The organism is Bacillus nitroreducens (genome assembly GCF_964021195.1).
The window spans coordinates 2,557,377-3,018,749 of record NZ_CAXHYI020000003.1 but is presented as its reverse complement, the minus strand read 5'-3'; the positions used below and the strand labels follow the sequence as shown (position 1 = coordinate 3,018,749).

Genomic DNA, 461,373 nt, shown 5'->3' with positions numbered 1-461,373 from the left:
AATCCAATTGACGAGATCATCCAGTCTGGCTGAAGCCCATCCGAATTGCCTAAATCGCTCATTTTTATATCCCACCATCGAATCTAATGTGTTAATAGCACGATAAACAAGCGCAAGGGGTGCCCCGCCAATGATTGCCCAAAATAAGGGTGCTGTGATCCCATCAACTGTATTTTCAGCCACCGTTTCAACTGTTCCTCTGACAATTTCAGTCTCGGATAAATGCTCCGTATCTCGGCCCACAATCATACTTAGCTTCTCTCTTGCTTCTGTAAGATTCCCCTTCTCTAATGGAACGAGGACTTCTTTAGCCGCAGACGAAAGACCTTTGATCGCAATCGTCATTGATATTACATACACCTGTATGAACATACCAACGATTGGATGTAATTGATAAGCCAACAAAACCAGGGATAAGCTCAGGAAATATACGAGTAGGACCACTGTTGCACATAAGCAAATCCCTTTCCATAATTTCCCTTTCCCTCGATTCCATCTCTTTTCTAAAAATGAAATCAATTTTCCTATTAATACAACAGGATGAGGTAACCACCTCGGGTCGCCTATTACGAAATCTAATCCAATTGCTGCCATTAAAATCAAACAAAATACGATTGTCGGTTCATGTACAACTCCCATCATTTCGATTCCTTTTGATAATCTACTAGTAATTGATTCAGGCGATCTAATTGGACATGTTCTCGCACCACGTTGGCTAAGATATCAAACCCTTCTTCTCTTTTTTCGGAAAAAGAGGCTCGATTCGTAATGGGCTCAAGCCCTTTCTTCCCTCTGATCTCATTTAGAAAAGCTTCACGAAATAAGTCATTATGAAAAATACCATGAAAGTACGTTCCGATGATATGTTTGTCCTTCGTGATCGTCCCTTCCCTTCGGTCGGCTAATTGGATAAAATGAGCACATTCTTTTTCAAAGGATGATTGTCCCATACGAATCTCATAACCTAAAACCGGAATGCGTCGCTCTCCAAAATGAGCCATTCCTTCTGATTGAATAGTTGTCTTATGTGTGGTCATCGAGGTTTTCATTGGAATAAGACCGAGTCCTTCTACACGACGATGCGTTGATTCCACTTCATGTGGATCTTCAATATACGTTCCTAACATTTGGTATCCACCACAGATTCCGACTACCGTCGTACCTTTTTCTACTAGATTTAATATCTGTGTGGCTAAACCTGTACTGTGTAAGGTCATCATATCCGCAATTGTATTTTTACTCCCTGGTAAAATCAGTACATCTGGATGTCCCAAATCTTCAGTCTTATTAACAAAGCGCACATGACAATCCTCTTCTTCAAAAAACGGATCAAGATCCGTAAAATTCGAGATCATCGGATGTCGTATGACCGCAATATCCATTTCCTTTGACTCATCCTGTTTCGAAGTATACGTATGTAACACAAGTGAATCCTCAGCTTCAATGAGGAGGTTCTCGATATATGGGACGACCCCTAATACAGGTACTCCCGTATATTCCTCGAACCAAGTTAACCCAGGCTGTAAGAGAGCAACATCCCCTCTAAATTTATTAATGATGACACCGATAACCCGCTTTCGATCCTCTGGCTCAAGCAGCTGTAATGTTCCTACTAAACTAGCAAAAACTCCACCTTTGTCGATATCCCCAACTAGGATGACAGGTGCATTCGCGATTCTTGCCACTCGCATATTTACAAGCTCCCGATCATTTAAATTAATCTCTGCAGGACTGCCCGCTCCTTCAATCACAATTCGCTCATAGCTTTTGGACAATCTATCATACGCTTCTCGGATCACCTGTAACCCTTGTTGAAAAAATTCCTCGCGATATTCTCCAGCTTTCATATTCATATACGGCCTACCATGAACAACAATTTGTGATTCAACGTTTCCATTCGGTTTGATTAAGATTGGAGTCATATCTGTGGTTGCTACGATTCGGGCTGCTTCAGCTTGAACACCCTGTGCACGACCAATCTCTTTCCCATCAACCGTAATATACGAATTCAATGCCATATTTTGCGATTTAAAAGGTGCCGTTTTAAATCCATCCTGAACAAATATTCGGCAAAGAGCGGTCACAATGGCACTTTTTCCAGCATCTGAGTGAGTACCTTGAATCATTACTGGTACAGCTCTACTCATTTGTGTGAGCTCCTGTTTTTTCACCATTAAAATTCAATACCTTTTACAGCTGGTATGCCTTCATCATAATAATGCTTTTCCACTTCAACTACGGAAACAAGGTCCGCTATTTCTCGAATTTCCTGCTTGGCATCTCTTCCAGTTAAAACGAGATGAACATGTGACGGTTTATTTTTTACGACTTCAATCACTTCGTTTAGTGGTAACACATCATCTATTGGAAATGTATCAATGGCTAATGCATTGTTAATTTCATCGAGAATGACCACATCATATTCCCCACTCATGACAGCTTCCTTTGCCTTGACCCACCCAGTTTTTAATGCTTCACGATGCTCTTCTGGGGTCTTTGTCCAGGTAAATCCTCTTCCAAGCTGTTCCATCTCAACCCCAAGCTTACGTAGAGCAATTTGTTCCCCATACGTGCGTTCAGGTGATTTAATAAATTGATAGATTTTCACACGCAAGCCTCTTCCAACAGCTCGAAGTGTTAAACCTAAAGCTGCTGTTGTCTTTCCTTTTCCATCTCCCGTATACACAAGTGTTAATCCCTTTTTCTTACTATTTACTTGTTCCATATGAACCTCCTAGATTAATAAAGTTTTATTTTTCCGTCGAAATTCCTGCCGAGTCAAAGGTTGCCATTTCCTTCAGCATGAGTGTAGCCGATTGAATCATCGGAAATGAAACAGCTGCACCTGTTCCTTCTCCAAGTCTAAGACCTAGATTAATAATCGGCTTCTTCCCTACATGTGAAAGTGCGATATTGTGACCAGGTTCCATCGATTGATGTGTGACCATGATATAGTCATTCACACTTGGGGAAATTTTTTTTGCTACTAATGCAGCAATGGTACAGATAAACCCATCTACGAGAATCGGTACCCTTTTGCTCGCTGCTCCTAGCATGGCGCCTGCCATTGCCGCAATTTCTAATCCGCCTACTTTCGATAAAATATCAAGTGCATCATGTGGATTTGGATTCCTCCGTATAAGTGCCTGTTGAATAATTTCTATTTTATGTAAAAGGGAAGCATCTGAAATCCCCGTTCCCCTTCCTACTAGAAGGGGTATATCTTCACCACTTAAAACGGCTAGAATAGCACTGCTTGATGTTGTATTCCCAATCCCCATTTCCCCGAGGATTAGACATTGTGCCCCTTCTTCAATGATTTGTAAGGCTTGCTGATAGCCAACATCAATCGCTTGTGCAGCTTCTTGGCGACTCATCGCATCTTCCAGATAAAAATTTCCAGTACCATAGCGAATCTTTTGATTAATTAAACCCTCATGTTCAATGTCGGTTGCGACTCCAACATCGATAACCTTCAGAATCGCACCTATTTGTCTACTAAAGACATTGATGGCTGCACCACCATTTAAGAAGTTTCGAACCATCTGTTCAGTTACGGCTTGCGGATAAGCCGAAACACCTTCTGCAGTGATGCCATGGTCGGCCGCAAACACAAGTACACCTGGTGGCGTCACACTCGGGAATGGTTCATTCTTCATTTCAGCTAGATGAATCGCCATTTCCTCTAGTCGCCCAAGGCTACCGATTGGCTTTGTTAACGTATTGATATACTCACTAACTTGTCTTCCTATTTCCTTGTTTATCTTTGGAATAGATTCATATGTTTGTTTCATCTTGAGTTCTCCTTACTTGTTTGATATTCTACACATTTCTTAATCCAATTCTGTACCATATTTAGGTTAGAGCCAAAATGTAGGTGGGTGTAGGCCGCTACTAGATTGTAGGTTTGATAGCCTTCCTTTTTCACACCACGTAGCCCTTTTGTTTCATAGGCATGGACTTGTTCAGTCTCATTTACCAAAAAAGACGAATAATGAAATTCATGCCCTCTCCCCATTTCATTAGAAAGAATGAAATTGTTATTGAGACCACTCACTTCTCGATATCCCAAGGCTTGTATATGGGTGTGCATTTGAACCTTACCAGGGATAATTCCGATCATTTGATATTTCTTCTGGTCTGTCGTTTCAATCGATTCGGCCAAATACATGAACCCGCCACATTCAGCAAGAGTGGGAAGCCCCTCTTTTATCGCTTTTTGTATCGATTCCTTTGTCTTTATATTCGATTCCAATAACGCAGCGAATTCCTCTGGGAAACCTCCACCTATATAGAGACCATCTACACCACTTGGCAATTCTTCCTTAGCCAATGGAGAAAAATAAACCAATTCTGCTCCATGAACTTCCAGCAATTCTAGATTCTCAGGATAATAGAAATTAAAGGCGGCATCCTTTGCAACAGCTATTTTCGTGATTAGTTCTTGCTTCTTTTCAAATAAAGAGGATTTATTTTTTTCATGTAACGGTTCTGCTACTGCTACTTCCAGCAATCGATCAAGATCAATCGTCTCTGAAACTAAGTCACCCACCTTATCAAATAACGGCGTCAGTTCACCCCGTTCAATAGAAGGAATAAGTCCAAGATGTCGTTCTGGTATTTCAATCTCGTCATCTCGTTTCAAATACCCAATCACAGGAATATGACATTCCTGTTCAATAGCTGTTTTGACAAGCTGAAAATGTCCCTCGCTCCCCACTCTGTTTGCAATCACTCCGACAATATTGAGTCCTTCTGCAAACAGTTGAAACCCCTTCACAATGGCTGCCGCACTTCGAGCCATGCTTTCACAATTGACGACAAGCAAGACAGGACTTTTCGTAATGAGGCTAATCTCTGCGGTACTACCTTCATTCGTTTCTGGACTTTTCCCATCAAAAAATCCCATCACACCTTCTATAATTGAAATATCTGCACCACGACTTCCATGTGTGAAAATATCCAAGACTCTTTCATGAGTTAGCATCCAACTATCTAGATTACGTGAAACTCGTTTTGTTACGGCAGTATGATAGGTCGGGTCGATATAGTCAGGACCACATTTAAAGCCTTGTACGCGAAGGCCACGTTTCATAAGTGCTGACATAATTCCAATTGTTAAAGTTGTTTTTCCAACACCACTCCCAGTACCTGCAATTACAATCCGTCGTTCTGTCATTGAAACCCCACCTTCATTATTTTGCAACTCTATGTACATATTTTTGGATGGCTTCTTTTGTTGCTTCATACACGATTCGACCAATCCCTTTTCCAACCGTGGTTCCTGAACCCGCGTATGGTGTCTTCTCTCCTTGTTGCGTAAGACCGAGAAGGAGTGAATCCGTTGATGTGCCTGTTGCAATAGTGTTGGACAAAGGATCCTTAATCTTCATATCGAGTAATGCTTTTGTTTTTGCTTCTGTCGCTGACATAAAACCATTGACTAGCGCGCCATCTGAAAAATGTGAATCAATGAACAGCATCGTGTTAATAGTTCCTACTGTTTGACTCACTTTTGCTTGTGAAGGACTTGTTATATCGACAGCATTTCCAGTACCTGCCGTTACAACAGCTAGCATTTGAATTCCTTCAAATTCTTCATGACGAATAACCACATCTTCTATTTGAACGGCCGTCATCATACCAACCGCTTGATCATGAGGGATGGAGTACTCTCTCATCCAATTTCGCACATCTTGATCAGGCCTTGAACCGTTATAACTCTTATCCACATGAAAATTACAAAAATGCTTTAACCACTGAATCCCATCCCCAATGACCCCATTTGATAATGTTCGCAATGGTTGATCGAATTGAACATGAATATATTCCTTCGTTTGATGAATCTGATAGGAATCTTCAAAACGTGTACGAGGTTGTACTTGTTGGTAACCTGGTGTCATTAACAGTTGTGGTTTTGAAATCGTCGGATGTGATCCAAGCTTAATTTCCACTTCATACACCTTCTTTAGTTGGTCTGTCTTTCTGAAATGGTCAACATCTCCCACTTCTAAAAAACGGCCCTGGTAAAGCATGGCGATTCGATCCGCATACTGTGAAGCTACATTTAAATCATGCAGAATGGAAAAAATAGTTAACCCGTTACTTTGCTGGCGTTCTTTTAATAAATCCAGCATGTGGAATGTGTGTTTCACATCTAAATGATTGGTTGGCTCATCTAAAAGCAAAATCTCAGGCTCTTGTGCCAAGGCTTTCGCTAATAACACCCGTTGCTTTTCCCCACCACTGATCATTCGGAAAGGTGTGTTTCGAAATTGACTGATGTCTGTAATGTCCATGACCTCTTCAATGACATTCCGATCCACTCTGGTTAGCTGTTTAAATAAACCTTTTTGATGTGGATATCGCCCTAAACTCACAATTTCTTCTACTGTATAGTCAAATGAAACATTTGCCTCCTGCGTAAGAACGGCCATTTTCCTCGCCTTCTCAAGCTTTGAAAGCGTTGAAATTTTTCCCCCAGAGAGAAGCACTTCACCTTCTAGAATTGGCAATTGGCCCGTGATCAGTTTAAAAAGGGTTGTTTTTCCACTTCCATTTGGTCCTAAAAGGGCAAAAAATTCACCCTGATGAATCTCAAGATTGATTCCGTTTATAATCGGGGAATTCGAATAACCACCAACTAAATTATGAATTGTAATCATCTACGTTCCCCTCCCACTCTTTCTCTGATTAACAATACGGCAAAAACTGGTGCACCAATTAAAGCTGTCACAACACCAATGGGGAGTTCTTCTGGAGCAATTATCGTTCTAGATACTAAATCTGCTAGTATTAGAAACGCTCCTCCTACCAACAATGAAAGTGGTAGAACATGGCGATGATTGGGCCCTGTAACTATCCGCACTAAATGGGGGATGACAAGTCCTACAAAACCAATCGACCCAGACACCGCCACAGCTGCACCTGTTAGTAAGGAGGCTCCAATAAGGATAGCTAACTTTCCTTTCTTCACATCAACCCCAATATGATCTGCGGCATCCTCACCGAGTGCTAACGCATTCAACTCCCGGTAATGGTAGAACAAAATAAGGAAACCCAACAGCATAAATGGAAGAATCAACTGAACATGACTCCAGCCTCTTAAACCAACGCTGCCATATAACCAATAGATAATTTGAGTCATAGATTCTTGGTCGCTTAGTGAAATAATGAGGGAAACAACTGCACCAATAAACGAACTTACAATAATCCCCGCCAAGATAATCGTTTCAATTGCTAAACTTCGACTACTCAATCGAACCAGTCCGAACACAATGAGAAGTGAAGCAAAACCACTTACAATTGCCACAACAGGTAGCGTAAAGTTCCCTAACCCAAAGATCGAAAATTGAAAAAAGATCACAAAAACCGCACCAAGTGACGCACCAGATGAAACCCCGATTGTATAAGGATCCGCTAATGGATTTCGTAATAAGCCTTGGAAGGCAGCACCCGCTAATGCAAGGGATGCACCTACCATAAATGCCAGCATGACCCGTGGTAACCGGATATTCCAAATAATCATCTCTTCATTTCGAGCCACTTCGGTTAACCAGCCCCAGCCAAAGGTTTTGTCTAGGACAATATGTAAAATCGTTGGAACAGGAACTTTGACACTACTAATCAATAAGCCTAGGAGGGCTGTACTAAGGACAAACCCTCCGCTTAGAATGTACAGCCATGCACTTTTATTGGTTAAAAACGTCTGGGTAAATATGTTTCGCAAGAGTCTCGACTCCTTCAATTAACCGAGGACCTGGTCTCGTAACTGTATCGCTGTCCACATCAAAGACCTGTTTATTTTTCACTGCTGGCACTTCAGACCAGCCTTCACGTCCATATACTTCTTCTGTTGGATTTTCTATGTAGTAGCCATAAGTAGTAATAATTACATCAGGATTTAATTGTACAATTTCCTCCTCTGTTAACTGTACCCACCCTTCATGCTCCTCTGCTACGTTGATTGCTTGAATGGCCTCGATCATTTCATGCATGAACGTACTGGTTCCAGTTGTAAATATATCGGGAGCTGGCGAAACCTCAACCCACACTTTCTTTTTATCCGTAATAACTGAAGCTTTTTCCTTGAGTTCGTCAAAACGATTTTTCATATCAGTCACAATTTCGTTTGCCTCAGCTATAGTTCCTGTCGCTTTTCCAATCATTTCAATATGTTTATATGCATCCTCAAACGATGAAGCACTTCCAATGACAACCACATCAATTCCTGCTTCTTCAAACTGCTTCAAAATATCAGGATGTGTATTGTAATGATAATCCGTCACAAGTGCTAGGTCTGGAAGAAGGGAGAGTACCACTTCCGCATTGATATCCTGTGCCCCTACTTTTTGAATCTCAAGTGCTTCCGCTGGATAATTATCATAATCAGATACACCAACAATTTTTTCACCTAACCCAAGTGCAAATGCAATTTCTGTAATACTTGCCTGAATGGAAACAATGGTTTCAGGCTCATCTTCTATCGTCACTTCTCGGTCCGCGCTATCTTTAATCATAATTGGAAATTCTTGATTGCCATTCTCCGCTTCAACATTTTCAACCTTTGGAGCTTCCTCCTCTTGAGACACTTTTTCCTGCGAACTACAACCCGCTACAATGCCAATCGTGAAAAGAAAAAGTAGGCTGAGTAGACCCCATTTTTTCAACATTTCCTTCATTTAATTTTCCCCCTTTTAATTCTGAACACAAAAAAACGCCATTCCAGAGGAAGAGCGTTTCGTAAAGGCAAAATGAACCACTATTTGTTATCGAACTCTCGTAAAGTCATTCTACGATAACAAATAAATATCATATGATCGATTTTTTTGCACTTTAAACGTTCCTTTCCTCGAGGAAGCTTAAAAAAACAAATAGGCAGGTCTCCTGACTTACGAATCAACGGTTGGTTATTCCTTCCCATGCAAAAAACACAGTGGATCTTATAACCTTCCTCCTCGCTTACAGTGGCGGGACCGTGTTGGACTTACACCAACTTCCCTCTTAGTCTTACATTCTCTTAGAAAAAGAATTGTAAGAAACCTATTTGCGAAATATTCATTTTTTTGTATTCTGAAGAAAGTATAGTACAACCCTATGGTTTTGTAAATAGATCAAGATAGGCGCAGATCCTTTTTGGTAGTTTTTATCCTAATGTAATCACTATTTAAGTAGAGCTTCATCCTCTTGAAAAATTTGCTTACCATCCTTCATATATTCAAACTGCTCCAAGAAAAAACATGATTCAAAATGTGAAGAAAAATTGAAAGAGATGATCGATTCATAAAACTTTTTAAATATGAAGTAAAAGAATATCATAATTAAGCCTAATGCCGCGAAAGCCATTCAACCCTTAGTTATTGAAAACGAATTAAGTTCCAAGAAAAACCAGTCCTACTAGGCACTCATCTATACCTCCTCCCATATGGACACATACACTAGGTTGAAAGCTCATATTAGGTAAACATCACATGTTTTAAAAGGGAATTTATGAGTTTCAAGATTGCACATGAGGAGGAATGTACGATGTACACTCAGTATCAGCCTATTCAACATTATGGAAATGATGAGAGGATTATTCGAAGACCAGGATTTGGGTTCGGCCGTCCAGGATTTGGCTTTGGTCGTCCAGGATTCGGGTTTGGCCGCCCAGGATTCGGGTTTGGCTTTGGTCGTCCTTGGGGCTGGGGCTTTGCACCATTCTTAGGCGGCCTTGCAGGCGGACTACTAGCTAGTGCTTTAGTTCCCCCATTCTATGGATACGGATTCGGATACCCAGGCTTCGGATACGGTTACCCATACTACTGGTAAATGAAACACGGGGACGGTTCGAGACCAGTGAAAAAGTAGAGGTTTTTTTCACTCCCACTCCCATTTCTTCGAAATTTTAAAATTGACTACCAAAAATGGGATTATTTTTATTGAAACTTATTATTATGAGGGGGTGGGTGTTCCATTCCCCCTTTATTTAACTGATGAAGCGGATGCAATAGCTGCTATCCGCTTCAAGTTAACTGCTATGGCTGCCAATTTAGATTGTTTAGACACACTTAATAGACCATACCCCCTGGCTCGGGAGAGGCCGTGAAAACGTTTGAGCTCTGCATTCTTACCTTCGATAGAAGCCCTCTTCTTATATTTTTCTTTAAACTCCTCTGACTTCTGAAATTGTGATATTTCATAAAACTCTGTGGTGTTTTTTCCGACGACAAGGATTCTTCTTGCTGATTTTTTTGCGCATTGGTCATGTAAAGGACAGGTCTTACATTGCTTAATATCGAAATAATATTTATACCCTGTTCTATCACCGTCTTTATTTTTAGTGTTAAAATGTTTCTTCTGAATGGTTGTATTTCCTTGGCTACACTGCCACTCATCAGAGTCTTTGTTATATGTAAATTCACTTTCATCTATTCTATATACAACGGAACTCACAGGAATATAAGCCTTTGCTTCAAAGACTTTAATTTCATCCAAAATTGATTTTCTAAAATATGCTTTATCTGCGTAAACTTCTTTTACCTTAATACCAGAAGATAAAGTGTCATTCAACATTTCATTTGTAAAATTGCCATCCATATAAGATCCGCTGGCTGTACGAACAGAAGTGATAATTCGTTCGTCTGTTGTCATAACAAATTCGGTTTTATAGCCAAAAAAATCTTGGGACTTACTTTTGCGTCCAACCCGAGCATCTTCATCTATAACGGAGCGAACACCTTTTTGCTGCATAAATTTTGGATCGTTAATAATCTCTTTTGTCTTTTTGATCATTTCATTGGTATTTGATTCTGTAGGAGTTACCTGCTTTTCTACACATTCAATCACCCTATCAACGTACTCTTTCATAACAGCCTTCGCTTCTTTATGATCCTCAATTTCCATATATTCTGGTTCTGCAGGCAAGTCAACAGGTACCTGGCCAGTTTCTTCTTCTAGTGCTTTAAGGACTTTTCGTGCTAAATGTTTCATCAGTCTTTCAGGTGTTTTCTTAATAGTATTTGCTTCAATGTGTGTTGCGTCAATACTGACACTGTTTCCTTTAATAAGCCCTTTGTCCACACATTGTTCAACAATGTGTGTCAAAATCTTATCCAAAGGTTTATCATCTGGAAACCGTTTTGTTCTAAACTTTGATAGTAGACTTTTATCGGGAAGTGTATCTTCGGGGTCAAGACCAAGAAAATACAAATAAGCTAGATTATAGCTAGCTTCATCAATCAACCTCTCGTCAGAGAGGTTATACATTTCCTGAAGGAAAAGGAGTTTACACATTAACTCAGGTTCTTTTGCCGGTCTTCCAAAAGTTTCGCAATAATATTCCTTAAGTATTTCATTAATAAAACTAAAATCTATTATACTAACTATCCTTTTAAGGATATGATTTTCCGGAATTTTATCGTATAATACAGAATGAAAGCTATATTGCTTTGGCACTAGTCGAAGCATATGAAAAACCCCCTATGGTTTGGTGTCTAGTCAACATCCATTATACCATTTAGGGGGTTTTTCATGTTTGGAAAACCGAATGACTTTCAACTTTTTATAAAAAGCTGATTTAACTAAAAATTTTATGACTTTTTCAGTGGTCTCGGACGGTTCTGCTGTTTCACTTACCAGTATAGGTCGAAACCGTTCCTTCTTTCTTAAACACAGGAACGGTTCAGTTGTTGTTTGATCTAAAATTGTTTCATTCATGGCTAACTTTAACTCTTACCTGAAAATGATTAAGTCTACTTCATTAATAAAAAACCATGGTTAGGTAAAAAGGTGTTGATATCAGCTCCACCTCTGAATCAACACCTTTCCCATTTTTACACACTTTTTACAATATATACTCTATTCCATTTCAAATACTCCAATTCTACGGATCTCTTCCGCCTCGACTGTTATTTTCCCGTCTTTGTACTCTCCTCCAATAACTTCCCATTTCTCCGTTGTTTCCTTGTATTCTAAGGCTTTTACATTTTCGGGATTGTTCACAAGGATAGAATCGATCGTAAATGTTAACCCTACTTTTCCAGTAAATTTATGATTCCCTTTTGGTTTTATCGTAAAGTCATAACCAACTAAAACGGACTTTTCTTTTACGTTTTTTTCCTTTACTTTAAATTCTGTTTCACGGTCAGGCAAATCAGCTGCCAGGACTTTAAGATCAACTACCCCATTGGAGATCAGGACAGTTGCATTTGCTTCTTTTAGCATTTTAATGGCTTCTGTTGTTAAGACGACTTTAGCATTTTTCTGTTCAGCAATCTCCACCACAACATCTACATATTTCTCTAGCTCACCTAAATCTTTGGCATCGACGGTATATTTATTACCTTTCCGGTCTGGATGAATCTCTGTTTGTGGTCTAGGTTCTACAGTTAACTTGACTGTTTTTCGTGTCACTTTAGCTGAAAGATCCTGATCAAGATTTACACCTTTCGGATACGCACTATAATGAATATTATATTGGCCAACAGGGAGTTCTGAAATTTTCTCCATTTCATGTTTACCCTTAATTAACAACTGAACATTTGTGTTGCCTCCTGTTGGAGAAAACATATATTCATCTTCAATCGAGAAGTCGATTTCATTATTCTCTTCTGTTTGTAATCCTGCTACTAAATCAACACTTTCACCTTGTGTAATGGTAACGTCCTCCGCACCATCAAGTGTTGGAGCAGTTGCGTAATATTTCATCGCATCTTCTTCTTGTTGAGCGGTCTTCATATACCTTACATAATCAATTTCATACTTCGTACCTGCTAAATCTTCACCAACTGGACCTGGCCATGCTCCGCCCATCGCTAGGTTAAGTTGAATATAATGAGGCTTATTAAAAACCAACATTGCTAGGGGATCATCTGAATAATCAACCACTCTCACGATTTTATCGTCTACGTACCATTTGATGATTCCCTCTGACCATTCGATTCCAAACACATGATAATCATCGTTGAAATTCCCTGCAGGGATGGAATATCCTGTACCATTTCCTGCATATTTACCGTTATTTTCAGTGCCTGCCCCATAATGCATGGTCTGCCAAACAGTACGGTTGTACCAATTTCCGTCTTCTGCTACTCCAACTAACTCGGTAATATCGATTTCACCCGTTCTTGGCCAACCACGCCCTTGTAATCCATTGATTTTCCCATCAAGAACAAAATCGGCTCCTAAGGTCCAGAATGCTGGAAATACACCTTGGCCCTTCGGCAATTTAGCACGCATTTCAATTTTTCCATATAAAAATTCACGCTTACCGTGCGTACGAATACTTCCCGAGTTATAGATTACTCTTCTATCAGGATTACGGGGATTATTATAATGATCTTCTACCGCACGATCCGTTGCTTGTAAAACAAGATTGCCGTCTTTCAGATATACATTTTCTGGATTATTCACATAATGCTGTTGTTCCCAGCCACGAATGGAGCCAAGCTCATAACCCCAATCGTCCATATTTAATTCATCTTGATCGAAGTTGTCTTCCCAAACCACGTTGTATTCAGGGTTTTCTTCTTCGTCAGTACTTTCATCAATCTTGACCATTGCCACATTGTCTATGTAGAGATTTGCTTTTTTTGTCACTTCCTGATCAGACCATTTCACTAATTGGATTAAAACTTGAGTATGATTTCCTGAGTTGAATTCGTAAGAAACTTCTTCCCAATCTAAACTGGTAATGGCTTGATCAACTATCGTTCCACTAGCATCCATTCCTTCTTTCGTAATAACGGAACCCTGGGCACCATTATTCCACCATCTGCCTGTGAAAATTCCTGTTGCTCCTTCAACGTCTACTTTACCCATGGCAGTTACACGATAGGTGGTGTTAGGTTCTACGTTCACGATTTGCCCAATATACCCACTACCAAAATTCCCTGACAGCGCTGTATTTGGCACACTACCTGCTCTATTTCCATCACCATAGCTTTCACCAGTAACAATAATACCTTGATTTGTACTATTCCAACTATTATCTTCTAATTCAAAATCACCATTTTTAATCAAGTTTACATTTTCTTCTGAAAATACAGCCATTGAAAATATGAAACTAAATAACACGAGAGTAAAAAGAACTGTCAGAAATCTACAATTTTTCAAGAAAAGCACCTCCATCGTTTTATCCATTCGTACGGACTTGGTTATTCCTTCTAAAAGTAACGAATGAAACCGTAATAGCTTTCAGTTAATCACTATGAGACTTTTAAAAAATAAATATAGTTTTATTACGAGTTCCAATTCTCTTTTAATCCAAAAACAAGGTGTTTAATTTCTCAACATTGTGACTGATTCTCAAATTTTTGTTTAAAACAAACCAAAAACGGTGACTGATTCATATTTAGTAATTTATCTCATCAGTAAATCTTTGAGTCTATTTAAGACGCTTATACATCTCAATCATTTCTGTAACCAAAAGCGTAATTGTATCTACATTCATTAACTGATCTTCTGCATGCATAAGGATTAATGAAAACTCTAGCTTTTCCCCACTTGCCTCTCTTTGAATGAGTGACGCATGGGATTTATGACCTTCGACATAAAATTGTTTGGATTCAACCAATTTCTCCTCAGCTATTTCAAAATCCCCCTCTTTTGCTGCGTAAAGTGCCTCCATTGCTAGGCTTTTGGCCATACCTACATTACTAATAATTTGAAACGACACTTCATAATACTCATTTTTATCTTCTGTCACCATTCCCTTTCACCTCCACATTGTTTACCGAAAAACTTATTTACTATCAATGATTTTTAATGCATGCTCGAGCACTTTTTGACCGTTCATCATCCCGTAATCTTGCATATTGATGTCTGCAATCGGAATATCCTTCCCTTTTATTTCCTCTTCAATTTGTTTTTTCATATATCGCACTTGTGGTCCAAGTAATAAAACATCCACAGCATTTTGCTCGAGCGCAAATTCGATTTCTTGTGCTGATCTAGCGAAGATATTGGCTTCAATCCCTTGTTCTTCTGCTGCCTTTTGCATCTTTGACACTAATAAACTCGTACTCATTCCTGCCACGCAAACTAACATAATCGTTTTCATCAAATACTCCTCCTTTAAATCTCCAAAATCATTATAATCGTTTACTAGAATGATAGATTAAGAGTGAGACCGTAGCAAAATTCTTCTTTACATGTCTCACTCGTTCTACTAGTTGCTGATCACCCGACATTTAAAAATGACGAGGTTTTTTAATCTGTAACAGAATATATTATCGATTAATGGAGCGAGATACCATTGAGACGGTATGTCGAATGCCACGAATTGCTTTGCTCATCGCAAATATATTTTCTACAGGTGCAAGACCAGCGTATCCTGCATCACCGATGTGTTGAATGTCTACCCCACAGATTTTATTTCGAATCGCAATTTGCTTTATCGTATCTTCATCAGAACTTTCTTGACTCGTACCAATGGCAGATAATACTAACGCACCATGTTGATGAGCTTTTCTCACAATTTTCTTCAATTCCTCTTCATCAAAACCTGGGACAGTTCCCACCGCAGGAACCAAGATGATATCGGCACCAGCTTCAATAAAGCCTGCTACAACATCTTCATCCGCAACCGGTTCATCCACACCTGCTCCATGCATTTTTCCAGCAATGATCAGCCCAGTAAAATGTTTCTTTGTGAGTTCGATCGTCTTTTGAATCTGCTCATTTGTAACACCCGTACCAGGGTTCCCTGTCAAACAAACAAAATTCATACCTAATCTTTCAACCTCTTGGATCGTTTCTAAACTGGCTTGACGTCCTTTTGAAATAACTAATCTTTCTTCCTCCATATTGGCTTCGTTATCCACTGGTTCTAAATTGATCCCAATTGGTCGACCAACCAAACGACGAAGTTCTTCTACAAAAGTTCCTTCCTTCACCTCAAGTCCTGAAATTTCTGGAGTAAAAACATCAACCCCATTTAATAGAATCAAATCTGCCCCAAACGCACGAGCAATCTCCGCGTTTGTAATATCTCCAATATAGGATTCACGGACCGCCACATTTTCGGACATAATCACGCGTCCAGCACTTGCTTTGATACTTTGTTTTAGTTCTGTTGCCGACATGGCTAAAATTTCTGAAGCATTAGCACTAATCAATCGTTTTACCATCTGACATTCATATCCCTTCACTTGCTTATTGTAGTTGTTCTCAGATTTATTTACGTTTTTACTAGTTTGAAAGACATTCAAAGGTAATTTCCTTTTAACTTCGTTTATCATTTGCCTAAAATTCTTGCATCAGCTTAAGATACATTTTTTTCTGATGATCCATCGTTTTGTTCGAGTGCTTTATAGCGTTTTTCAATCGCTAGAACAAATGGTAAATAGAGCAAGATATCCAATATAATTAAAACAATTTGTAGGATTGATCCACTTATACTACCTGTAATTAAAAAGCCACTAATAATTGGCGGCATTGTCCATGAAGCTGCTGCTTTTGTTAATGGTACAAGTCCCATCGCTAGCGCTGAATAGGCAACGATAACGTTTACAATTGGTGCAAGAATGAATGGAACAATGAGCATCACGTTTAAAACAACTGGAACACCAAACATGGTCGGTTCATTAATGTTAAATAAACCAGGTGTAACGGTAATTGGTGCTAATGCTTTTGTCTGTTTGCTGGTATGCTTTTTACGTGCTAAATAGCCTAAAACAAGAACTAACCCAATTGTCGCACCTCCCCCGCCTATGTAGACGAAGTTATCCATGAAGGACACAGTGATAATATGCTGTAATTCTTCATTCGCTTGATATGCCAAACGGTTCGCATCTAAGTTTGCGATCCAAACAGGCTGCATCACAGAGTTAACAACGTTTCCTCCATGAATTCCAACAAACCAGAATAAACTATTCAAACCAACAACGATAATGGTTCCGAAAACATTATTACCAAGTAGTCCTAATGGTTTACCCAGGATTACTTGCGCAATGTCATGGACGTTAGGTAGATCTAATGAAGATAGTATTCCGTAAATCGCTAACCACATTGTAATAATGACTGCACCTGGAATAATGGCACTAAAACTTCTTGAAACAGCTTGCGGAACACTTTCAGGTAATCTAATTTGAATATTTTTATTAATAAACCACTGATAAATATAGCCATTGATCAAACCCATTATGATCGCAATAAACAATCCTTTTGCTCCCATATACGCAACAGGCATTCCTGCACCTGCATCAGAGGAAATAAATGGAGTTGCCATGATAAAGGCTGACAATGAAATAATTCCTGCCCCAATTCCATCTACTTTGTACTGCCTTGCTAAGCTATACGCAATACCGAAGCTGGCGACTAATCCAATCAATCCGAAACTACTATCCGTTCCTTTCCATAAATAATCCGCAATCCCCATTTCACCTAACCATGCTTCCCAACTTGCGATTGGGAAACTAGCAATAATCATAAATAGAGAGCCTATAATGATTAGCGGCATAGCCAATGTAATTCCATCACGAATGGCAATTAGAAATTTATTGTTCCCTACCCTAGAAGCAACTGGCATTAATTTTTCTTCCAATAATTCATTTACTCTACTCACTTTTCTTCCTCCCCCTTTGAAAATAAAATATAATAGGATCAATAGACTTTTTCTAATTATTTCCTATACGTTGAATTTATGTATCTATTCTTTTTCGTTTCGATCATTGGAGAAAGATAACTAGTAATAAAGGGTGTCAGTCTGGGTGTTGGAAAAAATGACCGATAAATGAGAATAGATTTTTCCAGTTATACCTCCTTTTATTTATTTTTTATTATTAAAGATGATTAAAAAAGACGAAAATTACTATAATTAATAATAATTTATAATTAAATACTATTTCATGTAAGCGTTTTTGTCAATACAGGCATTTCTAAATTTCCATTTATTTTTGCACATTAGACTAAATGACATCAATAAAACTTATTGGTGAGACCATTTTTTTATTTGGATTGATTTGTAAACAGCAATTCATTATAATTTATAATTAACACAACATCATTTCTTTACTAGGTTGGGAAGGAGTAAGACGACTATGCAACTTACGAACAAACAAATGAAACTACTTGCAAACATATTAGATACAATTTACGTGAATGGTCCGATATCACGTATAGAAATTTCCAAGCAAACTGGCATAACCCCTGCCACTGTTAGTGAACTAACTGGACATTTAGTAGAAGACAAGCTAATTTACGAACGTGGAGAAGACGCTTCAGATAACAAAGGTTCAGGACGTAAGCGGATTCTCTTAGATATATCAGAAGATCACAGTTTTTATATCGGCTGTGAGTTATCTGAAAAGTTTTTTTCATTCTGTTTAAGTAACAATACTGGGAAAATATATGATGAAAAAATCATTAAATTGGATGACGGCAACCGTAGTGAGAGATTAACAGAGGATTATTTTATAAATGAATTAAAACAGTTTATTCTTAGCAACCACTCCTACCAGCCAAGAGCTATTGGTATTGCGTTGCCAGGACATTATAATAAAAAAGAAAAAACCATCTACAGTAACAATCCACTTTGGAAGAACTTTAATCTTGGCACTGTGTTGGATAGCTTTGATGTACCGATCTATTTTCAAAATAATGTACATTGTATGGCCATTTCTGAGCGTATCTTTGATGGGAGTTACAAAGATCAAAACTTTATTTTCTTTCATGTTGGTCGAGGGATGTTTTGCTCCTATATGTACGAAGGGCATACTTATGGAAAAGGCAATATATTAGTAGGAGAAATCGGACATACGATTGTTCAACCAGATGGAGAGCTATGTGAGTGTGGTAAAACGGGGTGTCTGCAAACCTATGCAAGTGAAGCATGGATTATTAAGAAATCTCGTATTCTTTTCGAAAACTCAAATACGACATTCCTACGCCAGTTATCACCAGATAAACATCACGTCACGATCGAAACGATCTTAAGAGCTTATAAAATGGGAGACGAAGGCGTAATCAACATTCTAAATAACGCCATTAAATATCTCTCCATTACAATCAATAATCTACCGATGATCATTGATACGAATAAGATTGTCATTCACGGAGAATTATTTAGTGAACCCGAATTAACGAATATCCTTAGCCGACACTTAACTCAAAACAAAATCCTCCTACCTATCGAGGATAAATGGGACATCATATTTAAACAATATAACGACCGAAACGGAGCCCTCTCAGCATGCAGCCTCGCTGTATCTAACTTTTTATTACAGCATTCATAATAGAACAGTGGGACGGTTCTGCTGTTTCATTATCTATAAATATTTATAAAGCAGATACAGCAGGCTTGGGAGTTGGTTTCTTAAAATTGCAACTACTACCTTATGGCTAATAATTATTAAAAAAGTATAATTGATAGAGGTATACCATTAGAACAAAGTAAGCTATATCCATTTTCTGAATTTAAGAGGGTCTATTCCCTTTCTTGATCATTAATTAAATTGAGCTCTTTTTCAAATTCAACAATTCTTTGATAATTAATAGGAGCATTCACAACCTCATATGCTCGATCGGATACAACAATCTCTCGTTCTATGGTATATCTTCTTATTTCTTGATCATTATATTCAAAGTAAAGTTCAAATCGTTCCGTTTCATCGTTTGAGATCCATCCATGTTTAGTTGTTACTTTCACTTGATATTGATTTAAAAACCGTTCAAGTTTATTGATTGTTTCTTCGTCAATTTTTATAAGTTCAAATTCATTTTGGTCCCTATTCTCAGCAATAAGATACATTTTATCAACATGACTTATATTTAATACATCACCCAAACGTTGCTCACGAAACGTATAAAAGTTAAATGATATCAAGGTAATAACTAGTAAACTAATAGAAACGACTATATATTTTTTCAGATGGATTCCCTCTCATTCTATTTCTAGTAAATAACGATACTGAACACTTAAAGAAACATTACGATAAATAATACGACGTAAAGTTGAAAATTCCCTTTAATGTTTATGGTTACAGTAATTTAGACCGAGATTATAGCAATATACATAACTCAAAAGGTTCAATCATTCTATTATAATGTAAATAAGTCTGGGGACAGTGCATAATTGTTAAATTGTAAAAAAATAGGGAAACACAAGAACCGTCCCCAGGTTTCCCGTTTTTAGTCCTGATTAAACCATAATGGATCTTTGTCATCGACATCTCCATTATAATTGATGAGAATCTCATCGCCTTTTTTGATATTTTGGAAAGCATAGAAGTCAAATGTATGATTCCTAAAATTAATCTCGTAATTTGCATTAGGTTCATATGAATGGTTAAATAACATTCCATAACCAAGAAGAATAGCAGAATGGTTTGTCCCATACTCAAAAGCATAATCAGCAAGTAAGGTTTTCTCGATGTGTTGATGTTGTTCATTTGGGTAAGCAATTACAGGTGCTTCATGTAAAAGCTCTCCTTTTTTAATGTCACGTGTAGCAAATACCCCTCTATTGAATTCTCCATCACTAAGTGAAGATGTTTTTACCTCAATCATGTTGTTCACCTACTCACTTTTTATCATGTACCTTTCTAACTGTACCATTAATTTTAACTTTAAACACTAAAATAATTCTTTTAGAATTTTGCACCCTGGGCAAGTTTAATGAAAAAAAATATCTAGAGATTTATTATGACTTCACTTAAAAAGATAACCATTAAAGTTTCGATACTTTCCCATTAAAAAGAAAATACCCGTAGATGAACATAATTAGGTTCATCTACGGGTATTTGGGTTCTATTCCTATTATTCGTCAGCTTCCTCGCCAGGAAGGTTAGATTGATTTGGCAGCGTATCCCAGAAACTTATATCTGCCTCTTCAATAGAACCATCCGCAATCGCTCTAACTGTAGAGTCCAGTGTAAGAATGGTTTGTCTGATCAGATATCCATTACTCTTCTGTCCAAGTGCATAAGATTCAATGTAATGGTCGGACATGCCACGCATCTCAAACAAAAGCGTTGAAATGTCATAGCGGACAGCAGCCCCATTTCGTCCGATGTTTGCCCCGTTTCCACCAACATACTTCCCAATATGTCCCCATCCAGTGGATTGAAGAGTGTTATAAACAATAGACCCTAATTTCTTGGAGCCTTCAAGGACTTCAGGATCTACATTAGGATTGGTAGGATAAAGAATCGATCCAGAAACTAGCTTGCCATCCACCGCACTGCGTGTGCCTTGATGGTGAAGGTCAATCATATAGTCAATGTCATATTTTTGAAATACATTTTCATGCAGAGCCCTTGCTTCAGGTTCCATCTCGCTAACTGGTTTGTCATGTTCACGGTTTAGATCGATATAGTTCGCATTATAGCGTGTCAAATGACGGTCGCCACTCGCTAGGTAATCATCAAGTGAGAAGTCCACATCTCCCATAGCTCCATCCGCATTCAGCATCGGAATAACTAGAATATTAACATTATCCAGGACTCCCTTCGTCTTTCCTGTTCCTAGATGCTTGATAAATTCTAGTGCTCCTTCAGTTGTTAGCTGTTCATTCCCATGCTGCTGGGTAAGAAAAAGAATGGTTGGATTCTCAGGATTGGAGATAAATTTCGCCATGTAAATGTCGCGACCTTTTACCGTTTGGCCAATGACCTCAAGATCCATGACTTTCTGCTTAGCTTCCTGCTTTTTAAGATAATCAACCATGCTGTCATATGTATGCAGGATCGACGTTTGAATCTTGCCATTACCCGTACCTGGCCCATTCCCAACTGCACTGGCTGGTTGAGCGACCGCAGTCAATCCTCCTAACGCCAATAAACCAGACAACGAAACTGTAAGCACTTTCCTTTTTACACTCAAAAACATAACCCCCTCATTTTTTTTGCTTCACCTATTATTTTAATTTAGTTGCTCTACTAGATTAATAGAGTAGGTTACCTATTATTTTGACAAATTTCGAGTCACGAAATAGATGCTTTCGATTCATAAAAAAGGAAAAAAATAGGGAAACACTAGAACCGTCCCACTGTTTCACCAAACCCACGAATGATTTATCCATTCAACTTTTTTACTAACTCATTTGCCTGACTTAGCACCTCTCCTGCTTTCCCTTTTATAATGAGATCAAAATTTCTGTTATGTTGATCCACTTCGAAATTAATATATACCGTTTTTCCATTTGTCATATTGGGAAGTTCACTAGCAGGATAAACTTCAAGACTTGTTCCAATTACGATAACTAAGTCTGAACGACGAATATGCGATATCGATGCATTCCAACTATCTTCTGGCAACCCCTCCCCAAATAACACGATATTTGGTCGAAGATTACCACCACAATGCTTGCAGCTTTCTTTATTTAGGAATTGTTCCTCAGTTACCTCCCATGAACAACTTGCACAACGAAATGAACGAATCGATCCATGGAGTTCATATACTTCTTGGTTCCCTGCAGCTATGTGAAAACCATCGACATTTTGAGTCGTGATTGCTTGAACGAGTCCCCTTTTCTCCCAGTCCACCAGAATCCAATAGCCTGGATGGGGCGAACATTGCTTCAATCCTTGAACTCGCATCGTGTAAAACTCATGGAATAAGTCAAAGTTATTCTGTAATGCAGTGGTTGTTGCTACAGTCCTAGGATCGATGTTTCTCCACCAGCCATCCTTTGAACGAAAGTCTGGGATGTTCGACTCAGTTGACATCCCCGCTCCAGTAAAAATCGTTGTGTGTTTTGAGTTAAGTAGCCAAGTAGCAAGCGTTCGTACACTCATGGTAACAACTCCTTTTATATTTGTTTATAATTACAATCATTTTATTATTTCGTTCTCTTTTATGCATTCTTCATTCATCTATACAAACCCTTCATATTACCCCATTTTCCAGAAATGACTGATGCAAGCTTCTTTCATGCCCACTTCGTCTACAAACAACTATCTGGTTATTCAACTTCTTAAAAAAACGATACGATTACGGAAAATATAGGGAATTATGATAAAATGAGGTCATATGAGTAAAACTAAGGAGTTATTTTTCATGAAACTTATCATCGCAATTCTTCAAAATCAAGATAGTCAGGCTATGACAAAAGTGTTTAACAAACATAATATCCGTGCAACAAGGTTATCTAGTACCGGTGGTTTCTTACGGACAGGTAATACGACATTTTTGATTGGAATCGAGGAGAATCGAGTTGACGAGGTATTGCGTCTCATCGAACAAACAGGAAAAACTCGTGAAAAGGACATTCCCCCTATTTCTGCCTTAGGAGGTAGTGTGGAAACCTTTTTACCTGGTCATCGAGCAAAAGTGGGTGGAGCAACAGTTTTTGTTTTACCAATTGATCAGTTCAATAGTCTTTAATTTCATCAAGGGATTCAAACTAAAAAAGTCGATTTCCGTTATGCTGGGAATCGACTTTTTTCTCACCTAACTCAATAACTAAGCCTTCTTTATCTTAGTCTAGTAATACTCACCGCTTGTAGATAGCATCGCCTCCCTACAACTATGCACTAGCATGCGTTCTTTTCCATTATTGCTCGATTCTTCATAAGCCAAGTGATCGCTATCATGTAACCGATAATTGGGGAAATCCCATATCCCATAATGGGTAGAGGAAAATTCCCAAAAAACGTGACAAGCATCGCCATGAGAAAATAAACACCTACAGTTAATGAAATAATATTCTTTTTACTATCAAGAATAAATGGAAGTAATAATAGTAATAATGACAAAATTCCTAAAACGAACCAGATCATTCCAAGGTCTACAACTAAAAAGATAATATCCTCTACATAAGAAATAGGTGCTAACTCATCAAGAAAAACCCAAGAATAGATAACGAATATGGTAATAAGGACAATGCTAAAAATTCGTATCATCCCAGTACCAATCTTTTTCCATACAATAATAGCGGATGCACATGCGAATGCGGTTAATTGACCAGCATCTGGTTGGAAAACTAGCAGTAATAATGTGATAAATACTAGTCCTAGTGTATAACCTTCACGATTGTGTAACGCCAATTTCCATAACTGAATAATGAAGAACGGCAAAACAACACTCGCTATATAGATGTTGATTGGACCCACTGTTACCCATCGATGAACCCCCTCTATTCCATCAAATAAAAATGGAAGAACGAGTAAAGCAATTAAAACGGTGTTCAGAAACATATTTCCTTTGCTGAATTGTTTCTTCTTCGTAAAAAGTAAATAAATTGATCCCATAACGGTACCCACTAACCAAATAAGTATGTTTTGAAGCCAAATACTTGTAGCTACACCGTTTGAGATCATTGCATATATTCCTAAAATGATAGCAGGAAGCATAAGAAAATAAGAAGTGATTTGTTTTAAATGATTCATGGGAGTATCTCCGCTAGTATTAATAATCGTTAAACTTTTAAACACAAGGCCTGTTAACCTTTAATGTTGATAAAAAAGTATTCATGTTCAAACGGACTGTTTGTAATAGATTAAAGTGGTGGATTTTCCACACCTAAGTGAATCCAGTCCTCTCTTGGTGGTCCGTACACCCCAAAAGGTTTGATTCCAGCTTGACGCATTAAAATTGTAACTTGCCCACGATGATGAACAATATGTTTAATAAGTCCCATAAAAATTTGAGCATTTGTTTCTTCTCTGCCAAATGCAATTTGTACTTCCTTAAGGGATTCATCTGTCCATTGTTCTTCAATATTTTTGATTACAGATGAACTGATCTGTTTAAATGTTTCAGCAATTTCTTTTGCAGAGGTAGGAACATCATTTGCATTTTCTACTTCGTTAATTTTGAACCCGAAATGAGCTAAATACTCTGGTATATTAGTTGTAAAATGCCACGCAATTCTTCCCAACGTACGACCTTCTGGGTATACTTTTTGATTTAATGAATCATCCGTTAAACCTTCCAAAACCTTTTGCGTTAAGCCTGCCTCCCACTTCCATTCTCTTATAAAATCCGCAATCGTTACATACATATACAAGACCTCCACATTTCAATTATTTTTTATGAAAACCTATTATAAAACATTTGTTCGCACACCACAAATATCCTCTTCTACAAATATAAGCAACTCGAACATTCTACAAAATCAAAAAACACTCACAAACGTTGATTTAACAACACCTGCGAGTGCTTGGTTGCTCTTATGATAAATCATTTATCTTTACAAACACCAGGGGCAACACACCATTTTTTAATTATGTTTTTAAAAGCATACTTTGTGTTTACTCCTTATCGAGAACGTCTAGAATTGTTTTTACTTCGACGATCCCCCGATTTTCGATTGGAAGAAACCGTTGCACCAGTTCTTCTGTCTTTGTCTTTTCGACCACCCTCGTGGCGCTTTGCTTTATTCATTTGTTCGCTACGTTCTTTCTGGTAGTCCTCCCGATCAGGGATACTTATTCCTTTAATTACTTGTAGCTCAAATTTTTGATGAATCCCTTTCTCAATCATTCGAAGAAAATCCAGATCCTTCGGAGCGACTAAAGTAATGGCTACTCCATCTCCACCTGCACGCCCCGTTCGTCCAATCCGATGAACATAGCTTTCGACATCATGTGGGATGTCATAGTTGTAGACATGTGTTACCCCTTCAACATCTAGTCCTCGTGCGGCAACGTCTGTCGCAACTAAAAACTGAGTTTTCGCTTCACGAAATCGTTTCATCGCTTTTTCACGCTTAGACTGTGGTAAATCCCCATGCAACTCATCTGAGTTATATCCGTTCGCAATCAATGCCTCGTGAAGTTTTTTGACACGTATTTTTGTACGGCAGAATATGATCGCTAGAAATGGACGGTGTTCATCAATCAAATGAAATAACGTTGCTTGTTTTCTTCGGTCCGTTGTTTCAATCACAATTTGTTTAATCTCTTCAACTGTTACTTTTTTGGCTTTCACTTCAATGAACTCGGGCTCAACCATATATTTTTTGGCAAGCGACCGAATTTCCTTTGGCATGGTGGCAGAGAACAACATCGTTTGCCTTGAAGGAAATGTCTCATAAATAATGTTCTCAACCTCAGGAAGAAACCCCATATGTAACATTTGGTCAGCTTCATCTAACACAAACATCCTAACCGATGCGAGATCAATGGTTCCACGACGAATATGATCCAGCAAACGACCAGGTGTAGCAACCACAATATGTTGGGCACCTTTTAACTTTTTCAATTGATGCTCCACATCCTGACCACCATATACAGCTAATACATTGACACCATCTAGATTCTCGATCATTTTCTTTATTTCTTTTGAAATTTGCTGAGCCAACTCCCGTGTTGGCGTTAAGATAAGCGCCTGAACTTCTGACTCTTGCACATCAATTTTTTCAAGAATAGGAAGAACAAATGCCAACGTCTTCCCTGTTCCCGTCTGTGCTTTCGCAATCACATCTTTTCCTTCAAGCACAGATGGAATCGTCCGTTCTTGAATCGAAGTAGGTTCCACAATCCCCAACGACTTCAATGTATAATTAATCTCTTTTCGAATACCAAGTCCTAAAAAATCTACCAAATTCCTCACATCTCTCTTCTTATAATGAAACACGGGGACGGTTCTACTGTTTCATTTTTGAAAAGCTTGCACTCTAATTGCAAACATCCCCAGTGCTTAATATTTTAGCAAATCGAGGAACAGTCCCTCTTATTAAATATGTACATCCACTAAGACAGCAATGAATCCATCTTACAATTGCCAAAGGCTAATCTTATCATATCAAGCAATGCAAACGCTAGCGCCTTTGAATTGATTGACTTTATCACAAGCCTACTTACAACTAGTATTTACTTTCATTATTCCTCTTAGATCATATAAAAATTATGAGATACTTTTAAATGTGAATTGTTTTAAAAATTAATAGGGGCAGCAACACAGAAATCCTTTTGTGGTACTCACGTATGAAAAAACGTAACAATCCTCAACGATTAGGACAATGAATTTCCACCCAAGCATTTAATACTTGAGTAAAATTATGGTAAAATCAGTAGAGATACAACAAGAACGGACAAAGAAGTAGCTTGAAAGAAGGCAGATTCACTCTAGGGGGAGTAATGAGGAAAATCATTATATCAATTGTCGCTATCCTATTCATTGTCTTTATTTGGATGAATTCAGATACAGTATACTTAAAGTTACAAGAAAATAAGGTCAACAATACCGATTACTATCTAAGTGAAATAAACGCTGAAAGAGATAGAAACGGTCAAAGTCTGCTAGAAATAACCGACCTTACTACCTATACAAAGTACACAGGTAACAATATATTTCTCACACAAGTGTATGTTGATGATAAACTCGAGATGATATTTCTGACCAGGTCGATTAAAAATGGGTTTCTAATTTGGGAATATCACACACTCCCGTTTACCACTATTGAAAACATTAGTGAAGATGCGTTGAACGAATGGGTTTTAAACTAAGAATACACGTATGTTAAATTAAAAGAGCACGACTCCATTCACTAAGGTGCCGTGCTCTTATATAGCAAAATCCATATATAACTAATTCAGAAAGTGTTACCCTCCAAAATTTTGGTTCTAAATCAAATGTTGGGGTTTTAGGCTACCGCGCTACGCTTGGTGGCCTCTATAAAAAATGATGGATGGTACCATTCATCATTTTTTATAGAGGAGAATCACACCAACTCGGTTAACCAATATGTACCCCAATTCTTTTATACTTGTGTGTTAATAAAATCTTCGCCCTAAAGCGTTCAAAAACTCTAAATCCATAAGCATTTCTCTTTAGAACTTTGGTTGAATTATTAATTCCCTCTAAAAACCCATTTGAATATTCATAGGCAAAGCTATTTAATACTTCAACTTGCCAATTTTGTATGGTCTTTATTGCTTTAATCATTTCAGGTATCTTTGAATCCTCAATTAACTTATATAGTTCTTCCAATTCCTTTTTAACCAAACTGATACTGTTTTTTCCGTTTTCTTTGGCACGTAAAAACCAAGAACGATATGCCTCTTTAATTTCATATGCTTGTTTGAGTTCATTCGACATCTCCAAGTAACGATTTAAATGCCATTTCTCATCCTTAGTTAAGCGTTGGCAGTCTTTATGAAAGACATGTTTCATACGTTTACACTTTTTACGGTCGTAGCCATGAAATTGGTTTTGTACTCGACGTCTTACTCCATCAAGCCCCCAATAGATGTAACGACAAAAATGAAATCTATCAGCTACAATAACAGGTTTACCTAATGCCTCTTGAACGGCTGCTTTAAAGGAATGATTCATATCCATTATGACTATTTGCACTCTAGATCCGTGCTTTCTTAAGTAGTCTTTTATCGTACGTTTATAACGATTTGGTAGAATATCAATCGGTTCTTTTGTTATCCCATTCGCAATGATTAACTGGTATTTCCCTTCGCGGGTATCACCCTTGTATTCATCAATAGCTATAACTGTAGGTAATTCTTCCACCGGACGAATTTCACTTCGTGAAATTTGATCGAATCGACGTATAATGGTTGAAGATGAACACCCGTAGATTTCAGCTGTTTCCTTAAATGTTTTTCCTTTAATCGCTTTAATTGATATAGCTTGATTCCATTCTATTGAGGTACGTTGATAACGCATGACAAAAGGATTTTTCTCTGAAAAACGTTTCCCACATTCACAGACATATCGTCTACGCTTATAAAAGATTTGGGTTTTTCTTTCAAACCACTTTAAGTGTTGAATTTTTTGTATACGATAGTCATGAATTTTACTCGTCCTTTGATTACATTTAGGGCACCGATGTACTTTTCGCTCCATTTCAACGTACAGGCGGATAACTTCGCCCACTTCTTCAACATTGGTTAGGATAGACCCTTTTAATCCAGGAATAATCATGGTAAAATCCATATACACGCAACTCCATTCTTTAGACTTGTTTCTAGACAATTCAAGTATAAATGAATGAGGAGTTTGCGTGTTTTTTTATGCACACAAAATTTTGTTTAAACCCCAACAAATATTATAGAGCCAAAATTTTTGAAGTTCAAAAAAGGTAACCTCTCTGACTCTTCCTCCTTGTATTCAGCAGGAAAACATTTTTCAGAGTAATACTTCCATTTTCGTTTAGTCGCTCACATAAAAAACTAACCATTAAGACCCATTTATTATAGATAAAACGCAATTTAGCAGGGTTAGACTTCTTAGAAATTTTACGATAAATTTAACAAATCCATACTTTTTCTAATGGATAATACTATCTTTTATATTATCCCTTTAACCCTGACATTGTAATCCCTTGTACAAAATATTTTTGTCCAATAAAGAAGAGTATGAGTAAGGGGATAACTGTTATCAACGAAACTGCCATAAGCATTTGAACTTGAGAAGAACCATATGAATTTTGGAAAAACTGTAATCCAAGAGCGAGAGTGAAGTTTTGATCGCTATTCAGATAAATTAATGGATTCATAAAGTCATTCCAGTGAAATGCAACTGACAATACGGCAACAGTAATTAAGGCTGGTCTTATTGCTGGTAATAAAATTTTGTAAAAGATTTGGAACGAATTTGCACCGTCAATGGTAGCTGCTTGGTCTAACTCTTTAGGTATTGTTCTAAAAAATTGCCTGAGAAGAAATATATTAAACGCACCACCACCAAAAAATGAAGGTACTATAAGGGGTTTCAGTGTATCTAACCAACCAATTTTAGAAAACAAGATATAGGTAGGTATTAGAAGAACTTGGTTGGGAAGCATCATTGTTCCTAGTACTATTGTAAAAAGCAATCCACTAAACCTAGATTTAAATCTTGCAAACCCATAAGCAACAATCGCTGCAGAAATTACTGTTCCTAGTACAGCAAGTGTCGTTACTATAACAGTATTCCACGTATACCTAGTAAAATCAGCATATTGCCACCCCTCAATGAAATTATCCCAGGTGATTGTTTCTGGTATTAATTTTGGAGGTATTGTGTATACATCAGTAGGCAATTTAAGAGCAGTTGCGATCATCCACAAGAATGGAAAAGCAAACACTAAAGCTAAAACTGCCAATAATAGATAATTAATGATTTGATTTACTGCCTGTATCCTTCTTTTTTTGCTCGTATTCTTAAATGTTTGTCTTTGTAAATCCACTTGCCCCTGCATTATTCCACCTCCAAAAATTAGTTATCATAATATACCCAGTGCTTCGACGTACGGTTGACAATTAATGTTAATATCATAATTATCGTAAATAAAATCCAAGCCATTGTGGAAGCATATCCCATCTCACCATATTTAAATGCATTGTTATATATATGCATCATAATTGTGTACGTGGCATGGTTAGGTCCACCTTCAGTTAAAACATAAGGTTGCGTGAAAATTTGGAAACCATTTATGACTCCTATTACTAAATTAAAAAATAATGTTGGTGTTAACATTGGTATAGTTATACGTATAAACTTTACAAAGCTATTTGCACCATCCATCTCTGCACTTTCATATAATTGTTCAGGTATGTCCTGCAAACCTGCAAGAGTTATGATGATTGTGTTACCGATTGACCATGACATCATAATTATAATTGCTGGCATCGCCCATTTCTCATCACTTAACCAATTGATTCCTTCCACTCCAAAAAATGAAAGAGCGTAATTTATAAGTCCATATTGAGAGTTAAAAATCCAACCCCATAATAAAGTAACAGCAATCCCAGCTGTTATAAATGGTACATAAAAAGCAGTTCTAAAAATCCACATACCCTTAATATTTTTTTTATTTAATAAAAGTGCAATTAATATTGAAAGCAATAAACTTAGTGGTACCGAAACTGCAACAAAATAGAGTGTATTTATCATAGATTTATAGAAAATAGGATCTTGAGTGAAAGCTGTTTTAAAATTCTCTAATCCGATAAATTCGCCGCTTCCTGTCATATCAGCATTAGTAAAAACTAATATAAGTGAATAGACTACAGGATACAACGTAAAAATTAAAAAGCCTATTATCCATGGCGATGTATAAATATAAAACTGCCTAGCTTCCCTCTTCTCCATACTACTATGTTTCTTTTTCATTTTTTCACCCCTCATAGACGGATTAATAAAGCTAGAGGAGGAAAATATCACTATTTATCCTCCTACTTGATCATCATTTGTTAATTATATTTTTGTTTAGCTTCATCAAGTGCTTCTTGTATTTTTGGTGCATACTTTTCTACAGCATCTTTAGCAGAACTTTTTCTCGTAGTAATTTCCTCCATCAACTGTTCAAAAACGTCTGTAGCTTTATTAATCGATCCACCCCACGGTGCCTGTACAGCATCTTCAAGTCCTGCTAAATAAACTGTCTGTTTTATATCCGTATTTGGAATGGTCATATCAGCGAAAGTAGTATCAGCAGATTCCTTTAAAGCAGGAATTCCTACTTTAGCATAAATATCATTCACTTCTTTATTCATAGAAACCGTCTTAATATATTCCCAAGCGGCTTCCTTGTTCTTTGAATCTTTATTCATAGCAAACCCAGTTTGGAACTTAATGTTTACATTTTTCCCATTAGGATCTTTAGGAGGTAATACAACTCCCCATTCAAAGTTTTTGCCAATCTTTTCAGCTATATCTGCTGCCTCAAATAATCCCAATGGATACATGGCTGCTTTTTGGGAAACAAACATCGCGTCCATTGGTATACTTTTCGAAGCAGAAGCATCAGGTAGAGCATCGATTTCTATTAAATGTTCGATTAGTTCCAATGATTTAACAGTTTTTGGGTCATCCACAGTTTGTTTAGACCAGTCATCATTATATGGGCCTCCCCCATAGAAATAGGTTGCAAATCTATTTTGAACCCAGTGTGAAACCATTGCATATGTTCTGTCTGCTCCTGAACCAGAAGAGATTTTCTGAGAGATTTCTGCAAAGTCATCCCAGGTCCAATCTTCTGTAGGATATGGAACACCAGCTTGGTAAAATAAATTTTTATTGTACGCGATTAAAAAAGTAGATTGGGTTGTAGGCATTCCTTCACGCATTCCATCTGGATTAACATAACCATCGTCAGCCCCTGGAGTAAAATCAGCTAGGTTGATGTTATCTCTTTCAATATATGGGGTTAAATCTTCAAGCCATTTTGAACGAAGACCTTTCCAGTCTGGAGACATCATGATAACATCAGCAGCATCACCCGCAGCTAGTGCAGCATCAAGTTTTTGGTCAACACTATCTGCTGGAAGCCAAATTTCTTTAACTTTTACATCTGGATACAATTTTTGGAATACTTTTGTTGCTTCTTTTCGTGCTTTTAATTCTTCTCCGCCTCCCCAGCCCATAATTGTAATTTCTCCAGAAATTTTATCTCCATCTTCATTATTCTCATTATCTTTACTGTCAGTATTACTACTATCACTTGAACAAGCTGTGATAAGAAATAATAATAAACTAGCAAACAATAGCGCTAAAAGTTTTTTCATACTCTTTTCTCTCCTTTATCATTTATTTCCAAGAGTACCTAACATGTCATACTCAAGTATTCTCCTATTCTTGCAAACTCTAGTTCCAAACCGCCTCCTTATCTATAACCGTACTATGTATTTTAAAAGCTTTTTAAAACGTGAATGATATTGCTCTGTTAAACAAATTTTGTATAAGAGAAACCAGCTTCTGGTCTCGTTTTACTCCAGTGCAAATGATGCTAAACTGGCTCTACCATTTCCTGTATAAGTAAAATATAATGCTTGTACACCATCAGGAATTTCTATTTCAGATGAATATTCTGTCCATACATTCGTAAAATTCACTGGAATCCTGCCAAGTGCTGGGCCATTCCATGATGTTTTCACTTCAAATGCACCATTACAATATCCTCTCACCTTGATTTTGACCTTTTTGATTCCCTGACAATCAAAATACTTAAATCCAGCTGTTGCAGAGTCCGTCAAATTGGCAATGTATCCTATTTCTGTATCCCCATCTTTTCCATCTTGTGTTATTTTAGGAAATTGGGTATCCATCCATAAATCACCTGTGTACACGGCTTCATCTTGACAGAAAAGGTTACAGGCAAGATACGCAGGATATTCTCCTCTACCAATTAGTGGTCCATCGTTAGCACCACAAGATGTCATTTCTACCTGTGGAATTGAACCATCAGCTAGAAACTCAATTTTTTCCATACATCCTTGACGGCTGAAATTTGAACCATTAGTATGTCGATGATAAAAAATGTACCATTGGTTGTTAATTTCAACTATACTTCCATGGTTATTACCACCATAGTACATAGGTTTTTTTGCCGGTTTATAAGAATCAATATGCAGATCGTTATTACTTACAATAACTCCCCCATATACAAAGTCTTTCGTCGGATGTTTGCTGACTGCATAACAGAGTTCATGCATGACTATAGATGAGTAGACAAAATAATATGTATCCCCTTTTTTTCTTATTGAAGGTGCCTCAAAGAATTCATGGCCCTCAAAACCACTCCCAGCACTATAAGGTTCACTTGGAGCTACAATGACTGGTTCTTCCAATATAGTAAGCATATCTGGACCAAGAACGGTAGCCATAGCCCCACTTCTTGATTTGTCACCTCTTGCACAAAAACCTGTATATAGATAGGTTTTATCACCTTCTGTCAGTACTCCAGGATCAAATTGTGGTTCGTCACCCTCCTTTTCACCAAGTCGAACTCCATCTGGATATTGTACATAACCATAAAATTCATACTTTCCTGCTGGGGTATCACACACAGCTACTGAAACTATAGAAACCTTATCTAATACATAGTACAAATAATAACGCCCATCTGGTCCGACTGTGACGTCAGGTGCATAAAGACACATATTTCCAGCCTTGTTCAATGGATCATCTGTTTTTTTGTAAATTACACCTTCATATCTCCAATCAGCCAAGTCATCTACTGGTGCGGACCAGCATACATAATCATTTAAACAATATGCATGACCATTGAAACGATCGTGTGAGCCATATACGTATACTCTGTCGTTAAATACATAAGGCTCTCCATCTGGTATATATTCCCATGGTGGGAGATATGGATTAAACCCTTGTTTTTTCATTTCTAATCTCTCCTTCAATTCCAATTCGATAACACTCATTGAATACTTTTACAACATAAGCAACTACTATTTTTACTTATCCAAAAAGAAGCTTTGTATAGCTGGGTCTTTCATATACCGTGTTGTACTACTATGGTCTTAGAATCAGTTAATCTTATAAACTAATATCAAGCCTCTTTATGTGATAAATATGTTTTTCCATCCATCATAATATAAATAATTGAATACTATTTAAGTTTGATTCATCCCCCTCTATCTTTTATGTTTGATATGACCACGGTGTGTAAGTCGTTATGTAATACCTTTATCACTTAATTCCGTGTACGTACACGGTTAATCTACAGGATTGTTCGTATTTTCTACTTAGTAATAATGCATTAACCTCATTTTCGTGTACGTACACGAAAAATAGTAATTAAACCAACAAACCTATCAGCTATAGATAGTTAGTACTCTAATACTGTGAATGATCTATCAACTTTAACAACGTGTTCGTACACGTAAAATTAGTAATAATAACGAACCAATCATATTTTGGTTTGTTATTAAAGCCAACTATATGTATTTAAGTGACTGCGTGTTCGTACACGAAATAAACATAAAATAGCTACCTCAGCCATATTCTGTTCACTTACTATTAACACATTACCTTATGGCTAAGGTCTCCTTTAACAAAGCGCTTTCATTTTTTCAGTTAAAAGAATAGTTAGAATATTCACTACTAAACTATGATTAATAGTAACACTCTTTTTAAACGTGAGTCAACTTTTTTTGGTAAATTATATCATTTGTACTAATTTTAATTTTTCAAACAATAGCTATCATTTTATATTTAGAAAATATCTTAAAGACAAATATTTTAAACATGAACCAGATCAAAATCCCAAGAAAATCTAAAAATACTTCCTCTTCTATAGTTATTTTCAAGTTACTATTTAATTGGAAAAGATTAGATGGAATCTCCTTTAATAATCTCATAATCTAGCAAAGGAGTTGGTATAAATTCTCCATGTTCAATCTTATTAATTATACTTTCTATAGCCTTTCTACCGACTTCCTCAATCGGATATTTTACTGTTGTTAAGCGAGGCGAAACGTACTTTAACATATCTATGTCGTCAAAGCCCATTACCCCAACCTGCTCTGGGATATTTATTTGCTTTTCTTTTAGAAAATTCATTACTTCTAGTGCGTAGTGATCAGTTGAACATATAATAGCAACTCTTTCATTCTCAATAAAACTTTCTTTTTCCAACTCCTTAATATATTCTCTGTTTTTGATTATGATTGGTTTAGTTTTTATGTTATTTCTTTTTAACCCTTCTAATAATCCATTTAGTCGCTCTTCTTGTGTGTAAATATTTGTTTGCCCCAAATAAGCAAGAGGCGGACTAATATATATAAATTTTTGATACCGCTTTTTTGAAACTATATAGTCTATTGCATCCGCAGTAGCTTGACGCTCTCGTACTCCAATAAACTCCCAATTTTCAGAAACTAAGTTGAAAATCGTAATAATGGGAACATTAAGTTTTTTTAAATAGGACTCGAATTGCTCACCTTTATTCACAGTTAACAAGATAATTCCATCAACTTTTCGATTCACTAAAAAATCAATGCATTCCATTTCATCCTTTTTATTTTTTTCTGAGAAAGTGACATATACGAAATAGCCTAATTTTCTAGCCCTAACCTCAATTGCACTTATTAGTTGCGCAAAGGATCGATTATATAAATCAAACAATACGACTCCAATTGTCTTTGTTTTTCCCATTACTAGACTTCTAGCAGTATAATCTGGTCTGTAATTCAATTCTTCGGCTACTTTTAGGATCTTATTTTTTGTCTTCTCACTAATACCAGTACGATTATTCAGTGCTCTATCTACTGTTCCTGCTGAAACTCCACAAACATTAGCAATATCTTTGATTGTCACCTTCATTGTCTCTCACCTTCTTTCTAATAAAACTTTACATAAAACACAATCATTTTTTTTCGAATAATAGATTCTATCCACCATGTGATTCAGTTTTTAAATCTGAAACATGGTTAAATTATGTAAATTCTTAACTATAGTATAGGCTATAATATGCCTTCATACTAGCATGTTGCTTACATTTGGCCAAGGAGGAGCTCTCGATATTTTTGTGCTAGTTTTATTAGCGTATATTAGAACTAGAATTTAATTCTTGATTATATTTCTCTTGTTTTTTAGCAATCCGCTGAATCGCAATAGTAGCTCCAAACATGATAACAATCGATATTACGCTAACGGAAATAAACGGTATAAAGCCTGGAAGAAATGATAAAAATACACAATAAAATAGAAGCACTACAAGCATAAATATTGTAGTATGTAAATTTAGTATACTAATATAAAACGCGTATTTAAAATAGTGAAGGAACCTCAACTCAAAATTAACATAAACAGGAAATAAATAAAGAAGGGTAAGTAAATAACAGCTAATGATAATTAATAATGGGACTCCAAGAAGAACTTGAAGATTTCCTCCTAATGATAAAACAAGCCTAAGATCGTAAACCAAGAAAGCACCTATTGCCACTAAAACTATGCCCAAAAAATTAGCGCTAAGGAATTCCTTTTTATAAGTTTGAAAAAAGGTTTGAAAAATAGGTTCTTCAGTCTCCGACATTGTCCACTTTCTAACTACTGTAAACAATGCTACAGTTGCTGGCATGATACCAAGAAGAACAATCCCTGCTAATGTAAAAAGTAGCCAAAGAATATTAACATAAACAACTTTTGAAAACCATTCACATACATTGAAGGCTCTTGTAATTATTTTATCCATTTGCATACCCTATCACCTTTCCAACTTTTTTCTCTTATTTTAGTGATATTATACCATCGCATACTAAGTTTGTGTTTCCAACTAACTAAGTTGATATAGACATCATTAAAAAAGAATTCATGTATTAGCCAAGACTACCATAAATTTGATAAGCATAAGACTCAACAAATTTTTGATATGGCAAGGGTAATAATGTTCTGTTTACAAAAATAAAGAGCACAGCCCCTCCACTAAGGTACCATGCTCTACAAAACGTTAGTTAACCAACAATATTACTTTACAACTAACGCTGGAATTGCTTCACTCCAAAGTTTATGAAGTTCCTCAACCGTGTCCTCAATGACAGTTTCGCCATTCACAGATACAGTTAATTTTCCGTCGTTTGTAACTGAACCAATTTGTTTCGCTTCAGTCCATAGGTTTTCGAATTGTTCTTTGTGTTCTGCTTTAACAGTTACTAAGAATCTTGATTGTGATTCGCTGAATAATGCTACAGTTGCGTCACCTTCTACGTTCACTTCCACACCTAATCCTTGTCCATTAAACACACTTTCAGCTAAAGCAACAGCAAGTCCACCTTCAGCTACATCATGCGCAGATACGACAAGTCCTTCTCTAATAGCAGTAGCAAGTGAGTTTTGGCGGTTTGCTTCCACATTTAAATCAATGGCAGGTGCTTTTCCTGAATAATTGCCAGCAGTTACATTTTGAAGTTCACTACCACCAAATTCAGGTAATGTTTCACCAACTAAATACACAAGGTCACCATTGTTTTGGAAGTGGCTTGGTGTTACATATTTTGTATGCTCAATTAATCCGACCATCCCAATGATTGGAGTTGGAAGAATTGCTTCATCTTTTGATTGATTATACATCGATACATTCCCACTGATAACAGGAGTCTCAAGTGCAAGACATGCTTCACTGATTCCATCAATACTTTGCTCCATTTGCCAGAATACTTCTGGATCATTTGGGTTACCGTAGTTCAAACCATCTGTAATCGCAAGTGGTTTTGCACCAGAACAAACAAGATTACGTGCTGCTTCAGCAACCGCAATTTGTCCACCCACTTTAGGGTCTAAATAGATATAGCGAGAATTACAGTCCGTTGTAATCGCAATTGCTTTTTCCGTTCCTTCGATTTTCACGACTGCTGCATCAGATCCAGGGCCAGCAATGGTGTTACCTTGTGCTTTTGAATCATATTGATTGTATGCCCATTCCTTGCTTGCAATTGTTGGTTGTTGTAAAAGTGTACGAAGCATCTCTTGATGGTTGTCCACTGCTGGTACTTCATTTTCCATCGCTTGGAATTCTTGATAATAAGCTGCTTCCTTAGTTGGTAAATGATAAACAGGGGCTTCGTCCGCTAGAATATTAACTGGAATATCCGCAACAACTTCGTCATGTTGCTTAATACGGAATACTTTTTCTTCAATCACTTCACCGATTACCGCTGCATCTACATCATGTTTTGCAAAAATATCAAGAATTTCTTGCTCTTGACCTTTTTTCGCAACTAATAACATACGCTCTTGTGATTCAGATAACATGATTTCATACGCATTCATACCCTTTTCACGCTGTGGCACAAGGTCAAGATTCATTTCAATTCCCGTACCTGCTTTAGCTGCCATTTCACTTGCAGAAGAAGTTAATCCTGCCGCACCCATATCTTGAATTCCAACTAAAGCATCTGAATGAATGACTTCTAAACATGCATTCATTAATTTTTTACCAGTATGTGGATTACCGATTGCGACAGCAGATGAATTCTCTTCGCTTCCACTTTCAACTACGTCAGAAGAAAACGATGCACCACCAACTCCGTCTAATCCAGTGTCTCCACCAGCATAGATCACGACATTCCCTACACCAGCTGCAACACCTTTTTGCACATCGTCATGGTTAACAAGTCCAACAATCATCGCATTAACTAACGGATTTTCTTCATATTGTTTATCAAATTGAATCTCGCCACCAACCGTTGGAACTTCAATCACATTTCCATAGCTCGCAATTCCACGTACAACTTCAGAAAATAACATTTTTGTATGATCATTATCAAGATTGCCAAAACGCAATGAATTCAAGGCTGCAATTGGTTTTGCTCCCATTGAAAATACATCACGATTGATTCCTCCTACACCTGTTGCAGAACCTTCAAATGGCTCAACAAAAGAAGGACTATTATGGCTTTCGATTTTGAATACAACGGCTTGATTATCTCCAATATCAACAACCCCTGCACCTTCACCAGGGCCTTGTAAAACATGACTACCTTTCGTTGGGAACTTTCTTAGTAATGGTTTTGATGATTTGTAGCTACAATGTTCCGACCACATTGCAGAGAAGATGCCTGTTTCCGTATAATTCGGACGGCGTTTTAGTAGATCTTTCACAAGTTGATACTCTTTGTCTGATAATCCCATTTCCTTGTATAATTGTTGTTCTTCAATTTGTTCTGGGCTAATCTTATGTTGCGACATTAATAGTTCCCTCCAAAATAATGTAATGTTTTTGGTTTCACTTCATGAAGATACTTGCTTATCTAACACTTTTTCGCTCCAATACCTTCATATGTACCTTATCATAATATCGTCCTCGACACGTTTTGACAACAACCAAAATTCAAAAAATTATAATACTGTCTAATATTTTTTTCAATTTAGTATGATTCATACCCTAGGATTGGATTGGTTCTTAAAAACACAAGTTTGTTTCTTTAATAGTCGTTTTGTGTAAATTAAAAGCTGTTTTCGCATAGCGATTAACTATAAAAAGGTTCCCAAAAAGAAGAATTAACACGAACCTGATATTGAACGAGAAAAACAACCTGCGAAAAAAGGGATATTTCACACCCTACTTCTTAATAAGTTTCACCATCATCTAAAAGTTTGGATGGAGCGATTCCATGGAGTTGCTACTAAATACTTGGAAACTACCTTTATTGGTTCCGTTGTCTTTAATTAAGAAAAATTTCATTTTTTTTTTAAAAAATGGCGCAAATGGTTCTTTCAGTTTGTCGAAATCCTGTTATTGAAGTGGTTAAGACGTGCATAAAAAAGACCTCAAAGATTAGATTTGGTTAGTCTAACTTTTTGGGTGCACATCAAGTGATGCCTTTTTTAATTTTCTGGTTTCTAAAGTCAAATTTGTCTTTCGGTACCTTTAGAGTATGGCCGTTAACGACTACTGTGTCGTGATCTATCCATTTAATATCTGCCGTTTCTTCTTGATAAGTGATGCCTTTTTTAATTTTCTGGTTTCTAAAGTCAAATTTGTCTTTCGGTACCTTTAGAGTATGGCCGTTAACGACTACTGTGTCGTGATCTATCCATTTAATATCTGCCGTTTCTTCTTGATAATTCCAGTAGATATTTTTTGTCTTACCATTACGATTGTTAAATACTAACTCACCTCGTATAGCATAAGAAGTCGTGGCTTCCCCATTGGTAAGATAGCTTTTACTGTGTAGGTTCCATCTGGTGAGGTATCTTCTGTAAGGTATTCTCCCGTTGGTAATCTATTCATATCAAAAAATGCCCAATATACTACAAGTAAACCTAAGATAAAAACGATTCCGATCAAAGTAAATATTAGAGCTTTGTTTCGTTTTTTCATTCTTTCTATTAGGTCAGTATTCAAATTTATCCCCCAACATTTTTTATTCTGTTGCTACAATTACATTGTATCAAAATATTCAATAATTGTAATTTTTATCCAAATAGCAAAAATCTTTTTGAAAACAGCCTTACCATTTCATAAAAAGGTTGATTTTATACAATTTCATAGGGTGTTGATTTCAAAGTGTAGAACATTTAATAGGTTTTTAAATTATTAAAACGGAGCATTTAAAATCATCCCTGTTGGGATGTGGAAAAACGAATACAAAAAACGGCTCATATTCGAGCCGTTAATAGTGTCCATTTTTCACTTGTGCGTCTAACTCATTCAATTTCTTCTCAATTCGATCGAGTTGGTGTTTTCGATTCTTATTGAAGCGAAAAAATGACACGATCAGAACAATAATGATTACAAGAATCGCAAGACCAAATAATTAAAACAAAATATCACCGACAACTATGTTACTCAACTTGTTTCCCCCTACAACGATACTATGATGAGTTTACTTTATAGAATCATTTGGATAAATCCTACCTTAGAAGCAACAATCATTTAGAAAACAGCCAAATATAAAGTACCCACATCTCATCTCACATGAAAAGATTTGCACCTTTTAGTTGTTCATTCCGTGATTCATTTTTCTCAGCTTAACAAGCCGTATCTTCCCCTGCACGCCACATATCAATGGTTTTATGGATAAATTGTTCCAATCCTGTCTCTTCAATCTTCATCGTTTTTTTAACGCGGATGCAGCCTTTTCCATAATTGTAGCCCGCTAATAGACTTTCCGCATTTTCAATCTTATCGATTGTTCCCACATAGAGGCTGACATAATGTTTTTGCGCGTTTAACGCAAAGATATAAACATCATCTTTCCCATAATTCAACATTTTATAGCGAATTACCTCTTCTAATTCAGGTGCATACGCCAAAATCATGTCTCGGATCTCGAGTAGTTTTTCTTTTCGCCAATCTTCTTCAAGCATTTCTAAGTACTCTTCAGCATTCTTTGCATCATATTGCATGTTGGAATTTCACTCCTCCAATGAACTAAACATGTTTTCTAACGTAAAAAAACTATTTATACATAAATAAGCACCGCATTACATGTGGTGCTTATGCAAATTAAAATAAATAATTTCTTATCTCTCTTATAAAATATCCAAAGGCATTTTTCTAGTAGGTTTCTGAAAGACTTTGTCTAGTCTCATTAAATCATCATCGGTAAGTTCGATTGTTGCTGCTTCGGCATTCGCGATAACATGTTCTTCTTGGGATGCTTTTGGAATAGCTAGAACATCGTTCGAACGAATTGTCCACGATAACGCAATTTGTAAGGGCTTTGCATTGTATTTTTCGGCAATCTCTTGAATCGTAGAATCCGTGATGAGTTGTTTTCGTAAAGTCCCTCCGTGTGCGAGCGGACTATATGCCATAATCGGTATGTTACGCTCTCGCTGCCATGGTACGAGATCATACTCAATTCCTCTTGAGCCAATATGATAGAGAACTTGATTCGTCACACAGTTTTCCCCATTTTCTAAACTCCATAGTTCCTTCATATCTGATGTATCAAAATTGGATACACCCCATCTTTTTATTTTTCCATCCTGGCGCAGCTTTTCCATGCCTTCAATCGTTTCTTGCAATGGAAAGCGACCTCTCCAGTGCAGGAGATACAAATCGAGATAATCCGTTCCAAGTCGTGTTAGACTGTCATCACACGCTTTTGTGATCCGATCTAATCCAGCATTATGGGGATACACTTTTGAAACAAGAAAAACTTCCTCTCTCCGTCCTTTGATCGCTTCACCGACGATTCTCTCTGCACCGCCATTTGCATACATTTCCGCTGTATCAATGACCTTCATGCCCAACTCCAGGCCGAGCTGTAATGCTTTTATTTCCTTTTCTTTCAATCTAGGATCTTCTCCCATATACCAAGTACCCTGTCCTATACTTGGTAACCTTGTCCCATCTGCTAGCGTAATGACGCGCTTTTCTAGGTGATGTTTAATGTTCATGCGTTTCTTTTCATCCAAAACACTCACTAAAAAACACCCTTTCATATGTAAAATTTAAGATCACTTACAGTTGGATATACATATCTATCATACGATAAATTAAAATAAAAAAAAAATTCTGAATTGATATATTTATTTCATCGGTACGAAACTTGTCAATACATCAAACAACTTACAGAGGTGACATTTAAAAATTATATGTAATAGCAGTTTATTTTGGCTGAAATTAAATATATATTGAATCTATAACTAGCAAAAAAGAACATGTCTCCAAGCCTGTTCACTCTTCCAGCTGAGGGACAGTCCCTATTTTCGACAAATTTTTACTCTATACATCCTCTGGAGCAAACACTGCTAGCTCATCATTTGGACAGGCAATTACTTCCCAATGTTTATTCGTATCAGATGAACCTTCCACACCCACTTGCCAAGTTTCATATAATTCATGTCGTCCCCAAATAAAGAGCACTTCCCCCGTACGGAATGTCAACAATAAATGAGGACTTTCTTTATCTAATGATACGTCCACTATTTCTTTCAATCTTAATTCACATATTCTTTTTGAAGATTCGATCCAATCGAGTTTAGGAAGTTCATCAAATAACGGTGGATGTTCAGGCTTTGAATGAAAAATAGAGAATCGAGTCTCACTTTCAATGTTTATATAAATCTGTCCATCTATATGTTCTTCATTTTTTTCATTATTCGATAGCAATAGTTTCAGCCCGTAAAAATGGAGACCTTCTACTTTTGCACCTTTGCATAGAAAGGACAAAACGTTCTGGGCAGCTATTCTGTCTTCTGTATTCAAAAAGGAATCCTCCCTCATGTAAAGTGGCCTGACCTCAGTTTGGCGCAGACCCACCCACTATCCAAAAAATAAAGTAGTGCTTACATCTTTTAGGATTCTTTTACTAGTTTCACAATACTTTCTCCAAGTGTTGCTTCACCCCAACGTAATGCAAGAGTGTCACCATCTTGAACAGGACCAACACCTTCAGGGGTACCCGTGAAGATGATATCCCCTTTCCCTAAGCCAAAATGCTTACCAGTAAAATCAATGATCGTTTGCAAATTGAAAAGCAAATTGGTGATATTACCAATTTGAACCTGTGTTCCATTTTTCAACAAGGAAAAATTTGTCTGCTTACAAGCTTCCTCACCTGGAAAATCAATAAATTTTGTAAGCAAAGCTGAATTAGGAAATCCTTTAGCTAAAAGCCATGGATAACGTTTTTCTTTTAAATCACTTTGTACATCACGTAATGTAAAATCTATTCCAAGAGACATTCCGTCTACGATTTCATCTACCGTTATCCCTTTTTTATAATCTTGCCCCATTCGAATGACTACTTCTATCTCATAATGCACAGGCCCTCTGTCACCAGGTAAAATCAATTCTGCTCCATTTGCTTCTGCAATCGCATGGGTTGGTTTTGAAAATAAGAATGGGGAAGTTGGTACGGCATTATTTAATTCCTTTGCATGTGCGACATAATTTCTTCCCACACAAAAAATATTTTTTATGAATTCCATTTCATTACCTCACTCTACTTTTTCTACTATCATTATCCTTTATGTCTATTAATTTTAACTGTTTTTACAAAGATAAACAAAAAGGAAACAACATCATTATATTTCCGCCTCGTTTTCGGGAAGATGTCTCCACTATTTCTTTTTTAATGCTTTGCTACTATATACCATAAAATATTTTGGTGTTTTCTAGTATTCTTTCGGAAACTTCTGCTTTTGACTTATTCTTTATTTCAGCAACCATCCTAATGATGCTTTCCAACATGTTCGGGTGTGTTCTTTTACCAGCAAAAGGCCCTTCGAAAGGCCATGGTCCGTCTGTTTCTACCATTAAGTGCTCTAATGGATAGCTTTGTACCAGCTTCTGGATTTTTTCTTTATATATAATTTCAGGTGTCACGGAAATGTGATAACGATTTTGGATCAATCTCTCAACCGTTTTGTGGTCCCCTTTGAACCAATGGAAATGTGCCTTTGTTACAAAATACTTTTCTAATAATTCACAAACAATTGGAGCATCCTCATAGACGGCATGCAAAACAATCGGTTTCTCCCATTCCTTTGCCAATTTGATAAATTTTTCAAGAAGTTTTATATACTGGTTGTACTGAAAACTAGTGAGCTTCTGTTCGGTCTTTACGTAATACGGCAACCCAACCTCCCCAACAGCAATCATTTCAGAACAGTATTGGTGCATCCATTGTATGAGTTCATCGAGCTCTTCATCTGTAGGAAGATTTTGCTCTGGATGAAAGCCAAAGGCAGCCTTTATTTTCTGTGATATCTTAGTTAGTTCAAGATTTCGCTTACAAGATTCCAGATTGGTTGAAACAGATAGCAATGCTTCAATATCATGAGACTCTTTTACAATTAGTTCTATTTCTCTATCACTATATTGATCTAAATGGATATGGCTATCAATCATTTTCATTGTACATCCTCATCCTTACATATATACTTTCCTGCGAACCATGGCTCATTAATACTAACTTTATTCCCCACTCTTTTTATGAATCCCTCTATTTAAGTTATTCAGAGTATGTTCAATGCCATCAGCAATAACCATTTCTTTCTATATGGGATATCTTCAGATCTACCACTTATGAACAACGCTAACTCACAATCTTCTAAATAGAGCGATTTTCAAAATCATGGTATTATGTAATGTATGAAGGGAGTGTTATTTTATGGAAATAAAAATTCCAGAGGTTACGTTAAACGATGGATTGACGATTCCTGTGATTGGATTTGGTACATATCCGCTCAAAGGAATTGATGGTGTTTATGCAATCACAAGTGCGATTCGTAATGGCTATCGCTTAATTGATTCCGCCTATAATTACGAAAACGAAGGAACGGTTGGCGAAGCAGTTCGACGGAGTTCTGTACCCCGACATGAACTACTCATCACCTCCAAACTACCAGGACGCTATCATGCATACGACAAAGCAGTAACAGCGATTCAAGAATCACTATATCGAGCAAATCTTGATTATTATGATCTCTACCTCATTCACTGGCCTAACCCGCAGCAAGATAAATATGTAGAAGCTTGGCAAGCGTTAATTGATGCGAAAAAATGGGGACTCATTCGTTCAATTGGAGTGTGCAATTTCTTACCTGAACACCTTGAACGTTTGGAAAAAGAAACAGGTGTGAAACCAAGCATTAACCAAATCGAATTGCATCCTTTCTTTAACCAAGCTGATCAAAGAAAATATCATGAAGAGAAAAATATCGCGACCGAATCTTGGAGTCCGTTCACTCGTGGAATCAAAGACTTAGAGAATGATACCCTTCAAACGATTGCTGCTTGTCATGGTAAAACGATTCCACAAATCGTATTGCGTTGGCACTATCAGCTTGGAGCGATTTCAATTCCTAAATCAGCATCACCTGTTCGTCAGGTAGAGAACCTTTCTATTTTTGATTTCTCACTAGATGATGAAGAAATGGTTATGATTTCTAATTTAAGCCAACCTGATGGCAGGATTGCCAATCAAGATCCTGCAGTTTATGAGGAGTTTTAATTTATCGATTTCCTAGATTACTATACTGCAACGAAAAAACTGGGCAACTAGAGTGACCCAGTAAAATGAGACAAGGAAAAAACACCCCCTGTATCGAATTTAGTTAATAACTAATCGATATTTATGGAGGGTGTTTTTATATGGGGAAAAAGGTACATTATCCATCAGAGATTAAAGTAAAAGCAATAGAAATGAAAAAGAATGGATTTACAAACTCAGAAATTATGAATGAATTGGGGATAAAGAATGTCTCACAAATAAAGACATGGATGCGCTGGGATCGTAATGGGGAAAGCTATCGTTTTGAACAGCCTATTGGAAAACAGTACAGTTATGGAAAAGGTCCAGAAGGCCAGGATGAACTTGAAATAGAACGCAACAAAAATAAGCATCTTCAGATGCAAATTAAAATTCTAAAAAAGTACAAAGAACTCGAAAGGAGCTGGTTCCGCAAGTAGTTATTGAATTGGTAGAGGAGTTATCAAAAAAATATAAAATAATTGATATACTCAGTGTTCTAGAAATACCAAAATCTACATTTTATCGTTGGAAAAAGAAATACATTAATCGAGGGCCAAAAAAATTAGAAAAGCTTATAATCGACCTTTGCGAAGAGACTAAATATCATTATGGACATAGAAAAATTAAAGCTCTTCTAAAACAGCGTTATAGCATTAAGGTTAATCGCAAGACTGTACAAGGTATAATGCAAAAATTCAATCTTCAATGTCAGATTAAAGTAAAAAGACAGAAACATATCAATGGGGAAAGTAATATTATTGTGGACAACATTCTTAACCGGAACTTTAAGGCAGAAAGACCCAATGAAAAGTGGGTAACTGACATTACATACCTACCATATGGCTCTTCTATGCTTTATGTATCAACAATAATGGATTTGTATAATAACGAGGTAGTCGCTTATACGGTAAGTTCAGTACAAGATACGAACTTTGTATTAAGTACATTGAGAGAGGCCATAAAAAAGCGAAGACCTAAAAAAGTTCTATTGCATAGTGATCAAGGATCAGTATATACATCCTATGCATATCAAAATTTCGCAAGAGAAAAAGGCATTATCACAAGCATGTCCCGTAAAGGAAACTGCCATGATAACGCCGTAATCGAATCCTTTCACTCCTCGCTAAAGTCGGAAGGATTCAAAGACCATAGAAGATCTTCTATCACTAATATTAAAGTAATTGAGATTGTGAATCAATATATGTGTTACTATAACGAAAAACGAATACAGGCAAAATTAAACTACCTGGCTCCAATTGAATATGGACGTCAGGTAGCATAGGTGTTTTTTCTAAGTCCCATTTTGGCGGGTCAGTTCAAACCCCCAGTTTTTTACTATTTAATGGAGTGTTTTCGTCATAATATAGTCTGTTTGTTCGTCATCCCCCATAAAAAAAGAGTGGGAGCCAGTTTGAACAAATCCCATTTTCTTGTAAAAGGCAATCGCATTTTCATTTTTTTCCCATACACCAAGCCAGACTTTTTTCTTTTCTAACTCGTTCGCGAGTTCGAGTGCTTTATTGTACAGGACCTTACCAAGCCCATATTTTTGGAAGGTTTTCTTGATATATATCCGCTCGATTTCAAGTGATTCATTTCCCATTTCTTCACTCTGTGCATCATTTATATTGACTTTTAAATAACCCGCAAGTTCGTTTTGATAATAAATAAAAAAGAAATGCGAAGTTGGGTTGGAAAGTTCTTTCTCCAATTTCTCCAATGTAAATGCTTTTTCCAAATAGGCATTCATGTTTTCAGGTGAATTTTGCTCTTTAAATGTCTCGTCAAATGTTTCAAAACTGATTTCTCGAAGTGTATGTAAATCTTCAGGGGTACATTTTTTGATTTCAATAAACATTTTTACCCTGTCGCTCCTTTTGCAATAAAATCTAAGTCTGCATCTCTTCTCTGATTTTAACATATCAACCTAAAGGTTATAGAACAAAAGCCTGCAAATACAAACAAAAAAACACATGAGAACGAATAAATATAGTCTCATGCGTTTTAAAGAATCAGAATAACTGACACTCATTTTATTTCTTCAAAAGTTTTTGTTTTTTCAGCATTTCAGTAACTCCCTGATAATACTGTTTACTAAAGAAGGAAGCGACACGGGATGTCCATGTACCAGTACTATTGTTTTTCGACCTTTCCTTTAGATAGCGAGAATATGTCTCGTCATACTCCTCAAGTAGTGGGCCAAGTTCAGCATTGTAACGTTCTTCATGGTAGATAGCTTCTTTTGGTAGACGAGGTTTTTGGCCAGTGTCTTCACCAGGATGACCGATACATAGACCTGATACAGGGATGACGTATTCAGGAAGGTCAAGCATCTCGATGACTTCCTGAGAATTTCGTCGGATCCCACCAATCGGTACAGTTCCTAGACCAAATGATTCTGCTGCTGCAACCGCTGTACCAAGAGCAATCCCAACATCCGTCACACCTACGATAAGAGTGTCAATATCTTCAGTTGTATTTATTTGAGTCCCTTCCATTTCACAAGCTAGGTATGTGCGATAGAAATCTGCACAGAAAACTAAGAAAACTGGAGCTTCCTCAATATGCTTTTGGTTTCCGCAAAGCTCTGCCAATCTCTTTTTTCGTTCTATGTCCTTAACCGCGATAATGGAATATTGCTGACCGTTAATCCAGTTCGGTGATGCCTGGACCGCCTGGATGATTTGATCTAGCTGTTCCTCGTCCACTTCTTTCTCCTGATAGGAACGGAATGAGCGATGAGCCAACAATGAATGTATCACTTCGTTCATTAAGATTACCCCCTCTTGTTATTCATAAAATTACATTTATGAAAAACCTTACAACTAATAACACGTGAAGTCAAACAAGACACATTTAACTGAGAAGAGGTATTTAAAGTCTCTCCCTCAATCTTTATTTTTCTGGCATTATTCTATCGTAAAACAGGTATTCTCCTAAGTGAAAATCAAAAAACTAGCCCTCTTTTCGTTTATTTGTTACAAATATGTCATAGATAAACGTAAAATATATCCTGATTTCTAGGAAATTATTCTAAAGAGGAGCACGTAATGTATCAATTCAAGCGTACGATTTTTGCGGCCTTCTACTTGGTCGCTACATTATTACTGATAGGGGGATGTTCTCAGGAAGAACCTCACCCAAACAAGAAAGAGAACATTCCTGAAACAATCGAAAAAAATGAAACAAAACAGGATACGGAACTCCCTCCTACTAAAGATGAAGTAAAAGCAAACAATTCTTTATCCGAACTTCACGTTCACTATATTGATGTAGGACAGGCTGATTCAACCCTACTCGAATTCACGTATGAGGGAGAACCCTTTACCATCTTACTTGATGCGGGAAACTGGAATAGAAATGATGTGATCTATTATTTGAACGCACAAAATATCACTAAAATTGATATCGCAATTGGCACACACCCTGATGCCGATCATATTGGTCAACTTGACCAGGTCATTAAGATGTTTGAAGTTGGTGAAGTTTGGTTGTCTGGAAATACAAGCACTTCCCAAACGTTTCAGAGGTTACTTCAGGCGATTGATCAACACGATGTCGATTATTATGAACCACGACAAGGGGATCAATTTGAAATTGGCCCACTTCAAATTGATGTTTTATACCCCATCTCTGTTTCAGAACAAGACAATGAAGAATCGATTTCACTTAAGCTCACCTATGGAGAAGTAACGTTTATTTTTACAGGAGATGCCAGTGCAAAAGACGAATTAAGGATGCTGCACGGAAGTGTGGACATAGATGCAGATATCCTTCATCTCGGACATCATGGCTCAAATACTTCAACACACCCAACTTTCCTAGAAGCAGTGAGTCCATCGATTGCCATCTATAGTGCTGGAAAAGATAACAGTTATGGCCACCCGCACAAAGAAGTCGTGGATTTAATTCAAGGTTCAGGCATTCAGCTTTATGGGACAGACGTACATGGAACGATTCTTGTGACAACAGATGGAAAAACCTTCGATATCCAAACCAAACAAGAAGGAACGATTACTCCCCCTTCTACTGGTGGTGGGACGACGACAAAACCTGAAGTCGAGAAAAAAGAAGAGCAAGTTCCAGCTGCTGGATGTATCAATATCAATACCGCTAGTACGGAACAACTGCAAGAAATTATTCATATTGGACCTGAACGTGCGAAAGAATTAATTGAACGTAGACCTTTTTCAACTGTTGATGATTTATCAAGAATAAAAGGAATTGGTCCGTCTAGAATGGATGATATTAAAGAACAAAATCTAGCCTGTGTAGGAGGATAACATGAAAGGATATTTGGATCGAATTGAAGACAATCAGCATGCCGTCATTCTAGTAGAAGAAAACAAACGAGAGTACATCATTCCAATCCAGCAATTACCTGAAGGTTCTTCACCAGGTACCTACTTTGACCTAACAATCGATAACGAAACCATCACTTCGCTTAAATGGAATGAAGACGAAACAATCTCACAGCAACAAAAAGTAAATGACATGATGGCAAAGCTCCGTAAAAAGAGTTCAGGAAGCAAATTTAAGAAAAAATAGTAAAAAAAGTGCTTACCTAGGGGAATTAAACTCACATCCCCTTGGTAGAGCACTTTTTTTGTAAGTCGTCGTTCCTCCCCCTTCCCCCATTTCTTTCTCCCTTTCTATTGAAAATTATCCAGTCATTTTCTCACTTTCCAAAAAAAATCTCCCCTCGATAAGAAAAACTAATATATTACATATAAAAAATGCATTTTACGAATTTGTAAAATTGCGGTATAGTTATTAATGTCAAATAAATGTCACATACTAAAAACGTTTTAAGGGGAATTCATGTTAAAACGGTTTTCATCATGTTTAGATTTCAAGCTCTATACTTTTGATAGATAAGAAGCTTTATATGTTTATAAATGTAGGGTGGAAATCAGAGATTGTCTTGCCCTTTTAAATGTGAATATGTGAACATGACTCGAAATCTACCAGCATTTTCATCGTAGATATGCTTAGTGGAAATTCAACTATGAAGGAGAATGGGATATGCCAGAAGTATTGACGAAAGCTCAAGAAGCTGTAGGCCAAGAGAAATCAGATGTACTTGACCAACTATTAAAACCTGAAGTTCAAGAATCACTCACTACTTTAGTGGAGCAACTACCAAAGTTAACAGAGGCTGTTAATCTCTTAACTAAAGCGTATGACTTAGCACAATTAGTGTCAACAGATGAAGTTCTTAAAAATGATACAGTTAGCGCTATTAAGGAATTCTCTGAACCTGTAATCGGCTCAGTTAAATCAATCGCTGCAACTGCTATCGAAGCAAAAGACCGTGCGGATGCTTCTGAAGATGTGATCGGTCTATTTGGTGTATTAAAGTTATTGAAAGACCCAGAAGCACAAAAAATGTTACGCTTTGTAAGCGCCTTTTTAGAAGTCCAAGCTGAACGTAAAGCTTAATATTTCATAACCATTAGATACTAGTATGGACGGAGGATAAATCATGTCAAAAGAAATCGTCATCTTAGGTGCAGGTTACGGAGGTTTATTAACTGCTCTAACATTACGTAAATATGCAAGCAAAGAAGAAGCGCAAATTACAGTGGTAAACAAATACCCGACACACCAACTTATTACGGAATTACACCGTCTTGCGGGAGGTACAACAACTGAGCGCGCGATCTCTTTCCCTTTAACAAAACTATTCAAAAACAAAGATATTAATGTAATTGTCAGTGAAGTAACAACTTTCTCAGTTGATAAAAAAGAAGTTCACCTTGCAGATGGTGCTGTGTTAAGTTACGACAACTTAGTTGTAGCTCTTGGTAGCCAAACTGGTTTCTTCGGAATCCCTGGTCTAGAAGAGAACAGCTTTGTCTTAAAATCTGTTGATGATGCAAACCGCATCTACAAGCACATTGAAAGCAAAATTGCGGCTTATGCGGAGTCTAAAAACCCTGCAGATGCAACAATCGTTATCGGCGGCGGTGGTTTAACTGGTGTTGAACTAGTTGGTGAAATCGTCGACCACTTCCCAACAATTGCTAGAAAACATGGTGTGGACTTCAATGAATTAGACATCAAATTAGTGGAAGCAGGTCCAAAAATCTTACCAGTTCTTCCTGATGACCTAATCGAGCGCGCTACTGAAAGTTTAGCAAAACGTGGCGTTGAATTCTTAACGGGTCTACCTGTTACAGGAGTTGAAGGAAATAAAATTTCCCTAAAAGATGGTTCTACAATTGAAGCGAACACATTTGTTTGGACAGGTGGCGTTGCAGCACTTCCAATCGTACAAGAGTCAGGTCTTGAGTGTGACCGCGGTAAAGCAATCATTGACGAATACTTACGTTCTAAATCACACCCTGACGTATTTGTAGTTGGTGACGCATCTGTTGCGCTTCCTGCTGATGGAGGTCGTCCATTATATGCACCTACTGCCCAAAACGCTTGGCAAATGGGTGAAACCTGTGGATACAACCTTTTTGCATTAATCAAAGGACAAAAACTTGAAGAGTTCAACCCAATCAACTCTGGTACACTTGCAAGTCTTGGACGTAAAGACGGTGTAGCAACAGTTGGTGGTAACAATATTCCACTTAAAGGACTTCCAGCTTCATTAATGAAAGAAGCAAGTCACGTACGTTACTTAACTCATATCAAAGCCCTATTTGGCTTAGCATACTAAGATTTAGAAAGCCAATTTTCTATGATGGAAAATTGGCTTTTTTATTAAATAAAGAAACGATTCTTACTACAATACACTCATTCAAAATTAACCTTATTATCTACTAATACAAGGCCAACATTAGTGCCACATCCCTACCAGCAGCTTAATTTTTACTCTCGATCTCCATCTCTAATAATGCATAACTAAGGCTTTTTCCGTGTGTATCAATCGCAATTGAAGTAGTAACCCCTCCCATTAAGCTATTTTCACAGACAAAATTAAATGCTTTAATGTTTGGTAGCTCATACCTTGTTACCGTACCTTTCACGAAGTGATTAAGATGTTTTTTTACTCGTTCAGCTGTAACAATAGATGAGAGCCATTCGTAATCGTCCTCGTTGTATGGTATTAAAGAAATATTAAGAGTATTCCCTTTGTCTCCTGAACGGCAGTGTGCTACATCCATTAATTTAACTTTTTTCATACCCTACACTCCCAAGCCTTTGTTTTTACAGTAATGGCTTCTCTATTGATGAATGTTGAAACAATCCCAATAACTTCTTCAACCCTTTTTCTAGCACCACCCCCAGCTGCTGGTCCGTTCGTATATAAGGCTTCCACTTCATGCCCAATTTTTTTTGCCTCCTCTTCTGTCTTGCAAAGAGCAGCTGCTCGAACTCGGACTTCATAGGCTTGAATGTTTTTATACTGTACATGATGGAGAGAAGACACCCCAATCAAGTCCGTTTTTAGTTTGGGATAGTTTTTTAATAGTCTTTTCTTTAAAATATGTTGAGCCAGCTCCCCTCTTTGCAATGCCGTAGAACCTGCATAAGAAATTTCTCCCTCTCCTAAAAACCCAGCGTGATATCCTACGGAAACCTTTAAGAGATCTGGCTTTCTTTTTCCAGATGCTCCAGAAACGAGAACCTGATCCTTTCCAATCTCTTTAAGTTTTACGGTTGTAAAGTCAGCGATACAATCTGGTGTGTAATAACTTGCAGGGTCATGTACTTCATATAATAATTGTTCTTTAACCGTCTGTAAGTTAACAATACCTCCCGTATTAGCTAACTTTGTTATGATTGCATCACCATTTGGTTCAATCATTGCATAAGGAAAGCCAAGGTCTTCAAGTCCTTCCACTTCTTTTCGTCCTGGGTCAGCAAAATAACCTCCTGTAATTTGACCAGCACACTCTAATAAATGACCTATTAATGTACCTTGGCCGATTAAATTGTAATTTTCAAGATCCCAACCATAATGATGAACGATAGGGGCTAGGAATAATGAAGGGTCTGCTACTCTTCCTGTTACAATAATATTTGCTTCCGTTTCTAATGCAGGAAGTAAAGACTCAACACCTAAATAAGCATTCGCTGAAATAAGAGGTGTGTAATCTTGAAGACTTTTACCAGATTCAAACACTACGAAATCACCATTCAGTTTATCTAAAACGTCATCCCCTGTTACCGCTACAACCTTGCATGCCACCCCCATTTCTTTCGCTATTTCTATGATCTTTTGTGCAGCACTATTTGGATTCGCTGCCCCCATATTTGTAATCAAGCGAACGTTGTTTTTCAATAAAAGTGGCAATAGAACTCGAATTCGTTCATCTAGATATTCATTGTATCCAAGTGATGGATCGATTTGTTTTTGTTTTTGGGAAAGAGCAATTGTACGCTCGGCCAATCCTTCTAAAACTAGATAATCTAAATTCCCTTCTTCCACTAGTGCTTTGGCGGGCTCGATACGGTCTCCTGCAAAGCCTGCTCCAGATCCAATTCGCAACAAGGTAAACACTCCTCAGTTAAAAAATAGAGATTGCGCCAGTTAAAAATGCTATGATTGTCATCACAATTGTTGTACCAAACGCCCATTTAAAAATGAAGCGTTGATGATCTCCAAGTTCTACACCAGCCAACCCAATTAATAGGAAGGTTGAGGCCGTAAGAGGGCTTAATGGAAATCCAGTAGTCATTTGTCCTAGTATTGCGGCACGACCAATCTCCTCTGGGGCAATTCCAAAGGCACTAGCGGTTTCGCTTAAAATCGGTAAGACACCAAAATAATAGGCATCAGGTGTAAATACTAAACTAAGCGGCATACTGGATAAAGCCACAATTAGTGCCATAAAGGAGCCTGTGCTTTCTGGAATCACATTTACCATGGCAGTTGCCATCGCTTCAATCATGCCCGTTCCAGAAAGTACGCCTGTAAAGATACCCGCTGCAAAAATGATCGTGACAACAGTAACCATTCCAGTGGCTTGTTCCGTAATTCGATCTTGCTGGTCCTTCGGCTTTGGATAGTTCACAATAAGTGCGATCGCAAACCCAACCATAAAGACGATCGGAAGTGGTAGCCAAACTTCTACAAGTGCAACAATTGTAATAATCGTTAACAGTAGGTTAAACCAATATAATTTTGGTCTTTTAATACTTAATTCTTTTTCACTTCGTTCCTGGTTAAAATCATACTCGAAATCTACTACTCCCAAGCGTTTTCTTTCTCTTTTACCTAATATAAAACTGACAAATAACACCCAAATCAAGCCAGCAATCATTGCAGGGATGACTGGTGTAAATAACGTGTCTACATCCATTCCTAATGCACTAGCTGCTCGGACAGTTGGGCCACCCCATGGAAGCAAATTCATTGTTCCAGCGCTAAGTGCCACAACTCCTGCAAGTACCAGCCGGCTCATTCCTAATCGCTCATAAAGTGGAAGCAACGCTGGAATCGTTATTAAGAAAGTAGAAGCTCCAGATCCATCAAGGTGTGTCACCATACCAATAATGGCTGTCCCCATTACTATTTTTAAAGGGTCACCTTTTACCATTTTTAACACTCCAGAGATAATCGGATCAAACAGGCCAACACTATTCATTAATCCAAAAAACAATATCGCAAATGCTAGCATAATTCCCGTAGGTGCCACTCCAGAAACCCCATCTAAGATCATACTTCCTAGATTTGCTCGTTCACTTGTAAATAAACCAAACAGTACAGGAACCAAAATCAAGGCGACTATCACTGAAACTCTCTTGGAAAGGATTAAATACAAAAATACGGCGATTGTTAAAAATCCCAGTATAGCTAACATGTAAAGCCCCCCTTTATCACATAATAAAACGCTTACAAATCTACATGTATTTCTTGACCAACACTTAAATTTTTTATCGGTGTAAAGAAGAAAGGCTTTCTAGCTTTTTAGAAGAAACGACTTTCGTTATAATTGACTATGGATTTTAAAACGATAGACATATTCTCTAAAGTTAGAAAGCCTAAAAAATATTTTCAGGATGTTGTTCTACCTAGTAGGACTTAAACAAACATTTACTCATCTAAAAAAACTTAATAAATATTACTTACTCAGGTTTCACTTGACTAAAAACCCATTCAATCATTTCGTTCGTTGCATACGCCGGTACCCAAGATGCATGATTATAGCCTAATTCTTTCGGATATTCTGTATAAATTGGATTCCCTCCAGCATTTTTGATAGTTGTGATTATATCTCTTGAGTGAGAAACTGGAATGACTGCATCATCTTCTGCATGAAAAGCCCAAATAGGTTTGCCGACTAACTTATTCGCTTTAGTTGGATCTCCACCGCCTGCTATTGGAACCATGGCGGCAAATACATCAGGGTACTCAATATTTAAATTAAACGTTCCATATCCCCCTTGTGATAAACCAGTTGAATATAAACGCTTGCTATCAATATTGTAATCTTCCATCACATGTAAAAGGATTTCATATGCTTTTCCAAGGTCTTGTGAAAACTCGAATACTTTGCTCAAATTTACATTATTATTCGAATCTCGAGTTACCGTAAAACCCCCGTCATGAACATTACGTGCTTGCGGTGCTAATACAAATGAAGGATGTTTGGCTTGGTTTTCAGGGGCAGCCCAAATTATCGCTCCGTCATTTGCTAGTAGCTGTTTCTCATTATCCGTTCCGCGCTCTCCCCCACCATGTAAAAACAATACAAGTGGATAAGATTTAGAAGGGTCATAATCTTTAGGTACAAAAAGACGGTACGGCATTCCGTCATAGTTAAAGCTCAAAAATTGATTTGCAATGGATTCTCTCGTTTCAAATGTAAATGTAAAAATAGCGACCTCACTATTGGTATTTCCTTTGTTAAATTCAAGAGCATTTTTATTTACATTACCACGAACAGCTATTGCTTTAATTTCTGTATCTTGTTCAACAAGAATTGGCCCATTGTAGACTTGACCATTCTTTATTGGATCGCTCCCATCCGTCGTATAGAGGATTTTTACATTCGGAGTTGGCGAACTTAACTCGATCAATTGAGCACTATAATAGTTTCCTGAGGGTACAGAGGAAACTGGTGCTATAACCTTACCATGGTTTCCTTTGGCAAACGTCGTTCCGCTACATAATGTTAGTAATAACAACGAGAATAAGATTGAAAGAATAAGTTTTCGAATAAAGCTTTTCTTCAACTTTTATGCCTCCCAATTTGTAATTTTTAATTACTTGAACGAGTCCTCCTTTCTTCTTGATGTGCTTAATAAATTTAGATGCAACTTTTATGCCAATAACAAAAAGCCTTATTTTACAAGGCTTTTTAAATACGAACTGATTTTTCTTTCTAGATAGCTAGAAACTTTATATATAAAAAAGTACCTTTATACTTAGAGGACTATCACTTTCTAAAAAGCTAGAAGTGGATTCACAAGAATTCTAATAACCTAGAAACTATAATTTAATTTGGAGCTTTGACATTTTATTGTATAAGGAGGCTAAGGAAATACCTAATTTTTTCGCTGCTGCTTTTTTTTCCTCAACCGAAACTCCTGTTTCTTGAAGTACTTCTAAAATTGCCTTCCTTTCGGTTTCTCTTAACAATTCCTCTAATGTATGGTGAGAATGAGATTTGCTACTTATATGTTGAAACGAACGTTTTATGGTTTCGGGAAGATTTTCGAATGTGATTACATTACAATCAGACATGTTGATCGCATAGTGGATTGTGTTTTTTAACTCTCTTATATTTCCTGGCCAATCATATTGCATAAGTGTATTCATAACCTCGTCTTCAATTCGGATTTCTGTATGATAACTTTGATTCTTAATAATAGAAGTAACAAACTTTGGAATATCGTCCTTCCTTTTACGAAGTGGAGGGACTTCTAGGTGCACAGTGTTAATCCTATAATAAAGATCGTCTCGAAAACGTTCCTTTTTCACCATATGTAATAAATCTTTATTCGTTGCGGCAATAATACGTACGTCGATCTGCTGTTCTGTTAACCCGCCTATTTTACGAAAGGTCCCCTCTTGTAGCACTCGAAGTAGTTTCGCCTGAAGATCCATTGGCATGTCCCCAATTTCGTCCAAAAAAAGGGTCCCTTTATTCGCAAGTTCAAACAAGCCAACCTTTCCGTCCTTCTTTGAATTAGTAAAAGCACCCTCTTCATACCCAAACAATTCGCTTTCAAGAAGAGCAGTTGGAATAGCTGCACAATTTACAGGGACAAAAGGATAAGATTTTCGTGAACTGGCATGGTGAATCGCTTGAGAAAAAAGTTCTTTTCCCGTGCCCGATTCGCCCGTTATTAAGACATTTAAGTTAGTTGGTGCAATTTTTTTGGCTTGATGGATGATTTTCTTAAACCGTGCATTGTTTCCAATCATGTTTGAAAATGTATATTTTACTTGATGGATACGTCCAATCGCATTCTCTAATTGATTCACACGACGCTTGTTTTTCTTTAATTCTAATGATAATTGATACACCTCAGAGACACTTTTACAGACAGATACTCCCCCAATGATTTCATTTTGATCATAGATGGGAGCCATATCTACCACATATTCAAAGTCCTTTTCTTTACGGAATACACCTTCTAGTGACTTCCCTGTTTTTACTACCGTTGGCAACAGTGCACCAGGTCGAATATCAAGTAGAGGTTTTCCAATGATTTGTTCTTTTTTAACACCCGTAATATTTGTATATTCTTCATTTATTAGTTGAACAATTCCGTTCTTGTCAATGACTAAAATCCCATCATGAACTGCCTCAATAATCCCTTCTAGCCATCCTATCCGATTACTTACCCTTAACATTTGAACAGCTCCTTTAATTGGGTGAATTATCAAAATTATATGCTAATTATTTTCATTTTAATAGGGAAAACAGTATTTTCGTTTTAGATGACTAAATAAAAGTATCGTTACAACCTACATTAATACGTTTTTTGACTATAAAAAAAGCAGCCTAGAAAACTAGACTACTAATTTTTTATCCATACTATCCGTTCTTCACTCGCTTAACAAATGTAGTAAGTGTCTCCTTCAGTTGGTCTGCACCAGTGCTTGGTCTAAATTCATGATTGTCAATGACTAATGGGGCTCCGATTACGACGAGTGGTGCACCGTACAGGTGTTCACCTCTTTCTACAACTTGTCTATTCATGGTATTCTACACTTCCTATTTATATTAACGAAACAAATAAAAATGACACCATTACATTTTGAATAGTGTCATTGAATCATAGAGTTTCAGGAAATAGTACAATTGACCAAGACCATAATTTAAGGATTACTCATCCAATCAGGTCTATGGAAACCTTCAAATTTTTCATCGATTACCTTCTTAAATGCTTCTGATTCTACTGCTTCTTTAATATCTTTTACAAACTGCTTGTCAAGGTTTTCCGTTTTTACCACTACTCGGTTTATAATATTTTCAGGTAGTTTATCTCTAACAAGGGCCGTCGTTAAGTCTAATCCCGCTGAAATGGCAAAGTTTCCGTTAATCGCGGCAAGATCGACTGATTCGAGTGTTCGTGGTAATTGTGCTGCTTCGACTGGTTGAAACTTTAGTTCCTTTGGATTGCTGATAATGTCTTTCTCTGTCACTCTAAGTGGGTCCACATTAGGATCAAAGTCAATTACTCCATTTTCTTTTAGCACTGTAAGCCCTCTGGCTAAATTTGAAGGATCATTTGCGATTGCAACTGTACTCCCCTTTTCTATTTCATCCAATGAATCATATTGATTCGAATAAATGCCTATTGGCGCTGTTGGAACGGTAATAACACTGGATAATTCCATGTCATTCTCTTTTGCAAATGCATCCATATATACTTTGTGTTGAAACAAGTTTGCATCTAATGATCCATTGTTGAGTGCGATGTTTGGTTGAACATAATCATTGAACTCTTTGACTGTAACTGTATACCCCTTTTCCTCTAAATAAGGTTTGACACCCTCTTCCAACATATCGCTATAAGGAACCGTTGCACCCAGTACTAATTCTTTCTTTTCATTACCAGACGAGGAACTATTCGTGGAACCACATGCACTAAGTGTACATACAGCTAATACAGATAATAGTAACATTATTGTTTTTTTCATCTCATCTCTCCTATTTTATTATCGCTTGTTCACTGCCTTTGCTATAAAATCTCCAAAATATTGAACGCATTGTACTAAGACAATTAATAAAATAACCGTGGTGAACATAATTGTATTGTCATATCGATAGTAGCCAAATCGTATGGCTAAATCTCCGATTCCCCCGCCTCCGATTGTACCTGCCATTGCGGAATAGCCAATCAGACTAATCGCCGTGATTGTTAATCCTGTAATAAGTCCAGGTTTTGCTTCTGGAAGAATGATTTCTCGAATAATCATCCACGGAGAAGCGCCTACAGCTACTGCGGCTTCAATGACGCCTCTATCGATTTCTCTTGCGGATGATTCTACGATTCTTGCATAAAATGGGATGGCGGCAACAGACAACGAAACAGAAGCAGCAACTGGTCCAATCGTGGTCCCTACTAGCCAATTTGTAAATGGTAACAAGAAAACGAGTAAAATTATAAAAGGGATGGACCGTATTAAGTTGATGACAATCCCCACTATCCCTTTCATCCATTTATTTTCTAAAAATAATCCCTGGTCTGTAACAAACAACGTTATTCCTAAGGGTAACCCTAGCAAAACTGCGACCAATAACGCGATTCCGACCATAAAGATCGTTTGGAAGAAAGCGAGATTTAACTCAGGCAAAATTTCTAGAATACTATCCATTCTCTACCACCTCCACTATACTGACACGCTCACGAAGATAATCAATTGCTCTTTCTACTTCTTCTTCCTCTCCAAGAAGCTCCATGATGAAAATGCCAAGTGGGGTATCTTGGATATATTCAACTTTTCCGTGGAGGATATTTCCTTTCACTGTGAAGGTCTGAAGCATGTCGGACACAATTGCTTCTGCCGCTAAATCACCCCTAAATTGTAGTTTTACAAGTTTCCCTTGTAGTTTTTCTATTAATTTACTAGGTAGTTCAAAGCTAAGTACCGTTTCAATAAATTTCTTGGTCAAGGGATCAACTGGATTCGAGAATATATCATAAGTAGGTCCTTCTTCAACGACTCTCCCTTCTTGCATGACCGCACAACGATGGCAGATTTCTTTTACCACTTCCATTTCATGTGTAATGATTACAATTGTGATACCAAGTTCTTTATTTATCTTTTTTAACAAAGCCAAAATAGACTTCGTTGTATTTGGGTCTAAAGCAGATGTTGCTTCATCACATAAAAGAACCTTCGGATTATTGGCAAGCGCGCGGGCTATACTAACCCGTTGTTTCTGGCCACCGCTTAGTTGAGCTGGGTATTGATGCATCCTGTCTTCAAGTCCAACCAGTGTTAATAATTCTTCTACTCGTTTCTTTCGAATTGTTTGCTCCACCCCTGCAGCCTTTAAAGCAAACGCTACATTTTCATATACGGTTTTGGATGCAACCAAATAAAACCCTTGAAAGATCATGCCAATGGATTGTCTTACCTTTCTTAGCTGCTTACTCGATAACTGTAAGAGCTCTACACCATCTACTTTGACAACACCTGATGTAGGTCTTTCCAAAATATTAATACAACGAAGTAACGTGCTCTTGCCTGCACCACTATAGCCAACAATTCCAAATATTTCTCCCTCTTTGATTGTGAGGGAGACATTATCAACTCCAACAATCCGATTCTCTTTGCTTATATATTCTTTCGTTATATTCTTCAACTCTATCATGATGGTGTATTCCCCTCATTTCCTAATTCCACAAACATCTTTTATTGTTTTAGAGGCACACGTCGAAATTTACTACCGGGGTGATCATCTGGTAGCGTACTTTTACCTTCAGGGAATAACTTTTCTCGCAATGTACCTTTCGTGTATTCTGTTTTATATAATCCACGTTCCTGCAAAACAGGAATTACTAAATTTACAAAATCTTCTAGGTCACCTGGTGTAACTAAATGATTTAAATTGAAGCCATCTACTCCAGATTGTTCAAATTGGAATTGGATTGCATCTGCAACCTCTCTCGGGTTCCCAACAATGATGCTGTTACGATCCAATGACTCAAAACGGTGTAACACTTCACCAACCGTTAATTTTTTCGGCGCATCTTTCGTAAGTGTGGCAGCCTTGTAATGCCCTCCTTCAGTCTTTTTCTTGTATTCAAATGGTACATTTGGATCTACATTTTCAAATTCAGCTATGTCATATCCACTTGCCCCATATTGTGCTTTTGCGGCGTCTGGGCTCCACAGCTTGTTGTATTCCTCAAATTTCTGTTCCGCCTCCTCTGTTGTTTCGGCAACAATCACACTTAGGAATGAGAAGATCTTAATATTATTTGGATTACGTCCATATTTTTCAGCGCGTTTTCGAATATCATCTGCATAATAGCGAATTCTCTCTGGAGTCGGACCTCCAACAAAAATACATTCCGCATGCTTTGCTGCAAATTCTCGTCCTTTCTCTGATGTACCTGCTTGATAAATAACAGGTGTTCTCTGAAGGGAAGGCTCACTTAAATGAGGACCTTCGACTTTGAAATAGCGACCCTCATGATTAATTTCATGTACTTTTTCTGGGTCAATCAGGGTCTTCTTCTCAATATCTTCAATCACCGCATGATCTTCCCAGCTTTGTTCCCACAATTTATACGACACTTCAAGAAACTCATCTGCGATCTCATAGCGCTCATCGTGTTTAATCAGATCCTGAAGCCCAAAATTTCTTGCTGCGTTAGGTAGGTATGAAGTTACCACATTCCATGCAATTCTTCCCTTTGTCAAATGATCCAATGTTGAAAAACGTCTCGCATTCGCAAACGGCGGTTCATATGTCGTACTTACAGTCACGGCAAACGAAAGATTTTCTGTGACATGCGCCATTGCTGAGATCAATAAGGCAGGGTCATTTAATGGTACCTGTAGCCCATCTCGAATCGATGGTGCTTTACTTTTCTGATACACATCATAAACACCAAGGACATCGGCAAAAAAGACGGCATCGAACTTCCCTCTTTCTAACAACTTCGCTAATTCAACCCAGTAGTCTAAATCCTTATATCTACGATGACGTTCATTCTTCGGATGCTTCCAAAAACCGTGAGAATTGTGCATGGAGCTATTCATTTCGAATGCATTTAAAATAATTTGCTTCTGTTCACTCAACTTTTGTTCCTCCTTAATGTTTAAAATAGAATGTTGAAAAAAAAAACCTCTTCTAAGAAAAGAAGAGGCTTTTTTACCATACGTAAGCACAACTCTTTCCTTATCTTTCAAGCATTTCGCTTGCTGGAATTGGCACAGTTCTCTTAAAAGTCTGTTGCCGAGGCTTCAAAGGGCCAGTCCCTCCACCTCTCTGGATAAAGAAATCAGATTATTAAATTTAATCCAAAATATACATGAGAAAGAAAAAACTGTCAACAACTTTTAGAAATATTATCATTATTTATTTTTAATGTTATATTTTAAATCTTGACAATAATGAAAACATCATTTACAGTGTAAACTAAATTAAATAGTATCAAAAACTTATCAAGAGTCAGGGGAGGAATCTGGTCCTACGATCCTGCAGCAACCTCTTTTTTATAAAGAAAGGTGCTAATTCCAGCAGACTAACCATGTCTGGCAGATGAGAAAGGATAAATCAAACCCAAGCCCCCTTTCGTCGTCTCGAGAGGGGTTTTTTCTTTTCATAAAAAACAGAGGGAGGTACGTGTATGTCAATTGCGTTTGATCATACAACTGGCAACAAAGTGCACCAAAATAAAATCAAAAAAGCAGGGGAATTAGCTGCGATTTTTAAGGAAAGATCTGCAGATATTGATGCAGGTGGAGAATTTCCTTATGAAAATTTCGAAGACTTGAAACAAAACGGATTCTTAGCCCTTACTGTTCCGCAGGAATATGGTGGCAGTGGTTTAAATCTCTTTGAGTTTCTTACAATTCAAGAACAAATTGCAAAAGGAGATGGTCCAACTGCCCTTTCTCTCGGCTGGCACCTCGGACTACTCCTCGAGGTGGCTGAAAGTAGAAATTGGAACGAAGAAAAGTTTGCCAAAGTATGTGAATTGGTCGTAAATCATCAGGCACTCATTAACCTTGCACAAACAGAGCGTGCAACAGGGAGCCCTTCCAGAGGAGGTATTCCGACTACTACTGCAATTAAAGAAGAGAATGGATGGCGAATAAATGGAGTCAAAGCCTTCACTTCTATGGCCATTGCACTCGATTATTCAATTGTAACCGTCAATCTTCATCAAACTAGAAAAAAAGGATATATTTTAGTAGACCATAAACTAGATGGGGTCCATATAAAAGAAACATGGGATAGTGTTTCCATGAGAGGAACCAAGAGTGATGACCTCATTTTAGATCAAGTGCTAGTCGAAGAGGATGCACTATTGGTAGTAGAGGATTTATCGAAACCATCTCCAAAAGGTTGGTATTTACAAGTGCCAGCGGTTTACTTAGGAATTGCTGCTTCTGCTAGGGATTACGCAATTAAATTCGCTTCTGAATATTGCCCTACCACCTTACCTGGACCGATAAAAGATGTACCAGAAGTGAGAAGAAAAATTGGCGAAATCGAACTAGAATTGTTTCATGCTCGAGAAATTCTGTATTCCGTTGCTAGAAAATGGGTAGAGTATCCAGAACAGCGAAGTAGTATGGGACCTGAACTAGCAGCCGTAAAACATATTGCAACGAACAGCGCAAATAAAATAGTCGATTTGGCAATGAGAATCGTGGGAGCAAGGAGTCTTTCCGCGCAGAACCCGCTTCAACGGTATTTCCGTGATGTTCGAGCTGGGCTTCATAACCCTCCAACAGATGACGCAATTGTTTATACGCTAGCTAATGCCGTTTTAGACTGAGATTCTTTCATGACACTAAACAAGGTGTCATTGTTTTTTCATATTACACATACTCACTAAGTTGGTATTCTCTAGTTGGCCTTATGGATAAAATGGGTTTTTCATTCATTTTTCGAAAGATTATTTCTTTCATAAAAGCTGAATTCTATGAGTTTTTGTGTTTTATTTTGTAAATACTGTTGGTAGTATGATGGATTATTTTGAGTCATCTAACGTAAGCTTATTAGGAGAACGAAGAACAAAATATCATAGTTAAAGGAGAGCATAGAATGGAATCCAATCGAGTTACCATCACGACAACAGTTCATGCACCAGTAGAGAAGGTTTGGGAATATTGGACAAGTCCAAATCACATTACAAAATGGAACTCTCCATCAGAGGATTGGCATTCGCCACATTCTGAGAATGATCTACGGGTCGGTGGAAAATTCGTTACACGAATGGAAGCTAAGGATGGTAGTGTTGGTTTTGATTTTGGCGGAACGTACGATGAAGTAACCTTACATAAGTATATTGCCTATACGATGGCTGACGGAAGAAAAGTCGAAGCTACTTTTAAAAGCAATGGAAACGAAACCGAAATTATTCAGGTCTTTGATCCTGAAACGGAAAACCCTGTTGAGTTTCAAAGACAAGGATGGCAAGCCATTTTAGATAATTTCAAAAAATATGCAGAACAAGAAGCTAGCCACTGAAGATCTATAAGTGACTAAAAAAGTCATATCATCAATGTCTCTATATTCGTTAAAAAAGCAGTCCGAATCTTGTCGGACTGCTTTCTAGTTTCTTTTTCGTATTTTTGTTTCACTCTAGTTTCCCACTCCAGTTATTCATTCCACCGACCAAGTCCTCAACTTCGTATCCTAAAGCTGCTAGAATGCCACAAGCCGCCTTGCTACGATTGCCAGATTGACAGGCTACGATATAGGTTTGATCCTTATCTAGTTCTCCCTTGAGTAACGCAAGCTGACCTAACGGGATATGCGTGGCACTGGAATTTTCCCAGTGGCTATTTCACCTTGTTTCACGAATATCAAAGATGTTTACTTCTTCACGATTGTGTATACGTTTTGTGACTTCTTTTAGGTGTTACTTGTTTTGCCATGAATTGTCTTCCGTATATACAATTTAGTGTTCTACCTTCTATGTCACTCCATTATTCGAGAGACTTATTCCTTTAGTTATTCACTGTTTTTTTTACTGTCGTAAGTGTTAATAGATAATAACTTAGATATATAATAAAATACAATAGAGTTGTGATAACAATTGGAACTGTTAAATTCGTTCCTATTAATACAGAAAAAATATTCGAAGCGATTTGTAATATGACTAAACCATGTACAACGCCAATGATAAGTGGCAATCCGAAAACAAACATCATTTGCTTTCTTATGACCGCATTTACTTCTTTTTTACTTACACCAATTTTACGTAAAATTTTATATCGGCTTCGATCCTCGTGTGATTCTGTTATTTGTTTAAAATAGATAATACATCCCGTTGCTGCAAGAAAAACAAGACCTAAAAATCCTAAAATAAATAGATTTAATCCACCTGATTCTAGCCCTTTTCGATAGATGTTATAATACGTGATTAATTGCATCTCTTCACTAGCCAACTTTTGTAATTGAACTGTCGTATCCTTTGTCGTTTTTTCACCTGCAACTTCATATGCTTTAATCGTTACAGGGGTCACTTGAGCCGCGATTTCAGAGAACATTTGATTGCTAACGACAATCGCAAAATCTGGATAACTCCAAGGAAGTATTCTGTCTTCTACCATTGCGCTGAACGCTAAGTCAAGTTCTGTATTTGGCAATTGTAATGTTACGAGATGTTCTTCAAAATCATTTGACGTATACTCCGTTAAAAGTGGTCGAATGCCAATCGTTTGATTGCCCGTAAGCTGAATATTACTTTCCTTCCCTACTATTTTTAATGCCTCATTATACGTATTTTCAGATATGATTTTAATTGGTCCGTTCTTTAAATAATCCTGTAGAAGTGGACTAGATACTTCCCCATTTACGTGAATGACAGGGATATCCATTTGCCCAATAAACGAATGTTCGCGATCAGATTGAATCACGTCTTCGATTTGCTTGTCTACAGATTCACTTGTAGAAATATGCATATAGCTGAAAGGTGCTTCTTTTTCTGCTTGTTTTTCATTTGTATAATAAAAGCTGTAGCCGACTGATATTGCACTTATCGTCACGGCACTCAGCAATGCGATCATCGTAAGTGTGCGAGCATTTCCATTAATCCGATAAATCAATTGCGAGATTCCAACTAAATTTGTCCCCTTATAATAACTTGTCTTTTTATTTTGTAGGAGTCTTAATAGATAAATAGTAAGGAATCTAAATAATAAATACGTACCTAAAACAATACAGAATAAAAATAACAAAAGATTTGTTAGCACTTGGATGTTATTAGTTGGCGGTTGATAGCCCAGCCAATAACTCAAGGCGATTAAAATAATGGAGGTTAACGCTGCAATAAACGATATTTTCGGGACTTTTTCCCCTTCCTTTTCTGCTCGAAATAGCTCAATCAATTTGAATCGATAGATCAAACGGTACGCACGAAAGGATGTAAATAGAGAGATCATCAGAAAGACGATAAATGTATTCACAATCGCATCTAATGATATTCCGAAACTAACTTCAACTGGTGCATTCAACAATCTGAGAACAATCAACGTAAACAGTTTCGATAAGATGGTTCCAACGATGATCCCGATCATTACCGCGATTCCACCCATGATGATATTCTCATAAAAAAGCATTTTCCCGATTGTTTTTTTCCTTAAGCCTAAGAGCGAATATAATCCCACTTCTTTCTTTCGTTTTTTTGTAAAAAAAGAATTTGAGTAGAAAATAAAAATGGCTACAAATAGTACCAGTACTACAGAACCTGCAATAAAGATATTAAGAATACTATCAGATGATTCAATCGCTTTTTTTACTTCTGGACTGTACTGTAAGGATACAAATGTATAATAAATCACTACACTGAAAATCATGGATATAAAATATAGCAAGTAGTTTTTAACGTTACCGATCATATTTTTCTTCGCTAAATCAAATAGTGTCACTTAGGCCACCCCCAAGTGCGGATAGTACATCTAAAACTTTTTGGAAAAATTCTTTACGGGTACTTTTTCCTTTTACAAGTTCTGTAAACATTTTTCCGTCTTTTATAAAAATCACTCGATTACAGTAACTGGCAGCAAATGCATCGTGGGTGACTAGTAGGATCGTTGCTAGATTTATTTCACTTAATTCTTTTAAGCTTTCCAATAAATCGGTTGCTGATTTTGAATCCAATGCACCAGTAGGTTCATCTGCCAATAGTAGACTCGGTTTCGTGACGATTGCACGTGCTGCGGCGGTACGTTGCTTTTGACCACCAGAAATTTGATATGGATATTTCTCTAGTATTTGACTGATCCCAAACGTTCTTGTTACTTCGTGGACTCGTTCCTCTAATTCGTTCACATCTACTTTAGCTAATGCTAAAGGCAGGATGATATTTTCCTTAACGGTTAATGTATCTAACAAATTATAATCCTGAAAAATAAAACCAAGCTTTTCACGACGAAATGTAGCTAATTGCTCCTCATTCAAATTAACAATATTCGTCCCATCAATATGAATATCACCAGAAGTTGGTTGATCAATTGTTGCTAATACATTAAGGAGTGTTGATTTTCCAGCGCCAGAAGGTCCCATAACACCTACAAATTCACCTTCATATACGTTTAAATCGATATTATCCAATGCAGTAAATACATTTCCTTTTGTTCCGTATACTTTTTTTATGTTTTTCGCATCTACAACGATATTCATTTCATTCAATCCTCCAAAGAATCATATTACTGTTCTTTATTCTATCGGATGATACTATTATTTAACCTTACAGGTTTATCGTTAACCTTACAATTTCGAAAGGTTGGTTCAAAAATACGATGAAAAATACTAATATTAAAACAGTGAATCATTTTAATACGATGGTCAAACTGGTACTAACAAATGAAGGGAGTGTTAAAGATGAAAGTGATGATTGTTGAAGACGATCAAGTAATAAGAGAGCTGTTAGCAGAATCCCTTGATAAATGGAATTACGAAGTAGCTATGTTAAACTCATTTGAGAATGTATTTGACGAGTTCATTCAGGAACAACCAGCTATTATATTATTGGATATTAACTTACCTCTATTTGATGGATATTACTGGTGTAACAAAATTAGAGAAGTGTCTCAAGTTCCGATTATATTTATTTCTTCCCGCGATTCACATATGGATATGATTATGGCCATGAACATGGGTGGCGATGATTTCATTCAAAAACCGTTTGATACAGAGGTGCTTATGGCTAAAATAAGAGCCCTTCTACGCCGATCTTATTCCTATACAGAAACACAAGCGAACGTAGTCGAACATAATGGGGTTCTATTAAATTTGAATGACTTGAATATATCTTTTGGGGACAAGAAGGTAGAGCTCACCAAAACAGAATTTGTCATTTTACATCTATTAATGAAACATGCAGGAAGTATTGTGAACCGGAACAATATCATGCGTGCGCTTTGGAAACATGAACAATTCATTGATAACAATACTCTATCCGTCAACATTACCCGGTTACGAAAGAAAATATCACAATTGGGTATCAAGGACTTTATTACGACAAAAAAAGGAGAAGGCTACTTAATAAAATGAATTTCCTAACATACATAAAGGATAAACGTTTCTTCCTCTGTTTTTACGCCATGATTATGAGTTTTATTTCGTTATTCTTACTGCTAAGTGCCGAAACACAAGATGTTTGGGGCAATGTTATATACATAAATAGTAGTTGTTTGTTATTCACATCTCTGTATATTGTCATCGGTTATGTTTACCACAGAAATTTTTATATGAAAATTAAGGGACTAATGAATAGTTCTCATGATGACGCTCTTACATTATTACCTAAAGCACAAAGCCATGAGCAACAGTTGTATCTTAATCTTTTTGAAAAAATCATGCGTACGCAAGACAAACAATTGCAATCGTTATATAACCTTAAACGAGAACAGGAAGAATATATCCTTGCATGGGTACATGAAATTAAACTACCCATTACGTCTAGTCGTCTACTTATCGAACACTATGAGGGAAAGTCAGTAGATTATCTTATTAATAAACTGGAAGACGAACTTGATAAAATTGAGGACTATGTGGAGCAAGCCCTTTATTACTCCCGTGTCGAATCTTTTGCTAATGATTACTTTATTACAGAGGTTGATGTAAACCAGATCATAAAAAATAGTATCAAAAAATACTCGAAAATATTTATAAATAAGCAAATTACCCTAGAATTGAATCATAATGATAAAAAATTCGTACATAGTGATAAAAAATGGCTCGGATTTATTATTGACCAACTCATCACAAACTCGTTAAAGTACACAGATAATGGAGGTAGAATTTCTATCCATTTTGAACAAGAGCATAAAGAAAAACGGTTGATAGTTCAAGATAATGGTATAGGAATAACAGCGGAAGATTTAAACCGAGTATTTGTAAGAGGCTTTACTGGTACAACTGGAAGGAGTCATTCAAAATCAACTGGAATGGGACTGTATCTTGCAAAAAAATTAGCAAATAAATTAGGCCATGACCTATCTATCCAATCTATAGAGGGTGAATTTACAAAGGTTACGATTCATTTCCCTAAAATAAGAAATTACTATAAAATCTAAATTTCCGATACATTCCCCGAAATTTCACCTCTCTTGTATTAGAGTTAAAAAACAACAACTCCTGCCAATCTCTATCTCTATCTCTTTGGCAGGAGTCATCTGTTATGTTAATTTAACTTCTTTTTATCAAGTAATTTAGATATATTAATTCGAAGAGACGTTTCTAGTGATTCTATCTTTAATATTTTCCAGTTTTTATGGAAACAGGAGAACCGTCCCCCTGTTCTATTTACAGAGGAGAACTGTTCCCTTGTTCTTTCAGCTTTTCGATTGCGATGGTTGCTCCGAGTAGGACGAGTGTGAATATGAATAAAAATAATGGGAAGAGGTTCATGCTGAGTCCTTGGAAGATAAATCCTACTAATGGAGGTAAGATGGTTATTCCAACATATCCAGAAGCGACTTGAACTCCCATGATTGTACTAGAATTCTTTACACCAAATCGTCTTGGGGTTTCGTGCATCATGGTTGGAAATATCGCAGCACATCCAAAACCAACAAGGATAAATCCTATGTACATGAAGGTACCTGCCCCTACAGCAACAACAAGAATTCCGATTAAAAGTGAAATTTCGCTTATGTATAACAACTTTTGATTGGATAACCAAAACGTAATAAATCCAGAAAGAATTCTTCCGACTGTTAAACTGGCAAAAAACAATGAAATAATAAAACTAGCCGTTGCAATTGAAAACGACTTAATTTCAATTAAGTAACTACTTCCCCACAAAAATATGATTCCTTCAACACCCACATAAAAGACAAACGATAATAAAGAAAAGAGAACGCCTTTTTGTTTCAATACTGTTTTGATCGAAGTTGTGCTTTCTTCCGATTCTTTTTCTGTTTTTTTCTCATTTTGTTTCCAGAGAGGGAGTGAAAGGAAAAGGATGATCACGACCAATACTTGAATGAGACCAATGATCAAATACCCATTTCTCCATGAAAAATGTTGATTTAATACGAACCCCATAATAATCGGTCCAGTTGTTGCCCCTACTCCCCAAAAAGCGTGCAACCAATTCATATGGTGTGCCTTAAAATTGACAGCCACGTAGTCATTCAAAGAAGAGTCAATCGCACCCGCTCCAAGACCTAAAGGAATTGCAGCAACGATTAATAATAAGAAATTTTGTGTAAACGCAAATCCGATTAAACCAATAGAAGTTAACAACACACTTGCTAAAACGAGTCTCCCAGTTCCAATTTTTTTCGTAATTTGCATCGTCTGTAAACTTGATATGACCGTAGAAATGGCAATAGTCATTGAAAGAATACCAGCCATACTGTAGGCCACACCAAATTCCCCCACCATTTTAGGCCAAGCGACTCCTAAAAGAGAATCAGGTAATCCTAAACTAATGAATGTCAAATAGATGATCAATAAAAAAATGAGTTGACGCATGTCCTATCCTCCAAAGTTCGTGGTGCAATAAGTGCAGTTAAGTGAATTACTATTAATCTCTAAAAGCACTATTATTAAAACAATAAAGGTGCAACGACTCATATTGAGGCATTGCACTCCACATATTACACCGAGACTGACTATTAATCTATTAAATTGATTCTTTTCATTAAGGGATTCCATTAATGAAATTTCCAAAACTTAGTTTAGTTTCTTATTTTTTCTTATATTACAGTAATGATACTTCTAACTATAGTGATAACACAACTCATATGTAAAGAAGAAAAATGTCTAATTCCATTTTCTTCTTGTGTTTGAATCAGGAAATTGAAATAACTTTGGTCGATTGTCAGCGTTATTTTTCTTTTTGTTTCGATCTCTTTCAATCATCATGTCTAGCTTTCTTACAGCTTGCTCCAACTCTTGCTCCGTTAACTCTCCTTTTGCATATAAACTGCATAGCATTCCATAGGCTATGGCCTTTGTATCAATATCGATATTCACGACTAAATCGACATCCGCGTTACCACTGCGATTGATCAGTGTTTCCAATTTATTTTGAATTGAACGATCCATCCATATTCTCCCTTCTATTTATCGTCAACCGAATCTTTAAGGGTACTAATCTAGTACCCTTAAAGGTGGAAGTCCGATTCGGCGTTACTTAAACCCGAAACGTTGGTGTTGATCTTGATCTTGGTCTTGATATTGATCTTGGTCTTGATCTTGATCTGCATCAGCATTACTTCTAGAGCGTACTCTAGCTTTTGAATCACTAGCTACTTTAATATCTACTCTGGAATTACCGCTGTGGTTGACACGAGCTTTTGCAATATTTGTGTTTTTGTCCTTTAAGTTTACATCTGTGTCATTTTCTGCGTCACTATCTGCTCTAGCTCTTAATTCATTATCATTATCAACATCAACATTACTGTGAAAATCATTTCTGTTCCTACTGTTTCCAAAAATAGACTCATTTCTCCATACTTTACTCATAAATGGTACCCTCCTTTCAATATTTACTATATTATATTTTTAAATGTTCTCTTTGATTGGACAAAGTTACCTCGTTCATAATGACAAGTATCTATTAATGAAAAAATGAGTTTTCAGTCTATAATGGTACTAATTGGAATCGATAAACAAACAGGTTCACACCATGAGGAAAACAAATTAAAGAGGAGTAGAATTTTGTCTACTCCTTGTAAAGGGCAAGCTGTAGCTGAAATGAAGACTTTTTCAGCTGCCATACTAAGATTATTCACTTAAATATGGATTCAATTTCTTTATCATCTTATCTATTTCCTTGGATTGTTTAAAATACATTTTTCTTGCAACATTGTCCTTCGTTAGAAAAGCCGTCTGTTCAAGATCTGATTGTATTCTTCTTAACTTTATTGCTAAGTTGGTTTTTTGATTTTCTTGTTCAATTGTTTTATCATCTTGCGTATTTTTCTTATCATTATATAGATCAACAAAGAGACTTCCATCGGAGTTTATTTGAGCTAAAAAGACATCCTCTAGCTCGTTGGCCCCTTGTTTTTTGATTTCTTCTAGTAGCCACTCTTTCGTATACCCTAAGTATTGCAAGTGATGTTCTAACACCTCTCCATCGATAATCGCTAGAGAAGGACCATGATCCTCCTCTACCTCTAACCCTATATCATTCGGAGTAAGCGCCTGATATTGTGGTTTTTTCAATACGCTGATGTCTCCATTGGTTTCCATCATTGCTAGTTCTACCTCTGAAAGATTAAAAGCACCTTTTACCCGTAAGCCATTTAAGAGGTCATCAAATGTCATCCTTTGCTTTAAAAGAGTCTTCTCCATTACTTTTCCATCCTTCACCAATATCACAGGACTACTTTCCACTATTTCTCTGAATTTGAACGATTTAACGGCACCAAACCCAATCAACAACGATAAAACCGTATAGATAACGAGCGCGGTTACGCCGTGTCCGAACGAAAGAGACTTATCGATCGCGATAGAACTAGCCATTGTCCCAATCGCAATACCTACTACATAGTCAAAAAAAGTAAGATGAGAGATTTGCTTTTTCCCAAGAAGTCGTGCAAGAGTGAACAAGATAACAAATGACCCTGCCTGCCATAAAAGCATACTCAGACATTGCAACCTCCAGTGATCATTTTTACTATCTTACTTATTGTCCCCATAAAAAATGGGAATATTATTTAGTTACGTTTCATCATATAAATGACTCTACACTCAAGTAAAATCTTCGTTTTTAGAAGGTTATAACACTCTCACCGAATCATCATGAAAAGATTAACCATTCATGAGTTTCAAGTAATCACTAATCCCTTTGATAAATTCAAACAGTTTGGAAAAAATATATAAATGGACATATGTATAAATTTTTAAGAAGAGGGGTTTTGGAGACATGCAGAAAGAATTCGTCATCCTACTTATACTATGGATGATAGGCATTATTGGTTTTTTCGCATTGATTGTGAGAAAAGACGTGCGCAGAGGCATTCTGGCCTTCTTACTGTTTCAGGCAGTGATCTGGTTTTTCGATATGTTTGTTTTTAAATATGGTTTGTTATATGCACCAGTCAGAGAGTTCCCTGAAGCACATGAGTTTCCCCTTACAATTGTTTATTTTTTCCACCCTCTTCTATTTTCCATATTCTACGTCTATAAAAGGTTAAATTTCAATTTCATCTATTTTTCAATCTGGATTTCTTCCATTACGTTATTTGATGTTGTCATCGAACATTATACCGATCTATTAGAATTTAGAAGCATGACGTGGTATGGGTTGTGGGTATATTTTGGATTTCTATACTACGCGAGCAATATCTGCTGTGATTGGTTCTACAAGGACAAATCCGTGTTCCAAGTAGAGAAATGGGGGACATAATGACAATCGAAGCTTGGATTTTACTAGGAGTATACGTATTCACAGCAGCCCTTCTTTTCGCGATTCCGAGAGAAAAGATTCGGCTTGCAGTGGTGGCATTTTTATTCAAGCAGTTTATTACATTTCTGATTGGCTTAGTTGTTGTTGAATGGGGATTACTCGAATATCCAGTTCGCTTGTTTCCTTCAGTCAGTCGATCAAGCTTCACATATGAGTTTTTTGCTTATCCTCTCACTTGTGCCATCTTTAATGTATGGTATCCAAATAATCGGAACTTACTTATTCAATTCATGTATTATGTCGCATTTACTACAGTCCTGACGATAGGAGAAGTCATCATTGAGATATACACCGATCTCATCACATACATCCATTGGGAATGGTATATTTCTTGGATTTCAATATGCCTCACATTCTACATGACTCGACGATTTTGTATTTGGTTTTTTGCTAAAGAACATGGGGAAATCTACTAATTTAAAGACGCTTCCCTGATGCTCGCCTCTTTATATAAGACTGTTTTCGCACTGATTGTTGCTCTTACTAAACAAATAACATACCAAGGAACATATTAAAAATTGTACTAAAAACACGATTAGATCTACATACTTCGCTTTTTATCGTGCGGCTGGTGAGCCTTAATTAACAACTTACAACATTGACGACTGAGTCAGCCATGTTAGAATGACCGTTTTACGTGCTGCATAACAAAAGAGCACCAACCTTTGAGTTAAAGGTTGGTGCTCTACACTTCGTTTACGATCTAGGCTTTTGTATTCCCTGAAGATGTTTACATTATTTCTATTTCTAAAACTTGAACTTTTGATAGAATTTTTTATGCATTTCACACTATAGTCCTATTATGAATAAGCCCTTTGTCTCAGCCTTTTTTTGGTAAAATAAGTAATGAAAGGGGCTATAAATGAATGGAATTGCAAACGAAGGATAATCGAAGTTATACAAATCAGCTCCCTAAGTGGGCCATTGGTTGCCATATTGGATTGATTTCGGTCTTCTTATTTATAGGGATATGTGGATTGGGTTTAAGCTTTAGTGAATTTTCTGAGATGGGATTGGGCTTTTCCATTCTACTATTTGCGATTGGCGTTACCTTTGTCGGTTTTGCATGGTTCAGCTATAAAAATCTACGTAACTATCTAGATATTGTGATTCATATTCAACTAGGTGATAAGGGCTATGATTCCTATGTGAAGGACAAATTAAAAGGTGAAGAACAGCACATCTTTCTTCCTTATGAAAAGATGAAATATGTATTAATTGGAATGGATTACCGATTGAAGGCAAAGTCGACGATTGCTCATAGTGACAACTATCAACTGAGGACGAAATTTAGTAAAGTACGATCAGCAAAACTATTCATCTATGGGGTGGATTCTACGAATCAAATAAGGGTTACAAGCTTTCCACATGCCGAGAAGCAATCACTCTATGATTGGATTGACGTCTTTTTGAAGCACAAGGTTGATATTTTCCATACAGATCAAGCCTTAACAGCTACCCCAAGCGTTCCTGAAATCATCGAATCGATTCCAAAAGAGCAGTTTGATGGAAAACTTTCCTTTGTGATCGGATCAGAGGCAGAAAACACTGATACCTTTTTTCTGACCGATGAACAGAAAGAATCCCTTCATACACAAAGTAAAAAGAAGCTTAGACTTTGAGAGAGGCATCTAGTATGCCTCTCTCAGACTGTTAAAAACGCTCGCATACTTCATTACTAGCCTCACTCGTCTGGTCATGAAGACAACTTCTATTCCCGTCTTCGATCGGCTGCGCATCTTGTCTGACATCCGTTTTCAAGACAGTCTTGGAAAGTGGATCTTACTAGGGTTTCCTATAAAAATGAGTGTAGATTATGTTATCTGGACTATCCCCTATTAATCTATCGCTTTTATTGAGGGGCTGGCCCCTTCAGCTTTCCACCATGGCGATGAATTCACGTACAGCATGTGACATATATCTGTCTTTTTTCCAGATCATTCCTAGTTCTAAATTTATCGTAGGGTTTATAAAAGGAATGGCGATGATATTTTTACTGGTAATCTGTCTGCAAATTTGACTAGGTAATAGAGCCACACCTAATTTTGCCTCGACCATTTCGATCATAAAGTCCTTCTGTGAACTTTCACAAACGATATTTGGATAAAAATCAAGTTTGCCACATGCCTCCATAATCTTGTCATACAACGAAAAGTCATTTCTGTACATGATAAAAGGTTCCTTTGAAACATGCGTGAGTTCAATTGATTCTCGTTGTGATAACGGATGATCTTTATGGACAAGTAGTACTAGTGGATCTTCTACTAGTTTAATCATGTCAAAGTCTTCTTTTTGAATGGGGAGATTGCAAACTAAGCCAATATCAAGCTCCCCTTCTGCCACTCCACGTTTAATCTTTTTACTGCCCACTTCTGTTAAATTGATTTGTATGGAAGGAAACGCTTCTTTATAACTACTAATCAATTTTGAAAAAAAAGTGGCACCAATAATTGGAGGAATGCCGATTTTAATTTCGCCTTTTTTTAAATCTATGACATCACTTATTTCCATCGTTAAATTTTCATAGGCTTGAAGAACATTTTTCGCACTAACTAGAAATGCTTTTCCGACATCCGTTAAATCCAATTGCTTCGCTCCTCTATAAAATAAAGGAGTTCCTAGGTCAGACTCTAGCTTTCTAATGACTTTGCTTAATGATGGTTGAGAAATATGAAGAATGGAAGCTGCTTTTGTTATGTTTAAATGTTTCGCAACTTCTACAAAATATTCTATCTGTCTGATGTCCATTCTAATACCCCTTTCCCTACTAAATGGGTAATTTTAGCTTATTATACTTGAAGGTATAACCAAATGGAATAGCATACATGCGAAAAATGTATTTCTGTTTAAGCCCTATCACTATTAAAGTAATAGATAGATACTAAAGGAGGAATGCATGATGTCGAATTACATAAAAACAGGAAACCTTCAAGTTGCAAAAGTTCTTTTTGATTTCGTTAATTTGGAAGCACTTCCAGGGACAGGTCTTGACCGCGAAAAGTTTTGGAATGATCTAGGCCAACTTGTTTCTGATTTGGCTCCAAAAAACAAGTTATTATTAGAAAAACGCGACGAAATTCAATGCAAAATTGATGCTTGGCATAGAGAAAACGAAGTGATTGACTTCGATTCTTATAAATCCTTTTTAGAAGAAATTAATTACCTAGAAACACCAGTGGAAGATTTTAAGATTACGACTGAAAACGTTGATGATGTCATTACCGTTCAAGCTGGTCCACAATTAGTGGTGCCGATTGACAATGCTCGATATGCTATCAATGCTGCTAACGCACGTTGGGGCTCTCTATATGATGCATTATATGGAACGGATGTGATTGGTGAGGAAGATGGATTAGAAAAAGCAGGTCCATATAATACAAAACGCGGTGATCAAGTTATTGCAATTGCAAAAGATTTTCTTGATAAGACGGTCCCACTAAAAGACGCATCACATAAAGATGTCGTAAAATACGTGATCAATCAAGAAGATTTAGAAGTTGTTCTAGCAAATAACAACACAACGAAACTAGTAGACCCTTCAAAATTTGTTGGATACAATGGCAATGCCGAAAATCCTACAGCTGTTTTACTAAAAAATAACGGTCTCCATATTGAAATTCAAATTGATGCAGATCACCCTATTGGAAAACAAGATAAAGCGAATGTAAAAGATGTTTATCTTGAATCTGCCACAACAACGATTATGGACTTTGAAGATTCTGTTGCAGCTGTTGATGCAGAAGATAAAACTCTTGCCTATCATAATTGGCTTGGATTAATCAAAGGAGACTTAACTTCTCAATTCACGAAAAACGGAAAAGAAGTTACACGTACATTAAATCCTGATCGTACGTATACGGCTCCAAATGGTGAAAAGATTCAATTATCAGGTCGAGTGCTTATGTTCGTCCGTAACGTTGGTCACCTGATGACAACGAATGCCATCTTAGATCGTAATGGCAATGAAATCCCTGAAGGAATTATGGACACTGTATTTACAAGCTTAATTGCAAAACATGACTTATTAGGAAACGGAGTCTATAAAAACTCTGAAAAGGGATCCGTTTATATTGTTAAGCCAAAGATGCATGGTTCTGAAGAAGTAGCTTTTGCAAATGAATTATTTAACCGTGTTGAAGATATGCTTGACATGGAACGCCATACGCTAAAAATTGGTGTTATGGATGAAGAACGTCGTACAAGCCTGAATTTGAAGAATTGTATTTATGAAGTAAAAGATCGAATTGTCTTCATTAATACTGGATTCTTAGATCGTACTGGAGATGAGATTCACACTTCTATGGAAGCAGGTCCAATGGTACGTAAAGGTGATATGAAAACATCTACTTGGTTAAATGGATATGAAAATAATAACGTACGTATTGGTTTAGATACTGGCTTTAAAGGTAAAGCACAGATTGGTAAAGGAATGTGGGCGATGCCTGATTTAATGGCCGCGATGCTCGAGCAAAAAGGCGGACATTTAAAAGCAGGTGGAAATACAGCATGGGTCCCATCCCCAACAGCTGCTACATTACATGCAATTCATTACCATGAAATTGACGTAAGAAAAGTACAGAATGAACTTTCAAAAGTAGTAAAGAATTACCAAAATGAAATCTTACAAATTCCAGTTGTCGATAAGATTGATTGGTCCCCTGAACAAATTCAGGAAGAACTTAATAACAGCGCACAAACATTGCTTGGCTATGTTGTTCGTTGGGTAGACCAAGGGGTTGGATGCTCAAAAGTTCTTGATATTAACAATGTAGGCCTAATGGAAGACCGTGCAACATTACGTATCTCTAGTCAAATGCTTGCGAATTGGCTACACCATGGTGTTTGTACAGAAGAACAAATGTTAGAAACGCTTAAAAACATGGCTAAAATTGTTGACCAACAAAATGCGGGTGATGAGAAATACCGCCCTATGGCTCCGAACTATGATGAATCAATTGCGTTCCAAGCTGCATGCGATCTTGTATTCAAAGGAAAAGAGCAGCCAAATGGGTATACTGAACCGATTCTTCACCGTCGTCGTCTCGAAGTAAAGGAACAGGCTCGCTTAAAAAGCTAATAGAATGTACTGATGTTTTAGGCAGAATACGAGGAGTGAAACGATGAAATTTGGTAGATTTAAACATCAAGCGAATGGAACCATCTTACAAGGAATCGTAACAGAGAATGGAATCCAACAAATTGAAGGAGATATTTTTTCAGATTGGACAAATACAGACGTCACCTACCAAGTTGACGAACTAGAACTATTAGAACCACTTAGACCAAGACAGGTAATTGGGATTGGTGCGAACTATGTTCAGAAGGTAGAAGATCTACCTTCTGAGCTACCTGAAATTCCAGTATTTTTTTACAAGCCCGTTTCTTCTGTAATTGGGCCAGAACAACCAATTGAGATTCCAAGTAAAATAACAGAAGTGAAATTTGAATCAGAGCTTGCCGTCATCATTGGTAGATCAGCACGAAATATTTCTGAAGATGAAGTAGAAGACTACATCTTTGGCTATACAATTGCCAATGACGTGACAGCTCCTCAATTTTTCCATGAAGCTGGGCATTGGACAATAGGAAAGTCATTTGATACGTTCACACCTCTTGGTCCCTATATCGAAACGGCAATCGATCCTGACAAAGTGACCGTTGAGGCTTACTTAAACGGGGATAAGAAACAAGATAGTGAAACGAATCTAATGATTGTTCCGCTTAGAAAAATGGTTTCGTACCTATCCAGCGTGATGACACTAGAACCAGGCGACGTTATTTTAACAGGTAGCCCACTAGGTGCCGTCATGATGAAAAATGGTGATGAAATCATTTGTCGTATCGAGGGTATTGGTGAGCTACGAAATCCAGTAAAACAAGGCTAAAATTGTATTGCATGGGGATGGGAATTTGTTTTCCATCCCCTATCTTTTGTTTTGGAGCAAAAATATCAAATTGTACCATTACTCCCTTCAACTTCACGATTTTTTCCTCTTCTCACTTTACTGGAAAAGCTTATGAATGACGTCTTTTATGTTCCTCCCTATTTCACTATAATAAAATTTATGATCCACATAGAACAATTCCTTCTCTTCTCCATCCTTATGCTATAATTTAAAGGGTAAAATGTAGATAGGAGTGACCATTTTTGGCAATTCATGTTGTACTATTTCAACCAGATATTCCAATTAATACTGGAAATATAGCTCTAACTTGCGCTGCAACAGATTCCAAATTGCATTTAATTAAACCGCTCGGCTTTTCAACGGATCCCGACATGATAAAACGAGCAGGCTTTGATTTTTGGGATTCTGTCAATATAACGTATTATGATTCATTAGAAGATTTTTTTTCAAAGAATCAAGGTGAGTTTTACTTTATTGAAACATTTGGTGAAACATCACATACAGCTTTTGATTTCAGTGATGTCACGAAAGAACATTATTTTATGTTTGGAAAAGAAACAACGGGTTTACCAAAAGATTTACTCGAAAAAAATCGAAACCACTTTTTAAGAATTCCTATGAATGATCACGTTCGTTCGCTTAATCTTTCAAGTACAGCTGCTATCTTGGTTTATGAAGCTTTGCGTCAGCAAGGTTATCCAAACTTAACCTAACAGATCTTGGGCCTGTCTCCTTTTCGTTAAACACTTAACACATGGGGACTGCCCTTTCTTTCCTATAAAATGTATCTACTCAAACTTCATCCCCCTTTCCCCTACTCTTCCGACCTATCATACCGATATTTTTTTGTTTATAATGTCGAGTAAACAAATACTCGCTTTGTTATGATGATTTCGAGGAGGGATAACTTGTTAAAAGAATTAAACCAAGTGATTGACTATATTGAAGATCACCTCACGGAAGACCTTTCACTTGAACAGATCTCTGAATATGCTGGCGTTTCCGACTACCACTTTCGAACGGTCTTTTTTCATCTATCAGGCTTAACGCTTAGTGAATATATAAAGAATCGAAAACTTGCGGAGGCGAACAAGGAGTTACTAGATGGCGAAAAGGTAACAGAGGTTGCATTCAAATATGGGTATCAGTCAGTAGATGGGTTTACGAGGGCATTTAAAAAATGGAGTGGATTTCTGCCCTCCGATGCCATCAAGAAAAAGCTTAGCAAATCGTTCCCTAAACTATCATTTGTCATAACTGTTAAAGGAGGAGTTTCTATGGAATATAGAATCGTAGACAAACCAGCGTTTTATTTAGTAGGTGTTAGCAAACGTGTTCCCATGCAATTTGAGGGTGTAAATAACGAGATCGTGAAGCTTGCTATGAGCATTACAGATGAACAAAAGGAAGAAATGCATTCACTAAAAAATATCGAACCATATGAGATTGTCAATGCTTCCTATGATGCGGATGAAAATTTCTTAAAAGAAGAAGGCGAATTAACTCACTTAATTGGTGTACTGACAACCAATGATGAGGTCAGTGAAGAGTTGGAAAAAGTACCTGTGCAAGCATGCACATGGGCAATCTTCCCAAATGAAGGACCCTTTCCCACAACGTTACAAGAAACAATGGCAAAAACCTATTCTGAATGGCTACCTTCATCGGATTATGAAGTCATCAATGCCCCTACATTTTCCTTTACGAAAATGGATAAACAAAAAGAAAACTACGCATATAGCGAAATTTGGATTCCTGTTCGCAAGAAATAATCGGAAGGAGCATCAGACAATGTTAAGGACGAGAGGTAACATCCCCTCGTCCCTTTTTTATATACTTAATCATGTAATCCCTTACCTTCGAGTATGGGTTGGATGTATTTTTCAATCCTTGCCACTCGTGTTTTGGATTGCTTGGCTTTGGAGAAAAATAGAAGATATGCTCGTTGACGTCCGGGTGTCAATGATTCAAAAGCCTGTTTCAAATCAGGAATTTCATTAAATTTAGCGAGCAATTCTTCTGGAATCTCGTAATCCGAAGTCTCCTTTGTAGTCACTTTTAAGCCAGCTTGTTCTACTTTAATCGCTTCATCGATATACTCTTTTATAGTGGTTTCTACCTTTTCAATCTCCTGAACAGTAGTAAACCTCATTTGTCGCTGTGTTTGTGAGTTTTCCCCTGGTTTTGTCAGGATCCCTTGAGGATCCCTTAGCAGCGCACCCTTAAAAAACATAAGCGCACAATATTCTTTAAACCCCTGAATGATCACGATGTTCTTTCTTTCAAGCGTGTAGCAAGGCAATCTCCATTTCAGTTCTTCAGTCAGTCCACAATCAAGGGTAATCGATCTCAATTTCTCAAATTCTGCCTGCCACTTTTTCTCTTTACTAATATATTCATCTATGACTGGATTTCTCATGCCATTAGTCAACTTTTTCACTCCATTCATTATGCAAAATTAAGTGATTTCACTGAACCATGGATTCTATTAATTTGTTTCTATTGCCTTTTGGTTTCCATATAATCTGATTTTATCATCTTATCATGTATGATTGAAAATAATCATTTACACATCACGCTTATTAAAACGATAAATTGTAAATAGTACGATTAATACACCATATAGCAGTGCGTACCAAACCATGAGATTACTAGGTGTAGAAATGCTAGTGAACATTCCACCTTGTGCAAAAGACAACGGATTATCAGTTGTATCAAACAGTAAAACGGTCATTTTCCGATAAATGGAATCAACGGGAAAGATTAGACTCATGATAATCCCAATATTTACGAGCGTTGTCTTTTCGGCAAGTGAACCAAATTGTTCAATAAATCCACCAATAAATGCTGCACCATACAGAACAATGGATACAATTCCTGCATTTAAAGTGGTCATTCTCGTACTTACTAGTAATCCGAAAGATATTAAAACAAATGGCTGAATGACAAACACACTTACTGCTTTCAACATCTGGATTAGACTGATATCTAACTCCATCCATTCCGAACCAATTCCTTGATGAAGGGCGGTAATACTAAAAAAAAGACCGACTGCATAGGAAATCATGAGAAGGGATAATCCTACAAACTTCCCCATCACAAATTGTGCTCTAGAAATGGGGCGCATCAACCATGTATCAATCTGATGACTTGAAATTTCACCTGAAATAGATGTCACACTCGACAAAATTGCTAATAAAGCGATAATAAATGAAGAAAAATAGAGTCCGACCCCCAATAATTGTGAAGCAACAAATTGCTGCATTAAAATCAGTTCTGGTCCTTGAATCATGTTGGCCCCTCCACCTGGTGTATCTTTACCAGCAAAATAAATAGCCGTTCCATAAAGCGCCAGAAATATAAGGGTCATCACAATTGTGATGATAAAGATCCGCTTTGATATCATTTCTTTAAAAGTTAATTTACTGATTGTCCACATAAGCGTTCTCCTTTTTCTGGTTCACCCAATACAAAAAAACATCCTCTAAATGAGGGATAATGGGCTTCACTTCATAGATTGCAGTCCCATTTGTAGATAAATACTGAATGATTTTGGGTATATCCGATTCATTCTCGAGTTGGATCTCCCATCTTGTACGTGTGAGCTCCTCATTTACTTTTTGATATTGTGTTACAAAGGCTGGCAAGTTCGTGCCAATTGGCAGATCTGTTACTACTTCCACCTTTGTTTCTGTCATCAATAACTCACGCCAAGGTCCTTGTACAATCATATCTCCTTGATGAACAATTGATACATGATCACACACAGACTCCACTTCATATAACAAATGGCTATTCAAAAAGACTGTTTTCCCTTGGTCTCGAAGATAAACCATGAGATCTCGAACATCTTTCCGTCCAATCGGATCAAGTGCAGATGTCGGCTCATCCAGAAAAACAACCTTTGGATCATTTAAAATCGCACAAGCCAGACCAATTCGTTGCGACATCCCCTTCGAAAAACCACTAATTTTCCCATTTTCTCTACCCGTCATTCCAACTAGCTCAATGACTTCTTCAATTCGTTTATTACGACTGCGAACAGGTATTTTGCATAATTCGGCATGGCTTTGTAACAATTGTTTACCCGTTAACCATTCTGGGTAACGAAATAATTCAGGTAGATACCCTACTTGTTCGCGCGATTTTATTGTTCCAATTGGTTCCCCGAGAATATAACCCTCTCCACTTGTCGGTTGCAATAATCCAAGTAAGGTGCGTACGAATGTACTTTTTCCAGAACCATTTGGTCCTAGAAATCCATACACAATTCCCTCACCAATCGACAATGTTACATCCGATATTCCGCCTTTACCATTATAGGTTTTCGTTAAAGATTTCGTTTGAATAACGTTCATGTTCCTCCCCCAATGTCAGAATGAAAAATCAGAGCGTGCTAGAAACGCGCTGAATGTGTAGTCATTACTTCATTTGTAGACTTAATTGAATTAATTCATCTGCAGTCATTTTGCCGTGTGAAACGAGAACATGAAAATTACCGTTTTCTTGCCATACGATTGAAGATTCTTGTTCCCTTTCGACTACAATTCCTTGTGCTTTTCCTAAACGGATCTCACGTATCTTAGTACCTTCTGTTTCTACAACAGGAATTGGCAAGGTATTTTCAATATGATCAATACCTGCAAACTGTGTTTTTACATTTTCAGGTAAAAACGGTAGGGATAACAATGTCGCTTTTAATTCCGCAACAGATACTCCGTTAGGCACATTGATTTCGGGAGATTTTGTTTGCATATACGACAGATAATTTCCTTCCTTCACGAAATCAGTTTTGATAGTATCGTAAGTTGTGACTGAAAATGGCTTTTCATTTAAAGAAGCCTCAAATTGGTGTTTGGAGCCTAATTGAGTTAATAATTGATTTGCTTTTTCTACATGTAAGGTAAACGTTATAGTTGATGCTGGTATCACATTGACTCCCTCTGCCTCATATTCCTCTAACGTTGGGACATGATAGCCAGCTTCTTTTGCTGATTCAGAAGTTTCAAAGTAAGTTGGCCCATCTGTTATCCCTGACATATTCAGCTTTCCAACTCCTTTAAGGTCTAACGATCCTTCCTTATTTTCATGAAGCCAATTCTCGATTTCCTGTATATCACTTTGTGTCAACTTCACCATTTCTATTTGGTTCACACGGAATAAAGATAAAAAATGACTTGCTCCTGCTTGAACTTGAGGGATGGATAATGAACTAAAAATAGCTGTTACTGCAACTCCTGAGATTATCCAACGTTTCGTTTTTGATTTCAACTTCCGACATTCCTTTCAAATAGGTTTTTTCCAATGTTAAATTTAGAACTAAATCATTTCCATATTGATTATAAGATAACTTTTATCGTTTTTCAATAATTATTTCATCTTATATAACACATTATTATTGTTTCCAATGATTTATATATGATAAAAAAGCGCAAAAAAATAGGAGATACTCCAAGTACCTCCTATTAACAGAACCTCAAATTGTCCGTGCAGCCTCCCCTTCGGAGGAAAAAAAACCACTACAATTTAGTGAGAGTTTATTCATATGCTAGATTTAAATCACAACTCTTGTGACTTCTAGTGGAGTTAAAGCATTTGTTTGATTTACAAAAATAAACGCATCATATCGTTCCGATAGGACAGACGGAACATAGTTACCACGACGCTCATATTCTGGTTGATACACAACGCCGATTGCGCGGTGACCCATTTTGTTCATAAATAAATGTCTATTTTTATTCGAAAAAACGATCAGTTTATCATGTGCACCTGCTTGATAAAGTAGGTCTTCCCAACTGCCAGAAGCTGCTGGTGGGATATTCATCCTTTCAAAATCCACACCCCATTCTGTCGATGCAATCACCGTACCATGATGTGTACCAAAACCAACAATAAATACATGTTCAGGACCAGACGCTTCCCTTAAAAGTTGTCCAACATTAACAATACCTTCGTCTGCCATATCAGTTGCCCTTGCGTCACCCACATGTGTATTGTGTCCCCAGATAATACCTTTAGCTGTATGATTGTAAAACGAATCAATTCGATGCAGGACTTCTACCATGTGACGATCTCTGATATTCCATGATTCATTGTCATTTGTGATCATCGTGGTATAGTAGTTCTCAGCATTAGCCGTAATTAGTGCGTTCACTTCAACATTTAAACTGCCTTCCTCGTAGTCTTCATACATCAGTTTGTTTTTACTTATTTCAGTTAGAAGCTTTGTCACTTCTTCATGACATCCCTCGGAATAAAAGGCTGAAGACAAAGCATACTTTTCGGCTTCACGTTGAAATGGTTCAAAACAGGCAAAAGCCTTTCTTGCGACTTCAAGATTTGGAGAATTCCTCTTTTCTAGATACTTTAGGATTTCATCCATTGATTCCCACAAACTATAAATATCAATTCCATAAAAACCAACTTTCTTTTCATGTGGTTTGCCGTTATTATATTCCTTTAACCACTCAATTAACTCAATAATCTCTTCGTTAGCCCACATCCAAGTCGGCCAACGTTTAAAAGCCCTAAGGACATCACGAGCATTTTTGTATGTATTTCTATATCCTTTTATATACCGATTGACCTCTTGGCATGATGGCCAATCTCCTTCTACTGCAATAAATGTGAAATCCTTTTCAATAATTAATTTCTTCGTAATGTCTGCCCTTATTTGATAGAACTCAGACGTGCCATGTGAGGCTTCCCCTAATAAAACGTATTTCTGATTTGTAATGGCAGAAAAAAGTGGCCCAAAGTCTTTCGAATGGGTAATTGGAATCGCATGTTGTTGTATCGCTTGTATCATATCTACCATAATATCCCCTCAATTTTTATATTCTGCATTGTACGAATTCTCACCAGAATGAACAGAAAGTAGCGTATCCGCATATCCGACCAACCTATTTACAATCTCATCTGAAATGGCATATACAAGTTGATGTAGTGACGCTTTATGTAAAGCAGGATCATCAAAAATAATCGTAGTATTAATGAAAATCTCTTTTGTATCGAATAGATGATAGTGAATGATCACTTTGCCAGCTGCTCCACCAGTAAGCGGATCCTTATAGCTAGGTAAAAATACATACCATTCCTCTGCTGAAGGAGATCGAAAATTTTTTGTGAACGTTAGACCATTCAATTCTTTTTCTATTAACTCTCGCATTTGCGTATCCATTACATCCACAATTTTTTTACTCATGAAACTTACTCCGCTGGGTTAGCATCAACAGCTATTTCATATGCATCTAATACCATCTCACGTTCAGACGGATTTTCAATTCCTGTTAAATACTGTCCGTCTTCCGTATCCTCCACCTGCATGACAAACGTCTCGTTTTGATCTATCTCAGATCGCAACAAGGCATACGTTTTATCCTTCATATCAAATAACGCCTCAACCGAAAGCTCCTTTTCCTTTCCTTTCTCATCTAAAACAACAATTTTATCCCGATATACCTCACTCATCTAAGACACCTCCCGTAAATTGCATTCATATCTTCTCCAAAACCATAAAAATTACTAAAAGATTGTCTTACATTAAAAGGGATAGCGGTAAGTCTTTGAACGATATTACTAAATACACCGTTTTCAAGCTCTCATTATCCTGATAAATAGATTAGATACATTGAGATAATGGTTGAAGGATATACCCTTCCAAAAATCACTGAACGCTTTAGGGAAATAGGCTTTTTATCCATTACAAGGCATTGTTTAAAGTGACGAAACATTCTTTTGGGAGTCACTGAAAGGGCGAGAAATTACGCATAGAAAATCTAAAAAGTGTGGAGTACAAAAAGACGAAAAGAGGAATTTTTAATCAAGACCGAAACGGTAGTGTGATTGCTCGTAAAGCAGGAACAGGGCGTACTATTGAAATGTTAAGAAGAGCGGAAAAAAGCTCTAGAATGATTTCAAAAAAAGTCCCAAAAAGCAGGAATTTGTTTAAGTAGGCTTGTTATTATTTTTTCTAGTTCTATACAAGATTCCAATTGTTCTACCAGTAAATATAAAATTTCTATTTGTATCAGTAAATATATAGAGTATTAACATTAATAAAGCTATGAAATATCAACCTTTACAAAAAGAGTCAAACACAAAAAAAGACCAACCCTATCGGTTGATCTTTTAGTTGCTTAGCGACGTCCTACTCTCACAGGGGCAATGCCCCAACTACCATCGGCGCTGAAGAGCTTAACTTCCGTGTTCGGTATGGGAACGGGTGTGACCTCTTCGCTATCGTCACTAAACTATAAGAAGGATTCATTCCTTCAAAACTAGATAACGTATGCACATTCATTTATGTCTTGCTACGGCTCCTATACAGTCGCCTTCGCAATTCTATTTGGTTAAGTCCTCGATCGATTAGTATCAGTCAGCTGCACATGTCACCATGCTTCCACCTCTGACCTATCAACCTCGTCATCTTCGAGGGATCTTACTAGTTTAACACTATGGGAAATCTCATCTTGAGGGGGGCTTCATGCTTAGATGCTTTCAGCACTTATCCCTTCCACACATAGCTACCCAGCTATGCCCTTGGCAGGACAACTGGTACACCAGCGGTGTGTCCATCCCGGTCCTCTCGTACTAAGGACAGCTCCTCTCAAATTTCCTACGCCCACGACGGATAGGGACCGAACTGTCTCACGACGTTCTGAACCCAGCTCGCGTACCGCTTTAATGGGCGAACAGCCCAACCCTTGGGACCGACTACAGCCCCAGGATGCGATGAGCCGACATCGAGGTGCCAAACCTCCCCGTCGATGTGGACTCTTGGGGGAGATAAGCCTGTTATCCCCGGGGTAGCTTTTATCCGTTGAGCGATGGCCCTTCCATGCGGAACCACCGGATCACTAAGCCCGACTTTCGTCCCTGCTCGACTTGTAAGTCTCGCAGTCAAGCTCCCTTGTGCCTTTACACTCTACGAATGATTTCCAACCATTCTGAGGGAACCTTTGGGCGCCTCCGTTACTCTTTAGGAGGCGACCGCCCCAGTCAAACTGCCCACCTGACACTGTCTCCAAGGCCGATAAGGCCTTCGGGTTAGAATTTCAATACAGCCAGGGTAGTATCCCACCGACGCCTCCACCGAAGCTAGCGCTCCGGCTTCCAAGGCTCCTACCTATCCTGTACAAGCTGTACCAAAATTCAATATCAGGTTGCAGTAAAGCTCCACGGGGTCTTTCCGTCCTGTCGCGGGTAACCTGCATCTTCACAGGTACTATAATTTCACCGAGTCTCTCGTTGAGACAGTGCCCAGATCGTTACACCTTTCGTGCGGGTCAGAACTTACCTGACAAGGAATTTCGCTACCTTAGGACCGTTATAGTTACGGCCGCCGTTTACTGGGGCTTCGATTCAGAGCTTCGCTTGCGCTAACCCCTCCTCTTAACCTTCCAGCACCGGGCAGGTGTCAGCCCCTATACTTCGCCTTGCGGCTTCGCAGAGACCTGTGTTTTTGCTAAACAGTCGCCTGGGCCTATTCACTGCGGCTTTTCAGGGCTATGCACCCTAAAAAGCACCCCTTCTCCCGAAGTTACGGGGTCATTTTGCCGAGTTCCTTAACGAGAGTTCTCTCGATCACCTTAGGATTCTCTCCTCGCCTACCTGTGTCGGTTTGCGGTACGGGCACCATTTACCATCGCTAGAAGCTTTTCTTGGCAGTGTGGAATCAGGAACTTCGGTACTATATTTCCCTCGCCATCACAGCTCAACCTTACGGTAAGCGGATTTGCCTACTTACCAGTCTAACTGCTTGGACGCACATATCCAACAGTGCGCTTACCCTATCCTCCTGCGTCCCTCCATTGCTCAAACGGTAAAGAGGTGGTACAGGAATATCAACCTGTTGTCCATCGCCTACGCTTTTCAGCCTCGGCTTAGGTCCCGACTAACCCTGAGCGGACGAGCCTTCCTCAGGAAACCTTAGGCATTCGGTGGAGGGGATTCTCACCCCTCTTTCGCTACTCATACCGGCATTCTCACTTCTAAGCGCTCCACCAGTCCTCACGGTCTGACTTCGCTGCACTTAGAACGCTCTCCTACCATTGTTCGTAAGAACAATCCACAGCTTCGGTGATACGTTTAGCCCCGGTACATTTTCGGCGCAGAGTCACTCGACCAGTGAGCTATTACGCACTCTTTAAATGGTGGCTGCTTCTAAGCCAACATCCTGGTTGTCTAAGCAACTCCACATCCTTTTCCACTTAACGTATACTTTGGGACCTTAGCTGGTGGTCTGGGCTGTTTCCCTCTTGACTACGGATCTTATCACTCGCAGTCTGACTCCCGAGAATCAAGTCTTTGGCATTCGGAGTTTGACTGAATTCGGTAACCCGATGAGGGCCCCTAGTCCAATCAGTGCTCTACCTCCAAGACTCTATACTCGAGGCTAGCCCTAAAGCTATTTCGGAGAGAACCAGCTATCTCCAAGTTCGATTGGAATTTCTCCGCTACCCACACCTCATCCCCGCACTTTTCAACGTACGTGGGTTCGGGCCTCCATTCAGTGTTACCTGAACTTCACCCTGGACATGGGTAGATCACCTGGTTTCGGGTCTACGACCACGTACTCATTCGCCCTATTCAGACTCGCTTTCGCTACGGCTCCGTCTCTTCGACTTAACCTTGCACGTAATCGTAACTCGCCGGTTCATTCTACAAAAGGCACGCCATCACACATAAATATGCTTTGACTACTTGTAGGCACACGGTTTCAGGTTCTATTTCACTCCCCTCCCGGGGTGCTTTTCACCTTTCCCTCACGGTACTGGTTCACTATCGGTCACTAGGGAGTATTTAGCCTTGGGAGATGGTCCTCCCAGCTTCCGACGGGATTTCACGTGTCCCGCCGTACTCAGGATCCACTCAAGAGAGAACGAAGTTTCGACTACAGGGTTGTTACCTTCTCTGACGGACCTTTCCAGGTCGCTTCGTCTACTTCGCTCTTTTGTAACTCCGTATAGAGTGTCCTACAACCCCAAGAGGCAAGCCTCTTGGTTTGGGCTATCTTCCGTTTCGCTCGCCGCTACTCAGGAAATCGCGTTTGCTTTCTCTTCCTCTGGGTACTTAGATGTTTCAGTTCCCCAGGTCTACCTTCGCTTACCCTATGGATTCAGGTAAGGATACTGCCCCATTACGAGCAGTGGGTTTCCCCATTCGGAAATCTTCGGATCAATGCTTACTTACAGCTCCCCGAAGCATATCGGTGTTAGTACCGTCCTTCATCGGCTCCTAGTGCCTAGGCATCCACCGTGCGCCCTTTATAACTTAACCTGTTCGGCTTCGATAAGCTTCAAATTTCTTCGTCACTGCTCTCGTCAGCATCCTCTCGTACCGTTAAATACGCTCCGGTGCTTCCTCCATCAGTTCCTCGAACTTTTCGCTTCTCATGCGCCTATAAGTTTTAAAGAACTTACTTCAATGAATGTTTTGTTACGTTATCTAGTTTTCAAAGAACGAAGTTACTGACATCAATCACATCGTGATTTACATCAGTGAATAGTCTTCATGTAGCTTTGCGCTGAGGAATTAATCATCATTGACTAATATTGCAGACGCAAGCACAATTGATTTTTGCGAAAGGCAAAAATCGACCTTTGAAAGTACAAAAAGCACTCTCAAAACTGACCACAATACAAAACGTCTTTTTTATGAAGTTCGTAGAACTTCTATTGTCTAGCTACGGTTCCTAGCCTCTCGAGATTGCTTCACTTCTTCTGTCAAAGTCTACTGACTTTTCCTTCAGAAATTCCAGCACTTTTCGAAGCTGAACAGTCACCTTCGCTTTTCGACTTTTTCCTTAGAAAGGAGGTGATCCAGCCGCACCTTCCGATACGGCTACCTTGTTACGACTTCACCCCAATCATCTGTCCCACCTTAGGCGGCTGGCTCCTTACGGTTACCCCACCGACTTCGGGTGTTACAAACTCTCGTGGTGTGACGGGCGGTGTGTACAAGGCCCGGGAACGTATTCACCGCGGCATGCTGATCCGCGATTACTAGCGATTCCGGCTTCATGCAGGCGAGTTGCAGCCTGCAATCCGAACTGAGAATGGTTTTATGGGATTGGCTTAACCTCGCGGTTTCGCTGCCCTTTGTACCATCCATTGTAGCACGTGTGTAGCCCAGGTCATAAGGGGCATGATGATTTGACGTCATCCCCACCTTCCTCCGGTTTGTCACCGGCAGTCACCTTAGAGTGCCCAACTGAATGCTGGCAACTAAGATCAAGGGTTGCGCTCGTTGCGGGACTTAACCCAACATCTCACGACACGAGCTGACGACAACCATGCACCACCTGTCACTCTGTCCCCGAAGGGAACGTCCTATCTCTAGGAGTGTCAGAGGATGTCAAGACCTGGTAAGGTTCTTCGCGTTGCTTCGAATTAAACCACATGCTCCACCGCTTGTGCGGGCCCCCGTCAATTCCTTTGAGTTTCAGTCTTGCGACCGTACTCCCCAGGCGGAGTGCTTAATGCGTTGACTTCAGCACTAAAGGGCGGAAACCCTCTAACACTTAGCACTCATCGTTTACGGCGTGGACTACCAGGGTATCTAATCCTGTTCGCTCCCCACGCTTTCGCGCCTCAGCGTCAGTTACAGACCAGAGAGCCGCCTTCGCCACTGGTGTTCCTCCACATCTCTACGCATTTCACCGCTACACGTGGAATTCCGCTCTCCTCTTCTGCACTCAAGTCCCCCAGTTTCCAATGACCCTCCACGGTTGAGCCGTGGGCTTTCACATCAGACTTAAAGGACCGCCTGCGCGCGCTTTACGCCCAATAATTCCGGATAACGCTTGCCACCTACGTATTACCGCGGCTGCTGGCACGTAGTTAGCCGTGGCTTTCTGGTTAGGTACCGTCAAGGTACCGCCCTATTCGAACGATACTTGTTCTTCCCTAACAACAGAGCTTTACGATCCGAAGACCTTCTTCGCTCACGCGGCGTTGCTCCGTCAGACTTTCGTCCATTGCGGAAGATTCCCTACTGCTGCCTCCCGTAGGAGTCTGGGCCGTGTCTCAGTCCCAGTGTGGCCGATCACCCTCTCAGGTCGGCTACGCATCGTTGCCTTGGTGAGCCGTTACCTCACCAACTAGCTAATGCGCCGCGGGCCCATCCATAAGTGATAGCGAGAAGCCATCTTTTAATATGAGACCATGTGGACTCATATGTTATCCGGTATTAGCTCCGGTTTCCCGAAGTTATCCCAGTCTTACAGGTAGGTTGCCCACGTGTTACTCACCCGTCCGCCGCTAATCTTCGGGAGCAAGCTCCCTTAGATTCGCTCGACTTGCATGTATTAGGCACGCCGCCAGCGTTCATCCTGAGCCAGGATCAAACTCTCCAATAGAGTATTGATTGCTCAATAAGTTTTGTTACTTAGAATTAACGTTGACGCTTGTATTGTGTTCAGTTTTCAAAGAACTTTTTAGTCGTAAATTCATATAAAGTGTTTTTAATATTTCATCCCGACCGCTAAATTATATTAACATAATAATAAAATCATATCAACATTTCTTTTTCAACACTTCGTTGTTTCGAAGCGACATGAATTATAATATCATTCCAGTACTTATTAATCAATAACAAGTTTTGGTAAAATTTTTGACTTAAAAAGTAATCATCATGATTTACGTCTCTTGCTGAACCTACAAAATGCATGTTTCTACTATATTATTTACTACTATGTTCCTGATGTCTTTTTTAGTTAAATCTTTAAATGCCAAAGTAAGATTTCACTCATTATTACAAAAGAACACGATAAAAAAATACTTAATAAGAGCTCGCAGTTTATGGAAGTGCAAGCTCTTTAATTATTCAATTTACTTCCCGAAATGCTCTTCCAATAGTTCTTGAAACCTGGTCTTATCTATTTCCTCTTTTGTGACGATGCCATCAATCCATTGTGTAAAGGACGTGTCTGTTAAGGTAACATTTCCTTTGGGTGTAAGTCGTGTGACTAAGGGATGTTTGTTGAATGGAGAGCCTTCGTGCTCAACGATGATTTTCTGAACGTCATTGACCTCAGACATATCTGACACTATCTGCTTGCTATCAAAAGCAAATCCTGTTTTAAAATCCGCATCTTTATGTCTTAGTTTTATTTCCAGAATATAATCTCCATGTTCAGTATTTACTTTTTTTATTCGAAACTCTCCATTATTTGAAGTTACAGTTTCTCCTGTTAAAGGTACAGGTTTTAATGGCAAATTTCCTCCGAATCCTGTATCCACTAAATATGTTCGCTCCTCATGAGTTGCAAGAATCGTCACATGCGTTCGCCCAGCTCTAGAAAATTCTTGATTCATGTGATTATAAGTAATACCACGGGTCATAACCACGTTAAACCCATTATCAACTAGAAAATAATATAAAAGGGTATTTAATTCATAGCAAAGACCACCTTCATGTTTGACTAAGATTTTCTTTGTTAGGTTTTCTTTATTGATATCGTTCGTTCTCTTTTCGATAATACATAGATTTTCAAAAGGAATGGTATTCGCCGTTTTTTCGAGAATGTCATCAAGCGATTCAAACGTCAACTTCTCATGTTCTGGAATACCGATTCTTTTACGAAATAGTGTATTCAATTCACTCATATAGATTGCCTCCACTATGACTTTATTCTTTCCTATTTAAAGGTTAGTTTTCTAGATTCCGGTGTTTGTCAAGATAATTGTCGTATTTTCCTTGTTTACTAGTGTATATAATTAATTCATTATCTACCGCGCTTCGCTTGGTGGCCTTCTCAAAAAAATACAGAATACATTCTGTTCTTTTTTGAGAAGGGCAAAGGGGCAATTTTGAGTTGAGGATAAATTTTATACTTCAACTTTCGCGTTCTTCCTTCATTGGATTTAATGCTACTGATTTATGCGGATCCCAATTTCTCGTCGAACGTGACCAACGTTCTGGATGCTGTTGTTTCGCTTGTTCATACACTTCCTTTCGTTTATTGAGCACATCTATATAGACCCCTGTATGGCACTGTTCTGGAGTCACAAAGTTTATTCCGCTGTGTAGGTGGATACAGTTGTACCAATGGACAAATTTAAGCGCCCATTCTCGTGCTATTTCTTTTGTTTCAAAACCGTTGTATGGGTATTCAGGGCGATATTTTAATGTCCTAAACGTTGCTTCGGAATAAGGATTATCATTACTTACACGTGGCCTTGAATACGAACTTTGGATTCCTAATTTTTCAAGTAAAACCTGAAAAGTTGCTGCCTTCATTGGGCTTCCATTATCAGAATGAAGGACAAGAGGCTTCCCTTGAATTTTTTCACTAAGCACGGCTCTCTTTATCAATTCCTCCGCATACTTAGCTTCCTCTGATTCCCAAATCTCCCAACCAACTATCTTTCTACTAAATAAATCTATTATCATATAGAGCCTGTAATACAAACCCTTTACTGGCCCCTTTAACCAGGTAATATCCCAGGTCCAAACTTGATTAGGTTCTTTAGCTAGATGGCTTTCTGGAATTCTCCGTTCCGGCTTTTTACCTCTTCCTCTATGGTTTTGCATCTTTTGTTCACGTAGCACACGATAAAAACTAGATTCAGAGGCAATATAAACGCTTTGGTAAGCCAACTTCGGCACAATTTGAGTAGGAGGTAAATCAGCGAATTCTTCCTGCTTAACAACTTCTACAATCTTTTCTTTCTCTTCTTTCGTTAGCTTGTTTTTTGGTTCCGGTCGTATCGCATGGGGGCGTTGATCCTCTTTAATTCCTCCCCCTGAAACCCAGCGTTCATAGGTGCGTACACTTATGTTCAATTCTTTGCACGCAAGGGCTAATCGCGCACCATTCTGATTAGCTTCTTGGATGAGTTCAACTGCTAGTGCGCGATCTGACGGGCTGATCATTCGTCCTCTTGGTCCCCCCAGATCGCTTGGGCCTTTTTTCTTAATAATAATAAAGCTGCAGCCTCTGCCAACGCTTTCTCTTTTTTATGCAAATCATTTTCTAATGTTTTTGCTCGTTTTTTCTCCTCTTTTAATTCTTGATTCAATTGCTTTGTTTGATTAGATTGCTTGCCATTTGCGTTAAGGCAAGTATCACGCCATGCTTCAATTTGTTCTTTATAAAGACCCTTTTTTCTACAATACTCCGCTAACTCTGCACCATTCAGTGAATATGTTTCCATCACAACCAGAAACTTATCTTCACTGCTCCATTGTTCAGAATTTTGACCGTCTCCAGGTGTGGGATTTCCAGCTAATCTTGCTTCCTTTCTCCACTTGTAAAGTGTAGGTTCAGTAATACCCAACTCATCACTTAATCGGCCTACAGATTCATTATTAGGGGGCATCATTCTCTTAACGATTGCAGCTTTTTCTTCATTAGAATATCGTTTGCCATTATTATTTTTCATGTCGATCAACCTCCGTGTATTTATTTAAACTATACACTAAAGTTCCCTACGACATCTATTCTAACAGAGGGGGATTCTGAGTAAAGTTGGGTACAACAATTTTTCAAATTAGTTTCCCGTATTTACATCACAAAGTGCAGAAAAAAAGCTACACTCCATTTTACTCCGACTTTCTCTAGTTTTATATTACCTGACTTCAGTAGTTCTGCCAAAAAAATAGTTCCATTGACTTCTATTCTATGTTGCTGTCACCATTTTTTATCTTATAGGAGATTATATTAAAACATCCTTTCAAACCTAAAAAAGAAACCAAAAAAAGGACATCCTTCGATATCCCCCTTTGCATTCTATGATATGTCAATTCATTTTTTCTTTTACAGTTTCAACTAATAAATCCTAAATCACTTCTTTCATTACTTCTCTTTTCCTTAATTGGGTACGTTCATAGGGAACTTTCTGTAATTTCATATGATGTAAAGGAAGAATTGAGAGCAAGTCTTGATTTAATAAAGGATAGTCATATAATTTCCCTTCATACACTGATTCAAATCGTGGATGCTCTAGGAAATCATTTGGTGTGACTAGTGCAGAAGGAAGTTCCCATAGTTGGACGCCACTTTTCTCGAAAACTTCTGCAACAAATTGTGAACAAAAATATTTGTTTCGTGGACGAATTGGGCGCTGTACGACTACACCAATGAGTCCTAGTAAGTTATAAGAATATAGTTCTTTTTTATGAGTGAATCTTTGGATCACTTTTCTCATCCGAATAAATTCCTTGTTTGTAACATCAAGTTTTACTAATAAGCATCTCGTATTATGAAAATATCGGTATGTTCCGAAATAGATATCTTCTCGTATAAAGCCTGCAAAAAGTGGATTCTTCGGGTGTTTTCGCCCGAAGCTATAGATTTCATTAAGCTCTTCATCAAAAACGATGGATACATGATTGTAAGGTGCATTTGTAAAGCACCTTATCATTTTTGTAAATAATGTTCCTGTATCCGTCAATAAAACATATACCGTTTTTTTGTTCGTACACTTCGTTTTCACTACATTCCTCTCCCCTTTCTTGCGACTAAATGTAGCCTATTCATATAGTAAGGTACGCTATTTTACAAAGCTGATTATAAGTAAATTTTTATTGTGAATCAATAAATTTTTAATAAATACTAATAAATTATTATTAAATATCTACAAAACCTCAAATAAAAAAGCATTCCTACTTATGAGAAATGCTCTATTTTCTTCGTTCCACTCGTACAGTTTTTTGTACAGACATGTTTGTTCTAATTGAAGGAATAGGTATTTTCGTCCTATCCTATTCCTTTTTTCAAATACCACTTTCTTCATTCTCTGTTCGATGCTTTGGTAGAGTTATCATCGCCTTGAATAAGTCTCCGTCCACATGAATCGTAAATGAGCCTTTTTGAAGCTCAATCAGGTTCTTCGCAATCGAAAGTCCTAAACCACTGCCTGGACTGGTTCTGGATTCATCGCCTCTTTTAAAGCGTTCCATTAATTCATCAGCCGAGATATTCAACTCATAGGCGGAGATGTTTTTAAAGCTGATACGAATTTCATTGCCAAGATCTTCGATATCGATATAAACTCTTGAGCGTTCCAATGCATATTTAAAGATATTGGATAAGACATTCTCGATGGATCTCCACAATAATTTTCCATCAGCTGTCACATACACCTTCTCATCTGGATAATTCAGCTTCATGTCTAATCCCATCGTTTCAATTTTGTCATTTACTTCCCCAAGTCCTTGAGTTAGTAACGACACGATATCAATTTTGTCAAATTCTACTGGAATATTGCCGCTCGATGCTTTCGATGCTTCAAATAAATCATCCGTTAACATCTTCAATCTATATGCTTTTTGGTCAAGGACTTCGATATATTCAGCCGTTTTGGCTTGGTCCTTTTCATGTTTCAATAGGTCGACATAGGTGATTATCGAAGTTAATGGATTCCGAATATCATGGGATACATTTGTAATAAGCTCCGTTTTTAATCGTTCACTCTTTAATTCACTATCAACAGCTTTCTTCAAACCATCTGTAATGCTATTTACATTTTCGGAAAGTCTAGCGAATTCTCCATTACCTTGTACCTCAATACGATGGTGAAGATTTCCCTCTTTAATAATTTCGATTCCTTGCTGGATAGTCTGAAAGTTTTTCACCTTCTTATATGCAAACCAAGCTGCGAGTCCAATTGTAATCGGGAACATGAAAAACGTTAATGCGATTAAAATTGGATAGCCAATGACAATTAGTACCGTTTTGACACCAATGCTCCCGCTCTTATACACATTCCCAAAGAATCTTACAACTTTAGAAATAAGTGTGTAGATCACTGTATGTTTGAATAACGTTCTATTTTTCAGATGCTTTACAAGTAAAAGGATCAAAAATAGTCCTATTGAGGTAAGCGGAATCGTGATAACGATGAACATGTTCACCAGGTTTTCAAACACATCATCTACTAAGACCATCCACAGAGGGAATAAACAAGTAAACATGATGATGTTGATGTCATTATACAATCTTTCAACTGGACGGAAATGTAACTCCTTATCATGGAAAGACGTTCGCCCCACAACAAGTACTAGATATATAAAGGAAAGAATAAATCCAGCTAAAAATCCTAATAATCGGTATAAGTTCTCAGACGCAATTTCTTTACCCTCTTGCCATACTGCTGCTTTTTGTTGTAAAAATGATTCCGAAAATCCCACAAAGATAACTGTGTTTTCTGGGTCTATTTCGTCCAAATTTTCAGTGATTCGATAGATATGTTTATTTTTTTCAAATTCACTTGGGTAAATATTTCGTTTGTACTCTTCAATGACGATATGAGCTGGAAAGGCTGCAAATTGTTCTTTCGTCGTCATGGACGTGTTGGAAAACACATTCGTACCGTCGCTTGCATAAAACGAGGGTTGATAATTTTCGAGTTTCTGTACGAGTGCATGAAACTCTCTCAACTCTTTTTTAATCAACTTTTCTTTCACTTCAGTAAGTTTATCTGCATATTCTTCTCTAAAATTCTCTAAGTTTTTCTCTTTTCCTAGCTCAGGATTATAGCCTTGAGACTCAACAAATTTTGAATAAAAGATCTCTTCCTCTGCTTCTATCCATTCTTCATCACGAATGGTTTGCCCACTTAAAATATGTTCTTCGTTCTTATATTTGCTTAATAGGATACTGAGATCCTCGATAAGATTCTCACTTTCCCAAACAAAGGACCTACTCTCAAGGTAACTTTCTTCGGAAATACGACTAAACTCTCCATCATTTACAACCTCTACCTCCACAACCGCTCGGGTCATTTCGGTAAAACATAAGACCGCAATGATAAATATAATAATTTTCGTTAGGGTGGAATGACTATAATTTTTCCACTTTATATCCAACTCCCCACACCACCTTCAAATATTTCGGTTCTTTCGGATTTATTTCGATCTTCTCTCTGATTTTTCGAATATGAACAGATACAGTATTTTCGGGATTAAAAGATGGCTCATTCCACACCTTTTCATAAATCTCTTCGATTGTGAATACTTTCCCAGCATTCGCCGTAAGGAGCCTAACGATCTTATATTGAACTGGGGTTAGATGAACATCTTCACCATCAACCGAGACCGTTTTACTTTCATCATCAATGATGAGTCCACCTGACTGATAAACGCTGCTCTTCGTTTCAAGTGACCCTAAAGTTGTATATCTTCTCAGTTGGGATTTTACCCTTGCAATCAGTTCCAAAGGGTTAAAAGGCTTCGTCATATAATCATCTGCACCCAAATTTAAGCCTAGTATTTTATCATAATCCTCCGATTTAGCAGAAAGCATGATTAATGGAATATTATTTTCCTTCCTAATTTCCATTGTTGCTTTTATCCCATCCATCTTTGGCATCATGATGTCCATGATAATAAGATGGATTTCATGTTTTTTTATCGTCTCAATAGCTTCAATCCCATTAAAGGCTTTAAAAATCGTATAGCCTTCATTCTCTAAATAAATAGCTATTGCATCGACAATGGCTTGGTCATCATCACAAACCAGTATGTTCATAAAAATCCACTCCTGCCTTTGGTGTTTCTCAAGTCGATCACTCCCTTTAGTATGACGATAAGGAAATGATATCAATCAAATCTTAATAAACACTACATGTAATTCTTAAGATTTTCTTATCATTATGGGTAACTGTCCAGATAACAAAAAAAATAACGACTTCTAAGTAAATAAAGAAGTCGTCGTGCAATATTATTCTATTATACATCTTTCTATTCAGGCCAACCTTTTTTTCTTCTTTTTATCCGTAATGAGAATGGTTAGAATAAGAACCACAAACATGAATACAAAAGATGTCATACTGATTATAAGAATGCTTTCAATACTCCAATTCGTGAAACGGGTACACACATCAGGTATGATTAGAAAAACAGGTATCCAAATGGAAACCCAGGATTTACTCCAGATCGCCGTCGCGATAAAAATACTGGAGCAAATGAAAACCACAACAAGATCTGCTGTCGTACCCCCAACAAAAAACGGGTCTACAAATATCGTACTGACTAGCATGATGAGAATGGCTAAAGTTGTGACAATCATGCTAGCTAGTACACCACCAAGAAAAAACTTTTTCTTTGAATATTGTTTTCGACCAGCATTTTGTAAAAAGTACACATAAACCCCAAGACCCAATACAGCTAAAATCGGTAACCCAATGACTTGTATGATGTTTAACTGAAACTCACCTCTAACTGCAGGCCCAATCAGAAAATAGGCAATAATCCCTAAAAAATAGACAGGAAGTAATTTCACGATCCTTTTATAGTCGGTTGTCATTTCCTGTTTTAATGAAGCCATATATTGTTCGGGTGTTTGGTCAATAATATCGTGGATGCTTCTTCCACTTTTTTCAACTTCCATGAGATGATCTGTTAACTCTTCAATCAATTCGGTAATTTCTCTTTCATTTTTTCCCGACATCATCAGATACATTTTAAGATTGTCAATAAATTGCTCACTTTTTGCTGATAGCATCTTCTTACCTCCCCTTCAGTAATTCACTCACTGGTTTAGAAATTTGCTCCCATTCTTCAGAAATAATCGTTAATGCCTTATGACCCTCTTCTGTCAAAAAATAATATTTCCGATTCGGTCCAGACTCAGAAGGACGCATCTCTCCTCGAATAAGTCCATTTTTCTGAAGCCGTAATAATATGGGGTAGATGGTACCTTCACTTACATCTGCTAGACCAATATTAAGTAGTTTTTGTGAAAGCTCATAGCCGTAGACAGGTTCCTTTTCAATTACAGCTAACACACACCCATCTAAGATCCCTTTTAACAATTGGCTTCTTATCGACATATCATTACACTCCCTCCACTAGTTTGTTATACAAGATAGTAGATTAAAAAAATAATTGTGATTCGTAGGTAGTTGGTAAAACAAGATAGTGTAGTAAAAAAACAACTACCTTGTTTAACAAAATAGTTGCTTTAAGTATAAAATTATTTCATATTTTTGTCAATAGGATTTTCGTATTTCCATGTCAACCGTTCTGATCTTATTCGCCTGTTTCAGCAAAACGTTTGATTCGCTCGCCAATTTCATCACGAACACGTTGGAAAACTGCCCACTTTTCTTCATCAGTCCCTTCTGCTTTAGCAGGATCTTCGAATCCCCAGTGTTCACGTTTCACTGCAGGTGGCGTAACAGGACATTTATCTTTCGCATCTCCACATAGAGTAACGGCTAATGTTGCGTTATTTAATATTTCTGGATGAATGATATCCGAAGTTTGAGTTGTTATGTCAATTCCTACTTCTTTCATTGCCTTTACAGCATTAGGATTCAATCCATGTGCTTCAATTCCAGCACTTTTAACAATCCATTCCTCTTGATTTAAGTATTTTTTAGCCCATCCTTCTGCCATTTGGCTCCGACAAGAATTTCCTGTACATAGAAAGTAGATTATTTTTTTCGTCATCGTTATTCTCCTTTATAAAACTAATAATGATAGGTATAGTCCTATTAACGTAATCAATAATATTGGTATCGTGAGGATAACCCCTGTCTTAAAATACCTTCCCCATGAGATGGTAACCCCTTTTTGGGAAAGAACATGCAGCCAAACTAATGTGGCAAGTGAACCAATTGGCGTGATTTTAGGTCCTAAATCAGAACCAATGATATTCGCATAGACGAGTGCTTCTCGTATAACACCCGATGTATTTGTTTCTCCAATGGCTAGCGCATCTACCATGACAGTTGGCATATTATTCATAATCGCTGATAGAATTGCCGCGATAAACCCCATAGAAACTGTTGCAATGAACAACCCTTCATCAGCCACATACTGAATGAGAGTGGCTAATACAGAAGTGAGTCCCGCATTTCCTAATCCATACACAACCACATACATCCCAATTGAAAAAAACACAATATTCCATGGTGCTCCCTTAATCGCTGCTTTTGTATTGATAGCTTTACTTCTTCTAGCTAGTAAAATAAAGAGAAGGGCAACCACTCCCGCTATGATGGAAACAGGAAGTTGAATCATTTCACTCGTAAAGTATCCAATGAGTAAGACCGATAAAACAAACCAAGAAAACTTGAACAAAGTTTGGTCCTGAATGGCTTCTTCAGGTTTCCTTACTTTTGATAGGTCATATGTTTTAGGAATACTTTTTCTGAAATATAGAAGTAACACGGCAATCGTTGCGATAAGTGAAAAAATGTTCGGAATAACCATTCTCACAGCATATTCGACAAAACCAATTCCAAAGAAATCAGCTGAGACAATATTCACGAGGTTACTGACGACAAATGGCAAGGAAGTCGTGTCAGCAATAAAGCCACTAGCCATGATAAATGGAAAGACCATTTGATCTTTGAAGTTCAAATTTCGAACCATCGCCAAAACAATCGGCGTTAAAATCAACGCTGCACCATCATTAGCAAATAAAGCTGCCACAATGGCCCCTAATAAACTTACATAGATAAACATATTGATACCATTTCCCTTAGCAAACCTTGCCATATGTAACGCGGCCCACTCAAACAGACCAATTTGATCTAAAATTAAGGAAATAAGAATAATCGCCACAAACGATAATGTGGCATTCCATGTAATGTCGATAACTTCAAATACATCTTGAATATCAACGACTCCTACTAAAAGAGCGATAATCGCTCCAGCACAGGCAGTCCATCCGATATTTAATCCCTTTGGCTGCCAAATTACGAAAAGTAATGTAAAAATAAAAATTATAAGTGCTAAAACCAATGTTGTTGACAATTGATAAACCCCCAATAAATAGCAAAGCACCCTCTCCTACTGAAGAAAAGGGCTATTATAACTTAGCTTACACAACAAGTATCTCCTTTAAGCTGTTTCATATCAGTTTCTTCTTTTGTATAAAAGAATTCCCATTCATTCCCATCAGGATCTGTTACCCAAAATTTATCCTGAACAGCATAACAACAAGTTGTATTCATTTCTTCGCGAGCAAAGAAACCCTCTTTTTCTAATCTCTCTTTATGTAACGTCACTTCTTCAGCGTTTTCCACCTGGAAACCAAAATGGTTTACTTGATTACCCTTTACTTCATCCTTCACGTTTAACGTATAATTTAACCTAGTCTCGTCTACTAAAAATTTGGCATAATCATTTTTTGTTTTTACAGGCTTTACTCCAAAAACTTTTTGATAAAATTCGATTGACCTTTCCAAATCGGTTACATTAATTCCTACGTGAACGTACTTCATAACACAAGCCTCCCTCTCATTATGTCCTTATATCAAAAAAAGTTGATTTATAGATTAAAAATTAACAACAACGATTACTTGTTGCTTGATTGCCTGTTTTTCTAAACATACAGCATAGTTCTTCAGATAATAAGCCATTTACTTCATTCTCATTAATATCGTAATAGCTCCAAGTTCCCTTTGTCTCTTTCTCAATTAAATTTGCTTCTACTAATATTTTCAAATGATACGATAATTTTGATTGTGAGATCCCGAAGACTTCCGTTAAATCACATACACATGTTTGGCCCCTTTGACTAAGCTCGTACATAATTTCTAATCTCTTTTGATCTGCAAGGGCTTTAAATTTTTTTTCATATCGTTGTAATGTCGGTTTAACAGTTTCCAATATATTTCACCCTTTATCAAATTTTTTTGATATTTAAATCATAATGAATTTCTTATCAAAAAGCAATCCTTAAATCAAAAAAAATTGATTTATTAGTGACAAATGAGGAATCTTCATTGAAACAAACTAAATAAAAAATCGACAAGTGCATTCACCTGTCGATTTTAAGACCAATCTATCATTCAATGATTATTACTTTTCATCATACGCATTCAGTGCATTTACACTATGCGCCAACGCCGCTCCAGCTTTCAGAGCAACGGCAACGAAAATCGCTTCTGAAATTTCTTCTAAGTCTGCACCCGCTTTTTTCGCATTTTTCGTATGGATATCAATGCAATATGGGCAACCAGTTGTGTGTGCACATGCAACAGCAATTAACTCTTTATCCTTTTCCGTTAAGTTTTGTGCTTTAAGAGACTTCGTGTCAAAATCAACAAATGCCTTAAATGCCTCACCATTTAAATCTGCAAATTCTTTCAGTCTAGCAAAATAAGCAGCTTTGTATAGTTCTTCATCGCCAGATCCATCATACGCATTCAATGCGTTAACACCGTGTGCTAAAGCAGAACCTGCTTTTAGTGCTGTTGCAACAAAAATAGCCTCTGTTACTTCTTCTTTCGTAGAGTCATTCTTTTTCGCATTCCCCACATGTAAGTCGATGCAATATGGACAACCTGTAATATGAGCAACCGCCACAGCAATTAGTTCTTTCTGTTTAACGGAAAGTTTACCCGCAGCTAATGCTTGCTGATCAAACTTTATGAAAGATTGAAATGCATTAGGTGCATATTTATTTAGTTCTGGTAGTCTTCCGAAATATTCTTTTTTGTACAAACTCGTCATCAATCATCTCTCCATTCCCCTATTTGTTCACCAAATAAAGACGACTTCTCTATGTTTTTATCTGTGGTAAATCAAAAACCCCTTCCGATGAGGAAGGGGCAATCTAGACATCCACACTCATCTATCAAGCATTAGCTTGCTGGAATTAGCACCTTGCTACGGACATCGTAACGGTTGCTGCGGGATCAACGGACCAGGTTCCTTCCCCGACTCTTGATAAGAGAAAATCGTATTAAATTTGGTAGTATGTAACAATAATTTCATCTTACATGAATTAGGAAGTGTTTGTCAATTCAGATATTTGATTATTCCGAATAACACACTAACACAATTTGCTAATTTTGTATAAAATTTTCCTCCAAGGTAGAACCTACCTAGTAGAAATACAGGTACAAGGTGGCTCCCAATGAATGGAAAGCTGATTCGTGCAGTTCATATATATATCCTGATGTTAATGTCTACCGGTTTTATGGTACATGTTCTGATTATACCCGTACTCTTATCAACCTCTCACAGGGATTCTTGGGTAAGTGTCATTTTCAGTGCGGTTCCTTTCCTTTTCTGGATCCTACTTGTCTTTTATCTTTATAAAAAAATAACGAAACGAGAGGAGATTCATTTATTACTTAGAAGTAAATTCACGAATAAATGGATTTATAATTTATTCGCACTCTTACTCATTTCGTATTTTTTACTTGTAGCCATCATTACATTGAAGTTTACCTATATATGGGCAAAGGGAAACTATGCCCTTGATACACCCGATTTTATCATTATCATCGCGTTTGGTTTGCTATTATGCAACGACAAAGGGTTTACTCGTGATAAGTACGATTTCCATTCTAACATTTCCTACTGTATCGATTTTTGGATTACTAGTTGGATTAGGAAATTCTCCAAATAAGAATTATGAATTGCTATTCCCACTCTTTGAGAATGGGTACAGCTCGTTTCTTACTGGCATCATGTATGCATGTTCTGGCTTATTTGATATCATTTTTCTATTGTTTTTAACGCCATTTATCAAAAATAAACTCAAGGCGAAGTGGCTGATCGCAACTGGCTTCATGCTGGTGTTATTAATACTTGGACCATTGACTGGAGCCATCACAGAATTTGGAGTACATGAGGCAGCAAAATTGAGAAACCCTGCTTATGAGGAGTGGCGATTATTAAAAATAGGTGATAGCGTCACACGTTTAGATTTTCTCTCGATTTTCCAGTGGCTTTCCGGAGCATTTATTCGAATAAGCGTATCGATGTTTATTATCGCAAAGATGATAAATGAGAAAAAGAAAAAAATGTGGATCCTTCCAATCCTTTATTTTCTCTTATTCCTAAGTGTATATATTCCTTGGGATGCAAACTCCTTTTATATATTTTTAAAAGATTATTATTTCCCATATTCCCTTTTTATTCAAATCAGTATTCTACTTTTATCATTTCTATTGATACGTTCGGTGGGTGAAAAGCATGGAGGAAGTACAAACTAACAAAATTGAAGATATCATCAACCACTTAAAAGTTTGGTTTGAAGGTACATCGGATATTGTTGTCAGTGAGAAAATGTATCAAGAATTCACGTTAACATTTATGTATTGCCCACATTTAGTTGATATGACTAAACTCAACGAACTCATTTTCCCTGCTATTTATTATGTGTGGGAAAAAAATAAATTCTTATCCTTTGATTTACTTAGTGATGTGCTTGAAGTAACCCAGCTAAAAGATACAATGAATGGAAAGAAAAAAGTCGAAGAAAAGCTGTACTCGGGCGAATTGATCCTTTACAGTCATGATTTAAACGATCTCTTATTCATTCCTATTTCTAAATTTCCAAAAAGGAGTCCTGAAGAATCCAATTTGGAATCCTCCATTAGGGGACCCAGGGACGGTTTTGTTGAAAATATTTCTGATAATATGGCATTAATCCGTCAAAGATTAAAAACATCCACCCTAAAAAGTGTTGAATATTCCATCGGAGAAAAAACAAAAACAAAAATCGTCTTGCAGTATATGAATGATCTGATAAATCCTACTGTATTAGAGGAAGTTAAAAAACGACTTGAATCCATACAGGTAGACATCCTGATTAGTAGTTATGAGGTTGAAAAACGACTTTTTGATCATACTCTTTCTCTTTTTCCGTTAGTAGATCATTCAGGAAGACCTGATTTTGCCGTTCGAGCACTTTCACAAGGGAGATTTGTTATTTTAATAGATGGGAATCCAACCTGTTTAATTGGTCCGACAAATTTTAATCAAACGTTATTTTCACCTGAAGACATGCATGAAAGTTTTTTTTATATCAGGATTGTTCGCCTATTCCGATTCATTGCGCTCCTTACAACTATTTTTTTACCTAGATTTTATATTTCGTTAATCTCTTATCAGATTGATCAGTTACCCTTTTCATTAGTCGCAACCATCTCTGCATCTCGCATAGGACTCCCATTATCCGCCCCGACTGAGACATTTTTGATGCTTGTTTTATTTGAATTATTTAAAGAGGCTGGCGTCCGTCTTCCTAAACCTGTTGGACAAACAGTGGCTGTTCTTGGTGGTTTATTTATTGGTGATGCTGCTATTCGTGCAGGCTTAACCTCTCCTTCATGTTTAGTGGTGATTTCAATTACAGTTATCTCAGGGTACATATTAATTAATCAAACGATTTCAAATAATATTGTATTATTACGATTATTTGTTTTATTCGTTTCCTCATTTCTTGGCTTGTATGGTTTTTTCATCGCCTTTTTTATTATTGTCACTGGACTTGTTTCGTTAGAAAGTTTTGGAAATCCTTATTTATCAAGCCTGTCTCGACCTGATTTCAACGATATAAGAAAGAAATTGATGAGGACAGCCTTGCAGTTTATGAAAAAACGAGATTAAATTGGTCTGCTTTATAAACGTGTTACACAAAGGAGTAGTCTATGAAGAAAGCCCTTGCCGTGATCATAATAGGTAGTGTTTTGGTTACTCTGTTCGGGTGTGGAATAAAAGAAATTGAAAGTCACACATATGTTACAGGAATTGGGATTGATTACGCAGATGGTGAATTTATTGTATATACCCAATCACAAAACTTTGCAAATATCGCAAAACAAGAAGGAACAAGTTCACTCCAAGAATCTGCTCCGATGTTGGTTGGAGAAGCAAAGGCGAAGAGCATTCACGCAGCTCTGACTGCTATAGAACAAAATGCACCTTTACCCTTTTACTATGGGCATGTTAATGCAATCCTTATAAGTGAGAGTGTTATCAGGGATCAATTGGAGTCTGTTATCGATTTTATCGGACAAAGTCCTTTTTTACGATACAATATCTGGTTTTTTGGTACGAAGGAAAATGTGAAAGACATTTTATTAGGCGAAAGTTTCTTTAACTTTTCCTCTATTTATACCGTCTTCCATAATCCCGATTCACTAACAAAGAACACATATATCATTCCAATTGAAGAGTATAATAAATTTATTTCCTCTTACAACCAACCTGCTGGCTCTTTTATCATCCCTTCCCTTTCAATAAACGTTACAAATTTTTCAGAAGATAAACCGTTAAAGGTATCAGTTATAGATGGAGGATTTTCTATCTCACAGCAGCAATACAAAGGTTGGGTACCGAAAGAAGAACTGGTCGGAGTAAAATGGCTTGCGAAGAAAGCACACTACATTCCCTATAGTTTGATAGAAGATAAAGTAAGTTTAATCATTGAAAATCCAACACTGACAATTAAGGTAAACGATGGCTCAGCACCAAGTTATGACATACGTTTGAAAGCAAAAGCTCAAATTACACAGAACCTCGATAATATAAGTTATGATGAAATAAAAAAAGAAATGGAAAAGAAAATTAAAGAAGAAATGATAACCACGATCAAGAAAAGCGAGACTATGAAAACGGACCTTTTAAATTTAAGCGAAAAGACCTATCGTTATCACTTAAAAAAATGGGATTTAGCTACAATTAATTCAATTAGTAAGGATTCCATAAAAAAGATAGAAGTAGACGTAAAAATTATTAAGACCGTACATTATAAACGATAAGTGTACTTAATGAAAAATGCTTGGAAACACCAAGCATTTTTCTTACTTACTTCCAGGGTCTATTCTTTTCTATAATAAACGTACTTATCATACTAAATTCTAAGATAGTTTTGCTTTGTTTACTCATGTACATCGCCACTAGACATGAAAAGAAATTCTTACATGAACTCTCTTACCATCATGTAGAAAGGTGGATTATCTTACCCTTTTTCTTCTCATCCATTGTGTCGCAGCCCACTTATCTCCTACATTGACGGGTGCTCCACCATGCAAAGTTAATTCATTTAAGGTTTGGTCATTATAAAAGTATTCAAAATACACGGCCATTCCCTTTTTTGGAGATACTGAAAATTGAAGTTTTGGAAAATACGTTTCTCCACCCTGCTCTACATCACTTAAATACATGACAAGAGTGCTTATTCTTGGATTATGTATTGGCTTCGACTTTGATGTAAAAAAGTCATAATGGGCTTTATATTCTTGCCCTATTTTATAATTAAGGATTTGTAACCCTTCTCCATGTTCAGTGGGGATATTCATGATTTGCGAGATTCTTCTTTCAATCTTCGAAACGATATAATTTTCATTTTCATCTAAAAATGTACTGCTACTCGTCCTCATCTCATCTTCGATGGCATTCCTTATTTTAGATCGTTGCAGTTTTTCCTTAGATAGCCTCATTAACTCATCACATTCTTCATCACTTAAAACATTTCCTAATATGACGATTAATGGTTCTTCTAATCTAGCAATAATTTGTATTTCACGATCCTCAGTAATAATTCGATTCCCAACATGATTAAAAATCGTTGGTTCTTTTACCCTATTTGTTACATCCATTGTCAACTTTCATCAACCTTTGCTCTCTTAAATTTGTAAAAATGATAGATTGATATATAAACAGAAAGAATCTTGTATTCGCTTTCTTTTGTAACCTCCTGTTATTCAAGATGGATGATTGCTAAACTACTTTTTTAGCTTTTTTATTTTACACCCTGGAAAGTAAAATTTCTATTATTTTTTTCAATAAAAAGGAATTAAAATACTTTTTCTACCAATAATACAAAAGATTTTCCCCAAAAAATAATATAGATTACTGCAGCCCATGAACAAAAAATACCTCGAATGATTAATTGTATTTTTGCATAATGTGTAAAAAGCCGAATGGAGGTCATCGTTTGAGCAAATTCAGTCCAGAAAAGCTTTCTGTCGAATATTTGTATGGTGTGACTGCAACAGATTTCATCATGCCACGGTGTTATACACTTACTCACTCTGATTTCACTGGAGAAATATTTTTAACAATAGGACATCAATATGCGTGGAATAAAATTGGCCCAAATAGTGATGAGGTATTGGGGGAATGGTCCTCAAATAATAATGTCAACTTTCTCACTGTGTATGTTCATATTGATGAAGGGGAATATACTCAAAAGGAAGCCGCAAAACGCAACGAAATCTTTAGGCGTGAATTACCTCTAGCCTTAACTGCCATTCGATACGGAGATCGCTTCTTATTCAATACTTATCCCATTTTAAATTTCGCTCCAATCATCATTACCTTCATGTCCACTTACCCTCAATTTGCTAGAGTGGAGAATTGGGGGACTTTTCAGGATTACTCTATATAATTGTTTTGGAAGACTTGCGTAAGTTTTATGGATGTAAAAAAGAAACAGAGAATGTTGTATTCTTATGTTTCTTTTGTTTTTATTAGGACAGAGTTCCTAATCAGATCGGGATTCTGATAGAGTTTATAATTTTATGGGGTCTTTTGTCCAAATTGTTGTTGCATTCTGACAGGATTCATGATTTCTGGCTATTAGCTGTCCGAATTAGCGAACTTTTCTGACACAATCAATGATTTTGTGGATTCGTCTGTCCAAATCAACACGGGTTTCTGAAAATACTCTAGTTTTCCCGGACACTGTTTTGTCCGAATCACCATTTAATTTGACTCATTCTGATTTCTTGAAAAAGAATCAATACAAAAAAGGTTGCATCAATTTCTGATGCAACCTTTTTTGGTGTGATTAAAATATGTGTACAGTAGAGGTATTATGTACCTTTCTATAATTACAATTTAATCGGCCATTCCTCAATGTTCTCCGCCATATCCCAGAACATGTATTCATACATGCTAGTTTTTACGACGATTTCTTCAAGGACAGCTAAGTCTCGTTCTGGTTTTCCTTCAGCAATTTCATTGATTAGATTTTTGCAATCCTCTGCTAGTGCCGTAAATTCATCAGATGAATACATTTTCACCCAGTCACCATAGAATTCATGCTCGGTTGCTCCAGGCCATTTTACTAATTCTTTCCCGATAAAGTTATAGCTCCATGCGCACGCAAGTACAGCTGCAACCACATTTTCAACACCACCAAGTTGCGCTACGTTCAGCATATAGCTTGTGTATGAAGTCGTGGTTGAGGCTGGCTCAGTTTCCTCAAGTTCTTTATTCGTTATACCAAATCTAGCTGCATAGGAACGGTGAAGATCCATTTCGATTTCAAGCGTTCCATGTAAAAGATTAGCAAATATGGACATCGTTCTTAAATCAGGTGCTTTTGCACTCCCAAGCGCAAAAAGTCGACTATACTCGATTAGATAGACATAATCTTGCTTCATATAATGCTTGAATTTCTCCTTATCCAACGTACCATCGCCAATCCCTTTAACAAATGGATGCTCCAAATATGCATTCCAAATTGGTGCCACTCGATTCCATAAACGATCTGTAAATAAGCTACTCACTTTCATTTCCCCTTCCTTTATTGACATCAGGGAGAGAGGAAAAATAAAAACCCATCACTAGTCTCTAGAAATGGGTTTGGTTATATAAGTACAAATATATAAAAATACAAACTCCACTTCCCTACGCTAGTGTTACCTAGATCAGGTTCAAAGGGTCGATATTTCTACCTCTCAGCACTTTCATGCTCCCCTAGTCGAATTGATAGATTATTTAGTTACTAGATACTAGTTAATCATAGTAAGTAGAATAAAGCAAGCCAAGCAGTACACTCTCATTTACAGTGTTTGGAAATTATCTATCCTCTTTGCTCGCAATTGCATGACTTGGTTGACAGGGAGTAAGGTCAATTTCTATCTCTCTATCCTGAACCATCGAAGCTAGCAAACTTCCAACATATGGACCCATTGTCAGCCCAGAAGCACCTAAGCCAGTCGCAAGGAAAACGCCTTCAAGAGTATCTAGCTTTCCTATTATCGGTAAAATATCTGGTCCCATTGGTCGAAAACCAATTCGGATTTCTTCCAGTGTTCCATCATCTAAACCTGGTGCAACCTCCAGAGCTTCTGCTAGTACCTCTTTCACCCCACCAGCAGTCAATCGGTAATCAAATCCAGAACCAGTTTCTCTTGTCGCACCTGCGACGATTTTCCCATCATCAAATGGGACAATATAATGAGTTGACTGTGGAATAATAATCGGCCAATTCGCAGTATCCTTTCCTGGTAACCTGATATGAGCAATCTGACCACGCTGTGGCTTAATGTTTAATTCAATCCCAAGCGGTGCCAATAGTTTAGGAGCCCATGCTCCAGCAGTGATAAGGACTTTATCAGATAGTATTGTTTTATTTCCAACCTTAACACCCGTTACTTTACTGTTCTCAAGAACTAATTCGGCTTCACCTTCTATTAATTCAGCCCCCTTTCGTCGTGCAGCGCGATTGAGTGCATTTCGAAGTAAAGCACCATCTACTCTTGCGCCGCCCGATACAAACAAAGCCTCTAGGTTTTCATTAAGCGGCGGAAAGAGTTCCCTTGCCTGAGCCCCATTCAGACGAATAATATCGCCAATTTCAGGAGCATCTATCCGTTTAGCCTTCACTCTTCTTTCCATTTCATCTAACTGACTAGGGTCAGATGAAACACATAAAGCACCCACTTTTCGATAGCCGACTTCATCTTCGCCTTCTTCTTGCAAGTCAGCTATTAAGTTTTGATAGAAATTAAAACTATTTTTAGCCAGGTTATACCATGTCTCATTCTCTATATCTTTCATCCAAGGACATACAATTCCCGCACCGGCAGAGGTTGCCTTACCTTCTTGATTTTGATCAATCATCATGACTTCATGTTGATCTTTTGCTAGATGATAGGCTGCACTCGCCCCTACGATTCCTGTTCCAATCACAATAACTTTCATTCCACCACTCCTCCCTATTTCTACCACTATTTTACATACTACGATTCTATCTCATCAAGTCATCTCCTATATTAAAACTATTTACTCCAACATATTCGGACAATTCGATGTACATGATAGAATATTTGTAAAAAATAGGACCTTGATCAAACCGCAACGTGGTCAGGAGTTCGCAAAACTCTGTACAATTAGTGAAATGCTTATTGTGCGTTTGTTATCTACCGATTATCTTAAATCTGTATACTATTATATTGACTTTTTTACCTCTTATTAAAAGAGAAAGAAATCATATGACAACGAACCTTCCCTCCGTTCAAAAAAATGGCAACCCCAGTGATAGAACATCTTCACTTGGGTTGCCACTTCATTTTTATAAATACTTCGCAGTAACAGAACGTTCGCAATCTTTAAGTCCAGCTGGAGGTCCTTCGTATAAAATTTCGCCCCCGCCAGTTCCACCATCTGGACCGAGGTCAATAATCCAATCACTATTGCGAATGACATCTAGATTATGTTCGATGACAACAACTGTATTTCCTTTTTCCACTAATTTCTCGATGATCAGGAGTATATTGGAGACATCAGATAAATGCAGTCCGGTTGTTGGTTCATCTAAAATATAGATATTGCCTTTCTTGTTTAATTCTTTCGCTAATTTCAATCGTTGGCTTTCTCCACCTGACAATGTATTCAGTGGCTGACCTAATGATAAGTATCCAAGGCCAACGGTTGCCATGCTTTTGAGTTGTCGTTGTATATCTTTTGCTTCAAAAAAGTCCACTGCTTCTGCCACAGACATGTCCATGATTTCAACAATATTTTTTCCTTTATATAAATATTGAAGCACTTCTTGTTTGTAACGGTCGCCGTGACATTCGCTACATTCAATTTCCATTTTATCCATAAAGGATAAGTTAAGTTCGACGATTCCTTTTCCACCACATGTTTCGCAGGCTCCTTTTGAGTTATAGCTAAATAACCCGCTATCCACATTGTTAGCCGCGGAAAAGACTTTTCGAATAGAATTCATAATGCCAGAAAAAGTTGCAGGATTGGAACGGATATTGCCATGCACTGCACTTTGATCAATCCGAATAGCCTCTGGAAAATCTTTTGCGAATACTTCGTTTACAAGTGTACTTTTACCAGAACCTGCCACCCCTGTTACAGCAGTAAAAACTCCTAGTGGCACTCGCATGCTAACATTTTTCAAGTTATGGAGGCTACTCTTTTTGCTTTCCAAAAATTCACCCACTTGCCTTGGGTTCGATTTTATCTCCATTTTCTTGTTTAAATATTGAGCAGTCAGGGTATCAGTAGTCAATAACCCCTCATAGCTTCCACTGTACATGATGTTTCCTCCACCAGCGCCAGCTTTTGGACCAACATCAATAATATGGTCTGCTATGTGAATTACATCAGGATCATGTTCTACAACTAACACCGTGTTTCCTTTATCTCGTAATTTTACAAGTAAATCATTTAAACGATAAACATCTCGTGGATGAAGTCCTGTACTTGGCTCATCAAATATGTACATTAATCCCGTTAAATTGCTGGACAAATATTTTACCATTTTGACCCGCTGTGACTCACCGCCTGATAAGGTCGGCGTTTCCCTCGTTAATGTTAAATAACTTAATCCGATCTCACACAGGTTTTGGACACGTTCGGTAATTCCTTTGATAATCGGCTCCACATTGGGTTCATCGATTTGTAGCTGTGGAAGCACCTCAAGCAATTGATCCAGTTGCATCGCAGTCAGGTCATAAATCGAATACCCATTAAGTTTAGAAGACAGTACCTTCTCGTTGTAACGTGCACCTTGGCAACTTAGACATGTGCCAGTTGTCGTAAATTCTTTAAGCATCTTCTCAGTAGCCTTTGAAGTATCCTTATCACGATTGATGTGTTGTCGCATAAACTTTACAGCTAAGCCTTCATATGTCGTATTGATTTCACCATTCATGTAATTGACGACGATTTTTTCTTCTTCGGCATATGCGAGTTTTTCAAATTCTTCTTTTGTATAGTCTTTGATCTTTTTATCATTATCAAAGAAACCTGATTCCGCATATGCTTTCCATTGCCATGTTCCTGGACCAAAGCCCGGAAGTAAGATAGCTCCTTCATTTAGAGACTTTTCCTTATCGATAGCTGCATCAAGGTTTAATGTTATCGTCCGCCCGATTCCTTCACAATGTGGACACATCCCAATTGGATCGTTGAAAGAATACGCATTACTATATCCAATACTTGGTTTAGCAAATCGAGAAAAAAGAACTCTAAATAGAGGAAGAATATCAGTAATCGTCCCGAGTGTGGATCTAGCATTCCCACCTAATCTTTTTTGATCAACAACAATTGCGGTTGATAAGTTATTTATTTCATCCGCTTCAGGGCGACTATATTTTGGCAGAAACTGACGAGCAAAACTACTAAACGTCTCGTTCAGTTGACGCCCAGCTTCCTGTGCAATCGTATCAAACACAATGGATGACTTCCCTGAACCAGAGACTCCAGTGAAAATCGTGATTTTCCCCTTTGGAATCTGTACATGGACATTTTTTAAATTGTTCTCTCTTCCATTCACAACTTCGATAAATTCCTGCTGCACTGGTAATCATCTCCTTTTATGTACAATAATAGCTTGTCCATCTTATCATAATCCACTAAGACAGGGAACATCGTTTACAAAATAGGATTCATATCTTACATTCCCTCTCTTTCAATCCACTGAACAAGCAAAATATTTTTCATCCCATCCCCTATTATGTATCATTATTTTTACCTGCAATAAAGAATAGCTTGGTAGCGAAGGATAAAATGGTAAATTAGCTATTTAAAGTAGGATTAAAAATGATGGAGGTTCTTGAACAATGAATCCTGACAATCAATTGATGTTGTCTCCCTATATTCTCCCAAATGGGGTTGAATTAAAAAATAGAATCGTCATGGCGCCCATGACTAACTTTTCATCTAACCCAGATGGTACTGTCTCTGATGATGAGGTTTCGTACTATGCGAGACGTTCTGGTGGGGTAAGTATGGTGATTACGGCATGTACATATGTGACACCGAATGGAAAAGGATTCCACGGTCAATTTCGTGGTGATCTTGATGAAATGATTCCAAGCCTGTCACGCCTGGCTAAAGCGATTAAAGATCAAGGGGCAAAAGCGGTTCTCCAAATCTTTCATGGTGGTAGAATGTGTCCACCTGAATTGGTTCCAAATGGAGAAATCGTGAGCGCAAGTGATGTACCTGCTGAAAGAGGTGGTGTACCATCTGAAGAGATAACACCAAGAGCATTAACGGAACAAGAAATCGAAGAAATCATTCATGCGTTTGGAGAAACCACTCGCCGTGCCATTAAAGCAGGCTATGATGGGGTTGAAATCCATGGAGCAAATGGCTATCTAATTCAGCAATTTTTCTCTCCACATTCAAATCGCCGTGAAGATCGGTTTGGAGGCAGTCTAGAAAAACGAATGACCTTCCCGCTCGCAATTGTGGATGAAGTGCAAAGAGTTGTAAAAGAACATGCAACTCCTGAGTTTATCGTTGGCTATCGTTTTTCTCCAGAAGAACCTGAAACTCCAGGAATTACAATGGGTGATACACTGAAACTCGTTGATAAATTAGCCGATAAAGGATTGCATTATTTACATGTATCATTAGCAGATTTCTATTCGACTGCTAGACGAGGTGTTGAGGATACGAGTAAATCCCGCATTGAATACTTACTTGAAACGATTGATAATCGAGTTCCACTAATCGGCGTTGGCTCCATTTATAAAGCGGAAGATGCTAGCAAAGCTTTTAAAGCAGGTGTGCCATTATTAGCCTTAGGAAGAGAGCTCATCATTGACCCTGATTGGGTACAAAAAGTAGCAGAAGGCAGAGAAAACGAAATCGTAACAAAAATAGATCAAACGAAACAAAATGAATTAGTCATTTCAGATCCATTATGGAATGTCATAATCCACACACCTGGCTGGTTTCCTGGCGTGTAAGCTTATCATCAACTTATGATTGAGAAGGGACACTAACACTAGTGCCCCTTTTCTTTTACCCAAATATTCTATTGCGTCGAATCCATACCATTCAACTTTGTAATAAACAATATCGATTCGAATCAATCAAGCATATTTGCAAAGGGCTTCTTTCGATGAATTTTTTTAAAGCTCTTAATTAAAGCATTCTTTACATCGTTAGGATCTTCTGTAAGTAGTTCTTTCCAACAAATGATGAGATGATCGATATCCTCTATCTGCCAAATGACCCTACCACCATAATGGCTCACGTTTTTTCCACTGCCAAACTTTAAAAACTGTTTAATTCTTGAATTCAACGTGGCAGAGCTTTTTCCACCTCCAGCTTTTCCTATATAAATGACTTTCGTATCTCGAATCCATCTGTTTTTTAACTCGTCTATTGGAACATTCGGGTCCCGTCCCTTAAAAAATCCACCTGATCCCTTTGATAAAAATTCGGGTACTTCATCAGGTATATAAAGAACCATATAAACCCCTTTCGTGTGGGGAACGATCGAATGATCTTGCAGCAATTGTCGAATTGGTATATACCCTTCAAAGCCAAACTCTTTCATTGATTTAAAATTTTTATAATCCATTTAATCACCTCATTTCATGAGTATGAATGCAATGGAGTAATATTCAATCTAATTTACTAAAAAGATGCATCCTTTGTGTAATACATCTTTGGGATGTCCGTAATCTGGTTTGCGAAAACAGCCTTTCTAAAAGATGGTATTCAAATATTGGTGATTATACGAGTTGTGGTAAAGCGATCTTGTTGTGTGGACTGATGGAAGTGGAATAGGAAGATTACGGATATCATCTTTAGTTTTTTAGATTCTGAACATGACTTGGACCGCTTATTGTTTTTCAACTGCATGGTATATCGATAAAAACTGATGCAGTATACCAATAAAATGAGTATTCAATCCACAATTAAAGCAAAAAACACTCACTAATCCTGTTAGTGTTGTATCGACTTATATCGTATTACCCTTTTTCTTAGCATCTGCATCCAAACCAGCACCGATTGCAAGGCCAATACCCAATCCAAACGGAAGTGCTAAGGCAAAATTATCGAATACAAGTAATCCAAATACCAATGACAGACTAATCCCCATCGTCATGTATAGAGATAGGTACGTACCCTCTTGTACCAGTTTATGTTCCTTTTGGAGATGAGAAACTAAATCATTGATCACGATTTTATGTTGTTTTAGATGCAAAACTTCTGTAGCAATCTGGTCTATATTAGCTTCTAATTGAAGAAAGTGAGTTTTTAATTCGAGCAAGTGTTTCTCGCATTCTCGACAGCTTTCTGAAAAAGATGCTAATTTTTCAACTATCCGTTCACATTTATCTAAATCAAGCTTCTTCACTGTTTCTTGACTAGTCGATTCTCGTAGCTTCATAATCATCGTTAGCAATTCCTCTACGTGTTTTTCCATTAAATAACTCCCTCTTCGCAAAATTAAATGAAAACGTCTCCGAACTCGCCTTGCGTTTCATAAGTAATAATCTTGCATCACCTAATACTCTATTTACGATTAAAACAAGAAAAAGTTTCATAATTTCCTTAATTTGGATAGTGGCAAATATTCCTCATTCATCTAACACTGTTGATATACAAGTGTGCTGTTATTCGAATAAAAGGTGAGTTTGTTTGGAAAAATACTAATATCCAAAAGTTCACTTCAGATATGGAGGTGTAACCCATGTTGAGGGACTCAAAAGTGGATGCAAAAGGAAATATTAAAACAAAACAAAATTCTAAAAAGCAATCAAAACAAAAACCTGAATCAAAATAAGACAGATTCCTCGTCCTTACTGGGACGAGGGACCTGTCCCTAGCATCTAATTAATACCCATAAAATGCGTCTTTTTTAATCTTCTTTTTTGAAATTTTTTTTGATTGTAGATGAGTAGATACTGAATCTACCATTGATTTTGGACCTGCAATGAAGTATTGACTATTATGTTTATTTGAAGTGACAAACTGATCAATCTCCTTCTGAAGATCGTCTCTTGAATCAAGATACGTCACTTTCACAGAAGATTTGTTCGCAATTTGATCAATTTCATCTTTAAAAATATATGACTTGTTACTATCCAAATAGAGGAGATGAATTTGTTTTGCAATCTCATTTCCTTCTGCCTCTATTTGTTTTAAGATTGCCCTAAACGGAGTAATGCCCATTCCACCAGCAATGAGTAAAGTCGGACCATTTTCTACTACATGAAAATTCCCCAACGGCCCACTCATTCTTATTGTATCGCCCTTCTTTAATGCGAGCATCGCTTTCTTAAACTCACTCGGATTTGCTCCAACTTTCGTTGTAATGCGAACCAGATTTTCTGATGGGGCTGATGTAATTGTGAAAGGTTTTGTGCCATTTTTAATTTTTTGATGCGTAATGGTAAATAGACCATGTTGGCCAGCTTTCCAACTCAAATCATTGTCTGTTTCAAATAAAAAACTATAGACCTCATCAGATTCTTTATAGCTTTCTATAAAAGCTAAATCTCTCTTTTTAAATACTGCAATTGCATCTTGAAAAAAACCCATTTCTGTACTCCTTTTCTCTCGCTATTAAAGCCCTCAGATACGATCTAAGGGCTATTCTATTTCCGCCATAAAGTTGTATAGTCAGCCTTGTCCTCGATATTAAATTCAATCATTTTCTCAAGTAGTGAGAAATCAACAGGGCTCTTCCAAGGTATTCGGATGATTTCTTTTGTATAGTCATAGCCAGCCTTAACAATCTCATCTTCTACATGGGTAATCGCTACACTTTCAGGGGCAACGGCCAAATGCTTTTTAGATACACTAAATCCGATTATATACGTGCCATGATCGATAAACATCGGTTGATTCCATTTTATTACCTTCTCTAAATAGGGATATTTATTATCAATCCAAGTAAACACTTCTTCTACTTTCTCTCGATGAATCAGATCATCAATTCCAGCTAGAAATTCAGCAAAAACTCCCATCTTCATTCCTCCTAACTGACCTTACATTTCGCCCAATACTTTTTTAAGTTCACCGACTTTGTCTTGCCAACCATATTTCGCACCGTTGTACGCTTGATCTTCTTGATTGAAACCAGTGTGTTCTAGATGTAAGTGGGTCATTCCATCCTCTTCCTTCAACGTCCACGTGACGATTGTATCAATTGGACCACCTATCCATGTGTAGGATAATTTAGTAGGCTCGTCCACAACTAATACCTCACAATCAACAACTAAATTCCACTCTGGATTTCGGAATTGACATTTATGCCCCACAATTGGTTTAAAATCGTTCTCCATAATCCATTTTGCAAGGGTGTCTGAATCGATTAATGCATTCCACACCTTTTGAATTGAACTTTTAAATTGAAAATCTAATGATATTTCTGCCATTATTCTTCCTCCTCTAATATATTTCTTAGTATTGCCACTCGATCAGTCCAAAACTTTTCATAAAAAGATACCCAGTCTTTAACTTCTCTTAAGGGAGCAGCATTTATACGATACCTTGTTTCTCTACCAACTTTTCGATCAACGACTAAATCCGCTTCTTTTAGTATCGTCAAATGTTTAGAAACAGCGGTACGCCCCATTTTAAAGTGAGGTGTTATTTTATATAGAGGTAACTCTTCCGACTCTGCCAACAAACGAAGTATTTCACGTCTTGTTGGGTCGGCAATAGCTCCATATACATCTCGCTCTTGATTCTTTTCGCTCAATTTCCTCCTCCACCTTATATATTGGACACCAAACAGTGTCCTAATAATAAGACACCTTTTAGTGTCCTGTCAAGTAAAAAAAGGACAGATTCATCGTCCCAATTGGATGAATCTGTCCCTCTCCTAGCTTTTATTGAACTTTTCGATATAGTTTATATTTGTAGCCATCCAATACAAACTGTTTTTTACCAGACGAGATCTGTACAAGACTCGTAATATCTTGATTTGAAACGGCTAAATCCTTATGAATTCGAACAAGTTCCGCTTTATGATCATTCATAACAAGGTAATAAGCGCCCCTTGTTTCGATTTGTTTTAACGCTTCTCCAACAGACAAGATACTATCAAATAATAGCTCGATTATTTGTCCCTTCGCTCCCCTATCCTTTTTTTGCAAAAGCTCATAGATTTTCGCGCTTTTTGGAGCAACCTGGAGCACTTTTTTATCATATTTATTCATTGGTAACCTCCAACTCTGCTAATCTTCGGTTGTATTTTTTTATAGATAGTTCCTCCCAGAGATAAGAAATTCCATAGAATACAAGGATTGAAATGATGAATTCTACTAGTAATAAGACAATCAAATTCATTGTTTCATTTAAACCCGGAATCAATTGTAGATTTTGCCAATCCTTATCAACGAACAATGTTGTCAATAGGTTTAACATCAAAACGACAAGTGCAAAACTGAATGAATCCAAAAAATAATGTCGCTTCCTTATTCTTTTAGAAGGGCCATCAGAATCTGTTGGAATGTTCTCACCAGACATCGTCTTTGGTATGGTTAGGCTTTCATCTTTTCGCGCAAACCAAGCGATTGACGCTGGAATCATTACAATTAAGATAATCTCCCATGTACTGTTTGTCATATCACCAGTACTTACATATTTCCAAATAGCTATAACAAAAAGCGAAATATACAGAATAGCTAATGTAATCGCAATTCCCCTTGAAACAAGTTGTTGACTTCGTTCATCCATCCCTCTTACTCCTCCTCATATCGGAAAATTTCCTCAATCGAAACATTGAACACTTTCGCAATATCCCATGCTAGTTTTAGTGAAGGACTATAGGTCCCACGTTCAAGGTGTCCGATTGTTTCTCGTCGTACCCCTACCAACTTCGCTAATGTCTGTTGGTTCATATCATGTTTTGCCCGAAACTCTTTCAACCTTGTTTTTAACAATATACATGACCACCTTTAAATGTTATATATTCATAACATATTGTTAAGAATATATAACACGAGAATTTAAAAGTCAACATACGATGGAAGGAATGTTAAACCTTTACATAAAATTAGACTAGTATATTTATTATGGTATCCTAGTGCTATAGAGAGAATAAAGATAGAAAGGTAGATTCTAATGTATACAAAACAAAATTTACTAGATCACCTTAACCAATTAGGGATTGATCGAAATGGTACCTTACTCGTTCATTCATCCATGAAAAGTATTGGACACGTAGAGGGCGGTGCGGAAACCGTGCTAGATACGTTGAGCGAATATATGGAAAATGGTCTTTTGGTTTTACCTACTCATACATGGTCTTATATCAAGGCAGATAATCCACGGTTTTATATTGATGAGTCTCCATCTTGTGTAGGACTATTAACCGAACTTTTTCGGAAACGTCCAGGCGTAGTTCGTTCTTGGCATCCAACACATTCCGTTGGAGCATTAGGAAAAGGAGCTCATGAATTTGTTGCAGGAAATGAAAAATTTGACACGCCTTGTGCACGAGAATCTGTTTGGGGAAAATTACTCGATCATAAGGCAACGATTTTGTTGTTAGGGGTCGATTTACGCAGATGTACATATATTCACGGAGTTGAGGAGTGGCTCGATATCCCAGGTCGAATGACTGATGAGCACGAAACATTGTATACGGTCTTACCAGATGGAACTGAAATTGTCGTACCTCAAAGGAGACATATCGGCCACACTTCTGAAAAATACAGCAGAGTGGAGGATGTTTTTCTAGATAATGATGTCATGTTCAAAGGAAAATTTGGCGATGCAACCGTACGAGTGTGCGATACAGTAAAAATGACGGATCTCTTAATTCCTATCCTTAAAGAGGACCCAGCGCTATTCTCTTAACATTGGGTAAGAGGGACAAGTTTTCTTATCCCTCTTTTTCCACTTATCATATTGTATTTAAAAACGCTTGAATGTATTGGATAGCAGCGCCAATTGGAACTGCATGTTTAGGCGAATGACTGAGATGAATAAAGGAGCGATTGCTCGGAAATGCGGTTCTTTCGTTCACCTTTTCGTGTAGAATATCAAGATCCTCTTTCTCTAAGTAAGGAGCCAAATGACCCCCTAAAATAAAATCTTGATTCAGCACAAGACGAATATTATTAATTGAGTATGCTAGATTGTCTAAGAAGGTATTCCACCTCTCTCGATAAAAAGGGATATTCGAACGTACCTGATTGAAAAAATCGTCTAATGATTCATTTTCTTCTAGTAGTGCATGAATCGAACTATACGTTTCCATACATCCGTTTTTTCCACAATAACAAGCAGGCCCATTCGGATTGACAGTCATATGTTCTACTGTCCCACTATACCCTTCATTTCCCATATATAATTTGTTATTTAGAATTATGGCACCTCCAAGGTGTGGACCAATTGATAAATAGATGGTATCTCCAATATGATTATTCATCCATAATTCTTTTAATGCGGCACCTTGTGCATCATGAACAAACATACAAGGATAGTCCAAATACTTTGTAAAAACATCGATTTCTAAACCAGAAGAGTTCAATATTTTTCCATACGTGATCTTTTGTCCATCAATCGATGTCAGACCTTGTACAGCAAAACCTATTCCTAACACCTGCTCTTCTGACAAATCAAGTGAAACGATAAACCTCTGTATAGCCTGACTTACCTCTTTAAAATACCTTTCATCATTCAAGTATTGCAGGTCAAGTTCCGTTTGGTGAAACGATTCCCCTCTTAAATCAATTGCTAGAATTAGTACTGAATTTTTCAGGATTTCGACCCCAATGCTAATCTTGGCACGTGAAGAAATTTCATATGCCGTTGCTCGTCTTCCCACAGTAGATTCGAAGTATCCACTTTTTTCAATTAGTTTCTTTTTCTCCAAGCGAACGAGATTCTGAGAAACAGTTGGCAAACTCAAATTTAGTTCATTCGCGATTTCCTGTTTTGAAAGTTTACCTTTTTGGTATAGAAGATGATAAATCAACGAGTAATTATTCTTTTTTATGTCTTTTAAAGTGATACTCTGATCCATGAAATTACCCCATTACCTAAAGTCTTTTTACAAAAATAGTTTATTAATTAAATATATCATAGACGCCTTTCTTATCTCAACTTCCATAAATGCTATGAATAATAATTCATTTTCATGTTGACTGAAAATGAAAACGGTATTATTATAAAAATACATTTTATAAAATCATTTTATAAAATACATTTACTTAACGAGGAGAGTTCAATTATGGGAATTATTGAGAAAATGCGTCTAGATAAGAAGAAGATTTTAGTCACTGGTGGAGCAAGAGGTATTGGAAAAAGTGTTGCCACCGCTTTTGCAGAAGCAGGAGCTGATCTTGCAATTGTAGATCTAGATATAGAAGAAGCAAAGAAGACAGCAAGAGAACTTGAAATAACCCACAAAATGAATGCGATTGCAATACAAACAGATGTTACAAAACCCGAAGAAGTAAATGACATGATCGAAAAAGTATTACAGCACTATGGATGTTTAGATGTTGCCTTCTGTAACGCAGGTATCTGTATCAATGCACCAGCAGAAGAAATGACATTTGAACAATGGAAGAAAGTGATTGATATTAATCTAACTGGGGTTTTTCTAACAGCACAAGCTGCTGGAAAAGTTATGTTAAAGCAAGGTGGCGGTTCTATTATCAACACAGCTTCCATGTCAGGTCATATCGTCAATGTACCGCAACCGCAATCGGCCTACAACGCTTCTAAAGCTGGAGTTATTCAATTAACAAAATCACTAGCTGTTGAATGGGCATCTAGAAATGTGCGTGTCAATAGTATTAGTCCAGGATATATCGGAACTGAACTTACGTTAAATTCACCTAGTTTACAACCTTTAATTCAGCAATGGAACTCAGTCGCCCCCCTTCAAAGAATGGGTAAACCTGAGGAACTTCAGTCCATTTGCGTCTATCTTGCTGGCGATACAAGTAGCTTTACTACTGGTGCTGATTTTGTAATCGACGGAGCATTTACCTGTATTTAATAGATTGTTAGTTTTAAGGAGGAGTTAGCAGATGAATTATTTATTAGGAACAGATATCGGAACATCGGGTACAAAAACCATCTTAATGGATACAGAAGGCAATCTTATCGCACAAGATTTACAAGAATACGATGTTTTGACACCAAAGCCATTATGGGCTGAGCAGTGGCCAGATGTATGGCTAGCCGCTGCAAAAAATTCTATCAAAAATACTGTTCAGAAATCAGGGATCTCTAAAGAAAAGATTCGTGGTCTTGCCATTAGTGGATTATATGGAGGTTCTGGAATTCCGTTGGATGAAAACATGGAACCCGTTCGACCATGTATGATTTGGATGGACCGTAGAGCAGAAAAAGAAACAAAGTGGGTCTTAGAAAACATAGGAGAAGAAAAACTTTTAGAAATTACTCATAACGGTGCAGACCCTTATTATGGCTTTACAAAAATATTATGGATGAAAAATCATGAACCAGAGAATTGGAAGAAGACAAAACTTTTTCTACCACCAAATGATTATGTGATCTATAAACTAACTGGGGAAATTGCGATTGATTATTCATCTGCTGGTAATATTGGTGGCATTTTTGATATGAATACTAGAACATGGTCGAAAGAAATGATGGATTTAATGGGTATTCCTTATTCCATGATGCCAGAGAAAATTGTGGAATCAACAGATATTGTCGGTGGACTAACGCATACCAGCGCCACTGAACTCGGTCTGTCAGAAGGAATGCCCGTAATCGCTAGTGGAATTGACTGTGGCGCTGCCAATATTGGACTTGGAGTCTTTGAATCTGGTATTTATGCGGCGGCAATTGGAACTTCAATGTGTGCGGCACTCATTTCTGATCAACCAGTGAAAGGGAAAGGTCTTATTGCCTGGCCTTATTTGTATGACGCTAAACGACTATCCTATTATTTTGCTGGGGGAAATACTGCGGGAGCCATTGTGAAATGGTTCCGTCAAACGCTATGCCAATTTGAAGTTGAAGCTGAAAAAACAGGAGGACAAAACGCCTATGATGTATTAAATGAACAAGCTACCAATATTGCAGCTGGTAGTGACGGACTAATTGTACTCCCCTATTTTATGGGAGAACGAAGCCCAATTTGGGATTCAGATGCAAAAGGAACCATCCTTGGACTTTCACTAGCTCATACAAAAGCTCATATATATCGTGCATTTCTCGAAGCAGTTGCCTACTCGTTAAGAGATGCAATGGAAGCAACTGGAGAGCATCTTGGAGAATATATATTGATTGCTGGTGGTGTGACAAGATCAAAGCTTTGGAGACAAATTTTTGCTGATGTGACTGGCTATCCAGTTGTCTGCCCAGTTCATGATGTTGAAGCGAACATGGGGGATGTCATGCTCGCAGGAATTGGTACTGGCCTCCTTACATTTGATGATATAAAAAAATGGCAAGTATTAGATGAAAAAATTATGCCAAATCAAACAAATCACCAAAGATACAATGAATATTATAAGATTTACAAATCTGTCTATAAAAATTTAAAAGACGATATGAAAGCGTTGACAAGGTTAAATAATGGATAAGGGGATGTGACGCCTATGAATAAATGGAAGAAACGAATTGGATACGGAGTTGGTGATTTAGGGTGTAATTTAGTATTCAGTACGATGGCTTCTTATTTAATGTTTTTCTATACAGATGTTTTTGGCATTACAGCAACAGTTGCTGGTACATTAATGCTCGTTACAAAAGTAATCGATGCTTTTACAGATGCTGGGATGGGAATGTTAGTTGACCGTACACAAACCAGATGGGGTCAAGGCAGACCTTATTTTCTAATCGGCGCTATTCCCTTTGCGGTTTTTACAGTATTAACGTTTATTGTTCCTGACTTCACAATGTCGGGAAAAATTATTTGGGCGTATGTCACATATACATTATTATGTACGGCATACACAGTTGTAAATATTCCTTTAAATACGATTGTACCGAGGCTAACAACTGATAACCACGAACGAAATTGGTTGGTGTCAACTAGAATGATTTGCGCTTTGGTAGGTACTGCATTAGTTATGTCCATTACAACACCACTTGTCGATTTCTTTGGTCAAGGTGATACACAAAAGGGATTTTTAATAACTATGACTATTTACGGCATAGCAGCGATGATTATCTTTGTTTTTACATTTATGAGTACAAAAGAGGTTGTTCCACCATCTGTTAAACATCAAAAATCTTCGTTTAAACAAGATTTAAAAGGCTTAACAGATCAAAGTATCATATTTTTTATTTTGAATTTTCTCTACTTTGGCCTATTTGTGATTCGAAATACAACAGTCATCTACTATTTCACTTATAACCTAGGACGCACCGACTGGTTAACCTTTGTTGGACTGTTTGGTATTCTCTCTGGACTTCCGATGTTACTCGTTTTACCTTGGCTTCAGAGTAAAATGCCTAAAAAACAAGTGTTATTATTAAGTGTTGTCATCTATATTGTTGGCGATCTATTAATCTATTTTGGTGGTTCATCCGCAATTGCTCTTATTTTAGGACTAGCCATCACTGGCCTTGGGATTTATGGAATCTTTGGTGTTACCTTTGCTATTCAACCAGATGTGATTGATTATTCAGAGTACAAAAAGAAACGGAGCATTGCAGGGATGATTGCTGCATTCCAAGGATTTGCCGTAAAGGGAAGCATGGGGCTTGCGAGTGCATTCATCGGTGTTCTTTTGAACATGGGTGGTTATGTTCCTAATGCGACACAATCAGCATCTGCCTTAAATTATATTGAAATTAGTTTCATCTGGATTCCATTAGGTATTTGTATTCTAATTGGAATAACCTCGTGGTTTTACACACTTGATCATAAACGTATAGAAATGGATATTGAACTTGAGCGACGTCGAACAGCATAATATGATAAAAGGGACAAATATCATGCCCAAATGACGGCATAATACTTGTCCCTCTTCTCCCCTTATGTCAGCTGCTGCTCCGCAAAGCTTCGATACAACTCATGTCCCTCTATCAATTCCTGATGGGTTCCCTTCCCTGTCACTTTTCCTTTTTCAATAAAAATAATTTGGTCCGCATCCACGATTGTTGATAATCGATGAGCGATGACGAAGGTGGTACGCCCTTCCATCAAGCGTGATAAGGCTTCTTGGACAATGCTTTCGGATTGGCTATCCAGACTTGCGGTGGCTTCGTCCATCATGAGTAACTTTGGATCTCGTAGAAAAGCCCTGGCAATGGCAATTCGCTGTCTTTGTCCTCCAGATAATTTCACTCCTCGCTCCCCTACTTCTGTGTCCAATCCATGGGAGAATCCTTGAATGAATTCATCGGCGTAGGCCATTTTTGCCACTTCCCACAAACGATCATCCGTTATGTTTTCGGCATTTTTTAATCCATAACATAAGTTTTCACGGATTGTTCCAGCCATCATCGCACTTTCTTGTGAGACATAGCCAATTTGGCTTCTCCATGATTCCAATGACAGCTCTCGTATCGGAATGTCACCGATTTTGATTTCACCTGATGTCGGCTCATAATAACGCTCCAGCAGGCCAAACATCGTTGTTTTTCCTCCACCACTTGGCCCTGCAAAGGCGATCATTTGGCCTGGTTTGGCTTCAAACGATACATCCTGAATGACAGGCTCTTCTTCGCTATATGCAAAAGAAACCTGCTCCACTCGAATCGGTAAATTCGAAATATCGAGATCACGCCCCTCTTGACCTTCTTCTAAGGGAAGCTCAATAATATCAATAATTCGTTCTGTGGCTCCTTTTGCCTTTTGAAGCTGCGTAAAAAACATCGCAAACGATGTAATTGGAAATATAATTTGAAACAGATATAGCAGAAACGCAACGAGTGATCCTGTTGTCATCGACCCATTCGCTACACGAATTCCACCATAGCCAATGATAACTACGATAACAATCATGACAATTGTGTACATGATTGGACCAATTAGGGCAAAAATCTTGGCTTCTTTTAATCCAAATGTAAGTAATTTTCGAACACCTTTAATTCCTTTATCCTCTTCATATCCTTCTGCTGTCGAGGATTTCATTAACCGAATTTCACTAATCGTTTGTTGTATACTTCCTGAAAAGGTGGCCGTTTCATCCTGTAGCCCACGTGATATTTTCGCCATCTTCTTTCCAAGTGGCATCATGATGGCCATTGTGAGTGGAACGGATATCAACATGAGTAATGTCATTTTCCAGTCCATGACAAGCAAGATGATGATTGCCCCAATAATCGAAATGACTCCTGTAATAAACTGTGGGAAATGCTGTGAAATTAAATCCTTCACAATACCAGTATCATTGACAATACGACTCACAGACTCTCCACTTTGCTGCTTATCAAAGTAACTCACGGGTAAACGGATAAGTTTCTCCCACATCTTTTCCCGCAATCGTGCGACAATTCGTTGGCCAACTGAGGCAAGCATATACGTTGATACCCCATCAATCACAGCTTGTAAAATAAATACAGCTGCAATGATTGCAATCAGTGTTGCATTAATGGACAAACCAGAAAAACCATCCACAAGCTCCCGCGTTAATAACGGGATCGAGAGCCCCACGAAGGTCGTAATGATACTCCCAATTAATCCAACCGCAAGAGCTGCTTTTGGAATATTCGTCGATAAAATTAATTGAAAAAACGGTTTCAACCCATTATCTTCATTTTTCATATGTACCTAACTCCTTTATCAAAATCCTACCCCTTTCTTTACGTATCAAAACCTAAAATGTTACACATTTTGTACAGTTCTTTATACAAATGGAACAGAGGGTACAACCCCATCATCCCAAATACGACAAGGAACGTGTCCTTACAACCTGCACAGAACATCAGGCATGTTCCATAGCAAAATAATCCATGAAAATTGATATGGAAATCCATGTTCCATTTTATCATTATAAGGTACTCTTACTTTACGACATTTAGTAGAAGGTGATGGGTGTGAAAAGATCAATTATTCGAAACCATTTATTACAAAATAAATGGAGATACATGATCGGTTCAATGTTATTAACGATTTCACTCGTACTTCAGCTTGTCATTCCAATGTTGCTTGAAATTTTCACTGACGGATTACAAAGCTATACGACGAACAGTAAGGATTTGTTACGGATTGCTTTTTGGATCGTGGTCGTAGGACTAGGAGTATTTGCCTTCAGGTCCACTGGAAGAATCTATCTATTTCAGCTATCTAGATTATTAGAACGAAATATTCGCGAACGTCTTTTTTCGCATTGGGAAACCCTCCAAGCTGAGTATTACCAAAACCAACGAATCGGAAACTTAATGGCACATGCAGTCAATGATGTGAGTGTGCTTCGACAAGTTTGTATGCAAGGTATTTTCCAAGCATTAGAGGCTGTCGTACTTATAAGTGTCACTGTTTTGATGATGGCAACGACAATCGATTTTTACTTAACATTGCTAGTACTTCTTCCCCTCCCAGGCCTTTCCTATTTGGCCTATCGGTTTCGGATCAAAATTAGAATGCAGTCCAATCACGTACAAGAAATGATTGGGGCACTCACGAGTCGTGTACAGGAGTTTTGCGCTGGAATCAGAATAATCAAAACCTATGTTCAAGAACAACCTGAACTAAAAAGATTTGAAAAAGACAATCAACAAAATATCCAAGCAAACCAGCAACTCATCCGATCAAACTCCCTTTTCACCTCGCTAAGTTCAGGAATTATCGGCTTAAGTTATCTCATTTCGATTGTTTTTGGTTCGATTTTAGTCATGCAAAATACCATTTCACTTGGAGAATTTGTTGCTTTTAACACATATTTGTCACTTCTAATTGGTCCGATTGAGAACTTAGGAAAAGTAATTAATTTACTACAACAAGGAACAGCGGCTGATATACGAGTCCGAGAGGTACTTTCAACTAAGCCAACCATACAAGATGAGAAGGGTGTCGTGAACATCCCATTTTTACAGGGTGATATTACGATCAAAGGACTGTCTTATTCTTACCAAAACAAAGCCGACAAGGCACTTTCCAATATTGATTTACATATACCAAAAGGCTCGACATTAGCTATTGTTGGAAAAATTGGGAGTGGAAAATCGACACTTGTTAATCTACTTCTACGAATCTATAATCCACCACGAAATACCATCTTTATTGATCAATTAGACATTCGGGATATCCCGCTTAAAACATTACGACAATCGATTGGGTACGTACCACAAGATCATTTTTTATTTTCCACCACCATCAAAGAAAATATTGGATTTGATCCAAAGGGATATGATGACAAGCAAGTCGAACAGGCTGCCGTACAAGCCCATGTCTATCAGGATATTATCGAATTACCCAAGAAGTTTGACACCTCACTAGGTGAACGGGGTTTGTCTCTATCAGGAGGGCAACGTCAACGAGTTAGTATCGCACGTGCTTTAATCAAAGAAGCACCTATCATGATTTTTGATGACAGCCTCTCTGCTGTCGATTCAAAAACGGAAAAGAACATCCTGCACACACTTAAAACGAAGCTGAAAAGAAGTACCACCATCCTTATTAGTCACAGGATATCAACGATTCAGCATGCCGATCAAATCATCGTCCTTGACAATGGAAGAATCATTGAACATGGTACACACCAGACCCTTATTGAAAAGGATGGACTTTACAAAAAAATGTATGTACAGCAAACAACTGGGCTTAGTATATTTCCCCCTCCATACAAAGGAAAAAAACTTGCGATAAAAAGGAGGGATTGACCATTCATACTAATGATGAAAACCACCAAAAACGAAAAAAATACAGTGACAAACAACTATTAAAGAACTTACTCGCCTTTGCAAAACCATATTGGAAACTAATTTTATTTTCGCTCCTTTTAACAACGTTCATTGTAATCGCTAGTCTAGCTCAGCCCTATATCATAAAAGTTGCGATCGACAGTCATATCAATGGGATTCATGCTCCGATGATTTATGTTGATTCATCCGAAAAGGAATTGGTATTACAAGAACTGGAAACGCATGATGTAAAAGTAAAAGAAATTACCACGTTTAATCATCATACTTATTTTCGAATAATCAACGGAGATCATGAATTACCTACTACTGTCCAAAAAGCAAGGATTGTCTCGATTGAAGGATCAAATTACCTTGTCCAAGGATGGAATAGCGGATTACAAAATTTAAATGATGTTCACATTTCTAATCAACAAATATCCATCGATGGAAATGTGTATCCTGCGATCTTATTACAAGAAAATGAGCAAGCTTTGTTTCGAAGTCAAGATTATACGGGAATGATTTGGCTTGGGGTCCTCTATTTTATACTGATTATATCGTCTTCTGTGATTACGTACTTTCAAAATAATACATTACAATATACTGGCCAATCCGTCATTTACGATATTCGTGAGGCCATGATGAATCATTTTTCGAACATGCAAATTTCATTTTACGATAAAAATCCGATTGGACGTCTGGTCACAAGGATAACGCATGATGTGGAAGCATTGAATCAATTGTATTCACAAGTCATCGTCAATTTAATTCGTGAAGTGCTGATGCTGATAGGAATTATCGTGATTATGTTACAAATGAGCGTCAAACTGACCTTGATTAGTTTTACGGTCATCCCTTTCATTGCACTACTGACGATCTATTTACAAAAGGTCTTACGAAATGCACAGCGTTATCTTCGCTTTGTTTTAAGTAAATTAAACGCGTACCTAGCCGAAAACTTATCAGGTATGAATGTCATTCAAATCTTTGTTAGGGAAAAGAAGCAATTAGAACAATTTAATGAATTGAATCAAGAACATTATCGGGCGGGAATGCGCCAAACTGTTCTAAGCTCCATTTTCAATCCTTCCATTGGCTTTTTCGGAAATATCTCGATGGCTCTACTCATTTGGTATGGGGGGCGACATGTTTTAGATGGAGCATTAACGTTTGGGATTGTCTATGCATTTACACATTATGTGAGGCAATTTTTCGAGCCATTACGGGGGCTTGCCGATCGATTCAATCAAATACAAGCTGCCCTTGCCTCTGCGGAACGTATCTTTGAAACACTTGAGACAAAACCAACGATTGTGAATATGTCAGAACCTATGAAACTCCCAAACAAGGTGAATGGTCAAATTATATTCAAAAATGTGTGGTTTGCTTATCAGGAAAAGGAATGGGTGTTAAAGAATGTCAGCTTCTCAATTTCTCCAGGAGAAACGGTCGGGATTGTTGGGGCAACGGGAGCAGGAAAGAGTTCAATCATTCAATTAATCAATCGTTTTTACGATATTCAGCATGGCAGTATAACATTAGATGGTGTATCGATTAAAGATGTGGGAATAAAGGAACTACGAAAGCATGTAGGAATTATTCAACAGGATAGTTTTGTATTCTCAGGTACGGTTTTTGATAATATTCGCCTTAACAATACAACGATAAGCAAGGATGACATGATTCAAGCAGCGAAGTCTGTTGGGATTGATCCCTTTTTTAAAAACTTACCAAATCAATATGAAACATTATTAGGTGAGCAAGGAACGGTTCTTTCAACTGGCCAAAGACAACTTCTATCTTTCTTACGAGCGATGATTACAAATCCTGACATCCTCATTTTGGATGAAGCAACAGCAAATATTGATACAGAGACTGAAATCGTGGTACAGGATACGCTGAAGAAAATCTCGAAAAACAGAACGACAATTATCATTGCGCATCGCCTCTCGACCATTCAACATGCAGATAAAATTATTGTGTTAGACAAGGGGAAAATTGTTGAAATGGGTGACCACACTAGCCTTGTCCAACAAAGAGGAGTCTATTATCGATTATGCACAACTCAGAACAAACAACAAGTTCCTAAAAAGCAAAAAAAGAGACTGTATCAGTAAGGATATTTTCATGACTACCCCTATTCAGGTAGTCATTTTTTTATTTTGCTCGTCTTATGGTTATCACTAAATTGAGTCGGTGATACACCTACAATTCTCTTGAAAATCCGACTAAAGTATAGCTCGTCCTGATACCCAACACTTTGGCTAATTTCCTTAATTCGAAAATCCGAAATTGCTAATAATTCTTTTGCGCGATCAATACGAACATGAGTTAAATAATCAATCGGGCTGTAGCCCACATATTCTTTGAAAAGACGAGCATAGTGACTCGTGCTTAATCCAGCCATTTGAGCTAAATCTGTTAAGGTCATATGTATATGGTAGTTCGTAACCATATAATCAATGGTTGTATCAATTGCCATGGTAGAGTTTCCAGCAATCTTTTGCGAACGAAATTCTTGAACAATCATCAGTAATAATTCTTGAAAATGCAATTTCCGACGCATCGCGACTGTTGGGCCTCTCCGTTTAGAAAGTTGATGGATGTGGTCTAATTCATGAATCATGTTGCCACTATTTGAAATCGAAAACACACCTTGTAACGGAAAGGAGGTTGTTTCTGGCGGTTCAAAATGCCAGGTTGTTTTTTCCTCATATGCGACTGCATAGGTAAATCGAACAAAATAAAACTCAAGTGGATTGGATGATGAGGTCTTTTTTTCACAAATCATGCCTGGCTTATAAATGACGAGTTTTCCAGGATTCAACTTGTACTTCGTTCCATCTATCGTTACTTCTCCACTTCCCTTCGTAATTAACCAAAGAGAATGGTGCCGTTGCTCACGAAAAGGTTTATACCAATCAGGTTTACATCGTTTATATCCTGACAATAGAATCGAAAAAATAAGTTGATTTAGCTGCTTTGCTATTTTTCCTGTATTCAAACCAAACACCCCCACATCTAAACAGAATCACCATATACTATACACTAACTATTATAAATATTCCAAAATTTAAAAACAGAGAAACCAGTTATATCTATGTCCCGTCCTAGTAATCTAACTAATACTTACTATCTGAGACACACACATCCCCTCCCCAAATACGCACCATTTTTCAATCTCCCCATACACTATACAAATGGGGTGATCACTTGAAACGATGGGTAAAAGTCTTAATATTAATCTATCTATCCTTCTTATTTTTCGGAAGTTTCTTTGCAATAGGCGTATTGTGGGTTGGCACACTTGATGAAGCCCTCCACCTACAATCAAATATTAAATCTTTCTTATATTATTTCTTTGCTGGTGCGATTGGTGGATCGCTAAGGCATCTGTATATGTTTTGTTCCCATTATATGAACGATCAATTTATCGAACCCCGGCATTGGATTATGTATATCTTCTTCCCACTGTTTGCAACAGGAACAGCTGTCATTGCTGTCACGTTAATTCAAAGCGGCATCTTAATGATTGATTTCGCCGATAATATTGATGGTCCATTTGCTCAAGTTAGTGTTGCTTTTTTTGTCGGTTTTGGCTTTAACCGTTTCCTTAATAAACTAAATGAAATTTCAACCGGTATGTTTGACATGAAAAGACGAGAACAAAAATAGGGCTAGAAACCTAGCCCTTTCATATAAAAAAGTGGTCCAAAATTGGATCACTTTTTTATATGAAATTCCCAATGACAGCCAATACAACCAGACCCACTAGGATGGTGATGTTGGTGACCGTTGCAATTAACCGAATGCTCTCGTTACTGTATTTAAATTCAATCGCAAAAGGAATCGGTGAGGATGCAACTGGAAGAATTAAACCAATTAAGATCGTGTATCGAAACATGTCATCATACGGAAGTATCATGAATAATGTAATCCCAACCGTCAGTCCAATCCCATAGCGAAACGATAAGAATTTCAACATCGGCTTCACAAATTGCTTTTCCACTTTAAAATTTAAATACAGTCCTAAAAGGAGCAAACTCAAGGGGATATTAGCTGCTGAAATCGTACTCGCTACATCAATGACCATGGATGGCAATTTGATATGAGTTAAATTTAAGATAGTAGCAACCAAATACGTCATCAATGGAATGGATTGCACAAGTCTTTTTACAATTTCAATGGGTTTTAAGCTAAGCCCTTCTTTTGAGAAATAACTTCCTAGTATATAGGCAATCCCGAAAACTAGTAGCGATGTTCCAACATCAAACATACTAAAATACGTTAACCCATCAATTCCCCATAAAGCAAAAACGAGAGGAAATGCGAACAATCCAACACTAAATCCAGAAGACATCATTAAGAACGTGCCTTTGAGTTCTCTCTCTTCGTTTTTAAAAATAAGTAAACCTAGTATTGAAGTAAAAATTCCATAAATGACTACAATAACTGGAATGAGAATAAGGTTTGTTTGGATTTCAACAGAATCGAATGTGACAAGTACCAAAGCAGGAAGTGTTAGTTTAAAAATGAGTTTAGCAATGACTTCTCCATCCTTCTCCTGCAATATATGTATTCGTTTCAAGATATAACCAAGCGCAATAATTATCACAATATAAAGAAATTCTTCATTCATCACAAGTAATCTCCTCTAGGTTGTTGGTAGGATTCTGTGTTTTTCTTATCCCACCGCTTATGCCCCTACTATTCAAATTTCGATTCTATTTCGTAGAATGATAGTATGATTCTATCATACTTGTGATAAACTTAACAAAATAAATTTTCAGACAACTCAAATAAGACACCGAGAACCGATTCTCCACTAAGATAAAGAGCCTAGATCCCTGATTGGAAGTTGAATGGTAAGGATAAACCAGCTTCCATTTAACTCAGCCTTCATTTCTCCATCCATTTTTTCAACAAGCTTCTTAGACAAGTAGAGCCCTAATCCACTTGCTTCTGTATTTGATCGACTAGCGTCTTCTGTATAAAAACGCATAAATACCTTTTCAACCGAAACCTGACTATCTCGTTTAATGTCATTCTTAATGTTAAAAAGGAGATGATTGTCCTCATTTTTATAATTGATGATCGCCTGACTTTCCGCATATCGTAACGTATTTTGCGCAATATTTTGAATCACACGTGTAAGCATTAATTTATCAGCAATAACTTGTCGATCATTCTTTTGTTCAGGAAAATGTAGTTCAATCTTTTTTTTCTCAAATTGTTCATAAAAAGACAAAAAGATTTCTTCTACTAGGTTAGAAAGAGAAATCGATGTTAATGCCATTTTACGCTGATTCGTTTCAATCCTTGCGAGATCATAAAAGTGATCCGTCATTTCGATTAGTCGTTTGACGGAGTGCTCGATAATCTTTAGATAGTGTAATCGTTTAGCTTCATCCGTCGTCGTTTGTAAAAGTTGAACATAGCCATTGATCGACGTAAGTGGTGTTCGTAAATCATGAGAAAGCCCAGCGATTGATAGTTTCACATTTTCTTCCATTTGCTTTGCTCGATGATTTTTTTCCTCAAAGACATCAATCATTTGATTCAACTCATCGACAAACTCCAATAATGTCTGCTCACGGAAATCAAGAGAAAGCCTACTTCCAAAGCTCGCATTTGTTGGAAGGTGTTTGACCTCATTTTTAAGTTTTTGCAGTTCCCTTTTTAAAAAAGAAAGATAAAAAAGAAGCGCAAATGATAGTAAGACAAAAATCCATCCCCACATCCCATTCACGCTCCTTTCCATTATCTAATCGAATTTGAACCCAATACCCCATACTGTTTTAATGTAGTTTGTGTCTTCATGGTTGAGTTTATTTCGTAAATTACTGATATGCATGTTTATCGTTTTATCACTATCAAAAAACGGTTCCTGCCAAACACTTTCATAAATATTAGCGCGACTAAACACTTTTTGTGGATTCTCTAGAAAAAGTAGAAGAATCGCATATTCACGTCCAGTAAGATGAAGGTGCTTGTCGTTGACTTTTACTTCACGTGTGTCCAGATTGAGGTTGATATTTTTATAGTGAATTTCTTTCATCTGACTAATTGAGGCTTTCTCAGCATGCCGTAATTGAATATGAATACGTGCTAGTAATTCCTTTACATCAAAAGGTTTGATGATATAATCATCTGCCCCATTCGTCAACAGGTCTAATTTTGACTCTTGGTCATTTTTTGCAGAAATGACAATTACAGGTACGAAAGAGTGTTTTCTAATTACCTGAAGAAATTCTTCTCCATTCATCCCGGGAAGCATCAAATCTAAAAGAACCACATCTACTTGATTTTGTTCAAACAGCAATTTCCCTTCCGTCCCTGAGTATGCACTGAGAGTTTGATATTGATTGAGCTCCAATGTATCTTTAATAAGTGAATGTATCGCCATATCGTCTTCAATGATTAAAATGGTTGTCATAGCTATCCTACCTACTTAATATCTGTTCGATTAAATAAAAAGATTCCTATAATTGATGATAACACGATTGTAATAAGACTTACTAATGCCATCTCCGGATATCTTGCTATATCTACTGGGCTTGCGAAATCTGAATAATTCAAGAAAGTTTCCGTAAACCAGAATGTGAGATGCTTAAAATGTTCTGTTTGTAAAAACATAGTAGGTAAAAATGCTGTCGCAACTGTATATAGAAAACTCCAAACCATTGATATACCACTGTTTTTTGTTAAGAAACTATTCATCATATAAATAGATACGTTTGCTAAGATAAGTAAATAAAGTGTACAAAACGTCTTTATCGCATAGCTATAATAATGATCAATTTCCGCAACTCCACCAAACCCAAATGCTACTGTGAAACTTATCATACCTAGCGCTGTTAGGATCATTACACCAATGAGAGTAAGTAGTGCCGCAATCATAAATTTTGACAGATAGTAATGAGTACGGCTGCGTCCTAGTGACAATGCATTTCGAATGGTTCCATTTTGAAATTCTTCTCCAATAAAAAAACTGATAAAGGCACTTATAATAAATAAAATGGTAAATCCATTCTTCTCCATCATTAATATACCCGTTGCTCCATTGATAACTGTGTCTTTGGCTTGAACTAATTCTGCCCCGTAATTCACGGAAATTACGCTATTCACAACTTGGTAAATAGGAAGTATAAATAAGATGCTAAGAACGATCCACAGTCTTCGACTTCGGATTAATTTGATTCTCTCGGCTGTTAAAAGATTAAGCATTCGTGGTTCCCCCTGTTAATTGTAAAAAATAGTCTTCCAGTTTTTGTCTAGTTGTGCCAATTCGAGAAACATTCACCTTGGCTAAGACTAGTGAACGATTGATTGCAGCAACATCATCCAGTCGTTCATAGATATTAATTTCCGTTCCATTCACGACTTGATAATCTTTGATTCCTAATTCATCGAGTACTACGATTGCATGTTCAACCTCTGTTGTTTCTAGTTCAATGTACCTGCGTGTTTCTCGTGCTAGCTCTTCTTTTGAAAATTCACGAATAAGTTTTCCTTCATGTAAAATGCCGTAATGTGTCGCGAGTTGGGAGAGCTCATCAAGTAAGTGGCTTGATAACAGTACGGTGATTCCACGTTCTGTTACCAATCGTTGAATAATCTCTCGCATCTCGACAATTCCAGATGGATCTAGTCCGTTTGTCGGTTCGTCTAAAATTAAAAATTCAGGGTTAGTAATCAAGGTTGAGGCAATCGCTAAACGTTGACGCATTCCTAGTGAAAAGTTTTTTGCTTTCTTCTTACCCGTGTTACTAATGTTCATTAATTGAAGCAAATCGTCAATTTCTCGGTCACTTACTCCACCATTTGCTGCTTGAACTCGTAGATTATCTCGAGCTGTTAATTCAGGGTAAAGCGCTGGTGTTTCAATGGATTGCCCCATTTTACGACGTGCACGTTGTAACCCTTTCGTCCCTGTTTCTCCGAACAGTTCAATCGATCCCTCATCAATCGTAATTAATCCCATTACCGTCCGCATGAATGTTGATTTACCTGCGCCATTTTCACCAATCAATCCGTAAATCATCCCTCGTTTTATTTCAATTGATACTTTATCAAGTGCCCTGTGTTTTCCATATATTTTCGAAACGTTCGTTGCTTTAAGAATTGTATCAGACATAACTGTCATCCTTTCAGGTGTTGATAAGCTTAGTATAGGTAGTATGTATAAATAAATAGACTAGAAAAGTATAAAGAAAGTGTAAAGAAAACACTCCATGATAGAACGATTAGTATTTAGGTATGTTTATTCAACTACAGATTAGTTCAATATGTGAAACTATTTTACTATTTATCCGTAAATAGATAGACTAATTAGAATAGTGCACAAACTGGAGGGGGCATTTTGACATTTAAAAATGGAATTCTACGTATATTTATTGTTTTATTGTTTATCGTAACTGCTTGTTCAACTAATGATGTTCAAGAACACTTATCAAACGTTAATGATGCACGTAATAAAACAACACAATTAGAAAATGGAAGATTCTCTTATACATATGTTGTAGAAAATGAAAACGAAGAAAATACAACTCAAATAACGAATGGAATCTTCGTTGTTAATGGTGATTATATTGATTGGCAAACAGATCTAGTGCTTGGCGAAGGAGAAGATGTAACTCTTACAGCTATTATTCAAAAGGATAGAAAGCAATATCAGCGTTTTGGACTAATAAATGAGGATTATCAGTTTATTGATAATGAGAATAAACCATTAACTGAAGAACTGGAGTGGCAAATCGTAAATGACGATGCAGCTGGATACCCTGATTATCTGGAATCCTTAATGAATCTGGAATTGAATGAGAAACAGATTGAAAAAGTTGAGAAAATAGAGGAAAGCGATGGAATGAGTTATACAATTATTTATAATGATTCATTCTTATCAACCCTTAAGCAGAACAATATTTCCATAATAAACGAACAGTTGGACAAGGCGAAAGAAGCAGATGCTGGTCCTCACGTAATTAGTACTTTTGAAACTGCTTTATCCAACTTTGAAAATATCACCTACAAAAATTTCAAACTAGACTTAAAAATAGATAAATCGGGTGTGTTGTTTGAAAAAGAGTTGCAAAGCAGTTATGAACAACTCATAAATGATGTACCGCAGAATATAAAAATAATGGAGAAAGTAGAGATAATGGAGTATAACCAAGCAGATATGAAGATTGAACTTTAGTATTTTTTTATGCCCTTTACATTCAAATAAAAACCAAGAAGTGTGCTTACACATCATGGCGGAGTACATTTTCTGGACTTCCAAAATAATGGAAGTCCAGTTTTTTATATAGTATCAACATGAACCACTTTCTCTTGATACCCTACCTTTACGTCCCATTAAGATTCATTCCATCTATGATATCCTCTAGAGTTACGTTTGCTAGAACTTTTTCCATTGCAAATTGTGCTTGTGCAAATAGAGGTTCTATGGCATTTTGAATATTTTTTCCAACAAGACAAGATGGATTTGGATTGTCATGCACACTAAAAAGCTCACCAGCACGTACGACATCGACTGCTTTATAAACATCTAACATCGTAATTTCTGATGGGCTCTTTACTAGCTTTGCACCCGCAACACCTGGATTTACCTCAATAAGGTTCGCTTTTTTTAACATTCCCATTATTTTTCTAATCACCACTGGATTCGTGTTCACGCTTGAGGCTAGAAAGCTTGAAGAACTCTCGCCTTCATCATTCATGTGAATAAGGGATAGAATATGAATTCCAACAGAAAATCGACTACTGATGGACATTGTTTGTCCCCCTTCTTTCATTCGATACATATTTGTACATTCCCTATTATACCTTAAAAGGTAAAAGTGTTGACATTTAACATAACCTGTAACTATAATCATTACATGTAACAAGATAAATTACAAGTTAAATCATATCGGAGGTTATCTATCATGAAAGTTGGAATCATTGGTGCAAGTGGGAAAGCAGGAAGTCTGATATTGAAAGAAGCTCTTGAAAGAGGACATGACGTTACAGCAATTGTTCGTGATGCTTCTAAAATACAAAACAAACAAGTGGCAGTAATTGAAAAAAATATTTTAGATTTAAAAACAACCGATATTGAGTATCTCGATGTTGTGGTAAATGCTTTTGGTGCCCCCCTTGGAGAAGAACAAGCACATGTTGATGCGGGCCACGCCTTAATTGAAGCGGTGAAAGGAACAAATACAAGAATCATCGTGGTTGGTGGCGCAGGTAGTCTTTATGTGGATGAGGCAAAAACCGTTCAACTTATCGATACGCCAGAATTTCCAGATTTCGTTAAGCCGACAGCAAAAGGTCAAGCACGAAACTTTAAAGAATTACAAGAAACATCTGATATCACATGGACATTCATCAGTCCTTCCGCTGTTTTCGATCCAGAAGGAAATAGAACTGGGAGTTATGTGGCTGGAGGGGATAACCTACTTGTGAACTCAAAGGGTGAAAGCTATATCAGTTACGCCGACTTCGCTATTGCAGTCGTTGACGAAATCGAAAACCCAAAACATATCAACTCAAGATTCACAGTTGTCGGAGAAAACTAAGATCTGGAAATCAACTAAAGATTAAGTAAGTGAAAAAGAGACAAGTCCGTCAAACCAATTCGGTTTCGAGAGACTTGTCTCTTCTTTATTCTTTGAGACTCCCCTACGGTATAATCATTGGTATTTTTTCATTGCAATCCAATAGGACAATCAAAATTGTTACAATGATTTTACATTTAATTGAAAAAAACACAAATTAAAGTAGACATATCGGAATAATATGATTATACTATAAGTAAATTATAAACTTATCAAGAGAGGTGGAGGGACTGGCCCTGTGAAACCTCAGCAACAGATTCTTAGAATACTGTGCTAAATCCTGCAAGCTAACATGCTTGAAAGATAAGTGAGGTTAAGATCAAATAAAAAAAACCTCTTCTTATCTTATCTATGGTTTATCATTTGCCAATTACGAAAGGAGAGGTATTATTATGGCCTTATTAAAAGAAACGGTTGAAAAACGCAAAAATGAAATGATTCGGAAGTTGATTGAGTCCAATCATTATAAAAAAAATGGAAAACATCTCTTTGAACTATCACTGTGCGAATTAGAACATGAATACTTTAAAATCCAAACGAAAGGTCACCCTCACACTGGAGAAGGGTCGATCCGATGGAAAAACTTTTAAGGCTTACTTACATGTTCATGGAGTCTAGTATTTTCATCGTGGCAGGATGAACAAATAAATAAGAAAAAAGCTTGGGGGAACGTCACACCCAAGCTTTTTTTCTTATCTAATAGGCCGTCCACCCAGCATCTCCTGTTATAACTGTACCGTTAATGAAACTTGCTTCGTCAGAGGCTAGGAATAATGCGATGTTTTCTAACCATTTTCATTAATTAAAGAATGTCGCATCTCCTACGTCTACATACATTGCTTTTCCAGTAACCGCGTCAATTGCACGTACATGGCCAACGGTAGTAGGAAAATCTGGGACATATGCGAGTGTATATATAGACTTTCCATCATCATTATACTCTCGGATGAACATACGTTCCATTTTCAGATGTTTTTTATAAATTTCCTTCGCTTCCGTTCTCGAGATCACGGGTGATGTTGGTAGCTTTTTATAGAGGGCCTCATCTGGAATATCCAATTGAACATGCTTGATTTTCTCAGTATACTTCCCTACAGAAATAAATGATACATGCCCATCTACTCGGACCCCATTATGGTGGAGATGAAAATAAAAGGTATAGGTATCTTCATGTTCTATTAACTCCTCGCTCCAATCATCCTCGAGTTCATCCTCGTCACATATATCATTAGTGAATTCCTCGTCTCCGAAATCCTCTTCCTCTGTGTCTTCCATCTCCTCATCAAATTCTCCATTCTCGTCTTCAAATACCTCTAATCGATACCTTTCATGTGTATCAGGAAATAACGTAAACATCATTTCCAATGCCCGTTCCTTCGCACTTGCTAACTCGACTTTTACTCCTTCATTTGCAGATTCCTCACCACTTACGACCTGAAGAAGCCTATTCGATTTTTCATCAAAACAAAGCTTGATAACATGATCATCAATTTCATCCATGTCGAATGTATACTCTTCTACCTCATCATGCATAGACCATATTTCCACTCGGTAACCCTCTTTAACTTGTTTGCCTAAGAGCTGATATGCATTGGTTATACCGATTAACTCATATATGCTATCATTAGGAACCTCGATTTTTTCAATCGGTGAATCCAATTCAAACCCTTCTCGTATACTCGAGATTTCAGAGCCATCAACAGGAATCTCCATCGTATGCTCGATCACACTGTAGGCAAGATGGTATTGATTATCACCATTCTCGTAAACATCACGATCAAACTTTTGAATGTTCAACTCAAAATCAAGTGCCTCAATATATTTCTCTAAAGCCTCTTTTTCTGAAACAACAATATCAGAATAACGAATCTCGTAATCTTCCTCATCACAATAAAAACTCGTAATTTCTCCGGATGTCGATACAGATACTGTAAGTCCAGTACTATGGATAAAGATTCCGTATTTCTGATCTCGTTTTTCATAAGTAATCATGTAGGGATTATCCAAATCAAGGATTCCAGAAAGCTCATATTCCGTTTGACCCGGATAGAAGGTGTCCACAAATTTTTGCGCAATCGCTGCGATTTCTTCCTTCGCAAGTTTGCCTGCAGATGGTTCTTCAAATAATGAAAATCCAATAAGTTCTCCATTTTCGTTAATGGAATAACCTCCAATTTCCACATTCGTTCTTGCATCAACTATCTCATAGCCTCCATCATCAAACTCAGACTTTTTCGCAATTGCTTTAACTGGTAAAAAGACTTGTAACTTATCCATTATTTCAATCATCATTTTCCTCCAATGTTGTCAAAGAACTCAATCCTTGCCTATTGTACATGTAGAATATTTTACCATTTTGATCGTGAATTGAAATATGTATTTTTCATATATCTTCCAATTATTCTCGGGAGATTCTTTTTCAACTCAATACTTGAATTTATCGGGATTTTTCATATGATTAATTAGTAACATAGTAAAGGTTGTAAAGGGAGATAACATGAAAAGTATAGTAAAAACATCAATCCTATTGTTATGTATAACATGTCTATCAGCTTGTGCAAATTCTAATAATCTAAAAGATTTTCAAAAACTAACAGAAAAGGCTGGACAAATAGGCGAAAGTGTTGATTCTCAGGAGCTAAAAGACATAAGTGATTCAGTTAATAATGTCATAGAAATCGCTGAAGAAATTGAAAATGTATCGGACGTCCTAACAAAATTACCTGACAAAGTTAATGAAGATAAAGTTGTATCAGCTCAAATTGAAACATGTTATGACGGAGATACATGTAGAGCTATTGTTAACGGAAAAAAAGAGTCGCTGCGATTTTTACTCGTGGACTCTAGTGAAATAAAAGGTGGACCGATGCCATATGCCGAAGAAGCCCGTGATTATTTAAATAATCTAATTGAAGGCAAGGAAATTGTTCTCGAATTAGGCAAAGGCAATAGCCGCGATAGATATGATCGTTTACTTGTCTACGCATTTCTACCAAATGGAGAGAGCATCCAAGAAATGATGCTAAAAGAAGGCCTACTCACCGTTCGTTATATTTACGAAGATCAAAAATACCTTGATGAATATATCTCTGCAATGGAAGAAGCAAAACGAGCAGAAATCGGAATATGGTCCATACCTGGATATGCAGGCTTTGACCAACCATATAATGAAGAAGCAGTCATTCACTAAAGATTAAGCCTGTCCTATTACAAACTTTTTTTCGTATATTCTTGTCTAAATATGATAAATCTACCTCTAGAGGTGATTTTATGAACATCATTTGGGGGATATTCGGAATATTGGTTGTTCTTGGGATAGGCTTTCTATTTTCAAACAATCGTCGTAAAATAAACCCACGTACAATCCTACTGGGATTACTAATTCAATTGAGCTTTGCCTTTATTGTTTTAAAATGGGAGGCAGGAAGAGCTGGACTTAATTGGCTTACAATGAGAGTGCAGGATATTGTTAATTTCGCTAATGAAGGTATCTCATTTCTATTTGGCTCCCTGTCTAATTCAGATGAATTTGGTGTTATTTTTGCATTTCACGTTTTAACCATTATCATTTTCTTTTCATCATTGATCTCCGTTTTATATTATCTTGGGGTTATGCAATGGTTTATTAAAATTATTGGAGGAGGCCTATCAAAGCTATTAGGAACTTCCATTACTGAATCAATGTCTGCTGCAGCTAATATCTTTGTTGGCCAAACAGAAGCACCTCTCGTCATCCGTCCGTATTTAGAAAAAATGACGAACTCGGAACTGTTTGCCGTCATGACAGGCGGTCTTGCTTCTGTTGCGGGATCAGTGCTTGTAGGTTATGCCTTATTAGGTGTACCCTTAGAATACCTTTTAGCTGCAAGCTTTATGGCTGCGCCAGCTGGACTTATTTTAGCAAAGATTATCCTACCCGAAACTGAGGATACTCATATTAAAGAATATAAAATGGAAAAAGACTCTGATTCCGTCAATGTGATAGATGCAGCAGCACGAGGAGCGAGTGATGGCTTACAACTTGCGTTAAATGTTGGCGCAATGCTACTAGCTTTCATTGCCCTAATTGCTTTAATAAATGGAATCTTAAGTGGTCTTGGAGGCATTTTTGGATATAACGCATTAAGTCTTGAAAGTATTTTGGGAATCATTTTTTCACCAATAGCATTTGCTGTAGGTGTACCGTGGTCAGAGGCGATCACAGCTGGAAGTTTCATTGGTCAAAAACTTGTCTTAAATGAATTTGTTGCTTATTCATCTTTTGCACCACAAATTGACCAACTCTCCGCTAAAACAGTCATAGTGGTTAGTTTTGCATTATGTGGATTCGCAAATTTTAGTTCTATGGCTATTTTGCTTGGTGGATTAGGTAGTCTCGCGCCAACTCGACGTTCCGATATTGCAAGAATGGGATTACGAGCAGTAGCTGCTGGGATGCTTGCATCCTTATTAAGCGCATCAATTGCTGGAATGTTTATTTAGTTTACGTAGCCTCATTGACATGAATTAGCCTGTGAAATTTTACCATGAGTAAAATTTCACAGGTTTTGATTATCTCAAATAAAAATAATCTCTCCAATGATTTGTTGCATCGATTACCTAAAGAGTCATAAAAACCCCAAAACACATAGATTTCATTGTTTTGAGGATAAAAAGTCCATTCAGTATCCAGTTAGATTTAATAGGATTCAAGCTTTAGATCATCGGAAACAATCAATTCGGCTTCAGTAGATTCAACCACATCTTGAACACTATATCCCTTTGCAACCTCGACTAATTTCAAACCAGTCTCTGTTACATCAACTACAGCTCGATCTGTGATAATACGGTCCACCACGTTTTGTCCTGTGAGTGGTAAACTACACGTTTTTAATATTTTGGGCTGGCCTTGCTTATTTACATGCTCCATGATAACAATGGTCTTTTTTGCACCATGCACCAAATCCATTGCGCCGCCCATGCCTTTAATCATCTTTCCAGGGATCATCCAATTGGCTAAATCCCCATTTTCAGCCACTTCCATACCACCTAAAATGGCAATGTCAATATGACCGCCCCGAATCATCGCAAAGGATTCAGCGCTACTAAAAAAGCTAGCACCAGCTCTTGCTGTAACCGTTTCTTTTCCAGCATTAATCAGATCTGGGTCAACCTCTTCCTTTGAAGGATATGGTCCTATTCCCAATAATCCATTTTCCGATTGTAAAACAACACGTTTATTTTCGGAAATATAGTTCGCTACCATCGTAGGCATACCAATTCCTAAATTCACGTAATGTCCGTCCAGAATTTCCTTCTCAGCCCTTTGTGCAATTTTTACTCTCAGATTCGTAGACATCATACTCCCCCCTTTAATTTTTGACAGTTAAACGTTCGATTCGTTTTTCATGCTTTCCGACAATAAGACCTTGAACATAAATACTCGGCGTGTGAATGGCGTTAGGGTCGAGTTCCCCCACCTCAACGATTTCCTCTACCTCTGCAATTGTATATTTTCCAGCAGCAGCCATAATCGGATTGAAGTTTTGTGCCGTTTTTCGATAGACTAAATTCCCCATTTTATCCGCTTTCCATGCTTTAACCAAACTAAAATCAGCTGTCAATCCTTCTTCAAGTAAATATTCTTTACCATTAAACTCCCTCGTTTCACGTCCTTTAGCAATTGGTGTTCCTACCCCAGCTGGCGTGTAAAAGGCAGGAATCCCCGCTCCACCAGCTCTTATTTTCTCTGCTAATGAACCTTGTGGAACAAGCTGCACCTCTAATTCCCCACTTAAGACCTGTCTTTCAAATTCCTTATTTTCTCCCACATAAGAGGAAATCATTTTTTTGATTTGTTTATTTTGCAACAAAAGTCCAAGTCCCCAATCATCTACACCACAATTATTCGATATCACCGTTAAGTCTTTTACATTCGACTGACGCAGACCGATGATCAAGTTTTCCGGAATTCCTACGAGCCCGAATCCCCCCACCATCAAGGTCATTCCATCTTTGATACCGCTTACAGCTTCTTCAAAGCTTGTAAAGATTGTTTTCATTTGATTTCCCTCCAAAAAACGTTTATCGAAACACCTTGTCCCCATCTTCATCTGAATTTTCACTATCTTCTTACTAAAATTTTACAACAAGCTCATTTATCCGTAAAATGAATAATAAGAATAAACATTATTATAGAATGGAATAAAAGGAGAGTTCAATGGAGTTAAAAGATTTACGCTATTTTCTAGAAGTTGTACACTACAGGAGTTTTACAAAGGCAGCCATTAACACCTATATTTCTCAACCTACCTTAAGTAAATCCATAAAAAAGCTAGAAACAGATCTCAACGTCGAATTGTTTGAACGATCGACACGAAAGTTAAAATTAACCGATGCGGGCGAACTTGTCTATAAACAAGCACTTAAAATACTAGGTGCAACAAATGAACTTCATACTTTATTAGATGATTTAATGAACCTTCCAACTGGAAAAATAAAAATTGGAATACCCCCCTTAATTGGAACCCTTTTCTTTCCAACCATCGCGCAAAAATTTGGTAGGGAACATGCGCAAGTCTCATTAGAATTAATTGAACTTGGAGCCAAACGGATTGAAAATTTAGTGGATGAAGGGCAAGTTGACGTAGGGATTGTCGTCCATCCAACAGACTACAGTAAATTTGAGGTCCAGCCTTTTATCAAAGAAGAATTTATGCTTTTTACTCATCCGACTCATCCATTTTCAAATGAGAAATCTGTTAAACTTGAACAATTAGAACATGAATCATTTATTCTCTTTAATCAAGAATTCGCGTTACATCATTTAATCATTCAACATTGTCAGAATGCTGGGTTTATGCCAGAGATTGCTCATCTAAGTTCACAATGGGATTTGATCGCAGAACTAGTGATTGCCCAACTTGGAGTGACTCTCTTACCGAAATCCATTTATTCTAAAATGGATCAATCATTCATTAACATGATTCCACTCGAAAAGCCACCGATGTGGGAGCTTTTAGTTATTACAAAAAAAGACAGATATCAATCTTTTGCAATGAGGGCATTGTTGAAATTTTTGACTAAGGAATTTCCGAATAACTAAGAAAAGAGCTATACCAAAATACATACAAAAACCTACGAAACACGCGATAAATCGTGCTCGTAGGTTCTTATTCTATTAATGAGTTACTTCTTTCCCAAATCCTTCTGCCTTCAATAAAATTTCATCCTTCTTCACCTCATACAACCCATAAGGCACCAACCGTAACCCTGGTAAGAAGTCACAGGTTAAAAATAATAATGTGTAGAGAATATCATGAAATGGAAAACCTCGTTCTTGTAAGGTTTTAAGCAATTGATCATGATATTCGACCGCTTTATCAAACGAGGAACTCGTCGTCATCATTCCAGTAAATGGTAGTGGAATTTCGAGAATCATATCATCTCCATCAACAATGACGATCCCTCCGCCCATTTCATGTACGCGTGTAGCTGCTTTAGCCATTGATTGAGGATTTCTTCCGACTGTTAGTAATTCTGTCGTTGTATTGTACGTAGACGCCATTCCATCAAGTGTAACAGCAAATCTTTCTAAAATGGCTTTGCTAACCCAATTGCCCCGGCGATCAATCAATGCTGAATACATCAGCCCTTCTTGACCTGATAGGTCTGCAAACCCATTAACTGCAGGAATCATGGTATCCTTTCTTGCAGTTATTACATTACTTTTAAAATAGGAAACGGGTAATGGTGTCTTTTCATCTGTGTGTGGATATTGATAGAGTTCTAGGTTTTCTAAATCCGATTTTGGAAATTCAAATGCTTCACGAACAACATACTTCCTCCAATTGATTTCAGGCATATTTGCCAGCAATTGGCCGTTTTCAGCGACGATTTCCCCGCTCGCAACGACTAAATTAGGGCGGAAATCTACCAAGTCAGGTAACAAAAGGATGTCTGCCTTTCTTCCTGGAGCAATTCCTCCAATATAATCTTCAAGACGAAGATACGTAGCAGCATTGATTGTAACCATTTGAATGGCATCCATTACTGGTACACCAAGTTCAACCGCTTGACGGACAAGTCCATCGACAAATCCTTCCCTTTCAATAAATCCTGGATGTGGACCATCTGTTGTTAGTATAATTCTACTCGTATTCGCCTTTTTTTCTGTAATTAGTTTTATCACTTCTTTGAGGTCTGGTCGGAGCGAACTGTTTCGTAGCGTCGTCCACATCCCCAAACGAAGGCGGTCAAGTGCTTCATTTGCCGTGATTGCTTCATGACAGGCTGTTACACCAGATGCCACGATTGCATTTAATTTTTCATAGGAACAACCAGATGTATGTCCGTCTGATATCTTACCGATTTCTTTTACAAAGTCCATTGTTTCAAGTAAAAATGGATCTCCATTGTAAAGAAGAGGCCATCGTGTTACTTCTGCTGAACCTACTACTTCCTCCAATGCCAGTAATTCCTGAATATCTTCGTGATTGTACCAACGCCGTTCCCCAGGATAGTCGGCTTGGGAAACAAGTCTAACAAGCCAAAGAAAGTTACCTGGCATTGATTTTAAGTCATGAACCATGTCTTTGAAGCCTCTCGCTCCCATATGTAAATAGAAAAATAAATTATCATTAACAGAAGTAGTTGTGCCAAGTGGTAACACCTTGCTTGTAATACTTACTGGATTATAGATAACCCAGGGGTGAGAATGTGCCTCAATAAATCCTGGGGATACATACTTTCCTTCAGCATGAATGACCTTCGTATGTTCACCTACCATTGCTTCACTTTCACCTACATAAGCAATGCTGTCCTTATAGACCGCAACATTCATCTTCAAAAACTCACCGGAGTACACATTGATTACGGTCCCACCTTTAATATATAAATCCGCAGGTATATTCCCCTTTGCTACCTCCACAAGTTCACTTCTTTTTGCCCTAAGCTTCAATCGATTCACTCCCCTTATTATTACGTTTTAATAACTACCGTTTATATAACATAATACTAATAAAAGAAGTAAAGCACTGTCAATCTTATTGCTTAAATTTTCAAAAAATAAAAACAGAGAAATGTTCCAATTTAAAGGTGAAAGGCAGCCCCCTTAGGACTGCCCGCTTTTTTACATAAACCGCTTAATCGAAAATGGACTTATATCAAATTTCGTTTGACGATCTCCCGTTACCAACTCACTTAAAATTTCCCCTACAACACTACTAAATTTAAATCCATGCCCTGAGAAGCCACATGCAAGAACGACATGATCATGATCAGGGTGTTTATCAATTATGAAATCTTCATCAGGAGTGTTTGTATATGTACATACTTTTCCCAACTTGTGCTTTCCAACTTTATGTATAAAGCGCTCGGCAAATTGACTTACTTCCTTTGAATCCTCATCAAAGGTTCCAAATTCAGCAATCGGTTGATTCATATCTCTTGGTTGGCCACCATCATGTCGTCCAATTTTGACACCTGCTTCTTTAATACTCGGAAATCCGTAGTATGTTTCAGTTGGTAACTCAAATGCAAAGGCCGGAAAAGTGGCAGAATGATAGAGATCCTCATCTGTATTAAACCAGGAGAACGTTTTTCGTACCTCCTGTAACGGCAATTCCAACCCGATTAACGGAAGAAGCTTTCTAGTGCCCGCTCCTGGTGTGAATATGAGTGATTCGGCAGTATAGCTATTTTTACCTGTCATCACCTCTACATGATTGTCAAAAATGGAGATCGACGTGACAGGTGAATAAGGCTTTAAAATGGCCCCGTGTTTCTTCGCCTCTGATTTATATGCACGAATACAATTTTCACTCATTAACACTCCTGAATCTCGTTCAAAACATCCAATATAACCTTCTGGTACACGAAATCCTTCCCATCTTTTATTGATTTCGGAAGCTGTTAGCATTTCTATTTTTAACGAATAGGTTTCAGCACTCTTCATCACGTTTTGAATAAACATTGAATCAGGTAGACCAACATTGATAACCCCTGTCTTGATAAAGATTTCTTCGTTTGTCAGTTCTTGAAGCTCATTCCACAATGCTTGTGCTCGTAACGCCATTTCTACGTAACTCTCACCTTCTCCATATGCATGTCGAATAATTCTCGACTCTCCATGATGCGAACCTTCTGTATGTGGAGGATCATGTGAATCGATTAATAATACTCGTTTTCCTTGTTTTGCCAAGAAATAGCCAGCAGCCATTCCCATCGAGCCAGCCCCAACGATAATCACTTCAAAGTCCATATGGTATCCCCCATTCCTATGAATAACTCAACTTTTTATACACTTATAGCTCGTTTAATGCCATTGCTTCCTTAATCATTGATGAGAAAACATCTGGATTTATTTCCTCCATTTTCTTGATTCGAATATGTCTCATACCTTTACCAGAACCTTGTAGTAGTTGATCTGTGTCCTTCTCTTGGAGTTCAACACCTTTATGGAAGCCAAGATTTACATGTTTTTTTGAAGCCTGTAAATAGCATACTAATCCATTAAATGAATAATTTGGCATGGACCATTTATATTCCTCAACTAAGTTCGAAAGACGTCTCTAGAATGTTTTTTCTTAAATCAACTGTAATGGCTTGAATATCCTAGGTAAATTTTCAATATATTGATTAACTGATTCTATCGTTCTTGATTTTTCCAATCATTTCACCTTTCAACTTGTTTGGACTAGACTAATTAACAAATACACGTTTTCCGCTTCATCCCTACTCTATTTTTCGCTTCAACTTTCTTAATATAGTCAGACGCAAGAGGAACCTTACATGCTGTATTTCCTACATCAACATGCACCTTTCCAATATGTTCTGCGACTTGCTTTGCTTCGTCATTTAGTTCTGTCACATAAGTCCCTACCGACAATACAAAGCTATTCATGACATAGCGAACCCGATTTCTCTCATCATGGATTGTATGTTTCACCTGATTCAAAAGCTCTCTTATTTCTACTAAGTCCAATTTTTCATCAGGGGTAATGGATAGATAGTTTGAATAAGTACTCCATCCACATACCGCAATCATTTCTTCCTCTGATTTCATCCACTCTCTCGCCAACACTAGTGCATAATTGCTCTCGGCTGCAACTTGCGCAACTGTATATTCTGCTGCCATATACCAGTATGCTTTTTTCGCCCAATCTTGTAACGTGTCTTTAGAAATGAGCTTTGGATTAATTGAAAGTCCCGCTAAATACATAGCATCATGATTACCAGAATTGTATAATTTCTGGGCTAATTCTTGATCCTTTTTTACAAACTTAACGAGTTTCTTTAAATCCCCTATTTTTACCCCAAAATAAGGTTCTCTTACCCCGTGATTTTGATATATTTTCTTCGTCTGCTCAGAACCCAGTTCTTCCAGCCTTTGCATGATTTCCTCAAATGTCATTTTCATCACCTTTTCAATTAACATGTATTCGTATTTACACTTATTATCTCAAAAATGAAACGGTTATTTCTACTAGCTACAACTTCCTATCCTGTTGTATTGTGATTTTTTATGTACTCCATTATAGTAAAATTAGACCAAAAGGAGCATTCCTGTTAGAAGGATTTTCGGGGACTTGAACAAAAAAGAGCCCTCTTGGTATGATACGGGGTGTCAAGATCTGCAGAAATTGACCCCTAATTTGTTAACCAAGGAGGACTCCATAATGGATTTTAAACAAAATCAAAAAATTAATCAAGTCACTGAAAAAACACTAGTGGTCGGAATCGATATTGCTAAGCGAACACATTTTGCTTGCTTTGTTGATGATCGCGGCCGTGTGCTCCAAAAATCGTTTTCCGTATCCCAGGCTGGAAATGGTTTCGATTATTTCTATAAACGCGTTCTGGATGCAATGGAAGAAAACGAAAAAACAGAGGTTATCATTGGGATTGAACCAACTGGCCACTATTGGCTGAATTTAGCTTACTTCCTTGAGGAACGAGGCATACCTTTGGTAATGGTTAATCCAATGCATGTCAGACGGTCAAAAGAGTTGGATGATAATCTTCCGACTAAACATGATCGTAAGGATGCATTAGTGATTGCTCGTCTCGTAAAAGATGGTCGCTTCAGCTATCCCCGTATCTTAAAAGGTATGGAAGCTGAACTTCGCGTTGGATCAACTTTCAAAAGTAAGCTGACTGAGGAATTAGGCGCTGTCAAAAACATGATGATTCGCTGGTTAGATCGCTATTTCCCTGAATTCACTCAGGTGTTTCCGTCATTCGGAAAAATGGCTTTGGCTGCACTTGAATGTACTCCATTTCCAAGTGATCTTCAACAGAAACAACCCGATGAAGTTTTATCCCTTTATCGAAAGGTTGAGGGGCTTAAATCTCCCCAAAGGCCTAAAGCAGTGCGCCTTATTGAAGTCGCTGCTAATTCTATCGGAGTAACAGAAGGACATGAGATGGCTCGAATTGAAATCACCACACTTGTCCGCCGTTACTATCAACTAGAAAAAGATATTGAAAGCATTACTCAACGCTTAGTTGAACTTGTAAAAACATCAGTAGAATACGAATGGCTATCAACGGTTGAAGGAATTGGAGATAACACTATTGTCGATCTATTAGCCGAAATAGGAAGCTTTTCAGACTACGAGAATCCACGCCAATTAATCAAACTTGCGGGATTAACGTTACGCGAAAATTCCTCTGGACTGCATAAAGGACAAAAACGCATCTCTAAACGAGGCAGAAGGAAACTACGTGCCCTCCTGTTCCGAGTAATGATGCCCATGATTCGTCACAATGAAGCTTTCAAAAAGCTACACGAGTATTACACAAACCGTCAGGTTAATCCTTTACGTAAGAAGCAATCCATCGTGGTTCTATGCGGAAAACTATTAAAAGTATTACACGGGATTTGCACGAAGCACAAAGCGTTTGACGCACAGCGAATGATGAGGGATATTCCTGGTCTCGAAGAGGCTGTATAAGTCCTTACACCCCTAAATTAGACTTAGACATCAGGATGACACGGAGAAGCTGGCACTTTTTTTTCCATTCGACCTAGAGTCCCTAAAGGAGCTTCGCTAGCCTCTGCCTTATGACTAGACCGAACGAAGGAATGTAGGCACTTAGATGCCAAGAGACATGGGAGGGTACGTCATCATAAGCTACGCAGAGATCCATTGTGCATCGTATAATTCCCTAGCACTACTTACCAGCATTATCCAGTAGTGACCGCGTAGCGTACCCATGTATTGGAATAGTTTCACATATTTTAAAAATACTGTTAGGAATTGTGTCGAAAAATATTTTTTTGACAACCCACTAACGGATCAAACCGTTGGTAAATCAACATTTATAGAGGGAGGAGAAGATATGAAACTTGGTGCTTTTTCTGTAAGTTTACATGTAAAAGATATTCATAAATCAAAGGAATTTTACGAAAAACTTGGTTTTCAGACTTTGGGTGGAGATATCACTCAAAATTGGCTCATTATGAAAAATGAAACCACTGTAATAGGGTTATTTCAAGGAATGTTTGAGAAAAACATTCTCACTTTCAACCCAGGTTGGGATGCGAATGCAAAGAATCTCGATTCGTTTACAGATGTTCGTGAGATCCAAAAACATTTAAAAGAACAAGGCATTACCATGCTGACAGAAACAGATGAAACAGGTGAAGGACCTGCACATTTTGTCATCGAAGATCCAGACGGAAATCAAATCCTATTCGATCAGCATCGATAAACTTTTACATATCATAACAAGGAGCCTTCTGCCACTATAGGGCAAAAGGCTCTCACAGGATCTATTTCGCATTCTCGTCAGGTTGATGGATTCCAAATATATTTCCTTCTGGATCCTTATAGTATCCCTGCCATGCCATTCCAGGAAGTGCGTATTTAGGCAACGCAACTTTCCCCCCATTCTCAAGAATTTTCTTTTCGGTCAAATCATAATCTCCTACACCCATCGTACATGCATATCCATTCAATGGTTGGGTCTCTCCTGGAGGTGGACTTTGCCTTTGCATCAACGCTCCGTTAATACCTGGATATTTTTCATCGCCTGTAACAGCGCCAAAATAAGGCATTCCTGCATATTCAGTCCAATCTTCAAATTTCCACCCAAACACTTCTCCATAAAATTTCTTTGCTCGCTCCATGTCATCAACATGGATTTCAAAATGCACTACTCTTCCCATCATTTCCACCTACATTTTCATTTATATTTTCACCCATCTATCATTTCTACGAAAGGGTTCGTTTCACCTTCTCCATTATAGGAAAATAGGTAGGAACTTATTCATTTTCCTCCCTGAACTGTATGAATCGTCGTTTCTATATTTGACACAGTCGTGTATATATCATACATTTTAATGAAATCAATTTAGATAAGGGATGATAAACTTGAGTAAAGAACAGCCTTTCACAGCAACTTCCTCCAACAAAGAGAAAGCATTGTCATTTTTACAGCTGATTGTATCAGGGAATATTCGTGAAGCATATGAGAGATACATCGCACCTAACTTCCGTCACCACAATCCCTACTTTCAAGGAGATGCCAATAGCCTCATGTATGCGATGGAAGAGAATGCATCCAAAAATCCACACAAGATATTTGAAGTTAAACTAGTTATTCAAGAAGAAGATAAAGTATCAGTCTACTCCCATATCAAGCAGAATACAAAAGACCTCGGAGCAGCTGTTGTCCATATGTTTCGTTTTGATAATGGAAAAATTGTGGAATTATGGGACATTGGACAACCGATCCCAGAGGATTCCCCAAATGAGAATGGAATGTTTTGATTAAGATTAGATATAAAAAATAGCAGTCCTTTATGACTACTCAGACTGTTGACAAACGCTCGCATACTTCGTTGCTAGCCTCACTCGTCCGCTCATGAAGGCAACTTCTATTTGCGTCTTCGTTCGGCTACGCGCCTTGTCTGACAAGAGTTTTCAAGTCAGTCTGGAAAATTGAACCTTACTAGTGTTTCCCATAAAAATGAGTGTAGACAAAGTCAAGTTTGACTTTGTCTACACTCTGAGCACCCCTTTAGGAATGCTACTATTAGTACACATACTGAATCACGAAGTTACTAATAAATAAAATCGCAATCAAATATAGGGCTGGATGAATTTCTTTTCCTTTACCCATTAATAGTTTCATCAATGGGTACATGATAAAACCAATCGCCATGCCGTCTGCGATACTATATGTTAATGGAATCAACACAATGATTAAAAGGGCTGGAAAACTCTCAGTAAAATCATCCATTGAGATATTGACAATGTTTTGCAGCATCAACACACCAATTAATATAAGGATCGGTGAAACTGCACTTGCTGGGACCATTTTTATTACTGGGATAAATAGGATTGATACTAAAAACAGAACCCCCGTAAAGATACTGGTTAGCCCTGTTCTTCCCCCAGCAGTAATTCCTGCTGCTGTTTCCACTGAAGCAACAGTTGGGCTTGTTCCAATAATACCAGAAGATAAAACAGATACTGAAGTAGCCTGTAGTGACTTTTTACTACTCTCTGGACGCTTCAGCATATTGGTATGTCCATGAATAAGACCAATATTTTCAAATACGAGTACCATTGCTAACGAAATGGAAGTTAACCAGAATACGATATTTCCAGCTTGCGCCCACGATAGTTGACCAAATACTCCAAAGTATTCTTGAAAGTCTGGCGCTGAAAAGGAGATACCCTCAAATGAAGCTCCGCCGAACATGATCGCTAATACTGATGTAATTAGAATACTGATTAATAGATTACCAGGTACATTTTTAATAAATAAGAGTACCGTGATGACTAGTCCAATAAATGTAACGATTACGGTTGGACTACTTAGATCCCCAATCGCAAGCAATGTATGTTCAGAGCTTCTTATAATCCCTGCATTATCAAAACCAATTAAGATTAACAGGATTCCAATTCCAATTGTAATGGCTTCTTTTAATGAATTTGGAATGGAGGAAGTAATCACTTTTGCTAATGGTGTAAAAGCAATCACTACAAAAATAAGTCCCGAAACAAAAACCATCGTTAGTGCTTCCTGCCATGTAAAGCCTCCAGATTGAACGATCGTGTAGGTAAACATTGCATTTAGACCCATTCCAGGTATGAGTAGTATTGGTGTGTTACTCCAAAATCCGATCAGTACACATCCGAGAAAACTCGTTAAAATCGTTGCTATAATCCCTGCTTCCATCGGAATACCCGCTACAGCTAATATCGTGGCATTCACAATAATAATGTAGACAACTGTAATATAAGAGATGAATCCAGCCGTAAATTCTTTTCCGATCGTTGTTCCGTATTGTTGTAACTTAAAAAATCGTTCCATCTTTTATCACCTTTCTCACGTCCGTATAAACACGATTTTTATCATAACATGGACTTCGCTATATGAAAAATATATAATTCGTATAGAAACTATACTTTTTTTATATAGCAGGTGAAAATGATGGATATCAAACAAATGCGCTATTTTATTGCGATTGCAGAAGAAAAGAATATAACAGCTGCAGCCACTCGACTTCATATGTCTCAACCACCACTCAGTATGCAACTAAAACAGCTAGAAGAAGAACTCAATGTTAAATTATTTGAGCGCAATGGCAAGACGATGGACCTAACTGATAAAGGGCAAATTTTCTATAAAAGAGCCTTACAACTGGTCAACACGGTTGAGGAAATTAAAAATGAAATACAAGAAGTTGAGGAAGGTACGAAAGGTACTCTGGCTGTTGGTTTAAACACTTTGTCTGTTTCGGGATTTTCAGATATGTTAAAAGCATTTCATGAAACCTATCCACTCGTAACATTAAAGATCGTTCAAAATGACTCCTATTATTTAGCAGAAATGGTGAAGTCGAGGGCTATTGAAATGGCGTTCGTACGTCTCCCCCTTGAACATCGAGGATTTATCTTTGAACATCTGGTAAACGAGCCTTTTGTATTTGTATGTAATGAAAGAAAAAACAAGGTAACATTAAAAGAAATCTCACAACTTCCCCTCATTATTCCGAGTACAGAGGGATTAGGTAGCTACAATATCATTCATGAAGCATTTTCTAGAGAAAAACTTCATTTTACAAGTATAGCGGAATGCTCAGATATGCATGTATTGATGGAGATGGTTAAAAGTGGTATGGGTACTACCATTGTCCCGAGATCTGTCTTAGATGTATATGGTGATGGGAGTCTTTATTCTGTACCTATTGAAGGGTCAAACCTATTTTCTTCTTTAGGAGTCATCTGGCTAGATCATCATTATGTCTCAACTCCCGCTAAAAACTTTATAAAGTTGGTGAAAGAGAGGTTATCTTAAAACTATCCTCACTAATTCCACAAAAAGACAATAAAAATAGCCCTACAGATGTAGGGCTATTTGCGATTTCATTTATGGGTTAAATTATAATTTAACTACGTTAGATGCTTGAGGTCCACGGTTACCTTCAACGATTTCGAAAGAAACTTCTTGACCTTCTTCTAAAGTTTTGAAACCTTCGCCTTGGATTGCTGAGAAGTGTACGAAAACATCGTCTCCACCTTGTACTTCGATGAATCCGAATCCTTTTTCGCTGTTAAACCATTTTACTTTACCATTTTGCATGAAATATGCCTCCTAAAATGAACACAAAAGCCTTTTGTGCCTTAAAAAATTTAACCATTGTACACTTACATAAATCTAAAACAAATTCACATATAACTTCAGAAGAATAGCCGAAATTAACGTTCTTTCTTACTTTAAACTTATATATCGTAACAAAATGGTCTATTTAATCATATCATCGCAGATTACCAGAGTCAACCAACAAATTTTAAAATAGTCTTTTTCTCCCATTTTTTAATAGACATCCCGTAATAGTCATTAGTCAAAAAGTTTTACGTATTCTCCGTACCCTTCTTGTTCAAGCTCCTCTTTCGGAATAAATCGAAGTGCTGCAGAGTTTATACAATAACGCATACGGGTTGGACCTGGTCCATCGTAAAATAAATGTCCAAGATGTGAATCAGCTGTATTGCTTCTCACTTCTGTACGAATCATTCCATGTGATGTATCAAGTTCTTCCACGATTTCATCTGCATCAATCGCCTTTGTAAAGCTTGGCCAGCCACAGCCTGCATCATATTGATCACGTGAACTAAATAACGGTTTACCCGAAACAATATCAACATAAATACCGTCTCTGAAATTGTTCCAGTATTCATTTTGAAATGGTGGCTCTGTTCCTTGTTCCTGTGTCACATAATATTGCATATCTGTTAGCTTTTTTTTCACTTCTTCAAATTCTTTTGCAGCCCAATGCTTTCTTATAAATTTGTCCCTTCCAGATCCTTTGCGATAACGGTTATAATGTTCTGGTTTCTTTTTATAATAATCTTGATGATATTCTTCTGCACGATAAAATTCCTTAGCAGGAAGAATTGATGTTACAATCGGCTTTGAGAAAATCCCACTTTCTGCAAGTTTTTGCTTAGATTCTTCGGCAATCTTTTTCTGTTCTTCGGTATGATAAAAAATGGCAGTTCGATAGGATTCGCCACGGTCAAAGAATTGTCCACCTTCGTCTGTTGGATCAATTTGCTGCCAAAATAGTTCAACTAACTTTTCATAAGGAAAAATGTCTGGGTTAAAGGTAATTTGTACGGCTTCGTAATGGCCTGTGGTTTCTGAACAAACCTCTTCATAGGTTGGATTCTTTGTCGTTCCACCCGTATAGCCACTAACCACCTCTATAATTCCTGGCTGTGTGTCAAACGGCTTTACCATACACCAGAAGCATCCACCCGCGAAGGTTGCCTTTTCAACTTTTTCATGTGAATTTTCCATTGGCCCTCTTCCTTTCTCCTGTTTCATACTTTCATTATATCATGTCTCACTCTCGTTCAAAAAAATACGCTCATAAGATTTCCAATACGGGAAAAAGTAAAAAGTAGGAGGTGTAACAATGAGTAGCCCTTATTTATGTCCAAATTGTAAAACGAATCGATCCAGATTTAATATTATTGAACAGGTACCAAGATCAGTTAAAATCGATCCTCAAAGTGGTGAAGTGATGGAAGAATACACAGATAACCTTGACCCATTTCATGTCCCATACAAAGGACCAGATATCAAGGTTCAATGTGGTGTTTGTGGTCTTATTGAGGAGGAACAATCCTTTATTAAAAGAGCACAAAACTACAAAGGATAATGTGCCGATATTATTTCAACTATAAAAAACAAAGGGACGATTCTCGAATCACTAGCATCTGCTATGGATCAAGAGAACCGTCCAGTTGTTTTTATACTCTAATATACCTTTTTAAAATCGAAATTCGTAGTTCAATAAGCGGCTGAGTGATGGCTCGAATGGTTTTAGTCGATAATAGCAAGGTCAACATTAATGACGCTACAACCAATAGCGTAATATTCCAAGTACTGTTAAACACGTCGAGCCATTCGCTGTTTCTGAAATACTTAATGACAAAACCGTGCAATAAATAGACATATAATGTATGGGTACCCCAACTTGTGAAGAAGTATTGTCTTTTCGGTAAAAGAGAGAAAAATGCAATCGTCATCACAATCGAAATAAAATAAACGGTTAATCGTATAAGCCCACCAAGATTCTCATGAGACAGGGTTTCATACGATTTTGACCCAAGAAGCCAACCTGTATTGAAATCTGGAATAATCCAGTAGGTGATAAAAATCGCTGCCAGAACAAGCCCTGATCCTACTTGCACCGCAGGTCGCTTCAATGCAATAAAATGTTCTTTTTTACAATAGAAACCTAATAAAAACAATGGAAAAAACACAAACGTACGCGATAAACTTAAAAAGTTTTCTACAAATGGGATATAACCTACCCCTACCCCAATTAGTACGGCAAGTGCCAATGCCCACTGCATCGGAAGCTTCGTATAGGCATATAGCATCACATTCCAACAAAACAGACTAATTAAAAACCAAAGTGACCACTGTGGATTAAATGGCTCAAAGAATAGGGACTGCCCGTTATAAAGAAAATAGTAATAAATCGTGTAAAGTAATTGAAAAATTAAATATGGGATTAACAGCTTTTTCGCGTTTTTCCGAATGTAACCTTCCTTCTTAAAGTTCTTCGCAAAATATCCCGAAACTAAAATAAATGCTGGCATATGAAAGGAATACACGAAGTGGTAAATGGTGTTAATGATTTGATGGTCATTTATAAAAGGCTGGATAAAGTGACCAAAGACAACTAGGAAAATTAAGATGAACTTTGCGTTATCAAAATAATACTCTCGCTTCGTAGCCATCATAAAACCTCCAAACTATTGTTATCGTATTATAGCACTGGTAGGAGGTTGTTTTTGCAGATGTCTTTGATTTGTAAATACCTTTTTAATAATCAGAGCTCGTTTGTAACTATATTGAAAAATCTTAATCAAACTGCAACAAAAACATATATGTGATATTCCTGTAAAAAATTGAATACTTTACAATTATTTCAACGCTAATTATTTCCGGTCCCGAAAGTTTCGTCCGTGAAAATAATTGTCAATTGTGGTAATATGAATCTATAAACATATCAGTATTTTTTTAGGAGATGGATATAAATATGCCAACTTGGCAACGAAATTTATGGGTTCTTTGGATTGGCGTCTTTTTTACGGCTTCAGGTTTTTCAATGGTTATCCCCTTCTTACCTATCTTTCTATTAGAAATTGGGGTGCACGATCACACCGAGTTGTGGTCTGGACTAATCTACGGTGCTGCCTTCTTTGCTGGTGCATTTGCGACTCCATTTTGGGGTAGAATCGCCGACAAATATGGGCGGAAACCAATGATCGTACGAGCTGGTTTAGCCCTCGTTCTCGTTTATACCTTAATGGCCTTCGTTACAAACCCTTATCAAATTTTAGGTCTACGTATCATGCAAGGACTACTAAGTGGATTTATTCCTGGCTCCATTGCCCTCGTTGGTACGAATACTCCAACAAAAAAAGTTGGTTATGCTCTTTCAATGGTTTCATCAGCGGCAGCAACTGGGATGATTATAGGACCTCTTTTAGGCGGAGGATTAGCTGAACTTTGGGGAAATCGCTGGGCCTTTGCAAGTGCGGGAATCATTGTTTTTATTGCGACTCTCTTAATTATCTTTTTCGTAAAAGAAGAAAACTTCAAACCGAACAAGGAAAAAGGATCAGTGATCAAGGATTTTGGTATTGCCATCAGCAACCGCCCGTTCTTACTTGTTTTAATCCTAACTTTAATGGTCAGCTGCTCCATCATGATAATTGATCCCATCCTTCCACTGTACATTGCTGACATTGCAAGCCACACAAGCTATACGACATTAATGACTGGTTTTGTCATCTCCTTACCAGGTCTTGCAAGTGCACTTTTCGCACCTGTTTGGGGTAAGTGGGCAGATAAGGTTGGATTCCATCGTATCTTATTTATCGGACTACTTGGAGCGGGAATAGGAACATTAGCTCAAATTATTTTTACCCAATTCTGGGGATTTTCAATCATTCGTTTTATATATGGGATTTTCTTTTGTGCGGTATTCCCTGCATTAAACGGGCTCATTGTTAAAACTACGCCAGAGGATTTCCGCGGAAGAGCCTTCAGTTTAAACCAAACAGCCAATCAAATCGGTGGAATGCTAGGACCGCTTATTGGAGGGATACTCGGTGGTCTATTTTCAACCCAAATTCTCTTCACTGTTACTGGAGTCATGCTCTTAGTAGCAATGGCAACAGCATATTTAAATAGTTCCCAACGAAAACGAGCGTTGCATCAAGGAGTCCTTGCTAAAAATAAATAGCTTATTCACAATCGCTAGGCTACCAACCTAGCGATTTTATTTATATTTTTATGTATTTTTACGCTTGAAACGTATTTTCACAATGACCAATTCATTCGATTTCGAATATCTTATCTAAAGAATTTGAAATCTTGAAGGTGAAAATATGGGTCTCAACTTAGAATTTTATATTCGTCAAGATGCGTTTATCTTAATTCCAGTTCTTTATTTCATTGGACTTATCTTAAAAGATACACCGTACATTGCACAGTGGACGCATAGATGGATTCAATTAGGCTTCGCTACGATAGCATGTCTCCTATATTATGGTTTTATGATTCAATCCGTCGCGCAAGCCATCCTTGTCACAGGTGCCACGATGATTTCTGAAGACCTTATCAAAAATACCATCCAGGGGGTCAACAACGCCATCAAAAAGAAAGATAACGAATGAAGGGTCCTCGAAATTATTAACCGCGGTCCTATTTTTCTATTACTCACTTATACGAGGAGAGACACAGCACACTCCCATCTCACATAAGATAAATGGAAAATTGTGAGGTGAAGATATGACAGAAAAAATATTTAATACAATTCTAACAGTAGTAATTGGATTCCTAGCATGTTGCGCGGTTTATTTCTTTTTTACAGAGGACAAAACAAAGCCAGCAACATCTGCCCCATCCACAAGTGAGTCAACCACACCCCCTCCTACGAACACCGATCATCAACCGCCACAAGATAAAGAACAAGAAAATGATAAACAAGATGAAAATCAAGAAAAAGAACAAAACAATGAAAAAGATCAACAGAACGATGAAACTGCTAAACCAAGTGATAACCTCCCTGAAATCGTATGGGGGATTGATTCAGCTAGTGAAACAACAACGGACTTTTATGCGTGTGTGAAAGAAAACTTTGGTGATCCTGTAGTCTTTGGCCGATATCTTGGAGAGCGTGAAGGAATTTCAGTTGGCCTTTCCGCTGAACAGGTAGAAATCATTCATGCTGAAGGTGATTATATTCTACCTATCTATAATCATTTTAATGATGCAACAGGGTATGACAATGGGGTCAAACATGCGACGGAAGCCATTAAAATGGCGAGTGATTTAGGTATTCCAGAGGATGTTGCTATCTTTGCAGATATTGAACCAAATTATCCAGTAGATGCGAAGTTTATTAGTGGATGGTTTGGAACGATAGTAGACTCGCCTTATCAATCTGGAATTTATGGTGTTTTTGACCCTGAACAAGCTTTATTTGCTGCCTTTCAAGAAGCTGGACAAAATAACAGTGCCATCCTCGAACAGAACTATATTTGGACAGCTGCACCAAATGAGGGCATCACTGCCGAATCAAAAGCACCTAAGTTTAACCCTTCTGCCCCAGAAGGTTCACTTGCATGGGGCTGGCAGTATGGTTTAGACGCAGAAACCTGCAACATCGATACAAACCTTTTCAAACGTGAACTCATCGATGTACTGTGGGGCACATAGTAAAAGAAAGAAACATGGGCTCGATTAGCCATGTTTCTTTTTACTATTCTCAACTAAATGACAGTTTCTATTGGCTAAAACTAAACCTATTAATTGCAGTAAAACGTCCACCTAAAGCTGAAATCAAAAATACTAAGAACAACAATGTTTTAGAAAACCGCCTTTTTTCATCAGCTATTTGATTGCTGCATATAAACTTCTTCGTACGGTTGAACGATAACAAATCCATCGCCTTCAAACCTCATTTGAATAGACTCGCCACTTCCGCGTCCAACGAAGGTTTTAAATGAAATATCCGTCTGAAATTCAGGTGTTAGATTACCAGACCACGCAACTGTTGCATTTGGATCCGTAATAACTGGTTTTCCAGGTGTAACCCGTAATGTAAGTGGTTCGTAATGAGTCGTAATCGCTAGCATTCCAGTCCCTTGACAACGTACATTAAACAATCCACCCGCCATCATCCCTGCTACACGTCTCATAAGCTTAATTTCATGTTTCAAAGAAGGTTCAAAAGCAAGAAGATCATTTCCATTCACATAAATCGAATCATTTTGTAGCTCAAGGATGATAATTTTTTTCCCGCTATCGGCCAAGTATAATTTCCCATGCCCATTTGCTTTCATCAATGAAGCCCCTTCTCCAGTAAATGCCTTCTTAAACATACTACTTAGCCCGTGCTCGAGGATTCCTTCTCGTTCATACTTAATTGTTCCATTATATGCCACCATCGAACCTGCTTTGGCCCAAATCATCCCATTCAGATTAACTTCCAGCATTCTTGGAGTCTCTAATTCAAACAGACCTTCTCCTTTGTCCACTTGCTCTGTATTTTTAATAAACTCTGAGATTGAATACTTACTCATTTCATCCACACCCTTCCTTTACTTAGGTTTACGTTAGAGCTAATAGAAAAGTTTCATTTTCATTTTGTAAAGAGTTTGTAAACTTTTTATCTATGCCTTTCTAAAAGAATTTTCACATGCTATAATTTCGATATCGATTTCCGATATTGGTTTCCAACATTAACATAGAAGGGCGGTAAATATTTTGGAAGAAAAAATACTACGGAAACTTTTTCTCGGATTCATCCAGATTCACATTCTACACCATGCAAAAGAAGATCCGATATATGGCTCATGGATGCTTGAAGAACTGAGAGAGCATGGATATACGATAAGTTCAGGAACTCTTTACCCTATCCTGCACAACATGGAATCAGACGGACTTTTAAAAAAAGAAGAAAAAAATGTGGATGGAAAAATTAGAAAATATTATACAACAACAGAAAAAGGTAATATCGTCCTGATTGAAGCTAGAAATAAAGCGTATGAGCTCTTTAAAGAAATTAAGGATTGAATGAAAAGGAGAACTGAATGAAAAATTTACTGGAAATTCTTCTCGTCTCAACAAGACTTGGGCTGACCTCATTTGGAGGACCAGTTGCCCATTTAGGATATTTTCACGAAGAATACATCCGACGTCGTAAATGGATGGATGAAAAGACATATGCGGACTTAGTGGCCTTATGTCAGTTTTTACCTGGACCTGCAAGTAGTCAGGTTGGAATTGGAATAGGCGTCATACGTGCAGGCGTTCTAGGTGGGATTGTATCTTTTATTGGTTTCACATTACCTTCCGTCATTGCACTCATTTTATTTGCCCTCCTTCTTCAAGGGTTAGATATTAGTACAACTGGCTGGATTCATGGATTAAAATTAGTTGCAGTAGCTGTTGTAGCACATGCCATTCTCGGAATGGCACAAAAATTAACTCCTGATTTACCGAGAAAAGCACTTGCACTAGTTGCACTAGTTGGAACACTATTATGGCAGTCAGCCTTTACACAAATTGGAGTGATTCTACTCGCTGCAGTTGTAGGGTTTGTTCTGTTTAAAAATCAAACTGACAATGAAACGACGAAGTTACAGTTTCCAGTATCTCGAGGACTCGCTATTTTCTGCTTAGCATTATTTTTTGGATTACTGATTATTTTGCCAGTCGTTAGGGATATCACGTCGATCGAGTGGATTGCAATGTTTGATAGTTTTTATCGTTCTGGCTCTCTTGTTTTCGGTGGTGGCCATGTTGTCCTGCCTTTATTAGAGCGAGAATTTGTCCCAACTGGTTGGCTTAGTGAAGAGGCATTTTTAGCTGGATATGGTGCGACACAAGCTGTACCAGGACCGCTATTTACATTCGCAGCGTATCTTGGGGCCGTGATAAATGGATGGCAAGGTGGATTACTCGCAACCGTCGCGATTTTCCTTCCAGCGTTCCTATTGGTTTTAGGTACGTTGCCATTCTGGGACTCTTTGCGCCGAAATCCGAAGATAAAAGGTGCATTAATGGGGGTTAATGCTGCAGTTGTTGGAATCTTAATCTCTGCATTTTACTACCCGATATGGACTAGTTCCGTGTTCGAACCAATTGATTTTGCTTTTGCTGCCATTTTGTTTAGCATGCTTGTCTATTGGAAACTCCCACCTTGGATTGTAGTTGTAACAGGCGCCCTCGGTGGAGCAATTTTACATTTGATCTAAAGGGGCTGTCCGATAAGTCCTAAAAAAAAGGCAAGGGAGAAAAAACGACCGTTTTTCTCCCTTGCCTTTTTGTTTTTTTTGATTTTTCTCTGAAAGTAGCTGGCGTATGCCTGCTACTTTCAATATATTGTGGGCTAATGCCACAATTCCAAACTCGACATATATTTTGTCGAGCCCCCGCAGAGAAAATCTGCGAAACGACCTATTGCCCTTGATGTGACCGAACGCACTTTCTACTTCAACTTTACGTTCTGCGTAGATAGCGGACTTTTCATCACATTCAAGGGCTGTTTTAGCCTTGGCTTTCATTTCTTCAAAAATCGTATTCCAATGAAACTGACGATTCCCTTTTGCTTTTGTGCATTGTGCTTTTAGTGGACAATCGGTACAATCTTCACATTCATATATTTTGGAACTTTGCTCGTAGCCAGATTTATTCTTTTTATTCAGGTATTTTTTAAACGTTACTTTCATTCCTTTCGGGCAAATAAAATAGTCGTCATCTTCCACGTAAGTCCAATTTTTTTGTGTTTTTGATGTCATTTTTATATTTACGGGTTTGTTCCTGTACATAGCTTCCATACGGAATAAGAAACTCGAATCGTTGCTCTTTCTCATCTCCGACAGCGTAAACATAATTCTCCTCACTACCATATCCTGCATCGGCAATAACCGTTTTGGGTATTGGTAAAGAAGAAGCTGCCAGTTTCTCCATTTGAGGGATGAAGCACCGAGTGTCTGTTAAGCGTTGATGTATTGTATAGTATAGAATAAACTGGTTTTCTGTTCCTACTTGTACGTTGTATCCTGGCTTAAGTTGGCCATTTTTCATATGATCTTCTTTCATACGCATGAAGGTGGCATCTTTGTCCGTTTTAGAATAACTATTACGATCACCTAAAACTTCATTTTACTAAAAAGGATGATTTTTTCGTGAGTTTTTTTAAAAGTTACGAGTCAATACTATTAAATTTTGTAACCTTGTTGATTGTAGCGGAAGGTACGAGACTCCTGCGGGAGAAGCGTGGCCAGGGGAGACCCCGCAGGAGCTTGCGACGAGGAGGCTCCCGGACCGCCCGCGGAAAGCGAGTACCTGCAGCGGAAATCAACACCAGATTTTTTAGTAAACCCAAAAAACAAAAAATGAGGGCTGTCCTCAAAAGTCATTTTTCAGTGACTTTTTGGACAGCCCCTTTTTGTATTAATCTACTTCATCTTCCCGAAACAATTCAAGTAAATACTGTTCCCTTCGGTTCAAGAAGCCCGTTGTGATCTGATAATGCTCAGTATCCTCATAGTCAATCTCCTCAATTGGGCTTGCATCAAAATTATAAATCTGAGCCTTTGGATACCCTAATAAGATTGGTGAATGGGTAGCGATAATAAACTGCGCATTGCCCCCTTTGGTCAAATCATGAATTACACGTAAAAAAGCAAGCTGTCGCGCTGGGGATAATGCTGCCTCAGGCTCATCCAATAAATAAATGCTTTGTCCACCAAAACGGTTTAAGAATAATGATAAAAATGACTCACCATGCGACTGCTCATGAAGTGATTTTCCCCCATATCCCTCATAGTTAAAAGTTGGATCCTCCTTTGCCAATCGATCAAGATAACTAGCAAAATGAAAGAAGCTCTCGGCTCGTAAAAAGAAGCCCTGATTAATCTTAGGCATCCAAGACAGCCGAATATGCTCACTTAAAGCAGGAGGTATCTCTTCAAACGTATACGTATTATTCCGTCCGCCTCCCCCACTATGAAACCCACACTGATGGGCAATCGCTTCAAGTAATGTGGACTTTCCTGAGCCATTCTCTCCTACAAAAAATGTGACACATTCATGAAAATCAAGCTGTTCGAGACCTCGAATACTTGGAATAGAAAAAGGATAATCCCGTACATTATGTATATTATCTGTCATTAATTTAACACTTCGTAAAAACACTGTACATCACCACACTCACGTATTAACTACCATTTTAACACGTTCATCTTTTCCTTCCACCCATTTCCTATCGATTATGATGTTTACGCCTTGATATTCATGTCAAGACATGGTAAAATTCTAAAAATTTATTAAAATAAGGAGGCAGATAAAATGAGATATGTTACACTAACCGACATCTATCATCACCGAATCGCACAGAAATACCTATCTCGTTCGGGTAAGGCTCACGCGATTGCTTGCGCATACCATGCATTTAAAATGGCCAAGCAACAAAATGTTTCAGTCGACCTTGCTACGAAGGCAGCATTGCTTCATGACATGGGGCATTATACGTGGTATAAAAATGGGCAATGGGATTATTCGTTATACAAAGAAAATGACATTCATGCGATTAAAGGAGCAGAACGAGCTCATAAATTGTTAATTCGTTTGGGTGAAAACCCGAAATATGCAAAAGAAGTTGCTTACGCGATTTTGTTTCATACAGATTCTTATATTGAAGAAGGCTTTATAAAACGAACCCCGCTTCAAGCCATTACAAAACTTGCTGATGAAATGGATGAAGAAGAAGGCGGACTTCATCATTATCGTCAAATTGATGAAGACAAAGCAAAGAACATGATTGCCAAATTAGATAAAATGGTCGATGAAGAAATGGCCAAACAGCAATAAGTTCACCTCATCATAGGCAATTGTAAATAAACCAAAAAAGCCCAAGGAAAGCTCCTTTAGAAGCATTCTCCTGGACCACAACATCTTATATTGCCCAATCACCTTTTCGGAAAATCGGAACGACTGTACCGTCTTGTTTAATACCGTCAATATCCATTTCACTTGAACCAATCATGAAATCAACATGAATGGTTGATACATTTAAGCCGTGACTTTTGAGTTCTTCTTCACTCATTTTTGTACCACCTTGAAGATTTGTTGGATAAGCTGCACCGATTGCAAGGTGATTTGAAGCATTCTCATCAAATAATGTATTAAAGAACGTAATTCCTGACTGAGAAATTGGTGATGGATCTGGTACTAGTGCAACTTCACCAAGCCCTGTTCCACCCTCATTATCAAATACAAGTTTTTTCATGATTTCATCTCCCGTTTCTGCGGAGATGTCAACAATTTTTCCGTCTTTAAAGGTAACTTCAATGCCTTCAATTAAAGTACCTGCATAGCTTAATGGTTTTGTACTCCTTACGACTCCGTCCATACGGTTCGTGTCAGGAGCTGTGTACACTTCTTCAGTTGGCATGTTTGCGATAAATTCTTCACCTTTTGGATTCACACTTTTTGCACTATCCCAAATATGATTCTTTGGTAACCCTAGTTTTAGATCCGTTCCTGGAGCACGGAAATGAAGCATGTCAAACTGAATTTCATTTAATTTTGATGCTTTTTCATTCAATGTTTTGGTATGTTCTTCCCAAGCTGCTACAGGATCGTCTTCATAAACCCGACAAGTTTTAAAAATTTGATCCCATAGAGCATCCACTTGTTCTTCAGAAGTTGCTAGATTAGGGAAAACCTTTGCGGCCCAGCCTGCTCCAGCTGCAGCAGCGACCGTCCATTTTAAATCATTATTTTGCGTCGCAATTCGCTGCACTTTAAATGCCTTAGCTGCTCTGTTCTGATAGGCAGAAATTTTAGCAGGATCGACCCCACTTAACATGTTCGGATCACTCGAAACAATCGATAAACGGCAAACCTTGTGGTTTAAGACATGGTCATCAGATTCTTGAATTTCGTAGACAGGAATATCAGTTAATACCTCTTGTGGCTGGTGTAAATAATGTTGCTTCGTGATTTCATCGTCAGACCATTTTACAATGACTTTTTCAGCTCCCATGGCATATGCCTCTTTTGTGACCAGTCGAGCAAGTGGAGCTTGGTCAACATTTATTGTCATTTTAACCCAATCACCTTTTTGCACATTAAGTCCGTTTGCAACTAGAAGCTTCGCATACTTTTGTAAATTTTCCTCAAAATGTGGAAGAGCCATGATATTACCTCCAATAAAAATATGTATATTAAAATACTAGCAAATATGGATAAAAAATACTAATGAATTAGTGCACCCCTTAACGTGGAAATATCATTTTCCAAATAGCCTTTCAAACACGTGAGCATATACATCCAACCTTCTTTTTGCCCTAATAAAACACTGACTAATTCTGGGTTATTGATATTAAAACCAAATTCTGTTACGCCTAACACTGTACTTCCATCCTCTTGTTCAAAGATAAAACGAACAGTCGTCTCGACTTCTCCTTCCCCCCATGTGAATTCAATATTCTCGTTTTCCTTAACCTTATGTACAAAAATCGGAACTTCTGCATTATATTCTTTGTACACCCAGTTAATTCGTTTCCCCTCTTCTAACTTTCCAGAACTGGATGAGAACCAATAATTTCTGATTTTCTCGGGGTCAGCTACCGCTTCAAAAACCTCATGTACTGGCCGATCAATTCGAATTTTCGAGGTGATTTCAGAAATCAATTTAACACAGCTCACTTTCTACATAATCTAGTATTTCAAGCATTCCTTCTTTTAAATAGTACCCTAAAATGGCAAATTGTAAAAAATTTCCCCCGTCAAAAAAGAACCCAAACAAAGAAAATACGAAGGACATATTAAAATTGTACGTAAGACACCGTTCTGGCTACACACTTCGCTATTTAGCGCGCGGTTGATAAGCCTCCTCGCGCTTCGCACTGCGGAGTCTCACCGATATCTTTGCTCTCCTAAACGAGGAGAGTAAGGCCATGCCTGCAAAAAGCGTCTACCCGCAACGAAAATCAACAGAGCGTTAACTTCGATTTACACTAACTAATAGATTAAAGAGCAACAATCTTTTAGAAAGAACCTAAAAAAAGAGCAAACCATTGTTGATTTGCTCATTACTCTGTTGGCACCTTTAAATTAAACCTTAACTCGTCCTTGCTTAAATCAAAGGTATCTACCGCAACTTTCATATCGCTCTTCATTTCCATTTCTGATAAATAGACATAAATATCTTGTTTTTTCGCATCAATCTGAACCCATTCTGGAAGATTATAATAGTCGTTAATATATCTAAGTACAAACGTAACAGGTAGGCTCACTTGCCCAACTGTAAATGCCTCTTGCTGTAATCGTAAATCTCCATTTTCCTGTACCTCAGGTTTAAAAGTCATGACCATGTCTATCTCTTTACCGAATACCGTAATCGCCCCAACAAGCATGACTCGCTCTGTCAAAAGAACCTTATACTGTAGCGGAGTACTCTTTGCTTCTTTTTTCAAAAAGTTATTAATAACCCTCGTAAGATCCGCTTTATTCGTTTCAACTGACAAATTTACATAATCCTTGGAAACTTCATTTTTCTTCTGTGTTATTTCATCGGCTGGTGCAAAGAGTAACCCAACAAATACAAGAACACAAGTAAGATTTATGACAAGTAGTGAAAGAAACAGAAATTTCCACTTGTTTTTTATTTTCATCAAAAACCCCCTCAAACGAAGGAAATTACTCGTTCGTAATCGTGGCAAAAATCCTCTCACTCATGATTTCATATCCTTTCGCATTTGGATGAAATTCATCTTCAGCTAAAAGATTATCACTTGTTTGGCTAAACACATCATCTACTTCCACGAATTTTGTTCGGTCAAATGTTGATAGGATCCGTTGACTTCCCTCGTTCCAATTATCAACGATCGTATTAATTTCTGTAGATAGATCAATAAACCAGCCAAATGGATTGTATAAGCCTACTAGAACAATTTCCGCATCTTGATTATAGGTTCGAATCGTTTCAAGCACTTTTTCGAGTCGAACTTCGTATTTCTCCTGTTCTTTTTTAAACACTTGTAAGGATAAATTGAAAAGATTTTCCTTTACTATTTTCATTATATCATTTCCACCGATGGTAATGATAATGATGTCAGAATCCGCTATTCCTTCCTGTACTTCATCGTTCTGTAATCGATTAAGTAAATCTGTTGTTTTATGGCCTTTTACACCGAAATTTTGTAACGATACCGATTTGACATCTTTTTCTTGCAGCAACTTTTCCTCTAGTAAAGAAGTATAACCGCCTTGTTTTGTTTCATCGCCAACACCTCTGGTAAGCGAATCACCAATTGCCGTAATACGAAGTTCTTTCGGGATAAAATCACCTGGGATTTCTCCCTTCGGACTAAGTCCTGTATCATGATGACTGGTAGCAACACCTGTTGTTGTCGCTATTGTTCCCCCAGAACAACCACCCATTAATAAACTAAGGATTATAATCATTAAAAACTTATTTATCTTCCTCACCACATTTCTAAGTAAGACAGCTGTCTACAAGTTTAGTATTATAGCATACGTAAAAATAACTATTAGGATTCATGTTTCAACAAAATATCTTCATTTAAATGGTATATTTTAAATCGAAAAAAGAATTAAGTCAATTCCGAGCAAAATGCTGAAAAAAGACGTCCAATTTGACGTCTTTTCATTATATTGCTTGTTGTTGTGCGGCTTGTTGTTCACTAAGGGTAAGGGTGTGAATCGTAATTTCAGGATTACTTCCAACACGAATATTAATACCCGTCTGCCCTAATCCCTCATTGATATAAAAAGGTTTCCCGTCATGCGTATGAAATCCTTTTATCATATTCATTCTAACAAGTTTCCCCATTTTCACCAAATGATATGGTTTAGGATAACAAATCTGTCCACCATGAAAATGGCCTGATAATAGATAATCAAAATGATAATCCTTCATATGCAAAACAAGGTTGGGATCATGTGTTAACACTAAATTAAAACCTGGTTGTAAAGACGCATAGGATTTTACTACATCACTTCGTTTCGTACTAAAATCATCAATTCCAATTATATTCAAACAGTGTCCCTGAATCTTTAGTGACTTATTTTCATTTTGAAATGTCTTTACTCCATTTTTTTGTAGAAGTTGCTTTAGTTCTTCAAAATTTTTCTTTTTCAGTACATAATCATGATTTCCAAATACCGCATATGATCCATGTTCGGGTGCAATTTTTTTGAAAACATCAAGATATGGAATGAGTTTTGGAATACTTCGTTTACGATCTAAAAAATCACCTGTTAACGCGATGAGATCAATTTTTTCATTTCTCACTTGTCGATATAATTCATTTGGGGTAATCGATAGATTTTCAAGATGCAAATCTGAAAGATGTAAAACATTTAATTGGGTGGATTCCATGGATGTTTGATCAGGTTTCACAGTGATCTTATTTACTTTCACATCGAATGTGTTCTTATTTGCTTTTCTTATAAAATAAGATACTACTATAAATAAAATAAATAGCAAAAATACCTTAAACAAAAAAACACCACCTCTTTTCCTTCCATTATAAAGAATAGAATTCGAAAAGTTAGTGGAAATGAATGGATGTCTATCGATACAACTCAAACAAGGTATTCTTTGACATAAACAGATATACTGGACGCCTAAGACTACTGTGCACCGAAAATTTTGATACTGCCATCATATACATTGGTAGAAATGCAAACCGTTTAAACCAGAGGTAGAGTTTATTTGAAATTGCAATTGGTTCAAACCCTAACCGACCGCTCCCTTTGTTTAAAGAAGTAATCCCTATAATCCCTTTGATCTCATTCTTCTTTGGATGATTATGTAAAAAGTGAGCAACACCAGGTAAAGCCTGTTTCACTTGTTTATAAATCATTCTTGCTCGAGAAGTTTCCCCCTTAACACCCAGTAGATCCCTCATTAAAAGTACATTATGTAAATGAATTTTGATTAATAAGTCATTCTTATGAATTACCGTTCCATCTGAAAGAACACATGCCCTCCCCTTATATTTAGTGACTCTTACTCGCAAAATCCCTTTGTCTTCTACGTATCTAAGCCTTGTAAGTGCATAATAAATTGGGTCCAAGAATGACCAGACGGTGATGAAACAACCCTTCACTTTTGCGAGCATGATGTAGACTCCTTTTAAAATTATTTTCAATAACATTTTTTCTTTTTTGTATGGAAAATATTTTGGAAAAGTAAGGCAGGATAAAAAAACCACTCATTTTGGAAACTATTCATGACCAACTTGAAAGGGGTTATACATGAAAAGAATCCTTTTTATGCCGTTCCTACAACTCCCATCAGGTCATCACCAGGTGGCTGATGCAATTATAGATTCGCTTGAATCCGATTATGAATGTCAAAAAATCGATATATTACATTACTCGTATGGAAAAATCGAGGCCCTTGTCTCCTCCATCTATCTGAAATGGATCCACCTCTTTCCGAAAACATACAGTTGGATTTATAGAAAATCTGTGTTTCAACAAATGAAACAGGATAAAAACTATCGCCTTTATGAATTTCTATTTAAACGATTTGTTCACAAGCTAATTATCGAAACGAAACCACATTTAATTATCTGTTCTCATGCATTACCTTCCTACATGTTAAACAAACTAAAAGAAAAAAGGCTTTTAGATATTCCAGTTATTAATGTTTATACCGACTATTTCATTCATACTTTTTGGGGGATTCATGAAATTGACTACCATTTCGTCGCTCACCAGAAAATGAAATTATATTTATTGGAAAAAGGAGTAAGCGAGGAAAAAATTTTTGTCACAGGCATTCCCGTCCACCCTAAGCTAAGAGAAAAATCAATCCGAAAAACTGATATGGATACTGGATTTACTTGTACGATTATGGGTGGAAGTCTAGGGGTTGGAGCAATCGAAGAGCTTGTAAGCACCTTGCTCGAAACAAAGCAAATGACCTTTCAAATCCTTTGCGGGAAAAACAATCGTTTGTATGAAAAAATTAACGTACTTCGTCATCCCCGAATCATTCCACTGCGATACATCTCATCGCGTAGTGAAATGAACGCACTATATGAGCAAACCGATCTCGTTATCACAAAGCCTGGTGGCGTCACAATTAGTGAATGTTTAAGGAAGCGAATTCCTACTTTTATCTATTATGCTCTCCCTGGTCAGGAGGAAATAAATCTTCAAGAGCTTTTGGATTTAGGCTTAGTAGTCAAATTGCCACAATGGAATGAAATATCAGACTTTGAAGGGTTACTAAAGACCGAAATAGCAAAATTAACGATGCTCTTTCAAAAGATAGATGGCTTTCACCGTCATCTCTATCAAAAATGACCAGGTGAAATTATTCACGAAATTATCGGAGAATGGAGGTAATCGAATGAAGAAAGAACAACAAGGCCAAACAGTTAAGCAAGAGGAGTTTTCTGATCAACCCCTAAGTGGATGTCTTACTTTCACAAGCGATGAATTGTTTTGGAAGGAACTACATACAGTTGTGAATGATGGTGCCGAAATGGCTAAAGAATAAATAAACGTGAAAAAGGACCCCATCATGGTGTCCTTTTTATATTATTATTGAATTTTCTTAATATCCTCAATAATTTCCTCATATGGTGTGTTAGAAACCCCATCATAATCCTTTAACACTGTACCATTTTGATCAACCAAATAGAAATTCACTACATGCATTACTTGGTCCTGTCCTTCAGGTTTCATCACGATTGCCTTAAAACTATCTTTTGCAAATTGTGTAATCTCATCTAAGCTATACCCTGTCAACAAATGCCAATTAGACAAATCATCACTGTAGCCTTCTGCATATTCTTTCAAAATTTCAGGTGTATCAACATCAGGGTCTACCGAGAAGGATACAAATTCAACATCTAGCCCCTCTTCTTTCACCATACCTTGAAGTTTCGCCATATGCGCTGACATTGGTGGACAAACTGTATCACACTGTGTAAAGATCATATCCGCGATCCATACTTTTCCTTCTAAATCTTTTAGGCTGAAGCTTTCACCATTTTGATCCGTATAGGAAAAATCCGAAACCTCATAATTCAATGGATTGGCAATTCCACTATTTCCACACGCAGCTAAAACTAGAATAAGTGCGATTACAACAAAAAACTTTATTTTTTTCACGTTTTCACCTGCATTCATCATGATCTATTCAATATCTCATTTTATAGATATTGTGATAAAGATACAACTATATTGACTGTGAACAATTTTCGAACATATTGAATAGTACGGCAACATAAAATGGACAAGGAGAGAGCATTTAGGAGGTTAGAGTTTATGAGGTTCTATCATACTTATCGAAAAGGTCATGTTCGCAAATGCCTAGAATTGTACTAACCTATATTTGTATAGTTGCTGGAGCATTTTTACAGGGGCTTGGCATGTCCTTATTTCTATTTCCTCATAACATCCCCTCGGGTGGTGCTGCTGGACTAGCCATTTTGATGAATCACTGGTTACAATTTCCATTAGGTATCTCTTTGTGGATTGTTAATTTTTCATTTTTAATTTTGGCTTTAAAATATTTCGGATTTACGTGGACTGTGAAAACGATGATTGCAGTTACGATTACTTCAGTAACCGTTAGTTTTGCATCAAACTTTGGATCGTTCTTAACACCCTTTTTCTGGCTTGATTTACTTTTAGGCGCCATGATTTTTGGAATTGGAGTCGGACTTTTAATACGAAGTGGATCCTCTAGCGGAGGGATGGTGATCCCAACGTTAATGATCGCACAGTATAATGATTGGTCACCAGGAAAAGTCATGCTTTGGTTAAATTTTTTCATATTCTTACTAACAGCGTCTGTTATCGATTTTTGGATTGTTTTCTATGCGATTATTTGTCAGACGATCTCAACCAATATCATTGATATCATTTATCACTTGAATACTCCTTCATTTATGACGAGTCCCACACTAGGCTGGAGAAAAAAATGAAGTAAGAAAGTATAAACAACTTTCTTACTTCATTAAAATTTCCTTTTCTCTTAAATAGGTTATGATGGTATCTACTGATTGAGAGATTGTTAGTTTATCGGTCTCAATAACTAGTTCTGGATGAATTGGCTCTTCATACGGGGAGCTTATACCTGTAAATTCCATAATTTCCCCGCTTCTTGCTTTTTTATATAACCCCTTTGGATCACGATTCTCACAAATAGATATTGGACATTTTACATATACCTCAATAAATTCCCCGTCAGGAAACAATGTCCTGACTTGTTCACGATCCTCAATAAATGGGGAAATAAATGCAGTACAGACAATTTGCCCACTATCCACGAATAGCTTTGAGACTTCTCCAATTCTTCGAATATTTTCTTTTCGGTCCTCTTTACTAAAGCCGAGCCCTGCATTTAAGCCGTGGCGGATATTATCACCATCAAGAACATAGCTCTGTACACCAAGTGAAAAGAGCTCTTTATCGAGGGCATTCGCTAATGATGATTTACCTGAACCTGAAAGTCCAGTAAACCATACAACACAGCTTTTATGTTGATTTCGTTGTTGTCGCGCCTGTTTCGTTATCGTTGATTGATGCCATAATATATATTGTTCTTCTCCCATATTCCCCACCTAAATTTTAGAGTATTGTTCCGCCATTCCCCGAATGAGTACCTCGACGACTTCTGGTCTGCTGAATTCCTTTGGTGGTTTTTTCCCCGCTTTTAGCATTTCGCGTACTTTGGTACCCGATAAAATAACATGATCTTCATTACTATGTGGACACGTTTTTGCAGAGGCCATATTCCCACATTTTTTACAGAAAAAGCTATGCTCAAAAAACAGCGGTGAGATTCCTAATTCCTCTTCTGTAAAATGACTAAAGATATTTTGGGAATCATACGTTCCATAGTAATTTCCCACACCTGCATGATCGCGCCCCACGATAAAATGTGTACAACCATAATTTTTTCGTACCAATGCATGAAAAATCGCTTCTCTCGGACCTGCGTACCGCATTGCTGCAGGAAAAACAGATAGAAACACTCTGTTTTTTGGATAGTATTTTTCTAAAAGCACCTTATAGCTTTCCATCCGAATATCGCTCGGTATATCATCTGCTTTCGTTTCTCCAACTAATGGATTTAAAAATAATCCATCTACGACTTCCAATGCAGACTTTTGAATGTATTCATGCGCACGATGAACGGGGTTTCTTGTTTGAAAACCCACCACCTTATTCCATCCCAAATGTTTAAAAACCGCTCGTGTTTCAACAGGATCTAGATAAAAGGTTTCGAATTTATACTTTTTTGGTCGGTTCACAAGTTGGATTGGACCCGCTATATAGACACTTGGTCTATCATATAACCGCTTCACACCAGGATGTGCAGACTCGGTCGTACGATATACCTTAAAAGCTTCTACTTCCTTATTTGGTACATACTTTTCAGTCACTTCAATGACTCCATACACCTCTTTATCTTGAACAAGACGTACTTTCTCTCCAATCGAAATCTTCTTAGCAACTGCTTTATCTACTGCCAAGGTAATTGGAATAGACCATGGCATTCCATTTGCCAGTCGCATGGAGTGAAGAATCGATTCATAGTCCTTTTTTCCAACAAATCCTTCAAGTGGACTATATGCTCCTACTGCGAGTAATTCCAAATCACTTAACTCCATATTGCTAAGTTCAATTTGTTTATCAATGTCATCAAAATTAAACATTGGGTTATAACGATTAACCAATGTACCGCCATGCGGCTTACCTAATGTCACTTTTCAAAACCCCCAATTTATTTCACATGCAATCCGCACTCCGTTTTATTTGAGTTGGCCCATCTTCCTGAACGTAAATCACCATTTAGCACTTGGTTTGTGCATGGAGCACACCCAATGCTTGGATAGTTTTTATCGTGCAGTTCATTATAAGGAAGATTATTAAGCTTGATATAAGTCCAAACATCGTCCCATGTCCAATGGATTAATGGACATATCTTAATGTTTTTGAACTTTTCATCCTTATTTAGGTATTCGGTGTTTTTGCGCGTTGGTCCTTGTTCACGTCGCAAACCTGAAATCCACGCCTTGGTCCCTGTCAGTACCTCATGTAACGGTTCGATCTTGCGAATGTGACAGCACAGATTAGGATTTTTCTTCCATAATTCATCACCATGTTGTTTCGCTTGTTCTTCTAGGTTTAAGGCTGGTTTTTTTAATTCAATTTTGAGAGTTGGATATTTTTCTTTTATTTTATCGATAAGTTCATATGTTTCTTTAAAATGAAGTTCAGTATCTAGAAAGACAATGCGTGCATCTCTTTTTATTTTGGAAATGAGGTCAATAAGGACAATTCCTTCCGCTCCAAAACTACAAGCATAAACAATATCTTCAGATGAATATGTTTGATACGCCCATTTTAAGATGTCGTAATAATCCTTATTTGATTCTTTAATCTTTGAAACACTTTCCTCGTTCCAGCTTTCATATGTGATGGCGCCCAATCTCGTATTCCTCCTCTCGAACCTTGATTGTTAGCAACTGGTTATTTTTTATTTCAATTTGATTCATTTTATCGATCGTTCCATATTTGAGATATGATACACATGCACGAATCCAGGATCCATGCCCAAATACTAAAATCGACTCATGATCCTTATATTTTTGTAAAAAAGTAAGGATTCGATCGCCCAAGTCCGCAATCCTTTCACCTAGCTCTATGTTACTTGGATTTGTAAACCATTCCTTCTTGTGAGTTTCGATGAGAAGATTTTTTGCCTTTCCCTCGAACATCCCAAAATCTAGTTCATTCAACAACGGATCAATTGCAAAATCATGATAGCCATAGGCAACGGCTGTTTGTTGGGTTCGAGTCAAAGTACTTGTTAAAATGATTGAGTATTTTTGTTTTAACTTTTGTTTATTTTTTTCAATAGAAGCTAAGACAGTTTCATCTAGATCTAAGATGGGGATATCCTTACTTCCTTGTAGAACACCTCGTTTGTTCCACTCAGTTTGAAGATGCCTTATTAGGGTAAGTTCCATGTCTTTTCCCCCATGAAAAATGTCTCACTACGAAGTCCAAGTCTTTGCGCCTCTAATACGAGTACATCTGTTATTTTGACATTTCCTAAGTTTACATTCGTTCCAAATTGATTAATGAAAAACATTTGCTGCTTCGGGGTCGGTGCTTCAAAAATCACCTTATTGACTTCAACATTCGTTGAAATTTGATTAATTAAATCCATATTGACTTGACCATTTGCATGATAAATCCCTGCTGTTCCTGAATCTCTACCCTCCGTGATGACATATTTACATCCTGATGCTAATAGTAAATTGATTTCCTGCTCCCATTCAGATAAAGGCATTTCTTTCTCTTGGTCTTTCGATCCTACCTCCGCAATGACATGAAACTGCTTCTTAAATTTTTTGATTAATGAAAGCCTTATATGAAGTGGAATATCTACTGTCCCATTTGAGATTTCAATCCATTCAATTTCAAACTTTTGAAGGCTCTGCGCGTATTCATCCAGCTTGCCCTGTACATAGCATTTTTCGAAAAGTGTACCCCCACAATATGGGATTACATTGTATTTTTTATAGAGGTTGATTTTTTCTTGAAGGTTTGGGGTAACGTAAGCTGAACCGATCCCAATTTTCGCAATATCAATATAGGAATGATAATCCTTTAAATAATCCTCCAATTGACCTAAGGGTGTTCCAAAATCGGCAATTGAGGTAAGTCCATAGCTTCGTTCACCCTGTGAACGTACTGGGACATCTAAAAAATTCATGGACAATTACTCCTCCTTCGTCTTGAATATGGTTCAAAACATCTTATCTGTTCAATCTTATTTGTCATAGGTAGTTGTTCTATGTTTGTTACATTCACCCATCTTCTTACAGTTGATATGTTATTCAAAAATAGGTAAATGGTGTACAGAATGGGCTGTTATTAGGCAATATCCCCATTGGAAACTACTAACAGAATATGTATCATAAAAAATTGAAAAAATAGTAAGGCTATTATTTTTAATTAGATGAACGGATGAAGTTCATCCAGCCTTTTACACACACCGTAAAAGAAGGAGATGCAAAAACTTGTCCAGTCAAAAAAACACAGCCATGACGGTTGTTGCGATCAGTTCTATTCCACTCATCCTTGTACTTGGCAATTCAATGCTCATCCCTGTTCTACCAGAGATGCAAAAAGAACTGGATATAAGTCAATTTCAGGTAAGTCTTGTGATCACTGCTTTCTCCGTTGCGGCAGCCATTTCGATCCCATTGCTCGGTTATTTTTCAGACCGGTTCTCAAGAAAGGCGGTCATTATACCAGCTCTAATTCTTTACGGTTCAGGTGGTTTACTTGCTGGGTTTGCATCCACATGGTTTTCTAGCCCATATTTATGGATCATGGCTGGTCGTGTCATGCAGGGGATTGGGGCTGCGGGAACAGCCCCTATTGCAATGGCTTTAACTGGTGATTTATATAAAGGTGCAAAACAAAGCAAAGTATTAGGACTTGTAGAAGCATCCAATGGTTTTGGAAAAGTTATCTCACCCATTATTGGATCACTACTTGCTTTATTATTTTGGTATGCAGCCTTCTACGCTTTCCCAGTCTTTTGCTTAATTTCTGTGCTTCTTACGATCTTCTTTGTTAAAGAGAAAAAACAAAAGAAAGAGCCACCGCCGTTGAAAAAATATGTGAGAGGACTGTTCTCAGTATTTAAGAACGAAGGTAGATGGTTATTCACAGCCTATTTGGCTGGAGCAACATGCTTATTCACATTATTTGGTATTTTGTTTTATTTATCTGATGTTCTAGAGACGACCTATGACACAGATGGTGTACTTAAAGGGGCCATATTGGCAATTCCCCTTTTATGTATGACAACAACTTCCTATGTGACAGGAAGTAAAATCGGAAAGAAGATGCCACTCATGAAGAAGCTCATTATTATTGGGCTTGTTCTCATGACGATTTCATTCGCCTTGTTAGTCTTTTTTGAAAGTTTAATTCCATTCATCGCGGTATTGGCAGTTAGCAGTATCGGAACAGGCTTAGTCCTACCTTGTATTAATAGCTTTATCACCGGTTCAGTATCCACCGAAAAACGAGGGTTTGTAACATCCCTTTATGGTTCGGTCCGATTCCTAGGTGTAGCGGTTGGACCACCCATATATGGCTGGCTCATGAATTGGTCCAGGACTGGGATGTTTCTAACAACTACTTCATTAACACTTATCGTTGGGTTATTATGCATGATGCTTATTCATGTGAAAAAGAAAAATCCAAGCAAAGAATCCAATGATTCACTGTTCAAGAAAGTACAATTTACTTAATTTTGTAAAGGAGAGGTTGTCTTGCAAATTTTTGTTTCTCCAGAGGTAATTAAAGAAGAATGTCAAATCTTAAACATTGTTAACCAAGACAAACAAGCACTTGGATATATCTCGTTCTTCTTTGATGATAAAAAGATGTATGTATATGGACACTGTGAGGAGCTAGGTGTTAGTAAAGATTTCAAGGATACGATCACACCATACATTCAAGGGATGGCAAAGGCCAAACCAGACTTAGATATATTGTCCTACATTTCAATTGGTGGAGAAAAATTAGATTTATCAGATGAAGAATCTGAAGGAAAGTAAGGATATCAATCTCGATATCCTTATTTTTGCATTTTATCTTTATTGACAAAACGGTGAACAAATACGTTGATTCCTTATGATATGTTAAAATGAGCTTACAAACATATGGAAAGGTTGTTCACGATGAAAAAATTATACATCTTTCTCATTCTAGTATTTGTATTTGGTCTGGTTGGTTGTGGACAAAATGAAGAAAGTCATGATTCGTCTAGTGAAGACCATGTTGTGGTCGGGGATATACGTGAGGAAACAGCCTCTATTGATCAACTGCCTTCCTTCTTAGATGACAAACCAGAGGAGATGGTTACGATTTATCAAGCGGCTGCCATGCACAAGGATTTACTTGAAACAATCCCTTGTTATTGTGGCTGTGCTGATTCAGTTGGTCACCGTGATGCATACGACTGCTTTGTCCATGATAATCAAGACGGAAAAATTGTCTGGGATGATCATGGCACAAAATGTGGTGTTTGCTTAGACATTGCAGCTACGTCTGTGCTTGAATATTCAAACGGGAAGTCACCTAGTGAAATTCGGGAATTAATTGATGAGACATATAAAGAAGGTTTCCCTGCTCCAACACCTACACCAAAACCAGAAATATAATAAGTAAAGCAGCTTATTTAAGGTACAGGGGACCTTTTATTGGTAAAAAAATGGCGTGTGAATCGCTCACACGTCATTTTTTGTGCTTATTCCGCATAATACATAAATCCGATTGCTCCTGGACCAGTATGGGTACTGATAACGGGCGTGGTTTCTACAACATCCACTTCCACATATCCAGTTAATTTCTTAATCGCTTCTTTAAGATTAGCCGCTAGCTCCAAAGCATCCACTTGGGCAATCGCTACACCCTTAATAGATTTATTACTTACATCCTCAGCAAATTTCTTACTTAAATATTTTACAATTTGCGAATGACTGCGAACTTTTGAAACAGGGGTATAGACACCATCTTGCAAGGAAGCGATTGGCTTAATATTCAATAAAGATCCAATCAATGCCTTCCCTCTTCCGATACGGCCTCCCTTTACAAGGTTATCCAATGTATCAACCGTTACAAATAGAGTTGAGTTTTTTCTAATTTCTTCGATTCGTTCTAGGATTTCTTCTTTCGTATGCCCGTTCTTAGCCATTTTTGCTGCTTCCAATACCTGAAATGCTAGGGCCCTAGAGATATACATCGAATCAATCACAGTAACGTTTGCTTCACTCAACTTAGCAGCATTTTCTGCTGATGCGACAGTGCCACTCATTCCAGCAGTCATGTGGATGGAGATTATTTCACTTCCGTCAGAACCTAATTGATCATATAATTCAACAAAATGACCAACGGCTGGTTGTGAGCTCTTTGGGAGTTCAACAGACTGTTTCATTCTTTTTAAAAATTCCTGTGGGGTAATATCAATCCTATCGAGGAACGTTTCTCCATCAATGGTGATCGATAGTGGAACGACTGAGATACCCAATTCCTTTATTTGCTTTTCTGATAAATCTGCTGTCGAATCCGTAACAATTTTTATTTTTGTCATACGTTCACTTCCTACTATAAACATCTATTATTAATAAATAGCTTGTCCTTTTTTAAAACGGGTTATAATTGCTCGATGTTGTTACTTCAGAGCAAAAAAAAGAACCGATTTATTGGTTTAAAATCGGTTCATTCTAATCCAATGCGCCTTGGCGTTTTGCGCCAGATTTTTAGGGCGTCATGAGGTGGATTCATAAAGACACCAAAGGTTGTTGTGCTCGAAGTCTTTAATCTTTGCGCACGAAAAACTACCCTAAAAAATCGGAATCCGCTTGAGGCTTTAACTTTATTCAGCCAGGAATTAATCCACTACTATATTGTTTTCTACAACAAATTCTTATTTCATTAAGGGTTTTGAATTAAATTAAAACTAGGCGTTATGTTTTAATTTATCTAGTTGGAAAATTCGTTCATAATCCGTCCATTTAATAACAGATTTTAAGTATTCCCGAAACGAATAGATTTGATTTGGAGCTGATTTTGTCATAATTTTAGACAAAAATACTTGCAAACGAAAATCGAGCATAAAATGATATGTGTTGCCTCTCTCCAATACTGGAATTTCGATTACCTTTACCTTCTGTCCATAACAATTCTTGAACTCTAGGCTTTTGAATAGCAAACTATCAGTCCTTTTTCACCCGTTTCCTTTATTATACATGATAATAAGCCATTCGTCTTTGTCTAAATATGTTATATTCTTGAATTATTAAATCAACAAGTTAAACAATGTGTTTTCTTTATTCAACTCACGGAATGGGAAGCCCTTCTTCATCATTCGATTAAGTAGTGCGTCGTAGTCTTCTTTATGTTTAAGTTCAATCCCAACCAAAGCGGGACCATTATCCTTGTTATTTTTCTTCGTGTATTCAAATCTGGTAATGTCATCGGTTGGACCAAGTACATCAAGTAAAAACTCTCGCAATGCACCTGCTCTTTGTGGAAAATTCACAATAAAGTAGCATTGTAAGCCTTCATAAAGCATTGAACGTTCTTTAATTTCCTGCATCCTGCTGATATCATTATTTCCGCCGCTAAGTACACAAACCACTGTCTTTCCCTTAAGCTTATCCTTGTATAAATCAAGCGCAGCTATTGATAATGCCCCTGCAGGTTCAGCTACGATGGCATTTTCATTATACAGGTCTAAGATGGTTGTACACACTTTCCCCTCTGGTACAGCAATAATGTCATCTACAAGATCATTACTAATCTCAAACGTTTTCTCACCAACTGTCTTAACAGCTGCCCCATCAACAAACTTATCAATTTTATTCAAAGTGGTAACTTCACCATTGGCAATTGATGTCTTCATACTTGGAGCACCTTCTGGTTCAACTCCAATAATCTTAGTGTTTGGAGAAATACTCTTCATATAGGTTGAGATTCCTGAAATAAGCCCTCCTCCACCGATCGCAGCAAATACATAATCTACTGGTTCCGTACAATCATTTAGGATTTCAACCGCTACGGTCCCTTGACCTGAAATGACATCTGCATCATCGAATGGGTGGATAAATGTGCGATTTTCTCTTTTGCAGCATGCTACAGCTTCATCATAAGAATCATCAAACGTATCACCTGTTAAAATGATTTCAACATAATCCCTACCGAAAGCCTCCACTTGTGATACCTTCTGTCTTGGTGTAGTGGATGGCATAAAGATTTTCCCTTTAATTTTCAATGCAAAACAGGAAAATGCTACACCCTGTGCATGGTTTCCAGCACTTGCACATACCACTCCATTTTCTAGTTCTTGCTCAGTTAGATTCTTAATACGATTATAAGCGCCTCTAATTTTAAACGAACGAACAATCTGTAAGTCTTCTCGTTTTATTAATAAGTTACATTCGTAACGTTCAGATAGTAATTCATTTCTTTGTAAAGGTGTATGGATTATAACATCCTTCAATGTTTGATTTGCTTTAATGATATCCTCTACATGGATCCCATCTAATTTTTGTTTTACCTCATGTGCCATGAAGTCCATATCCCCTTTCCTGTGTTCCACAATACTACAGTACAGTAATAAAGATTTAATTTGTTCATTATAACACGAATTAGCTTTTCTGGAGTAAAATTTTCTAAATATTTTATTACATCTAAAAATTAAAACGCTTACAACCTAAACCTCTTAAATTACGAAGCAAATCAACAATAATTCTTTTACTTTTTATGACATATGTCATTTGTATTCTATATTTAATAGCAGTATGATGAGAAGAAGATATTGTAGTTTGAGGTGAAAATAAAAATGACTTTTAGACAAGAATCAATAAAAGAAGAAATTGCAAATGCAATTACACACGGTCTTGGTGTCTTATTAAGCATCCCTGCACTAGTTGTGTTAATCATTTTTGCAGTAAAATATGGGGACATCTGGCATGTAGTAAGTTTTTCAATCTTTGGATCAACAATGTTTCTTCTATACTTATTCTCAACGCTTTTACACAGCATCACACATCCAACAGCAAAGAAAGTGTTTGCCATATTGGATCACTCTGCAATCTATTTATTAATTGCGGGAACCTATACCCCTTTTGTATTAGTAACACTGAGAGGTTGGATTGGTTGGACAATTTTTGGGATTGTGTGGGGTCTCGCTATTATTGGTATCGTATTTAAAATCTTCTTTGTAGAAAGATTTATGATCTTATCAACCGTATGTTATTGTTTAATGGGCTGGATGATTATAGTTGCCATAAAGCCAATCTATGAAAGCATTGGGTTTAATGGCTTCATGTTGCTGTTGACTGGTGGTATTTTTTATACAGTTGGAGCCGTGTTTTATGTCTGGCGAAAGCTTCCATATAACCATGCGATTTGGCATTTGTTCGTACTAGCAGGAAGTGCATCCATGTTTTTTTCCATTTTATTTTATGTGGTGGATGTACCATTTATATCTTAGATTGAATTTGAGTATAGAAAAAGGGGCGGTCCGAAAAGTCATGAAAAAGTGACTATTTAGGACCGTCCCCATTTTTTAGGTTCTGCTACTATTTGGGTGTTGATTTTCGCTGTAGGTATTCGCTTACTGCTGTCGGTCTAGGAGCCTCATCGTCGCAAACTCTTACTGGGTCTCGATAAAGTGTATGTCAAGTTGGGAGTTGTGACATTAGCCCATAATATACTGAAAGTAGCCACACCCACCAGTTACTTTCAGAGGTAAATCGAACAACTCAAAAAGGCAAGGTAGAAAAAAGACTCATTTTTCTACCTTGCCTTACTTTGTATTATGGGACAGGCCCTTTTTCATAAAAGTTTTACTATTTTCCTACATTATACTCTTTCTCCGTACCGTCAAGGAACTTAACTTCTAGCTCAAACTTTTGAAAATCTTTATCTAAATTAAAGGCATTCGTCACGGCAGAAACGACGTCTTCATCTGAAGTATTTTTATCAAAATCGAATTCTTCAAAAATCGGTCTTAAGATTTCAAATGCCTGGTCCCCTTTAACATGATTGTTGTCAAGATCGTTCCTTATTTCAGCTTCCATTCCATCCGTTTCATTTTCATAATCGACGTCATATTCTTTGTTCTCAGGATATTCAACATCTAAATCAAAATGCGTAAATTGAAAAGCGGATTCTGTTGTTTGATTCGAATCGTCCTGAGTGTTTGTTTTATTTTCCTCAACTGGTACATCTTCTGGTACATCCTCTACATTTTCATCGTCATTGTTGCATCCTGCCATAAAAACAAGAATAACTAAAATAGAGGTGAATTGTACTAATTTTTTCATGTTAGACGCTCCTATCTGTTTTTTACTCAGGATTTTTTTCAAAAGATTGTTTGTACTCAAATTGAATTGCGTAACAATCTGTTAGAAAACACCCTTTCCTTTTTACCATTTTAACTATCTTAGGTTGATCTTATACAAATTGTTGTACGAGCAAAAAACGCTATAATCTCGTTACGATAATCATAGCGCTTCTAGATATAAACCCATTATTTAATTTTTCTACATTTTTTCGTATACCATAAACGTATAGTCATATGGATTTTTCTCGTCTTTCACGCCTTTTTCTTCTGAAATGACCTTCCACTCAGATTTATCAAAGGCTGGGAAGTATGTATCTCCTTCAAATTCCTCATCAATTTCCGTGATGTACAGACGATCAGAATATGGAAGAATCTCTTTGAAAATTTCCGCCCCACCGATTACAAATAGCTCCTGATCATGTTCTTCATTCAATTTGAGAATCTCATCAATTGAATGAATGACCTTACAGCCTTCCATTTTGTACGATGTGTCTCGAGTAACAATGATATTTTCTCGTCCAGGAAGTGGGCGTCCAATTGAATCATACGTTTTTCTTCCCATAATAATCGGGTGCCCCATGGTCACTCGTTTAAAATAAGCTAAATCTGCTGGTAAGCGCCAAGGAAGATCGTTATCCTTGCCAATTAATCTGTTTTTATCCATTGCTACTAATAGTGAAATCATATTAATCATCCTCACACAAAAAGTCCTAGAGTAAATTATACTCTAGGAACTTGCAATTTGGAATCCTTAAACCGCAACGGGTGCCTTAATGGTTGGATGTGGGTCATACCCTACGATTTCAATGTCGTCCATTTCAAAGTCAAAAACAGATTGTACTGCGGTATTCAGCTTTAAAGTCGGGGACGGACGAGGGTCACGACTTAATTGTAATGTTACTTGTTCGATATGATTTGTATAGATATGTGCATCCCCAATGGTATGGATGAATTCCCCTACCTCTAATCCACATTCAAATGCAATTAGATGTGTTAACAGCGCATAGCTTGCAATATTGAAGGGAATTCCGAGAAAAAGGTCGCCTGAGCGCTGATAAAGTTGACAACTCAACTTCCCATCTGCTACATAAAATTGGAAAAGACTGTGACATGGCGGTAAGGACATAAATTCCACATCTCCAGGATTATAACCAACGACAAGATGACGTCTACTATCAGGATTATTTTTAATCTGATTGATGACATTTTTTAATTGGTCAATAGACTCACCACGTGATGTTTCCCATGACCTCCATTGCTTTCCGTAAACTGGACCGAGCTCTCCGTATTTAGAAGCAAAACCCTCGTCCTCTAAAATACGTGACTTAAACTTGTCCATCTCTGCTTGATATAGCTCATTAAACTCTGGATCTTTCAAACTCCTGTTACCAAAATCCGTCATATCTGGACCCTTGTACTCATCACTTTCAACCCAATTTTTAAAGGCCCACTCATTCCAAATATTGTTGTTGTTTTTAAGTAAATATCTAATATTCGTGTCCCCTTTAATAAACCAGAGCAATTCACTTGCTATTAGTCGAAATGGAACCCTTTTTGTTGTAAGTAAAGGAAAACCTTCGTTTAAATCAAAACGCATTTGATAGCCAAAAACAGATACCGTTCCTGTCCCTGTACGATCCATTTTTTTCGTACCTTTTTCAAGAACATGCTTTAATAGATCTAGATACGCACTTTCACCTTGTTTCAATCGATTCACTCCTTGCAAAATTTCCTGCTCTTATCTTACTACAAATCATTACCAATTTCGACAAAAAGCTCATAAGTCAGCGGCGCAGCTAATTGGAGTTCATTCTTCGTCTGTTCAGAAAGGTAGAACATGGTAAAGGCCTCTGCAAAATATTCTTCTGGGTAATCTCTAAAATAAGAATGATTTGGAAATAATAACTCAACTTCTCTTTCCCAAATAGAAAGAAAATAAGGATCTTCACTGATAGAATCAAACACAAATGTATCGATTGAATGGGCTAATTCATGTAATTCAAGATTAATAGATCCGTGACCTTTCCCTTTTTCACTATGTCCAATCTTTGCTAGCACAACCTCTGCACCACCAATTCCTGGTACTTTGTCCCAAGTAGGACCATTATCACTATATCCACGAGGTTTTTTCCCTTTCAAATATGCTGCAGTTGGCTCATCGGTTAAATCACCTGTAAAAAGCTTGAGCACTACACCTTTTTCGACCAATCTTTGCAAGATAAAATCGTCAATCCGATTTATTCTTCCAATCATTTGTGCTGCAAACTTTTCATTAAACGTTGATTCTGGTAAAAGAACAATATCTTTTAAAGTTTCATAGTTTGCCAAATAAGACGTTTCTATATAAAGTGTTAGAGATTGATAATCTTTTAGAGGAATGCCGTGGGGGGCTGCTTTACCTGGATGATAGGTGAAGCTAACTATAACAAGAAGAAGGGTAAGAATGACTGTTTTTTTCATAGTATGCTCACCTAATTGTTGTAGATTCAAAGATGCTTAAAGTACATACAGGTCGTAACGTATAAGAATAGTATAACATATTCTAGAAAACGAGTCTGTAGGGCCAGGGCTAGAAACTTTCTCCAAAACAAAAAAGAAAAGGCAGTTCTAGAAGAGCTTTCGCTATTCTGGAATGCCTTTTCTCATATTAACTTAGCCATTTTGGCGGCGTATTTTTATCCCAATAAATATCTCCTAATACATGGTGTGTTTGAAACCCATCATGATGCGTGTGATAATGAAAATTAAAATAATAGCCATCCAGAGGTGGGTGATCTTTTCTAACATGGAAGCGTACAAGATCCTTACCATTGGTTTTATCGAAAATATGGAAAATCTTTTCCCCATTTCCACCAGATGGTTGTTCAGATATTTCAAGTTGTTGAAGCTCTTCAGTTGGATAAGTTTCTGCTAATATTTCAATCACATTCTCGATTTTAGGCAGAATGACACTGCGGAATTCATCCTCAATTACAGGCCCTATTTTACTCCCGAATTTCTCAAATGATTTTGTTTCAGCCTGTGTCATCGCATATGTAACAAAATCACTGCTGTCATAACTATAATTAGATTCATAATTTGAATGTAAATTCGCTTCAGTATTTTGTTCGTTTAACACATTTAACTTACTTGGCTTATCGGTATCCGATTGCTGCATAGTAAGTGCAGGTGGAGGCGTTACCAAACCAAGAGTTAAAATGGAGAAAGAAACGACTAATGCTTTACGCAACCACTTTTTCATAACCTAAACGCCCTTTCAAACACATTTACCTTTACGCCCATTTTACCATAAACTTGCTTGAAATTTACTACCAAAATATTAAAATATAAAAAATAAGGATAATTTCCTATCTAGAGTTGCTCTCCATATATAATTGCGGTAAAAGACATTATTTTGTAAAAATAAGTTCATAATATCGTCATACTTTGATAAACTAGAGGTACTATACATATTGAAAGGTGGATTCATGGAAATGGATTGGATTTTTCAACTTGCATGTGGTGTCACATTAGTATATTTCATTTATTGTTGTGTGACTGAATAATAAAACCCGCTTATTGAACTGACCCGCCAAAATGGGACTTAGAAAAAACACCTATGCTACCTGACGTCCATATTCAATTGGAGCCAGGTAGTTTAATTTTGCCTGTATTCGTTTTTCGTTATAGTAACACATATATTGATTCACAATCTCAATTACTTTAATATTAGTGATAGAAGATCTTCTATGGTCTTTGAATCCTTCCGACTTTAGCGAGGAGTGAAAGGATTCGATTACGGCGTTATCATGGCAGTTTCCTTTACGGGACATGCTTGTGATAATGCCTTTTTCTCTTGCGAAATTTTGATATGCATAGGATGTATATACTGATCCTTGATCACTATGCAATAGAACTTTTTTAGGTCTTCGCTTTTTTATGGCCTCTCTCAATGTACTTAATACAAAGTTCGTATCTTGTACTGAACTTACCGTATAAGCGACTACCTCGTTATTATACAAATCCATTATTGTTGATACATAAAGCATAGAAGAGCCATATGGTAGGTATGTAATGTCAGTTACCCACTTTTCATTGGGTCTTTCTGCCTTAAAGTTCCGGTTAAGAATGTTGTCCACAATAATATTACTTTCCCCATTGATATGTTTCTGTCTTTTTACTTTAATCTGACATTGAAGATTGAATTTTTGCATTATACCTTGTACAGTCTTGCGATTAACCTTAATGCTATAACGCTGTTTTAGAAGAGCTTTAATTTTTCTATGTCCATAATGATATTTAGTCTCTTCGCAAAGGTCGATTATAAGCTTTTCTAATTTTTTTGGCCCTCGATTAATGTATTTCTTTTTCCAACGATAAAATGTAGATTTTGGTATTTCTAGAACACTGAGTATATCAATTATTTTATATTTTTTTGATAACTCCTCTACCAATTCAATAACTACTTGCGGAACCAGCTCCTTTCGAGTTCTTTGTACTTTTTTAGAATTTTAATTTGCATCTGAAGATGCTTATTTTTGTTGCGTTCTATTTCAAGTTCATCCTGGCCTTCTGGACCTTTTCCATAACTGTACTGTTTTCCAATAGGCTGTTCAAAACGATAGCTTTCCCCATTACGATCCCAGCGCATCCATGTCTTTATTTGTGAGACATTCTTTATCCCCAATTCATTCATAATTTCTGAGTTTGTAAATCCATTCTTTTTCATTTCTATTGCTTTTACTTTAATCTCTGATGGATAATGTACCTTTTTCCCCATATAAAAACACCCTCCATAAATATCGATTAGTTATTAACTAAATTCGATACAGGGGGTGTTTTTTCCTTGTCTCATTTTACTGGGTCACTCTATATAGCGGGTTTTATTATTTTTCAAGGTATGTAATGCTAGAGAGAAAACCTACATTTTCTTTTTCTTGTGTCTGGAGGAATCCATTTTCATTTGTCCTGTTTCTTGATTTGTTGTCCCTTGTCCTTCTATTTGAGAAGAGTTTAAACCAATTGTTGAAGGGTCTTTTTTACGTTTTGCCATCATCATCACCTCCATTATTTACAATGTCCAAAGGTGACTCAAAATATCCCATCACAAAGGTCCGTACCCAATACCCTATGGTTCTAGGTACTCTCCTACGTCGATTACTCCAAAATGGAATTTTGCTGTCTTCCGTTTCATCACGTTAAACCCGTACCTTTCAAACTGCTCACTTTTCCAGTGGTCTTTTAGTACCACTTTCTCTCTAGCAACACGTTTGGCGTTTTCAATTACTTCAGAAGATAATCTCGTATAAATCGCAAAATGACGAAGCCCCTTGATCCCTTCCGATTCTTCAATGGTTTCTTCAAACATTGGATCGAAATACACGACATCAACACTTTTTGAAGGACATTTGGCTAAATACCTTTCATATGTATCATGTATAACATCAATTCGGGATAGCGCCTTGTTCAGATCGGGATATCCAGTATCCCAACTTTTTAATCCGCCCTTTAAAAGGTAATATAAATATTTGTTTCCTTCTAATGATGTGACATTTCCCAACTCTCCAACCACAAAGCTTGCGACGATGCTATCTGACCCTAAACCCAATGTACAATCTAAGATCGTGCTTCCCTGCTTAATACCAGAGGGATTGATAAACGGGTCATGTTCCCCATTCATGATGCGCTTCATCCGAAACATTGCGGAGTTTGGATGAAAGAAAAGGGGCTCGTCTCCATGAAGTGGATGTATTTCAATTCTATTTTTCCCTACAACAAGAATATCCTCGTTCATTTGTTCTTGTATCATGGCAATGGAACGTTTCTTTCTTTCATAAAACGGAATATTAAGTTCTACTGCTGTTTTTTTGGCCAATTCCACCATCGTTTCATTTGTTCGACCTGCTGTTGTTACGATCATACTATCACCTTTTATGCAGAAAAAAAGATGTCAATTGACATCTTTTTAACAATGTTTATTTAAAGCGGAGTTAATATTTTCCATAATACCTTCCATTGAATTTGTTTCAATTTCATGTCTAGGAATGAAGTGAACGACTTCTTTTCCTTTTAATAATGCCATTGATGGAGATGAAGGTTCATAGCCTTCAAAGTATTCTCTCATCTTTGCAGTTGCTTCCTTATCTTGACCAGCAAATACTGTTACAAGATGATCAGGCTTTTTTTCATTATTTAGGACCGCTTGTGTAACTGCTGGTCGAGCAAGTCCTGCAGCACAACCACATACAGAGTTGACAACTACTAGTGTTGTTCCTTCGACTTTCTCCATGAAGTTTTCTACTTCTTCCTCAGTTTGAAGCTCTTCAAAGCCTGCAACCACTAGTTCTTGTCGCATTGGCTTCACAATTTGTTTCATATATTCATCATATGCCATTGACATATAAATCCCTCCCATTTCAAATTTGATAAAATAAGCATACTATATGTGAACAAACAAAATCAATTTTCAACAACCATACTATTCCAATAAACAGATTATAAGCTTTGAAGAATCGTTCTCTCGAAATTTACTTATTACGGCTTTCAGTCATTTGCTTCCAAACGGAGCCTTTAGCTTCTTCTCCACCTTCAATTCGTTCGATGGCAAGTTTAATTTGCATTTTCACTTCAAATTCTGGATCATTTTCTGCAGCTTTTAATGCGTCAAGTGCGGTTTCGTCACCTACTTCATATAAAAACATCGCAGCACGCCATCTTACGAGTTTACTTTTGTCTGTTAATGCCTCACACATGGCTCCAATTGCTGCTGGGTCACCGATGTCAGATAAACAGTCACCAGCAGTTCTCCTAACAGTTACAGATTTATCTTTTAATGCTTCATACAAATAAGGTAATACAGAAGGCTTTTCAATCATGCCTAAATAAACAGTTGCTAATCGACGAATTGAAGCTTTCTCATCCTTTAATGCTTTTGCTAATACAGGAATATCCTCTTCTTCTGGGTCCATTTGTTCTAAGCTTGCATAACGTTTGGTCCAATCTGGATCATCGAGCATTTCCAACGTTACCTTATAGGATTTTCTTTTTGGTATAGTTGTTGATGTTGTCTGCTCAGAAATTTGATTTACAATGCGGTCAAGACGTTCCTTCGTATAGGCCGCAGCAAGTTCATCAACCACTTCTTTTCCAATTTCATCATGATTGCCGTATCGAACACCATGTTCTTTCCATTCTCTCTCCAATACAACGTTACCACTAAGATCTTGCGCGCGTAGTAACGCGTCTCTGAACGTATCTGGTAAGCCATAACGGAATTCTTGTTCACCATCATGAAGCTTTACTTGCATTGGAAGGCCTTTATACATTTGAACAAATACTTTTACCTCGCCAAAATGTTCATTAAGCATTTGTCCTTCTTTTTCCGCTTGTTCCACATCTTCCCCAAATACTTTACGAACATTAGGCAACAGCTCCTGCCAGTCATATTTTGCATTCCGCTCAATTGCTAAGAAATCAGCAACATGATAGACTCCTTTAATCCCTTCAATCGCCATGATTTCTTTAATGAGTGGCGGCGCTTGATCCATATTGTCTTTTTTATAATTATTGCTTTTTCCCTTCGGTAATTCTTCATCTAGATTGATCTTCATTGTATTTGGACTAGGTGTTGGTTCAATTGATTTAATTTTCATGCTACCGCTCCTTTTCCTGCGAAATATTCTACCGACATTGTAGCACAGGAATTCACTATTAATCCATTAAGAGACCTTTACGTAAGATAATTAAGATCCCTACTCTAGTCCTATTATTTTATTTGCAATTTTCTAGAAATGTCATAGTTATATATACCATTCTCCATTGGTCTCTTATTAGCGCTTATGGACTAATTATCGGTCATCATGTCATAATGCCTTTTTTCCCTCAATAGGATAAACATGTATTATCTTTCAATGTTTGTTTTCGGAATTGTTGTCTTAAAGAGTAAAATAGAACACCTTATTTTTATCTGCGTTATTAGTATCACATCACTACCATGGCCTTTTATTACAACAAATCTATTCGAAAACGTGACCAAAACTTGATTCTTGCAATCACCAAGGAGGGACTTCAATGATAAAACGCTATGGGACACGTGAAGCGATTGTCGTGACATCACTTGCCGCTGGGATTTTCTTAAGTACCCCACTCTCATCATTTGCAACTGAAAAGCAAAATCTTGATCCATTACAATATAAACACTATCAATTCGATACCGAACAAAAATTACGTTATGGAGATACTGGTTTTACTGTCCGTTTTCTACAATTTCAGTTACATAGATTAAATTTTTACTATGAAACAATCGATGGGCACTACGGAAAATCCACGCAGGAAGCCATGATGAGATTTCAAGAATTGTATGATTTAAAGGTTGATGGAATCGCAGGTGAAACAACATTACAAAAATTAAATCAAGTAATGACAGAACTTAAGCCAGCTTTCTATACAATCGGCGATGAAGGACCTAAGGTCAAACAACTTCAAGCCAAATTAGAGAAATTAAATTATTATAATGGCTCAGTGGATGGAAAATTTGAAACTGTCACGGAAAAGAGTGTAAAAGCTTATCAAAAGAAATTCAATTTAGAAGCAAATGGGATTGCAACGGAAAAAACAATCGATCATATTATGAAAAACAAAAACGTTAGAGGTCTCACCATAAAAAAAGAAACTGTCAAAAAGGCGCAGAACCAAACCATTTCACCACCCCAAACAGATAATTTAAAACCGCAAACGGACGAAGCTCCACCTGTTGATGCGGGTGTGATATCGATTGCAATGAATTATATTGGAGTTCCCTATGTCTGGGGTGGGACAACACCAAATGGATTTGACTGTAGTGGGTTTTTACAATTTGTTTTTGAGCAACATGGAGTCGATATTCCACGTACAGTTACAGCTATATGGAGCCAAGGTGCGAGTGTATCTGAACCAAGTGTTGGTGATATTGTCTTTTTTCAAACATACAAGCAAGGACCATCACATGCTGGCATTTATCTTGGTAATAATAAATTTATTCATGCCGATTCAACAGATGGTGTTGTTGTAGATGATATGACAATTAATTACTGGGAGTCCCGTTATTTAGGTGCAAAGCGATTGTAAAAAATTTTAGGCCCGGCAAAAAGCCGAGCCTCTTTAAATTTATCTAGCACACTATGCACCATCGGCTGAGATCGTAAGGTAAGAAAGCACCTTCAGTCCATCCCCATGTCGTTTATGCCAAGATTGCAAGGATTTCTGAGTTTTTCAAAGAAAGTGCAAGTTTATAACTGGAATTATGCGCTTTTCGTGTTTCTTATTCATTTACAAGTTCTGAAAGCTCCGCCCATCTTTCCAATAGTTGGTCAAGTACCTCTGATTCTTTTGCATGTTCTTCCATAGCCTGTTGAGCTTTCTGGTAATCACTGCCTGCTTCTTCAATTTCTTTTACTAATAATGCAACTTTTTCTTCTTGAGCCTCAATTTTATCTTCAATTTCATTCCACTCAAGCTGATCCTTATACGAAAGTTTCTTTTTCTTCGGTCTTGGTTCCACTTTGATCGATGTCTTTTCTACTTTTTCTTTTTGCACTACTTGTGCCGATTCTGCCAAATTTTTCTCTAAGTAATCTGAGTAATCCCCAAAATACGTTGTAATCTTATTTCCCTCTTCAAAGATCAATAACTGATCTGTGACTTTATCTAAGAAATAGCGATCATGGGAAACTGTAATCACAACACCTGGGAATTCCTCTAAATAATCCTCTAATACCGTTAAGGTTTGCGTATCCAGATCATTCGTTGGCTCATCTAGTAATAAAACATTAGGCTCACCCATAATGATTTTCAACAAGTACAATCGTCTTCTTTCACCACCTGAAAGTTTTCGGATAGGAGTACCATGAGTATGCATTGGGAATAAGAAGCGCTCAAGCATTTGTGCTGCCGAAACGATTTTACCATCAAGGGTATGAATCATTTCAGCAGTCTCTTTAATGTACTCAATCATTCGTTTATTGACGTCCATATCCATACTTTCTTGGGTATAATAGGCGAGTTTTACAGTTTGACCAATCTCAATTTCACCCGTATCAACAGGCAGCTTACCTGCAATAATGTTTAATAATGTAGATTTCCCGCTGCCATTTCGACCAACTATTCCGATTCGGTCACCTGGTTTAATTAGCAAATTTACATCTTCTAAAATTTTCGTTTCTCCAAAACGTTTAGAGACATTTCTTAATTCAATCACTTTTTTACCGAGTCTACTACCACCAACAGAAATGTCTACTTTTTCCGTGTTGACCGTCTTCTTTGCATTCTCGATTTCCTCGAACCTTTGAATCCTTGCTTTTTGTTTTGTTGTTCTGGCCTTTGCTCCACGACGAATCCAAGCTAGTTCACGTCTATAAAGGTTTTGACGTTTCAGCTCCGAAGCCTGTTCCTGTTCTATTCGAAGTGCTTTCGCCTCTAAAAAACTACTATAGTTTCCGGTATAGGTATAAAGCCTTCCTTCATCAAGCTCAATGATTCGATTTGTTACTCTGTCTAAAAAGTAACGGTCGTGGGTAACCACAAGTAAAGCTCCACTATACTTAGCTAAATAATCTTCCAACCATTTAATGGTTTCAAAGTCTAAATGGTTCGTCGGCTCGTCTAATATTAATAGGTCTGGGACCTCAATCAAACTTTGAGCCAGTGCCACTCGCTTCTTCTGTCCGCCAGACAGCTCCGTTACATCTTGTGAGAAATCATTAATTCCAAGCTTTGATAAGACGGCCTTCGCATTCGAATTTGCTTCCCAAGCATTTGCTGCATCCATTTTTTGTTGTAGTTCATATAGCTTTTCTTGGTTCGCTGTGTTCATTGAATCACGTTCTATTTGAATCATCGCTTCCTCATATTCTTTTAATAATCGTAAGAGGGGCGAATTGCCTTGGAAGACTTGATCAAGAACGGTATTGCCTTTTGTAAAATCAGGCTGTTGTGGCAAATAGCTGATTGTATACCCCTTTGAATGGGTAATTTCACCACGGTCAGCTTCCTCAACACCTGCTATAATCTTTAAAAGTGTTGATTTTCCTGTTCCATTTACACCAATTATTCCGATTCGCTCATTATCTGTAATGCTAAAAGAGATGTCCTCAAACAGCATTTTTTCAGCATAGCTTTTTGCTACATTTTCTACGGTTAAAAGCCTCATAACTGTCCATTCCATTCTTTATAAAATTGTTCAAGAAACCTTACCATAAAATCATGGCGTTCTTGTGCTACTTTTTTTGCTGCCTCTGTATTTAAGGTGTCTTTTAATTTAAGTAATTTTTCATAAAAGTGATTAACGGCCGTTGATTTTCCATTTCGATACTCTTCACTAGTCATATCTTTACGATATGGCAACTCTGGATCATACATTAACTCCCCATGCGCGCCTGCAAAAGCAAAAGTTCTAGCAATACCGATTGCACCTATCGCATCTAATCGGTCAGCATCCTGCACAACTTTGCCTTCTATTGTTCTCATTGGAGGTCGGTTTCCCCCCTTAAACGACATCGTTGAGATGATGTCAATCATTTCCTCTTGCTTTGAATCAGGTATATGTAATGAAGATAGCCAGTTCCGTACTTTGACAAGGCCTGCTTCCTCTGATTTATTTAATTTTTCGTCAGCAACATCATGTAATAATGCTGCCATTTCAACTACGAATAAATCCGCATTTTCTCTTTTACCAATTTGTAAAGCAGCTTTTCTGACACGTTCGATATGCCACCAGTCATGACCACTGCTATCAGAAGAGTGAAAGTTTCTAACAAAGGTTGCAGTTGCATCTATTATGTTTTGTTGCTCCATTTTATCCTCCAGTTACATCGATTTCTTAGACCATTGTATCATATTACACCTACACCTGAACTGTCGCACACTATAAGCTAGGTGCATAAAATACAAAAAGCCAGAAAGATTCTGGCCAGTTGAAAGGTGGAAAAACGATTATGTATCATCCAACTAATTGTTATCGAGAAATTGGAACGGCATGGTATGGGCGGCATGTGGTTCTGATTACCTGTAATCCGGTTACAAATCAATTTATACAGCTCCATAAAAGCCTGCATGCTCCTACAGAGCCACCACATCCAAACTGTGCGGAGACCATTTCTCAATTTTTAAGTATCGGGTATAAAATTAAGGCGATCGCACATTTATCACAGAACGAAATACAATATGTTCTAGTACAATAGTTTACCGATTCAACCAGCTAATCCCGATTGTATGTTCACCAGCATGGACTCCAATCGCTACACCTAGGGGACATGTTTTGATAGAAATTGTTTCTGGAACAAATTTTCTAATTTCTTGTTTCCATGCATCTGTCTTCGAATCGTCCAAACCATATAAAATATGGATCTCATCAATGTCATTTTTTTCAATTGCACTTTTTAAATAACCTAAAATTTTATTAGTAGCTTTGTTCTCAGATCGAACCTTTTCCTTAACAGAAAGAGCACCATCGATAATTTGAATGACTGGCTTAATTTGTAACATACTACCTAGAAAATATTGGGCGGTATTCATTCGTCCGCTTCGATGTAATTGCTCTAAACTACCGATAATCACATACGTTTCTAGATTTTGAGACAGCTCGGTAATATGCTTTGCAACATCTGATGATGTTCCGCCTTTCTCAATTAGCTTCATCCCTTCCTTCATTAGATTAGTCATTGGATAAGTTAAAATTCTTGAATCAATGACTGTTACAGGGATATTCACCAATTCAGCAGCTTGTCTAGCTGACGAAACGGTTCCACTCAATTTTTCTGATATATGAATCGAGATAATCTCATCATATTCACCCTCAAGACTATTATATAATTCGACAAAACTTCCGATGGAAGGTTGTGAGGTTTTCGGAATGGTCTTCGTTGTCTTTAAACGTTCAAAGAATTGAGCTGGTGTAATGGTCACACCGTCAAGGTATTCTTCCTCATCAATAAAGACTGTCATTGGGATGACATAAATGTCTTTACGATTTGAAAGCTCCTCATCTAAAAATCCCGTACTATCAGTCACCCATGCAATTTTACCCACTCATACGCCCCCTATTTTTATTTAAAACTATTTTATGATGAGTATCGATATTATATCATTAATAACATATAATTATCTGAAAATTCAAGTTTCAGCAAATTAAAAAAAGGCATATCTGCCTCTTACTTAAGTACGTTATGTAATTGATGGATAGACTCAATAATATAATCAACCATTACTAGTAAATCATCCATATTATCTTCATGAATTAAACGATGAAAAATAATTTTACTATTGTTCGTGTATCGATTTGTATTATAAATAAACGAAATTTCCTGCTGGATGTCCCTTGTTTCACCCCATATTCTCGTTAATTCTTGTTCAACTTTTGGACAGGTATCCAGTGAATCTAGATTGAAAATAAATCCGATTTCAAGCTGACAACCTGGATTTAGGTCATCTGGACGTTTTAGGTCCCTTACTTGATTATCGAGGTCAATTCGTAAATCAATGTAAGCATTGATTTCGTCAATAGCCTTATCTTTAAAGGTAATTCGGTAATTTCTACCCAATTTTGCCATTTCGACTTGATCCACTCGATCCATAATCAAAAGAGGTCCTTCTAAATCCAAATCATATAATGCTCCCTCAAGAACAACCTTTATATTGTCAAATACAGTTGGATGAAACATTCTTTACCTTCCTTTTTTAAATTGCGTCATACACGCAGCCTTAGGACTTTGGTGACAATTCTAAAATGATCACATTCTTCGGTAGTAATTGGCTTAAGATTCCAAACCGATAAGATTTTAAACGAAAAACTGCGTATTTCTTAGCTTACAAAAAAGGGAGACTAGCCCCCTTTTATTATCTAACTTAGAATAAACCGACCGCTTTTCCTTCTTCGGTGACGTCCATCTTCAATGCAGATGGTTTTTTCGGTAGTCCTGGCATGGTCATGACATCTCCTGTTAGGGCAACAATAAAACCTGCTCCTATAGACGGTCGGAATTCACGGATGGTAATCGTAAAATCACTTGGCCTACCAAGCAGTGTTGGATCATCTGAAAGTGAATACTGTGTTTTTGCCATACAAATTGGGAGATTGCTCCAACCAAATTTTTCGAAGTCACGAATTTGCCTTTTCGCTTTCGGTGAAAACTCAACATCCTTTGCGCCATATACTGTTTTCGCAATTGTTCTTACTTTCTCTTCAATTGAAGCAGATAACTCATAAATTGGTGCAAATTTATTCACGCCTGTTTCGATGGTCTCAAGTACTTTTTTGGCTAACTCAACTCCACCTTCGCCACCTTTTTCCCAAACTTCTGTGAGAGCGACTGGATACGCATGTTCTGCACACCAAGATTCGATTTTCTCCACTTCTTTTTCGGTATCTGTTACAAATCTATTTATCGCTACAACAAATGGAAGTCCAAATGCTTGAATGGTTTCGATATGTTTTTGTAGGTTTTCCAAGCCCTTTGCCAAAGCCTCGACATTTTCTTCTGTTAGATTTTCCTTTGCCACTCCACCGTGCATTTTTAGAGCTCGTATGGTCGCAACAATCACAACAGCTTCAGGCTTAATCTCTGCATATCTCGCTTTAATATCAAGGAATTTCTCGGCTCCAAGATCCGCACCAAAGCCACCTTCTGTTAACACATAATCTGCTAATTTCGCAGCCATCTTTGTTGCAATTACACTATTACAACCGTGAGCAATATTTGCGAAAGGCCCTCCATGAATTAAAGCAGGTGTGTGCTCAAGTGTTTGTACTAAATTTGGTTTTAAGGCATCCTTCAATAACAGCGTCAGTGCACCTTCTGCGCCAAGGTCACTAGCTGTAACTGGTTCTTTATGTATATTATAACCTACCACAATTTTTGATAGTCTCTTTTTCAAATCCTGTATGTCTGTTGCTAAACAGAAAATCGCCATAATTTCGGAAGCAACGGTAATATCAAATCCATCTTCACGAGGAACACCTTGAGTTGGACCTCCAAGCCCTACAATAACATTTCTAAGAGCGCGATCATTTAAATCAACGACCCTTTTCCAAGTAACACGTCTTACATCAATTTGAAGTTCGTTTCCTTGATGGATATGATTATCAATAAGTGCTGACAGCGTATTGTTTGCAGCCGTAATTGCATGAAAATCGCCTGTAAAATGCAGATTGATTTCTTCCATTGGGATAACCTGTGAATATCCTCCACCAGTTGCGCCACCTTTGATTCCCATTGTTGGACCTAAAGATGGTTCTCTCATCGCAATCATTGCATTTTTTCCAAGCTTTGCAAGTCCTTGTCCAAGTCCTACTGTTACAGTAGATTTACCTTCACCTGCTGGCGTTGGATTAATGGATGTTACGAGAATGATTTTGCCATCTGTTTTCTTTTCTAGACGCTTCATCACGTCCAGGGAAATTTTTGCTTTGTAATGACCGTAGGGTTCTACTTCTTCATCAAGTAAATCAAGTTGTTCAACAATTTCCTTGATTGGCTTTAATTCAGCCTCTTGAGCAATTTCAATATCAGACTTGTAATTCGTTGATAATTTCATGCACATTTCCCCCAAGATTCAATTATTAAAAAACTTCCATACTATCTCTATCTTACCCTATATTGTGTTGAGTTTTAAAGTATAATCTGAATTTTTATAAACCTAGCTTTTCTCACTAAATAAATCTAGAAAATGTCCAATTCTATAAGGATTGTTTTCGAGTATAGACTTAAAGAAAAGAAGTTTTCACAAACTATGTTGTTAATGACTCATTTGATTTTCGCTCTTCAAGTGGAACTCTCCACTGTAATCAATAGATTTGTTTTATCCATAAGCAATACTATCTTAGAAAAGTCCTAATAAAATATCCATCCACAGTAGCAACAACAATGGGACCTAAGAGGTATGGAACTAATAAATCAGAATCAATTTGACAAAAGATATTTGATTTGCTAATCTACTACGAATTGTTGTAAAATTTCTATAATACTTAAAACAGGGGGATGTTAGGATTGCCAATTAATATACCACATGATTTGCCGGCAAAAGAGGTGTTAGAATCTGAAAACATATTTGTGATGGATGAACAACGCGCATACAGCCAGGATATTCGTCCACTTAATATAGTAATCTTAAATATTATGCCTGAAAAAGAGCGAACAGAAACTCAGCTACTCAGACTACTTGGAAATTCCCCGTTGCAACTGAATATTACATTTTTGTTCCCAGAAACTCATGTCTCCAAAAACACTGGAAAAAATCATCTAGAAAAGTTTTATACTACATTTTCGAAGATAAAGCATAAAAAGTTTGATGGCATGATCATTACGGGTGCACCAATTGAACATTTGCAATTTGAGGATGTAAATTATTGGGAAGAACTTACAGAGATTATGGAATGGACAAAAACAAATGTCACATCGACCTTACACATTTGTTGGGGCGCACAAGCCGGACTCTACTATCATTATGGAGTAAATAAGTATCCACTTCCTAAAAAATGTACAGGAGTATTTCACCACCGATTGGTCAATAAGGATGTAAAACTTGTTCGTGGATTTGATGATTTGTATTTTGTTCCACATTCTCGCTATACAGATGTAGCACTTGAGGAAATTCAAAAGACGGAAGGTTTAACACTCTTATCAGTATCAGATGAAGCAGGAGTGTGTCTAGTAGCCTCTAATGATGGAAAGCATATTTTTCTAACAGGACATCCTGAGTATGACGTCACTACGTTAAAACAAGAATATGAACGCGACCTTGCAAAAGGGAAACATATTCTACCAGTAAATTATTTTCCAAATGACGACCCGACTAAACAACCTGTTCACAGTTGGAGATCACACTCGTATCTGTTGTTTGCAAACTGGCTCAATTATTATGTGTATCAAGAAACACCATATGACTGGGAGTAAACAAAAGGTATCTCGTAAACGAGATACCTCAGGCTGTCGAGAAAGTCTCGACAGCCTTTATTCTTTTGATACACTTTACTAATTCACCGCATTAATATGTTATAATATAGTTAATAAATTAGGGTTGGTGATATTGTGTTAAATACTAGGGAAAATACACAAAATGAAATTGAATTTGTATCAATTGACGAGCTTGTTCCAGATAACCATCTGTTACGAAAAATAGATAAATACATAGATTTTTCTTTTATAATTGAGAGAGTAAAACCTTACTACTCTGAAGATAATGGTCGACCTTCGATCGACCCTCTTGTTCTTTTTAAAATGATGTTTATTGGATATTTTTATGGTATCCGTTCCGAAAGACAACTTGAACAAGAGATAAAACTTAATGTCGCATATCGTTGGTTTTTAGGTCTCAGATTTAAAGATCCTGTACCACATCATTCCACAATAAGCTGGAATCGCCATAAGCGTTTTAAAGATACAGACATCTTCCAAGAAATCTTTGATGAAATTGTTCTTCTTGCAATGAATCACAAAATGGTTGGCGGAAGAGTCTTATTTACGGACTCCACTCATCTCAAAGCTAATGCGAATAAACATAAATTTACAAGGGAAGAAGTTGAAGTAGAAACTCGTGAATATTTAAATGAGTTAAATAAGGCAATTGAAGAAGATCGTGCTGAACATGGAAAAAAGCCTTTAAAGGAAAAGGAGGAGGTGAAAGAAACAAAAGAGATTAGAGTAAGTACCACAGATCCAGAAAGTGGGTTTATGTCGCGAGACAATAAGCAAGAGATGTTCTGTTATTTAGACCATCGGACAACAGATTTGAAGTTTAACATTATAACTGATGCATTCGTAACTCCAGGTAATGTCCATGATTCAATACCATATCTTAGCCGTTTAGATCGTCAAATCTTACGATTTAACTTTAATGTGGAAGCTGTTGCTCTTGACTCTGGATACTTAACTAATCCGATTTGCAAAGGATTATCAGATCGTAAGATCTTTGGAGTTATTGCCCATAGAAGGTATCAACCAACAAAAGGACTCTTTCCAAAATGGAAGTTTAAATATAATAAAGAAAATGACATTTATGTTTGTCCAAATAGCGAGGAACTAACATATCGTTCAACTACAAGAGAAGGTTACCGAGAGTACAAGTCAGATCCCAAGAAATGTTCAACCTGCCCTCTTCTTGAACAATGCACTAGATCCCAGAATAAGCAAAAAGTTGTTACTCGTCATGTTTGGGAAGATCATAAAGATAAGGTGAGGCTAAATCGCCTCTCTCCAGAAGGGAAAATTCTTTATAAGTTTAGAAAAGAAACCGTAGAGCGAAGCTTCGCAGACTCAAAAGAGCTGCATGGGCTTCGCTACTGTAGGTTACGGGGAATTAAAAATGCTAGTGAGCAGGTATTACTTACAGCAGCCTGCCAGAACATGAAAAAGATTGCCAACCACCTAGCCAAGCAAGGCTAGATGGTTGGGAGTGATATTTTCAAGATTTTTGATAAAGAATAATGTCAACTTACAACTACAAAAACCACCGAAAACAAAAAGTGTAGAGAAAAAATACCCCTTTCTCTACACTCTGAGGTATCTCGTAAACGAGATACCTTTTTTACTCTTTCTTTAAGATAAACACCCACATAAAAGATAATGCTTGCTTTAACTCCCTTGGGAGTCCCTTCGTATTCACTGTATTAACTGCATCTTTATAAACTGGTTGGCCATCAACCAAACTCCAGCCATTCTCCAATGCCATTTGTTCAAATTCCCATGGCATCATGGTATTTTGAATGACTTTTTCTCCGTACAAGCGAAGATACGCATTTTGTCGGGGACCAGCTGTTGGTCCCAATATCCCCGCACAGAATATACCTTCTTGTTTTGTTACTCTCCGAATTTCTTTGATAGCTTCAAGAGGATTTTCTGTCCACTCGATCGAGTTAATTGCCATAACCCCTGAAAAATGATCATTTTTGAATGGGAGTGCTGTCAAATCAGCTTGGGTGAATGTTAGTTTATTGGATCGGCTGCGGTTATTTGCTTTTTCAACCATTTCAGAGGATATATCCACCCCTTTAACAGTAAATCCACGTTCAGACAGTAAAAATGAACCATACCCATCACCACACCCTGCATCTAAAATAAGAGCGTTATCCTCTAGGTACTTTGAAAACAACGGGATAATGGAAGAACGACTCCCAGAATTCCACATTGCTTGGCTTTGTTTACTCCAAAAACCAGCTCGGTTATCCCATTGTTTTTGAGCTTCTTCGTGCCAATTAAATTCAGTCACTTTATTCCACCCCCTAACTATCTCTACTATCTTAACAATGAATAACGATGTGATAAAAGCTAATTATTTATAGAATGAGTAACAAGATGAAATTCCTTAGAGTTTTACAAATGTTCTTTTAGATTATATTCACGTAGTAGTCCTTCCAATTTTATAGCCTTACTTATATCCCCTTTAATTTTTAATTTTCCAGTCATAAAAGCAGCAGTCCCACCTAATTTCCCTACCAAGAACTGTTTAAAGTTTCTTAGGGATAAATTCAATGTACAATTTGCCTCTTCAGTATCCTTCAAAACTCTTGCTTGACCATTTGATAACTGCAGCTGAAAGATTTCTTCTTCATCGCCAGTAATATTAAATTGGTAGATTACATTCAGACCTTCAATTGGGCTAGGGTTTTCATTAATGACCTCTTCAATTTTTCTCAACATTTCTGATAAAGTATAATTCTCAATTTTATTTGTCATAACCTCATCCTCCATCAATTGTATAAAAGTATATCCATATTTAGCAGAGTACGATTTCGTACTCTTAGCACAAAAAACTTATTCCTGCATTCCTAGATGAACGAATGCAGAAATGACAATACGGTTTAATAAACGAGATATTTCTTCAAAACTGAGTGTTGATTCCTTTTGATCAAAAAAGTTTAGCATGATTACTTCATTAATTGCACCCACCATGGCTTGAGCAACAATTTTCATTTCTGTTTGTGAGACAGTTGTCGGGAGTTCTGTTTCGACTGTTTGTAGAATAAGTGTAGCAAATACTTGGTGTGACTTTTTCCTTACCAGCTCCACATTTCGCGATACTCCTACTGATTCAACTAAAAGAATCTTTGCAACTTCTCTATTTTCAAAACAGATTCGGATATATCGACTAATACCCGCAAAAGCTTTATATGTTACTCTTTCTTCTTGTGAAATCGCTCGTTTTACTTCCTCGGCCATTTCGTTACCAAGCTGTTCAAATAGGGCAACCATTATATCTTCTTTACTCTTAAAATGTTGATAGAAAGTTGTCTTAGAAACTCTCGCATTTTCAACAATTTCTAGCACAGATGTCTTTTGATAACCTGCTTCGGTAAATAATTTCAGACCAGCATATAGTAGTTTTTCTCTCGCCTCTATCGGCATTTCTGTCACAAATAACAATTGAATCCTTCCAATCTTGTAGTACGCGCACGTATCAGTATTTCATTATTAATTATATCGATTGTACATTTTAGTTTCAATATTGTTTTTTGAAAATTAAAAAAGAAGAAAAGAAAAGTTCTTTTCTTCTTACCCATTTGTCACTTTGGCTGGAAACTCAAATTCAATTTTCCCTGTTTGATCGTTCCATGTAAGATAAGCATCAAAAGTTTTGTTTCCTTTTTTAAAGCCTTTAATTAAATTTGTTTTATTCGCTGAAAGTAGTTTTTGCACATTTGTTTTCGTAATCGCTTTTCCTAAAATCTTCCCTGATATGGTGAATTGGCAGCCGTTATTTTTATAATTTGCACAACCGTAAAACTTCCCCTTATGAATGACTTTACCACCACATTTTTTACAGGTCCCTACCACGGTTCCAACTTCTTTTTTATGGTATGAGCCTTTTTGGGATTGAATATGTTCTAGGTTTACATGTGAGAGATCCCACGCTTCACTTTGTTCTTTCGCATCATCTACGATTTTTTGGGAAAGCTTTCTCGTCTGCATCATAAATGAAGCGGGTGATGCCTGCCCTTGTCCAATTTCATGTAGTCGTTGTTCCCATTTTGCTGTCATTTCTGGAGATGCTAGGATTCGATCACCGATCACATCGATTAACAGTATTCCTTTTTCTGTTGCAAACACCTGGTTTTTCTTAACCTCAATATAATTCCGATCCTTTAGCATTGTAATAATCCCTGCTCTTGTGGCCTCAGTTCCAAGACCTTCTGTTTTTGCAAGGATTTTCTCAAGTTGATCATTATCGATATGCTTTCCAGCTGTTTTCATTAAGGTAATCAACTGACCCTCTGTGTAGCGTTTGGGTGGCTGTGTTTTCCCCTCTTTTGTATAGCTTTTTTCAACAATTCCCGATTCGCCTTTTTCAAGCGGAGGTAGAATGACATCAACGTCCTTTGTATCCTCCTGAAAGAGAACCTTTCTCCACCCTTCCTGAAGTTTTACTTTTCCCTTTGTGGCAAATTCAGCACGCCCATCAACAAGTGTTTTAACCGTTGTATAATTAAAAATGGCTGGCTTGTAATGAGCTGCAATCAGGCGTTTTACGATCAGGTCATAGATTTTCTTCTCATCACCCGATAGTTTCTCAGGGTGAGGAACTTGCTCTGTTAGAATAATGGCATAGTGATCCGTTACCTTTTTCTCATTCACATAACGCGAATTATTTAAGATAGATGGTACTTGTGTTGGAAAATAAGGTTTATATTCATCCCATTTTTCTAACTTTGCCAAAATGTCTGGGATTGTTTGGGCTTCTCCTTTTGTAATGTAGCTTGAATCAGATCGTGGATAGGAAATAAATCCTTTTGTATAAAGACTTTGGGCGATATCCAATGTCTTTTTCGGCGAGAATTTAAAGGCTTTGTTTGCAGTTGCCTGAAGACTAGACAGATTAAATAATAATGGAGGCTGATATTCCTTTTTTTCCGTTTCTACTTCTGCAATTTCTGCTGGCTTGTCCAAACAGAAAGCAGCGATTTTTTCTGCCATTTCCTTTGATGAAAGTCGTGACTCATTGTCCTTCATCCATTTCCCTTCAAATTTCTTGCCGTTTATTTCAAAACTTGAAAATACTTCCCAGAAAGGTTCTGAAATAAAGTTTGCGATTTCTTTTTCACGTTTTACAATGAGCGCCAAGGTCGGGGTTTGCACTCTACCCGCTGAAAATACATCTGAAACGCCTTTTTGTTTTAGTAATAATGTATAAATCCTTGAAGCATTCATACCGACAATCCAATCGGCACATGCCCGTGCTTTAGCTTCATAATAGAGATTTCGAGTGTCCTTCTCCATTAGGAGGTTCTCAAAGCCTTCCTTTACAGCTCTTTCTGTTAAAGAGGAAATCCATAATCGTTTTAATGGTTTTGATACTTTGGACATCTCAATAATGTTTCGAACGATCAACTCCCCTTCTCTCCCAGCATCACCTGCATGAATGATTTCCGTAACGTCCGGTTTTCGTAGGAGATTTCTAATAATCGTAAACTGCTTTGATTTGGATCTCATAACCCGATACGCAAACTGGTCTGGAATAATGGGGAGATTTTCAATTTTCCATTTTTTCCATTCAGGATTATATTCTTCTGGAGGCAGCAACTCACAAATATGTCCAACTGCCCATGTAAAATAGGCTCCATTGGGGAAATGTGAGTTTGGTGCGACTTCAATAAATCCCTGAGATTTCTTACTCTTAAAAGGAGCTGCGAGCTTCATCGCTTGGTCTGGTTTTTCTGCGATTATAACCTTCATGTTATTCCTCTTTTCAAATACACTACTATTTATATTTTAACAAATTTGACTGATTTAAAGAAAGGTAGATGGGTGAGTGTTTTTGGGGTATATACGAGATTTAAAAGAGCTACTGAACCATTAAGATGGCTTTTTAGCTTCCCTTCTCTCAGTATAAATCTGCGCTTGATCAATAATATGATGAATGGAAATGACAGATATTTCTCCGTGTTGCACCGTACAAACGACTAGTCGCCCTATATCATCCTCAACAATAAAAGAAGTTCCATGGTTCGCATCCATAATATTATCAGAAATGGAGACTATTTTTCTATATAAATAATCCTTATTTACGTGTTTGTTTTTAGAAAATGAGGTGAATCTGATGATCATTTCTTTTTCATCATACTTGAATCTGTACATATTTGTAGCCTCCCTCGAATGATTGAACTGTTACAATGCGTTCATTTTTACTCATTGACTATAAATGGTTAAATAATCATACTGGATACTTTTGCTAATGCCTTAATTATAATCCATTTTTTTAAACTAAATGAATTTTTTGCTTCGTCAACTGGCTCCTACAAATTAACACGATGACTCGACAGCGTTTTATTAAAATAGTTATCGAATTTATTGTGTATTGTTATGAATTCTAACGTCTAAAAATGGAAGGGTTTTCGTTTAACATCATGACTTGTAAGCATCACATACATTTCGTTTCTATGATTATATCAAAATATGGAAGTTTCACAATAAATATTGAATATACGAAAATTTTAAATCATTTTTGTAATCCGCTTTCATGTTTTCCGCAATTTTTTTCCAATAATGCGTAAAAAACCCTTTATTCCCTTGACTTAACACAATTTAGATTGTATATTATAAGCATCATTTAGCTAGAAGTTTAGTATTCTTTTTATACTTTTTTATTATAAAGATACATAAATTGAGTGGCTATTTGATAAAATTTTCACGCTGCACGACTGTGCCGAAGGTTTAGGAGGAAAAGCATAATGCAAAACGGTAAAGTAAAATGGTTTAACAACGAAAAAGGATTTGGCTTCATTGAAGTTGAAGGTGGAGATGATGTATTCGTACACTTCACTGCTATCCAAGGTGAAGGATATAAGTCTTTAGAAGAAGGTCAAGAAGTTTCTTTCGAAGTTGTTGAAGGAAATCGTGGACCTCAAGCTGCTAACGTTGTAAAGCTATAATTCTAACATTTTAATAATGTGAAACTAAGGCTGATTTTTTTATCAGCCTTTTCTTTGGGCTCTTTCTATTACGAAGAGCCCTTTTTATATATTACGATAATTTTTTTCCATACTCTTTTAACTTTTGACCGACCGTACAATCTTTAATACAAAAACTTTGTGCATAGCGCTTACCATATTCTTTTCTAAAATGTTCTTTTACAAAACAATCTTGGCAATAGGTGTCAAGCACTTCACCAACTTCCAAAATAATTTCCTTGCGTTTCATGTAATTCAACTCCTGTTTTCATCGGTTACACGACATCCTACACTTACGATCATGTACCATCAGATTCACTTACTTTATGAGTATGACAGATAGGCTTAATTTTATTCAGCAGAGCTTCTCACTTTTTCAATATGGATAAGCGCATTAGAACTAACATGTTATATGAGAGTTAAAAGAATGCACCCTAACTGTGCAACGATTTATTTCAAGAAACTGATCGAGCATTAGTTAAAGACAAAATACACTACTATGACATAAGGGCCAAATAATCAGAGCAAATACCAATAATTTTAGTTACCCCTTAATTTCAATTTTACTCGAAACAATCGTGCCTTCTAGTGCTTGTGTAGCTAGTTTATCAGCCTCCGCATTTTGCTTCCGTCCAATAGGTTCATAATTAGGAAGAATTCCTAATTTTTCAATTCTCTCTTCAATTCGGTCTAGCCATTTGTTTAAATTTTCTTCAAAACAAGGCCACTCACCCGATAATTGATTTAGTACAACATGAGAGTCTCCTTTGAAGGTAACCGTGGAGTGATGCACGCCCAACTCCTCTAAAGTCTGTAACAGTAACCAAAAAGCTGCATATTCTGCTTCGTTATTTGAATCCATTTCTTCAAATACTTCGTTAACTCTGACTCGATATGGTTTTTTATTTTGAGTAAAATATATCGCAACACCTAGGCCTGCTCTACCAGATTGTTTATCATACCCACCATCAAAATACGCAATAATATCCTGAGGTTCGGTTTCAATCTCTTTAATCAACTTCGTCAGTTCTTTTTTCGTCCATTTTGTATGGCGTTGGTCATAAAAAACGAGGTCCTTTGTACGTCCCGTTTTCTCGAAATCATCCGCAATTCGTAATGCCTCTTCAACAGAAACTTCATCCGACATTAAAGTAATAACCTGATTTTTGGGCGTTTTATATGTCCATTCCAATCTAAGTTTCATCATGCTCACCCTCTCATTTGGAATGTATCTTCATTTTCCCTAATTTTTTACTCATTATACCATTCGTAAATCAATTCGACTTCTTTTCAAATACATACACTATGATATTCTATGCTGCTAGAAACAAATACATAAGCATTATAAAGTGAAACGTTAACGATGCACTACAATATTCTGTACAAGTCCGACAAATAGTACTGTAGCAAAAACATCCAAAATTATCATTCATTGCAAAATAGACATTGCTTGAGAATTGAAATTAGGATTATCTTATTTTACTCATTCTCTTCACACATAAGCCACTAAAGTGATAAAATGCGCTTATAGTAAATTTTTTTGGAGGCATTTGATGATTGAAGTGTATATAGACGGCGCGAGTGCTGGTGATCCTGGTCCTTCAGGTGCTGGCATTTTTATCAAAGGAAATGGCATTGTTGAGAAACATTCCATTCCACTCGGAATCATGACGAACCACGAAGCTGAATATTATGCTCTACTTAAAGGTCTTGAAATATGTGTTGAAAAAAACTATAAAATTGTTTCGTTTCGAACTGATTCACAGCTTGTTGACCGAGCAATTGCAAAAGAGTATGTTAAAAACAAAAAATTCGCACCATTACTTGAAAATGCATTAAAACTTTCTAATGAGTTGGATCTTTTTTTTCTTAAGTGGATACCAAGTAGCCAAAATAAAGTGGCAGACGAACTAGCAAGGTTAGGCATCAGAAAAAACAATTCTTGAAAAACCCTTGGACAAAAAAGTCCAAGGGTTTTATGCCATAATATTTCGCTCTTCTATAAATCGATATGCTTGCTTCCGTCCTTGAATCTGATTTTCCTTGAACATCTCTAATAGGGAGATGAAAAAACTGCCGTCAAATTCCTTTTGTGCTTTCAATGTGATTTCAATTGCTACAATGACAATTTCATCTGAGGCTCTCGTATATTGTTGCCCAAAAGAAATAAAACCTGCTGCATCCTCTCCAAGAATAAAGCCTTTTTGTGCCAAAAACTGCAAATATTCTTCTACTTTATTTTCTAATGTATACAATTGTCCCCATCCCTAACAAAAAATACAAATTCTACTATCCTAATAGTACCGCATTTTTTGTCGAAATTCTACGATTTTTTTGTTAAAAAATGGGCTATTGTACCTGTAAGCATTCCAAATAAAGCACCACCAATTACTTCTTGTGGCTGATGACCCAGTCTTTCTTTTAATTTTTTTTCTTTCAGATCATGGTAGTGATGGTCCTCTTGTCCTGCTAATCGCTCTATTTGTTCGTCAAGTTCGTTAACTTTAATTGTAAGTTCCCCTGATTGACGGCGTATTCCTTGAGCATCGTACATAACAATTAATCCAAATACGGTGGATAATGCGAAATCAATTGTTGGCATACCTCTTTTTAACGCTATAAATGTAGCGAGTGAGGAAACACCTGCTGAGTGAGAGCTTGGCATTCCACCTGTTTCAAAAAATGTACCCCAATCCCATTTACCTGTTCTTGTTTTCTTAATCGGAATTTTTAAGAATTGAGCAAGTCCGATTGTTAGTAATGCTGTAAGTATCCCTTTGTTCACGATTCTCACCTCATGGTTAGTTTCCTAGTTCATCTCATTTTCTATACAAGACATAATCCAAAATAGGTTGGAAATAATACGAAATGGAGGTGACTTTTTATGGCACAAAAAGCGAACAATCGTGGGAAAGCTCCAAAGGGCGTGAATCCACAAGGCTATAATGAAGATACAGAATTCTCTATGGAACCCAAAACTAAGCTAGAAAACAAAGCGAAGAAATCAAATACGAAGATATAAAATATATGTGGGATGCACTAGTGTTGGCGCATCCCACATACATCTTGTTAATGACAGTATTTATTTTTTAGTGACAGTATTTTAATAATAGTGACAGTATTTCATTGTCTATTGACAGTATTCTATAAATAGTGACAGTATTTCGTTATTGAAGGTACCTTAATTCAAATTTAATTATTTTATCCAATAAATTGATCCAAGCCTTTAAATTCAAGCTCAGAGAACTTTTCATGTACTTTATCGCGGTTAATTTGAATAATGGCATCGTCTAGTGAGCAATCAATTGGGACTTCGCAATGGATTCTCGCTAGTTTTCGAGATAAATGCAGCATGTCCAAGTCTTCTTTAATTTTTGTTTTTTGAGCTTTCGTTAGGTTTTCAACATTTTCAAGGATTCCTTCAATCGATTCGAACTGTTGAAGTAGTTTTAATGCAGTTTTTTCGCCGATTCCTCTGACGCCAGGGTAATTATCACTTGTATCTCCCATTAATGCTTTTAGGTCAACCATTTGCTCTGGGCGAATCCCTTTTTCCGCTATAAAGCTTTCACTCGTATATTCAGCGTAATTTCCGATTCCTTTTTTCATAATTAGAACAGTAATATGATCGTCTAATAGCTGTAAAATGTCTTGGTCTCCAGTAAGAATTAGTACTTCTGATTCTTGACTATATTTTTTAGCAAGTGTACCGATGCAATCATCTGCCTCATAACCAGAAAGACCAACGTTTGGTATATCAAATGATTCAACGACGTCCTTCACAAGATCAAATTGCGGGATTAATTCTTCTGGTGGTGCCCCACGATTCGCTTTATACTCACTATACATTTCCGTACGGAATGTGGAACTCCCCATATCCCAACAACATATTACATGTGTAGGCTTGTACTTATTTACTGCTGTCATCATATGCTTTACAAATCCATGAATTCCATTTGTAGGAACTCCCTTACTATTCACCATAAAATATCCGCTCATTGCTGTTGCATAAAAAGAACGAAACAATAAAGCCATCCCATCTATTAACATAACCTGATTTCTCATTCACATATCCTCCCTGTCTAAACATCCTCATAAAAAGGATTATATCATATATGAAACGTGCATACGTTTGTATGTTCTTTCCAAGAAATGAAAAAAGCCCTCTAAAAAAGAGGACTTATGATTCATACATTTGCTTAAACATAAATTTAGTGGGCATAATACCCTCTACTCCTATTACTTACTTCTCATTTTCTCTACTTCAACTTCTGCATAGGAAGCGAAATGATAAGGGGTAGTCCCTTTGCCTTCCTGCTTTTTATCCTTTTTCGAAATCGGTTGTTTTCCTTTTTTCACATGCATGTCTCCTTTATGTGAGATTAATGTTATTGTTACCTGTCATGCATGCTTTATCCTCAGCTAGAGAGTATAGCTGTTATTTTAACCGTTTATTTTCGATGTGCGTATTCTTTGACCATTTGTTCGGTTACGAGCTTTCGTAACGGCACAATTCCTTTTTGGGCAAGTTTATTCATCTGAATTGTTACTTGATTGATTTTATCAACCGTGAATTCTTTATTTTGTTTCGCTAATGCCACAGCTTCATCAATATAAAATTCTCGCTGTTGCTCTAGGCCCACGAAAGTTTTTACAAGTTCGTGCTGGGAATTTGAATGTTTTGTAATTGCTTCATGTACGTTTGACATAGTTACTCCTCCGATGATTCCTTTTTCATTAACTTTACTATATGGGGCTTTGGTTCCCAGCAATTAAATTGATAAGCTGGCTTAGTATGATAACCCAAGCGTCCACATCTGTATATCATATTGCCGTCTATTCGCTCGGCAACAAAATGTACACAGGTTGCACACGCATGGTATTTGGATTTTGAATGTCCCAAAATCAATCACCCCATACGTTCATTATAATACTCGCTTATTGTACCATAAACATGTTCTAGACTTGCGATATCAATGTCCTCAGATAGAATCTTTGTGGCTCCATCAAAATACTCTTCAATTTCCTGCAGTGCATTGTCTTGAAGTGTTTCCATCCCTTTCGTAAATTCTTGTTTATAAAAATCAACAAGGTTCGCTTTGTTTTCTTCAAGATAGAAGTCAATGGGTGCATCTAACAGACTTTCAAGTTCATCCTGCATTTGCTTTTTCTCGTTTTTCTCAAAAAATGTCTTTGGATTTTTAAACATTGCTAATGCCTTTTTATAACGGGAATGATCATCATTAACAAGTCCCGTCTTAAATTCAATCGTTTCGAAACTGAGCTCAGTAGACTCTGAAACACTCAAATTCGCATTAATTGATCTAATTTGCTCATTAATGGAGGCAAGCTGCCCCTGTAATCGCTTCGTTATATATGCTTCAACTCGTAAAGAAGTGGCACGCATTTCTTGAGCTAAGTCAAATCCAACGGATTCTAAAAATTCGCTTAGACAAGATTGAAGAGCCTTCTTCAAATCACGGCCATCATCTCTTAAGGATGACGGGTTAAATGCTTCCTTAAACATATCGGATACTCGAAGGAACACTCTTTGCTTAATATAGTAACTTAGTTCTTTAATTTCCTGTTTGACAGCATCAAACGCTTTCTTTTCATCCATTTCTGCTACAATCAACTTCGTCTTTTCATGCTGCTCTTTCGCTTCCTCAAGTCTAGCTTGCTTTTTGTCCTTATCTTCCTTAGCCGACTGTATATAGGAATCGATGATTGTCATGGCACGTTGAATATCTCTATAACCTTCATTCACCGTTACCTCGGTTAATTCGTCAATAACAAACGAATGAAAATCAGCTTCGAAGCGCTCAATACCTGATGTTTCAAGTATGCCACGATCCTTTTGACTAACTTCGCCGAGTTTTTCAAGTAAAGCTGCCCGACTTGATAAGGTATACAGGCGTGGAAAACGAATACCATAACTCACCAGTTGTGAAACGACATAGTCTTTTACATCCTCTAACTCTGCCGTTGAGTTAGCTAAGTCAGCTGCATTAATAATGAAGAACATCTTATCCATACTGAATGTATCCTTCACCCGTCCAAGCTGAATCAAAAACTCACGATCTGCTTTAGAGAATGCATGGTTGTAATACGTTACAAAAAGAATTGCATCTGCATTTTTTATATACTCAAAAGCAACACCTGTGTGGCGAGCATTAATGGAATCGGCACCTGGTGTATCAACTAATGTGATACCTTGTTGTGTTAATGGACAATCGTAATAAAGCTCAATCCATTCAACAAAACATGCCTTTTCTTCATTTGCGACATATTCATTAAAACCATTCATATCTGTCGTAATGACCTGGTCTAGTCTTGAAGCCAAGTTTTCGAAACCAGCAACTACTGCGTTTAAGAAAGAAAAATGTGGTTTTTCTTTTGCTTCAATTTTTTCGGTATTGCTTATTTTTGATTGGATGATACCTAAACTACCTTCAAGTTCATTCGCCTTTTCTTCAAATATGTGTAAAGAATGATTAATGTCCTCTAATAACTGGTTTTCCGATTTGATTTTCACTCGTACCGTCCCATGCTTATGCTCTGCTGTTGGAAAGGTTATTTTATTTATGGTTGCTGTCGTTGGGTTTGGCGAAACTGGAAGTGCCTTTTTTCCCATTAACGCATTCGCAAATGAAGACTTTCCTGCACTAAACGCTCCAAATAAAGCTACGGTGAAATGTTTATGCTTTAAGCGATACGCCTTATCCTGAATATCCTTCGCGAGCATAGATAGTCCTGTTATTGGCTTAATTAACTCATAAGCTTTCTCCAAGTGCGGAATCGCCTGTTCAGATAAACCTTTATTCCCTTTTGCTTGAGGCTCCACTTTTTTTATTGATTCGGGTTTTGTCTCTTTTTGGTTCTCCATCTCTTGTAAAATCGCTTCTGTTGACGAAATCACCACATTTTCGGTAAATTGCGCTAATAGTTTTTCAGCTGATTCAGACTGAACTGATTCAGACTTTCCTTCCATGATATCGTCAAGTTTTTTTCGCAATTCTGTACGTTTAGCTTCAAAGTTTTTTAAGATTGTATATGCTTCCTGATAAATTTTATATTTTTCTATTTCAGATTTTACTTCCTTTACTTCCTTAGAACTGCCAGCCTTAACTTGCTCAAGAATATCATGTAAGATTGTAACAGCTTTTTGCTTATATTTTCGTTTCACATAATGACTTACATCATCTGTATAGGTTAATATATATTCTCCTGTAACACCTGCTCCTGGCTTGACTAATTGTTGAAGTTCCTCAGGTGTCAGCGTGGTAGCAAGTTCATTTCCAGTCGGTGGTGTTGGAATTCGTAGACCCGCTACAAACTTTCCTACAAAATCTTTTAGATGCCATTCTAATTGAGTTGACATTTTTTCTTGGACATCCGTAAAAAAGGCATTTAGTCGATCTTCACGTTCTTTTTCTGTTTTATTTTTGGAGAATAATAATCCGATCTTAAAATTTGGTTGTGCAGATTCAACGTAGTTCTTCGCTAGCTCCCTTGTTTGGAACGGCATTAAAATTGCATTTGATAAGATGGAGTCAACTTCTTCCATAAACTCTGTTTCAAGTCGTTCCCATTCTTTTTCAAAGCCAGTCAATTGTTCGGATAATTCTTCGATTCGAGATGGAATGCTTTGCTTTTGAGACTCAGTTAAAGGCTCTAATATTTCCTTTGTCGCATCAAGTTCAAGGGCATTCTTATCATCAAGAAATGCAATGTGCTCCAATATAATTTGTTTCGCTGAATGAAAGATACCTTCTAATAAAAGACGATCTTTATTAGCAATTTTTTCTTGAAGCAGTTTCTGTACTTCATGAAACTGGTTATGCTCATTCGTTGAATCTTTTAAAGTTGTATAAAAAATGTTTGAGTACGCTACATTCCAATTTCGAAACGCCTCTTCTACTCCCTTTTTGAATGAAGAGAAGCTTAGCTCTGACTCTTTATGTTTATCAACTTGGTTAACGATTAAATAAACCGTCTTATTTCGGTCAGTTAGCTCCTTTGTAAATTGAAAGTTTAACTCGGATAGGACATGGTTATAGTCCATTACATAGAAAAGCAAATCAGCTAAATGCAGTGCCGATTCCGTAGAAACACGGTGAGCATCATCAGTTGAGTCAATACCTGGCGTATCCATGACGGTAACTTGTGGTGGAAGTTTCATATTGTCATGGCTTATTTCAATGGATTCGACTGCTTCTCCATCTTTTGCATAAGATTTAATCACATCATAATCATAGGGTGCAGGGTACTCAATGATTTTTCCATCATGGTAATAAACTCGTGCATACTCACGCCCCTGCTTTACTTTTACTAAGTTTGCGCTAGTTGGAATCGGGCTTGATGGCAGAAGGCTCTCCCCTATGAGTTCATTAATCATGCTCGATTTCCCCGCTGAGAAATGTCCAGAAAAACCAATCATATATTCTGAGTTCACTAGTTTCTTTAGCAACTGAAGAATTTTAGAACAACTTTCATTGTCTTTGTTTTTTTCGAAAATATCATATAAGGAAGTTAGTCTTTTTTCCAAATCTTCCTTCGTAATGCTTGGTTGTTGTGTTTGAATCATGTCTTATCCCCTTATTGTCCCATTCATAGTAATGTATATAAGTGTATTTTACTCTACTTACCATACTTTTGACAAAGCAGAAAATTAAGAAACTATTTATAGATAAAGTAAAACATCACTCAGTATGGTTTTCCTCATCCCCACTAGTTATGAGTTTAGGTAACAAAGTCACATTACAAAGCCGTTTCCACCTAGAACACGGCATTATTAGTCATTGTTCCAACATTCATTATATGGACTATATTTTTCAGCTTCCTATTTATATTGGTTAAAACATCGCAAAAAAACCAGGATACCCTGGTTTTGCATCAATTCTTTTTCAAAGACCTTATGTAATATGGAAATATGCGGTGCCGTTCCATACCTAGCTGGCGATATTCTTCATGCACCCCTAACGCTCGTTCTTCAATTGGAATTCGGACTGACATGATGACAAGGTTCAATAATGAAAAAACTACCGCTGTAATATATGCTTGAAACAACAAAAGAATTACCACGAACTCGCATGCTACAATTAGATAATTCGGATGCTTGAAATATCTATATGGACCTTTTACTTGTACTTGTCCTTGTGGCAAAATCATGATCTTCGTATTCCAATACTTTCCTAATGAAAAAAGGACCCATCCCCTTCCTAACTGTGTTAATACAAACAATAGAAAAAGGATCGGATAGTAGGACGATAGCTCTTTATTAAAATAGACAACCTCAATGAGAAGAGATACAAAAAATAATATATGTAAAAATACGATATATTTATAATGACGTTGTCCTACCTCATATCCACCTTGGGATAAAATCCATTTTTCATTTCTATTTGCAAGTACCAATTCAATCAATCTTTGAGTAATCACAAATGCTACAAAAATCCAAAATATCATCTTATTTCCTCCATTGTAGAAGCACTAATTCTGAGCTAAATCCAGGGCCTAAGGCTGTTACGAGCCCATAATCCTTTTCTTTTCCAAGCTGTTTCTCCATAAATTCCTTGAGTACATAAAGCACTGTTACAGAGGACATATTGCCCTGCCTGCGTAGAATTTTTCTTGCTATAGCTGTCATAGCCCCAGGAATTTCAAGGGCAGATTCATATGCGTCTAATACTTTTTTACCTCCTGGATGGGCAATAAAATGCTTTATATCCATCATTTCAAGCTGATGTGCATGCAAGTATGCATCCACATTCCCTTTTAACCATGATTTCACAATACTTGGGATATCCTTTGAAAAGATAACATGAAGACCTGTATTTTTAATATCCCATCCCATTACATCTTCTGACTCTTCCATTAATGTAGACTGAGAGGAAACAAATGTCGGTAATACTTTTGTCACCGTGTGATGAATAGCCTCATCTCCAACAATACATACTGCTGCTGAGCCATCCGCAAATAAGGACGTACCAATTAGATTACTTTTAGTGAAATCATTTTTCTGAAAGGTTAAACTGCATAGTTCCACTGCTAAGACAAGTACTTTTGATTTCGGATATGCTTTACAGTAATCAAACGCCCTAGCTAGTCCCGCCGCACCACCAGCACATCCTAACCCCCAAATCGGAATTCGTTTCGTATGAGGGTTAAAATCCATTTTATTCATAATTCTTGCTTCAATGCTCGGTGTAGCTATTCCAGAGCTAGAGACAAAAAAAATAGCATCGATTTCTCTTATATCTATGGATTCTTCAAGAAGTTGTTGGTTGGACAGACAGATTCGTATCGCTTCTGAGCCAAACGTAACTGCTTTTTCAATATATGTGCTATTTTTTTCTTCAAAGCTATGGTCCTCGCCATACCACTCTAATGCCTCACTGAAATATCTTTCTTCAATTTCACTGTTTGCAAATACCTTAATTAACCGATCAATATCTGGAAATTGTTCATAAAACAAATCCCTTATGAATTCTGTGGTTTTTGACTGATGAATTTTATGTGGTGGATTGCAAATTCCAACTGAAATGATTTTAGGCATGGAAGGACATCCTTTCTAAACGAACGGTGTAAAGCGCTTATAGAACTCATAAGGTTACTTTTTCCAGTTTTACAAGAAGTATGCAAATATCGAAAAAAGCATAAAAAAAGCTTCCCCATAGAGTGGGAAAGCTCACGTTTCAAAGGAGTTGTTTTGTTGTTGTGCAATTATAGTATAACTCAAACGTTACAAACAATCACTAGTAAAATTTTGGCTAGCTTTGAATTTTTTTATTTTTCTAGTAACGTTTTAACGATCTCCTCGCGTTTTCTGTCAATTGCTTCAAAGTCCATCGCAGCTCTGTAATACTCTTCAAGCTTATCATGCAATCGCTTTGCTTCACTTAAGTAGTTCGTACCAATGGTCATTTTACTTTTGTATTCTAAATTTAGTTCTTCGATTTCCTTTTTAAAGGTGTTTTCAATTTTTGGATCCATACATAATGCAAACATATCGATCACTTCATCATGTTCACGGAAAGGATCGACAACGTGTGGTGCAGTTCCATCTACAATGGACACACTTAATTTTGGGATAATTATCATATCAATGCTTTTCGGATCGAAGGCACAATGAAAATACTCTACTGATAATCCTTTTTGTTCTGCATATTTTGCAATTTTTCGCATCAACGTGGATTTTCCGCTTCCTGGTCTTCCTTTAATAATATAGCGCTTCTCATATTCTTCTGTAATATTATCAATAAAGTTCACTGCGCCCTTAGGTGTTGCAGCCCCAAAGAATCGCTTCCTCTTCGTTGGATTTTCTTCCGCTTCGAATGATTTGCTAAAAATCGCATCAATTAAATTTTCAAGAACCATGTCAGCCTTTTTAAAGCTCATTGAAGAAACATAAATATCCTCACGCTTTAAATGAACCTTCTTTGCTTCGGCAAATGTTTTATAGGCATTTTCAAAATTCTTAGAAATATCGTCCGTCAATTCAATGATTTCACTTTTGAATTCTTTCAAATATTCATCATTACGAAATTGGCCAAGGTCGATTACCTTTTCCACAACTCCAGGATATTTGGGCTCAATTACATGTGGTGCGGTTCCGTCTACAAACCCTAATTTTCGTTGTGGAATCACGATTCCATCAATTGAGTGATTATCAGAAGAGCAGTGTAAGTATTCAAGATCATACCCTTTATCCATAAACACAAGACCAATTTTTCGCATGAAGGTGGATTTTCCTGTTCCTGGTCCGCCTTTTAAAATATAGAGAGTTTCCAGCCCCGCTAATGCTTCATCATACAATGAATAAAAACCAACACTTGAATTGGTGCCCGCATAATAATTTTTCACTTTTGCCATATAACCGCCATACCTCCTTGTAGTCAATTGCCTACATTAGAGTATGGTGGAGGTGCCCAGTATGTGATTGAAATCCAAAAATGTTCTTTTGCTTAAATAATCTTATTTATTATTTTCATAAAACATGATCAATAAAAAACCACTATTAAAAATAGTGATTAAGAAGGTTTCTTAGCATTATTTTGAACATTAATATCTATCTGTGAAATTACTCCATGCCCACATTTAAAACATCTTTCTTTGTTATTTAAGAGGAGCGTATGACATTTTGAGCAATAATACCTGATCATTTACTCACATCCTTTTCAAAATAGTATATGTTTATCGCTTACATGCTGTTATCGGTTTGTCACAAACTTTTCAAATATTCACTGACCCGAATGTGATTAAAATCACTGTTTTATTAATTTTTCACTATTAATATAGTGATTAACTGAGGAATGAACAATTTGTGAATTACTCAAAACCATCTAGATTTTAGAAATTTGTTTTGTATGATGAAAGTGTAAAAACCAATGAATTTTTGCTTAAAGGGGGCGTGGGGAATGGCAAAGCTAGAGACAACAAAAAAAATCCAAAAAACAAAAATGGAAGATGAAAAAACTTCACTAAAAGGCACTTTTGTTTCCGTAATGTTACTAGGTGTTTTCTTAATTGTAACTTGGCTAGGAGTTTATATCTTGTTCTTAGATAGATTATAACAATCATCTCTTAGCCTATGAAAAAGAGTAAAAGAGTAAAACCTTTAAATGATGTCTTGTCTTATTTTATGAGAAAAAGACTAAAAAAAGAATATGAAAATTTGAAAGGGGAAGTAGCCATGCATCTGCACAAATTAGAAAAAATATGGCTCACATTTGGAATTGGGATACTAATTGTATTCCTAATTATTGTTGGTGTTGGTGCCTTCGCAATGGGTCACAAGCCAGCTAGTAGTATCAAGACAATCGATCCTGAAAAAGTAACTGAAACAGCACCATTTGATAATCCTGGACTTATTCATATTGAAGGAAATAAATATGAGGTAAACCTTGTGGCAGAAGCATTTGCCTATACACCTAGTACGATAGAAATTCCAAAAGGCGCTGAAGTTACATTTAATGTTGTTACAAAAGACGTTGTTCATGGATTCGCAATTGCTGGTACAAACGTCAACATGATGGTTGAACCAGGATATATCAGCACTTATACACAAACTTTTTCTAAAACTGGCGAATTTTTAGTGTTATGTAATGAATATTGTGGGGTTGGACACCACTTAATGATGTCAAAAGTTGAGGTGACCGAATAATGGCGAACTCAGTCGTTAGAATAGACAAACGAGACGGAAAATTAGCAATGGCGCATTTTTATGTTGCCTTCGCTGCATTGTTTATTGGTGGATTGGCAGGATTACTACAAACACTTGTCCGATCAGGAAAATATACATTACCTGCTGGAATTGGCTATTATCAATTATTAACGGTACACGGTGTTTTATTAGGTCTTGTACTTACTACGTTTTTTATCATTGGATTCTTATTTTCAAGTTTAAGTAAAACAGCAGGAACCCTTTCAAGCAAGCGACGTTTAGCTGGTTGGATTGGGTTTTGGACGATGGCAATTGGTACAACATCAACAGCAACTACTATCCTTTTAGGTGAAGCATCTGTATTATATACATTCTATGCTCCCCTACAAGCACATCCTTTCTTTTATATTGGATTAGCACTTGTTGTGGTTGGTAGTTGGATTAGTGGATTTGCAATGTTTACTCATTTTGGTCAATGGAAGAAGCAAAACCCTGGGCAAGTTACACCATTATTAAGCTTCATGGCAATTATGACCATGATTTTATGGTTAGTTGCAACACTTGGTGTAGCAGCAAGTGTGCTTATTCAGTTTATTCCATGGTCATTTGGTTGGATTGAAACAATTGATGTCCTTATTACTAGAACATTATTTTGGTATTTTGGTCACCCACTAGTTTATTTCTGGTTATTACCAGCTTATATGGCTTGGTATGTAATCATTCCAAAAATTATCGGAGGAAAGATTTTCTCAGATGCGTTAGCTCGACTATCATTTGTTCTGTTCTTGTTATTCTCAATTCCAGTTGGATTCCACCACCAGTTAACTGAACCAGGTATTGATCCAAACTGGAAATACTTACAGGTTGTTCTAACTTTCATGGTTATTATTCCATCACTAATGACTGCATTCTCCTTGTTTGCAACGTTTGAATTGTACGGAAGATCAAAGGGTGCTAAAGGCCTATTTGGATGGTTTAGAATGCTCCCTTGGGGAGATGCACGTTTCTTAGCACCATTCATTGGTATGTTATTCTTTATTCCTGGTGGTGCTGGCGGAATTATTAATGCAAGTTTCCAAATGAACCAAGTGATTCATAATACAATTTGGGTTACTGGACATTTTCATTTAACCGTTGCAGCAACTGTGATATTAACGTTCTTTGGTATCGCCTATTGGTTAATACCTCATTTAACAGGTCGTGTGATGACAAAGGCAATGAACAGATTGGCGGTTATTCAAACTATTGTATGGACAATTGGAATGACATTCATGTCAGCTGCAATGCACTTTGCAGGATTATTAGGAGCACCTAGACGTTCTGCGTTCTCGACATATGGTGATTCTGCACAAGCGATGGAATGGGTCCCATACCAAATTGCTCAAGCGATTGGTGGTTCAATTCTCTTTATCGGAATCATCTTAATCGTTATTATCTTTATTAATCTTGCTTTCTTTGCACCAAAAGGTGAAACAGAATTCCCTGTCGGTGAAGTATCAGAAGAAGCTGAAAAAACTCCAATGCTTTTAGAAAACTGGAAGCTTTGGGTTGGTGTATTGCTCGTATTAATCTTTATCGCCTATTCAATACCATTTGTCGATATGATACAAAATGCACCACCAGGAGCAAAACCATTCAAGCATATTCTATAAGAAACTCGACGAAAATACAGAAGCTACACAACTCAAGTTGTGTAGCTTCTTTCTTATAATTTATAGATTTCACTATATTTCGCTTCTAGATACTGGATTAAATACTCCGCATTTAACTCTTCTCCAGTAACATCCTTAATAATTTCTAATGGCTTTTTTAGTTTTCCATATTTATGAATATGTTCGGTCAACCATTCTTGAATAGGAAATAAGTTTCCTTTTTCCAGTAGTTCATGATAATTTGGTAAGTCTATTTCCATCTGATTTTTAAATTGGGCTGCATACATGTATCCTAGTGCGTAGGAAGGAAAATAACCGAAGCTTCCCCCTGCCCAATGGACATCTTGCAGGACACCCTTCGAATCATTATCTGGACGAATGCCTAAATACTCTTCATATTTTGCATTCCAAATTTCAGGTAGATCCTTAACCTCTATCTCATCATTAAAAAGTGCCTTTTCAATTTCATAACGCACCATGATATGTAGCGGATATGTTAATTCGTCTGCTTCAATTCGAATCAAAGATGGCTTCGATTCATTAATGGCACGGTAAAATTTCTCAACAGAAACTTGATCAAATTGACCACTAGCATATTGTTTTAATAAATCAAAATTATTCTTCCAAAATGGTAGACTGCGTCCGACCATATTTTCGTAAAATAGGGACTGAGATTCATGGATTCCCATTGAAGTTCCTTCTGCAAGGTTAGTCCCTACTAAATCCGATGAAATATTTTGTTCGTAAAGTGCATGTCCACCTTCATGAATGGTACCAAATACTGCCGTTCTAAAATCATTTTCCACATAGTTTGTCGTTACACGAACATCCCCAGGATTTAATCCTATCGCAAATGGATGCACTGTCTCATCAAGGCGGCCAGCATCAAAATCATACCCTATTTTCTTAAGAACTTCTAAACTAAATGCTCGTTGCTTTTCCTTTGGAAATTCATTATATAAAAATGAGGTTTCTGGTTTGTGTTCTGATTCATTTACTGCCTTTACTAATGGGACGATTTTTTCGCGTAATTGAGCAAAGACTTGATCAACCACTTCAACTGTAACACCTGGCTCATACATATCAAGCAATGTGTTATATTTATTTCCTTCATAACCCCAGTAGCCAATAAATTTCTTTGTATGATCAACAAGCTTTTCTAAAAATGGACAGAACATGTCAAAATCAGATTTTTCTTTTGCATCCTCCCAAACAGATTCCGCTTTTGATTGAAGAATTACAAACTCACGATATTCATCTGCAGGAATTTTTTTATTACGTTCAAATTCCTTTTGACATTCTTCTACGACTTTCTTTGTAATCTTGCTAATTTGGCCTTGCGCCTGTGGAGAAGTTAATTCGTTTAAGTATCTCTCCATTTCAGTCGATGTGGACATAGCAAAGACTTCAGATGATAACATTCCGATGACCTCTGAGCGCTGTTCTACTCCCTTTTTGGGAGCACCCGTGCGCAAATCCCAATACATTAGCCCTATGGCCTCATTATAGCTTGTCATTTTCTTAACAAGTTCTAGAAATTGTTTTTCAATCTGGTTTAATTCAGACATTCTTACTTCCCCCTATTCGCTCACCTTAGTTGGCAGTACATTTTTCACTTTATCAATTACTACATCCGTAACTGTATCTTCGACAAAGATACTAATATTTCCTGCATCCTCATTTGAGCGAATAAGCCGACCAATTCCCTGTCTTAAACGAAGTAACATATAAGGTAAATCCACTTGTTCAAATGGATTTTCTGAACTCTTACGTTTTGCTTGAAAAACGGGATCATTCGGTGGGAACGGGAGTGACCAAATAATAACATTAGATAATGACGGACCTGGAATATCAAGTCCCTCCCATAAAGAAACGGAACAAAGAATACTATGTTCATTATTTTGGAATCTTGAAACAAGTCTACTGATTTCTTGATCGCCTTCGAATAGAACTTCATATGTTTCAATATTGCAATGTTCTTTAAATCTTTTGAGCTCTTCCTTGGAATGAAATAGAAGGAGTGCTCTTCCTTCCGATTTCTTCATTTCATTCAAAGCAACTTTATATTTTGAACTGAACATATCTTCACTTGTATCAAACACGGGCATGTGAATCTTCATCTGATGATCGTAGTCAAATGGTGATTCAACCGAAAAAGATTCATATTTCCTAATTCCTAAACTATTTGCGATATAGTCGAATGACTTATTTTCAGATAGTGTAGCGGAAGAAAATACAAACGGAATATTTTTTGAAAATACTTTTTCAGCCAAAATGGTTTCAACGGCCTGTGGCATAATGACTAGTGTTTGATGCTCTCCGTCTGCCTCTACCCAGGTAATCGCATTGTTTTCTTCACTAAATATCTTTAAGGAATATTCCATTTGATCTAAATATTCGTCGACTATATGTAATTCATATTCATCAATTGTATAGGTTTCTGCCTCAAATACAAGATTATTGCCAACCTCCACAATCATCTGGTGTAGCTTCTTCGCCTTCCTAACCAGGTGTTCTGTTCGCTCAATGTCCATACGCTCAGAGCCTTCAACTGCAACACTGTTTTCATCTAAACTTCTATAAATCTCTTCATTTTGTTCGATTGTGTCCTCAATTAATTGTGCAAACTCTTCACGGATATCATTTTCTAACAGCCTCGTTAAAAGAGATTCCAATGTGGTTTCTTTAACCCGATAGGTTAGTGCCTTCTGAGCAGAGAGTTCAAGTAGATGACCTTCGTCAAAGACAACACAACTGCTGTCTGGTAAAAACGGTAACTGACCTTCTCTTTTTCTAGATTCCATTGTCCACACATGCTCCATATAAAAATCATGGGAACAGATAATTAAATCAACTGCTTTACGATAATGATCTCTTGAAAGTGTCAATCCACAACGGTGGCGCAAATCACAAGTAAAGCAGTCTTGAAAACTATCCCATGATATACCCTTCCATTCCTCATCTGTAAGGTCAGGATATGTTTTTCTGTCACCGTAAGGTTTGAAAGCTTGCATGGTAGAATGGCTATGAACAAAATCAGGCAACTCGTCATAAACTTTTGAAATTTTTTCATCAGTTGTTCGGCGAGTGGCATTTTCTAATTTTCGCAAGCACAAATATTGATCCTGTGCTTTTGCAAGTCGAACATCTATATTTAAATCGAGTGCCTCCGCTATTTTTGCAATATCCCCCTCAGGCTTCACAAGTTGTTCAATTAGAGATTCGTCTGCACAAGAAATAATCGCAGGCTTTCTCATATATCGGGCATAACAAATCGCATATAACAGGTATACAATGGTTTTTCCAGTACCTACACCTGCCTCTGCGAACACAATTGACTTTTCCTTAAATGCTCTTTCTAGCTGAAATGCCATAAAAATTTGCTCATCTCGGAGCTCAAAGCCTTTTTCAGGCAAGATGTCATAAAAGACATCACCAATCCATTCATTTAACTTATCAAAGAAATTATCATTTTTAGATATTTGAAAAGGCAGCCCTTCTCCAATCATATATAAAAACCCCCAAAACCAAGTTACACGCAAAATTAAATTATCTACTAGTGCAAGTGTGAAGTCAATATGTAAACAAAAACAAAAGAAAACCCGCCAAAAGCGAGTTTTTCAAATCATCTCTTACATTTCAGTTTTATATCGTAAGAAGTCAACATCAATCGCAGTTGAATGAGAAATGGCACGAAGTAGGTCATTTTTTGCATTTGAGATGGATTTTAATGGATCCATTTCTTCTCCCATTTCACTTTCAAGTGCCCTGTGTGTAACATTCAACGCATCTTGAATTTTTTTAAAATCAAGATAATCCATTGTTCAACCACTCCTGGAAAATTAATAGACACCAATAGAGTATATGAACTTTTACGTAAAACTATACATATGTAAGAACTTTTTAACGGTCTCTTGGCGGTCTTTTGCCCCAATACTGATAATAATCGGTTCGAATAAACCCGTTAAACAACTTACGTTTTTTTGTAGCAGGCTTTCCGTATAATTGTTCGAATTCTGGATGTGAGGTTAGCATATATACAGACCATGTCTCATGTGGGCGAAAAACTTCTCCCATTCTGCGATACATTTCTTCTACTTGTTTCTTTTCACCAAGTCTTTCTCCATATGGGGGATTTCCAACTATTACACCGTATTCCTTTGTGGTTGTAAAGTCAGTTACTTGCATCTGTTTAAATTGTATAATATCACCAAAACCTGCTTCATCAGAATTATCTTTTGCAATTTGTATCATCCGATGGTCTATATCAAACCCACTTATATCGAGGGGTTGATCATATTTCGCCAAATCCTCTACTTCTTGACGAGCATCATTCCATCTCTTTTTACCAATCCAATCCCAGTCCTCTGATACAAAATCACGGTTAAAACCTGGAGCGATGTTTTGCCCAATTAAAGCAGCTTCAATTGGAATCGTCCCCGAACCACAAAATGGGTCAACAAAAGGTTTATCTGCCGTCCAATTTGTTAACATAACTAGTGTTGCAGCAAGTGTTTCTTTTAATGGAGCTTCCCCTTGTCCTGCACGATACCCTCGTTTATGAAGTCCAACACCACTGCAGTCAATCGTTAATGTTGCTACATCTTTTAACAAAGCTACTTCAATACGGAATAATGGACCTGTTTCCTCAAACCACCCTGTAGTCTTGCGGTAGTGCTTCTTGAGACTTTCCACAACCGCTTTTTTTACAATGCTTTGGCAATCAGAGACACTAAAAAGCTTAGATTTTACCGATTTTCCGATTACAGGAAATTCCGCATTTTCTGGAATAATCTCTCCCCAATTAAGGGCTTTTGTTTTTTCAAATAATTCATCAAAGGTTGTCGCTTTAAATTCACCAACCTTTAGTTTTATTCGATCTGCCGTCCTAAGCCAAAGGTTGCTTCGACAGATGGCTTGTTCATCGGCTTCAAATGTCACTTTTCCATTTTCAACCGTGCATTCATAGCCTAAATCTCGAACTTCTTTAGCCACGATTGATTCAATTCCCATTGCCGCTGTGGCAATCAGTGTTACTTTTCCCATTTCGTTCACCCTAACTATGTATACATTGCTTTCTAGTAAAAGAATAAAGAAATTGTTGACGTAAAGCAAGGTATGCAGTAGGAAAAATAAAATTTGTGCATATAAAAAGCTCTTCATATATGAAGAGCTTTGCTTCTTGCTTCATTATTCATATTGATTCGTTTTGTTAATAACGTTCTGTAAGCCATGTTTTGTTCCTTCGTACTTCAAACGGTAAAACGAATATTACCTCGTACTCCGGTGGTAATCATCTATCTACAGACGTTCAAACGTCTGTCCTTCTTCTCGTTCATTTCCGAGAAAGAAAGTGCCCCTACCATTATTTGGGTTTCTCGCTCGTGGGGTTTACCTCGTTCCACTCTTGTAATTTCTTACAAGACTTCGTCACTGTGGCACTTTAAAGGTAGTCAAACCATATCCAAACGGACTTAGGTTTTTTCCCTGCCGTTAGCAAAGCACATGGCTCTACTACCCTAGCTTATCGTTTCGCTAGGCACGAACACTACGGACATCTCAGCCCGTGCGAGCATGGACTTTCCTCTGCAAGTTGCCTTGCAGCGATTACCCGAACGTTATTAATGTGTGCAAGGAATAGTATAGTAAAAAAATAGTACGATTTCAAGTGATTAGTCACTTGTAATTTTTCCCATCATTAATAGGAAATTGAGATCAATCGTACAGCTTACTACCAAAAACATGTTTTTCAAGATTTGATAAACGTTTTAATATATCAAAATTCGTTGTACCTGTCTGAGCTTGTGGTTGTTTTTTATATGAATCTTCGAGTTGACGCTTTAATCGGAGATTCTCTGCCTGTAGCTCTTCAATTTCTTGAGTAAATGTTTCATAATCCTTAATAATCAGATCTAAAAATTTATCAACTTCTTCTTGTTTATAGCCTTTCATGCTTGTTTTAAATTCTTTTTCAAGTATTTGTGTAGCAGTCAAATTTATTTTATCAGTTATCATATACTTTCACCTCGATACACTTTCCCCATTATTCCTACACCTATTTTTTCAAAATTTTCATGTATTGTCAATTTTATTGTAGTAACTCCATTAGAAGTCGTTATTAGCGTATTGTTCTTCTTCAACAATTGTCTGTAAATCATAAGCATTAATGGTGATAAGCGAATAATTCTCATTTTCACATTTCTTTTTAGCATCACCGTAGATATAACGTGGACTACCATCTTTTTCCTCGTCATATAGAATCAACAAAGCATCACTTTTATCTAGAAAAAAAGCGTTTTTCAAGCGAAATTGGGATGGATTATCATATTTTCTATTCGTGATGCTATTTACATAATCAGCTTGGGATAATATAAACTGATAATATTCTTTGTTTGTTTCGTTCCAGTTTTCTTCTTGTTCAAGAAAGGGAGTAATCACAGCAAGCTTCAGGTCTGGGTAATCCTCTTGTAGTTCATAGGTAAGTTCTGCAGCCCAAAGCTCAACGCCAAGTTGTCCGCTAATGATAACCCATTCAAGTCCGTTTTCAATCAAGGGAATCAATTGTTTTTTTAGCGCTAGTTTAATATATCCGATACCAGGGTGATCTTGTCCAAAAATACCCAATTCAAAAGGCTTATAGCCAGTAATTGCAACGACCCTAATCATGCTTTAACTCCTCCCTTGTAAAGTATATTTCTTTCATATTATGTAAAACAGGAACCGTTACAGTTCCTGTTTGATTAACGCGTATTATACGCTCGGTTTTAAAAACTGTGTTTTTGTTATTATCGGCCAACAAATGGTCCTGGTGGTCCAAACATTTGTCCTTGAGGGCCCATTGGCATTTGTCCTTGAGGACCCATAGGCATCTGTCCTTGAGGACCCATTGGTCCAAATCCTGGTCCTGGTGGTCTTCCACCACCACAACTGAAGTGTTGGTTTGATACCTCATTTGCAACAGACTCTGTGTGTGGGTAATAATGCATATGTTGATACATATGATGGTTTACATGTTGCGTATGAGAAGGATGAATATGTGGAACAATTGTTTTAAAACAATGATGCTGCGTGCAGCATTTCGTTGGATGAACAATAGGTGGCATTACACATGGTCTTCCATTCATTTTCTTTATCTCCTTTCCTTCATCTGCCTTACATTAATAGCCTATGAAGGAGTGGAGAGTCATGTACTAATCAAAACACCTATTTTTAGAGGTTTTTTAGAATGCGGTGAATATGACGCATCAATTTCTGTGTTGTCTTGCTTTTTTCGTTCCCCACGCATTAGCTGCATACGTTCCAGTACTCAAAGCTGCACCGCCTTGAAATACGGGTCCTCTTCTTCCCTCTTTTTAAACACCTATTTTTAGGAAATTTTTATAGGTTATTCATTCCCCTTTTAAAAGAATGCATAGGATCCGTCCTTAATTCCAGTTAATACAATAACAGTCAATATAAGTAAAAAAAAGTACAGAAATAAAATTTTCTTATACATTTCATTTTCTCTCCATCTAAAATAATATTTCCTTTGAACAAAACACTATTTTACATGGTATTACACCGTTCTACAACAACAAATCGTGGATGTCCTCAAATTTCCATAAAATCGACAAATATAGTGCGAAAAACCTCTAAATTTGCGCTTACCCGGGCAATATTTTCTAATTATTTTGAAGTTTCTTAGATATTCTTGCGATTCTCTTTTCAAAGTCCGCTTCACTCTTCGCATTTTTAGTCTTATTACCAAAATGACTTAATTCTTTCCATCTACTAAAAGCACTTTTTGCAAAGTCTAGTGCTGTAACGTAATCCTTCACTTTATGTTCATAGAATTTCGCAAGTTCTAGACTCGCTACAATTGCATCAGGAGTATCACCTTTCTCATGTACTTCGAAAAATAAACTCACTGCCTGTTCCATTTTATTCTCTTTTTTTGACAAATATGCTAACGCAAGCTTTGCTTTCAATTCCTTTTCCGAGTCTACATCCACAACTTGTTCATAAAGTTCCTGTGCTTTCCTAGTTTCTCCAAGTGCTTCGAGCCAACGTGCCACCTCATATTTATCAGAGGTATATTTATTTTTCTCGTTTAAAATAACAATCCCAGATAAATGAATGTATAGGGTCAACAATGATAAAATATCAATTTCATTGTGACGCATGACTCCGAAGATTCCATCAGGTACTTGATTTTCAACATAATCAAAATAAAGAATGGGCGCCAAATATCCTGGGACATCATCAATTCGCTTAATGTCCAATATCTCTTTCTCAACATTTGAAAGTCTCACCGAATCCAATTTATTTTTCCATAGTCTCCTAGCAGCATGATATAAATCAAAATGGCCAAAGTCAGGAAGTTTAGGCAAGGAATCTCGTATTAACGTATGTCTTGTTTTTACTTGTGGCCAATCAAAGGATTTTCCATTATAAGTAACAAGTGTAGTATAATCAACACTCGTTAAAAAACTTTGGTAGAGGGCAATCTCACTACCCGGATTCGGTAAAAAATGTTGCGTAAGAACAACTCGATCTTCTTGAACCCTGGCATGACCTAGTAGAAAGATCGTGTTACCCACTCCCCCACCGAGGCCAGTTGTTTCAGTGTCAAAGAAAAACAAATCTGAAGGAGAATGTCCCTTTGCTGAAAGCGGATGTTTCAAAGGTGAAGAATTCCACATTTCGATGACATCTTTTAGTTTGGAAAATGAATATAAACCATGCTGATAATCTAATGGGTACTCCACTTTTCGAACCATACAGTATGCCCCATCAAAATAAAATGGCTTCGCTCCAAACTCTTCCCACTTATCAAGAAAAGGGATTTCTTCTTCCACTCTTACAGAAGGTTCGACATTTTTCGATATATCCTCATTTTCTTTCACAATATGATTTTTTAACCGATTTAATTTCCCTTTAATTGACATTTTTTAATACTCCTTAACAGTTTGAACCTTGTTTAAACTTTGAAATTAAGTGAAGTGCATCTAACTTAGCACGTTCATTTAAACTTTCAGTACCGATACATGAAGGACAACCTGATTCACAAGCACAGCGTTGAATTAATTTTTGTGATTCATCGAGAAGAATTTCTAATTTCTCATACACTTTTTCACTTAAGCCAATACCTCCAGGATAGCGATCATACAGAAAGATTGTCGGCTGCTCATTATGCACTGCTTTTACCTGTGGAACAACATGCAAATCAGAAGGGTCGCACATTGTCATCAATGGTGCAACATGACGTAAAACATTCGCAACCCCCACTAATGCTTCCTCAATCCTTTTTTCACTAACACCCTCAAGTTCCGTTTTTTTCAGGCTTATCCATGTGGAGGATGTATGTAGCTCCTCTTCTGGTAAATGAATCGGACCTGAACCGATATTTTCATGTGTTTCAAATTTGATTTTCTTAAATATCGTTGCCATAGCTTGTACAGAAACATCACCATAACCAATTTCAATTGAGTCTTGGTTGCGCTCCTTATCAACCTCTAATACACGAAGATTCACAGCAAGGTTTGCATCTGTGAAATAATCGACATCTACTTCCCTCACAAACGCCTTCTTTTCTTCCCAATCTAGCTTTTCAACCTGATATTGAACACCTTGATGCAAATAAATGGCCTCATCATGAAGCAAGGTCATCGTACTGAAACGATCCATTTCTCCAATAACCTTAACAGCTGCAATATCTGTTTGATCAATAATTACGACATTCTCTTGTGAAGCTGAACGAAGACTAATGTTATGAGCAGGAAAGGAATCATTCATCCAATACCATTTGTCACCGTTTTGATGAAGGACTCTTTCTTCCGTTAAAAACTCTAAAATATCTTCAAGGTCAAGGTCGCCAAATGTCTCACCCGCCTTAAATGGCAATTCATAGGCAGCACATTTAATATGGTCTATTAAAATGACTAGATTATTAGGATTTATTCGAGCTGTTTCAGGATTTCTACTAAAAAAGTATTCTGGGTTTTGAATCATATATTGGTCAAGTGGATTAGAGCTAGCCACCATAAAGATTACAGCTTCTCCTTGACGCCGACCAGCACGGCCAGCTTGCTGCCATGCGCTAGCAATTGTTCCAGGATAGCCAGTCATGATACACACCTGGAGTTGTCCAATATCCACACCTAATTCAAGTGCATTTGTACTAATAACTCCGTAAATTTCCCCATTTCGTAGTCCTTGCTCAATTTCACGCCTTTGTTTAGGCAAATACCCTCCACGGTAGCCACGGATCGCTTTGGGCCCTAATTTATGTTTAACAAGTTCTTGTAAATACGTTAGAATGATTTCCACTCTTACTCTGCTTCGTGCAAAAACGATCGTTTGTATTTTGTTTTTTAAGAATTCACTAGCTAACTTTCTCACCTCGAGTGTAGCGCTTCTACGAATATTAAGAGGCTTGTTCACGATTGGTGGGTTATAAAATACAAAATGTTTTCTTCCAGTAGGTGCACCATTGTTATCTATTAATTCCATTTCTTTACCAGTCAGATTTTCTGCGAGTTCTTTTGGATTTGAAATTGTAGCGGATGTACACATAAAAATTGGATTACTCCCATAAAACTCACAGATTCGTTTTAAACGTCTGATCACATTTGCCACATGACTTCCAAATACACCACGATATGTATGTAGTTCATCAATCACGATATATTTTAGGTTTTCAAATAAAGATACCCACTTTGTATGATGAGGTAGAATGGCAGAATGTAACATATCTGGATTTGTAATCACGATATGTCCTGCTTTTCGAACCTTTTGGCGTATATTTGCAGGTGTGTCGCCATCATATGTATAGCTATTAATCGCAACTCCCATTTCTTCAATTATTTCATTCAATTCACTTTTTTGGTCCTGCGCTAATGCTTTTGTAGGGAACAAATACAAGGCTCGTGATTGGTCATTCTCAACAATTGTTTGTAAAACGGGTAAATTATAGCACAGTGTTTTTCCTGATGCTGTTGGAGTTACGGCTACAAAGCTTCTTCCATCTCGTGATATTTCATACGCAGAATGTTGATGGGTATAGAGCTGATGAATCCCTCTCCTTTGTAACGCATCTCGTAATCTATCATCAATTGATTCTGGCATGTCTAATAATTTGGCAGAAGTCGCCTCCATTGTATGCCAGTGCACAATATTCTCTTTATATTCTGGTTTCTCTTTGATTAGGTCAATTAATTCATTTATATCTTTTCGAAACTTCATCTTGAATCACCTCAGGGATTTCTACTACCTATTGTACAGAATAAACGTTCGTTTTTGAAGTGATTCCTATTGGTATATTTAACATATAAATAGACACACCTAAAAAGGTGTGCCTGCGTACTTAAGTTCCACAAAATGTTTGATAGGGTTCATCCGTTGGTTCGGGTGGTTTTGCATACTCAGCCTGTTCTGGTGAATGTGCAAAAGGATCTTCCAATACCTGGAGAAGTTTATCCATTACACTGTAGTCACCTTCCGTAGCTGCTTCTAGAGCCTCTTCGACACGATGATTTCTCGGTATGATGGCTGGATTCGTTGATTGCATTAATTCTTTTATCTCTTGAGATGATCTCTTTTGTCTACCTTGTCTATCCTTCCACTTTTGCAACCATTTACTAAAATTATCAGCATTACATATTTCAATTTGATCTAACTGGTCAAATGTTAGCGACACAAACGTATTCGTATAATCGAGTTGGGCTGTTTTCATTATTTCTAAGAGTTCTTCGATTAGATCTCTATCTTCTTCCTCTTTGTCGAACAAACCAAGTTTTGCCCTCATTCCATTAAGCCAATTTTCATTGTAAATCCCCATATATTTTGCCATTTCATCCTGTGCAATTTGAAGTGACTTTTCTTCATTTTCATCTAGTAATGGTAGTAGACTCTCGGCAAAACGAGCCAAATTCCATCCACCAATATATGGCTGATTTCCATAAGCATAGCGGCCACCTCGATCGATAGAGCTAAAAACAGTATCTGGGTCATACACATCCATAAATGCACACGGACCATAATCAATGGTTTCCCCACTAATCGTCATATTATCTGTGTTCATGACACCATGGATAAAACCTACGAGCTGCCATTTTGCTATCAAGTCTGCTTGTTGTTTGATTACTTCACGCAATAAAGCTAAATAAGGCTGGTCATGCCCCTTTATTTCTGGATAATGCCGATTTATTGTATAGTCTGCAAGTGCTTTTAGTTCATCGATTTTTCCTAGACCTGTGATAAACTGAAACGTACCGACACGTATATGACTGGTGGCAACACGAGTAAGAATTGCACCAGGCAATACGGTTTCCCGATAGATTGGTTCACCTGTCGTAACAACAGCCAGAGATCTAGTAGTTGGGATTTGAAGCGCATGCATCGCCTCGCTAATGATATATTCCCTGAGCATCGGTCCAATGGCGGCGCGGCCATCTCCACCACGTGAGTATGGTGTCCGTCCAGCACCCTTCAGTTGAATATCAAATCGTGCTTGTTCAGGTGTAATTTGTTCACCAAGCAATACTGCACGGCCGTCCCCAAGCATCGTAAAATGGCCAAATTGATGACCAGCATAGCTTTGGGCAATAGGTTCAGCTCCATCAGGTATCTCGTTTCCAGCAAAAATATTAGCTCCCTCATTAAATAATCTCTGTGGGTCAAGACCAAGAGTTTGTGATAAATCTTTATTTAATATAACCAGCTCAGGGTCCTTTACTGGCGTAGGATTTGTTTTTGTGTAGAAATCCTTGGGTAGTCGAATATAACTGTTATCGAAATTCCAACCAAATTCATTATTTGTAATCCTAAACACCCCTTTTTACTAGTAGTGTACTCTTAAATAATACCAAAGAAGGTTTGTGAAGTTATTTACCTCATGTTCCTTTTCAGTTTGCACGAAAGACTGCTGAAATGGTTTTATCAAAGGCTGAAGAACAACCTTTCGAATTCTCTCCCGCTTTAACTCCGATACAATCGTATCATACAAATCTTGCTGGTCAGTCGTAAATGTAATGTTCTCTTCAAGATCCTTTGCTAAATCCAATAGTTCCTGTAAACTTGGCATTTTCCGTTCGACTCTTGCTTGTAAAAAATGCAGTGATGACGGATCAATTAAGGTAGTCCCCTTTTCGGTCATGATTGGGATGATGACCTCTAGATATGATAAGAGAACCTCCACAATTCGGTGGATGGACTGTGCACTATTCGTTATTTTCATTGTAAATAAGATATAATGCATCATTCCATAAAAAAGAATGGAGAGTTCAAATGCAAAATTTTTTAATTCTTCTCCGTAGACATCTACAAATCGCCCAGCCAACCATTCCATTTCATGAATTCGATGGTTTAATACAAGTTTTTTGAGTTCAACTTCATTTGAATTAAGTATGGCTTCAAAAATAGTTGTGAGATTTCGTTCACGATTTAATCGCGTTAAGATCGAAATCTGCTCGATGAGTACAGTACGGTCTTTTTCGTCTTTACCAACTTGCATCTTCATTCGAATTTGCCTTGCATCCTCACGTAACTCTTCTAATATTTCGGCAATACAATCATTTTTATTCGAGAAATAATTATAAAATGTGCCTTTCGAAATATTGGCTTGCTCAATAATATCTTGTATCGAGGTTTGTTGAAATCCCTTCTCTACAAATAGTTTCAAAGCAATATCCGCGACTTTTCTCCTACGTTTATTCATGCATCCTCCAACCGCCAATCTGTCTATATTCCATGTCATCATTCTCTTATATAATTTTAGCATATTATACCTTAAGTATAAATGTATTGCATAAATTGAACTTGTGGTATAAAATCATCAAGTATCAATTTTAAACAATGAATCGAGGGGATGTTTTATGGATTCAACATTTCAAGAAAAAAAGCCTCCATATCTGATGCTAGCCTTACTTTTTATTGGAGCATTTGTTTCATTTCTAAATAATTCACTGCTAAACGTAGCACTACCTTCTATTATGATGGATTTAAATATTGAAAATTACTCTACCGTTCAATGGCTTGCAACAGGGTATATGTTAGTTAGCGGTGTATTAATACCAGCCTCAGCCTTCCTAATCACAAGGTTTTCGAACCGCAGCCTATTTATTACATCCATGCTTATTTTTACAATAGGTACAGCCATGGCAGCATTCGCTCCTAACTTTGGAGTATTAATTGCTGGACGTATGGTTCAAGCAGCAGGCTCTTCCGTTATGGGTCCCTTATTGATGAACATTATGCTCGTCAGCTTTCCACCTGCGAAACGCGGTACAGCGATGGGTGTTTTCGGGTTAGTTATGATAACGGCACCTGCTATTGGTCCAACATTATCTGGTTATATTGTAGAGCATTACGATTGGCGCGTATTATTCGAAATGATCTTACCTCTAGCCGTCATCAGTTTAGTTCTTGCAATTTGGAAATCTAAAAACGTGATGGAAGTTAATAAAAATGCAACCATTGATTACCTATCTGTTATTTTATCAACGATTGGTTTTGGTGGATTATTATATGGATTTAGTTCTGTAAGTAATGACGGCTGGACTGACACACTTGTCTTGTCTTCATTAGTTATTGGTGGTATTGCTCTTGTATTATTTATTGTACGTCAACTAAAAATTGATGAACCTATTCTTGATTTACGAGCTTATAAATATCCAATGTTCGCACTCGCTTCAATTATAGCTATTGTGAACGCAGTGGCGATGTTCTCTGGGATGATTCTAACGCCAGCATATGTACAAAGCGTTCGTGGAATTTCTCCATTTGAATCTGGTTTAATGATGCTTCCAGGTGCAATTATTATGGGTATTATGTCACCTATCACTGGTAAATTATTTGACAAATTTGGACCACGTTTACTATCAATTTTAGGTCTAGTCATTACAGCCGTATCAACTTATTTATTAACACAGCTACAAATTGATTCATCTTATAGCTATATCATAACGGCCTACACGATTCGTATGTTTGGTATGTCAATGGTCATGATGCCAATTATGACCAACGGATTGAATCAATTACCAGCTCGATTGTATCCACACGGTACAGCAATCAACAATACAGCCCAACAGGTATCAGGTTCAATTGGTACAGCTGTCTTAGTCACTGTTATGAATAGCGTGGCCAAATCCGAGGGTGAAAGCCTATTAGCAAATACAGATCCTACTACGTTGACCGAAACTACTCAAGCATTTATTACCGGGCAAGCATTACTTGCTGGGATTAATTATTCCTTCCTTGTAACCTTAGGAATTAATATCGTTGCTTTAGTATTAGCCTTATTTATAAAACGGGTTGATGTTCGTGAAAAAAATACTCAACCCCCTATAGAAAAACCAGCTAAAGCATTATAATTCGAAACCTCAATAATGGAGGAATTTACTTTCCAATTAGAGGTATAATAAGCATTCCCCCTAATCTTCATAGATTAGGGGGTCTTTTTTTAATACAAACAAAAAACAGACCCTAGAATAGGATCTGTTTTGAACGGTTTATATATGGTTCATTATACTTTTTGAACATTAGCGGCTTGTGGTCCTCGGCTACCCTCTTCAATATCGAATGAAACCTCTTGACCTTCTTCTAACGTTTTGAACCCTTCACCTTGGATTGCCGAGAAGTGTACGAATACGTCGTCTCCACCTTCAACTTCGATAAACCCAAAGCCTTTTTCACTGTTAAACCATTTTACTTTTCCTTGTGCCATATTGTTTCCTCCTATGTAATGCAACAAAAAAATTTGTCGCAAGGTATTGCATGAATTATTATGTCCATAGTCCAACTTTTTATAACCAAACTTTTTTTATTTTTTTTGAAAAAGAAGTAAGATTGGAGGAAACAGCCTGAACGTAAAAGCTAATCTATGCTAAAAAGCTTTTATTATGGTTATTGACAACCTGTAATAATCTTACATTGGTTTCCATTTCTGTTCCACACAATGGACAACTTGGTTCCTGAGCGCTCTTAAAATTATCTCGTACCCATCCATTACATTCCTCCGATGTGCATTCCCACACCTTCGTTTCTTCAGTAACAATTTCTTCGACTGGTCTTCTTCCAAAAGCCATTCAAATCATCTCCTTAGTTTTGGTTGGTACGAAACCATTCATTTAAACAACAGTTACCCAATAAAAAAACTTATTATAAAAAGTCGTTCTTTATGCGCTTATAAAGCGCCACTACGGTTAACCAATTTGTTAACACGAAGCCTTGATTTGAAACTCCTTATAATAAGCATTACTATTATTTTATCTTTTTTCCTAAATATTATAACACTTTCTACCTAATTTTGTAAAACCAATGGATTATTCATCATATAGGTGACAGGCTGTAAAATGAGAAGGCTCGACTTCCTTCCATTGTGGAACTTCAATCGCACATTTTTCCATTGCAAATTTACATCTCGTTCGAAATACACATCCAGAAGGAGGAGACAATGGACTCGGAACTTCTCCTTCAAGGACAACTCGCTCCCGCTTTACTGCTGGGTCTGGAATCGGTACAGCAGATAACAAAGCTTGTGTATAAGGATGTAATGGGTCATTATAAAGGGACTCACTATCAGATAGCTCAACCATATTGCCCAAGTACATCACAAGAATACGATCTGAAATATACTTAACCATCGATAAATCATGGGCAATAAATAAATAGGTTAAATCCATTTTTTCTTGTAAATCCTTTAACAGATTCACGATTTGTGCCTGAATGGACACATCAAGAGCAGAAATTGGTTCATCACAAACGATAAACTTCGGATTAAGTGCCAATGCTCTCGCAATCCCTATTCGTTGCCGCTGTCCTCCACTAAACTCATGTGGAAATCGATTCGCATGCTCAGGACGAAGACCTACCAGCTCTAAAAGCTCTTTCACCCGTTCTTTCCTTTTCTTACCTTTAGCAAGTCCGTGGATATCAAGTGGCTCACCAATAATATCCTCTATTTTCATTCTTGGATTTAAGGAGGCATACGGGTCCTGAAAAATAATTTGAACATCTCTTCGCAGTTCCTTCATTTGCCTAGAGTTAAATCGATATATATTTTTCCCTTCAAAAAGAACTTCACCTGCTGTTGGTTCAAGTAATCGAATGATTGTTTTTCCCGCTGTGGATTTTCCACAACCACTTTCTCCTACGAGTCCAACTGTTTCCCCTTTATTGATGATTAAATTTAACCCATCCACCGCCTTAAGCGGCAATTTTTGGATGGGAAAGTATTTCTTTACATTTTTCACTTCCAGTAGTGCATTTTTATTCGAAGCCACTTTTCGTCATCCTCCTTAGACAAAATTCGCCCGTTTTTTAGCCATTGGATGATTTAACCAACATGAACTAAATTGCGTTGGGGAAACTTCTTCAAACATTGGTTTATATTCCGCACAAAGTTTCATCGCCATTTCACACCTTGGATAGAATGAGCAGCCCCTTGGTGGATCAAGTAAATCTGGAGGAGTTCCGATGATAGTCGATAGTTTTTCATACTTTTCCATATCAAGTCGCGGTACTGATTTCAACAACCCCTTAGTGTATGGATGATTCGGTTTTGCAAAAATTTCTTCTACACTACCCATTTCAACGATTTCACCTGCATACATGACAACCACTTTACTGCACATTTCGGCTACTACGCCAAGGTCATGTGTTATTAAAATAATCGAAGTATTTGTTTTAGCTTGTAATTCCTTCATTAGTTGTAAGATTTGTGCTTGTATGGTTACATCAAGTGCTGTTGTAGGTTCGTCAGCAATGAGGAGTCTTGGCTGACAGGCAAGTGCGATTGCAATCATCACTCTTTGTCTCATCCCACCTGAAAATTCATGGGGATACTGAAGAATTCGCTTTTCTGGCTGAGGAATACCCACCATTTTAAGCATGTTTACCGCATGCTCGAGTGCTTCTTTTTTTGTGATTTTTCGATGACGTAGAATTCCTTCTGCAATTTGAATCCCAATTTTCGTAGTAGGATTTAGCGATGTCATCGGATCCTGAAAAATCATCCCTACTTCATTACCTCTAATTCTTTCCATTGCTTTTTCTGATTTTCGAACAATATCCTCTCCATTTAACAGGATGGATCCCTTTTCTATTTTTGCTTGTGGGGTTGGTAGGAGCCGCATAATTGATTTAGCTGTCACACTTTTACCACACCCAGACTCTCCAACGATCGCAATTGCTTCTCCTTTTTCCACAGAAAATGAAACACCTCTAACCGCCTTGACCTTCCCCACACTCGTATCAAACGAAACATGTAAATCGTCAATTTCTAATATATTTTCCATCACCCTTTTCCCCCTCTCTAATCAAAAGCGTTTAGCACCCTGATTTTGTAGGCTTTCATAACATGATTCATAAAGACGTTAAATTGCATGATGTGGCGTTTTCAGCCTTAACTCTTCAAGTGAAAAGTTGAAAATCTGTGGCACTCTAAAGGTTACCTTTATCTAACAGTGGTTGAACCTTGCTTTATAAAGATCACTTATTTTCTTAATTTCGGATCAAGTGCATCCCTTAAACCATCCCCAAACACATTAAAGGCGAACATGGTTAGCGAGATTAAGAAGGCAGGGAAAAATAACTGATAGAAATTCCCGATTAAAATACTTCCTAGTGCATCGTTTGCCATAGTACCCCAACTTGCCTTTGGAGCTGGAATTCCCAGTCCTAAAAAGCTAAGTGTGGCTTCAGCAAAAATGGCTGTAGGAACTGTCAAGGTGACATTGACTAATATTGGCCCCATTGTATTCGGAATGATATGTCTTCTTAAAATCCATGAAGTTTTTGCTCCCATTGCATTTGCAGCTTGGATATATTCATATTCTTTAAGCTGTAGCACCTGGCCTCTGACCAGCCTAGCCATCGGAATCCAACCTGTTATCGACATTGCGATGATAATTGCCCATAAACCTCTTTCAAGAACGATCATGACTAAGATGACCATTAAGAGATATGGAATTGCATAAAGGACTTCGGCGATTCTCATCATGACATTATCGACTTTACCACCACGAATACCCGAAATGCCTCCGTAGATAATTCCTGCAACAAAATCAATCAATGCAGCCATTAATCCGATAAATAATGAAATTCTCGCACCATACCATGCTCGTGTGAATAAATCTCGTCCAGATGCATCTGTTCCAAACCAATGCTCTGCATTCGGCCTAAGATTCTTTTTTGTAAAATCCTGCTCATAATACGTATAACCGTTTAAATGAGGACCGATAATGGCCATTATTCCAATGATGATAATAAGTATGAGCCCTAACAACGCCAATTTATTTTCCTTTAGCCGATTCCAAACATCTTTCCAATAGGAAATACTAGGCCTAGCTATTTTTTCTGCTTCTTCAAATTTCTGTTCAACTGGTGTGAACATATCTTCCGTAAGATTAGGATGATTCTTCATTTGCTCTCCCCCGTTATCTTAATTCTTGGATCAATCCACGTGTAGGCAATATCAACAATTAAAATGAGAAGGATCAGGATGGCAGAATAAAAAATCGTCGAGCCAAGAATGACGGGGTAATCTCGATTAAAAATGCTCGTTACAAACATTTCTCCCATACCTGGGATACCAAAGATTTTTTCAATAATAAAACTTCCAGTCACAATATTGGCAATTAAGATCCCAACAATGGTGACAACTGGTAAGATTGCATTTCGAATCGCATGTTTTAAAATAATCGTTCCTTTTTTTAGTCCCTTTGCCTTTGCCGTTAAGATATAATCCTGGCTCATTACCTCAAGCATGCTTGACCTCATTAATCGTGCAATAAAGGCCATTGGCATCATTGCAAGAGAAAGGGATGGAAGAACGGTGTGTGACCATGATTTCCAAGTTGCAACAGGGAACCACCTTAATTCAACTGCTAAATAATTTATGAGGAATGTTGCAAGAATAAAGTTTGGTACTGAGATACCAACTATTGCTAGAATCATAGAGGAGTAATCAGGCCATCTATTACGATAAAGGGCCGCAATAATTCCAAAAAGTAAACCGAGTGGAATGGCAATCAATAAAGCTTGCGTTCCTAAATGCAGTGAAACTGGGAAGCCGTTCACAATTAAATCATTCACTGTTAGAGTGGATGATTTATAGGAAGGTCCGAAATCAAATTGTAAAATTGAAAGTAAATAAAGACCATATTGTACATGTAAAGGTTTGTCCAAATTATAATAGCTTTGAAGATTATTGTAGACCGCCTCGGGCATTGTTCCTTCTTGGGCAAACGGGTTTCCTGGAATACTATGCATTAAGATAAAGGTTAGTGTGACAATCACCCAAAGGGTTACAACTGCAAGGACAATTCGTTTTCCTATATACGTAAGCATGTTATCCCCCTTTATATCGGTTTGTTAAGAAAAATCGGGGTATGCTAATTTATAGCATACCTCGATTGATACCTAGTAACTTAGTTTTTAATATCTGCAAATATGAACTGAGGATAACTATTAATAGGTGTATAGATACCTGTTACATGTGGCTTCACAGTAAACGGTTTTGTATAGAAATAGATTGGAATAACTGGCATTTCATCCATTAGGATTTTTTCTGCATCATGCATTGCCTTCATTCTGTCTTCTTGAACCATGGTTGTTTTCGCAAGATTAACCAACTTATCATACTCAGCATTGCTCCAATTTGCGTCATTATATGGTCCATCTGTTACCCATAGATCCATAAATGTCATTGGGTCTACATAGTCACCAACCCAACCCGCTCTAGAAATTTCGTAATCCCCAGCTTTTTCACGATCTAGCTTCACTTGGAATTCAACGTTCTCAAGTGTAATTTCTACACCAAGGTTTTTACGCCACATTTCTTGAACAGCCTCAGCAATCATCTTATGTCCTTCCGAAGTATTATAAGTAAGTGTAACCGCAGGGAATTTATCAAGTCCTTCTTCAGCTAGACCTTCTTCTAATAATTTTTTCGCTTCTTCTATATTTGCCTCAAATAATTTACCAGTATTTTCTTGATAATCTCCTGAAACATCAGGTATTCCTGGTGGTACTATAGAATATGCAGGTAATTGACCACCTTGAGCTACATGCTCTACAATCGTTTCACGATCAACTGCCATTGATAATGCCTTTCTAATTTTCACATTATTAAATGGTTTTTTCTCAGTGTTCAGATTGTAATAATAGACTGCAAGGTCTGATCCTATTTGGAATTCAGGATTATTTTCAGCCTTCAACTGACCGATCACGTCTTGTGGGAGTGGATAGACAAGATCCAATTCATCCGATTGGTACATTTGCCATGATGTATTTTCATCATCGATAATCACAAAATGTACCTCATCCAAATTGATTTTATCTCGATCATAGTAATTTTCATTCTTGGCAAGCTTCATGCTTTCTTTATGCTTCCACTCTGTGAGTTTAAATGCACCGTTAGAAACATATGAATCGGCTTCTTGATACCAATTTGGATTGGCTTCCTGTACTGCCTTATTAATAGGATAATACGTATAGAAAGAAGTTAAGTCTACGAAATATGGTGTCGGTTGAGCAAGTTTTACCTCTAATGTCGTATCATCAACTGCCTTTACACCAACAGCAGCCTCAAGTGCTTCTAAATCAGCCCCAGCCTCTGCCGAGTTATATGCTTCTCCTCCTTCTAAATAATAGAGTTGATAGGCATATGTTGAAGCAGTTTCTGGATTTAAGGCATATTTCCATGCATATTCAAAGTCATGCGCTGTCACTGGGTCACCATTTGACCATTTCGCATCACCACGGAGCTTGAACGTCCAGGTTAACCCGTCCTCACTTGTATCCCATGATTCAGCAATACCTGGGATTATTTCTCCTTCTGGTGTTTTCTTCGTGAGACCCTCAAAAGCATGCTCAAGAATCCATGAATCATGAGTACCTTGTGCTGTACCAGGGTGTAAGGAACCAGGTTCTTCATTATTATTTAGGCGTAAAATCTTTGGTCCAGATGCCTCCTGTTCATTTTCTTTCCCTTCCTCACTTGGAGCCGTTGGTTTTTCTGGTTCATTTTTTGTTTCACCACTAAAACAACCAGATAAAGCTAAAAAGATAAAAAGTAGCAAAACTAGTCCAACTGAAAGCTTCCTTTTCAATCATTTAACCCCCTATACTATTTTTGAAATCTTTTAGATTTCTACATTAAATTTATAGAGAAAGGTATAAAAATATTACAGTTGGCTTAAAATTCTTTTAAATTTATAAGATATGAACAGCTTTTTACTTTTATGCTCTAATACAATGACCTTTTAAATCAATGAAAATTAACTTGTTTTTTTGTACCGTACACACTGTTCCATCCAAAAAACTCCTTATAAAAACTCTAGTTTATCAGCTAGAGTTAATACTTATTTTGCAATATGAAAGTGCTTTACCTGTAATCTAGTCATTTGTTACACTTAAGATAACAGTGATGACTTGGAGTGAATACAATGAATCGTACTGAAATTACGGATGTTTTGCGATCGGTACCCCTTTTTAAGGAATTATCAGGTAATGAATTAAAAGAAATGGTCAATATTGCACAAAACCGTCAATATAAAAAAAATATGCATATTTTTATGCAAGATGACCCTCTAGATTATGTTTATTTTATCTACAAGGGAAAAGTAAAAATTTATAAAAATGATATTAATGGAAAAGAGCAAATTGTAACGGTCCAAAAGGATGGTGATATGTTCCCACATGTTGGTTTCTTCCGAAAAGGAAACTATCCTGCCTACGCATTAGCCCTTGAGGACACGAAGGCAGTGGTGATTTCAATCTCACACTTTGAAAGTATGCTTTTGCAACATCCACAGGTCTGTATCAAGCTTTTCAGGGTCATGGGCGAGAAAATTGTTGACCTCCAAAATCGATTAGAAGCTCAAATTTTAAATAATACATACGAACAAATTATTAAATTAATCATGCGTCTGTGTAATACGGATGGACGTGAATTGTCCGATGGCAAAAAAATGATTACAACACAATTTACAAATAAAGATCTAGCTAATATGATTGGCACCACACGTGAAACAGTAAGTAGAACATTAACAAAATTAAAGAAAAAAGAAATCATAGAAGTCGATGTTAAAGGGTTTATCATCGTAAATTTAGAAAAACTAGAAGATGAGCTATTTATATAGAATGAAATACTGCTTCGTAATCTCTGTATATTAAACGAATGTTTTATTCATTCAGAACAAATTTTCAAAATAAACGAATCTGTCATAAAGAACTGAGCGTATTAAGTATCAGTTCTTTTTTTGTGCCCAAAATAAAAACATTTTGCAATAGAAATGAATATAGTGACCATAGATAATACGTTTAGGGAGGAGAATTAGTTGAAAGACGAAAAGGGAGATAAACCGATTCGAAAAAATGAGTATGAACATTTTGGCCCACTCATGAAATCAATGAATGATTTCTTTACGCAGCAACCAGTCAGGCGTCTTTTAGATACTATTGATGAATTCTTTGATAAGCCGTCCCCTTTCTCAACCATTCCAATCGAAATGTATGAAACGGAAACAGAACTTATTATTTCTGCAGATTTACCTGGGGTTAAAAAAGAACAAATCGATATTCAATATTCAGAAAAGTATTTGACAATCACGGTCAATCACCGCGAAGAAATTGAAAAAACAAATGAGAAAAAACACTATTATGTAAAGAAGCAATCGTTTAATAAATCAAGCCGCACCATTGCATTACCTTATCCGATAAACACGAGCCAAATAAGAGCTACTTATGTAAATGGTGTTTTGAAAATTTACATTCCTAAACCACGAAGACAAAAACTACTCATTGAGGATGAGGGGCTGTCCGATAAGTCCTAAAAAATAAGGCAAGGGAGAAAAACGACCGTTTTTCTCCCTTGCCTTTTTGTTTTTTTCGATTTTTCTCTGAAAGTAGCTGGCGTATGCCTGCTACTTTCAATATATTGTGGGCTAATGCCACAATTCCAAACTCGACATATACTTTGTCGAGCCCCCGCAGAGAAAATCTGCGAAACGACCTATTGCCCTTGATGTGACCGAACACACTTTCTACTTCAACTTTACGTTGAGCGTAGATAGCGGACTTTTCATCACATTCAAGGGCTGTTTTAGCCTTGGCTTTCATTTCTTCAAAAATCGTATTCCAATGAATCTGACGATTCCCTTTTGCTTTTGTGCATTGTGCTTTTAGTGGACAATCGGTACAATCTTCACATTCATATATTTTAAAACTTTGCTCGTAGCCAGATTTATTCTTTTTATTCAGGTATTTTTTAAACGTTACTTTCATTCCTTTCGGGCAAATAAAATAGTCGTCATCTTCCACGTAAGTCCAATTTTTTGCGTTTTTGATGTCTTTTTTATATTTACGGGTTTGTTCCTGTACATAGCTTCCATACGGAATAAGAAACTCGAATCGTTGCTCTTTCTCATCTCCGACAGCGTAAACATAATTCTCCTCACTACCATATCCTGCATCGGCAATAACCGTTTTGGGTATTGGTAAAGAAGAAGCTGCCAGTTTCTCCATATGAGGGATGAAGCACCGAGTGTCTGTTGGGCGTTGATGTATTGTATAGTATAGAATAAACTGGTTTTCTGTTCCTACTTGTACGTTGTATCCTGGCTTAAGTTGGCCATTTTTCATATGATCTTCTTTCATACGCATGAAGGTGGCATCTTTGTCCGTTTTAGAATAACTATTACGATCACCTAAAACTTCATTATGTTCCTTATATTTAGTCATACGAGGTATAAAATCCTCACGGATTTGCTTGATTGATTTCTTTAATTGACTCCGTTCTTGCCTTTTTTCTTTTCGAACGTCTTTATCTGTTTCGCTATCAATTACCTTTGTTAATGCCTCAACTTTTTCCTCAAGTTCTTCGGCAACTTCTACTAATTCCTGTTCAGTGATTTCTTGTTCCTGATTTATTAATTCTTCTGGTTGTGCTTCTGCCCTGGTTATTTCATGGATATGCTGAAGGGTTTCCTTGATTTTTTCTTTTAATTTCTCTTCAAAATTTGAAGTAGCACGTTTCCATACAAAACTATACTTGTTGGCGTTGGCTTCAATCTTGGTGCCATCCAAAAAGTAGCTTTCGAATGTTATGTAGTTCTCTTCAATCAACTTGTGAATCATTGCTTCGAATAGTTCATCCATAAAGTCTTTCATGCGTCCCCCACGGAACTCATTAATTGTACGGAAATCTGGTTGTTGCATCGCTGACAACCACATAGCTGGGATACTTTCATTTGCTAATTTTTCTATCCCTCGGCAAGAATAAACCTTCTGGGAATAACCATAAAGGATAATTTTAAGCATCATTTTGGGATGGTAAGAACTTCTGCCACCGCCTACATAGTATGAAAATAGATTTTCATCAGGAATAGCTTCAACCATTTCGTCTACTACACGGGCCTCGTGATGTTGTGGAATAAGAGATTCGATATCATAAATCATTTGAATTTGTCGATTATCGTAGGGTTTGAAAGTAGGGGCTAATTGTCTTGGATTAGGTTCTTTTTGTTTTTCTTCATTTTGAACTTCTAGTTTCTCCTCTTCGAACTCTGGAAAAAGGGAAGTTTGCGTGTTATAATTTTCATTAGTAATCAATTGATTGCTCATAAAAAATCATCCTTTCTGGAATGTTGTGTGGTAACTTCATTTTACTAAAAAGGATGATTTTTTTGTGTGTTTTTTTAAAAGTTACGAGTCAATACTATTAAATTTTGTAACCTTGTTGATTGTAGCGGAAGGTACGAGACTCCTGCGGGAAAAGCGTGGCCAGGGGAGACCCCGCAGGAGCTTGCGACGAGGAGGCTCCCGGACCGCCCGCGGAAAGCGAGTACCTGCAGCGGAAATCAACACCAGATTTTTTAGTAAACCCAAAAAACAAAAAATGAGGGCTGTCCTCAAAAGTCATTTTTCAGTGACTTTTTGGACAGCCCCTTTTTTACATACTTTACGTAGAAGATTAGCATGATATGGCTAGGAGGTGTAATCGTGGATAAGAAGGTAGGAAATCAAAAGTTACCTGATTTTAAACAGCTAAATGATCGAATCATTGCAGATGCAAGTGATGATCCAGTCCTTGTCATAAAAACCAATCTTGACCCAAGGGATGTAACCGAGGAAAACCCATATTATAAAGGTAATCAATCAAATAAAGAGGAGTTCACCTCTTATTTTGAAGACGAACAAGATGGTGATTAGATTATGGATAAAACATTAGGATATTTAATAGAATCTATTTCCAACTATAGTGATGATAAAATAAGTCGTATCATCCTAAATAAAGTGATGAATAATCAGTACATCTCTGAAGAAGCGTTTGTCCGTGATTTGGATGAGGAAGAAATCGAATTTTTAAATAAGGTATTACCAGATGAAATCAATTATGCAATGGACGGAAGAGACTTTAAACGAGTACAACAACTCAATGAAGTGTATGAATTGCTATAGAAAAGGTGAATGAAATGACAAATGGATTTAGTACAAAACAGTACTCAGATACAAATGTCGAGGAAGTAAAACGTTTAAATGCAAATTCTGGTCTATCTTATAACGAAGCACTACAACAATTGGCCAAACAATATCATGAACAAAAGAAAAAGAAATGACTTCTAAAAAAGAAAGCTGTCAAACTTTTAATGACAGCTTTCTTTGATTACACTTTAAATGTTTTCGTTAGTCCTTTGACAATTGAGTTGACTTGGTTAACTGCACCTACCATTTGACCAGCCGTATCCATCATTTTATTGACATCATAGGTTCCATCTTTTTTCTTAAATTGATTTAGGATACCTCCTACCGCTTTAGGTTTTATTTGCCCCATACCTGTTGGATATGGCGTTGGATATGGAGTTTGCTGTCCAAAAGGCGGAAAACCGTACCCATGATAATTGTTCGGGATATTTGTCATGTGAAAATTTGGATTACTTTGATTCCAATAGGAATGATATCCTCCACCGTAATGTTGATGATAGATTGGCTGACCGAAATTAGGCCATGGAGAACCATATGGTGGTCTAAAAGTATTGTTTCTTCGAAATGGATGATACATGAAGCACAACCCTCCCCCTGTGATGTTCTTTTTCTATAGATTATGAAAAAACTGGGTTGGGTGTTCACAAAAAAAAGATACCATTCTCTTCTCGTTAGGTACCTTTTTGCGAAGTTTATTTTGGTGTGATGACCTTTTCAAGGATGTTTTCAAGAACATATTGAATCGATTCGTACATATTTTTGAATCGCTTTACTTTTGTATCCTGGTAAAAGCTCTGAATCGAGATATGTTGTATATTTTCATGGGTAGCATCAATTTGATTTGAATGAAGATTCTTTGGAAACTCTTTTTTAATCCATTCAATCGCTAAGTCTCTCCAACGATCAGCAATTGTCATCGTATCATCTACAAACGGCTTTACTTCCTTATAGAAATCAGCCTCGTAAGACTCTCTTTTTTTTACTTCCTCTAATCGTTGTAATGATTGATTACAGAGGTCTTTTAATATATTTGTTTTTGCGAGTAATTCCGTGTACATTCTCTTTCTCACCTCTATACCTATCATACCGCTTTAATAACTTAATGTTAAGTGATAAGAATGTTCCCTTTTGATATGTGATACTTGTTCAGGTGCTTGGCTATGATACGAATTTCGTAAGGAGGCAAGATCATTCTCAAGGCTTTTTAAATTGCCAATATTTCGATTCCCTTCTTCAAGTATCCGATTGTTCACTTCAGTCTGTATTTGGGTATCGATTTCGTTTAACTTAAGAAGCAACTGATCGAGGTCCTCAAGAACAACTCCCTTTTTAATAAATCCATTCTTCATCCTATCCATCCTCCTAAACAGTCTTTTTTAAGTACATTCGATGCTAAAAGTAAACTTCCTGCAGGCTTGACAAAACTAGTTTCCATTCGCCAAAGAAAGTGAAATTCCACCATTATCAACCCTCTATTTCGACATCAGTTTTCATTCTATTTCAGAATGTTTTAGTTGAAAAAGGCTCACACTAATACGAGGAGGTGATGATCCATGGCAAAGCAAAACAAAAAGCAAAATAAGCAAGAACGTAACGAAGAAAAAGCACCTGGTTATGGAGACAAAAAACTTGAAGGACCTGATCGCCCATCCACATAATATACATACAAAGGCTGAATATTCAGCCTTTCAGGCTGTCGAGAAAGTCTCGACAGCCTTTATTCTTTTGATACACTTTAATAATTCACCGCGTTAATATGTTATAATATATTTAATAAATTAGGGTTGGTGATATTGTGTTAAATACTAGGGAAAATACACAAAATGAAATTGAATTTGTATCAATTGACGAGCTTGTTCCAGATAACCATCTGTTACGAAAAATAGATAAATACATAGATTTTTCTTTTATAATTGAGAGAGTAAAACCTTACTACTCTGAAGATAATGGTCGACCTTCGATCGACCCTCTTGTTCTTTTTAAAATGATGTTTATTGGATATTTTTATGGTATCCGTTCCGAAAGACAGCTTGAACAAGAGATAAAACTTAATGTCGCATATCGTTGGTTTTTAGGTCTCAGATTTAAAGATCCTGTACCACATCATTCCACAATAAGCTGGAATCGTCATAAGCGTTTTAAAGATACAGACATCTTCCAAGAAATCTTTGATGAAATTGTTCTTCTTGCAATGAATCACAAAATGGTTGGCGGAAGAGTCTTATTTACGGACTCCACTCATCTCAAAGCTAATGCGAATAAACATAAATTTACAAGGGAAGAAGTTGAAGTAGAAACTCGTGAATATTTAAATGAGTTAAATAAGGCAATTGAAGAAGATCGTGCTGAACATGGAAAAAAGCCTTTAAAGGAAAAGGAGGAGGTGAAAGAAACAAAAGAGATTAGAGTAAGTACCACAGATCCAGAAAGTGGGTTTATGTCGCGAGACAATAAGCAAGAGATGTTCTGTTATTTAGACCATCGGACAACAGATTTGAAGTTTAACATTATAACTGATGCATTCGTAACTCCAGGTAATGTCCATGATTCAATACCATATCTTAGCCGTTTAGATCGTCAAATCTTACGATTTAACTTTAATGTGGAAGCTGTTGCTCTTGACTCTGGATACTTAACTAATCCGATTTGCAAAGGATTATCAGATCGTAAGATCTTTGGAGTTATTGCCCATAGAAGGTATCAACCAACAAAAGGACTCTTTCCAAAATGGAAGTTTAAATATAATAAAGAAAATGACATTTATGTTTGTCCAAATAGCGAGGAACTAACATATCGTTCAACTACAAGAGAAGGTTACCGAGAGTACAAGTCAGATCCCAAGAAATGTTCAACCTGCCCTCTTCTTGAACAATGCACTAGATCCCGGAATAAGCAAAAAGTTGTTACTCGTCATGTTTGGGAAGATCATAAAGATAAGGTGAGGCTAAATCGCCTCTCTCTGGAAGGGAAAATTCTTTATAAGTTTAGAAAAGAAACCGTAGAGCGAAGCTTCGCAGACTCAAAAGAGCTGCATGGGCTTCGCTACTGTAGGTTACGGGGAATTAAAAATGCTAGTGAGCAGGTATTACTTACAGCAGCCTGCCAGAACATGAAAAAGATTGCCAACCACCTAGCCAAACAAGGCTAGATGGTTGGGAGTGATATTTTCAAGATTTTTGATAAAGAATAATGTCAACTTACAACTACAAAAACCACCGAAAACAAAAAGTGTAGAGAAAAAATACCCCTTTCTCTACACTCTGAAAGGCTGAATATTCAGCCTTTGTTTTTTATCAAAACCTCCATTAATACTCCCGCTTGGATTTGCTTTTGCTTTTTCAAAAACCATTTTGTCAGATCAACTTTTTCATCTAACACAATTTCCGCAAACCATTTTTCATTTCTTTTTCCCTTATACCAATCAATCTCTTCTCCTTTTTTATGCTGAATAATAGGATAAGTCGTTCGTAAGAATGGTGTATTTCGAAATCTTCGATCGGTTAAATATCGTTCATAATCAAATCTGGAACCCGTATGCTCCACTCTATTTGAAAACCTTTTAAATTTCTCATAATAATCTGAGTGAAACAATAGTGATGCAAGCTTTTTACCTAGTTCTATGCGCTTGTCAAGTTTTGTAAATTGTTGGACTGAAAAACCAAACAGCCTCCCCTCAAGTGTTGGAAAAAGAACTGAGCTAAAATGCAACAAATCTTGAAGAGAATAAAAGAAACGGTTGAAAACCTTCTTTTTATAAAAAGGATGCTCAATAACTGGTTTTTGGATAATATTTTGTTCATTGACAATTTGCGCGGTAACAAGGCGTTCGCCATTTCCATATCTCCAGAAATACTCCCATTCTGTCTCGATAAATCGAGAGACCGAAAACATTTTTAAAATGTAGAACAATGGTTTTCCCATTCTTTTCGAATATTCATATACCAAGAGTTGAGGATATGCATCAGCAAAAATAAGCCAATTTGCCCGTTCATAGGTGTGAAATAAAACCTTTCTCTCTTGTTTCGTGAGAATTTTCGGCAACCATTCTCCTTCTAAGTCTGTCATATTCCATCCAGCATTCCGTGATACCATACTTGCTAGAAACGACCATCTAATCTCATTGTGGCGTTTATAATAGTTTGCGTAATACTTTGTCCTTGAGATATTATCTATATTTCCCTTTTTGGTTATTGCTAGAATCTCAGTCACGATATCTTTTTCATCGATTGTTAGTGTAATATCCTGATCTCTGCGTTCATTTACAATGGCATCTATTTTTAAAATTTCATTTCTATGATTCATTTGACTTACACCTCTTATCCAATAGTGTATCCATCCTTCTGTACTAAACGCCCCCCAAAACTATATTTTAAGTCGAATAGTATGGTATAGTGAATTGACTCTTTTGTTCTTGACCCTAGTTGAAACAATTTCGTTAAACTATTTAGGAGAAATTTTGATATAATAAGTTTCTTAAGGGGGATGGAAAAATGGAGTTGCGTTATCCAAATGGGAAAGTATATAAGCCCCAAGAGGTAAAAAACAATCCACATCTTAAACAGAGGATTTACGGGAATCGTGGAATGACTTTAGAGGAAGATATTAATGAAACGAATCTTTATTACCTAGAACAGGAAATTGCGGTGATACATAAAAAACCTACACCTGTACAAATCGTAAATGTTGATTATCCCAAAAGAAGTGCAGCTGTTATTAAAGAAGCCTATTTTAAACAAGCTTCAACGACTGACTATAACGGTATTTACAAAGGCCGTTATATCGATTTTGAGGCTAAGGAAACAAAAAACAAAACATCCTTCCCGCTTCAAAATTTTCACGAACACCAGATCAGGCATATGTCTGATTGTGTCAAACAGGATGGAATCTGTTTTGTGATCTTACGTTTTTCATCAACGGATGAAATATACTTTCTCGATGCAAAGCACTTGCTTACATTTTGGACACGAAAAAACGCAGGAGGTAGAAAATCCATTTCAAAACAAGAAGTTGAAACATATGGTCATCCATTAGCAATTGGTTTTCGACCAAGAATTGATTATATTAAGGTTATTGACAAGCTATACTTTTAACAAGGAATAATAATGAAACTTTTCCTTATTAAATTACGTCATATCCTTGGAAAGCATTTGAAAGGCAGGAAACATATATGTCTGAAAAATATCAATCACGTGAAGAACGTCGACTTGCAAATCAAAAAAACAAAAAAAAGCGTAAGAAGTCTAAACCAAAAGGCTCTATTTTTAAACGAGTCTTATTCATCATCTTATTAATTGGCATTATTGGGATGGTTGCAGGTGCAACGACATTTTTCGTTCTAGCTAGCGGTGCTCCTAAATTAGATGAATCATTATTGAAAGACCCTCTTTCGTCAAAAGTTTATGATATGGATGGGAATAAAATCTATGAGTTCGGGGCTGAGAAACGAACATACGTTCCCCTCAATAAAATTCCTGAGGATTTACAAAATGCTGTATTAGCTGTTGAGGATGCTCGTTTCTATGAGCACCATGGATTAGATGTAATTCGTCTTGGCGGCGCAGTTGTTGCAAATATCACCGACGGATTTGGTTCTGAAGGGGCTAGTACAATCTCACAGCAGGTAATTAAGAATTCATTTTTCGAAGAAGGTCAGAAAAAAATCAAAAGAAAAGTTCAAGAACTTTGGCTTGCATTTCAACTAGAGCGTAAATACTCTAAGGACGAAATACTTGAAATGTATTTAAATAAAATTTACTACGGTGTTGGAAACACATATGGTGTAGCAAAGGCAGCCGAACTTTATTTTGATAAGTCTCTTGATGAACTTGAACTTCATGAAGCTGCTTTTATTGCAGGTAGTGGACAGAACCCAGGTATTTATAATCCTTTTGTCTATCCCGAAAGAGCAGAAAAACGTCGAAATATCGTGTTAAACTTAATGGTTCGACATGAATTTATTTCAAAGGAAGAAGCAGAAGCGGCGAAGAAAATTCCGATTGAATCATCAATTGTGGAATCAAAAGAACAGTCTCAACCAATTGATTCTTTTATGGATCAAGTTAAAAAGGAATTAGAAGAATTAGGTGACATTGATGTGTACAATTCTGGATTAAGAATTTATACTACTTTTGATCCTGATGCCCAAGCACATGTAGATTCATTATTGGCAAACGAGAATCCAGATATTCAATTTCCAGATGAACAATTTCAGGCTGGTATTGCAGTTGTTGATACAAAAACTGGTGAAATTAGAGCATTAGGCGGCGGTCGAAACCAAGCACAAAACAACCGTGTTAATTTTGCACTTGATACTTCCAATCAGCCAGGCTCAACGATTAAACCTATTCTCGATTATGGACCAGCTGTAGAGTATTTAAAATGGTCAACATACCATCAAATTAAGGATGAACCATACACCTATTCAGATGGTAAGCCAATTAATAACTTTGACAGAAAACATATGGGACAAATCTCAGCAAGAGTTGCCTTGGCTCACTCACGTAACATTCCAGCTCTTAAAGCATTCCAAGAGGTTGGACCCGCAAAAGCAAAAGAATTTGCTGAGGGAATTGGTATTACATTCGATGAACCACTTAATGAAGCATATTCGATTGGTGGGATGAATGAAGGTATATCCCCTCTCCAAATGGCTGGAGCTTATGCAGCATTTGGAAACCAAGGAAACTATATTAAACCGCATGCGGTGAAAAAAATTGTCTTCCCAGATGACCGAGAAGTCGTTCTTGCACCTGAGCCTGAAACTGCTATGTCAGAAGCAACTGCTTTCATGATCACAGATATGCTAAAGTCTGTCATGGATTTTGGTTCAGGAAGAAAATATGATGTGTCTGGCTTACAAATAGCTGGTAAGACAGGAACAACAAACTATACAGCGAAGTTCAAACAAGAGCATAATATCTCATCTGGTGTTCCAGATGTTTGGTTTAGTGGTTATACACCTAGCTATTCAGTCGCTATTTGGACAGGATATAAAAGTAATAAAAATCCAATTAAACCATCTGAGCAAAGTTTAGCACTTAAATTATTCCGAAATATTATAACCAATTTATCTGAAGGAAAAGAGTCAGAGGACTTTGTCATGCCGAAGACGGTTGTGAAAGTCGGAGTAGAAAAAGGCTCTAACCCTGCAAAACTTCCAAGTGAATATACACCTAAAGAAGATATTGTGTACGAATATTTCATTAAAGGAACAGAGCCAACAGAAGTTTCTAGCAAATATGATAAGCTCACAGCTCCAACAAATCTTGATGTTATGTATGACCAAGTGACGAATCAACTTAATTTATCATGGGCATATGCCGAAGGTGAACTTGAGAACAACAGTTTTGAAATTAGTGTTTCAATTGATGAAGGACCAGCTAAGGTACTTACAACAACGAAGGAATTAACCTATACGGTTTCTGATGCAATTCCTGGAGCGATTTACAAATTTACTGTAACGGCGGTAAATGATAAAGACCCTGAAAAACGAAGTGATCCTGCTTCAAATACGATCGAGGTTCCAGAACCAGAAAACGATGAAATTGAAATCCCACTACCACCAGGTAACAATAATGGAAACGGCGGTGGCGATGGAAATGGAAATGAAAATGGAAACGGGAACGGAAATAACGATCGTGAAAATGAGGGCGGTGGCCAAGAGGATGGTAATGACGAAGGAGAAGAAGGAGAAGGCGCAGGTTCGATCTTCCCTCCTCTCCCTCCTGGTAATGGTGACCGCGAATAAGAATAAGTGTGTATTTAACATGTAGCTTGTAAGTACACAGACAAAAAATAACGCACAGTCATTGAACTGCCCCCTGTCAAGTAGACAGTGGAAATAATAAAATGCATCTTAAGCGGCTTTAGCTCTGTATTCAACAGGGCTAAGGCCGTTTAGTCTTTCTTGATATCTTTCATAATTATAGAAGTAGATGTACTCATCAATTGCTTTCGAAAGATCTTCAAATGTCTCATACCTATGTAAATAATACTTCTCGCATTTGAGGGTTCCCCAAAACGACTCCATTGGTCCATTATCAATACATTTTCCTACACGAGACATACTATGTGTCATTCCTGTTTGATCCAGCCTTCTTTTAAACCCATGAGAAGTGTACTGGAATCCACGGTCACTATGAATCAGTGGATGTTCCCCATTTAATTGACCAAGTGCTTCATCAAGGGTTTTAAATACAAGTTTATTATTATTGGAATGTCCTAAAACATAGCTAATAATCGAACCATCATACAAATCCAAAATGGCACTTAAATAAGCCTTACGTGACGAACCATATTTGAACTCGGTAACGTCCGTTACCCATTTCTCATTTGGCTTTTCAGCTGTAAATTCACGATTCAATACATTATCTGTAATGTGTTGTGGGGTGGATCGCTGATATTGCGGTCTCTTCCTCCGTATCACAGATTGAATTCCTGTAATATTCATAAGTCTAAAGATACGTTTATGATTATATTTATGATTAAATAATCTATTGATATTTAAGGTCATTCGACGATATCCATAGATGCCCTCCACTTTTTTATGAAGATTCTTCATTTCCTTTACGATTTTTATGTTCTCCAGTTCTCGGGTAGAAGGCTGACGTTTCAACCATTTATAATAGCCAGCACGTGAAACTCCTGCGATATCGCACAGTAAAACGATACTTAGATTTTCATTCTCATAAAGTTCCTTGATTGCCACATACTTATCTTCATATCTTACTTGGTTTATTTTTGCCTCCTTTCGATCTCCTCTAACTTTTTTAAGAAAGCATTTTCTGCACGTAAACGCTCATTCTCTTTTTCGATTCGACGCATCTCTAACTTCATTTTTTCTTCTGAAGTTAACTCTTCTTCACTCTTGGTTCGTCCTGGTCGGTCCTTTAAGGCATCCCATCCACCAGCTTCATATTTACGTACCCATTGATATATCTGTTGATAAGATACTTTATGATCCTCGGCAGTTTGATGGTAATTCTTTTCATTCGCCAAAGCATCTTGTACAATCTCAATTCGTTCCTTCCAAGTTGTCTTTCTTCCTTTAGTCATAGAGCCTGATCTCCTTTTTCCCGTATCATTTAATTCTCTATGACCATTATACTTCTTTAGCCACTGACGAAGAGTGGAATCACTCGGAATTTCATATTTTCTTGTAACTTCTCGAAGAGAGTAGTCCCCACTTAAATAATCCTTAACGGCTTTCAATTTAAGTTCCTTCGAATATTTCCTCCAGGACGATGACTCTTTTAACCCTTCGATCCCATACTTTTCATATTTGTATATCCAATCATAAATGGATGTATGTTGCACATTATAAATGGATTCTAATTCGGCCAATGAATGAGTACCATTTTCTAAGGCTTTGATTACCTTAAACTTTTCTTCTAAAGAACGTGCTCTTTTGGACATAAAAATACTCCCCCTAAAATAAGCAGATTTTTATTTTTTAACCTGTCTACTTTAAGGGGAGCATATCACATATTTGAACTGTGCGTTATTTTTTATTCTTCATTATTTTCGTTTTTGCGTAAAGTTTTAATAACTCAAGATATAGCACATTTAATTGAACAAAAGAATGATATTGATGAGGCTTATTTAAAACAAACTGTAGTCGTTCCTCAAGATTAATGGGCTTATAGTCAAGCCTCGCAAGAAATTCTTGTTTTTCTCTATCAGCTGGAACCTGTTTACCATTCATTAAAAACAAGAAGTTATAGAAATCATCAATGGCATCTTTCATTAAATTTATTATTTCTGCTTTTTCTCGATTTTGAAAAAGGTGTGTAAGGTTGTCTTTTCGTGCATCCCAATTTTCTATTACGTTTGAAATGCGTTTTTCTTGAATGTTATCCAACCTTTTCCTTCCCCTTCATTCGTTTTTTCCCTTCTCTACAAACCTCTAATAGCGGACATATCTCACACTGTGGATTTTGAGCCTTACAATGATACCTTCCAAAGAATATCATGCGATGATGGGTAACAGACCATTCTTCTTTTGGGACCTTTTTCATTAACGTTTTTTCAACTTCAAGTACGGAGTCTTTCCAACGACAAATTCCTAATCTTTTGCTAACCCTTTCCACATGTGTATCCACTGCTATCGCAGGAATCCCAAAAGCAACTGAGACGACTACATTTGCTGTTTTTCTCCCTACTCCAGGTAATTTCGTTAATTCATCACGGTCTTCAGGGAGGATACCGCCGTAGTCTTCGATTAACATTTGGCATAATTTACGAATATTTTTCGCTTTATTTCGATAAAGACCAATGGACCGAATATCATTTTGTAGCTCTTCAAGGGAAACTGCTAAATAATCTTCAGGTGTCTTATATTTTTCAAATAAAGACGCTGTAACTTTATTTACTAGTACATCAGTACATTGTGCAGATAAAGCAACCGCAATGACAAGTTCAAATGGGTTTTTATGATTTAATTCACAATGAGCATCTGGGAACATCTCCCCCATTGTATCGAGACAAAATCGAATTTGCTGTTTGTTTAACATTTTTTATCACCTAATTTTTTTCTTTTACCTTAACTCTCTAACCAATTATAAAATGGAATGGTTCGTTTGTAATTCCCTTGCTGAGTTTGCTCTGATTGCTTGTTTTTTTGTTGGTATTGACGAAACTTTTGGGAATGATTCTGGGCTTGAGCAATTGTGCGGATGCCATTCTTTTTCCATTCGAATAGAATTCGATCAATATAACGGAAATTAAGTTTTCCAGACATGACAGATTCGCGCAGTGCGGCTTTAATAATAGAAGGATCATGATGATCTTGGTCGAGCCACATCGCTAAAGATTCACACTCAAATGGTGAAAGAGGTCGTCCAAATTCTTGTTCAAAGATTGTATATAAATCTTTTTCCTGTTGTTCTTCGACTTCTTTTTGTTCATTCATATTTTGTTGAATCACATGTTTGAGCATTTTATCCCATAATGGTCGTAAGGAATACTTTTCATAGATAAGGCGGTTTTCATCGCTACCTTCTTTTATTTCTAAATACCCACGTTGTATTAGTTGACGTAGAATTTCCATACATTTTTCTTCGGTAATTGTCATGCGATTTGATATTTCAATTGGTGTAGGAAAGAAGTTTCCACTATCCATAAAAGTTAGGATATGAAAAAGTACCATCATTTCCTCTTCGTTTAACTGTAGATGTCGATACGAGGACATTAACATTTTCGGAATTGAAATACTACCTTGCTCGAATAAATCAATTAAGTTATCCATTTTCATGTATTAACACCTCTCCATCCTCTAGTATATCATGAGATGACGATTAGCAATAAGAAAGAAATATTTGGTTTGATCTCAAAGAAATTGAGGAGTAATATTTCTAACTATTGTCACGTACTGTGGCAAGTGTCAACGACATTCATCTTCGAAAATGCACGTATACGTTTCACGCTGGTCGAATTCCATTTCATGCAGTTTTATAAAACGTTCTGTGTAGATATCTGTCTTTGATCTTACTGATTTGCTTAGGTAGAATGCCATTTAATCTGATGAGGACTGAATGGCTTATTTATTAACAATAAAAAGAGAACCTCCCCTAAACATGGAAGGTTCCTTACATTTTTTTATGGATATAGGCGGTTTAAAAGACGTGGGAATGGGATTGTTTCGCGAACGTGTTCAACGCCGCTAATCCATGCTACTGTTCTTTCTAGTCCTAATCCAAATCCTGAATGTGGAACAGAACCGTATTTACATAAATCTAAATACCACTCATATGCACCACTCGTTAAACCATGTGCTTCAAGTTGTTGCTTTAACAAGTCATAATCATGAATTCTCTCTGAACCACCTATGATTTCACCGTAGCCTTCTGGAGCAATTAAGTCAGCACATAAAACAACATCATCACGGTCAGGTGCTGGTTGCATGTAAAACGGTTTGATATCTTTTGGATAGTTTGTAATAAAGACAGGCTTATCAAAACTTTCTGCAATTGCAGTTTCATGTGGAGCACCGAAGTCATCACCCCACTGAATATCATCGAAACCTTTTTCATGTAAAAACTTAACCGCATCATCATAAGTAATACGAGGGAATGGCGCCTTTACATTCTCTAATTTAGATATGTCTCGACCTAATGTTTTTAATTCTAATTGACAGTTTTTCAATACAGATTGTACAAGATGAGAAACATATTCCTCTTGAACTTTTAAGCTGTCTTCATGTTCATAAAATGCCATTTCTGGCTCAATCATCCAAAATTCAATTAAATGACGTCTAGTCTTAGACTTTTCTGCACGGAATGTTGGCCCAAAGGAAAATACTTTCCCTAATGCCATTGCGGCAGCTTCCATATATAACTGTCCACTTTGAGAGAGAAATGCATCTTCATCAAAGTATTTAGTGTGAAATAGTTCAGTTGTTCCTTCCGGAGCGCTTCCTGTTAAGATCGGCGGGTCAACCTTTGTAAATCCATGATTATTGAAAAATTCATAGGTTGCTCTGATAATTTCATTACGGATTTTCATAACCGCATGCTGTCTTTTTGAACGAAGCCATAAATGGCGGTGATCCATTAAAAATTCCGTTCCATGTTCTTTTGGTGTAATCGGATAGTCGACAGCCTCATGAATAATGTCTATATTTGTAACTGTAAGTTCATAACCAAAGGGTGATCTTTCATCTTCTCTTACGACACCTGTTACATATAAGGATGTTTCTTGTGTAATTGATTTCGCTTTTTTGAAGACCTCTTCATCCACTTCCGCTTTCACAACGACTCCTTGAATGAAGCCTGTCCCATCACGAAGTTGTAAAAAGGCAATTTTACCACTTGAGCGTTTATTCGCTAACCAAGCACCGATTTTTACCTCTTCACCAACATATTTATTAACCTCTGAAATAGTTGTTTTCACAATTTTCCCTCCAAAACCGTAAAACCTTATGTATGTATAAATCCTACTTCATTATACATTTCTTGTTATCATGAAGCAAGAAAAGCATAAGGACGATCCCATTTGGTTCTAATACCAATGGAATCGCCCTTTTAAAACTATTTATTACATCTTTTCCTGTACAAATTTATGAATTCGTTCAATCGCTTCTTCTAATTGTTCTAATGATGTTGCATAAGATAAGCGAATATTTTCTGGAGCACCAAACCCAGAACCAGGTACAATTGCAACAAGTGCTTCCTCTAATAACGCCTTAGCAAAATCATCCACATTTTCAAAACCAGTTAGCTCTGCGCATTTTTTTGCATTAGGGAATAAATAGAATGCACCTTGTGGCTTAATGCATGAAATCCCAGGTACCTTTATCAACTTGTCATAAATGACATCCAAACGCTTTTCAAATGCCTGTCTCATCGTTTCGACAGGCTCCTGTGACCCTTCATATGCCGCAAGAGCCGCATATTGTGCAATTGAAGTTGGATTTGAAATACTATGGCTAGAAAGATCAGTCATGCTTTTAATAACTTCAAATGGCCCCGCTGCATAGCCAATTCTCCAACCTGTCATAGAGTGAGATTTAGAAAGTCCATTGATAATGATTGTTTTTGCTTTTACATCTTCGCTTACTTGTGCAATTGAAACATGTGAAGCTCCAAAATAAACAAGCTTTTCATAAATTTCATCTGACACAATCCAAATATCGTGTTTCACACATAACTCACCAATTGCTTGCAATTCTTCCTTAGAATAAAGCATACCAGTTGGGTTGCTAGGTGAATTGATAATTAATGCCACAGTTCGATCTGTAATTGCTGCTTCTAACTGTTCAACAGTCACCTTAAATTGGTTCTCTTCTTTTCCTTCTACATATACTGGTACTCCTTCAGCAAGTTTTACTTGCTCTGGATAACTTACCCAGTATGGAGTTGGAATAAGAACTTCATCACCTTTATTCAGAAGCACTTGGAACAATGCATATAATACAAATTTTGCTCCAGTTCCAACTATTACTTCATTTGGTTTATATTCTAATTGTTGATCAGCTAAAAGTTTATCACAAATTGCTTGTTTTAAAGCAGGTAGACCAGCAGAAGGAGTATACTTAGTATGCCCTTCTTTCATGGCATTTACAGCAGCTTCGATGATATGGTCAGGTGTATTAAAGTCTGGTTCACCTGCACCGAGTCCAATTACATCATGGCCTGCAGCTTTCAATTCTTTAGCTTTTGCTGTAATGGCCAGTGTTGAAGAAGGTGTTAATGCTGCTACTCTGTTTGCTAATTTCATGATTTTCCCCTCACATTTTATGGTTTGATTGAATTCCGATATTTGCCAGTTTCAAAATACAGCTTATGGTAGGTCAGACGATTGTCACTACCTATATAAATAATTTCCCAAATAGGAATATTATCTTCGATCCCCAGTTTTACGGAACGTATTTCTTGTGGATTCCGCTCACGTTTTAAGATATCGAGTGCTTCGTTCTCAGTAATCCCCTCACGTTCAAAACGTGTAACAATTTTCCCTTTTTTTTCAGGAATCCAAGCAATCATTTTTTGCCCTTTATCATTTTTTCCAATAACGACTTGATATGCATTTGTTCCAAAATATGTATAACTGTCTTCAATTGTTTGGATGGGTGTCTTTTCAAGCGCAATTTTATTTCCTCTAGCTTGGGCATCGTTTAACGGCTCTAAGGCCGATTGATAAAGGCTAATTCCTCCCCATATGACAACTATTAGTAAAAGAATGACTATCCCGATTATCCATTTTTTCATTAATATCAACTACTTTACGTGCGATAAATGGTAAAAACCGCTTTATTTTGATCATCACGATCAAGCGCAAGCCCAAACATGAGGTCCTCTTGTTTTAAGGTTCGATTTAATAAATCAACAATTTTATATAAATCAGGTGTATTTTGAATTTTTACAGTTGATAGAACTTCTATCTTACTTTCCAACTAATTGCGCTCCCTTCATTCATCACAAATTTTACTATTCATACGATTATCTATTACGGTTAACAATACTACTAGTACTACAACATTCATCTGAAGTTGTCTACGTTACCTTACATCATTATAACAGGTGTATTACCATTCACAATATAGTTTTTGAATAAAAATTAAACTCCTATCCCATGCCTAAACCTGTCTTGTTGACAGGTCTTTTTTCATGTTACAACCATTCATCAAGCTTTTCTAATAATTGGCTAAGAGGCTGATGATAAAATTGCATTCTAGGGACGGACCGAATAAATTTTTTGCCATAATTTTTTGTCATAATTCTGCGATCTAAAATAAAGATAATTCCTTTATCACTGTCCGAGCGTATAAGTCTTCCTATCCCTTGCTTAAATCGGATTATAGCCTCTGGTAAAGACAACTCTCTAAAGGAGTCTCCTCCCTTTTCTTCAATTTCTTTCGTCCTAATAGCAAAAATCGGATCATTTGGAGGTGTAAATGGGAGCCTTACAATTACAAGAGCAGTTAAATCCTTGCCAGGGATATCTACCCCTTCCCAGAAACTACTCGTGCCTAAAAGAATTGCCTTTTCAAACGCTTGAAAATTCTTTGTTAATTTGGCCCGACTACCCCCACTTATACTTTGTGCAATTAATACAAATTCCTCGAGTTTCGACATATTCTTTAATTTCATATATGTTTTTTGTAGCATTTCATTAGAAGTAAATAAAACCAGCATTCGGCCGTTTGTCCTTACTGCTATCTCAGAAATTCGGTCAGCGATCGTATCTACAAATTCATCATCTGAAACTGAGTGAATGAGTGGAACATCTGTTGGAACCATCATTGCAGCTTGCTGTTCAAAATTAAATGGCGAAGGTATATGTAGTGTAATGGGTTGAAAGTCATTTAAACCTACTTTGTGAATCATATAGGTAAATGTATCATCTACCGTTAAAGTTGCTGAAGTCATAATCACACTTTTTTTATAAGTGAAAAATTGATCTGCTAAAAATTCAGAAACGTCCATCGGTTCTGCAAAAAGTGTTGCTGAGTTAACAGGCCCTTTCGGATCAATTTCAATCCATGTAATATTATTTTCTGTATCCTCAACTTTTAAAAAGTCCTCTAGCATTGAACATTTTTCTACTAACAAATCGATACCTAAACTGTAATCATTACATAAACCAAGCTGTATTGGGGTCAATAAAGACTTATGTTGGATAATAAAATCCTTTTGGTATTGAACTATATTTTTAAGCTCTTTAATTAAAATGTTGCATTTTGTCAGTTGCTCATATGCTTCCTGCCAATAGACGCTTGATTCATGTTTCGCATGATATAAATATTGAACCCGATTTGTTAGGTTATTGGGTTTCTGTTTCGCCAGAACATGACTGCGAATCATTTTGAAAAAGTCACTAATCGTCGCCTTCATGTCCTTCAGAATTTGATTTACACGTATAAAAGTATCAGCATTAAATCCAATACGTTTCATTAATTCTGATGATTTTGCAAGTAATTCATTCGTCTCAAGGAGCCCAATCCTCGTAAAAACAGAGTGAATGGTTAAATAATGAATATGTTGTCCACCTTGCCGTTTGGCTAAAGCTTCAAAATGATGGGCTTCATCTATAATTAAATAATCATACGATGGTAGAATTTCAAAGTTATGGTATAAATCCTGTAATAATAATGAATGATTAATAATTAAAATATCAGCTTTTTGAGCCTTCATCCTTGCTTTCTCATAAAAGCATCGAGATTCCCAAATGGTATCTTCATATTCGGGATGATTATACGTACTTTTCACACGTTCCCATAAAAGCTTGCCACCAGATGGTAAGTTAATCTCATCAATATCCCCTGTCTCTGTCTCTGTTAACCATACTAAAATTTGTGCTTTTGTTAATACTTCATCATAGTTATCCGTTTCCTCATAAAGAATCTGTTCAAACTTCCTTAAGGAAAGATAATTTCCTCTCCCTTTTAAAAGAGCAACTTCAAAATCGAATGAAAGCATTTCTCGAATTTTCGCGACATCTCTTTCTAGTAACTGCTGTTGAAGCTGTATAGTATTCGTGCTTATCAAACAGCGTCCCTTTGTTTTTGAAATATAGATAGCAGGAAGTAAATAGGCCATTGATTTCCCTATTCCAGTACCCGCCTCAATGAGGGCATGCTGGTTTGTTTCAAGTGCATGAAGAATGGTCTGCACCATTTCAAGCTGACCTTGACGAAATGAAGCCTCGCGAATCATTTGGTGAAAAGCTTCTGTATAAGAATTGCTTTTTTGCGGTTTCTTTTCCCCTTGTTTAAAGTGTTTGCGAAGTGCAAGACCTCGATAGATATCAAAAGTTGATTCCCTAATTGCTCTGGTCGATTTTTCATCGATTATCTCCTGCAAAATATCACGAATATCACTCTTAAAGTAATTTGACAATGAATATAGCTTTTGAATCGTAACAAGCGGTAATTGCTCTATTTTATGTAAAATTTTCAAGAGAATTTCTGCTGTCACTTCCGCATCACTATCAGCTTGGTGTGGATTTTCATGTGTTAACGATAACGTTTCAGCTAACTGTCCTAATTTGTAACTGTCAGCAACAGGTAGCATCACACGTGATAATTCAACAGTATCAATGGTGAGACAATGAAAATTCTCAAACCCACAACTAGCAAGCTCCTCTTGTAAAAAGGAATAATCAAAAGGTACATTGTGAGCAACGAAATACGAATCCTTAAACATTGATATAATTTCAGGAGCCACCATTGAAAAATCTGGGGCATTTGCAACGACTTCATTGGATATACTTGTGAATTGTTCAATAAAAACAGGTATTTCCTGTTTTGGATTTACAAAGGTTGCAAATCTTTCTACTATTTCCCCATCTTCAATAACAACAGCTGCAAACTGTATGATTTTATCGCCCTTTTTTGGAGAGTTCCCTGTTGTTTCTAAGTCTACTACGACATAGCGCTTCTTCATTTGGTGTACCTCCTAACACAAACGCCCCCAATTTGGGGGCGTTTTTACATAGTCTTCGATGTCGCCATCGGCTCTTTTGGTCTAAGCTAATCGCTTTGGAAGGCAAAATGTTCCTTCAATCAGCAAATAACTTATCCTTGTTGCCGATTAGCGGCACCTTCCGCTTATCTTTATAGTACAGTAGCAGCTGGTTCTTCCTGGATTAATTCTTTAATTTGATTATATTCGTTCATGATTGCAACCCTTGGCTTGTGTTCTGCAAGTTTTTCCTCAGGTACAATCGCATATGATATGACAATTATGACATCCCCTTCTTGGACAAGACGAGCAGCAGCACCATTTAAACAAAAAACACCGCTTCCTCTTTCACCAGGGATAATATATGTTTCAAGACGAGCCCCATTGTTATTATTTACAATTTGAACTTTTTCATTAGCGACCATTCCGACTGCGTCTAAAATATCTTTATCAATCGTAATACTCCCTACATAGTTTAAGTTCGCTTCTGTAACTCGAGCTCTGTGGATTTTTGCATTCATCATTGTACGGAACATGATGGTCCCCCTTGAGTTCTGTATGATTTCCAATAATAATTTTTCCAAAAAGTATTAAACGATAAAAGTAATATTATCAATAAGTCTAACTTTTGTAAACTTGACAGCGATCGCAATGATGATCTTACCTGATAATGTTTGCAACACGTCTAGTTCAGGATAACTGTATATTTCTACATAATCGATCTTCCCAGACGTATGAACTGTAATATGATTTTTAATTAATTCTTCAATCACCTTGGGATTACGTTCGCCATTGTCAATTTCACGTTTTGCTAGTAGAAGGCTTTCATATAATCTAGGTGCTTCAACACGTTCAGCGTCCGTTAAATTAACATTACGTGAACTTTTCGCAAGTCCGTCCTCTTCTCGAACAATCTCCACAGGTACAAGTGTGATTGGGAAATTAAAATCAGTAATTAGTCCATCCACGATAGCGACCTGTTGAGCATCCTTTAGTCCAAAGTAAGCACGGTCAGGCTGTACGATATTAAATAGTTTGACAAGAACGGTCGCTACTCCATCAAAATGACCATTTCGCTTTCTACCGCATAACACATCTATTCTTGCCTGAACATTAGCAGTTAGCGACATTTCAGTTGGATACATTTCCTCAGTACTTGGGTAAAATAATATATCCACTCCGTTTGTTTCTGCGAGACCACGATCTCTTTCAAAATCTCGAGGATAAGAATCAAAATCTTCATTTGGACCAAATTGTAATGGATTGACAAAAATACTTACGGCTAAAACATCATTCTCATTTCTCGCCTTTTTCATTAAAGTCAAATGTCCTTCATGAAGATATCCCATTGTTGGTACGAATCCGACTGTTTTTCCTTCGTTTTTTATAGATTTGATATATTGCTGCATTTCCTTAATCGTTGTAATAATCCTCATGCTATTATTTTCCCCCATAAAGACCTGCAAGTTCTTCTTCTTTCATCGTAAATGTATGCTTTTCCTCAGGGAATGAACGAGCTTTAACCTCAGCCACATAATTAGATAATCCATTTAAAATTGGCTCATTCACTGAAGTGTATTGTTTTACAAACTTTGGTACACGGTCCACACCAAATGTAATGACATCATGGAAGACAAGAACCTGTCCATCCGTATGGTTACCTGCTCCGATTCCAATTGTTGGGATGGAAATGCTCTTTGTAACTTCTTCACCCAATTGTTTTGGAACACATTCTAAAACAAGAGCAATGGCTCCAGCCGCTTCTACCTTCTTCGAATCTTCAATTAGCTGTCTAGCACTTTCAGCGTCCTTTCCCTGCACCTTATATCCGCCTAAAACGCCAACAGCCTGAGGGGTTAGTCCTAAGTGTCCGACGACAGGAATTCCCGCTTCGGTTAAAGAGGAGATCGTATATATAACATCTTTTGCCCCTTCAATTTTAACAGCGTGTGCTCCCGATTCCTGCATGATACGAGCTGCATTTGATAAGGCTTGTGAACGCGAAACATGATAAGACATAAATGGCAAATCGGTTACAATAAACGTATCCTTTGCACCGCGTTTCACAGCTTTTGTATGATGGATCATATCATCTACCGTTACAGGAATAGTAGAATCATAGCCTAATACAACCATTCCAAGAGAATCACCTACAAGGATCATATCAACCCCTGCTTCTTCAGCAAGCTTTGCGGATGGATAATCATAGGCTGTTAACATGACAATTGGTTCCTTTTTTTGTTTCATTTTCAAAAAATCTGTTGTTTGTTTCATCATTCTTCCTCCTTTTGGCTTTTAAATCGCCTTGCTCAAGATATTAACCTCGAGTTCCTTAAAGAGGAGATGAAAGACCGATTCGTAGTAAGTTTTTATTTAAAAAAGTAAAAAATCCTTCTTTCAAAAAAGAGAAAGAAGGATTAAACATTAATGAGTTCGGTAAATTTCATCCCTCTGTCCCAGTCCATTGGATCAAGGCAGAATACAATTGTGAATGATTAAAGCAAATCGTAAATACTTGGTGCAGTTCCATAAAGGATACCACCCATTACTTTGAATTATATAAAAGATTCTATATTATTTCTACACTTTCTTTTCAGGAAGTTCGATATCAGCTGAATAAATTTGATGGACAGTACCTGACGCATCCTCAAGAAGCAATACTCCTTCTGAGTTAATTCCAATCGCTTTTCCTTCAATCGAACCAGAGAGTGTTCTAGCGATAATATGTTTACCAATACTTGTCGCATAGCTTTCCCATAATATCTTGATGACTTTAAATCCATGTTGTAAATATTCATTATAAAGCTTTTCTATTTTTAATAAGATTACCTGAATTAATTTCGCTCGGTCCACTTTTTCACCTTTTTCTATCGCTAACGAACTTGCAATAGAATGTAAGTTTTCAGGAAAATTGCTTAATTCTTGATTCACATTGATGCCAATCCCGATAATAACAGAATTAATTCGGTCTGTTTCGGCTTGAAGTTCAGTTAATATTCCAACTAATTTCTTTTGATTAATTAAAATATCGTTGGGCCATTTAATATCAGGTTCTAATCCTGTTACTTCTTGTATAGCTTGCACAACACCTACTGCTGCTAGAAGTGTTAGTTGTGGGGCTTTTGAAGGTGGAATCTTAGGTCTTAAAATCATGCTCATCCAAATTCCTGTATGCTTAGGAGAGTACCATGCTCTATCTAATCTTCCACGCCCAGTTGTCTGTTCTTCTGCAACAACGATTGTTCCTTCAACAGCACCTTCATATGCTAAACGGTGTGCAATTGCCTGTGTTGATGTGACGGTTTCTTCAAAATGAACCGATCTCCCTAATACATCCGTTTCGAGACCTAACTGGATTTCATTTCCGCTAATTTTATCTGGTTTGGAAATGATTCGGTACCCAAGTTTTCTGACAGCCTCTAACTCATATCCCTCACTTCGTAAATCCTCGATATGCTTCCATACAGCAGTTCGTGAGCACCCTAGTTGCTCACTTAATTTTTGACCAGATACAAATTCTCCATTGCTATTTGAGAAGACCTCTAACAATTTCTTTCTTATTTCGGATTGCAAGATAGAAGCCACTCCTTTATCTTATCCTTGTTATTTTCAACTTGTCTTTCAAGAATCCCATTTTCAACTTTCTCTAAGACTTGTGAAACCCATTTTCCTGGCTTTTTATCGTACCATTGTAGAAGATCTTTACCTGATATGACCATCTCCGAGCGTTGTTTAATGGGTAATTGCCGATACTCCTGATAGAGCGATCCATCTTGACGAATTCCAAGTACATCTAGAATTCTCTCTACCTGTTGGATGCATTCTTCTCCACAATCATATAAGTGCTTTTTATTCCAACTTTTCTGAAGAACACTATTTAAACATGATAAGTTTACTAGCACTTGTTCTTTTACTTTATTCGGAAGCTTCCATTGGCTTAAAAAAGCTTTCACATCTTGCTTATCCAACAAATAACAAACCAATGTCCAATATTCAGCTCTTTCTTTCAAATGATTCCATCTACATGTAGAGAATTTTTTAATTTTTGTTGATTCCTTTTCAAATCCAGGTATATAGTGAAATAATTTTGTATCTACCAAGATTGGGAAAGCAGCTTGACAATTTGGACCTGCAAGCATTTTTTCAAATTCAATCGTAATCCGTTCTATGGAAATTTTTTCTAATAAATGCGCATTTTCACTTATAGCATATTGTGTTTCCATAGACAACGAAAAAGATAATTGGCTTAAAAACCGGATAGCTCTCATCATCCTTAATGCATCTTCACGAAAACGTTCATCAGGGTTACCAACGGTTTGGATTCGCTTGCTACTAATTGCTTCTTTTCCACCAAAAGGATCAATGAGTTCACCATTCAAAGTCATCGCAATCGCATTCATGGTAAAATCACGTCTTTTAAGATCTTCATGAAGAGAGGTAACAAACTCAACATGAGAAGGTCTACGGTAATCCTCATACCCTTCTTCCGTACGAAATGTCGTGACTTCATACTGTTCATCCTCATGTAAAACAATCACTGTTCCATGAACCGCACCGACATCAATAGTTTTTGGAAATATGTCCATGATTTGTTCTGGTAGTGCCGAAGTTGCAATATCAATGTCACCGATTGTTCGATGGAGGAGGTAATCACGGACGGAACCACCGACAAAGTAAGCCTCATAACCTTTGTTATGTAGTTTTGTAAGAATTGTTTTTGCTTTTAAAAATGCTTCATCCATCACCGTGTTCCCCAATCAACGCTTATTTGAAAGAACGGAATAGTACAAGTCCTCATAATTATTGACAATCCGCTCCGAATTAAACTTTTCTTTGACAGATTGAATTGCTTGATTTGACATTTTTTTATGTAAAGTTGAATCTGTTAATATTGTTATCGCCTTATTAGCAATATCATGGATATCACCAAGTTCACAAATAAAGCCATCCACATTTTCATGTATAACTTCTGGAATTCCCCCAACATTTGTACCAATGGTCGGAACTCCACAAGCCATCGCTTCAATTAATACTAATCCAAAGCTTTCCTTTTCAGATAATAAAAGCTTTAAATCACTTATTGAGTAGAGTTCTGGAAGGTTCTCTTGTTTTCCTAAAAGAAGAACTTGATTGTCCAATCCTAGTTCGCTAATTAATTTACAAACTGTGGTAAGTTCTGGTCCATCTCCAACCAATAAAAGCTTCGACTTTACTTTCTTTTGAATGAGATTAAATGCACGTACAACATCCTCAACACGTTTTACTTTTCGAAAGTTTGAAACATGGATAATGACCTTCTCATCTTCTGTAATCCCATATTCTTTTCGTAAATCCCCGATTTCTCTTTTAAAATAAACCTTCTCATCTACGAAATTATAAATGGTTTTGATCTCTTTATTAGGTTCTAATAACTCATAAGTTTGATCAACTAGTGATTGTGAAACAGCTGTTACGGCATCAGATTGTTCTATCCCGAACCGAATTAACTCGATAAGAGATGGATCATAACCGAGAACTGTAATATCTGTTCCATGGAGGGTGGTTACAATTTTAACGTCCCCACCAACCATTTGTTTACCTAGATACGCACAAACAGCATGTGGAATAGCATAATGCACGTGAAGAAGGTCCAGCTTTTCCCGTTTTGTTACTTCGGCCATTTTACTCGCAAGCGCCAGGTCATAAGGTGGATATTTAAAAACTGAGTATTGATTCACTTCCACCTCATGAAAATAAATGTTTGGATTAATCTTATTTAAACGAAACGGAAGACTTGAAGAAATAAAATGAATTTCATGTCCTTTTTCCGCAAGCAACTTCCCTAACTCTGTTGCTACGATACCTGAACCTCCAACTGATGGATAACAGGTAATTCCGATTTTTAGTCTCATTTTCGAATCTCCCACTTCATGTATTACGGTTTATTTATACCCGTCTTGTCTCTGGCGAATAATTTCTCTCCATGAGATAAATCCAGCTTCAAGACCATTTATTAAAACTTCTGCGGTTCCCATATTTGTTGCTAATGGAACAGAATATACATCGCAAAGTCTAATGAGCGCTGTAACGTCTGGCTCATGTGGCTGTGCTGTTAAAGGGTCTCTGAAGAATAAGACCATATCCATTTGATTATTGGCAATCATTGCGCCAATTTCTTGGTCCCCACCTAGTGGGCCAGATTGGAATCTATGAATTTTTAATCCCGTCGCTTCTGAAATACGTGCTCCTGTCGTACCAGTTGCGAACAATTCATGCTGTTCTAAAATTGATTTATAGGCTGTAGAAAATTGAACAAGATCTGTTTTCTTTTTATCGTGAGCAATTAAAGCGATTTTCATATTTGGTATCCCCTTATTCGATAATATTTTCTAGTCCATATACTAAAACATCAAGCTTCATTACAGTGTCTACTGATAACTTAACTCCCGACATGAAAGAAGCACGATTAAATGAATCATGACGAATGGAAAGCATTTGTCCGTTTCCACCGAACATGACTTCTTGATGTGCTACAAGTCCTGGCAAGCGCACACTATGCATGCGAATTCCATCATACTCAGCACCACGAGCACCTTGGATAGTTTCTTTTTCCTCAGGGTGGCCTTGTTTCTTAGACTCTCGAACAGCCGTTATTAACTCAGCAGTTTTCACTGCCGTACCAGATGGTGCATCCAATTTTTGATCATGGTGAAGTTCAATAATCTCAACATCCTGAAAATATTTTGCTGCCATTTGTGAAAACTTCATCATTAATACTGCACCCACTGCAAAATTAGGGGCGATAATAGCTCCAATTTCACGTTCCTCTGCTAATTTTGACAATCGTTCTAATTCTTCTTTCGTGAATCCTGTTGTCCCTACAACTGGACGAACACCATGCTGTAATGCAACCTCTGTATGATACTTACCTACCTCTGGTGTTGTGAGGTCAATTAATACATCTGGATTTGTTTCATTAAATGCTTCAAGAATATCTGTATAAACAGGAACATCTACATTAGAAAACCCATCTATCTCACTTAGTAATTTGCCATTGTTTTTATGGTCAATTACCCCAACTAAAGTGAAATTCTCTGTTTCCTGTACAAGTGCTACTGCTTCTTTACCCATTCTACCTCTTGGGCCTGCGATTACAATTTTAACTGATTCCATCTTTCTTTCTCCCCTATTCTTTAGTATCGATACGAGTCCATCTGTCTTTATCTCTTGTATTAAATTTTTTCATTACTGTATCATGTGCCTCTTCTAGGTCAATATTTAAAGAATTCGCTAAGCAAATCAAGACAAATAATAGATCACCTGATTCTTCAGCCATACTTTTTTCAGTTTCAGTATCTTTTTTAGGTTTTTCTCCATAGTAGTGATTGACCTCTCTAGCAAGTTCACCTAATTCCTCGGTTAATCTTGCTACGAGTGCTAAAGGACTAAAATAGCCCTCTTTAAATTGACTTATGTAATCATCAACTTCTTTTTGAAGTTGTTTCATTGTTTTATCTGCCACTTCATATCACCTCTTCACTTATGTTAGCCTAAAATATAGAGTTTTGACAATTATTTCTTTTATCCGACATGTTTTCTCTTTCAGTAAGCTATACTATATAGTGGTAATTATGTCTAATTCGGGGGTTTGTCACTTTGAGACTAACATTTAAAAATATCATTTTTATTTTACTAGGTTCTGCGATATTTTCATTTGGGATCGTGCATTTTAATATGCAGAATAATCTTGCAGAAGGTGGATTTACTGGAATTACCCTTTTGCTTTACTTTCTCTTTCATTTTGATCCTTCGTACACGAATTTACTTTTAAACATCCCACTATTTTTGATTGGTTGGAAGTTGTTAGGGCGTATTGCCTTTTATTATACACTTATCGGTACTATAAGTGTTTCCATCTTTTTATGGCTTTTTCAACGGTACCAGATCGAGATTCCACTAGATGGAGATTTAATGCTTGCAGCTTTATTCGCGGGTGTTTTTATCGGGGTTGGTCTTGGGATTATTTTCAGATATGGAGGTACGACTGGCGGAGTTGACATTATTGCGAGACTTGTCCGTAAATATGTTGGCTGGCCGATGGGTCGAACTATGTTTTTATTTGATACAGTAGTTATTACCGTATCTGTTATCTTCTATCTTTCAGCTCGCGAAGCAATGTACACATTACTTGCTGTATTTATTGGGGCAAAGGTCATTGACTTTATGCAGGAGGGAGCTTATGCGGCTAAAGGAGCAATGATTATCTCAGAACATAATGAGCAAATTGCTGAAAAAATTCTACATGAAATGGATAGAGGCGTCACGATTTTAAAAGGAATCGGCTCATATACGAAGCAGGAGAAGGATATTTTATATTGTGTCATTGGAAGAAGAGAGGTTGGCCGCTTGAAACAGGTCATCATCACGATTGATCCTCATGCTTTTGTCTCGGTAAGTGATGTTCATGATGTTCTTGGAGAAGGATTTACATTGGATGAAAATAAAAGGCCAATTGAACGTTGAAATGGCCTTTACCTTTCCGTTCCAGCGCTACGCTTTTTTGCTGGCATGGGCTTTTCAAGCTGTCGAGCGCCTACACTCCAAGGAACAGGTGTGGTATGTAGATAAAAAACGTTGCCAAATAAACCTAGTTGATTTTTGAAATAAAGCCAGTTATCTACATTGGATAACTGGCTTTCGTTGTTTAGTCTACTATTCTTCGGAACGAGTCATTCCTGTGTACATTAGAATCAAGCGCAATAGTTCTAGTACTGCTACTGCTGCTGCTGCAACATAAGTAAGTGCTGCTGCATTTAGTACCTTCTTCGTTTCACGTTCTTCATCGTTTCGAATGACACCTGCTGATACGATTTCACTCATGGCTCTTGATGAAGCATTAAACTCAACAGGTAGAGTCACAAGTTGGAATAATACTGCCGCTGCCATAAAAATAATTCCGTATAGCATTAAACTTGGAATGGTGAAAATCATACCTGCAATGATTAAAATCCATGAAAAGTTTGAACCAATGTTCGCTACTGGAACAAGTGCATGGCGAAAACGTAGGAATGCATAATTTTGTTGGTCCTGGATTGCATGGCCAACTTCATGGGCCGCTACTGCCGCACCTGCTACAGAGGTACCATAGTAGTTCTCGGTAGAGAGGCGAACCACTTTTGACCTTGGGTCATAATGGTCTGATAAAATACCAGGAGTTTCTTCAATTCTTACATCATACAATCCATTTTGATCGAGTATTCTTCTTGCTACTTCAGCACCCGTCATACCTGATGAAGAAGGAATTTGTGAATACTTCTTATATGCACTTTTAACTTTATATTGTGCATATATCGGAATGATAATGATTAAAGCGAAATAAACTAGAATCATTCTTTTATCCTCCAAACTATAAATATAATTTAATTTTATTCTGAGTAGGAACCAAAGTCAATTGACTTGCTTACAAAATAATTATAACAGACAAGTTTCCTAATTTTTGGCAACTATAACCTGCCCCCTAACCTTTTAATGCGAATGTTATCTTGTGAAATCTCCTACCGTTAGAACGGGATTTAGATAAAAAAGAACAGTGGGCTTAAATCCCACCGTTAACGTTCATCATAATCCCTTTGTTTTGAGCGTTTTTGTCTTTCACCTTTATACTTTCTCCACCCGACATAAATTAATGTAAGAATGATAGCACCACCTGTTGAAATCATTACCCATATGAGGGAAGGATCGGCGTCATCCTCTTTGATTCGTTCAAACAGATTCTTTAGGTCAAGTTCCATTTGATCTAGTTGCTGCATTCGTGTAGTTGCTTTTAAATCCTCATTACGGTACGCATCTAAAAACGCAATATGGGAATCTAGTTTTTGAACATCGTGTGGGGTTATATCCACCAAGATACTTGGATGGATCATATCATATTTTGATAGAAAGTCAGAAAGTGCGTGTTTGAACCTTTCTGTATCTCCTATTTCAACCGTTTCTTTCATTTGCCCAAAAGTTGCCATAATAGAATCTTCCATTTCTGTCCACATCGGCTGATGCTCAGACCTCATTGCATCAACAACCAAACGTAATTGGGTCACCCGGTGGACCCTCTCCTCAAAACCTAGTGAAGATGAAATAACAGCTTCCAAGGCAGAGTTATGAGTGGATGTAATGATTCGAAGATCATCCATTGAAAAAGATTGTTCTTCTTGAGTCATCCGTAAGAACTCATTTGAAAAATGTGTCAATAATTGCTTAGCATCCTTGTATCTTTCTTGCTTCACCATTTGCAGGGCTTGATCAGAGATTTGATCCAGTTTATCCCAATTCTCTTCATTGGAGGCAGTTATTGTGGATATCGGATAGATCATAAATATAATACATATAATGCAAACCAGTCTAGAAAATTTCATACTTGTCCCTCCTCAAACATCTAGTAAAATGTATGATAGATTGGACAAGAGTAGACCTACTTTTTATAGAGGTTATTCAAAAATCCCTCTGAAAATGACGCATCGAATTGAGGAACTTCGACTAATAACTGACACGTCCTGTGTCAAACTCGAAGTAACCACATTCTGTGGAAGCTCGTTGACTAGTATTTTTCGTTTCTTGAAAAAACATCGTTTTTCCTGCGTGCAAGATCATATGCTCACGTATTTACAACATACGTGCCCCCTCGAACTTTCGAGCAAAGGACGTGCAATTGTCGACAATGCGACAGAACGTCGCGTTCTTGTCGACGTACTCTTTTTCATCCTCCTCTTTGAATCTTCAATTAAGGAAGTTCTAGTTTAAAGCTTTCTTTTCTAACGCAAAGTAAATAGGTTATCAAGATAGAGACGACACTTAGCCAAAACGTAAAGTAGCCGATTTGTGGAACATACTGATCCAAAACACTATATCTTGGCATCATAAAGAAAACATAATCGATTACATCATTATGGAACGTCCATACAGCTGCAATCATCAAGTGGATAGGCTTAATACGATAATAAGGAGCATAAAGTAGACCTTGAATTGCCATACCTAGATGAGAAAAAATCAGCATATATCCATAAATATCAAGCCCATCTACAAAATAGGTCAGAATATTCATGACAACCGCCCAAATCCCATATTTAAATAGTGTAACGATTGCGAGTGCTTCAATGATTGGCCAATTCTTTCTTAGGAGAAACGCGATTAACACAAAACAAAAAAACAGGCTTGCCGTTGGACTATCAGGAACAAATAGTAAAAATTTTGAAGGCGTAATCTTTAATTGACTCTCATACCAAATATAACCATAAATTGTACCAGGAACGTTTATAAGTAAAAGAACCCAAAGTACCCAGCGTTGTCCCATTAAATACGTAATCCATTTCATCTATGTACCAACTTTCCTTTTTCTTATCTCAAGATTCTCTTATTTATGATAGATTTGTCAAGGTTCTCAAACAAAAAAGCTGACTATTAAGTCAGCTTTTTGTTTTGATTATTTTGATGTTACGCCAGAGATAAACTCAGCAAGCTTCTGTAGTTCTTCATCTGTTCCTTCGAATAGACCAGGAGGCATATCTCCTTGACCATTCTTTGCAATGTCAGCAATCTGTTCAGGATCTAAGCCATTGTCTACTAGTGCCTTACCTGCAGGTCCACCTTCTAGGTTACCTCCGTGACATCCGATACAACCTTTTTCTTGATATAATAAGTATCCTTCAGATTCTTTATCAATTTCAGCTTCAGCTACAATCTTAGCAGACTCAGCTCTTGCTTCCCAGTCAACTTGAGACGCAGATTCCCAAGTTAAATAAACTGTTGCAGCGATTGCTAAAAGCATAAGACCAGTTGCAATTGGACGCTTTGAAGGTCTTCTTTCAGGACCGCGATCTAAGAATGGAGCTAGTAAAAGTGCTCCAAACGCAAGTCCTGGAATAACAAGTGCTCCAATTACAGTGTATGGGCCTGATGCGAATGAATACTTAAGCAATTGATATAAGAATAAGAAATACCAGTCTGGTAATGGAATATATCCTGACGCAGTAGGGTCAGCGACTTTTTCCAATGGTGATGGGTGTGCTGCTGTTAAACATAAAAAAGCTACTAAGAAAACAGAACCAACTAACCATTCTTTTAATAGGAAGTTTGGCCAGAACGCTTCTGTTTTTCCTGGATACTCGGAGTAATCTTTAGGAATATGCTTTTTATTGCTTACAGGAACACGGGAGTCCCCAACAAATTTCATTCCTTTTCCGCGATGCATAATCGGTCCCCCTCCTTTTTAGAGAATTTTCATTCAAAAGAGTTTGTACATATTTTCATCAAATACATCATTCAAATTCAAATACTTTACTCTTCATAAAATGAAGGCAAAGTCTTATATCCTATAGTGGACCAGAAATACCTTGACGACGAATCATGATAAAGTGAGCAGCAAGTAAACCAAATAAAGCTGCTGGTAAGAAGAATACATGAATCGCAAAGAATCGTGTTAAGGTCTGTGCACCAACAATTTCAGGGTGACCCGCAATTAAGGTCTTTAGATAAGGACCAATAATTGGAGTTGCGTCAATAATATCAAGTGTAACCTTTGTTGCGAATAACGCTTTCATATCCCATGGTAATAAATAACCAGTTAATCCTAGAGCTAACATGACGAAGAAGATTAATACCCCAACAATCCAGTTAAGCTCACGAGGTTTTTTATAAGCGCCTTGGAAGAATACACGAAGAGTATGTAAGAACATCATAACAATTACTAAGCTTGCTCCCCAGTGATGCATTCCACGGACAATTTGTCCAAACGCTACTTCATTTTGTAAGTAATATACAGAATTCCACGCATTAATGATATCTGGTACGTAGTACATTGTTAAGAACATACCAGAAAGTACTTGGATGACGACGATAAAAAATGTTAGTCCTCCAAAACAGTAAACAAACGCACTAAAATGATGCGCTGGGTTTACGTGTTCAGGAACCTCATGGTCTGCAATATCTGCCCAGAGAGGAGTAATATCAAGTCGTTCGTCAACCCAATCAAAAATCTTATTTAACATTTGATTACGCTCCTCCTCTTGGTTTCGCTTTTCCTAAATATAAATAACCATCTTTTACTTCATGTTCATACACGTCAAGTGGAGCCCTTGGTGGTGTACCAGGCACGTTTGTACCATCCTTTTCATATAAACCATAGTGACAAGGACAGAAGAAACGATCAGGGTTCTTTGGATCCTCAGCCCATGAAACCGCGCACCCAAGATGCGTACATACTGGTGAAAGCGCAATAATGTCGCCGTTATCATTTTTATAAACCCATGCTGAAACTGCAACGTCAGATTCATACCATGCATCAACTTGATTAACTTTAAAATCAAATTTTTGAGGTTCATTTGTAATTTTATCGACACTCACCACTTGTACCATATCTTGACCAGCTTGGGGCTGTAGTAATGGGTCAACTGCAAAGCGGACCATTGGCATTAGCATACCAGCTGCCATGAAACCACCTACACCTGTTAGAGTATAGTTTAAAAATTGACGTCTTGAAACCTGTTGTTTTTTCTCGCTCATTTTTTTCCCCCCTCTATAATAAGCTAAGTCCCCTTTTTCGGACATGAGTGTACACAATTAAAACTAGGACATTCTCATGATATATCAATATTTGTAGAAGGTCAATAATAGGATTTACCGAAAGAATGGCAACTATGTGACTTTCTTAGGAAAAGTAAGGTAATTTTTATTATAAAATTACTTTTGCCATATATTCGTAAATAAAGTGATCAATTGCTTCATTTGATCCTGTAGCATGGTTTGTTTATATTTTTCCTCAACATATTCTAGTGGTAAGGTTGGGAGCCAAATAAGTGAGCCATTTAAGTCTGCCTCTACTTGTTTCCAGGTGCTATCTGATGTAATAAAAATAGTATGTTTCATGCCCTCATTATTTAAATCGCTTGTCCATTGATTTAAGCGTTTTTTGGCCATCTCGAGTTCCTCACCATTTGAATAAGTAAACGCGGGAAATAAAATAATCCTTCCTTTAAACTGACGTTCTACTTCGTTTGAAAGGATGGTAATAAACTCTCCCATAGAAACTGTGTTTTTCAAGTTTCCTTCAAGCGATACAGGTATCAGAGGAATAACAGCAGTGTCGACGTATTCCTTTGCCTGTAAATATACATCCATATCCTTTGTAATCCATTTCATTTGTATGCTTCCTTTCACTTCGCAATCTCTAATCAACATGTTTCGAAATAAAGCTAAACTCTCAAACTACAATATCATATTTTTACCAAAGAAAAAAGACTGACACTTTGTCAGCCCTACAATACGCATCTTTTACTATTGTAATTGTTTAAGTTGTTCCGTCAGCTTGTTAAACTCTGATTTGTCCTGTCTGTCAAGCGCCTCATCAATCCGCTTTAACAGATGCTCCTTTTGAAACATTTGAATCGATTCTTCAAGAAATTTCTTCGCTAATTCTTTATCTTGTTCATTTACCTGAAGATGTTTCGGCATATAAGGATTCTCTTCAAGTACAGCCACATAATTCGGAGAATGGAAGGAGGACCTGAAATTAAGTTGGATATATATTTCTTCTTCCCTGTTTAAGCGAATATCATGAAATGATTTTTCAGCATCAGTTGTCATCACATTTTCCTTATAAAAACGAAATGGAACATCATCGACACAATGTGTTGACATGATGATTCCTCGAGGACAGTATTGTGCTTGCTCAACAAAGTGGACATTTTTCATGAGTTGGTCATGACTCATTAAATAATTTAAAATCCAAACACACTCTCTTCTCTTAAGCTGATAATTATTCAAAAACCAGCGAATAAAGTCTTTCTTCTCGTTGACAGATACAGGGGTAGTCATCGTTTCTTCCCTCCTCTGCTAGTATTAAGTATAATGTACTGTTATACTTCAACATTCACATCAAAATATCCTTCAAAAGGGTGTTAAAAAAGGTGAGTGAAGCCAAAAACATTGAGCTTATTCCAGTTCTGCAAGTAATTCTTCCACTTCATACTTCATTGGGTCAAGCCTTAACAGTTCCTTAAATACATTGATTGCCTCTTGTCGTTTCCCGTCCTCCAACAAAAAGTATCCAAACTCTTCTAAAAACTCTGGAGTTTCTTTAAAAGAAGTATATGCATGACGGTAATGGTTTAATGCATCCGAAAATTGTTCTAATTTATTTTTTGCATATGCTAAATCCCATTCAAATTGTTCATCATATTCACCATAGCTCATAACTGATTCAAGACATTCCACTACATCCTCAAATCTTTCCTCACGAAGTAAAAATTTCGATAGCTGTAATGTTGCTTCTATATAACCAGGGTCAATTCCTACAGCTGCCCGTAAATATTTTTCCGCATTTTCTTTATTTCCAAGCATCAATGACACTTTTCCAGCATAAAAAGCAAGTTCTTTATTTAACGATTCCACTTCGAGCCCTTCCAATAAGATCTTAAAGCACTCTGCTAAGCTTCCTTCTTCTTCATATGCTTTTGCAAGGTAGAAGTATAGCGAACCATAATCTGGGTCAAGCTCCTTTAGCCTTGTAAGGATCTCAATTGCTTTCTTATAAAATTTTGCTTGAAAAGCAGTAACGCCAAAACCAAACAATGTATTGCTATCCTCATGTTTCTTAATGGCTTTTTCATAATACGGCAGGGCTTCCTCGAATTTACCGGTTGCACTATAACTTTCTGCTATTCGAGCGTTAACATTTACACCTGCAATATCATCGTTTTCCTGTAACACCTTTTCGTAATACGGGATACTCTTGTTGTATTCCCCATGACTTGAATAAAGCTCTGCTAAAGCAAAATCAATAATAGTTTCTTGGTCTGTTTTTTCTTTTGCCAACAATAGCTTTTGTTCGCTGACTTCATGTAAACCCTGCATTTGAAATAAATCTGCTTGTAGGACAAGAGATTCTAAGTAGACTGGGTCATCCTCGTCAATCTGTTCCAATATGTCAATTGCTTGTTCTTCCATATCAAGGTCAATCATGATTTCCGCTAATAAAACGAAAAGTTCTCCTTCATCAGGATATCGTAATATTAATTCTTCGACGATTTCCTTAGCTTCTTCTACAAAACCCCATCTATAATAGTTTTGGGCAATTGTGTATTTATCATCATCAGTCGAGTGTTCTCTTAGCTTTTTTAAAACTTTAAGCCCTTCTTCAATTTTTCCATCCTCTACGAGTTGAAGCGCACTTTCTAATCTATTCATAAAATTAAAACTCCTCTTACCTATCTCTCTTTTACCAATGCATCTTCATCATAGGAAGATACAAAAAAGCCAGGTTTTTTTACTATACATTCATTACCAAAGCCTGAACGAAAGTATACCTTGGACCCTACTTTTGTAAAATTCCCCTTGTGCATGGTAATTGTCGGTATAAGATTATGATAATCGAGAGTCGGCTTTTCATCAACTGAATAGACTATAGAATCGTGTTCATATAGATTGTAATCCAGCTCTCCCCCAACTCGAATATCGCCCTTATCGGGGTATATTCCAATCTTTTTTAACATATCCATTGTTAGTGGCTCATCCTCATTTGGACAATCTGGAATTGTTGGAATTCGATTCTCTTCCATAATCGTCTTCCAAACCTCTTCCTTTCGCTTTCTATTAAAGAAGCCTTTCTCCTCAATTTTCCAATCTGGAATAATCGGGATTTGATAGGAATGATAGGACTCTCTAATCCATCCCCATGGTATTTTGTATAAATCGTCCACTTTTTCTATGCTAACGATTATGACTGGAATTTTTTTACGCCTACAGGCAACAAGAAAAGAGGGTGTCAAACTTTCAAGACGAATACGAATGCCTATATAATAATCAACTGGGCTATTTAATAGATAATTTCTTGTGTTTTTGAGAGATTGGGACAATTCACGTTCGTTCTTTACATCACAAATTGCAAGTAAGGTCGTACAGCCTTTTTGTAAATATTTTTCTGTTATTTCTTTTTTAAAAGTTTGAAAAGAATGCTGTTTGGAAAAGGAGTAATGAAGCATCACATGGCCAGGTGTTAGTAAATATTGTGATAAGTTGGTTTTCATATAAGAAAGTTTTTTGAAGTTATCCTTCATATAATCTACACGTTGATTTTTTATAAGAAGAGAGCATGTGACAACCTTACTATTCTTTAGAACATTTGCTTTTTCCAAAATATAAGGCACTGAACCTCCCCTTTCATAACCTATACTGAATACAAATCTCTTTAAGACAAGCTATGCAACAAGTGGTGAATGTATGTTAGTTTTTATCCCAAACCCCAAAAACCCCATGGAAATCTAATTTTCCATGGGGTTTTATCTTATTTTCCTTCGATTAATGAATCGAGGTGTTCGAAAAAGCTTGGGTAAGAGATTGAGATACATTCAGCATCTGAAAGTGTAACTTCACCACTTGCTATACATGCAGCGATAGCCAGCATCATACCAATTCTATGGTCTCCGTGACTAGATACATGGCCTTCAGTCAACTGTTTCTTATTACCTGTAATGATCATACCATCTTCTGTTGGCTCGATCACTGCGCCAAGTTGCGAAAGCTCCCCAACCACAGTATCAATTCGGTTCGTTTCCTTTACTTTTAGCTCACTTGCGTCTTTGATGACAGTTTTTCCTTCTGCTTGGGTTGCTAATAAGGCTATTACAGGAATTTCATCAATAAGACGCGGTATGATATCACCACCGATTTCAATACCTTTTAGATTAGATGTTTGTATCGTAAGGTCAGCAATCGGCTCATTGTTTGCTATTCTTTCATTCTCGATTTCTAAACGTGCTCCCATTTTAACTAAAACATCAATAATTCCTGTTCTAGTAGGATTCATGCCGACATTTTTCAAGGTTATACGGCTATTCGGCACAATAGCGCCTGCAACAAGGAAAAATGCTGCTGAAGAGATATCCCCTGGAACTTGGATATGTGTTCCTTTTAGATGCTGACCACCCTTAATCTTAACAGTAAGGCCATCTTCTTCTATTTCACAACCAAACGCACGTAGCATACGTTCCGTATGATCTCTTGATTTATGCGGTTCTGTAACAGAGGTAGTTCCTTTTGCATTTAGACCCGCTAAAAGGATCGAGGATTTGACTTGTGCACTTGCTACAGGTGAAACATAGTCAATTCCCTCTAGTGAGCCTCCACGAATCGCTAATGGTGTAAAATTACCGTCTTCTCTACCATCAATTTTAGCCCCCATTAGACGTAATGGTGCTGTTACACGTTTCATTGGTCTTTTTGCAATTGATTCATCACCAATCATACATGTATGAAGTTCAAGACCTGATAATAGCCCAACCATTAATCGAATAGTTGTCCCAGAGTTACCTACATCTAATACCTCAACTGGTTCTCGTAACCCTGAAAAACCGACACCCTCAATTTCTACATGATTGTTATCCTGTTTAATGTTGACACCTAATTTTTCAAAACAGCTGATGGTACTTATACAGTCGTCCCCAGTTAAAAAATTATCGACAACTGTTTTCCCCTCAGCAATTGCTCCAAGCATGATGGAGCGATGGGAAACAGATTTATCTCCAGGAATATCAATTAAACCATTGAGACCTGATATGTTTGTGCGCAGTTGATGAGTACTCAATATTATCACTCCTTAAATAATGACCCTTTTCAATTATTCAAATACTACTTTATCCATAAAAAGTTTCATAGGTTGTTCTGCTTTCAATACACCTCTTAGCTTTTTGACGATCTTCGTCACTTTGGAAACTAATCCGTAGGACTCCATAAATTTCTTCTCTTGTCTCAATAATACGGATATTTGTAATACTAATTCTTTCTTCCGCAAGAAGTCCAGTGATTTCCGAAACAATCCCAGGATAATCAGGAATATCAACATACAAGTCATAAAATGATGGAATTGCGCCTTTTGTTCGGGTTGGTAGCCCATCACGAAAATCCTTGGCATCCATGAAATAATTATAAATGTCGTCGCCTTTACCATTAGCAACCAAGTTTCGTATTTGTTCCATTTCGCCTATCCATTTTTCAAAAAGATCTAGCAATATATTTCGATTTTGTAGTAAAATATCACGCCACATGGATGGATTACTAGACGCAATTCTTGTTATGTCTCGAAAGCCTCCTGCAGCTAAGGGACGAACAAGTTCGTTTATCTGATCATATTCCTTAGCTTGATGAACAAGACTTGCTGCAACAATATGTGGAAAATGACTAATTACACCTGCTACACGGTCGTGTTCCTCAGGTGTCATGATGACAAAATTTGCTTTTGTCCCTCTTAAAAGTATTTTTAGCTTTTCAACACCTCGTTTTGTTGAAGGGTTCTCATTATGAGGTGTGAAAATATAAAAGGCATTTTCAAAAAGGTGTTCCTTCGCTGCTACAACTCCGCTCTTATGGGAACCAGCCATCGGATGACCACCGATAAAGGTTACACCAAGACTACCAAATATCGAGTCTGCAGTTTGTACAATTTCCTGTTTTGTACTTCCCACATCCGTTACGATAACTTCCTTTTTCAGTTCATATGAACTAAGTTGTTGAATCATATCAACTGTTTGCTTAACAGGAACGGATATAAAAATATAGTCACAATTATGTAAAACCTCACCTAAATCAAATACCACTTCATCAATTACTTTTAATTTCTTTGCAAGCTGCGGGGTTTCCGCATTGCTGTCATAACCGAAAATGATTGCATCAGGATGTTCTTTTTTTATCGCAAGTGCAATCGAACCACCAATCAATCCAAGTCCAATTACCAATATGTTTTTTGTCATCTCATTATCACCACCGAAAATAGAAACACGTAATGGGGGTTACGTTTAACCCCCACAGTGTTAGTTCTTTTGATTTGTTAACATCTCTGTAAGTATTGAAATAAGTTCCTTATTTTGTTCCTCCGTACCGACAGTAATACGAACGCTAGTTGGAAAGCCTAGAGGATTACCTGAGCGTACAATAAAGCCACGCTCTAATAAATAGTGGAACACATCATCTCCAGGTTGTTCAAAATTAATCAAAATGAAATTACCAAACGATGGATAATAAGATAAATTATTTTCCTCACAAAAAGTATAAAATTGCTGTAAGCCTCGTTTATTTTTTTCCACATAAGTTGCAATGAACTCTTGATCGTCCAATGCAGCGGCTGCTGCAATTTGTCCGACTCGATTTGAATTGAATGGCTGTCTTACAGGTTCGATTTTAGAGATAAAATCACTATTACCAATCGCATACCCCACACGTAGCCCACCTAAACCGTATGCTTTTGAAAATGTTCGTAAGATTATAAGGTTCGGATAGTCACTTAGTAGTGAAACGGTATTCGGGTAGTCTTCTTCATTTGCTGCGAACTCATAATAAGCTTCATCCATCACAATTAGAACATGACTTGGAACCTGCTTTAAGAAAGTATGAAGTTTCTCTGAGCTAACATATAAGCCAGTTGGGTTATTTGGCGAACAAACCCATACGATTTCCGTATTTTCATCGATTTGCTGTAGCATTCCATCAAGGTCATGATGTCCATCAATGAGATCCACTTCACGAACCTCTGCCCCTTCGATAATGGCATTATGCTTATACTGAGAAAATGATGGAGTAGCCATAACTGTATTTTTTCCAGGTGCAAGCAATGCAGTCGTTAGAATATGAATCACATCATCTGAACCATTTCCAAAAAGAAGTTGAGAACCATCTACTCCAAGATGTTTTGCAAGCTTTTCCCTTAGTTCAGTTGCATAACCATCAGGGTAAATCGCAAATGAATCCAAACTGTTTCTTACTGCTTCTTTTGCTTTTTCTGAACTTCCATATGGGTTTTCATTTGAAGCTAATTTCACAATTTTTTCTAATCCAAATTCCCTTTTAACATCTTCTGCTGGCTTTCCTGGTTGATATGGTTTTAGATCTAATAACTGTTCTTTAATATTCATTTGAAGCTACACCTCTTAACTATTGATTGGATGCAATACATCACTTACAAAACTTCTGAAATGGTATAAGGCGGTAGCTCTTGTTTCCTTATTCATTAAATCTGGTAGGAGCTCTTCAATCTTTAGGACTAGTGCACTTCCCATGATAACCCCATCACAATGGTCTTTTAGTGCTTCTACTTGAGATGAATTAGAAATACCAAACCCAACTGCTACCGGTATTCGGCTATAGCGTTTAACCTCTTGTAAAAATGAATATACCTCATGATTAAGTGAATTTCGAACACCTGTCACTCCTAGGGATGATACACAATATAAGAACCCTTGAGCATGACTAGCAATTTTTTCAATTCGGTTAGTCGAGGTTGGTGCAACTAGGGAAATAAATTTTAATCCCTCGTTTTCACATTTCCTTCTAAGGTCTTCACTTTCTTCAAAAGGTAGGTCAGGAACAAGTAATCCGTCTATACCATTTTGTCGCGCTAAAGCGAAAAAGTTTTCTTCTCCTAATTGTAGCATAGGATTGAAATAGGTAAAGATAATTACCGGAATTTTTAATCCTTTTTTTCGCATAACCGATACCAATTCCATCGAGCTTTTAAGTGTAACTCCATTTTTCAAGGCACGTCCTGATGCCCGTTGAATAACAGGACCATCTGCCAATGGATCAGAGTATGGGATTCCTAACTCAAGAATGGAAGCACCTGCTTCCTGTAAGGAGAGCGCGATTTCAACTGTTACTTCTGGATGGGGATCACCCGCAACGATAAATGGGATAAATAATTTTTCATCCTTGGGTAATCGGTTCGTAAAGGTTGTGTTCATGAGTAGCTCCTCCTTCTTCTAGATAAGTCATTAGTGAATGAACGTCTTTATCACCACGACCAGACAAACAAACTAAAATTGATTCGTCAGGTGACATTTCTTTTGCCATCTGAATCGCCTTAGCCATTGCATGAGCAGATTCAATTGCTGGGATAATACCTTCTACTCGAGTAAGCATTTGTAATGCTTCAAGTGCTTCTTTATCCGTAACGCTTTCATATTTTACTCTTCGGCTATCAGCCAGATAAGCATGTTCGGGTCCAACACCTGGGTAATCAAGCCCAGCAGAAATAGAATACGGTTCGGTTATTTGCCCGTGCTCGTCCTGGAGAAGATACGTAAGTGAACCATGAATGACTCCTTTTGTTCCTTTTGTAATCGTCGCTGCGTGCAAGGAAGTATCAACACCCTTTCCTGCCGCCTCAGCGCCAATTAGACGTACATCCTCATTTAAAAAAGGATAGAACATTCCAATTGCATTACTTCCCCCACCGACACACGCAACGACAGCTGTTGGCAATTGTTGTTCAATTTGTTGGAACTGTTTTTTAGCCTCATCACCAATGATTCTTTGGAAATCACGGACCATTTTCGGATATGGATGTGGCCCGACCACGGAGCCAATCAAATAATAATGATCTTCACAATTTTGGACCCAATATCGGATTGCTTCATTCGTTGCATCCTTCAATGTCTGGTTTCCGCTAGTTGCTGGAATAACTTCCGCACCTAAGAGCCTCATTCGAAAGACATTCAACTTTTGTCGTTCAATATCTTCAACACCCATAAATACTTTACATTCCAAACCGAATTTTGCAGCAACCGTCGCTGCTGCAACACCATGTTGCCCCGCTCCGGTCTCAGCAATAATTTTGTTCTTTCCCATTCTTTTAGCGAGGAGCGCTTGACCGATTGCATTGTTAATTTTGTGTGCACCGGTATGGTTTAGGTCCTCACGTTTTAGATAAATCTTTGCCCCACCTAATTCTTTTGTTAAGCGATCAGCATAGGTAAGGGCGGTTGGCCGACCTGAATATTCTTTCAAGATACGAATATATTCGTTATGAAATTCTTGATCTTGGTAAGCTTCTTCTAAAGCTTTTTCAATTTCCTCTAAGGGCTTCATCAATGTTTCAGGCACAAACTTACCGCCAAATTCACCGAATCTACCATTTTTATTTGGTACGTTCAACAACTCTATCCACCCATTTCTCTATTGTTTGTATGATAAATTGATCTTTTTTTCCGTCACGTTCAATTCCACTTGAGATATCAAAACCATCAATCTTATAGCTAAGCAGGTTTTTAATATTTTCCGAATCAATTCCCCCAGCGATAAAGCAAGGAACAGCTTGACGACTCGCTTCCTGTTGATAGATTGGAATTGACTTCCAATCAAAGGAAACGCCAGTGCCCCCCCACATATTTGTTACCTTTGTATCAACGACATAACCATCAGCAGCCCCTGCGTACTCCTGCATCGTTTTTAATGCATGTTTATCGTGGTGGATGACCTTCCATACGTTACAACCCGTCTTTTCTTTTACCTGTTTAATAAAGTCAATCGATTCTGTACCATGACATTGGATGACGGATAATTGAACAGAATCAAGTACTGCTTCAATTTCTTCTAGGGCAGCATTGACGAATACACCTACTGTTTGTTTGCCGTTAAGATCGACTTCCTCTAACCACTTTTTCAAATCAGTTGCTTTAACCATGCGCTTACTATTTGCAAATATAAAACCAACGTAATCCGCTTTTGTTTTTACAATTACTTGTAAATCCTCTAAGGATTTGTTACCACAATATTTAATAAGTGGTCGACACATTTTGAACCTCTTCAAACATTTGCTTAAGCCCTAAACCAGGAGATTTCGCTCTCATAAATGCTTCGCCAATTAGAGCAGCATTTGCACCATATTTAATAATATCTTTGATATCCTGTGGAGTATGAATACCACTTTCACTTACTACTAGACTCTCACGTGGTGCTTCTATAGCAATCTCTGCCGTATGAAGAATCGTTGTTTCAAATATCTTTAAATTTCGATTGTTAATCCCGAGTAATTTGGGCGTAAAAATCTTACAAACCTGTTCCATCACTTCACGTGAATGGATTTCAACAAGGCACTCTAAACCTCTTTCATAAGCCTCACAATAATATTCATGTAATTGGTTCGGTTCAAGCGCCTCACCAATTAGTAAAATTGCATCCGCACCAATTTTCTCGCTTTGTACGATTTGCTTTGCATCAACGATAAAATCTTTTCGCAAAACTGGGATATTCACTTTTTTCTTAATGTCCATTAAATATTCCATTGACCCTTGAAAGAATGGTTCATCCGTTAATACAGATATGGCATCTGCTTTTGCTTCTTCATATTCTATTGCAAACTGGACTGGATGAAAATCCTCCCTAATCACTCCTTTTGAAGGAGATGCCTTTTTTACTTCTGCAATAATTCCCAATGAACGATTCGGATTAGAAAGAGCTTGATATAAAGACTTTCGTTCTACTTCACAATCTATCTCAGGGTATGTGATGTTATGAATTTCTATCTTTTTTTGTTCTAAAATTCTATTTAGCATAGTACTCTACCTCACGATTTCGTAGTTGTTCAAATTGACTTCGAGCAATTCCCATTACAAGTGCTTCTCTTGCCATTTCTACACCTTCTCCAATACTGTTGACCTTTCCAGAGACGTAAATAGCTGCACCAGCATTTAATAACACTATATTCGTTGCACTTTGATTGGCAGTCCCGTATAAAACATCCCGTAACAAGTTGGCACTCTCGACCACTGAAGACACTTGAATATCCTTCATGTTTCCACGTGGAAGGTTGACATCTTCAGGAGAAAGGACAAATCTAGTAATCTCACCATTTTTCAATTCGACAACGTCTGTTTCAGTTGTAATACTGCATTCATCAAGCCCATCACGACCTGATACAAATAACACATGTTCAGAACCAAGCTTCCCGAGAGCATGAGCCATCTTTTCAGCATAATCTGTTGAATAGACACCCAATACTTGCTTTTTACATCTTGCGGGATTTGCCATTGGACCTAATAAATTAAAGACGGTTCTAAATCCGATTTCCTGTCTCGGCGTTACGGCATGTTTCATTGCTGCATGATAAATCGGTGCAAATAAGAAACTCATATTTCGTTTGTTTAATGCTTCTTTCGCTTCTTCCTGGGTTGATTGAATCTCAACACCTAGATACTCTAAAACATCGGCACTACCACTTTTTGAAGATACCGCTCGATTCCCGTGCTTCGCGACCTTTATTCCTAATGAAGAGACTACAATTGCAGATGCAGTAGAGATATTAAAGGTAGAAGCTCCGTCTCCACCCGTACCACATGTATCGATTACTTGGTCACTCTCGTAATCTAACTGCATCATATGCTCTCTCATTGCTCTGGCAAAGCCTGTAATCTCTTCAACCGATTCCCCACGAAAACGAAGGATCGAAAGCAAGCTTGCAATTTGGCTTGCTGTTGCATTTCCAGACATAATGACATCCATGACTTGATAACTTTCTTCTTCCGTTAAAACTTCACCATTGATACATTTATTTAATAGTTGTTTAAACATGAATATCCTCCTTATCGAACGCTTCCTCAGCTAATTGAATTGTTTGGATCAATGCACTTGCTTTATTTACCGTTTCTAACCATTCATGTTCAGGAACTGAATCAGCAACAATTCCCGCTCCAGCTTGCACATGGGCAACACCATCTTTAATAATGGCAGTCCGAATGGTAATACAAGAGTCTATGTTGCCATCAAACCCAATATATGCAATGGTACCTGCGTATAAATTTCGAGCTGTCGGTTCTAGCTCGGAAATAATTTGCATGGCTCGGATTTTAGGTGCGCCTGATACCGTTCCTGCTGGAAAAGCTGCTAGCAATGCATCTAATGGGTCAACTTTTTCGTCTAATTCTCCCGTTACCTTTGAGATTAGGTGCATAACATGTGAAAATCGGCCAACTTCCATAAGGACAGGTGTTTCAACAGAACCAAAGGTAGATACCCTGCCAATATCATTTCTTGCTAAATCCACCAGCATATAATGCTCCGCTTTCTCTTTTTCGTCCTGGAGCAATTCAGTAGCTAATGCATCATCTTCCTCCTTCGTCTTCCCTCTGCGCCTTGTCCCAGCAATCGGATGAATCTCAAGATGTTTATGATGAATTTTTATTAATCGTTCAGGAGAGCTTCCGACAATCTCGATATCATTTACTTTAATATAAAATAAATAGGGGGAAGGATTGACCATCCGTAATACCCGATAAAGCTGGAATCCACTAACTGAAACTGGAATCTCAAACCTTTGTGACAACACAGCTTGAAAAATATCACCCGCGGTAATATAGTCTTTTATTTTCATAACCGCATCTACGAATTCTTGTTTTTCAAAATTCGTTTTGATATCAGACACATTGGGTATTTCATGTATTTTGGGTAATAACAGCATTTCACTTTGCTCTTTGTTTTGGGTGATCCTCGATAAATACATATTAATTTTTGAATGAGCATGTTCAAAAACAGCTTTTTGAGTACGTTCGTCTTCATCCCCATTAAGACGAATAAAGTGGACAATAATTAGTTCACGTGAATGATGATCTAATGCTAGTATCGTTTCACAAAATAAAAACTGATAGCGCTCCATGTTTAAATCATCATTACGGTGCTCCTCCACTTTTTCAAAGGTTGAGATAGCGTCATAACTAATGTAACCAACTGCTCCACCATAAAAGGGAATTTCAATCTCCAGTGGCTTTAAGTTGAGATAATCCTTGATCCAATTAAAGGCATCCTTTATGGATTGTTTTTTCACCATACTTTGTTGGTTTTCATTTTTTACAAAAAATTGGCCGTTGTTTTCATCAATGAATAGAAATGGTTTTAAACCAATAAAGGAATATCTTGACCAATCAGATTCATGATCCTTACTCTCAAGTAGAAAGGATGCTTCATTTTTTAAATTTTGAAAAATTTGAATAGGTGTTAACGTATCAACTAGGAAACGTTTTACGATCGGAATGGTCCGATATTGTTTTGCATCGGACACAAACGAGGAAAAATTATACGTATTCAATAGGCTCACTCCTCCATAAATTATGGAGAATGAGGAATTAGGAGGTTTTTGAAGAATGGAATCGATTGTTTATATTAATGGCTGTTTTTCACGTTTTGTTGCATATCGTTGATTTAAACCGTAGTTGGATATTTCTAAGCAGGCTCGGCTAGGATGAAGCTTGCACACAATTCGAGAATTTGCCGATTATAATCGACACATCTGTGGCAAACTCGACACTTGAAATGCCTATGTGCCTAAGACTCCAACAAAAGGCAAAAACATTTTCGAGGAATCACTGCCTTTTTGCTTCAATACCATGGTTTCCACCTTACTAGCTAAAAACAACTTTAATCTAGAAAAGAAGCCTTTATAAACAACCGATAAAAATAAACAACCCAAAGACACTTTCGTATCTTTGGGTAGAAGTATACATAAATAAACCTAAGCTAACCTCAGCTAAACTCTCTCATTCTCATCTACCCTAAACTCTGCTCTAAACTACAATCAAATTTCGAAAACTTACTAAACTCAAACTTTACTAAATGTTGTTACTTATCTTATCGTATGCCTAACGACTTTGTCAATGCATAGTTTTATTTATTTCCCTTTAACAGTGGAAAGATCTGGTCTTAAAACGATGGCCCCTTTTTGGTAAATATGGTGGATTTCCTCTTGTCCCGCGTTCGTATTTACCGTCATCATTACACGAATGCACATTGGCAGTGAGCCTGGAACAGGAATTTCCCTCATACTTATTACCGGAACAAATGCCCAGCCATCAATTTGTCTTGCAGCAGCTGCAGGAAAAGCTGCATCAATATCCTCAGTGACTGAAAATAAGATTTGAGCAACATCTGCTGCTTCGAGATTGTTTTCTGAAATCATTTCACGTAACAGCTTTTCTGTGGCTTCTAAAATCTCTTGTTTATCGTTGTTTTCAATTGTTGTAGCACCACGAATTCCCCTAATCATCATTGTTCCTCCTTCCCACCATCTTCTTAACGGAACTCATTTAAGTAAAAGAGCAGTTTGTCGTCATCTATATCTTGAATAACAGTTTCTCCAATATTCTTTAATAGGACCATTTTTACTTTTCCTGATGTTGCCTTTTTATCATGCTTCATTCGTTCTAGTAATTTCGTTTTGTCTAATTCTTGTGGAATGCTGGTTGGAAACCCGAATAAGCTAAACCATTCCTTAATTTGTTCAGAAGATAGATCAATTTTATAGATGTTTTCACTTACCTTTAATGCAAAAATCATCCCTATCGCAACACCATCACCGTGTGTGATTTTACCGTATCCCGATTCAGCCTCTATTGCATGACCAAGTGTATGTCCAAAATTCAGAATCGCACGTAATCCTTTTTCCTGTTCATCCTCAGAAACTACCTTTGCTTTTACAGATACCCCTTTTAATACAGCGTATTGAAGTTTTTCACCTTGTAAATCGTCTAAAGATGTAATTTCTTCTGTTAACCAATTATAAAAATCAGGATCCCAGATTAATCCGTGCTTTATGACTTCTGCAAAGCCTGATCTGAGCTCTATCTTCGGCAAAGACTTCATTAAATCAATATCATATAGAACGGCATTTGGTTGATGAAAAGCACCAATCATGTTTTTTCCTAGTTCATGATTGATGGCAACTTTTCCTCCTACTGCACTATCATGAGCTAATAATGTAGTTGGGATTTGAATAAAAGGAATGCCTCGCATAAATGTTGCTGCAACGAAACCTGCAAGGTCTCCTACGACACCCCCGCCCAAAGCAAGGATAACTGATGAACGATCTAATCCTTGTTCCAATGCATAGGTCTGACATTGGTAATACATGTCAAAAGATTTAGCACTCTCCCCAGCAGGGATTATAAACGATAAAGGCTTATCATATTGTTGGTGAAGAATACTGATCACTTTCTCCAAATAAATGTCGGCAACAGCCTCATCACTAATGACAAGCACCTTTGATACTGATTGACATGTATCTTTTATCACTTGTGGCAACTGACCAAGTATGTCAGTCCCAATGTACATCGGATACGTTTTCGATTTTGTGGAAATGGTCAATTGATCCATTAGAAATCCCTCGAATACTCACGCATTTTATCTACGTTTTCTTGGATTAGGTCCATTCTGTCTTGTCCAAATTGCTCAATTATCGCATTTGCAACTTCCCAAGCAACTACTGCTTCTGCAACAACCGATGCGGCAGGAACTGCACAGCTGTCAGATCTTTCAATACTTGCCTCAAATACTTCTTTCGTTTCAATATCAACACTCTTTAGTGGTTTGTAAAGAGTTGGAATTGGTTTCATAACGCCTCGAACAACAATCGGCATTCCGTTCGTCATTCCACCTTCAAAGCCACCTAAATTGTTGGTTCTTCTCTTATATCCATTTTCTTCATCCCAAATAATTTCATCATGTACTTGGCTTCCTGGAATTCGTGCAGCGTCAAAACCGATACCAAATTCAACACCTTTAAAAGCATTGATACTCATAACAGCAGCTGCAATTTTAGAATCTAGCTTTCTGTCATAATGTACATAGCTTCCAACACCTGCAGGCACACCTTCAACAATGACTTCCACAACACCACCGATTGAGTCACCATTTTTCTTAGCTTCATCAATCGCGTTCATCATTTGAAGACCTGCTTCTTCGTCTAGACATCTTACTGGAGATTCTTCTGTTTTTGTTTTTAACTCTTCTAAAGTAGAATATGTGGTATCTTTTGCACGTACGCCACCAATTTCTAAGACATGTCCAGCAACATTAATCCCTAAAGTTGCTAAGAATTTTTTAGCAACTGCACCTGCTGCAACTCGTACAGTCGTTTCCCTTGCTGAAGATCTTTCGAGAACATTTCGCATATCTCGATGGCCATATTTGATGGCTCCATTAAGGTCTGCATGTCCTGGACGTGGACGTGTAATTTTACGTTTAATATCTTCTGCCTCTTCATCAGAAATAGGTTCAATCCCCATGATTTTTGTCCAGTGCTTCCAGTCATTGTTTTCAACAATCAATGCAATTGGTGAACCTAAAGTCTTACCATGGCGTACACCACTTGCAATTTGCACTTGGTCTTTTTCAATTTGCATTCTTCTGCCTCGCCCGTGCCCTTTTTGGCGTCTAGCAAGTTCAAAATTAATATCTTCTGTCGTAATTTCTAAACCAGCAGGTACACCTTCAAGTATTGTTGTAAGCTGCGGGCCATGTGATTCACCAGCTGTTAAGTATCTCATCTATGTTCCTCCTTGTATGTTAAAGTGAATATCAGCATTCACTTTCGTAATTTAAAGCGATTATGTATCAATATATCATAATCTTGGTATTTTCGGTAAAATTTTTTCTAAATTTTCTATGATTATATCATCTAGTTATAAAAGAAAACGAATTCACCATCTGGCAAATTCGATTTCTTAATATTAACAATAAATTGTAGTTTTGTCATTATTCACACGCTTTATTTTTTTCGATAAAAGAAAGTGTCTTCCGTTTCGAAATTGTATGAACCTGGATTAAAAATTTGTTCTGTACTACCAACAAATAAGATCCCGTTGGGTTTAAGTGCATTACTGAACTTTTTATAAAGCATGTCCTTTCCTTCTTCTGTAAAATAGATCAAAACATTTCTACAAACAATTAGATCAAACTGAGACCCAAAGGGATCAGCAAGTAAATTTTGTTTTTTAAAAGTCACTGTCTTTTTAATATCTGGATGGATATTGTAAAAGGCCCCATCTTCAGTAAAGAAACGGTTCTTCATGTCAATTGGGACTTCTTGAAGTGATCGTTCGGGATATATACCCAGCCTAGCTCTAGCTAAGATGTTTTCATCTATATCAGTAGCTAAGATGGATATTTTATGTAGTGGCAAAAACTTCGACAGAATCATTGCTAGTGTATAGGGCTCCTCCCCAGCAGAACATGCTGCACTCCACACTTTTAAATTTTGATTCTCTTTAAGGAGTTTTGGTAGAATCTTTGTTTCAAGAACGTCCCATCGTTTTCGATTCCGATAAAACTCTGAAACATTAATTGTCATTCGATCGAGAAACTCATGCAGAAGTTCCTTATCTTGTTCAATACCTTTAAAGTATTCCTGAAAATTTGAGAATCCTCTTTTTTCATATAGCGAGGTAAGTCTTCTTACCATTTGCGCTTCCTTGTATAATTGTAAATCAATACCTGTTTTCCTTTTTATCTGTTGTGTAAATAGTGTGTAATCGGTGTTCATAGTTTCTCCTCAAAACAATCTTGATTTTGGTGGTGGTAGTTCCTTAAGAAAAACCAGCCCTTTGATAGAGCTGGTTTTCATGTATTAATAAATCCAGTTATTGATAAGTTTATCGTATGTAACCAATTCTTCATCTTTAAAGAAAAGTGAAATTTCACGTTCAGCACTTGCTGGTGAATCTGAACCGTGAATAACGTTCTTTCCTACTATTAATCCAAAGTCCCCACGAATTGTTCCAGGTGCAGCGTCTTGTGGATTTGTCTTACCCATCATTTGACGAGCGGTTGCAATGACATTTTCACCTTGCCAAACCATCGCAAATACAGGTCCAGATGTAATAAAATCAACTAACTCCCCAAAGAATGGACGTTCTTTATGCTCACCATAATGTTGTTCGGCAAGCTCAGTTGGAATTGTCATTAATTTAGCTCCAACTAATTGAAAGCCCTTTCTTTCAAAGCGAGAAATAATCTCACCAATTAGTTGACGTTGTACACCATCTGGTTTAACCATTAAAAATGTTTTTTCCATAATTCTCTCCACCCCACCAAAATTATGTATAATAGTCTACTTTTAACGACCAATCAAAATAGTAACACTATTTTGATTGGTTTGCAACTTTTATTCTGTGTGGGAAATGTGGAATACCAATCGTTAAAACTTTCTTTTACCAATATATTTTGCAATATTGTAAAGTGTGTTCCTCGCACGTCCAGATGGCAATTCTTCCAAAACACGATATGCTTTTTCTAAATATCTCTTACTAAGCTCTTCAGATTGTTTTATCGCATCTGATTGTTTAATAGATGTGATTAAAGGCTTAATCTCTTCTGCTGTTGTTTGTTCTGAAACTTGAATAATTTGACGCTTGAGGTTCTCATCTTTCATTGCATACAAAACTGGTAACGTTATATTACCTTGTAACAAATCACTACCAGCAGGCTTGCCCAGTTGTTCATCTGTTCCTGTGAAATCCAAGATATCATCAGTAATCTGAAAGGCCATTCCAACATAATATCCAAATAAAAATAATTTTTTATGAGTTTCAGTTGGTACATTTGCTGCAACTGCACCTAATTGGCAACTACTAGCAATCAATAGAGCCGTCTTCCGCTTGATTCGACGTAAATAACATCGAAGATTTTGATCAAACCTATATTTATCTTTGATTTGCTCGATTTCACCTAAACATACCTCAACAATTGTACGTGCAAGAAGTTTGTGTATTAAAGGATTCTCTAACTTTGTGATGATTTCTAAAGAGCTACCTAAAATATAGTCCCCTGCATACATCGCAATTTTATTGTCCCATCTTGCCTTAATCGTTGGCTTACCACGTCTAAGGTCCGCGTCATCAATCACATCATCGTGAACAAGCGATGCCGTATGAATAAGCTCAAGGGTAACGGCAACATTTTTGATTACATCAATATGATATTTGCCAAATTTCCCACCCAGAAGAACAAAAACAGGACGTAATCGTTTTCCCCCAGACTGTAATAAGTGCAAACCAGCCTGTTGAAGAACCGGATGTTCTCCAGTAATAGAAGCCTCCAGTTCTCTTTCTATAATTGCTAAATCTGTATTCAAATACGAATACATTAAAGATAATTTCATGAGTTTCACCTTAGTCTACAAAATATGACGCGAACAAAATTTATTTCTTATATCCTAAATGCATAGCTGCAACACCTAATGTGTATGGTTTAACTTCAATATTAGTTAGCCCTGCTTCTCGAAACATATTCTCAAGTTCTTTCATGCCAGGGAAATCACGCGCCGATTCTTGAAGCCATGAGTATTCTTGATAGCTTTTTGCAAAAATCCTCCCAAATATAGGCATAATGAAACGGAAATAAAAAAAGTATAATTGTCTAAAACCAAACATTGTAGGCTGTGATGTTTCTAAACATACTACCTTGCCTCCAGGTTTTACAACTCTATGCATTTCTTTCAAAACAGTCATATAATCAGGAACATTACGAAGACCAAATCCAATTGTTACATAGTCAAAGGTATTGTCTTCAAATGGAAGCTCCATCGCATTTCCATGTACCAGTTCTACTTGTTTTAACTTGAGATTGTCCACTTTTTCCTGGCCAATTTTCAGCATATTTTTACTAAAATCAAGACCGATTACTTTCCCTGAAGGCCCGACTTTCTCCGCAAGTGCAATAGTCCAATCAGCAGTACCACAGCAAAGATCCAGTGCCGATGCACCTTTTTGGACATTCATTCGTTTCATCGTGTCTTTTCGCCAAGCCTTATGTTGTTGGAAGCTGATTACGGAATTCATTTGATCATAGTTTTTATATATTTTTTCAAATACATGGTGTACACGTTGTTCTTTAGATTGTTCCATATTGACCCTCTTCCATGTTTCTACTCAAAGGTAATGATGTGCTTTTCAGTAGCAGTTCATTTATTCGTTTCCGTAGCATTTTGTTAGTCTTTGGATTTTTGTCTAGAAACTCTTCTAGTTTCTGTCTAATTTCAGAAAGATATTTATTGTACTTACCCATTATATCTCCATCATTGTGTTGATTTTCTTGAGAATCCATAATGGCCTTAAGTGATTTAAAAAGGATCGAGTCACCATTCTTCACATAATGTTCTCTTTCATTCAATAATCTTTTTAACATTAAAAAATTCGGAACAAATTCTTCCCATTTATTGATTTGAAAGCTGTTCACAATCTTTTGAAAGACTGCAGATTCAACTGCTGTCATATATGAAAAAAGTTCATCTATTTGATTGTAATCCCTCTGATAGAGGTATATTTTCGCTTCATTCACTTCTTTAATACCTTCAGCAAGTATACGAATATAGGAAATGTCGGAGGCTTCAGCGAGTAAATAATAATATAATCCGCTGAAATAGTCTCCAGCTAAAACTGACAACTGTTGACTGCGCATACGTTCTTCTGAATAAGTAAGTCGATTGGGGACTGTTTCATGGGTATCCAAAGCGTATTGAACAAGCATAGTTGTTAATATATAGTTTTCCATTTGCTCTTTTGGTAAAAGCAGATCCTCATATATGGAATATAATAATAAAATCTTATCCTCATCGATACTCGGTGATTCCATATATTTTTGAAGGTAGGAGTGTCTTGTTTTCGCCGCAACACACTCTTTTAGATTAGCAACTTTTTCCTCGATGTCATGCAAATCAATCACCCTTGTTTCCCCAATTTAAATAATCATAAAATAATCTATTATATCTATAAATACGTACACTATTTTAGTCTTTATAAAACAACGTTAATTATAACATATATCACGTAGTTTTTCCCTTAGTTTTATGTATTCATAAGAAAAAGCAGGATTTACCTGCTTATTTCTTAGCATCTGATTTCATTTCTCCATGACTTGTTTGAATAATTGCATTCCCTCGAACCTTGATTGCAGAGGTGTGTTCTGTGAATTGTGCGATCATAACTTCGCCTTTATCCAGTTTTTCTGAGTGATGAAAACGTGTATCAGATCCTCTTGTTAATCCGATTACATTCACGCCATCTTCTTCTGCTTTGATAACGATAAATTCTGAATTTGAATTATTACTCATCCTTTTTCACTCCTTCATTGTATGATATTACGAAACAACTATCTGAGGTTCATTCATCATATCTCCTACTGATTGTTGCCTGTAATACTCAAAAAATGTAGAAAACATTACCGCATGGATCATATGATTTATTTTGATTTCACAGGCAGATTTCCCATATCAATTTGTGGTTATTGTCTGTTAATAAGGGATAGAACTTCACTGCGGGCAGCTGGGTCTTTTTGTAAAATCCCCCTAACAGCGGAAGTAACTGTTTTCGATCCTGGCTTTTTTACACCACGCATCGTCATACACATATGCTCTGCTTCAATTACAACCATTACCCCGTAAGGTTCTAGTGATTCTACGATTGAGTCAGCTATAGTTGAAGTGATTCTTTCTTGTAACTGAGGTCTTTTTGCAACCGCCTCGACAGCACGTGCTAGCTTGCTTAAACCTGTTACTTTTCCACCTTTTGGAATATAAGCCACATGTGCATGTCCATAAAAAGGAACAAGATGATGCTCACACATTGAGTAAAATGGAATGTCCTTTACAAGCACTAATTCCTCATGTTCTTCACCGAATACGGTTTGAAAGTATTCTTTTGGATCATCTTGAAGTCCTGAGAACACCTCTGCGTACATTTTAGCGACACGTTTAGGTGTATCAACGAGTCCTTCCCGACTTGGATCCTCTCCGATTGCTTCTAATATCATGGTTATGGCTTGCTCTATTTTTTCATGATCAATTGAAGTCATTTTGCCAACCCCTCCTGATTTCGCTTCTTATCTAGTCCATTGATTCTAGCATATTTATGTATGAAAAACAAAAAAGAGCCGTGAGAAACGACCCTTTTTGAACACGCATTTTGTAACTTTCACATAGTTTCTATGTAAAATTATTTTACTGCATCCTTAAGCGCCTTTCCTGGTTTAAATGCAGGAACCTTGCTAGCAGCGATTTCGATTTCTTCACCAGTTTGAGGGTTACGACCTTTACGAGCAGCACGCTCACGTACCTCAAAGTTACCAAATCCGATTAGCTGAACCTTATCTCCACTTTTAAGAGCTTCAAGGATTGATTCAAATACTGCATCAACAGCTTTTGTAGCATCCTTCTTAGAAAGTTCAGCGCTTTCAGCTACCGCGTTAACTAATTCTGTTTTGTTCATGACATTCACCTCCTCCCAAAGGATGTTTCTTGGTCCATATAAGTAATCATACATTGCTCTTCAAGTCTTATGTCTTCAATGTTTTGAATCGATTAGCTTGATGCTACCATGCCCTATAATAAACGATAATAAGACATAATTCAATATATTTCACGTAATTTTTCCCTTTATATGTATAATTCACCAATCAGACTCAATTTTTCGTAAAAAGCTTATCATATTAACGTTTAGTAAGCAAATTGTCACAAATGCGCTAGTGCCTTGATCTCAGCCTCGACAAGTGTAAGAAAAGCTGGCTAGAAGGATGCAGTTTATCCTTCTTGTCGGATTGGCTTATGACCTCGAGGGGCGGCTAGGCACTGGAGCTGGACGCAAACGTCAGAATTTATCCTATACAACAAAAAAAGACTCCTTAAGAGGAGCCTGCATCCTATAATATGATAGCAATTAATCCACCTGAACCTTCGTTAATGATTCTTTCGAGTGTTTCTTTTAACTTATATCGTGCATTTTCAGGCATTAATGATAATTTCGCCTGGATACCTTCACGTACAATCGAACTTAACGATCTACCAAAGATATCTGAATTCCAGATTGAAAGTGGGTCGTCTTCAAAATCTTGCATCAAGTATCGGACTAACTCTTCACTTTGTTTTTCAGTTCCGATAATTGGTGCAAATTCAGATTCTACATCTACCTTTATCATATGGATGGATGGTGCTACAGCTTTTAAACGAACTCCAAATCTTGAACCTTGGCGAATAATTTCAGGCTCATCTAAGCTCATATCAGATAACGCAGGTGCAGCAATTCCATAACCTGTTTGCTTCACCATTTTTAGCGCATCTGCTACTTGATCATACTCTGCCTTTGCATGCGCAAAGTCTTGCATGAGTTGTAGGAGATGATCTTTCCCTCGAATTTCAACGCCAACAACTTCCTTGAGGATTTGATCGTATAAATCATCTGGAGCATATAAATCAATTTCAGCTACACCCTGCCCCATTTCGATACCGGCTAAGCTTGCTTGGTCAATAAAATCATACTCACTAAATTGACCTACTACGCGATCTACATCTCGTAGACGCTTAATATCTTGAACAGTATCCTTCACAGCATCTTGGTAGCTTTCTCTTAACCAATGATCCTCTTTCAAGACCATTACCCAGCTTGGTAGATTTACGTTCACTTCTAAGACTGGGAACTCATAAAGGGCTTCACGTAAAACATTAAATACATCTGTTTCACGCATGCTCTCTACACTCATCGCTAACACTGGAATATCATATTTTTCATTTAATTCTTGGCGAAGAGCGTCTGTTTCAGGATGATGAGGATGAACGGTATTAATAACCATAATGAATGGTTTACCTACTTCTTTCAGTTCCTCAATCACACGTTCTTCAGCCTCAATATAATCTCTTCGAGGAATTTCTCCAATGGAGCCATCAGTTGTGACGACAACACCAATAGTTGAATGTTCCTGAATTACCTTTCTTGTGCCAATTTCTGCTGCTTCATGGAACGGAATAGGCTCTTCATACCAAGGCGTATTAATCATACGTGGCCCATTTTCGTCCTCATACCCCTTTGCACCTGGAACAGTGTATCCAACACAATCCACTAGGCGGATGTTCACATCAAGCCCATCTTCCACATGTACAGAAACGGCTTGGTTCGGTACAAACTTTGGTTCTGTCGTCATGATTGTTCTTCCTGCAGCACTTTGTGGCAATTCATCTTGTGCGCGTGCCTTATCTGCCTCACTACCGATATTCGGTAACACTACTAATTCCATGAACTTCTTTATGAAAGTAGATTTGCCTGTTCGAACTGCACCTACTACTCCTAAGTATATATCGCCACCAGTGCGCTCAGCGATATCTTTAAAAATATCTACCTTTTCCAAGTGTGATCCCTCCCGATTTTACAGTTATTGGGATAATTTTATCCGTTTTACTACATATTCTAGGACATTATATTTGTATGACGTTGTCCTAATTAAATATGACTATTTCTAGAAAAAAATTCCCCCTGTAATATGTAGCAGCAGACTTAGTTCAAAAACAAAACATCCCTAGCAAGCTATCTTTCTTGCTTTCTTAGCAATAATAAAAACCCTTCTTTTAGAGTTTATGTCTAAAAGAAGGGTTCATGACTTAATTATTTAAAAAAATTGGTTCATTTTCATGATCGATTTTAATTGGATAGGAATTGGTCGGAACAAACATGGAATGTTCCACTAACAAATCTCGAACATCATCACCTGTTTTAAAAGTATGTTCATACTTCGTCAAATACTCATATAAATCGATCCGATAGTCTACAACTATCTCATTGGTGTTTGTTATTAATAGCGGTAAATTCTTTCCAGTAAATGGACTCACAACATATGGCTTTTCTTTCAAACCAAGCTTTTCATGATCTAATGTAAAGATATTCGTGTCCAATTGTTCTTTAAATGGAGCGTATCCTCCTGAAGAACGGTACATTTGTACTCGTAAATTCAGTTCACTTACTGCCTCTGAAATACGCACATCCAGAAGTTTAACAGTAGGTTCCGTTTCAACATCTACTAAAACATATAAATAAACTCCACCCGATTCATAGGCATTACCTGGAGGTTCAGCTATGTATTTCGGAGATAGTCGACCAAAATCAATCGGATATTTTTGATAGATCGGAGTTTCCATTTCCCTCGTTTTGATTGGCAAGAGACCGCCAGTCTCTTCCCTGAATTGATCAACTGCCCTCTGAACGGATGCAACCTGGTCCTCATAGGCAATTTGATTTTGGGCAAGCTTATCTTTCGGGTATAGGCACCCTGTAAGTAATGTTAGGATAAAAAACATTATTACCAGTTGTATCGTCGCTTTCATATTATACCATCCTTATGTTTGTATCTCTAACCACTAACAGGTCCGCTGAACACAACAAAGAAAATAATTATTCCTGATAGAATCATAAAAATATATGCGATAGTGGCTACAATTCCTTTTAGAATACCTTTTAATTTAAATCGACTAATATAAATGGCTATCACTGCAATAAACATAAATGCGATGCCCGCAAAAGATATCCACATTTTTAATAATCCTGGTGTCATCATATTCACTCCTTGTCCAACTATATATGTCTTCAAAAAAGAGGATGAAAAGGATCACGATCTTACGTATTATCGAACGAACACATCCTGTGCGTCGAATCTTCGTAAAGCAATACTTAATCCACTAAAACCGTGTAGATAATACCTATGGAGCAAAAACGAAAAGCCACATGCTTCTTTAGGTTGTGGTAACTCTCACATACGACACAGGAGTGCGGAACTAGTCGTACATCCTCTACCGTCGTATCATTCTCACTCACTCCTCAACATCCTCTAACATTCCGTCAAATATTATATCATAATACACACTTTTTAACTAAGCTTGTCCATTAAGAATACAAAAAAACTGAAGTAAAGAGGGGCTACTTTACTTCAGCAAACATAAATAACTAAATATAACCTTTACCCATCGCTCAGACTCGCAATATACTACGCTGCATTTTATGCGAAAACGGCATGAAATGTATCCTCGAATGCCTATTTTTCGTAAGAATAGTGCAAACGTTTTATCACTAGAATATTTTCGTTCTGTGCGAATTTATTAGGAATCCCGCTAAAATGGTATTCTTCTTGACATCATATGCACAAAACGTAAGTCTGTGTTCTACATTGGCCCTTTTGTTTCTAAATAATTAAATAGGTCAGCCATTTCATTTGTTTTGCCTCTAGACATCAACTTATCCACACCTTCTTTTGGCGATTCTCCGTTAAATAGAACATCATATAAGGCAAAAGTAATGGGCATGGATACGTCCATTTTTTTAGCCAGCTGGTAGGCTGCTTTCGTCGTTCTAACACCTTCAACGACCATCCCCATATTATCCAAGACTTCTTGGAGGCTCTTTCCTTTTCCAAGCAAGTTGCCTGCACGCCAATTACGAGAATGGACACTTGTACACGTAACAATGAGGTCCCCAATTCCTGTTAGTCCAGCAAAAGTTAGTGGGTTTGCCCCCATTTTGCTGCCTAAACGTGCAATTTCAGCTAAACCTCTTGTAATAAGTGCTGCCTTCGCATTATCGCCATATCCGAGTCCATCAGTTATTCCTGCAGCAAGAGCGATAATATTTTTTAACGCCCCCCCTATTTCAACACCGATAATATCAGGGTTTGTATACACACGAAAATGCTGATTGATAAATAAGTCTTGTACATATTCAGCACTTTTCATGTTTTTTGACGAAACGGTAACAGTTGTTGGGTGACGAAGTACCACTTCTTCAGCATGACTTGGGCCTGAAAGAACAACAACATCTTTTAAAAGATTTGAGGGCATTTCATCCTCAATCATTTCAGAAATCCGTTTTAATGTATCTGGTTCAATTCCTTTACTCACATGAATAATCGTTAAAGGTGTTGAAATGACTTGAGATATTTTTTGCAATACTTCCCGAATAGCTTTTGTTGGAACCGCAAGTACAATTGTCTTCACATCTTCCAACGATTTACTCAAGTCATCAAAACCAATGATTGTTTCAGGTAATTTAATTGAGGGTACGTATTTTGAATTGGTGTGCTTCGTATTAATTTCTTCAACTTGTTCTTTACGATGTGACCAAATTCGGACCTCATGATCATTATCAGCCAAAACAAGTGCCAGTGCAGTACCCCAACTACCCGCACCAACAACCGTTACTTTCTCCATTAGGTTCTCCCCTTTCTATTTTCTAGCCCTAGCAATTATCTTTATTGGTGTACCTTCAAAACCAAAAGCATCTCTAATTCGATTCTCTAAAAAGCGTTCATAAGAGAAATGCATTAATTCTGGATCATTCACAAACACAACAAATGTCGGTGGCTTAACAGCAACCTGGGTAACATAATAAATTCTCAAACGATTACCTTTATCCGTAGGTGTTGGATTCATTGCAACAGCATCCATGATGACATCATTTAACACATTGGTTTGAACTCGCATTGAATGATTTTCACTCGCCAGATCAATCATTGGTATTAAAGTATGGATACGTCGTTTTGTTTTAGCTGATAAGAATACAATGGGTGCATAATCAAGAAATTGGAAATGATCTCGTATCTTTTGTTCAAATTCCTTCATTGTTTTCTCATCTTTTTCAACTACATCCCATTTGTTTACAACGATCACAATTGCTCTACCTGCATCATGAGCATAGCCTGCAATTTTTTTATCCTGCTCGATAATTCCTTCTTCTCCATTTAAAACGACAAGAACAACATCTGAACGTTCAATAGCCTTTAGAGCCCTTAGCACACTATATTTCTCAGTCGTTTCATAAACCTTACCTTTTTTTCTCATTCCCGCTGTATCAATGATGACGTATTCTTTTCCATCAACTTTATACTTTGTATCAATCGCATCCCTTGTAGTTCCAGCAATATCACTTACAATTACTCGTTCTTCGCCTAACAAGGTGTTCACGAGTGATGATTTTCCAACATTTGGGCGGCCAATAAGAGAAAATTTAATCACATCGTCATCATACTCTACATTTCCACCCTGCGGAAAATGTTTAATGACTTCATCAAGCAAATCACCGAGTCCAATTCCATGGGAACCTGAAATGGCAATCGGTTCACCAAATCCTAATGCATAAAAATCATAAATATCTGACTTCATCTCAGGGTTGTCCACTTTGTTTACCGCTAGAACAACAGGTGTATTTGTTCGGTATAAAATTTTCGCTACTTCTTCATCCGCACTTGTTACGCCTTCACGGCCACTCGTCATAAATATAATGACATCAGCTTCATCAATTGCGATTTCCGCTTGATGTCTAATTTGAGCTAGGAACGGCTCATCGCCAATATCAATACCACCTGTATCGATAATGCTAAATTCTTGATTTAGCCATTCCCCAGAACTATAAATTCGGTCTCTTGTTACTCCTGGTACATCTTCAACAATTGAAACCCTTTCTCCTACTATACGATTAAAAATTGTTGATTTACCGACGTTAGGTCGACCAACAATTGCTACAACTGGTTTTGCCACATACGTTCTTCCCTTCTAAACTTACTTATCTCTTTACATATATCACATAAAATGGAATGAAAATCAACTTATGTAATCTAAAAAAGCTGCAGGCGATTCTTTTTTGGACAATCTCAAACAATTACCGAAAGGTGCCTTTCCCCTCCTAAGTAATTAACATATGACTCAAGCATGATTATTCATGGAGCTAGACGTTGAAAAAATAAACCCTTCTTGCGTCAGAAGGGTCATGCTTTTACATTCTATCAAAGATTAGATATTACAACAATCAATTGTTTAGTGTTTTACGATTATATACAAATCTTCACTAAGTTCATGAGCAATTCCATCGAGTATTGCTTCTAAATTAGCAGCAACTGTCTCCATTTCTTCTTTTGATGGACATGTAAACACTGGTGTTCCACCCGATACGGAAACCTTAGAGTCTTCCATCTTAATCGCCGCTAATATGAATTTTTCGATATTCATTTAAGTGGTCGCCCCTTCTGGTTTACATTCCTCTCCGTCGGCATTCGTATCGCATTTTCTAACGTCGGCACATTTCCAATGACGGCAATTGCTTTTTCAATATCCTTTTCTTGAGGTAAGACAAATACCCCGACTCGACCATCGTTTAAGTCTCTTTTAGCCAATGGAGCAAGAGCTGGCGTTCCTGAATCTTTAAAAATACCTAATGCCGTTGCCACATCATGTAAGATTGCCTGTCGTTGACCTAAATTAGCAATTGTTGCTCTAGCGTTAAATGATTTGGGTTTCAAAATAAACCCCATTCCGTATTGTAATATTTCTTCCTGCCTTGCTGGAAGACCAATATTCATTATATAAATATTATCCACATGTAGGCCCGCCCCTTCAAAATGCGGCTGAACAAACTCAATATCGACAATATCCTTCAGTTTACTACCTGACATAAGCTTCTTACATACAATCAGACATACGATTCCTACAACAATTCCCACCCATATATTGAAAGCTAAATAGGCAAAGGTTGAGAAAAAGGATGTTAAAATAACTAAATAGTTTCGACTTTCGAAGGCTACTGCAATTCCCTCTATATATGTCTTGCCCCTAGGAACAAGCTCATATGAATCAAGTTCAGTAAGAGTATTACGCTCCATATTACGTACATCTCGGAATTGAGAGGCAGCAATTGTTAAGAAAGTGATAGCAGTGAATTCCTCTTCCATAATAGATGGTACCGCCACTGTTCCTAGTCCTGCAGCAATAAAACCTAATGCGACATGAATTATTTTACCATGTAAATATGTAGGGTATTGTCTATAATCGGTTCGTAACATATATAAACGAATCGCAACCCCAAAAATGACCCCAAACAATATCGGATATGTATATTCATTCATGCTAGCCGTGTTTCTCCTTCGTGTTTTTTTGAACAATTACATCAACATGATGCAATAGCACTTCTAATGATGACCAAATAAAAATAAAGCCAAAACTCATGGAGATTACGTCTAAAAAGACAAACGATCCAATCTCATACGAAAAATTGATGTTATTCATAATAATCCCATAAATCACATCACCTTGTATGGTACCAATTAATAACCCAATCAAACGCAAACGGAAATCTTTCAATAGCATTAACGTAACGTATATTAATGCTGCACTTAACATTAGGTTTCGACTAAATAAAACCCATACTGGGTCATATAATTCAAACATTAAGAAACTACAATAAGCTAATGAAATAGTGAGAATACAAATGAACAAATATAGTACCTGTTTTTTTGACCTTTTCGAGATTTCCTTCAGGCAAAAGAAGAGAATTAACAAAATACTAAAATTTATGTTAATATCACCTATTTCAACATAATATGGTGATAAAATAATCGTCATTAAGATAAGTATAGATAGGAATAATCTTTCTTTGGTTTTCTTCATTAAAAATGTACTACAAACCCATGCCATCCAACAGATCCAATAAAATGTTGCTCCGTCCATCTCTTCACCTCCACATTATTCCCATTATGTCTTTAAATCATGAATTTTAACCCACTTGAATACCAAAAAACCTTTTAAGAAACAATAAGGGAAACTTCATATGAAATAAAAGACCCTTTTCTACAATACCCAAAAATAGGTAACTTCATGTATAAGGAAGGAGGAAACTAGAATGGGAAGAGATAGACAAGAAAGAAAGCAGAAAAAGATACGCCTAACTGAATCTGATCGTGATCAGTCCATTGACTATCCAGGTGCAACAAGATTGGATACTCCTGAAGAAGCAAGGGAAGACAATCAGATAAATCCATAAAAAAAGCCCTCACCCTTTTCGGGTGAGAGCCTTCATTTTATACTTATTCTTATTTTAATTTATTTAATTGGTCACCAATCATTTCGCCTAATTGGAAGCCTGATGATTCATCTTGTTGTTGGTATTGACTAAAGTCTTCTTCTACAGTTTCTTCTAATTCCTTCATACTTAACGAAATTCGTTTATCTGATTCGTTTAATTCAAGAACTTTCACATTTACCTCTTGACCTTCTTTTAGTACTTCATGTGGAGTTCCGATATGCTTTGAAGAAATTTGTGAAATATGAACAAGTCCTTCCACACCAGGTAACACCTCAACAAACGCTCCGAAAGAAACGAGTCGTTTGACTGTTCCTTGAACTACATCACCAACTGATAATTTTTCAGAAATATTTTCCCACGGACCAGGTAATGTTTCTTTCAAGGATAATGAAATTCTCTCATTATCACGGTCAACTGATAATACTTTCACATTAATTACCTGACCTTCTTCAACAACGTCAGATGGTTTTGAAACATGTTCATGTGATAGTTGTGAAATATGTACGAGTCCATCGATTCCACCAATATCTACGAATGCACCGAAATCAGTTAAACGTTGTACTGTACCTTCAACGACAGCTCCTACCTCTAAGTTTTCAAGAACTTGTTGTTTTTTATTTTTTTGTTCTTCTTCAACAACAGCACGATGCGACAAGATGACTCTGTTTTTCTCGCGGTCAAGCTCAACCACTTTCACCGTCAAGGCTTTGTCTTTATAATCTGAGAAATCTTCAACATAATAGTTTTCAACTAAAGATGCAGGAATAAACCCTCTTACTCCAAGGTCGACTACTAGCCCACCTTTCACAACATCTTTTACAACTGCTTCAAACACTTCACCAGTGTTAAATTTCTGCTCAAGGTCATCCCAAGCTTTTGAAGCTAGTACAGCTTTTTTAGATAAAATTAATGCTTCTTCCTCTACCTTTGTAACAGAAAGCTCTAATTCTTCTCCTTCTGTGACAACGTCACTTGCCTTTTCCACATGAAGGCTAGAAAGCTCACTAATCGGGATAATACCATCCAGCTTACTATTCTCTACTGATACAAATACTTGCTTGTCTTCTACCTTTGTGACCTTGCCAGTGATAACATCACCAACTTGTAATTCCTTGTACTCTACTTGATTCATATCCTCAGCCATTCCAATTACCTCCTTAATGTCCAACAGGAAAACACATTATGTATACTAATTTTTTTGAAAAATAGTCTTTTATTTAACTTCTAATAAATAGAGTTATTTGTCAAGTATAAACTCTTAATCTATTTATATTTTTCTAATAACTCTCTAATTGAATCCATAATTTTATCTGTCACCACTTCAGCAGAAGCCTTTTCTGTGCGGAATGTTTCCATTTGAACTGGCTCTCCATAAACGACTCTTAATTTACCAAACATTTTATAAGGACCCACGATGGCACATGGAACAACTGTACAATCAGTTCGCAATGCAAAAAATCCTACTCCCGACAAGCCTTTTCCAAGAGTTCCGTCCTTGCTTCTAGTGCCTTCAGGAAAAATGCCTAACACTTTCCCTTCCTTTAGGATTTTTAAGGCCGTACGAAGTGCTTCACGATCACTCATCCCACGCTTAACTGGAAATGCATTTATTTTTGGTAATATGGAACCTAATACAGGTACCTTGAACAATTCCTCTTTTGCCATAAAATGAATATGACGTGGAGATGTAACCCCAACAACAGGTGGATCCAGATTATCAATATGATTTGAACATATTAAGACTCCTCCATCTGTTGGGATATTCTCTTTACCAATAACTTCTATACGGTAAAGGGGTTTGATAATGGCTCCAACTAATCCTCTTGCAAAGGGATAAAGGTTCATTCCAGTCAAATCCTTTCCTTTACTACATCCATAATTCTTGCAACAACTTCGTCAATGCTTAATGACGTTGTATCTATTTCAATTGCATCCTCTGCTTTTCGTAATGGAGCAACTTCTCGTTCTGAGTCTAATTTATCCCTTGCAGCAATCTCTAATTTTAATTGCTCTAAATCTGATTCAAAACCCTTTGAAAGATTTTCTTCATGACGTCTCTGCGCTCTTTCATCAACAGAAGCAAGTAGAAAAATTTTCACCTCTGCATTTGGAAGTACATGTGTACCAATATCTCTTCCATCCATCACGACACCACCAAGCTTTGCCCATTCTTGCTGACGCTTGACCATATTTTCACGTACCTTGCGGTGTTTTGATACAATTGAAACTGAATTTGTCACATCATGTTCGCGTATTTGTTCAGTAACATCTTTGTTATCAATAAAAACAAGTTGTCCATTTTCACTTGGTTGTAGTTCGATTTTCGCATTCTGCAATGCTCCAAGAAGCTGTTCTTCATTTTCTAAATCTAAGGATAATTGCAATGCTTTATATGTTAGTGCACGATACATTGCACCAGTATCAATATATATGTAAGATAATTTTTTTGCGATTATCTTTGCAACTGTGCTTTTCCCAGCTGCTGCAGGTCCATCAATCGCAATTGAAATTCTTTTGTCCATAAACTAAGTAAGCCTCCTGTAAGTAACTCTTTCGTACGATATCGATGTGTCCATTTTTTCAATAAAAGAACTATTCATTAAACTATATTATATTAATACATTTGAATAGTATTCCTTCCTACTATGTAAAGCGTAAAGTGCGCCATTCAAGATAAAAAGAAAGCTACCTGTGCATATAACGCTGTACATCCTAGCTTTCCGAGTCTGGATAACAAGCGTGTAAGTCAAACGCACTGACAGATGGTGCCTTTTACCTTATATAGCGACTAACTAGACTATAGAACCGCCGTCGCCTTGCGTTACATTACGAAAAAATGCAGGGAATCCCTGCAATTATTTTAATGGTTATTTAATAATGTTTCAACGGTTTTAGTTGGATCTGTTTTGTCAACACCTTCATATTCAATCATTCTTGTGATATACGGAGTCAGTGGGCTATATAATATGATCGCCTGTGCCACGAGTAGAAAGATAAATTGAATGATAGCTAGCTTGATTAAAACTCGTTCTAAATTTTTCATTACATACCAATCCTATTTTTGTTTTTGTATTAGTATGCAAAGTTTCTTGTCATTTTATTCGAGAAAATCTACTTTCTTACGATTCACTTAATTGAATCCCTTTTTTCTTCATTAACAATTGTCTTTCAAAACAAAATTTAATAAGTATCCTGCGATCATGCTCTGTTGCATCCAAAAATTCGATAGAGGCCCTATTTTTTTGGCCATTTTTCCCTTCATCGATTCGAATTACCCTACATTTAATAGAGGTATATTGAATATCATCAGAATCTATTGGAAGAACGAAACATGTCGTTAATTCTGATCCTGGGACCAAGTTAATCGAATGCGGTAAAATAATCGAAGCACCGCCCGCACTAATGTCATGAGTAATAGAAACAAATGGCGAAAAATCCCCGTGAAGACTATGAACTGCCACATCAACTGGAGTTTCTACACGTACATATTCACGACGTTGAACTTTATACATGTCGTCTTCTCCAGGAAAGGAAAGGACAATCATTGGAATATTTTGTTTTACTCGTCCTAATACTTCGGTATTAAAAAAATAAGCCGACGTGCTGTCACCTGTAGCGTACGCTTTTAATTTTGTGCCATTTAATAAAAATACAGTTTTTCCTGTTTTATCATTGACAGGATAATCTATATATATCTTATTTTCCGTTCTTTCAACAACCCGGCAACGGTATTTTTCGGCATTTGAATGATTTGTTGGTTCCAAATTTATGATATCCCCGACTTTTAACACGGATGTTCACTCTTTTCAAAAACTTTTTTACGTATTCTATTATTAAACCACGAATATGAAGAAAAGTGCAAGACAACAGAAACCAGAAAAAAGGAAAGCAAGACTGCTTTCCTTATGATTTATTAACTCCCTTATAGACCGGTTCAGCATTTTTAAGTTTTTCGACTTTTTCTTCGAACCCGTTTTTTGCATTGATAAAGATTCGATACGTATCATTTTCAATCGTTCCTAAAAATTCATAACAAAGGACATCTTCATTTAGATCATTTGTAATGATAGCTAGACGATCCTCCATGATCTCAAGGTTCGGATTAATATGTTGCTTTGCATCTTCAATGGAAATTTCAGGTTTCCCAACATCTTCAATTTTACCAGCCATTAAGTAATCTCTTGCCGTAAAACCAATAATATTCCCATCATCGAGTGCTACCTTCATCTTTATTGAATCTGAATATATTCTTACTCCATCAACTGAAGAAACAAAATTAAATACACCGACATTATCATATTGTGCACTCTCAAAAAGCTCTAGATTCTCGAATTTATTATCTTTTAAGAATTTCTGGGCACGATTATATGCATCATTTAAACTAATCTTGCTTTGGGCAACTTCACGATTTCGAATAACCCAAATCGGGATACCACCCTTTTTTGTAATATCCATAAAGATATTCACTTTTGATTTTGGATCATTAATTTCAACACTATAGAATCCAACTGGTGAACCCTCACCGTTTTCTGTCACTTTCATTTCAGGATTACCTTTTAAACCGAGAAACTTTTTAGCAATTTCTTTTGCTTTTTCTTCATTTATATTAGGTCCTTCTAGATTTGGAAATTCTGCACTATCTTTTTTTGTGGCTGTAAGCGTCACTCCAAATTTACCTTCAGAATAAGCTGCAACATTTTTTTCTACTGTTTTTAATCCATCGATTATCGTATTATCAGCTTGTTTTTTCCCTGAAGCTAGTGCTAATTCTACATCCATCCAGCGTAAATTATTCTCCATGGCTAGATGTTGAACTGTCCGAAGTTCTTTTTGAATTTCCTCGGAATTTTTATATAGTTGTTGGAGTGTTTTGTACTCCTCATCAGTGAGCGGCTCCTTAGATAGATCACGAACCGCTGCACGATAACTAAAATCCCCGATATTACTTAGAAACTCTTCTGTTTTATTAAAAGGCATTAGAGCCAAAGGTAATTGCCCTACGTCTGAATGCGCCTCAGATGTTAATCTCCACACCTCAGCAAGGGTGGGTGATAATGAACTTCGTGAATTCATTGCGAGTGTTGTACCAATTTTGTCATGTAACAGGTCAATATGATAGGTTAAATCATGAAACGCTCGTTGATAGTTATTTTCCGCCTGAATGAGGACAGCATTTTTCTCTTGGTGCTCTTTATAACCCCAATAGCCTGTTCCAATAATACCTATTGTAAGTACTGTAATTAATATTCCTCTGAGCAATGTTTCTCACCTTCCATTCTATCTACAGAATATGTGCTTTCCGATTCTCTTAATTTGTGGTCTTCCCCAGATCCATTTACTAGTTGCGGTATCTGGATTAAAGTAATAGGTCGCTCCATCTGTCGGGTCCCATCCGTTTATTGCATCAATAACGGCTTTTTTCGCTTGCTCATTTGGTGTTAACCAAATTTGTCCATCTGCAACTGCAGTGAATGCAAGTGGTTCAAATATTATTCCTGATACTGTATCAGGAAATGTAGGGCTATCAAGCCGATTTAAAATAACCGCTGCAACTGCTACTTGGCCGATATATGGCTCTCCACGTGCTTCACCATAAACAGCATTAGCAAGGAGTTGAATATCATTTTGAGAAAAACCACCAGGCATATTTACAGCTGTAGGACCTTGAGTATCGGGTTCTGCTTGTTCTTCTTGTTGCTGTTGATCTTTGCCTTGCCCAGCTTGTGGTTGTTGTGGTTCTTGGGCTTTATCTTGTCCACCTTGTGGCTGTTGCGGCTCTTGAGCTTTGCCTTGTCCACCCTGTGGTTGTTGTGGCTCTTGAGCTTTGTCTTGTCCACCCTGTGGTTGTTGCGGCTCTTGAGCCTTTCCTTGTCCACCTTGTGACTGTTGTGGTTGTTGAGCTTTTCCTTGTCCAGCTTGTGGTTGTTGTTTCTGAGCCTTTCCTTGTTCTACCGTAAATTGTTTTTCAATATCTAGGCGTCTTGACTCAGCCGTTGTTTTTGCTTTTTGGATATTTTGTTCTGAAGGTGCAGATTGAATACTCCATGGAACCCCTCCATAATGAGTGAAACGATTCCCTTTTCGTAAGTTATCATATACAAATTGCTTATTGTATTTTGTAAAACGGTTGATCATTTCTTTTGTTTTAGGACCTACTAGTCCATCGACCTCTTCTAATCCGAATGCCTTTTGGAAGTTTCGAACAGCCCAATAGGTACTCCATCCATATACTCCATCAATTGTACCGTGATAATAGCCGTTATATTGAAGCCTCGATTGTAACTCAATAACATCATCACCTGTTGCACCACGTTGTATGATCTGATCAGAAAAAGCGGCGACATTATGATTCGTTCCGCCAATAATTACACTTACAAACATGATCATGACGAAGGGGAACATCACATACTTTTTAAAGCTCATATCAATTACCTCCCTATCCATTTTCTATATATACTTACAAGTATTTTCTGTAGAGTTTGGCATTTTATTCAGATGTATTTCACATTAGAATGGTTCCTAGAATAAAAAACAAAAAAACCTGCCCAAAAGGACAGGTTTTCAATATCTAAACGGGGGCCTTTGCAATTTTTACTTTTCGAAGTCCAAACCACCATAAAAATAACATGAACGGCACCATAATATAAATCCATTTATTTAATGATAGTAGTATGTAGTCATAGACCCCGTGTAGTAGAAAAGGAAACAAAAAAGAAATCAAGATCCACTTTAGTTTTTTCGTAGGCGAGAACTTTGCCTTACCAAGATAAAACCCCATGATTACTCCGAACAAGGCGTGGCTTGAAACGGGCAAAAGCGCTCGACCAATCGCAAACTGAACCCCATTCGCTAATAAATAGAGGATATTTTCTAATGTTGCAAACCCCAACGACAAGGCAGCACCATATACAATTCCATCATATTGTTCATCAAATTCAACATGTTGGTACACAGTATAAAAGAGGATAAACCACTTAAAAAACTCTTCCAATAAAGCAACCTTCAAAAAAGCCTGTAGCAAGTGGTGAACAAATACTTCTTCAACACCTAAGACATATTGAATAAACATGATTGGAAACACCAGGATGGCACCAAACATAAAGATTCGAAAAACCATTGCAATCGGTTCTGCTTCATATTTATCTTTTAAATAAAAATAACTTAATAATGCTAAACCAGGTGCTAGCCCTGCGGTGATGACCGCCACCATATGAACCCTCTTCTCCCTGATATATTCGTTCCGAACGTAATTGAGAAACAAACACATTTATCGTAACATGTATTATGACAAATGAAAACATGAGGTTTGCAGTAATTTTTACAATTGAAACGGGGGAAATTCAAATGAAAAAAATTCTCGTGATACATACTGGTGGTACTATCTCTATGATGGAAGATAAGGAAACAGGCGCTGTACAGCAAAATCAACAAAATCCTCTTCTGCATCATACAGATGCTCTATCTACAATTGCGGATGTAAAGGTAGAAGAATTATTCCAATTGCCTTCTCCACATATCACTGAAAAAGAAATGTTCCTGCTAAAAGAAAAAATTGAAACGAGTATTCATGAGGATGCAATTGAAGGTGTTGTTATTACCCATGGAACGGATACTCTAGAGGAAACAGCATATTTTTTAGATATAACAGTCCAATCGGATATACCTATCGTTGTCACGGGCGCCATGAGATCAAGTAATGAACTTGGAGCAGATGGTCCATACAATTTGATTTCAGCAGTACGTGTCGCGGCATCTGATCGTGCAGTAGGTAAAGGGGTTTTTGTTGTCATGAATGATGAAATCCACACAGCAAAAAATGTAACAAAAACTCATACTAGCAATATCGCAACATTTCAGAGTCCCCAATATGGGCCAATCGGAATCGTTAGCAAACGAGACGTTACCTTTCACCATATTCCTACGGTTAGGGAATCTTATAAAATTAAAAAGGTAACAAAAAATGTGATCCTACTAAAAGCATATGCTGGTATGGATCATTCACTTATTAAGGCCATTCACACAATACAACCTGATGGAGTAGTGATTGAAGCACTTGGACAAGGCAACCTACCACCAATGATAGTACCTGAATTAAAGAAACTGATTCATAGCGGTATACCCCTCGTTTTAGTTTCCCGCTGTTTTAATGGGTATGTTCAGGATGTTTACAATTATGAAGGTGGGGGACGAAAATTAAAAGAACTAGGGGTTATTTTTTCAAATGGGCTCAATGGACAAAAAGCAAGACTAAAACTATTAGTGACATTAGAGGTTACTCATAACCCCGACGAACTTCAGGAAATATTTCTAAAATGAGTAATCTTAAGACACACTTCCTTGCATGAGACAAGCACTTATAAGATAGAATTACGATTGGACAGAAAATAAAGAAAGGCGAACTTATCGTTCACCTTTCTTTTTATCTACTATTGCTCTAGCAATCATTCCACCGTGGAAACGTCCGTTTTCAATGAAGATTTCATTTGCATTATTACCAGCAGCAATCACACCTGAAATATATATACCCTCTACATTTGTTTCCATTGTATCAGGATTGAACAGGGGTCTACCTGATTCTCGGTCAATCTCTACGTTCATTTTTTGCAAGAAACTATGATCTGGATGATATCCAGTCATTGCAAATACAAAATCATTTTTAATTTCTTTTTTCTCTTCACCAACTTGATAAATAACCTTATCTTCTGTTATTTCAATGACATTTGCCTGAAATTCCATGTTGATGATGCCATTTCGAACCAATGATTCAAACTCAGGTAATATCCACGGCTTGATGCTTGAAGAGTATTCAGAGCCACGATATAAAACAGTTACTCTTGCATCTGCATTTGCTAGCTCTAATGCCGCATCCACACTGGAATTTTTCCCTCCAATAACAACGACATCTTTATCGAAATATGGATGTGGTTCTTTAAAATAATGGAATACCTTTGGAAGGTCTTCCCCTGGAACGTTCATATAATTTGGATTATCGTAATAGCCAGTAGCAATTATAACGTATTTAGATTGATATTCTCCTTTAGAGCTTTTGATCCGAAACTCATTTGATGCAAGTTTACTTACTTCTGTTACTTTTTCAAATGAATGGATTCGAATCTTTTTTCGTTTAGCTACTTCTCGATAATAGGCAAGGGCCTGATTTCGCTTTGGTTTACGCCCCTCAATAATAAATGGAACTTCTCCAATTTCTAGTTTTTCACTTGAACTAAAGAAGGTTTGATGTGTGGGATAATGATAGATCGAATTTACAATATTTCCTTTTTCGATAACTAATGGATCAATTCCAATATCTTGCAGTGCAATAGCAGCTGCTAGTCCACAGGGTCCTCCCCCAATAATGACGACTTCTTCCGATTGCATGTTTGTCACTCCTACTATCTTATACGCCAAGCAAATTTCTACAAAGGCTTTCTATTTTATTTTGTTAATGAATTGAATCATACTTAACGGGACTATTTAATTCCACTATAAAAATCCCCTACCAAAATGATAGGAGATTTTCTCTACCCTTGCAAGGATTTAATCCAGGTCTTCTTAAATCCAACCCCTGAAACGAGATGCTTCTGCCATTTTTCTAACACCAACCATATAAGCAGCAAGTCTCATGTCAACACGTCTATTTTGTGATGTTGTATAAATATTTTCAAATGATTTAACCATTACTTTTTCAAGTTTTTCTTCCACTTCTTCTTCTGACCAATAGTAGCCTTGGTTGTTTTGCACCCATTCAAAATATGAAACAGTAACCCCACCTGCACTTGCTAACACATCAGGTACAAGTAGAATTCCTCTTTCAGTTAAGATTTGGGTAGCTTCAAGTGTTGTAGGTCCGTTTGCAGCTTCCACTACAATACTTGCTCGAATATTGTGGGCATTTTCTTCTGTAATTTGATTTTCAATTGCGGCTGGAACAAGAATATCACAATCAAGCTCCAATAGCTCCTTATTAGTTATTGTATCATTAAACAATTTTGTAACAGTTCCAAAACTGTCTCGACGATCTAATAAGTAATCAATATCTAAACCATTTGGATCGTATAATCCGCCATAAGCATCTGAAATACCGATTACTTTTGCACCTGCATCATGCATGAACTTAGATAAGAAACTACCCGCATTTCCAAAGCCTTGTACAACAACACGAGCACCTTCTAGATTAATACCTCGTTTTTTTGCAGCTTCACGAATACAGATGGTAACACCTTTTGCTGTAGCAGATTCACGACCGTGCGAACCGCCTAATACAAGTGGTTTACCTGTAATAAACCCTGGTGAATTAAATTCATCTATTCTACTATATTCATCCATCATCCAGGCCATGATCTGAGAATTTGTAAAAACATCTGGTGCCGGAATATCTTTTGTAGGACCTACAATTTGACTAATGGCCCGAACATAACCACGGCTTAGTCGCTCAAGCTCACGGAAAGACATATCTCTTGGATCACAAATGATTCCACCTTTTCCTCCACCATACGGTAAATCAACAATTCCGCATTTTAAACTCATCCAAATCGAAAGCGCTTTAACTTCCTTTTCGGTTACATTCGGATGAAAACGAATTCCACCTTTAGTTGGACCTACCGCATCATTATGCTGTGCGCGGTATCCAGTAAAAATTTTTACTGAACCATCATCCATTCTAACTGGAATTTTTACGGTCATCATTCGAATCGGTTCTTTTAATAGTTCATAAACTTCTTCAGGGTACCCTAATTTTTCTAATGCTTTATGTATGACTGTTTGCGTAGATTTGAGGACATCCATTTTATTCTCATTCTGTTCTGCAATGTCCTTATTATTTTCGGCTACCATTTGTAAACCTCCCAAGATTATTCACAGTTCCTTTTAGAGGATGTTCAAAAAGTGCGGTGAACATTACGAATTAAATGTCTATTATTGTCCACCTTTCCAGTCACTAGTATACACCTTCCATTTGTTTATGCAAGATGAAAAATGTAGAATCCTCATATTTATTTTCAAATTAAAAACTCTGATAAACATTAGAATTTATAGCGTTTTCTACATAAAAGAAAAACCCCTATACCTAACCTAGAGGTCTTTCTTATTTTTTAATAAAAAATTTGTAAATATCATTTATAGCCTGCTCTTTAAATAGGATTTTTCCATATTCATGGACACGATATTTTGTAATTGTGGCTGGATACCCAAATTCAGCTAGTATCGCAATCACATTTTCCGTATTTATTTCTAAATTGTCTTCAAGTAATAAATAAAAATAATGATTAAATGAATAGAGTCTACCACCATCTATAGATAAATTTTTTAAACGTGTTGATAATTGTATGACATCTTCGAATGTATGAAATTCATAAAAGATATCTTTACTTTCATCCAGTGTAACTTGCATTTCAATATAATCTTCATCAATAAACTCTTCATCTTCAAGATCCCCTACGGAATTGGTTACGATAATCACCATGCCTTGGGCTTGTAAAGAATAGACTTCAACAGCAATTGGGCCATCGGCTTCAAAACCTAATTCTGCATTTGCTTCTTCGATCATATCTCGAAATAATTGGTGGACCTTTAGTGAATCAGTTAAAAGATCATCCTTAGTGAGGCCACGATCCATCAGATCATCGGATGTTAGAAAAATTTTAATTTTATTATAAGTTAAGCGTTCAAGACGCATGAAAAACCCTCCCTCACCATCACACCTACAGCAACCGTTTCTTTATTTTATGAAGGAAAATAAATTATGTTCTTGATTCAGTGTTGATTGGACATTATTTCCGCTATGAATTATTACATTAATTATCTGATGATTGAAGAGTGAGCAAATGCGTTTCAGGGGGTGCACCAAATCTAAGAGGCACACCAGATGTACCGTAACCATTACTAATGAAAACAGTCGTTCCGTTTACTTGTGTAACTCCACCCTTAGGGTAAAGTCCAATTTTCCAAAACCGAATTTGGCCACCATGGGTATGACCAGATAATAAAAGACTAATCTGATGCTTCGGGGAAATCTCCTTTATGATTTCTGGATTATGGCTAACTAATATTTTAAAATCTGCCTGCTCCCCTACATCTAATAGAGCAAGATCTAACCTGCTCCTACCTTCTTTCAAATCGTCTATTCCCATTAGTGCAAGCTTTTCTCCATCTTCCGTTTCGAAAAACATGGCTGTATTATCAAGAATTTTAATTCCCATACTTAACATAAGGGAATCAAGCTCATGGTAGTCCACTTCATAGTCATTATTACCCCAGACAAAATAGATGGGTCCAATTGTCTTGATTAATTGGAGGTTTTTCTTTACACGATCAAACGGTACACCCTTTTCGGTTAGGTCCCCTCCGATAATGACTATATCTGCTTTTCCCTTAGCCTCGTTAATTATTGTTTCTGAAACTTCTCTTCTGTGAATATCTGAAATAAAGAATATTGTAATCTTACCGAATCCCTTCGGTAATTCCTTAAATGTGAATGTATGTGTTACTACACGGTCAAGTCTTGCTTCATACAACATATAGAGAAGGAGCAGCAACCCAACTGACACTATCGCAAAAAAGACGACCATCATTCTTGCCTACCTCTCTACATTAAGCGTATTTTTTTCTAACGTATACCGATATAATACCATAAATTGTTGAAAAGGCTAACAATTAAAATAAGTGTATTTATAACGGAAATAGAGTTAAAACTTTCATATACATAGACAAACCTAAAATAGCAAATACAAGAATATTTAGGATACCACATCATATATTATAAGGGCCTAGTAGCTAAATATGAAAGATGGGTGATGAACATGGATGAAAAGTCATCAAGAAACAAAAAGACCCCTTCTAATGACCCAAAACAACGACAATTAGATCAGTACCGCATACAAAATACCGGAAAACCTTTAGAGACGAATCAAGGGAGAAAAATCTCAAACGATAGAGAAACATTAAAGGCTGGTGTACGCGGTCCGTCACTTCATGAAGACTGGCATTATTTTGAAAAAATGACTCATTTTGTACAGGAGGAACAACCAGAAAGGGTCGTACATGCAAGGGGTTACAGTGCGCATGGCGAGTTTGTATGCTATCAATCTATGAAACATGTAACAAAAGCTTGTTTTTTACAAGAACCAGGGAAAAAGACTCCTATCACATGCAGATTTTCAACTGTACAAGGACCAAGGGGATCTTATGATACTGCAAGGGATTTACGTTGTAAGGGTGTTAAGTTTTATACAGAGGAAGGGAATTACGACTTAACAACCATTGCGATGCCTGTATTAATTAACCAGGATCCTATGAAATTTCCAGATGTCATTCATGCCTACCAAGCAAAAGATGATGATGATATACCAACGGCCACTGGAGCTCATGACCATTTTTGGGATTATGTCGCCAATAATCCAGAGTCTCTTCATATGGTGGCATGGGTCATGTCAGACAGGGGAATTCTAAGAAGTTATCGAATGATGGAGTCATGGTCGATTAACACGTATCTATTTGTAAATGAACAAAATGTAGCTACCTTTGTACGATTTGTGTGGAAACCCGTACTTGGAGTTCATTCGCTGCTTCAGGAAGAAGCAATCAAACTAGGTGGGATTGATCCTGACTACCACCGTAAAGACTTACGTGAAGCCATCGATAAAGGCTTTTATCCAGAATATGAACTTGGCGTTCAACTAATACCTTTAGAGGATGAATTTAAATACGATTTTGATATTCTTGATCCCGCAAAATTTTGGCCAGAAGAACTTATCCCCGTCCAATTAGTCGGAAAACTGACATTAAACCGAAATATTGAAAATTATCATACTGAATCGGAACAAGTTGCATTTAATCCTGCAAATGTGGTGCCTGGTATTGACTTTTCGAATGACCCAGTATTACAAGGTAGATTAATAGCTTACCATTTGGCACAAGTCCATCGATTGGGTTCGCCAAATTTTCAAGAGTTACCAATTAATAAACCTGTTTGTCCTTTTCATAATAATCAGCGAAGAGGTCCGATGAGGTATCGCATCGATGTCGATCAAGTGAGTTATCATCTCAATTCACTAGCTAATAATACTCCATTTGAAACTCCTCCCGAAGAAGGTGGGTATGAACATTATCCAAAGAAAGTAGAAGGTCATGTGGTTCGTGGCAGGAGCGAATCATTTAATGATTTCTTCTCGCAAGTGAGAATCTTTTGGAATAGCTTAACACCAGTTGAAAAACAACATACAATTGAAGGATTTAGCTACCAACTCGGAAAAGTAAAAAGCAAATCTGTCCGACAACAGAATGTTAATTTATTAGTAAATGTGGATAAAGAGCTTGCCACAACCGTTGCAGATAATATCGGGGTCGAACGCCCAACTGGAACACATGTACCAGTAGATATTAGTTATCCGTCTCTTAGCCAGGAACGGACGCCTAAATATGCTGCTACATTAAAAGTTGGGGTCATCGTAGGAAATGGTTTCAATGGGCAAGAGGTATCTAATGTACTTCATACTCTCAAACAAAATGGAGTCTTTACTGTTATTGTCAGTGAAAAGCTTGGGACTGTTACAGGCGCGGACGGAACACAATTAAAAGTTCAGGAAACCTTTATTACATCTGACCCTTATCTATTTGACTCACTCTATATTGTTGGTGGAACAGAAACTGGTCCGATTTTCATTAAAGCTACTAATAAGTTCTTTGTAACTGCATATGAACAATATAAGCCTATTGGAGTTTCAACAACAGGACAATCGTTTATTTCAACATCCGAATACAATAACTTAGCGGGTGTTGTTTTCGCCAGAAACAATCCAAACTTCGGAACAGACTTTGTCAATGCAATTGCACAGCAGCGCTTCTGGAACAGAGTTTAAAATATGAGTAGATAATCTTAGGGAAGTAACAGTTGTTATTTCCCTATCTCTATTTTATTCTATTCAGCAGTCTGAAACTGCGGACATGGTTAATTAAGTTAGGATCTCTCTTATGACACCTGCACCAAAATATGTGAAATCACTTCCTGAACCTAAAACACTATTCATTGTTTATGTATTTTACCTATTAAAAACATTGAGGTAGCTAATTACTTATGACAAACTCCTTTTTTAGAATAGCTGAACGCCCAAAAAGGCATTCAGCTATTTGCTTTCATGATACAAGTTCACATCAAATTCTTTCTTCATCATTTCAAATACATGTTGCCTCTCACGCCATTGTTCTGGTTCTTTCCATAAATCTTTGCTTTTATCTACAATTTCACGTCTAATCGCATGGTATTTATCCTCGGCTTCGTCCTTCTTTTTGTCAACATATCTTATCCCGCCATAGAGTCCTCCAATGATAAAAACAAATATAAAATAGATGGATTCATCAAGAAAAATTCTTATCATCAATTCTGTGGAGTAACTATAAGGTAGAATTAATGTTCTATAAACATATACTAAAAATATCGCTAATAAAAATAACGCAACTAGCTTCATATAGTAGGATCTCGCCTTAAGTGTTTCATATTTTCTTTTTTTCTCTACAGAATGTTGAAGCATTTGCTTTGTTACTTCATCTGTGTATTCATTTAACTCTCTTATTTGCTTCTCGATTTTTGATCCCCCCATACTCCTTGCTTTTACGTTCTATTATAAAAATATGAGCTTGTACATACGTATATGTCTTTTATGCAAAAAAAATAACGCGAGATTCCCTCTCGCGTATTTGTAAATATTATTTAACTCGAACGGGTATACGTAATACCTGACCCTCAACAACCGTATTTCCATCAAGATTATTCCATTCTTTTATTAATTCCTCACCTGAGCGACTATTGTAATATTTCATGGAAATCCGAAAAAGATTTTCACCAGCTTGTACCTTATGATATTTAATATCATAGCTGTCCTTTGGTTGTTCTTGTTTAGATTCTGGTTGCTTTACCGCTTTTATTGGTGGACTACTTTCTTCAACGTCTTGTTTGGTTTCTACTTGAGATGGTGCTTCAGCTTGGTTGTCACCAACTGGTTCGGTTTCCTCACCCTGTTCACTTGAGGGCTCTGGGTCTTTTTTAACAGGATCAGGCTCTCCTTCATCATCTATTGTAGATTGCTTAACCTCATCCTCGGTTTCATAGCTAATACTTTCAAAATTTGCACTCCGCTTAACAGGAGTGGACTCTACCTGTTCTGGATTCGAATTAAATTTATAGCTCAGAATGGCAACAGGGAGTAATATAAATAAAAGTGCAAGCAAACGAATGACTGGATATTTTAATTTGAATTTTGTTTTCTTTTTCTTCTGTTTATGCACTTCAGTTCGAGACGGTAATGGCGAAGTGCGTTTTTTTATTTCAACTGAATGATCTCTTTCAGGTTGTTTCAAAACTATACCTCCCTTTTAGGATTTTTTAAAAAATCCATCCTAAGCTTTACTGCAAGAATAAAATCAATTAAAAAATGAGCATATACGGTAATCCAAAGATTTTGATAAACGTCATAGATATATCCTAATAAAAAGCTCAAAACTATGACAGAGGTTAATAAAACCCACTTATGTAAGTACCGTACATGCAATAGTGCAAATACGATACTAGCTACGATAAGGCCAAAATGAGTTTGAATAACTCCTCTAAATAAGATCTCTTCTGAAAATGAAATTAAAAGACATAAAACAAAAATGTGCGTGATACTTCTTCTTTGAAAAATGCGTTCATTGATACCCCCGTCATCATACATTGCTTCTGGAAGTGATTTAATCAATAACATATCTATAAAGACTACAGCTAATGCAAATGTTGATCCGATAATAAGAATATTCCAGTCCTTCCATTTCCACAGTTCCAAAAACGAAGACCAATCATCAAACAGAAAGAAACCAAGCCCAAAGGATACGAATAATAGAATTACTTGAGTCAGATAAAGGTGAAAGATGATCTCTTTATCCGCTAAATTTTTAATAATATCGGCTTGGCGCCTACCCATATTTTTCACCCATTTCTATGGAAGATACGATACAATTCTTGTCTCCAAGTAGGAAATTCCCAGTCAGTTTTCTCGTTCTTTTTTTGTTTGTATAAATCCCAATCTACCTCACATAAATCACAGCAAGACGAGGGTTTCATTTTTAATTCTTCATCGAAATAAGACAGTATTGCTTCTCTTCTACATTCTTTTGCCTGTAACCAATTCTCCATCATTTTTAATTTATTGTACTTGTATAAATATCGATTGTTAGCAACTTCTTCAATCATTTCAATTGCAAGGTGCGGAACGATTTTAGAATGAACAACTTCATCTAATTGAAGGTAAAATTGGATAAATCGCCATTGTACTTCCGTAATACTAAATGCCGAAAGAAAGTACTCTTCCACTGATTTTGTGTTTGTAAATTTTCCTTTTGTTTGGATCTCCTGATTGATATATTCAATTACTAGTCCAGTCTGTTCTTTTGTTGGAAATTCATATTTAAGTAAGTTTTCTGGGATTTCTCGATCATTTTCACTATGAAGTAAAATAGCAATACTTGATTGCCCATCTCTACCTGCCCGTCCTATTTCCTGTAGATATGCTTCCATCTGAGAAGGATAATGAAAATGAATCACAAAACGAATATCTGACTTATTTACTCCCATCCCAAAAGCATTCGTACTACAAATAATCGAAATCTGATTATTGATAAACTGCTCTTGAATCAGCATCCTTTTTTCTTGTTCCATTCCACCGTGGTAATACGCCACTCTTTCAAATCCTTTATCCTTTAGATATTGCGAGATATTTTCTGCCCATAATCGACTAGAAAAATAAATAATACCTGGTCCTTGAAGCTCATTTGCATATTTTAAAAGTGCTTCTTTCTTCTCCTCCAACGATTCCACTTTTTTAACCACAATTGCAATATTCGGTCGATCAATTGAATGAATGTGCATTTTCGGTTGTGCTAACTCAAGTTTATTTCGAATATCTTCGAGAACCTCTTTTGTAGCCGTTGCTGTCAATGCTAAGCATGGGGGAGCACCAATTTCCATGCGAATCTCACCTAAACGGGAATAGTCTGGTCGAAAATCATGTCCCCATTGCGAGATACAATGCGCTTCATCCACAACAAAAAGAGAAAAACGAATACGTTTTAGTCGATTTAAAATATGTGGTGATTGCAGAATCTCAGGAGAAGCAAAAATATATTTATATTTGTGCAAATTAGGAAGAACTCTGCGTTTTTTCTCAAGCGTTAAGAAACTATTTAAGGCAATAACTCTTTTTTCACCCATTTTTTTTATTTGTAAAACTTGATCTTCCATTAGTGCCACGAGTGGAGAAACAACTAGAACACTTCCCTCAAGAATTTGCGCTGGTAATTGATAACACAGTGATTTTCCACCACCTGTTGGTAATAGCGCCATGACATCATGACCTGACATGATGTCTTCTATTACTTCCTTCTGGCCTTCTCGAAAAGTAGTGTGATTAAATTTTTCTTTTAATATTTGATTAAGATTCATATTTACCACCAAATTTAGCGAGAACTAGTCTAATTTCAAAGTACGATATACCCTCTGGTAGTTTTTCTTTTAGAGGCCGAAGTTGTCTTGTAGGTGTCTCCTTATATTTGGAGAGAATCAATTGTTGATGTTCTATTGGAACATAGGGTTCAATTGAAAAATCGGGCTGTTGGTGTGTTACTTCAACAACATGGTCTTCAATTGTATTTCGTTTCAAATTGCGTATCTTGGCAATTTCTTCAATCGTTTTCCCCTGCATGATCATCTGATAAGTTGTTTTGGTAGATGCCGTAAGAGTAACATTTGCATGTTGCGAATCAGTAATTAAAGCAAGAATTGGATAAAGAGTATGATTTGTCTCAAGATGCCCGATAATGGTATGTAAAGTATGAAAAAAAAGAACCTGACACCATGTTTCATCCTCATTAAGTAAAGAACTAATTTGATCCATGGTATACCCTATTCGTTTTGAACTAGTAAGCCTCATCACAAAAATAGTGGCTTCAAGTTCTGATACCATTTCAAGGATTCCTAAAACTTCTTGATAAAGTGTTTCTGATAAGGAAAATCGGTTCTGTCCTTTCCTCTTCAAAAATCCTTTTACCCATTCAAATACCGATTCATCCTGTTGGATGGGAGTATATTGTGTTTTGTTATCAATTAAATTTGATAATACTTGTGTGAGTAATGAAAGTCTTCTCCAAAATAAAATCGCCTTGTCATGATATTTCCATCCTTCTAATTTTTCGGGGATTGGTTTCTGTTCTAACTCACTTTTTAAAAGTATTTTGCCTTTGGATGTCGTAATAAATTTATTGCTACGCAACTCTATTTCATGGATCAGTCCATGTTCAAGAAGGTTTTGAATTTCCTTTTCGAAATGTAACCTTTCTAACGGTTTTAATATGCCAAATAGCATCGTAAGGTTAAAAAGATTTGCATCACCAATGGTTTGAGAGGATTTTTTGCCATTTAACAAATGAAAAATCCCATAAACAGTACGTTCACCTTTAAGTTTTTGTAAGGCAAATAAGATCAATATTGAACGATAGGTAATATTCATCTTCTCTCCCCTCTAGAATCGACAAATAGTTGGAAAATTGTCGAATGAATGCTCCCTTTATTTTATCAAATAATAACGATTAGTGGGATATTTTCGTTAGGAAATATACTCATACTCTTTACATGGAATTAAAACAAGCAATAACGTGGTAACTCAAGATATTTGTATTGAAAAGTTTTGTGAACAGCTTTACAATGAATATGAGGTAGCTGTTTCCATCTTTTGAGGACGTAAGGTGGAGAACTAATATACATTTATGTTTATATATGTAACGATTTTCGGGAGGTTAAAAACACATGGCTAAGTATACCATTGTTGACAAAGAAACTTGTATCGCATGTGGTGCATGTGGTGCAGCAGCACCTGACATCTACGATTATGATGATGACGGTATTGCATTTGTTACACTTGATGATAACCAAGGAATTGTTGAAATTCCAGAAATATTAGAAGAAGATATGATGGATGCTTTTGAAGGCTGTCCAACTGACTCCATTAAAATTGCAGATGAGCCATTTGATGGAGATCCACTTAAATTTGAATAGTACAAAAAATTAGGAATCCTTTGGAAAAAGGGTTCTTTTTTTATGTAAAATTAAAAAACAGGCTATACGCCTGTTTTTGTTTATCCAAGTGGAACTTCTTTTCTATTCCCTTTTTCAAAAGTCATTAGAGTTTGATAACCAACACTTTTAGCAAGTTCAATCGCTTGGTCATAATCAGCACCTACATCCTGAGGACGATGTGCATCCGAAGATAATACGATTGGAATGTTTTTATCAAAACACATTTGTAAGAGTCGTGGATCAGGATAAAGCTTTCTAATTGGCTTTCGTAAACCAGCTGTACTGATCTCAACGCATGTTTTTGAATTTGCTAGAGCTGTTGTTGCACGGTCGAATTGATGTAAGAGAAATTCCTCATCTTCGGGAATATACTTAAATATTTTAACGAGGTCAATATGACCGATAATATCAAACAAGTTTGATTCTGCTAATGTTACGACCTGATCATAGTATTTTGTATATGTATCATGTAAATCACGTCTATCCCATTCTTCACGAAACTCTGCAAGGTCAATCCCGAAATCATCTACCCAGTGAATCGATCCAATTACATAATCAAAGTCATAAGAAGAAATAAATTTTTCCATTTCAGCATGCTTCCCTGGTGTATAATCCATTTCAATGGACATTTTAACATCAATATTTTGTTTCCATGCAAGTTTAAATAAATCTACATAATCCTTCATGTCATAATATCTTCTTGCATCAACCCAAGGATTACTTAAAATATCTTTTGTTTGATAGAAATGGTAGGCATGCTCCGAAATACCAAAATGTTCAATGTTTTTCGCCTTTGCTTCATCAATAAACTTCATTAAATAGTCTAGTTCAAGTGTTCCTAATTCTAAATGATTGTGATAATCAGTACGCATGTTAATCCCCCTAGAAGTTTTTATCATTATACATGAACAAGCTTCAGATGGGAATGAAAAAACCTAAATTTTTATAGGATTTACACAAATCGAAAATACCTAGGCTAGGTTGCGTCAGATATCTACGCATGTAGAATGTAACATGAAGGATTTACACAATTTGTGTTATTCACTCGATATTATCTTGATGACTCACATTGAAAAGTAGGACACTCTTTATTGTCGGCCTTGACGAACTATTGTAAAATTAGAACTTGCTCAGGAAAGATTAAATCATTCGTCAATCGATTCAGGTCTTTAATTTCCTCAACAGAAACTCCAACCTTATTCGCAATCACTGATAAACAATCTCCAGCTTTGACCGTATAAGTTTCAAGGTTTTTTGACACCTCTTCATCTTCCTGCGCCATTAATGCGGGAACAAGAATCTGTTCGTCTGTTAGCATATATAGTGGATCAATCGCATTATTTCTGGACGAATTCCATTCACCATTATGTACTTCAAAATGCAAATGAGGACCAGTCGATCTACCAGTACTTCCTATATAGCCTATCAATTGACCTTTTTCCACTTTTTCTCCTTCTTGAACAATCCGTTTACTAAGGTGTGCATAGACTGTTTCATATCCATTTGGATGTTCAATAAAGACAACATGTCCATACGATCCTTTGTAATTTGAATTTTTAACGATACCTTCTTCAACTGCATATATGTGATCTCCAAGTGGAGCAGCGATATCCAGCCCTTTATGATTCCCCTGCCGAGTTCCAAACGTATCAGTGATTCTCCCTACGACGGGCCATGCCCACTCCTCCGTTATATTTTCTGAACGTTCATGAGCATCGACATTTTGTCCTCCAATAAAGGATAATCCCAAACATGTCGCTAGTAATGCAACCATTGAAAATCGTTTAACTAACATTATGATCCTCCTCAAAAATTGAACAATTAATGCTGCTATCATTTTTTACTTGTCTTTCCATACCACCTGCTTGAGTCAACCGCACCCAGTGATATTTTTTCTGAATGCAATTTGAAACACCCTAACAGTATTTGAAAATCTTCATAAATTATGTAAACATTTTCCTAAAAAAGTATTTTTAACATAAAAAAAGAGACATCTAAGTGCCTCTTAAATCGATCTATAAAGGATTTGGAGCAAGTGGAACCGATACTGGTTCTCCAAATGGTACGTGCCCAATCTGATCTATATTTCCGTAAAAAGTAACGGTTTTAAAATTGAATTCTTTCGCTGTTAACAGCATCGCATCAAGCATTAGAATATAATCATCGGTATTCTCTAAAACCGCATTCTCACTAAAATGAACCTCTAACCGATCTTCGTCTGTCTTAACTTCTTTTATATCGGATATGATGGTTGGACGAAGAGAATAATCACCTTGCTCAGTTTCTGCATCCATGGCATCAAATGCTTGTTCGATTGTTTGATAGTTATCATAGGATAGGGCTAAAATTTTACGGTCTGATTCTTCATTTTGATAAGATAAATATGCCTTTTTTGTATCTTCTTCCACATCAATATGATTTTCTACAATACCCGTCTGTCCGATGATTACACCTTTTTGATTATGTTGATAAAGCTCAACATGTTGATAGCCTTGTAACATGTATCGGAATGAATTGATTGTTTGTCTAAATTGATCCGATTCAGCTGTCGCAAAGGACTCTGTTTGAATGGTGTTATTTACTTCAACCTTTACCGCTTTAGATTGGTTATTCGTTTCTATTTCTGAGAAATCCAAAAAGTAGGATTCTGGGACTTCATCAATTCCCCAACTTGGGTTTGCTCGAATAATGCCATTAACCGTTGAGAGGTGCTTTTGCCATTGCTCTACAAGGTTTCCCCCATCTGATTCTACAGCAATTGAAACGACAGCAGGAAACATGGCTCCACCTAAATATACACCGTATGTTAACAGGACTTCATTTTCTCCAATGGTGTTTACTACATAGTTTTGACTCGATTGATCTTCAAATGAAAACGTATTGTATTCTTCATTTCGCTCAGGATTTTGGCTTTTTTCTAGAATGCTTACCTCTTCTTCCACTGGTACTGTTTCTTTTGAATTTGAATCCATCGCTAAACGCGTATTTTCTTTTGCCATTTCGGCAGAATCATTACTGCTATTATTCATATTATTTAAGAATGAAGGGGCTAAGATGACTAATAGTAGCACAGCAGCTGCAGAGGCAATACTTGGTACAACCCAGAACCTCTTCTTTTTCTTATGCATATTAAGGGTTATATTTTGATAAATCTCGTGTGGATCTCGCCTATCTTTAATCTCAGGCATTTGTGTCAACAAATGCTCAATTTTTTCATCACTCCACTTTGATTTTTTCATCATCTACTCCCTCCTTTACAGCTAATTCTTCCATATACGACTTTAATACTTTAAGACCTCTATGTTGTGTCGTCTTAACTTTACTCTCCGTCCAACCAAGAGCTTGCGCTGTTTCAGCAATTGATAATGATTGAAGAAATCGTAAAATGAGCACCATCCTCTGATCAGTGGTACAACGGTCCAAACAGCGGTACATTGTTTGAATTTCCTCATTCTGCAGAGCGATTTCTTCTGGAAGTGGCGCATAATCCTTTACCTCTTGGCGACTCCAATCAAAGGTATCTAAAATACGTTGTTTCCAGCCTTTTTGTTTTCGAAATGAATCGATGGCAACATGTCTTGCGATTGAAAACAACCATGTTTTCTCACTACTTTTTCCTTCGAATCTATCATATGATTTTAAAACCCTTATATAAACTTCCTGAACGAGATCTTCAGCTAGTTCACGATTTTTTACCATATAAAATAAGAAGGAGAAGACATCGTGATGATACTTTTCATATAGTTCCTCAAACAAGGAATCCATAGCAAATCCTCCCGTTCATTTATTTGTCGTTTATACTCATAAAAAAGTTACACTCCCAATATAGTATGTTTTCATGAAAAAAGGAAGAATATTATGGTAATATTCTTCCTTACTTTGCGATTGTGACATTTTTCAAGAATAATAGTCTTAAGATTGGATAGAGGATAAGAAAAAACACGCCATTTCCAATTGCATGACTCAAATCAAATGGAAGACCAGCTAAATAATAAGCAATGAACTTACCAGACAATAAATAAAGAGGTAATGAGATGATGAATCCATATAGAAAACCACAAAACACCGCATAGATGGACAGCAAAATGGCTGGGATGCGATCGCGGTACTTCCGAATCAATCCACTAAGTACACCAATTATAGCCCATGCGATGATTTGCCCGAATGTCCATAAACCCATCCCCAAAACAAGGTTCGATAAAACTGCGCTTAAAACAGCTATAATCACACCATAAAGTGGCCCTAAAAACAAGCCTGTAATGATGATAATCACAGTTGTAGGCTGCACATTCGGAAGGAATGTAAATGTAATTCTCCCAACAACAGACAATGCGATTAACATCGAAAGCAGCGTAAGGTTTTTAACCGATACATTCATTAATTATTCCCACGAGTGTAAGTCAAATTCGATTTTGTCTTCAGGCTCCACTTTGTATTCATTTGCTCCAACCATTGCTTCTTCACCGTTTATGTAATAGAACCATGATGTTTTCTCTTCGTCACTTCCAGCTACCCCATTAATGCTGGCCACAAAAGCACCATCAAATTGTGTCTCGACTTCAAAATTTTCTTGCATAACATCCATTACAGTAACTTCTTTACCTGATTCAATTTCAATTTCTTTTTCTTCAATGATTTCTTCTCCGTTGTTTTTAGAAATTACTACTGTAACGATTTCAGCTTTTTCTTCTTGATTCGCACTCTCTGAAGCATCGTTATTGGAAGTATCGTTCGTTGTTCCTTCATTGCTACATCCAAATAATAATCCTAAAGATAGTAAAACAAATAATATTTTTTTCATTTCCCTAGCTCCCTCTGTGTTAGTTAATGGCAGTTTTCACAAAATCTGTTGTTTTTTTAACCTTTTGATTTACGTTGTGAGCGGAAGTTTTTCGCGGGTCCTACCTGGCCTCGAGTGCACGCTTTTCCCGCTAGTGTCACCGCCTTTACGCTTCAATCAATTGGTTCCACTTTATACGTTAAACACAACATTTTTTTGCAAAGAGCCTAATTATTACATCTATGTATAGTACTTTTTGCACCTACTACAAAAGATAAAAAAACCCACCCAATAGGGTGAGCTTTGTATACAATACGAAAAAACAATAAAGCCAAAAGCTTTAGTGTTAATTCCTACACCCCGAAGAATTAAAATTCGTTCGAAATTAGGCAGGTCTACTGACTATGGTTTCTTCCTACTTTGAGTCCTTCCCATATGATTAACAGCATTTGCCATTTATTCATACAGTGGTTCTTCTCATTTCGTCCACCTATACAGTTGCGGGGGCAGTTCTGGATTCACACCAGATTCCCTATTAAGTCTAAAGAGAAAAAAGCTTCTCTGACACCTATAATTCCGATTCATGATTTAATTTTTTATGACATTATTTATATTACTTGAAGTATTTCACTTTTACAACATGTTTCTTATGGAACAAGATTCTTCGCCACATTCAACCAAATTATTCACTTTTTCGAGGAATTATGAATGTAAATGTCGTTCCTTCGCCAAGTTTACTATGGACAGAGATGTTACCATTATGCGCAGCCACAATATTTTTTACGATAGCTAGTCCTAAGCCAGTACCTGACTTTCCTCTAGTTCTTGCTTTGTCTGCTTTATAAAAACGCTCAAATACAAATGGTAAATCCTCTTCTGGAATACCAGTACCAGTGTCTGTTATATCTACTTTAACAGATGTCTCCTGTCCAGTAACATGGACCTCAACTTTACCATTTTCATCCGTATGTCTGATTGCATTATCAATCAAATTAGTAAATACTTGTTCAATTCGGTCAGAATCTAAATAGATTTCCCCTATGTCTTCTTCCTTTGTAGCAGTTAAGGTAATTTGATTTTCCTTGGCCACCCCTTGGAATTTCCGAATCACACGTTCTACTAGTGAGTCGAAATCGACTGTTTCTTTATTCAACGTAATATTCCCTGATTGCATTCTCGCCAAGTCTAACAATTCATTGACGAGTCGCCCCATCCGTAAAGATTCGTCATAGATCACTTTAGTAAGCTCTTTACGCTCTTCTTCTGAGCTTGCAATATCATCCATTATTGCTTCACTATACCCTTGAAGCATTGCAATTGGGGTACGGAGTTCGTGTGAAACATTGGCAATAAAGTCCTCACGAAGTTTATCCAGACGCCTTTCTTCAGTCATATCACGAAGGACAGCAACGGCACCTCTGATATATGTTTGATTATATAGCGGACTCATTAAGATAACCCACGTTCTTCCTTGTAGGCTAATCTCAATAAATTGCTCTTTTTCAAACGAAACAGAGCGCTGAAATAAATCTCTTACCTCAGGTGGAAGTTCTTCTCCAACATCCTGATACATACCTTGTTGATAATACCAAGCTTGCAAAAATCGCTCAGCAGGTGGATTTGTTACCAATATCGTTCCATCTCGGTTTAAAGTGATAACTCCGTCCGCCATACTATTTAAAATACTCGCAAGCTGTTCTTTCTCTTGATTTAGGGCATTTATATTATATTTTAATTGCCTTCCCATTTGATTTAATGCCATTCCTAAGGCACCTATTTCATCATGTGTTAAAATGGGAACCTTCGTGTCGAATTTTCCTCTTGCTACCTCAAAAGCCGCTTCCCTCATTTTGCGTAATGGAGCTGTAATACGGGTGAGTAGGAAAAAGGCAAAGACTGTAGTTAAAACAATCCCAATTCCTGCAGCTAAGACAATAAATTTGGTTGTATGTTGTGTTGTGCTTTTAACAACATCTAATGATTGATAAAGAAATACCGCACCTTCTTGATCATCTTCAATATGAAGGGGTGACCCCACCACAAAAAGCTCTTGAGATTGTTGATTTAAATTAAACTTTTCAGGCAAATCTATTCGTTTACTTTCGTTTTGATCCTTAGTTATAACACGTTTTAGATCAGGATCTTCAGTTATAAGAGTAACTGGTATATTCGCCACTAATTCTCTATCTGGGGACACCCACATTGTGTCTTCATCAGCAACTATTATGACCTTTGTTTCGTCATTCACAAGCTCCCATGCTAGAGACCTTGCAAATTCTTTATCCTCATGCTGCTCCATAATAACAGCAATATTTGCTGCTAGTTGCGTTAAATTTCGTTCAGCTTCTTGAATATGGTAATTCTCAAAATACTCCATAAAAAGAATCGTTAATACAAATAAAACAAAGGAAAACAATAAAAGAATGGTTGCCCAAAGTTTTCCTACAACACTCCGCCAAAATTTCATTCCTGGCCGACCTCAAATTTGTAACCAACACCCCAAACAGTAACAATCATTTTTGCTGCATCTTGAGAGACTTTATTTAATTTTTCACGTAACCGTTTAACGTGTGTATCAACCGTACGTAAATCTCCGAAGAATTCATAATGCCATACGTCTTTTAACAACTGCTCACGATCAAATACCTTGTCAGGTGATTTTGCAAGGAAACATAATAATTCATATTCCTTTGGTGTTAAGTTCACTTCTTTTCCATCTGCAACGACACGGTGCGCATCATTATCAATTGTTAAATGTGGAAAAACAATAATATCCTTAGCGGTGGTTTCAGTTTGAAGGTACGTGGTTAGGGATGCTCTTCTTAATAAAGCTTTTACACGAAGAACAACTTCCCTTGGACTGAATGGTTTTACGATATAGTCATCTGTTCCAACTTCAAATCCTTGTACGCGGTTCACTTCTTCACCTTTTGCAGTAAGCATGATAATTGGGGTTGATTTTTTCTCGCGTAATTCTCGGCATACTTCTATTCCATCTTTTCCTGGCATCATAAGATCTAATAGGATCAGATCGTACTCATTTTTAAATGCCTTATCAAGAGCATCGTTCCCATTGTCTGCTTCTTCAATCACATAATTTTCACGTTCTAAATACATTTTAAGTAAACGACGAATTCTTTCCTCGTCGTCAACGACTAATATTTTAGCTTCTTTTTCCATAATTCGTATTCCTCCAATTTCTTTTTCGAAAGAATATTTTTCTATATATCTATCGTACATAAATTCTTCATAATTTGCTATAACATATATCACACTTAGTATTCCCATTAATGATAAAAGTCAAAATTCCGACACAAATATAGTATTACAAAGATTAAAAAAGCCTTCATCACTTGATGAAGGCTTTAATTTGTCTACCATGAATACTATTTTTGCTGAATGGCTAGATTCTAGTCACTTCAGAAGGAAAATACTTCTTCTAGTAGCTCTCCCTTTATGCATATGAGTGTAATCCTGCAATTACTAGGTTTACAAATATTGTATTAAACATAATGATAAAGAATCCTACGACTGCTAACCATGCAGATTTTTTACCATGCCACCCTTTTGAAAGTCTGAGGTGAAGAAATGCTGCATAGAAGAGCCAGGTGATAAGGGCCCAGACTTCTTTTGGATCCCAACCCCAGAAACGAGTCCAGGCAATTTGTGCCCAAATCATCGCAAAAATCAAAGCACCTAACGTAAAGACTGGGAAACCAATTGCTACCGAACGATACCCAATTTCATCGGTAAGGTCTAAATTTAGCCTTTTTGTTAATGGCTGCAATGCTGCACCGATACGTTTACGTAAAATTAAACGCAATAGTCCATATAAAATAGTTCCTACAATAATGGACCAAAGGACTGTATTTACTTTTCTTGCGCTTAGAATTGCTGGCAATTCTATGCCACTAGAAAACTTACCGTCTGTCAATAATTCTCCTTCATTTGGTACGACTAAAGCAGGTAAAGTAAAGACCATTTCAGCCTCAACACCCTCTTTATCTACCCATGAGAATGCCGATTCATATTTCATCGCTCCAAATGTCGATGATATGACAACAAATCCCACGACAACTACTAATACATACATAACAAATTCTAACCAAATTGTTTCCTTGCTTCTCACAGATTGATCGACAGCCTTTAATAGATACAGAATCCCCGCTACGAAGCTAATGGCAAGAATTGCCTGCCCTAATGCTGCTGTAATAACATGTATGTGGAGCCAGTCACTTTGTAACGCCGGGATTAATGGCGAGATTTCACTTGAAAACATACTACCATACGCAATTATGATTAGTGCAATTGGTAATGTAAACAATCCTAATATACTGGATTTATAAATAAAATAAATAATAATAAACGCTAGAACTAGCATCATTCCAAAGGCAGTAATAAATTCGAATAAATTACTTACTGGTGCATGTCCTGCCGCAATCCATCTGGTGATAAAATAGCCTAAATGTGCTGCAAATCCTAATGTCGTAATGATAATCCCGATTTGTGACCATCGGTTATACCCATTTGTACTTTTATTATCACGAATCGCACCACCAAAAATAAATGTTGCAACTAGATAAAGTAAAAAAGCTGCATAAAGGAGATTTGAACTTAATTCAGCCATTATTATCCCTCCTTATTTTCCTTATTTTTTGCATCAACTTGATCAATAGGTTCCGCGATCCCTGTATCTGCTAAGACATAACGAATTTCATTTTTCAAACCAAACCAGTTCTTATTCGTATGCCCAGCAACAATCACCTCGTTATTTTTCCGCTGAATCCAAATACGACGATGATGCCAGTATGAGCCTTGGATAACCCCTATCATAAAAATGGCTCCACCTACAGCTAGAATCCATAAGGTAAAGTCTCTTCTAACCGTTAAGCCAGAAACATTCTTCATATCCACACCAGAAAAAGCCATTTTATATTTATTATCACCCATCGGCTCAATATTTTGCTGAATGGCTACGAAACTAATTTCTCCTTCTGGTTTATCAGGCGCAAACATTTTGAAAACAAATGCTGGGTTGTTTGGTACCCTTGTTTTTGTAGATGGTTCACCTTCGTCATTAAAAAAGAAATCTGGAAAATAACTTGCAAGTTCAATGGAATAACCATTGCCTAGGTCATATTTTTCTTGCGGATCTCTTAAATTAATCGTAATTGAACCAAACTCCTGATTTGTCTCTTTGTCCACCATATTAAATGACATTGTACTAAATTCATTTAATTTGTAATCAACTTGATAGACAGCATAATGATCATGTTTTAATGGCTTGTTCACTTGAATTTGATGTGTTTTAACTTCTTTTAACTCTGGTTCCACGCCAGGAATGATTTCATCAACACGTTCATATAATTTCACGTCAGTTTGGAAGTTTTTCACAACCATTCCACTACCAGCAATGTCAAGAGCCTCGTCAAAGACTTCTTTTTCTTTACCCTTCTCATAAACTTCTACAATAAACTTTTCACTTTCCAAATAATATTTTCCATTTGTTCCTGGAAGACTAGCAGTTTCTCCTTCACGGATCCAAATTACCTCATCCACATACATTCCAGGTACGAAGCGGAGCATTGCCCCTATGAGGAAAATAATTAGACCACAATGGTTTACATATGGGCCCCATCTTGAAAAACGACCCTTTTCGGCTAGTATATTTCCATTTTCTTCACGAACCGAATAACGTTTTTTTCTAAGTTTTTCCTTAACCGTTTCAAAATCATTATCCACATTCTCAACGCCGCTTTTCCCATAAACACGCTGTCTTTTTAAGAAATTTTCATGACGTGTTACACCTTGTTTTTTCAAAGCTTTATATAATGGGACCACTCGGTCAATACTACAAATAATTAAAGAAATACCGAGCATTGCTATGAGTATCATGTACCACCATGACCCATAAAGGTTATGGAAGCCCAATTGATAGTATAATCTTCCAGTAATTCCGTACTCTTCTTCATAAAAATCAGCTGGATCCATTGCTGGAGGTATGTATAATTCCTGAGGATATATCGTTCCAAGTGCAGATGCAACTAATAGCACAACAATAATCCAAATTCCAACTTTTACAGAAGAAAAGAAATTCCAAATTTTGTCAACAATTGTTTTATTATAGGTTTGGGAGCGCCTTGCACTTCCCTCATACCTCATATCAAGTAATTGCTTTTTCTCCTTGTCACCTTGTGTTTCTTCATTTTGTACAGGTTTACCACAAGCTTCACAAAAAATCGTTCCGTGTGGATTTACATGTCCACATTCACATTTAACGTTTTCCATAAAAAAATTACTCCCTATGGCTTTATTAGCTCCATGTATTCTCGTACCATCTTGCTCGTCATCTCACCAGTGATTATCTTGACGACTTTTCCATCTTTATCAATTAGTAAAGTCGTTGGTAATGGGTCAATTCCATAGGCATTTAACAGCTGATTACCCTTATCGATCGTAACTGGAAATGATAGATTGTATTGTTCGATAAAGTTATTTACACTGAATTTCGGTTCACCGACATTAATTGCGATGACCTCAACTCCTTGATCTTTATAGTCCTGATAATATGTATCAATATAAGGGAATTCACGTTTACATGGCTCACACCACGTACCCCAGAAATTTAAGAATATACCTTTTTCCCCTCTATATTCTGATAAATGATGTTCTTTCCCATCTAAGTCCGTTACAACAAAATCAGGTGCCATATCCCCAACTGCAACCTTTTCCTTGCTTGTAAAGAAATTTATATACAATGTATACACTAGTGCAGCGGCGAGAAGTGATAAAATAATTGTTCGAATAACTAATCGTCGCTTTTTCTTGTTCATTTGAAGTCTCCCTTATATTCGTATTAGATGTGTACTTCACCTGCCATTATAGCACTATATAATATGGCTACATTGTCAACATTTTGAAGGTTATGTGACAATTGAGAATTATTTTCGTTAGTTTTTTAACCAGCATGATAAGAAAACACTCAGGAGAGTTGACACTTCCAGAAAACGTTTTAAAATATTACCTTCATTCAGGCGAGTGAACACTGTTCACTCAACCTTTCATGATAAGCGATTATCTTTCGTACTTGCTAGAGCCCTCAGTTGTTTTACTTCATGTGGTAAAAGTTCTCTAAATTCACCTGTATGTAAACCTTGTAGAGTAAGAAAACCAAATCTTTCTCTTTTAAGCTTCATGACCTGATGACCAATCGCTTCGAACATTCTCTTAACTTGCCTGTTTCTACCTTCGTGAATGCTGATCTCGATAATCGATGTTTGCTTACGCTTGTCCATTGAAATAAGTTTAACTTTTGCAGGGGCAGTCTTCCCATCTTCAAGCACTATGCCTCTTTCTAATTGACGAAGCTTTTCCTTTGACGGGATACCTTTTACCTTTGCAACATACACTTTTTCAATTTCATATTTTGGATGTGTTAGAAGATTAGCAAATTCTCCATCATTCGTTAACAAAAGTAAGCCTGATGTATCATAGTCAAGTCTTCCAACAGGATAAATCCGTTCTTTAATTTCTTGAAAAAAGTCAGTTACCACCTTTCTGCCTTTATCATCACTTACACTCGATATCACAGAACGTGGTTTATAAAATAAATAATAAACAGGCTCTTCCCGCTCTAGTGGGATGCCGCTTACCTCAATTTTATCATTTGAACTTACCTTAATTCCAAGTTCCTTTACAACTTTTCCATTTACTTTCACATGTCCAGCAACGATAAGCTCTTCGGCTTTTCTTCTCGAAGCTACACCTGCATGTGCTATTACTTTTTGTAGACGCTCCATCTATGTTTCACCCCTTAAACATATTACTTGTTTCTTTGTATTTGTACAAGATAAAAACATTTTCTAGTATGTCCATCCTAGTTCTTTCCTAATAATATGTCTTTTTTTAACCATTCTGTTTAAGTAAACTTTATTTAATATGGGGATTTAGTATTTTTCCTTTTTAGTCACGCCACTACCTTACTACTAGAAAATCCTTTATCACGAAGAAAAACACGCAAATTTTGCGTGTTTTACGTCCCAAATATTAAAGTGACTACAACAATACTAATGACAATCCCTAGCAAATCTGCGAGTAAACCAACTTTCAGTGCATCCCCCATTTTTTTTATTCCTACTGCACCAAAGTAGACAGTTAATACATAGAGGGTCGTATCCGTACTTCCTTGCATGATGGATGCAAGTCTACCAATAAATGAATCAGGACCATATGTAGCAATTAAATCTGTTGTCATACCTAAAGCCGCCGTTCCAGACATTGTTCTGATCAAAGCTAGAGGTGCGATTTCTGCTGGAAATCCAACGAATTCCATAGCTGGCTTAAGTATATCAACTAGAAAGTCCATCGCACCAGATGCTCTAAATATGGAAATCGATACGAGCATGCCGACTAAAAACGGCATTATCGAAAAGGCAATTTTAATACCTTCCTTGCCTCCCTCTACGAATGTTTCATAAGTTGGAATTTTCTTTGCGGTCCCATATAAAAGAATAAATCCTATGATTCCTGGGATAAGCCAGAGTGACAAAGTATTAATGATGGTCATCAGTCAATGTCACCCCTCTTTTTTCTTCGATAATAAAAGAAACGATCTATTAGTACTGCACCAAATGCTGATAGGACCGTAACGATTAAAGTTGGCCCAACTATCTCAGTAGGACTTGCTGATTCATAGGTCATCCTAATTGCAATAACTGTTGTAGGTACAAGTGTTACGCTTGCAGTATTTATAGCTAGGAATGTAACCATTGAACGGCTTGCAGATGTTTTTCCACCATTGAGTTCTCTTAGCTGCTCCATCGCTTTTATTCCCATAGGAGTTGCAGCGTTTCCTAGTCCAAACATATTGGCAATCATATTTGAAAGCATATAGCCCATTGCAGGATGTTCAACAGGGACTTCTGGAAATAGACGACTAACGAGCGGACGGAATAATTTTGATAGTTTTTCAAGTAATCCAGACTCTTGGGCTATCCTCATTAACCCTAACCAAAAAATAAGTACACTAATTAATGCAATACAAATGGTTACAGCTTCAGAAGCTCCTTTAAAAATTGCTTCATTCACATCACTTATTGTCCCATTCACGATGGCAAAGATTATTCCGATAATTGTCATGGCAACCCATATGATATTTATCATCGTCATCTAACCCCTAAAATTACTAAAAACATGCTTTTAAGTGTTTCCCAAAATGTTTCCTTTGGCTTAGCGACATTACCATTATCAAAATAAATAGGCATTTCTTCGATCAGTTCATCCCCTAGAGTTACAGTTAACGAACCTACAATATCAGGGACATCTTCTGGTTTCCGCCACTCTTTTTTATCGGGTTCGTTCAAACTTATATCAAGTTTAATCTGTTTTTTCTCTTCTGAAGTCAAGGGGTATTTAAAACTATGATCTACAAATAGTTTATCTTTATAAAATGGATCATTGGTTTGAAGGTCACCTTCTTTAACAACTTCTACTAAATCATATGTTTCAAAGGCTCTATTAAACATATTCATATGATCATTCCAGTCGTCAGAGGCGTTTATGGTGACAGCAATTAAATCAATTCCGTCTTTTGAAGCGGTTGAAACCAACGTTCGTTTAGCTCGTTTGGTGTATCCCGTTTTACCACCTGTGCTATGTTTGTATAGTTGTGTTAATAACTTATTCTTATTTCTCCAGACTCGATCCCATTTTTCAGTTGGGTTAGGAGCCCGATACACCTTTGTCCCAGAAATTTCTCTAAATTTTTCATTCATCATCGCGTACCGCGTTAGAATTGCCATATCATAGGCAGAAGAAAAATGATTTTCATGGTCATCTAATCCATGAGGGTTAGCAAATTCGGTATTTTGCATGCCTATTTCTGCAGCCTTTTGGTTCATTAGAAAAACAAATCCTTCTAAACTTCCTCCTACATGCTCAGCAATGGCCACTGCCGAATCATTACCAGAACGAAGCATCAATCCATATACTAAATGCTCAAGTTTAATCTCTTCATTTGGCTTTAAGTACAAGGACGAACCTTCCGTGCGTACAGCTTTATCACTAACTTTTACCATTTCATCAAGTTTTCCTGACTCAATGGCGATTATAGCAGTCATGATTTTTGTAATACTTGCAATTCTCATTCGTTGATGGGCATTTTTTTCATACAAAATTCTGCCAGACTCTTGTTCTATTAAGATCGCACCTTTTGCACTAACAGAAAGTGCGCTCGTTTTTTGAGGTAATAAACCAAAGAGAACCACAGCTATGATGATAAGCGTCACAGCTCTTCTGCGTAAAATTGTCATTCGATCCCCGTCCCTTTTGCCGTTTTGTAAAAGTGTATGCATAACATGTCCACCTATATGAATAAAATTTGAAATGCGTAATGCTCTCACTAGTCGGCATCAAACTCAAAACAAATGTTAACAAGGAGTACTTTACCATCCCGCAGAAAGGAGTGGCCTCTACTTCGATGAATCATCAAACTAAACTTATAAAAAGTAAAAAAAATTGACCAATAGTAGGTCAATATAGAAATCTTAAGTCATTAATATTGTTTCCACTGCAATTTTGATGCTTCTCGGAAACGATGTTCTACTTCATCCCAATTTACGATATTCCACCAGTTTTTCACATACTCCGCACGTTCATTTTTATATTGTAGATAATATGCATGCTCCCACACATCTAAGACAAGTAATGGAATTGTATCCCATTGTGTCATCAGTTGATGGCGTTCGGATTGTAGTATTTCTAAGCGACCAGCTCTTGGAGACCATACGAGGATTGCCCAACCTACACCTTCCACTTTATTTGCCGCTTCACTGAAATGTCTCTTAAAGACTTCGAAACTGCCAAAATCTCTATTAATTTGACGAAGCAGTTCTCGTCTAGGTATACCTCCACCATTTGGCTTCATCACATTCCAAAAAATTGTATGCAAATAATGACCTGAACCATGAAAAGCCGCTTCTCTTTCCCAATGCTTTAATAAGTCATAATCACCTGTATTGCGGGCCTTTTCCATCATTTTTTCAGCCTTGTTTAAACCATCAACATAGCTTTTATGATGCTTGTCGTGATGGAGTCTCATGATTTCTTTTGAAATATAAGGTTCAAGTGCATCATAGTCATATGGGAGAGGCGGTAATTTATGCTGACCAACTCCAACTCTTCTATTCTCTCCGTTTTCCTCATATTCTTCGTATTCATCTGCAAGACGTAACCCTACTTCGTATAGGCTCTTTACTCGTTCCTGTAATTCAAATAAGTCAGCAGATGTCATATCCTTTTCATTCTGAGATTCTAAGTAGGTTGAAAAACTAGAAATTTTGGATTGAAGATCTTCATTTCGTATACCTGCATATTGATTCTGCACCTCTAAAAACCATTGTTTCACATCATCTATATATTTTTTAGGATTCCCCATCTTACTCCCCCTCAGGTTTAATCGTCACTATCGTATGCACAATATCTTTTTTCGTTCCTTTTTAAAATAAAGGGTGTATAGATGTTTCACCTCTTTACCCTCATCAACATACAGATACATATATAAACCATGACAAAAGCCTATTTTAAGGGGGATCTATCAGTGAATCGTACGTTTAATGAGGAAGCTTTATTTGAAACTCAGTTTTGGATGCAAATTCTTGCCGACCATAGTAAATTTTTACATGACTCTTTTGCTCCAAATGAAGAAGAACGAATTGCAAAAGCAAAGCATTTTGAGATGACGTTCCATCAATTACTTGAATCTACAGACCAGTTTACTAATACTCAAGCATTCATTACTATTATGAACGAAGGTAGAGATGCTGCTCGGGAACTAAGAATTTTTAAATTAGAGATTATAAAAGCACAATTGGTGGGAGAGATTAACATCAGTCTGACCCCTTCTTTTATTAATCATATGGTCAACGAATTAGACGAATGGCTTCGGGTGTCTAGCTTTTTAGTAGAAGGGAAAAATGTCCCACCAACTCATGCCCTCCATCATCACCTGATTTGGCTTTTAGACGCAGCTGGTCATGCAGGTGGAATTGTCTCTAAACTAGATCGAGTCGAAAAAGATTTATATAAAAAAAGCGAGAAATTCGTCAAGGAATGGGAAGATTTTTATGTAAAAGCCGTAGAAATGGTTGGTTTTTTACGTACGAGTCAATATGAATTTCCAGCCCTCTCTCGATTTAACAATGATGTAGAATTAGAAATGAAGATTTTCAAAGGTTTTTTAGAAGAATTGGAAGATATGCAATTAAATAAAGAAATATTAGGTGTCCTCACCCCATTAATGGCTGATCATATGGCAAGAGAAGAATGCTATTATTTAATCAAACTAGCGGAATCTACGAAGGAAATAAATCCGCCAAATTGTAATCCTACAACCAAAAATAAAATGAACCCCAATTGACTAATGCAATTGGGGTTTGTCTTTATACTTGAGTGATGAATGATGATGTTACTTCAAAGCTTTTTTTATGATGGAGGTGTGTAAAAATTTCTTTCAATCTATCAAATTGAAAGTCTTGAAAATGTTCTTCAAATAGTTTTTGATCACTAATATAAACCCGTTTTCGCTTTTGATACTCTGGGTTCTTTAGCAAGCAAACTAAAGCCACAAGATCCCTGAAACAAACTTCTTTTGAATCAATTGTAAAAACTGGGTCTTCGGAAAAAGGAGTAAATGTTTGTCTTTGTTCCTCAAAATAACGTAAGTATAAGACTTGGAATGTCTTTTCTTCCCCATCTTCAACATATGTGACTTCAGATTGGTTAAAAAAATCCTCAAATGTATTCTTTAACGTTTTTTCCAACTCAAATCCACTACATTGTTTAATTAACACATTTCCACCTCACTCGCCACCATTTTTTCTAACTCCATATTACCATATGTTGGCATGATTAAGGTGAATTATTTCGAATCTTCTATCGTTTCTTGAAATCTTTCAAAAAAGAGATCGGCTTCCTCCTCAACAAATTCCTCATCGATTTTTTCAGGTAGTGGAGGCAGTTCCTCCAATGTTTTTAACCCAAAATACTCCAGGAACTCCTTTGTTGTTCCATACAAAATCGCTCGTCCAGTACCTTCAACACGTCCCACTTCTTTAATTAATACTTTCGCTATTAATGTTTGAATGGGTCTTTCCGTCTTTACCCCTCGAATTTCTTCAATTTCTGCACGGGTTATTGGCTGTCGATATGCAATAATGGCCAATGTTTCTAATGCAGCCTGTGACAGTGAGGTAGTCGTTGGTGATTCAACAAGTTTTTTTAGATAAATGGCATGTTCCTTTTTCGTAGTAAGCTGATATGTCCCTGCCACTTCAACGATATTAATCCCTCGCTCTAATTGTCCATAATCAGCCTTCAACTCATTTATAATGTCTAAAGCAGTAGCCTCATCAATTTCTAAAACGAGTGCTACCTGCTTTAACGTTAAACCTTCATCACCAGCAGCAAATAAAAGCCCCTCAACTACAGCTTTCCATTCTTTTAAATTCATTTCCTACTTATCCCTTTCCATACTCGAAATATAAATTTCCGAAAAATTATTTTGCTGTTCAATTAGCACTGCATTGTTTCTCATTAATTCAAGAAGTGCAAGAAATGTAACCACAATATGATTTTTATCATGGTAAGGAAATAGATCTGTAAATTTCTTTTTTCCACGGAAACCTTTTAATTCATCCAAAATTTCTTTCATCCTATTTTCAAGTGGAATTTCCTGCCTTGTAATTTTTGTAGCTAACGGCTTTTGTAATCTCTTTCTACGCAGGAGCTTTTGTAAGGCACCAAGCATGTCATAAATATTCACATCCAAAGAATATTGAACTGGTTCATCCTTTGTAAACTCACTTAAATCACTTGGAGGCTTCGTAAACAATTGAGATCGTTCTTCCTCTAAATGTTTTAGATCTTCCGCAGCATTTTTATATTTGCGGTATTCAATTAATCGATTCATTAAATCCTCGCGCGGGTCCTCCTCAAATTCGAATTCGGAGTCCTCGTCTAAAAGTTCTTCCTCTTGTTTTGGAAGCAACATTTTACTCTTTATTGCTAAAAGAGTGGCAGCCATAACAAGATATTCGCTTGCAATATCCAATTGCAATTCCTTCATAGCATGTATATACATTAAGTATTGTTCTGTAATGACAGCTACTGGAATGTCATAAATATCAATTTCTAAACGATTGATTAAATGTAAAAGAAGGTCTAATGGACCTTCAAAAGAGTCAATTTTTACGTTGTATTGTAAATCCACGCTCATCTCACCAAAAATACCCTTCATGCAGTTTCATATTCCTTTAATTGGGTTCTTATAAAGACCCAGAAAAAAATAGATGTATCATTCTATCAGGTTAAATGAGCACATCCACTTATATTTTACCACATTAATTAGTATAGAACATAATGGGCATTCAAGCCATAATTGGTTTTTGGCTATTTGTCCCAAAATAATTTTATAAAAAAATCCTAAAGGTATGGACACACGCCCACACAAGAAGTAGTAAAAGTCATACTATAACTGTGTAATCACGAAAATGAAGGAGGAATTTAAATGAGTGGCGGATATAACTTCGGTGGCGGATTTGCTTTAATCGTAGTATTGTTTATTCTTTTAATTATCGTAGGTGCTGCTTGGTTCTAAACCGAGATGAGTAAGAGCCTATTTGGCTGTATTTTCGGGGCAGTCCAGCACGCAAAATATCTGTGTAAAGTAAGCTTCTCCTTACTATTCTTACTACAGTTTTTTGACCTCCCTGGCTTGCTAAAGCACCGAGTCATCTATGAATTAGAAGATAAAGTGTTCGTCCATCAGGTCGAACACTTTATTTTTTCCTATCTATGCCGCATTATTATGGTAAACTACTCATACATAGTGTTATTGAAGGGGGTTATGCCACTTGTATCCACAAGCGTATATTGAATATTTAATTCACTTTCACTGTGATCGTGACTATTTTGAATGTCACGAGATACTAGAAGAACACTGGAAGAAAGAACCTGTCACTGAAAGAAAACAATACTGGGTTGGATTAATTCAAATTGCCGTCTCTCTTTACCATCACCGCCGTGGTAACACAAATGGCGCCCTACGAATGATGAAAAGTGCTTTATCTATATGTAAAGACCATCATAATGAACTAGCCCAACTAGGTTTGCAGGTGAACCAGTTGATCGAAGAATTACAAAAGAAATATTTCGATATTAAAAACGGTTTACCATATAAGAGTATCAACTTACCACTTCAAGATAAAAAATTAGAAGCCACATGTATATCCATCGCCTCTCTGTCGGGAAAATCATGGGGATTGGCCAGTGATTTATCGAATGAACAATTAGTTCATAAACATAAACTACGTGATAGAAGCGAGACAATTGCTGAACGTCATAAACAAATTGAAATAAAACATAAATTACGAAAAAATAAATAAAGGACAGTCTTATGACTGTCCCTCTTCACATTTTTCATCCTCTGAAAAATCACATTTCTCAAAGAAAGCTGCAGTATGTTCGTTTGGTTGTAATTCACGATCTGGAAAATGCTCTTTTAGTGCCTTCACCATCTTTTTACCAATGCCTTGATAGCGATGGGATGGATTTACACAGATATGTTGAATTTCCACAGAATTCCCGTCATGGATTGTTGTTCCGATAATTCCGACAATATCTTCTTCTTTCCATAAGAATAGCTGCTGTGTATCATCCTCTTCATATTGCTTCATAGTTGCTAGCAGGTTCTTTAGGTCCTTTTCAGTCGGCATAAATGAAAGAAGCCCCATTGCGATTTTTTCATAATTCTTTTTATAACGAATTAACATATAAATCCCTCATTATCGAAAAACTTTCCAAATAGTATATGTTCAAGATTTTTTAATTACTATTGGACAAACCTTAATTCATTTATTAAGAGTATCATTTTCCATCCCTTTTTTCCAGTGTCTTTTAGGAATACCCTTAAATTTAAATTATAACCAAAACCTTCCAGTTCTATTCAAATTCGTTCTCGTGAAGGCACCATTAACAATAATCTTTTAGAAAAGAGCCTTATGCATTAAATGAACGAGATAAATTTGCCATTTCAATTGCCGAAACCGCAGAATCCCATCCTTTGTTTCCAGCCTTTGTTCCAGCCCTTTCGATTGCTTGTTCAATCGTATCAGTTGTTAAAACCCCAAACATAACAGGTTTTCCTGTATCAAGAGCTGTTTTTGACAAGCCTTTCGCTACTTCGTTACATACGTAGTCGTAATGAGAAGTAGAACCGCGAATTACGGTACCTAATGCAATGACAGCATCATATTTGTCTGATTCTGCCATTTTTTTGGCAATTAGAGGTATTTCAAAAGCACCTGGAACCCATGCTATTTCAACATCTTCATCAGCAACACCATGTCGTTTCAAACCATCAAGAGCCCCAGTCAATAGCTTCGCTGTAATAAATTCATTAAATCTTGCTACAACAATTCCAATTCTTAAACCTGTACCAACTAAATGTCCTTCATAAATTTTATTCATCTTAATCCTCCTATGTTATCGGTTTTATTGTATATTTTCGAAAATGTTTCCATGCCTATTCTTTTAATGTTTGATGTTCAACTTGCTTTCGATAACGAATGAGTTGCTCTATCGTTATTAGCTTCAAATTAAATTCAGCTGCGATTTTTTGTAGGTCTGGTACCCTAGCCATTGTTCCATCTTCATTTACAATTTCACAAATTACCCCTGCAGGTTTAGCACCACAAAGCGATGCTAAGTCAACAGCCGCTTCTGTATGTCCTGCTCGAGTAAGAACTCCACCATCTTTCGCAATCAAAGGAAAAACATGTCCTGGTCTTTTGAAATTAGATGCTGTTGATTTCGGATTTAACAACTCCCTTATCGTTGTAGCACGTTCAAATGCACTAATTCCAGTTGTGGTCGTTTCATGGTCAACGCTAACTGTAAATGCAGTTCCATGTGGATCTGTGTTTTTCGTAACCATTGGTTGAAGATCTAATTTTTCAGCTAGTGATTTTGTAATCGGTGTACAAACAAGTCCGCGACCGTGTGTAATCATAAAATTAATAGCTTCAGGTGTAACATTCTCAGCAATCGCAATAAAGTCACCTTCGTTTTCACGATTTTCGTCATCACAAACAATAATGATTTTGCCTTCTTTAAGGTCAGATAGTGCATTTTCAATTGAATCAAACATGTCTGTCCCCCCTCCCTTTATTTAAATCCATGTTCTTCTAAGAAGCTTGATGTTATAGATGATTTCATTGATTTTTTATCTTCAAAAGAACGTTGTAAAAATTGACTTACGTATTTACCAAGCATATCGCATTCAATGTTTACAATGTCACCTACACCTTTTCCATGTAAAATAGTTTCAGATAGTGTATGGGGTATAAGCGATAAAGTAAACGTGGTCTCTGTAAGTCCAAAAATTGTTAAACTTGTTCCATCAACAGCTACTGATCCTTTATAGATCATATATTGAACAAGTTCGTTTGGAACTTCAATTTCATAATAGACTGCGTTCCCTTTTGGAGTTTTGCGGACAATTCTTCCAATACCATCTACATGTCCAGAAACGATATGCCCCCCGAAGCGTCCTCCTGCGGACATCGCTCTCTCAAGATTCACAGGTGAGTTTTGTTGTAAATCGCGTAACGACGTTGATTGTACTGTTTCAGGCATCACATCGACTGTGAATCCATTTGAGGTAAATTCCGTTACGGTTAAACAAACCCCATTTACCGAAATGCTATCACCGAGGTGCACATCCTCGAGAATTTTTTTTGCTTGAATCACCATTTCAACTGAATCCTGTGATCCATTAATTGCCTTGATTTTCCCGATTTCCTCTACAATCCCTGTAAACATTTTTTTCACCTCTATTTCGGTTCGGCTACAATTTTCACATCTTCTCCGAGTTGTTCAACTGATTTAATCCTTAACTGCAGTGCGTCATCAATTAACTCAATCCCTGCACCACCGATTGCTGTTGGTGCAAGCTTGCCTCCAAATAATTTCGGAGCAAGATAGACAATCACTTGATTAATTGCTTTTTCCTTTAAGAAACTCCCATTAACCTCTGCTCCCCCTTCAACAAAAACAGAGGAAATGCCCTCACTCCCAAGGAGTGTAAGCACTGATTTAATCGATAGGCTTGACTCTTCTAATTGGAGGACTCTAACACCTTTTTTCCCAGAGAATTCGTTTATTTTTTCCTGATTGACTTTGTTTGTCACAATTAGCCACGTTTGAGCTTCACCATCATTCACTACTTTCGAATCCAGTGGTGTTCTAAGGGTTGAGTCCAAGATAATTCGAATCGGATTTTTTCCTGTTCCATTCGGCAATCTAGTTGTTAAACTTGGGTTATCTACTAAAACAGTATTTACACCGACGAGAATAGCATCATGGATACTACGATATAAATGCACATCATTTCTAGATGCCTCACCTGTAATCCATTTGCTTTCGCCACTAACTGTTGCAATTTTTCCATCAAGTGTGGTTGCTGATTTTAGCGTGACATAAGGGAGTTTTTTATCTAAGTAGTGATAAAAAACTGCGTTTAAGGCATCTGCTTGTCCCTTACAGACTCCTACCTCCACTTCGATACCTGCTGCTTTTAATTTTGATATTCCTTTTCCAGCAACCAGTGGGTTTGGATCAGTTGTTGCAATAACAACCCGTTTCACACCGCTATTCACCAATAGGTCAGCACAAGGTGGTGTTTTACCATGATGGCTACACGGCTCTAATGTTACATAAACCGTTGCTTGTTTGGCGTTTTCTCCAGCCATTCGTATCGCATGGACCTCTGCGTGAGGTTCACCAGCCTTCAAATGTGCCCCGATACCTACAACGCGACCATCGTTCACAACAACTGCTCCTACTACTGGGTTTGGGGTGGTTTGACCAACGCCTGCTCTTGCTACATTAATCGCTAAATTCATATAATCCTGATCTCTCACAAGTACCACTCCTTTCTATATATCATGTTCTTTTTTACAATGTTCAATCTTCGTTTCCTATACAAAAAAGACCCCAGGGTACACTGGGGTCTTGGTCGATGTAATTAAAGTAACAGATTATGTATTTTTGCCCAACACAAAGAAGAGGTATATCGAGCATTTTTTTTCACATACCGTACATTAATCCTTCTCCCATCCAGACTTTAACTGTCGGCCTTGGATTCTCACCAAGTCCACCATTTTAAATAAAACAAGTGTTTTATGACATAGAGTCTATCAACATATTGTTGATATTAAAATGGGTCACGGGCTTAGAACTCTCGTTCATCACCGTCGGTAAGGAATTTCACCTAACCCCGAAGGAAACAATTATTCAATTAGCGATTTAACACAGTATAATACAATACTATTATTTTGTCGAATGATAAGCATTTCCATTCAATATATGTAAAGTCGGTTGCTCCCTATTCTACACAATAAATACCCAATAAATGATTCCCCATACCAATGATAATAATAGGAGCACAAAAAACACGGTCCATTTACCTTTACCCATCTTGTCTCACCTCATGGTATATTATAGGACAATAAAAGAAAAAGACACAACAAGAATGAACTGTTGTGCCTTTATTTTCAGAGTTTCTATCCGCATGTCATTGGCTCTCTATCCTAGCGACCACTCTTAAAGATTGTGTCGTATTTTTTGCCTATGCTAGTGCGCGATATAAAATGATTTTATTCTTCCCAAACTTTAACTTCTTTCATTACATCGCCTTGTTGGATGCGATATACAGAGTCCATGCCTTCAACTACTTGCCCGAATACTGTATGTACACCATCTAAATGAGGCTGTGGTTCATGAACAATGAAAAATTGGCTTCCACCAGTATCTTTACCAGCGTGTGCCATTGATAATGCACCTGGTACGTGCTTATGTGGATTACCTGCTGTTTCACATTTAATTGTATATCCAGGACCGCCAGTTCCTGTTCCATGCGGGCATCCGCCTTGAGCAACGAACCCAGGGATTACACGGTGGAATGTTAGACCATTATAAAATCCTTCGTTCGCAAGCTTTTCAAAATTCTCAACAGTCCCAGGTGCTTCATTCGGATATAACTCAATTACGATTTTTTCTCCATTTTCAAACGCAATGCTCGCTTTTTTCATTTGAAACCTCCGCTTATTTTATTTCGTCATATGTATTGAACGAGTTTCATTTTACTATAAATGGATTGAATAATCCAACCTGAAAGGGAGTGTTTTTCAAAAATGACATTCTTAAAAGATAATTTTGGTAAAGAATAAGATATAATAGGTACGATGGACAGCCTGTTTTTTTGAATGACAAAGGAGGAAACTACATTGAGACATAAATACATACTTACTTTAACACTCACATTTTCACTCATTTTTCCATCACTGAGCTTTGCAGATGCAGTGCCTGGAGATGTAATTATTACGCTAGGTGAAGACTTAACTGAAACTCAAAAAGAAACAATCTTAAAAGAAATGAATGCACCCGAGAATCCTCAGATTGTCGTTGTCACAAATGAAGAAGAACATCAATACCTTGGTCGCTATATCCCGAAAGCTAGAATCGGGAACAAGGCCCTTTCTTCTGCCTCGATTACAATTGGCGAAAAAGGATCTGGAATAGATGTAACTATTACAGAGCATATTACCTTAATCACAGAGGAAATGTACGCAAATGCATTAATAACAGCTGGCGTAAAAGACGCAAATATTTTTGTCACTGGTCCTGGTAATGTTTCTGGAACAGCCGCACTTACAGGGATTATTAAAGCCTATGAAGTTTCTTCTGATCAAGTCATCCCTGAAGAAGTTAAGCAGATTGCTAACGAAGAAATGGTTGAAACCACGAAATTAAGTGAAAAGATCGGTGCAGAAGATGCGGCGGCATTAATGGCAAAAATCAAAGATGAAATTGCAAAGAAAGCTCCAAAAAACGATGAAGAACTCCGTACCATTATTACAAATGCCGCGAAGGATTTGGGCATCACATTAACGGATGATGATATTAACCGATTAATGGACCTTTTTAATAAATTAATGGAACTAAATATAGATTGGAACCAAGTTGGTGAACAATTAAATCTAGCGAAGGATAAACTTACAAATTTTCTTGAATCTGATAAAGGCCAAAATTTCTTAGATAAACTTAAAGAATTCTTTATCAGTCTCATTGACGCCATTAAGAATCTGTTCAAATAATCCAAACGAACAAAACCCACGAATGCCTATTCGTGGGTTTTACATCTAAATTTATTCTGCTACCTTTGTTTTTAGAGGAATATCTAATCTAACAAGATCCTCATAACTTTCTCGTTGAACCACAAGCTGAGCCTCACCATTCTCTACAAATACAACTGCAGGTCTTGGGATACGGTTGTAATTATTAGCCATAGCGTACCCGTATGCACCCGTACAGAATACGGCTAACAGGTCATCTGAGCTTGCTTTTGGTAATGGTAGATCCCATATGAGCATGTCTCCAGATTCACAGCATTTACCAGCCACTGAAACAGTCTCTTCGACCGGATCTTCTACTCGATTTGCTAATACGGCTTCATATTTCGCTTGATATAAGGCAGGTCTAATATTATCGGTCATGCCCCCGTCAATTGCTAGATACTGGCGAATGTTCGGTACTTCTTTACGAGATCCAACCGAATAGATGGTTGTTCCTGCATCCCCTACAATCGATCTTCCTGGCTCAATCCAGATTTCTGGAATATCCATCGAAAGTTCGTCTGCGAGATTCTTGACTTCTCCAATAATTGCCTCGACGTATTTTGAAGCTGGTAGTGGTTTATCTTCCTCCGTGTAGCGGATCCCAAATCCCCCACCTAAGTTTAATACTTTTGGAGCAAATCCGAAACGTTCCTTCCATTCTTTAAGTTTACCAAACATTTTTTGAGCAGCAACCAAGAAACCAGTTGTCTCAAATATTTGAGAACCGATATGAGAATGAATCCCTAATAGGTTTACGAATTGTGAATGAAGTGCCTGCTCTACAGCCTGGTCAGCCTGTCCATTTTCAAGTCCGAATCCAAATTTCGAGTCTTCTTGCCCAGTCGTAATATAATCATGGGTGTGGGCTTCAACCCCTGGAGTCACGCGTAATAAGATTTTGACTGTAGATTTATTTTCGATACAAACCTGCTCTAGCAATGATAATTCATAAAAGTTATCAACTACAATACAACCAACATTATTCTTAATGGCCATATCTAGTTCTTCGTAGCTTTTATTATTACCGTGGAAGTGAATTCGTTCCGATGGAAAACCAGCTTGTAACGCTGTAAATAACTCTCCGCCAGAAACGACGTCAAGAGAAAGCCCTTCCTCTTCTGCTAGCTGTATCATTGCTATTGTCGAGAAAGCTTTACTTGCATATGCAACCTGAGCTGAAACATTTAAACGCTCAAATGTTTCGCGAAAGCCTCTTGCGCGCTCTCTGATAAGTGCTACATCATACACATATAAAGGTGTACCATATTGTTTCGCTAATTCTACAGTATCAACCCCACCGATTTCTAGGTGGTTTTTTTCATTTACCTTACTCGTTCCATGCAAAAACATAATTTTCCCCTCGTTCCTTCAAAGTGTACGTATCAAAGCTGTAAAAGGGCACTCATAGTTGCTTACCCCTATTTTTGAAAAAAAACAGCTGATAACGAATAGTCATCAGCTGTTTTTTCTCTTCTTAACGCTGTGCTATATGAAAAAAGATTAACACAAACGCAATATATGGTGCAACTATTGTTTGAAAGGTTTTTGAGGATGTACAATACTTGGTCTAAGCTTTGATCCTGGTACAGAACTACGCAACAAAATCTGTAGTAATGCTTTTCCATTGAACGGTAAAAACGGCCATAAGTACGGAGTGTTTAGTGACCTAATACTTGTTAATAACAAGACATAGAGTGTACAACCAATGATAAATCCTGGTGCCTTAAAAATCGCCACTAAAACTAATAAAAATAATCTTGCGATCCTATTTGCCGCACTCAATTCATAACTTGGGGTTGCAAATGTACCAACTGCGGCAATTGCGACATAAAGTATGACTTCAGGGCCGAATAAACCAACATCAATTGCAATTTGACCAATTAATGCCGCTGCAATTAAACCCATCGCGGTTGATAATGGCGTTGGCGTATGTATTGCCGCCATTCTTAAAAATTCTATCCCCATATCAGCTAAGAAGATTTGAACAACAACAGGGATATTTGATTTCTCATTAGGACCTATATATTCAATTGCCTTTGGAATCATGTCTGGCTCTAATACTAATAGAAACCATAGTGGTAAGAGAAAAATCGAACCTAATATACCGATAAACCTTGTCCACCTTAACAAGGTACCAACTGCTGGAGCTTGTCGATATTCTTCAGCATGCTGGACATGGTGAAAAATTGTAGTTGGTGTAATGATTACACTTGGAGAGGTATCAACCATAATTAGGACATGACCTTCAAGCAAGTGAGTCGCTGCGACATCTGGACGCTCTGTATACCTTACTAATGGGTATGGATTATATCCCTGTTTTACTAGGAATTCTTCAACGGTTTTATCTGCCATTGTTAAGCCGTCCACTTTAATCTTGCTTAGCTCATTTTTAATTAACTTGACTAACTCTGGATTCGCCACATCTTGAATATAGGAAACACAAATATCTGTTTTTGACCTTTCACCAACCTGCATAATTTCATGACGAAGCCTTTCATCACGTATCCTTCTTCTGGTTAACGCACAGTTCACAATGATATTTTCAACATATCCGTCACGTGCACCACGAATAACTTTCTCTGTATCAGGCTCTTCTGGTGTTCTTCCAGGATAACTTCTGACATCTATCACAAGTCCTGTTTCTTCACCTTCAACTAAAAATAGGATGAGTCCTGAAAGGATTGTATCAACGGCTTCATCTAAATTCTTAATTTTGCTTACTTGTTGATGAACCAGGCGATTCTCAATAACACTAAATACCTGATTTTGATTGGTTTCATTGTCATTAATATTTACAAGTTCTTCGATGATTTCAATAATAAATGCAGTATCACATAACCCATTTAGAAAATAGAGGTGTACTGGTTTTTTTAGGATTTTGAACTTTCTAACCCCAATATCAAAATTTGTGGTTCCTAAACCTATCCGTGACTCGAAAAACTTATCATTTGTGTCTATATCAGGAGAGATTGGCGTCTTGTTGTTTTTAGTTTCCTTTCCGATCGTAACCACTCCTTTCCAGAATTATATCCACTGCTTTTCTTGTAATGGGTGCCCCCACCTTTATATCATCCTTACGTGCCATTTTTCCGATATCTCCAATTCCTACGATAATTGGAACATCCAGTTCATCTAAACAATACACAGTATCTCCGTTGATCCGACCGATATCATATTCTCTAATCCCGCTTTTATCGACGCCGTATTCCGTTAAATTTCCATCTCGGTCTATACTTACATCCACTTTTGCCCATTCCGTTTGATGAGTTTTCGAAGCTACTGCAATTACACCTAACACATTAATATTGGGATGGGTTGCGACATGCTTTAGTGCATGTTCGCCCCTTCCTTTGCCTAATAAACCACTGTCATCAAACATCACGAACACAGGATCGTAGGGGGTTTGCAAAATGTACTTCACTATTTGCTCACCCGTTAAGGTTGTAGGATTACCTTGAGATTTTGAGATACATCGTCCCCCAACTTCTTTTGCAATATATTCCAATGTTTTTAAGGCATATTCATCACCATCTGTTACTAGAATCACACTTCTTCTAGGTTCACCCATATATTCTATCCTTTCACTCTAAATATCAGCGCAACTAAGAAAGAGAACAAAATAGCTGAGGATATACCTGCCGAGGTCAATTCGAAAATTCCCATTCCAATTCCTATAAACCCATGCTCCTTGGCACTTTGCATTGCACCGTGAAGGAGTGAATGGCCAAAACTTGTAATCGGTACAGTTGCACCCGCACCTGCAAATCTAATTAAATTGTCGTATAAATTAAATCCATCTAAGATTGTTCCTGCTACAACAAAAATACTCATCACATGGGCAGGAGTTAATTTTGCAAAATCAAGTAACAACTGCCCCACCACACAAATGGCTCCACCGACTAGAAAAGCCCATACATATTCCATCTCTACTCACCACCTTGGACTCGTTCCAAAACTACACCATGTGCAATTGTGGGAATTGTTTCCTTTTGTTGTATCATAGTCGGGTTAAGAAGTGCTCCTGTTGCAACAACAAATACCTTGTTCAAATTGCCACTTATGAGTTCTTTCACAATATGCCCATACGTTACAAGTGCTGAACATGCACAGCCACTTCCACCAGCAAATACTTCTTGATCCGAATGATAGAGCATAAGCCCACAATCATTATATATATTACCTAAATCATATCCCTCTTCTTTAACCATTTCCTTCAGTATCGGACTTCCTACACCTGATAGGTCACCCGTAACGATCAAATCATATTCGTCTTGATTAATATTCAAATCTTTAAAATGACGAGTGATTGTATCTGCAGCAGCAGGTGCCATTGCAGAGCCGAGATCAAATGGATCTGTCATTCCTAAATCCACTACTCTTCCAATTGTTGCAGAAGTAATGCGAAGTGGACCTTTATCTTTACTAACTAACGCGGTTCCACCACCAGTTGCTGTAAAAGTTGCTGTCCCTGGCTTTTGTCCCCCATATTCGGTAGGATAACGGAATTGTCTTTCTGCAGTTGCATTATGACTACTTGTTGAGGCTAAGATCCTGTTAGCAAACCCCCCATCAACCAATGCTGAACCTACTGCAAGAGTCTCCATCGAGGTCGAACAAGCACCAAACATACATAATAATGGGATTTGATGATGTCTAGCCGCATAATTAGTCGTGACATTCTGATTTAACAAGTCACCTGCTAAAAACAAGTCAATATCGTCATTTGTTAAATTCACTTTTTTCAAGCAAGATTCTATTGAATCAACCATTAATCTTCTTTCAGCGGACTCCCAGGAATCTTCACCACAATGCAAGTCGTCATATTTTATATCAAAGGTAGTACCTAAAGGACCCAGAGCCTCTTTAGGACCCACTGCAGTTCCTGTTGAATTTAAATAAATATCATTCTGAAACACCCATGTTTGTTTTCCAACTAGATTCATCTATGTCCACTCCTCGCGATCATTCAGGAAATTGTAAGATTAAAGAAATAGCGAATAATCCCAACAATATAAGCCGACACTGCTCCAAAAACAATAACACTGCCTGCTAATTTAAACATATTAGTTGCAATTCCTAATACGATTCCTTCGCTTTTATATTCCATCGCCGCACTTGTCATTGAATTTGCAAACCCTGTTACAGGCACTGCTGAGCCTGCACCCGCAAATTGTCCAAGTTTATCGTACAAACCAAAGCCTGTTAATAAAGCAGAAATTAAGATCAGGGTTGCAACTGTAGGATTTCCAGCATCTTTTTCAGAAAAATGAAGGACTGAAATATAAAAATTTTGAATTCCTTGCCCCAAACAACATATAGCTCCTCCGACAAGAAATGCTTTCAGGCAATTAAGGAAATATTTTGGTTTTGGTTGATACTTTTTAATACTATTTTTGTAATCGTCCTTTATCTTTTTTTTAGTAGCCACTTCAAGCTCACTCCTTATACTTAGTTATTTTACAAAGTATATCCATTGGAATAGGGATCCTGCGATTTTCCCAAATACAATCGCCATAACAAGAATCACAATTTTACTTTCAATTCCAATTCGTTTTGCTAAAATTGGAAAAACATTCAGCACTTCTGTTAAAGCAGCTGCTAGCATTCCAATGAATATTCCACTTGCTAAACCTACTGGGATTACTAAAAAATCCCACAAGTGAAAAATCTGATCATTGAGAGTAAACCAGCCACCAAATACAGCACCAAGTACGACACCCCATTCGTAAAATCGAATGTATTTCATTGTTTTCGTTAGTTGGGTTAGCCTCGGTATAATCCCTAAGACGGCTAAAAAAGCTACAAAACCGCCACCTACTGCCAGTCCACTTCCTAGACCCATAAAAATAATGAAAAGGACTTTAATTGTCATCGATGTGTTTCATGCTTTCTTTGTTTTCTGTAAGAATTAAATAATTATCTAAATCCTGTTGATAATTAAACATCTCAACTTCAAGTGGACTTGGTTCTTCGTTAAGTCGTTTACGAAAGAAATGATTAAAAAACAAAATCATTCCTAAACCTAACCCAATCGAGTATGGAATCTGAAAGAGTAACGGTTGCGGAACTTCATCACCAGTAATCATGGTATAAATGCGAAGATGAACATCTCTCATAGACACATCCTCATGAAAATTCATCATCGTAAGTGCTGCACCTACAAATAATAAAAACCAAACTGCTACAAAAAAAGCAGGTGCAAACCGCTTTTTCTTAATTGCCACTTCAATGATTGTTTGTGCTGGCCCGACGGTTTGAATATCCAAATTTGGAAAAAGTCTTCTAATTTGCTCAATGACTTTCATGATGTCAATGATCACTATATTCTTATCTTTTTTACTAACCTGGTGAATGACCATATTTTTAATTTCACTTGAGATTTGTTCCTCCGCACTTATTTGAATAAGTTCTCCGATTTTTACGGTTGCATTGGGTTGTACCTGTACGCGATGGCGCATGCGAACATAGATTGTTTTTTCCATCACTTTCACACCCTACACATTGTTTTCCTTATATATGTAGTATGTTAAATCTAAAATATCTAATGCGATAGCAGGTCAAACTCCAATAATTACCACGACGAAATATTCGAATGCAAAAAAGCTACTAATTGAACAAAGTTACACTTTGTTTATTGAAAAATTGGCTGTTCCTTTGCTGCTTCATGCTAGAATATTGTTAGAAGACGTAAAAAGACCGAATGGATTATACGTCCATTCGGTCTTTCATTTGTTGCAAGATTTTTTTCTCAAGCCTTGAAACTTGTACTTGAGATATACCAAGTCTCGTTGCGACTTCCGATTGTGTTTGGTCCTTATAATAGCGAAGGAAAACGATTAATCTCTCTCGCTCATCAAGTTCGCGTATGGCTTCTTTCAGAGCAATTTTATCAAACCACTTCGTTTCATTATTGTCAGCTATTTGATCCAGCAAGGTGATCGGATCGCCATCATTTTCATATACCGTTTCATGAATTGATGAAGGTGCACGACTAGCCTCTTGAGCTAATACAACATCTTCTGGAGTAATTTCCAAGTACTCAGCTATTTCGACAATTGTCGGAACCCTACCGAACTGCTTAGATAACTCATCCTTGGCTTTCCGAATTTTATTTCCAGTCTCCTTCAATGACCTACTCACCTTGACTGTTCCATCATCACGTATGAAACGCTGGATTTCACCTATTATCATTGGCACTGCATAAGTCGAAAATTTCACGTCATAGGATAAGTCAAATTTATCAACTGACTTCAAAAGTCCAATGCAGCCGATTTGAAACAAATCGTCTGGTTCATACCCACGATTTAAAAATCGTTGTACAACTGACCAAACTAACCTCATATTCTTCTGAACAATTAGATCACGTGCGTCCTGTCGTCCCTCTTGGCTGAGTTTGATTAAGTTCTTAACTTCACTGTCTTTTAAATACGTTTCAGTTTTATTGTTCTTGACCTCCACATCCATTGGCAAGTCTCCTTAATTGCATAACGCTTTGCTCTTTGATAAATGCTTTGTAAGCCGTAGTGTTGTACCTCTTGCTGAACCTGTTTCTATCTCAAACTCATCCATGAAATTTTCCATAATAGTAAAGCCCATCCCTGAACGCTCTAGCTCAGGTTTTGTTGTAAACAATGGTTGCCTTGCTTCCTCAAGATTGTCAATTCCAATTCCTTCATCTCTTATCGTGATGTATACAGTACTGTCTTCAATTTTGCATGAAATATAAACAATCCCACTAGGATCACTTTCATATCCATGAATAATTGAGTTTGTTACGGCCTCAGACACAACTGTCTTAATTTCAGTAAGTTCATCTAAGGTTGGATCAAGTTGTGTAATAAATGATGCTACAGCAACACGAGCAAATGATTCATTTTGGCTTAGTGCAGAAAATTGAAGGTGCATCTCATTTTTCATTACGCCACCCCCAATGACTGAAGCGCAAAAGACTCATTACGCTCTAATCGAATGATTTTGAAAAGTCCAGACATTTCAAATAAACGTTCTACCTGTGAAGAAATCGAACATACGACCATTTCTCCACCAAGATTCTTAATTTGCTTGTATCTTCCTAAAATAACACCTAATCCTGAGCTATCCATAAATGTAAGCTTTTCAAGATTCAATAAGATGTGATTAATTGGTTTACTTTCAATAATATCAGTTACCTTCAAACGTAATTCTTCAGCTGTGTGATGGTCTAGCTCACCAGTAAGTCGAATGCATAACACATTATGTTTTACTTCAAGTTCAATTCCAAGACTCACTTTACTATGCCTCCTTTAAATCGTATAGTGAGTCTTTTCGCTATTCATTTAAAAGAATCCTTCTTGATGACAAAACTAGTGTTCATTCGGCAAAAAAAGTAGACATATTCACAAATGCGTAAGTAGCTTGAACATTGAACATCTACTAAAATCTGCCACTTCTTCCTTGAAAATGCACTATGTCTCTTCGTGCGGTGTTAGGCTTTATCATTTCCTAACAACATCAAAAGCCGTTGAAACCTGGAGCTAGACACCCAAAACTAAAAAACAAAATTATGGAGTCTTATTAAATGATCCAATTGTTCTCTTAAATAGTTTCCACCAGCTTGCAGCATCAATATCCTGGGCTGCTACAAGTGAACTTTCACTAAGTACTTTACCGTCCTTTTTTATAACTAGCTTTCCGATTGCGTCACCTTTCTTAATCGGAGCTTTAAGCTTTTCATCCACTACTATTTCTTTTTGTACATCATCGATTTTTTCACCCTTTTTTGTTAAGAGTGAAATAGGTTCTGATGTAACAAGTTTTATTTTCTTCTCACTACCCTTGCTTACCTTTGCCTCAGCAACTTCCTGGTTGCGTTCAAATAAAGGGTGTGTTTTATACTGACTAAATCCATAGTCTAGCATTTTCGTTACTTGTGCATTTCGTTCCTTCGGCGTTGGTGCTCCAAAGACAACGGATATTAAACGCATATCATCTTTTTCAGCAGTCGCTGTCAAACAATATTTCGCTTCAGTAGTAAAACCTGTTTTTAATCCATCTACGCCAGGGTAAAATCTAACAAGGCGATTCGTATTCACAAGCCAAAATTTATTATCGGAGTTTTCTCGTAAATAATCTTCATACTGACCTGTAAATTTGGTAATTTCCTCGTATTTTAGCAATTCCTTTGACATGATAGCCATATCGTGGGCAGAGCTATAATGATTTTCCGCAGGAAGGCCAGTTGGATTTTGAAACAATGTATTTTTAAGACCTAATTCTTTTGCCTTTTCATTCATCATTTCAACGAAAGCTTCTTCTGAACCTGCTATTTTTTCTGCCATGGCAACAGATGCATCATTACCAGAACCGATTGCAATTCCTTTTAACATTTCTTCGACTGTCATTTCTTCTCCTGGCTCAAGGAAAATTTGTGACCCTCCCATTGATGCGGCGTGTTCACTAGTTCTAACTTTCTCAGAATAGGTGATACTACCTTTATCAAGGGCTTCCATGATTAACAGCATTGTCATGATTTTTGTCATGCTTGCTGGGGGAAGCTTTTCATCACTATTTTTTTCGTAAAGAATCTCCCCTGTATCACGTTCAATGAGTATTGCAGATTTTGCATTATTCGCTAGGTCAACAGTTGATTCCTGCGCAGAAGCGAAAGGGCTAAAAGTAAAAATCATGATTGTTGAAAGTAACAGACTTATAAAGCGTTTCATCTCCAAACCCTCCATTCTTTATACCTTCCCATTTTTTCCAACAAAATGAAAAATATACATCGAAAAGTTCTAGGCGCTCGTTGATCGTCGACAAGCATATGACGGTCGCTGACAGAAGGCGTAATCTGTCCTCCGTAGGGAATCGTCTATGACTTGAGACGCTAGGACTAGAATTAGGCATCAAATAAACAAAAAAATCCGAGGATTAATTAATCCTCGGATTGTCGTTATGAGATTTTATCAATGATTAGTGTGGGTGGTGTAACTGGATTTTTTGAAATTGTAATGCTCTCAGATAGTTTCTTTTTAATGTTTTGGACGTCCTCAAAATTACTATAGATTGTTACAAGACTATCTCCTTTTGAAACTTTGTCACCAATTTTTTTACGAAGGACAAGTCCGACAGCAAGATCAATGGTCGATTCCTTCGTAGCTCTTCCTGCTCCAAGAAGCATCGCTGCGGTGCCAATACTATCTGCGACAATTTCTGATACATATCCATCAGTTTCCGCCTCAAATTCGAACTCATATTTTGCTTTTGGAAGCTTTTCAGGCGAGTCCACAACAGAAGCATCCCCACCTTGTGAAGCTAGAAAGGTTTTAAATGTTTCTAATGCTTTGCCACTTTTAATGGATTCTTCTAGCATTCCTCGTGCTTCCTCAAGTGAGCTAGCTTTCTTGGCAAGCAATACCATTTGACTGCCCAAAACGAGGCACAATTCCTCAAGGTCTGCTGGTCCTTGTCCTTTTAATGTATCTATTGCCTCTTTTACTTCAAGGGCATTTCCGATTGCATATCCAAGTGGCTGACTCATATCGGAAATAATGGCCATTGTATTTCTTCCTACATTATTACCAATATCAACCATTGTCCTAGCCAATTCTTTTGCATCGTCTAAATCTTTCATAAAAGCACCCGCACCTGTTTTTACATCTAAACAAATCGCATCTGCGCCTGCTGCAATTTTCTTACTCATAATGGAACTGGCAATTAGCGGAATACTGTTAACAGTTGCTGTAACATCTCTTAATGCATAAAGTTTTTTATCTGCAGGTGTTAGATTACCGCTCTGTCCAATTACTGCAACCTTATTTTGATTGACTAGACGGATAAATTCCTCATTATCAATTTCAACATGGAAACCTGAAACCGATTCAAGCTTATCAATTGTTCCACCAGTGTGTCCAAGCCCTCGTCCTGACATTTTTGCAACTGGTACGCCAACAGATGCAACCAGAGGTGCTAATACCAATGTTGTCGTATCACCAACACCACCTGTACTATGCTTGTCAACCTTAATTCCTTCAATGTCTGAAAGTTCTATTGTATCACCAGAGTTTACCATTGCCATTGTAAAATCAGCTTGCTCCTGTTTGGTCATCCCTTTAAAATAAACAGCCATTGAAAAAGCACTCATTTGATAATCAGGGATTTCACCTTTTGTATAACCACTAACCAGAAACGAAATTTCTTCTGCTGTTAATTCAATTCCATCACGTTTTTTTTCAATTAAATCAACCATTCTCATTGTTTATCACCTTTTTCCTCACCTTTTTATAATACTTATTCTCCATCATGAATTTCAGCAAGAAAGCTTTTTCCATGTTTTGGCAAGGTTACATTAAAATTGTCCGCAACCGTTGCACCTACATCTGCAAAAGTAGACCGTAATGGCAATTCCTTACCGCCGTTCATTTTTTTGTTATACACTAATAATGGTACATATTCACGCGTATGATCTGTTCCAGTATGTGTAGGGTCATTTCCATGATCGGCTGTTATGATTAATAAATCGTCATCCTTAAGTCTTTCAAACACTTCTGGCAGACGCGCATCGTACTCCTCTAGTGCTTTACCGTAGCCTTCTGGGTCTCTACGATGTCCAAACAAAGCATCAAAATCAACAAGATTTAAGAAGCTTAAACCCGTGAAATCCATCTCCAACGTCTGAACTAATTTATCCATTCCATCCATATTAGACTTAGTCCGAAGCGTTTGTGTAACCCCTTCTCCATCGTAAATATCGGATATCTTTCCAATGGCAAGCACATCAAACCCACTATCGCTTAACTCATTCATGACTGTTCGCTCAAATGGCTTTAGGGCATAGTCATGACGGTTTGCCGTTCTTGTGAAATTACCTGGCTCACCAACAAATGGGCGAGCAATGACACGTCCTACCATATACTTTTCATCAAGTGTCAATTCACGGGCAATTTCACATATCTTGTATTGTTCATCAATAGGGACAATATCCTCATGTGCTGCAATTTGTAAAACTGAATCTGCGGAAGTGTAGATAATTAATTTTCCTGTCTTCATATGTTCTTCGCCAAGTTCATCAAGAATTTCTGTGCCTGATGCTGGTTTATTACCTAGAATTCCACGACCCGTCCTTTTTTCGATTTCATCTAGCAATTCTTTCGGAAATCCTTCTGGGAAAACCTTAAATGGTGTTTCTATATGAAGACCCATTATTTCCCAATGTCCTGTCATTGTATCTTTGCCATTTGATGCCTCTTGCATTTTTGTATAATAAGCAAGAGGTTTTTCTTGAACAGGAATTCCTCGAATCTCTCGGATATTGCTTAAACCAAGTTTCGCCATGTTTGGCATATGTAGACCATTCATTTTTTCAGCTATATGTCCTAAAGTATCTGAACCTTCATCACCAAATTTTTTCGCATCAGGTGCCTCTCCGATTCCTACTGAGTCCATAACAATTAAGAAAATGCGTTTGTATGTATAACTAGACATGATGTTACCTCCCAATATATTCTAAAATTTATATTCCCCTACTCGGTTTAACTTACTCAATAATTCCAATATAGGTATTCGTCAGAAGTCTGACAACCCAAATTAGTATAAATTTCATGAGAAAGATATTCAAGTAGAATACAAGATTTTAGGTAAACTTTTTATTATTTGTTACTATTATTTGACGAAAAAAGCTAGACAGTTTAAGTCTAGCAATCTACTAATAACATTACGCTCTTGGATGGTAAGTTTTATACACATCTTTCAGTCGGGTTTTTGTTACGTGCGTATATATTTGAGTTGTTGAAATATCTGCATGGCCAAGCATTTCCTGTACAGCACGTAGGTCCGCACCATTTTCCAACAGATGTGTCGCAAAAGAGTGACGAAGGGTATGTGGTGTTAGCTCTTTTTCAATATGAGCCTCTTTTGCAATCTTCTTCAAATTCTTCCAGAATCCTTGCCTGGTCAACCTGTTGCCATGATGATTGACAAAAATGGCATCTGTTTTCTTCCCTTTTACCAATTGACCACGTCCATCTTCTAAATAGCGAGTCAACGCCTTCGTCGCAACACTACCAAGTGGAACAATTCGTTCCTTATTCCCTTTCCCAATACATCTAATAAATCCCATTGATAAATGAATATCCGCTAAATTTAAGTTTATTAGTTCACTTACGCGAAGTCCTGTCGCATATAAAAGCTCCAACATTGCCTTATCACGGATTCCAAGCGGATTATCCAACTTGGGGGCATCCAAAAGAGCTTCAACTTCTGAGATGTTTAATACTTTTGGTAAAGTGCGTTCTGCTTGTGGCGTTTCAATTTGTTCTGTCGGATCATGATCCGTTACTTTTTCTCGAAACAAAAATTTATGAAAAGAACGAATGGACGCGATATGTCTTGCTAAAGTTCGAGATGAATTTCCTTGTTCTTTTAAATGCTTTAAAAAATGAATCACTTGAATACGATTTACATCATTGAAAGATGAAATTTTTTCCACCTTTGTAACGTAATGAAAATATTTCCTTAAGTCTCTTTCATAAGAATTCACCGTATTGGCTGCTAATCTTCGTTCAACAACTAAATAATGCAGGTAGTCCTTTACTTGGTCTTCCACTGGTCTCTACTCCCCATTTCGGTAAAAAAACAGTAATCTGTCTAACAGACCTGTCTCCTTTTCTTCAATCATAGAGGAAGCTTTAACTGAAGAACCTTCTGGCTCATCATACTTATGATAGTTTTGATATTCCTCATTAACCCATATAATACCATAGTAAAATAAAATCGTGCATCCAGTAAACAAAACAAAAACCTTTACTGTATCGTATACAGTTCGAAACCATTGTCTCATCCGTTATCCTCCTATATGGCAACGCCTTTTTAGCGTTACTATTCATATTAGAAGATATGCCAAATTTACTTGGTTTTATACATGCTTATCCCATTTTCTTCGATTTCATTTTCTTAACTAGTACCTTATGAAAATAAAAAAACCCTTTTCTTAAAAGAAAAAGGGCGGTTAATTAGAGATTATTAGTTTCGTCTTCTTTTACTTTTTTCTCATGACAACGATGACAAATACCGTGGAAAGTTAAACGATGGTCTTTAATAATAAAATTCCAATTCTTTTCAACGATTTTTTCAACGTCTTCTAAAAGGTCCTCTTGAATTTCATCGACTGCACCACATTCAATACATACAAGGTGATGATGGAAATGTGCTGCACCTTCTTGGCGAAGGTCGTATCTTGAGACACCGTCTCCGAAATTTATTTTATCAACAATCTTTAATTCGGTCAGTAATTCAAGTGTCCGATATACAGTTGCTAAGCCGATTTCTGGCGACTTTTCTTTTACAAGGAGGTAAACGTCTTCGGCACTTAAATGATCTTCTTCATGTTCAAGCAGTACCCTAACGGTTGCCTCTCGTTGTGGGGTTAGCTTATAGCTAGACGAATGTAATTGTTTCTTTATACGATCGATCCGATTTTCCATGTAAAACTTTCCCTCCCTCGCCGTTACCTCATTATTATACCAGAAGAAGGGGCCCTGTCAAAATAAAATCATTATAAATAACAATAAATAATTATTATTTAATTATAATTATTATTATTTTATAGATATTATCACTTATTCACAACTTCTATAATTCCTTTCATCAGAACAGGTGAAGCGAATGCCTCCACTGCAGATGCGGTAAGGATTACAAAACTAACCACTACCATCAAAAGTGAATATCGTGTTAATAATTGTAAGATTGGTTCATTCATTCTTTTCATAAATTGCTGACGGATCATTTTCAGTGAGAATGCGACTGCAACTGTCCCAACGACAATAAATGTTGGGATAATTAACAGGTTTTGAGGAAGTACGGAAACAAATGATAAGAGAAAACCACTCCAGCCCATTTGATTAACGAGAAAGCCAACCGTAAATCCAACGACGACCCCTTTTAGAAAAAGTAGGATTAAGATAATTGGCAGACCAATAATAGATATTCCTAATATCCATATAAGTCCTACATATTTAAGGTTATGAAGAAGGCTTTGTTTAAACATATCGGTTGAGTGTGCATAGGTTCCTTCAGAAACTTCTCCAAAAAAACGACTTAAGTAGAAAAAGAGATCTTCTTTCTGAATTGGATTTAGACTGTTTACAACAATCGCCCCAAAGATTACCCCCATCAGGAATAGTACAGAAATAAACAAATATATAGATGAATGTTCACGAAAATGACTAATGACAATCGCTTTATATGGCCGTTGCTTTCTCATCTATTGTTACCTCCTATTAATCTTCTAATAGATTCTATGAGGACAAATAGACTTCTATGACAACTTGTGAAAAACTATTTCTAGCAAACTGCAAAAAGGCAAAAGCATTCCAGCCCCGTTTCAAACGGGCTCACTTAACTTTCGCACCAGGTATAAGAATGGATTATGTATAATTGTCCATTTATATGATATATACTGATTACTTATTGGGTATCTGGGTTACTCCTTTTTTTCAGATTTCAACTTAGATCTTAGATTTAGTAATAACTCGTATCCAAAAGCTACTATTAATCCGCTCCAAAAAATGACGAACGAAGATAAAGGCTCACTTCCAGACAAGAAAAAATAAATATAATTCGTGAACAATAGGATCAGAAAAGTATAGAAACCAAGTATTGCTCCTTTTCTCCAATTGTTATGCTCGATTTTAGACATCTTTCTCCACAATTTCATATTTACCCTCCACACCAAACTTGCCTTCTATTTCTTCTATTATTGTACTTTTGTCGACCTATTAAAACTCTATCATTATTTCCATCATACAACTATTTTTTTTCCACTAAATAGAGTAGGCGCATGAATTTATTCATGCGCCTCTCACAGATCCGTACGTGCGGGTCATCGCATACGGCTCCTCCATGATTATCCCCGTTGGGGATGATGTTCATTGTAAATATCCACTAAAGATATGAGACCAATTTCTTTAAACCATTCATTTGGAAGTGCTACATGCACTGGGGTAGACATAGAACTTCTCCAAGCATACATGCGCAACTGTGGAAGTTCTCCTTTCCACTTTCTTCTTCGTAGTTCTCTGTGCAATTTTCTTATCTTTCGCCAGCTCCTCAATTGAACGGACCGTAGTCTCCTCCGAATCCACTTGTCAAACTCCGTAAATAGAGTCTTGGAATGCCAGTATCCGAAGTAGTTAGCCCAGCCACGCAGGTATGGATTAAGTTTCTCTTTAATTAGCTTCTCCATGTTTATTGTTTGATTTCGCTTTGTAATTTCCTTTACCTTATTCTTAAATTTCTTTATCGATTTTTCTGACGGCTTAACCCAATAACCTTGTTTAAATTCATATCCTAAGAATACAAAGGATTCTTTCATATTATCAACAATCTTAGTCTTTTCAGGATGTACAGTTAAACCGAGTTTTTGTTCAAGAAATCGAGTAACGGATTTAAGTACTCTTTCTGCACCCTTTTGTGATTTACAACAGATGACGAAGTCGTCTGCATATCTCGTAATGCGATGTCCACGCTCCGTCATTAATTCATCTAACGGATGCAAGTATATGTTCGCAAGAAGCGGACTAATAACACCACCTTGCGGAGTACCTTTTTCATTTAAGTGGAAACTTCCACCTTCCATGATTCCTGCTTGGAGGAAACTCTCAAGTAGTCCAATGACACTTCCATCCACTATTTCTTCTCTAACCAGTGACATTAGTTTGTCATGTGGAATTGTGTCGAAGTATGATTTTAGGTCTGCATCAATTACATACACATAACCATCCAATAAATCCTTTCGGATTTTATCCAATGCCATATGTGCACTTCGGTTCGGTCGAAAACCAAAACTACAATCAAGAAATTTAGCTTCAAAGATTGGCTCTATTATTCTGCGTACAGAAGCCTGTACTATTCGGTCTCTCACGGTTGGGATACCTAGAGGTCTTTTTGAACCATCAGCCTTTGGAATATATACTCGTTTCACTGGTCTCGGCTTATATGTCTTATCTCGTAATTCACGTTGAAGGATTTGTACATTATCCTCCACACCAAATTCAAAAGCCTTAATTGTTACTCCATCTATCCCTGCGGCACCTCGATTTCTTTTAACCTCTTTAAAGGCTTCCTCCATGTTTGGCATTGCCCATATTTTATCTATAAGACTATACCACTTTCTCTTTTGTGGAATCCTTACTCCCTCACGAAAACCTTGTTTGCCTTCTTTTCCGTTCATGTTCCGTATCTTTCCTTTCAGTCTGATGATTGACTAGCCCAATTTCCGCAATATCAACAGGTCCACAAAGTACTGCGCCCCCATACGGTCTACCCTTCTGTTCGACCCCGATTCTATGGATTTGTCCTATCGGTTTCTGTATGGACATGACGTATTCTAAGATAACTCGGTTTTTTTCTTCCATGGACAGACGGGCTTCGCATAGAGTCCCTACCTTTTGGGTTAAGGCTCCTCTTAATAACTTGTATTAAGTCACTCACCATTGCGACCTTTCCGGTAAGCTTCTTCACTACTATCCCCTGCTCTGACTTCTCACCATTCATAATCTTATCTTATCCATCACGGACTTGAATAAGGGTTACCGTATTTCGGAAACGATGAGACCTCCTTGGGTCACGACATCGGGCTTTCACCTGAATCCAGTCCTCTTAACTAACAGAGCCCTCTTGTGGCTTTGGACACTCCCTTCTTTTGCAGGGTTATCCGACTCTGCCAGCCAACATGGTTAGATTGTCACCTGTTCCAGGTTTTGCCTTCAAGTCCTCTGCACATTGCCTCACGGCAATGCACTACTTGTCAGCTATACACTTCCGCCACTACGGTGTGTTCAGGACTTTCACCTGTTAGTCCGATGCGCTGCCAAGCGCACAAAAGCCTATCAAATTAGATAAAATTTGATAGGCTAGCATATGATTCATGATTTAGTATATATATTTTGCAAACACCTTATTCGGAGTCTACTTTACCGTATTTTCCTCCACCACCTGATTGAAAGCGAAGTTTTCCATTTCGGGCTTGAATGATTATATCCACAATAGGGCCCTTAACTACCCTTCTTAGCTCATCTTCTGGTACTTCGTGAAGGATAGCCATCTCTGTTTTAAAATAATCTCTCAGTTTTTGTAAGGTTTTCGGTCCTAGGCCTGGAATAAATTCTAGTGGTACCTGATGGACGTATGGTGGCCGATTTGGATTGGTCTCGTCACTTGTTTTTAACTCCTGTAATCGATCATATACACCTTTTACAAAACCTTTATGGCTACAATTGGGACAGACTTCTACCGTTACATCCTCAATAATTGTTAGACATTTTTCACAGGTCGTTTTATGATATTTTCCCAATAATGGGTCCAACCCGAAATTCGAAACAACCTCTCTTCCATCTTTTTGATGGAGCGCGAGGCGAAGCTCTTCAAATGTAGGTTCCTGCATTTTGATGATTTGATACTCTCTTGCAATTTTCGGCAATGAATGGGCATCTGAATTAGAAACAAAAGTGAAAGAGTGTAACTCCTTAATCTGGTCTGCCATATCCGTATTCGAGCTTAAACCAAGTTCAATCGCATCGATGAGTGTTTTATCGAAAACTTCTGTTAGCGACTGTTTCACACCACGACCATACATACTTTTATATGGTGTAAAAACATGAGCAGGTATGAAAATCCCATTCAATTCTCTAACCTTTTCTTGCAATTCCCTTCCGCTAACGTAAATTCGTTGTGAACTTAAGGTAATATTTTTCATTCTTTTAGATAGCCAAGTGGAGAAAATCTTCATTTTTTCAATCGTTGGCATAAAGGCTAGAACATGAATTGGGCCTTTACAATTGTCATCATAAATTTCGAGTTCACTTCCCAAAATCAGTGTAACATTTTTAAACCGTAATCCCCCTTCTTCATAGGGATAGACCTCTCCAATGTGAATCAATCTCTCAAGCTCACCAATCACTTCTGGAACATGACAATCGATTACACCAATCATGTCCATTCCTTTAATCTCAGTTGATTCCTGAAGGATATTCTCAATCGTAAGAGTCTTGGCACCAGTAATTTTTACTGGTTTGCCTGAATTTGTTCTTCCAATATGGATATGTAGGTCTACATAATAATTATTCATCGCAGCTTATTCTCCTAAAGCTTGTTGTAATTGCAAGTACTGAACAGCATAAGCCGTTTTTGCATCATAAATTTTCTTTTCTTTGATGTATTCTTGGGCTTCCCCTAAAGAAATCTCCAAAACATCTACAAATTCATCCTCATCAAGCTCTGCGGGGTTTTCAAGTTTTTTTAATCCTTTAGCAATATAAACATGAACAAGTTCATCTGCAAAGCCTGGTGAAGTATAAAAAGAAATTAATGGGGTTAGTGTTTCACAAGCATAACCCGTTTCTTCTTCTAATTCCCTTTTGGCTGTTACCTCAGGCTGCTCTCCTTTTTCTAGCTTGCCTGCAGGAATTTCTACAATGACCTTATCTAAGGCTTTTCGATATTGTTGTACCATTACAAGTTTATTTTCATCTGTCAACGCTAGAACTGCAACAGCACCTGGATGCTTTATGAGCTCTCTTTTACTAGTATGTCCATTCGGTAATTCTACCTCTTCTATATGTAAATCAATGATTCTCCCTTCAAAAACAACTTCTCTACTTATTGTCTTTTCTCGTAAATGATCCATCAATTCCAGCTCCTTGTTCTACGAAATCTAAGTACCTCATACATTTTAGCATAGTTTTCTTTCTAAATTTCATACTGTGGGGGATTATGATGAAAATTGTGATAGGTGAAAATCGGGTGGTAATGGTGGGAAAGGCATGGGAAATTCGTACAATACTTAAAGATTACAGCCGCTCATTTGAAACGGTTCAGGAATGGATTAACCAGGGGAAGAATGCAAGCAACGATAAATAAAAAGCCAGGGTATTGTCCCTGGCATTCAATAGGTTATTGCTTTTTCATAATACCCGCTTCTTGAAGCTTCGCTAATAGCTTGTTAAAATCTGCTACTAGTTCAGGCAGTGTTGTTGCAGTTGAGTCCGCTTGGTGGTCTATTTGAAAACTAACCTCATCGGGTTGAATTTTTACAATTGTACCTAATCCTGGTATTAACTTTTTAGCCTCTTGTGACATTCGTTTCACCTCCTTATTGTGATTGAACAACCCCAAACTTAATCCTCAGCGCTTCTTGCAGGAGTTAAGGCACTAATTATCCCAATGATATTTGGTGGTATGCTAGCAAGCAGAAATAACCAGTTGTCAGTGATGATTGATAAGACTGTAAAGAGAATAAGGGACACTGCCACAATGGAAATTCCTAATTTAACCCTAGAAGGTTTCAATGGTTCTGACATATTCATATTGATAGACATAATCACACCTGTGATCGCCCAACTTGCCAGATGAACCATCATAATGACACCCAGAACCATCGCTGCATTGAGTTCAATTCCAAACATGATTAAAGAAAATAAAACATAGAGTGATGCAAGTGTAAAGAACCAAGAAATAGCTCGAGCCTTTTGCCATATATGTTCATGCAGTTCATCCAACCCACGCTGTTTTTTAGCCATACGTCGTCCAAACCACCAGCCTAATATACCGAGTACAGCGCCTCCATATAAACCAATCATTCCAGCTATTTGTACCTCCATTATTCCTCTCCCCTTTCTTCAAATATAAAGACCTCTTCGATAATGCAATTAAATACTTTGGAAATGTTGTATGCCAGTTCGAGTGATGGGTTATATTTTCCAGATTCGATTGCAATAATTGATTGTCTCGAAACGCCTACCTTTATTGCTAATTCCTCTTGTGTCATCTTCCTGGCTTTGCGTAAGTCTTTGATTCGGTTTTTCATCATTACCTCACCTTTTTTGTAAAGCTGCCTTTACATTCATTTGTAAGTAAAGCTTACTTTACATTCATCCGAATGTCAAGGGCGCTTTACATATTTACCAATAAATTTTTTTATCACAAAGGCATTGCTTACACAACTACATATCATTTGTGGTTCATACATGAAAAGGCTAGAATGTAACTAGAACTAGTAAGGACTTGAATTGGAGGGGATTGCATGGATAAAAGAAGAATCGGCACTTCAGATTTATTTGTAAGTAAAATTGGATTAGGTTGTATGTCGTTCGGATCAGAAGAAAAAAAGGCGCTGCAAATTATTGATGCGGCGGTTGATATGGGAATTAATTATTTGGATACGGCCGATTTATATGACCAAGGACTAAATGAAGAATTTGTTGGAAAAGCCATCAAGCAAAAAAGACAAGATATCATTCTAGCCACAAAAGTAGGGAACCGTTTCGAAAAAGGAAAAGAAGGTTGGTCCTGGGACCCATCAAAAAAATACATAAAATCTGCTGTTAAAGATAGTCTAAGACGCTTGCAAACTGACTATATTGATCTCTACCAACTTCACGGAGGAACAATTGAGGATAATATCGATGAGACGATTGAAGCATTCGAGGAATTAAAACAGGAAGGTGTGATCCGTTATTATGGAATCTCCTCCATCCGCCCGAACGTTATACGAGAATTTGTGAAAAATTCCTCTATCGTAAGCGTCATGATGCAGTACAGTATATTAGATCGACGTCCTGAGGAGGAAGTATTTTCCTTTTTAAAAGAACATAAGGTAAGTGTTGTGACACGAGGACCAGTGGCAAAAGGTCTACTTACAAATCGTCCGATAGAGGATGCTAGCTTAGGTATCAAACAAAATGGATATCTGGATTATTCATTTAAGGAACTACAAGTAGCCATCTCTACTATTAAATCGGAAGTTGCGCCTGAACGTTCATTAACTGAAATTGCACTGCAATATTGTCTTTACGAAGAAGCCGTTGCTTCTGTTGTAACAGGTGCAAGCAGCGTTCAACAAATAGAAAAAAATGTGGAAGCTGTTAATTCAAAACCATTAACAAACCAACAAATTCAAAAAATACGTGAACTTACAAAAGCTTCTGTTTACGCTCAGCATAGATAAAGGAATGTTCTCGTGCTAAAAATAATAAATTCGAATGAGAACAAGTAAATAAAACAGTTAGGACTGTATGTCCATATATTTAAACAACAAAATCCCCCACAAATTGCCTGTGGGGGATTACATTATTTGAAATCAGACCATTTAAGGTCGCTTTCGCTTAAAAGCTCCTCAAATGACTTATTTTTTTCACGTTGTCTTCGTTCTTCTCTTTGCCTTTCAAGCTCTTCTTCTTGTTTCTTTTGTTCTTGGGCCTTTAGCTGCTGTTGTGTATGCTTCAGTTTTGAAACAATATCCTCATTCAATAAATCTCCGAGGCTTACCTTTTCCTCTTTCTGCTTTTTAACAGATGGCTTTTGTTTCTTTTTAGCCATAGTATTCCCTCCATACATAAACCATTTGCTACAATATTATAGCATAAAGTAAAATATACTGCGGTGTCTATAGGGATAAAAAGGCGAATAACCGCGCATTTAGTCATTCGCCATAAGATACTTTAGTATGCATCTAAAACAACGTCATCCTCAATTAATAGGGCTGGCTCTGTTGAGTTTTTTATATCTTCAATGGTAAAGCCTTTTGCCACTTCTATTAATTTTAAACCATTCTTTTCCACATCAATGACAGCTCGATCCGTAATAATTCGATTCACTACCCCTTTTCCAGTTAGAGGAAGCGTACATGTTTTTAAAATTTTTGCTTGCCCTTTTTTATTGACATGGTCCATAATCACAATGATTTTCTGTGCACCATGTACTAGGTCCATGGCTCCCCCCATTCCTTTAATCATTTTTCCTGGAATCATCCAGTTGGCAAGGTCACCTGTCTCTGAAACTTCCATTCCACCGAGTATAGCTATATTGATATGTCCACCACGAATCATCCCGAATGATTCAGAACTATCAAAGTAAGCAGCACCTGGAATGGCCGTAACTGTTTCTTTCCCAGCATTGATCAAATCAGGGTCTACATCTGCTTCAGTTGGATAGGGTCCAATCCCTAGTAACCCATTCTCAGACTGGAGAACGACTTGTTTATTAGAAGATATATAGTTTGCAACAAGGGTAGGCATACCAATTCCAAGATTCACATAAAAGCCATTTTGAATTTCCTTTTCAGCCCGCTTCGCAATCTTTTCTCTCGTATTTGTCATAAGCCTCTCCCTCCTATTTTGCTAATGTTAGCCGCTCAATTCGTTTCTGTTGTTTACCTACAATCAATCCTTGTACGTAGATACTCGGTGTATGAATCATATTTGGGTCTAATTCGCCGATTTCATATAACTCCTCAACTTCAGCAATTGTCACTTTCCCCGCTGTTGCTATAATCGGATTAAAATTACGTGCCGTCTTGTTATAGATTAAGTTCCCCATCTTATCAGCTTTTTGGGCACGAACAAGACTAAAGTCAGCAACAAATGCTTCTTCTAGCACATATTCTTTTCCGTTAAACACACGGGTTTCTTTACCTTCAGCTATAGGTGTTCCAACTCCTGCAGGTGTGTAAAATGCTGGAATCCCAGCTCCTCCTGCGCGAATTTTTTCAGCCAATGTTCCCTGTGGCACAAGTTCAACTTCAAGCTCTCCAGATAAGGCTTGTCGTTCAAATTCCTTATTTTCCCCAACATATGAACCTATCATTTTAGAAATCTGTTTGTTTTGTAAAAGCAAGCCAAGTCCCCAATCATCAATCCCGCAATTATTTGAAATAACGGTTAGGTTTTTTATTCCAGACTCAGCTAATGCTAAGATTAAGTTTTCTGGGATTCCACATAAACCAAATCCACCAACCATAATCGTTGAGCCGTCCTTAATTTCCTTCACAGCTTCCTGAAACGAAGAATATATTGGTTTCATCTGCACACCCCACTATTCAATATTTTCAACAATTGTCGCCACACCTTGCCCCCCACCAATACATAGGGTAGCTAAGCCGTAACGGTCCTTCCGACGCTTTAATTCATGTATAAGTGTGACAAGAATTCTCGCGCCACTTGCCCCGATTGGGTGTCCTAAAGCTATGGCTCCACCATTTACATTTAAAATATCATGGTTAAAATGAAGTTCACGGTCAACTGCAATTGATTGAGCAGCGAATGCTTCATTCGCCTCAATTAAATTCATATCATTTACTGTTAAACCGCTCTTTTCCATCGCCTTCTTCACGGCAGTAACTGGTCCAATCCCCATAATACTTGGATCTACCCCTGCACTCGCATTTGCTTTAATGGTCACTAAACCTTTTATACCTAGCTCATCCGCCATTTTTTTGCTCATTACTACGAATGCAGCAGCACCATCATTAATACCAGAAGCATTACCTGCTGTTACGGATCCATCCTTCTTAAATGCAGGACGTAAAGTACCTAATTTTTCAACAGTCGTGCCTTCTTTAGGGTATTCATCTGTATCAAAGACAATGCTTTCTTTTTTACGTTGCGGAATTTCAACAGGAACAATTTCTTCCTTAAACCTTCCAGCTTTTATGGCAGCAATTGCCCTCTCCTGACTGCGGGCTGAAAAACGATCCTGCTCTTGTCTTGTAATCTCATATTTATCACATAGATTTTCAGCTGTTACTCCCATATGGTAATCATTGAAAGCACACCATAATCCATCAGAAATCATACTATCAATTAGCTTTTGATCACCCATTTTAAATCCATTACGCGCACCTTTTAATAGATAAGGTGCCTGACTCATGTTCTCCATTCCACCAGCCACTACAACATGAGCATCACCAGCTAAAATAGCTTGAGTGGCTAAGTGCACTGTTTTTAATCCTGAACCACACACCTTATTAATCGTCATAGCAGGAGTTTCTTGTTGCAGTCCAGCTTTTATGGCAGCCTGTCTAGCAGGATTTTGGCCAACTCCAGCTTGTAAAACATTCCCCATGATAACTTCATCTACAAGTGTTGGATCCACTCCAGCCTTTTCTAAAGCACCTTTAATGACCACAGCTCCTAATTCAGGAGCCGAAACAGATTGCAAACTCCCTCCGAAACTACCAATCGCTGTTCTGACAGCGCTTACAATAACAACTTCATTCCCCATTCTTACATCTCCTTACGTACAGTTATTATGTATTCACTACCATATATATTTCGATGAATTTTACGAAATACCTCTTAATTTGTCCAAATTCCTATTATTCTTGCTTTTCGCAAAATAATTCAAATAGAATAAGAATAACAAAATGTTTTACTGGAGGGCTGTCCATGCAATTACCTGAACAGGTCACGATTATTGAAGTAGGGCCAAGGGACGGGTTACAAAACGAAAAGAGTCTTATTCCAACGGAAACTAAAATTAATTTTATTCAAAAATTAAAACAGGCGGGCCTGCAAGAAATGGAACTAACCTCATTTGTTTCGCCAAAGTGGGTCCCACAAATGAAGGATGCAGAAACAATCCTCACTACTTGTCTTGATGGAACACGAAATATTGTTCTAGCTCCAAATCGTAAAGGAATTGAAAGACTGTATAAAACAAATTGTAAAGCTGTTGCAGTGTTTGTTGGGGTGAGTGATACCTTCAATCGAAAAAATATCAATAAATCAACATCTGAAAGCTTGAAAGAACTAAAGCCCCTCATAAAAGAATTAAAAGCAAGAGAATACTTTGTACGTGCCTGTATCTCCACCTCATTTTACTGTCCCTATGAGGGTAAAGTGGATGAAGAGGCCGTGCTAAATCTATGTTCAAGTTTTGTTCAGTATGGAGTCGATGAATTAAGTGTGGCGGATACAATTGGAAAGGCTAATCCCAAAGAGGTCTTCTCCCTTTTTTCAAAGCTGAAAAAAGAACTGCCGAACGTGCTTTTGACAGCTCATTTCCACGATACCCGTGGCATGGCTCTTGCGAATATAGTCGCAGTTCTTCAGGCTGGGATTGACCGCTTTGACACTTCTGCAGGAGGATTAGGTGGTTGTCCATTTGCTCCTGGCGCAACTGGGAATGTTGCTACGGAAGATGTCGTGTATATGCTTGAGAAAATGGGAATTCCAACAGGCGTGGACCTTTCAAAACTTGTGAAGGCTTTGGATGTAATCAAGCCACATCTTTCTCGGCCGATTGAAAGTAAATATTATCGGTTACAGTCTGAATAATCCGTTTACTAACTCCACATCCTATCCATGAAATAATACATAGGGTTCAGAAAGTCGACAAATCTGAAGTAAGAAAGGTATCGAACTTGAGACTTAAGGATTGAAGCGTGTACAATTAATACGCGAGAGCCGTAAGAGAACGAGTCCACAAATAATCGTAGCTTTTTTGGTGACTTTTTGAACATCCTATAGGAAATGGAGTTGTTACCATTGGCGAAACGTGACAAAGGTCGTTCCCAAAAAGGGAAACCGAATGCCGACACGACAAATAATACAATGGCTGCAGAAGAAATGGAAAAAGCCGTACACCCGACAAACCGCCAAAATTCAGAGCAATAAAACATCCCCTGGTACAACTAAGTACCAGGGGATGTTTTTAGATTTTAGGAACGGTTTCTACCTTAATCCCAGCTTTTGCTTCTGCCTCCTTTCTCACTTTACGGGTTGTAACTGTCCGAGAAAACAACCGATAAACTGCTGGAATTAACAATAATGTAATAAGGGTTGCAAATGTAAGTCCTGAGATGATAACTGTGGCCATTGGTGCCTGATAATTTCCAGATGCTCCTGATTCAAGAGCTAACGGAAGCATCCCACCAACTGTCGTTAATGTTGTCATAAAGATCGGGCGAATTCGATCAATTCCCGCTCCGATTAGCGCCTCTTCAACCGAGTATCCTTCCTTCCTGAGCTGATTTGTTCTGTCAACGAGCAGTATTGCGTTATTTAGTACAATACCCACTAACATGATAATTCCCATTCCCGATATGAGGTTTAATTCCATTTGAGTGATAAATAATCCCAAAATAATCCCAATGATGGTGATTGGAATGACAGACATGACAATCAATGGATGACCAAGATGATTAAATTGAATAGCCATGACCATATAAACTAGGAAGATCGCTATGGCAAACACAAACAACATCTCCATCATGAGTTCCTGTTGCTGCTCTAAATCACCTCCTGTTGAGAGAGTATACCCGGTTGGCACTTCGAATCCATTCATTGCTTTTTGAATGTCACGATTTACTGCACCAAGATCACGATCTTTAATATCCGCAGAAATGGTAACAAGTCTCTCTCCATTCGAGTGAATGATTTCGTTGGGGGATTGAACACTCTTCAGTTCTATATAAGTAGAAAGTGGCTTTTCCTCACCGTTTACATTCAATTTCATCTCGAGTAAATCTTCTTTTGATGCTGGTATTTTGGTCCAACTAAGCCTTACAGGAATGGTTTCTCCCTGATTTTGCAACGAACCAACTGGCATTTGAATAAAGGATTCCTCCATAAACTGTTTGATTTGTGCAGGATGCAAGCCTGCCTTTTCTATTTCTTTTTCCTTTAAAATAACTTGTTGTTCTTCAGACGTTCTTGCATTTGTACTAGAAATCGCTGAAATACCTTCTATTTTGTTAAGCTCATCTATAAATTGGGTTGAAATTTCTTGAAGTTGATCAAAATCTTCTCCTTTAATATTGACTTGAACGGGATATCCTCCCCCGCCTTCCATAACACTTTGCACACCTAAAACAGGGTGTTCCTTCTGCATTTCTCTTATTGTATCTAGTATATTTTCATTTACTTCCTTTTGTTCAAGCGTTATTTGATCCCCTTTCGTCATATTTATAATAATGTAAGCCATGTTTCCATTGTCCATTACGTAATTGGTCTCTACATCCTGAACTTCTTGTAGTCTTTCATTTATTTCATTAATCATACTCTGTTTTTCTTCAATCGAAAGTCCTGGTTCTAGCTCTACTGCAAGTTCTGCATAGCGATTTAACATATCAGGCATAATTGTCATTGGTACTTTAGTTACAAGAAACAGGGAACCGACAAGCATCAATAGAAACAAAGAGATAACGGCAAAGCTGTTTCGTTTCTTTTTAATGACCCAAGCCACAAGATTTCGATAACCATTCATTAAGAGCGGTTCTTTTTTTGATTTCGTTGTTTTTCTAAGCCTTAAAAAATTCTCGGAAAGTGTTGGGATCAGTGTGAATGCAATCACAACTGAACTGATTAACGTAATGGCCACTACAGCCGAGAGCATAATGACAAATTTGCCCATCTCACCACCGATTAAACCAATCGGCAGAAAAACAACAATTGTTGTCAGCATCGATGCAATAACAGCAGATGCAACTTCTTTTGTCCCTTTGATAACCGCGTCAAATTTTTCAAATCCTTGTTCTTTCTTTTTATAGATGGCTTCTAGGATGACAATCGAAGAATCTACCATCATTCCAATCCCTAACCCGAGTCCAAGTAGTGTTAGCATATTAAAACTATAATCAAATAACCACATTACGATAAAGGTCAATAGCACAGATGAGGGAATGGATAAACCAATAATAAAAGTCGCCCTCATGTTTCGTAAAAAGAGTAATAAAATAACTATCGCAATGACTCCACCGATTAAAATATTGTCCTTCACACCATCAATCGATTCACTCACATAATCGGCTTGGGCTACTACCTCGTTTAATTCATAACCCTTTACTAAATTTTCATTTTTTATTTTCTCGACTTCTGCCAGTACTGCTTTCGCCATCTCAATTTGGGTTACATTCGAAACGCGACCAACCTGGACCAAAATAAAGTCCTGTGAACCGTTTTTCCATACAAATGAGTGGTTTTCAAGAGGCTTTATCGTGATATCTGCAATTTCCTTTAACAATATAGATCCTTCTTGCGTTGGGATTGAAATATTCTCGACATCTGTTACATTATCGATCTTCGCATTCCATCTCAAGGAAGGCGAATCCTTTTCACTCTGTAATTCACCAATTGTCGCCTCACTACTAGACTCCTGGATTGCTGCAATTACTTCTGTAATCGTTAGATGATGCTCACGTATTTTTTCACGTTCTACATTGATCGCAACCTCTTGTTCCTCAACACCTACAAGTGATACGTCCCTGACTTCAGGTAAGGCTTCTAGTCTTGGTTCTAAAATATCTTTTGCAAATGCAGACATTTCTTCCATTGTCCCACCTGAAATATCCATAAAAAATTCGTAGCTTTGACTTCCACCATATTGACCTGATGCAACATCTGTAACTCCTGGATACTCAGATTTAGCAGATGCAACAATCGCTTCAACCTCTTTATATATTTCTTCTCCTCTTCCAGCTTCAAAGCTTAAAGCCAGAGCAGTTCTACCGATATTCGTGGTTGAATCAATTTCCTCAACACCTTCTATTGCTAAAATACGCTGCTCAAGAGGAGTTGTTATCGTTCTTTCCACTTCAACGGCTGCCATCTCACCCGCATAAATTTCAACATAGGCTCCATCTAGTTTCACAGGTGGCATTAGCTCTTTATCTACTTTTACTAATGAATAGCTTCCAACGACTGCTACTAGAAAAATCAATAATGAAATCATGATTTTCCTTCGTACAATAAATTTCAATATCTTCACATCTCATCTCCTCTTTCCCTAATAGGTAAAATTTAGTATTTTTGTATAAATTAATCATATCCACTTATCGGAAGAAGTATAATGAGCCAGAGATTTATCTTTACCTAAGCCTTAAGTCGTAGGTAAATGATGGTGATTGGATTAAAAAAGGATATAATATAGGAAGCACACTAATCGGAATGTTTGGAAGGAGTGTTTTTCATGAAACGAATGAAAAAAATTTTTATCTTCCTCGGAATTTTAATTGGCTACACGGTTACCATTGGAATGGTTTTTACAAATATTGTAATGTTTATGAAGAAGAAAACAGATGATGAAATTCTTGAACGTGAAACAAAAGAAGGCCGTCTGACTTTAGATGAGGTCCACGCCCTTCAAAAAGAGGACGTATCCATTCACTCCAATTTCGGATATACGATTAAAGGATGGCTGGTGAAAGGTACGGATAAAAACAGATTCATTATCATTTCACACGGTGTGACTCAAAACAAACTGAATTCCATTAAATACATGAAGCTTTTCTTAGAACGCGGTTGGAATGTTCTTTTATATGACCATCGCAGACATGGAGAAACTGGTGGAAAAACTACAAGTTACGGTCATTACGAAAAATTTGATCTTGCATCGGTCGTTTCCTGGATTAAGGAAAAGTATGGAGATGATTGTACACTCGGTATTCACGGAGAATCAATGGGTGCTGTGACAACCCTGCTTTACGCTGGGATGATTGAGGATGGAGCTGATTTTTATATTGTAGATTGTCCATTTTCTGACTTTGAAGCCCAATTGAAATATTTATTAAAAGTGGATTATCGAATTCCTGCTCCACTTGTCCTCCCCTTTGCGAATCTATTTTTAAAACTTCGAGATGGATATAGTATTAAAGATGTTTCTCCAGTTTCTGTCATTCAAAATATTAAAAGTCCCGTTTTATTTATCCATAGTGCAAAGGATGATTATATTTTGCCTGAAATGACAATCGAGCTCTATAACATGAAGGATGGGCCTAAACAAATGCTGATTGCCGAAAAAGGAAAGCATGCTTATTCCTTTGCTGATAACAAGGAAGCCTATGAAAAAGTAATTGATGACTTTATGAAAGAATATGTAGGGGACTGAACGATCAGTCCCTTACATCTTGTAGACAACTACACTCATTTTTATAGGAAGCACTCGTAAGATTCACTTTCTCAGACTGGCTTGAAAACGCTTGGCAGACGAGGCGCGCAGCTGATTGAAGACGCGAATAGAAGTTGTCTTCATGAGCGGACGAGTGAGGCAAGCAACGAAGTATGCGAGCGTTTGTCAACAGTCTGAAAGGGACTGAATGATCAGTCCCTACCCTAGTACATCTGTAATTTCTGTTAAATTCTCATCAATCCAAGATAATGCGAGTTCTATCGTTTCAAATTCCTGAACCTCAAAACTCACCTCATCCTGAAGTAACCAAACATCTTTTTGATCATGATTTACCCCTGCGATGGACCAATGCAAAAGACTATACGGATGATTGTCATGTAAAAAGGAAACCCATGTTTTATCTTCCGCAATATTTCGTATCGTTTTAAGCTTGGAACTCATGTGCACCACTCATTTCTACTAATCGTAAACGTGGATTCAGAATTTGGTTCGGACTCTTTAACATATAACAATTGGCTGTCTCAATAAAATCAATGGTCATCTCTTCGTCTAAGAACACCATTTTTGATTTTTCTACGAGTATAGGCTGATAATTCGTTTCTAGAGTTAGATCATCCTCATCCCCTGAATCTACAAGCCATAATGCAGTTACCCCGCTCATTACACAGCCACAACCATCTGTTTCATATTTTAATTTTAACTGTTTATCTTGATTATGTATGTTTAAGTTTAGTTTTTCAATTGCACGCTCCGTAAATGTTATGTTCATTTCGTTCTCCTCTTTCTTTTGTTTTATGATATTCTAACATATCTCGCTTGCTTCTACATATCATTACAATAATTAAACACTTTATCATGTTTGTATTCTGGTAAATATTACCTTATCATGAATAATAAGACTACACTCTAAGGGAGGTATTTGTTACGGTGTCAAAAGTTACGATTAAAGTAAATGACAATGGTTCATTAAGGATTACTGGTGACGTTGATTTAGTGGATACGGAAGGTAATACGTTCACTACAAAACAAACCTTTTCATTATGCCGATGCGGTCTATCGAATAAGAAACCATTTTGCGATGGTTCCCATAAAGGGAATTTCGAATCAGTTGTGCGTGCACCTAAAGAATAACCTAAGCTTATACCGAATGCCCTATGCATTCGGTTTTCTCATTGAGGGGATAGCTTAGTTCATGTTTTCGGATTAACACGGCAGTAATCCCCCACCGAATGAGTTAACACTTTATGGTACAATATGGGTAAAAGCCTTTTTATGGGGGAACAAGATATGCCTGATTGGTCGTATCAATTACTCTTCAAACCTATATTACGTCATCTTACTTCTTATCAATCTCGGGAGTTTATTCACAGGGGAATGAACATAATTGCATCCATACCAGAAGGACACCGCCTTATTCATTTTCTTGGTAGAGAAGAGTCTTCCGAACTTATAAAAAAGGAAATCCAACATGTGATTTATGAAAATCCAGTTGGTCTTTCTGGTAAAATCGATCCCCTTTTAAGTGGATCAAAAGCTTTCTCAAATCTCGGATTTGGGTTTATTGAAATTGGTCCAGTGACGAAAGAACCAATCATGAATCCTTCGCTTCCAAAAGTAGATTGGCATAAACAACAAATCGAGTTCTCTACAGACTATGAATCTATCGGATTGGAGAAAACAATTCAAAAGCTAAAAAAGTGGAAGCCCAAACAACCCATTTGGGCAAGATTGGATGGTTCAATTGCAGATCAACAGCTTGTCATCACTAGATTAAAACCCTACGTGACTGCGTTTGTCACGTCTAATCCAAATTTCCCTATAAATACTACCCACCCTGTATATTTCTCTGTTCCAGTCAATCATGTAAGGGAATTGTCACTATCACATATCCAGTCTACCTTTTCAGGAATTGTCATAGATGAGCCATTAGGGATTTCAGATGATCGTCACTTGAGAGACTTGCTAGATTCAATTCACTACTTAAAGACTCATGGATTTACCCTCCCTATAATTACAACTGGTGGCATCTATGAACCAGCCGATGCTTTAGCATTATTAGATGCTGGTGCAAAACTTGTGTTGCTTTCAGAGGGTTATGTTTTTTCAGGCCCAGGTCTTACGAAACGAATTACTGAATCTCTTTTGCATCAATTGCAGCCAGACCCCCCACTACATCCAGGATGGTTTTGGTATTGGCTCTTTGGATTATCCATCCTCATCGGCGGGGTCATTGCGCTTCTTTTTAGCTTGACGACGATCATTCTACCGTATGATGAACAATTTCTAGGGATGCAACGAGAAGATATTCTTTTATTTAATGAACGGATTCTATATTTCATGGCACATGATAGGATGACACTGGCTGGGACGATGATTTCTGGTGGAATCGTCTATATGGCGTTAGCACGATACGGGGTTCGGAAGCAGATTCTTTGGGCGAAACAATCGATTGATCTGGGTGCAATCCTTGGATTTTTAGGTATTTTCTTATTTATTGGATACGGATATTTTGATTGGCTACACCTGGTTTTTTGGCTTATTTTATTACCAATTTATCTAATTGGTTTTCGTAAAACAAAGCATCTCAAAGGGACTCCAACATCCCTAAACAGGCGTAACCATCAGGTATGGGAACATAGTTTAATCGGACAATTAGCGCTTATCATTCTTGGCTTTTCTTTCGTGTTAGGAGGCATTGTCATTTCGTTTATTGGAATCACAAATGTGTTTGTATCTACTGACATTTTATACATTTGTATGCCACCGGAGATGCTTGATACCTTTAATGATAAATTGATTTCTGTTATTGCTCACGATCGTGCTGGATTCGGAAGCGCCCTTCTTAGTGTTGGATTGTTAGTGTTAACCATTTCGCTTTGGGGATTTCAACAAGGGAATAAATGGGTCTGGTGGACGTTATTAATTGGAGGTATACCTGCGTTTTTTGCAGGAATTTGGATTCATTTCGCCATTGGCTATACAACGTTTATCCATCTTTTACCTGCGTATTTCGCTCTATGTTTATTCTTCATAGGACTTGTGATGACATACCGATTTTTTCATATGGAAAAAGATATGTAAGAGGAGCCAAGAGGGCTCCTTTACTATTTTTCGTTACTTTCTGTTTTCCAATCCTTTGCAAGCATGCCATATACAACATGGTCTACATAGTGATCATAGAGCCATTCATGTTGTCTAATTGTGCCTTCGTTCGTAAATCCTAGTCTCTCTGGAATCGATCTACTTTTATCATTTTCAACAGCTGCACGGATTTCAACTCGATTTAGCTTTAAATGGGTAAAAGCATAGTCTGTTAAGGCTTTTGCTACCCTAGTCATGATTCCATTCCCTTGGTATTCCTGACCAAGCCAGTAGCCAATATAGGCAATTTTATTATTCCAATCAATTTCGTTAAAACTTGCTACCCCAACAATTTCATTTTTATAGATGATAGCCGTATGTAGCCCTTTATTTTCTGCATAGCTTTTCCGACATGAGTCAATATAGGCCTTCGTGTCTTCCACTTTTCTTGTCATATCAAGCCATGGTAACCATTCTCTTAAGTAGGCTCTTGAGTTTTCGGTTAACTCAAAAATCCGCTCAGCATCGCTTAACTCTGTTAGCTTCAAGGAAAGTTCGTCGTCAATGTGGTATACAAACATTATAATTTCTCCTTTTCATTACCTTATGCTATTCTTCTTCTACTCTCAAGCGTGAAATTCCTTCTATCTAACAGATGCTTATGCAACCTATATTATTGACCGTCCCATTGATAGATAATTTGTACAACTCCAGAGGAGAATGTTCTCGTATTCATCGTTTTTAGATTTATCCTCTGTTTTAAATCGATAAACAACGGTTTTCCTTCTCCCAAAACAACAGGATGAATCGACAACCTAAATTCATCAATAAGCCCTAAATCGATAAAAGTTGTAATGAGACTTGCTCCCCCATATAACCATATGTCTTTTCCAGGCTTCCCCTTTAACTTATTAACTTCTTCTAATAAAATATGGTCATTTATGAATATTGCTTGATGATCAGTCTCTGTTTGTGTTCTTGAAAACACATACTTCTCTTTACTATGAACCAATTCCCACATTTTTCTTTCAGTTGCGGTGGCCTCATTTTCGGGGATATACTGTCCCCACATTTCGTAGCTTTTTCTACCATATAAAATAGTATCAATTTGATTTAAGAAATCAGTGAATCCCATTTCATCGTCCATAATGCACCAATCAACTTCTCCATTTTTCCCTTCAATAAAACCATCTAAAGTAACAGCTAAATCTAAGATAATTTTTCTTTGTTTCGCACTGTTTGTCATAGCTATTCATCCTTTTCATTCCAGTTTTGTTTCAATTCATTTTATAAGAATAACACATTCAATTAAGATCATTTCAGCCGATGTTTACGAGGAGTTTAATCGGAAAAGCGCAGGTCGACTAACATGTTTATAGGAATATAGTGAACTTCTCCAAATTTATCGATTATATGCAATCGCCCCTGCAGAACATCATAGTGATGAACAGTACCAAGGAGAAGTTTGTGATGTTTGTTTTCATAATGTGTAATAATCATCTCTCTCCCCTCCTCCATTGCCTGACAAAGAATACCATTCATTTCTTCAATTTGCTGTTCATCAAGGTCTGGCTTTTGCTCATACGTATCTTCTTCCGCCCAATCCCTAAGTATTTTCACATGTTCTGGCAGCATCATTGCTGTCCACTTTATTGCTCCGCGGTCACGTATCAATTCTAATCACTTCTTTCTTCTTATGTCTAATTCTTAGCACCTTGCCAGTTTTCACCTTGAATCGGCCTCTAGAGGATCTTGTGAAAAGCTACTTTGAGAAACTCAAAGTAGCTACTTTTTTTCTCGTAGCCTCCAGGTCAGATTCTTAGCGCTTGTCGGGCTTTCAAGGCATCCGAGAGCATTCGCATCGTACAAATGCAAACCATTTTAGATGATGCGACATTAGTCACAGGATGTGGCAGTGTTTAGTCATTGTTCCTCTTTTGTTTGTGCATTTCTCATTAGTATGCCTTGTGGCCTCCAACTAGCTTGCTACGGTGTCTTGAAGTTCCTGCCTTTGTGTAAGAAACCGCACGCAGAATGGCATCTGAACCATATTTGCCACGAATACCATCCATCACATAACCAAGCTTATGCTGTTTAACACGATTAAGATAAAATAAATCTAATTGCATTTGGGTGTCCTCCTCGATATTCGAAAGTGCGATTGAAATTTTGCGAACCGTCTTGTTTGTATAAAATTTCTCAAATAATTCAAGACATACACGATACATTTCCATTGTGATATTTGTCGGTGTTTCAATCGTTTTTGAACGGTAAAACCCTCCACCAAACTCATCTTTGCTATAATGAATCCCAAGGCTAATCGTTCTTCCTACCTTCTTATGTCGACGAGCCCGTCTTGCAACTTCTTCGCACATTTCAAGAATGACATGCTTTACTTCTTCTGGGTCTGGGTAGTCACGCAATAAAATTTGGCTTTTTCCAAAACTGATCTGCCCTTGCATAATCGGGGCACCAATTTCTGATAAATCCACACCCCAAGCATGGTAATACAGTTGATTTCCCATCACTCCGAATTTTTTCTCAAGTAATTCAAGAGGATAGTGGGCAAGCTGACCAACGGTTGTAATCCCCATCCCATTTAAAGTTCGCTCTACTCTGCTTCCAATCCCCCACATTTCACTTAGTGGTGACACTGGCCATAACTTCTCGGGAATATCTTCATACGTCCATTCAGCAATTCCTTTTTTCTTTGCATCCAAATCTAAACATAGCTTTGCCACCAACATATTAGGACCAATACCTATAGCACAATCAAGACCGTATTCAGTTTTAATCTCCTGCTTGATCTTTTTAGCAATAGTTATGGCATCTCCCCATAATCTTTCAGTTCCATCAATCTTGATAAAACTTTCATCTACGCTATACACATGGATTGCACTTTTAGGTACATATCGGTTAAAAAGTCTTGTAATTTCTGTTGAAATTCGTAAATACAATGCCATTTTAGGGTTAACAATTTGAATTCGTGGATCCTTGGGGATTTCAAAGAGTCTTGAGCCCGTCTTAATCCCAAATTCCTGCTTAAGTTTTGGCGAAGCTGCGAGCACAATACTTCCTTGGCGCTCGGTATCTCCAACAACCGCCAAATAGCACTCAAGTGGATCAAGACCTAATAATACTGCAGCACAGCTGGCATAGAAGCTCTTTATATCCACACACAAAATCTTTTGAACAGGTAACTGGCTGTAATCCACCATAAACATCATCTCCAAAAAGAATATATGTTCGTATTTTATTCTTAATGATAGTAGAATATACGTTCGATTTCAATGGGAATAAAAAACAATCTAAAAAATGTATTCGAAATCTCCGTTATGGTTAATCGTGATCCCGTGATAACGTCACAAAGGATTATATTTTTCGAAAAATAGAGTAGCCATGAAAGAATGGGAAACAATAGGAAAAAAAAGGACGTGGACGCTGTGTTATCCTTTCTTTACCTCTTCCTTGGCTTCAGTTATCTTTGCCTATTTATTTGGGGGATTTTTTTGGCGAGAAAAAGTGGTTTATTACAACTCACCCACTTACTTTTACTAGTAATTATTGGTCTTATATATGATAACTTGATCATTGCAATAGGAAAGTTTATCGGTGAAGGGAATGTACTTGAGCGTTTAAGCTATGTGCGATTTTTATTACATGCCTTGTTTACTCCGACCCTAATTTTATTTGCATTCGGCATTTGTAAAAGGCTAGGATTACCATGGTCGAAAAAAACCATCTGGAAAATCGTATTTAGTCTGACGACACTCGGGTTAATACTATATGAATTGCTTGCTTCAGTTAGCGGGCTTGAACTTGAACCAAATTGGGAAGATGGCATCTTAACTTACACAAGTAATGGTCATTCAGACAGTCCGATCATGGTTATCATCGTAACGGTCATTCTAGGTATCATTGGGTTCATTTTGACTAGAAAGTTCCACTTTCCTTGGCTCTTGCTTGGTACAATCATCATGATTTCAGGTGGTATTTTAACTATCTGGATAAAAAATTCCTCCATTATGAATTTATTAGAACTTTTATTAATGATAGCGTTACTTATAACATGGCAATTCCAAGTCAAATATCAAAAAAGGCAAAATTGAAGAGAAGATATACCATTACCTTGGTCGGGACTGACTTCCTTACAATTACGAAGGAATTTTGAAGAAGACTTATATTTCGTTCAGTCCTTCATACACTCATGATACTGAGGTATTTTGCTTTGCTTGGGAATTCATAGTAGCAATGTAGGACATTTACTGGTGAATGTTACTTTGAACGTGACTCATATGTAACCACGTCAAATCCATTATTGTCAAAAAAAACTCACAAACTTCGATAGCACAAAGTTTGTGAGTAAAATAGAACGTTAGATGACTCCGCCCGCTTTATAGGTCTTATACTCATCTTCGCTCAATCCTAAATATTGAAGGAAGATTTCTTCGTTATGTTCACCAATGGACGGACCACTCCATTTAATTTGGCCTGGTGTTTTACTCATTTTCGGAACGATTCCTGGCATATGAACGGGCCCCATGTCTTTATCATCTACTTGTTGAATCATTTCTCTTTCATGGAAATGAGCATCGTTTGCGATATCCTCCATATTATAAACTGGTCCAGCAGGTATTCCATATTTGTCCATTAAATCAAGAACATCTTGTGCATTCGTGACTTTTACCCATTCACCAACTAAGCCTTCAATTTCAGCTTGGTTTTCCCCTCGGGCTTTATGTGTGTTGAATTTAGGGTCATCCAACCATTCCTCTTTTCCGATAGCTGTGGCAAGTCGATAAAATAGATGATCTGAATTCGCTGCAACAATAACCAATTTTCCATCTTTTGTTTCATACAAATTGGAAGGCGCTACACCTGGAAGGATCGAGCCAGTACGTTCTTTAATGATTCCATATTTGTAATACTCACCGATTCCATTTTCCATGACTGCAAAAACGGACTCATACAAGGCAACATCTATTTCCTGTCCTTCACTTTCGTTATTTTTCACCTGATTAAACAGTGCCATGATCGTTCCTAAGGCACCAAATAATGCAGCTAACGAATCCCCAATACTTACACCGATACGAGGTGGAACCTGTCCTGGGAAACCAGTTACATAACGCAAGCCTCCCATCGCTTCTCCTACACTACCAAAACCTGCTTTATCTTTATAGATTCCAGTTTGTCCATAACCTGAAATTCTCACCATGATTAATTTTTTATTTATTTTCTTTAGATCCTCGTATCCTAGGTTCATTTTATCTAGTGAACCTGGACGAAGGTTTTCGACGACAACATCTGCTTTACTGCACAACTTTTTCGCAAGCTCTTTTCCTTCGTCTGTTTTTAGATTTAGGGTAATACATTTTTTGTTACGGGCTTGCGCAGCCCACCAAACAGATTTTTCACCTTCTACTTTATTTCCCCATTTTCGAATATTATCTCCTTGGCCTGGCACTTCAACTTTGATGACTTCCGCACCAAAATCGGCAAGTAATCTAGTCAAGAAAGGTCCTGCGATAAAATTCCCGAATTCGACAACCGTAACTCCTCTTAAAGGTCCTGTTGTATTCATATTCTCCATTGTATTTCTCTCCTTTTTGATAAATAGATTCATAGATGCACGTATTAGGCAGGATGGATGTCCGTCGTTTTTCCTGCTTTCATAATTTGACCTGGTAATGTTTTTTCTAATTCTTTCTCCAATCCTTTGGATGCTGCAATGAGTTTATCGATATTAATTCCTGTTTCGTATCCCATTTGCTCTAGCATGTGAACGGTATCTTCGGTACATATATTACCTGTTGCGCCTGGTGCGAAAGGACAGCCACCAATCCCCCCTAAAGCAGAGTCAAAATCGGTTACTCCGCCTCGAATCCCAGCTAATACATTTGCAAGACCCATTCCTCTTGTATTATGTAAATGCAGTCCTAGTTTTAAGCTTGGCCATTTTGACTTAATCGAATAGCAAGTCTCCTCCACTTGTCTTGGGTCTGCCATTCCAGTTGTATCAGCTAAAACGATTGAGTTTGGGTTATATTCCATCATGCTTTCGATAACTGGAAATAATTGCTCCATTTTATATAATCCTTCAAATGGACAACCGAAAGCTGTGCTAATCGCAACATTTACTGGAAGACTTTCATCCTTCATGATTTTCTTCACAAAATCCATACTTTCAGATACCGTTTTATTCGCATTTTTTCGATTATGGGTTTCACTTATAGAAAATACCAAATTCAGTTCGTCGACTTTAGCTTTTCGAGCTCTTTCCACACCTTTTTCATTTAAAGCCAGTCCGCTAAAGGTCACATCTGACCTCCGTTGTACTTTTTCTAATAACTCATCCGCATCAGCCATTTGTGGCACGTATTTAGGATGTACAAACGATGTGAGTTCAAATTTTTTGATCCCCGCATCAATTAAATCATTTATTAAATTCAACTTATATGCAATGGATGGAATTTTATTTTCCAATTGAAATCCATCACGTGTCACAACCTCATTTATAGTAATCTTCATGACTTTCCTCCTGATGTTTTTTATATTTTCTGATATTGTATACACTTTTTAATAAAAACGAGCGAAATAGAAAATACATTTCCACTTATAAAGAAATATGGCCTAAACCTATACCAACTACGATAAAAATGAGTAAAATTCCAATTCCCCATTTAAAAGAAAACCTCTGGACAGCAACCAAATTTACACGTGTTAACTCTGTCAATAAATACATAGCACCAACAAGCGGACCTATAAAACCAAATGGTGACGCATATAAGGAAGCAATCGCGATTTCATTAGCGCTAATTCCATAAGAGGCTGCTGTTTCAGCAAGGATTGGAATGATCCCAAAATAATACGCATCAGGACCAATAAGAAAAATTACAATTGGACCTAAAATCGCAACGATTAAACTCATAAACGGTCCGAAACCATCTGGTATGAGGGTAATTAAACTGTCTGCCATCGCTTCAGACATTCCTGTCCCCTTTAAAATACCTGAAAAGACTCCTGCTGCAAGGATGATACTTGTTACTTTTAACGCATTTGGTGCGTGGGTAGCAATGACGTCTGATTGTTTTTTGATTGAAGAATAATTAATAAGTAACGCTAATGCTGTTCCAAAAATAAATAAGACAATCGATGGTAACCATTCCAATATTAATGCAACCAAAATAATAGCCGTTAAACTAAAATTCACCCAGATAAGTCGGTTGGATGTTTGTTCTTTCGTGCTTACAGTGGCGGCTAGCTCGACCTCCGTCTCTTTATCAATATATGTACCTTGTAACCCCAATCTTTTACGTTCCATTCTCCCTAGGACAAAGGCGATACCCACAACGTAAATGATTCCAGCAATCATACCTGGCAAAAGGGAAATAAAGAGAGAAGTTGGATCAAGATTTAACACACTCGCTACTCTCCCAACTGGTCCTCCCCAAGGAACTAATGTTGTAATTCCAATCTGCAAAGCAGTCAGTGAAGCCAAGATAATAGGTCTTATCCCTAACTTTAAATAGATTGGAAGAAAAGCGCTTATACAAATCATAATTGTCGAGGATCCGTCACCATCAAAACCGACAATTCCTGCTAAAATTGCTGATCCTACAACAACTTTTACTGGATCGCCTTTAGCAAACCGCACAATTCTATTTGTTATAGGATCAAACAATCCTACATCAATCATGAGCGCAAAATATAATATTGCAAACAAAATCAAAAGTGCAGTAGGAGCAGTATTGATAATGCCCTCCTGCATTAATGTCCCTAATTCGAAGCCAAAACCACCAATTAAACCAAAGATAACCGGGATGATGATTAACCCGATAAAAGGAGAAACACGGTTGGTCAAGATCAAATAAAGGAATGAAAAAATCATAACGAAGCCTAGAATACTTAACACGAGAAAGTCTCCCCTCAAATATAGAGTAGCAACACATAGATTAATTCTTTTTATCTATAACAAATTATTAAGAATGCAAACTATAATATTCATAATCTTGTTCTAAATGCTTTTTCATTAATCGCTTAGCATCGGGTGCATTTTGTTCCCTAATTGCTACCCAAATGTTTTGGTGTTCAATTGCTCCTAATTCAATCCGTTGTGGAATATCCAGTATTACGTTTCGATAAAGAGTCATTAATGAATATAATTGTTTCATCATTTTTACTATGTATGGATTACCGCTCATTTCTACAATCAAACTATGAAATCTATTACTCAAGACCCTTATCTGTTCAACTTCCTTTTGAACTACCGCTTTATTCATGTCCTCCATTAACTGATCGAACTCAAAACGTTGCAAATCGGTAATTCTTTGAGCAGCGTAATAGGCGGCATTAGGTTCTAGGCTTAATCTACATTCAAAAAGATATTGTAGATCAGAAGCAGTTGCGCGATAGACTCTTACACCACCACGTGGATGAACTACCACAAGCCCTTCTATTGCTAGTTGTCGAATTGCTTCACGAATTGGACTTCTACTTATGCCAGTTTCTTCGACAATCTTCTGTTCAACAACCCTATGTCCAGGAGGAATCTTCCCGTGCAATATCTGGTTATATAAATATTCATATGCTTGAGTATTGAGGGTTTCGTATCGAAGATCTTTACTACCCATTGATTACCTGCCTTTCTGAATTTGATTGCCATTCAATCGTTCTTTTGATTAGATGTTTTACAAAAAGTTGCATTCATTTTTCGCATCTCTGTATACAATGATAAAATTTTCTAACTATTTTTTTAAGAAAAACTTTTTATACTTTAAAGGATAAAAGGGTAAAAGCGTTAAAGTAGTTAATTTTATTAGGAAGTTATATGTGGTTTAAGTAATGGTTAATATTTTATCGCGTAAGACCAAAGCTTGAGTATTTTTATATAAAAAAAAGAACCCATCTTGGGAAGAATGGGCTTCATTTACATTAAAAGTTTTTTGGTTAACTTCACGAGTACTAAAACTAAGTATCTTTAGAAACTGGTATTGTTTTTTCAAAAAGGACTATATAGCTAATCGAAAAGCCATCACAATAATCCCATCATTTGCGGGCTCAAAGTCATATTGTGGCCAGCGCTCGAAGCCATGTTTTTTATATAATTTAATTGCATCCTTCATAAACTCGCCAGTATGCAGTCCGATAAATTGATGTTTTTTGGCTTTGGACCGATTGATGCATTCTGTAATAAGAGCTGAAGCCACACCGTACCCTCGAGCCTCAGGACTAACAGCTAACATCCGGATTTCAGGATAATCCAACTCTTCTAATTGACCTTCATATGCGTCTGTTTTAGCAGGAAACAAGACAACACTTCCAACAATCTTCTTATCAATTTCACATACAATGAGCTCAACACCAGCCTGACGATCCGCCTCAGATGAAATCCCCTTCTTAAGAGCTTGCCAATGAGGAGCTGGAATAACATTTGAATGCTCTTGATAAGCAGCAATTCGTTGCTCTCGAATAAAATCTAATTCATCTTGTTTTGCATCACGAATTATCATGTATTCCACCTACCTTTGAATCAAAAACTTTTCTTTTTTTCCACTTAACTGCTCTCGGTTATGCTCAGAAAGCCATACCGATTCATCTGGTCCTTTAGGCAGGATATTCACTTCACTCTTTGTAGGATCGATTGTGATAGATAGATGGTAATGTCTCTTAATCGCATCGAAATCAGTCGTTTCTCCAAAACCAATCGTTTGATATAAATCACGCGCATAACCCCATAAATTTTTGTACTCACGGATCAGATTTCGATTTGTTCGAAATGCAGAATAATAAGCAGCATCGAAACGAACCAATGTGGTGAATAAACGGACATCCGAATCTGTAATAAAATCGCCAAATAAGAAGCGACGGTTCGAAAGGCGTTCCTCTAATTCATCTAATCTAGCAAACAATCTATCATAGGCTTGTTCATATGCCACTTGAGAACGGGAAAATCCACATTTATATACGCCATTGTTTACATCATGAAAAATGACTTCATTCAACGCGTCAATTTCCTCACGTAAACCACTTGGATATAAATCAGGAGCATTTTCTTTATGGAAAGGAGCCCAAACCGTTTCAAAATAATTTGTCAGCTTAAAATAATCATTATTGACAGCCTTTTTGGTTTCAAGATCTACCATGACCGGTACAGTTGGTCGACCTGTATAAGTAGGGTCAGCATTCTTATAAACCTCACTCACGTACTGAACACCAAGGACAGGATCAACATCATTTTCATCCAGGGAAAATTCCCAATCCACCCGCTCAATTCTTGGTCTCATTGGACTCACTTTTCCCAAACTAATTGCTTTTTCTAAGCCTAGAATTTTACGTACAATGACAGAGCGGTGTGCCCAAGGGCATGCGGCCGACCAAAATAAGCGATAGCGTCCAGCTTCAACAGGTAGCTCATCAGGATTGTTTCCAAAAGGTGTTGTAAAACGATTTGTTTGACGATTGAATGAACCATCCGTTTTTATTTCTGCTGGCTTTTTAGATTCAGCCGGAATGGCACAGCTCATTGTTTGATCTTTTTGTGTCATATCATTCTCTCCCCATGCTTATGGTTAATACATACTAATTCAATATGTTTAATGTAATTTACTCATTATCTAGTTTAATCGTCAAGGAATTAATCTTAAAAAACGGAACCTCAATCAGTGCTCGTTTTTAACCAAAATATAAACGTATAACTTAAGGGAAGAGAGAGCAACATATTTTTGTAAAATGGAGGATTATTCGCTTAACGACGGTATACCGATAAACTCATTTGTAATCTATTACGTATCGTTTTAGGAATTGATGATATACCAAGTAACCCGTTTGCGACTTATCATGACGTTTTGCTATACAGTGATTTGTCGATTAACCTTTTAAGCATAAAAAATACCCCTATTCTTTTAAAATGGGGTATTTCAACATTATTTTTTAAAAAATGCCTTTCCACCTACTTTTTCAACGAGTCGAGGAAATAGGGTATAAAACATACTACCTGCGTTCATCCAGCCTGGTAGGTTGAGTTCACGCTTAGATGTAAGCATCGCCTGGACAATTTTAGATGCAACCACGTCTGGGTCTAACATAAACCGACTCACATTCTTCGCATATGTACCAGACTCATCTGCAATATCGAAAAAACGTGTTCGAATTGGTCCTGGATTTACAGCAGTTACATGAATATTTGCATTTGAAAGCTCCATTCGTAAACTATTCGTAAACCCAAGTACGGCATGTTTTGTAGCTGAATAGACACTTGATTTCGGTGTCGCGATTTTCCCAGCCTGTGATGCGATATTGATAATATGACCTGCATTTTGCTTCATCATTGTAGGCAATACCATCTTTGTACATGAAATGAGCCCAAACACATTAACTTCGAACATTGATTTCATCTGATCGATATTGGCATCTACCACATTTGCAAAAACACCAAATCCAGCATTGTTCACAAGAACATCAACCGTTTTTACGTTTCGTAAAATATCTTCAAACACGTCTTTTACATTTTCTGTATCACTTACATCTAGCTTATAAAACAAGCATTCTATGTTATACTTCTCTCGGATATTTTTCGCTATATTTTCTAACTGATCATAACTTCGAGCTAAAAGAACGGGAATTGCTCCCTGCTCTGCAACGAGATAGGCAATTTTTTCACCAAGCCCGCTCGAAGCTCCTGTAATCACAATCGCTTTTCCTTTAAGTCTTGCATTCATTGAATCTTTTTCACCTCAAGGGATTTTTTAGTTGGCATGATAGATATATTGTCCATTCACAACTTCGATCTTAATTTCACCTATTTCCTCAAGGTAGTCAAGTTGCCCTACTGTCTCAGAAACTGTAAAGAGAGGTTGCTTTAGGTACACTTTCGGAAATAATTTCGTACATATTTCAAAAGCAGTCATAGGCTTTTCCTTAATCATTTGCAATACTTGATAAGCCCTTTCCTTTTGTGACACAAAATTTTTCTGAATAAGCTCATGGGGATTTAGAATATCGTCTCCATGACCAGTCACAACCCTTGACATATCAAGAGTTAAAAGTTTTCTTAACGAATTATTATATTGAATTAATGGTCTTGGTCTCGCAATTTCACCAAATTGCGGTGGTTCAAGCAATGGATTTGGAGAGATTCTTGCTAGAAGAGTGTCACCTGCAATCAGCATTCCATCCGCTTCCCTATAGAGAACAATATGGCTTTGTGCATGTCCAGGGGTCTCTAACACCGTAAAACCTGCTAATCCTTCAATTGTATCTCCTTCTTCTATCGTTGCTGTTAGCGACCTACAGCAAGAATATTTCAACTCTTCATCCATGTCAATTAATGCCATAAATGCTGGATTAAGTCCTAATTGGGTAAAGAGCTCTTTATAAAAAGGCTCATTGTCTTCAAAGAACTGCTTATCTTGACTAATCCATGGTTGATTTTTAGCATGACCGATGATTGGAATATCTTTACTAAAATAATCAAGAAGGCCGACATGATCTGGGTGATGATGAGTAATCACAATTTGTTCAATATCCGATGGTTGATACCCAAGATGAGACAGTTGCTCATTAAAAGAATGCCATGCTTCCTCTGTTTTTGCACCAGCATCAATTAAGGTTAGGGTGTCTCCCTTCACTACATATACATTTACGTCTCCGACTGCAAAAGGCGTTGGCAAGGTAATTTTAAAAACATCCTTAGTGGTTGTAAGTTTACTCATAGTAATCTCCTTTGTACGGTATCACTCAATATTCGTTACATTCATTATCTAATGTTAGTTTACCTTTTTCACTTCGCTTTGTCATTATATTCGAATAACTTCTCAACTATGTACTAAAAATTGGGCTTATCCTTTTAAACAAAGGCCCTTGACATCCCATTAAAATCAGTGCATAATTCCATTAATATAAAAATCGAAAAGCAATGATTAGGACTAGTAAATCATGTAATGGTGACAAGAGAATGAGACCCGTTGGCTGAAAGGTCCCATCACCCACTTCTTGATTGAACCTACCTATGAGCTGTTAGGAAAACCTAACCGTTCACCCACGATACGGGTTCTAAAGTGGAACATCGAAAAAAGATGTTAAGTAAGGTGGTACCGCGGATAGTAGACCTATTCCGTCCTTTTTCAGGATGGAGTAGGTCTTTTTATTTTAGGCTCTTTTCTAAAAGAAAAGATTGTTGCTACAAACCTTGTTGTTATTGACACGATTGATTTCCGCTGCAGGTGGACGCTCCTGAGCGGGCGTGGCTTGAGCCTCCTCAACGAAAGGTGGAGGCGGCTTGAACTCAAAATGAGAAAATTGGCCAACTAAAATCGCCACGTCCTCATATCTAGTTGGCACTATCACTTCCTGTGCGGAGGAGTTGAAATTTCTCGAGTTTCTAGCCGTTGCAACTGGACTAGTTGCTAAACGCTCCTGCGGGGTCTCAAGTCTCACGCTTTTCTGAGCAGGACTTTGAAAAACTTCCTGGAATTAACCCACGCACGAAGAAAATGTGAATACATTTTCGAGGAGTCGCCACCTTCCGCTGCAATCAAAAGGGTAGTTTTATACAAGCGAAAACAAAGTTTTTTATATATTATGGAGGGAAACGTTATGGAAATGGAACAAAATATCGTATTTGTCGGAGCTGGCTCCATGGCTGAGGCCATGATTTCTGGGATGCTACAAAAGGAGCTATTCTTACCCAGACAAATTTCTGTAATGAATCGCTCCAATCACGAACGACTAGAAACACTAAATCAAACATATGGTGTGACCATTGGAAAAAATAAAAAAGAATCCATAGAGAATGCAAATATCATTATCCTCGCTTTCAAACCAAAAGACGTTGCGGAAGCTGTCCTTGCAATTAAGGATTATGTCAATGAAAACCAATTGATTATCTCAGTATTAGCAGGAGTAGCGACCACAACCATTACAGATTTACTAAACAAACAAGTGGCAGTTGTCCGTGCCATGCCTAACACTTCTGCAGCAATTGGGAAATCAGCTACTGCCCTCGCAATAGGAGTGTATGCAACTGAGCAGCATCTTGAACTTTCACGTCAATTATTTGAAACAATTGGAATTGTCTCGACCGTTGCTGAAAAAGACTTACATGCTGTTACCGGACTATCAGGAAGTGGTCCTGCATATGTATATTATTTAGTTGAAGCCATGGAAAAAGCAGCTGATGAAGTTGGACTCGAAAAAGAAATTGCCAAGGACCTAATCCTCCAAACCATTATAGGTGCGGCGGAAATGCTTAAAAGTTCTCCAAAGCAACCTGCTACTTTACGAAAAGAAGTAACAAGTCCAGGCGGAACAACTGAAGCTGGATTAAAAGTGTTAGAGCAATTCCACTACCAACAAGCAATGATTGCATGTATCAAACGTGCTACTTCTCGATCTGTAGAACTAGGGGAAGCCATGCTTCAATCCGTATCAGATAAAAATTAAGTTATCAATGTCAGTAGAATCTCACCGAACCAATAAAAAAATGGTTTAAGATGATAGGATTTTACTGACATTTTTGGTAAAATAAAGTTTAGAGTACCGAAATATTACATATTGGAGAGATTCTATGAGTGCACCTCTTATTAAAGAAACACCACCTCCATTTAGTACGACCAAAGATAAAATTTGGACCCGTGATTTTACACTTATTTGTCTGTCTAACTTCTTTATTTTTCTCGGCTTTCAGATGACATTACCAACCATCCCACTTTTTGTGGAACATCTTGGTGGAAATGACCAACTCATTGGCTTAGTCGTTGGAATCTTCACTTTTTCTGCATTGTTAATCAGACCGTATGCTGGCCATCAGTTAGAAAGAAAAGGACGGCGCTACGTATATTTACTTGGGCTTGCCATCTTTGTCATATCCGTTGGTTCCTTTGGGCTCATTACAAGCTTGCTTTTTTTATTTTTGTTTCGAATGATTCAAGGCATTGGCTGGGGCTTTTCAACAACGGCATCAGGTACGATTGCAACAGATTTGATCCCTCCTAATAGACGTGGTGAAGGTATGGGCTATTTTGGCTTATTCGGAAACATTGCCCTTGCGTTTGGACCGACTTTAGGTCTAACACTTGCTGGTTCAATATCCTTTACAAAGCTCTTTACCATTTGCGCCATTCTAGGTTTATTCGCACTTATCCTATCATCCAGAATCCAATATAAAAAACGTGAACCAGTCGTAGAACCCCATAGAAAATGGGACTTTTATGAAAAAACAGCCCTCCCTCCTTCGATTCTATTATTCTTTATAACTGTTACATTTGGAGGCATCGCAGCCTTTTTACCTTTATATACTGTACAAAAAGGAATTTCAGGGATTGAATGGTATTTTCTTCTTTTTGCAATCGCTTTAATGATTACTCGGACATTCGCTGGACGAATCTATGATACGAAGGGACATCGGGCTGTCTTTGCACCAGGTGCGATTTCGATTGTGTTCGCGATGATTCTACTAGCCTGGCTACCCAATAGCCTTGTACTCTACTTAGCTGCTATTCTATACGGACTTGGTTTTGGTGCTTTACAACCTGCTTTACAGGCATGGGCTGTGCAAACTGCTGCCTCTAATCGAAAAGGGATGGCGAATGCAACCTTTTTTTCTTTTTTTGATTTAGGAGTTGGGATCGGCGCGATTGCCTTTGGTCAAATCGCTTACGTGTTAGGGTACCATTCAATCTACATTACGTCTGCGTGTTCAGTGTTAATCTCCATCCTGCTTTATTTTACATGGATAGGAAAAAAATAAGAACTCATCATCAACCTAAAGGAGCACATGCCTTTTCCCTTTTTCGACTTAAAATTCCTTATCGTTTCGAAAAGATTTGGTTAGAATGAATTATAGAATATAAGGTTAGGTTTATAGGGATTGGAGGTTGGTCATGAGGAGATTTCTTCTCTTAGTTTCATTTATATTTTTCTTATACGCGGGTTGGACAGTACTAGATAAACTAGCTGCTAAAACTGAAAATCAATCAGTCTTCGATACTATTACATCTGAAATCGACAGAGTTTCTGATTCTGAAGAACTTGCAAATATTAAAGACAAAGTCAATGAGGGCATACAATATATCGAAACATTGCTACAAAACCTTGAGAATAGCGCCCCAGAAGATTCGATCATTCATCCAAATAGGATTGAAAAACCTGAATTGCATGTACCACATGAACAGGCGTTTTCGATACACAATATTGAACTGGGTGAAAGTAAAGAGGCCGTGGAGGCAAAATTAGGTGCTCCAAAACGAGTCTCCTTAAATGAGTATGGAACAAACTGGTATACGTATCATGAAGACTATCATCATTTTATGATGATTGCCTATGATTCACACAATAAAGTTGTTGGCTTATATACAAACCAGGATCTTATTTCCTCCACAAAAGGAGTTAAATACGGAACCCCAAAACAAGAAGCACTTGCTCAACTAGGTGAACCGATGACTAGAATCCAGAAAGGATTTGTCTACTATGAATTTCAAAAAGATCGGGACTATGATGTCTTTCAAGTAGACAATACCTATGTCACTCTTTTTTATGATAAACATCAAAATAACATGGTGACCTCCATCCAAATCATTTCAGAATCACTCGAACAAAGCAGAGATGATTTTTACACGCACTCAAGTGAACAACTAAAAGAAGGTTTTGAATATCAATTATTTGACCTCACGAATGCATCTAGGGTTAATCATGGATTAGGCATTCTGACTTGGGATGATCATGTGAAGGAAACAGCTCGAAAGCATAGCTTAGACATGGCAGAGAACAATTTTTTCAGCCACACGAATTTACAAGGACAATCTCCGTTTGACCGAATGCTGGAGGATGATATTGTTTTTACCATTGCTGGAGAAAATCTTGCTTATGGACAATTTAGCAGTATTTTTGCTCATGAAGGTCTCATGAACTCATGGGGACACCGGGAGAATATTTTAAAAAAGGAATATCAATATTTAGGCGTTGGAGTAGCCTTCAATAAAGAGTCTCATCCTTATTATACGGAAAAATTTTATACAAAATAAACCAATTCACCTATATCACCCTCCATTATTGGTTATCCTACCAAGGAGGTGATTTTGTGAAATTGATTCGATTCATGATTGTACTAGGCCTTCTGACTGGTTTTCATAGCGTGACGTTAGCTGGGGAAAACGATGAAGATTACGGTCCTTTTACAATTACTCAAAAGGAATATATTGATGTAGACGGTGATGGACAAAAAGATATCATTGAATTATTTGCCCGAAAAAATCAATATGATCTTGCGAATGAATGGTCAATAAAAATGAATGGAAAACAAATAGGTACTTATGATAATAAAAAAGATTTATATCAGCTTGCTGAAATGAAATTTTCGGACGTCCTTCAAAATGGTAAACAGGATATCCTTCTCTATTTTCATTCAGTGAGTAATGGAGGTATTTCAGGTCTAGCGGTACTAAGTCATACAGGTGAAGAAGTCGAAGAGATCTTTACAGATCCTAATACATCAGGTTGGTTCGATGAAGCAAAGAAACGCTTTTCGATGTCCTATCTTAAGGAGTTCCAAGTCGAATTCGTCGATAAGGAGACTGACTTAGAAGCGACCATTCCAATATCAGAAGACCGTTATAGAAATTTTCCAGATAAGAATGAACTAATGAAAAGACTTAAATCAATTGAAACTTGGGTTGATCCCGCTTCTGACTATCGTTTTGATAAATTAACAAAAATGAAACCGCAAGAGATTGTCTCGATTCAAGCTGTTTCAGGTGTTGCCCATTACGATGTCATTGCACATGTTGAAACACGATATGTATTTGATAATCAAAGTCAAAATTACCAGCCAGTAAAGGTGGCTCTCATTAGTGCAGAAACTGGTAAAAAATTAGCAGAAAAACCATTAAAATAATTCCTTTCGCATCGACCTCGTCGATGCTTTTTTGTTCTTAATCACATTACTATGACTATAAGCCAGAGGATGTTATACTATTTAGCGTATCGAAATAAATACATAGGAGGGTACCATTCCATGGAATCAGCGTTATTCTCACCTTATACAATTAAAAATGTCACCTTAAAAAATAGAATTGTCATGTCACCGATGTGTATGTATTCCAGTCATAATGAGGATGGGATGCTACAAGATTGGCATTATACTCATTATGTTAGCCGCGCTGTAGGTCAGGTTGGACTTATAATGGTAGAAGCAACCGCTGTAACGCCACAAGGAAGAATCTCAGCACAGGACCTAGGTATTTGGAGCGATGAGCATGTGCTAGGCTTTAAGAAGCTGGTTAAGATGATCAAAGAACATGGTGCCAAAGCAGCCATACAAATTGCGCACGCAGGCCGAAAAGCAACAGTAGATGGTGATATAGTCGCTCCTTCTGCGATTGCATTTAACGATCGTTCCAAAACTCCAAAAGAGTTAACAATCAATGAAATTAAAGAAACGATCGAGGCATTTAAGAATGGAGCTAGACGAGCAAAAGAAGCTGGTTTTGATATCATTGAAATTCACGGGGCACATGGCTATTTAATTAATGAATTTCTATCCCCTCTTTCCAATAAACGCGAAGATGAGTACGGCGGAAGCAGCGAAAATCGCTATAGATTTCTTCGAGAAGTAATAGATGCAGTGAGAGAGGTATGGGAAGGTCCACTTTTTGTACGTGTCTCTGCTCATGATTATACAGATGGTGGCTTAACACCTGCCGATTATGTCGAATATGCAAAACAAATGAAACAACAAGGTGTTGACTTAATTGATGTGAGCTCAGGTGCAGTTGTTCCTGCCAAGATAGACGCTTTCCCTGGCTACCAAGTAGCTTTTGCAGATCAAATACGCAATGAGGCAGCTATTCCAACTGGAGCAGTTGGGTTAATAACAAAGGCTGTTCAAGCCGAGGAAATACTTAAAAATAATCGTGCCGATTTAATATTTATCGCTCGAGAACTATTACGTGATCCATACTGGCCAAGAAGCGCTGCTCAGGAACTTGGTGTTTCCATCGAGAGTCCGAAACAATATGAGCGTGGTTGGCTCTAAATATAAATAAAGGCACTTCCTTTTTATAGAAGTGCCTTTATTTATATCTTAAGAAGCTCACGAATGTCCTCTTCTGTAAGTGTCGTCTTTTCTTCTGAATCAATTATGTCTGTGATTAGATCACGTTTCTTTTCTTGTAGTTCATTCATTTTTTCTTCAATTGTACCACGGGCAAATAGCTTAATCACTTGAACTACTTTTTTCTGACCTATTCGATGGGCGCGATCAGCTGCCTGTTCCTCAACCGCTGGATTCCACCAAAGGTCATATAAAATAACAGTATCTGCACCTGTTAGATTTAGTCCCGTCCCACCTGCTTTCAAGGATATTAAAAACATTTCACGTTCCCCAGCATTGTATCGTTGACATAAATCCACTCGCTCATCTGTTGGTGTTTGTCCATCAAGATAGAAAAAAGTAACCCCCCGATTCGAAAATTCCCTTCCTATCAGCTCAAGCATTTTTGTAAATTGAGAGAAAATCAAAACTCTTCTTCCAGACAACCTAGATTCCTCAATGATGGTTAGGAACTGTTCAAATTTTGCAGAACTTCCCTTATATCCATCAACAAACAATGCCGGATGGCAACATATTTGTCGTAAACGTGTTAATCCAGCAAGAATTCGAATCCGATTCTTTCGAATGGTGTCCTTATCAAGATGTTTTAATGTATCATGGCGGAGCTTGGCCAAATAGGCTGCGTACAGCTTTTTTTGTTCAGGGAGAAGCTCCGATGATTCAAGAATCTCGATTTTCTCAGGAAGTTCCGCAAGAACATCTTCTTTTACACGACGAAGTAAAAATGGACGAACTCGTCTAGCAATGTCCTTTCTCGAAAGATGACTGTATTCTTTCAATCCTTTAAAAAGCTGTGGAAAAACAACATGGTATATAGACCAAAGCTCTTCAATTGAATTTTCAACAGGTGTTCCAGTTAAACCAAATCGATGGGCGGCTTTAATTTTTTTCACAGCCCTTGCCGTTTGTGTAACTGGGTTTTTAAAGGCTTGGGCTTCATCAAAGAATACAGTATGGAATGTTTGGGCCTCATACCATTTGATATCTCGTCTTATTAAAGGGTACGAAGTAATCAGTACATCTATTTCTTCACTTTCTTTTTGGAGTTCTTTTCTGTCTGCCTGATCTCCATCAATCACAATCGCCCCAACCTCTGGTGCAAACTTTAATAACTCATGTAACCAATTATAGGTTAACGATGATGGACAGACGATAAGGACTTGTTGCTTACTTTGGCGAATATTTGGTAACTCAGACACGATATAGGCAATGCTCTGGACTGTTTTCCCTAGTCCCATATCGTCAGCTAGAACCCCACCAAATCCGTATTTAGCAAGTATCTTCATCCATTTGTATCCTTGCTTTTGATAATCCCGTAAAATCGTATCTAAATATGCTGGAACTGTAATATTCAATTTACCAGGATGACGAATCGTCTCAAGAAACTCTTTGAAGGATTCCTCTGCCTTAAAAATTTGACTATCGTCGATCGAATCTAAAAAGGGTAACGCCTCAATCATCGGCATATTTAAGGTTGCTTCAAAATTATCGTCCTGAACAGGCACTGCCTTTAGGAAACGTTCAATTTCCTCCATCTCTCTTGTTTCAAGGGAAAGCAGTGATCCGCTCTTTAACCGATAATATTTTCGTTTTTCCTCGAGTGCAGATAAGATTTCACGAATTTCCTGTTCGGCAATTCCCCTCATTTCAAACTTAAACTCAAGCCAATTGGTACGTTCTTTCTTTATTTTGACCCTTATTTTCGGATGCTCGCTTTTTGGAACAATTCGGTTGCGAATCGCTGTTGTCGCATAAATCTGACAAAGTGGTTGCAGCTTTGGAACAATATGATACAAAAATTCATACTCGAGTTCCTCATTGTGCATATAATACCCACCCTCTGTTTTTGAAAGTCCACTCTCATCTAAGATTTGAAGGATTTCCTCCTCTTTCTCAACATCTCGAATCACCATAGGTCCAGTTGGAAGATCCCGATTCTCTAGTGGCTGAATAATACTATTTTCATAATGAAATTCAAGACCAACGAGAAGTTTGTTCCTAAGTCGATCTAGGTATAGTTTGGCAACGAGAGGTTTTTTCATGAATTCCTTAGAAATGGACTGAGACATATGAACGATACCAATTTTTTTCAAGCCTGGTACGATTTTTTTCAGAAAAAAATGAGTTTGTTCTTTTTCAATTGGAATATGGTTTGCACCTGGGCTTGCAAGCATTTGCTTAAGTTCCAATAATCGTTCACAATCCTCTTTCTCCATCTGATAAAAGCAACCCTCACTTAATACAGAGTTATAGGATTGTAAAACAGTGATTCTGTTAAAACCCTGAATGGTTAGCTGGTAGCCCTTGTCTTCTGCTTCTTCAAATAAAAATGAGAGGGGTGGTGGCTCATTTACAACCTGTAGTCCCTCATAAGAATACCCATTATTCACCAAGGTAACGGATGGACATTTCGAAAGCAAGGGGAAAAGCCCTTCCCAAGAAGATGGTGGGATTAATAAGGTTTCCGGACTTGTTCTGTAATTTGAATGTCCCGATATAACATCTAGAAAAACCGTTTCATCACCAGACACTTTAATTAGTTGTTGAAGAAGGAGATCTGCTTCAGGTAAAAAACAATGTAGATGTGGGTCATATGTAAATTGTGAAGAAATATTACTTACGTTCCACTGATTAATATCTTCAAGAAAGTGACGAATATGAGAAACCTGGTTATTATCGATTCTCACTTCTACTCCAATTAATGTTTGCTCAGTAGATATCTTGACGGGTTTACATATGAAGCGAATATTAAGGATCTCTCTATTTTCAAAGTGAAGTTGGTGACGACTTGAACGCACGGGACGATTTGAAAATAATGTCATGAATTCATTCGTCAAGTTTCCACCATTCTTGCTTTCTGTTTCATAAAATTCAGATGGTTCTTGGTTTTGCTTCTTATGTATAGCTATCAGAACCGCAGCGACATGTTGACATTCCTTATCAAAGTTTGCAAGAGATGGACAACTGCATGTCGTTTCTATTTTTCCTTTTCCACTATTTTTAATCGTAACATGGAAATCCTCGGTAGCTTTTACGATCGCACTGCATTGGTTATGCTCGTATTGTGTGAACGTAACTTTATTTGTTCGATAAAAAGCGTCCCCTCTTTTGAAGGAGACGGACCCACACATTTCTTTTATTCTTTTATGCGTAATTTTCAAATCCATGGGCTCCCTCTCCTTTCCTTTTTCTTCAAGAACTAGTTTTGATTCATACCTTGTTTTTTTACAAACTCTTTCATATACATACGTACAGGCTTTTCTAGCATATTTGCCATTTGACCTGTCCATGTATCTGAACGCTTCCCATTTGTCCGACGTAAATAGTATTCAGAAATGAGTTCGTTGTACTCTGTTAATTGTTGCTTAAATTCCGTTTCATCCTGCTGATAAACGTCTTCGTGATAAATATGTTCAAATGGAAGTCGTGGTTTTTTATCTGGCATTTGAGCTGGATAACCGACAGCGATACCGAATAGTGGAATCACATATTTAGGAATTTGTAGTAGCTTAACAACCTCATTAAGATTATTTCGCAAACCTCCAATATAGCAGGCACCTAAGCCCATAGATTCCGCAGCAACTACGGCGTTTTGAGCTGCCAATGCTGCATCAATTGTAGCCACCATAAATTTCTCTGTACTCTCTAAAGACGTAGTTAGGTCTTTTTCCTCCATCTCACTTATTACTTGATGACGATGAAGGTCCGCACAGAACACAAAGAAATGTCCGTTATCCACTACATATGATTGATTGCCAGCCACTTCAGCTAACTTCTTCTTTTTTTCAAGATCTTTCACGCCGATAATTGAATAAGCCTGAATAAAGCTAGATGTCGATGCAGCTTGGGCACTTTCAACAATTGTACGAATTTGTTCATCTGTTACTAACTTGTCTTCAAATTTTCGAATCGAACGATGATTCATAATCGTTTCTATTACTGAATTCATTGTTTGTAACCTCCAGATTAAATGTAACTTATTTGGTGTTGGTTAATTTCACATCAAACGTTGCAAAATCTTCAGCTATATATGTATTTCGAAATGTTAAGCGAGCTTCTTCAAGGAGCCTTTGGCTTTCCTCTCCTTGATACCTTGAGCTAATATGTGTAAGGATGAGTTGCCTTGCACCAGCCTGTTTTGCAACATCAGCTGCTTGGGTCGTGGTAGAGTGAAAATAGTTATGAGCAAGATTTGCTTCATTCGAACTAAAGGTCGCTTCGTGAATCAGTATATCGGCATCCATTGCAAGTTCAATGCTTTCTTTCACGAAACGAGTATCACCTAAAATTGCTACAATACGCCCTTTTTTTGGTGGGCCGATAAATTCTTGACCATTAATTTGACGACCATCCTCAAGTGTAACAGTTAAACCTTCTTTTATTTTTTGATAAATCGGTCCTGGTCGAACTCCTTCTTTTGTTAACTTGTCTATCAATAAAGTACCTGGTAGGTCTTTTTCAATAACACGGTACCCATAGGATTGGATCCCATGTTGGAGTTCCTTAGCATAAACACAAAATTGTTCATCTTCAAAGATAACACCCTCTTCAATCTCCACGATCTCAAGCGGATATCGAATATGGGTAGAACTTACGCTTAATGTCGTTTCAATATAAGCCTTGATTCCCTTAGGTCCATAAACAGTTAATAAAGATTCACCACCCTGGAATGAGCGACTTCCTAATAAACCTGGCAAACCAAAAATATGGTCACCATGTAAATGTGTAATAAAGATCTTTTCAATTTTCCCAGGTTTTATTGACGTATATAGAATTTGATGCTGTGTTGCCTCACCACAATCAAACAACCAAGTGGCTCGACGTTCATCTAGCAATTGTAAAGCGATTGAAGTGACGTTCCGTTCTTTTGCAGGCACTCCTGCACCTGTTCCTAAAAATACAACTTCCACCCAAAAATCCCCACATTTCATCAATTAATTTTTCCATTTATTCCTTCTATCGTATAAGAATTACTATATCATAATCTGTTATTTGTTCACCAGACCGGTGCCTTGTACTTAATGTCTGTCTCTTTCCCGTATATGTAGTATTTGTTAAGGCATACTTTTAACTGATATCAAAAAAAAAATATTCGAATTAGTTGATTTACTAAACAAAAAAGTATACATTAAATAAATATCACTAATGCCTTAAGGAAGTGGGGGATTATTATGACAAATACGGCACCAAAATCAATCGTGATTATTTTTGGAGCAACAGGTGATTTGGCGAACCGAAAGCTCTATCCTTCGATATATAATCTTTATCTAAAAGGAAAAATTTCAGAAGATTTTGCAGTTATCGGTGTAGCACGACGTCCATTAACAAATGAAGAATTCCAACAAAATGTAAGAAACTCAGTTTCTGGAGGGGTAGAGGGAAATAGTGAGAATATTGAAAAGTTCTCAAAACATTTTTACTATCATCCATTCAATGTGAATGATAGAGCCTCTTATAAAGAATTAAAGGAATTAGCCTCAAAATTAGATACAACCTATAATACAGAAGGTAATCGGATCTTTTATTTAGCTATGGCTCCAGAGTTCTTCGGAACAATTGCTGTTAATCTCAAAGCTGAAGAATTAACGGCAACAGAAGGTTATACAAGACTTGTGATTGAAAAACCATTCGGACATAACCTTCCTTCAGCAAAGCAACTAAATGAACAGCTCCGTCAAGCATTCACTGAGGATGAAATTTATCGTATTGACCATTACTTAGGTAAAGAAATGGTTCAAAACATTGAGGTTATCCGTTTTGCAAATGCTATTTTCGAACCCCTTTGGAACAATCGCTACATATCTAATATCCAAGTAACATCAAGTGAAGTACTTGGAGTTGAAGATCGAGGCGGATATTATGAAAAATCAGGCGCACTTCGTGATATGGTTCAAAACCATATGCTTCAAATGGTTGCCTTGTTAGCGATGGAACCGCCGATTAAATTAAATACAGATGAAATTCGAAGTGAAAAAATTAAAGTATTACGTGCTTTACGTCCACTAGAGGAAGAAGATGTGAAAACATACTTCGTAAGGGGACAATATGATTCGGGTACTATCAACGGAAATTCAGTTCCAGGTTATCGTGAAGAAGATAAAGTAGATCCTGCATCAAATACTGCGACTTTCGTTGCAGGTAAATTACTAATTGATAATTTTAGATGGGCTGGAGTTCCATTCTATATCCGTACGGGTAAGAGAATGAAAGAAAAATCTACAAAGATTGTTGTTCAGTTCAAGGACATTCCAATGGATTTATATTATAAAGAAGATAATAAACAGCAAAAGCCTAATCTGCTTGTGATTAATATCCAGCCAGATGAAGGAATTACACTCTTCTTAAATGCAAAACAACCTGGTCAAAATGCTACAGCAATTCCTGTTAAGCTTGATTATTGCAATAACTGTATTGATGGCATTAACACACCTGAGGCATATGAGAAGCTTATTTTTGACTGTATGATGGGTGACACGACAAACTTCGCCCATTGGGATGAAGTAGCCCTTTCATGGCGTTATATTGATTCTATTTCAAAAGTATGGGAAAACGAAGTTGCTACTGAATTCCCTAACTATGCTGCTGGTTCGAACGGTCCAAAAGCGTCAGACGAATTATTAGCAAAAGATGGGAACCACTGGTGGCCAGTTGAGGACTAAAAACCATTAAAATGTTGAATTTAGATCCACAATAGTAAAAAGGCGAAAAAGCTCAAATAGCTTTTTCGCCTTTTTCTTTAATGTTATTAGCTTAATTTAGGCCAGTACTCTTTGTTTGCTTCAATTAAATCATCAAGGATCTCTTTTGCAACCTTCGCGCTTGGTACTGTTTTTGATAATGTTAGAGCTTGCCATAATTTCTGATAACTGCCCTCAATATAAGCTTCTACAACTAATTTTTCAACAGTCACCTGTTGATACATCAACCCTCTTTGGAACGCAGGAATCTTTCCTTGACTTAACGGCTCAGGACCGTCACTCCCAACAATACATGGAACTTCTACCATTGCATCATCATCAAAGTTGGCGATTGCACCATTATTTTCAACGATTAATAGCATTCTCTCATGAGTATTAAACGCAATCGCACGAGCTAAATCAACGACGAAAGTCGCGTGTGCCCCCATTTCAAATTCACAGCCTTCAGCTGTTCCATTTTCGATAATAGTTCTAGCTGTTGAAAAGACCGTTTTTTCTCTACCTGCAATGACTTCATTTGCCCTTGTGAATTCTGGATTAGAGGTATTCACCACATAATCAGGATATAAATAATATTTTAAATAGGTATTCGGTAAGAAACTTGGGTCAACCTCTAACAAGTCTTTTGCTTTTTTATGTGTTTCTTGCCAACTTGCATCGGTATGCTGAGTATCTACTTCTTTTTGTGTTAGATAGCCATTCTCTGCCACGTAGTCGCGAATTTGAGGAAGGTATTCATTGCCCTCATTATCCTTTACACTTGTCCACCAACCAAAGTGGTTTAACCCAAAATAACGTACCTCTAAATCTTGTGGTTCTTTGCCAATAATATGGGACATTCTGCGCAGCGTGCCTACAGGCATATCACAAATATTTAACACCTTTGAATTTGGACGAAGAACGCGGCATGCTTCTGCTACGATGGCTGCTGGATTGGAATAGTTTAACATCCACGCGTCTGGCGAATATTTTTCCATCATATCAATTAATTCGATCATATCACCAATACTTCTCATCCCATAAGCTATTCCACCAGGTCCACACGTTTCTTGGCCGACTACACCGTGCTTTAATGGAATTTTTTCATCTTTTTCACGCATTTCATATTTACCCGTACGAATATGAGCAAAGCAAAAGTCGATATCAGTAAATGCTTCTTCTGGATCAGTTGTAAAGCAATACTCAATGTCTGGCGCTTTTTCTTTTAATACAATCTCAATGGCTTCCCCTAAAACAGCTTGTCTTTCCCCATCATTATCGTATAATTTTAATTTTCTTAGTGGGAAACGATCTAAATTATCTAATAACATCATCACTATCCCTGGAGTATAAGTGCTTCCTCCACCTGCAATTACAATTGAAAACTTTTTCATGTTCTCCATTCCCTTCTATCATTCTGTGTTTTTTAATTTCTGTAGAAAGAGTTGGTTCGTTTTTTACTCATTTGAACGTAATCCTAAGAAGCTATCAACTTCTTTTCGGATGTTTGTCACTTGTAAGCCGTACACAACTTGTACATTATTTCCTTTTATAACAACACCACTAGCACCCGTCTCTTGTTTCAATGTATCTTCATTAACCATTTCAGGATTATCCAATGTTAAACGAAGTCTCGTATAACAATTTGTAACGGTACTTATATTGTCTGCGCCACCTAAGGCATTAACAATTACACCCGCAATTCCATCATTGCTAACAGATTCGGTATCGCTTCCTTTGTCTTGGCCTTTCTTTTCTTTATATTCTTTTTTAGAGTATAATTTTGTCTCTTGTCCTTCTTCTTCACGTCCAACCGTCTTAAAGTTAAATTTCACAATTAAGAACCGGAAGACGACATAGTAAATAACAAAGTATAGGAGGCCGACCAAAATATACATTGGCCAGTGAGTTTTCTCGATCCCAAGTGGTAAATTGAATAATAGGAAGTCAATCATCCCATTTGGTCCAATGGCTCTAACATCCAATAAATGTAACGTAACCATACTTAATCCACTTAACATTGCATGTACTACGAATAATAGTGGGGCTACGAACATGAATGAAAACTCAATTGGTTCCGTGACGCCCGCGATCATGGATGTAACAGCAGCAGGAATCAAAATAGCTTTCACTTTTCCTTTGTTTTCAGGCTTTGCTGTATGATACATCGCTAAACAAGCTCCAATTAAACCAAACATTTTTGAAATACCGCGTGCATCCCAAATGACACTTTCAGACAGTACTCTAACGGTTGGATCCGCGATTTCAGCATAATAAATATTTCGAGCACCTTCGAATACTTGTCCACCAACTTCTGCAACACCACCTAATGATGTATATAAAAATGGTGTATAGATTAAATGGTGCAATCCAGTTGGAATAAGTAAACGTTCTAATGCTCCGTACAAGAAAATTCCAAAGCTTCCACTATGATTGATTAACGTTCCGAGATTATTAATCCCAGCTTGGAAAAACGGCCAAATAAACGTAAGAGCAATCGCTAAAAGGACAACAACTGGTATTAGTACGATAAAAACAAATCGTGACCCACCATAAATTTGAAATGCCCCTTTAAAATCGGTATCAATAAATTTGTTATGCACCAAAGCGGTGATAATACCCAGTATCAATCCAAGAAATACTCCCATGTCCAAGATCTGCACACCCAACACTAAGGTTTGTCCAGATCCTTGTAACGATTCTCCTTCGAAAAGAACACCATTAAGCTGCATAAATTTATTCATTGCGTTTACAAACACTAAATAGCCTAATAAAGCAGTAAAACCAGCAACGGCTTTTTCTTTATTTGCTAAACCAACCGCGATTCCCACGGAAAATATCAGTCCCAAGTTACCGAGAATGGAAACCAAAGAGCCAGTTAATATGGTCCCAAATCCAGTTGTAATTGGATTATCTAAAAATGGAATAACTTCTAAAAGTCTTGCATTTGTAAATAAGTTTCCTAAGGCAATTAAGATACCTGCAATCGGCAAAATAAGTACCGGAATAAACATTGCTTTTGAAAAGCGTTGCATGCCTTCCATGACTTGCGTTTTCATTTTGCCTTCCCCTCCTAAGATGTTTTTCTTTGATATGTCTTAGCATACAATGTAACCGTTTTAGAGTCGATAGATTCACCAACATAAAAAACGTGTTTCACTCATAGAAACACGTTTCACTCAACTTGATCCTTTTTATTTGTCGTTGTATCTAAATACTGCTTCACGATAAATTCAAAAAACAGGGTTAACCTAGGGAAAAAACTGTTTGGAAGCATGTTTCGATCATCCAGTTTATTATGATCAATCAATTTAAAATTCAAATCTGATAACTCAGCCACGCGATTTGTTGTTTCTTTTGTAAAAGACACTGTAAAAATATGATGTTCTTTCGCAGCGAGTAATTTGTCCACTACCATTTGTGTCTCTCCTGATTTTGAAATAACAACTAATGCACCTATATCTTCCAGATTGTTTTCAAAAACACCAACTGAATCTGTTCCACTTGCCAATATCGTTTTTCTACCCAATACCAATAATTTTTTATATAAGTATTCTGCCGCGATAGCTGAAAAACCAGTGGCATATAGAAATATATAACGTTGTTGTAATAGTAACACTTTCTGAATAAAGTTCTCGATTTCTACCATAGAATTATGGGTCCAGTAATCACTTTGATTAATCGAAAGAAAGTCTTCCGTCTGACCTGGTTCTAGCTTTCCCACTTTTTGGACAAGAGGAAGAAGCTGATAATACATATCGACAAAACCTGTATACCCTAATTTCTTTGATAAACGAATAACGGTAGCTGGAGATGTATAATTTTCTTTCGCTATTTTCCGAACGCCCATTTGTAGAACTGTATCAATGTTTTCTATAATATACCGAACAAGTTGGATATCAATTTCGGATAAATTTTTGCCTTGAATAATCTTGCTGATATCGATCATCGTTACCTCACCTAATCACTTAAGAAATCTTTCTCAAAACTTGTACCATGTTCATTACTCCGCGGTTTTTTATCTTTTGAAAGCTTGATACCATTTGACACAATCTCGTTTCCATATTTGTCTTTTAATTTATCAATCACTTTTAATAAGGGTTCTTTCTTTGCTTCTTTTTCATAGGTGAACAAATCAAGCTGTTTAAATGCTTCCTGTTTTTCGACTAATTCTTGGGCTGTTACACCCAATAATCGGATGGGGTCACCGTTCCAATGTTTTTTCCATAAATGCTTCGCCGCGTCAAAGATCTCTTGATCTTGATCAATTGGATTCTCAAGCTTCCGACTTCTTGTGACGGTTTTTCGATCAGCATAACGAATCATCAGTTGGACATTATTTGACATCATATCCTTTCTTCTAATTCGTGTTCCTACGGAGTTTGATAACCTTTTTATGACACTGAGAAGCTCCTCTTCGTCGGTAGTGTCATAGGGCAATGTTGTAGAGTTTCCGATACTTTTAAACTCAGATATCGCGTCAGGATCTACAGGTCGATTATCAATCCCGTTAGCCCTTTGTTTGATTCTCTCCCCATTAATCCCTAGTAACTGTTTTAATTGAATGTCATTCCCTTTAGCAAGATCTCCAATTGTATGAATGTCAATAGTCGCTAATTTTTCAGCCGTTTTTGAGCCTACCCCATGCATTTCGCCAACAGGCATCGGCCAAAGAACTGTGGGTACGTCCCGTTTTCGTAAAACGGTAATGCCTAATGGTTTTTTCATATCTGAAGCCATTTTCGCTAAAAACTTATTAGGTGCGATTCCAATACTACAAGGGAGAAGTAATGTCTTCTTTAATGTCTCTTGTATAGACTTCGCTATTTCAATTGGAGAGCCTTTTTCATAACAATCTGTTATATCAAGATAGCCCTCATCAATTGAGACAGGTTCAACTAGCTCCGTATAGGAACGAAGTATATCAAACATCGCTAGTGATGCTGTACGATAGCGTTCAAAATTAGGTTTCCGGACGATGAGATTTGGACATTTACGCTTTGCCTCCCATAAGGGCATGGTTGTTTTCACTCCAAAGGCCCGTGCCTCATAGCTACATGTTACGATGATGCCTCTTCGCTCTTCTACATTACCCGCAATGGCTAATGGCTTCCCTTGCAAAGAAGGGTCATATGCCATTTCTACTGATGCATAGAAGCTATTCATATCCACATGTAAGATAACCTTTCCGTTCTTCGGATACATTTCCTTCATGTTTTGCACTTCCTACTAACTATTACCTATAGTTTAACATAGAAAAAGCCACCTATTCTATTGGCGGCTGTGAATGTGTTCCTCAATCATATCAAATCCGTCTAGAGCTTCAATCAGCTTAGATGGATCTAGTACTGTAATCATTCTTTCCTCAAATGTCGCTACACCCGTTATGTAGGACGATATCTGATAGGTTAGGCTTAATTGTTTCAGTTGATTTGGTGGTATATCTTTTATTTCGACTGCATCATCGACAAGTAATCCAACTGACAACCTATCTGTTTTCGCTACAATAATTTTAGTTTGATCATTTTGAAGGGTCGGTTTATTAAATAATATAAATCCAGCATCTACGATAGGAATCAGTTCTTCACGTATGGTTAATACACCTAGCATATAGGTTGGCATATGAGGAATCGCGTTTACCTGCTGTGCTCGCTCAATTGAAATCACATTTAAAACAGGGATACCAAATTCTTCATCACCTGTTGTAAAAACAACAACCTTTTGGTCTTCCATCTATCATTCACCTCTATTAAGTAACATCAAGCATAGTTCTATCATACTGTAATAGATTGTGAAAAGGAATAAAAAAAATGAAACTCCCTTTCAGATAGGGAATTTCACTTTTGTATTACTGTGCAACTTCTTCAGCGATCGCAACGATAAGTTCGGCTGTTTTGACAAGTTCTTCGATAGGCATTTTTTCATTGGTTGTGTGGATCTCTTCGTACCCAACAGCAAGGTTTACTGTAGGAATACCGTGTCCTGCAATCACATTTGCGTCACTGCCACCACCACTTTGTTGTAGTTCACTTTGTCTACCAATCTTGGCAACGGCACGTTTTGCAACCTCAACAACATGGTCGCCATCTGCAAACTTGAAGCCAGGATACATTACTGTCACTTCAACCTCTGCTCTGCCCCCCATGTCAGCAGCTACCGTTTCAAAGGCATCTTTCATTTTTTGAACTTGCTTTTCCATCTTCTCTGTAACTAAAGAACGTGCTTCGGCTAAAATCTCCACATGGTCACTTACAATATTCGTTTGCGTTCCACCTTCAAAACGCCCGATGTTTGCAGTCGTTTCTTCATCGATACGACCTAATGGCATTTTGGCAATTGCCTTTGCAGCCACCGTAATAGCAGAGACCCCTTTCTCCGGAGCAACACCAGCATGCGCTGTTTTACCGATGATTGTTGCTTTTATCTTTGCTTGTGTAGGCGCGGCAACAATAATGTTTCCAACTTTGCCATCACTATCAAGTGCATAGCCGTATTTTGCTGTAATCAAAGAACGGTCCAAGGCTTTTGCACCAACAAGACCTGATTCTTCTCCTACTGTAATAATAAATTCAATTTTTCCGTGCGGAATGTTATTTTCCTTTAATACACGGATGGCTTCAAACATTGCAGCTAACCCTGCTTTATCATCCGCTCCTAGAATAGTAGTTCCATCTGTCACAATATATCCATCTTTGATAGATGGCTTTATTCCTTTACCTGGAACTACCGTATCCATATGGGAAGTAAAATAAATCGTATCAACATTGTCTTTTGTACCTTCCAACGTACAGATTAAATTTCCCGCACCGTGTCCAGTTTGACTAGTTGTATCATCTTCTACTACATGAACACCTAATGCAGTAAACTTCTCCTTTAAGACCTTTGCAATTTCCGTTTCAAACTTCGTTTCGGAATCTACTTGAACAAGCTCTAAAAATTCATTCACAAGTCTATCTTGATTAATCATACTATGTACCTCCAAGATGTATAGGCTAATAAAATTAGCCTATCACAATATCATTAAAAATCAAATCGTAAGCCTATAATGGGATATTCCCATGTTTTTTTATAGGCCTTGTTTCCTTTTTATTTCGAAGCATTTCCAAAGCTTGAATGATTTTAATTCTCGTATCGCGAGGATCAATCACATCATCTACCATTCCTTGACTTGCTGCTACATAAGGGTTTGCGAACTTTTCACGGTATTCTTCGATTTTTTCAGCACGTAATTTTTCTGGATTGTCACTTTCATTAATTTCTCTTGCGAAAATAATATTTGCAGCCCCCTGTGGACCCATTACCGCAATTTCTGCATTTGGCCATGCAAATACTAAATCCGCACCAATTGATTTACTATTCAGTGCAACATAGGCTCCTCCATATGCTTTTCGAAGAATAATGGTTAGCTTAGGTACCGTCGCTTCTGAATAAGCATATAAAATCTTTGCGCCATGGCGAATGATTCCACCATGCTCTTGTTTAACCCCCGGGAAGAAACCTGTTACATCTTCAAAAGTTATCAATGGGATATTGAATGAATCACAAAATCGAATGAATCTAGCAGCCTTATCTGAAGAATCAATATCAAGTCCACCTGCCATATATTTTGGTTGATTGCACACTAAGCCGACAACTTCACCTTTTACTCTAGCAAACCCGACAACAATATTTTTAGCAAACTGTTTATGGACTTCCATAAAAGAATCTTTGTCCACAACTTGTTCGATTACTCTACGTACATCATACGGCCTTACTGAATCAAAGGGGATAATCTCAGTTAAATCTGGTCGATAATCTTCGCTCGGCTCTACTGGCAGGATTGGTGCTTTTTCTTCATTATTTTGTGGTAGATAGTTTAGTAAAGCCCTCACCTGTTGCAATACCTCTTCCTCTGTTTTCCCTGAAAAATGTGCATTCCCACTAATTGAATTATGTACGTTCGCTCCTCCTAAATCCTCTGCACTTATTTTTTCTCCTGTAACTGTTTCAATTACTTTCGGACCCGTAATAAACATTTGCGAGGTTTTCTCTACCATAAATACAAAATCGGTAATCGCTGGAGAATAAACTGCTCCACCTGCACACGGACCCATGATGACAGAAATTTGCGGAATAACCCCTGAGTAAATCGCATTTCGATAAAAAATATGGCCATATCCATCAAGAGAAACCACTCCCTCTTGAATTCTCGCACCACCCGAATCATTTAAACCAATAAATGGCGCTCCATTTTTAACAGCCAAGTCCATGACATTTGCAATTTTTTTCGCATGCATCTCTCCTAATGCTCCACCAAAAACAGTGAAATCCTGAGAAAATAAATAAACAGGTCTCCCATTGATTTTACCGTAGCCAGTGACGACCCCGTCTCCAGGCCCCTTTTTATCAGCTAACCCGAAATCAACACTCCGATGCTCAATAAATGGATTTAATTCTACAAATGTACCTTCATCAAGTAATAAATCTATACGCTCTCTTGCCGTTAGCTTTCCTTTTTCATGCTGCTTATCAATTTTGTCGTCACCGCCACCTAATTCAACTTCACGACGACGATCGTATAGTTCATTGATTTTTTCATAGATATCCACCATTATCTTGTGTCCTCCTTGCTAGGTTTCTCACAAAACTCATATAAAACACTACCCGTCGATTTTGGATGCATAAAGGCAATTTTCGCACCACCTGCTCCAAGCTTAGGCTTATCAGCAAGCATTCGAATGCCTTTTGCTTTCATTTCTTCTATACGCTCTTCAATCGATGAAACTCCTAATGCAATATGGTGAATTCCTTCACCACGTTTTTCTATGAATTTCGCAATTGGACTTTTATCTGAAAGGGGTTCCAAAAGTTCCAACTTAGATTCCCCAATAGGAATAAAGGCAACTCTCACATTCTCTGATTCTACTTCTTCAATTCTTTCTACTGTTAGGTTGAGAATGTTTGTGTAAAATGGTAGAGATTGTTCGATTGATGAAACAGCAATACCAATATGGTCGATTTTTTTAATCATATCTTCACTCCTCAAAAGCGAGCGCTCGCTCAAAATGTTGTAAGCGTTTTATCTTCATATGTACTATTGTAGCATGAACTCAGCAAAAATTGTGTATTTTCAGTAATACGAGTAGGGTTGTCCAAGTTGGAGATTCGAGGTAAAATAATAAGTAAATATTTAATGCAAAAGGTGGTAGTTACGTGTCACGTAAAACTCAAAAGATCGTTGTCTATTTAATGGTTGCTGTAATGTTAATTACGACACTATTAGCAGGCGTAGGTATGTGGTTCTAATTCATTATCAGTATCGTTAACTGATAATAAGGAAGTAATCCTTGAAACGAATACATTTATAACTTAAAAGGGGCTGTCCAAAAAGTCACTGAAAAATGACTTTTGAGGACAGCCCTCATTTTTTGTTTTTTGGGTTTACTAAAAAATCTGGTGTTGATTTCCGCTGCAGGTACTCGCTTTCCGCGGGCGGTCCGGGAGCCTCCTCGTCGCAAGCTCCTGCGGGGTCTCCCCTGGCCACGCTTTTCCCGCAGGAGTCTCGTACCTTTCGCTACAATCAACAAGGTTATAAAATTTAATAGTATTGACTCGTAACTTTTAAAAAAACACAAAAAAAAATCATCCTTTTTAGTAAAATGAAATTTTAGGTGATCGTAATAGTTATTCTAAAACGGACAAAGATGCCACCTTCATGCGTATGAAAGAAGATCTTATGAAAAATGGCCAACTTAAGCCAGGATACAACGTACAAGTAGGAACAGAAAACCAGTTTATTCTATACTATACAATACATCAACGTCCAACAGACACTCGATGCTTCATCCCTCATATGGAGAAACTGGCAGCTTCTTCTTTACCAATACTCAAAACGGTTATTGCCGATGCAGGATATGGTAGTGAGGAGAATTATGTTTACGCTTTCGGAGATGAGAAAGAGCAACGATTCGAGTTTCTTATTCCGTATGGAAGCTATGTACAGAAACAAACCCGTAAATATAAAAAAGACATCAAAAACGCAAAAAATTGGACTTACGTGGAGGATGACGACTATTTTATTAGCCCGAAAGGAATGAAAGTAACGTTTAAAAAATACCTGAATAAAAAGAATAAATCTGGCTACGAGCAAAGTTTCAAAATATATGAATGTGAAGATTGTACCGATTGTCCACTAAAAGCACAATGCACAAAAGCAAAAGGGAATCGCCAGATTCATTGGAATACGATTTTTGAAGAAATGAAAACTAAGGCTAAAACAGCCCTTGAATGTGATGAAAAGTCCGCTGTCTACGCTCAACGTAAAGTTGAAGTAGAAAGTGCGTTCGGTCACATCAAGGGCAATAGGTCGTTTCGCAGATTTTCTCTGCGGGGGCTCGACAAAGTATATGTCGAGTTTGGAATTGTGGCATTAGCCCACAATATATTGAAAGTAGCAGGCATACGCCAGCTACTTTCAGAGAAAAATCGAAAAAAAACAAAAAGGCAAGGGAGAAAAACGGTCGTTTTTCTCCCTTGCCTTATTTTTTAGGACTTATCGGACAGCCTCTTGCTTTTAGAAAAAAAATTATGTTGGTAACCCTTTGAATAAACTTTTTACAATTAAATACTCTTCCATTTCTTTTATAAATTGAAACAATGCAGCTCTTGTTTCAAACTCGTCTCGACTTTGTGGTAACGGCATTTCTCTAAACGTTTTACGCATTTCCTCAAGTTTCTTAAGAAATACAACCGCTGTGTTACCTGGATGAATGGACATGCTTACTTCCATAATAAAATCCGCCACCATTTCCCTCTGTTCAACCGAATGTGTGATAGATGTAATGGTTGGTAGCATCCTTTGCAAGATTTCGAATTGTTTTTCTCTCATATCAAAATAAGTAAAAAACAAGCCCTCATCCCTCATTAAGTGATTTTCAATATCCCTATAAGCAATTCTTTTTGCTTTTTTTAATAATTCCTCAATCCTTGTTATTTCCCGTCCTTCCCAAATACTTTCTCCCGTTCGGAGATAGTGAACCATTTCGTTTAAAATGTTCCCAAACAGGGCCTCAATTTCCTGTTGGTAAGCCCTAAGCTCTTTGTCAACGCTCGGCATATATAAGTTAATTAATAACGCTACACCGATCCCAATTATAATCAACCCAAGTTCATTCAAAATTAAACCCACAGTTACATTTCCTGCAGTAAATATATGCAAAATTATAACACTACTTGTTACAATCCCATCTTTTGCTCTTACAATCACCATCGTTGGAATAAAAAATAAAAGTAATAAACCGATTGTAACGGGATGGTAACCTATTCCTTCAAAAAATAAAATGGAAAAGAAGATCCCGATCACACATGCAACAAACCGTTCCCATGAACTCTCAAGCGATTTTTTTCGTGTTACTTTTATACATAATATCGTTAGAATTCCTGCAGAAGCAAAACTATCTAGACCCACTAGTTTTGCGATAGCTATAGAAATCGTAACTCCTATGGCTGTTTTTAACGTTCGATACCCTATTTTAAACATTCACTTACTCCTATAATCGATTCATTTTATTGTGGCCAATATGAATGATAATACACCTGTTCCTATTTTACTATACCTTTATAAACAAAAAAAAGAATGACCATTACGATCATTCTATCACTTATAAAACTTTTTCTAAGAAGTCCTGCGCACGTTTGCTTTTTGGACTTGTAAAAAACTCTTCTGGAGTCGTTTCTTCAACAATGACCCCATCATCCATAAAGAGAACTTTATCTGCCACTTCACGGGCAAATCCCATTTCATGGGTTACAATGAGCATTGTCATCCCCGTATGGGCCAAGCCTTTCATTACATTTAGAACTTCTTTAACCATCTCTGGGTCAAGTGCTGAAGTAGGCTCATCAAACAGCATAATTTCAGGTTCCATTGCGAGTGCTCTTGCAATTGCAACCCTCTGCTTCTGTCCTCCAGACAGTCGATTTGGATATTCATTAGCCTTTTCTGATAAACCTACCTGTTTTAATAATTCCATACCTTTTGCTTCTGCATCACTCTTTGATACCCCTTTAACTTTCATTGGGGCATATGTGAGATTTTGCAGAACAGTTTTATGTGGAAACAAGTGAAAATGCTGAAACACCATACCTATATGTTGCCGAACATTTGTAATATTTGTCTTTGCATTTGTAATTTCGTCTTCTCTAACCCAAATCGTACCCTGAGTTGGTTCCTCAAGTAAATTTAGACATCGTAGAAACGTAGATTTTCCTGAGCCAGAAGGTCCAATAATCGCAACAACCTCACCTTGTTTAAAGGTTGTCGAAATTCCTTTTAACACATTCACCTTGCCAAAAGATTTATGAAGGCCCTCTACTTTTATATGATTATTACTCACTACGACGTAACCTCCTCTCAAGTCTTCCTCCAAGGAATGTGAGGATTGAAACAATAATCCAATATACCAGACCAGCAATTAATAATGGTTCAAAATAGCGGAATGTATTTGCTCCGACAACCTGTGCTCGTCTCATAATATCCAACAATCCGATGGTACTTACAAGTGCAGATTCTTTCGTTAACGTGATAAATTCATTTACAAGTGCAGGTAAAATATTTTTAACTGCCTGTGGTAGGATAATATCAAACATCATTGGACGATACGAGATACCGAGTGCCTCTGCCGCTTCTTGTTGTCCTTTATCAACCGCTTGAATACCAGCTCTAATGATTTCTGAAATATAGGCACCTGAGTTTAAACCAAATGCCAATACTCCAGCTACAAATTTATCAATGTCATATTGAAAAAGCTGTGGAACTGCAAAGTATATTAACACCAATTGAAGGATAAGTGGTGTTCCTCTGAAGATGGATGTATAAATATCCGCAAACCACTTTAAAAATGAAACTTTACTTATTTTAAATACCGCTAAAATTGTCCCTAAAATTAAACCTAAAATTGCCGATACTAGTGCAAAGGATACCGTAATACCGATCCCTTCTAGTATAAACGGAATTGAAGGCAGGATTCTGGAGAAATCAATATCCAAACCCATGCCTTACACCTCATTTCTACTAAAGTTTTATGTTACTGTTTATTCTTCCACCCATTTTTGTTCTAATGCTTCTAATTCGCCATTTTCTTTCATTTCATTTAATACCTTATTAAATTCTTCTGTAAGCTCACTGCCTTTAGCAAAAGCAATTGCCATACCAGGAGATGCATCAGTTGGATCATCGAAACCTACTAAGCCTACTTCTTCCATGAAACCAACAGCTACTGCTTTATCTAGATATACAGCATCGATTCTACCTGCTTTTAACTCTTGAATTAACTCTGGAGCTTTATTTAATGCAGAGATTTCTAGGTTTTTAAGTGTTTCTTCTTTAATCTTTTTAGCTCCTTCTTCTTGAATGGAACCTAATTGAACTCCAACTGTTTTACCATCTAAGTCTTCTAATGCTTTAATATCAGAATCTGGTAAAGTCACAAACATTTCACCTGATTTGTGGTATTCCATTGAAAAGTCAACACTTTCTTTACGCTCTTCAGTAGCTGACATACCTGAAATGATAAAATCAAGTCGTTCTGATTGTAATGCACTGATTAAACCACCAAAATCCATGTTTTCAATTTTTAATTCATATCCAAGCTCTTCAGCAATCGCATTTGCTAAATCAATATCAAATCCGATATACTCACCAGTTTTTTCATCAATTGTTTCAAATGGTGGGAAATCAGCAGACGTTCCCATCGTTAAAACTTTTTTCGAATCAGTTCCTTTTTCAGAACCTGATGAATTTTCATCGCTTGTCCCACATGCTGCTAAAAATGTAACTAATAAAATACTAGATAATACGAATAATAGCTTTTTCATTCTATTTTCCCCCTATATGATTTTTTATAAATATTCGATAGTTTGTATTTTAACACATCTGTATAAATATACAATATATTTTTTAAAAATAATAATAGATTGTTTTTTCTTCATAAGTAAAATACGTTATTTACTTGTTTACAAGGTTTATATAGAGATACTTCCATAATTATTATGTTGATACATTATTATTTTAATACTTTATCAGTATAAATAATTAACACTGCATAGTAGTAAAGTATCTGGATTCACTTATACATCTTTTATAAATCAGGCAAAAAAAAGAAGCCTTAATGGCCTCTTATACTTCTTCACAGTATTCTTCAAATGATTGTTGTAGTTTATTGATGACTTCGATTGGCTCATGACCCTCAATTTCATGGCGTTCGATCATCTTAACGATTTTACCATCCTTCAAAAGTGCAAATGATGGAGAAGATGGTGGGTATCCTTCAAAATATGTTCTTGCTTTTTCAGTTGCATCTTTATCCTGGCCCGCAAACACGGTTACTAATTGATCTGGACGCTTATCATAATGAATAGCATGTGCTGCAGCTGGTCTTGCAATGCCTCCTGCACAACCACAAACCGAGTTCACCATGACCAATGTTGTACCTTTTTGGCTAAGTGCTTGTTCTACATCTTCTGGTGTCTTAAGCTCTTGATAACCAGCTTCTGTAATTTCTTTTCTAGCTGTTTTAACGACATCATTCATAAACAAATTAAAATCTATTTGCATATTTTTACACTCCTTTTTTATTATAAATAGGGTTTACCTGATTTAATAATATCAAGTTCGAACATGTTTTATCAAATGTAAGTACTTGAATGAAAATCCTGAATGAACGTTTAAATAAATTTGAAAGGGGTAATCTAATAATACATCTAGATCATACCCCTAAACTCCCTAGATGGAAGGAAAGTTTTTTAGACTTTCCTTCTTTTTTTATGACTCAAAAAGGTCAATTAATTCTTTCACAGCCGTTGTTACATTCAATTCTCCCTTTGCAACCTTGTTTTCTATTACGGGCATTTGTTCTTTTATTGATGGATGGTTAAAGAACCTCAATTCCAGATAGTCTTTGATCATCGCGTGAATCCAGGCCTTTGTTTGATTGTTTCGCCTCTTCCAAAAAACACCTGACTCTTTCGTTGTTTCTACAAAACGCAATACGATCTTCCACATTTCTTCCATCCCTTCATGATAGAGAGCAGAAGCCGTATAAGCTTTCGTTGACCATCCCTTAGTAGCAGGCTGAAGAAAGTGTAGAATTCGATTGTATTCTCCTCGAGCAATCTTTGCCTTTTGTTTATTATCGCCATCTGCTTTATTAATTAATATTGCGTCTGCAAGTTCCATGATGCCTTTTTTCATCCCCTGCAATTCATCACCCGCTCCTGTAAGAACGAGAAGGAGGAAAAAGTCAACCATGCTTCGGACGATTACTTCACTTTGCCCTACACCAATTGTCTCGACTAATATGACATCAAATCCCGCTGCTTCACAAAGTAAGATCGTTTCCCGTGTTTTTCGGTTTACACCACCAAGGGTTCCACCAGATGGTGACGGACGGATAAAAGCATTTTTATTTCGAGAGAGTGTCTCCATTCGTGTTTTATCTCCGAGAATACTTCCTCCAGTTATGCTACTGCTTGGATCAACAGCAAGGACTGCAACACGATAACCTTGTTCACATAAATAAGATCCGAAACTTTCAATGAATGTACTTTTACCTGCACCAGGGACTCCTGTTATCCCGATCCGAACTGAATTACCTGTAAATGGAAGTATTTCATTCATAACAGCTTGCGCTTGGTCTTCATGACGTTTGGCATTACTTTCAATAAGGGTTATCGCTTGTGCCAGGATGGTTCGATCACCATTTTTTATTCCTTGCACAAACTCGTCAGTTGTTCGTTCTTTTCGTTTCCTAAATGTTTGTTTGTTTCCTTTCGTGATATTTTGTTCTTTTCCTTTTACAATTTCTGTCGCAAACCCATCAGATGCATTCTCTGGCACCCACTCAGGACGATTTTTCTTTTCATTCATTGCCTTCTTCCTCGTAACCTAGACGTCGATAGACTTCCTTAAGGACCTTCTGAGCAGCAACGGGGATCACTGTGCCTGGACCGAATATTGCTGCTGCTCCTTGTTCCCTCAAGTAATCATAATCTTGTGGCGGAATGACGCCTCCAACAATGACAATAATATCTTCACGCCCTAACTTTCGAAGTTCTTCAATAAGTTGCGGGAGTAATGTTTTATGACCTGCAGCTAATGAACTCATACCTACCACATGAACATCGTTCTCGACTGCTTGTAATGCAGTTTCTTCTGGCGTTTGGAATAATGGTCCCATGTCAACGTCAAAACCAAGATCTGCAAAAGCAGTGGCAATCACCTTTGCCCCACGGTCATGACCATCCTGCCCCATCTTTGCAATTAGGATTCGCGGTCGTCTTCCCTCATACTCTAAAAACGTATCTGTCATCTTTTTTACATTCATCATTTCTTCCTCATTTGAATATTCGGAGCTATAGATTCCACTAATCGAACGAATCACAGCTTTATGACGCTGGGATGCTTTCTCCACTGCATTTGAAATTTCTCCTAATGTAGCCCTGACTCTTGCTGCATGAACAGCTAATTCTAATAGATTCTCTTCACCTGTCTCAACAGCTTTTGTAATAGCAAGCAATGCTTGTTGAACTTTTTCATCATCGCGTGAAGCTTTTAATTCATTTAGTCTCTCAATTTGTTTTAAGCGAACCGCCGTATTATCAATATCCAAAATATCGATTGGGTCTTCTTTTTGTAATCGGTATTTATTCACACCAATGATTGTTTCCTTACCAGAATCGATTCTTGCTTGACGTCTAGCTGCCGCTTCCTCAATTCGCATTTTTGGAAGACCTGTTTCAATCGCTTTGGTCATTCCACCCAGTGCCTCAATTTCCTCAATATGCTTCCATGCACGCTCCATCAATTGATTTGTTAATGTTTCAACATAATAAGAGCCGCCCCATGGATCGATAACATGACAAATCCCAGTCTCATCCTGTAAATAGAGTTGTGTGTTTCTAGCAATACGTGCCGAAAAATCGGTTGGCAATGCAATAGCTTCATCTAGTGCATTTGTATGCAATGATTGGGTATGTCCTGAGACAGCCGCCAGCGCTTCGATACATGTTCTGGTCACATTATTATATGGGTCTTGCTCAGTCAAGCTCCATCCTGATGTCTGTGAATGTGTTCTTAATGCTAGTGATTTCGGATTTTTAGGATCGAAAGCCTTCATCATTTTTGCCCAAATAAGTCGAGCAGCTCTCAACTTCGCAACTTCCATAAAATAATTCATGCCAATCGCCCAGAAAAAGGACAAGCGCGGGGCAAATGAATCAATATCAATCCCTTTCTTAATCCCTGTACGAACATATTCCAAACCATCTGCTAAAGTATATGCCAATTCAAGGTCTGCAGGTGCACCTGCTTCCTGCATATGATACCCCGAAATACTTATACTATTGAATTTCGGCATTTTTTTTGAGGTATACTCGAAAATATCAGAAATAATTCTCATTGATGTTTCAGGTGGATAGATGTAAGTATTCCTCACCATATATTCTTTTAAAATATCATTTTGGATCGTTCCCGATAATTTATCAGGAGAAACACCTTGCTCTTCGGCCGTGACAATATAAAATGCCATTATTGGTAGAACCGCGCCGTTCATGGTCATTGAGACACTCATTTGATCAAGTGGTATGCCATCAAATAACGTTTTCATATCCAGGATTGAATCAATGGCTACACCAGCCTTACCAACGTCACCGACTACACGCGGATGATCTGAATCATACCCACGGTGAGTTGCTAAATCAAACGCAACAGAGAGGCCTTTTTGCCCCATAGCAAGATTGCGACGGTAGAATGCATTACTTTCCTCTGCTGTAGAAAAACCAGCATATTGACGAACAGTCCAAGGACGATTCACATACATCGTTGGATATGGCCCTCGTAGAAATGGAGGAATACCTGGCATATAATCGAGATGCGTCAATCCATCTAAATCCTCTTGGGTATATAATGGTTTAACTGCTATCTGTTCATTTGTTTCAAACAATAATTCCTCAATCGAATGATTAATTTCTTGTTCTACTTTTTTCATCCATTCTTCGGAAGTAGATGGTGAGTCTAATCCTTTTAGCTTTATTTTTGATAGATCAACTCTTTTAGCCATTTTGTGCCACCCCCATTTCATATTGCAGTTGTTGCAAGAACGTAAAACAATCTGTTCCAATATGGATAAAGTCCTCGATACCTGCGTTTTGATAGAGCGCTTCAAGCTCTTTTTCTTGTTTTCCAGCAAGATAGACACGAATATGCATATTTGTATCTTTTAATTCACGACAAATGTTTGGGACCATCTCACTATACTTTTCGTCTTTCCCACAAATAATAAATGTTGAAAGTTTCATAGCTTTTGCACCAGTGATCGCTTTTTCTACCGTTAAATATCCATCATTTTTCAACACTTGAAAGCCACCAGCTTCAAAGAACCCTGTAATAAAATCAGCTCTTGGTTTATATTCAGGGATGGGTCCTAGATTTAATAAACCTACTTTAGGACGCTCACCGGTCGCTTGTAGATAATCCTCTGAAACCTTTCTTAATTGTTCAAAGCCTTCTGAGATTCTTACAGCTAGAATCGGCCTGATTGAAATAGCAGGAGTAGATTCTTTTGATTTGTTATATATTTCTGGTTTACGATTTGTTTTTTCCTGGATATTTGCGTACATATTAGTACCTACAATTTTTTCCTTGCGATGATTCACATTTACTAGCCTCTCATTGAATACAGTTGAAATACTTTCTTGAACAACTCCCGATTTTAAGGCTTGAAGCATTCCACCTTGTGCTTCGATTTTGTTTAGTAACTCCCATGCTTTTTCCGCTAGCTCGTTCGTTAAAGATTCCACATACCAAGAACCACCTGCTGGATCGATCACTTTATGTAAGAAGGATTCTTCACGTAGAATGGATTGCGTATTTCTAGCGATCCTTCTAGAAAAGGAATCTGAGCGTTTGATCGGTTCATCGAATGCCGAAACATGAAGGCTTTCGACACCACCAATAATGGCGGAAAATGCCTCAATTGTCGAACGTAATATATTAACGTATGGATCGTAAATCGTTTTTGTAAAAGCAGAAGTTCTTGCATGAATCTTCATTTTGGAAGAATCTTCATTCCCTCCATACGCATCCATTACAGTTGACCATATTATTCTTGCAGCACGCAGTTTTGCAATTTCCATGAAAATATTCGAACCAATTGAAAAAGTAAATGTCATGCGTGAGGCAATTTCATCGATAGACAGCCCTCTTTCAAGCAACTCACTTATATACTCAATTCCAGTACCGATTGTATAAGTGAGTTCTTGTACAGCGTTTGCCCCGCCATTATGGTATGGCGTCCCTGTTACAAGAATTGTTCGTAATTTCGTCTTCTTTTCCATTGCCCATTTTACTGACTTTGCTAATTGGTCAAAGGCAACTTCAGGTTTGATCGATAACTCTCCCTGTTCCACTAAAAACGCTAGTGGGTCCATTGCGATTGTTCCAGTAAGGGTATCTACTTTCGTGAAGGAATCAACAAGTGACAGAAATGATAATAAATCTGACTTCACATCAATCAAAACAGGTGTGGTAGAAAGATTGATTCCATCTAAAGCTTCTGACATATCTTCTAAAGAATGTAATGCTAACCCTTCACTTGAGCTGTTTTGTGGTTGTAAGGTAAAATGGATCATCGTTTGACCATTATTGAGGGCTTCCTTTAGAGCAAGATTAAACTCACTTGGTGAGAGTATGTCCAGATCCTGACTCACATGCCATGGTTGATTCACATAACCTGTGAGATTTGAGGCACGAACATTCGAGCCTTCTCCTGGCATTTCTTTTAGAAACGAGATTTCTTCAATGTCTTGTTTCGTATAAATGGGCTTTAGGGTAATATTCTCATAGGTATTCTTATGTAATTTCTCAAAGGGTTTATCCTTTAACGATTTTTCCACTTCCTGTTTCCATGCCTCATAATCAATGGATGGGAAGGTAATATCCTGATATTCTATCGATGGCTTTTTCACAAAACTTCCCCCTCTAATCGTAATCGCTTACATATTTTAATTTTAGTACATCTAGTAGGTCGTCGCAATAAATAGATTCAAAGAGAACATATTCAAGGAGGCCTTTTTGAGGAAAAGACTTGGTTGCAAGACATTTCAGAACCAACTAAAACAAGGATTATTTGTAATAACCTCCCTACCAATACATACTTAACTTGCAGCGTGTATGTTTCGCGGAATTTATAAATCCTACACATCCTGGATGATTTCAAACTAGCGTGAATCTCAAGTGACATAAAACAAAAAAAGACACTGCGTAAACAGTGTCTTTAGTAAATGGATGTATTTTCTTTTGATGTATTTTCAATAATTTCTTTGACTCGTGCTAAGAAACGTCCGGCAATTAACCCGTCTAATACACGATGATCAAGTGACATACAGAGATTCACCATATCTCGAACAGCAATCATGCCATTAATAATAACTGGTCGTTGTACGATTGATTCGACTTGTAATATAGCGGCCTGTGGATAATTTATAATTCCCATGGACTGAACAGAACCAAATGAACCTGTATTATTTACCGTAAACGTACCGCCTTGCATATCATCAGCAGAAAGTTTTCCAGCCCGCACTTTAGCAGCGAGTTCTGAGATTTCCCTAGCGATTCCTTTAATCGATTTTTCGTCCGCATTCTTTATAACCGGAACAAATAGAGCATCTTCAGTAGCAACTGCAATTGAAATATTGATGTCCTTCTTCTGAATAATCTTATCTCCTGCCCATGTTGAATTAATTTGTGGAAATTCCTTCAACGCTTGTGCAGCAGCTTTTACAAAAAAGGCAAAGAATGTTAGGTTAAAGCCTTCTTTTTGCTTAAATTCATTCTTAAGAGCATTTCGGTAGGCAACCATATTTGTTGCATCTACTTCTACCATTGTCCAAGCATGTGGAATTTCATGCTTACTTCGGAGCATGTTAGTAGCAATGGCCCTTCGAACACCTGTCACTGGGATTTCAACATCACCAGCTGCTACAGGTACATTTGGTACCTGTACTTTTGAAGGCGTGCTGGTAGTTTCTTGACTTGTTGCCTGCGTTTTGCTGACTTCAGCTTGTTGACCAGCCGTTGGAATTTGTCCAGATTCAATAATTGTAAGCAGATCTTTGCGTGTAATTCTTCCACCCGCACCAGACCCATTTACTTTTGTAAGATCAATATTATGTTCTTGAGATAATTTTAGGACAGCAGGTGAATATCTTAATTTTTTTGATGTATCACTCGGATCTTTCGCAGTATTTGCACTACTTACAGAAGTTTCTTGTTTAACATCTGGTGTTGACTCTTCAGTTGAACCCCCTTCCGTTTCAATGACACAGATAACTTCACCTACCGCTAACGTTTCTCCTTCATCGGCAATAAGTTCTTTTATCGTACCCGAAAAAGAGGAAGGTACTTCCGCATTCACTTTATCCGTCATTACCTCAGCTAATGGATCGTATTTGTTTACCTTATCCCCTATAGCTACAAGCCATTTGCTTATAGTTCCTTCTGTTACACTTTCTCCAAGCTGGGGCATTGTAATTTTTTCAGTTGCCACTCATAAAACCTCCTCGGTATAGCTACACAAAAATCAAGTACGCATAAAGTTAAAATTCTGCAAGTTCTCGCATTGCTTTTTCGACTTTATCAGGATTGACCATGAAGTACTTTTCCATAGTTGGCGCGTATGGCATTGCAGGTACATCTGGGCCAGCAAGTCGTTTGATAGGAGCATCTAAGTCAAATAAACAATGTTCAGCAATGATTGCTGAAACTTCACTCATAATACTTCCTTCTTTATTATCTTCCGTTAAAAGTAAGACTTTACCTGTCTTAGAAGCAGCTTCAATAATCGCTTCTTTATCAAGTGGATATACTGTACGCAAGTCAAGGATATGTGCTTGAATTCCATCCTTAGCCAGTCTCTCTGCAGCCTGAAGAGCAAAATGAACACATAATCCATAGGTAATGACTGTTATGTCGTCACCCTCACGTTTGACATCTGCCTTTCCTATTGGTAAAACATAGTCGTCATCTGGTACTTCACCTTTAATTAAACGGTATGCTCGTTTATGTTCAAAAAATAAGACTGGATCTTCATCACGAATAGCAGCCTTTAATAAGCCTTTCACATCATAAGGGGTTGATGGCATGACAATTTTTAGTCCAGGCTGATTAGCAAAAATAGCTTCGACTGATTGAGAGTGGTAAAGTGCCCCGTGTACGCCTCCTCCATATGGAGCTCTAATGGTGATTGGACATGTCCAATCATTATTAGAACGATAACGGATTCTAGCAGCCTCAGAGATTATTTGATTTACAGCAGGCATGATAAAATCAGCAAACTGCATCTCAGCAATAGGTCTCATTCCATACATAGCTGCACCGATTCCAACACCAGCAATCGCTGATTCAGCTAGTGGGGTATCCATTACACGTTGCTCACCAAATTGCTCATAAAGTCCAGAAGTCGCCTTAAAGACTCCACCTTTTTTTCCTACGTCCTCTCCCAATATAAATACTTTAGGATCTCGTTCCATTTCTTCACGAATTGCCATTGTTACGGCATCAATATATGAAATTACTGGCATTCTTTTTCCCCCTTACTGGTTTATGCATATACATATTTAAGAGCATCTTCTGGGTTAGCATATGGTGCATTTTCAGCATAATCCGTTGCTTCGTTTACAATGTTTGCAATCCGATCTTCGATTTCCTTCTGTTTTGCATCATCCATAACCCCAGTTTCCTTCAAATAAACTGCGAATGATAGAATTGGGTCATTCTTTTTCGCTTCTGCGACTTCTTCCTGCTCACGATAGGCCCGATCATCATCATCAGATGAATGAGCAGTTAATCGATAGGTGATCGTTTCAACTAGAGTTGGTCCCTCTCCTCGACGACCTCTATCTGCTGCTTCTTTAACGACTCTATAGACTTCAAGTGGATCATTTCCATCAACTGTCACCCCAGGCATTCCATATCCAATCGCACGGTCAGAAATTTTTTCACAAGCAACCTGTTTTTCATAAGGTACAGAAATGGCATATTTATTATTTTCACACATAAAGATAACAGGTAGTTTTTGAACTGCTGCAAAGTTCGCGCCTTCATGGAAATCTCCTTGGTTAGAAGAGCCCTCTCCAAACGTAACGAACGTAACCAAATCCTTACCTTCCATTCTTCCGCCAAGAGCCACACCTACTGCATGTGGTACCTGCGTTGTTACAGGAGAAGAACCTGTTACGATGCGGTTTTTCTTTTGTCCAAAGTGACCAGGCATTTGGCGTCCACCTGAGTTCGGGTCTTCTGCCTTAGCAAAACCAGATAACATTAATTCCTTAGCTGTCATTCCAAATGTGAGAACAACTCCCATATCACGGTAATAAGGCAATACATAGTCTTTTTCACGATCAAGAGCAAATGCTGCCCCAACTTGTGCCGCTTCTTGGCCTTGACATGAAATAACAAATGGAATTTTTCCAGCGCGGTTTAACAACCACATTCTTTCATCTATTTTTCTTGCTAATAGCATGGTTTCATACATTTCTAGAACCGTTTCATCACTTAATCCCAATGCTTGATGACGATTTTCGGACATATAATGACCTCCTTAAAAATCATAGTGTACGTAGGTTTGGACAACCTTAGTAAATAAAAAATATTTAAAAGTATTGAACTTTATGCGTGTATTGCTTTTCCATCAACGGCTAAAGCAGCCTCCCCTATTGCTTCAGACAATGTTGGATGTGGGTGGATCGTGTGTGCTACCTCCCATGGAGTGGCATCTAGTACTCTCGCTAATCCAGCTTCGGAGATCATATCTGTCACATGTGGACCAATCATATGAACCCCCAATAAGTCATCAGTTGCTTCATCAACGACAAGTTTTACGAATCCATCCGATTCACCAAACACCAAAGCTTTTCCAATCGCCCTGAAAGAGAACTTACCTTTTTTTACTGTGTAGCCTTTTTCTTTTGCTTCTTCTTCTGTAAAACCAACACTTGCTACTTCCGGGCTACTATATACACATTTTGATACTAGCGAATAATCAATAGGTGCTGGGTTCTCTCCTGCAATATGCTCGACAGCAACAATCCCCTCATGGGATGCAACATGCGCGAGTTGTAAACCTCCAATTACATCCCCAATTGCATAAATATGAGATTCTTTCGTTTGAAAAAATTCATTCGTTTCAATATAGCCTTTTTCCAAGACAATCTCCGTATTTTCAAGGCCAATATTTTCAACATTTGCCTGCCGACCAACAGAAACGAGCATTTTTTCTGCAGAGAACGATTTTGTTTCGCCATTTTTTTCAGCTTGGATTGTAATTCCATCTCCCTTTTCAAGGGTCTCAGGTAATACTTTCGCACCTGTAACAATTTTTACTCCTTTTTTCTTAAGCAAGCGCTGCATTTCCTTCGATATTTCGTGATCTTCTGTCGGAAGAATTGTTGACGCATATTCCAGGACAGTTACCTCAACCCCGAAATCGTGTAACATCGAAGCCCACTCAATACCAATAACGCCTCCACCAACTATTACAATCGATTTAGGCAGACTTTCCATTTGTAAAGCTTCGTCTGAAGTTAGCACGTATTCCCCATCAATATCAAGTCCAGGTAATGACTTTGGTCTAGACCCAGTAGCGATGATGACATTTTTTGGAATGAGCATTTCATTTTCTTCACCATTGTTCATCTCAACCGAAATAGTTCCAGGCATTGGGGAAAAAATAGACGGTCCTAAAATTCGGCCATAACCTTCTATGACATCAATTTTTCCTTTTTTCATCAAGTGCTGAACACCTTTAAAAAGCTGTTCGGTAATTTTATTCTTACGCTCCTGTACTTTTAAAAAATCTAGGGTCACATCTTTTGCGATTACACCAAATTCTTCACTCTTTTTGGTTGTAGCAAAAACCTCAGCACTTCGTAGTAGGGCTTTACTTGGAATACATCCTGCATGTAAACAGGTTCCACCAAGTTTTCCTCGTTCAACAACGGCCACTTTCAATCCGAGCTGTGAGGCACGAATGGCAGCAACATATCCTCCTGTTCCGCCTCCTAAAATAACTACATCGTATTCCTTTGACATAACCTACTCACCTTCCTATTTAAAGACAGGGGTTATCGCTGTTTCCTGCGGATACACTTTTTCCTTCTCTTCCCCCCGCAGTACCCGTAAGGCACCCTCTGCTAATGCTTGCAATTCATTCTCACCAGGCTGAACAATAACATCAGCGATCCAGTTCACATGATTTGAGATTTCAGTAATAAACTCATCTCCATATGCTAATCCGCCAGTTAAAATAATGGCATCGACTCGCCCTGACAAGACTGCACTTGCTGCCCCTATTTCTTTTGCAATTTGATATGCCATTGCCTTGTAGACTAATTTCGCCTTTTCATCGCCATTTTCAATCATCTTTTCAACCGTAAGAGCATCATTCGTTCCTAAATATCCAACTAGGCCACCTTGCCCTACAAGTTTTTTCATGATTTCTTCGCGATAATATTGACCAGAAAAACACAAGTCAATTAGGTCTCCTGCTGGAACAGTCCCAGCGCGTTCTGGGCTAAATGGTCCATCCCCATGCAATCCATTATTAACGTCTACCACTTTCCCATTCTTATGGACTCCGACTGTGACTCCACCGCCCATATGGGTTACAATTAAATTCATTTCTTCATAGTTTTTTCCGAAATCTTTTGCAACCCTTCTTGCAACAGCCTTTTGATTTAAAGCATGAAAAATACTCTTTCTCTCAATCATTTCAAAGCCTGATATTCTAGCAATGGGGTCAAGCTCATCCACAACGACAGGGTCGACGATATATGGTGGAATATTTAGGGCTGAGGCAATTTCATATGCTAAGATTCCACCTAGATTGGAAGCATGCTGACCTGCATATCCAATCCGTAAGTCGTTAAGCATTTCATCATTTACTTTGTAGGTCCCACCTTGGATTGGCTTCAATAAGCCACCTCTCCCACAGACAGCACTTAGCTTAGATATATTAATGCCTTCATTATCTAACGTTTCAAGTATCGTTGTTTTTCTAAATTCGTATTGGTCAATTATATTTTCAAATGCATGTAATTCTGAACGGTCGTGCCTAATCGTTTTCTCAAATACAGACCGTTCATTATCATAGACACCAATTTTTGTTGATGTTGATCCTGGATTGATAACTAGTATTCGATATTCCATCTCCTGCAATAGTGATACCTCCAGTTTGAAATCAGTGCTACATTTGTATCAACTGATAAAAGGAAAGAGGGAAATGCGTCTTTTACGCATTTCCAACCGTTTCCTTGTTTTATGTCTAACTTTTAACCATTAGCACTCAAGATCAAAGCTAATGCTAATTGCTGTAGATGGTTAGAACCACCTACTAACAGGAATTAGGGCCTTCATTTTATCTGCGACTTAAAATGTGGTGTCCATTTTGTAAAAATTGGCTTCGTGAATTTCTCATTCTTTCGATTCGTTCCTCTGCTAAGCGATCTGCAGCCTGGTAGGTTGGAATACCATCTCTTTTCGCAATTTGAATTACTTTTTCAATTGTGTCATATATAGTTTCTACCTTTTTAAGCGCACGCTCTTGGTTATATCCGTATAATTCGTCAGCAACATTGATTACGCCACCTGCATTAATCACATAGTCTGGGGCATAGATAATACCTAGTTCGTGAATGATGTCACCATGACGTGATTCCTTTAACTGATTGTTGGCAGAACCTGCAATCACTTTCGCTTTTAACTGAGGAATTGTATCATCATTTATTGTTGCACCAAGTGCACACGGGGCATAGATGTCACACTCCACACTATAAATATCATTAGGGTCTATAGCCGTAGCACCAAAATCATTTACAGCTCGTTCTACAGCTTCTTTATTTATATCTGTTACAATTAGTTTCGCTCCTTCTTCATGAAGGTATTTACACAGGGTATAAGCTACATTCCCTACACCTTGGACCGCAATAATCTTACCCTCTAATGAATCAGTACCGAATGCTTCTTTTGCAGCAGCCTTCATGCCACGATAGACACCAAATGCCGTTACAGGAGAAGGATTCCCTGACGAACCAAATGCAGGCGATATTCCTGTTACATAATCTGTTTCCTCGTGGATAATATCCATATCTGCAACAGTTGTCCCAACATCTTCAGCTGTAATATAGCGTCCATTCAGACCTTGAATATAACGACCAAACGCACGGAACATTTCTTCATTTTTATCTTTACGAGGATCTCCTATAATAACGGTTTTACCCCCACCTAAATTCAGTCCAGCAGCTGCATTTTTATAGGTCATTCCTTTAGCCAGTCTTAACGCATCCTCAATGGCATCTTCTTCTGAAGCGTAAGTCCACATACGTGTACCACCAAGTGCAGGTCCTAAAGTTGTATCATGAATGGCGATTATCGCCTTTAACCCTGATTGTTTATCCTGACAAAATACTAATTGTTCATAATCATATTTTTCCATATAAGAAAAGATTTCCATTGTGTAAGTTCCTCCCCAAGATTGACTATCACGTTTATTTTCTGGCGGTGCATACCGCCAAAGCTAATGAATACAATTTGCTTTTTGCAGAATCAGCCCGAGATGTTAATACGATTGGTGCACGTGCACCTGCAATAACAGCCCCTACCTCTGCTTTAGCAAAATACACTAATGATTTATATAATGCATTTCCAACTTCAATTGTTGGTACTAGCAAAATATCAGCCTGTCCAGCCACAGCACTTGTAATTCTTTTATGCTCGGCCGCATGAATAGAGATGGCATTATCAAGAGCTAACGGCCCATCGACAATACAATTTTGAATTTGTCCTCGATGATTCATTTGAGTTAGGGCAGCCGCATCTAAAGTTGCCTGCATTGCTGGATTTACTACTTCTACTGCTGCAATAGGTGCTACTTTAGGAACATCTATCCCGATAGAGTTTGCCACACCTACAGCATTATTTAAAATTTGCACCTTTTCCTGAAGTCCTGGTGCGATGTTCATTGCGGCATCTGTAACCATAACAAAACGATCAAATCCAGGGACTTCAAAGACAGCCACATGTGATAGGACATTCCCTGTTCGCAGTCCAAATTCTTTATTCAGAACTGCTTTTAACAGTGTAGAAGTTGGGATATTGCCTTTCATTAAAACATTTGCCTCACCAGAATGAACGGCACTGACAGCGGCCTTCGCCGCCTCATCCCGTGACTCTGTGTGTACCACTTCAACCCCTACGCTTGCCATTATTTTTTCGTTTTTAGCAGTTAAGATTTTGTTTATTTTTTCTTGATTACCATACAGCAAGAATGTAGCAAGTTTGTGATTCACAGCGTCGATAACAGCTTCTAGTACTTCTTCATCCTCAGCAGCTGCAACTGCTACAGATATAAGCGGTTGTCCTGCGGCACTTTCTAGAAGATCTTTTAGTTTCATTTTGGATTTACCTTCTTTTTTATAGTATTCCTTCGCATGTTGCATCTTTATATCATGCAATAAGCGTGCCAACCTAAAAATATTGAAAGCGCTTTAAAACCTTCATGTTTCTTTAGCTTTACTGTGCAACCCATTGCATTTTTTGCAAATTTTTGCGTGCTTTAATTTGCAAGATTATATTTTTCCAACTTATAATAAAGACTCCTAAGTGAGATACCTAGGGATTTAGCAGCAGCCGTTTTATTTCCACCATTTAATTTCAATACTTCTGCAATCACTTTTGCTTCGTATTTTTCCACCAAGTCTGAAAGTGGAGTATCTTTGATTTCCGATTCAGCAAGTGCAATTTGGGCTGGAGCATCCTCCAATGAATTATGTAATGATGGGATATGCTGCACATCGATTAGTCTTTCCTGATAGTTCATAAAGATTACGGCTCTACCTAAGACATTTTCTAACTCTCTAACATTTCCAGGCCAATCATACCTCATTAAATATTGAATGGCTTCCTGTGTTAAACCTTCAACTGTTCGTCCGTAATCTTGATTGATTTTATGTAATAAGTGCTCTGCAAGTGGTTTAATATCCTGTTTTCTCATTCGTAATGACGGAATAAAAATCGGAATCTTATTTAAGCGATAATACAGGTCTTCTCTAAAGGTTCCATTTCCAATTCCTTTTTCTAAATTTACGTTAGTAGCAGCAATAATTCTCACATCAATTGGAATCGGCTTAGTTCCCCCAACCCGTACGATCTCTTTTTCCTGCAATACCCTTAATAATTTCGCTTGGGTGTTTAATGGTAATTCTCCAATTTCATCCAAAAAAATACTGCCATTATTTGCTTCCTCAAATATACCGCGCTTTCCACCGCGTTTCGCCCCAGAAAAAGCCCCTTCTTCATACCCAAAAAGTTCACTTTCTAAAAGCGATTCTGAAATAGCGGCACAATTTACTCGAACAAATTTATTAAATTTTCTCTTACTTTCATTATGTATAGCGTGAGCAAACAATTCTTTTCCAGTCCCAGATTCGCCCCTAAGTAAAACTGTAGCAGGCGTTTTCGCACCTAGTTTTGCTTGCTCAATTGCAAATTCCATTTCTTCAGAAGATCCAATTATATCATCGAATGTATATTTCGCTTCAAGCGAACGGATAATGTGTCTAGCACGATTTAATTCAGATGTTAGTTGACTAATTTCAGATACATCATGAATGACGCCGACACTTCCCTTGAGTTTTCCATCTACAATGATTGGAGCTACATTTACAATGACATCCTTATCATGAGGTCCCACCTTCATGCGAGCGCCTCTTACAGGTCTTCTTGTCCTTAACACCTGCATATGCATACTTTCACCTTCTGATATGTCAGCATTTGCAGGTTTCCCAATGACTTGTTCTTTTTCAAGCCCCGTGATTCGTGTGTATGCACGATTTATTAGTATGCCACGACCATGCTCATCCACAACCGAAATAGCTTCTTCCGAGGATTGGATAATTGCTTCAAGCATTGTCTGTATCTCTTTTAAATTTGTAATTTCTTCGGCAAGATTTACAACTTCAGTAATGTCTTTAAAAACAGCAAAAGCCCCTAATAACATCCCTGAATCATTGATCATCGGAATTCGAGTCGTAATAATTTTACGTCCATTATCTAATACAAATTCTTGATTCACTTCAACAGCTCGGGACTTAAGGATATCAGGAAGTTTACTATCAGGAATACATTCATAGATATGTTTTCCAATGGCTTCTTCCTTGGTGACCCCAATCATCCTTGATGCACTATTGTTTAGTAAGATGACTTGGCTATTGATATCAATGACAATCATACCATCATGAGTTGAATCTAAAATCAAATCTACCATAACCTTTTGCATTCCTTGTCACCTCCAATTAACAAATGCGCAAGCGCATTGATGTGAAAATCGATTAACTACTTCATTATCTTGAGACGATGTTGATTTTTGTACGACCCCAGCAAACACTAGACCAACCAGCGAGAAAGTTACATCATTACGTTACCTTTTAAGAACAGCTCGCCGAGTGACCTCAGCGCAGAGTGCATACTTTATATATAATAAACGTAAACCATGCAACTTTTTACACACATTATAATTTCAATTTGCAATATCATGCATACCTATATATTAACCAAAAAGCTTCTTCTTGACAAATTTTTTTAATAGCTTACATTTAAATATGTAGTAGTCCAACGTAGTTTTAAATTGAAAGGATTTTATATTATGCAGCGTATCTTAGCTCTAATTGTGCTATTAATACCAGGTGTTGTTGCCGGAGTGGGAATTAAATTTATGAGGGATATGTTCTTTGGTATATTACACAATCCAATCCCAAATTTAATGTTACAATTTGTTATCGGTTTAATTTTCTTTATTGCAGGTCTATCTTTTATCGGCGGATTTATCCTTTATCGCGATCGGAAACGAAATAAAGTTCAACAAAAATTCCAACAACAACTAAAAGAAAGCCCGCCTGTCAGCGAGCAAAATAAATAATCCTGCATTTTTAGGCAGGATTATTTTATTTAATTATGTAAATTGAAAAAGGGCGTTTAATCAGTTAACAACATTTCAGCCATACGCCTTCTTTAGAGAAATCGCCTTTTCAGGAAAATCAGTAATGATAGCCGAACACCCGAAGTCAATCAATTTCTTCATTTTATTCTCATCATTTACTGTAAATGGACGAACCGCAATGCCATTTTGTATTGATCCGCTCACAATTTCTTGATTTATCGTTTTATGGTATGGATGAATTCCGTTTGTCTTCAGACGTTTTGCATAGTCCCAAGGCTCATAAAGTCCCTCCATATATAAAACGGCTAAATCAATGGTACTCGAAAGTTGCCGACATTTAACTAAACTATAATGATTAAAACTGGACAAGACGATCCGCTTCTCAAGACCATAATCATCTATCATTTTTAGTGTTTTCTCTTCAATTCCTTTATAGGATACCAAACCTGTTTTAAATTCAACATTTAGTAACAATTGATTTTTCTTAGCCCACTCAAATACTTCTTCAAGAGTAGGAATTTCGCACGTTCCATACTGTTCTTTAAACTTATAGCTAGCATCCATTTGCTTAATTTGCTTTAGTGTATAATCCTTAACCCATCCCTTGTCTTTACCATTTGTGGTTCGTTTTACCGTTTCATCATGGATTACTACAATAACTCCATCCTTTGTCATTTGGATATCTAATTCAATTCCATCAGCACCAACTCTTGCTGCTTCTTTAAACGAAATCATTGTATTTTCAGGATGGGTTCCTGCTGCTCCTCTATGCCCAAATATTTCGGTCTTCGTCATAGACAATCTCCTTTTTTCGAAAAAAACACCGTTTTCAATTGAAATCGGTGCTTACTTGTGTGAAGTGTATTCTATTCGTTCAGTACAAACTACTCCTTACCCTCTCAGGAAGCTTTATGCTCTAGACGGAGTTTATCAGCAACCATTGCAATGAATTCTGAATTTGTTGGTTTTGCTTTTGACATACTTACCGTGTATCCAAATAAACTTGAAATGGAATCGATATTACCACGGCTCCATGCTACTTCAATTGCATGGCGAATTGCACGCTCTACTCGGCTAGCCGTTGTATTGAATTTTTTTGCAATGTCAGGATATAAAACTTTAGTAATTGAACCTAATAATTCAATATCATTGTAGACCATTGAAATAGCTTCTCTCAAATACAAATAACCTTTGATATGCGCAGGAACTCCAATTTCATGAATGATACTCGTAATGCTCGCATCTAAATTTTTTGGGCTGTTTTCTTGCTGACGAACACCAGGATTTGATGTAGGATTTCTTTTAATAATTGGCGTTGATTTTCCACTGACTTGACGGATTCGACTAGCCAGGTTTTCCATATCAAATGGTTTAAGAATGAAATAGGCTGCACCCAAATCGACGGCCTTTTTCGTCACATCTTCTTGACCAAAAGCTGTTAACATGATGACATTTGGCTGTTTTTCAAGACCAGACTCACGCAATTTCTCCAATACGGCTAATCCATCTAAATGAGGCATGATAATATCTAAGACGAGAACATCTGGTTGTTTTTCCTGGAGCATATTTAAGCAATCCTGACCGTTATACGCAACACCTACAACCTCAATATCATCTTGGCTGGATAAATATTCATCAAGTAAATTAACCAGTTCTCGATTATCATCAACAATAAAAACATTTATTTTCTTCACACTATTTCCTCCTCAAACATAAATCCGCAAATTTTATCCATATTTTTATTCTAAAGTAAGATTTCGACAATGCAATAAGAATTCCTTTATTTTTTTAAAAAAATAGGGAATTTTTCTTGAAAAATAATTTATTCTCCATTATACTTAAGATTTCGACTTAAACCGCCATATTATCTTGATGAAACTTTGGTTTTGTCGAAAAATCTTTATGTGTTCTTATTATATATTTACATTCTTTATTTGGCGATAGATATTTTTGAACAAAGACAAATAAATGTATGAGGGACAAATTATATTTAATCACCTAACCATTACAACCATTAAAAAAAGCGAGCATTTAGCGAGGGCACTGAAAAAGTCCCTTTCTAAAATTGGTGTTGATTTCCCGCTGCAGCCACTCGCTTTCCGCGGGCGGTCCGGGAGCCTCCTCGTCGCTGTGCTCCTGCGGGGTCTCCCCTGGCCACGCTTTTCCCGCAGGAGTCTCGTGCCTTCCGCTCCAATCAACATTAGTTAACAAGGTATTATTTTCTCTGAATTTGAGAAAATAATACCTTTTTTCATTGTATAATGGTTGTATCAATTCTATGTGGGTGGGTTCTATGATTCAAAAACAACAAACAATGACTTTTAGTCCGTTTATGCAAATCTATGATATTGTCGGTCCGCAGGAATATGCTACGGAAAATTAATGAACTTGTGGACTTCTCTTTCGTATATGAAGAGCTTAAGGAAAATTACTGTCATGATAACGGTCGAAATGCTGTCGACCCTATTCGCATGTTCAAATATTTATTGCTAAAGACTATCCATGACTTGTCTGATGTTGATATTGTCGAGCGTTCTAAGTACAAAGAGCGTTATAAAATAGAAGCTAAAAATAGCGAATTAAAACACAGACACGGGTATGATGTAGCGAAATCCTCGGGTCTAATTGGCATGGAATTACAAGGTGCCATGGCGATATTTACGGTAAATATAAAGCGGATTTTAAAACTATTAGGGTAATAACCCAGGGTGAAATGGTATCATATGCATAAAAAAGACGACTTTTAATTCAAAAAATGAATTTTAGTCGTCTTTTTTGATTTATCAATTTAATCACCTATAAAAAACGTAAGTTTTTCAGCTGCCTCCATTTAGCTCGCCTTTTTTTGTTCCTTTTTATAGATATCAATTCCCGCTTCACTGAGCATCCATTCAATATGAACCCCATACCCGCTTGTAGGATCATTGACAAAAACATGGGTTACTGCACCGATTAGTTTACCATCTTGGATAATAGGGCTACCGCTCATCCCTTGAACAATCCCACCTGTTTTATCCAGAAGACGTTTATCAGTGATTTTTACCACCATTCCCTTTGTAGCAGGAATTTTTTGTGGTACTACACTTACAATTTCCACATCAAATTCCTCAACCTTATCCTCTTCCACTACTGTTAATATCTTTGCAGGTCCTGGCTTTACTTGATGAGAGAGTGCAATTGGTAGCGGCTCATCCATGATGCCGTTATTCACTTGTTTATTTAACTCACCGAATATGCCAAACGGACTATTTCGCGTTATGTTACCGATTATTTCTTTGTCAGCGGAAAATCGTGCGAGCTTTTCACCTGGATCACCATTGCTTCCTTTTTCAATTGAAGTAACCGTTGATCGTACAATTTGACCATCAGATACAACAATTGGTTCTTTTGTATCCATATCAGAAATCACATGACCTAAGGCTCCATATTTCTTTGTATCAGGGTGGTAGAAGGTCATTGTCCCTATACCAGCCGCTGAATCACGGATATATAGTCCAATACGATAGGCCTGGTCGTTTTTATCTTTAAGCGGCATGAGTTTTGTCTTAACATCTTCATTGTCTCTGACAATAACAAGATTTAATGGTTCACCTGTTTTCCCAGACTCTTTGACAAATGGTCCAACATCACTCATTTTTTCAATTTTTTTACCGTTAATTTCTTTAATGATGTCGCCAACCTCTACACCAGCAATTTCACCTGGAGACTTCTTTCCTTCTTCTGTTTCAATCTGGTGATGTCCAACAACTAAAACACCAAGTGTATTGAGTTTAACCCCAATTGATTGTCCGCCAGGAATTACTTTAAAATCAGATAACACGTTAACATTGACTTTTTTTACTGGGATTCCAGCATATTCAACCATCATTTCCCCTTCACCGCTTTCTTTTGCAGCAACTGAGACTTTCCCATCATTGACAGCTGAGGAGAAGGCGAAATTGGCATCAGGAATCGTTGTCGTTACAGGCAATGAAGATTGAATTGTAAAGTCTTGCCCTTCAAATAAGGTTAGTTCTTTTGGAATTTCTATATATTCTTTAAGTGGCTTGTAAAACCCTAAAGCCATTAGTGAAACAAGGAGAAATGTACCGATTATATATCTAATTTTGTCTGTTTTCATTTATTTTCACTCTCCTCGCTCCTATCCCATGCCATAAATATGTTATGGCTACATTCTTTAATTTGGCCTTTAAGGTCAACATTTATAACCACTATGAGATTAAAAAAGCTACCCATTTTGGATAGCATTACAAATTAAAATTACTCTTACCTTTGTATAAAAACATTAATGACTTAACATTGGTTTCGATTGTTTACTTTCTTTCGCAAGGTTCAACAATTCTTTTGCATGTTCCATTGTTAAATCGGTAATTTCCACTCCAGAAATCATTCTGCTGATTTCTTTAATTTTCGCTTCTTCGTCGAGTGGAGTAACTGATGTTGTTGTTCTACCTTTTACAGTTTCTTTTGCAATAAATAAATGAGTATCGGCCATCGCAGCAACCTGTGGAAGATGGGAAATACACAAGACTTGTGAGCCTACAGATATGCCATGTATTTTTTCGGCGATAGATTGAGCTACACGCCCACTTACACCTGTGTCAACCTCATCAAAGATAATGGAGGTAACGCCCTGATTTTTCGAAAAAATACTTTTAATCGCAAGCATAATCCTCGATAATTCCCCACCAGAAGCAATCTTCGCTAAAGGCTTTAGTGGTTCACCTGGATTTGTAGAAATATAAAATTCAATATCATCTTTCCCATTTGGTGTTAATTTAATAGTCGAATTTTGAAAAAAGTTGATATCAAATTTTGCTTTTTCCATATACAGTTCTTTTAGTTCTATTGTGATTTTCTCGTTTAACTTTTTTGCTAACTTTTTACGTAGAGTTGAGAGGTTTTCCGCTTCAAGCTTTACATCCTCTAAAACAGAGTCTAATTCTTCCTTAAGCTTGTCTATATGCTGCTCACGATTTTGAATAGTATCAAGTTCATCCTCGATTTTCGCTGCATATTCAAGGATTTCCTCAACTGTTTGTCCATATTTCCGCTTCAATTGAGTTATTTCATTTAGACGACCTTCAATAAAATCTAATCTTGCTGGATCAAATTCCAACACATCTAACTGGTCACGAATTTTATACGATATTTCTTCTAATAAATAAAAACTGTTTGAGATGGTCTCATGAATGTCCTTTAATTCTTTGTCAATTTCCATGACATCTTCTGTATGATTCATAGCTAAACCAACCCAGTCTAGCCCTTTTTGGTCACCATGTAATGCATTATAACTATTTTGTAACGCCTTAAAGATCTTTTCATAATTAGAGATCTTACTTCTCTCTTCTGTTAGCTCTACATCTTCATTTGGTTTTAATTTAGCTTGTCCAATTTCTTTTAGTTGAAATTGGATCAAGTCTAGGCGGTGAGCCATTTCTTGCTCATTTTCATTAAAGCTTTTTAATCGTTGCTTCACGGATAAATAGGAATTATAGACTTGCTGATATTCATATAATGCTTGTTTAATCTCATTTCCACCATATTGGTCGAGCATATGGATATGCTGCTCCTGATTCATCAAATCCTGATGCTCATGCTGTCCATGAATGTCGATTAAGGTCCTTCCAAATTCACGAAGAATTGAGATCGTCACAAGTTTTCCGTTAATCCTACAAACGCTTTTTCCCGACTTTGAAATATCTCTACGTAAAACAATCATTCCCTCACTGATTTCAATACCAAATTCGGCAGCCTTCGCGTAACAAGGATGGCTTTCATTGTCTATCAGGAATAGACCTTCAATTTCGGCACGTTCCTCCCCATATCGTACAAATTCTGCAGAACCTCTTCCGCCCACTAATAGATGGACAGCGTCAATAATGATCGATTTACCCGCTCCAGTTTCACCAGTGAGAACAGTTAGACCTTTTTCTAATGAAACAGAAAGAGACTCTATAATGGCGAAGTTCTTTATCG

General features: G+C 37.3%; 449 protein-coding genes, 3 rRNA genes, 1 other RNA gene, 12 pseudogenes, 8 riboswitches and 1 other annotated feature (2 of these 474 running past the window's edge). Of the genes and pseudogenes, 106 read left to right on the top strand and 359 right to left on the bottom strand.

The window, feature by feature from the left end:
- The 8 genes in view from cbiB to ACWPVE_RS18570 are tightly spaced (at most 26 nt apart) and all read right to left on the bottom strand, a layout consistent with a single transcriptional unit that may run on beyond the window.
- Positions 1-642, bottom strand: the 5' portion of a protein-coding gene (gene cbiB / locus ACWPVE_RS18605; protein ID WP_453995968.1) for an adenosylcobinamide-phosphate synthase CbiB. It extends 333 nt beyond the left edge of the window; the window shows 642 of its 975 coding nt (coding positions 1-642); the start codon lies at positions 640-642; its stop codon lies off the left edge, out of view.
- Positions 639-2,147: a cobyric acid synthase gene (locus tag ACWPVE_RS18600; protein ID WP_453995966.1), complete on the bottom strand. Its 1,509-nt coding sequence runs from the start codon at positions 2,145-2,147 to the stop codon at positions 639-641. Before ACWPVE_RS18600 ends, cbiB begins: the two co-directional genes overlap by 4 nt.
- A gap of 26 nt (positions 2,148-2,173) precedes the next feature.
- Entirely contained in the window at positions 2,174-2,725 is a 552-nt protein-coding gene (gene cobO, locus ACWPVE_RS18595; protein ID WP_453995964.1) for a cob(I)yrinic acid a,c-diamide adenosyltransferase, read from the bottom strand.
- Between the two features lie 25 nt (positions 2,726-2,750).
- The gene (cobT, locus tag ACWPVE_RS18590; RefSeq protein WP_453995962.1) at positions 2,751-3,794 is read right to left on the bottom strand and encodes a nicotinate-nucleotide--dimethylbenzimidazole phosphoribosyltransferase; all 1,044 of its coding nucleotides are present in this window, start codon (positions 3,792-3,794) and stop codon (positions 2,751-2,753) included.
- A complete protein-coding gene (locus ACWPVE_RS18585; RefSeq protein WP_453995960.1) occupies positions 3,791-5,179 on the bottom strand; it encodes a cobyrinate a,c-diamide synthase in 1,389 nt (462 codons plus the stop codon). The genes cobT and ACWPVE_RS18585 overlap by 4 nt, the downstream gene beginning before the upstream one ends.
- A gap of 16 nt (positions 5,180-5,195) precedes the next feature.
- Positions 5,196-6,665 carry an adenosylcobinamide amidohydrolase gene (locus ACWPVE_RS18580; protein WP_453995958.1) on the bottom strand — a complete coding sequence of 490 codons (1,470 nt, stop codon included), beginning with the start codon at positions 6,663-6,665 and terminating at the stop codon, positions 5,196-5,198.
- Entirely contained in the window at positions 6,662-7,729 is a 1,068-nt protein-coding gene (locus tag ACWPVE_RS18575; protein WP_453995956.1) for a FecCD family ABC transporter permease, read from the bottom strand. Before ACWPVE_RS18575 ends, ACWPVE_RS18580 begins: the two co-directional genes overlap by 4 nt.
- Entirely contained in the window at positions 7,692-8,681 is a 990-nt protein-coding gene (locus tag ACWPVE_RS18570; RefSeq protein WP_453995954.1) for an ABC transporter substrate-binding protein, read from the bottom strand. Before ACWPVE_RS18570 ends, ACWPVE_RS18575 begins: the two co-directional genes overlap by 38 nt.
- Positions 8,682-8,859: 178 nt before the next feature.
- Positions 8,860-9,061, bottom strand: a riboswitch (cobalamin riboswitch).
- A 464-nt stretch (positions 9,062-9,525) separates the two neighbouring features.
- On the opposite strand from ACWPVE_RS18570, the gene ACWPVE_RS18565 reads away from it, so the two are divergent.
- The gene (locus ACWPVE_RS18565) at positions 9,526-9,810 is read left to right on the top strand and encodes a hypothetical protein (RefSeq protein ID WP_453995952.1); all 285 of its coding nucleotides are present in this window, start codon (positions 9,526-9,528) and stop codon (positions 9,808-9,810) included.
- A 168-nt stretch (positions 9,811-9,978) separates the two neighbouring features.
- Here ACWPVE_RS18565 and ACWPVE_RS18560 read toward each other — a convergent pair.
- The 6 genes and pseudogenes from ACWPVE_RS18560 to ACWPVE_RS18535 form a co-directional block, all read right to left on the bottom strand.
- A pseudogene (locus ACWPVE_RS18560) lies at positions 9,979-11,448 on the bottom strand (IS1182 family transposase); the annotation flags it as partial.
- A gap of 390 nt (positions 11,449-11,838) precedes the next feature.
- Positions 11,839-14,094, bottom strand: a complete 2,256-nt coding sequence (locus tag ACWPVE_RS18555; RefSeq protein WP_453995950.1) for a family 16 glycosylhydrolase — start codon at positions 14,092-14,094, stop codon at positions 11,839-11,841.
- 271 nt (positions 14,095-14,365) lie between these two features.
- The gene (locus tag ACWPVE_RS18550) at positions 14,366-14,689 is read right to left on the bottom strand and encodes a PTS lactose/cellobiose transporter subunit IIA (protein WP_453995948.1); all 324 of its coding nucleotides are present in this window, start codon (positions 14,687-14,689) and stop codon (positions 14,366-14,368) included.
- 33 nt (positions 14,690-14,722) lie between these two features.
- Positions 14,723-15,040, bottom strand: coding sequence for a PTS sugar transporter subunit IIB (locus tag ACWPVE_RS18545; RefSeq protein WP_453995946.1), 318 nt, complete (start codon positions 15,038-15,040; stop codon positions 14,723-14,725).
- 169 nt (positions 15,041-15,209) lie between these two features.
- Complete coding sequence (locus ACWPVE_RS18540; RefSeq protein WP_453997629.1) at positions 15,210-16,109, bottom strand: DUF7916 family protein; 900 nt, start codon at positions 16,107-16,109, stop codon at positions 15,210-15,212.
- A 134-nt stretch (positions 16,110-16,243) separates the two neighbouring features.
- Positions 16,244-17,545 (bottom strand): PTS sugar transporter subunit IIC, encoded by a 1,302-nt coding sequence (locus tag ACWPVE_RS18535; RefSeq protein WP_453995944.1) that lies wholly within the window; start codon positions 17,543-17,545, stop codon positions 16,244-16,246.
- Between the two features lie 475 nt (positions 17,546-18,020).
- Between ACWPVE_RS18535 and ACWPVE_RS18530 the strand changes: the two genes are divergently transcribed.
- Positions 18,021-19,214, top strand: a complete 1,194-nt coding sequence (locus ACWPVE_RS18530) for an ROK family protein (RefSeq protein ID WP_453995942.1) — start codon at positions 18,021-18,023, stop codon at positions 19,212-19,214.
- A 191-nt stretch (positions 19,215-19,405) separates the two neighbouring features.
- Here the strand turns inward: ACWPVE_RS18530 and ACWPVE_RS18525 are convergent, their stop codons facing one another.
- The 4 genes from ACWPVE_RS18525 to ACWPVE_RS18510 all read right to left on the bottom strand — a co-directional run bounded on the left by ACWPVE_RS18525 (position 19,406) and on the right by ACWPVE_RS18510 (position 22,715).
- The gene (locus ACWPVE_RS18525) at positions 19,406-19,765 is read right to left on the bottom strand and encodes a hypothetical protein (RefSeq protein ID WP_453995940.1); all 360 of its coding nucleotides are present in this window, start codon (positions 19,763-19,765) and stop codon (positions 19,406-19,408) included.
- 344 nt (positions 19,766-20,109) lie between these two features.
- Entirely contained in the window at positions 20,110-20,487 is a 378-nt protein-coding gene (locus ACWPVE_RS18520) for an SET domain-containing protein (protein ID WP_453995938.1), read from the bottom strand.
- A 249-nt stretch (positions 20,488-20,736) separates the two neighbouring features.
- Complete coding sequence (locus ACWPVE_RS18515) at positions 20,737-21,807, bottom strand: M14 family zinc carboxypeptidase (RefSeq protein ID WP_453995936.1); 1,071 nt, start codon at positions 21,805-21,807, stop codon at positions 20,737-20,739.
- Positions 21,808-21,992: 185 nt separating this feature from the next.
- Positions 21,993-22,715 carry an SIR2 family NAD-dependent protein deacylase gene (locus ACWPVE_RS18510; RefSeq protein WP_453995934.1) on the bottom strand — a complete coding sequence of 241 codons (723 nt, stop codon included), beginning with the start codon at positions 22,713-22,715 and terminating at the stop codon, positions 21,993-21,995.
- Between the two features lie 262 nt (positions 22,716-22,977).
- Between ACWPVE_RS18510 and ACWPVE_RS18505 the strand changes: the two genes are divergently transcribed.
- Positions 22,978-23,304, top strand: coding sequence for a cyclic-di-AMP receptor (locus tag ACWPVE_RS18505; RefSeq protein ID WP_453995932.1), 327 nt, complete (start codon positions 22,978-22,980; stop codon positions 23,302-23,304).
- Between the two features lie 149 nt (positions 23,305-23,453).
- Here ACWPVE_RS18505 and ACWPVE_RS18500 read toward each other — a convergent pair whose 3' ends face one another.
- The 3 genes from ACWPVE_RS18500 to ACWPVE_RS18490 form a co-directional block, all read right to left on the bottom strand.
- Positions 23,454-24,308, bottom strand: coding sequence for a hypothetical protein (locus ACWPVE_RS18500; protein ID WP_453995930.1), 855 nt, complete (start codon positions 24,306-24,308; stop codon positions 23,454-23,456).
- A 110-nt stretch (positions 24,309-24,418) separates the two neighbouring features.
- Positions 24,419-24,922 carry a DinB family protein gene (locus ACWPVE_RS18495; RefSeq protein ID WP_453995928.1) on the bottom strand — a complete coding sequence of 168 codons (504 nt, stop codon included), beginning with the start codon at positions 24,920-24,922 and terminating at the stop codon, positions 24,419-24,421.
- Between the two features lie 257 nt (positions 24,923-25,179).
- Positions 25,180-26,466 (bottom strand): DEAD/DEAH box helicase, encoded by a 1,287-nt coding sequence (locus ACWPVE_RS18490; RefSeq protein ID WP_453995926.1) that lies wholly within the window; start codon positions 26,464-26,466, stop codon positions 25,180-25,182.
- A 536-nt stretch (positions 26,467-27,002) separates the two neighbouring features.
- Between ACWPVE_RS18490 and ACWPVE_RS18485 the strand changes: the two genes are divergently transcribed.
- Positions 27,003-27,371, top strand: coding sequence for a hypothetical protein (locus ACWPVE_RS18485; protein ID WP_453995924.1), 369 nt, complete (start codon positions 27,003-27,005; stop codon positions 27,369-27,371).
- A 229-nt stretch (positions 27,372-27,600) separates the two neighbouring features.
- Here the strand turns inward: ACWPVE_RS18485 and ACWPVE_RS18480 are convergent, their stop codons facing one another.
- From ACWPVE_RS18480 to ACWPVE_RS18450, 7 genes are all read right to left on the bottom strand, one after another.
- Entirely contained in the window at positions 27,601-28,821 is a 1,221-nt protein-coding gene (locus ACWPVE_RS18480) for an ISL3 family transposase (RefSeq protein ID WP_082090051.1), read from the bottom strand.
- A gap of 352 nt (positions 28,822-29,173) precedes the next feature.
- Positions 29,174-30,061, bottom strand: coding sequence for a carbohydrate ABC transporter permease (locus ACWPVE_RS18475; RefSeq protein ID WP_453995922.1), 888 nt, complete (start codon positions 30,059-30,061; stop codon positions 29,174-29,176).
- Between the two features lie 17 nt (positions 30,062-30,078).
- Positions 30,079-30,975 (bottom strand): carbohydrate ABC transporter permease, encoded by an 897-nt coding sequence (locus ACWPVE_RS18470; protein WP_453995920.1) that lies wholly within the window; start codon positions 30,973-30,975, stop codon positions 30,079-30,081.
- A gap of 80 nt (positions 30,976-31,055) precedes the next feature.
- Entirely contained in the window at positions 31,056-32,369 is a 1,314-nt protein-coding gene (locus ACWPVE_RS18465) for an ABC transporter substrate-binding protein (protein ID WP_453995918.1), read from the bottom strand.
- A 201-nt stretch (positions 32,370-32,570) separates the two neighbouring features.
- On the bottom strand, positions 32,571-33,980 hold the full coding sequence (locus tag ACWPVE_RS18460; RefSeq protein WP_453995916.1) for a family 43 glycosylhydrolase: 1,410 nt from the start codon (positions 33,978-33,980) through the stop codon (positions 32,571-32,573).
- Between the two features lie 949 nt (positions 33,981-34,929).
- Positions 34,930-35,922 (bottom strand): LacI family DNA-binding transcriptional regulator, encoded by a 993-nt coding sequence (locus ACWPVE_RS18455; RefSeq protein ID WP_453995914.1) that lies wholly within the window; start codon positions 35,920-35,922, stop codon positions 34,930-34,932.
- Between the two features lie 217 nt (positions 35,923-36,139).
- Positions 36,140-36,799, bottom strand: coding sequence for a YesL family protein (locus ACWPVE_RS18450; RefSeq protein ID WP_453995912.1), 660 nt, complete (start codon positions 36,797-36,799; stop codon positions 36,140-36,142).
- Here ACWPVE_RS18450 and ACWPVE_RS18445 point away from each other — a divergent pair.
- The gene (locus ACWPVE_RS18445) at positions 36,780-36,836 is read left to right on the top strand and encodes a hypothetical protein (protein ID WP_453997627.1); all 57 of its coding nucleotides are present in this window, start codon (positions 36,780-36,782) and stop codon (positions 36,834-36,836) included. The genes ACWPVE_RS18450 and ACWPVE_RS18445 overlap by 20 nt on opposite strands.
- A gap of 229 nt (positions 36,837-37,065) precedes the next feature.
- On the opposite strand, the gene purL is transcribed toward ACWPVE_RS18445, so the two are convergent.
- Positions 37,066-39,285: a phosphoribosylformylglycinamidine synthase subunit PurL gene (gene purL / locus ACWPVE_RS18440; protein WP_453995910.1), complete on the bottom strand. Its 2,220-nt coding sequence runs from the start codon at positions 39,283-39,285 to the stop codon at positions 37,066-37,068.
- Between the two features lie 316 nt (positions 39,286-39,601).
- On the opposite strand from purL, the pseudogene ACWPVE_RS18435 reads away from it, so the two are divergent.
- Positions 39,602-39,762: pseudogene (locus tag ACWPVE_RS18435) on the top strand (IS1595 family transposase); the annotation flags it as partial.
- 146 nt (positions 39,763-39,908) lie between these two features.
- Here ACWPVE_RS18435 and ACWPVE_RS18430 read toward each other — a convergent pair.
- The 7 genes and pseudogenes from ACWPVE_RS18430 to ACWPVE_RS18400 all read right to left on the bottom strand — a co-directional run.
- Positions 39,909-40,028, bottom strand: a pseudogene (locus ACWPVE_RS18430) (DUF5412 family protein); the annotation flags it as partial.
- 33 nt (positions 40,029-40,061) lie between these two features.
- Positions 40,062-40,420: pseudogene (locus ACWPVE_RS18425) on the bottom strand (DUF5412 domain-containing protein); the annotation flags it as partial.
- Positions 40,421-41,070: 650 nt separating this feature from the next.
- On the bottom strand, positions 41,071-41,448 hold the full coding sequence (locus ACWPVE_RS18420) for an iron chaperone (RefSeq protein ID WP_453995908.1): 378 nt from the start codon (positions 41,446-41,448) through the stop codon (positions 41,071-41,073).
- A 126-nt stretch (positions 41,449-41,574) separates the two neighbouring features.
- Positions 41,575-42,474, bottom strand: a complete 900-nt coding sequence (locus ACWPVE_RS18415; protein ID WP_453995906.1) for an aldo/keto reductase — start codon at positions 42,472-42,474, stop codon at positions 41,575-41,577.
- Positions 42,475-42,775: 301 nt separating this feature from the next.
- Positions 42,776-43,258: a hypothetical protein gene (locus ACWPVE_RS18410; RefSeq protein WP_453995904.1), complete on the bottom strand. Its 483-nt coding sequence runs from the start codon at positions 43,256-43,258 to the stop codon at positions 42,776-42,778.
- 89 nt (positions 43,259-43,347) lie between these two features.
- Complete coding sequence (locus ACWPVE_RS18405) at positions 43,348-43,983, bottom strand: fumarylacetoacetate hydrolase family protein (protein ID WP_453995902.1); 636 nt, start codon at positions 43,981-43,983, stop codon at positions 43,348-43,350.
- Positions 43,984-44,140: 157 nt separating this feature from the next.
- On the bottom strand, positions 44,141-44,911 hold the full coding sequence (locus ACWPVE_RS18400) for a TatD family hydrolase (protein WP_453995900.1): 771 nt from the start codon (positions 44,909-44,911) through the stop codon (positions 44,141-44,143).
- Positions 44,912-45,167: 256 nt separating this feature from the next.
- On the opposite strand from ACWPVE_RS18400, the gene ACWPVE_RS18395 reads away from it, so the two are divergent.
- Together ACWPVE_RS18395 and ACWPVE_RS18390 are read left to right on the top strand one after the other, a co-directional pair.
- Complete coding sequence (locus ACWPVE_RS18395; protein WP_453995898.1) at positions 45,168-46,010, top strand: aldo/keto reductase; 843 nt, start codon at positions 45,168-45,170, stop codon at positions 46,008-46,010.
- A gap of 140 nt (positions 46,011-46,150) precedes the next feature.
- Positions 46,151-47,313, top strand: a protein-coding gene (locus ACWPVE_RS18390) for an IS3 family transposase (protein ID WP_453990671.1) whose coding sequence is annotated in 2 segments (ribosomal slippage) — positions 46,151-46,424 and positions 46,424-47,313 — 1,164 coding nt in all. Because the reading frame shifts where the segments join, the coding sequence is not laid out codon by codon here.
- Positions 47,314-47,370: 57 nt separating this feature from the next.
- On the opposite strand, the gene ACWPVE_RS18385 is transcribed toward ACWPVE_RS18390, so the two are convergent.
- Positions 47,371-47,889, bottom strand: a complete 519-nt coding sequence (locus tag ACWPVE_RS18385) for a GNAT family N-acetyltransferase (protein WP_453995895.1) — start codon at positions 47,887-47,889, stop codon at positions 47,371-47,373.
- Positions 47,890-48,064: 175 nt separating this feature from the next.
- Positions 48,065-48,802, bottom strand: coding sequence for an NADPH-dependent oxidoreductase (locus tag ACWPVE_RS18380; protein WP_453995893.1), 738 nt, complete (start codon positions 48,800-48,802; stop codon positions 48,065-48,067).
- A 279-nt stretch (positions 48,803-49,081) separates the two neighbouring features.
- Between ACWPVE_RS18380 and ACWPVE_RS18375 the strand changes: the two genes are divergently transcribed.
- The 4 genes from ACWPVE_RS18375 to ACWPVE_RS18360 all read left to right on the top strand — a co-directional run bounded on the left by ACWPVE_RS18375 (position 49,082) and on the right by ACWPVE_RS18360 (position 52,701).
- Positions 49,082-50,314, top strand: a complete 1,233-nt coding sequence (locus ACWPVE_RS18375; RefSeq protein WP_453995891.1) for an MBL fold metallo-hydrolase — start codon at positions 49,082-49,084, stop codon at positions 50,312-50,314.
- A gap of 1 nt (position 50,315) precedes the next feature.
- Positions 50,316-50,579: a DUF3006 domain-containing protein gene (locus ACWPVE_RS18370; RefSeq protein ID WP_453995889.1), complete on the top strand. Its 264-nt coding sequence runs from the start codon at positions 50,316-50,318 to the stop codon at positions 50,577-50,579.
- A 477-nt stretch (positions 50,580-51,056) separates the two neighbouring features.
- Positions 51,057-51,473 (top strand): DUF1641 domain-containing protein, encoded by a 417-nt coding sequence (locus ACWPVE_RS18365; protein WP_453995887.1) that lies wholly within the window; start codon positions 51,057-51,059, stop codon positions 51,471-51,473.
- Between the two features lie 43 nt (positions 51,474-51,516).
- Entirely contained in the window at positions 51,517-52,701 is a 1,185-nt protein-coding gene (locus ACWPVE_RS18360; RefSeq protein WP_453995885.1) for an NAD(P)/FAD-dependent oxidoreductase, read from the top strand.
- Positions 52,702-52,846: 145 nt separating this feature from the next.
- Here the strand turns inward: ACWPVE_RS18360 and ACWPVE_RS18355 are convergent, their stop codons facing one another.
- From ACWPVE_RS18355 to ACWPVE_RS18310, 10 genes are all read right to left on the bottom strand, one after another.
- Complete coding sequence (locus ACWPVE_RS18355) at positions 52,847-53,167, bottom strand: AtuA-related protein (RefSeq protein WP_453995883.1); 321 nt, start codon at positions 53,165-53,167, stop codon at positions 52,847-52,849.
- Complete coding sequence (locus ACWPVE_RS18350; RefSeq protein ID WP_453995881.1) at positions 53,164-54,480, bottom strand: acyclic terpene utilization AtuA family protein; 1,317 nt, start codon at positions 54,478-54,480, stop codon at positions 53,164-53,166. The genes ACWPVE_RS18355 and ACWPVE_RS18350 overlap by 4 nt, the downstream gene beginning before the upstream one ends.
- 16 nt (positions 54,481-54,496) lie before the next feature.
- Positions 54,497-55,792 carry a CitMHS family transporter gene (locus ACWPVE_RS18345; RefSeq protein ID WP_453995879.1) on the bottom strand — a complete coding sequence of 432 codons (1,296 nt, stop codon included), beginning with the start codon at positions 55,790-55,792 and terminating at the stop codon, positions 54,497-54,499.
- A 265-nt stretch (positions 55,793-56,057) separates the two neighbouring features.
- On the bottom strand, positions 56,058-57,167 hold the full coding sequence (locus ACWPVE_RS18340) for a chitobiase/beta-hexosaminidase C-terminal domain-containing protein (RefSeq protein WP_453995877.1): 1,110 nt from the start codon (positions 57,165-57,167) through the stop codon (positions 56,058-56,060).
- Between the two features lie 256 nt (positions 57,168-57,423).
- A complete protein-coding gene (locus ACWPVE_RS18335; RefSeq protein WP_453995875.1) occupies positions 57,424-58,794 on the bottom strand; it encodes a sigma-54 interaction domain-containing protein in 1,371 nt (456 codons plus the stop codon).
- A 184-nt stretch (positions 58,795-58,978) separates the two neighbouring features.
- Positions 58,979-59,143, bottom strand: a complete 165-nt coding sequence (locus ACWPVE_RS18330) for a hypothetical protein (protein WP_453995873.1) — start codon at positions 59,141-59,143, stop codon at positions 58,979-58,981.
- A gap of 119 nt (positions 59,144-59,262) precedes the next feature.
- Positions 59,263-60,087 carry a MetQ/NlpA family ABC transporter substrate-binding protein gene (locus tag ACWPVE_RS18325; protein WP_453995871.1) on the bottom strand — a complete coding sequence of 275 codons (825 nt, stop codon included), beginning with the start codon at positions 60,085-60,087 and terminating at the stop codon, positions 59,263-59,265.
- A gap of 18 nt (positions 60,088-60,105) precedes the next feature.
- Positions 60,106-60,765 carry a methionine ABC transporter permease gene (locus ACWPVE_RS18320; protein WP_453995869.1) on the bottom strand — a complete coding sequence of 220 codons (660 nt, stop codon included), beginning with the start codon at positions 60,763-60,765 and terminating at the stop codon, positions 60,106-60,108.
- Positions 60,758-61,768: a methionine ABC transporter ATP-binding protein gene (locus tag ACWPVE_RS18315; RefSeq protein ID WP_453995867.1), complete on the bottom strand. Its 1,011-nt coding sequence runs from the start codon at positions 61,766-61,768 to the stop codon at positions 60,758-60,760. The genes ACWPVE_RS18320 and ACWPVE_RS18315 overlap by 8 nt, the downstream gene beginning before the upstream one ends.
- Positions 61,769-61,809: 41 nt before the next feature.
- Positions 61,810-63,204, bottom strand: coding sequence for an LLM class flavin-dependent oxidoreductase (locus ACWPVE_RS18310; RefSeq protein ID WP_453995865.1), 1,395 nt, complete (start codon positions 63,202-63,204; stop codon positions 61,810-61,812).
- A gap of 97 nt (positions 63,205-63,301) precedes the next feature.
- A riboswitch (SAM riboswitch) is annotated at positions 63,302-63,405 on the bottom strand.
- Between the two features lie 159 nt (positions 63,406-63,564).
- A riboswitch (SAM riboswitch) is annotated at positions 63,565-63,674 on the top strand.
- Between the two features lie 81 nt (positions 63,675-63,755).
- On the opposite strand from ACWPVE_RS18310, the gene ACWPVE_RS18305 reads away from it, so the two are divergent.
- Together ACWPVE_RS18305 and ACWPVE_RS18300 are read left to right on the top strand one after the other, a co-directional pair.
- Positions 63,756-64,913: an acyl-CoA dehydrogenase family protein gene (locus ACWPVE_RS18305; protein WP_453995863.1), complete on the top strand. Its 1,158-nt coding sequence runs from the start codon at positions 63,756-63,758 to the stop codon at positions 64,911-64,913.
- 269 nt (positions 64,914-65,182) lie between these two features.
- A complete protein-coding gene (locus tag ACWPVE_RS18300; protein ID WP_453995861.1) occupies positions 65,183-65,608 on the top strand; it encodes an SRPBCC family protein in 426 nt (141 codons plus the stop codon).
- Positions 65,609-65,717: 109 nt separating this feature from the next.
- On the opposite strand, the gene ACWPVE_RS18295 is transcribed toward ACWPVE_RS18300, so the two are convergent.
- From ACWPVE_RS18295 to ACWPVE_RS18285, 3 genes are all read right to left on the bottom strand, one after another.
- Positions 65,718-65,894, bottom strand: a complete 177-nt coding sequence (locus tag ACWPVE_RS18295) for a rhodanese-like domain-containing protein (RefSeq protein ID WP_453997625.1) — start codon at positions 65,892-65,894, stop codon at positions 65,718-65,720.
- A 196-nt stretch (positions 65,895-66,090) separates the two neighbouring features.
- Entirely contained in the window at positions 66,091-68,013 is a 1,923-nt protein-coding gene (locus ACWPVE_RS18290; protein WP_453995859.1) for an FtsX-like permease family protein, read from the bottom strand.
- Entirely contained in the window at positions 68,000-68,767 is a 768-nt protein-coding gene (locus tag ACWPVE_RS18285) for an ABC transporter ATP-binding protein (protein WP_453995857.1), read from the bottom strand. The genes ACWPVE_RS18290 and ACWPVE_RS18285 overlap by 14 nt, the downstream gene beginning before the upstream one ends.
- Positions 68,768-68,968: 201 nt before the next feature.
- On the opposite strand from ACWPVE_RS18285, the gene ACWPVE_RS18280 reads away from it, so the two are divergent.
- Positions 68,969-69,640, top strand: a complete 672-nt coding sequence (locus ACWPVE_RS18280) for a response regulator transcription factor (RefSeq protein ID WP_453995855.1) — start codon at positions 68,969-68,971, stop codon at positions 69,638-69,640.
- Between the two features lie 197 nt (positions 69,641-69,837).
- Positions 69,838-70,665 (top strand): sensor histidine kinase, encoded by an 828-nt coding sequence (locus ACWPVE_RS18275; protein WP_453995853.1) that lies wholly within the window; start codon positions 69,838-69,840, stop codon positions 70,663-70,665.
- Between the two features lie 229 nt (positions 70,666-70,894).
- Here the strand turns inward: ACWPVE_RS18275 and ACWPVE_RS18270 are convergent, their stop codons facing one another.
- From ACWPVE_RS18270 to ACWPVE_RS18255, 4 genes are all read right to left on the bottom strand, one after another.
- Positions 70,895-72,070 carry an MFS transporter gene (locus ACWPVE_RS18270; RefSeq protein WP_453995851.1) on the bottom strand — a complete coding sequence of 392 codons (1,176 nt, stop codon included), beginning with the start codon at positions 72,068-72,070 and terminating at the stop codon, positions 70,895-70,897.
- 291 nt (positions 72,071-72,361) lie between these two features.
- A complete protein-coding gene (locus tag ACWPVE_RS18265) occupies positions 72,362-72,646 on the bottom strand; it encodes a hypothetical protein (RefSeq protein WP_453995849.1) in 285 nt (94 codons plus the stop codon).
- A gap of 84 nt (positions 72,647-72,730) precedes the next feature.
- Positions 72,731-73,066, bottom strand: a complete 336-nt coding sequence (locus ACWPVE_RS18260; RefSeq protein WP_453995847.1) for a hypothetical protein — start codon at positions 73,064-73,066, stop codon at positions 72,731-72,733.
- Between the two features lie 261 nt (positions 73,067-73,327).
- Entirely contained in the window at positions 73,328-74,191 is an 864-nt protein-coding gene (locus ACWPVE_RS18255; RefSeq protein WP_453995845.1) for a DUF421 domain-containing protein, read from the bottom strand.
- 283 nt (positions 74,192-74,474) lie between these two features.
- Here ACWPVE_RS18255 and ACWPVE_RS18250 point away from each other — a divergent pair, with 283 nt between their 5' ends.
- From ACWPVE_RS18250 to ACWPVE_RS18240, 3 genes are all read left to right on the top strand, one after another.
- A complete protein-coding gene (locus ACWPVE_RS18250; protein WP_453995843.1) occupies positions 74,475-74,957 on the top strand; it encodes a CBO0543 family protein in 483 nt (160 codons plus the stop codon).
- Positions 74,957-75,433 (top strand): CBO0543 family protein, encoded by a 477-nt coding sequence (locus ACWPVE_RS18245; RefSeq protein ID WP_453995841.1) that lies wholly within the window; start codon positions 74,957-74,959, stop codon positions 75,431-75,433. Before ACWPVE_RS18250 ends, ACWPVE_RS18245 begins: the two co-directional genes overlap by 1 nt.
- Before the next feature lie 450 nt (positions 75,434-75,883).
- Positions 75,884-76,639: a hypothetical protein gene (locus ACWPVE_RS18240; RefSeq protein WP_453995839.1), complete on the top strand. Its 756-nt coding sequence runs from the start codon at positions 75,884-75,886 to the stop codon at positions 76,637-76,639.
- A 250-nt stretch (positions 76,640-76,889) separates the two neighbouring features.
- On the opposite strand, the gene ACWPVE_RS18235 is transcribed toward ACWPVE_RS18240, so the two are convergent.
- Positions 76,890-77,765, bottom strand: a complete 876-nt coding sequence (locus ACWPVE_RS18235) for a LysR family transcriptional regulator (RefSeq protein ID WP_453995837.1) — start codon at positions 77,763-77,765, stop codon at positions 76,890-76,892.
- 151 nt (positions 77,766-77,916) lie between these two features.
- Here ACWPVE_RS18235 and ACWPVE_RS18230 point away from each other — a divergent pair, with 151 nt between their 5' ends.
- From ACWPVE_RS18230 to ACWPVE_RS18215, 4 genes are all read left to right on the top strand, one after another.
- Positions 77,917-80,094, top strand: coding sequence for a malate synthase G (locus ACWPVE_RS18230; RefSeq protein WP_453995835.1), 2,178 nt, complete (start codon positions 77,917-77,919; stop codon positions 80,092-80,094).
- A 43-nt stretch (positions 80,095-80,137) separates the two neighbouring features.
- Complete coding sequence (locus tag ACWPVE_RS18225) at positions 80,138-80,902, top strand: fumarylacetoacetate hydrolase family protein (protein WP_453995833.1); 765 nt, start codon at positions 80,138-80,140, stop codon at positions 80,900-80,902.
- 263 nt (positions 80,903-81,165) lie between these two features.
- Positions 81,166-81,636 (top strand): tRNA (cytidine(34)-2'-O)-methyltransferase, encoded by a 471-nt coding sequence (locus tag ACWPVE_RS18220; protein ID WP_453995831.1) that lies wholly within the window; start codon positions 81,166-81,168, stop codon positions 81,634-81,636.
- A gap of 195 nt (positions 81,637-81,831) precedes the next feature.
- Complete coding sequence (locus ACWPVE_RS18215; protein ID WP_453995829.1) at positions 81,832-82,695, top strand: AraC family transcriptional regulator; 864 nt, start codon at positions 81,832-81,834, stop codon at positions 82,693-82,695.
- A gap of 65 nt (positions 82,696-82,760) precedes the next feature.
- Here ACWPVE_RS18215 and ACWPVE_RS18210 read toward each other — a convergent pair whose 3' ends face one another.
- The 22 genes and pseudogenes from ACWPVE_RS18210 to ACWPVE_RS18105 all read right to left on the bottom strand — a co-directional run bounded on the left by ACWPVE_RS18210 (position 82,761) and on the right by ACWPVE_RS18105 (position 106,339).
- The gene (locus ACWPVE_RS18210) at positions 82,761-83,354 is read right to left on the bottom strand and encodes a YdeI/OmpD-associated family protein (RefSeq protein ID WP_453995827.1); all 594 of its coding nucleotides are present in this window, start codon (positions 83,352-83,354) and stop codon (positions 82,761-82,763) included.
- A 135-nt stretch (positions 83,355-83,489) separates the two neighbouring features.
- Entirely contained in the window at positions 83,490-84,362 is an 873-nt protein-coding gene (locus ACWPVE_RS18205; protein WP_453995825.1) for an ABC transporter permease subunit, read from the bottom strand.
- Complete coding sequence (locus ACWPVE_RS18200) at positions 84,346-85,281, bottom strand: ATP-binding cassette domain-containing protein (protein ID WP_453995823.1); 936 nt, start codon at positions 85,279-85,281, stop codon at positions 84,346-84,348. Before ACWPVE_RS18200 ends, ACWPVE_RS18205 begins: the two co-directional genes overlap by 17 nt.
- A gap of 64 nt (positions 85,282-85,345) precedes the next feature.
- The gene (locus ACWPVE_RS18195; protein WP_453995821.1) at positions 85,346-86,194 is read right to left on the bottom strand and encodes a DUF4367 domain-containing protein; all 849 of its coding nucleotides are present in this window, start codon (positions 86,192-86,194) and stop codon (positions 85,346-85,348) included.
- Between the two features lie 283 nt (positions 86,195-86,477).
- The gene (locus ACWPVE_RS18190) at positions 86,478-87,740 is read right to left on the bottom strand and encodes an erythromycin esterase family protein (RefSeq protein WP_453995819.1); all 1,263 of its coding nucleotides are present in this window, start codon (positions 87,738-87,740) and stop codon (positions 86,478-86,480) included.
- A 9-nt stretch (positions 87,741-87,749) separates the two neighbouring features.
- Positions 87,750-88,127 carry a hypothetical protein gene (locus ACWPVE_RS18185; protein ID WP_453995817.1) on the bottom strand — a complete coding sequence of 126 codons (378 nt, stop codon included), beginning with the start codon at positions 88,125-88,127 and terminating at the stop codon, positions 87,750-87,752.
- Positions 88,128-88,132: 5 nt separating this feature from the next.
- The gene (locus ACWPVE_RS18180; protein WP_453995815.1) at positions 88,133-88,393 is read right to left on the bottom strand and encodes a DUF1292 domain-containing protein; all 261 of its coding nucleotides are present in this window, start codon (positions 88,391-88,393) and stop codon (positions 88,133-88,135) included.
- Between the two features lie 666 nt (positions 88,394-89,059).
- Positions 89,060-89,175: ribosomal RNA gene (gene rrf / locus ACWPVE_RS18175) — 5S ribosomal RNA — on the bottom strand.
- A gap of 95 nt (positions 89,176-89,270) precedes the next feature.
- Positions 89,271-92,203: ribosomal RNA gene (locus tag ACWPVE_RS18170) — 23S ribosomal RNA — on the bottom strand.
- Positions 92,204-92,733: 530 nt separating this feature from the next.
- A 16S ribosomal RNA gene (locus ACWPVE_RS18165) occupies positions 92,734-94,283 on the bottom strand.
- The 16S, 23S and 5S rRNA genes sit together here, the layout of an rRNA operon.
- A gap of 472 nt (positions 94,284-94,755) precedes the next feature.
- Positions 94,756-95,532, bottom strand: coding sequence for an arylamine N-acetyltransferase family protein (locus ACWPVE_RS18160; RefSeq protein ID WP_453995813.1), 777 nt, complete (start codon positions 95,530-95,532; stop codon positions 94,756-94,758).
- Positions 95,533-95,761: 229 nt separating this feature from the next.
- Positions 95,762-97,311: pseudogene (locus ACWPVE_RS18155) on the bottom strand (IS3 family transposase).
- Positions 97,312-97,707: 396 nt separating this feature from the next.
- Positions 97,708-98,364, bottom strand: coding sequence for a hypothetical protein (locus ACWPVE_RS18150; RefSeq protein WP_453995811.1), 657 nt, complete (start codon positions 98,362-98,364; stop codon positions 97,708-97,710).
- Between the two features lie 280 nt (positions 98,365-98,644).
- The gene (locus ACWPVE_RS18145) at positions 98,645-100,738 is read right to left on the bottom strand and encodes a histidine kinase dimerization/phospho-acceptor domain-containing protein (RefSeq protein WP_453995809.1); all 2,094 of its coding nucleotides are present in this window, start codon (positions 100,736-100,738) and stop codon (positions 98,645-98,647) included.
- Entirely contained in the window at positions 100,713-101,399 is a 687-nt protein-coding gene (locus tag ACWPVE_RS18140; protein ID WP_453995807.1) for a response regulator transcription factor, read from the bottom strand. Before ACWPVE_RS18140 ends, ACWPVE_RS18145 begins: the two co-directional genes overlap by 26 nt.
- Positions 101,400-101,615: 216 nt before the next feature.
- On the bottom strand, positions 101,616-102,374 hold the full coding sequence (locus ACWPVE_RS18135; protein WP_453995805.1) for an HAAS domain-containing protein: 759 nt from the start codon (positions 102,372-102,374) through the stop codon (positions 101,616-101,618).
- Between the two features lie 4 nt (positions 102,375-102,378).
- Positions 102,379-102,702: a PadR family transcriptional regulator gene (locus ACWPVE_RS18130; protein WP_453995803.1), complete on the bottom strand. Its 324-nt coding sequence runs from the start codon at positions 102,700-102,702 to the stop codon at positions 102,379-102,381.
- A 199-nt stretch (positions 102,703-102,901) separates the two neighbouring features.
- Positions 102,902-103,324, bottom strand: a complete 423-nt coding sequence (arsC, locus tag ACWPVE_RS18125; RefSeq protein WP_453995801.1) for an arsenate reductase (thioredoxin) — start codon at positions 103,322-103,324, stop codon at positions 102,902-102,904.
- Positions 103,325-103,336: 12 nt separating this feature from the next.
- A complete protein-coding gene (locus ACWPVE_RS18120) occupies positions 103,337-104,635 on the bottom strand; it encodes an arsenic transporter (protein WP_453995799.1) in 1,299 nt (432 codons plus the stop codon).
- A gap of 62 nt (positions 104,636-104,697) precedes the next feature.
- Complete coding sequence (locus ACWPVE_RS18115; RefSeq protein WP_453995797.1) at positions 104,698-105,105, bottom strand: ArsI/CadI family heavy metal resistance metalloenzyme; 408 nt, start codon at positions 105,103-105,105, stop codon at positions 104,698-104,700.
- 61 nt (positions 105,106-105,166) lie between these two features.
- Positions 105,167-105,496: an ArsR/SmtB family transcription factor gene (locus ACWPVE_RS18110; protein ID WP_453997623.1), complete on the bottom strand. Its 330-nt coding sequence runs from the start codon at positions 105,494-105,496 to the stop codon at positions 105,167-105,169.
- A gap of 189 nt (positions 105,497-105,685) precedes the next feature.
- Entirely contained in the window at positions 105,686-106,339 is a 654-nt protein-coding gene (locus tag ACWPVE_RS18105; protein ID WP_453995795.1) for a carboxymuconolactone decarboxylase family protein, read from the bottom strand.
- Positions 106,340-106,453: 114 nt separating this feature from the next.
- Positions 106,454-106,562, bottom strand: a riboswitch (SAM riboswitch).
- Positions 106,563-106,745: 183 nt separating this feature from the next.
- On the opposite strand from ACWPVE_RS18105, the pseudogene ACWPVE_RS18100 reads away from it, so the two are divergent.
- The 3 genes and pseudogenes from ACWPVE_RS18100 to ACWPVE_RS18090 all read left to right on the top strand — a co-directional run bounded on the left by ACWPVE_RS18100 (position 106,746) and on the right by ACWPVE_RS18090 (position 110,385).
- Positions 106,746-107,832 (top strand): annotated as a pseudogene (locus ACWPVE_RS18100) (endospore germination permease).
- A complete protein-coding gene (locus ACWPVE_RS18095) occupies positions 107,813-109,231 on the top strand; it encodes a spore germination protein (protein ID WP_453995793.1) in 1,419 nt (472 codons plus the stop codon). Before ACWPVE_RS18100 ends, ACWPVE_RS18095 begins: the two are co-directional and overlap by 20 nt.
- Before the next feature lie 41 nt (positions 109,232-109,272).
- On the top strand, positions 109,273-110,385 hold the full coding sequence (locus ACWPVE_RS18090; protein WP_453995791.1) for a Ger(x)C family spore germination protein: 1,113 nt from the start codon (positions 109,273-109,275) through the stop codon (positions 110,383-110,385).
- Between the two features lie 195 nt (positions 110,386-110,580).
- Here ACWPVE_RS18090 and ACWPVE_RS18085 read toward each other — a convergent pair whose 3' ends face one another.
- A complete protein-coding gene (locus ACWPVE_RS18085) occupies positions 110,581-111,225 on the bottom strand; it encodes a 2OG-Fe(II) oxygenase (protein WP_453997621.1) in 645 nt (214 codons plus the stop codon).
- Between the two features lie 338 nt (positions 111,226-111,563).
- On the opposite strand from ACWPVE_RS18085, the gene ACWPVE_RS18080 reads away from it, so the two are divergent.
- Positions 111,564-112,016, top strand: coding sequence for a staygreen family protein (locus tag ACWPVE_RS18080; protein WP_453995789.1), 453 nt, complete (start codon positions 111,564-111,566; stop codon positions 112,014-112,016).
- A 445-nt stretch (positions 112,017-112,461) separates the two neighbouring features.
- On the opposite strand, the gene tenA is transcribed toward ACWPVE_RS18080, so the two are convergent.
- The 3 genes from tenA to ACWPVE_RS18065 form a co-directional block, all read right to left on the bottom strand.
- Positions 112,462-113,142 carry a thiaminase II gene (gene tenA / locus ACWPVE_RS18075; RefSeq protein ID WP_453995787.1) on the bottom strand — a complete coding sequence of 227 codons (681 nt, stop codon included), beginning with the start codon at positions 113,140-113,142 and terminating at the stop codon, positions 112,462-112,464.
- Between the two features lie 101 nt (positions 113,143-113,243).
- A riboswitch (TPP riboswitch) is annotated at positions 113,244-113,344 on the bottom strand.
- Between the two features lie 90 nt (positions 113,345-113,434).
- On the bottom strand, positions 113,435-114,562 hold the full coding sequence (locus ACWPVE_RS18070; RefSeq protein ID WP_453995785.1) for an NAD(P)/FAD-dependent oxidoreductase: 1,128 nt from the start codon (positions 114,560-114,562) through the stop codon (positions 113,435-113,437).
- Between the two features lie 370 nt (positions 114,563-114,932).
- The gene (locus tag ACWPVE_RS18065) at positions 114,933-117,179 is read right to left on the bottom strand and encodes an ATP-binding cassette domain-containing protein (protein ID WP_453995783.1); all 2,247 of its coding nucleotides are present in this window, start codon (positions 117,177-117,179) and stop codon (positions 114,933-114,935) included.
- Positions 117,180-117,441: 262 nt separating this feature from the next.
- On the opposite strand from ACWPVE_RS18065, the gene ACWPVE_RS18060 reads away from it, so the two are divergent.
- Complete coding sequence (locus tag ACWPVE_RS18060; RefSeq protein WP_453995781.1) at positions 117,442-118,578, top strand: NADH-dependent flavin oxidoreductase; 1,137 nt, start codon at positions 117,442-117,444, stop codon at positions 118,576-118,578.
- A 122-nt stretch (positions 118,579-118,700) separates the two neighbouring features.
- Here ACWPVE_RS18060 and ACWPVE_RS18055 read toward each other — a convergent pair whose 3' ends face one another.
- From ACWPVE_RS18055 to ACWPVE_RS18015, 9 genes are all read right to left on the bottom strand, one after another.
- Positions 118,701-119,198: a hypothetical protein gene (locus ACWPVE_RS18055; RefSeq protein WP_453995779.1), complete on the bottom strand. Its 498-nt coding sequence runs from the start codon at positions 119,196-119,198 to the stop codon at positions 118,701-118,703.
- Positions 119,199-119,582: 384 nt separating this feature from the next.
- Positions 119,583-120,050 carry a hypothetical protein gene (locus tag ACWPVE_RS18050; RefSeq protein ID WP_453995777.1) on the bottom strand — a complete coding sequence of 156 codons (468 nt, stop codon included), beginning with the start codon at positions 120,048-120,050 and terminating at the stop codon, positions 119,583-119,585.
- A 410-nt stretch (positions 120,051-120,460) separates the two neighbouring features.
- A complete protein-coding gene (locus ACWPVE_RS18045) occupies positions 120,461-121,168 on the bottom strand; it encodes an FAD-dependent oxidoreductase (protein WP_453995775.1) in 708 nt (235 codons plus the stop codon).
- Between the two features lie 56 nt (positions 121,169-121,224).
- Positions 121,225-121,596 carry an iron chaperone gene (locus tag ACWPVE_RS18040; RefSeq protein ID WP_453995773.1) on the bottom strand — a complete coding sequence of 124 codons (372 nt, stop codon included), beginning with the start codon at positions 121,594-121,596 and terminating at the stop codon, positions 121,225-121,227.
- Positions 121,597-121,617: 21 nt separating this feature from the next.
- Entirely contained in the window at positions 121,618-122,007 is a 390-nt protein-coding gene (locus ACWPVE_RS18035) for an SRPBCC family protein (RefSeq protein WP_453995770.1), read from the bottom strand.
- A complete protein-coding gene (locus ACWPVE_RS18030; protein ID WP_453995768.1) occupies positions 122,007-122,333 on the bottom strand; it encodes an ArsR/SmtB family transcription factor in 327 nt (108 codons plus the stop codon). The genes ACWPVE_RS18035 and ACWPVE_RS18030 overlap by 1 nt, the downstream gene beginning before the upstream one ends.
- A 130-nt stretch (positions 122,334-122,463) precedes the next feature.
- Entirely contained in the window at positions 122,464-122,793 is a 330-nt protein-coding gene (locus ACWPVE_RS18025) for a hypothetical protein (protein WP_453995766.1), read from the bottom strand.
- Positions 122,786-123,313, bottom strand: coding sequence for a hypothetical protein (locus tag ACWPVE_RS18020; protein ID WP_453995764.1), 528 nt, complete (start codon positions 123,311-123,313; stop codon positions 122,786-122,788). Before ACWPVE_RS18020 ends, ACWPVE_RS18025 begins: the two co-directional genes overlap by 8 nt.
- Before the next feature lie 5 nt (positions 123,314-123,318).
- Positions 123,319-123,522 (bottom strand): helix-turn-helix transcriptional regulator, encoded by a 204-nt coding sequence (locus ACWPVE_RS18015; RefSeq protein WP_453997619.1) that lies wholly within the window; start codon positions 123,520-123,522, stop codon positions 123,319-123,321.
- 178 nt (positions 123,523-123,700) lie between these two features.
- Between ACWPVE_RS18015 and ACWPVE_RS18010 the strand changes: the two genes are divergently transcribed.
- Entirely contained in the window at positions 123,701-124,438 is a 738-nt protein-coding gene (locus tag ACWPVE_RS18010; protein ID WP_453995762.1) for an AAC(3) family N-acetyltransferase, read from the top strand.
- Positions 124,439-124,484: 46 nt separating this feature from the next.
- Here ACWPVE_RS18010 and ACWPVE_RS18005 read toward each other — a convergent pair whose 3' ends face one another.
- Positions 124,485-125,609 carry an ROK family protein gene (locus ACWPVE_RS18005; protein ID WP_453995760.1) on the bottom strand — a complete coding sequence of 375 codons (1,125 nt, stop codon included), beginning with the start codon at positions 125,607-125,609 and terminating at the stop codon, positions 124,485-124,487.
- A gap of 207 nt (positions 125,610-125,816) precedes the next feature.
- Here ACWPVE_RS18005 and ACWPVE_RS18000 point away from each other — a divergent pair, with 207 nt between their 5' ends.
- Genes ACWPVE_RS18000 through ACWPVE_RS17990 form a run of 3 tightly spaced genes read left to right on the top strand, consistent with a single transcriptional unit; the run spans position 125,817 to position 129,492 of the window.
- Complete coding sequence (locus ACWPVE_RS18000) at positions 125,817-126,593, top strand: SDR family oxidoreductase (RefSeq protein ID WP_453995758.1); 777 nt, start codon at positions 125,817-125,819, stop codon at positions 126,591-126,593.
- Between the two features lie 31 nt (positions 126,594-126,624).
- The gene (locus ACWPVE_RS17995) at positions 126,625-128,154 is read left to right on the top strand and encodes an FGGY-family carbohydrate kinase (protein WP_453995756.1); all 1,530 of its coding nucleotides are present in this window, start codon (positions 126,625-126,627) and stop codon (positions 128,152-128,154) included.
- Positions 128,155-128,169: 15 nt separating this feature from the next.
- A complete protein-coding gene (locus tag ACWPVE_RS17990) occupies positions 128,170-129,492 on the top strand; it encodes an MFS transporter (protein ID WP_453995754.1) in 1,323 nt (440 codons plus the stop codon).
- A gap of 62 nt (positions 129,493-129,554) precedes the next feature.
- Here ACWPVE_RS17990 and ACWPVE_RS17985 read toward each other — a convergent pair whose 3' ends face one another.
- Positions 129,555-131,288, bottom strand: a complete 1,734-nt coding sequence (locus ACWPVE_RS17985; RefSeq protein ID WP_453995752.1) for an ABC transporter ATP-binding protein — start codon at positions 131,286-131,288, stop codon at positions 129,555-129,557.
- A 272-nt stretch (positions 131,289-131,560) separates the two neighbouring features.
- On the opposite strand from ACWPVE_RS17985, the gene ACWPVE_RS17980 reads away from it, so the two are divergent.
- Positions 131,561-133,345 carry an ABC transporter ATP-binding protein gene (locus tag ACWPVE_RS17980; RefSeq protein WP_453995750.1) on the top strand — a complete coding sequence of 595 codons (1,785 nt, stop codon included), beginning with the start codon at positions 131,561-131,563 and terminating at the stop codon, positions 133,343-133,345.
- Positions 133,342-135,483 carry an ABC transporter ATP-binding protein gene (locus ACWPVE_RS17975; protein WP_453995748.1) on the top strand — a complete coding sequence of 714 codons (2,142 nt, stop codon included), beginning with the start codon at positions 133,342-133,344 and terminating at the stop codon, positions 135,481-135,483. Before ACWPVE_RS17980 ends, ACWPVE_RS17975 begins: the two co-directional genes overlap by 4 nt.
- A 32-nt stretch (positions 135,484-135,515) precedes the next feature.
- Here ACWPVE_RS17975 and ACWPVE_RS17970 read toward each other — a convergent pair whose 3' ends face one another.
- Positions 135,516-136,379, bottom strand: a complete 864-nt coding sequence (locus ACWPVE_RS17970) for an AraC family transcriptional regulator (protein WP_453995746.1) — start codon at positions 136,377-136,379, stop codon at positions 135,516-135,518.
- Between the two features lie 200 nt (positions 136,380-136,579).
- Between ACWPVE_RS17970 and ACWPVE_RS17965 the strand changes: the two genes are divergently transcribed.
- Complete coding sequence (locus ACWPVE_RS17965; protein WP_453995744.1) at positions 136,580-137,041, top strand: hypothetical protein; 462 nt, start codon at positions 136,580-136,582, stop codon at positions 137,039-137,041.
- 55 nt (positions 137,042-137,096) lie between these two features.
- Here the strand turns inward: ACWPVE_RS17965 and ACWPVE_RS17960 are convergent, their stop codons facing one another.
- The 5 genes from ACWPVE_RS17960 to ACWPVE_RS17940 all read right to left on the bottom strand — a co-directional run bounded on the left by ACWPVE_RS17960 (position 137,097) and on the right by ACWPVE_RS17940 (position 141,503).
- Positions 137,097-138,005, bottom strand: a complete 909-nt coding sequence (locus ACWPVE_RS17960; protein WP_453995742.1) for an AEC family transporter — start codon at positions 138,003-138,005, stop codon at positions 137,097-137,099.
- Positions 138,006-138,191: 186 nt separating this feature from the next.
- The gene (locus tag ACWPVE_RS17955) at positions 138,192-139,106 is read right to left on the bottom strand and encodes a sensor histidine kinase (protein ID WP_453995740.1); all 915 of its coding nucleotides are present in this window, start codon (positions 139,104-139,106) and stop codon (positions 138,192-138,194) included.
- 24 nt (positions 139,107-139,130) lie between these two features.
- On the bottom strand, positions 139,131-139,802 hold the full coding sequence (locus tag ACWPVE_RS17950) for a response regulator transcription factor (protein WP_453995738.1): 672 nt from the start codon (positions 139,800-139,802) through the stop codon (positions 139,131-139,133).
- Positions 139,803-139,813: 11 nt separating this feature from the next.
- Positions 139,814-140,593: an ABC transporter permease gene (locus tag ACWPVE_RS17945; protein WP_453995736.1), complete on the bottom strand. Its 780-nt coding sequence runs from the start codon at positions 140,591-140,593 to the stop codon at positions 139,814-139,816.
- Positions 140,586-141,503: an ABC transporter ATP-binding protein gene (locus ACWPVE_RS17940; protein ID WP_453995734.1), complete on the bottom strand. Its 918-nt coding sequence runs from the start codon at positions 141,501-141,503 to the stop codon at positions 140,586-140,588. Before ACWPVE_RS17940 ends, ACWPVE_RS17945 begins: the two co-directional genes overlap by 8 nt.
- 225 nt (positions 141,504-141,728) lie before the next feature.
- Here ACWPVE_RS17940 and ACWPVE_RS17935 point away from each other — a divergent pair, with 225 nt between their 5' ends.
- Entirely contained in the window at positions 141,729-142,565 is an 837-nt protein-coding gene (locus tag ACWPVE_RS17935; RefSeq protein ID WP_453995732.1) for a hypothetical protein, read from the top strand.
- 148 nt (positions 142,566-142,713) lie between these two features.
- Here the strand turns inward: ACWPVE_RS17935 and ACWPVE_RS17930 are convergent, their stop codons facing one another.
- A complete protein-coding gene (locus ACWPVE_RS17930; protein WP_453995730.1) occupies positions 142,714-143,142 on the bottom strand; it encodes an Rrf2 family transcriptional regulator in 429 nt (142 codons plus the stop codon).
- A 153-nt stretch (positions 143,143-143,295) separates the two neighbouring features.
- Here ACWPVE_RS17930 and ACWPVE_RS17925 point away from each other — a divergent pair, with 153 nt between their 5' ends.
- Both ACWPVE_RS17925 and ACWPVE_RS17920 read left to right on the top strand, forming a co-directional pair.
- Positions 143,296-143,931 carry an NAD(P)-dependent oxidoreductase gene (locus ACWPVE_RS17925; protein ID WP_453995728.1) on the top strand — a complete coding sequence of 212 codons (636 nt, stop codon included), beginning with the start codon at positions 143,296-143,298 and terminating at the stop codon, positions 143,929-143,931.
- A gap of 245 nt (positions 143,932-144,176) precedes the next feature.
- Positions 144,177-144,280: riboswitch (SAM riboswitch) on the top strand.
- A gap of 82 nt (positions 144,281-144,362) precedes the next feature.
- On the top strand, positions 144,363-144,560 hold the full coding sequence (locus ACWPVE_RS17920) for a Fur-regulated basic protein FbpA (RefSeq protein ID WP_453995726.1): 198 nt from the start codon (positions 144,363-144,365) through the stop codon (positions 144,558-144,560).
- 106 nt (positions 144,561-144,666) lie between these two features.
- Here ACWPVE_RS17920 and ACWPVE_RS17915 read toward each other — a convergent pair.
- Both ACWPVE_RS17915 and ACWPVE_RS17910 read right to left on the bottom strand, forming a co-directional pair.
- A pseudogene (locus ACWPVE_RS17915) lies at positions 144,667-144,759 on the bottom strand (3-ketoacyl-ACP reductase); the annotation flags it as partial.
- 9 nt (positions 144,760-144,768) lie between these two features.
- A complete protein-coding gene (locus tag ACWPVE_RS17910) occupies positions 144,769-146,259 on the bottom strand; it encodes a YcdB/YcdC domain-containing protein (protein WP_453995724.1) in 1,491 nt (496 codons plus the stop codon).
- Positions 146,260-146,467: 208 nt separating this feature from the next.
- Between ACWPVE_RS17910 and ACWPVE_RS17905 the strand changes: the two genes are divergently transcribed.
- Positions 146,468-147,160, top strand: coding sequence for a thermonuclease family protein (locus ACWPVE_RS17905; protein WP_453995722.1), 693 nt, complete (start codon positions 146,468-146,470; stop codon positions 147,158-147,160).
- A gap of 80 nt (positions 147,161-147,240) precedes the next feature.
- Complete coding sequence (locus tag ACWPVE_RS17900; RefSeq protein WP_453995720.1) at positions 147,241-148,452, top strand: NupC/NupG family nucleoside CNT transporter; 1,212 nt, start codon at positions 147,241-147,243, stop codon at positions 148,450-148,452.
- 196 nt (positions 148,453-148,648) lie between these two features.
- Here ACWPVE_RS17900 and ACWPVE_RS17895 read toward each other — a convergent pair whose 3' ends face one another.
- Together ACWPVE_RS17895 and ACWPVE_RS17890 are read right to left on the bottom strand one after the other, a co-directional pair.
- Positions 148,649-149,308: a 3-oxoacid CoA-transferase subunit B gene (locus ACWPVE_RS17895; protein WP_453995718.1), complete on the bottom strand. Its 660-nt coding sequence runs from the start codon at positions 149,306-149,308 to the stop codon at positions 148,649-148,651.
- A gap of 13 nt (positions 149,309-149,321) precedes the next feature.
- Entirely contained in the window at positions 149,322-150,011 is a 690-nt protein-coding gene (locus ACWPVE_RS17890) for a CoA transferase subunit A (RefSeq protein WP_453995716.1), read from the bottom strand.
- 158 nt (positions 150,012-150,169) lie between these two features.
- Between ACWPVE_RS17890 and ACWPVE_RS17885 the strand changes: the two genes are divergently transcribed.
- Positions 150,170-151,054, top strand: a complete 885-nt coding sequence (locus tag ACWPVE_RS17885) for a LysR family transcriptional regulator (RefSeq protein WP_453995714.1) — start codon at positions 150,170-150,172, stop codon at positions 151,052-151,054.
- Positions 151,055-151,129: 75 nt separating this feature from the next.
- Here the strand turns inward: ACWPVE_RS17885 and ACWPVE_RS17880 are convergent, their stop codons facing one another.
- The 4 genes and pseudogenes from ACWPVE_RS17880 to ACWPVE_RS17865 all read right to left on the bottom strand — a co-directional run bounded on the left by ACWPVE_RS17880 (position 151,130) and on the right by ACWPVE_RS17865 (position 155,362).
- A complete protein-coding gene (locus ACWPVE_RS17880) occupies positions 151,130-152,908 on the bottom strand; it encodes an adenine deaminase C-terminal domain-containing protein (protein WP_453995712.1) in 1,779 nt (592 codons plus the stop codon).
- Positions 152,909-153,079: 171 nt separating this feature from the next.
- Positions 153,080-154,210: an N-methyl-L-tryptophan oxidase gene (solA, locus tag ACWPVE_RS17875; RefSeq protein WP_453995710.1), complete on the bottom strand. Its 1,131-nt coding sequence runs from the start codon at positions 154,208-154,210 to the stop codon at positions 153,080-153,082.
- A 43-nt stretch (positions 154,211-154,253) separates the two neighbouring features.
- Positions 154,254-154,496, bottom strand: a pseudogene (locus tag ACWPVE_RS17870) (DUF1801 domain-containing protein); the annotation flags it as partial.
- A 158-nt stretch (positions 154,497-154,654) separates the two neighbouring features.
- A complete protein-coding gene (locus ACWPVE_RS17865; RefSeq protein WP_453995708.1) occupies positions 154,655-155,362 on the bottom strand; it encodes a DNA alkylation repair protein in 708 nt (235 codons plus the stop codon).
- A 265-nt stretch (positions 155,363-155,627) separates the two neighbouring features.
- On the opposite strand from ACWPVE_RS17865, the gene ACWPVE_RS17860 reads away from it, so the two are divergent.
- Together ACWPVE_RS17860 and ACWPVE_RS17855 are read left to right on the top strand one after the other, a co-directional pair.
- A complete protein-coding gene (locus ACWPVE_RS17860) occupies positions 155,628-156,905 on the top strand; it encodes an IS110 family transposase (protein WP_453989956.1) in 1,278 nt (425 codons plus the stop codon).
- Positions 156,906-157,293: 388 nt separating this feature from the next.
- Positions 157,294-157,665 carry a VOC family protein gene (locus ACWPVE_RS17855; protein ID WP_453995706.1) on the top strand — a complete coding sequence of 124 codons (372 nt, stop codon included), beginning with the start codon at positions 157,294-157,296 and terminating at the stop codon, positions 157,663-157,665.
- Between the two features lie 61 nt (positions 157,666-157,726).
- Here the strand turns inward: ACWPVE_RS17855 and ACWPVE_RS17850 are convergent, their stop codons facing one another.
- Positions 157,727-158,122 (bottom strand): VOC family protein, encoded by a 396-nt coding sequence (locus tag ACWPVE_RS17850; RefSeq protein ID WP_453995704.1) that lies wholly within the window; start codon positions 158,120-158,122, stop codon positions 157,727-157,729.
- A gap of 196 nt (positions 158,123-158,318) precedes the next feature.
- Between ACWPVE_RS17850 and ACWPVE_RS17845 the strand changes: the two genes are divergently transcribed.
- Positions 158,319-158,726: a nuclear transport factor 2 family protein gene (locus ACWPVE_RS17845; protein WP_453995702.1), complete on the top strand. Its 408-nt coding sequence runs from the start codon at positions 158,319-158,321 to the stop codon at positions 158,724-158,726.
- Between the two features lie 265 nt (positions 158,727-158,991).
- Here the strand turns inward: ACWPVE_RS17845 and ACWPVE_RS17840 are convergent, their stop codons facing one another.
- Complete coding sequence (locus ACWPVE_RS17840) at positions 158,992-160,278, bottom strand: NCS2 family permease (protein WP_453995700.1); 1,287 nt, start codon at positions 160,276-160,278, stop codon at positions 158,992-158,994.
- Between the two features lie 120 nt (positions 160,279-160,398).
- Here ACWPVE_RS17840 and ACWPVE_RS17835 point away from each other — a divergent pair, with 120 nt between their 5' ends.
- A complete protein-coding gene (locus ACWPVE_RS17835; RefSeq protein WP_453995698.1) occupies positions 160,399-161,265 on the top strand; it encodes a LysR family transcriptional regulator in 867 nt (288 codons plus the stop codon).
- 84 nt (positions 161,266-161,349) lie between these two features.
- Here the strand turns inward: ACWPVE_RS17835 and cspD (ACWPVE_RS17830) are convergent, their stop codons facing one another.
- The 3 genes and pseudogenes from cspD (ACWPVE_RS17830) to msrA all read right to left on the bottom strand — a co-directional run.
- Positions 161,350-161,550 (bottom strand): cold-shock protein CspD, encoded by a 201-nt coding sequence (gene cspD, locus ACWPVE_RS17830; protein ID WP_010283803.1) that lies wholly within the window; start codon positions 161,548-161,550, stop codon positions 161,350-161,352.
- A gap of 258 nt (positions 161,551-161,808) precedes the next feature.
- Complete coding sequence (gene msrB / locus ACWPVE_RS17825; protein WP_453997617.1) at positions 161,809-162,219, bottom strand: peptide-methionine (R)-S-oxide reductase MsrB; 411 nt, start codon at positions 162,217-162,219, stop codon at positions 161,809-161,811.
- Between the two features lie 12 nt (positions 162,220-162,231).
- Positions 162,232-162,771: pseudogene (msrA, locus tag ACWPVE_RS17820) on the bottom strand (peptide-methionine (S)-S-oxide reductase MsrA); the annotation flags it as partial.
- A gap of 118 nt (positions 162,772-162,889) precedes the next feature.
- Between msrA and ACWPVE_RS17815 the strand changes: the two are divergent.
- Positions 162,890-163,135, top strand: a complete 246-nt coding sequence (locus ACWPVE_RS17815) for a DNA alkylation repair protein (RefSeq protein WP_453995695.1) — start codon at positions 162,890-162,892, stop codon at positions 163,133-163,135.
- A gap of 91 nt (positions 163,136-163,226) precedes the next feature.
- Here the strand turns inward: ACWPVE_RS17815 and ACWPVE_RS17810 are convergent, their stop codons facing one another.
- Positions 163,227-164,225 (bottom strand): acyltransferase family protein, encoded by a 999-nt coding sequence (locus ACWPVE_RS17810; protein ID WP_453995693.1) that lies wholly within the window; start codon positions 164,223-164,225, stop codon positions 163,227-163,229.
- A gap of 302 nt (positions 164,226-164,527) precedes the next feature.
- On the opposite strand from ACWPVE_RS17810, the gene ACWPVE_RS17805 reads away from it, so the two are divergent.
- From ACWPVE_RS17805 to ACWPVE_RS17795, 3 genes are all read left to right on the top strand, one after another.
- Positions 164,528-165,739, top strand: coding sequence for an MFS transporter (locus ACWPVE_RS17805; RefSeq protein WP_453995691.1), 1,212 nt, complete (start codon positions 164,528-164,530; stop codon positions 165,737-165,739).
- Between the two features lie 145 nt (positions 165,740-165,884).
- Positions 165,885-166,172 (top strand): phage holin family protein, encoded by a 288-nt coding sequence (locus ACWPVE_RS17800; protein WP_453995689.1) that lies wholly within the window; start codon positions 165,885-165,887, stop codon positions 166,170-166,172.
- A gap of 115 nt (positions 166,173-166,287) precedes the next feature.
- On the top strand, positions 166,288-167,217 hold the full coding sequence (locus tag ACWPVE_RS17795; protein ID WP_453995687.1) for a glycoside hydrolase domain-containing protein: 930 nt from the start codon (positions 166,288-166,290) through the stop codon (positions 167,215-167,217).
- Positions 167,218-167,387: 170 nt separating this feature from the next.
- Here ACWPVE_RS17795 and ACWPVE_RS17790 read toward each other — a convergent pair whose 3' ends face one another.
- Entirely contained in the window at positions 167,388-168,083 is a 696-nt protein-coding gene (locus tag ACWPVE_RS17790; protein ID WP_453995685.1) for an AIM24 family protein, read from the bottom strand.
- A 184-nt stretch (positions 168,084-168,267) separates the two neighbouring features.
- On the opposite strand from ACWPVE_RS17790, the gene ACWPVE_RS17785 reads away from it, so the two are divergent.
- Both ACWPVE_RS17785 and ACWPVE_RS17780 read left to right on the top strand, forming a co-directional pair.
- A complete protein-coding gene (locus ACWPVE_RS17785) occupies positions 168,268-168,576 on the top strand; it encodes a PadR family transcriptional regulator (RefSeq protein ID WP_453995683.1) in 309 nt (102 codons plus the stop codon).
- A gap of 17 nt (positions 168,577-168,593) precedes the next feature.
- Positions 168,594-169,760 carry a chromate transporter gene (locus ACWPVE_RS17780; protein ID WP_453995681.1) on the top strand — a complete coding sequence of 389 codons (1,167 nt, stop codon included), beginning with the start codon at positions 168,594-168,596 and terminating at the stop codon, positions 169,758-169,760.
- Here the strand turns inward: ACWPVE_RS17780 and ACWPVE_RS17775 are convergent.
- The 3 genes from ACWPVE_RS17775 to ACWPVE_RS17765 form a co-directional block, all read right to left on the bottom strand.
- A complete protein-coding gene (locus ACWPVE_RS17775; RefSeq protein ID WP_453995679.1) occupies positions 169,746-170,303 on the bottom strand; it encodes a transposase in 558 nt (185 codons plus the stop codon). The genes ACWPVE_RS17780 and ACWPVE_RS17775 overlap by 15 nt on opposite strands.
- The gene (locus ACWPVE_RS17770) at positions 170,260-170,613 is read right to left on the bottom strand and encodes a transposase (RefSeq protein ID WP_453995677.1); all 354 of its coding nucleotides are present in this window, start codon (positions 170,611-170,613) and stop codon (positions 170,260-170,262) included. Before ACWPVE_RS17770 ends, ACWPVE_RS17775 begins: the two co-directional genes overlap by 44 nt.
- Before the next feature lie 348 nt (positions 170,614-170,961).
- Positions 170,962-171,705 carry an AAA family ATPase gene (locus ACWPVE_RS17765; RefSeq protein WP_453995675.1) on the bottom strand — a complete coding sequence of 248 codons (744 nt, stop codon included), beginning with the start codon at positions 171,703-171,705 and terminating at the stop codon, positions 170,962-170,964.
- Between the two features lie 153 nt (positions 171,706-171,858).
- Between ACWPVE_RS17765 and ACWPVE_RS17760 the strand changes: the two genes are divergently transcribed.
- Positions 171,859-172,380, top strand: coding sequence for an HD domain-containing protein (locus tag ACWPVE_RS17760; protein ID WP_453995673.1), 522 nt, complete (start codon positions 171,859-171,861; stop codon positions 172,378-172,380).
- A gap of 85 nt (positions 172,381-172,465) precedes the next feature.
- Here the strand turns inward: ACWPVE_RS17760 and ACWPVE_RS17755 are convergent, their stop codons facing one another.
- The 6 genes from ACWPVE_RS17755 to ACWPVE_RS17730 form a co-directional block, all read right to left on the bottom strand.
- On the bottom strand, positions 172,466-173,710 hold the full coding sequence (locus ACWPVE_RS17755) for an aminopeptidase (protein WP_453995671.1): 1,245 nt from the start codon (positions 173,708-173,710) through the stop codon (positions 172,466-172,468).
- A 59-nt stretch (positions 173,711-173,769) separates the two neighbouring features.
- On the bottom strand, positions 173,770-174,207 hold the full coding sequence (locus ACWPVE_RS17750) for an SRPBCC family protein (protein WP_453995669.1): 438 nt from the start codon (positions 174,205-174,207) through the stop codon (positions 173,770-173,772).
- Between the two features lie 401 nt (positions 174,208-174,608).
- Positions 174,609-175,190: a YpmS family protein gene (locus ACWPVE_RS17745; protein WP_453995667.1), complete on the bottom strand. Its 582-nt coding sequence runs from the start codon at positions 175,188-175,190 to the stop codon at positions 174,609-174,611.
- A gap of 25 nt (positions 175,191-175,215) precedes the next feature.
- Complete coding sequence (locus ACWPVE_RS17740; RefSeq protein ID WP_453995665.1) at positions 175,216-175,983, bottom strand: SGNH/GDSL hydrolase family protein; 768 nt, start codon at positions 175,981-175,983, stop codon at positions 175,216-175,218.
- Positions 175,984-176,188: 205 nt separating this feature from the next.
- Entirely contained in the window at positions 176,189-177,043 is an 855-nt protein-coding gene (locus ACWPVE_RS17735; RefSeq protein ID WP_453995663.1) for a metallophosphoesterase, read from the bottom strand.
- A gap of 70 nt (positions 177,044-177,113) precedes the next feature.
- Entirely contained in the window at positions 177,114-177,665 is a 552-nt protein-coding gene (locus ACWPVE_RS17730) for a YkoP family protein (protein ID WP_453995661.1), read from the bottom strand.
- A 136-nt stretch (positions 177,666-177,801) separates the two neighbouring features.
- On the opposite strand from ACWPVE_RS17730, the gene ACWPVE_RS17725 reads away from it, so the two are divergent.
- Both ACWPVE_RS17725 and ACWPVE_RS17720 read left to right on the top strand, forming a co-directional pair.
- On the top strand, positions 177,802-178,860 hold the full coding sequence (locus ACWPVE_RS17725; RefSeq protein ID WP_453995659.1) for an MGDG synthase family glycosyltransferase: 1,059 nt from the start codon (positions 177,802-177,804) through the stop codon (positions 178,858-178,860).
- A gap of 46 nt (positions 178,861-178,906) precedes the next feature.
- Positions 178,907-179,056, top strand: a complete 150-nt coding sequence (locus ACWPVE_RS17720; RefSeq protein WP_453995657.1) for a hypothetical protein — start codon at positions 178,907-178,909, stop codon at positions 179,054-179,056.
- A 44-nt stretch (positions 179,057-179,100) separates the two neighbouring features.
- Here ACWPVE_RS17720 and ACWPVE_RS17715 read toward each other — a convergent pair whose 3' ends face one another.
- Positions 179,101-179,694 carry an SCO family protein gene (locus tag ACWPVE_RS17715; protein ID WP_453995655.1) on the bottom strand — a complete coding sequence of 198 codons (594 nt, stop codon included), beginning with the start codon at positions 179,692-179,694 and terminating at the stop codon, positions 179,101-179,103.
- Positions 179,695-179,870: 176 nt separating this feature from the next.
- On the opposite strand from ACWPVE_RS17715, the gene ACWPVE_RS17710 reads away from it, so the two are divergent.
- The gene (locus tag ACWPVE_RS17710; RefSeq protein ID WP_453995653.1) at positions 179,871-180,491 is read left to right on the top strand and encodes a YitT family protein; all 621 of its coding nucleotides are present in this window, start codon (positions 179,871-179,873) and stop codon (positions 180,489-180,491) included.
- 24 nt (positions 180,492-180,515) lie between these two features.
- Here the strand turns inward: ACWPVE_RS17710 and cysC are convergent, their stop codons facing one another.
- Genes cysC through ACWPVE_RS17685 form a run of 5 tightly spaced genes read right to left on the bottom strand, consistent with a single transcriptional unit; the run spans position 180,516 to position 184,297 of the window.
- On the bottom strand, positions 180,516-181,121 hold the full coding sequence (gene cysC / locus ACWPVE_RS17705) for an adenylyl-sulfate kinase (RefSeq protein WP_453995651.1): 606 nt from the start codon (positions 181,119-181,121) through the stop codon (positions 180,516-180,518).
- Positions 181,122-181,130: 9 nt separating this feature from the next.
- On the bottom strand, positions 181,131-182,279 hold the full coding sequence (gene sat / locus ACWPVE_RS17700; protein ID WP_453995649.1) for a sulfate adenylyltransferase: 1,149 nt from the start codon (positions 182,277-182,279) through the stop codon (positions 181,131-181,133).
- Positions 182,280-182,296: 17 nt separating this feature from the next.
- Positions 182,297-183,004 (bottom strand): phosphoadenylyl-sulfate reductase, encoded by a 708-nt coding sequence (locus tag ACWPVE_RS17695; RefSeq protein ID WP_453995647.1) that lies wholly within the window; start codon positions 183,002-183,004, stop codon positions 182,297-182,299.
- Positions 182,985-183,545, bottom strand: a complete 561-nt coding sequence (locus tag ACWPVE_RS17690; RefSeq protein WP_453995645.1) for a histidine phosphatase family protein — start codon at positions 183,543-183,545, stop codon at positions 182,985-182,987. The genes ACWPVE_RS17695 and ACWPVE_RS17690 overlap by 20 nt, the downstream gene beginning before the upstream one ends.
- The gene (locus ACWPVE_RS17685) at positions 183,530-184,297 is read right to left on the bottom strand and encodes a phosphosulfolactate synthase (RefSeq protein ID WP_453995643.1); all 768 of its coding nucleotides are present in this window, start codon (positions 184,295-184,297) and stop codon (positions 183,530-183,532) included. The genes ACWPVE_RS17690 and ACWPVE_RS17685 overlap by 16 nt, the downstream gene beginning before the upstream one ends.
- 331 nt (positions 184,298-184,628) lie before the next feature.
- On the opposite strand from ACWPVE_RS17685, the gene ACWPVE_RS17680 reads away from it, so the two are divergent.
- From ACWPVE_RS17680 to ACWPVE_RS17670, 3 genes are all read left to right on the top strand, one after another.
- A complete protein-coding gene (locus ACWPVE_RS17680) occupies positions 184,629-185,852 on the top strand; it encodes an MFS transporter (protein WP_453997615.1) in 1,224 nt (407 codons plus the stop codon).
- A 21-nt stretch (positions 185,853-185,873) separates the two neighbouring features.
- On the top strand, positions 185,874-186,161 hold the full coding sequence (locus tag ACWPVE_RS17675; protein WP_453995641.1) for a hypothetical protein: 288 nt from the start codon (positions 185,874-185,876) through the stop codon (positions 186,159-186,161).
- Between the two features lie 123 nt (positions 186,162-186,284).
- On the top strand, positions 186,285-186,767 hold the full coding sequence (locus tag ACWPVE_RS17670) for a PCYCGC motif-containing (lipo)protein (RefSeq protein WP_453995639.1): 483 nt from the start codon (positions 186,285-186,287) through the stop codon (positions 186,765-186,767).
- An 86-nt stretch (positions 186,768-186,853) separates the two neighbouring features.
- On the opposite strand, the gene ACWPVE_RS17665 is transcribed toward ACWPVE_RS17670, so the two are convergent.
- The 3 genes from ACWPVE_RS17665 to ilvA all read right to left on the bottom strand — a co-directional run bounded on the left by ACWPVE_RS17665 (position 186,854) and on the right by ilvA (position 189,676).
- On the bottom strand, positions 186,854-187,696 hold the full coding sequence (locus tag ACWPVE_RS17665) for a DegV family protein (protein WP_453995637.1): 843 nt from the start codon (positions 187,694-187,696) through the stop codon (positions 186,854-186,856).
- A 369-nt stretch (positions 187,697-188,065) separates the two neighbouring features.
- Positions 188,066-188,317: a DUF2535 family protein gene (locus ACWPVE_RS17660; protein WP_453995635.1), complete on the bottom strand. Its 252-nt coding sequence runs from the start codon at positions 188,315-188,317 to the stop codon at positions 188,066-188,068.
- 87 nt (positions 188,318-188,404) lie between these two features.
- On the bottom strand, positions 188,405-189,676 hold the full coding sequence (gene ilvA / locus ACWPVE_RS17655; protein WP_453995633.1) for a threonine ammonia-lyase IlvA: 1,272 nt from the start codon (positions 189,674-189,676) through the stop codon (positions 188,405-188,407).
- A gap of 273 nt (positions 189,677-189,949) precedes the next feature.
- Here ilvA and trhA point away from each other — a divergent pair, with 273 nt between their 5' ends.
- Positions 189,950-190,603, top strand: a complete 654-nt coding sequence (gene trhA / locus ACWPVE_RS17650; RefSeq protein WP_453995631.1) for a PAQR family membrane homeostasis protein TrhA — start codon at positions 189,950-189,952, stop codon at positions 190,601-190,603.
- A 358-nt stretch (positions 190,604-190,961) separates the two neighbouring features.
- Here the strand turns inward: trhA and ACWPVE_RS17645 are convergent, their stop codons facing one another.
- The 10 genes from ACWPVE_RS17645 to ACWPVE_RS17600 all read right to left on the bottom strand — a co-directional run bounded on the left by ACWPVE_RS17645 (position 190,962) and on the right by ACWPVE_RS17600 (position 199,089).
- Complete coding sequence (locus tag ACWPVE_RS17645; protein ID WP_453995629.1) at positions 190,962-191,438, bottom strand: YusW family protein; 477 nt, start codon at positions 191,436-191,438, stop codon at positions 190,962-190,964.
- A gap of 219 nt (positions 191,439-191,657) precedes the next feature.
- Positions 191,658-192,143, bottom strand: a complete 486-nt coding sequence (locus ACWPVE_RS17640) for a dihydrofolate reductase (RefSeq protein ID WP_453995627.1) — start codon at positions 192,141-192,143, stop codon at positions 191,658-191,660.
- 66 nt (positions 192,144-192,209) lie between these two features.
- Positions 192,210-193,166, bottom strand: coding sequence for a thymidylate synthase (locus tag ACWPVE_RS17635; protein WP_453995625.1), 957 nt, complete (start codon positions 193,164-193,166; stop codon positions 192,210-192,212).
- A gap of 38 nt (positions 193,167-193,204) precedes the next feature.
- Positions 193,205-193,918 (bottom strand): anthrax toxin lethal factor-related metalloendopeptidase, encoded by a 714-nt coding sequence (locus ACWPVE_RS17630; protein WP_453995623.1) that lies wholly within the window; start codon positions 193,916-193,918, stop codon positions 193,205-193,207.
- A gap of 187 nt (positions 193,919-194,105) precedes the next feature.
- A complete protein-coding gene (locus tag ACWPVE_RS17625; RefSeq protein ID WP_453995621.1) occupies positions 194,106-194,699 on the bottom strand; it encodes a YpjP family protein in 594 nt (197 codons plus the stop codon).
- Positions 194,700-195,054: 355 nt separating this feature from the next.
- Positions 195,055-196,217, bottom strand: a protein-coding gene (locus ACWPVE_RS17620) for an IS3 family transposase (RefSeq protein WP_453990671.1) whose coding sequence is annotated in 2 segments (ribosomal slippage) — positions 195,055-195,944 and positions 195,944-196,217 — 1,164 coding nt in all. Because the reading frame shifts where the segments join, the coding sequence is not laid out codon by codon here.
- Positions 196,218-196,358: 141 nt separating this feature from the next.
- Positions 196,359-196,490, bottom strand: a complete 132-nt coding sequence (locus tag ACWPVE_RS17615) for a YuzL family protein (protein ID WP_453995619.1) — start codon at positions 196,488-196,490, stop codon at positions 196,359-196,361.
- Positions 196,491-196,565: 75 nt separating this feature from the next.
- Positions 196,566-197,357, bottom strand: coding sequence for a class I SAM-dependent methyltransferase (locus ACWPVE_RS17610; protein WP_453995617.1), 792 nt, complete (start codon positions 197,355-197,357; stop codon positions 196,566-196,568).
- 45 nt (positions 197,358-197,402) lie between these two features.
- Entirely contained in the window at positions 197,403-197,837 is a 435-nt protein-coding gene (locus ACWPVE_RS17605) for a BrxA/BrxB family bacilliredoxin (RefSeq protein ID WP_453995615.1), read from the bottom strand.
- Between the two features lie 127 nt (positions 197,838-197,964).
- A complete protein-coding gene (locus tag ACWPVE_RS17600; RefSeq protein ID WP_453995613.1) occupies positions 197,965-199,089 on the bottom strand; it encodes a conserved virulence factor C family protein in 1,125 nt (374 codons plus the stop codon).
- Between the two features lie 418 nt (positions 199,090-199,507).
- Between ACWPVE_RS17600 and ACWPVE_RS17595 the strand changes: the two genes are divergently transcribed.
- Positions 199,508-200,542: a C40 family peptidase gene (locus tag ACWPVE_RS17595; protein ID WP_453995611.1), complete on the top strand. Its 1,035-nt coding sequence runs from the start codon at positions 199,508-199,510 to the stop codon at positions 200,540-200,542.
- 193 nt (positions 200,543-200,735) lie between these two features.
- On the opposite strand, the gene ACWPVE_RS17590 is transcribed toward ACWPVE_RS17595, so the two are convergent.
- Together ACWPVE_RS17590 and ACWPVE_RS17585 are read right to left on the bottom strand one after the other, a co-directional pair.
- Positions 200,736-202,622 (bottom strand): ABC-F family ATP-binding cassette domain-containing protein, encoded by a 1,887-nt coding sequence (locus ACWPVE_RS17590; RefSeq protein WP_453995609.1) that lies wholly within the window; start codon positions 202,620-202,622, stop codon positions 200,736-200,738.
- A complete protein-coding gene (locus tag ACWPVE_RS17585) occupies positions 202,619-203,266 on the bottom strand; it encodes an HD domain-containing protein (RefSeq protein WP_453995607.1) in 648 nt (215 codons plus the stop codon). Before ACWPVE_RS17585 ends, ACWPVE_RS17590 begins: the two co-directional genes overlap by 4 nt.
- A gap of 140 nt (positions 203,267-203,406) precedes the next feature.
- On the opposite strand from ACWPVE_RS17585, the gene ACWPVE_RS17580 reads away from it, so the two are divergent.
- Positions 203,407-203,652 carry a hypothetical protein gene (locus ACWPVE_RS17580; protein WP_453995605.1) on the top strand — a complete coding sequence of 82 codons (246 nt, stop codon included), beginning with the start codon at positions 203,407-203,409 and terminating at the stop codon, positions 203,650-203,652.
- Position 203,653: 1 nt separating this feature from the next.
- On the opposite strand, the gene ACWPVE_RS17575 is transcribed toward ACWPVE_RS17580, so the two are convergent.
- The 3 genes from ACWPVE_RS17575 to ACWPVE_RS17565 form a co-directional block, all read right to left on the bottom strand.
- Positions 203,654-204,499 carry a DegV family protein gene (locus ACWPVE_RS17575; protein WP_453995603.1) on the bottom strand — a complete coding sequence of 282 codons (846 nt, stop codon included), beginning with the start codon at positions 204,497-204,499 and terminating at the stop codon, positions 203,654-203,656.
- 122 nt (positions 204,500-204,621) lie between these two features.
- Positions 204,622-205,131: a hypothetical protein gene (locus ACWPVE_RS17570; protein ID WP_453995601.1), complete on the bottom strand. Its 510-nt coding sequence runs from the start codon at positions 205,129-205,131 to the stop codon at positions 204,622-204,624.
- A 184-nt stretch (positions 205,132-205,315) separates the two neighbouring features.
- Positions 205,316-207,004, bottom strand: a complete 1,689-nt coding sequence (locus tag ACWPVE_RS17565; RefSeq protein WP_453995599.1) for a formate--tetrahydrofolate ligase — start codon at positions 207,002-207,004, stop codon at positions 205,316-205,318.
- A gap of 452 nt (positions 207,005-207,456) precedes the next feature.
- Here ACWPVE_RS17565 and metA point away from each other — a divergent pair, with 452 nt between their 5' ends.
- Positions 207,457-208,362, top strand: coding sequence for a homoserine O-acetyltransferase MetA (metA, locus tag ACWPVE_RS17560; RefSeq protein ID WP_453995597.1), 906 nt, complete (start codon positions 207,457-207,459; stop codon positions 208,360-208,362).
- Positions 208,363-208,497: 135 nt separating this feature from the next.
- A complete protein-coding gene (locus ACWPVE_RS17555) occupies positions 208,498-209,850 on the top strand; it encodes an IS1182 family transposase (protein WP_453990053.1) in 1,353 nt (450 codons plus the stop codon).
- A gap of 142 nt (positions 209,851-209,992) precedes the next feature.
- On the opposite strand, the gene ACWPVE_RS17550 is transcribed toward ACWPVE_RS17555, so the two are convergent.
- From ACWPVE_RS17550 to ACWPVE_RS17530, 5 genes are all read right to left on the bottom strand, one after another.
- Positions 209,993-210,673, bottom strand: a complete 681-nt coding sequence (locus ACWPVE_RS17550; protein WP_453995595.1) for a class I SAM-dependent methyltransferase — start codon at positions 210,671-210,673, stop codon at positions 209,993-209,995.
- A gap of 104 nt (positions 210,674-210,777) precedes the next feature.
- Positions 210,778-211,140: an SCP2 sterol-binding domain-containing protein gene (locus tag ACWPVE_RS17545; protein WP_453995593.1), complete on the bottom strand. Its 363-nt coding sequence runs from the start codon at positions 211,138-211,140 to the stop codon at positions 210,778-210,780.
- A gap of 78 nt (positions 211,141-211,218) precedes the next feature.
- Positions 211,219-211,818: a TetR/AcrR family transcriptional regulator gene (locus tag ACWPVE_RS17540; RefSeq protein ID WP_453997613.1), complete on the bottom strand. Its 600-nt coding sequence runs from the start codon at positions 211,816-211,818 to the stop codon at positions 211,219-211,221.
- Between the two features lie 138 nt (positions 211,819-211,956).
- Positions 211,957-214,134 carry a DNA topoisomerase III gene (locus ACWPVE_RS17535; protein ID WP_453995591.1) on the bottom strand — a complete coding sequence of 726 codons (2,178 nt, stop codon included), beginning with the start codon at positions 214,132-214,134 and terminating at the stop codon, positions 211,957-211,959.
- 120 nt (positions 214,135-214,254) lie between these two features.
- Positions 214,255-214,536 (bottom strand): hypothetical protein, encoded by a 282-nt coding sequence (locus ACWPVE_RS17530; RefSeq protein WP_453995589.1) that lies wholly within the window; start codon positions 214,534-214,536, stop codon positions 214,255-214,257.
- 593 nt (positions 214,537-215,129) lie between these two features.
- On the opposite strand from ACWPVE_RS17530, the gene cspD (ACWPVE_RS17525) reads away from it, so the two are divergent.
- The gene (gene cspD / locus ACWPVE_RS17525) at positions 215,130-215,330 is read left to right on the top strand and encodes a cold-shock protein CspD (protein ID WP_010283969.1); all 201 of its coding nucleotides are present in this window, start codon (positions 215,130-215,132) and stop codon (positions 215,328-215,330) included.
- Positions 215,331-215,421: 91 nt separating this feature from the next.
- Here the strand turns inward: cspD (ACWPVE_RS17525) and ACWPVE_RS17520 are convergent, their stop codons facing one another.
- Both ACWPVE_RS17520 and ACWPVE_RS17515 read right to left on the bottom strand, forming a co-directional pair.
- Positions 215,422-215,598 (bottom strand): zinc-finger domain-containing protein, encoded by a 177-nt coding sequence (locus ACWPVE_RS17520; RefSeq protein ID WP_453995586.1) that lies wholly within the window; start codon positions 215,596-215,598, stop codon positions 215,422-215,424.
- A 294-nt stretch (positions 215,599-215,892) separates the two neighbouring features.
- On the bottom strand, positions 215,893-216,552 hold the full coding sequence (locus ACWPVE_RS17515) for a ribonuclease H family protein (RefSeq protein WP_453997611.1): 660 nt from the start codon (positions 216,550-216,552) through the stop codon (positions 215,893-215,895).
- Positions 216,553-216,901: 349 nt separating this feature from the next.
- On the opposite strand from ACWPVE_RS17515, the gene ACWPVE_RS17510 reads away from it, so the two are divergent.
- On the top strand, positions 216,902-217,294 hold the full coding sequence (locus tag ACWPVE_RS17510; protein WP_453995585.1) for a reverse transcriptase-like protein: 393 nt from the start codon (positions 216,902-216,904) through the stop codon (positions 217,292-217,294).
- Positions 217,295-217,324: 30 nt separating this feature from the next.
- On the opposite strand, the gene ACWPVE_RS17505 is transcribed toward ACWPVE_RS17510, so the two are convergent.
- Together ACWPVE_RS17505 and ACWPVE_RS17500 are read right to left on the bottom strand one after the other, a co-directional pair.
- Positions 217,325-217,603 (bottom strand): DUF6123 family protein, encoded by a 279-nt coding sequence (locus ACWPVE_RS17505; RefSeq protein ID WP_453995583.1) that lies wholly within the window; start codon positions 217,601-217,603, stop codon positions 217,325-217,327.
- Positions 217,604-217,671: 68 nt separating this feature from the next.
- Entirely contained in the window at positions 217,672-218,133 is a 462-nt protein-coding gene (locus ACWPVE_RS17500; RefSeq protein WP_453995581.1) for a divergent PAP2 family protein, read from the bottom strand.
- Between the two features lie 99 nt (positions 218,134-218,232).
- Here ACWPVE_RS17500 and sspL point away from each other — a divergent pair, with 99 nt between their 5' ends.
- The gene (gene sspL, locus ACWPVE_RS17495) at positions 218,233-218,370 is read left to right on the top strand and encodes a small, acid-soluble spore protein L (protein ID WP_453995579.1); all 138 of its coding nucleotides are present in this window, start codon (positions 218,233-218,235) and stop codon (positions 218,368-218,370) included.
- A 179-nt stretch (positions 218,371-218,549) separates the two neighbouring features.
- Here the strand turns inward: sspL and ACWPVE_RS17490 are convergent, their stop codons facing one another.
- The 6 genes from ACWPVE_RS17490 to ACWPVE_RS17465 form a co-directional block, all read right to left on the bottom strand.
- The gene (locus ACWPVE_RS17490; protein WP_453995577.1) at positions 218,550-219,413 is read right to left on the bottom strand and encodes a 5'-3' exonuclease; all 864 of its coding nucleotides are present in this window, start codon (positions 219,411-219,413) and stop codon (positions 218,550-218,552) included.
- Between the two features lie 386 nt (positions 219,414-219,799).
- Complete coding sequence (locus ACWPVE_RS17485) at positions 219,800-220,057, bottom strand: DUF2533 family protein (RefSeq protein ID WP_453995575.1); 258 nt, start codon at positions 220,055-220,057, stop codon at positions 219,800-219,802.
- A gap of 200 nt (positions 220,058-220,257) precedes the next feature.
- Entirely contained in the window at positions 220,258-223,935 is a 3,678-nt protein-coding gene (locus tag ACWPVE_RS17480; protein WP_453995573.1) for a dynamin family protein, read from the bottom strand.
- A 308-nt stretch (positions 223,936-224,243) separates the two neighbouring features.
- On the bottom strand, positions 224,244-224,816 hold the full coding sequence (locus ACWPVE_RS17475; protein ID WP_453995571.1) for an isoprenylcysteine carboxyl methyltransferase family protein: 573 nt from the start codon (positions 224,814-224,816) through the stop codon (positions 224,244-224,246).
- Position 224,817: 1 nt separating this feature from the next.
- Positions 224,818-225,906, bottom strand: a complete 1,089-nt coding sequence (locus ACWPVE_RS17470) for a type III polyketide synthase (RefSeq protein ID WP_453995569.1) — start codon at positions 225,904-225,906, stop codon at positions 224,818-224,820.
- Between the two features lie 230 nt (positions 225,907-226,136).
- The gene (locus tag ACWPVE_RS17465; RefSeq protein WP_453995567.1) at positions 226,137-227,222 is read right to left on the bottom strand and encodes a PRK06851 family protein; all 1,086 of its coding nucleotides are present in this window, start codon (positions 227,220-227,222) and stop codon (positions 226,137-226,139) included.
- 545 nt (positions 227,223-227,767) lie between these two features.
- Between ACWPVE_RS17465 and ACWPVE_RS17460 the strand changes: the two genes are divergently transcribed.
- The 3 genes from ACWPVE_RS17460 to ACWPVE_RS17450 all read left to right on the top strand — a co-directional run bounded on the left by ACWPVE_RS17460 (position 227,768) and on the right by ACWPVE_RS17450 (position 230,165).
- Positions 227,768-227,923 (top strand): cytochrome c oxidase subunit 2A, encoded by a 156-nt coding sequence (locus tag ACWPVE_RS17460; RefSeq protein WP_453995565.1) that lies wholly within the window; start codon positions 227,768-227,770, stop codon positions 227,921-227,923.
- A 119-nt stretch (positions 227,924-228,042) separates the two neighbouring features.
- Positions 228,043-228,513, top strand: a complete 471-nt coding sequence (locus ACWPVE_RS17455; protein WP_453995563.1) for a cytochrome c oxidase subunit II — start codon at positions 228,043-228,045, stop codon at positions 228,511-228,513.
- Positions 228,513-230,165, top strand: a complete 1,653-nt coding sequence (locus tag ACWPVE_RS17450; RefSeq protein WP_453995561.1) for a b(o/a)3-type cytochrome-c oxidase subunit 1 — start codon at positions 228,513-228,515, stop codon at positions 230,163-230,165. The genes ACWPVE_RS17455 and ACWPVE_RS17450 overlap by 1 nt, the downstream gene beginning before the upstream one ends.
- Before the next feature lie 53 nt (positions 230,166-230,218).
- Here ACWPVE_RS17450 and ACWPVE_RS17445 read toward each other — a convergent pair whose 3' ends face one another.
- The 12 genes from ACWPVE_RS17445 to ACWPVE_RS17390 form a co-directional block, all read right to left on the bottom strand.
- On the bottom strand, positions 230,219-231,733 hold the full coding sequence (locus tag ACWPVE_RS17445; protein WP_453995559.1) for a carboxypeptidase M32: 1,515 nt from the start codon (positions 231,731-231,733) through the stop codon (positions 230,219-230,221).
- A gap of 12 nt (positions 231,734-231,745) precedes the next feature.
- Positions 231,746-233,674, bottom strand: coding sequence for an ATP-dependent DNA helicase (locus ACWPVE_RS17440; RefSeq protein ID WP_453995557.1), 1,929 nt, complete (start codon positions 233,672-233,674; stop codon positions 231,746-231,748).
- A 123-nt stretch (positions 233,675-233,797) separates the two neighbouring features.
- On the bottom strand, positions 233,798-233,986 hold the full coding sequence (locus ACWPVE_RS17435; RefSeq protein ID WP_453995555.1) for a hypothetical protein: 189 nt from the start codon (positions 233,984-233,986) through the stop codon (positions 233,798-233,800).
- A gap of 82 nt (positions 233,987-234,068) precedes the next feature.
- Positions 234,069-235,211 (bottom strand): THUMP domain-containing class I SAM-dependent RNA methyltransferase, encoded by a 1,143-nt coding sequence (locus ACWPVE_RS17430; protein ID WP_453995553.1) that lies wholly within the window; start codon positions 235,209-235,211, stop codon positions 234,069-234,071.
- 175 nt (positions 235,212-235,386) lie between these two features.
- Positions 235,387-235,784, bottom strand: an RNA gene (gene rnpB / locus ACWPVE_RS17425) — RNase P RNA component class B.
- Between the two features lie 96 nt (positions 235,785-235,880).
- The gene (gene gpsB / locus ACWPVE_RS17420) at positions 235,881-236,180 is read right to left on the bottom strand and encodes a cell division regulator GpsB (RefSeq protein WP_453995551.1); all 300 of its coding nucleotides are present in this window, start codon (positions 236,178-236,180) and stop codon (positions 235,881-235,883) included.
- A gap of 90 nt (positions 236,181-236,270) precedes the next feature.
- A complete protein-coding gene (locus ACWPVE_RS17415) occupies positions 236,271-236,828 on the bottom strand; it encodes a DUF1273 domain-containing protein (RefSeq protein ID WP_453997609.1) in 558 nt (185 codons plus the stop codon).
- 122 nt (positions 236,829-236,950) lie between these two features.
- The gene (locus tag ACWPVE_RS17410) at positions 236,951-237,289 is read right to left on the bottom strand and encodes a CotD family spore coat protein (protein WP_453995549.1); all 339 of its coding nucleotides are present in this window, start codon (positions 237,287-237,289) and stop codon (positions 236,951-236,953) included.
- A gap of 537 nt (positions 237,290-237,826) precedes the next feature.
- Positions 237,827-239,092, bottom strand: coding sequence for a ribonuclease H-like domain-containing protein (locus ACWPVE_RS17405; RefSeq protein WP_453995547.1), 1,266 nt, complete (start codon positions 239,090-239,092; stop codon positions 237,827-237,829).
- A 13-nt stretch (positions 239,093-239,105) separates the two neighbouring features.
- The gene (locus ACWPVE_RS17400; RefSeq protein WP_453995545.1) at positions 239,106-241,388 is read right to left on the bottom strand and encodes a DEAD/DEAH box helicase; all 2,283 of its coding nucleotides are present in this window, start codon (positions 241,386-241,388) and stop codon (positions 239,106-239,108) included.
- A gap of 121 nt (positions 241,389-241,509) precedes the next feature.
- Complete coding sequence (locus ACWPVE_RS17395) at positions 241,510-242,967, bottom strand: protein adenylyltransferase SelO (protein ID WP_453997607.1); 1,458 nt, start codon at positions 242,965-242,967, stop codon at positions 241,510-241,512.
- A gap of 18 nt (positions 242,968-242,985) precedes the next feature.
- Positions 242,986-243,861 carry a TetR/AcrR family transcriptional regulator gene (locus ACWPVE_RS17390; RefSeq protein WP_453995543.1) on the bottom strand — a complete coding sequence of 292 codons (876 nt, stop codon included), beginning with the start codon at positions 243,859-243,861 and terminating at the stop codon, positions 242,986-242,988.
- Positions 243,862-244,018: 157 nt separating this feature from the next.
- On the opposite strand from ACWPVE_RS17390, the gene ACWPVE_RS17385 reads away from it, so the two are divergent.
- Complete coding sequence (locus tag ACWPVE_RS17385) at positions 244,019-245,515, top strand: MDR family MFS transporter (RefSeq protein ID WP_453995541.1); 1,497 nt, start codon at positions 244,019-244,021, stop codon at positions 245,513-245,515.
- Between the two features lie 152 nt (positions 245,516-245,667).
- On the opposite strand, the gene ACWPVE_RS17380 is transcribed toward ACWPVE_RS17385, so the two are convergent.
- From ACWPVE_RS17380 to ACWPVE_RS17350, 7 genes are all read right to left on the bottom strand, one after another.
- Complete coding sequence (locus tag ACWPVE_RS17380; protein ID WP_453995539.1) at positions 245,668-245,868, bottom strand: cold-shock protein; 201 nt, start codon at positions 245,866-245,868, stop codon at positions 245,668-245,670.
- A gap of 154 nt (positions 245,869-246,022) precedes the next feature.
- Positions 246,023-246,229, bottom strand: a complete 207-nt coding sequence (locus tag ACWPVE_RS17375; protein ID WP_453995537.1) for a cold-shock protein — start codon at positions 246,227-246,229, stop codon at positions 246,023-246,025.
- 237 nt (positions 246,230-246,466) lie between these two features.
- On the bottom strand, positions 246,467-247,426 hold the full coding sequence (locus tag ACWPVE_RS17370) for an ABC transporter ATP-binding protein (RefSeq protein WP_453995535.1): 960 nt from the start codon (positions 247,424-247,426) through the stop codon (positions 246,467-246,469).
- Between the two features lie 15 nt (positions 247,427-247,441).
- Entirely contained in the window at positions 247,442-248,440 is a 999-nt protein-coding gene (locus tag ACWPVE_RS17365) for an ABC transporter ATP-binding protein (RefSeq protein WP_453995533.1), read from the bottom strand.
- A 197-nt stretch (positions 248,441-248,637) separates the two neighbouring features.
- On the bottom strand, positions 248,638-249,567 hold the full coding sequence (locus ACWPVE_RS17360) for an ABC transporter permease (protein WP_453995531.1): 930 nt from the start codon (positions 249,565-249,567) through the stop codon (positions 248,638-248,640).
- Entirely contained in the window at positions 249,564-250,493 is a 930-nt protein-coding gene (locus ACWPVE_RS17355; RefSeq protein WP_453995529.1) for an ABC transporter permease, read from the bottom strand. Before ACWPVE_RS17355 ends, ACWPVE_RS17360 begins: the two co-directional genes overlap by 4 nt.
- 80 nt (positions 250,494-250,573) lie before the next feature.
- Positions 250,574-252,256, bottom strand: a complete 1,683-nt coding sequence (locus ACWPVE_RS17350; RefSeq protein WP_453995527.1) for a peptide ABC transporter substrate-binding protein — start codon at positions 252,254-252,256, stop codon at positions 250,574-250,576.
- Between the two features lie 336 nt (positions 252,257-252,592).
- Between ACWPVE_RS17350 and ACWPVE_RS17345 the strand changes: the two genes are divergently transcribed.
- Both ACWPVE_RS17345 and ACWPVE_RS17340 read left to right on the top strand, forming a co-directional pair.
- The gene (locus tag ACWPVE_RS17345; RefSeq protein WP_453995525.1) at positions 252,593-253,288 is read left to right on the top strand and encodes a Crp/Fnr family transcriptional regulator; all 696 of its coding nucleotides are present in this window, start codon (positions 252,593-252,595) and stop codon (positions 253,286-253,288) included.
- 198 nt (positions 253,289-253,486) lie between these two features.
- Positions 253,487-253,981 (top strand): Hsp20/alpha crystallin family protein, encoded by a 495-nt coding sequence (locus tag ACWPVE_RS17340; RefSeq protein ID WP_453995523.1) that lies wholly within the window; start codon positions 253,487-253,489, stop codon positions 253,979-253,981.
- Here the strand turns inward: ACWPVE_RS17340 and ACWPVE_RS17335 are convergent.
- Positions 253,947-255,770, bottom strand: coding sequence for an IS1182 family transposase (locus tag ACWPVE_RS17335; protein ID WP_453995521.1), 1,824 nt, complete (start codon positions 255,768-255,770; stop codon positions 253,947-253,949). The genes ACWPVE_RS17340 and ACWPVE_RS17335 overlap by 35 nt on opposite strands.
- Before the next feature lie 354 nt (positions 255,771-256,124).
- Here ACWPVE_RS17335 and ACWPVE_RS17330 point away from each other — a divergent pair, with 354 nt between their 5' ends.
- Genes ACWPVE_RS17330 through ACWPVE_RS17320 form a run of 3 tightly spaced genes read left to right on the top strand, consistent with a single transcriptional unit; the run spans position 256,125 to position 256,765 of the window.
- Entirely contained in the window at positions 256,125-256,358 is a 234-nt protein-coding gene (locus ACWPVE_RS17330; RefSeq protein WP_453995519.1) for a hypothetical protein, read from the top strand.
- Positions 256,359-256,361: 3 nt separating this feature from the next.
- Complete coding sequence (locus tag ACWPVE_RS17325; protein ID WP_453995517.1) at positions 256,362-256,607, top strand: sporulation protein; 246 nt, start codon at positions 256,362-256,364, stop codon at positions 256,605-256,607.
- A 14-nt stretch (positions 256,608-256,621) separates the two neighbouring features.
- Positions 256,622-256,765, top strand: coding sequence for a hypothetical protein (locus ACWPVE_RS17320; protein WP_453995515.1), 144 nt, complete (start codon positions 256,622-256,624; stop codon positions 256,763-256,765).
- Positions 256,766-256,812: 47 nt separating this feature from the next.
- On the opposite strand, the gene ACWPVE_RS17315 is transcribed toward ACWPVE_RS17320, so the two are convergent.
- The 3 genes from ACWPVE_RS17315 to ACWPVE_RS17305 all read right to left on the bottom strand — a co-directional run bounded on the left by ACWPVE_RS17315 (position 256,813) and on the right by ACWPVE_RS17305 (position 257,980).
- Positions 256,813-257,208, bottom strand: coding sequence for a YppG family protein (locus ACWPVE_RS17315; RefSeq protein ID WP_453995513.1), 396 nt, complete (start codon positions 257,206-257,208; stop codon positions 256,813-256,815).
- A 115-nt stretch (positions 257,209-257,323) separates the two neighbouring features.
- The gene (locus ACWPVE_RS17310) at positions 257,324-257,689 is read right to left on the bottom strand and encodes a YppE family protein (RefSeq protein ID WP_453995511.1); all 366 of its coding nucleotides are present in this window, start codon (positions 257,687-257,689) and stop codon (positions 257,324-257,326) included.
- 33 nt (positions 257,690-257,722) lie between these two features.
- On the bottom strand, positions 257,723-257,980 hold the full coding sequence (locus tag ACWPVE_RS17305) for a hypothetical protein (RefSeq protein ID WP_453995509.1): 258 nt from the start codon (positions 257,978-257,980) through the stop codon (positions 257,723-257,725).
- A gap of 204 nt (positions 257,981-258,184) precedes the next feature.
- On the opposite strand from ACWPVE_RS17305, the gene ACWPVE_RS17300 reads away from it, so the two are divergent.
- Both ACWPVE_RS17300 and ACWPVE_RS17295 read left to right on the top strand, forming a co-directional pair.
- A complete protein-coding gene (locus tag ACWPVE_RS17300; RefSeq protein WP_453995507.1) occupies positions 258,185-258,289 on the top strand; it encodes a hypothetical protein in 105 nt (34 codons plus the stop codon).
- 137 nt (positions 258,290-258,426) lie between these two features.
- Positions 258,427-259,779, top strand: coding sequence for an IS1182 family transposase (locus ACWPVE_RS17295; RefSeq protein ID WP_453990812.1), 1,353 nt, complete (start codon positions 258,427-258,429; stop codon positions 259,777-259,779).
- A 128-nt stretch (positions 259,780-259,907) separates the two neighbouring features.
- Here ACWPVE_RS17295 and ACWPVE_RS17290 read toward each other — a convergent pair whose 3' ends face one another.
- Positions 259,908-260,933 (bottom strand): DUF2515 domain-containing protein, encoded by a 1,026-nt coding sequence (locus ACWPVE_RS17290; RefSeq protein WP_453995505.1) that lies wholly within the window; start codon positions 260,931-260,933, stop codon positions 259,908-259,910.
- A gap of 188 nt (positions 260,934-261,121) precedes the next feature.
- On the opposite strand from ACWPVE_RS17290, the gene recU reads away from it, so the two are divergent.
- Positions 261,122-261,721 carry a Holliday junction resolvase RecU gene (gene recU / locus ACWPVE_RS17285; RefSeq protein WP_453995503.1) on the top strand — a complete coding sequence of 200 codons (600 nt, stop codon included), beginning with the start codon at positions 261,122-261,124 and terminating at the stop codon, positions 261,719-261,721.
- Positions 261,722-261,798: 77 nt separating this feature from the next.
- Positions 261,799-264,378, top strand: a complete 2,580-nt coding sequence (locus tag ACWPVE_RS17280) for a PBP1A family penicillin-binding protein (protein WP_453995501.1) — start codon at positions 261,799-261,801, stop codon at positions 264,376-264,378.
- 108 nt (positions 264,379-264,486) lie between these two features.
- Here ACWPVE_RS17280 and ACWPVE_RS17275 read toward each other — a convergent pair.
- The 18 genes from ACWPVE_RS17275 to ACWPVE_RS17190 all read right to left on the bottom strand — a co-directional run bounded on the left by ACWPVE_RS17275 (position 264,487) and on the right by ACWPVE_RS17190 (position 282,032).
- Positions 264,487-266,045, bottom strand: a protein-coding gene (locus ACWPVE_RS17275; RefSeq protein ID WP_453995499.1) for an IS3 family transposase whose coding sequence is annotated in 2 segments (ribosomal slippage) — positions 264,487-265,412 and positions 265,412-266,045 — 1,560 coding nt in all. Because the reading frame shifts where the segments join, the coding sequence is not laid out codon by codon here.
- An 85-nt stretch (positions 266,046-266,130) separates the two neighbouring features.
- A complete protein-coding gene (locus ACWPVE_RS17270; protein ID WP_453995497.1) occupies positions 266,131-266,490 on the bottom strand; it encodes a YpoC family protein in 360 nt (119 codons plus the stop codon).
- Positions 266,483-267,142, bottom strand: a complete 660-nt coding sequence (gene nth, locus ACWPVE_RS17265) for an endonuclease III (protein WP_453995495.1) — start codon at positions 267,140-267,142, stop codon at positions 266,483-266,485. The genes ACWPVE_RS17270 and nth overlap by 8 nt, the downstream gene beginning before the upstream one ends.
- A gap of 29 nt (positions 267,143-267,171) precedes the next feature.
- The gene (locus ACWPVE_RS17260; RefSeq protein WP_453995493.1) at positions 267,172-267,882 is read right to left on the bottom strand and encodes a DnaD domain-containing protein; all 711 of its coding nucleotides are present in this window, start codon (positions 267,880-267,882) and stop codon (positions 267,172-267,174) included.
- 344 nt (positions 267,883-268,226) lie between these two features.
- Positions 268,227-269,519, bottom strand: a complete 1,293-nt coding sequence (gene asnS / locus ACWPVE_RS17255; RefSeq protein WP_453995491.1) for an asparagine--tRNA ligase — start codon at positions 269,517-269,519, stop codon at positions 268,227-268,229.
- 144 nt (positions 269,520-269,663) lie between these two features.
- Entirely contained in the window at positions 269,664-270,845 is a 1,182-nt protein-coding gene (locus tag ACWPVE_RS17250) for a pyridoxal phosphate-dependent aminotransferase (RefSeq protein ID WP_453995489.1), read from the bottom strand.
- Between the two features lie 17 nt (positions 270,846-270,862).
- Positions 270,863-271,336, bottom strand: a complete 474-nt coding sequence (locus tag ACWPVE_RS17245) for a cell wall elongation regulator TseB-like domain-containing protein (RefSeq protein ID WP_453995487.1) — start codon at positions 271,334-271,336, stop codon at positions 270,863-270,865.
- Between the two features lie 14 nt (positions 271,337-271,350).
- Entirely contained in the window at positions 271,351-271,521 is a 171-nt protein-coding gene (locus tag ACWPVE_RS17240; protein WP_453995485.1) for a YpmA family protein, read from the bottom strand.
- A gap of 217 nt (positions 271,522-271,738) precedes the next feature.
- The gene (gene dinG, locus ACWPVE_RS17235) at positions 271,739-274,513 is read right to left on the bottom strand and encodes an ATP-dependent DNA helicase DinG (RefSeq protein WP_453995483.1); all 2,775 of its coding nucleotides are present in this window, start codon (positions 274,511-274,513) and stop codon (positions 271,739-271,741) included.
- Positions 274,514-274,683: 170 nt separating this feature from the next.
- Positions 274,684-275,067 (bottom strand): aspartate 1-decarboxylase, encoded by a 384-nt coding sequence (gene panD / locus ACWPVE_RS17230; protein WP_453995481.1) that lies wholly within the window; start codon positions 275,065-275,067, stop codon positions 274,684-274,686.
- A gap of 54 nt (positions 275,068-275,121) precedes the next feature.
- Complete coding sequence (panC, locus tag ACWPVE_RS17225) at positions 275,122-275,967, bottom strand: pantoate--beta-alanine ligase (protein WP_453995479.1); 846 nt, start codon at positions 275,965-275,967, stop codon at positions 275,122-275,124.
- 4 nt (positions 275,968-275,971) lie between these two features.
- Positions 275,972-276,805, bottom strand: a complete 834-nt coding sequence (gene panB, locus ACWPVE_RS17220) for a 3-methyl-2-oxobutanoate hydroxymethyltransferase (RefSeq protein ID WP_453995477.1) — start codon at positions 276,803-276,805, stop codon at positions 275,972-275,974.
- A gap of 306 nt (positions 276,806-277,111) precedes the next feature.
- Complete coding sequence (locus ACWPVE_RS17215) at positions 277,112-278,116, bottom strand: biotin--[acetyl-CoA-carboxylase] ligase (protein ID WP_453995475.1); 1,005 nt, start codon at positions 278,114-278,116, stop codon at positions 277,112-277,114.
- The gene (locus ACWPVE_RS17210) at positions 278,089-279,273 is read right to left on the bottom strand and encodes a CCA tRNA nucleotidyltransferase (protein WP_453995473.1); all 1,185 of its coding nucleotides are present in this window, start codon (positions 279,271-279,273) and stop codon (positions 278,089-278,091) included. Before ACWPVE_RS17210 ends, ACWPVE_RS17215 begins: the two co-directional genes overlap by 28 nt.
- Positions 279,274-279,288: 15 nt before the next feature.
- Positions 279,289-280,422 (bottom strand): N-acetyl-alpha-D-glucosaminyl L-malate synthase BshA, encoded by a 1,134-nt coding sequence (bshA, locus tag ACWPVE_RS17205; protein ID WP_453995471.1) that lies wholly within the window; start codon positions 280,420-280,422, stop codon positions 279,289-279,291.
- 30 nt (positions 280,423-280,452) lie between these two features.
- The gene (gene mgsA / locus ACWPVE_RS17200) at positions 280,453-280,869 is read right to left on the bottom strand and encodes a methylglyoxal synthase (protein ID WP_453995469.1); all 417 of its coding nucleotides are present in this window, start codon (positions 280,867-280,869) and stop codon (positions 280,453-280,455) included.
- A 13-nt stretch (positions 280,870-280,882) separates the two neighbouring features.
- Positions 280,883-281,683 carry a 4-hydroxy-tetrahydrodipicolinate reductase gene (gene dapB / locus ACWPVE_RS17195; RefSeq protein WP_453995467.1) on the bottom strand — a complete coding sequence of 267 codons (801 nt, stop codon included), beginning with the start codon at positions 281,681-281,683 and terminating at the stop codon, positions 280,883-280,885.
- 13 nt (positions 281,684-281,696) lie between these two features.
- The gene (locus ACWPVE_RS17190; protein WP_453995465.1) at positions 281,697-282,032 is read right to left on the bottom strand and encodes a nucleotide pyrophosphohydrolase; all 336 of its coding nucleotides are present in this window, start codon (positions 282,030-282,032) and stop codon (positions 281,697-281,699) included.
- A 134-nt stretch (positions 282,033-282,166) separates the two neighbouring features.
- Between ACWPVE_RS17190 and ACWPVE_RS17185 the strand changes: the two genes are divergently transcribed.
- Positions 282,167-283,033: a YitT family protein gene (locus tag ACWPVE_RS17185; protein ID WP_453995463.1), complete on the top strand. Its 867-nt coding sequence runs from the start codon at positions 282,167-282,169 to the stop codon at positions 283,031-283,033.
- Positions 283,034-283,222: 189 nt separating this feature from the next.
- On the opposite strand, the gene ACWPVE_RS17180 is transcribed toward ACWPVE_RS17185, so the two are convergent.
- The 38 genes from ACWPVE_RS17180 to ACWPVE_RS16995 form a co-directional block, all read right to left on the bottom strand.
- Complete coding sequence (locus tag ACWPVE_RS17180) at positions 283,223-283,900, bottom strand: zinc metallopeptidase (RefSeq protein ID WP_453995461.1); 678 nt, start codon at positions 283,898-283,900, stop codon at positions 283,223-283,225.
- 218 nt (positions 283,901-284,118) lie between these two features.
- Entirely contained in the window at positions 284,119-284,919 is an 801-nt protein-coding gene (ypjB, locus tag ACWPVE_RS17175) for a sporulation protein YpjB (RefSeq protein ID WP_453995459.1), read from the bottom strand.
- Between the two features lie 365 nt (positions 284,920-285,284).
- Positions 285,285-285,875, bottom strand: coding sequence for a DUF1405 domain-containing protein (locus tag ACWPVE_RS17170; RefSeq protein WP_453995457.1), 591 nt, complete (start codon positions 285,873-285,875; stop codon positions 285,285-285,287).
- A 108-nt stretch (positions 285,876-285,983) separates the two neighbouring features.
- On the bottom strand, positions 285,984-286,751 hold the full coding sequence (locus tag ACWPVE_RS17165; RefSeq protein ID WP_453995455.1) for a c-type cytochrome: 768 nt from the start codon (positions 286,749-286,751) through the stop codon (positions 285,984-285,986).
- Positions 286,752-286,872: 121 nt separating this feature from the next.
- Positions 286,873-287,547, bottom strand: a complete 675-nt coding sequence (gene qcrB, locus ACWPVE_RS17160; protein WP_453995453.1) for a menaquinol-cytochrome c reductase cytochrome b subunit — start codon at positions 287,545-287,547, stop codon at positions 286,873-286,875.
- A gap of 4 nt (positions 287,548-287,551) precedes the next feature.
- Entirely contained in the window at positions 287,552-288,061 is a 510-nt protein-coding gene (locus ACWPVE_RS17155) for a QcrA and Rieske domain-containing protein (protein WP_453995451.1), read from the bottom strand.
- Positions 288,062-288,238: 177 nt separating this feature from the next.
- Positions 288,239-288,697, bottom strand: a complete 459-nt coding sequence (locus ACWPVE_RS17150; RefSeq protein ID WP_453995449.1) for a YpiF family protein — start codon at positions 288,695-288,697, stop codon at positions 288,239-288,241.
- A gap of 135 nt (positions 288,698-288,832) precedes the next feature.
- Entirely contained in the window at positions 288,833-289,372 is a 540-nt protein-coding gene (locus ACWPVE_RS17145) for a ReoY family proteolytic degradation factor (RefSeq protein ID WP_453995447.1), read from the bottom strand.
- Between the two features lie 117 nt (positions 289,373-289,489).
- Positions 289,490-290,743, bottom strand: a complete 1,254-nt coding sequence (locus ACWPVE_RS17140; RefSeq protein ID WP_453995445.1) for a tetratricopeptide repeat protein — start codon at positions 290,741-290,743, stop codon at positions 289,490-289,492.
- Between the two features lie 20 nt (positions 290,744-290,763).
- On the bottom strand, positions 290,764-291,702 hold the full coding sequence (locus ACWPVE_RS17135) for a hypothetical protein (protein ID WP_453995443.1): 939 nt from the start codon (positions 291,700-291,702) through the stop codon (positions 290,764-290,766).
- A gap of 137 nt (positions 291,703-291,839) precedes the next feature.
- The gene (gene aroA / locus ACWPVE_RS17130; RefSeq protein ID WP_453995441.1) at positions 291,840-293,138 is read right to left on the bottom strand and encodes a 3-phosphoshikimate 1-carboxyvinyltransferase; all 1,299 of its coding nucleotides are present in this window, start codon (positions 293,136-293,138) and stop codon (positions 291,840-291,842) included.
- Between the two features lie 49 nt (positions 293,139-293,187).
- Positions 293,188-294,300 (bottom strand): prephenate dehydrogenase, encoded by a 1,113-nt coding sequence (locus ACWPVE_RS17125; protein WP_453995439.1) that lies wholly within the window; start codon positions 294,298-294,300, stop codon positions 293,188-293,190.
- A 60-nt stretch (positions 294,301-294,360) separates the two neighbouring features.
- Positions 294,361-295,458 carry a histidinol-phosphate transaminase gene (gene hisC, locus ACWPVE_RS17120; RefSeq protein ID WP_453995437.1) on the bottom strand — a complete coding sequence of 366 codons (1,098 nt, stop codon included), beginning with the start codon at positions 295,456-295,458 and terminating at the stop codon, positions 294,361-294,363.
- Between the two features lie 15 nt (positions 295,459-295,473).
- Positions 295,474-296,283 carry a tryptophan synthase subunit alpha gene (trpA, locus tag ACWPVE_RS17115; protein ID WP_453995435.1) on the bottom strand — a complete coding sequence of 270 codons (810 nt, stop codon included), beginning with the start codon at positions 296,281-296,283 and terminating at the stop codon, positions 295,474-295,476.
- The gene (gene trpB / locus ACWPVE_RS17110; protein ID WP_453995433.1) at positions 296,246-297,478 is read right to left on the bottom strand and encodes a tryptophan synthase subunit beta; all 1,233 of its coding nucleotides are present in this window, start codon (positions 297,476-297,478) and stop codon (positions 296,246-296,248) included. The genes trpA and trpB overlap by 38 nt, the downstream gene beginning before the upstream one ends.
- A complete protein-coding gene (locus tag ACWPVE_RS17105; protein ID WP_453995431.1) occupies positions 297,459-298,115 on the bottom strand; it encodes a phosphoribosylanthranilate isomerase in 657 nt (218 codons plus the stop codon). The genes trpB and ACWPVE_RS17105 overlap by 20 nt, the downstream gene beginning before the upstream one ends.
- Entirely contained in the window at positions 298,096-298,875 is a 780-nt protein-coding gene (gene trpC, locus ACWPVE_RS17100; RefSeq protein WP_453995428.1) for an indole-3-glycerol phosphate synthase TrpC, read from the bottom strand. The genes ACWPVE_RS17105 and trpC overlap by 20 nt, the downstream gene beginning before the upstream one ends.
- A complete protein-coding gene (gene trpD, locus ACWPVE_RS17095) occupies positions 298,865-299,890 on the bottom strand; it encodes an anthranilate phosphoribosyltransferase (protein ID WP_453995426.1) in 1,026 nt (341 codons plus the stop codon). Before trpD ends, trpC begins: the two co-directional genes overlap by 11 nt.
- Positions 299,883-301,400: an anthranilate synthase component I gene (trpE, locus tag ACWPVE_RS17090; RefSeq protein ID WP_453995424.1), complete on the bottom strand. Its 1,518-nt coding sequence runs from the start codon at positions 301,398-301,400 to the stop codon at positions 299,883-299,885. Before trpE ends, trpD begins: the two co-directional genes overlap by 8 nt.
- Before the next feature lie 579 nt (positions 301,401-301,979).
- A complete protein-coding gene (gene aroH / locus ACWPVE_RS17085) occupies positions 301,980-302,354 on the bottom strand; it encodes a chorismate mutase (RefSeq protein WP_453995422.1) in 375 nt (124 codons plus the stop codon).
- A gap of 26 nt (positions 302,355-302,380) precedes the next feature.
- Positions 302,381-303,460: a 3-dehydroquinate synthase gene (aroB, locus tag ACWPVE_RS17080; protein WP_453995420.1), complete on the bottom strand. Its 1,080-nt coding sequence runs from the start codon at positions 303,458-303,460 to the stop codon at positions 302,381-302,383.
- Positions 303,460-304,632, bottom strand: coding sequence for a chorismate synthase (aroC, locus tag ACWPVE_RS17075; protein ID WP_453995418.1), 1,173 nt, complete (start codon positions 304,630-304,632; stop codon positions 303,460-303,462). The genes aroB and aroC overlap by 1 nt, the downstream gene beginning before the upstream one ends.
- A 221-nt stretch (positions 304,633-304,853) precedes the next feature.
- The gene (locus tag ACWPVE_RS17070; RefSeq protein ID WP_453995416.1) at positions 304,854-305,627 is read right to left on the bottom strand and encodes a CheR family methyltransferase; all 774 of its coding nucleotides are present in this window, start codon (positions 305,625-305,627) and stop codon (positions 304,854-304,856) included.
- An 84-nt stretch (positions 305,628-305,711) separates the two neighbouring features.
- A complete protein-coding gene (gene ndk / locus ACWPVE_RS17065; protein ID WP_453995414.1) occupies positions 305,712-306,158 on the bottom strand; it encodes a nucleoside-diphosphate kinase in 447 nt (148 codons plus the stop codon).
- Between the two features lie 123 nt (positions 306,159-306,281).
- Positions 306,282-307,244, bottom strand: a complete 963-nt coding sequence (hepT, locus tag ACWPVE_RS17060; protein WP_453995412.1) for a heptaprenyl diphosphate synthase component II — start codon at positions 307,242-307,244, stop codon at positions 306,282-306,284.
- 40 nt (positions 307,245-307,284) lie between these two features.
- Entirely contained in the window at positions 307,285-307,989 is a 705-nt protein-coding gene (locus ACWPVE_RS17055) for a demethylmenaquinone methyltransferase (RefSeq protein WP_453995410.1), read from the bottom strand.
- On the bottom strand, positions 307,976-308,806 hold the full coding sequence (locus tag ACWPVE_RS17050) for a heptaprenyl diphosphate synthase component 1 (protein ID WP_453995408.1): 831 nt from the start codon (positions 308,804-308,806) through the stop codon (positions 307,976-307,978). The genes ACWPVE_RS17055 and ACWPVE_RS17050 overlap by 14 nt, the downstream gene beginning before the upstream one ends.
- A 157-nt stretch (positions 308,807-308,963) precedes the next feature.
- Positions 308,964-309,194, bottom strand: a complete 231-nt coding sequence (mtrB, locus tag ACWPVE_RS17045) for a trp RNA-binding attenuation protein MtrB (protein ID WP_453995406.1) — start codon at positions 309,192-309,194, stop codon at positions 308,964-308,966.
- A 170-nt stretch (positions 309,195-309,364) separates the two neighbouring features.
- Positions 309,365-309,934, bottom strand: coding sequence for a GTP cyclohydrolase I FolE (gene folE, locus ACWPVE_RS17040; RefSeq protein ID WP_453995404.1), 570 nt, complete (start codon positions 309,932-309,934; stop codon positions 309,365-309,367).
- 140 nt (positions 309,935-310,074) lie between these two features.
- A complete protein-coding gene (locus ACWPVE_RS17035; protein ID WP_453995402.1) occupies positions 310,075-310,347 on the bottom strand; it encodes an HU family DNA-binding protein in 273 nt (90 codons plus the stop codon).
- Between the two features lie 430 nt (positions 310,348-310,777).
- Positions 310,778-312,256, bottom strand: a complete 1,479-nt coding sequence (spoIVA, locus tag ACWPVE_RS17030; RefSeq protein WP_453995400.1) for a stage IV sporulation protein A — start codon at positions 312,254-312,256, stop codon at positions 310,778-310,780.
- A 250-nt stretch (positions 312,257-312,506) separates the two neighbouring features.
- On the bottom strand, positions 312,507-313,226 hold the full coding sequence (locus ACWPVE_RS17025) for a hypothetical protein (RefSeq protein ID WP_453995398.1): 720 nt from the start codon (positions 313,224-313,226) through the stop codon (positions 312,507-312,509).
- A 26-nt stretch (positions 313,227-313,252) separates the two neighbouring features.
- The gene (locus tag ACWPVE_RS17020) at positions 313,253-313,453 is read right to left on the bottom strand and encodes a DUF2768 domain-containing protein (protein WP_453995396.1); all 201 of its coding nucleotides are present in this window, start codon (positions 313,451-313,453) and stop codon (positions 313,253-313,255) included.
- A 604-nt stretch (positions 313,454-314,057) separates the two neighbouring features.
- Positions 314,058-315,098 (bottom strand): NAD(P)H-dependent glycerol-3-phosphate dehydrogenase, encoded by a 1,041-nt coding sequence (locus tag ACWPVE_RS17015; protein ID WP_453995394.1) that lies wholly within the window; start codon positions 315,096-315,098, stop codon positions 314,058-314,060.
- 15 nt (positions 315,099-315,113) lie between these two features.
- Positions 315,114-316,424, bottom strand: a complete 1,311-nt coding sequence (der, locus tag ACWPVE_RS17010; RefSeq protein ID WP_453995392.1) for a ribosome biogenesis GTPase Der — start codon at positions 316,422-316,424, stop codon at positions 315,114-315,116.
- A 276-nt stretch (positions 316,425-316,700) separates the two neighbouring features.
- Positions 316,701-316,892: a capping complex subunit for YIEGIA gene (locus ACWPVE_RS17005; RefSeq protein WP_453995390.1), complete on the bottom strand. Its 192-nt coding sequence runs from the start codon at positions 316,890-316,892 to the stop codon at positions 316,701-316,703.
- Complete coding sequence (locus ACWPVE_RS17000) at positions 316,889-317,785, bottom strand: YIEGIA family protein (RefSeq protein ID WP_453995388.1); 897 nt, start codon at positions 317,783-317,785, stop codon at positions 316,889-316,891. The genes ACWPVE_RS17005 and ACWPVE_RS17000 overlap by 4 nt, the downstream gene beginning before the upstream one ends.
- A 1-nt stretch (position 317,786) precedes the next feature.
- Positions 317,787-318,386 carry a YphA family membrane protein gene (locus ACWPVE_RS16995; protein WP_453995386.1) on the bottom strand — a complete coding sequence of 200 codons (600 nt, stop codon included), beginning with the start codon at positions 318,384-318,386 and terminating at the stop codon, positions 317,787-317,789.
- A gap of 172 nt (positions 318,387-318,558) precedes the next feature.
- On the opposite strand from ACWPVE_RS16995, the gene ACWPVE_RS16990 reads away from it, so the two are divergent.
- The gene (locus ACWPVE_RS16990) at positions 318,559-318,699 is read left to right on the top strand and encodes a YpzI family protein (protein ID WP_453995384.1); all 141 of its coding nucleotides are present in this window, start codon (positions 318,559-318,561) and stop codon (positions 318,697-318,699) included.
- 49 nt (positions 318,700-318,748) lie between these two features.
- Here the strand turns inward: ACWPVE_RS16990 and rpsA are convergent, their stop codons facing one another.
- From rpsA to prsW, 8 genes are all read right to left on the bottom strand, one after another.
- A complete protein-coding gene (gene rpsA, locus ACWPVE_RS16985) occupies positions 318,749-319,885 on the bottom strand; it encodes a 30S ribosomal protein S1 (RefSeq protein ID WP_453995382.1) in 1,137 nt (378 codons plus the stop codon).
- A gap of 119 nt (positions 319,886-320,004) precedes the next feature.
- The gene (locus tag ACWPVE_RS16980) at positions 320,005-320,586 is read right to left on the bottom strand and encodes a lysophospholipid acyltransferase family protein (RefSeq protein ID WP_453995380.1); all 582 of its coding nucleotides are present in this window, start codon (positions 320,584-320,586) and stop codon (positions 320,005-320,007) included.
- A 5-nt stretch (positions 320,587-320,591) separates the two neighbouring features.
- Positions 320,592-321,263 carry a (d)CMP kinase gene (gene cmk / locus ACWPVE_RS16975; protein WP_453995378.1) on the bottom strand — a complete coding sequence of 224 codons (672 nt, stop codon included), beginning with the start codon at positions 321,261-321,263 and terminating at the stop codon, positions 320,592-320,594.
- 338 nt (positions 321,264-321,601) lie between these two features.
- Positions 321,602-321,784, bottom strand: coding sequence for a YpfB family protein (locus ACWPVE_RS16970; protein ID WP_453995376.1), 183 nt, complete (start codon positions 321,782-321,784; stop codon positions 321,602-321,604).
- A gap of 76 nt (positions 321,785-321,860) precedes the next feature.
- A complete protein-coding gene (locus ACWPVE_RS16965; RefSeq protein WP_453995374.1) occupies positions 321,861-322,532 on the bottom strand; it encodes a flagellar brake protein in 672 nt (223 codons plus the stop codon).
- A 112-nt stretch (positions 322,533-322,644) separates the two neighbouring features.
- Positions 322,645-324,000, bottom strand: coding sequence for a germination protein YpeB (ypeB, locus tag ACWPVE_RS16960; RefSeq protein WP_453995372.1), 1,356 nt, complete (start codon positions 323,998-324,000; stop codon positions 322,645-322,647).
- A gap of 18 nt (positions 324,001-324,018) precedes the next feature.
- A complete protein-coding gene (locus tag ACWPVE_RS16955; RefSeq protein ID WP_453995370.1) occupies positions 324,019-325,164 on the bottom strand; it encodes a cell wall hydrolase in 1,146 nt (381 codons plus the stop codon).
- A 145-nt stretch (positions 325,165-325,309) separates the two neighbouring features.
- The gene (gene prsW / locus ACWPVE_RS16950) at positions 325,310-325,951 is read right to left on the bottom strand and encodes a glutamic-type intramembrane protease PrsW (RefSeq protein WP_453995368.1); all 642 of its coding nucleotides are present in this window, start codon (positions 325,949-325,951) and stop codon (positions 325,310-325,312) included.
- A 134-nt stretch (positions 325,952-326,085) separates the two neighbouring features.
- Here prsW and ACWPVE_RS16945 point away from each other — a divergent pair, with 134 nt between their 5' ends.
- Positions 326,086-327,057 carry an asparaginase gene (locus ACWPVE_RS16945; RefSeq protein ID WP_453995366.1) on the top strand — a complete coding sequence of 324 codons (972 nt, stop codon included), beginning with the start codon at positions 326,086-326,088 and terminating at the stop codon, positions 327,055-327,057.
- An 84-nt stretch (positions 327,058-327,141) separates the two neighbouring features.
- Here the strand turns inward: ACWPVE_RS16945 and ACWPVE_RS16940 are convergent, their stop codons facing one another.
- The 4 genes from ACWPVE_RS16940 to ACWPVE_RS16925 all read right to left on the bottom strand — a co-directional run bounded on the left by ACWPVE_RS16940 (position 327,142) and on the right by ACWPVE_RS16925 (position 331,307).
- Entirely contained in the window at positions 327,142-328,119 is a 978-nt protein-coding gene (locus ACWPVE_RS16940) for a YpdA family putative bacillithiol disulfide reductase (protein WP_453995364.1), read from the bottom strand.
- 174 nt (positions 328,120-328,293) lie between these two features.
- Positions 328,294-329,574 carry a Glu/Leu/Phe/Val family dehydrogenase gene (locus ACWPVE_RS16935; RefSeq protein WP_453995362.1) on the bottom strand — a complete coding sequence of 427 codons (1,281 nt, stop codon included), beginning with the start codon at positions 329,572-329,574 and terminating at the stop codon, positions 328,294-328,296.
- A gap of 250 nt (positions 329,575-329,824) precedes the next feature.
- Entirely contained in the window at positions 329,825-330,415 is a 591-nt protein-coding gene (locus ACWPVE_RS16930) for a genetic competence negative regulator (RefSeq protein WP_453995360.1), read from the bottom strand.
- A gap of 118 nt (positions 330,416-330,533) precedes the next feature.
- Positions 330,534-331,307 carry a metallophosphoesterase gene (locus tag ACWPVE_RS16925; protein WP_453997606.1) on the bottom strand — a complete coding sequence of 258 codons (774 nt, stop codon included), beginning with the start codon at positions 331,305-331,307 and terminating at the stop codon, positions 330,534-330,536.
- Between the two features lie 231 nt (positions 331,308-331,538).
- Between ACWPVE_RS16925 and ACWPVE_RS16920 the strand changes: the two genes are divergently transcribed.
- Complete coding sequence (locus tag ACWPVE_RS16920) at positions 331,539-333,596, top strand: catalase (RefSeq protein ID WP_453995358.1); 2,058 nt, start codon at positions 331,539-331,541, stop codon at positions 333,594-333,596.
- A gap of 264 nt (positions 333,597-333,860) precedes the next feature.
- Here ACWPVE_RS16920 and ACWPVE_RS16915 read toward each other — a convergent pair whose 3' ends face one another.
- The 5 genes from ACWPVE_RS16915 to ACWPVE_RS16895 all read right to left on the bottom strand — a co-directional run bounded on the left by ACWPVE_RS16915 (position 333,861) and on the right by ACWPVE_RS16895 (position 338,270).
- Entirely contained in the window at positions 333,861-334,334 is a 474-nt protein-coding gene (locus ACWPVE_RS16915) for a YpbF family protein (RefSeq protein WP_453995356.1), read from the bottom strand.
- A gap of 106 nt (positions 334,335-334,440) precedes the next feature.
- Positions 334,441-335,091 (bottom strand): LysM peptidoglycan-binding domain-containing protein, encoded by a 651-nt coding sequence (locus ACWPVE_RS16910; protein WP_453995354.1) that lies wholly within the window; start codon positions 335,089-335,091, stop codon positions 334,441-334,443.
- A 2-nt stretch (positions 335,092-335,093) separates the two neighbouring features.
- Positions 335,094-335,690: a CPBP family intramembrane glutamic endopeptidase gene (locus ACWPVE_RS16905; protein ID WP_453995352.1), complete on the bottom strand. Its 597-nt coding sequence runs from the start codon at positions 335,688-335,690 to the stop codon at positions 335,094-335,096.
- Positions 335,691-335,695: 5 nt separating this feature from the next.
- The gene (locus tag ACWPVE_RS16900; RefSeq protein ID WP_453995350.1) at positions 335,696-337,207 is read right to left on the bottom strand and encodes a RecQ family ATP-dependent DNA helicase; all 1,512 of its coding nucleotides are present in this window, start codon (positions 337,205-337,207) and stop codon (positions 335,696-335,698) included.
- On the bottom strand, positions 337,197-338,270 hold the full coding sequence (locus ACWPVE_RS16895; RefSeq protein WP_453995348.1) for a helix-turn-helix domain-containing protein: 1,074 nt from the start codon (positions 338,268-338,270) through the stop codon (positions 337,197-337,199). Before ACWPVE_RS16895 ends, ACWPVE_RS16900 begins: the two co-directional genes overlap by 11 nt.
- A 296-nt stretch (positions 338,271-338,566) precedes the next feature.
- Between ACWPVE_RS16895 and ACWPVE_RS16890 the strand changes: the two genes are divergently transcribed.
- Complete coding sequence (locus tag ACWPVE_RS16890; RefSeq protein ID WP_453995346.1) at positions 338,567-338,815, top strand: 4Fe-4S domain-containing protein; 249 nt, start codon at positions 338,567-338,569, stop codon at positions 338,813-338,815.
- 80 nt (positions 338,816-338,895) lie between these two features.
- Here ACWPVE_RS16890 and ACWPVE_RS16885 read toward each other — a convergent pair whose 3' ends face one another.
- The 16 genes from ACWPVE_RS16885 to ACWPVE_RS16810 form a co-directional block, all read right to left on the bottom strand.
- A complete protein-coding gene (locus ACWPVE_RS16885; RefSeq protein WP_453995344.1) occupies positions 338,896-339,708 on the bottom strand; it encodes a histidinol-phosphatase in 813 nt (270 codons plus the stop codon).
- A gap of 236 nt (positions 339,709-339,944) precedes the next feature.
- The gene (locus ACWPVE_RS16880; protein ID WP_453995342.1) at positions 339,945-340,631 is read right to left on the bottom strand and encodes a peptidoglycan DD-metalloendopeptidase family protein; all 687 of its coding nucleotides are present in this window, start codon (positions 340,629-340,631) and stop codon (positions 339,945-339,947) included.
- A gap of 220 nt (positions 340,632-340,851) precedes the next feature.
- Positions 340,852-342,078 carry a hypothetical protein gene (locus ACWPVE_RS16875; RefSeq protein WP_453995340.1) on the bottom strand — a complete coding sequence of 409 codons (1,227 nt, stop codon included), beginning with the start codon at positions 342,076-342,078 and terminating at the stop codon, positions 340,852-340,854.
- Positions 342,053-342,601: an RNA polymerase sigma factor SigX gene (gene sigX, locus ACWPVE_RS16870; RefSeq protein ID WP_453995338.1), complete on the bottom strand. Its 549-nt coding sequence runs from the start codon at positions 342,599-342,601 to the stop codon at positions 342,053-342,055. Before sigX ends, ACWPVE_RS16875 begins: the two co-directional genes overlap by 26 nt.
- Before the next feature lie 109 nt (positions 342,602-342,710).
- Positions 342,711-343,214, bottom strand: a complete 504-nt coding sequence (locus tag ACWPVE_RS16865) for an ECF transporter S component (protein ID WP_453995336.1) — start codon at positions 343,212-343,214, stop codon at positions 342,711-342,713.
- A gap of 3 nt (positions 343,215-343,217) precedes the next feature.
- Complete coding sequence (locus ACWPVE_RS16860) at positions 343,218-343,637, bottom strand: DUF4430 domain-containing protein (RefSeq protein ID WP_453995334.1); 420 nt, start codon at positions 343,635-343,637, stop codon at positions 343,218-343,220.
- Positions 343,638-343,987: 350 nt separating this feature from the next.
- A riboswitch (cobalamin riboswitch) is annotated at positions 343,988-344,205 on the bottom strand.
- 93 nt (positions 344,206-344,298) lie between these two features.
- Complete coding sequence (locus tag ACWPVE_RS16855) at positions 344,299-346,083, bottom strand: ATP-binding protein (protein WP_453995332.1); 1,785 nt, start codon at positions 346,081-346,083, stop codon at positions 344,299-344,301.
- Positions 346,080-346,796, bottom strand: coding sequence for a response regulator transcription factor (locus tag ACWPVE_RS16850; protein WP_453995330.1), 717 nt, complete (start codon positions 346,794-346,796; stop codon positions 346,080-346,082). The genes ACWPVE_RS16855 and ACWPVE_RS16850 overlap by 4 nt, the downstream gene beginning before the upstream one ends.
- Positions 346,797-347,070: 274 nt before the next feature.
- Complete coding sequence (ccsB, locus tag ACWPVE_RS16845; RefSeq protein WP_453995328.1) at positions 347,071-348,243, bottom strand: c-type cytochrome biogenesis protein CcsB; 1,173 nt, start codon at positions 348,241-348,243, stop codon at positions 347,071-347,073.
- 2 nt (positions 348,244-348,245) lie between these two features.
- On the bottom strand, positions 348,246-349,904 hold the full coding sequence (locus ACWPVE_RS16840) for a cytochrome c biogenesis protein ResB (RefSeq protein WP_453995326.1): 1,659 nt from the start codon (positions 349,902-349,904) through the stop codon (positions 348,246-348,248).
- A 14-nt stretch (positions 349,905-349,918) separates the two neighbouring features.
- Positions 349,919-350,449: a thiol-disulfide oxidoreductase ResA gene (gene resA, locus ACWPVE_RS16835; protein WP_453995324.1), complete on the bottom strand. Its 531-nt coding sequence runs from the start codon at positions 350,447-350,449 to the stop codon at positions 349,919-349,921.
- A 228-nt stretch (positions 350,450-350,677) separates the two neighbouring features.
- Positions 350,678-351,415, bottom strand: coding sequence for a 23S rRNA pseudouridine(2605) synthase RluB (rluB, locus tag ACWPVE_RS16830; protein ID WP_453995322.1), 738 nt, complete (start codon positions 351,413-351,415; stop codon positions 350,678-350,680).
- A gap of 233 nt (positions 351,416-351,648) precedes the next feature.
- Positions 351,649-352,182 carry a spore maturation protein gene (locus ACWPVE_RS16825; protein WP_453995320.1) on the bottom strand — a complete coding sequence of 178 codons (534 nt, stop codon included), beginning with the start codon at positions 352,180-352,182 and terminating at the stop codon, positions 351,649-351,651.
- On the bottom strand, positions 352,182-352,778 hold the full coding sequence (locus tag ACWPVE_RS16820; RefSeq protein WP_453995318.1) for a nucleoside recognition domain-containing protein: 597 nt from the start codon (positions 352,776-352,778) through the stop codon (positions 352,182-352,184). The genes ACWPVE_RS16825 and ACWPVE_RS16820 overlap by 1 nt, the downstream gene beginning before the upstream one ends.
- A gap of 2 nt (positions 352,779-352,780) precedes the next feature.
- Positions 352,781-353,926 carry a D-alanyl-D-alanine carboxypeptidase family protein gene (locus ACWPVE_RS16815; protein WP_453997604.1) on the bottom strand — a complete coding sequence of 382 codons (1,146 nt, stop codon included), beginning with the start codon at positions 353,924-353,926 and terminating at the stop codon, positions 352,781-352,783.
- 242 nt (positions 353,927-354,168) lie between these two features.
- Positions 354,169-355,050, bottom strand: coding sequence for a superoxide dismutase (locus tag ACWPVE_RS16810; protein ID WP_453995316.1), 882 nt, complete (start codon positions 355,048-355,050; stop codon positions 354,169-354,171).
- A gap of 162 nt (positions 355,051-355,212) precedes the next feature.
- On the opposite strand from ACWPVE_RS16810, the gene ACWPVE_RS16805 reads away from it, so the two are divergent.
- Complete coding sequence (locus tag ACWPVE_RS16805) at positions 355,213-356,031, top strand: DUF2935 domain-containing protein (protein WP_453995314.1); 819 nt, start codon at positions 355,213-355,215, stop codon at positions 356,029-356,031.
- Positions 356,032-356,053: 22 nt separating this feature from the next.
- Here ACWPVE_RS16805 and ACWPVE_RS16800 read toward each other — a convergent pair whose 3' ends face one another.
- From ACWPVE_RS16800 to ACWPVE_RS16790, 3 genes are all read right to left on the bottom strand, one after another.
- Positions 356,054-356,464, bottom strand: a complete 411-nt coding sequence (locus tag ACWPVE_RS16800; RefSeq protein ID WP_453995312.1) for a hypothetical protein — start codon at positions 356,462-356,464, stop codon at positions 356,054-356,056.
- Positions 356,465-356,532: 68 nt separating this feature from the next.
- Positions 356,533-357,123, bottom strand: a complete 591-nt coding sequence (scpB, locus tag ACWPVE_RS16795; protein WP_453995310.1) for an SMC-Scp complex subunit ScpB — start codon at positions 357,121-357,123, stop codon at positions 356,533-356,535.
- A 3-nt stretch (positions 357,124-357,126) separates the two neighbouring features.
- A complete protein-coding gene (locus ACWPVE_RS16790) occupies positions 357,127-357,909 on the bottom strand; it encodes a segregation/condensation protein A (protein ID WP_453995308.1) in 783 nt (260 codons plus the stop codon).
- A gap of 270 nt (positions 357,910-358,179) precedes the next feature.
- On the opposite strand from ACWPVE_RS16790, the gene ACWPVE_RS16785 reads away from it, so the two are divergent.
- Both ACWPVE_RS16785 and ACWPVE_RS16780 read left to right on the top strand, forming a co-directional pair.
- Positions 358,180-358,269, top strand: coding sequence for a YjcZ family sporulation protein (locus ACWPVE_RS16785; RefSeq protein ID WP_453995306.1), 90 nt, complete (start codon positions 358,180-358,182; stop codon positions 358,267-358,269).
- A 256-nt stretch (positions 358,270-358,525) separates the two neighbouring features.
- The gene (locus ACWPVE_RS16780) at positions 358,526-359,056 is read left to right on the top strand and encodes a DUF309 domain-containing protein (RefSeq protein WP_453995304.1); all 531 of its coding nucleotides are present in this window, start codon (positions 358,526-358,528) and stop codon (positions 359,054-359,056) included.
- A gap of 9 nt (positions 359,057-359,065) precedes the next feature.
- Here ACWPVE_RS16780 and ACWPVE_RS16775 read toward each other — a convergent pair whose 3' ends face one another.
- The 6 genes and pseudogenes from ACWPVE_RS16775 to ACWPVE_RS16750 all read right to left on the bottom strand — a co-directional run bounded on the left by ACWPVE_RS16775 (position 359,066) and on the right by ACWPVE_RS16750 (position 363,763).
- Positions 359,066-359,443, bottom strand: coding sequence for a GNAT family N-acetyltransferase (locus tag ACWPVE_RS16775; protein WP_453995302.1), 378 nt, complete (start codon positions 359,441-359,443; stop codon positions 359,066-359,068).
- A gap of 226 nt (positions 359,444-359,669) precedes the next feature.
- The gene (ribH, locus tag ACWPVE_RS16770) at positions 359,670-360,140 is read right to left on the bottom strand and encodes a 6,7-dimethyl-8-ribityllumazine synthase (protein WP_453995300.1); all 471 of its coding nucleotides are present in this window, start codon (positions 360,138-360,140) and stop codon (positions 359,670-359,672) included.
- A 58-nt stretch (positions 360,141-360,198) separates the two neighbouring features.
- Positions 360,199-360,819: pseudogene (ribB, locus tag ACWPVE_RS16765) on the bottom strand (3,4-dihydroxy-2-butanone-4-phosphate synthase); the annotation flags it as partial.
- A gap of 17 nt (positions 360,820-360,836) precedes the next feature.
- Positions 360,837-361,493: a riboflavin synthase gene (gene ribE / locus ACWPVE_RS16760; protein WP_453995298.1), complete on the bottom strand. Its 657-nt coding sequence runs from the start codon at positions 361,491-361,493 to the stop codon at positions 360,837-360,839.
- A gap of 11 nt (positions 361,494-361,504) precedes the next feature.
- A complete protein-coding gene (ribD, locus tag ACWPVE_RS16755) occupies positions 361,505-362,593 on the bottom strand; it encodes a bifunctional diaminohydroxyphosphoribosylaminopyrimidine deaminase/5-amino-6-(5-phosphoribosylamino)uracil reductase RibD (protein WP_453995296.1) in 1,089 nt (362 codons plus the stop codon).
- Between the two features lie 180 nt (positions 362,594-362,773).
- Positions 362,774-362,961: riboswitch (FMN riboswitch) on the bottom strand.
- Between the two features lie 367 nt (positions 362,962-363,328).
- Positions 363,329-363,763 (bottom strand): peptidylprolyl isomerase, encoded by a 435-nt coding sequence (locus ACWPVE_RS16750; protein WP_453995294.1) that lies wholly within the window; start codon positions 363,761-363,763, stop codon positions 363,329-363,331.
- A gap of 174 nt (positions 363,764-363,937) precedes the next feature.
- Here ACWPVE_RS16750 and ACWPVE_RS16745 point away from each other — a divergent pair, with 174 nt between their 5' ends.
- Positions 363,938-364,828: a DUF1002 domain-containing protein gene (locus ACWPVE_RS16745; protein WP_453995292.1), complete on the top strand. Its 891-nt coding sequence runs from the start codon at positions 363,938-363,940 to the stop codon at positions 364,826-364,828.
- A 51-nt stretch (positions 364,829-364,879) separates the two neighbouring features.
- Here the strand turns inward: ACWPVE_RS16745 and lysA are convergent, their stop codons facing one another.
- The 21 genes from lysA to ACWPVE_RS16640 form a co-directional block, all read right to left on the bottom strand.
- Positions 364,880-366,199 carry a diaminopimelate decarboxylase gene (lysA, locus tag ACWPVE_RS16740; RefSeq protein WP_453995290.1) on the bottom strand — a complete coding sequence of 440 codons (1,320 nt, stop codon included), beginning with the start codon at positions 366,197-366,199 and terminating at the stop codon, positions 364,880-364,882.
- Between the two features lie 177 nt (positions 366,200-366,376).
- The gene (locus ACWPVE_RS16735) at positions 366,377-367,852 is read right to left on the bottom strand and encodes a spore germination protein (RefSeq protein WP_453997602.1); all 1,476 of its coding nucleotides are present in this window, start codon (positions 367,850-367,852) and stop codon (positions 366,377-366,379) included.
- On the bottom strand, positions 367,836-368,417 hold the full coding sequence (locus ACWPVE_RS16730) for a stage V sporulation protein AE (protein ID WP_453995288.1): 582 nt from the start codon (positions 368,415-368,417) through the stop codon (positions 367,836-367,838). The genes ACWPVE_RS16735 and ACWPVE_RS16730 overlap by 17 nt, the downstream gene beginning before the upstream one ends.
- 5 nt (positions 368,418-368,422) lie before the next feature.
- Positions 368,423-368,773 (bottom strand): stage V sporulation protein AE, encoded by a 351-nt coding sequence (spoVAE, locus tag ACWPVE_RS16725; protein WP_453995286.1) that lies wholly within the window; start codon positions 368,771-368,773, stop codon positions 368,423-368,425.
- A gap of 2 nt (positions 368,774-368,775) precedes the next feature.
- The gene (gene spoVAD, locus ACWPVE_RS16720; RefSeq protein WP_453995284.1) at positions 368,776-369,792 is read right to left on the bottom strand and encodes a stage V sporulation protein AD; all 1,017 of its coding nucleotides are present in this window, start codon (positions 369,790-369,792) and stop codon (positions 368,776-368,778) included.
- Between the two features lie 23 nt (positions 369,793-369,815).
- Positions 369,816-370,277: a stage V sporulation protein AC gene (spoVAC, locus tag ACWPVE_RS16715; protein WP_453995282.1), complete on the bottom strand. Its 462-nt coding sequence runs from the start codon at positions 370,275-370,277 to the stop codon at positions 369,816-369,818.
- 24 nt (positions 370,278-370,301) lie between these two features.
- On the bottom strand, positions 370,302-370,721 hold the full coding sequence (locus ACWPVE_RS16710; protein WP_453995280.1) for a stage V sporulation protein AB: 420 nt from the start codon (positions 370,719-370,721) through the stop codon (positions 370,302-370,304).
- On the bottom strand, positions 370,711-371,331 hold the full coding sequence (locus tag ACWPVE_RS16705; RefSeq protein ID WP_453995278.1) for a stage V sporulation protein AA: 621 nt from the start codon (positions 371,329-371,331) through the stop codon (positions 370,711-370,713). The genes ACWPVE_RS16710 and ACWPVE_RS16705 overlap by 11 nt, the downstream gene beginning before the upstream one ends.
- 223 nt (positions 371,332-371,554) lie before the next feature.
- Positions 371,555-372,313 carry an RNA polymerase sporulation sigma factor SigF gene (gene sigF, locus ACWPVE_RS16700; protein ID WP_453995276.1) on the bottom strand — a complete coding sequence of 253 codons (759 nt, stop codon included), beginning with the start codon at positions 372,311-372,313 and terminating at the stop codon, positions 371,555-371,557.
- A gap of 12 nt (positions 372,314-372,325) precedes the next feature.
- Positions 372,326-372,766, bottom strand: coding sequence for an anti-sigma F factor (gene spoIIAB / locus ACWPVE_RS16695; protein ID WP_453995274.1), 441 nt, complete (start codon positions 372,764-372,766; stop codon positions 372,326-372,328).
- A complete protein-coding gene (gene spoIIAA, locus ACWPVE_RS16690) occupies positions 372,766-373,116 on the bottom strand; it encodes an anti-sigma F factor antagonist (RefSeq protein ID WP_453995272.1) in 351 nt (116 codons plus the stop codon). The genes spoIIAB and spoIIAA overlap by 1 nt, the downstream gene beginning before the upstream one ends.
- 273 nt (positions 373,117-373,389) lie before the next feature.
- A complete protein-coding gene (locus tag ACWPVE_RS16685; RefSeq protein ID WP_453995270.1) occupies positions 373,390-374,550 on the bottom strand; it encodes a D-alanyl-D-alanine carboxypeptidase family protein in 1,161 nt (386 codons plus the stop codon).
- Between the two features lie 227 nt (positions 374,551-374,777).
- Positions 374,778-376,079, bottom strand: a complete 1,302-nt coding sequence (locus tag ACWPVE_RS16680) for a pyrimidine-nucleoside phosphorylase (RefSeq protein ID WP_453995268.1) — start codon at positions 376,077-376,079, stop codon at positions 374,778-374,780.
- Between the two features lie 35 nt (positions 376,080-376,114).
- On the bottom strand, positions 376,115-377,308 hold the full coding sequence (deoB, locus tag ACWPVE_RS16675) for a phosphopentomutase (protein ID WP_453995266.1): 1,194 nt from the start codon (positions 377,306-377,308) through the stop codon (positions 376,115-376,117).
- Positions 377,309-377,537: 229 nt separating this feature from the next.
- Positions 377,538-378,428 carry a site-specific tyrosine recombinase XerD gene (gene xerD / locus ACWPVE_RS16670; protein WP_453995264.1) on the bottom strand — a complete coding sequence of 297 codons (891 nt, stop codon included), beginning with the start codon at positions 378,426-378,428 and terminating at the stop codon, positions 377,538-377,540.
- 6 nt (positions 378,429-378,434) lie between these two features.
- On the bottom strand, positions 378,435-378,662 hold the full coding sequence (locus tag ACWPVE_RS16665) for a YqzK family protein (RefSeq protein ID WP_453995262.1): 228 nt from the start codon (positions 378,660-378,662) through the stop codon (positions 378,435-378,437).
- A gap of 172 nt (positions 378,663-378,834) precedes the next feature.
- On the bottom strand, positions 378,835-379,305 hold the full coding sequence (gene fur, locus ACWPVE_RS16660) for a ferric iron uptake transcriptional regulator (protein ID WP_453995260.1): 471 nt from the start codon (positions 379,303-379,305) through the stop codon (positions 378,835-378,837).
- 131 nt (positions 379,306-379,436) lie between these two features.
- Positions 379,437-380,084, bottom strand: a complete 648-nt coding sequence (gene spoIIM, locus ACWPVE_RS16655) for a stage II sporulation protein M (RefSeq protein WP_453995258.1) — start codon at positions 380,082-380,084, stop codon at positions 379,437-379,439.
- A 642-nt stretch (positions 380,085-380,726) separates the two neighbouring features.
- Positions 380,727-382,052 (bottom strand): group II intron reverse transcriptase/maturase, encoded by a 1,326-nt coding sequence (gene ltrA, locus ACWPVE_RS16650; protein ID WP_453990916.1) that lies wholly within the window; start codon positions 382,050-382,052, stop codon positions 380,727-380,729.
- 726 nt (positions 382,053-382,778) lie between these two features.
- On the bottom strand, positions 382,779-383,948 hold the full coding sequence (locus ACWPVE_RS16645; protein WP_453995256.1) for an endonuclease Q family protein: 1,170 nt from the start codon (positions 383,946-383,948) through the stop codon (positions 382,779-382,781).
- A gap of 6 nt (positions 383,949-383,954) precedes the next feature.
- Positions 383,955-384,506 (bottom strand): NUDIX domain-containing protein, encoded by a 552-nt coding sequence (locus ACWPVE_RS16640; RefSeq protein WP_453995254.1) that lies wholly within the window; start codon positions 384,504-384,506, stop codon positions 383,955-383,957.
- Positions 384,507-384,595: 89 nt separating this feature from the next.
- Here ACWPVE_RS16640 and mciZ point away from each other — a divergent pair, with 89 nt between their 5' ends.
- Entirely contained in the window at positions 384,596-384,739 is a 144-nt protein-coding gene (gene mciZ, locus ACWPVE_RS16635) for a Z-ring formation inhibitor MciZ (RefSeq protein ID WP_453995252.1), read from the top strand.
- Positions 384,740-384,772: 33 nt separating this feature from the next.
- On the opposite strand, the gene ACWPVE_RS16630 is transcribed toward mciZ, so the two are convergent.
- Genes ACWPVE_RS16630 through ACWPVE_RS16620 form a run of 3 tightly spaced genes read right to left on the bottom strand, consistent with a single transcriptional unit; the run spans position 384,773 to position 385,685 of the window.
- Complete coding sequence (locus ACWPVE_RS16630) at positions 384,773-384,958, bottom strand: hypothetical protein (protein WP_453995250.1); 186 nt, start codon at positions 384,956-384,958, stop codon at positions 384,773-384,775.
- A 38-nt stretch (positions 384,959-384,996) separates the two neighbouring features.
- The gene (locus ACWPVE_RS16625; protein WP_453995248.1) at positions 384,997-385,479 is read right to left on the bottom strand and encodes a hypothetical protein; all 483 of its coding nucleotides are present in this window, start codon (positions 385,477-385,479) and stop codon (positions 384,997-384,999) included.
- Positions 385,479-385,685 (bottom strand): helix-turn-helix transcriptional regulator, encoded by a 207-nt coding sequence (locus ACWPVE_RS16620; protein ID WP_453995246.1) that lies wholly within the window; start codon positions 385,683-385,685, stop codon positions 385,479-385,481. The genes ACWPVE_RS16625 and ACWPVE_RS16620 overlap by 1 nt, the downstream gene beginning before the upstream one ends.
- A 216-nt stretch (positions 385,686-385,901) precedes the next feature.
- Here ACWPVE_RS16620 and ACWPVE_RS16615 point away from each other — a divergent pair, with 216 nt between their 5' ends.
- On the top strand, positions 385,902-386,825 hold the full coding sequence (locus ACWPVE_RS16615; RefSeq protein WP_453995242.1) for an aldo/keto reductase: 924 nt from the start codon (positions 385,902-385,904) through the stop codon (positions 386,823-386,825).
- Between the two features lie 122 nt (positions 386,826-386,947).
- On the opposite strand, the gene ACWPVE_RS16610 is transcribed toward ACWPVE_RS16615, so the two are convergent.
- The 4 genes from ACWPVE_RS16610 to ACWPVE_RS16595 all read right to left on the bottom strand — a co-directional run bounded on the left by ACWPVE_RS16610 (position 386,948) and on the right by ACWPVE_RS16595 (position 389,878).
- Positions 386,948-387,196 carry a YqkE family protein gene (locus ACWPVE_RS16610; protein ID WP_453995240.1) on the bottom strand — a complete coding sequence of 83 codons (249 nt, stop codon included), beginning with the start codon at positions 387,194-387,196 and terminating at the stop codon, positions 386,948-386,950.
- A 122-nt stretch (positions 387,197-387,318) separates the two neighbouring features.
- Positions 387,319-387,975: a 3-oxoacid CoA-transferase subunit B gene (locus ACWPVE_RS16605; RefSeq protein WP_453995238.1), complete on the bottom strand. Its 657-nt coding sequence runs from the start codon at positions 387,973-387,975 to the stop codon at positions 387,319-387,321.
- 13 nt (positions 387,976-387,988) lie between these two features.
- Positions 387,989-388,678, bottom strand: coding sequence for a CoA transferase subunit A (locus ACWPVE_RS16600; protein ID WP_453995236.1), 690 nt, complete (start codon positions 388,676-388,678; stop codon positions 387,989-387,991).
- Positions 388,679-388,690: 12 nt separating this feature from the next.
- Positions 388,691-389,878 carry an acetyl-CoA C-acetyltransferase gene (locus ACWPVE_RS16595; RefSeq protein ID WP_453995234.1) on the bottom strand — a complete coding sequence of 396 codons (1,188 nt, stop codon included), beginning with the start codon at positions 389,876-389,878 and terminating at the stop codon, positions 388,691-388,693.
- A 164-nt stretch (positions 389,879-390,042) separates the two neighbouring features.
- Between ACWPVE_RS16595 and ACWPVE_RS16590 the strand changes: the two genes are divergently transcribed.
- Positions 390,043-390,933, top strand: coding sequence for a hydroxymethylglutaryl-CoA lyase (locus ACWPVE_RS16590; protein WP_453995232.1), 891 nt, complete (start codon positions 390,043-390,045; stop codon positions 390,931-390,933).
- Positions 390,934-391,143: 210 nt separating this feature from the next.
- Positions 391,144-391,272 (top strand): hypothetical protein, encoded by a 129-nt coding sequence (locus ACWPVE_RS16585; RefSeq protein WP_453995230.1) that lies wholly within the window; start codon positions 391,144-391,146, stop codon positions 391,270-391,272.
- A 37-nt stretch (positions 391,273-391,309) separates the two neighbouring features.
- On the opposite strand, the gene ACWPVE_RS16580 is transcribed toward ACWPVE_RS16585, so the two are convergent.
- Positions 391,310-394,363 (bottom strand): efflux RND transporter permease subunit, encoded by a 3,054-nt coding sequence (locus ACWPVE_RS16580; protein ID WP_453995228.1) that lies wholly within the window; start codon positions 394,361-394,363, stop codon positions 391,310-391,312.
- A 210-nt stretch (positions 394,364-394,573) separates the two neighbouring features.
- Between ACWPVE_RS16580 and ACWPVE_RS16575 the strand changes: the two genes are divergently transcribed.
- Positions 394,574-395,482, top strand: a complete 909-nt coding sequence (locus tag ACWPVE_RS16575) for an alpha/beta hydrolase (protein WP_453997600.1) — start codon at positions 394,574-394,576, stop codon at positions 395,480-395,482.
- Positions 395,483-395,701: 219 nt separating this feature from the next.
- On the opposite strand, the gene ACWPVE_RS16570 is transcribed toward ACWPVE_RS16575, so the two are convergent.
- Positions 395,702-395,944 (bottom strand): DUF2552 family protein, encoded by a 243-nt coding sequence (locus ACWPVE_RS16570; RefSeq protein ID WP_453995226.1) that lies wholly within the window; start codon positions 395,942-395,944, stop codon positions 395,702-395,704.
- Entirely contained in the window at positions 395,928-396,272 is a 345-nt protein-coding gene (locus ACWPVE_RS16565) for an iron-sulfur cluster biosynthesis family protein (RefSeq protein ID WP_453995224.1), read from the bottom strand. Before ACWPVE_RS16565 ends, ACWPVE_RS16570 begins: the two co-directional genes overlap by 17 nt.
- A gap of 158 nt (positions 396,273-396,430) precedes the next feature.
- On the opposite strand from ACWPVE_RS16565, the gene ACWPVE_RS16560 reads away from it, so the two are divergent.
- Complete coding sequence (locus ACWPVE_RS16560; protein WP_453995222.1) at positions 396,431-396,634, top strand: CDGSH iron-sulfur domain-containing protein; 204 nt, start codon at positions 396,431-396,433, stop codon at positions 396,632-396,634.
- A 156-nt stretch (positions 396,635-396,790) separates the two neighbouring features.
- Positions 396,791-398,584 (top strand): dihydroorotate dehydrogenase, encoded by a 1,794-nt coding sequence (locus ACWPVE_RS16555; protein WP_453995220.1) that lies wholly within the window; start codon positions 396,791-396,793, stop codon positions 398,582-398,584.
- Between the two features lie 23 nt (positions 398,585-398,607).
- Here ACWPVE_RS16555 and ACWPVE_RS16550 read toward each other — a convergent pair whose 3' ends face one another.
- The 4 genes from ACWPVE_RS16550 to ACWPVE_RS16535 all read right to left on the bottom strand — a co-directional run bounded on the left by ACWPVE_RS16550 (position 398,608) and on the right by ACWPVE_RS16535 (position 401,802).
- A complete protein-coding gene (locus tag ACWPVE_RS16550) occupies positions 398,608-399,165 on the bottom strand; it encodes a GNAT family N-acetyltransferase (protein ID WP_453995218.1) in 558 nt (185 codons plus the stop codon).
- 92 nt (positions 399,166-399,257) lie between these two features.
- Positions 399,258-399,830, bottom strand: a complete 573-nt coding sequence (locus ACWPVE_RS16545; protein WP_453995216.1) for a dihydrofolate reductase family protein — start codon at positions 399,828-399,830, stop codon at positions 399,258-399,260.
- Between the two features lie 95 nt (positions 399,831-399,925).
- Complete coding sequence (locus ACWPVE_RS16540; RefSeq protein WP_453995214.1) at positions 399,926-400,258, bottom strand: YolD-like family protein; 333 nt, start codon at positions 400,256-400,258, stop codon at positions 399,926-399,928.
- A gap of 281 nt (positions 400,259-400,539) precedes the next feature.
- Positions 400,540-401,802 (bottom strand): Y-family DNA polymerase, encoded by a 1,263-nt coding sequence (locus ACWPVE_RS16535; protein ID WP_453995212.1) that lies wholly within the window; start codon positions 401,800-401,802, stop codon positions 400,540-400,542.
- A gap of 291 nt (positions 401,803-402,093) precedes the next feature.
- Between ACWPVE_RS16535 and ACWPVE_RS16530 the strand changes: the two genes are divergently transcribed.
- Positions 402,094-402,693, top strand: a complete 600-nt coding sequence (locus ACWPVE_RS16530) for a hypothetical protein (RefSeq protein WP_453995210.1) — start codon at positions 402,094-402,096, stop codon at positions 402,691-402,693.
- A 266-nt stretch (positions 402,694-402,959) separates the two neighbouring features.
- Here the strand turns inward: ACWPVE_RS16530 and ACWPVE_RS16525 are convergent, their stop codons facing one another.
- The 8 genes from ACWPVE_RS16525 to ACWPVE_RS16490 form a co-directional block, all read right to left on the bottom strand.
- Complete coding sequence (locus tag ACWPVE_RS16525) at positions 402,960-404,174, bottom strand: CaiB/BaiF CoA transferase family protein (RefSeq protein WP_453995208.1); 1,215 nt, start codon at positions 404,172-404,174, stop codon at positions 402,960-402,962.
- A gap of 44 nt (positions 404,175-404,218) precedes the next feature.
- The gene (locus tag ACWPVE_RS16520) at positions 404,219-405,112 is read right to left on the bottom strand and encodes a hydroxymethylglutaryl-CoA lyase (RefSeq protein ID WP_453995206.1); all 894 of its coding nucleotides are present in this window, start codon (positions 405,110-405,112) and stop codon (positions 404,219-404,221) included.
- Between the two features lie 85 nt (positions 405,113-405,197).
- Positions 405,198-406,496, bottom strand: a complete 1,299-nt coding sequence (locus ACWPVE_RS16515; RefSeq protein WP_453995204.1) for a CitMHS family transporter — start codon at positions 406,494-406,496, stop codon at positions 405,198-405,200.
- Positions 406,497-406,563: 67 nt separating this feature from the next.
- On the bottom strand, positions 406,564-407,214 hold the full coding sequence (locus ACWPVE_RS16510) for a GntR family transcriptional regulator (protein ID WP_453995202.1): 651 nt from the start codon (positions 407,212-407,214) through the stop codon (positions 406,564-406,566).
- Positions 407,215-407,592: 378 nt separating this feature from the next.
- Complete coding sequence (locus ACWPVE_RS16505) at positions 407,593-408,093, bottom strand: GNAT family N-acetyltransferase (RefSeq protein WP_453995199.1); 501 nt, start codon at positions 408,091-408,093, stop codon at positions 407,593-407,595.
- Between the two features lie 9 nt (positions 408,094-408,102).
- Positions 408,103-409,128: a glutathione S-transferase family protein gene (locus ACWPVE_RS16500; protein ID WP_453995197.1), complete on the bottom strand. Its 1,026-nt coding sequence runs from the start codon at positions 409,126-409,128 to the stop codon at positions 408,103-408,105.
- Positions 409,129-409,506: 378 nt separating this feature from the next.
- Positions 409,507-410,301 carry an SDR family NAD(P)-dependent oxidoreductase gene (locus ACWPVE_RS16495; protein ID WP_453995195.1) on the bottom strand — a complete coding sequence of 265 codons (795 nt, stop codon included), beginning with the start codon at positions 410,299-410,301 and terminating at the stop codon, positions 409,507-409,509.
- 27 nt (positions 410,302-410,328) lie between these two features.
- Complete coding sequence (locus ACWPVE_RS16490; protein ID WP_453995193.1) at positions 410,329-411,294, bottom strand: MBL fold metallo-hydrolase; 966 nt, start codon at positions 411,292-411,294, stop codon at positions 410,329-410,331.
- Positions 411,295-411,488: 194 nt separating this feature from the next.
- Positions 411,489-411,706, top strand: a binding site (T-box leader).
- 471 nt (positions 411,707-412,177) lie between these two features.
- Between ACWPVE_RS16490 and proI the strand changes: the two genes are divergently transcribed.
- From proI to namA, 5 genes are all read left to right on the top strand, one after another.
- On the top strand, positions 412,178-413,023 hold the full coding sequence (gene proI, locus ACWPVE_RS16485; RefSeq protein WP_453995191.1) for a pyrroline-5-carboxylate reductase ProI: 846 nt from the start codon (positions 412,178-412,180) through the stop codon (positions 413,021-413,023).
- A 124-nt stretch (positions 413,024-413,147) separates the two neighbouring features.
- On the top strand, positions 413,148-414,329 hold the full coding sequence (locus ACWPVE_RS16480; RefSeq protein ID WP_453995189.1) for an MFS transporter: 1,182 nt from the start codon (positions 413,148-413,150) through the stop codon (positions 414,327-414,329).
- 133 nt (positions 414,330-414,462) lie between these two features.
- Positions 414,463-415,602: a CAP domain-containing protein gene (locus tag ACWPVE_RS16475; RefSeq protein WP_453995187.1), complete on the top strand. Its 1,140-nt coding sequence runs from the start codon at positions 414,463-414,465 to the stop codon at positions 415,600-415,602.
- Between the two features lie 56 nt (positions 415,603-415,658).
- The gene (locus tag ACWPVE_RS16470; RefSeq protein ID WP_453995185.1) at positions 415,659-416,471 is read left to right on the top strand and encodes a hypothetical protein; all 813 of its coding nucleotides are present in this window, start codon (positions 415,659-415,661) and stop codon (positions 416,469-416,471) included.
- Between the two features lie 120 nt (positions 416,472-416,591).
- Positions 416,592-417,611, top strand: coding sequence for an NADPH dehydrogenase NamA (gene namA, locus ACWPVE_RS16465; RefSeq protein WP_453995183.1), 1,020 nt, complete (start codon positions 416,592-416,594; stop codon positions 417,609-417,611).
- A gap of 41 nt (positions 417,612-417,652) precedes the next feature.
- Here namA and ACWPVE_RS16460 read toward each other — a convergent pair whose 3' ends face one another.
- From ACWPVE_RS16460 to rnz, 3 genes are read right to left on the bottom strand one after another with little or no spacing between them, the layout of a single operon-like run.
- Positions 417,653-420,856, bottom strand: coding sequence for a DEAD/DEAH box helicase (locus ACWPVE_RS16460; protein WP_453995181.1), 3,204 nt, complete (start codon positions 420,854-420,856; stop codon positions 417,653-417,655).
- 32 nt (positions 420,857-420,888) lie between these two features.
- A complete protein-coding gene (gene nfsA, locus ACWPVE_RS16455; RefSeq protein WP_453995179.1) occupies positions 420,889-421,638 on the bottom strand; it encodes an oxygen-insensitive NADPH nitroreductase in 750 nt (249 codons plus the stop codon).
- Between the two features lie 28 nt (positions 421,639-421,666).
- Complete coding sequence (gene rnz / locus ACWPVE_RS16450; protein WP_453995177.1) at positions 421,667-422,599, bottom strand: ribonuclease Z; 933 nt, start codon at positions 422,597-422,599, stop codon at positions 421,667-421,669.
- A 261-nt stretch (positions 422,600-422,860) separates the two neighbouring features.
- Here rnz and zwf point away from each other — a divergent pair, with 261 nt between their 5' ends.
- Positions 422,861-424,348, top strand: a complete 1,488-nt coding sequence (gene zwf, locus ACWPVE_RS16445; protein WP_453995175.1) for a glucose-6-phosphate dehydrogenase — start codon at positions 422,861-422,863, stop codon at positions 424,346-424,348.
- An 86-nt stretch (positions 424,349-424,434) separates the two neighbouring features.
- On the opposite strand, the gene ACWPVE_RS16440 is transcribed toward zwf, so the two are convergent.
- From ACWPVE_RS16440 to mce, 8 genes are all read right to left on the bottom strand, one after another.
- The gene (locus ACWPVE_RS16440; RefSeq protein WP_453995173.1) at positions 424,435-425,760 is read right to left on the bottom strand and encodes a 6-phospho-alpha-glucosidase; all 1,326 of its coding nucleotides are present in this window, start codon (positions 425,758-425,760) and stop codon (positions 424,435-424,437) included.
- A 63-nt stretch (positions 425,761-425,823) separates the two neighbouring features.
- Complete coding sequence (locus ACWPVE_RS16435; protein WP_453995171.1) at positions 425,824-427,425, bottom strand: PTS transporter subunit EIIC; 1,602 nt, start codon at positions 427,423-427,425, stop codon at positions 425,824-425,826.
- A 116-nt stretch (positions 427,426-427,541) separates the two neighbouring features.
- On the bottom strand, positions 427,542-428,315 hold the full coding sequence (locus ACWPVE_RS16430) for a MurR/RpiR family transcriptional regulator (RefSeq protein ID WP_453995169.1): 774 nt from the start codon (positions 428,313-428,315) through the stop codon (positions 427,542-427,544).
- Between the two features lie 11 nt (positions 428,316-428,326).
- Complete coding sequence (locus ACWPVE_RS16425) at positions 428,327-429,580, bottom strand: DNA polymerase IV (RefSeq protein WP_453995167.1); 1,254 nt, start codon at positions 429,578-429,580, stop codon at positions 428,327-428,329.
- Between the two features lie 57 nt (positions 429,581-429,637).
- Positions 429,638-430,099 carry a chemotaxis protein CheW gene (locus ACWPVE_RS16420; RefSeq protein ID WP_453995165.1) on the bottom strand — a complete coding sequence of 154 codons (462 nt, stop codon included), beginning with the start codon at positions 430,097-430,099 and terminating at the stop codon, positions 429,638-429,640.
- Positions 430,100-430,214: 115 nt separating this feature from the next.
- Positions 430,215-431,333, bottom strand: a complete 1,119-nt coding sequence (locus tag ACWPVE_RS16415; protein ID WP_453995163.1) for a tripeptidase T — start codon at positions 431,331-431,333, stop codon at positions 430,215-430,217.
- Between the two features lie 73 nt (positions 431,334-431,406).
- A complete protein-coding gene (locus tag ACWPVE_RS16410; protein WP_453995161.1) occupies positions 431,407-432,957 on the bottom strand; it encodes an acyl-CoA carboxylase subunit beta in 1,551 nt (516 codons plus the stop codon).
- Entirely contained in the window at positions 432,957-433,376 is a 420-nt protein-coding gene (mce, locus tag ACWPVE_RS16405) for a methylmalonyl-CoA epimerase (RefSeq protein ID WP_453995159.1), read from the bottom strand. The genes ACWPVE_RS16410 and mce overlap by 1 nt, the downstream gene beginning before the upstream one ends.
- Positions 433,377-433,558: 182 nt before the next feature.
- Between mce and prli42 the strand changes: the two genes are divergently transcribed.
- Positions 433,559-433,651 carry a stressosome-associated protein Prli42 gene (gene prli42, locus ACWPVE_RS16400; protein ID WP_453995157.1) on the top strand — a complete coding sequence of 31 codons (93 nt, stop codon included), beginning with the start codon at positions 433,559-433,561 and terminating at the stop codon, positions 433,649-433,651.
- Positions 433,652-434,009: 358 nt separating this feature from the next.
- Positions 434,010-434,894, top strand: a pseudogene (locus ACWPVE_RS16395) (transposase); the annotation flags it as partial.
- A gap of 36 nt (positions 434,895-434,930) precedes the next feature.
- Here ACWPVE_RS16395 and ACWPVE_RS16390 read toward each other — a convergent pair.
- The 16 genes from ACWPVE_RS16390 to ACWPVE_RS16315 all read right to left on the bottom strand — a co-directional run bounded on the left by ACWPVE_RS16390 (position 434,931) and on the right by ACWPVE_RS16315 (position 454,734).
- Entirely contained in the window at positions 434,931-435,884 is a 954-nt protein-coding gene (locus ACWPVE_RS16390; RefSeq protein ID WP_453995155.1) for an aromatic acid exporter family protein, read from the bottom strand.
- Positions 435,885-436,005: 121 nt separating this feature from the next.
- On the bottom strand, positions 436,006-436,740 hold the full coding sequence (locus ACWPVE_RS16385) for an amino acid ABC transporter ATP-binding protein (RefSeq protein ID WP_453995153.1): 735 nt from the start codon (positions 436,738-436,740) through the stop codon (positions 436,006-436,008).
- Positions 436,733-437,392 (bottom strand): amino acid ABC transporter permease, encoded by a 660-nt coding sequence (locus ACWPVE_RS16380; RefSeq protein WP_453997598.1) that lies wholly within the window; start codon positions 437,390-437,392, stop codon positions 436,733-436,735. Before ACWPVE_RS16380 ends, ACWPVE_RS16385 begins: the two co-directional genes overlap by 8 nt.
- A gap of 45 nt (positions 437,393-437,437) precedes the next feature.
- On the bottom strand, positions 437,438-438,220 hold the full coding sequence (locus ACWPVE_RS16375) for a transporter substrate-binding domain-containing protein (RefSeq protein ID WP_453995151.1): 783 nt from the start codon (positions 438,218-438,220) through the stop codon (positions 437,438-437,440).
- 301 nt (positions 438,221-438,521) lie between these two features.
- Positions 438,522-438,959: a BrxA/BrxB family bacilliredoxin gene (locus ACWPVE_RS16370; protein ID WP_453995149.1), complete on the bottom strand. Its 438-nt coding sequence runs from the start codon at positions 438,957-438,959 to the stop codon at positions 438,522-438,524.
- Positions 438,960-439,166: 207 nt separating this feature from the next.
- Positions 439,167-440,270, bottom strand: coding sequence for a methylmalonyl Co-A mutase-associated GTPase MeaB (meaB, locus tag ACWPVE_RS16365; RefSeq protein WP_453995147.1), 1,104 nt, complete (start codon positions 440,268-440,270; stop codon positions 439,167-439,169).
- Complete coding sequence (gene scpA / locus ACWPVE_RS16360; protein WP_453995145.1) at positions 440,263-442,461, bottom strand: methylmalonyl-CoA mutase; 2,199 nt, start codon at positions 442,459-442,461, stop codon at positions 440,263-440,265. The genes meaB and scpA overlap by 8 nt, the downstream gene beginning before the upstream one ends.
- Positions 442,454-444,367, bottom strand: a complete 1,914-nt coding sequence (locus ACWPVE_RS16355; RefSeq protein WP_453995143.1) for a methylmalonyl-CoA mutase family protein — start codon at positions 444,365-444,367, stop codon at positions 442,454-442,456. The genes scpA and ACWPVE_RS16355 overlap by 8 nt, the downstream gene beginning before the upstream one ends.
- 308 nt (positions 444,368-444,675) lie before the next feature.
- Positions 444,676-445,947 (bottom strand): dihydrolipoamide acetyltransferase family protein, encoded by a 1,272-nt coding sequence (locus ACWPVE_RS16350; RefSeq protein WP_453995141.1) that lies wholly within the window; start codon positions 445,945-445,947, stop codon positions 444,676-444,678.
- 49 nt (positions 445,948-445,996) lie between these two features.
- The gene (locus ACWPVE_RS16345) at positions 445,997-446,980 is read right to left on the bottom strand and encodes an alpha-ketoacid dehydrogenase subunit beta (protein ID WP_453995139.1); all 984 of its coding nucleotides are present in this window, start codon (positions 446,978-446,980) and stop codon (positions 445,997-445,999) included.
- A gap of 20 nt (positions 446,981-447,000) precedes the next feature.
- Positions 447,001-447,990 (bottom strand): thiamine pyrophosphate-dependent dehydrogenase E1 component subunit alpha, encoded by a 990-nt coding sequence (locus ACWPVE_RS16340; RefSeq protein ID WP_453995137.1) that lies wholly within the window; start codon positions 447,988-447,990, stop codon positions 447,001-447,003.
- Positions 447,991-448,070: 80 nt separating this feature from the next.
- The gene (gene lpdA / locus ACWPVE_RS16335) at positions 448,071-449,492 is read right to left on the bottom strand and encodes a dihydrolipoyl dehydrogenase (protein ID WP_453995135.1); all 1,422 of its coding nucleotides are present in this window, start codon (positions 449,490-449,492) and stop codon (positions 448,071-448,073) included.
- Positions 449,493-449,507: 15 nt separating this feature from the next.
- Complete coding sequence (gene buk / locus ACWPVE_RS16330) at positions 449,508-450,617, bottom strand: butyrate kinase (RefSeq protein ID WP_453995134.1); 1,110 nt, start codon at positions 450,615-450,617, stop codon at positions 449,508-449,510.
- A gap of 199 nt (positions 450,618-450,816) precedes the next feature.
- Positions 450,817-451,911, bottom strand: a complete 1,095-nt coding sequence (gene bcd / locus ACWPVE_RS16325) for a branched-chain amino acid dehydrogenase (protein WP_453995133.1) — start codon at positions 451,909-451,911, stop codon at positions 450,817-450,819.
- Positions 451,912-451,945: 34 nt separating this feature from the next.
- On the bottom strand, positions 451,946-452,851 hold the full coding sequence (yqiS, locus tag ACWPVE_RS16320; RefSeq protein ID WP_453995131.1) for a phosphate butyryltransferase: 906 nt from the start codon (positions 452,849-452,851) through the stop codon (positions 451,946-451,948).
- A 161-nt stretch (positions 452,852-453,012) separates the two neighbouring features.
- Complete coding sequence (locus ACWPVE_RS16315) at positions 453,013-454,734, bottom strand: sigma 54-interacting transcriptional regulator (RefSeq protein ID WP_453995129.1); 1,722 nt, start codon at positions 454,732-454,734, stop codon at positions 453,013-453,015.
- Between the two features lie 366 nt (positions 454,735-455,100).
- Here ACWPVE_RS16315 and ACWPVE_RS16310 point away from each other — a divergent pair, with 366 nt between their 5' ends.
- Positions 455,101-455,373, top strand: a complete 273-nt coding sequence (locus ACWPVE_RS16310) for a DUF2627 domain-containing protein (RefSeq protein ID WP_453995127.1) — start codon at positions 455,101-455,103, stop codon at positions 455,371-455,373.
- Positions 455,374-455,448: 75 nt separating this feature from the next.
- On the opposite strand, the gene ACWPVE_RS16305 is transcribed toward ACWPVE_RS16310, so the two are convergent.
- Together ACWPVE_RS16305 and spo0A are read right to left on the bottom strand one after the other, a co-directional pair.
- Positions 455,449-456,189 (bottom strand): glycerophosphodiester phosphodiesterase, encoded by a 741-nt coding sequence (locus tag ACWPVE_RS16305; protein ID WP_453995125.1) that lies wholly within the window; start codon positions 456,187-456,189, stop codon positions 455,449-455,451.
- Between the two features lie 104 nt (positions 456,190-456,293).
- Complete coding sequence (spo0A, locus tag ACWPVE_RS16300) at positions 456,294-457,088, bottom strand: sporulation transcription factor Spo0A (protein WP_453995123.1); 795 nt, start codon at positions 457,086-457,088, stop codon at positions 456,294-456,296.
- A gap of 599 nt (positions 457,089-457,687) precedes the next feature.
- Between spo0A and ACWPVE_RS16295 the strand changes: the two are divergent.
- Positions 457,688-457,952: pseudogene (locus ACWPVE_RS16295) on the top strand (transposase); the annotation flags it as partial.
- Positions 457,953-458,224: 272 nt separating this feature from the next.
- Here ACWPVE_RS16295 and spoIVB read toward each other — a convergent pair.
- The gene (gene spoIVB / locus ACWPVE_RS16290) at positions 458,225-459,514 is read right to left on the bottom strand and encodes a SpoIVB peptidase (RefSeq protein ID WP_453995121.1); all 1,290 of its coding nucleotides are present in this window, start codon (positions 459,512-459,514) and stop codon (positions 458,225-458,227) included.
- Between the two features lie 165 nt (positions 459,515-459,679).
- On the bottom strand, positions 459,680-461,373 hold the 3' portion of the coding sequence (recN, locus tag ACWPVE_RS16285) for a DNA repair protein RecN (RefSeq protein WP_453995119.1). The gene runs 16 nt beyond the window's last position; only the last 1,694 of its 1,710 coding nucleotides appear in the window; the start codon falls outside the window, past its right edge; the stop codon is at positions 459,680-459,682.

Excerpts from the sequence above, each read along its gene's own strand:
- hepT (WP_453995412.1), bottom strand. The coding sequence starts at position 307,244 with ATGAAATTATCTTTAATGTATTCGTATTTGAATACAGATTTAGCAATT.
- mciZ (WP_453995252.1), top strand. The coding sequence starts at position 384,596 with ATGAAAATTGTGATAGGTGAAAATCGGGTGGTAATGGTGGGAAAGGCA.
- ACWPVE_RS17920 (WP_453995726.1), top strand. The coding sequence starts at position 144,363 with ATGGCCTTATTAAAAGAAACGGTTGAAAAACGCAAAAATGAAATGATT.
- ACWPVE_RS18070 (WP_453995785.1), bottom strand. The coding sequence starts at position 114,562 with ATGAAAGTTATTGTGATTGGAACAGGAATCGTAGGGGCGAGTGCAGCC.
- ACWPVE_RS16410 (WP_453995161.1), bottom strand. The coding sequence starts at position 432,957 with ATGGTGGATATCTATGAAAAAATCAATGAACTATACGATCGTCGTCGT.
- ACWPVE_RS17150 (WP_453995449.1), bottom strand. The coding sequence starts at position 288,697 with ATGAAATGGATTACAAAGGATATGGATGTATATTTACAGGCAAAGGAA.
- ACWPVE_RS18300 (WP_453995861.1), top strand. The coding sequence starts at position 65,183 with ATGGAATCCAATCGAGTTACCATCACGACAACAGTTCATGCACCAGTA.
- ACWPVE_RS17260 (WP_453995493.1), bottom strand. The coding sequence starts at position 267,882 with ATGAAAATGGATAACTTAATTGATTTATTCGAGCAAGGTAGTATTTCA.
- mtrB (WP_453995406.1), bottom strand. The coding sequence starts at position 309,194 with ATGAGTAATAATTCAAATTCAGAATTTATCGTTATCAAAGCAGAAGAA.
- ACWPVE_RS16640 (WP_453995254.1), bottom strand. The coding sequence starts at position 384,506 with ATGGATCATTTACGAGAAAAGACAATAAGTAGAGAAGTTGTTTTTGAA.
- aroC (WP_453995418.1), bottom strand. The coding sequence starts at position 304,632 with ATGAGATACTTAACAGCTGGTGAATCACATGGCCCGCAGCTTACAACA.
- ACWPVE_RS16305 (WP_453995125.1), bottom strand. The coding sequence starts at position 456,189 with ATGACGAAGACCGAAATATTTGGGCATAGAGGAGCAGCAGGAACCCAT.
- ACWPVE_RS17170 (WP_453995457.1), bottom strand. The coding sequence starts at position 285,875 with ATGAAATGGATTACGTATTTAATGGGACAACGCTGGGTACTTTGGGTT.
- ACWPVE_RS17530 (WP_453995589.1), bottom strand. The coding sequence starts at position 214,536 with ATGTACAGATTCAAGTATGATGAAAAAGAAATGATCATCAGATTCACC.
- ACWPVE_RS18380 (WP_453995893.1), bottom strand. The coding sequence starts at position 48,802 with ATGAACGAAGTGATACATTCATTGTTGGCTCATCGCTCATTCCGTTCC.
- ACWPVE_RS17580 (WP_453995605.1), top strand. The coding sequence starts at position 203,407 with ATGTATCATCCAACTAATTGTTATCGAGAAATTGGAACGGCATGGTAT.
- ACWPVE_RS16630 (WP_453995250.1), bottom strand. The coding sequence starts at position 384,958 with ATGTCACAAGAGGCTAAAAAGTTAATACCAGGATTAGGTACAATTGTA.
- ACWPVE_RS17900 (WP_453995720.1), top strand. The coding sequence starts at position 147,241 with ATGAACATCATTTGGGGGATATTCGGAATATTGGTTGTTCTTGGGATA.
- ACWPVE_RS17690 (WP_453995645.1), bottom strand. The coding sequence starts at position 183,545 with ATGGAACTTACCCTAATAAGGCATCTTCAAACTGAGTGGAACAAACGA.
- ACWPVE_RS17985 (WP_453995752.1), bottom strand. The coding sequence starts at position 131,288 with ATGAAAAATGAAGATAATGGGTTGAAACCGTTTTTTCAATTAATTTTA.
- ACWPVE_RS16590 (WP_453995232.1), top strand. The coding sequence starts at position 390,043 with ATGCAATTACCTGAACAGGTCACGATTATTGAAGTAGGGCCAAGGGAC.
- panC (WP_453995479.1), bottom strand. The coding sequence starts at position 275,967 with ATGAGGATTATTACAACGATTAAGGAAATGCAGCAATATATCAAATCT.
- ACWPVE_RS18130 (WP_453995803.1), bottom strand. The coding sequence starts at position 102,702 with ATGTCGATAAGAAGCCAATTGTTAAAAGGGATCTTAGATGGGTGTGTG.
- dinG (WP_453995483.1), bottom strand. The coding sequence starts at position 274,513 with ATGAAGAAGCGCTATGTCGTAGTAGACTTAGAAACAACAGGGAACTCT.
- ACWPVE_RS17545 (WP_453995593.1), bottom strand. The coding sequence starts at position 211,140 with ATGACAAATAAAATTGAGAATTATACTTTATCAGAAATGTTGAGAAAA.
- trhA (WP_453995631.1), top strand. The coding sequence starts at position 189,950 with ATGACTTTTAGACAAGAATCAATAAAAGAAGAAATTGCAAATGCAATT.
- resA (WP_453995324.1), bottom strand. The coding sequence starts at position 350,449 with ATGAACAAGAAAAAGCGACGATTAGTTATTCGAACAATTATTTTATCA.
- ACWPVE_RS16475 (WP_453995187.1), top strand. The coding sequence starts at position 414,463 with ATGAGGAGATTTCTTCTCTTAGTTTCATTTATATTTTTCTTATACGCG.
- ACWPVE_RS16730 (WP_453995288.1), bottom strand. The coding sequence starts at position 368,417 with ATGGGTGAACCTAGAAGAAGTGTGATTCTAGTAACAGATGGTGATGAA.
- ACWPVE_RS16340 (WP_453995137.1), bottom strand. The coding sequence starts at position 447,990 with ATGTCCGAAAATCGTCATCAAGCATTGGGATTAAGTGATGAAACGGTT.
- ACWPVE_RS16525 (WP_453995208.1), bottom strand. The coding sequence starts at position 404,174 with ATGGAGAATATGAATACAACAGGACCTTTAAGAGGAGTTACGGTTGTC.
- ACWPVE_RS16920 (WP_453995358.1), top strand. The coding sequence starts at position 331,539 with ATGGATGAAAAGTCATCAAGAAACAAAAAGACCCCTTCTAATGACCCA.
- ACWPVE_RS17725 (WP_453995659.1), top strand. The coding sequence starts at position 177,802 with ATGAAAAGAATCCTTTTTATGCCGTTCCTACAACTCCCATCAGGTCAT.
- ccsB (WP_453995328.1), bottom strand. The coding sequence starts at position 348,243 with ATGGCTGAATTAAGTTCAAATCTCCTTTATGCAGCTTTTTTACTTTAT.
- ltrA (WP_453990916.1), bottom strand. The coding sequence starts at position 382,052 with ATGAACGGAAAAGAAGGCAAACAAGGTTTTCGTGAGGGAGTAAGGATT.
- ACWPVE_RS16850 (WP_453995330.1), bottom strand. The coding sequence starts at position 346,796 with ATGGAAAAAGAAGCTAAAATATTAGTCGTTGACGACGAGGAAAGAATT.
- ACWPVE_RS17470 (WP_453995569.1), bottom strand. The coding sequence starts at position 225,906 with ATGCCTAAAATCATTTCAGTTGGAATTTGCAATCCACCACATAAAATT.
- cspD (WP_010283969.1), top strand. The coding sequence starts at position 215,130 with ATGCAAAACGGTAAAGTAAAATGGTTTAACAACGAAAAAGGATTTGGC.
- ACWPVE_RS17020 (WP_453995396.1), bottom strand. The coding sequence starts at position 313,453 with ATGACACCAGGATTATTAAAAATGTGGATATCTTTTGCGGGCATCGCA.
- ACWPVE_RS17950 (WP_453995738.1), bottom strand. The coding sequence starts at position 139,802 with ATGACAACCATTTTAATCATTGAAGACGATATGGCGATACATTCACTT.
- ACWPVE_RS18335 (WP_453995875.1), bottom strand. The coding sequence starts at position 58,794 with ATGTTAAGGGTAAGTAATCGGATAGGATGGCTAGAAGGGATTATTGAG.
- namA (WP_453995183.1), top strand. The coding sequence starts at position 416,592 with ATGGAATCAGCGTTATTCTCACCTTATACAATTAAAAATGTCACCTTA.
- ACWPVE_RS16605 (WP_453995238.1), bottom strand. The coding sequence starts at position 387,975 with ATGACAAATACGAGAGAAAAGATTGCGAAGCGGGCTGAAAAGGAAATT.
- ACWPVE_RS17760 (WP_453995673.1), top strand. The coding sequence starts at position 171,859 with ATGAGATATGTTACACTAACCGACATCTATCATCACCGAATCGCACAG.
- ACWPVE_RS17005 (WP_453995390.1), bottom strand. The coding sequence starts at position 316,892 with ATGAATATCGAAAAATTCATATTAGCGGCGATTAAGATGGAAGACTCT.
- ACWPVE_RS18530 (WP_453995942.1), top strand. The coding sequence starts at position 18,021 with ATGCAACTTACGAACAAACAAATGAAACTACTTGCAAACATATTAGAT.
- ACWPVE_RS17360 (WP_453995531.1), bottom strand. The coding sequence starts at position 249,567 with ATGAAGAATCATCCTAATCTTACGGAAGATATGTTCACACCAGTTGAA.
- ACWPVE_RS17770 (WP_453995677.1), bottom strand. The coding sequence starts at position 170,613 with ATGCGTATGAAAGAAGATCATATGAAAAATGGCCAACTTAAGCCAGGA.
- ACWPVE_RS17805 (WP_453995691.1), top strand. The coding sequence starts at position 164,528 with ATGCCAACTTGGCAACGAAATTTATGGGTTCTTTGGATTGGCGTCTTT.
- aroH (WP_453995422.1), bottom strand. The coding sequence starts at position 302,354 with ATGATTAGGGGAATTCGTGGTGCTACAACAATTGAAAACAACGATAAA.
- ACWPVE_RS17155 (WP_453995451.1), bottom strand. The coding sequence starts at position 288,061 with ATGAGCGAGAAAAAACAACAGGTTTCAAGACGTCAATTTTTAAACTAT.
- ACWPVE_RS17645 (WP_453995629.1), bottom strand. The coding sequence starts at position 191,438 with ATGAAAAAATTAGTACAATTCACCTCTATTTTAGTTATTCTTGTTTTT.
- ACWPVE_RS18455 (WP_453995914.1), bottom strand. The coding sequence starts at position 35,922 with ATGAAGGTGACAATCAAAGATATTGCTAATGTTTGTGGAGTTTCAGCA.
- ACWPVE_RS17320 (WP_453995515.1), top strand. The coding sequence starts at position 256,622 with ATGACAAATGGATTTAGTACAAAACAGTACTCAGATACAAATGTCGAG.
- ACWPVE_RS16495 (WP_453995195.1), bottom strand. The coding sequence starts at position 410,301 with ATGAATGCAAGACTTAAAGGAAAAGCGATTGTGATTACAGGAGCTTCG.
- ACWPVE_RS17945 (WP_453995736.1), bottom strand. The coding sequence starts at position 140,593 with ATGCTTAATCTTTTAACAGCCGAGAGAATCAAATTAATCCGAAGTCGA.
- ACWPVE_RS17860 (WP_453989956.1), top strand. The coding sequence starts at position 155,628 with ATGGATTTTAAACAAAATCAAAAAATTAATCAAGTCACTGAAAAAACA.
- ACWPVE_RS16980 (WP_453995380.1), bottom strand. The coding sequence starts at position 320,586 with ATGAACCTTTATCCCTTTGCAAGAGGATTAGTTGGAGCCATTATCAAA.
- ACWPVE_RS18060 (WP_453995781.1), top strand. The coding sequence starts at position 117,442 with ATGAATCCTGACAATCAATTGATGTTGTCTCCCTATATTCTCCCAAAT.
- ACWPVE_RS16490 (WP_453995193.1), bottom strand. The coding sequence starts at position 411,294 with ATGAGTAAACTTACAACCACTAAGGATGTTTTTAAAATTACCTTGCCA.
- ACWPVE_RS18540 (WP_453997629.1), bottom strand. The coding sequence starts at position 16,109 with ATGGTAAAACGATTGATTAGTGCTAATGCTTCAGAAATTTTAGCCATG.
- arsC (WP_453995801.1), bottom strand. The coding sequence starts at position 103,324 with ATGACGAAAAAAATAATCTACTTTCTATGTACAGGAAATTCTTGTCGG.
- ACWPVE_RS18495 (WP_453995928.1), bottom strand. The coding sequence starts at position 24,922 with ATGTATGTAACGATTGCGGATTTTATAAGAGAATGGAAGTGGGAGGCA.
- ACWPVE_RS16945 (WP_453995366.1), top strand. The coding sequence starts at position 326,086 with ATGAAAAAAATTCTCGTGATACATACTGGTGGTACTATCTCTATGATG.
- folE (WP_453995404.1), bottom strand. The coding sequence starts at position 309,934 with ATGACTTCAATTGATCATGAAAAAATAGAGCAAGCCATAACCATGATA.
- ACWPVE_RS16680 (WP_453995268.1), bottom strand. The coding sequence starts at position 376,079 with ATGAGAATGGTTGATTTAATTGAAAAAAAACGTGATGGAATTGAATTA.
- ACWPVE_RS17665 (WP_453995637.1), bottom strand. The coding sequence starts at position 187,696 with ATGACAAAAATAAAAATTGTTACGGATTCGACAGCAGATTTATCAGAA.
- ACWPVE_RS16745 (WP_453995292.1), top strand. The coding sequence starts at position 363,938 with ATGACAAAGGAGGAAACTACATTGAGACATAAATACATACTTACTTTA.
- ACWPVE_RS18580 (WP_453995958.1), bottom strand. The coding sequence starts at position 6,665 with ATGATTACAATTCATAATTTAGTTGGTGGTTATTCGAATTCCCCGATT.
- ACWPVE_RS16990 (WP_453995384.1), top strand. The coding sequence starts at position 318,559 with ATGGGAAGAGATAGACAAGAAAGAAAGCAGAAAAAGATACGCCTAACT.
- ACWPVE_RS17565 (WP_453995599.1), bottom strand. The coding sequence starts at position 207,004 with ATGAAATTATCAACGAATTACAAGTCTGATATTGAAATTGCTCAAGAG.
- ACWPVE_RS16775 (WP_453995302.1), bottom strand. The coding sequence starts at position 359,443 with ATGTTAATTCGTTATAAAAAGAATTATGAAAAAATCGCAATGGGGCTT.
- solA (WP_453995710.1), bottom strand. The coding sequence starts at position 154,210 with ATGGACTTTGAAGTGATTATCGTTGGGGCTGGCTCGATGGGAATGGCT.
- ACWPVE_RS16440 (WP_453995173.1), bottom strand. The coding sequence starts at position 425,760 with ATGAAAAAGTTTTCAATTGTAATTGCAGGTGGAGGAAGCACTTATACT.
- cobT (WP_453995962.1), bottom strand. The coding sequence starts at position 3,794 with ATGAAACAAACATATGAATCTATTCCAAAGATAAACAAGGAAATAGGA.
- ACWPVE_RS17375 (WP_453995537.1), bottom strand. The coding sequence starts at position 246,229 with ATGGCTTTTGGAAGAAGACCAGTCGAAGAAATTGTTACTGAAGAAACG.
- ACWPVE_RS17600 (WP_453995613.1), bottom strand. The coding sequence starts at position 199,089 with ATGAAAATTAAATCAATTGAACCAACACCTAGTCCAAATACAATGAAG.
- ACWPVE_RS18465 (WP_453995918.1), bottom strand. The coding sequence starts at position 32,369 with ATGAAAAAACTTTTAGCGCTATTGTTTGCTAGTTTATTATTATTTCTT.
- ACWPVE_RS17615 (WP_453995619.1), bottom strand. The coding sequence starts at position 196,490 with ATGGCAAAACGTAAAAAAGACCCTTCAACAATTGGTTTAAACTCTTCT.
- ACWPVE_RS16500 (WP_453995197.1), bottom strand. The coding sequence starts at position 409,128 with ATGACACAAAAAGATCAAACAATGAGCTGTGCCATTCCGGCTGAATCT.
- ACWPVE_RS16370 (WP_453995149.1), bottom strand. The coding sequence starts at position 438,959 with ATGCAAATAGATTTTAATTTGTTTATGAATGATGTCGTTAAAACAGCT.
- ACWPVE_RS17715 (WP_453995655.1), bottom strand. The coding sequence starts at position 179,694 with ATGATGAATGCAGGTGAAAACGTGAAAAAAATAAAGTTTTTTGTTGTA.
- ACWPVE_RS16570 (WP_453995226.1), bottom strand. The coding sequence starts at position 395,944 with ATGAGTTCCAAGCTTAAAACGATACGAAATATTGCGGAAGATAAAACA.
- ACWPVE_RS18400 (WP_453995900.1), bottom strand. The coding sequence starts at position 44,911 with ATGAAAATGATTGATAGCCATATCCATTTAGATCAATATAGTGATAGA.
- ACWPVE_RS18600 (WP_453995966.1), bottom strand. The coding sequence starts at position 2,147 with ATGAGTAGAGCTGTACCAGTAATGATTCAAGGTACTCACTCAGATGCT.
- ACWPVE_RS17745 (WP_453995667.1), bottom strand. The coding sequence starts at position 175,190 with ATGAAAATAAAAAACAAGTGGAAATTTCTGTTTCTTTCACTACTTGTC.
- ACWPVE_RS16535 (WP_453995212.1), bottom strand. The coding sequence starts at position 401,802 with ATGGTGGATTACAGCCAGTTACCTGTTCAAAAGATTTTGTGTGTGGAT.
- ACWPVE_RS18085 (WP_453997621.1), bottom strand. The coding sequence starts at position 111,225 with ATGGATGTAACAAATAGGGTAAAAGAACCAACGATTTTTAATCATGTT.
- ACWPVE_RS17800 (WP_453995689.1), top strand. The coding sequence starts at position 165,885 with ATGGGTCTCAACTTAGAATTTTATATTCGTCAAGATGCGTTTATCTTA.
- cspD (WP_010283803.1), bottom strand. The coding sequence starts at position 161,550 with ATGCAAAATGGTAAAGTAAAATGGTTTAACAGCGAAAAAGGATTCGGA.
- ACWPVE_RS16885 (WP_453995344.1), bottom strand. The coding sequence starts at position 339,708 with ATGCGTACTGATTATCACAATCATTTAGAATTAGGAACACTTGAACTA.
- ACWPVE_RS17585 (WP_453995607.1), bottom strand. The coding sequence starts at position 203,266 with ATGGAGCAACAAAACATAATAGATGCAACTGCAACCTTTGTTAGAAAC.
- ACWPVE_RS16375 (WP_453995151.1), bottom strand. The coding sequence starts at position 438,220 with ATGAAAAAGCTATTATTCGTATTATCTAGTATTTTATTAGTTACATTT.
- ACWPVE_RS17310 (WP_453995511.1), bottom strand. The coding sequence starts at position 257,689 with ATGTACACGGAATTACTCGCAAAAACAAATATATTAAAAGACCTCTGT.
- ACWPVE_RS16875 (WP_453995340.1), bottom strand. The coding sequence starts at position 342,078 with ATGATGAAAAAATCAAAGTGGAGTGATGAAAAAATTGAGCATTTGTTG.
- ACWPVE_RS16460 (WP_453995181.1), bottom strand. The coding sequence starts at position 420,856 with ATGGATTTGAAAATTACGCATAAAAGAATAAAAGAAATGTGTGGGTCC.
- cmk (WP_453995378.1), bottom strand. The coding sequence starts at position 321,263 with ATGGACAAAAGAATTTCAATTGCGATTGATGGACCTGCAGCAGCTGGG.
- ACWPVE_RS17685 (WP_453995643.1), bottom strand. The coding sequence starts at position 184,297 with ATGAATTTTTTAGATGTCCCAGTACGTTCACAGGGTGAACGAAGCTAT.
- ACWPVE_RS17405 (WP_453995547.1), bottom strand. The coding sequence starts at position 239,092 with ATGTCAATTAAAGGGAAATTAAATCGGTTAAAAAATCATATTGTGAAA.
- gpsB (WP_453995551.1), bottom strand. The coding sequence starts at position 236,180 with ATGATAACTGATAAAATAAATTTGACTGCTACACAAATACTTGAAAAA.
- ACWPVE_RS18045 (WP_453995775.1), bottom strand. The coding sequence starts at position 121,168 with ATGGGTTTTTTTCAAGATGCAATTGCAGTATTTAAAAAGAGAGATTTA.
- ACWPVE_RS18505 (WP_453995932.1), top strand. The coding sequence starts at position 22,978 with ATGAAACTTATCATCGCAATTCTTCAAAATCAAGATAGTCAGGCTATG.
- ACWPVE_RS17680 (WP_453997615.1), top strand. The coding sequence starts at position 184,629 with ATGACGGTTGTTGCGATCAGTTCTATTCCACTCATCCTTGTACTTGGC.
- ACWPVE_RS17885 (WP_453995714.1), top strand. The coding sequence starts at position 150,170 with ATGGAGTTAAAAGATTTACGCTATTTTCTAGAAGTTGTACACTACAGG.
- ACWPVE_RS18510 (WP_453995934.1), bottom strand. The coding sequence starts at position 22,715 with ATGAGTGTACGAACGCTTGCTACTTGGCTACTTAACTCAAAACACACA.
- ACWPVE_RS17890 (WP_453995716.1), bottom strand. The coding sequence starts at position 150,011 with ATGAAAACAATCTTTACAAGCTTTGAAGAAGCTGTAAGCGGTATCAAA.
- ACWPVE_RS18420 (WP_453995908.1), bottom strand. The coding sequence starts at position 41,448 with ATGCAATATGATGCAAAGAATGCTGAAGAGTACTTAGAAATGCTTGAA.
- ACWPVE_RS16930 (WP_453995360.1), bottom strand. The coding sequence starts at position 330,415 with ATGCGTCTTGAACGCTTAACTTATAATAAAATTAAAATTTTTCTAACA.
- sspL (WP_453995579.1), top strand. The coding sequence starts at position 218,233 with ATGGCACAAAAAGCGAACAATCGTGGGAAAGCTCCAAAGGGCGTGAAT.
- ACWPVE_RS17390 (WP_453995543.1), bottom strand. The coding sequence starts at position 243,861 with ATGAATAAACGTAGGAGAAAAGTCGCGGATATTGCTTTGAAACTATTT.
- ACWPVE_RS17840 (WP_453995700.1), bottom strand. The coding sequence starts at position 160,278 with ATGGAACGATTTTTTAAGTTACAACAATACGGAACAACGATCGGAAAA.
- ACWPVE_RS16750 (WP_453995294.1), bottom strand. The coding sequence starts at position 363,763 with ATGAAAAAAGCGAGCATTGCGTTTGAAAATGGAGAAAAAATCGTAATT.
- meaB (WP_453995147.1), bottom strand. The coding sequence starts at position 440,270 with ATGAATGAAAAGAAAAATCGTCCTGAGTGGGTGCCAGAGAATGCATCT.
- ACWPVE_RS18260 (WP_453995847.1), bottom strand. The coding sequence starts at position 73,066 with ATGAGTAAAGTATGGAGAAATGAGTCTATTTTTGGAAACAGTAGGAAC.
- ACWPVE_RS17400 (WP_453995545.1), bottom strand. The coding sequence starts at position 241,388 with ATGAAGTTTCGAAAAGATATAAATGAATTAATTGACCTAATCAAAGAG.
- ACWPVE_RS16345 (WP_453995139.1), bottom strand. The coding sequence starts at position 446,980 with ATGCCAGTAATTTCATATATTGATGCCGTAACAATGGCAATTCGTGAA.
- cysC (WP_453995651.1), bottom strand. The coding sequence starts at position 181,121 with ATGGGAGAAGAACAATATATATTATGGCATCAATCAACGATAACGAAA.
- ACWPVE_RS18095 (WP_453995793.1), top strand. The coding sequence starts at position 107,813 with ATGGAGGAAGTACAAACTAACAAAATTGAAGATATCATCAACCACTTA.
- ACWPVE_RS18180 (WP_453995815.1), bottom strand. The coding sequence starts at position 88,393 with ATGAGTGAGGTATATCGGGATAAAATTGTTGTTTTAGATGAGAAAGGA.
- ACWPVE_RS16510 (WP_453995202.1), bottom strand. The coding sequence starts at position 407,214 with ATGGGTAGTAAAGATCTTCGATACGAAACCCTCAATACTCAAGCATAT.
- ACWPVE_RS17145 (WP_453995447.1), bottom strand. The coding sequence starts at position 289,372 with ATGACTACCCCTGTATCTGTCAACGAGAAGAAAGACTTTATTCGCTGG.
- rluB (WP_453995322.1), bottom strand. The coding sequence starts at position 351,415 with ATGGAGCGTCTACAAAAAGTAATAGCACATGCAGGTGTAGCTTCGAGA.
- ACWPVE_RS16970 (WP_453995376.1), bottom strand. The coding sequence starts at position 321,784 with ATGAAAAATTTAGAACGAGTTTTAATCAAGCTAGCTATCATTCAATTT.
- ACWPVE_RS18545 (WP_453995946.1), bottom strand. The coding sequence starts at position 15,040 with ATGAAAACGATTATGTTAGTTTGCGTGGCAGGAATGAGTACGAGTTTA.
- ACWPVE_RS18050 (WP_453995777.1), bottom strand. The coding sequence starts at position 120,050 with ATGGAAAAACACGTAGAGGAATTGCTAACGATGATTATGAAGCTACGA.
- ACWPVE_RS17775 (WP_453995679.1), bottom strand. The coding sequence starts at position 170,303 with ATGACATCAAAAACACAAAAAAATTGGACTTACGTGGAAGATGACGAC.
- ACWPVE_RS16785 (WP_453995306.1), top strand. The coding sequence starts at position 358,180 with ATGAGTGGCGGATATAACTTCGGTGGCGGATTTGCTTTAATCGTAGTA.
- ACWPVE_RS18305 (WP_453995863.1), top strand. The coding sequence starts at position 63,756 with ATGTCAATTGCGTTTGATCATACAACTGGCAACAAAGTGCACCAAAAT.
- scpB (WP_453995310.1), bottom strand. The coding sequence starts at position 357,123 with ATGAATTTAAAAGAATGGAAAGCTGTAGTTGAGGGGCTTTTATTTGCT.
- ACWPVE_RS17570 (WP_453995601.1), bottom strand. The coding sequence starts at position 205,131 with ATGTTTCATCCAACTGTATTTGACAATATAAAGGTTGTTCTTGAGGGA.
- trpD (WP_453995426.1), bottom strand. The coding sequence starts at position 299,890 with ATGTTTAAACAACTATTAAATAAATGTATCAATGGTGAAGTTTTAACG.
- ACWPVE_RS18005 (WP_453995760.1), bottom strand. The coding sequence starts at position 125,609 with ATGGATCAGAGTATCACTTTAAAAGACATAAAAAAGAATAATTACTCG.
- ypjB (WP_453995459.1), bottom strand. The coding sequence starts at position 284,919 with ATGAAATTTTCTAGACTGGTTTGCATTATATGTATTATATTTATGATC.
- ACWPVE_RS18395 (WP_453995898.1), top strand. The coding sequence starts at position 45,168 with ATGGAAATAAAAATTCCAGAGGTTACGTTAAACGATGGATTGACGATT.
- ACWPVE_RS17355 (WP_453995529.1), bottom strand. The coding sequence starts at position 250,493 with ATGCTTACGTATATAGGAAAACGAATTGTCCTTGCAGTTGTAACCCTT.
- ACWPVE_RS18450 (WP_453995912.1), bottom strand. The coding sequence starts at position 36,799 with ATGCAAATGGATAAAATAATTACAAGAGCCTTCAATGTATGTGAATGG.
- ACWPVE_RS17345 (WP_453995525.1), top strand. The coding sequence starts at position 252,593 with ATGAATCGTACTGAAATTACGGATGTTTTGCGATCGGTACCCCTTTTT.
- spoIIAB (WP_453995274.1), bottom strand. The coding sequence starts at position 372,766 with ATGAAAAATGAGATGCACCTTCAATTTTCTGCACTAAGCCAAAATGAA.
- ACWPVE_RS17455 (WP_453995563.1), top strand. The coding sequence starts at position 228,043 with ATGCATCTGCACAAATTAGAAAAAATATGGCTCACATTTGGAATTGGG.
- ACWPVE_RS17290 (WP_453995505.1), bottom strand. The coding sequence starts at position 260,933 with ATGAATCATAGAAATGAAATTTTAAAAATAGATGCCATTGTAAATGAA.
- ACWPVE_RS18385 (WP_453995895.1), bottom strand. The coding sequence starts at position 47,889 with ATGTTTATTGAAATCAAAAAATGTACCCCTGAAGATTTACATACACTT.
- ACWPVE_RS18460 (WP_453995916.1), bottom strand. The coding sequence starts at position 33,980 with ATGAAAAAACAAGGGTTTAATCCATATCTCCCACCATGGGAATATATA.
- ACWPVE_RS17380 (WP_453995539.1), bottom strand. The coding sequence starts at position 245,868 with ATGGCACAAGGAAAAGTAAAATGGTTTAACAGTGAAAAAGGCTTTGGG.
- ACWPVE_RS17140 (WP_453995445.1), bottom strand. The coding sequence starts at position 290,743 with ATGAATAGATTAGAAAGTGCGCTTCAACTCGTAGAGGATGGAAAAATT.
- spoIVB (WP_453995121.1), bottom strand. The coding sequence starts at position 459,514 with ATGAAAACAGACAAAATTAGATATATAATCGGTACATTTCTCCTTGTT.
- sigF (WP_453995276.1), bottom strand. The coding sequence starts at position 372,313 with ATGGATGTGGAGGTCAAGAACAATAAAACTGAAACGTATTTAAAAGAC.
- ACWPVE_RS17990 (WP_453995754.1), top strand. The coding sequence starts at position 128,170 with ATGAATAAATGGAAGAAACGAATTGGATACGGAGTTGGTGATTTAGGG.
- ACWPVE_RS18330 (WP_453995873.1), bottom strand. The coding sequence starts at position 59,143 with ATGAATAGACAAGTTGTAGAAAGAGGTGAACACCTGTACGGTGCACCA.
- ACWPVE_RS17450 (WP_453995561.1), top strand. The coding sequence starts at position 228,513 with ATGGCGAACTCAGTCGTTAGAATAGACAAACGAGACGGAAAATTAGCA.
- ACWPVE_RS17165 (WP_453995455.1), bottom strand. The coding sequence starts at position 286,751 with ATGCATCGCGGAAAAGGAATGAAATTTGTTGGGGACTCCCGTGTTCCT.
- ACWPVE_RS18230 (WP_453995835.1), top strand. The coding sequence starts at position 77,917 with ATGTCGAATTACATAAAAACAGGAAACCTTCAAGTTGCAAAAGTTCTT.
- ACWPVE_RS17960 (WP_453995742.1), bottom strand. The coding sequence starts at position 138,005 with ATGAATGAAGAATTTCTTTATATTGTGATAATTATTGCGCTTGGTTAT.
- ACWPVE_RS18520 (WP_453995938.1), bottom strand. The coding sequence starts at position 20,487 with ATGATTGAGGTAAAAACATCTTCACTTAGTGATGGAGAATTCAATAGA.
- ACWPVE_RS16790 (WP_453995308.1), bottom strand. The coding sequence starts at position 357,909 with ATGAAGGGTATTTTTGGTGAGATGAGCGTGGATTTACAATACAACGTA.
- ACWPVE_RS17435 (WP_453995555.1), bottom strand. The coding sequence starts at position 233,986 with ATGGATTATCTTGATTTTAAAAAAATTCAAGATGCGTTGAATGTTACA.
- proI (WP_453995191.1), top strand. The coding sequence starts at position 412,178 with ATGGAAATGGAACAAAATATCGTATTTGTCGGAGCTGGCTCCATGGCT.
- ACWPVE_RS16820 (WP_453995318.1), bottom strand. The coding sequence starts at position 352,778 with ATGATAAATATCATATGGGTTGCCATGACAATTATCGGAATAATCTTT.
- ACWPVE_RS16420 (WP_453995165.1), bottom strand. The coding sequence starts at position 430,099 with ATGGAAGACCAAAAGGTTGTTGTTTTTACAACAGGTGATGAAGAATTT.
- ACWPVE_RS18265 (WP_453995849.1), bottom strand. The coding sequence starts at position 72,646 with ATGGATCGTTCAATTCAAAATAAATTGGAAACACTGATCAATCGCAGT.
- ACWPVE_RS17070 (WP_453995416.1), bottom strand. The coding sequence starts at position 305,627 with ATGAACACCGATTACACACTATTTACACAACAGATAAAAAGGAAAACA.
- ACWPVE_RS17670 (WP_453995639.1), top strand. The coding sequence starts at position 186,285 with ATGAAAAAATTATACATCTTTCTCATTCTAGTATTTGTATTTGGTCTG.
- ACWPVE_RS16430 (WP_453995169.1), bottom strand. The coding sequence starts at position 428,315 with ATGATCGATATCAGCAAGATTATTCAAGGCAAAAATTTATCCGAAATT.
- ACWPVE_RS17490 (WP_453995577.1), bottom strand. The coding sequence starts at position 219,413 with ATGAGAAATCAGGTTATGTTAATAGATGGGATGGCTTTATTGTTTCGT.
- ACWPVE_RS16575 (WP_453997600.1), top strand. The coding sequence starts at position 394,574 with ATGAAAAAAATTTTTATCTTCCTCGGAATTTTAATTGGCTACACGGTT.
- ACWPVE_RS18320 (WP_453995869.1), bottom strand. The coding sequence starts at position 60,765 with ATGGATAGTATTCTAGAAATTTTGCCTGAGTTAAATCTCGCTTTCTTC.
- lysA (WP_453995290.1), bottom strand. The coding sequence starts at position 366,199 with ATGTTTTTGCATGGAACGAGTAAGGTAAATGAAAAAAACCACCTAGAA.
- ACWPVE_RS17720 (WP_453995657.1), top strand. The coding sequence starts at position 178,907 with ATGAAGAAAGAACAACAAGGCCAAACAGTTAAGCAAGAGGAGTTTTCT.
- ACWPVE_RS17855 (WP_453995706.1), top strand. The coding sequence starts at position 157,294 with ATGAAACTTGGTGCTTTTTCTGTAAGTTTACATGTAAAAGATATTCAT.
- ACWPVE_RS17510 (WP_453995585.1), top strand. The coding sequence starts at position 216,902 with ATGATTGAAGTGTATATAGACGGCGCGAGTGCTGGTGATCCTGGTCCT.
- nfsA (WP_453995179.1), bottom strand. The coding sequence starts at position 421,638 with ATGAATTCAGTAATAGAAACGATTATGAATCATCGTTCGATTCGAAAA.
- ACWPVE_RS17925 (WP_453995728.1), top strand. The coding sequence starts at position 143,296 with ATGAAAGTTGGAATCATTGGTGCAAGTGGGAAAGCAGGAAGTCTGATA.
- ACWPVE_RS17385 (WP_453995541.1), top strand. The coding sequence starts at position 244,019 with ATGGATTCAACATTTCAAGAAAAAAAGCCTCCATATCTGATGCTAGCC.
- purL (WP_453995910.1), bottom strand. The coding sequence starts at position 39,285 with ATGTCGCAACATAAGATTAGCCCAGAACAAATTGAAGAACAACAATTA.
- ACWPVE_RS16480 (WP_453995189.1), top strand. The coding sequence starts at position 413,148 with ATGAGTGCACCTCTTATTAAAGAAACACCACCTCCATTTAGTACGACC.
- ACWPVE_RS17895 (WP_453995718.1), bottom strand. The coding sequence starts at position 149,308 with ATGTCTACGAATCTGAGAGTAAAAATTGCACAAAGGGCTGAGAAGGAA.
- ACWPVE_RS17025 (WP_453995398.1), bottom strand. The coding sequence starts at position 313,226 with ATGAAAGCGACGATACAACTGGTAATAATGTTTTTTATCCTAACATTA.
- spoIIM (WP_453995258.1), bottom strand. The coding sequence starts at position 380,084 with ATGAGAAAGCAACGGCCATATAAAGCGATTGTCATTAGTCATTTTCGT.
- ACWPVE_RS17795 (WP_453995687.1), top strand. The coding sequence starts at position 166,288 with ATGACAGAAAAAATATTTAATACAATTCTAACAGTAGTAATTGGATTC.
- bcd (WP_453995133.1), bottom strand. The coding sequence starts at position 451,911 with ATGGAAATCTTTTCTTATATGGAAAAATATGATTATGAACAATTAGTA.
- ACWPVE_RS17245 (WP_453995487.1), bottom strand. The coding sequence starts at position 271,336 with ATGAAAAAATGGATAATCGGGATAGTCATTCTTTTACTAATAGTTGTC.
- ACWPVE_RS18515 (WP_453995936.1), bottom strand. The coding sequence starts at position 21,807 with ATGTTTTTGAGTGTAAAAAGGAAAGTGCTTACAGTTTCGTTGTCTGGT.
- ACWPVE_RS16710 (WP_453995280.1), bottom strand. The coding sequence starts at position 370,721 with ATGACAATTAAAGTCCTTTTCATTATTTTTATGGGTCTAGGAAGTGGA.
- ACWPVE_RS16880 (WP_453995342.1), bottom strand. The coding sequence starts at position 340,631 with ATGTTAGTTAAACGATTTTCAATGGTTGCATTACTAGCGACATGTTTG.
- ACWPVE_RS17610 (WP_453995617.1), bottom strand. The coding sequence starts at position 197,357 with ATGATCGTAACAACAGCAGGTCGAACAAATGAAACGATGGTGGAATTG.
- ACWPVE_RS16600 (WP_453995236.1), bottom strand. The coding sequence starts at position 388,678 with ATGAAACCAATATATTCTTCGTTTCAGGAAGCTGTGAAGGAAATTAAG.
- ilvA (WP_453995633.1), bottom strand. The coding sequence starts at position 189,676 with ATGGCACATGAGGTAAAACAAAAATTAGATGGGATCCATGTAGAGGAT.
- ACWPVE_RS17630 (WP_453995623.1), bottom strand. The coding sequence starts at position 193,918 with ATGAAAAAAACAGTCATTCTTACCCTTCTTCTTGTTATAGTTAGCTTC.
- ACWPVE_RS18375 (WP_453995891.1), top strand. The coding sequence starts at position 49,082 with ATGTATCAATTCAAGCGTACGATTTTTGCGGCCTTCTACTTGGTCGCT.
- ACWPVE_RS17605 (WP_453995615.1), bottom strand. The coding sequence starts at position 197,837 with ATGTCAATGGCATATGATGAATATATGAAACAAATTGTGAAGCCAATG.
- ACWPVE_RS18275 (WP_453995853.1), top strand. The coding sequence starts at position 69,838 with ATGAAAATTAAGGGACTAATGAATAGTTCTCATGATGACGCTCTTACA.
- ACWPVE_RS16505 (WP_453995199.1), bottom strand. The coding sequence starts at position 408,093 with ATGATAATTCGTGATGCAAAACAAGATGAATTAGATTTTATTCGAGAG.
- ACWPVE_RS16925 (WP_453997606.1), bottom strand. The coding sequence starts at position 331,307 with ATGGTCGTCTTTTTTGCGATAGTGTCAGTTGGGTTGCTGCTCCTTCTC.
- ACWPVE_RS17210 (WP_453995473.1), bottom strand. The coding sequence starts at position 279,273 with ATGGATGAAGCATTTTTAAAAGCAAAAACAATTCTTACAAAACTACAT.
- ACWPVE_RS16855 (WP_453995332.1), bottom strand. The coding sequence starts at position 346,083 with ATGAAATTTTGGCGGAGTGTTGTAGGAAAACTTTGGGCAACCATTCTT.
- ACWPVE_RS17485 (WP_453995575.1), bottom strand. The coding sequence starts at position 220,057 with ATGTCAAACGTACATGAAGCAATTACAAAACATTCAAATTCCCAGCAC.
- spoVAE (WP_453995286.1), bottom strand. The coding sequence starts at position 368,773 with ATGGAATATGTATGGGCTTTTCTAGTCGGTGGAGCCATTTGTGTGGTG.
- ACWPVE_RS16415 (WP_453995163.1), bottom strand. The coding sequence starts at position 431,333 with ATGATTAATCAAGATAGACTTGTGAATGAATTTTTAGAGCTTGTTCAA.
- ACWPVE_RS16825 (WP_453995320.1), bottom strand. The coding sequence starts at position 352,182 with ATGACCATCATTAATACTTTGTCACTCTGGCTTATCCCAGGAATCATA.
- panB (WP_453995477.1), bottom strand. The coding sequence starts at position 276,805 with ATGAAACAAACAACAGATTTTTTGAAAATGAAACAAAAAAAGGAACCA.
- ACWPVE_RS16315 (WP_453995129.1), bottom strand. The coding sequence starts at position 454,734 with ATGCAAAAGGTTATGGTAGATTTGATTTTAGATTCAACTCATGATGGT.
- ACWPVE_RS18355 (WP_453995883.1), bottom strand. The coding sequence starts at position 53,167 with ATGAAAAAAGTTAAATTAATGGATGTAGCACACTGCCGTTCAGGAGAC.
- ACWPVE_RS18105 (WP_453995795.1), bottom strand. The coding sequence starts at position 106,339 with ATGACGAGTTTGTACAAAAAAGAATATTTCGGAAGACTACCAGAACTA.
- ACWPVE_RS18190 (WP_453995819.1), bottom strand. The coding sequence starts at position 87,740 with ATGGTAGATATGATACAAGCGATACAACAACATGCGATTCCAATTACC.
- ACWPVE_RS18020 (WP_453995764.1), bottom strand. The coding sequence starts at position 123,313 with ATGGATGAACGAAGTCAACAACTTGTTTCAAGGGGAATTGCGATTACA.
- ACWPVE_RS16520 (WP_453995206.1), bottom strand. The coding sequence starts at position 405,112 with ATGAAGATTACTATAAATGAGGTTGTGACACGTGATGGATTTCAATTG.
- ACWPVE_RS17790 (WP_453995685.1), bottom strand. The coding sequence starts at position 168,083 with ATGAGTAAGTATTCAATCTCAGAGTTTATTAAAAATACAGAGCAAGTG.
- ACWPVE_RS17995 (WP_453995756.1), top strand. The coding sequence starts at position 126,625 with ATGAATTATTTATTAGGAACAGATATCGGAACATCGGGTACAAAAACC.
- ACWPVE_RS17410 (WP_453995549.1), bottom strand. The coding sequence starts at position 237,289 with ATGAATGGAAGACCATGTGTAATGCCACCTATTGTTCATCCAACGAAA.
- ACWPVE_RS18010 (WP_453995762.1), top strand. The coding sequence starts at position 123,701 with ATGTATACAAAACAAAATTTACTAGATCACCTTAACCAATTAGGGATT.
- ACWPVE_RS17430 (WP_453995553.1), bottom strand. The coding sequence starts at position 235,211 with ATGGGAAAAGTAACACTGATTGCCACAGCGGCAATGGGAATTGAATCA.
- ACWPVE_RS16890 (WP_453995346.1), top strand. The coding sequence starts at position 338,567 with ATGGCTAAGTATACCATTGTTGACAAAGAAACTTGTATCGCATGTGGT.
- ACWPVE_RS17325 (WP_453995517.1), top strand. The coding sequence starts at position 256,362 with ATGGATAAAACATTAGGATATTTAATAGAATCTATTTCCAACTATAGT.
- ACWPVE_RS18570 (WP_453995954.1), bottom strand. The coding sequence starts at position 8,681 with ATGAAGGAAATGTTGAAAAAATGGGGTCTACTCAGCCTACTTTTTCTT.
- ACWPVE_RS18345 (WP_453995879.1), bottom strand. The coding sequence starts at position 55,792 with ATGTTAGCTATACTGGGATTTTTAACAATCGCCGTATTTTTGTATTTA.
- ACWPVE_RS18360 (WP_453995885.1), top strand. The coding sequence starts at position 51,517 with ATGTCAAAAGAAATCGTCATCTTAGGTGCAGGTTACGGAGGTTTATTA.
- ACWPVE_RS16615 (WP_453995242.1), top strand. The coding sequence starts at position 385,902 with ATGGATAAAAGAAGAATCGGCACTTCAGATTTATTTGTAAGTAAAATT.
- trpC (WP_453995428.1), bottom strand. The coding sequence starts at position 298,875 with ATGCTAAATAGAATTTTAGAACAAAAAAAGATAGAAATTCATAACATC.
- ACWPVE_RS18135 (WP_453995805.1), bottom strand. The coding sequence starts at position 102,374 with ATGCTATCAGCAAAAAGTGAGCAATTTATTGACAATCTTAAAATGTAT.
- ACWPVE_RS16705 (WP_453995278.1), bottom strand. The coding sequence starts at position 371,331 with ATGGAAAAAACAATCTATGTTCGCATGCGCCATCGCGTACAGGTACAA.
- ACWPVE_RS17740 (WP_453995665.1), bottom strand. The coding sequence starts at position 175,983 with ATGATTATAATCCTTAGTTTATTAATGGGTGGTTGTTCTGGGGGAACA.
- ACWPVE_RS18475 (WP_453995922.1), bottom strand. The coding sequence starts at position 30,061 with ATGCAGGGGCAAGTGGATTTACAAAGACAAACATTTAAGAATACGAGC.
- ACWPVE_RS17850 (WP_453995704.1), bottom strand. The coding sequence starts at position 158,122 with ATGGGAAGAGTAGTGCATTTTGAAATCCATGTTGATGACATGGAGCGA.
- ACWPVE_RS17905 (WP_453995722.1), top strand. The coding sequence starts at position 146,468 with ATGAAAAGTATAGTAAAAACATCAATCCTATTGTTATGTATAACATGT.
- ACWPVE_RS17445 (WP_453995559.1), bottom strand. The coding sequence starts at position 231,733 with ATGTCTGAATTAAACCAGATTGAAAAACAATTTCTAGAACTTGTTAAG.
- ACWPVE_RS17330 (WP_453995519.1), top strand. The coding sequence starts at position 256,125 with ATGATATGGCTAGGAGGTGTAATCGTGGATAAGAAGGTAGGAAATCAA.
- ACWPVE_RS16995 (WP_453995386.1), bottom strand. The coding sequence starts at position 318,386 with ATGGACGGAGCAACATTTTATTGGATCTGTTGGATGGCATGGGTTTGT.
- ACWPVE_RS16620 (WP_453995246.1), bottom strand. The coding sequence starts at position 385,685 with ATGAAAAACCGAATCAAAGACTTACGCAAAGCCAGGAAGATGACACAA.
- ACWPVE_RS18485 (WP_453995924.1), top strand. The coding sequence starts at position 27,003 with ATGAGGAAAATCATTATATCAATTGTCGCTATCCTATTCATTGTCTTT.
- ACWPVE_RS16545 (WP_453995216.1), bottom strand. The coding sequence starts at position 399,830 with ATGACAAACAGTGCGAAACAAAGAAAAATTATCTTAGATTTAGCTGTT.
- ACWPVE_RS18200 (WP_453995823.1), bottom strand. The coding sequence starts at position 85,281 with ATGAACGTTATTCAAACGAAATCTTTAACGAAAACCTATAATGGTAAA.
- ACWPVE_RS18185 (WP_453995817.1), bottom strand. The coding sequence starts at position 88,127 with ATGAGTAAAAAAATTGTGGATGTAATGGATACGCAAATGCGAGAGTTA.
- ACWPVE_RS17055 (WP_453995410.1), bottom strand. The coding sequence starts at position 307,989 with ATGGAACAATCTAAAGAACAACGTGTACACCATGTATTTGAAAAAATA.
- ACWPVE_RS17305 (WP_453995509.1), bottom strand. The coding sequence starts at position 257,980 with ATGAAGAATGGATTTATTAAAAAGGGAGTTGTTCTTGAGGACCTCGAT.
- ACWPVE_RS18270 (WP_453995851.1), bottom strand. The coding sequence starts at position 72,070 with ATGCGTCAACTCATTTTTTTATTGATCATCTATTTGACATTCATTAGT.
- ACWPVE_RS16895 (WP_453995348.1), bottom strand. The coding sequence starts at position 338,270 with ATGAATATTACCTATCGTTCAATATTGATCTTATTTGCCTTACAAAAA.
- ACWPVE_RS18035 (WP_453995770.1), bottom strand. The coding sequence starts at position 122,007 with ATGGCAGAAATATCATTAGATTTTCAATTTAAAAGTTCAATTCAAAAG.
- panD (WP_453995481.1), bottom strand. The coding sequence starts at position 275,067 with ATGTTCCGTACAATGATGAATGCAAAAATCCACAGAGCTCGAGTTACA.
- ACWPVE_RS16815 (WP_453997604.1), bottom strand. The coding sequence starts at position 353,926 with ATGACAATTTTACGCAGAAGAGCTGTGACGCTTATCATCATAGCTGTG.
- ACWPVE_RS16555 (WP_453995220.1), top strand. The coding sequence starts at position 396,791 with ATGCCTGATTGGTCGTATCAATTACTCTTCAAACCTATATTACGTCAT.
- ACWPVE_RS17460 (WP_453995565.1), top strand. The coding sequence starts at position 227,768 with ATGGCAAAGCTAGAGACAACAAAAAAAATCCAAAAAACAAAAATGGAA.
- cobO (WP_453995964.1), bottom strand. The coding sequence starts at position 2,725 with ATGGAACAAGTAAATAGTAAGAAAAAGGGATTAACACTTGTGTATACG.
- mgsA (WP_453995469.1), bottom strand. The coding sequence starts at position 280,869 with ATGAAAATCGCTTTAATTGCTCACGATAAAAAGAAAACAGATCTTGTT.
- ACWPVE_RS17815 (WP_453995695.1), top strand. The coding sequence starts at position 162,890 with ATGAGTAGCCCTTATTTATGTCCAAATTGTAAAACGAATCGATCCAGA.
- ACWPVE_RS17835 (WP_453995698.1), top strand. The coding sequence starts at position 160,399 with ATGGATATCAAACAAATGCGCTATTTTATTGCGATTGCAGAAGAAAAG.
- ACWPVE_RS18585 (WP_453995960.1), bottom strand. The coding sequence starts at position 5,179 with ATGACAGAACGACGGATTGTAATTGCAGGTACTGGGAGTGGTGTTGGA.
- ACWPVE_RS18250 (WP_453995843.1), top strand. The coding sequence starts at position 74,475 with ATGCAGAAAGAATTCGTCATCCTACTTATACTATGGATGATAGGCATT.
- ACWPVE_RS16905 (WP_453995352.1), bottom strand. The coding sequence starts at position 335,690 with ATGGGTAGGCGCCAAGCCGATATTATTAAAAATTTAGCGGATAAAGAG.
- qcrB (WP_453995453.1), bottom strand. The coding sequence starts at position 287,547 with ATGTTAAATAAGATTTTTGATTGGGTTGACGAACGACTTGATATTACT.
- ACWPVE_RS16610 (WP_453995240.1), bottom strand. The coding sequence starts at position 387,196 with ATGGCTAAAAAGAAACAAAAGCCATCTGTTAAAAAGCAGAAAGAGGAA.
- ACWPVE_RS18470 (WP_453995920.1), bottom strand. The coding sequence starts at position 30,975 with ATGAAAAAGAAACATAGTAGTATGGAGAAGAGGGAAGCTAGGCAGTTT.
- ACWPVE_RS18115 (WP_453995797.1), bottom strand. The coding sequence starts at position 105,105 with ATGAAGTACGTTCACGTAGGAATTAATGTAACCGATTTGGAAAGGTCA.
- ACWPVE_RS16390 (WP_453995155.1), bottom strand. The coding sequence starts at position 435,884 with ATGTTTAAAATAGGGTATCGAACGTTAAAAACAGCCATAGGAGTTACG.
- ACWPVE_RS17515 (WP_453997611.1), bottom strand. The coding sequence starts at position 216,552 with ATGAAACTTAGATTGGAATGGACATATAAAACGCCCAAAAATCAGGTT.
- recU (WP_453995503.1), top strand. The coding sequence starts at position 261,122 with ATGGAGTTGCGTTATCCAAATGGGAAAGTATATAAGCCCCAAGAGGTA.
- ACWPVE_RS18025 (WP_453995766.1), bottom strand. The coding sequence starts at position 122,793 with ATGAATAAATATGATAAAAAAGTGCTCCAGGTTGCTCCAAAAAGCGCG.
- ACWPVE_RS17035 (WP_453995402.1), bottom strand. The coding sequence starts at position 310,347 with ATGAACAAAACAGAATTAGTTAACGCGGTAGCTGAAAGCGCTGAACTT.
- ACWPVE_RS17000 (WP_453995388.1), bottom strand. The coding sequence starts at position 317,785 with ATGAATGAATATACATATCCGATATTGTTTGGGGTCATTTTTGGGGTT.
- yqiS (WP_453995131.1), bottom strand. The coding sequence starts at position 452,851 with ATGAAACTAAAAGATCTTCTAGAAAGTGCCGCAGGACAACCGCTTATA.
- ACWPVE_RS18000 (WP_453995758.1), top strand. The coding sequence starts at position 125,817 with ATGGGAATTATTGAGAAAATGCGTCTAGATAAGAAGAAGATTTTAGTC.
- aroB (WP_453995420.1), bottom strand. The coding sequence starts at position 303,460 with ATGGATCAATTGACCATTTCCACAAAATCGAAAACGTATCCGATGTAC.
- ACWPVE_RS18245 (WP_453995841.1), top strand. The coding sequence starts at position 74,957 with ATGACAATCGAAGCTTGGATTTTACTAGGAGTATACGTATTCACAGCA.
- hisC (WP_453995437.1), bottom strand. The coding sequence starts at position 295,458 with ATGAATATTAAAGAACAGTTATTAGATCTAAAACCATATCAACCAGGA.
- mce (WP_453995159.1), bottom strand. The coding sequence starts at position 433,376 with ATGATTAAAAAAATCGACCATATTGGTATTGCTGTTTCATCAATCGAA.
- ACWPVE_RS18140 (WP_453995807.1), bottom strand. The coding sequence starts at position 101,399 with ATGAACATACTGGTTTGTGATGATGACCAAGCCATTGTCGATGCAATA.
- ACWPVE_RS16435 (WP_453995171.1), bottom strand. The coding sequence starts at position 427,425 with ATGAAAACGCAAGTCATGGAAGGCATGCAACGCTTTTCAAAAGCAATG.
- ACWPVE_RS18225 (WP_453995833.1), top strand. The coding sequence starts at position 80,138 with ATGAAATTTGGTAGATTTAAACATCAAGCGAATGGAACCATCTTACAA.
- ACWPVE_RS17810 (WP_453995693.1), bottom strand. The coding sequence starts at position 164,225 with ATGGCTACGAAGCGAGAGTATTATTTTGATAACGCAAAGTTCATCTTA.
- ACWPVE_RS17940 (WP_453995734.1), bottom strand. The coding sequence starts at position 141,503 with ATGTCTGATACAATTCTTAAAGCAACGAACGTTTCGAAAATATATGGA.
- trpA (WP_453995435.1), bottom strand. The coding sequence starts at position 296,283 with ATGAACACAACCTTTACGAACCGATTACCCAAGGATGAAAAATTATTT.
- ACWPVE_RS17730 (WP_453995661.1), bottom strand. The coding sequence starts at position 177,665 with ATGCTCGCAAAAGTGAAGGGTTGTTTCATCACCGTCTGGTCATTCTTG.
- ACWPVE_RS17480 (WP_453995573.1), bottom strand. The coding sequence starts at position 223,935 with ATGATTCAAACACAACAACCAAGCATTACGAAGGAAGATTTGGAAAAA.
- ACWPVE_RS17280 (WP_453995501.1), top strand. The coding sequence starts at position 261,799 with ATGTCTGAAAAATATCAATCACGTGAAGAACGTCGACTTGCAAATCAA.
- ACWPVE_RS16940 (WP_453995364.1), bottom strand. The coding sequence starts at position 328,119 with ATGCAATCGGAAGAAGTCGTCATTATTGGGGGAGGACCCTGTGGACTA.
- ACWPVE_RS17015 (WP_453995394.1), bottom strand. The coding sequence starts at position 315,098 with ATGGAGAAAGTAACGGTTGTTGGTGCGGGTAGTTGGGGTACTGCACTG.
- ACWPVE_RS17315 (WP_453995513.1), bottom strand. The coding sequence starts at position 257,208 with ATGTATCATCCATTTCGAAGAAACAATACTTTTAGACCACCATATGGT.
- ribH (WP_453995300.1), bottom strand. The coding sequence starts at position 360,140 with ATGAATAAAATTTATGAAGGACATTTAGTTGGTACAGGTTTAAGAATT.
- ACWPVE_RS18500 (WP_453995930.1), bottom strand. The coding sequence starts at position 24,308 with ATGAATCATTTAAAACAAATCACTTCTTATTTTCTTATGCTTCCTGCT.
- ACWPVE_RS18160 (WP_453995813.1), bottom strand. The coding sequence starts at position 95,532 with ATGAGTGAATTGAATACACTATTTCGTAAAAGAATCGGTATTCCAGAA.
- ACWPVE_RS17440 (WP_453995557.1), bottom strand. The coding sequence starts at position 233,674 with ATGATTGGAGAAGGGCTGCCTTTTCAAATATCTAAAAATGATAATTTC.
- spoVAD (WP_453995284.1), bottom strand. The coding sequence starts at position 369,792 with ATGAATCTAGTTGGAAAACAAACATGGGTGTTTCAGAATGATATTTAT.
- ACWPVE_RS17475 (WP_453995571.1), bottom strand. The coding sequence starts at position 224,816 with ATGATATTTTGGATTTTTGTAGCATTTGTGATTACTCAAAGATTGATT.
- ACWPVE_RS18565 (WP_453995952.1), top strand. The coding sequence starts at position 9,526 with ATGTACACTCAGTATCAGCCTATTCAACATTATGGAAATGATGAGAGG.
- ACWPVE_RS18205 (WP_453995825.1), bottom strand. The coding sequence starts at position 84,362 with ATGTGGACAATCAGTAAATTAACTTTTAAAGAAATGATATCAAAGCGG.
- ACWPVE_RS18405 (WP_453995902.1), bottom strand. The coding sequence starts at position 43,983 with ATGGAATTCATAAAAAATATTTTTTGTGTGGGAAGAAATTATGTCGCA.
- ACWPVE_RS17180 (WP_453995461.1), bottom strand. The coding sequence starts at position 283,900 with ATGATTCTAGTTTATTTCGCTTTAATCATTATCATTCCGATATATGCA.
- zwf (WP_453995175.1), top strand. The coding sequence starts at position 422,861 with ATGACAAATACGGCACCAAAATCAATCGTGATTATTTTTGGAGCAACA.
- ACWPVE_RS17845 (WP_453995702.1), top strand. The coding sequence starts at position 158,319 with ATGATAAACTTGAGTAAAGAACAGCCTTTCACAGCAACTTCCTCCAAC.
- ACWPVE_RS16865 (WP_453995336.1), bottom strand. The coding sequence starts at position 343,214 with ATGAATGTATCGGTTAAAAACCTTACGCTGCTTTCGATGTTAATCGCA.
- ACWPVE_RS17125 (WP_453995439.1), bottom strand. The coding sequence starts at position 294,300 with ATGACAAAAAACATATTGGTAATTGGACTTGGATTGATTGGTGGTTCG.
- ACWPVE_RS16645 (WP_453995256.1), bottom strand. The coding sequence starts at position 383,948 with ATGAATAATTATTATGTAGACCTACATATCCATATTGGAAGAACAAAT.
- ACWPVE_RS18240 (WP_453995839.1), top strand. The coding sequence starts at position 75,884 with ATGGAATTGCAAACGAAGGATAATCGAAGTTATACAAATCAGCTCCCT.
- ACWPVE_RS17365 (WP_453995533.1), bottom strand. The coding sequence starts at position 248,440 with ATGGAAAATATATTAGAAATTGACGATTTACATGTTTCGTTTGATACG.
- ACWPVE_RS17955 (WP_453995740.1), bottom strand. The coding sequence starts at position 139,106 with ATGTGGGGATGGATTTTTGTCTTACTATCATTTGCGCTTCTTTTTTAT.
- ACWPVE_RS17780 (WP_453995681.1), top strand. The coding sequence starts at position 168,594 with ATGAAAAATTTACTGGAAATTCTTCTCGTCTCAACAAGACTTGGGCTG.
- ribE (WP_453995298.1), bottom strand. The coding sequence starts at position 361,493 with ATGTTTACAGGGATTGTAGAGGAAATCGGGAAAATCAAGGCAATTAAT.
- scpA (WP_453995145.1), bottom strand. The coding sequence starts at position 442,461 with ATGGCTAAAAGAGTTGATCTATCAAAAATAAAGCTAAAAGGATTAGAC.
- ACWPVE_RS18235 (WP_453995837.1), bottom strand. The coding sequence starts at position 77,765 with ATGGACATCAGACAGATAGAATATTTTGTAGAAGTTGCGAAACATTTA.
- ACWPVE_RS16935 (WP_453995362.1), bottom strand. The coding sequence starts at position 329,574 with ATGGTAGCCGAAAATAATAAGGACATTGCAGAACAGAATGAGAATAAA.
- ACWPVE_RS17300 (WP_453995507.1), top strand. The coding sequence starts at position 258,185 with ATGGCAAAGCAAAACAAAAAGCAAAATAAGCAAGAACGTAACGAAGAA.
- dapB (WP_453995467.1), bottom strand. The coding sequence starts at position 281,683 with ATGGAATCAGTTAAAATTGTAATCGCAGGCCCAAGAGGTAGAATGGGT.
- ACWPVE_RS17865 (WP_453995708.1), bottom strand. The coding sequence starts at position 155,362 with ATGACATTTGAGGAAATCATGCAAAGGCTGGAAGAACTGGGTTCTGAG.
- ACWPVE_RS17335 (WP_453995521.1), bottom strand. The coding sequence starts at position 255,770 with ATGAGCAATCAATTGATTACTAATGAAAATTATAACACGCAAACTTCC.
- ACWPVE_RS16310 (WP_453995127.1), top strand. The coding sequence starts at position 455,101 with ATGCAGCGTATCTTAGCTCTAATTGTGCTATTAATACCAGGTGTTGTT.
- ACWPVE_RS16840 (WP_453995326.1), bottom strand. The coding sequence starts at position 349,904 with ATGGAAAACGTTAAATGTGAATGTGGACATGTAAATCCACACGGAACG.
- deoB (WP_453995266.1), bottom strand. The coding sequence starts at position 377,308 with ATGTCTAGTTATACATACAAACGCATTTTCTTAATTGTTATGGACTCA.
- ACWPVE_RS18040 (WP_453995773.1), bottom strand. The coding sequence starts at position 121,596 with ATGGGAGTTTTTGCTGAATTTCTAGCTGGAATTGATGATCTGATTCAT.
- ACWPVE_RS16860 (WP_453995334.1), bottom strand. The coding sequence starts at position 343,637 with ATGAAAAAAATATTATTTGTTTTACTATCTTTAGGATTATTATTTGGA.
- ACWPVE_RS16625 (WP_453995248.1), bottom strand. The coding sequence starts at position 385,479 with ATGGAGGTACAAATAGCTGGAATGATTGGTTTATATGGAGGCGCTGTA.
- ACWPVE_RS18325 (WP_453995871.1), bottom strand. The coding sequence starts at position 60,087 with ATGAAAAAAACAATAATGTTACTATTATCTGTATTAGCTGTATGTACA.
- ACWPVE_RS18280 (WP_453995855.1), top strand. The coding sequence starts at position 68,969 with ATGAAAGTGATGATTGTTGAAGACGATCAAGTAATAAGAGAGCTGTTA.
- ACWPVE_RS17640 (WP_453995627.1), bottom strand. The coding sequence starts at position 192,143 with ATGATTTCACTATTAGTAGCAATGGATAAAAACAGATTAATTGGCAAG.
- bshA (WP_453995471.1), bottom strand. The coding sequence starts at position 280,422 with ATGAGACTAAAAATCGGAATTACCTGTTATCCATCAGTTGGAGGTTCA.
- ACWPVE_RS17105 (WP_453995431.1), bottom strand. The coding sequence starts at position 298,115 with ATGTGTCGACCACTTATTAAATATTGTGGTAACAAATCCTTAGAGGAT.
- sigX (WP_453995338.1), bottom strand. The coding sequence starts at position 342,601 with ATGGATTCCTTGTTTGAGGAACTATATGAAAAGTATCATCACGATGTC.
- prsW (WP_453995368.1), bottom strand. The coding sequence starts at position 325,951 with ATGGTGGCGGTCATCACCGCAGGGCTAGCACCTGGTTTAGCATTATTA.
- ACWPVE_RS16915 (WP_453995356.1), bottom strand. The coding sequence starts at position 334,334 with ATGGGGGGATCAAAAATCGAGAAGCAAATAAGAGAGTTAAATGAATAC.
- ACWPVE_RS16685 (WP_453995270.1), bottom strand. The coding sequence starts at position 374,550 with ATGAAACGCTTTATAAGTCTGTTACTTTCAACAATCATGATTTTTACT.
- ACWPVE_RS17755 (WP_453995671.1), bottom strand. The coding sequence starts at position 173,710 with ATGGCTCTTCCACATTTTGAGGAAAATTTACAAAAGTATGCGAAGCTT.
- fur (WP_453995260.1), bottom strand. The coding sequence starts at position 379,305 with ATGGAAAATCGGATCGATCGTATAAAGAAACAATTACATTCGTCTAGC.
- ACWPVE_RS17250 (WP_453995489.1), bottom strand. The coding sequence starts at position 270,845 with ATGAAATTAGCAAACAGAGTAGCAGCATTAACACCTTCTTCAACACTG.
- ACWPVE_RS17520 (WP_453995586.1), bottom strand. The coding sequence starts at position 215,598 with ATGAAACGCAAGGAAATTATTTTGGAAGTTGGTGAAGTGCTTGACACC.
- ACWPVE_RS17710 (WP_453995653.1), top strand. The coding sequence starts at position 179,871 with ATGCCTAGAATTGTACTAACCTATATTTGTATAGTTGCTGGAGCATTT.
- ACWPVE_RS16425 (WP_453995167.1), bottom strand. The coding sequence starts at position 429,580 with ATGAAGGAAATGTATCCGAAGAACGGAAAGGTTATCTTACATGTGGAT.
- lpdA (WP_453995135.1), bottom strand. The coding sequence starts at position 449,492 with ATGTCAAAGGAATACGATGTAGTTATTTTAGGAGGCGGAACAGGAGGA.
- ACWPVE_RS17910 (WP_453995724.1), bottom strand. The coding sequence starts at position 146,259 with ATGATTGAAATAATGGATAAGTTACAAGTCTTTTTACCAGTTAAAGCA.
- ACWPVE_RS18365 (WP_453995887.1), top strand. The coding sequence starts at position 51,057 with ATGCCAGAAGTATTGACGAAAGCTCAAGAAGCTGTAGGCCAAGAGAAA.
- ACWPVE_RS16550 (WP_453995218.1), bottom strand. The coding sequence starts at position 399,165 with ATGTTTGTATACCACATTGACGACGAACTTTCCTTGAAGCTAACAGAG.
- ACWPVE_RS18550 (WP_453995948.1), bottom strand. The coding sequence starts at position 14,689 with ATGGTGACAGAAGATAAAAATGAGTATTATGAAGTGTCGTTTCAAATT.
- ACWPVE_RS17535 (WP_453995591.1), bottom strand. The coding sequence starts at position 214,134 with ATGAAGGTTATAATCGCAGAAAAACCAGACCAAGCGATGAAGCTCGCA.
- ACWPVE_RS16595 (WP_453995234.1), bottom strand. The coding sequence starts at position 389,878 with ATGGGGAATGAAGTTGTTATTGTAAGCGCTGTCAGAACAGCGATTGGT.
- ndk (WP_453995414.1), bottom strand. The coding sequence starts at position 306,158 with ATGGAAAAAACATTTTTAATGGTTAAACCAGATGGTGTACAACGTCAA.
- ACWPVE_RS17595 (WP_453995611.1), top strand. The coding sequence starts at position 199,508 with ATGATAAAACGCTATGGGACACGTGAAGCGATTGTCGTGACATCACTT.
- ACWPVE_RS18090 (WP_453995791.1), top strand. The coding sequence starts at position 109,273 with ATGAAGAAAGCCCTTGCCGTGATCATAATAGGTAGTGTTTTGGTTACT.
- ACWPVE_RS17465 (WP_453995567.1), bottom strand. The coding sequence starts at position 227,222 with ATGGCAAAAGTGAAAAATTATTATGCGGGCACCAATTCAAGTGTTGGT.
- nth (WP_453995495.1), bottom strand. The coding sequence starts at position 267,142 with ATGTTAAACAAACAGCAAATTCGATTTTGTCTCGATACAATGGGGGAG.
- ACWPVE_RS17625 (WP_453995621.1), bottom strand. The coding sequence starts at position 194,699 with ATGAAAAAGTGGTTGCGTAAAGCATTAGTCGTTTCTTTCTCCATTTTA.
- ACWPVE_RS18370 (WP_453995889.1), top strand. The coding sequence starts at position 50,316 with ATGAAAGGATATTTGGATCGAATTGAAGACAATCAGCATGCCGTCATT.
- ACWPVE_RS18255 (WP_453995845.1), bottom strand. The coding sequence starts at position 74,191 with ATGCTTTTATGGCAGGCAGGGTCATTTGTTATCTTGTTCACTCTTGCA.
- ACWPVE_RS18285 (WP_453995857.1), bottom strand. The coding sequence starts at position 68,767 with ATGAATATCGTTGTAGATGCGAAAAACATAAAAAAAGTATACGGAACA.
- ACWPVE_RS16810 (WP_453995316.1), bottom strand. The coding sequence starts at position 355,050 with ATGGGGAATCCTAAAAAATATATAGATGATGTGAAACAATGGTTTTTA.
- ACWPVE_RS18055 (WP_453995779.1), bottom strand. The coding sequence starts at position 119,198 with ATGGATTATAAAAATTTTAAATCAATGAAAGAGTTTGGCTTTGAAGGG.
- ACWPVE_RS17590 (WP_453995609.1), bottom strand. The coding sequence starts at position 202,622 with ATGAGGCTTTTAACCGTAGAAAATGTAGCAAAAAGCTATGCTGAAAAA.
- ACWPVE_RS17930 (WP_453995730.1), bottom strand. The coding sequence starts at position 143,142 with ATGTCCATCAGTAGTCGATTTTCTGTTGGAATTCATATTCTATCCCTT.
- ACWPVE_RS16565 (WP_453995224.1), bottom strand. The coding sequence starts at position 396,272 with ATGAACATAACATTTACGGAGCGTGCAATTGAAAAACTAAACTTAAAC.
- ACWPVE_RS18315 (WP_453995867.1), bottom strand. The coding sequence starts at position 61,768 with ATGATAGAGTTGAAGAATATAACGAAAGAATATATAAGCAAAGAGAAT.
- ACWPVE_RS16955 (WP_453995370.1), bottom strand. The coding sequence starts at position 325,164 with ATGAGCTTTAAAAAGTATGTGATGTTCCCCTTCGTCATGATCATGTTT.
- ACWPVE_RS16900 (WP_453995350.1), bottom strand. The coding sequence starts at position 337,207 with ATGAATCTTAATCAAATATTAAAAGAAAAATTTAATCACACTACTTTT.
- ACWPVE_RS16665 (WP_453995262.1), bottom strand. The coding sequence starts at position 378,662 with ATGAGACAATGGTTTCGAACTGTATACGATACAGTAAAGGTTTTTGTT.
- rpsA (WP_453995382.1), bottom strand. The coding sequence starts at position 319,885 with ATGGCTGAGGATATGAATCAAGTAGAGTACAAGGAATTACAAGTTGGT.